Genomic DNA, 461373 nt, shown 5'->3' on the forward strand with positions numbered 1-461373 from the left:
TGAGCTATAAGCCCATATTTCCGGCTTTTCGGTTATTCCCTCAAGCCTTTGGTGGAGATAAGCGGGATCGAACCGCTGACCCCCTGCTTGCAAAGCAGGTGCTCTCCCAGCTGAGCTATACCCCCGTATATCTCGGGCAGGACCCTGAAAATTAAACAACGATTCAATAAATTACTTCCGTAACTGACCTTGGATGTTATATCAGCTTATTTCATCCGATAAATTCTCCATAGAAAGGAGGTGATCCAGCCGCACCTTCCGATACGGCTACCTTGTTACGACTTCACCCCAGTCGCCAATCCTACCTTCGGCAGCGTCCTCCTTGCGGTTAGACTACTGACTTCGGGTATTACCGGCTCCCATGGTGTGACGGGCGGTGTGTACAAGGCCCGGGAACGTATTCACCGCAGCATGCTGATCTGCGATTACTAGCAATTCCATCTTCATACAGGCGGGTTGCAGCCTGCAATCTGAACTGAGAACATTTTTAGGGGTTTGCTCCACATCGCTGTATTGCTTCCCTCTGTTAATATCCATTGTAGTACGTGTGTAGCCCAGGTCATAAGGGGCATGATGATTTGACGTCGTCCCCACCTTCCTCCGTTTTGTCAACGGCAGTCCTATTAGAGTGCTCTTGCGTAGCAACTAATAGCAAGGGTTGCGCTCGTTGCGGGACTTAACCCAACATCTCACGACACGAGCTGACGACAACCATGCACCACCTGTCTCTACTTTCCCCGAAGGGCACCTAACATATCTCTATCTCGTTAGTAGGATGTCAAGACCTGGTAAGGTTCTTCGCGTTGCTTCGAATTAAACCACATACTCCACTGCTTGTGCGGGCCCCCGTCAATTCCTTTGAGTTTCAACCTTGCGGCCGTACTCCCCAGGTGGATTACTTATTGTGTTAACTCCGGCACGGAAGGGGTCAGACCCCCCACACCTAGTAATCATCGTTTACAGCGTGGACTACCAGGGTATCTAATCCTGTTTGCTACCCACGCTTTCGTGCCTCAGCGTCAGTTAAAGCCCAGCAGGCCGCCTTCGCCACTGGTGTTCCTCCCCATCTCTACGCATTTCACCGCTACACGGGGAATTCCGCCTGCCTCTACTTCACTCAAGCTCTGCAGTTTCAAATGCAGGCTATGGGTTGAGCCCATAGATTTCACATCTGACTTGCAAAGCCGCCTACGCACCCTTTACACCCAGTAAATCCGGACAACGCTTGCTCCCTACGTATTACCGCGGCTGCTGGCACGTAGTTAGCCGGAGCTTATTCATTAAGTACCGTCACTTTCTTCGTCCTTAATAAAAGAAGTTTACAATCCGAAGACCTTCATCCTTCACGCGGCGTTGCTGCGTCAGGGTTTCCCCCATTGCGCAATATCCCCCACTGCTGCCTCCCGTAGGAGTCTGGGCCGTGTCTCAGTCCCAATGTGGCCGTTCAACCTCTCAGTCCGGCTACCGATCGCGGTCTTGGTGAGCCGTTACCTCACCAACTAACTAATCGGACGCGAGTCCATCTCTAAGCGATAAATCTTTGATATATCTACCATGCGATAAATATATGTTATGCGGTATTAGCATTCTTTTCAGAATGTTATTCCCCTCTTAGAGGCAGGTTACTCACGCGTTACTCACCCGTCCGCCACTAAACTTAATCAAATTCATTCCGAAGAAATCTTTTAAAAAAGTTCCGTTCGACTTGCATGTGTTAGGCACGCCGCCAGCGTTCGTCCTGAGCCAGGATCAAACTCTCTAAAATTTGTATATTAAGCTTTCGCTTACTATCAATTTCAGAGCTTTAATCGCTCATTCCGAATACTAACGTATCCGTAATTTTTGATGCTTTGTTGTGTGCATCTCACTGTAAATCTTTGAGTATCCTCAAAGTATTACGGGTTCCTTTATCTTTCTCGTTGTTTAATTTTCAAGGTCCTACGCACTTGTGTTTATCGGAATTTTCCGTGTCACTGTCAAGTGCTCAATTATTATATCATTTACTTTGCCAAATGTCAACACTTTTTTAAAAAAACTTTAAAAAAATTCCTATTTTATTTTAAATACGACTATATTTGACTTTTTTATTTACACAACCACAATATATAGTAGTTGTGTTTTACTTAAGCATAACGATTTTCAATATTATATTATATACAGTCTATATAATCAATGTATTTTTCTTTATTTTCTTACAATTAAAATTGCTTTAGCTTAACTAAATACATTAATAACAATTTATATCGACAGCTTTGTATAAATTATTTCTTTCTATTGCAATTAATTATACTATATTATAAAATATAATTATCAATTTAATCGGAGGAAAACTATGAACCAGCCTTTTAATCCGTATCAACACAATGTTGATATACTTAGAGGTTTTTTCAGAAAACCTATTATCCTTATCACTGCGCTTACCTTTTGTGTACCTACTATTTGCAAAATAGTCACAGCGGTTTCTTCTATGATGATTTCATTCAAATACATTATAGAAAAAAACGAGAATGTCAATTTATCTTTTTCTATTGATATATCGTCTTTAGCCTTTTTGTTTGCATTTATATTGCTGTTCTGCACAGCAAGAAGCCGCAGGCCAATTGTAAAGCTAAAACCGCCTGTTACATTTTTAAGGGTACTTACAATTATCTTTACTGCTTTTACGGGAATATCGCTTGCAGTATCATTGATATTGGTTATTTTATTAATTGTATTCGGCTCTGGTATGCCCGAAGATATTTTCCGAACTTCTGCTATACTGCTGGGTATTAATTTTATCAGTACACTCTGCGAGTTTATCTTTTTCCTTGCCTCCTGTAAACTTACAAAAGGCATTAAGTATTCGCTTTCATCTGTATTTATTACAAAAGCGGGCGCAAAGGCAACCGCCGTATCGGGTTTTGTTTATGCGGTAATCTCTGTTATATCGTCTGTTATTGGATATATGTTTATATCAGGCTCGATTGACGCTTTGTTTTACTTTGCCAATCAAATATCCGGAACACTTGAAAGATCGGGTGTGAATTTCTCAAGCAATTTTGTAAACAATTCAGAGCTTTTTGATACAGTAACAAATGTTGCAAATACTTTATACCCTATTACCTTAGTTTGCGGTATTATAGAGCTTATTCCGTTTATATTCGTAAGCATTGTGGCTTTAATGTACTTTAACTATATAAAGAAAACAACCGACAGCCTTGTGCTTTCACCTGTCGACAGCGAAGCAACACGCTTTTACAGAGATAGCGAGCCTGTTCACGGCAATGAGCCGCAGATGCCGTTTAATCAGAATAACGGCACACCGTTTGCTCCGCCTGTTGTTCCAAACAATCAGCCGATTGATAATCAGCCTTCACAGCAATTTGTTTATGAGAATCCATATGCAGACAACAGAGTTAATAATGTTCAGCCGACACCGCAAACACCGCCGCAGGATTTTGTTCCTCAACCTGTATTTAATAATACAGAAAAAGCGGAAAATAATTCTGCCGAAAAGATTTGTGCCAAATGCGGTAAGCAATCGCCTATTGATATGAACTTCTGCCCTTATTGCGGTAATAAATTTTGAGAATAAACAAAAAGTAAGGAGATACCACGCTCGGTATCTCCTTTTAATTATGCTTATTAAATTACAAATCAATTTTTAAATGCAAGGAAGTCCTCAACCGCATTTTCTCTTGCCTTATACTCGTTTGAGTCTTTTTTAGGGTTGTCCTTGTCTATTTTTGTATCGTTGTAAATCATAAGATACTTGCCGTTATTTGAAAGGTAAGCCGCATTTACAGGATAACCCTCAATAATAGTAAAGCTGTTGCTGTCCTTTACCTCTTTAACGATTTCTTTTGCTGTATCGTTGAGTTTAGTTGTATCGTACTCATAAAGCTCAATAGCAAGGTTATTGCTTATGCTGTACTTAACGCCCTGCTTTGCGCCGATAAAAGATGCGTCCATTTCTGTTTTGACAGCTTTGTCTGTATAATAACCCTTATCCTGCATATAGCTGCAAAGTCCGTCAAAGGTATCTTTGTAATTGGCGTCTGTCACCTTGCTTGTTTCGTCAGATGTAGAATCCGATGACTGACTTGCAGATGTTGTCTGCTGGTTTGCCTTAGACGCCTGCTCAAGAGCATCATTATATCCACAGCCTGCTGCTGAAATTGCAATTACAGATGCCATCAACAATGCAGAGATAATCTTCTTCATATTTCAAAATCCTTTCAATGCGAATTTACACTTTTCGTATATTATAGCTTATATTTGCCGATAAATCAAGCATTATATTATTTTTACAGAAAAAGCGGAAATGCAAACGCACTTCCGCTTAAATTTATATATTAAAGAACATACACATTAACATCTCTTCTGCCAAAGTTTACGCAGTCATCGTAACTGAAGTAGAAGAGGTCAACTATAGCCGAACCGTCCATCAATGCTCCGCCTGTGTCAACAGCGGTTGCATAGCCGTAAACATGACTGCCGTCTGCCGCCTCAATGTAGAGCTTTGAACCGTAAGGAATGATTGCAGGGTTTACCGCAACGCCGCCCTCGTAAACTGTTGCGCCTGTTGCTGTAAGTGAACCCGGAGCCGCCGTATAGGCTGTACCCGAACCCGAAACCATATAGCGGTATGAAACAGGTGCGCCGCTTGTATCGGTTATAGTGCCTCTCTTTGTGCCGTTAAGAATAACCTTGTCAACCGGCTCTTTTGTAACCTTCTCGCCGATTACCTTTGTTGAAGCGTACTTACCGTCAATGTATTTACATCTCTTGGTTACTTCCTTTTCACCGTCAACGCCTTTCTGAGATACCTGCGACTCGCCTGTGAGAATATCGTCGGAATCTTTTTCGATTGTGTCGTAAGAGATTTTCTCTGTTGATTTCTCGTCAACATATGTTACCTTTTTGAGGATGATTTCCATATCGTCCTCAACCTGAGCATTTTTGTCAACGCTTAAAATATCATTGTCAGTAACAGTGTAGCCAAGAATATTAAGAGCGTTTTCTACTGTGCCCTCAGGGGCTTTTACGCTCATCTCTGTGCCGTTTGTTGTTAGCTTAATGTTTTTTGCGTTGTAAACATAAATGTTCGTATCGTCAGTGATTACTGTGTTAAGCGACGGTGTAACGCTCTTGTTGTCGGTAAGGGTAATTCCTGTTCTGTCAAGAACTTCCTGAACCGTACCCTTTGCAAGAGATATAGTCTGCTTTTCACCGCAGTTGTCGATTGTGATTTTATTTGCCTTGATTACATCAAAAGACATATTGAAGTTTTTGTTTGTGCTTACAACAACATCGCCGTTGCCCACCTCAAACTCTGTTGAGCTTTCAACATAAGTTTTGCTTGCGGTAACTTCATCTGCTGTAGCTGTGGCTGCTGCTGCATTTACCAAAGCTCCTGCAGAAAGAGTTGCACAAAGAATTGCTGCGACCGTCCATTTAATTGCAGGCTTTGAAAATGTTTTTAGCATCATAAGAAATTCTTCCTTTCTTCAGTGATTTTTGCAAGTGCAAAAACCGCTTTCCGTTTGGCTTTTTTCTAAAATTTGGTTACTTGTGAAGGCTGTTTTAACGCTTGTTAAAGCTGTTCGCAAGCAACGGCGTTATTATAGGCTTATATTTTGAATATGTCAAACAGTAAGAAAGTAAAGTTTTTATGGAAAATGCACAACAATTTCGACTTTTTTTCTGTATTAGCAAATTATTTTTTCGTTTTTTGAATTAAAATCCTGCAAATTTGTAGTCAAATTGCAAGAAAATGAAAGTTTACTTTTTAGATACCGATTTGTAACAAGTTTGTAACTAAAAATCAGCATATATTACAAAAGTATTACAAACAAAAATATACCTATTTTTATTTTTACAAATTTTAAAATAACCGCTTAAATACTGTGTTTTTTACAAAATAAAAAATTGAGCTTTATCTCTAAAACTCAATTTTTAACTATTTTTTATTTAATTTTCTTTTTAATAATTATTGCTTTTCAGTTGAAAAAAACTTTGTGAGTAAGCACAGACAGGACACACGGTCGGAGCGGTTTTTCCGACGCAAATATGACCGCAGTTTCGGCATATCCATACCGCATCTCCGTCCTTTGAAAAAACAAGTTTTTCCTGTACATTATTAAGCAGAGTTTTAAACCTTTCTTCGTGTTGCTTTTCTATCTCGGCAACCTTTTCAAACAAACCTGCTATAAAGTCAAAGCCCTCTTCTCTCGCTGTCTTGGCAAACTGCGGATACATTTCATTCCATTCGTAATATTCGCCGTCCGAAGCAAGCTGTAGGTTTTCTTCTGTTGTACTCGTTTTTCCTTTCAGAAGATTGTACCATATCTGTGCGTGGGCTTTTTCGTTCTTTGCGGTTTCTTCAAAAAGCTCGGCTATCTGTTCGTATCCGTCGGCTTTTGCCTTATCTGAATAGAATGTATATTTGTTTCTTGCTATTGACTCACCGGCAAGAGCCGCCTCAAGATTTTTCTCTGTTTGCGAACCTTTTAATTGCATACATAAACTCCCTTTTACGATTTTCTTTTCTATATATAGTATATACAGGCAAAGTGCGTATATACAAAAGCGGTAAAAACTTGCATTTATGCGGTATTTTTGGTATATTAAAAACATAAATATTAGATTTTATACAGCTCAGGGGTTAGCAAAACGATTAGATTAGAAATTTAAAATTACAGATAGTTTTTTAATCCGTTTACTTTATACCTGCTAATCCCTCAACAAAATAAAAAGAGGTTTTTTAAATGGCTTGGTTTTTTACAGATGAAAATATCACTTCCGACACCTATGTTATTTCAGGTGAAAACGCACGACATATATCAAAATCATTGCGAATGAAAAAAGGCGAAGAACTCACGCTGGTTACCCCCGACAATACGCAGTGTGAATGTGTACTCACAGAGATTACAGCCGAATATTCTGCGGTAAAAATTACGGAAAAAAGGCCGTGCGAGAATGAACCCGATGTATTCGTAACCCTGTATCAGGCTCTGCCAAAGGGCGATAAAATGGACTATATTGTGCAAAAATGCGTTGAACTCGGCATATCAAGAATAGTTCCCATGCTCTCGGCAAGATGCGTTTCAAGACCTGATGCAAAGTCAATAAAGAAAAAATGCGAGCGTTGGCAAAAGATAGCTTTGCAGGCGGCAATGCAGAGCAGAAGAGGAATCATCCCGCAGGTTTGCGACTGCGTGAGCTTTGAAAAAGCCGCACAAATGAGCCTTGAAAGCGAAAAACAGATTATTTTTTACGAACTTGGCGGAGAAAAAGTAAATAAAATTCTCGATAAAAAGCCAAAAAGTATAGCAATGTTTATCGGCAGTGAGGGCGGATTTGAGCAGTCCGAAGTTGATAAAATCATCGCAAACGGAGGCAGTCCGGCAACCCTCGGCAAAAGAATTTTAAGAGCGGAAACCGCACCTCTCGCCGCACTTTCTATTATAATGTTCCAAACAGATAATTTTTAAAATAAAAAACGAGCCTCACGCCCGTTTTGATTAATATATAATAAGTTACAGAAAAAATATAATAAAGCAATCAGTCTTTATTATGTTTTTCGGATTAAATAATCGTCCAACACTTGCTTGTCTGATAGTTGGGCGGTTATTTTTATGTCTGCGATAACAGCGTAAAACACTAACTGCCTTGACTTTTTCTAAATAACGCTTATTATATTGTGTCAATTATAAATGTTCTTGATAATATAGGATATATACTATATTATAATTATATAAAGGTGTTGTATAAATAAGTTTTTGTGTTGAATATTATGAATTAGAAAACGGAACCTGTACTGTTGAAGAATTCATTTTAAAACAAGATAACAAAATGCAGGCAAAAATATTTAAAAATCTTGAATTGCTTGAAATTAGAGGAAATGAACTTAGAGAGCCATTTTCATAACATATTGAAGACGGTATTTTTGAAATCAGAAATAAAGTCGGAAATGATATTACCGGAATTTTTTATTTCTTTGTAATTGGGCAAAAAATAATACTTACAAACGGATTTATAAAGAAAACACAAAAAACTCCAAAAGCTGAAATTGCTTTAGCTAAAAAATACAGAAATGATTATCTTAATCGAGAGGAGATTTGATTATGTCTAAAAATTTCAGAGTAACTTTAAATGAAAGATTAAAAGACGAAAATTTTAAGAGTGAATATGATGCTTTAGAGCCTGAATACCAACTTATCAATGCAATTCTTGATTGTAGAAAAGAAATGAATATGACTCAAAAACAACTCTCCGAAGCCACGGGAATTGCACAGGGCGATATAAGTAAAATTGAAAACGGCTGTGCAAATCCATCTTTAAAAACAATTGAAAGAATTGCAAAAGGTATGGGTAAAAAATTAAAACTTGAATTTGTATAAAAATCTCTCAAAAAACGATACACAAAGAAATGCACCAAAAAGTCAGAAACTTTTTGGTGCATTTTTCAATCTTTCTTACTTTCCTTAGCAATCTTATCTAAAGACAATTGCTTTGTGTATTCCTGCAGGCTTTTCATATATTCATTAAAGCTGCATTCTTTTTCGCCGTAAACGGGGTTTAATTCATATTCGAGCGGCAGCCATGTACGGATTTCCGCCTCGTTATGCTGAATTGACGCTTCGAGTTTATCCATAGCTTTCCAGAGCTTTGCCTCTTCGGTTTTAAGCTCGTCCATTTCTTTATAAAGAGAAGTAAGCTCATCTTTATAAGGCTGTGGGAGAGTATTTAACCATTCGCAAAGTTTATGCTTTTCGATTTCTTCGTCATTGCTCGTCTTATAAAATGACGGAATGTCCCCTGTAAAAGCCTCGCCAAGGTCATGAAAAATACACATCATAATCACCTTGTCCATATCTACATTTGGAAACTCATCTTTTACAAAATAAGCAAACAGCGACAATCTCCAGCTATGCTCGGCAACGCTCTCTCGCCTGCCGTTTGAAAGCCAACTGTGTCTGGTATTTTTCTTTAAATTTTCTGCAAGATATAAAATTTCTGTAAGTTTTTCGGGAGTCATAACAATACCTCTTTACTCTGAATAAGTCGGAATATTCCACTCGGTCAAATGCTCGTCGGTAACGGGAAAATACCTAAAAAGCATTGTACTGTCGTTATTTTCGTCTTTTTTGCCTGTAGTAAGGTTAAAAATATTGTTTTCATAAGCAAGCGAACTTTTGTTTTCAAAGGTTGTTTCGTTAAAAATCTTTTCAAACAGCTCAACATCATCGCTTGTGTAGCCTCCGACGGCAGCAGCCATAACAGCCGACATATTAAGTATTCTTTCGCTGTACTGATGTTCGCCGTCAATAGACACATACTTTGACATAGTAGTGCCGCAGCCGACATTCATTATTTTGTGACTGCGTGACTCAACCGCCACGGTAAGCTCAGCATTGTCTATATCATAGTAATAACAAAAATACTCAACTCCGTTAGCGTCTTTTTTGGTTTCTCCGAGCCTTTTCCAATTTTCCATACTGAGATATTCGTCACCGCCCGAACGAAACATTATTTCGTTATAGCGCTCGGTAAATTTCTCAATATTTATATTATATCTTTTGCCGTTCACATTGGTGCTGTCCTCCTGCGCTTTTTCCTTTGTGTAAGCAAGGATTTCGTCAAGTGAAGCCGTACCGCCTTTTACAATTGTTTTCTGCTCTTTACAAGCCGCAAAAGAAAAGGCAAGCACCAAAGCAAACAGTACAGGCACAATTTTTTTCATACCTATTACCTCGTTTGATTAGTCAAAGTGTTGGTTTTGTCGGAAATATGTGATTTAATATTCAGGTTAATAAAGTAAAAAACACGCTCTCTGCCAAAAAATCAGAAAAGTTTGGTCAACCTTTAAAAAGGCTTGACCTAAATTTTTAAATTATTTAATCTTAGCCTTGCGATTAACTGTGCTAAACCATAATTTTTACCCGACAATTACTTTTATCAAAATATGTTATAGCCCTCCTTTTTACGGGAAGGCTATATTTTTTATTTATTCTTCTGTATTCTCTTCGGCATTTGTTTCAGGGGCAGTATTCTCCTCGGAAGTTTCTTCTTCGGCTGTTTCCTCTGTTTTTTCGCTCTCACTGTCCTCGTGAGGTGCTCTTGCAACAGTAACTACCTTATCGTTTTCGCCTATTCTCATAAGAGTAACGCCCTTGCTCGGTCTGTTACAGATTCTTACAGTATCGGCGGCAATTCTGATAATTACGCCCTCCTGCGAAATAATGATAATATCCTCGTCAAGCTTAACCGCACTGACAGCCGCAACATTTCCGTATTTTTCGGTGTGGTAGTTGGTAATACCCTTACCGCCACGGCTCTGCAAGCGGTAGTCGCTTACATTTGAAATTCTGCCAAAGCCTGTTTCGGACGCAGTAAGAATAAGGTCATCATTTGCAACAACGCACATACCCACAACGCAGTCGCCCTCACGCAGAGAAATAGCCTTAACGCCTCTTGCCTGTCTGCCCATAGGACGAACATCGGTTTCTTCAAATCTGATAGCAAGGCCGTTCTTTGTAGCCACAATAACCTGCTGATTGCCGTCTGTAAGTCTTACCCATGCAAGCTCGTCACCCTCGTTAAGTTCAAGGGCAATAAGTCCGCCTTTTCTTGCGGTATTATATGCATTGAGAGAAATTCTCTTTATAATACCCTGCTTTGTAACCATAACAAGGTACTTTTCCTCGTCAAATTCAGGCACTCTAATCATAGAAGTTACCTTTTCGTCCGCCGCAATCGGGAGCAGATTTGCAATATTCATACCCTTTGACTGACGGCTTCCCTCCGGCACTTCATAGCACTTGAGCCTGTACACTCTGCCCTTATCGGTAAAGAACAGTACATAATCGTGAGAATTAATTACGAACATTTCAGTCGCAACATCTTCTTCTCTGCGTGACATACCCGATACGCCACGGCCGCCTCTGTTCTGAATCTTGTAGGTATCAACAGCAAGGCGCTTTACATAGCCGAATTGAGTAAGTGTGAGCACGCATTCCTGATTCGGAATAAGATCCTCAATGTCAACTTCGCCGTTGACAGCGCAGATTTCCGTTCTTCTCGGATCTGCAAACTTATTTCTGATTACAATAAGCTCTTCCTTGATAATTTCACGCTGTCTGCCCTCATCGGCAAGAATAGCGTTGTATTCTTCGATTTTTGTCTTTAAAGCGGCAATTTCGTCTTCAATTTTTGTGCGCTCCATATTTGTGAGCTGACCTAAACGCATCTGAACAATTGCCTGTGCCTGAACATCGTCAAGACCAAAGCGCTCCATAAGGTTTACCTTAGCGGTAGCCTGGTCTTTACTATTTCTGATGATTGAGATTACCTCGTCAATAAAGTCAATCGCAATCTTCAAGCCCTCAAGGATATGCTCTCTGTCCTTTGCCTTTTTAAGGTCAAATTCCGTTCTTCTGCGTATGATTTCCTGCTGGAAGTTTACATACTCTGTAAGCATTTCCTTAAGGTTTAATATCTTAGGAACACCGTCAACAATTGCAAGCATAATTGCGCCGAAAGTTGTCTGTAATTGTGTAAGATTAAAGAGGTTGTTAAGAACAATGCTTGCAGACGCTTCACGCTTAACATCAATTTCAATATGCATACCCTGACGGTCGGAGTGGTCCTCAATGTTAGAAATACCGTCAATTCTCTTGTCTTTCACAAGGTCGGCAATGTATTCGATAAGTCTTGCCTTGTTGACCTGATAAGGCAGTTCGGTAACAATAATCTTGTATCTGCCGTTTTTAGCCTCTACAATCTCTGTTTTGGCTCTCACGGTAATTTTACCTCTGCCGGTCGCATAAGTGGCTCTTATACCGCTTCTGCCCATAATAATGCCGCCTGTCGGAAAGTCAGGGCCGGGCATATAGTCCATAAGACCGGCAAGGTCAATATCTGGATTATCAATAAGTGCACAAGCGGCGTCAATGGTTTCGCCGAGGTTGTGCGGAGGAATCTTTGTAGCCATACCTACGGCGATACCGTCAGAACCGTTTACAAGCAGGTTAGGAAATCTGCTCGGAAGTACGGTTGGCTCTTCAAGTCTGTCGTCAAAGTTAGGCTGAAAATCAACCGTCTTTTTGTCAATATCGGTAAGCATTTCGCAAGAAATCTTGCTCATTCTCGCCTCTGTGTATCTGTATGCGGCAGGCGGGTCACCGTCAACCGAACCGAAGTTACCGTGGCCGTCAACAAGCATATATCTCATTGAAAAGTCCTGTGCAAGTCGAACAAGCGCATCGTAAACAGACGCATCACCGTGAGGATGATACGCACCGAGCACAGCACCTACGGTGTCTGCGCACTTATGGTACGGCTTGTTAGGGTCAAGACCCTTTTCGTACATTGTGTAGAGAATACGCCTGTGAACAGGTTTTAAACCGTCACGAACATCAGGTAACGCACGGGAGATAATAACGCTCATCGAGTAGTCAAGAAAACTTGATTTCATTTCTTCCTGCACATCGACATCTCTTATTCTTCCGTGATTAAATACTCCATTTTCCATATTTTCGTTGTCCATATTATTCATTCCTCAAGGTTTATGTAAATTGTTTTATCTTTTCGTAAAGCTCGGGCATACGCTTTCTTATGCTTATCGGGCGGAATGTCTTTGAATCGACAAATCCGTGCTCGGTAGTACCGTAGCCGAGTTCTGTTTCCGAGCCGTCAGGCTCTATTCTCTTTACTGTGTATGAAAAAGTAATTCTTGCGGCAGAAATTAAAATTACCTTTGTGCGTAAAATAATTTCATCGTCATAAAACGCAGGCTTGCCGAATGAACAGTTAAGGTTCAAAAGCGGCGTCATAATTCCCTGTTCTTCCATTTCACGATAATTAAAGCCGAGCATTTTTATATAGTCGCCCCTGCCCATTTCGTACCATATCGGATAATTTGAGTGGTGAACAATGCCCATACAATCCGTTTCGGCATAACGCACCCGAAATTTAGTTCGTGAATGCACAAAAATCACTCCTTTTACAACGATAAGACAATTTGTATAAAATATATTCTTACTTCCGACAACAGCTAAGTTACAGTCGGAAATTTTTATTATAAAAAGACAGTTTGCCAAATGATAATATTCTTGTCCCAAATAATTAAACTGCGGTCGGAACATTCGTTTTAAATTATCACAAATTTACCGCTCAAAAAATTCAGTTCAAAACAGAATTAAACATCAAGATTTTGAACGAATTTAGCGTTTTTCTCAATAAATTCTCTTCTCGGTTCAACCTTATCGCCCATAAGAATGGTGAAGATTTCGTCTGCCTCTTCCGCCTCGTTGAGGTTTACCCTGAGCATAAGTCTTGTTTCCGGATTCATAGTGGTTTCCCAAAGCTGTTCGGAGTCCATCTCACCAAGACCTTTGTAACGCTGAATTTCGGTTTTGCCCTCTGTTGCGGCTAAAATCTGGTCACGCTCAATGTCCGAGTAAGCGTACTTGTGCTCCTTGCCCTTTGAAATTCTGTAAAGCGGAGGCTGTGCAATATAGATATGCCCCTCCTCAATGAGCGGACGCATAAATCTGAAAAAGAAGGTCAAAAGAAGTGTTCTGATATGCTGACCGTCAACATCGGCATCCGCCATAATAATAATTTTTCCGTAACGCAGTTTTGTAATATCAAATTCGTCGCCTATACCCGTGCCGAGTGCGGTTATAACAGGCATAAGTTTATCGTTTCCGTAAACTCTGTCAAGTCTTGCCTTTTCTACATTGAGCATTTTACCCCAGAGCGGCAGAATAGCCTGGAATTTACGGTCACGACCGCCCTTTGCCGAACCGCCCGCAGAGTCACCCTCTACGATGTAAATTTCGGTAATCTCGCTGTCTTTTGACTGACAGTCGGCAAGTTTGCCCGGTAATTGAGCAGACTCAAGAGCAGATTTTCTTCTTACGCTCTCTCTCGCCTTTCTTGCCGCCTCTCTTGCCCTTGCAGACGCAAGCGACTTTTCAAAAATAGCCTTTGCAACCTGTGGGTTTTCCTCAAGATAAATCATAAGTTTTTCGCTTACGAGTTTATCAACCATGGTTCTTACCTCGGTATTACCGAGTTTTGCCTTAGTCTGTCCCTCAAATTGCGCCTCTTTAAGTTTTACGCTGATGATGGCGGTAATACCCTCTCGCACATCTTCACCGCTTAAGTTTTTATCGTTATCCTTAAGTTTGCCGAACTTTCTTGCGTAATCGTTCATAACCCTTGTAAGCGCACGCTTAAAGCCCTCTTCGTGAGTACCGCCGTCGGTGGTATGAATGTTGTTGGCAAATGTAAGGAGATTTTCGTTGTAGCTGTCATTATACTGCAAAGCAACTTCAACCGAGATTGTGTCCTCGTCATTCTTTGCGGCAAAATAAATAACATCGGGATGAATAACGGCAAGCGCTCTCTTTTTGTGAATATAATCGACAAAGCTCTTTATACCGCCCTCATAAACAAAGTTGTTTTTTATAATTTCGTCTTTGTTTCTCTCATCTCTAAGCTCAATATGCACGCCTGCGTTAAGAAAAGCCTGCTCACGCAAACGCTTTTCAAGCACACCGTACTCATAAACATCGGTTTCCTTGAAGATGAGCGGATCTGCCTTAAAGCGTACTTCCGTACCCTTTATGTCTGACTTGCCTATTTTGTGGAGGTCGGTAACAATCTTACCTCTTTCATAGCGCTGCATATAAATATCCTTGCCGTCGCAAACCTTTACTTCAAGCCATTCGGAAAGCGCATTTACAACAGACGCACCAACACCGTGCAAGCCGCCCGACACCTTGTAACCGCCACCGCCGAACTTACCGCCTGCGTGAAGAACCGTAAATACAACCGTTACGGCAGGCAAGCCTGTCTTGCTGTTGATGCCTACAGGAATACCACGGCCGTTATCGGTAACTCTGATGATATTTCCCTCCTCGATTACCACATCAATCTTTGTGCAGTAGCCGGCAAGCGCCTCGTCGATAGAGTTATCTACAATTTCATAAACAAGGTGATGAAGACCTCTCGGACCTGTTGAGCCTATGTACATACCCGGTCTTTTTCTGACCGCTTCAAGTCCCTCAAGAACCTGAATTTCATTGGCACCGTACTCTTGCTCGACTTTGGTCATCTCAATGTTATTTTCATTGTCCATTTTTTTACCTCCAATATCAGAGCCAAGGCACAGCCTTTGCCCTGTTCACACTCTTAAAAAGAGCGGAAAGTATTTTTTCTGACCGTATTTGTGCACCGAAAATTACGGCGCATAAACCGTCAGGTTGTTGTTAATTTCAATTTCTAAATTTTCAGTTGGCAAATCACAAAAAAATCTGTCAATAATAAAATTTAGTTTCTTTATCAAAAAGTTAGGATAAATTACGGTTTAGTGTAATACTTAGTCCGGTAATTATAAAAGTTTGGTCAACCTTTTCAAAGGTTGTGGGTGTGGGCAAAGCCCACAAATACTTTTTGCTGACGCAAATTTTTGATAGCCAAACAGCTTGCTGTTTGGCGGCTTTAACACAACGGCGTTAGCTTTTAAATGCGATAGCAAAATAAGAAAGAAATTCGTTATTTCATTAAAAAAATATAGGTCTTTTTTTATGGCTGTCGCCTGTTTTTTTCAAACTTAGTCTTAGCACGCAAACAGCGAGGCTGTTTGCGACCGATAAAAACTTATATTGGAAGATTTTATGGGCGCTGCCCAAACCCGCAAGCCTTTAAAAAGGCTTGACCTAAATTTTTTAATTATACCTCTAAAATTGTGAGCAAAACCATAATTCATTACTGCTGCCCCATCATTTAGAATAAAGCCAAAATTTATTTGTTTTTCTTTCCCTTTTTTATATCCTTAAACGATACAAACAGTGGGTACAATGCTATGAACAGCAGTATAAAAATCACATTTATGCCAACCAAAGCATAGAAGTTCAGGTTAGGGCTCATATATAACACACCTACATTCGCCGCTACGGCGAGAACAAACAAAATGAGTATAAGTACCAAGCAAGGCCTTATGCTCGCTCTGAACTCATTTTTGCAGTGATAACAGGTATGTGATTTTTCTTTTACAATTTTTTTAACCTCTCTGTAGCCGTAAACGGTATGGCAGTGAGGACAAATAGGTAACTTCAGCATAAATTAGAATTTTCTGTTTGCGGTGTATTTGTTTGTATCGGCTTTTTTGTTGTCGTCGCTCTCTTCCTTTTGCGGAATGTAGTGGCGTGAGCGTGAAAAGCCCGTATCTGCGTCCGAACGGATTTTCTTAAGCGGTGCGTCCATAGATGCGTGGTCTTCGCTTACATCGCTTATAACAGGCACAAAAGCCACGGTCTTATCCGTTTCCTTATCTGCCTCTTTTTCTTCGTCCGCTCTGTTCATCTCTTCCTGCAAATGTATTCTCTCGGCGTCACGCTTTTGCTTGAGCTGATTAAACACACTTGTATCTATGGCAACCTTAGGAGTTGTATCCTCGGGTTCGGATGTAATTGTGTGTGATGTTCTCATCGGGTTAAAGTCAAACTCATCGGTTATGTCGCCGGCAATATTTTCGGAGTAAACCATACCGGCCTTTTTAGCCTCCATGGATTTCTTATATTTTTTAAGAGGAACATAATTCAAAAAGACGGGAGATATAAGCATAAAAATTACAAGCGGTACGGCAACAAGCAAAACTCCGAGAGGATTGCTGATATTGCCCGACTTAATCCAGTAAAGCATAATGCCTGCGGCAACCGCAACTGCAAGTGCAAAGCCGACAAAAATCATTTTGTTAATTATGACTTTACTTTCCTTTCCACATCTTGTGCATATATATTCACTTTTTCGTCTGCTTGAAAAACCCGAAATATACGAAATTCGTTTTGAACAGTAAGGACATTTTTTTGCTTTCATAAACAATCCCTCTTTTTGAATATATTTTAAAATGAATAAATATTCATTAGTTATTCACATAATCTGTATTTTATTGCATTGCTTAAATATTGTTTTTTATTAAAATTATACTTTGAGTAATATTAATTAATTTCCGACTGCAATATTTTATAAGTACCTTCTTTGTTACGCTTATACAGCGTTTTACTCGAAAGCTGGCTTATATAAACCATGATTTTTCCGTTTTCCTTGCAGATAATAAATGACTTTGGCAGTTCGTAAGAAACATTCACAACATTTCCTTTTTTCTCTGCCTCTGTAAGATAATCTCTCGTTTTTTTAGAAACGGTACATCTGTCTATATCAAAAATACCGATAATTGATTTTGTGGTTATGACAGTATCCTGTCCCAAATGTAAATACATTTCAACTGATTACTCCGTTACAAACATTAAAAATTTTGCCGTGCTTAAGCTGCTCCTTGTTTGACTGCTCGCAGCAGGTTATAAAAACCTGGCAGTCATCAAGTTTATTCAGTAAAAAATCCTGTCTTTTGGAATCAAGCTCGCTCATAACATCGTCGAGCAAAATTATCGGCTTTTCGCCCATTCTTTCAGACAAAACCGCCGCCTCGGCAAGTTTTAATGACAATACCGCACTTCTTTGCTGCCCTTGCGAGGCATAAAGTCTTGCATTTTTGCCGTTTATAAGTATCTCCGCATCATCTCTGTGCGCACCTTTTGTAGTACAGCCGTTTCTTATATCATCTGCCCTACTTTGTTCAAAAGTTTCGCATAATTTTTGGTGAATTTGCTCAATACTGTCGCCGTATTCGGCATTTGTAGTCGATAAATACCTGATTTCAAGCTGTTCTTTGCCGCCCGAAATGCCAAAATGGTATTCCGCAGCCCGTTTTTCGAGCATCTGGAGATACTCCATTCTCTGTTTTATGAGTATAGCACCGTTCAAGAGCAGGGAATTGTCCCAGATTGAAAGAGTTTCTTCGAGTTTGGGATGCCTGTAAATATCTTTGAGCAAAGAATTTCTCTGATTAAGCGTGCGGTTGTACTTTGAAAGCACCACCGCATTTTTTAATTTTTCTCTGCAAATAGCGCTGTCAATGAATTTTCGCCTTTCGGACGGGCCTCTTTTAATTAAATTGAGATGTTCGGGCGAAAAAACGACCGCACAATATTTTTCAATCAGTGCCGCAGCCGAATTTTTGGCTACAGAGTTGATTTCTACCTGCTTTTTATTGCCTTTGAATTTTATAGAGGCGGTCTGCTCCCTGTCCTGTCCGAAAAATCGTACTTCGAGTTTTGCAAAAGGCTTGCCAAAACCTATAAGTTCGTTGTCCTTTGAACCACGAAACGAATGACCGCCGCAAAACATCCAAAAAGCCTCAAGCAGATTGGTTTTTCCCTGTGCGTTGTCGCCGTAAATTACATTCACACCGTCGCACGGGGTAATAATTGCGTCATCAAGATTTCTGTAATTTTCAAATTTCAGCGCAAGTACCTTCAAAAAATATCATTCCCAGCTCAGATAACGGTAATTTTTTCTCCGTCAAACTCTGCAAAGTCGCCTTTACGCATTTTTTTGCCACGCATAGTGCAAACCTCACCGTTTACGGTGACATCTCCGTTCTGAATTATCATTTTTGCCATTCCGCCCGTGTCGCAAAGACCTGCAAGCTTAAGCAAATCCTGTAATTTTATAAATTCTGTGTCAATGCTGATTTTTTTATCCTTCATTTGAAAGCCTCATTGGAACTACAATGCTCAAAAAGCTGTCGCCCTTCACCGGTTTGATAACCATCGGCTTAATCGGGCCGCTTAAAGCAAGTCTGATTTCATCGGTATCGCAATTTTTGAGAGCGTCAAGCAAATATTTGTTGTTAAAACCAATCTCAACTTTTTCACCCATAACCGAAACTGCGATACTGTCGTTTGCTCTGCCGACTGCAGACGCACATGAAAGTTTGATTTCGTCATTATCAAAATTGCATCTTACAGGGCTTTGAATTCTGTCGTTGTTTAAAAGTGACATTCTTTCAACCGAGTTTATGATAACTCTTGTGTTTATAATGACCTCTGTTTTTACATCGGTCGGAATAGTTGTCTTGTAATCGATAAAATTACCCTCGATAAGTCTTGAAATTACTCTGTAATTGTCAACCTTGAAGGTGATGTGTCTTTGACCTATGATAATATCTACATTTTGCTCGTCATCGCCCAAAAGTTTGAGGACTTCAAGCTGAGTTTTTCCCGGAACAACAAATTTATTTTTGCTTTCGGAATCTACATTTTCACTTCTGATTGCCATTCTGTAGCCGTCAATTGCTACGATTCTGAAAAGTCCGTCTTCAATTTCAAAAAGCGAACCCGTATAAATCGGCTTTGCGTTGTTATCGGATACGGCATATACTGTCTGCCTGATCATTTCACGCAGAGTTTTTGCATTTACGGTAATCATATCTGTCTGTTCAAAAGTAGGAAGATCCGGATATTCGATTGATGACATTCCCACAATTTGGTAATCTACATTTCCGCAGGTAATGTAAGTCACCATTCTTTCGTCGGTCTCAATCATAACGATTTCTTCCGGCAACTTTCTGACAATATCAAGAAAAAGCTTTGCACTGACAACAATTTCGCCTTCCTCCTGGATGGTAACATCAATGTCAGTTGTGATTCCTATTTCAAGATTGTAGCCTGATATATTTAGTGAATTGTCGTACGCTTTTATAAGCACACCTTCAAGAGCGGGTATTGCAGCTTTTGAAGATACTGCTCGTGACACATTTGACACAGCGTTAGCGAGGTCTGTTCGCAAGCACGAAATTTTCAAGTGTAGCTCTCCTTTATGTAGTGATAATTTAAATATTTCGTAGTAGTAGTAGGGGGTGTTAAATTGTTAAAAAATTGTAACTTTTCCGATTATTCCTTAAAAAAACCGTCCACAAAACACTCCACAGCCTTTTAACAGCTTTTACATCGTCTGTTAAAAGGACTTTTTCTTTCAACATAGGGTTGAAAATTGTTAGTGAAATGTTAATAAAAATGTTAATCGGATTCGGTATAAAAAAGCCTTTCAAAAGCTGTTTTTTATAAGATTTCCGACTGTACGGAAAAATCCTGCCACATTTTTGATTAAAAAATCCGTAAATTTTACGCTTTAAAAATTGTAAATTCAAAGCCTGTTTTTTTAGATTTTTCTATACTATTATATATAGGCAAAAATCTCCTCTTTTTCAGGCTCATAAAAATACGGATTTTTTCCTGATTTTTTTGCTGTGAACACAGCTTTTTAGGGTGTTCCCTCAACTACGGTGAAAATAAGTCCGAAATTGCATTAATTAGTGCAATTTACGGAAAAATATTTCAAAGTTTTTTACAAATAAATTTTTAATATTTTTGAACATACTAAAAATGTTGAAATTATGGAAAGGCATTAACAGGTTGTGTTAAATCTGTATGCTTTCAAGTATTGACCAAACGGCTGAAAGCTAAGCATTTAAGCCGAAATTTAAGTGTTTACAAATGTTACAAAACTGTAATGTTAATAATGTTAAAAGGTTAAAATCGTGTAACCAAATATGTTGAAAACCCGTTGAACTACCTGTCACGGATATTTTTGATGGTATCGTCGATTATCTCTTTGATCTTGCGGTCATTCTGCATCATTTTCTTAACCTTTTTAACGGTGTAGATAACGGTGGAGTAATGTCTGCCGCCGAATTCTTCTCCGATGTTTGCCATTGAGAGTGTTGTAAGCTCTCTTGAAATATAAATTGCAATGTGTCTGGCATTGCTGATGTTTGCACTTCTGTTGTTTTCAGAACGGATAGCCTCGGGAGTAACGCCGAAAGTACGGGAAACTTCCTCGATAATGCGCTCTACGGTAACCTCCGGCGGAGTATCGTTATTAAGAATGTCTGAAATAACCTCCTGAACCGAAGAAACTGTAATTTTCTCCTGATTTACAAGGTTTTTTGCCTTTAATTTTTTAACTGTGCCCTCAAGCTGACGAATATTAGCCTTGATTTTAGAAGCAATGTACTCGCAAACCTCATTTGAAAGGTCAAGATCGAGAAGCTCTGCCTTTCTTTTAATGATAGCGATTCTTGTTTCTACATCAGGCGGCTGAACATCGGCAATGAGGTCGGACTCAAATCTTGAACGAAGTCGGTCGTCAAGGGTTTTAATTTCCTTTGGCGGACGGTCGGATGTAAGAACGATCTGCTTGTGAGCGTCATAAAGAGCATTGAAAGTATGGAAAAATTCTTCCTGTGTACTTTCCTTACCGCCGATAAACTGAACATCATCGACGAGCAGAATATCTGCTTGTCTGTATTTTTTTCTGAACTCGCTCATTCGTGCCATACGAAGTGACTCGATAAGTTCGTTGGTAAAATCGTCACCTTTTATGTAACAAATAGTTTTTTCGGGTGAATTTTTCTTGATTTCGTTGCCGATTGCATAAAGCAAATGAGTTTTGCCAAGACCAGAATTTCCGTATAAAAACAGCGGATTGTAGGCATTGGCGGGATTTGTGGCAACTGCAAGACAGGCTGCATGAGCAAATTTGTTTGATGAGCCGACAATAAAAGTATCAAAAGTATATTCATAACTTATGTCTGTGATTTCCGCATTTGCAGCTGCCTGTTGTTCCTCTTTGACAGAGATTTCTTCGGGAATTTTCATTTCAATAACGAAAATCTGACCGAAGACGGCTTCAAAAGCCTCGTTAAGTAGAGAAAGATAGCAGCGAGTTATAGTCTGACGATGAAAATCGTTAGGAACTAAAATTACAGCTTTGTTCTTGTCAAAATCAAGTTCGATAGGCTCGATTCTGCTGATCCAAGTGTTGTAAGCGACATCGGTAATTTTAGTTTTGCAATAACTGCATATGATTCCCCACGCTTCTTCAAAAGATTCCATATACGACTTCCCTCCCATAATAAATACGGCAATATCGCCATATTACCCCATAGTAAATCTATTCTATTATATTATAGAACACTTCCTAAAAAAAATCAATCTTTTTATTACTCTAAAAATAATGGCTTTTAAGGTACTTTTAAAGCCCGAGAGAGGATTTTTATTTAATTTTTGACTTTAAAAGACTCTTTTTTAAAACTTAGAAATACGCTTAATTAAAACTAAAAGAGAAAACCAAAAATTTTATAATTGCTTTGAAACGGAAAAAATAAAAAATCGGATGTTTATTTTTCTTTCAATTTTCTTTTTATATTAACTTTTATATTAATAAATATTATCAGCAATCTTTTTCTATATATAAGTATATATAAGCAAACCGTAAAACCGCTCTGCTTTACAAATTTTAAAAAAACTTTTTATTTTTTGTTGACTATAAAGAAAAATTAATATATAATGCTATATTGCAAGGTTATATATTGAAGGGAGGGTTTTCAGTATGTTGAGAACTTATCAGCCAAAGAAGCTCCACAGAAAGAAGGAGCACGGCTTCAGAAAGAGAATGTCTACAGCCAACGGTAGAAAAGTATTGGCTAGAAGAAGAGCTAAAGGTAGAAAAAGGTTGTCTTACTAAAGAACAGGCCACTTTATTACAGTGGTCTTTCTTTGTTGTTTGCGGCTTTTACTTTGCTTAGGTGGTTTTAATTTTGAGTGACTTCATCACTTTAAAGGACAATAGGGATTTTTCCAGACTTTACAGGAGGGGAAAATCCTTTGTAAGTCCTGTTTTGGTAACATATGTTATAAAAAATAAATCCGATAACCTGCGTTTTGGAATAACTACGGGCAAAAAAGTCGGAAAAGCGGTTAAGCGCACCCGTGCAAGGCGTGTGATTCGTGCCGCATATTATCAGCTTTACAATGATTTGAAACCCGGTTATGATTTTGTCTTTGTGGCAAGGTCGAGGACTCCTTTTGTAAAATCTCAAAAGGTATATGACGCTATGAAAAATCATATGGAGTCTGCCGGCGTTCTGAAAAAGTAATATTATGAAAAGAATTTTAATTCTGCTGATAAAATTTTATAAAGCTGCAATCTCTCCGCATCTGCCAAAAAGTTGCAAGTATGAGCCTACCTGCTCTCAATACGGAATTGAGGCGATAGAGCGCTTTGGCGCATTAAAGGGTACCGCTCTGACCATATGGCGGATACTGCGCTGTAATCCTTTTTCAAAGGGTGGCTACGATCCTGTCCCGGAAAAAACGGACAAGCCAAGAAAAATTAAGTGAGGTAGCTTATGGCAAATATATTTGGATTTTTTGGAAGTATTCTCGGCTATGTTCTTTGGGCTGCTTTCTACTTTCTAAAAGATTTCGGTCTTTCAATAGTTGTATTTACTATTGTAATCAGACTTATTTTGTTCCCATTTACTGTCAAGCAACAAAAATCTATGGCAGGCACAATGAGAATGCAAAGAAAACAAAAGGAGCTCCAGGAAAAATACGCCAATAACAAGGTTAAGCTCCAGGAGGAAATGAACAAGCTTTACGAAAAAGAGGGAGTAAAGCCTATGGGCGGTTGCCTTACAATGATAATTCCTCTCCTTGTAATGCTCGGTATTTTTTATGCCGTTGCATATCCTCTTACAAACACACTTCATCTTAACTCGGACACAGTAAACAGTGCTGTTTCGTATATGAACACAATTCCGGGTTACACAATCACTACAAATGCTACTTATCAGCAAATCGAGCTTATCAGGGTGTTCCCAAGCATTATGAACACTGAAACAATTCAGGGACTGTTCTCAGCTGCGGACTGCCAGCAGATAATCGATTTTGCAAACGGATTTAATATGATGGGAATCAACCTTCTTACAATTCCAAAGGATATGGGTATTTTCTCATGGTACTCACTCATTCCTGTACTTTGTTTTGTATCATATGTTGGTTCACAGTTAGTAATGCAGAGAATCAATAAGGCTCAGATGGCACAGCAGCAGGGTTGTCTAAAGGTAATGCTGTATGTAATGCCGTTATTCACAGCCTATATCGCATATACCGTACCGGCTGCGGTAGGTTTTTACTGGATTTGCTCATCAGTAATTGCGTTTATCCAATCACTTGTTATTGCAAAGTTCTTTACTCCGGTAAGCTTTACTGCAAAAGAAGAGGCTCGTCACATTGCTCTTATGGAGCTAAACGAGGCAAAAGTTCCTTATGTTTACTCACCTGTTGAACAGAAGACAAGCTCTAAGTCAAACGGCAACGGAAAAAAGAAAAAGAAGTAATTGAAATAGGTGAATACTATGATTAGAGAAGCAATCGGCGTTGGCGAAACTGAAGTTCTCGCCCTTGAAGACGCAAAAAGACAGCTCGGTATTGACGAATCCGAGATTGTTGAGTTTGAGGTTATTCAGCGTGCCGAGAAAAAGAAATTCGGTCTTTTTGGCGGTGCACCCGCTAAGGTAAAAATTACTCTTAAGGCAGGCCCGGCCGAAACAGCGGAAGAATTTTTAAGCAATGTACTTAAGAATATGAAGCTTGAGTCGGTTTCTATCAATAAAAAAGAAATTGAAAACGGCGTAGAGTTTGACCTTGAGGGTGAAAATGTCGGTTTTGTAATCGGCAGAAGAGGCGAAACACTCGACGCATTGCAGTACCTTACAAGCCTTGTTGCAAATCACGCTGACAATTCGTACTTTAAGGTTACTGTAAACACAGGCGACTACCGTGAAAAGAGAGAAAAAACTCTTGAAATTCTCGGCAGAAAGCTTGCTTTCAAGGCAATTAAGACAGGCAGAAAAACAAGTCTTGAGCCGATGAACCCGTATGAAAGAAGAATTATTCATACTTCTGTACAGAAGGTGAACGGTGCTATTTCATGGAGCGAGGGCGAAAATGCAAACCGTCATGTTGTAATAGGACCTGATCCAAAGTACAAGAGATATCAGAGAAACAGCAATTCAGGTTACAACAGAGGAAGAGGAGGCAGACGCCCGTACAACAACAACTCTGTTAATAACGAGGTAAATCCCGACAGAAAGCCCCTTAACGAAGGAAGCCTTGACGGACTTTACGGCAGAATTGATAAATAATGATTTTTAAAGAAAGGGGGCATTTTTGCTCCCTTTTGTTTTTTATTTAAAACCATTTTAAAGAGAGTGATTTTATGTCTGACACTATTGCTGCTATCAGCACGGCGCAGGGTGAGGGAGGTATCTCGGTTATTCGTATTTCCGGTGATTCTGCGTTTACTGTATGCGATAAAATTTTTAAAGGCATCAATAATAAAAAACTTGCCGATATGAAAGGCTATACCGCATCTTTCGGAAAAATTGTAAGTGACGGCGAAGAAATTGACGAGGCGGTTGCTCTTGTTTTTCGTGAACCTTTAAGCTATACGGGCGAAAATGTTGTCGAGCTTTCATGCCACGGCGGTATCTATATTACAAAACTTGTACTTCGTGCGGTGCTTGATGCAGGCGCAGTTCCGGCACAGGCAGGCGAATTTACAAAACGGGCATTTTTAAACGGAAAAATCGACCTTTCCGAGGCGGAGGCTGTAATCGACATCATTTCCGCAAAATCCCGTTCCGCCGCAAGGGCGGCTCTTTGTGTAAAAGAGGGTGCGGTTCGCAACAAAATTGACGAAGTAAAAAATCTCTTGCTTTCAACGGCGGCACATCTTTCCGCATGGGCAGACTATCCCGAAGAAGATATTGCCGAAGTAACCGACGAACAGCTTTACGATTCGTTTGATGTCAGCATTGCAATACTTGACGGACTTATTTCGAGTTATGACAGCGGACAGGCGGTAAAGCAGGGTATAGACACGGTAATTGCAGGCAGACCGAATGTAGGAAAAAGCACTCTTATGAACTTGCTTTCGGGTTGCGAGCGCAGTATTGTTACCGACATACCCGGCACAACCAGAGATATTATTGAAGACACGGTAATTGTCGGAGATGTTATTCTTAGGTTAAGCGACACTGCGGGACTTAGAACAACCAATGACAAGGTAGAAAAAATCGGAGTTGACAGAGCAAAGCACAGATTAAAGCAGTGCGGACTTTTGCTTGCGGTGTTTGACTATAACCGCAGTCTTGACGATGACGATAAAGAATTGATAGAATCGGCAGGCGAAGTGCCGTGCATTGCAATAATCAACAAAATCGATTTGGACAAACAGCTTGACACAGAGTACATTGAAAGCAAGATAAAGAATGTGGTTTATCTTTCGGCAAAAAGCGGAGATGGCAGAGAAGAGCTTGTAAAAGCGGTTGAAGATATTGCGGGAATGGATAATTTTAACCCGAGCGAGGGTGTACTTTCCAATGAAAGACAGAGACAGGCGGTACTGAACTCCCTAAACTCTGTAAAAGACGCAAAAAATGCACTTGAAATCGGACTTACCTATGATGCAATCACTGTAAGCATTGAAGAAGCAATTACAAGTTTGCTTGAACTCACGGGTGAGAGAACAAGTGATGAAGTTGTAGACAGAGTATTCCATAATTTTTGCGTGGGCAAGTAATCTTGTTATCGAAAAGCGAAAGTCAGAGTAAATTATGGTTTAATGTGCAAATTAAGCGAAATAATTTTAAAATTTAGGTCAAGCCTTTTTAAAGGTTGACCAAACTTTTATAATTTATTAACCCTAAAAAGGAATGAAATATATGAAATATTTTGCAGGAGAATATGATGTAGCAGTTATCGGTGCGGGTCACGCAGGCATTGAGGCGGCTTTGGCTGCCGCCAGACTTGGCTGTAAAACTGCTGTTTTTACCATAAATATGGATGCCGTCGGCAACTGCCCTTGCAATCCGTCAATCGGCGGAACGGCAAAAGGTCATCTTGTTCGTGAAATTGACGCACTCGGCGGCGAAATGGGCAAGACTGCCGACGAATGTTTTTTGCAGTCCCGTATGCTCAACCGTGGTAAAGGTCCTGCCGTTCACTCATTGAGAGCGCAGATTGACCGCCGCAAATATTCCACCGTTATGAAACACAAACTTGAATTGCAGGAAAATCTTGAATTAAGACAGGCGGAAATCGTTGAAATAGAAAAGACAGAGGACGGTTACGACCTTACCACAAGAATGTTAGCGGTTTTTCATTGCAAGACGGTTGTTATTGCCACAGGCACATACCTCGGCGGCAGAATTTTTGTGGGCGAAGTATCATACGAAAGCGGTCCTGACGGCATTTTTCCTGCGTCTTTTCTTGGTGCAAGTCTTAAAAAACTCGGCTTGCCGTTAAGAAGATTTAAGACAGGTACTCCTGCCAGAGTTTTAAGAAATTCCATTGATTATACAGACCTTGAAGTACAAAAGGGTGACGAACCGCCGCAGCCTTTTTCGTATGAAACCGAAAGTTTGGGCGAGAACAAGGTTGACTGCTACATAAGCTGGACAAATGACGAAACCAAGCAGATTATCCTTGAAAATATTCACCGTTCACCGCTTTACGCAGGTAAAATCGAGGGTATAGGCCCTCGTTACTGCCCGAGTTTTGAAGATAAAATAATGAGGTTTAAGGATAAGCCAAGACATCAGCTTTTTATTGAGCCGTGCGGTCTTGACACAGAAGAAATGTATTTGCAGGGAATGAGCTCATCACTCCCCGAGGAGGTACAGCTTAAGTTTTATCACACCATAAAAGGTCTTGAAAACTGCGTAATTATGCGCCCTGCCTATGCCATTGAATATGACTGCGTTGACCCGACAGCTATGCTTGCAACGCTTGAATTTAAAGATTTTCCAAACCTTTTCGGTGCGGGTCAGTTTAACGGCAGTTCGGGTTACGAAGAAGCGGCGGCACAGGGACTTGTTGCCGGAATTAATGCCGCTTTGAAAGTCCTCGGAAAATCTCCGCTCATTCTTGACAGAGCAGGCTCTTATATCGGCACTCTTGTAGATGACCTTGTAACCAAGGGTGCAAACGAGCCTTACAGAATGATGACATCGAGAAGTGAGTACCGCTTGATTCTCCGTCAAGACAATGCGGACGAAAGACTTACTCCGCTCGGCCACAAAATCGGACTTATCAGCGAAGAAAGATACCAAAAATTTCTTAACAAACAGGAGCTTAAAAAGCAGGAAATAAAGCGACTTAAGACAACCGTAATTTCTCCGACAGAAGAAGTAAACAAAATTCTTACAGAGCGTGGCACAAGTGAAATTACCACGGGAGTACATCTTATTGACCTTATAAAAAGACCGCAGCTTGACTACAAGTCGCTTGAAAGTATAGACACAGGCAGACCGAAACTTGACCCGAACATTTTTGAGCAGGTTGAAGTGGAAATCAAGTACGAAGGCTACATTTCAAAGCAATTAAAGCAGGTTGAGCAGATGCGCAAACTTGAAAACCGCCGACTGCCTGATGATTTTGACTACAGAACAATTAAGGGATTAAGACTTGAGGCGCAGGAAAAGCTGAATAAAATCAAACCGTTGAGCATTGGACAGGCATCCAGAATTTCGGGAGTTTCGCCTGCCGACATCAGCGTTTTGCTCATTTGGCTTGCACAGAATAAATAATCGGAGGAATTTATGATTAAGAATTTGCTCCAAAATTATATAAAAGATTACAAAATCACACTCACGGAAAATCAGTACGAGCAGTTTCAAAAATATTTTGAATTGCTTGCAGAGTGGAACGAAAAAATGAATCTTACCGCAATTACAGACGAGAGCGGTGTGGCACTCAAGCATTTTGCCGACAGCCTTAGCTTGCTCAACTTTGTTGACATTCCGCAGAACAGCAGTCTTGCCGATGTCGGTACGGGTGCGGGTTTTCCGGGTGTTGTTCTGAAAATTGCCAGACCTGACATAAAACTTACCCTTATAGACAGCCTTAATAAAAGACTTGTTTTCTTGAATGAGGTTTGTTCTCAGCTCGGCATAGACGCAGAGCTTATCCATAGCAGGGCAGAGGACGGCGCAAGAGATGAAAAGCTGAGAGAAAGTTTTGATTTTGTTGCGTCAAGAGCGGTTGCACGAATGAATGTTTTGAGTGAATACTGCCTGCCGTATGTAAAGGTGGGAGGTGCGTTCTGTGCAATGAAGGGCGCACAGGCAAACGAGGAATTTAAAGAATCTTTAAATGCAATTAACACCCTCGGCGGTAAACTTGAAAACAAATATTTCTTTGAATTACCCGAAAACGGCGGCGAAAGAGCAATTGCGGTAGTCAGAAAAGTTAAAAACACACCGCAAAAATACCCCCGTCAATCGGGAAAAATTAAGGCAAAGGCTTTGTAATTATGGAAAATAATTTTTATAACATTTTTGATTCGCACGCACATTACGATGACAAATGGTTTGACGAGGACAGAGAAGTTTTGCTTTCCTCAATGAAAGAGAACGGCGTGTGCGGTATTGTAAACAACTCTGTTGATTTAAAAACCGCAAAAGTCTGTATAGATTTTTGCGAAAAATACGATTTTATGTACGGTGCGGTTGGATTTCACCCCGAAAATCTCGAAGATATGCCAAATGATTATCTTGACCGGGTTGCAGAGCTTTTAAAGCACAAAAAAATTGTAGCTGTCGGAGAAACGGGACTTGATTATCATTGGGATATTCCTAAAGATTTGCAGAACAGAGTTTTTGAAGAACAGATAAAACTTTCGCTTGATGTGAATATGCCGATAATCGTGCATGACAGAGAGGCGCACGGCGATACTCTCAATTATTTGAGAAAGTACAAACCTAAGGCGCTTGTTCACTGCTTTTCGGGCAGTGTTGAGATGATGCGTGAAGTGATGCGCTACGGAAGTTACATCAGTCTTGGCGGAGTTGTTACTTTTAAAAATGCAAGACACAGCGTTGAGGTTGCAAAAGAAGTGCCGATTGACAGACTTTTGCTTGAAACCGATTGTCCGTATATGTCACCCGTACCGTTCCGTGGCAAAAGGTGCGACAGTACAATGATAAAATATACGGCGGAAAAAATTGCTGAAATCAGAAATACAGATGTGCAGGAGCTTTTAAATATCACCGCAGAAAATGCAAAAAGATTTTACGGAATAGATTAACGAATTTTTTAGGCAGAAATTAGATGTCAGCGCATAGGTTATAAAAGTTTGGTCAAACTTTTATTAATTTTAAAAAGAACATCAAAAAATTGTCACATTAAAAAGTTACGATATTCATATATAATGAGGGATACGAAAGGATGTGCCGTTATGAGCAAATTGCTTGTTGTTGATGATGAATACAGAATCAGACAGATTATTAAAAAATATGCCGAATTTGAGGGCTACGAGGTAGAAGAGGCAGTTGATGGTATGCAGGCTATCGAGCTTTGCAGACGACAGGATTTTGACTTGATTATTATGGATGTTATGATGCCTGAGCTTGACGGTTTTTCGGCTTGCAAAGAAATAAGAAAATTTAAATCCACACCTATTATTATGCTTTCGGCAAGAGGTGAGGAGTACGACAAAATTCACGGCTTTGAAATTGGCAGTGACGACTATGTGGTAAAGCCGTTTTCACCAAAGGAACTTATGATGCGTGTAAACGCAGTTATAAAGAGAAGCGGAAAGGCAAACAGCGAGCCTGAAAAGGATATTTTTACATACAAAGGTCTTAGCGTTGATTTTTCCGCACGAATTGTTACCATTGACGGCGAAAGAGTTGAGATGACTCCAAAGGAGTACGAGCTGTTTTTCTATATGGTGAAAAACAAGGGTATTGCGCTCACCCGTGAAAAGCTGATTAGCGAAGTATGGGGTTACGATTTCTTCGGTGACGAGCGTACGCTTGATACTCACATCAAGCTGTTAAGAAAAAGTCTGAAAGATTACAGCAAATGTATTGTTACTCTGCGAGGAGTTGGCTATCGTTTTGAAACACTCTAAATTCAGAAAACTCAGCTGGGCTGAGGTAAAAAACAGAGAAATGCCGTTGCATTTCACACTTTTATGTTATTTTTTGCTTTTCGGTCTTTTAATTCTTGTTGTACTGTGGATATTCCAATCGTTTTTTCTTGAATCGTTCTACACATCTACCAAGAAAAATGCGGCGGAAAAAAGTGCAAAAATAATAGCGGAATCTCTTGAAAATAATCAAAATCCGCTTGCTACCATAGAAAATGTGGCGTCATACAATTCTTTGTGTGTACAGGTTTACGATACAAGCACAGCATTTTTTCAAAAACGCTACGAATGTAACTATGCCTCTCCGTCGGTTTCGCTGAACATTGAGGCGCACAAAGTTTATTCATACTATTCTTGTGCGTCCGATAACAACGGAAGCTGCCTTGAAATCATAGGTGAGAACGAACGACAGGACGGTCTTTTTGAAGATTATCAGAAAAATACCGCCACAAACGATACCGCAAGTAAATTTAACTGGAAGAGAAAATCGAGCGGTACAGCAAAAATTATGACATACGGCAAAATTCTCTCTCTCGAGGACGGCACCGAATGTTTTGTAATAGTTTCTTCCGTAATTACACCGATTAATAATACGATTGAAATTATAAAAGACCAAATTTTTGTAATTTCTATTGTATTTTTCGTGCTTGCTGTGGCAATATCACTTTATGCAAGCCAAAGAATTGCAAAACCTATTTCGCTTACAACAAAGGCGGCAAAAGAACTTGCAAAGAAAAACTACGATGTCGAGTTTGATTCAAAGGGTTATCTTGAGGTTCAGGAACTCAACGACACCTTAAATTTTGCCAAAAAAGAACTCGCCGCAAACGAAAGACTGCAACGGGAACTTATCGCAAATATTTCCCACGATTTGCGCACACCGCTTACTATGATTACAGGCTACGGCGAAGTTATGCGTGATTTACCGGGTGAAAATACCGCCGAGAACATTCAGATTATCATTGACGAGGCAACAAGACTTTCAAGCCTTGTAAATGATTTGCTTGATTTGTCAAAATTGCAGTCGGGCACAATGGAACTTCAAAAGTCGGTTTTCTGCATTACCGACAGTTTCAAAACTATTTTTGCGAGATATGCAAAGCTCAAGGAGCAGGACGGATATAATATTTATCTTGATAAATGCAAGGAAAGAGTATTTGTAAAAGCCGACGAACTGAAAATTTCGCAGGTTATATACAACCTTGTAAATAACGCTATTAACTATGCAGGCGAGGACAAAACGGTTGTTGTTACCCAGCAGGTAATCGGTGAAAAGGTGAGAATCAATGTAACCGATCACGGTGAGGGTATTCCTGCCGACAAACTCGAGTACATTTGGGACAGATATTATAAGGTTGACAAGGAGCACAAGCGCAGTGTAATAGGCACCGGTCTTGGACTGTCAATTGTAAAATCTATCTTGAATGCCCACAACGCAAGATGCGGTGTAACAAGCACCCTCGGCAAAGGCAGTACATTCTGGTTTGAACTTGACACTGTAAAGGTTGTTGAGATTAAGGAAGATATGAATTAAAGTATAATTAATCTTTTTATACTTATAATAATTATAACTCAATAATACGGAGAATTTTATATGACTTATGATGAAGCAAAAAACTTAATATCGAAAGGTGAAGGTATAGATATTGAGTTTAAAAAATCAACGGTTGATATAACAAAAGATGTATATGAAACTGTTTGTGCTTTTTCAAATAGATTTGGCGGTCATATCTTTTTAGGTGTTAAAGATGACGGTACAGTAATTGGTGTTGACAAGAATTGCATAGAAAAAATCAAGAAAAATTTTGTTACATCAATTAATAATCCCACAAAATTTTATCCTTTATTGTATTTACAAATTGAAGATATAATTTTTCAAGATAAATATCTAATCCATATTTATGTACCTGAAAATCCACAAGTATGCAGATGCGGAGGTAAAATTTACGATAGAAATAATGATTCTGATGTAGATATAACAAATTCGGGTGATTTGGTTTTTAATTTATATTCCAGAAAACAAGGTAAATGTTTTGTTGATAATGTACTTACACAATATAATATATCCGATTTACGCACAGATGTAATAGAGAGAGCACGAAGAATGTCAAGGGCAAGAAATAAAAACCATCCTTGGCTGACTATGACTGATGAGGAGTTATTAAGGAGCGTTGGTCTTATTGCAAGGGAAAGTAACAGCAATAAAGATGGTATTACATTAGCTGCAATTTTATTGTTCGGTAAAGATGAAATAATAGCATCTGCTTTACCGCAATATAAAACCGATGCTATTTTCAGAGTTGAAAATTTAGACAGATATGACGACCGAGATGTTATAATAACAAATCTTTTTGATACATTTGACAGACTTATGAATTTTGGTAAAAAGCATTTGAGTGATCCTTTTTTACTTGAAGGTGTGCAGGCTGTGAGTGCAAGAGATGCTATTTTACGAGAAATATTTTCTAACAGTCTTGCTCATCGTGATTATTCAACCGGATATGTTGCAAAATTTGTGATTGAAAAGGATAAAATGTTTACTGAAAACGGAAATGTTTCGCATGGTAACGGTGAACTTGAACTTAATGATTTTAAACCTTTTTCAAAAAATCCTGTAATTGCAAAAGTTTTCAGAGAAGTTTCCCTTGCGGATGAGTTGGGTTCGGGAATGAGAAACACTTTTAAATATACAAAGCTTTATTCCGGCGGTACACCTGAATTTATTGAAGGTGATGTATTTAAAATTATTATTCCTCTTTCAAAGGCGGCAACTGAAATTGTCGGTCCTCAAAAAGATGAAAATACCCAAGTCAGTACCCAAGTCAGTACCCAAGGTGAAGATGTTTTTGAAAAAATACTTGATTTTTGCGAAGTTCCTAGAACTAAAAAAGAAATTACTGAATACTTTAATTTAAAAAATGCAAAAGGTTTTGGTAAGAGATATTTAACTCCTTTAATTAGTGAAGGAAAACTTAAAATGACCATTCCCGAAAAACCTACAAGCAGCAAGCAAAAATATATTTCGGTAAGTAAAAGCTAAAAATAAAATCCTAAACAAAGATGTTTGCAAAATAAAAATGTTTAAAAGCAAGAAAATCCGCATTTTACACAAATGCGGATTTTTGTTAAATATCATCTTGTTGTGAATCTTTAAAATATGACCTGTACTGACTCGGAGTAAGATTTTTTTTCTTTTTAAAAAGTCGGGAGAAGTACATTTGATCTGCAAATCCCGATTCGCTTGCAACATCTTTTATAGTAAGATTGGAAGTTGCAAGCAATGAACTTGCCCTTGAAATTCGTAATTTATTGATATAATCGTGTACAGACATACCCATTTCCGATTTAAACAGCTTATAAAGGTAAGAACGGTCGAGTTTCAGATAGTTTGAAACATCGGTTGCGGTAAAACTTGAATTTCGGTAATTGAGTTCAATATATTTTGCCGCAGAGAGTACATAGTGATTAAACTCTTCGTTTACCGCAGGAAAATATTGTATGTAATAAGAAAGCAGATAGCACATTCTTGCGTTTATCCTTGCGTTCTGATAAATGTCTCCTTTTCCGTCAACAGTAATATTGAACAATTTTTCAACATCAGGTAATTCAATAGGCGGGGTAACATAAAGTCCCGATGTAAATGCCGTATGAGAAATGAGCCACATATAATCTACACCTGTAAAAAATACATACAGCAATTCGCAGTTGTCATCTCCGCATTCAAAAGTAGCCTCAACATTTGGTCTTACAAATATACTTTGCATTTCGGTTATATCATATTTTATCTTGTCAATCCATAAAATGCCACTGCCCTTCAGTACATAATATAAGGCGGGAATGTTTTGATTAAGGGCAATTATACTGTATTTTTTTGAAAAATGGTACTTTCCGTTTAAAATATTATGAGCGGCTTGTATATTGTATTTATTATATTTTTCCATATTTCACCTGTAAATTTCCGTTTTTTTAGTTTTATGCAACATTTATCTATAAACTAAAAACAAATATCTATATCAATAATTTACAAACTTGTTTATAATAATTACATAATACAACAAAATTTTGTTAAATGCAACATCTGTTTGCGGAGGTAGTGAAAATGAACTACAAATACGAAATCGTAAATTATGACAAAAACATTCCGGCAAAAATTCTATATTGCGATTTATCGTCTGATACACATAAAACCGAACTTCACTGGCATCGTGAACCGGAGATTGTATATGTACTTGACGGTCTTGGAGAGTGTTCTCACAACGGCGAGGTTATGGATCTTCCTGCCGGGGAATGTAAAATTTTTAACAGCGAAGATGTGCATTTGGTTCGTCCTAAAATGGGACATCGTGCGAATATGATTATTATTCAGCTTTCGTTTGAATATATGAGAATGTTTTGCAAGACAATTGACAGCGTTATCTTTGATCTTCACGATAGATCCGAGCAAAAAGGTGAAATCTGCGAAATTTTGCGCCAGATTGCAAGTATTGATATAGACCATGACGAATACGGTGTATTAAAGCAGATTTCAGGAGTTAATTTATTATACTACAAATTGCTTAAATATTGTACTTTGCTTAAGAGAAGTTCTAATTCTTTCATTATACCGAAGCGTGATTTTTCATATGCAAAAACCGCTATTGCGTATATCAACGAAAACTTCAAGCAGGAGATTCCTCTTAACGAGATTTCAAGCGTGGTTAATCTTTCGCCGTCTTATTTCTCAAAATACTTTAAGAGCGTAACACAGGTTAGCTTTTCGGAGTACCTTGCAAATCTTCGTCTTGAAAATGCTTTGCAGGATATGCTTACAAAAAATTCTACCGTAACGGTTGCTGCAGTTGAAAACGGCTTTGCAAATGTAAAGTCATTCATTACGCAGTGCAAAAAGGTTTACGGTTACACTCCTGCACAGTATAAAAAACATCTGCTTAACAGATGATTAAAATTGATTACAAGTTTTTTCTTTATTATACCCAAAAAGGACGACCACTGTTTTACAGTGGTTGTTCTTTTTGCGTAAAAATATTGGAGTTTATTAATTAACGCTTAGCTAAATGTTTTACCAATCAATTGTAAAGGTTTGGTCAACCTTTTCAAAGGCTTGACCTAAATTTTTTAATTATTTAATTACAACTTTTCTTAAAACAATAATTTTCTTCAACTTTAGATAAAGCGTCAAAATTCATTGAAATAAGTCACAAAAAGTTTTATAATAAAAGATACGGATAAATCACACCGAAAGGAATTTGAGTATGAATATCAGACAAATTAAGGCTGAAACCGTAACACAAACGGTAAAACAGCTTTTTCTCGACTGCAATTATTTTATTGGCAAAGATATTATGACCGCTCTTGAAAAAGCAAGAGAAAACGAAAAGTCAAAAGTAGGCAAAAGTGTGCTTACACAGATTATTGAGAATGACAAACTTGCCGCAAAGGAAGAAGTACCTCTTTGCCAGGATACAGGTATGGCAATTTTGTTTGTAGAGTACGGCGATAAGGTCGTTATTGAGGACGGCAGTTTTGAAGATGCGGTAAACGAGGGTGTACGACAGGCTTATAAGGACGGCTACTTGAGAAAAAGTGTAGTAAATGACCCTGTTTTTGACCGATTAAATACTAAGGACAACACACCTGCCATTATTCATACAAGAATTGTAAAAGGTGACAAAATAAAAATTACTGCCGGCGGCAAAGGCTTTGGCAGTGAGAATATGTCTGCAATAAAAATGCTTACTCCGTCATACGGAATTGAGGGTGTAAAAAAATTTATTCTTGATACTGTAAGAACCGCAGGTCCTAACCCGTGCCCACCTATTGTAGTAGGCGTAGGTATCGGCGGTACATTTGAAAGATGTGCCCAGCTTGCAAAAAAGGCAACATTCAGAGCAATTGACACACACAATGAAGACGAGCGTTACGCAAAACTTGAGGACGAATTGCTTGAGAGCATAAATAAAATGGGATTCGGTCCTGCCGGTCTTGGAGGAACTACAACAGCAATCGGAGTTAATATTGAAACTTCGCCGACTCATATCGCAGGTATGCCTGTTGCGGTAAATATTTGTTGCCATGCGGCAAGACACGCAAGCGCAGAAATTTAAGGGGGAGAGAACTATGCCTAAAAAATTAACATTACCGCTCAGCGATGAAGATATAAAAAATTTAAAAGCAGGCGAAAGCGTTTTGCTTAGCGGCACAATGCTTACAGGCAGAGATGCGGCACATAAAAGACTTTTTGAGCTTATTGAAAAAGGCGAAAACCTTCCTGTAGATATTAAGGGCGAAATAATTTATTATGTAGGCCCTGCACCTGCAAAACCCGGATACGCAGTAGGCCCTGCAGGCCCTACATCAAGTTATAGAATGGATAAGTACGCACCTGCATTGCTTGACCTCGGATTAAAAGGAATGGTAGGCAAAGGCGCAAGAAATAAGGAAGTAATAGACGCTATTGTCCGTAACGGCTGTGTGTATTTTGCGGCAATCGGCGGTGCCGCCGCTTTGATAGCAAAGAGCATTAAAAAAGAAGAAATGCTGTGTTATGAAGATTTGGGAACAGAGGCGGTCAGAAGATATACTGTCGAAGATTTTCCTTGCATTGTAGCAATTGACAGTAAGGGCAATAATGTGTATGAAACCGAGCCGAAAAAGTATAATACAGAGGATTGATTTTTAAGGACTGCAAAACAGCAGTCCTTTTTATTTTTGCTTTTTATCAAAAGTTATGGTAAATTATGGTTAGATGACTTTCGGTCGGGCAACAAAGTAAAATAATAGCCAAACTTTCTGCTCGAAGTTAAAAGTTTGGTCAACCTTTTCAAAGGGTGTGGGTGTGGGCAACGCCCACAAATTAATAAAAATAAACTTATTTTCATTAAAAGCAAACAGTAGTAATTGCTCAATAGTATAACTAAACTTTAGATTAATTAAGTGGCAGAAAGTAAGAAAGTTGCACTTGAGCAGTCTTAGAGAAAAGATATTCTAAAGGACGCAAAAGTTTGCGTGTGTGGCTAATTTGCCCTTGAAAAGTGGCAAATTAGTAGTTTTAGTTGCGTAGCTTTTCTTTTTGTCGCTCTCGCATTTGGCTATCGCTGTTATGTTCAAACCGCCAAACGGCAAGCCTTTTGGCTATCAAAAATGTGCGATAATTTATAGCATTTTATGGGCTCTGCCCAAACCCGCAACCCTTTAAAAAGGGTTGACCTAAATTTTGAATTTATTATTCTAAACTTTTTTGCCAAACTTAAAATAGTCAAAATAAATTATAAAACAACAAAGCAACTGCCATTTTATTTATTGTAATTTTATTTATTTTGTGTTAAAATTATCATATAAAATTTACAAATTAATTATTTATTATATGTTTTTAACAAAGAAAGGACAAATTATGATTATTAATCTTGATTTGAATATTGAAAAGCCGAGATACTACACTGTTTCTGATATTACATTTGCTCAGGTTGACGCTTGGTTTGGTCATACAACACGAGATTTAAAGCTGGATTTGATTTATCCGCAGAGCAGAATGAAAAAAGTCCCCTGCATTGTTTGGATTTGCGGCGGCGGTTGGATAAGAATGGATAAATCCGCTCACCTTGCTTACCTTGCAAAACTCGCTCTTAACGGTTTTGCCGTGGCAAGCGTTGAGTATCGTACCAGCAACGAGGGCGCTTACCCAATGCCGCTTGAAGATGTAAAGGCGGCTATCCGTTACCTTAAGGCTCACGCCGAGCGTTACTCTCTTGACGAAAATAAATTCGGTGTTGCAGGCGAATCTGCGGGCGGTTATCTTGCCGCAATGTGCGCACTCAACAACGACAAAAGCCTTGATGTCGGCAATTATCTCGATTATTCAAGCGAAGTTCAGGCTTGTTGTCCGTTTTATCCGCCAACTGACCTTGCAACTTTTCCGTACAAATCAGCTCTTGAGGCAGGCACTAGTATGGAGTCGCTTATGCTCGGAATGAATGTAGTTCTCAACAAGGAAAAGGCGCAGGAATGTTGCCCTGTATCATTTGTAACACCGTCAGCACCGCCTTTTATGATTTTTCATGGCACAAACGATTCAACTGTTCCGTTTTCGCAAGGCAAGGTGCTTTATGATTTGCTTATAAAAAACGGTTGCGACGCAACATTGGTAGCCGTAAACGGCGCAGAACACGCAGATATTTTCTTTGCACAGGAAAAACTATGGGATATGGTAGCGGATTTTTTCAAGGACACACTTTATAAATGATATAATTAACAAGAAAAGTTTTCAACAATTTATTATAATGCTGTTGAAAACTTTTTCTTTGTATTTAATATTTATTTTAAGTCGGAAAAAATAAACAAACTTATAGAAAAATATACAATGAATTAAAGAAAAAATCCAAAAAGTATATAAAAAACAGTCAAAATGTGATATAATTATTAATTATAAACAGTGTAAGGAGAATTACCGTGAAGGAAACAATCTGTACTATACCGATAAACGATATTTTTATGCCAAAAGACGGTTGCCCTATCTGCCGGATGGAGGATATGCTCGAAAAGCAGTATGTTAAATTCATTACAGGCGATGCAATGATGGAGCCAAACATCAGAATAGAAACCAATAAAAAAGGTTTTTGTCACCGCCATTTTTCGCAGATGTTCACGGTAGGTCAAAAATTGCCTAATGCGCTGATTTTAGAAAGTCATTTGCAGGAAATTATCGACAAATATATGCCTGCAAAACTTAAAGGCAAGCCCGACAAAAAACAACTTGAGGGCATTAAGGAAGAATTATCTTCCTGCTATGTCTGTGACAGAATCGCAAGCGATATGCACCATTTTATGGCAACAGTTTTTGTAGAGTGGGCAAAGGGCGAAGAATTCAGAAAGTTGTATAACGAACAGCAGTTTATCTGTTTAAAGCACTATTCTTTTATAATGAGTGCCGCAACGGGCAAGGGCGGAATTTCGTCAAAACTTTTGCCTGACTTTTACGCTGAAACCGCCGCCCTCACAAAAAATTACCTTGTAAGCCTTAAGGCGGATATTACACACTTTTGTTCAATGTTCGATTACCGCAGTCAGGGACAGGATTGGGGCACATCAAAAGATTCGATTGAAAGAAGTATTGCGTTTTTGACGGGTACGGATTGATAAAACAGAAAATTCGGAATTTCCGAATTTTCTCCCAATGTCTTATATAAAGGAAGATTAAATAAATAATGAAAAATTTTTTAAATCCCAATCAATGCAGGTATCTTGCAAGTTTAATATGTGTCTTAGGAGCAATTTTTGCTTTTATTTCAAAGATTAAATTCGGAATGAACAGCATTCATCCCACATTTATTATAGGAATATTTATTATTATTGCAGGTTTTGTGTTCGGTTTTATAAAAGCCAGATGCCCGCATTGCAACTGTTTGCTTTCGTTCAGTACAAAGGGCGATCCAAAGCATTGCCCAAACTGCGGCGGCAAACTTGAAGATGATGATTAAAATTAGTTTACATAAATTTGGATATACTATAAAAAGGAAGTCTTACTATGCTGACATATACGGCCGATGATTTGGAAAAAATTTTCAGGGAAGAGAATATAAATCCCGATGAGCTGCAGAATATGGTAGTGGAAAAGCTCACAAAAAATAACCTTAAGCTTGCCACCGCCGAAAGCTGCACGGGCGGTTTGCTTTCGGGAAGAATTACCGCCGTGAGCGGTGCAAGCGAGGTTTTTGACTGCGGTGTTTGCTCGTATGCAAACGAAATTAAGCACAAGGTGCTCGGAGTGAGCGAAGAAACTCTTAACACACTCGGCGCAGTGTCGCCCGAAACCGCTTTGCAGATGGCGGAGGGTGTAAAAAAACTTGCAAATGCCGACATCGGCGCAAGCACCACGGGTATTGCAGGGCCGACAGGCGGAACAGATGAAAAACCTGTCGGACTTGTTTATGTGGGAATTTGTGCAAATTGCAGTAAATTTCCCATAAAACTTTTGCTCGGTGAAACAAACGGAAGTAAAAATTCCCGAAATTATATAAGAAAACTTGCTTGTAATGCCGTTCTTTATACAATTTGGAAATTAACCTAAATGTTGTAAAAAAATCTTGTAAAAAAATTAATATTGTGGTAAAATAAAATCGTAACTGTGGATATGGGGGTTTTTTTGCCCTTAAATTATAATTCATTTAAGTAATTATAATTTAATCTTTTGATTTATCCCGAAAATATAACTTAATATCCGTCAGAATGGAGTTGATTTTAATGGAAAGAAGTGCAGGTATCCTGTTGTCGGTTACTTCGCTTCCGTCCCCCTACGGAATTGGTACTATTGGTAAAGAGGCTCGTGAGTTCGCTGACTTCCTCAAAAAGGCAGGTCAGAAGGTATGGCAGATTCTTCCTGTCGGCCCTACAAGCTACGGCGACTCTCCTTATCAGTCCTTTTCAACTTATGCAGGTAACCCTTACCTGATTGACCTTGACACACTTTGTGAAGAGGGTCTTATTACTAAAGAGCAGCTCGATAGCTATGATTGGGGTTCTAACGATGCTGAAGTAGATTACGAAAAAATCTACAACAACAGATTCGACGCTCTTAGAATTGCTTACGATAATTTCAAAAAGAAAGACCAGAAGGCTTTCTCCTCATTTAAGAGAAAGAACAGCAAGTGGCTCAAGAATTACGCACTTTATATGGCTGTAAAGAAGAGCTTTAATATGGTTTCCTGGACAGAGTGGCCGGACGAAGAAATCCGTATGCACGAGGAAGCTGCTGTTAAGCGTTATGAGCGCAAGCTTAAAGACGATGTTGATTTCTGGAAATTCTTACAGTTTAAGTTTTATGAGCAGTGGGAGGCTTTCCGTGCTTATGTAAACGGTCTTGGAATTAAGATTTTGGGTGATATGCCTATCTATGTTGCTATGGATAGTGCAGATACTTGGGCAAATCCTGAGTTGTTCCAACTTTATGATGACGGTGATCCTATTGCAGTTGCAGGTTGTCCGCCTGACTATTTCTCGGCAACAGGTCAGCTCTGGGGCAATCCTCTTTATGACTGGGATTACCTCGCAGAAACAGATTACGAGTGGTGGTTTGAGAGAATTAAAGCTGCGTCAAAGCTTTATGATCTCACAAGAATCGACCACTTCAGAGCTTTTGCAAGCTACTATTCAATTCCTTACCCTGCTGAAAACGCTATTAACGGTGAGTGGGTTGAAGGTCCACGCATTAAGTTCTTCAAGATGATGGAAGAGGCTATCGGCAAGATTGATATTGTTGCAGAGGATCTCGGAACTCTTACTCCCGATGTTACCGAGCTTATGGAGCAGACAGGTTATCCGGGAATGAAGGTACTTGAGTTTGCTTTTGACAGCGGTGAAGAGAACGATTATCTCCCGCATAAATATACTGAAAACTGCATTGTTTACACAGGTACTCACGATAATGACACCGTTATGGGCTGGGTAGAAACAGCTAAGCCTGAGGATGTAAGCTATGCAAGAAGTTACTGCCAGATGCCTGAGGACGAGCCTTTTAACTGGGGTCTTATCCGTACAGCATATGAGAGCAAGGCAGGTATGGCTATTATTCCTGTTCAGGATATTCTCGGCCTTGGCAAAGAGGCAAGAATGAACATTCCGTCAACACTCGGCGGTAACTGGACTTGGAGAGTTGATAAAGCGGCTCTTACTGATGAGCTTGCAGAAAAATTAAAAACAATGTCTGTAAATAGCGGACGACTGGAGGACTAAACAAATGAGCAATATTATGGAAAAGCTTGAGCTTACAGCACAGTCTATGTATTGTAAGAAGATAGAAGAGCTTACACCTTCCGAACTTCATCTTTCTCTCGGCAAGGCTGTTATGGGCGAAATTGCCGACAACTGGGCAGCAAGCAAAGCTAAACACAACAGCGAGCGCAGAGCTTACTACTTCTCTGCTGAATTTCTTATGGGCAGAATGATGTACAACAACCTTTACTGCCTCGGTATTCTTGATGATGTAAAGAAGATGCTCAAGAAAAAGGGCGTTGACATCAATGTATTTGAAGATATTGACGATGCAGCTCTCGGTAACGGCGGTCTTGGTCGTCTTGCAGCTTGCTATCTCGACAGTGCCGCTACTATGGAAGTACCGCTCGACGGTTACGGCATTCGTTATAAGTATGGTCTTTTCAAGCAGCTCATCAAAGACGGTTATCAGGTAGAAGTTGCTGACGATTGGCAGAGATTTGATGATCCGTGGTGCCTCCGTCGTGAGGACGAGGCTGTAACAGTATCATTTAAGGGTCAGACAGTTAAGGCTGTTCCTTACGATATGGCTGTTATCGGCTGTAAGACAACTAACATCAACACACTCAGACTTTGGCAGGCTGAAGCTATCAATGAGTTTGACTTCCAGGCATTTAACAATACAGAGTACAACAGAGCAGTTCAGGAGAAGAACGATGCTGAAAACATCACTAAGGTTCTTTATCCTAACGATAATAAGTATGAAGGTAAAGTTTTAAGACTTAAGCAGCAGTATTTCTTCTGCTCAGCATCACTTCAGGATATTATGCGCAGATACAAAGCAAAGCACGGCAACGATTTCAGCTTCTTTGCTAAGGAAAACGCTATTCAGCTTAACGATACACACCCTGTATGTTCAATCCCTGAACTCGTAAGACTTCTTATGAACGAGGGTATGAACTTTGACGAGGCATTTGAAATCGCAAGAAAGACTTGCGCTTATACAAACCACACAGTTCTCGGCGAGGCTCTCGAGAAGTGGCATGCTGACCTTATGATGCAGGTAATTCCTGAAATTTACCATATCATCTGCCTTATCGCAAATAAGCTCCAGGAAGAGCTCACAGCTAAGGGCATTAGTGAGGATATGAAAGCTAAGATGCGTATTGTTGACGCTAACACAGTTCATATGGCAAGACTTGCAACTTATGCAGGCACATATGTAAACGGTGTTGCTAAGCTTCACACAGAGATCCTCAAGGACGATGTTCTTAAGGAGTGGTACCAGGTATATCCTGAAAGATTCCAGAACAAGACAAACGGTATTACACAGCGCCGTTGGTTAGGTCTTTGCAACCCTGAACTTTCTGCACTTATCACAGAGAAAGTTGGCAGCGACAACTGGCTTATTGACCTTTCACTTCTTTCAAAGCTCAATGACTGCATTGATGCTAAGACAATTACAAAGTTTAACACAATCAAGAAGAAGAAGAAAGTTCAGCTTGCAGAGTACATCAAGAAGATGGACGGCGTAGAGATTAACCCTGATTCTATCTATGATATTCAGGTAAAAAGACTTCACGAATATAAAAGACAGCTTCTCAATGCTTTCTCAATTATGACAATTTACTTCCGCATTAAAGAGGGCAAGCTTCCTAACTGGACACCAACAACATTTATCTTTGGTGCTAAGGCTGCTCCCGGTTATGCAAGAGCTAAGGCAATCATTAAGTACATCAACGAGATTGCTGACCTTGTAAACAACGATCCTGATACAAAGGATAAACTTAAGGTTGTATTCATTTCTAACTACAATGTATCTTACGCTGAAAAGATCGTAGTTGCTGCTGACCTTTCAGAGCAGACATCTACCGCAGGTCTTGAGGCATCAGGTACAGGTAATATGAAGTTTATGCTCAACGGCGCATTAACACTCGGCACATATGACGGTGCAAACATCGAAATCGCAGAGTGCGCAGGCGAAGAGAACGAGTATATCTTCGGTGCAAGAGTAGAAGATATTGAAAGACTTAAGAAGGAAGGCTACGATCCTAAGAAGCTTTATGAGGCTAATCCTGAAATCAAGAAGGTTGTTGATACACTTATCGACGGCACATTTGATGATGACGGCGCTCAGGGCGAGGGCAGCTTTGCTGAACTCCACAATGCTCTTATCAATGGTACATCATGGCAGGAGGCAGACCACTACTTCCACATCTATGATCTCCCACTTTATGTTGAAACAAAGATCAGAGCTAACTCAGATTATGCTAACCGTAAAGAGTTTGGTAAGAAGTGTCTTATCAACATTGCTAATGCAGGTAAGTTCTCATCAGACAGAGCTATCGTAGAGTATGCTAAGGATATTTGGCACACATCTTACAGAAAAGTTTAATTGATTATATAAGTAAATAACTTTTCATTAATTTAAATCGTTAAAGTCCGGCAATAACTAAGGTTGTTGTCGGACTTTTTGTGTTATGTAAAAATATCTGGGATAGTTAGAGTGGGGGAGAGGAGGTTATAAAAGAAATTCCTTATTTGAGTATTGCGGCGATTTAATTAGTCGGGTTTTAGAGCCAAAAAGTTTTTAATGCACAAATAATAAAAAATTTAGGTCAAGCCTTTTTAAAGGTTGACCAAATTTATTAGTCCGAGTATAAAGTTTTGTACGAGCTCAAACAAAATTACCCAACCGTTGATACAATGTTTCACGTGAAACATTTTTACTGTTTAACAAACAAAAAATATAAGAAAAATTACAATTATTCTATAAATACTCTTTTAAATATGCATTATTAGTGGTATAATGTATATTAGATTTAGAAAACACGCATTATTTTACGGTAAAGGTGATATTTTGGCTAAAATTATTTCAATTTCAAACCAGAAAGGTGGTGTTGGCAAAACCACCACAGCGGTTAATCTTGCTGCTTGTTTGGGCGCTTTGGGCAAAAAAACTTTGCTCGTTGACGCCGACCCACAGGGTAACGCAACAAGCGGTGTTGCTATTGATAAGCGTAAGGTTACTGCCTCAACCTATGAAATTTTGGTTGACGGTGCTAAGGCAGAGAGTTGTATTGTTACAACTCCGTATGAAAATTTGCATATTCTGCCGTCAAGTCTTGACCTTGCCGCCGCTGAACTTGAAATTTCCGATAAAAAGGGCAGAGAGTCTATTTTAAAAAATGCTCTTTTGCCAATTAAGCAATACTATGATTACATAATCATTGACTGCCCACCGTCACTCGGACTTATTACAACTAATGCTCTTACGGCATCAGATACTTTTTTAGTGCCGATTCAGTGCGAATATTATGCACTTGAAGGTCTGACACAGCTTATGAGTACGGTAAGACGAATTAAAAGACAATACAACAACACTATTGACATTGAAGGTGTTTTGCTTACAATGTATGACGGCAGACTGAATCTTACACAGCAGGTTGTCGAGGAAGTTAAAAAATTCTTCCCTCGTAAGGTGTTTAAAACCGTAATTCCGAGAGGTGTAAGACTGTCGGAGGCTCCAAGCTTTGGTATGCCCGTAATTTACTATGACAAGAATTGCAAGGGAAGTATTACATACACGGAACTTGCAAAGGAAATAATAGCAAAGGAGAGAAGCTATGAGTAAAAAATTTGGCGGTCTTGGCAAGGGCCTTGATACTATTTTTGCCGAGAACGAAACCGAAGACAGCAACAGCTCCGTTATGCTGAAAATATCTGAAATCGAACCAAACCGCTCCCAGCCTCGTAGAGATTTTGACGAAAATTCATTATCCGACCTTGCACAGAGTATTTCACAACACGGACTTCTGCAGCCTTTGCTTGTTCGACCACTGCCAATCGGCGGCTATCAGATAGTAGCAGGCGAAAGAAGATACCGTGCTTGCAGAATGGCAGGACTTACCGAAGTGCCTGTTACAATTCGAGAACTTTCGGATACAGAAACTATGGAGCTTGCGCTCATCGAAAATCTACAGCGTGAGGACTTGTCGCCTATTGAAGAGGCACTCGGTTACAAAGCACTTATTGACGAGCATGGCTTTTCGCAGGAAGAAGTTGCAACATCCGTCGGTAAATCAAGACCTGCAATTGCAAATTCGCTTAGAATTTTAAAACTGCCGGACAGTGTTCTTGAGTATGTAAAGCAAGACAAAATTTCCGCAGGCCACGCAAGAGCATTGCTTATGCTTGACAACGAAGAAGATATGCTTGAACTTGCGGAACTTATCTATAAAAAAGATTTATCGGTTCGTCAGGCGGAAAAACTTGCAAAGAAAAAGACGGAAGTTGAGGAAGATACTCAACCGGAGAGAAAACCGTCTTTTTACAGTATGGTTGAGCTTGCACTGAACGAAAGTCTTGGCAGAAAAATCAAGGTAAATAAAAACAAAGGTAAGCAAGGCGGCGTACTTCAAATTGAGTTCTATTCAGATGAAGAGCTGACCGAGCTTTCAAATAAATTAAAATAGATATTTCTATTTGCCGTATGGCATATTAAAAATATAATGAGAGGAAATGCAAAATGATTGATATTAAATTTTTAAGAGAAAATCCTGAGGCTGTAAAGCAGAACATAAGAAATAAATTTCAGGACAGCAAACTTGAACTTGTTGACAAGGTAATCGAGCTTGACGCTGAAAGCAGAGCAGTAAAGGCGCAGGCTGACGAGTTGCGTGCTAACAGAAACAAAATTTCAAAGCAGATCGGCGCTCTTATGGCTCAAGGTAAAAAAGAAGAGGGTATGGCTCTTAAAGAAGAGGTTACCCGTCAGGCTGAACAGCTTGCCGAGCTTGAAAAGAAAGAAGAAGACCTTTCGGCAAAAGTAACCGAGATTATGATGGTTATTCCACAGATGATTGACCCATCTGTTCCGATTGGTAAAGATGACAGCCAGAATGTAGAAATTGAGCGTTTTGGCGAGCCTGTTGTACCTGATTTCGAGATTCCGTACCACACAGACATTATGGAAAAACTCAACGGCATTGACCTTGACTCTGCAAGAAAGGTAGCAGGTAACGGTTTCTATTATCTTATGGGCGACATCGCAAGACTTCACAGTGCCGTTATCGCTTACGCAAGAGATTTTATGATTGACAGAGGTTTCACATACTGCGTACCTCCTTTTATGATTAGAAGTAATGTTGTTACAGGCGTTATGAGCTTTGCTGAAATGGACGCTATGATGTACAAGATTGAGGGCGAAGACCTTTATCTTATCGGCACAAGCGAACACTCGATGATCGGTAAGTTCATTGACACAATTAATAAAGAGGAAGACCTCCCTTATACACTCACAAGTTATTCGCCATGTTTCCGTAAGGAAAAGGGCGCTCACGGTATTGAGGAGCGTGGTGTTTACAGAATCCACCAGTTTGAAAAGCAGGAAATGATTGTTGTATGTAAGCCTGAGGACAGCAAAATGTGGTTTGATAAGCTCTGGCAGAATACAGTTGACCTTTTCCGTTCAATGGATATTCCTGTTCGTACACTTGAGTGTTGTTCCGGCGACCTTGCAGACTTAAAGGTTCGTTCACTTGATGTTGAGGCATGGTCACCTCGTCAGAAGAAGTATTTTGAAGTGGGTTCTTGTTCAAACCTCGGTGACGCACAGGCTCGCCGTCTTAAGATCAGAGTTACAGGCGAAAACGGCAAATACTTTGCTCACACACTTAATAATACTGTTGTTGCACCTCCGAGAATGTTGATTGCATTCCTTGAGAACAACCTTAATGAGGACGGCTCAATTAATATTCCTGTTGCACTTAGACCATATATGGGCGGCAAAGAAAAAATTGAAGTTCCTACAAAATAATTAATTTCAAAAGGGAGGTCGTTTGACTTCCCTTTTGTGGTTTAATTCTAAATGATTGGTAGCATTAAATAAATTATGGTTTAACGCACGGTTAAGATTAAATAATTAAAAATTTAGGTCAAGCCTTTTTAAAGGCTTGCGGGTTTGGGCAGAGCCCATAATATCTTCCAATATAACAATTTATTCGGCGCAAACAGCCTCGCTGTTTGCGTGTTAAAACTAAGTTTGAAAAAACAGGCGACAGCCATTAAAAAGACCTATTTTTTATTAATGGAATAACTAATTTGTTTTCTTATTGCTATCGCTTTTAAAAGCTAACACTGTTGTGTTCAAGCCGCCAAACAGCAAGCTGTTTGGCTATCGTTAGATTGCGTAAATTGAAAGTATTTGTGGGCTTTGCCCACACCCACGACCTTTGAAAAGGTCGACCAAACTTTTATACTTACTTGGTAAACCGGCCCGTTAATTATAATTTACTCCATCTATTGAAATTTTTTATTGAGGTGTTATGAACAGAAACGAATTTATAAACTATGTTCAAACTGCATACGGTGTGAAAGGCGATAACCCGTGGCAAAAAGATCCCGAGTCAACTGTTTTTCGTCATATTGGTAACAGAAAATGGTTTGCACTTGTGATGAGGGTGAAAAAGCATTGTATTGGAGTTGAAAGTGACGAGTACATTGATATTGTAAATTTTAAGTGTGATAAAGTAATGGTTGGCTCTGCACTTGGTAATAAAGGCTTTTATCCTGCGTATCATATGAATAAGGAAAATTGGATAACGGCGGCACTTGACGGTTCGGCAAGTGAAGAGAATATAAAGTTTTTCCTCGACATTAGCTTTGAACTTACCGCTCCTAAAATTAAATAATAACAGAAAAACTGCAACCCGTAGTGAGTTGCAGTTTTGTCTTTGATTAGCTTATAAAGTGTGATAAGTTGGGTATCACTTGGGTGTTAAGTAAGATAATTAAAAATTTAGGTCAAGCCTTTTTATAGGTTGACAAACTTTTATAATTGGTAAGCAGACTTTCCTTTAGAACATAATTTTTAGGAAATCACAATACTGAAAACCTGTTTATCAAATGTTTCACGTGAAACATTGTTTAACAGTTACTCAAAATGTAATCAATCAGCACTGCTACTCCGTCGTTATCGGAGTCGGGAACAACATAATCGGCACATTCAATGCACTTGCGTGACGCATCATCGACAGCCGCTCCAAATCCCGATTCGGCAATCATATCCGCATCATTATCGGCATTGCCGCAAGCACAGGTGTTTTGCATATCAATGTTGAGCATTTCGGCAAGGTGAGATAGGGCAGAGGCTTTGGTTGCCGATTTATCCATAAGCTCAATGAAATGCTCGGACGAAGTAGTTATAAAAATATCTTCAACGGCATTTTCAAGCATAGTCCAAATTCTTTTTCTTGTCTGCGGGTCGGTAGAAATATATTCAATGCTGTCAAGCTCATTCTTGTGTTCAAATATAAACTTTCTCATATCTTCAATATGACCGTGCGATGCCTTTACATAATCTATGTATGCCTCGGTACACCCGTATGCAAGCGGATTGTCGCTGTAACGCTTGTCGGTGTAAGTCAATCCGTCAACAAAAGCCTCCGAAATAATATCCTCGTCTTTCATAACATCAAGAATCTTAAGTACATCGTTTTCTTTAAGTGTAGCGGAATAAATCTTTTTTCCGTGCCGATCATAAATTGCGGCGCCGTTTGATGTAATCAAATAGTCAATACCCTCAATATCCAAGATGCTTTGCGGCATTGTGCCGAGGGGTCTGCCTGTTGCAATCGCAATGATTATGCCGTTCTCAATTGCTTTTTCAAGCGCAGATTTAACGGCAGGTGCAAGAGTGTTTTTGCTTGTAAGGGTTGTGCCGTCAAGGTCAAGTGCAAGTAATTTAATTTTGTTCATAGTCACCTCATATATTCTTAGGGCAAAAGCCGTCCATACAACAGCTTTCACATTTAGCGTTTCGTGCCGTGCAGACAGCTCTGCCGTGGAGTACGAGTCTGTGGCAAAAGTCATTGCTTTCTTTTGGGGGAAGCAGATCACGCAGAGCGAACTCTATTTTTTTCTGGTCTTTTAAATTGTGCAAACCAAGCCGCTTGGTAATTCGTATACAATGCGTGTCAACTACAACCGCAGGCTTGCCGAAAATATCGCCGCACACAAGATTGGCGGTTTTTCTGCCGATACCCGGTAATTTTATTAAATCGTCAATATTGTCGGGAACAATGCCGTCAAAATCCTCGCAAAGCATTTTTGCCATTGCTACAATGTCTTTTGACTTTGTTTTATAAAGTCCGCACGATTTAATGTACTCGGCAACTTCTTCGGGAGTAGAATCTGCAAAGTCCTGTGCGGTTTTAAATCTCTCAAAAAGTGCGGGAGTAACTATATTTACCCTTGCATCTGTGCATTGCGCAGCCAGACGGGTGGCTATAAGAAGTTGCAGGGGGTCTGTATATACAAGGCTGCAAATTGCATCGGGGTACTCTGCTTTGAGCGCATTGACAGCCATAAGGGCAATTTGTTTTTTATCCATAATATCACCTCAGATAATAGTGTAACACAAAATAATTACTATTGCAATCAGCAGTAAAAACTGTTAAAATATAGATAGAAAGGGTGCTTTTTTAATGTATAAAAACTATATTTTTGATTTATACGGAACATTGATTGACATAAACACAGATGAGTGGAGTGAAGAACTTTGGGAGAAAATGGCAGTTTACTACGGCTACAAGGGCGCAATCTATACCGCTGAAGAGTTAAATGAGGAGTACGGTAAACTTGTTGAGGCAGAGAAAAAGGCTGTACACAGACGACACAAGGACTACAGCGTTATCGACATCAAGATTGATAAGGTATTCAAAAAACTTTACAACCAAAAGGGCGTTAAGGTAACTAAGGCTGTTGTTGAGCAGACCTGCGCAGTGTTCAGATGTTTTTCCACAAAGTATATTAAGCTTTATGACGGCGTAATAGAATTTTTTGACGCATTAAAGGCAAACGGCAAGAAGATTTATTTGCTTTCAAATGCACAGAGAAGTTTTACCGCAAATGAAATGGATATGCTCGGACTTACAAAATACTTTGACGGTATTTGCATCAGCTCCGATGAGGAGTGTTCAAAGCCTGACAGTCATTATTTTGAAATTCTGTTTGACAGATACGGACTTGAGAAAAGCGAGTCTGTTATGATTGGCAACGATTATATTTCGGATATAAAGGGTGCTCACGATTTCGGCATTGATTCATTGTATATTCACCAGAGCATTTCTCCTGAAATTGAGGGTGAGCTGCTTAGCAATTATAAAATTATGGACGGCGATGTGCATAAGATGAAAGAGCTTTTGCTTAAGGGAGAATAATTATGATAGGAATAATTTGCGCAATGCAGATAGAGGCAGACGGCATAATTGCGCTTATGGAAAACAAAAAGCAAAGGGAAATTGCCAAAATGACATTCACAAGCGGAACACTTAACGGCAAAGAGCTTGTTGTTGTGGTTTGCGGTGTGGGCAAGGTAAATGCCGCTATGTGCAGTTTTGCAATGATTCAGAATTATAAGCCCGATTGCATTATAAACAGCGGCGTAGCAGGATCGGTTTCCGAAAAAGTCAGTGTCGGCGACATTGTAGTGGCTGTAAATGTGGTCGAACACGATATGAATACAACAGCGCTCGGCGATTTGCAGGGTGAGGTTTCTTTCCCTGAGAGAAAGGTAATGTATTTTAATTGCGACGAAAAGATTGCCGACAAACTTTTTGCTTCTGCAAATAAACTTGAGAATACAAGAGTTGAAAAAGGAACGATTGCAAGCGGAGATATATTTATTTCGGAGCTTAGGAAAAGAATAAAGATAGGGGAAACCTTTAACGCCCTTGCGTGTGAAATGGAAGGTGCGGCGATTGCCCATGTATGCTCAAGAACGGAAGTACCGTGCGGAATATTAAGAGCAATTTCCGATGACCTGAACGAAAACAAGGGAATGGACTTTGTAAAGTTCTGCGAAATGGCAAGTAAGAAAACGGTTGCCGTTATAAATGATTTTGTAAATAATATTTAATGAAAAATCCGAACACTTGTTAAAACGGTGTTCGGATTTTTGCGTAAAAGGGAAGAGGAAAAGTTTTTAACATCGAGTTAATAAAATGTTAAAAGAAATTTGAAACCATAATTTACACCGACTTTCAATAAAAAACATCTTATTAATTCACACAAAAAAATCCGACTTAAGTTAAAACCTAAGTCGGACAGATAATTAAAACAATATTAAATTATTTAATGATCATTCTTACGCAACCGTAAATACCTGCGTCATTGCCGAGGTCTGCAAGTTTAAAGAATGTATTTTTGCAAGCGTGGAACGCATATTCCTGATAATACTTCTGTACCTGCTCAATAAGGAAGTCGCCTGCCTTTGACATACCGCCGCCAATTACAAACACCTGTGGGTTTACTACGCAGGCAACAAGTGAAAGTCCCTTTGCAAGAATCTTTGCGGTTTCGTCAACCATCTTAATAGCAACCTCGTCACCGAGTTTTGCTGCGTCAAAGATTGCCTTTGCGGTAAGTTCCGGTGTGTTTCTGAGTACGGTTTCGTCATCGTGCTCTTCAAGATATTTCTTTGTTACTCTCGCAATACCTGTTGCAGACGCATACTGCTCAAGACAGCCGTGATTGCCGCAGCCGCAGGTTTCGGTTTCTCTTTCCTTTACACGAAGATGACCGATTTCGCCTGCCGCACCGTCACTGCCGGGAATAATCTTTTCGTTAATGATTACACCGCCGCCAACGCCTGTGCCGAGTGTTACCATTACAAGGTTTTTGTAGCCCTTGCCGCCGCCTTGCCACATCTCGCCGAGTGCCGCTACATTTGCGTCGTTGCCGACTTTAACCTTAAAGCCTGTCTTTCTTTCAAGCTCGATTGCTACATTAAATACGCTCCAGCCAAGGTTTACGCACTTATATACTGTGCCGTCATCGCCTACAGGGCCGGGAACGCCAACGCCGATACCTTCAATCTCTTTTTCGCTGATGTTATTTTCGGCAAGTTTTGCCGCAATAGCCTCTGCAATATCGTTAAGAATATATGTGCCGTTTTCCTGTGTTCTTGTAGGAATTTCCCACTTTTCGATAAGGTTGCCCGAAGTTTCAAACAAACCGATTTTAATTGTTGTGCCACCTATATCAACACCAAATGCATATTTTTTCATTATGTTATGCTCCTTTCAAGTCGTGAAATATTAAATTAGTAACATATACTATAATTTTAGTATTTTAACGGCTTTTTGTCAATATAAATTAACAGTTTTGATGAAATTTTTGCGAAAAACCGCATATACATTTGTGTAAATTTTGTTGTAATTTAAGGGGCAGTTGTGATATAATTTAAATACAGGTGTCTGCTGCCGTATGCGGTGCGGCAGATATTTCAAAATTAATACAGTATAATGAATATTGAAAGAATATTGAAAACGGGTGAGGTATAATATGGAAAAAAAGCTTACCGTAATTAAGGTGGGTACATCAACCCTTACATACGAAAACGGAAAAATCAACTATCGCCGTATCGAATCTCTCTGCAAAGTTATTGCTGATTTGCAAAACAGCGGTGAGCAGATAATTCTTGTGTCCTCCGGTGCTATCGGCGTCGGAATGGGCAAGGCAGGGCTTTCAGTTCGTCCCACAGAAACCAAGAAAAAACAGGCTCTTGCGGCTATCGGTCAGTGCGAGCTTATGTTTATGTATGACAAACTTTTCGGCGAATACAACCACTCGGTTGCGCAGATACTTTTAACACGCTATGCCGTAGAAACCGAGCAGAAAAAGCAGAATGTAATCAATACTCTTGATGAACTGCTTGATATGAATATTATCCCTGTAATCAACGAAAACGATACGGTCGCCATTGATGAACTTGAGGGCAACAACTTTGGCGATAACGATATGCTTTCCGCCATTGTTGCGGGTCTTGTCGGTGCGGATAAACTTGTTATTCTTACAGACATAGACGGTCTGTACGACGATAATCCACGCACCAATCCAAACGCTAACAAAATTGATGTTGTGGGCAGAATTTCTCCCGAAATTTTTGAAATGGCGGCAGGCACAGGCTCAAACAGAGGTACAGGCGGAATGATTACAAAACTGCACGCAGCGGATTATGCAACTCAGCGTGGGGTAGAGTGCCACATTGTAAACGGTGCAAATCCGAATGTACTTTACTATGTATTTGACGGAATGAATGTGGGAACAAAGTTCCTTGCCAGAAAGGAGAATTGATATGACACAGCTTGAAATTATGGGTGCAAACGCAAAGAATGCCTCGGTGTTTTTGCGTACGGCGGGCAGTAAAAAAGACGATGCGCTTTTGGCTATTGCAAAGGCTCTGCGTGAGCACAGCGATGAAATTATAAAGGCGAACGAAATTGACATAGAAAACGGAAAAAACGCCGGTCTTACAGAGTCTTTACTCGACAGATTAAGACTTACTCCCGAGCGTATAAACGGTATGGCGGAGGGCGTTGAACAGGTAGCCGCTCTTGCCGACCCAATCGGTAATGTTCTTGAGGGCAGAACTCTCAAAAACGGACTTAATATTGAGAAAGTAAGAGTACCGATGGGCGTTATCGGCATCATATTTGAGGCTCGTCCGAATGTTACTTCGGATGCGGCGGCACTTTGCCTTAAGGCAGGCAGTGCGGTAATTCTGCGTGGCGGTAAAGAGGCTATCAATTCAAACCTTGCCGTTTCGGAGATTATGAGAAACGCTGTTGAAAGCGTTGGTTTTCCAAAGGATTGCATCGCACTTGTTAAGGATACATCAAGACAGAGCGCAACAGAGCTTATGCAGTTATCCGATTATCTTGATGTGCTTATTCCCCGTGGCGGCGCAGGACTTATTCGTTCCGTTGTCGAAAACGCAAAAGTACCTGTAATCGAAACAGGTGTAGGCAACTGCCATATTTATGTTGACGAAAGTGCAGATGTGCAGATGGCGGCAAACATTATTTTTAATGCGAAAACTTCCCGTCCGTCTGTATGCAATGCAATTGAAACAATCCTTGTCCACAAGAACATTGCTCAAAAGGCTTTACCTGAAATAAAGAAACTTCTCGATACAAAGAATGTGGAGATAAGAGGCTGTGAAACCACAAGAAAAATCCTCGGCGACAGCGTTATACCTGCAACCGAGGAGGATTATGCAAAGGAATTTCTCGACTATATTCTTGCCGTTAAGGTTGTGGACAGTCTTGATGACGCTATAGACCATATTGCAAAGTACAGCACGGGTCACAGCGAAAGCATAATTACAAATGACTACAACAACGCAAATAAATTTACCGCCTGCGTTGACTCGGCAGCAGTGTATGTAAATGCATCAACCCGTTTTACGGACGGCGGAGAGTTCGGCTTGGGTGCGGAAATCGGAATTTCCACACAGAAACTCCACGCAAGAGGTCCTATGGGACTTAATGAGCTGACAAGCTGTAAATTTATTATAAGAGGCAACGGTCAGATTAGATAATTACATAAGCAAATACATCAATGCAAGCAAAAGCGACGGGTCGGCTTTTTCGCCTGAAAGCAAAAGCAGCAGGAGCAGAATCAGACTTTGCTCTTTGTCGGCGAGCAGAAAATCCACAAGACTTTTCTGCTGACCATGCGCTTTGTTTTCTTGTTTATTATCTGCTTTTTGCGGAGTATCTTCGGACTTTTTTTCAGGCGGTTTAGGCTTTTTCTCACGCTCCGTCTGATGCGGTGGGCGAGAGTGCATTTGTTGCGCACGGCGCAGAGCCTCTTCTTCAAACGATGCCAAATTATCACCTCCAAAGGTTGGGTGTTAATATTACTTTGGGGATTTGTTAAATCGTAATTTTTAAATGTTACCGCAACATTTAGAGCAGAACCTAATGTTCGGGTAAGAGATACTATTGAACAGATTAAGTTAAATAATAAAAAGTTTTGAGTTTTTTCAAAATATATTTATATCTTTGAGCAGAGGGAGAATTTTGAACAGCTTAAGCATTTTTTCGGCTTTATCAAGTTTTTCCTGTTTTTCACAAGATAAAAACGGGCGCAGAGCATTTAAAAGCCTTGTTGTATCGTCCTCACAGCCGATTGATTTAACGGCGGGCAGAATTTTAATAAGACTTTTTGCAATGTCGTCGTTCATAAAATCCGTGGGCAGGGAAAGCTCGTTTTTCTTTTCGGGAGGCTGTGGTTTTTCGGGTGCGTTTCCTGCAAGACCGAGCTGCTCACCGAGGCTTTGCACCTGTCGCAAAGCCTCGGGATTGCTGAGTATTTCGTTTATTTTATCCTGAATATCTGCCATGGCGGGTTTTACTTCCCCTTTCTCAGCATTTCAATTATTGCTTTTGCCTGCGGGCTTTCCAAAAGCTCTTTTGTTTTTTGCGGGTCGTTTAAAATTTCCTCCACTGTTTTTTGAGTTTTACTGTCGGCATTTTTAAAAATGCTGTTTGCATTGCCCTTTTTTGCAGCGGATTTCAGCTCGTTTTCCGACAGGTTGAGCTGTTGCGACATTTGTTTAAGCATATCCTGCATATTCTTATTATCAGCCATATAAACACCTCGGATAATAATATGCGTATTTATATATTTTTATAACACTTAGCTTTAGTTTTGCGGAGGTAAGTATGAGAATTTTAGTTTTGTCCGATACACACGGAGATTTTAACAGAATGATGAAAGCCGTTACCGAGCAGCCGAATGCAGAGGTTATTATTCACTGCGGCGACGGCGAAGAACAGGTTGAATATTTAAAACAGAATTTTAAGGATAAAATGGTTGTCGGCGTGCGTGGCAATTGCGATTGGGGCAGTATGCTGCCTGCGACCGAAACCTTGAGAATAAACGGAAAGACAATTTTTATAACCCACGGTCATTTGTATAACGCAAAGGTGGGACTTTACACAATTATGTGCGCCGCACGAGAGGCAAAAGCTGATATTCTCTGCTTCGGTCATACTCACTCTGCGCTTTCTATGTACGAGGACGGACTTTATGTTCTTAACCCGGGCAGCTGCGGCGGATATATGGCAAGCTACGGAATAATTGATATTACCGACAAGGGTGAAATTATTACCAATACCGTAGCTGTAAAATGATTTTTGTAGCATTATGAACACTTTTGTGTTATACTAAAATAAGGTCGGGAGGCGAAAGGTTGAATTACACGGATTTTGAGTTTGACGAGGCTTTAAAGCAAAGGCTTGACAGCCTGTATTCACAGAACAGACAACCTCACGCAATAGTAATTGAGGGCGCAGACGCCGAAAAATGCAAGGGGCTTGCAACCTTTCTTACAATGAGGGCGGTGTGCAGAGCCGAAAATAAGCCTTGCGGAAAATGCGAGCAGTGCATAAAAGCAAGGGAGAAGGTGCACCCCGACATTTACTATGCCCAACCTGAAAAGAAATCGCAGATTTATTCCATTGAGCAAATGCGAGATATTATTGAAAACGCAAGTATTCGCCCGAATGAGGCGGATATAAAGATTTTTGTGTTTGAAAGTGCAGATACAAGGCTTTCGCCTGTGGTACAAAATTCATTTTTGAAGTTGCTTGAAGAACCGCCGCAGAATTGCCTGTTTTTGTTGCTTTGCAAAAATTCAAGAGGATTGCTCAACACTATTTTGTCACGCTGTACCGTGCTTACCGTTAAAGGTGAAGAAAGCTACAGCGAGCAGGCAACCGAGCTTGCAAGAGCGGTGGCAGAGGGAACGATTGCGCCGAGCGAGTGGCAGTTGCTGTCGGCATTGACAGGCTTTTCCGACAGAAAACTTGCAGACGAAACCCTTGCCGTGCTTACGGTGATTTTCAGAGATTGCATAGCGGTTGCACGGGGAATAAGTGCGAGAATAGACGGTCAGCTTGCACAAAAGCTGAATAAAAGAATAACTACGGGTATGGCTTTGCAGCTTGTAGAGGCAACCGAGCTTGCAAGGCAGAAAATACCGCAGAATGTAAATATGGATTTGCTTTCCGCTTTTTTGAGCGGGGAGTACAGGAGGATAATATGGCAGAGGTAATCGGAGTCAGATTTAAAGAAGTCGGCAAGGTCTATTACTTTGACCCGCTTGATAATAAGTTAAGCGCCGGCGATATGGTAATTGTAGAAACCGCAAGAGGTCTTGAGTGCGGTAAGGTTGCCACACCGAATAAAACCGTTTCTGATGAAGAGCTTGCGTATCCGCTCAAGCCGCTTATCAGAATTGCAACCGAAAATGACCTTCGTCACCTTGAGGAAAACAAACTTAAGGAGAAGGAGGCATACAGAATTTGCGAGCAGAAAATTGCAAACCACAAACTTGAAATGAAGCTCGTAAGCGTTGAATGTACTTTTGACAACAGTAAAATTTTGTTTTACTTTACAGCAGACGGCAGAGTGGATTTCAGAGCGCTTGTAAAGGATTTGGCGTCTGTATTCAGAACAAGAATCGAGTTAAGACAGATAGGTGTGCGTGACGAGGCAAAAATGCTCGGCGGACTCGGTGTATGCGGAAAACCGTTTTGCTGTGCAAGTTTTATGGGCGAGTTTCAGCCTGTTTCAATAAAAATGGCAAAGGAGCAGGGGCTTTCGCTTTCACCCGTAAAGATTTCGGGTACTTGCGGCAGACTTATGTGCTGCCTTAAGTACGAGCAGGACGCATACACAGACCTGTTAAAGAAAACTCCTAAGGTTGGCGCAATAGTCAATACACCTGACGGAAAAGGTCTTGTAGTGGAAAATAACCTTATTGCCCGCACGCTTAAGGTTAAACTGAACAACACTCCGCCCGAAGCACCGGCAAAGACTTTTAATGTAAAGCAGTGCAAAATTGTTAAAGACGGCTACATTAAAGTCGATAAAGAAGAAATGGAAAAATTAAAGGGGTTAGAGTAAACTAACCAAAAATACCTTTTGGAAAATATTTATTTTTGAAAAATGTTCTAAAAATATTGCATTTTTAAAAATATATGTTACAATATAGGTGTAATATTTCACAGGAGGTGTTTTTGAATGGCATACCAGATTAGTGATGAGTGCATCAAGTGCGGAGCTTGTGCTGAGGAGTGTCCTGTAAGCGCAATTTCTGAGGGCGATGACAAGTATGTTATCGACGCTGATGTTTGTGTAGAGTGCGGAGCATGCGAGGCAACTTGCCCGGTAGGAGCACCTGCTCAGGCATAAGTTAATACTTAATGGAATTTAAAGACAGCAAGGATTTTTCCTTGCTGTTTTTTGTTTGGGCTTTTATAAAAAGTTTGGAGAAATTTATTGAAAAAAGGTTTTGTTCTAAATGTTGGGGTAACAATAATAATTATGGTTTAGTTGTGTGTCGGTCGTGCATTGAAATTTAGCTAACGCTAATTATCCTACCAAAAGCAAAAAAGTTTACGCAATTTTTTCAAAAATTGCGGGTTTGGGCAGCGCCCATAAAATCTTCCGATACAACAATTTATCAGGCGCAAACAGCCACGCTGTTTGCGTGCTAAAACTAAGTTTGAAAAAACAGGCGACAGCCACTAAAAAAACTATATTTTATTAATGAAATAACGAATTTCTTTTCTTGTTGCTATCGCATTTTTAAAGGCTAACGCCGTTGTGTTCAAGCCGCCGAACAGCGAGCTGTTCGGCTATCGTTAGCTTGCATAAACGGAAAGTATCTGTGGGCTTTGCCCACACCCACGACCTTTGAAAAGGTCGACCAAACTTTTATAATTGCTTGATAAAGCACTCCGCTAAACCACAATTTACCCCAACTTTTGATAAAGAACCTGAAAAAACTTTAATAATAACCGCAAAAAACCGCTTGATGCATAAAACACCAAGCGGTTAAATATTTTTTATTTAAAATCAGCCGTTAAAAGAATAGTTTGGAGCTTCCTTTGTAATCTGAATGTCATGTGGGTGGCTTTCACGAAGACCTGCACCTGAAATTCTTACAAACTGTGCTTTCTGATGAAGGTCAGAAATAGTTGCACAACCTGTGTAACCCATACCGGACTTAAGACCGCCCATAAGCTGATAAATTGTGTCGCCGAGAGTTCCCTTGTAAGGTACTCTGCCTTCAACACCTTCCGGAACAAACTTGTTGTTGCTTGCCTGGAAGTATCTGTCGGAGCTGCCTTTGCCCATAGCGCCAAGGCTACCCATACCACGGTAAACTTTGAACTGTCTGCCCTGATAAATCTCTTTTTCTCCCGGGCTTTCTTCGCAGCCTGCAACAAGTGAGCCGACCATAACTACGCTGCCGCCTGCCGCAAGAGCCTTAACTATATCACCGCTGTACTTGATACCGCCGTCTGCAATAACCGGTACACCGTACTTAGATGCCTCACAAGCCGCATCGTAAATTGCTGTAATCTGCGGTACGCCGATACCTGCAACAATTCTTGTTGTACAGATAGAACCCGGACCGATACCAACCTTTACTGTGTCTGCGCCTGCCTCAATAAGAGCCTTGGCAGCCTCTGCTGTAGCAATGTTTCCGGCAACGAGCGGAACATTAGGATAAGCCTTTTTAACTTTGGCAACTGTTTTTATAATGTTTGAGTTGTGACCGTGAGCAGAGTCGAGGAAGAGTACATCTACCTGTGACTCAACAAGAGCGGCAACTCTGTCGAGAACATCTGCTGTAGCGCCGATAGCCGCACCGCAGAGGAGTCTGCCTTTGTCATCACGGGCTGAATTAGGATACTGAACCGACTTTTCAATATCTTTAATTGTAATAAGTCCCTTAAGGCTGCCGTCAGAGCCTACAAGCGGGAGCTTTTCAATTCTGTGTTTACGGAGAATTTCCTGTGCCTGCTTTAATGTTGTGCCTACAGGAGCGGTAACAAGGCTTTCGTAAGTCATAACGTTTGCGATAGGCTGGTTAAAGTCAGCGCCGGTCATAAAGCGAAGGTCACGGTTTGTGATAATACCTACAAGTTTGCCGTCACGGCAGATCGGAACACCGGAAATTTTATATTTGCCCATAAGGTCGTTAGCGTCACGGACTGTATTTTCAGGAGAAAGGAAGAACGGATTTACAATAACACCGTTTTCACTTCTCTTAACACGGTCAACCTGGTCAGCCTGCTTTTCAATGCTCATATTCTTATGAATAGCGCCGATACCGCCCTCTCTGGCAATAGCAATAGCCATTGCGGTTTCGGTTACAGTGTCCATTGCAGCAGTAACAACAGGAGTGTTAAGCTTAATATTTTTTGTAAGATTTGATGAAATATCAACATTTTTAGGTTCTACATCAGACTCACCGGGGATGAGAAGAACATCATCAAAGGTAAGACCTTCTTTGCCGAATTTCTGATTGTAATCTGTATTCAACATAAACTATCCTCCATTTTCCTTTTCTCATAATTGTTTATTATTAAATTTTATTATATCAAATAATTCACTCAAGTGCAACAGATAATTTGCAGTTTTTAAAATTTTTATAACGAATTTTCTGAGTCTGTAAATAAGACGGCATTTTGTGAATAATATAAAATGTTTATAAAGTATTATTGTGTATTCGGCAATTGTACTTCGTTGTTTTCAATAGTATTTTAATGTTTTAATATGCAAAATGACAAAAATATTTTGCTTTTTAAGATGTATAAAAAACGCTTTTTATAAACTTTATTACAACATCAAAAAATCCTTGCTTTAAAAACTTATGCGTATTATAATATAGGATAGTTATTTGGCTTATGATTTACGAAAGGACAGATTTTATGCCTTTTATAGATGTTAAAACTAATGTGACTTTCTCAAAGGAGAAAGCAGACGAACTTATGAAAGAGCTTTCCGGTTCGCTTAAGGCAATCGGTAAGAGCGAGGCGTATGTTATGTGCGCCGTTAATGACGGATTAAAAATGAGTTTTCAGGGCAGCAGTGACGAGCCTGCGGCAATAGTTGAAGTAAAACTTCTGGGTAAGGGCACAAAAGACGGCTATGCCAAAGTTACCGAGAATATCTGCAATATTATGCAGACAAACGGCATTGCGGGCAAGCGTTGCTATGTTAAGTACGATGAAGTAGAGCATTGGGGTATGGACAGCTTTATGTTCTGAAAACAGACTGTTATTTACCGAATAATTATCTATATATTTTACGGGAGAAAGAGTTATTATGAGAATTGTTGTTCTTGCAGGCGGATTAAGTACAGAGCGTGATGTATCAATATCTTCGGGTATTAAGGTAGCGTCTGCTTTGCGTGAAAAAGGTAACGAAGTAGTTTTGCTTGATGTGTTTATGGGTTACGAAGAGAATTTTTGCGACATTGACGCACTCTTCAAGCACAATTACAGCTTTACGGACAGCCTCGGTGTCGGCACGGAAATTCCCGACATTAAGACAGTCAAGGAGAACCGCCTTGATAAATCATCAAAATTTATCGGTATGAATGTTATTGAAATCTGCGCCGAGGCAGATATTACATATCTTGCTCTTCACGGCGGTGAGGGCGAGAACGGTCAGATTCAGGCTACACTTGACCTTTTCGGCATCAAATACACGGGTTCGGGTTATCTCGGCTCTGCGCTTGCTATGAATAAGGCGCTTACAAAGAGCGTACTTATTCAGAACAGAGTTACAACTCCTGCGGGCAGAGTTTACAAGTCAGCCCAAGACGCAGAGGATTGGAGTTACTATCCTTGCGTTGTAAAGCCGTGTTCGGGCGGTTCAAGCGTAGGCATTACAAAGGCAGAAAACAGAGCGGAATATTTAGAGTCTGTAAAAGAGGCTTTCAAATATGAAAAAGAAATCGTAGTTGAGCAGTTCATAGAGGGCAGAGAGTTCTCCGTAGGCGTTATCGGCGGCAGAGCATTGCCTCCGATTGAGATTATTCCTAAGACAGGCTTCTACGATTATGTGGCAAAGTATCAGGCAGGCGCAACAGACGAAATTTGCCCTGCTGACATTACTGCAAGCGAGGACGATGTTCTTCGTAAAGCTGCCGAGGCTGCATTTAAGGCTCTCAACTTGCAGAGCTATGCAAGAATTGACTTTATTCTTGATAAAGTATCGGGCGAGGCTTATTGTCTTGAGGCAAACTCACTTCCCGGTATGACTCCGACAAGCTTGCTCCCACAGGAGGCAGCGGCAGAGGGTATTGACTATCCGTCACTTTGCGAAAAAATCATTGAAGTTTCTCTTGAAAAATACAATTAATAAAACAGAGGTGTTTTGCCGTGAAAGAGGCTGTACTTCTTTATAATTATAAAGGCGACAGACTGAAAGCCGTAAGAAATACGCTTTTGTCTATGAAAATACCTGTAAAAACAGCGGCGAAAAAGGAATTTTCAAAGCCTATAGGAACATTGTTCGGATTAAAGGATATTGAACCGTTGCCCGACGATTCTCCGAACTTTGACGATGAGCTTATGGTTATCAAGGATTTTCCGCACCTTACATTTAATGTTATGCTTAAAAAACTTGAAAGCCACGGCATAAATAAAATGCCTCTGATTTGCGCCCTCACTCCCGACAACAGCCGTTGGAGCGGAAACAGACTTTATCAAAAAGTCAGCGAGGACCATTTAAAAGACAATAACCTTAAGGTTAATTTATAACAATAAAAATTACATAATTTTGCAGAGTGGTATTTGATATAAAAATATCGCTCTGCTTTTTTGATTTGAAAATAAATATATCTTGATATGTTGGCTTTTTTTTGGTATCATAAGTTATGATATGAATATTAGAGAGTGATTGTATGTATATAAAAACAAAGCCTTTTATAAAATGGGCTGGTGGAAAAAGTCAGCTGATTAGCGAGATACGAAAAAAATATCCTGAAAAAATAAACTGCTATTGCGAACCTTTCGTTGGTGGTGGTGCAGTGCTATTTGATGTATTGGCTAATTATAAACCGGAAAAAGTTTTAATTAACGATATTAATAAAGAATTAATTATTACATATGGTCAAATAAAAAATAATATTGATAATCTAATTAGCAAATTATCAGTTATGCAAGAAAAATATATTAGCGCTGATACAGAACAAAGAAAGGCTATATTTAGTAGTAATAGAGATTTATTTAATTTATTAAAAAAAGAAGATAATAAAAGCAATGCATTAGATATAGCGGCTCTGTTTATATTTTTAAATAAAACTTGCTTTAATGGATTATATAGAGTAAATCGAAACGGTGATTTTAATGTACCTGTTGGAGCATATAAAAATCCACTGATTTGTGATGAATTGAATTTGAAAAATAATAGCGAGCTTTTGCAGAATGTAAAAATAATATGTGGAGATTATAGAAAATGCAAAAATTTTATAGATAATGAAACTTTTGTGTATATAGATCCCCCATATCGTCCGTTAACACAAACTTCATCTTTTACTTCGTATTCTTCTAAAGTGTTTGATGACAAAGAACAAATAAGATTGGCAAAATTTATTAATGTAATTTCTGAAAAAGGCGCTATTGTTGTAGCAAGTAATTCAGATCCCCAAAATACAGATGAAAACGATATGTTCTTTGATGATTTATATAAAAATTATAGTATTAAAAGAATACAAGCTAAGCGTATGATTAATAGCAAAGGTAATGGCAGAGGTAATATTAATGAGTTGCTAATAAGTAATTTTTGATGAGGAAATTTTATTATGAAAAGAAATTTTGATGAGTGGCTTTCTGAATTTCGTGGAAGTATTGCAAACTATGATTATTATATAGATTTTAATAAAATATATAATAATATAAATAAGATTAAAGTAGAACTTAATATTTTAAATAGTTTGATTGGTTCAAATAATATAGAGGAAGATTTTGAAAATATCCTTTCAAAATATCCTGAAACTTTAAAATGTATTCCTCTTTTACTTGCGGTAAGAGCAAGTGAAATATATGCTGTAGACAGCGAGGGTGAATATAAATATAATTTTAAAAATCAAAATTACAGTATTGAACAATATAAAATTTTTATGAGAAAAACAGGTTTATTTGACTTGTTGCAAAATCATATAATAAATAATCTTGTAGATTACGCTACAGGTGTAGAAACAGGTCTTGACTCTAACGGTAGAAAAAATCGTGGCGGACACTTGATGGAAAATTTAGTGGAGAGCTTTATACAAAAAGCCGGTTATAAGAAAAATGAAACCTATTTCAAAGAAATGTATATTCACGCAATAACCGATAAATGGGGAATAGATCTTTCTGCAATTTCTAATAGCGGTAAATCTGAAAAAAGGTTTGATTTTGTAATAAAAACTTCAAATAGAATTTACGGAATTGAAACAAACTTTTATGCAAGCGGTGGTTCAAAACTCAACGAAACAGCAAGAAGTTATAAGCAGATTGCACAAGAGGTTGACACCATAGACGGATTTACTTTTATTTGGTTTACAGACGGTTCCGGTTGGAAAAGTGCAAGACATAATTTAGAAGAAACCTTTGATGTTATGGAAACAATATTTAATATAAAAGATTTGGAGAATGGAATATTATCGCAGTTATCTTGATAGTAAAATCAGTGAGGTAGCTTTGTTATGAAAAAAAAGAAAATAAAGAAATGGGAGCCTGAAGATTTTGAGTTAGAAATGACCACTCATTGGTCTTTCCCTAAGCGTGGGGATTGGGCGACACACGATGCAAAGTGGCGAGGTAATTGGTCACCATATATACCAAGAAATATTATTCTTAGATATTCACAAGAAAATGATATGATACTTGATCAATTTGCAGGTGGAGGTACAACTCTTGTTGAGGCAAAATTATTAAATAGAGATATAATTGGCGTTGATTGCAATGATGTTGCACTTGAACGATGCGAAGAAAAAACTAAATTTGAATATGAGAATGCAAAAGGTAGAGTATATATTCGGAAAGGTGATGCCCGAAATCTCGATTTTGTTGATGATGAGAGTATAGATTTAATATGCACACACCCACCGTATGCTAACATAATTAAATATAGTGACGGACTTGAAAATGATTTATCACAGTTAAAAGTAAAAGACTTTCTTGAACAAATGAAACCTGTTGCAAAAGAATGTTACAGAGTATTAAAAAAAGAAAAATTTTGTGCAATTCTTATGGGAGATACAAGGCAAAAAGGACATATGATTCCGATGAGTTTTGAAGTTATGAAAATATTTCAGGATGCAGGTTTTACTTTAAAAGAACTCATAATCAAAGAACAGCATAATTGCAGAGCAACAGGCTATTGGAAAACAAACAGTGTAAAATATAACTTTTTACTCATTGCACACGAATATCTTTTTGTATTTCATAAAATTTGATTTAATAAAAAATCAGCGAGGACCATTTAAAAGACAATAACCTTAAGGTTAAATTATAATTTACGGTTTTGCAGAGCGGTATCGGTGTAAATATCGCCCTGCTTTTGTTTTTGCTTTTTTAAGTGACGGGTGAATGATTTGGCAAAGTAACAATTGGGTGACAAGGCTGTCTTCTTTTATTGTAAAAATTTGTCTTAAACAGTGCATTAAAAACCTAAATTTTAATATCTTTTTCCGTAATGTAAAAATTATGGAATTTTTGCGGATATTTTGTAGGAATTAGCAAATTTATCTTACCTTTTTTACTTGATTTATTTTGGTTTTTGTATTACTATAATAGATGTATGATTTTTTTAAAAAGAAAAGGGGATCTCTATGAAAAAAGTTATTTCATTGGCGCTTGCGGCCGTAATTTGTTCGGCTTCAATGCTCCTTGCCGCTTGTGGTGGCAGCACAACAAAGAAAATTGCTACAGTTGATGACCTTGAGGGCGCAAAAATCGGCGTTCAGCTTGGCACAACAGGCGATATTTACGCAAGTGATTACGAGGAAAAGGGTTCAACAGTAGAACGCTTTAACAAGGGTGCAGACGCTGTTCTCGCTCTTACACAGGGCAAGATTGACTGCGTTATCATTGACAGCGAGCCTGCTAAGGCTTTTGTTGCCGCTAATGACGGTCTTAAGATTCTTGACGAACCGTTTGCGGAAGAAGAATATGCAATCTGCGTAGCTAAGGACAATACAGACCTCCTCGGCAAAATCAACACAGCTCTTGCAGAGCTCAAAGCTGACGGTACAACAGAGTCAATCGAAAAGAACTTCATCGGCGACGATACAAAGGGAAAAACACCTTATGTAACTCCTGCAGGAACAGATTATCCGAACGGCGAGCTTCATATGGCAACAAACGCTTTCTTTGAGCCTTACGAGTATTATGACGGCGACACAGTAGTAGGTATTGACGCATCTATGGCACAGGCTATCTGCGACAAACTCGGATACAAGCTTGTTATTGACGATATGGACTTTGATTCTATCATAACATCTGTTCAGACAGGCAAGGCTGATTTCGGTATGGCAGGTATGACAGTAACAGATGAAAGATTACAGTCAATCAACTTCTCTGACAGCTATACAACAGCTACTCAGGTAATTATAGTTAAAGAATAATTAAAGATTTTTCCGGAAAGGCAGCATAAAAGCTGCTTTTCTGATATATAAAGGAATTTAACATATGGATAAGTTTTTTCAAGAAATAGCTGCGAGCTTTCAGAGAACTTTTATTAATGACGACCGTTGGATGCAGTTTTTAAGAGGTCTTGGAGTAACGATTGAAATCACAGTCGTTGCTGCCGTTATAGGTATTATCCTCGGTTTTTTAATTGCGATGGTTCGTTCGACTTACGACAAGAACCTTACCGGTAAAAAATGCAGAAAGCCGAGTGATTATTTACTCAAGTTTTTAAATGTTCTCTGCAATATCTATATTACGGTAATCAGAGGTACTCCTGTTGTAATTCAGCTTATGATTATGTATTACATCATATTTTCATCGTCAAGAAACGGAATTATCGCAGCGGTACTCGCATTCGGTATCAATTCAGGCGCATATGTAGCCGAAATTGTGCGTTCGGGTATTATGTCAATCGACAAAGGTCAGTTTGAGGCAAGCCGTTCGCTCGGATTTAATTACAGCAGCACAATGCTCCATGTAATTCTTCCGCAGGCTTTCAAAAATGTTTTGCCTGCACTCGGCAACGAGTTTATTGTGCTTGTAAAGGAAACTTCGGTTGCCGGTTATGTTGCACTTCAGGATCTTACTTATGTGGGCAATCTTATTCGTTCAAGAACTTACGAGGCATTTTTCCCACTTATTTCGGTTGCGGCAATCTACCTTGTTATAGTATTGATTCTGACATACTTCCTCAAAAAACTTGAAAGGAGGTTGCGCAGCAGTGACCACTAACAATGATATTTTAATTAAGGTCGAGGGACTGAAAAAGTATTTTGGCAATAACGAAGTGCTCAAGGGCATTAATGCCGAAATTCACAAGGGCGATGTAATGGTGGTTATCGGTGCGTCGGGTTCGGGTAAATCAACTTTTTTGCGTTGCCTTAACCTGCTTGAAGAGCCGACAGACGGAAAAATCATTTTTGACGGCATTGATATTAACGACAGAAATGTAGATATAAACCTCCACCGCAGAAAAATGGGTATGGTGTTTCAGCAGTTTAACCTTTTCCCTCATATGACAGTGCTTAAGAATATGATTCTCGGCCCTGTAAAACTTCTTAAAAAGAGTAAGGAAGAGGCTACCAAAGAGGCAATGGAGCTGCTTGAAAGAGTAGGGCTTGCAGACAGAGCAAATGACTATCCGTCACAGCTTTCGGGCGGTCAAAAACAGCGTGTGGCAATTGTCCGTGCGCTTTGTATGAATCCGGAGGTAATGCTTTTTGACGAGCCTACTTCCGCACTTGACCCAGAAATGGTAGGCGAAGTTCTTGAAGTAATGAAAAGGCTTGCAAAAGACGGAATGACAATGGTGGTTGTAACTCACGAAATGGGTTTTGCCCGTGAAGTAGGTACAAATGTTGTATTCGTTGATAAGGGCGTAATCGTAGAGCAAGCGCCGCCGCAGGAATTCTTTACAAACCCTAAGAATGACAGATTAAAGGAATTTTTGTCAAAGGTTTTTTAATTAAATAAACAATATGACAGTCTGATAAACAGTGAGTTTGTCAGACTGTTTTTTTGTGCGATTTTTAACGGTTGCTAAACAATTATAAAAGTTTAAGGCTTGACCTAAACTTTTAAATTATTTTGCTTAACCCGCCTGCTATACCATAATTTCCTCCAATTCTTAATAAAGAACCGTTTATAAAATATTTTCGAGATTTATTTACATTTACAATTTTTAAAAATCGAAATATTTTGCAAGCAATTGCTTGCATTTGCCGTCATAAGTGAATATAATATAGTTAAAGGAGCGTGATTTATATGGCAAATACTTCAGCAGTTTATGCCCGTATTGATACAGGCTTGAAAGAAAATGCGGAAAATATACTTGCACAGCTTGGTATTACTCCGTCAAGTGCAATTCAGATGCTTTACAGTCAGATTGTACTTACAAGAAGTCTACCCTTAAATCTTCAACTTCCTGTGGTTAAACCGACTGCTATCGGTTCAATGACTCAATCTGAATTAAATGCCGAATTAATAAAGGGTGAAGAATCTATAAAAGCAGGAAAAACCTATACGGCAGATGAGGTGGACGCTGAACTTGCAAAGGAATTCGGTATATGAATAAGTTATATTCGGTTGTGTACTCTCCGAAAGCAAAGGACGATTTAAAAGAAATTTATACTTATATTGCTTTTACTTTGTCAGTTCCGACAACTGCCGAAAAGCAGATAAATCGAATCAGAAAAGCAATTCGTTCACTTGATTTTATGTCGTTAAGAAATCCTGCCGTTGATTGGGAGCCTTGGAAGAGTAAAGGAATGCGCAAAGTTACAGTTGACAAATTCATTGCTTTTTATACGGTAGACACCCGCAGTTTGACCGTTACGGTTATCCGTATTTTTTACGGAGGGCAGGACATTGCAAATATTGCATGGGATTTTGAAAACTTATAAATTGCGATTATCAACTGTTGATAAAATCTCAACACCTTTTTACCTCAAAATCGGCATTGATATTTCTTTACACGCTGTCGGGTGTTGCATTTTAGGGCAAAAATAATCTCCACAGGATTTATTTTCCTGTGGAGAATTTTATTTGCCTAAAAATCAAAATTTCTGAAAAATTTTTGCTTTTTTAGAAAAAAGCCCTTGACAACCTCCCTTTGGTAGCGTAAAATAGTACAATGTACCATAATGGGGTTATGTACCGACACAGTCGGACAAATCGTCAAAAAAATTTATCTTACAGGGGGATATTATCACAAAATCTCCAAAGTGTCAAGAGGTTTTTTTGACAGGGGCATTGCCCTCAAATTTATTAAGGAGTGATACGCCTATGGTTAATGTCAAACCCGTTAAGCTCGGCAATCGTGAACGAATGAGCTTTGGCAAAATCAATGAAGTTATTGATATGCCTAACCTTATTGATGTCCAGAAGCAGTCTTATCAGTGGTTCCTTGACGAAGGTCTTAAAGAAGTATTTAAGGATGTGTCGGGAATTACCGATTATCAAAATAATCTTGTGCTTGATTTTATTGATTACTCTATTGATGTTGATCACCCAAATTACAGCATTGTAGAATGTAAGTCAAGAGATGCTACATTCTCTGCCGCTTTGCGTGTTACAGCAAGACTTTTAAACAGAGCTACAGGTGAGATTAAAGAGAGCAATGTGTTTATGGGCGATTTCCCGCTTATGACACCGAGCGGCACATTCATCATCAACGGTGCAGAGCGTGTTATTGTATCTCAGCTTGTAAGAAGCCCGGGCGTTTATTATAAGATGGACCACGATAAAACAGGTAAAGAGCTTTACAGCGCTACCGTTATTCCTAACCGTGGTGCATGGCTTGAGTACGAAACAGACATCAACGATGTTTTCTATGTTCGTATCGATAAAAACCGTAAGCTTCCCGTTACAGCGTTTATCAGATCTTTAGGTCTTGGCACAGACGCTGAAATTCTCGACTTCTTCGGCGACGACGAGAGAATGAAAGCTACTATTGAAAAAGACCAGACAAGCAGTGTTGAAGAAGGTCTTATCGAAGTTTACAGAAAGCTCCGTCCGTCAGAGCCTCCTACAGTAGACAGCTCTCAACAGCATATCAATAATCTTTTCTTTGACCCCGGCAGATATGATATGTCAAGAGTAGGCAGATACAAGTATAACAAAAAACTCGGCATTGCCGACAGACTTGAAGGCCAGGTTATTGCAGAGCCTATCTCTAACCCACGCACAGGCGAGGTTATGGCTTTCAGAGATGAGAAAATTACTAAAGAAAAGGCTTTAGAAATCGAAAATGCCGGCGTTCAGATTGCTTATGTAAAAGCACAGGACGAAAAAATCGTTAAAGTTATTTCTAACGGTATGGTTGACATCAAGGCTTATGTTGACTTTGATGCAGAGGCTGAATGCGGAATCCGTGAGAATGTTCGTTTTGATGTTCTTTGCGAAATTCTTGACGCAGCACAGAACGAGGAAGAGCTTAAGGAAATGCTCACAGACAGAGCAGACGAGCTTACTCCTAACCATATCACAAAAGATGATATTTTTGCTACAATCAACTACCTTAACTGCGTGGCTCACGGTGTCGGCAGAACAGACGATATCGACCACCTCGGCAACAGAAGAATCCGTTGCGTAGGCGAGCTTTTACAGAACCAGGTAAGAATCGGTTTCTCAAGACTTGACAGAGTTGTAAGAGAAAGAATGGCTACACAGTCACAGGATATGGACTCGCTTTCTCCTAACTCACTTATCAATATTCGTCCGGTAACTGCCGCAATCAGAGAGTTCTTCGGTTCTTCTCCGCTTTCACAGTTCATGGACCAGACAAACCCACTCGCAGAGCTTACTCACAAGCGTCGTTTGTCAGCACTCGGCCCGGGCGGTCTTTCAAGAGATCGTGCAGGCTTTGAAGTTCGAGATGTACACTACACCCACTACGGCAGAATGTGTCCTATCGAAACTCCTGAAGGACCTAACATCGGTCTTATTTCATACCTTACATCATTTGCAAGAATCAACAAGTACGGCTTTATCGAATCACCGTACCGTAAGATTAATAAAGAAACAGGCGTTGTTACAAACGAAGTTGTTTATATGACAGCCGATGTTGAAGACAACTACACCGTAGCACAGGCAAATGAGCCGCTTGACGAGAACGGCAGATTTGTTCATACCAGAGTTGTCGGCAGAAGAAGAGATGAATTCGTAGATCTTCCTGCAGACGAGTTTGACTTTATGGACGTATCGCCTAAGCAGGTACTTTCGGTTGCTACAGCTATGATTCCGTTCCTCGAAAACGATGACGCAAACCGTGCTCTTATGGGTGCGAACATGCAGCGTCAGGCAGTGCCGCTCCTCAGAACAGAAGCACCTATCGTAGGTACAGGTATGGAGTACAAGGCAGGTACAGACTCAGGCGTATGTATTCTTGCGGAAGAGGACGGCGTTGTATTAAGCGTTGACGCCCGCAACATTCGTGTACAGTACGATTCGGGCAGAATTCAGGACTTTGAGGTTATCAAGTTCTTGCGTTCTAACCAGGGTACATGTATCAACCAGCGTCCTATTGTTGAAAGAGGACAGAGAGTTAAGAAAGGCGAAGTTCTCGCTGACGGTCCTGCTACAGACCACGGTGAAGTTGCTATCGGTAAGAACGCACTCATCGGCTTTATGACCTGGGAAGGTTATAACTACGAGGATGCGGTTCTCCTTAACGAAAAAATTGTTAGAGATGATGTTTATACATCTATTCATATTGAGGAATACGATACAGAGGCAAGAGATACAAAGCTCGGCCCTGAAGAAATTACAAGAGATATTCCAAATATCGGCGAAGATATGCTCAAGTACCTTGATGAAGACGGTATTGTTCAGGTAGGTGCAGAGGTTCACGCAGGCGATATTCTTGTAGGTAAGGTTACACCAAAGGGTGAAACCGAGCTTACTGCCGAAGAAAGACTTTTGAGAGCTATCTTTGGCGAAAAGGCAAGAGAAGTAAGAGATACTTCACTCAGAGTACCTCACGGCGAGAGCGGTACAGTTGTAGATGTTAAGGTATTTACAAGAGCCGACAGCCGTAACGAACTCCAGCCCGGTGTAAACAAGGTTGTCAGAGTTTATCTTGCATTAAAGCGTAAAATCAGCGTTGGCGACAAGATGGCGGGTCGTCACGGTAATAAGGGTGTCGTTTCAAGAATTCTTCCTGTAGAGGATATGCCATTCCTTCCTGACGGCACACCGCTTGACATCGTACTTAACCCGTTGGGCGTACCTTCTCGTATGAACATCGGTCAGGTGCTCGAGGTTCACCTCGGCTATGCGGCTAAGGCACTTGGCTGGAAGATTATGACACCTGTATTTGACGGCGCTCACGAAGGCGATATTTTCCAGGCACTTAAAGATGCAGGTTACAGCGAGGACGGTAAGACATGGCTTATCGACGGCAGAACAGGCGAGCGTTTTGACAACCCTGTAACCGTCGGTTATATGTATTACCTTAAGCTCCATCACCTTGTTGACGAGAAGATTCACGCAAGAAGTACAGGTCCTTACTCACTCGTTACACAGCAGCCTCTCGGCGGTAAAGCACAGTTCGGCGGTCAGCGTTTCGGTGAGATGGAAGTTTGGGCACTTGAGGCTTACGGTGCGGCCTATACACTTCAGGAAATTCTTACCGTTAAGTCTGACGATGTTATCGGCAGAGTTAAGACTTATGAGGCAATCGTTAAGGGTCAGAACATTCCTGCACCGGGTATCCCTGAATCATTCAGAGTTCTTATTAAAGAATTGCAGTCACTTGCCCTTGATGTTCGTGTTCTTGACGCACAGGGCGAGGAAATTGACATTAAGCAGAAGTTTGATGAGGACGAAGACATTACAGATGCAGCTACAACCGAGTTCAACGAGGAGAGCGTAATGACCGAGTCAATGGACGGTTACAACCTCGACGAAGAAGGCGAAGAGGGCAATATGTTTGACGATTCGGGTCTTGCAGCAGATGACGATGACAGCGACTACTTCGACTTTGACGACTTAAACAAGAATGATATGTAAGGAGGAAGTATAAAAATGATAGATAATAACGCATTTGATTCAATTAAAATCGGACTTGCTTCCCCTGAGCAAATTAGAGCCTGGTCTTACGGCGAGGTTAAAAAGCCCGAAACAATCAACTACCGTACATTAAAACCTGAGCGTGACGGCTTGTTCTGCGAGCGTATTTTCGGACCTACAAAGGACTGGGAGTGCCACTGCGGTAAATACAAGAGAATCCGTTTTAAGGGTAAAATTTGTGACCGTTGCGGTGTTGAGGTTACAAGAGCAAAAGTAAGAAGAGAGAGAATGGGTCACATTGAGCTTGCCGCTCCTGTTTCTCATATCTGGTACTTCAAGGGTATTCCTTCAAGAATTTCTCTTATGCTCGATATTTCTCCGAGAACACTTGAAAATGTTCTTTATTTCTCAAGATATATTGTTACAGATCCCGGCAACTGCCGTGATCTTGAAAAAAATCAGTGCCTGAGCGAAAAAGAGTACGCTGAAATGCGTGAAAAGTATGACAACGACTTTGAGGCAGGTATGGGTGCAGAGTCTATTCAGAAGTTACTCAAGGAAATTGACCTTGAGCAGCTCTCTGCACAGCTTAAAGAAGAGCTTGAAACAGCATCGGGTCAGAAGAGAGTTCGTATTCTCAAGCGCCTTGATGTTGTTGAGAGTTTCCGCCTTTCGGGCAACCGCCCCGAATGGATGATTATGGATGTTATTCCTGTAATTCCGCCTGATATCCGCCCTATGGTTCAGCTTGACGGCGGCAGATTTGCTACATCTGACCTTAACGACCTTTACAGAAGAGTTATTAACAGAAACAACCGTCTTAAAAAGCTCCTTGAGCTTAACGCTCCTGAAATCATCATCAGAAACGAGAAGAGAATGCTGCAGGAATCTGTAGACGCTCTCATTGACAACGGCAGAAGAGGCAGACCTGTTACAGGCCCTAACAACCGTCCGCTCAAGTCACTTTCCGATATGCTTAAAGGTAAGCAGGGTCGTTTCCGTCAGAACCTTCTCGGTAAGCGTGTTGACTATTCGGGTCGTTCGGTTATCGTTGTAGGCCCTGAACTTAAGATGTACCAGTGCGGTCTTCCTAAGGAAATGGCTATTGAGCTTTTCAAACCGTTTGTTATGAAACGCCTTGTAGAAACTAAGGCTGTTATCAATATTAAGGCTGCAAGAAAAGCAGTTGAGCGTGCAAAGGACGAGGTTTGGGATGCACTTGAGGTTGTAATCAAGGGACACCCTGTTCTTCTCAACCGTGCGCCTACACTTCACAGACTCGGTATTCAGGCATTTGAGCCTGTACTTGTTGAGGGCAGAGCACTTAAGCTTCACCCGCTTGCTTGTACAGCGTACAACGCCGACTTTGACGGCGACCAGATGGCTGTCCATGTACCGCTTTCCGCAGAGGCACAGGCAGAGGCAAGATTCCTTATGCTTGCAGCCGGCAACCTCCTTAAACCGTCAGACGGTCAGCCTGTAACAGTTCCTACACAGGATATGATCCTCGGTTCGTACTACCTTACACTTGATAAGGACGGCGAGCGTGGCGAGGGCAAGGTGTTCCGTGATGTTGATGAAGCTATGATGGCTTATCAGACCGGTGTTATCCAGCTTCACTCAAAGATTAAGGTAAGATACGAAAAGGTAATTGACGGCGTTAAGTATTCCGACCTTGTTGATACAACAATCGGTAAGATTATCTTTAACAACCCGATTCCGCAGAACCTTGGTTTTGTTGACAGAAGCAAGCCTGAAAACCGCTTTAAACTTGAGGTTGACTTCCTTGTAGGTAAGTCTAAACTTAAGAAGATTATTGATAAATGTATTAAGATAAACGGCACAGAGATTACAAGCCATGTTCTTGACCACATCAAGGCACAGGGCTATAAATACTCAACAAGAGGCGCTATTACTGTTGCCGTATGTGACGCCGTTATTCCTCCTGCCAAGAAAGAAATCATCAAAAAGGCAGAGGCTGATGTCGATGCAGTTCGTGAGGACTATATGATGGGTCTTCGTTCCGATGAGGAGCGTTACGAGGAAGTTCTTAAGATTTGGGAGAAGGCTACAAACGATGTAACCGATGCCCTCCAGAAGAACCTTGACCGCTACAACCCAATCTTCATGATGGCTGACTCAGGTGCCCGTGGTAGTATGAGCCAGATTCGTCAGCTTGCAGGTATGCGTGGTCTTATTGCCAATACATCAGGTAAAACAATCGAAATTCCTATCAAGGCTAACTACCGTGAAGGCCTTAACATTATGGAATACTTTATTTCATCCCGAGGCGCTCGTAAAGGTCTTACAGATACAGCGCTCAGAACAGCCGACTCAGGTTACCTTACCCGTCGTCTTGTTGATGTATCACAGGAAGTTATCATTCGTGAGGACGACTGCGGTACAACAGACGGTCTTGAGATTTTCGACATCAAGGCAGGCGAAAACAATGTTATCGAGGGACTTCACGAAAGACTTATCGGCAGATACCTCGTTGACGATTTCTGCGATTCAAACGGCAACACCCTTGTTTCTAAGGATGTAATGATGGGCGACAAAGAGGCTGACATTATCGTAAACAGCGGCGTTGAAAGAATTAAGATTCGTTCCGTACTTTCTTGTCGTGCTAAGCACGGTGCTTGTAAGAAGTGCTACGGTTCTAACCTTGCAAACCGCCAGCCTGTAACAGTCGGTGAGGCAGTAGGTATTATCGCCGCACAGTCAATCGGTGAGCCGGGTACACAGCTTACAATGAGAACATTCCATACCGGCGGTGTTGCATCGGCAGAAGATATCACACAGGGTCTTCCAAGAGTTGAAGAGTTGTTCGAGGCCCGTAAACCAAAGAGCCTTGCAATCATCAGTGAAATTGACGGTGAAGTTAGATTTGAAGAAATCAAAAATGCTCGTCACGCTATTGTATTCAACCACGAAACAGGCGAAGAAAAGCAGTACCTTATTCCTTTCGGCTTTAGAGTTAAGGTTCAGGAAGGTCAGATTATCAAGAAAGGTGACAAAATCACCGACGGTGCTGTTAATCCGCACGATATTCTTGCAATTCTCGGTTCAGACGCAGTAATGAACTACCTTATTTCAGAGGTACAGAGTACCTACCGTTTACAGGGTGTTGAAATCAACGATAAGCACATTGAGGTTATCGTTCGTCAGATGATGAGAAAGGTAAGAGTTGAGGACGCAGGCGATACTAAGTTTATGTCCGGTCAGACCTACGATAAGAACGATGTTCTCTTTGAGAACGAGCAGATTAAAAAGCGTATTGCTAACGGTGAAGAAAACCTCAGAGAGGCAACATTCACACAGTTGCTCCTCGGTATTACAAAGGCAGCACTCGCAACAGACAGCTTCCTTTCTGCCGCATCATTCCAGGAAACAACAAGAGTTCTTACAGATGCAGCTATTAAGGGTAAGATTGATCCGCTTATCGGTCTTAAGGAAAATGTTATTATCGGTAAGGTTATTCCTGCAGGTACAGGTATGCCGAGATATGCAGGCGTAAAGCTCGAAGAGCCGAAGTCAGAGGTTGAAGATGCAGATGAAAATGCTGTTGAATCAACCGAAACTGCAGATATTTCCGAATAATTTTAACTAACATTTTGGTTTAAAAAAATTAAATGCCCGACAATGCATTCAGTCATTGTCGGGCATTTGTGCGTGTGCTTGTAGTTATTAACAATTTGTTATAAATGTGTTAAAAGATTGTCGGTTAGGTCATTAAAAAAACTGTGGTTTAACACGGTGCTTAGGTCAAATGATTAAAAAATTTAGGTCAAGCCTTTTTAAAGGCTTGCGGGTTTGGGCAGCGCCCATAAAATCTTCCGATATAACAATTTATCAGGCGCAAACAGCGTAGTTGTTTGCGTGCTAAAACTAAGTTTGTTAAAACAGGCAATAGCCATTGTAACCGGAAAAGCTAAAAACACGGTCAAAGCATTGCGTTGACCGTGAAAGGGAAGTGTATTTTCTTTTGTTGCTCTCGCAAAAGCTAACGCAGTTATATTCAAGCCGCCAAACAGCAGGCTGTTTGGCTATCGTTAGATTGTGTAAACGAAAAGTATTTGTGGGCTTTGCCCACACCCACAACCTTTGAAAAGGTTGACCAAACTTTTATAATTAAATGTCGAAAACCTAAATTTTACAACACTCAAAATGAATATTTATAAAATTAACAATCAATAAATATTCGTTTTAATTCAAAAATATACATTTATTATACAACAAAAATCGTCCGAATTTGCAGCAAAGGTCAAACTCGGACGATATTATTTTGCTTTAGTAAAAACAATATTTTATCATTGAAATACGCTTAATCTAAATAATATTATAAGATAAAGCCAATCTTTTTCATAACTTTATTCATTGTACGACTGCTGATTTTAAGTGCAATTTCATCCGCTTTACGGTAGCACTCTTCAAGGTAAGCCTTATCCTTGATATATGACTCATAACGCTCACGAATAGGACGGAGTTCTTCTACAACTGCCTCGCCGACAGCTGTCTTAAAGTCGCCGTATCCCTTGCCCTCAAAGTCGTGCTCAATCTGCTCAAAGCTAAGACCTGTGATTGTGCTGTAAATACCCATAAGGTTGTTGATTCCGTCTTTGCCCTCGCCGTAGTGAACATGAGCCTCACTGTCGGTAATCGCACGCTTAAATTTGCGCATAATTGCCTCAGGTGAGTCGAGAAGATGTACGCAGCCGTTTACATTTTCGTCCGATTTACTCATCTTCTTGGTCGGGTCCTGCAAGCTCATTACTCTTGCGCCGTTCTTTGGAATAAATCCTTCAGGGATTTTGAAAACATTGCCGTAAAGACCGTTAAAACGGGTTGCAATATCTCTTGTAATCTCAATGTGCTGCTGCTGGTCTGCACCTACGGGCACTTTATCTGCCTGATAAAGCAAAATGTCGCCTGCCATAAGTGACGGATATGTAAACAAGCCTGCATTTATGTTGTCTGCGTGCTTTGCCGACTTGTCCTTAAACTGTGTCATTCTTGAAAGCTCACCGAACTGTGTGTAGCAGTCGAGCACCCATGCCATTTCTGCGTGTGTGTGCACATGGCTCTGAATGAAGAAAAGGCTCTTTTCTGTATCAATTCCGCAAGCAAGAATTGATGCGTATGCGTCGAGAATATTTTTTCTCATTTGAGCCGGCTCTTGTCTTACCGTAATGGTGTGTAAATCGGCAAGAGCGTAAATGCAGTTGTACTCGTCCTGCATAGTAACCCAATTGCGGATAGCACCAAGATAGTTGCCAAGTGTTATTGTGCCACTCGGCTGAATAGCACTGAATGCGATTTGTTTCTTTTCGTTTTCCATAAATATTCTCCTTTATTTCAGCTTGCTGTTTGCCAGCTCGCCGAGTATCTTAATGCCTTTTTCAAGCTGTTCATCGGTCGGTGTTGAAAAGTTGATTCTGAAACTGTTGCACTTTTCGTTTTCGTCTGTAAGAAATGCATTGCCCGGTACTACGCATACCTTTTTGAGCACGGCTTCTTTGCAGAATGACGGCATATCAATGCTTTCGGGCAGGTCGCACCAAATGAAAAGTCCGCCGTCAATTTTATGATAAGTAATTGCGGGACTTGCGTATTTGTCGAGCAAATCCATACAGAATTGTGCTTTTTTAGTGTATAGCTTGCGTAATTTTTCAAGATGTGCGTTGAAGTCATATTTTGTAATAAACTCATCGCAAACATACTGCGACCATATATTGGTGTGAACATCACTGCCTTGCTTGCATACCACGAGCTTTTGGAAAATCTGCTTTGGCGCAATGCAGTAAGCAACACGCATACCCGGTGAAATTACCTTTGAAAACGAACCGCAGTAAATTACGATTTCGTCCTCGTCAAAGCTCTTGATGTTTGGGATAAATTCGCCGCTGTATCTTAAATCTCCGTAAGGGTTGTCCTCAAGAATAAGAATGCCGTACTTTTTTGCAAGCTCATAAACAGCCTTGCGTTTTTCAAGGCTCATTGTAACGCCCGACGGATTCTGAAAATTTGGTATTGTATAAATAAATTTTGCGTTTTTGTTGTCTTTAAGCGCCTGCTCAAGGGCGGTAATGCTCATTCCGTCAGGCTCAACGGGAACGCCGACAAGTTTTGCGTTGTAACTTCTGAATGTGTTGAGAGAACCGATAAAAGACGGCGCTTCGCAAATAACCACATCACCCTCGTTTACAAGAGCCTTTGAGCATAAATCCATAACCTGCTGTGCACCTGTGGTGATTAAAATATCGTCACCCTCTCTGCCGATGTTATGTTCTTTTTTCATATATTCGGTAAGGTGTCGGCGCAGGGGAGTGTAGCCCTCGCTTACGCTGTACTGTAATACGGAAATAGGATTTTCGGCAAGAACTTTTGCGGAAATCTCTGCTATTTCCTTTGCGGGAAAGGCATCGGGGGAAGGGTTGCCCGCAGAAAGCGATACAACCTCGGGGTCTGCCGCATATTTAAAAATCTCTCTGATTGCACTTGGCTTAAGGTTAGAAACCCTGTCGGAAAATGTATATTCCATTTAAAAAATCTCCTTTTTGCATTTTTAACTGATAAAGTCAAAAAGCAATATATTTTATTGTAACACGATAGGCAAAAATATTCAAGCACCGAGAGGGAAAAGCTACAATTTATGCCGTAATTTTTTGAAAATTATGCTAAAAATACAAACAAATAATCTGCAATTTCAGTCTGTTGTAAAAATAATTAAAGAAAGTTCCGACATAATTAATGAAAATGCGCTTTAATTCCAATATCGAAAAATAAATTATTGCAATTATGTTACTATGTATATGAAATTGATTACTTATATTAAGGTTAATCAGGAGGATAATGGAATGGACAGTTCAGAAATCAAGCAGCTCCAAATCCTTGCAACAAAGGCAAGAATGGGAGCAATTCTCGGCACTTTTTGTGCTAAGTCGGGACATCCGGGCGGTAGCCTTTCGGCAGCGGATATTTTCACATATCTCTACTTTAAGGAAATGAATGTTGACCCTAAGAATCCTAAGTGGGAGGACAGAGATCGTTTTGTTCTTTCAAAGGGCCATTGTTGCCCAAGCCTTTATGCGGTTCTTGCACTTAAGGGCTATTTTGAATGGGACGAGCTTTCAAAGCTCCGTCATGTAGGTGCAATGTTACAGGGTCACCCTGATATGAAGGGCACACCCGGCATTGATATGAGCACAGGCTCACTCGGACAGGGTATTTCTGCGGCTTGCGGTATGGCGCTTTCCGCAAAAATCAGCAACAAGAGCTACCGTGTATATTCTGTACTCGGCGACGGCGAGGTTGAAGAAGGTCAGGTATGGGAGGCTGCTATGTTTGCCGCTCACAATAAGCTTGACAATCTTGTGATTTTCGTTGACCAGAACGGTTTACAGATTGACGGTACAGTTGACGAAGTTGCAGGTATTGAGCCGCTCGACAAAAAGTTTGAGAGTTTTGGTTTTGAAGTGTTTAAGATAGACGGTCATGACTTCAATCAGATTGAGGACGCACTTAACAAGGCAAGAGAAGTTAAGGGCAAGCCTGTTGCTATCCTTGCAAAGACAGTAAAGGGCAAGGGCGTTTCATTTATGGAAAATCAGGTTGGCTGGCACGGCACAGCTCCTAACAAAGAGCAGTACGAGCAGGCTACAGCCGAGCTTCAGGCTGAAATTGACAGATTGGAGGGCAATTGCTAATGGCTGAATCAAAGAAAATTGCTACTCGTGAGAGCTTTGGTATGGCACTTTGCGAGCTTGCTAAGACTAACGAGGACATCGTTGTATTTGACGCTGACCTTGCAGCGGCAACAAAGACAAGTATTTTTAAAAAGGAATTTCCCGAAAGATTTTTCGACTGCGGTATTGCTGAGGGCAATATGGTAGGCGTTGCGGCAGGTCTTGCGGCAGCAGGCAAAATTCCTGTAGCGGCATCATTTGCAATGTTTGCAACAGGCAGAGCATTTGAACAGATCAGAAACTCGGTTGCTTATCCGCACCTTAATGTTAAGATTGCAGGCAGCCACGCAGGTATTTCTACAGGTGAAGACGGCGCAACTCACCAGTGCCTTGAGGATATCGGTATTATGCGTACAATTCCGGGTATGGTAGTTATCAACCCTGCCGACCACTACGAGATGATGGCTGCAACAAAGGCAGCTATCGAGTACGACGGCCCTGTATATATCCGTCTTGGCAGACTTGCTATTGAGAGCTTTAACGACCCTGAAACTTATACATTTGAACTTGGCAAGGGTATTACACTCCTTGACGGTGACGATGTGGCAGTTATTGCAACAGGTCTTTGTGTAAATGAGGCTCTTAAGGCTTGTAAGCAGCTTAAGGAAGAGGGCATTAACGCTCGCCTTATTAATATTCACACAATCAAGCCTATCGACAGAGAAATCATCGTTAAGGCTGCAAAAGAAACAGGCAGAATTATTACAATTGAAGAGCATAATGTAATCGGTGGTCTTGGTGACGCTGTATGTTCTGTAGTAAGTGAGGAATATCCTGTTAAGGTAACAAAGGTTGGCGTAAACGATTGCTTTGGTTACAGCGGCCCTGCACTTGAGCTTCTCGATAAGTTTGAGCTTACAGCTCCGCATCTTGCAAAGAAAATCAAAGCAGCTGCTCAGGATAAGTAATTTAAAATCAAATAGATTTGTATTTACCGCTCGACAAAATTGTCGGGCGGTTTTTTCTTGTGAAATGTTGTGTTAATAGTAAGAAGTGTGGTTTAACACACAAAGTTTAGTTTAATAAATTCAAAATTTAGGTCAACCCTTTTTAAAGGGTTACGGGTTTGGGAAAATTTGAAATTATAAAAGCAAAGTACTGCTTATTGGACACCTTAGTTGTTATACTTTAGATAAGGATAGAGAATATAAAACTATTCTTATAATACTATAAAGGAGATATGACTATGGGAAAACTTACTATTGAAGGCAATGCAAAGCGAGTATGTCATTGCGATGTGATGAAAATTACTGTTGATTTTAGAACTCGCGAAACTTCAACGACAGAGGCACTCGAAAAGGTGATGAACCAATGTGAGGAGTTCCTTTCTGTACTCGATGAGAACGGCGTTGATATTGAGAATATAGTTTTGGGCGATACTTCGGTTGATGCGAGGTATTATGATGAGGGCGAAAAAAATTTTTATGCTAGCAGAGAAATAAACATTTACTCAGCATTTGATATGAAATTTTTAAATTTTATTATGTCATTTATAAAGAACAAGAATTTTAATGCAGATGTAGATTGTGATTATGGCATTTCAAATATAAATGTAATACATAAAGAACTTTTAAAAGAGGCGGTGCTTGATTCAAAGACGAAGGCAGAGGCAATCGCAGAGTCTGTTGGAGAAAAAATTACAGGAATAGATACCATAAAAGGTCCGAATAGAGATGATGATGAAGAAATTCACATGCTTGCCGAGGGAGTACATAAGATTAGTGCAGGTCCATCGTATAAATTATCAGACAAATTAAAGTCACCTGTTAGTACGGAAGAGGAAAAGGTGACGGTTACTTGGATTGTTGAGTAATTTAAAATACAATAAAGATAAAAGAGCAAAAACACAGCCCGATTCGTTTCTTGAATCGGGCTGTGCAGCGTTTAATTATAACAAATTATATTGCGAAGTCTGAAACCTCTTTATTATTTGCTACAGTTTTAACCTGTTCTATAAGTTTACTTGGATTTGTCTTGTAAAGGTGTCCTACGCTTATGCCGTTTACCTCTGCAAGGTATTTGTTTCCGCCTGCATCATAGAATTTAACTGTATCTGTACTGCCGTCTGTATATTTGTACTCGGCTGTAAATACCGCCTTTCCGCTTGGCTTGTCACTGCTTGTGTCGCTTTTCTTAAGTAATGTAAGGTTCTGGAAGAATGTTGAGAAGTATGATGAGTTAATCTCACTGTCACCGTACATTACAGATGTTGTGGTTGTAGTTGATTCCTCGCCGTCATCGTTTGTTGTAGCGGTTTCCTTTGTGCCTATGTCAAAGGTATAAGTGTCGGAACCGTTGTTTACCGTAAGTGTGGAAACAGCCGTCATAAGCGGATGGAGAACATACTCTGACGAAAGTTTTTCGTAACTCATATCTACCCAAGGCAAGTTTGCGGATGCCATTGAATAAACAACTTTTCCGCCCTTTTCCATAATGTTTACATTGCCCGAGCCGTCAGGCTGTGATGCAATAAGGTTTATTGTTGTGTCCGGATACACAGCCTCAAGAGTTACATACGGATCTGCCAGTCCGAGTTCTTTGAGTTGAGCGTCGGACGGTTTTACCATTTTTACCGACTTGGCATACAAGCCTCTGATTGCACCTGATACCTTACTGCTTGCATCTTCGCTTGCGTAAGCCTTATTAGGTGAAGTGATAACTGTTGCAGCGGAGTTCTTTCCGTCGTTGTTCGGTTCAAGAACTACGGCTTGCGGGAAGTTTTTACCCGAAAGTGTAATTTTGCTGAACTGTGAATTGTCTGTATCCGATGCGGCATCATTGATTGCCTTTGAGAACATATCGGTAAGGCTGTATGAGAACGAGTCTACGGCATCACTTTCTACAAGGTAGATTGTGTCAGATGTACCGAACTTTACATATGTTCCTGCCGATGACGGAGCATTGCCGCCTACAATGAATTTAGCCTTTGTGTTGTCTGTATATGTAACAAGGACTGTTGCTTTCGGATTGTCAAAACCGCACTCCGAAGATTTTGCACCGTCAAGGCTGATTACTTTGCTGAAATCAAGTGCCGCAGCATCGTTTGCGATTGCATCGGCGTAGCCTGTCTGCAAATCAAAATCTTCAAAGCCTACAAGAGTATAAACGGTTTTTTCTGTCTTGCCGTTATCATCAACGGGAGTTTCAGACTTTATGTCGAGTGTACCCGATGTGTTTTCAACATTGATTGTTGAAATCTTTGCAGGCACATAATCAAGCAAAGTACCGTAGCTGTTATTTTCAATTTCGCCCTTATCGTTTGTTTTGATGGTTGCCTGGTGCATACCGTTTCCATCAACAGATGTTGACATATCAATACCCGGGTCAATGCTGTCCATCGGGTCTGCGTTATCGCCTGATTTCGGCAGGAATATCAGCAACAGCATTACGCCTACGAGCACAACTGCTGCGGCTGCGATTATAATAAGAAGTTTAACATTCTTTTTCATTATTTGTTCCTCCTGCGTAACCACATTACAATGCCTGTTACGAGAACTGCAACAGGAACTACGATTACAAATATAACGAAGAGAGTGTTCTTTGTTGTTGCATCGGTAATTCCGAGCTCGGCATTCTGCATTGATTTACCCTCAATGGTAATACCCGCATCGTCCTTATCTGCAAGTGTGTTAATCATATTCATAAAGTAGCCTGAATTGTTAAAGCTGTTGTATGACATAATGTCAGAAGTAAACATTGAATATGAACCGAAAACAACTACCTTTGAAGATGCATTGTCTGTATTTGACTTAACGCCCTCGGCGGCAACATTAATATTTTCGCCTGTAATGCCGTTTTTGTAATTCCAAGTGTCATCAGCGTCTGTTGGGTAAATACCTGCTGATGTAGATGTTGTAAGAAGTGCGTGTGAAACGCTTGAATCCGAAAGTGTAACGCTTCTTGCAAAGAGTGTTACAACAGGGATATTAGGATTTTTAAGTCCTGTTGTGTAGTAGTCGGTGTAGTCAACTGTGAAGATGTACGGTGAGCTGTTGCTTACAAGGCGGTCTGTGCTTGTTTCATAAACATAGCCCGGATTTACCTGCATACCCCACTCGTTTAAAAGACTGTCAATGTTTGGAGTGTCTACATTGTTTTCTGTAGGGATAAAGATAAGGTTTCTGCCGTATTTGCCGTCATTGTCAAGCCACTTTGAAATCTTTTCGACTGTGCCTTCGTCAAGGTCAACAGACGGTGCATAAAGGATTGCAAACTTAGCGTCCTCATCAAGGTCGCCTGTAGCGAGAGAAACATCGTTTACCTGATAAGCGTTGTTCTGTAAAAGAGTTTTGATTGCCGACGAATCCTGCTCCTGGTTACCTGTAATCATATCAACTACAACTTTGTCTTCTGTAGTAACATTGAGAATAGCTGTAACAACGGCCTGTTCAACAAGTGAAGATGTTACATAGTAAGTGCCGTACTGTGAATAGTAATCCTTGTCGTATTCAAAGCAGTCGTCAATTGTAAGCACTCTGTACTGGTCGCCGCACTCGATGATCATCATATTTGAGTTTTTGCTCCAATCTGCGTCTGAATATTTCTGTGAAATAGACGGATTGCTTGAAAGGTCAATGTAATTAAGTTTGATTTTGCCGTTTGATGCGCTCTCCATTTTTTCAAGGAGTTTGTTTGCCTGAATGTAATACGCACCCGAACCCTCAAACTTTTCTTCTGTTGTAAGAACAGTGATTTTAATGTCTTTGTCAATGTGAGAAACATAGTCTATAGTGTCGTTTTCAAGTGCAAATGAAGATTCTTTGGTAAAGTCAAGAACCATATTCGGGAATCTTCCAACGAGAAGCGAAACCACTATGTTGAGAACGATAACAAGTGCGATTACAATTGCAACAATTGCCGCCGCAATTGAGCCGTGGCGGGCTTTTCTTGATTTTAAGAAATTCTTAAATCCGCCCTTTTTCTTGTCTTTCTTAGGCTTTTCGGTTTTTTCGGTCTTAGCCGCTTTATCGTCGTCTGTTTTTGTTTTAACTTCGGCAGTGTTTTCTGCCACGGTGTCTTTTTTCAATTCGCTCATTGCTCTTTACCTCCTTAGCTCCAGCGTCTTTTTTCAAGTACACGGGCGGTAAAGAACAAGAACAATCCCGTAACACTTAAAAAGAATATAATGTCTGTAAGATTAAGCATACCGTATGTAAAGTTTGTGTAGTATGTAAGAAAATCAATTTTTTTAACAATAGTTGCGATCCAGTCAACGGTGATGTTGCTTGAAAGGTTGCTTAGCATATAAATAAGAAGACCTACGCCCATACCTGCAACTGCGGAAATAATCATACTTTCTGTAAGTACAGAAATGAAAATGTCAATTGCAATAAGAGCAGAGCCTAAAAGCAAAAGTCCGAGTACGGTACAAAGCACAACCGCCCAGTCGGGAGAAGTGAAGAATGAAATTACAAGTGCATATACAACAAAGATAAGCGAGCATATTGCAAAGAGAATAAGTGCTCCGAGGAACTTGCCCATTACAATTTCAAAAAGGCTTGTAGGCGATGTAAGGAGCGCCTGGTCTGTACGCTGACGCTTTTCCTCTGAAAAGCTCTTCATTGTGATAATAGGAATTATAAAAAGAATAATAATAAACATATTTCCGAAAACATAGGAAAGGCTTGAAGTATCGTTTTCAATACAAATCATACTGAAAAACAAGCCCGAAAACAGGAAATATACCGCCATTACAACATAGGCAACGGCTGAATTAAAATAAGAAGAAAGCTCTCGCTTTAAAATTGCCACCATTATTTTTTACCTCCGACTGTGTCATAATTGCCGTTAGCAGTAAGCTTAAGGAACATTTCCTCAAGTGTTTCGTTGCCCGACTGCATATCAAGAATCGGACAGCCGATTCTTGCCATTGCGTTAAATACATCACGGCGTACGTCGTGATCTTTTTCGTACTCAACCATATATTTTGCCGAGTTGCCGTTCTTTTCGGAGATTTTATTTACACGAATAACCGCAGGAATGTTTTTGATTGCAGAGATAATATCCGAAGCGGCACCCTCGACTACAAGCGCAAGTTTTTCTTCGCCTGCGGTAGAAGACGAAAGCTCGTCTGTCTTTGCATCAGCAACTATTTTACCGTTTGAAATAACAAGAATTCTGTCGCAGGTTGCTGAAATTTCCGACAGCACATGAGAAGATAATATAATGGTATGCTTTTTGCCAAGACTTTTAATAAGTTTTCTGATTTCGATAATCTGCATAGGGTCAAGTCCGACAGTCGGCTCGTCCAGAATAAGCACGGGCGGATTGCCGAGCAAAGCCTGGGCAAAACCGACACGCTGACGATAACCTTTTGAGAGGTTTTTAATAATTCTGTCTGCCTGTTCGGTAATACGAACAAGTCGCATAACCTCTTCAATGTGTTCTTTTTTAGGAAGTTTAACCTTTTTGAGGTCAAACATAAATTCAAGATACTTTTTCACCGTCATATCAGTGTAAAGCGGTGGAATTTCGGGGAGGTAACCGATTTTTGCCTTTGCCTCTTTCGGATTTTCAAGTATTTCCTTTCCGTCAATAGTTACTGTGCCCGATGTGGAAGAAATATACCCTGTGATTATATTCATAGTGGTAGATTTTCCGGCACCGTTCGGGCCAAGAAATCCGAGGATTTCGCCCTCGCCAACAGTAAAGCTGATATTATCGACAGCTTTGATGTTGCCGTAATTTTTTGTGAGTTTTTTAACCTCAACCATGTGACTTGTTCACTCCTTAATAATAGTAAGCATATAAAAACTTTGTGTACTCCGCAAAGTCATATCGCAACAGCATATATTATACTATATAAAAACAGTTTTGTGTATATTTTTTATGAAAAATCATAGCGACTACACAAATTTTCATTTTTCTGTCACATTTCGGAATAAAAATCGCACATTTGCAAATAACTAAAGGTAATAAAATCTTGTAAAGAGGAATTGTTATGGATTATATAAATGCATTTTGGACAGGTGGACTTATTTGCGTAATCGGTCAGATTTTAATTGACAAAACAAAACTTACTCCCGCTCGAATACTTACAGGCTTTGTGGTGGCAGGTGTGATTTTGGGCGCAGTCGGACTTTATGAACCCTTCGCCGAGTTTGCGGGCGCAGGAGCGGCAGTTCCTATCAGCGGTTTCGGATTTTTGATGAGTCAGGGCGTAAAAGAGGGACTTGCTGCGGACGGCGCTCTCGGTATTCTCACGGGCGGACTTAAAAGTGCTGCGGCAGGTATTTCTGCGGCAATATTCTTTGGCTTGATTGCAGGTTTAATCACTAAGTCGGGCGACAAATAATATATTTTTTCAAAAAGGAATCCGATTGTTATGTCGGGTTCCTTTGCTTTTTTTGACCTTACATAAAGCACCGTATAAGCATAGTCGACTCCGCTAAATTTTACAAAGCATAAGGCATAATACACATAAGTAGCTCAAATTATTTGTAAATATTGCCGTATTTATTTTTTAATTAATAAAATTATGGTAATTGTGATAATTATGTGATAATATTATTTATGACAGAAATTCAAAAATAGGGCAGATTGCCCTTTAAATTAATTTTGAAAGGAGTAATCAAACTAATGAACAAGCACGGAATGCTAAAAGCGACAAGCGTTGCAATTGCACTTTGCACCGTTATGTCAAGCACAACCTTTGCATTCTCAACAGTGGCAAGTGCTGCTACCGTTGATACTACAGAAAAAGTATCTGCTTCTACAACAAAGAGCAAGGATAACTTTTCTTGGGACAATGCATCGGTTTACTTTCTCTTAACCGACCGTTTCAGAAACGGAAACACATCAAACGACCACTCATACAACAGAGGTCTTGACCAGAGCGGTAAGGTTGTATCTAACATTGATGACAGAGCTACCTTCCACGGCGGCGACTTTGCCGGTGTTACACAGTCTATCGAAGATGGTTATTTCAATAACCTCGGTGTAAACGCAATCTGGATTTCCGCTCCGTATGAGCAGACACACGGTTATGTGGTAGGCAGCGACGGTAATCCAAGTTACGCTCACTATTCATACCACGGCTACTATGTTCTCGACTACACACAGACAGATGCAAACTTCGGTACTGCCGAGGAGTTTGAAACTCTTGTTGACACAGCTCACGAGCACGGCATCAGAGTTATTATGGATATCGTAATGAACCACTCAGGTTACAACTCGCTTTACGATATGGCAGAGTATGGTTACGGCACAGTAGCACCGGGCTGGGAAGACGCATACTATTCACATCAGAATGTAAACAACAAAACATATCACAGCTTTATCGACTACAATACAAATGCAGAAGACTGGGCTAACTGGTGGGGTCCTGATTGGATTCGTTGCGGTGTAGCAGGTTATACAGAAGGTGGCGGCAGTGACCTCACAAGATCTCTTGCAGGTCTTCCTGACTTTAAAACAGAACAGGCTTCTACAGTAGGTCTTCCAAAAATTCTCCAGAAAAAGTGGAGCAGAGAGGGCAGACTTGATTCTGAAACAGCAAAGATTAATAACTTCTTCACCAAAACAGGCAGAAACGCGACTGTAAGCAACTACCTTGCAGGCTGGCTTTCAGAGTGGGTAAGAGAGTACGGTGTTGACGGTTTCCGTTGCGATACCGCAAAACACGTTGAATTTGCTTCTTGGAAAAACCTTAAGAATGCTTGTGTTGACGCTCTTAAAGAGTGGAGAGCAAACAACCCTAACAAGCCGGGCGCAGACTGGGATGAAGATTTCTGGATGACAGGTGAATGTTGGGATCACGGTGTTAATAAGGACGGCTACTACACACAGGGCGGATTTGATTCAATGATCAACTTCTCAACTCAGGGTGGCGGACTTTTAAGCGCAGGCAGAGTTAAGGGCACATATGATGGATTTGCAAAGGCTATCAATAACGATGACAGCTTCAATGTTCTTTCTTATGTATCTTCACACGACTCTGTTCTCGCAAGAGGCGACCTTATAGGTACAGGTTCAGGCCTTCTTTTATGCCCGGGCGGAATTCAGATATTCTACGGTGACGAAACAAACCGTCCAATGGTAGCAGGTGTTCCTAACGACGGTAACGGCGGCGCAGGTCACTCACTCAGAAGTGATATGAACTGGGACTCAATGGATACAAATGTTCTTGAGCATTGGCAGAAAGTCGGTGTATTCCGTAACAACCACATCTCTGTAGGTGCAGGCTCTAACACAAGCCTTGCATCAACATCAGGTTATGCTTTTGCAAGAGATTATGACAAGAACGGCATTACAGATAAGGTAATCGGCTGTATCTATGCTAATGCAAATACTGATGTTACAATCAGCGTTGGCGATACTTGGAGCGACGGTCAGTATCTTGTAAATGCTTACGATCAGTCATCTGCTGTTGTATCAAACGGTAAGGTTACATTCAACAGCGGCAAGAACGGTACAATCCTCGTTGAAGAGCCTGACGGCAGACCGCTTATGTCTGTTAAGGGTGACGCAGAGTTTACAGGTACACAGACTGTTACAGTAAGCCTTGACAAGTGCGAGCAGGCTAAGTGCTCTGTTGACGGCGGTAACAAGTTTATCGTAAAAGACGGCGACACAATCACAATCGGTAACACAGCTTACGATGGCGATACAATTACAATTACTCTTGAGGCAGAGAACGAGATCGGTTCTTCCGAGTCAAAAGCAACATTCAAGAAAAAAGTACAGGGCGGCTCAACAGCTCCTGTAAAAACAACATCTCGTCTTGTTGTAAAGACAGCTGACGGTTCAGCTCCTTATGTATATGCTTGGACAGGCGCAAGCAACGCACTTCTCGGTGCATGGCCTGGCACACAGCTTACATCTAAGGATGATAACGGTGACTACTATGTTGACATTAATACAACAGAAACTTACAATGTAGTGCTCAATAACGGCGGCAAAGTACAGTCAGCTGATATTACAGGCATTACAGGCGACGCAATTATCACAGTTAAGAATACAGCATTCTCTTCTTATGACCTTGAGATTGTAGAGACTCCTGCTTCACCGCTCGAGCAGCTTAAGAAAGAGGGAAGAGAAGTTAAAGCAATGACATCTTCCGATTACACAGCATCTTCATGGACAACTGTTGAATCAGTTATGAAGTCGGTTGACGCACTCGTTGCACAGGGCAGTGATGCTGACGACGATCAGGTTACTGCAATGATAACAAAATTACAGAACGCAAAGGCTAAGTTACAGCTTAATGTTCCTGCACTCGGCTATGCAGTTAAGGGCAAGAATACAGTAAGCGGTGTTGCTGCTCCTGCTTCAAAGGTAACAGTAACAGTAAACGGCACAGCATACACAACACAGGCTGACGATGTAACAGGTGTATTTACAGTTACAACAGCTACACTTAACGCTTCATCAAAGCTTACATTCAAGGCAGAGAGAAACAGCGTTTCATCAGCTGTAGGTGCATACAATATGTCAAGCGGTGACATCACAAGCCTTATTGTTCCTACAACAGCTTCTCAGGCTACACAGCCGACAACAGCAAGACCTACACAGCCGACTACCGCAAAACCAACCACTCAACCGACCACTCAACCGACCACAGCTAAACCTACAGAGAGCAAAAATCTTAATGTAACCGCTACATCAAACTACTTCCCGAGTGCAAAGGTTACACTTGTAAACAACAAAGAGCTTTGTGTTGAATATGAACTGCAGTCATCAATGAAACTTGTAAACGCAGAGTGGGCACTTAATTACGATTCTTCAAAACTTAAGCTTGATGTTGCCCGTTCAAAAGATTTTATGCCGAATGTTTCAAACGAGGTTACAAACATCAAAACAGGACGTATCTTATCCAACTTTACGGATATTACTGACCTTAAGGACTTTACAAACAAAAAGACATTTGTAAGAGCTTACTTTAATGTTATAGGTACAGGCAGTACGACAGTAGACCTTAATCTTAAAACTCTTTGCGTAGGTTTTATTGACAATGATTTAAAAGTCAACTTTGCGGCAGTTGTAAGAAACAGCGAAGTTCAGAGCGGTGTTACTTCTGTTGCGGGTTACGAAAAACTTGCGATAAACAAAAATACAAAGGCATATTTGTATAGTGACGATGATGTAATGCTCGGCGATGTTACAGGCGACGGAAAGATAGATGTAAACGATGTAACCGCTATACAGCTTTATATTGCTCAGAATCAAAGTTTTACCGATAAGCAGAAAGAAGCAGCGGATGTTAATAAGGACGGAAAAATTTCTGTCTTGGATGTAACAAGAGTTCAGCAGTACATTGCGAGATATTTTGATGAATTTTAAATTATTTACAGCTGACAACTTAAAATAATCTGATAAAGCATCGCCCGTAACGAAAATTTACGGGCGGTGCTTTTTTATCAAAAGTCGGGTTAAATTATGGTTTAGCGGAGTGTCGGTCGGACATTGAAATTTAGCTAACGCTAAATTATCCTCCCAAAAACAAAAAAGTTTACTCAATTTTTTCAAAAATTGCGAGTTTGGGCAGCGCCCATAAAATCTTCCGATATAACAATTTATCAGGCGCAAACAGCCACGCTGTTTGCGTGTTAAAACTAAGTTTGTTAAAACAGGCGACAGCCATTAAAGAACCTATATTTTATTAATGAAATAACGAATATCTTTTCTTATTGCTATCGCTTTTAAAGGCTAACGCCGTTGTGTTCAAGCCGCCAAACAGCAAGCTGTTCTGCTATCGTCAGATTGCATAAACGGAAAGTATTTGTGGGCTTTGCCCACACCCACGACCTTTGAAAAGGTCGACCAAACTTTTATAATTAATTGGCAAATCAATTTGTTAAACTACAATTTCACCCCTTAACATTCAGAACAAAATTCAAATAAGTTGTTTTTATATGAAAAACTATGTATAATGTTATTTAGAATTTTTATCAAAATAATTCTGTAAACAAAATTTATACGGAGGATATTATGACCTGCACCGAATTTGACGGTTACATCTGTATCGACAATGTAACAGACCTTGATTTAAGACAAACACTTGACTGCGGTCAGAGCTTTCGCTGGACAGAAAATGCCGACGGTTCGTTTGACGGAATCGCTTTCGGTAAAAAAGTCAGAGTAAGACTTGACGGTGAGCGTCTGTATATCGAAAACTCAAATAAAGCTGATTTTGAAAGTATATGGAAAGATTACTTTGACCTCGAACTTGATTACGGTAAAATCAGAGAAGAAATAAGTGAAATTCACCCCGTGCTTAAAGAGGCGGCAAAATATGCTCCCGGTATAAGAATATTAAGGCAAGAGCCTTATGAGGCACTCTGCACATTCATTATTTCACAAAATAACAATATAAAAAGAATCAAGGGTATTGTTCAAAGACTTTGCGAAAACTTCGGAGAAGAAATTTCTCCCGGAGATTTTGCTTTTCCTACACCGCAAAAAATGGCGGAACTTTCAGCCGATGACCTTGCGCCTTTAAGGGCAGGCTTTCGTAATCGTTACCTTATAGATGCGGCACAAAAGGTTTACAGCGGTGAGGTTGACCTTGAAAGCTGCCGCACGCTTGATTACGAGCAGGCACGAAAAGAGCTTATGAAAATTACGGGTGTCGGAGTTAAGGTCGCCGACTGCACTCTGCTTTTCGGTTTACACAGAATAGAGGCTTTTCCTGTTGATGTATGGATGAAAAGGGCAATGGAAAAGCTTTTCCCCGGTATGATGCCGTCGGATTTCGGCGATTGTGCGGGGATAGCACAACAATACATATTTCATTACAGCAGAATGCACCCGGAATTGTTTGATTAACAATAATAATGTGAAAATGGAACGGCAAATTGCACATAATTCCGTAGTTGAATTTGTAAAATTTGCCGTTTTTCATTTTTCTATAATAAAATTATGGAAATTGTGATAATTTTGTGATAACATTATAAACGATAGGGCAGGATGCCCTTGGAAGTTTTGAAAGGAGTAATCAAACCAATGAACAAGCACGGAATGCTAAAAGCGACAAGCGTTGCAATTGCACTTTGCACCGTTATGTCAAGCACAACCTTTGCATTCTCAACAGTGGCAAGTGCTGCTACCGTTGATACTACAGAAAAAGTATCTGCTTCTACAACAAAGAGCAAAGATAACTTTTCTTGGGACAATGCATCGGTTTACTTTCTCTTAACCGACCGTTTCAGAAACGGAAACACATCAAACGACCACTCATACAACAGAGGTCTTGACCAGAGCGGTAAGGTTCTTTCTAACATTGATGATAGAGCTACCTTCCACGGCGGCGACTTTGCCGGTGTTACACAGTCTATCGAAGATGGTTATTTCAATAACCTCGGTGTAAACGCAATCTGGATTTCCGCTCCGTATGAGCAGACACACGGTTATGTGGTAGGCAGCGACGGTAATCCAAGTTACGCTCACTATTCATACCACGGCTACTATGTTCTCGACTACACACAGACAGATGCAAACTTCGGTACTGCCGAGGAGTTTGAAACTCTTGTTGACACAGCTCATGAGCACGGCATCAGAGTTATTATGGATATCGTAATGAACCACTCAGGTTACAACTCGCTTTACGATATGGCAGAGTATGGTTACGGCACAGTAGCACCGGGCTGGGAAGACGCATACTATCCACATCAGAATATAAACAACAAAACATATCACAGCTTTATCGACTACGATACAAATGCAGAAGACTGGGCTAACTGGTGGGGTCCTGATTGGATTCGTTGCGGTGTAGCAGGTTATACAGAAGGTGGCGGCAGTGACCTCACAATGTCTCTTGCAGGTCTTCCTGACTTTAAAACAGAGCAGGCTTCTACAGTAGGTCTTCCAAAAATTCTCCAGAAAAAGTGGAGCAGAGAGGGCAGACTTGATTCTGAAACAGCAAAGATTAATAACTTCTTCACCAAAACAGGCAGAAACGCGACTGTAAGCAACTACCTTGCAGGCTGGCTTTCAGAGTGGGTAAGAGAGTACGGTGTTGACGGTTTCCGTTGCGATACCGCAAAACACGTTGAATTTGCTTCTTGGAAAAACCTTAAGAATGCTTGTGTTGACGCTCTTAAAGAGTGGAGAGCAAACAACCCTGACAAGCCGGGCGCAGACTGGGATGAAGATTTCTGGATGACAGGTGAATGTTGGGATCACGGTGTTAATAAGGACGGCTACTACACACAGGGCGGATTTGATTCAATGATCAACTTCTCAACTCAGGGTGGCGGACTTTTAAGCGCAGGCAGAGTTAAGGGCACATATGATGGATTTGCAAAGGCTATCAATAACGATGACAGCTTCAATGTTCTTTCTTATGTATCTTCACACGACTCTGTTCTCGCAAGAGGCGACCTTATAGGTACAGGTTCAGGCCTTCTTTTATGCCCGGGCGGAATTCAGATATTCTACGGTGACGAAACAAACCGTCCAATGGTAGCAGGTGTTCCTAACGACGGTAACGGCGGCGCAGGTCACTCACTCAGAAGTGATATGAACTGGGACTCAATGGATACAAATGTTCTTGAGCATTGGCAGAAAGTCGGTGTATTCCGTAACAACCACATCTCTGTAGGTGCAGGCTCTAACACAAGCCTTACATCAACATCAGGTTATGCTTTTGCAAGAGATTACGACAAGAACGGCATTACAGATAAGGTAATCGGCTGTATCTATGCTAATGCAAATACTGATGTTACAATCAACGTTGGCGACACTTGGAGCGACGGTCAGTATCTTGTAAATGCTTACGATCAGTCATCTGCTGTTGTATCAAACGGTAAGGTTACATTCAACAGCGGCAAGAACGGTACAATCCTCGTTGAAGAGCCTGACGGCAGACCTCTTATGTCTGTTAAGGGTGACGCAGAGTTTACAGGTACACAGACTGTTACAGTAAGCCTTGACAAGTGCGAGCAGGCTAAGTGCTCTATTGACGGCGGTAACAAGTTTATCGTAAAAGACGGCGACACAATCACAATCGGTAACACAGCTTACGATGGCGATACAATTACAATTACTCTTGAGGCAGAGAACGAGATCGGTTCTTCTGAGTCAAAAGCAACATTCAAGAAAAAAGTACAGGGCGGCTCAACAGCTCCTGTAAAAACAACATCTCGTCTTGTTGTAAAGACAGCTGACGGTTCAGCTCCTTATGTATATGCTTGGACAGGCGCAAGCAACACACTTCTCGGTGCATGGCCTGGCACACAGCTTACATCTAAGGATGATAACGGTGACTACTATGTTGACCTTAATACAACAGAAGCTTACAATGTAGTACTCAATAACGGCGGCAAAGTACAGTCAGCTGATATTGCAGGCATTACAGGCGACGCAATTATCACAGTTAAAAATACATCATTCTCTTCTTATGATCTTAAGATTGTAGAAACTCCTGCTTCACCGCTCGAGCAGCTTAAGAAAGAGGGAAGAGAAGTTAAAGCAATGACTTCTTCCGATTACACAGCATCTTCATGGACAACTGTTGAATCAGTTATGAAGTCGGTTGACGCACTCGTTGCACAGGGCAGTGATGCTGACGACGATCAGGTTACTGCAATGATAACAACATTACAGAATGCAAAGGCTAAGTTACAGCTTAATGTTCCTGCACTCGGCTATGCAGTTAAGGGCAAGAATACAGTAAGCGGTGTTGCTGCTCCTGCTTCAAAGGTAACAGTAACAGTAAACGGCACAGCATACACAACACAGGCTGACGATGTAACAGGTGTATTTACAGTTACAACAGCTACACTTAACGCTTCATCAAAGCTTACATTCAAGGCAGAGAGAAACAGCGTTTCATCAGCTGTAGGTGCATACAATATGTCAAGCGGTGACATCACAAGCCTTATTGTTCCTACAACAGCTTCTCAGGCTACACAGCCGACAACAGCAAGACCTACACAGCCAACAACAGTAAGACCTACACAGCCGACTACAGTAAGACCTACACAGCCGACTACAGTAGCTCCGACAACACAGTCACCTACACAGGGCACAAACCTTAATATCTCAAGTAAATCTAACTACTTCTCAAATGCAAATGTAACATTTAAGAAGGGCGATACAGTTTGTCTTGAGTACATTGTAGATTCTTCAATGGATCTCGTAAATGCAGAGTGGACACTTACTTACGATAACACAAAGCTCGCTGTTGATAAGGAGCGTTCAGCTAAGCTTATGCCATATGTTACTAACGAGGTTACTAACATTATGGACGCTAAGGGCACAATCAAATCTAACTTCAGTGAAATTCAGAATCTTGCTGATTTCAGTGGCGGCAAGGCTCTTGCAAGAGTTTACTTCAATGTAATCGGCACAGGCAACACAACAGTTGACTTCAACCTTAAAACACTTAGCGTAGGTTACCTTGACAGCAACTACAACCTTAAGTTTAAACCTGTTGTAAGAGGCGGAGTAGCTCAGACAGATGTTACTTCAACTCCTGGTTTTGAAAACTTCACAGCTAAGACAAGCACAAAGATTTCTGCAACAGCAGAGCAAACTGACGAGGTAACACTCAACTTTGTTGTTCCAAAGACAGTATCAAGTCCTAAGTGTTGGGATGACGGTATTTACCTTGCATACAGCAACAACTACCAGCTCAACTCATTCACAAAGATTCCGCTCACAAAGACAACAGAGTATCTCACACCTGACTTAAAGTCAACAAAACTCACAAACGGCACATATGCTCTCTACTCGGTATCACTTACAAAGGAACAGGCAGAGGCTATTAACAAGGCAACATATGTTGTTCTTACAAACAAGTCAAATACTTACAGAACTTATGTAAGCTCAAAGTACAACTTACTTAAAGCTCCGTCAGGCACATACAGTGCAGACTACAACACAGCTAAAACTTCAGTAGCAGACCTCAACGGCTACACATTCATTATGAACGGTGATGTAGCAACAGGCACAAGCGTTGACGGTTTCGGTACATACACAGGTTACTGGACAAAGTGCACAACTATCAATGCTGTAGCTCCTGCATCTGCTAAGTGGAAGAACTGCTGGAATCAGGGTGTTTACCTTGCTTACAGCAACGACTATAAGCTCGATTCATTCACAAAGATTAAGATGACAAGAACAAGCACATATGTTGATGTTGATTCTAAGTCAACACAGCTTGTAGACGGCACATATCCTGTATACACTGTAACTCTTACAGAGGATCAGGTAAAGGCTATTGATTCTTCATCATATGTAATCTTCGAGAACGCATCAGGTACTTACAGAACATACATCAACGGTAAGTACAGCGTTATGAAAGCTCCGGCAGGTACTCAGTATTCAAGCACATACTCAACAACAAAGGCAAAACTTGCTGACAGAGAGAAGAACACATTTGTAATTTGTGACGGTGTAACAACAGGCACAAGCATTGAGGGCTACGGCACATTTACAGGTTACTGGTCAACATCTGAAATCGAAATTGTTGAGAGCACAGCTACACTTTATTGTGTATTCCCTAACCCTGCAAAGAGCAAAACAGCTATGAATAAGGGCGTTTACCTTGCATACGGTTCAAGCAACTCGGCAAATGGCCTTACAAAGATTGCTATGGAGAAAACAGATGAAAAGTTCACACCTTCATTAAAGACAAACGCTCTTACAGCAGGTGAGTATTCTGTATATAAGGTAACACTCAACAGCGATCAGATTGAGGCTATTGACGGTGCAAAGAATGTTGTATTCTGCAACAGCAACGGTGTTTTCAGAACAATCCTCTCAAACGGCTACAATGTACTTAACGCAAAGAGCGGTGCTTACAGCTCAGCATACAACAAGGGTACATTCTCAGTTGCAGACCACAACAACGAAACATTCGTTGTTTGCGATTCTAAGGTAACAGGTTCAAGCACAGACGGCTACGGTATGTTCCTCGGCTACTGGGATCTCGGCAAAGCAAACTAAATTATCACACTTAATAATCGGATGATTTAAAAATAAGTACTCGTCATTGCATTTGCGATGACGAGTATTTTTCTTTTGCGTAATTGCAGAATTAAATTACTGAGATAAAGTTAAAAAATTTAGGTCAACCTTTTTGTTACCATCGAGTGGAATAAAAAACAGGTTACTTTTTGTCGGGCAACAATTTTAGCGAATGAAAAGACTTTCCGTCACGAATTAAAAAGTTTGCTCAACCTTTTCAAAGGTTGTGGGTGTGGGCAACGCCCACAAAACTTTAGTTTATTGCGAATTTTAATAGCCAAACGGCTTGCCGTTTGGCGGCTTGAACATAATGGCGAGAGCCTAAAAATGTGACAGCAATAAAGGAAAAGCCACGCTACTGCAACTACTATTTTGCCACTTTTCAAGAGCAAAATAGCCACACACAAACTTTTGCGTTCTTTAAAATTCCTTTTTTCTACTGACACTCAAGTACTACTTTCCTACTTTCTGCCACTCATTAATCTTGATTTTTACTTTATTTTAAAGTCTTGATAAATCTAAAGTATAGTTATTCTGTGGTATTAATTACAAATGCTTGTTTATATTTTTAATCAGTCTATTTTTACTGTTTTATGGGCTCTGCCCAAACCCGCAACCCTTTAAAAAGGGTTGACCGAAATTTTAACTCTTTTGTTTTTAAGTGCAGCTTTTTCTCAAAACCAAAACTCGGATTACAGCCATTGCCGTAATCCGAGTTTAATTTTATCATTATATAAATTCTACCGATTAAATCAATCTGTATCGAGTTTAAGTACAGCCATAAATGCCTCTTGCGGAACTTCAACAGAACCGAGCTGGCGCATACGCTTTTTACCCTCTTTCTGCTTTTCAAGAAGTTTCTTTTTACGGGAAATATCACCGCCGTAGCACTTTGCAAGTACATCTTTTCTCATAGCCTTAACGGTTTCTCTCGCAATGATTTTACCGCCAATGCAAGCCTGAATCGGAACTTCAAACAGCTGTCTTGGAATTTTCTCCTTGAGCTTTTCCGCCATCTTTCTCGCTCTGCCATATGCCTTGTCTGCGTGAATAATAAACGACAGTGCATCGACAACATCGCCGTTGAGCATAATGTCAAGTTTAACAAGGTTGCTCTTTACATAATCCTTAAGCTCATAGTCAAAAGATGCATAACCTCTTGTGCGTGATTTTAAGGTATCAAAGAAATCGTAAATAATCTCGGCAAGCGGTAATTCATAGTGCAAGTCAACCCTGTCTGCATCAATGTACTGCATATCTATAAATATGCCTCGTCTGTCCTGGCAAAGCTCCATAATGTTGCCCACATATTCCTTTGGTGAGTAAATATGTGCGGTAGTCATCGGCTCTTCAGCCATTGCTATAAGCGCAGGGTCAGGATAATTTGTAGGGTTGTCAATCATCTCAACAGTGCCGTCTGTTTTGGTTATTCGGTAAATTACGCTCGGTGCGGTTGTAATAAGGTCAAGCTGATATTCACGCTCAAGTCTTTCCTGAATAATCTCCATATGAAGAAGTCCGAGAAATCCGCAACGATAGCCAAAACCGAGAGCAACAGATGTTTCGGGTTCAAAAGAGAGTGCTGCGTCATTAAGCTGTAATTTTTCAAGAGCGTCTTTAAGATCACCGTACTTTGCACCGTCAACAGGATAAATACCGCAGTAAACCATAGGCTGTGCCTCACGATAACCCGGTAAAGGCTCTGCCGCAGGATTTGCCGTAAGGGTAACGGTGTCACCAACCTTTGCGTCTGCAAGAGTTTTGATAGATGCCGCAATGTAGCCAACCTCGCCGGCATAAAGTCCGTTGGTAGATTCCATTGATGTGGCATGCATAAGACCACATTCCACAACGGTGAATGTACTTCCTGTTGCCATAAGTTTAAATTCGTCACCCGGGTGAATCTGTCCCTCTTTAAGACGAACATAAATGATAACGCCTTTGTAGCTGTCGTAGTAGCTGTCAAAAATCAGCGCACGGAGAGGTGCGTTGACATCGCCTGTCGGAGCAGGAATGTCTGATACGATTTTTTCGAGGACAGCGTGAATATTGATGCCTTGCTTAGCGGAAATTTTTGGTGCGTCCTCGGCAGGAATACCGATTACATCTTCAATTTCTTCGATAACTCTGTCAGGATCGGCACTCGGCAGGTCGATTTTGTTGATTACGGGCACAATTTCAAGACCGCTGTCGACAGCAAGATAAGTGTTGGCGAGAGTTTGAGCCTCAATGCCTTGAGATGCGTCAACAATAAGCACTGCACCCTCACAAGCCGCCAAAGAACGGGAAACCTCGTAGTTAAAGTCAACATGACCGGGAGTGTCAATGAGGTTGAAAAGATATTTTTCGCCGTTGTCGGCATCATAAGTAACCGATACGGCACGAGCCTTTATTGTTATGCCACGCTCACGCTCAAGTTCCATATCGTCAAGGAGCTGTGACTCCATATCACGGGCAGATACCGAATTGGTCTGCTCAAGAATACGGTCGGCAAGCGTACTTTTGCCGTGGTCAATATGAGCAATTATGCTGAAATTTCTAATTTTGTCCTGTGGAAATGACAATTCTATCACCTTTTCGCAGATATTTGCAGGTAAGCCTGCACCTGAATTAACAGACTGAACGCCTGTCCGAATATATACATATTTATAATAACACATTTTGCATTTGTTGGCAATAAATTTGTGATTGTACGGAAAGAAATACATACAAGATAATTTAAGATTTACATTTTATTTAGTTGTATAAAATTATTGTAATAATTATTGAAAATAATTTAATTTATTGCTATAATGTATAGTAATTAACAAAATTTTAAGACTGGAATGAGGAAAATATGAGAAAAACATTTAAAAACTCTGTAGCTATAATAGTAGCTCTCTTAATAAGTAGTATTCAATGCTTTTATTTAGCGGTGCACGCTGCGGATTCAAGTAATGAAAATATATTTTACATAGGAAATACAGTTAATACCGGGCATGATACGGGTTTTTCAAAAAATGATAAAATTACAGAAGACGATCCGCACTTTGGATGGGAATTAGGAAAATTCTATATTAGCGGATATACAAGAATTAAAAACAGTGAAAATGAAAGTCCGATTTTTCTCAAAACGGTTGGTGATACTGTAACTTTATGGTTTGAATTGGAACAGAATATAGATAAACTTAATGACAATGAAGAACTAAGCATTTGTGACGATACCAACGGATACGATGAATATTTTGGTGTAGAAAAAACTGATTTTGGAAAAGGAACTTTGATTATTCGTCATACTGATTATCAGAACCATACTGTTGATCCGGTTATTTATACAAATTATTTATCTGCAAGTGCAAAACAAAACGAAGCTGTAAAAGTTGAACTTTGTGAAGAGGGCGACTATGAGGTTGCTTTGGATTATGAAATCAGTAAAACTAATTTTAATATATTTGGCTGGAAACCATTGCCGTCATATTATAACTATAAAGTGTTTTTCAAATTTTCTGTACGAAACGGAAATTGCATGGTGTATCCTTTTGATGTTAAAACCGGAGATGAACTTACAAATAAGTCAATAACAGAAAATGGCTTTTATTTGGATTTAGCGAAATCAAGATATTTGAATATTGATATTCAAAAACAAATACGCAAAGATGGTGCAGAAGGGCTCACCGAAGATGTACGTTTTAATAAACCCGCAAAAGATGGCGAAGAATACACGGATGAAGGTATATATACAATCACTGTAAAAAATATTTATACAGATCAAACTACTACAAAAGTAATTTATGTTGGTACGGATGATGTATTAAAAGCACATGTAGCAACAGGACTGTCTATTTCTGATGTAGAACATCAGCTTGCGTTAGGTGGAAAGGTAGCAGAGGACGGAACATTGATAACAGCATCTAACGAAACTTTACCGGTTATAGAGGAAACAAATCCGACAGACGGCGATTCAAATAAAAAAGAAAATATTTTATCAACCGTAAATAAGAATCAAAACAGTAATGAAAAACCAATATGGTTTATTTGGTTGTATATCGCAATTGGATTAATTGCGATAACGGCAATTATTATTACAATTGTATTTATTCGAAAAAAGAAAAAAGCTGAAAGTGATAATGATATATATTCGAATAGCGACAGGAGTGTGAAAAAATGAAAAAACTAATAGCTTTAATATTAATATGTACACTTCTGGTTGGCTGTACATCTCAAATAAACAGTGAAGTCAGCGATACAATTCCAACAGAAAATGTAACACAAAGTATATTATCAGAAGAAGTTCCAACCTTTACGGGACTGGATGATACAAGTTTATTAAATTATATAGAAGATGAAGTATATGAAAATCTTGTTGAAAAACTAAACAGCGAAGATTACTTTGTTGAAAATGTAAGTACGCAGTATATATCTAAGGAATATCTCGAAGAAGTTGAATACAACTCAAAAGAGAATATATATTTTGGGTATACTTTGTCTGAATTAGATTCATGCTTTCAAGGCAAAAGATATATTTTTACTTCGGATGATGACGGAAAAACCATTGTAAAAGAATTTGAAAAGTATGATGATACTTACGAACAAGTAATTAAAAATGTAGCTATCGGAACAGGTGTAATATTAATTTGCGTAACGGTTTCTGTTGTAAGCGGTGGCGCAGGATTACCTGCCATGAGTGCTGTTTTTGCAGTATCAGCAAAAACGAGTGCTGTTATGGGTTTATCATCAGGTATAATCGGCGGAGTTGCAGCAGGATTAGTAACAGGAATACAGACCGGTAATTTTGAAGAAGCCATAAAATCCGGTACATTAGCCGGCAGTAATGAATTTAAATGGGGAGCAATTACCGGTGCTATTTTTGGCGGTGCTTCAGAAGCGGCCGGGCTAAAAGGTGCAACGCTAAATGGTTTAACGATGAATGAAGTTGCTTCAATTCAAAAAGAATCAAAATATCCTTTGGATGTTATTAAGCAGTTTTCAAACATGGAACAATATAATATTTGTAAAAAAGCCGGATTATCAGCGGAATTTATAAACGGAAATGTTGCATTGATTCGAAAAATAGATTTGAATTTTGTTGATGAATATGGTCGCACTAACTTGCAAAGAATGTTAGACGGCTTTGCTCCACTTGACCCTGACGGTATTCCGTATGAACTTCATCACATCGGACAGAAAGCTGATTCTACACTTGCTATTCTAACCCAAGCTGAACATAGGAAAAATGGAAACAATACAATATGGCATAAATTCGGAGAAGAGACCGAAGTTCATGGTAAGGGAAACAAATGGAATCAACAGAGAGCAAAATTTTGGACTGAATTTGCACAGAGAGCCATATCTACGGGAGGAGTATAAGTGTGAAAGATATTTTAAATTTGATAAAAAATAAATCAAAATTTTATAGCATAGGAAATATATCAGAAGAAAATATAAAAGAAGCAGAATTAATATTAAATATTAGATTTGCTTCTGATTATAGAATGATTATTAAAGAATATGGCGCAGTTACATTTAGCGGTCATGAATTAACAGGCATATGTAATTCGAAAAGATTGAATGTAGTTGATGTTACTAAAGAAGAACGCAAATATAATAAAGTGCCTGAGGATTGGTATGTAATTGAACAGGCAAATATTGACGATATAGTAATATGGCAAGATACAAACGGTGCTGTATATCAAACAATGCCAAATAAAAAGCCAATAAAACTTTGCAATTCTCTTTTAGAATATATTGATTTTTAATTAACTGTTTAAGCATAATGTTAAAAAGCTGTCTTTCCCACAAGAAAAACAGCTTTTTATTTTATACATATTTATACTTTTTTCTGTTTGCCACAAAGAATGATACGCTTATAATCAGCGAGCAAATTTCTGCGCCTACTACGGCAAGCCATATTCCGTTAAGTCCGAGCAGTTCGGGGAGAATAAAGATGAAAGCAATTTGAAAAACGAGCGTTCTCAAAAATGAAATTATAGCGGAAACAAGACCGTTGTTCAGCGCTGTAAAAAATGCCGATGCAAAGATATTGATACCGCTTATAATGTATGACAGCGCAAACAGGCAGATTGCATTGGTTGTCATATCGTGCAGTTCTTTGTTGTATCCTACGAAAATTCCTGCCAGAGCAGAGGAAAAAATTTCTGCACAGGCGGTAAGGATAACTGCGGTTGCCGACAGCAAAATAAGACTTTTTTTGAAAAGGCTTTTCAGCTCATCGGTATTTCCTGCACCGTAGTGGTATCCGATAATCGGAGCAACTCCGACCGAGTAGCCGAGGTAAGTGCCGACAAAAATAAATCCGACATACATTATAATGCCGTAAGCTACAACGCCGTCGTAACCCGCATATTTAACAAGCTGTAAATTGTAGAGCATATTTACAAGCGACATTGAAATGTTTGTTACCATTTCGGAAGAGCCGTTTGTGCAGGTTTTAAGTATCGGTTTAAGTTCAAGTTTGGTTTTAACAAGTTTCAGCGGCGACTTGTTTTTGCGTGCAAAGTAGAATATCGGGATCATTGCGCCGATAAATTGGCTTATACCGGTTGCAAGCGCAGCGCCAAATACGCCCAAGCCGAATACATAGATAAACAGGAAGTCAAGCACCATATTTGTAAGTCCTGCGGCAAGAGAAACTCCAAGTCCCATTGCAGGTTTTTCGGCAACTACAAGAAAACTTTGAAAGCAGTTCTGAAGCATAAAGAAGGGGAGAGCGAACAAAAGAGTTCTGCCGTAAACCGAACAAATATTAACCATTTCGCCCTCTGCGCCCAAAAGTTCGGAGATTTGTCTTATAAACAAAATACCGATTGCCGCTAAAACAATACTCGCAATTACCAAAAAATAAATCAGCATTGAAAAATAGCGGTTGGCGAGCTTTTTGTTGCCCTCGCCAATGGTCTTTGAAACAAGAGCACTGCCGCCTGTACCAATCATAAATCCCACAGAGCCGAGCATCATAAGTGCCGGCATAATCAGATTAACTCCCGCAAAAGACTCACTGCCCGCAACATTTGATACGAACAGTCCGTCAACAACCCCGTAAACAGATGTAAAAATCATCATTGCAACAGTTGGAATTGTAAATCGGATAAGTTTTTTGTAGGTAAAATGCTCCAATAACTGAATCATATTTCACTCTCCTTTATTTTACATAAAAACAGCTCGGTTATATTATCAATAACCGAGCTCACCCGACATCTTATCGAAAGTGCTCCGAATACTCGGAATGGTGTTACGACACCCTGTCCTCCGATGACCATATTTTATTATAAGTACAGACATTTTAGTATATTTTTATACCAATGTCAAGAATTTAAAGAGTTTTAACATAAAATCATATTTTATTTTTAAGTATATTCGATTATTTCTCAAAATTATCAATTGTGTAAATAATGCACGCAATTCCGGAAATCATCGAGAACAAAACTGCTCCTGTCATTGCCTCATTAACAGATGCTCCGACAAAAAAGCCGACGATTCCGGCAATGACCATAATGATAACAGACACTGCGGTTCTAAACTTTTTCATATGTCTTTACCTCCCGAAATTCCTGTTTATACTTACATTATAACATTCGGAAAAATTAAAGTCAAATAAAAACAGTCCGTTGAGAGCGGAGTTTTCTCCCGACGGACTGTTTATCGAATTATTAATCTTTGTATTTATTTACAAAATACTTTTATAGGTGTCGTTTAAAATGTTATATGAATTTTCAAGATATTTTTGTTCTGACGGAGTAAGTTTTAGTTCAAGCATACGCTTTGCGCCCTCACTTCCGATTATTGCCGGATTGCCGAGGAAAACATCTTTTTTGCCGCCGTATTCACCCCGTAATCTAACGGATACCGTGAGTACGGAGTTTTCGTTTTCAAGCACGGCTCTTGCTACACGCACTATTGCCATTCCTATGCCGTAGTATGTCGCTTTTTTGGCGGCGATGATTTCGTGTGCGGCGGTACGGACTTCTCGGCTTATTCGGTCTAAATCCTCCATAAAATAGCTTTTGGAATTGTCTGAAAGAACATCGCAAATCGGTTTTACCGCAATTAGAGCCTGCGACCAAGGTACAAATTCACTGTCACCGTGTTCGCCGATTACATAGGCGTGTATGTTGCGTGGGTCAACTTCAAAGTATTCGCCCAAAAGATACCTAAGTCTTGCGGTGTCAAGGGTTGTACCCGTGCCGATTACTTTTTCGGCTTTAAATCCCGAAAGCTCGCAGGTAATTCTTGTCATAATGTCAACGGGGTTTGTAGCGACAATAAATATGCCCTCAAATCCGCTTTCCGTTACCTGCGGAACAATTTTTCGGAAAATTTCGTAATTGCCTTTTAACAGCTCAAGTCTGCTTTGCGACGGTTGCCGCTGACTGGCACCCGCACAGATTACAACGATGTCGGCATCTTTACAATCGCTGTAATTTCCTGCGTAGATTTTTGTGCTGGCAGGCGAAAAAGCAATGCCGTGGTTTAAATCCATTGCCTCGCCTCTGGCTCGCTGTTCGTTTATGTCGATGAGTACAAGCTCGTCACAAAGGTTTTGATTCAGAGCCGCATATGCAAAACTCATACCGACCATTCCTGTACCGACAAGTGCGATTTTCTTTTTGTTTGTAAACATATTATTATCCTTTCTGACTTATAATGTAGAGTTGGAGTGATTTTGTTTTGCTTTTTGCAAATCGGATTTTTTGCTGCGAATTTGAAAATGTATCAAATATATTTTTACAATAAAAGATGAATTTATACGGCTGTATGTACATTGTTTTGGAAAAAAGTGCTTAAGGATTATGATGAAAAAAGACGAATTTGTATTGAAAATTTAATGCTATTGTGATAAACTAATATTAAGCATACAATGCGATTTTATGTGTTGGATTTAAAAAGATTATACGAAGGGATAGATTTGAGATGTATAAGATAGTTAAAAAGAAATCACTCAACCCTACCGTTACTCTTATGGAAATTGACGCTCCGCTTATTGCAAAAAAAGCACAGCCGGGTCAGTTTATTATCCTTAGAGTTGACGAGGACGGTGAGCGTATTCCGCTTACTGTTGCAGGTTATGACAGAGAAAAGGGTACAGTTCGTATTATTTTCCAGATTGTCGGTGCTACAACAGAAAAACTCAACCACTTAAATGAGGGCGACTGCCTTCACGATTTTGTAGGCCCGCTCGGTGTTCCTACTCATACAGACGGCTACAAGAAAGTTTGCGTTGTAGGCGGCGGCGTAGGTTGCGCAATTGCACTTCCTATAGCTGAAAAGCTCCACGAGCTCGGCGTAGAGGTTCACTCTATTGTCGGTTTCAGAAACAAAGACCTTGTTATTCTTGAAGACGAATTCAAGGCTTGTTCAGACAAGTTTATTGTTATGACAGATGACGGTTCACACGGCAGACAGGGCGTTGTTACAACTCCGCTCGAAGAGATGATTAAAGCCGGCGAGAACTACGACCTTGTAATTACTATCGGTCCACTTATTATGATGAAGTTCGTTGTTAAGACAACAAAGCCTTACAACATTCCTACCACAGTTTCTATGAACCCGATTATGATTGACGGCACAGGTATGTGCGGCGGCTGTCGTCTTACGGTTGGCGGCGAAACAAAGTTTGCTTGCGTTGACGGCCCTGATTTTGACGGCTTCCAGGTTGACTTTGACGAGGCTATGAAGCGTGGCGCTATGTACAAGGAATTTGAGCGTAAGGCTTACAGCGAAGCTTGTAATCTGTTTAAGAAGGAGGTTGAGTAATTATGCCGAATATGTCACCTAAAAAAGCTCCTATGCCTACACAGGAGCCTAATGTAAGAAATAAAAACTTTCTTGAGGTAGCTACAGGCTACACAGAGGAAGTTGCAATCGAAGAGGCACAGCGTTGCCTTAATTGTAAGCATAAGCCTTGCGTATCGGGCTGTCCGGTACATATTTCAATTCCTGATTTTATTAAGGAAGTTGCACAGGGCAACTTTTCGGGTGCTTATGATGTAATTTCAAAATCAAGCTCACTTCCTGCAGTTTGCGGCCGTGTTTGCCCACAGGAAACACAGTGTGAGTCAAAATGCGTAAGAGGTATTAAGACCGAACCTGTAGGTATCGGCAGACTTGAGAGATTTGTTGCCGACTGGCACAATGCTCAGACAGATGTTGTTGTAAATAAGCCGGAACCAAACGGTCATAAGGTAGCTGTAGTAGGTTCAGGCCCTTCAGGTCTTACTTGCGCAGGCGACCTTGCAAAAATGGGTTACGATGTAACTGTTTTTGAGGCACTCCACCTTGCAGGCGGCGTTCTTGTTTACGGTATTCCCGAATTCAGACTTCCAAAGTCAATCGTTCAGAAAGAAGTTGATACACTTAAGGCTCTCGGCGTTAAGGTTGAAACAAATATGGTTATCGGCAGAGTTATCTCTATTGACGAGCTTATGGACGATATGGGCTTTGAGGCAGTATTTATCGGTTCAGGTGCAGGTCTTCCGAGATTTATGAAGATTCCCGGTGAGAACCTTTGCGGTGTTTATTCCGCAAATGAGTTCCTCACAAGAACAAACCTTATGAAGTCTTATAAAGAGGATTCCGCTACACCTATTATGCACGCTAAAAAGGTTGCTATCGTAGGCGGCGGTAATGTTGCTATGGACGCTGCCCGTTGTGCAAAGCGTCTTGGTGCAGATGAAGTTTACATTGTTTACAGAAGAAGTGAAGAGGAACTTCCTGCAAGAAGAGAAGAAGTTGAGCACGCTAAGGAAGAGGGCATTATCTTTAAGCTCCTTAACAACCCTGTTGAAATTCTCGGTGATGAAAACGAGTTTGTAACAGGTATGAAGTGCGTTGAGATGGAACTCGGTGAACCTGACGAAAGCGGCAGAAGAAGACCTGTTGTTAAGCCGGGCAGCGAGTTTGTACTTGATGTTGACGCAGTAGTTATTTCTATCGGTACATCACCAAACCCACTTATCAAGGCTACTACAAAGGGCCTTGAAACACAGAAGTGGGGCGGCATTATCACTGATGAGCACGGTCTTACATCTCGTGAGGGCGTATATGCAGGCGGTGACGCTGTAACAGGTGCTGCTACAGTAATTCTTGCAATGGGTGCAGGCAAAACAGCCGCAGCAGCTATTGACGAGTACATTAAGAGCAAAGAGTAATTCTCATATAAAAAACATTTACCCGATTATAGCAAAAGCTATAGTCGGGTATTTTTTGTGTGTTTCAGCGCTAAGATTAATAATTAAGGCTCTTTATCAAAAGTTGGTGTAATTATGGTTTGGTAAAATAATTAAAAAATTTAGGTCAAGCCTTTTTAAAGGCTTGCGGGTTTGGGCAGAGCCCATAAAAAGTTTCCCTTACATCAAATTATCGGGCGCAAACAGCAAAGCTGTTTGCGTGCTAAGACAATGTTTTGAAAACAGGCGATAGCCTTAAAAAGGGGAATAGATAAAATAATGTGCCGTCATTGCGTAGCAATGACGGCACAAATTATAGGGAATATCTTTTCTCTGTTGCTGTCGCATTGGCTTTCGCCATTGTGTTCAAGCCGCCAAACGGCAAGCCGTTTGGCTATCAAAATTTGCGATAGCATAAAGTATTTGTGGGCGTTGCCCACACCCACAACCTTTGAAAAGGTTGACCAAACTTTTTACTTCGGGACGGAGAGTTTAGCTTTTGCTTTACTTTGTTGCCCGACTGAAACTTAGTCATAATTTATAATTTTGTCATTTTCTTAAAAAGTTCGTCTGATTTTTCCCACCCCATCACTGCAAAACAGCAAACAAAAACCCGATTATAGCCTTTGCTACAATCGGGTATCTTAATACTTTTCTAAATCAGCTTACCGCTTTTTTATACAGCTGTTTATAAACCAAGAACAATGCCACCGATACTATTAAAAAGAACAGTGAACACGCAAGCACGCACATTATAATGTTATTTGCACACGATACAAACAGCATATATGTTGCTCTTGACGCTATGTTAAAGGTTTCAATCTTCTTTGACAGCAAAATTACTATCGGCAATACCAATGTTGTCAAAAATGTGGCGGCTGTTGCATAATAAATATGGCGCACTGCCCTATGTTTCCATTTTGTTGATAATACAAATATTACGCAAATCAGCGCCGAAAGCACTGCACATATTGCAATTACAAACGGCAACAGTTTTTTAACATTCTGAAATCTGCCCGCTAATGTTCCAAAAAACGGCAATTCCAGCGACTGCTTATAAATTTTAGCCGCCTCTTTTATAAGGTATTCCCTGTTTTCGCTCGAAACACTGTCGGCGCTTATGCCCTTTTGCTCTATATAATCGTCAAGCGCTGTATTAAACGCCTGTTTAAAAGCTGTTTTATCAATCACACTGCCCTCGCCCGAATAATAATCCTGTATATACTTTTCAGTATCCTCGTGAATCATTATTTCATCAAGCAAGCCGTTGAAAAAGTCCTCTTCAAGTCCGCTTGCATAACCGAGGTCGGTCAAACTGCTTGTTATCTCGTCCTTTTTCTCGGTTATGTAATTGCAGGTGTTCATATTGTCAAGCATAAAGCTGTCATTAAACAGTGTGAACTGCAGCGAAACAGCATACGCAAGCACTGTTAAAAGCACTGCAAGCACAAGCGAAAGCAATATATTAACTATCTTTTTAACTGTTGACATATTCAGCCCTCCTTTGATGTTTTATCAATCTGAGGACCTGAAACATATTTTGCATACACAAAAAATCTCTGATCTGTAAGACCAAGCTCGTCAAACGGATAACAGGTATACATTATGAGATTTTCTTCATTTGCGTTTAAATCATACGCAGAGGTGTCTGTCGCTTTCTTTACAGCCGTATCGGTAATTTCGTATGTGTAATTGCCGTAGCTTGTCTTAATGGTAACAGTCTGCCCTGCCTTAGCGTTTTTAAGTCCGTTAAAATATGTATTGTTGTGTCCGGCAACAAGAATTGTTTTTCCGTAACCCGGTATAAAACTGCCGTTATATATGCCTACGCCGTTTCGCAGTGCAACATTTCCGTCACCGAAGAAAAGGTTATTGTCAATAGAGCAATCCTCTATGATAAGTTCGCCGAATTGCTCGCCTGTCTTTGGGTATTGGATTTCACTTATAGGCAGTTTTTTATTTGAATCGGTTTCATTTTCGTTTTCTGACACCGGCACAAATATATTGTTATATTCTGTGGAATAATCTCTTGCAGAGTCCGAAAACATAAGACCCGCTGCCGAAATTAAAGAAGATGACGGCATAAGTACAAGGTAGCCTAAAAGATAAATTACCACAAAAAATATAGAGGGAAGAATTAAAAAACCCTTCCCACCAATTTTTTTATGCCTGTGTCTGGTATTTTTCATATCAGACATTTACAATCAAGCTCTTTCTCTTTTTTTAACAGAAAGAACAACTGTAGCACCTGCTGCAAGAGCAACTGCTGCGCCTGCAACTGTAGCAACAGCGAATGTGTTTACATTAGCGCCTGTTGTAGCAATAGCATTGCTTGTAGTTGTTGTGTTACCCTTACTGTCAGTTGTAACCTTTGTGCTAACAATTGCGTTGCCGTTCTTGTCAGTAGCAGAAACAGTCTTAGTTGCCTTGTCGTAAGAAACTGTAACACCGATTACATTAGCAGCCTTCTGACCATAAGTGAAGAGCTCCTGCTTCTGATCTTTGTTAAGATCCTTAACAGTTGAAGCACCCTGTGACTTAAGGTAATCTACAGCATCATTGATGTCCGCAATAATCTCCTTAGATTCTGCGTCTGTCATGTCAATAGTGTTGAAGTAGTTTTCAGCCTGGTTGAGCATCTCATCAGCATTAGTAACAAAACCACCGTTGTAGCTTGTGTTTACTTCTGAAAGCTTGTCAAGTACAGCCTGTTCTGCGCTGTTGATACCAGCGGCAAAAGCCGGCACGCTAGCCATAGCAATAACTGTTGCTGATGCAAGGATTGCAGATAACTTTTTCATTATTTATACCGCCTCTCTAAAGTATTTAGCAAATCGTTGAACAAAATTATATATATAAAATTTTGCCCAACTATCTACTTTGAATTATATTTTAACACAATAATTCTTTTTTGTAAATACTTTACATTAAATTACTGTCGAATCTTAGTTTTTTTATTTTTTGCAGTAAACAAAGTTGTTTATCTTGCTTGTTTTTGGTATTATTCACGAATTTTCTTGTCTGACATACATTCAACAAGAACAGCTTTTTGCGCATGAAGTCTGTTTTCTGCCTCTTCAAAGATTTCATTGGCATGCTCTTCAAATACATCGGCAGTGATTTCTTCGCCACGGTGAGCAGGTAAGCAGTGAAGAACCATACACTCCGGATTTGTAACAGACATAAGCTCTTTGTTTACCTGATAGCCGGCAAATGCCTGTTCACGGATCTTCTTCTCCTCTTCCTGTCCCATAGATGCCCAAACATCTGTATAAACAACATCAGCGTTCTTTGCAGCCTCCATTGGGTCTTCAACAATTTCAAATTTGCCGTTGCCGTACTTTTTACCGAATTCAATAATGTGTTCAGGCGGCATATATCCCTTTGGGCAAGCTGCAGAGAAAGACATACCTGTGCTGAGTGCGCCGACAATGAGAGAGTTCATCATATTGTTGCCGTCACCGATAAAGCACATTTTAAGTCCCTCAAGTTTACCCTTAAACTCACGGATAGTCATAAGGTCTGCGAGCACCTGACAAGGGTGGCAGTAGTCTGTAAGACCGTTGATAATCGGAATAGAGCCGTACTCGGCGAGAGCCTCAACCTCTTCCTGCTTAAATGTTCTTATCATAATACCGTCAAGAAAACGAGAGAGAACTCTTGCTGTATCCTGAACAGGCTCGCCTCTGCCGATCTGTAAATCATTGGATGAAAGGAAGAGCGGATAACCGCCGAGCTGTGTCATACCTACTTCAAAAGATACTCTTGTTCTTGTGCTTGACTTCTCAAAAATCATACCAAGAGTTTTGCCGGCAAGAATTTTGTGCTCAATGCCGTGTTTCTGCTCGTATTTAAGCTGGTCGGCAAGGTTTAAAGTATTGATGATTTCATCTGTTGACCAATCTTCAAGTTTAAGTAAATGCTTCATTTTAATTCTCCTTTAATGTTTTTTCAAGAATATCAAGCGCAAGGTCGATTTCTTCTTTTGTAATGTTAAGCGGCGGCAACATTCTTAAAAGTGACTTTGCGGTAATGATAATAAGTCCGTTTTCAACACATTTTGCCGCAATGTCGTGTGCGTCGCCGTCTTTAAGCTCAATGCCAATCATAAGTCCCATTCTGCGAACAGCCTTTACGCCGTCCATTTTGAGGACTTTTTCTTCTATATATTTACCCTTTGACTCAACCTCGGAGAGAAACTCCGGCTTTGAAATTTTATCAAGCACATAGTTTGCACCTGCGCAAACAACAGGGTTTGCACCGAATGTTGTGCCGTGAGTCGAAGGTGACATTACATCTTTTAGTTTTTCGCCGCAAACGCATAAGCCGATCGGAAGTCCGCCGCCAATGCCCTTTGCAACTGTGAAAATGTCAGGTTTTACATCAAAATTCTGGAAAGCGAACAGCTTGCCTGTTCTGCCTGCGCCTGTCTGCACCTCGTCAACAATAACAAGAATATCCTTTTCGTTACAGAACTTAACAAGGCTCTGAACATAGTCTTTATCAAGGATATTTACACCGCCCTCGCCCTGAATAAGCTCAAGCATAACTGCGCAGGTTTTGTCTGTTACGGCATTTTCAAGAGCGTTCATATCGTTGGCGTCAACATATGCGAATCCCTGTGTAAACGGGAAAAAGTAGTTGTGGAACACATCTTGTCCCGTTGCGGAAAGAGTGGTTACTGTTCTGCCGTGGAAAGAATTGTTGAGTGTAATAATCTCATTGCGGTCAGCACCGTACTTATCAAAGCTGTATTTTCTCGCAACTTTAATGGCACATTCATTAGCCTCCGCACCGCTGTTTCCGAAGCATACCTTTGAAAAGCCTGTAAGTGTACAGAGTTTTTCGGCAAGATTACTTGCCTGCGGGCAATAAAAGTAGTTTGACATATGCTGAATTGTGTTTGCTTGTTCGCTTACGGCTTTTACCCAGCCGTCCTCGCACCAGCCGAGGCTGTTTACACCGATACCCGATGCAACATCTACATATTTTTTGCCGTCCTCGTCATAAGCAGTTGCACCCTTGCCGCTTTTTAAAGCTACATTGTATCTGCCGTAGGTGTGCATTATGTACTGCGAATCTTTTTCCTTTGTATTCATCATACCACCCCTTAAGTGTTATCTACATCTTCGTTATTAAAGGAAAAAACAAATATATCCTCACGCTTTTTAAATCCGAAATCTTGCCAGAAGCTCTGACCCGTGGTGTTGTTCTGATAGCAGAAGATATGAGTTTTATCAATCCCTTGGTCTTTAATCGCTTTGATAGCGCTTTTTGCAAGTTCGTGACCGATTCGGTTTCTTCGGTAATCGGGCAGAACCGCCATATGGTGAATAAATCCTCGTCTGCCGTCATGACTTGCAAGTACAGTACCTACAATTTTACCGTCAATTACGGCAACCTTGCTCATACCCTCGCTTCTTGTCAGATAAGATTCTATTTTTGCTTTTTCGTCAGCCTTGGACAAGGCTCTTTTTGAGGTAATCTGCCAGAGGGCAAATACTTCCTCGTAGTCATCGATTGTCATTTCTCTGATTGTCATATCTGTTTTTCCTTATCAACTGCCCGTAGGCAAAATATTTGCAAATCTATTAATAGAACATTGTGCCGATACCCTCATCACTGAACATTTCAATGAGGATAGAGTGTTCAATTCTGCCGTCAATAATGTGTGCTCTGCTTACGCCGCTTCTTACAGCCTCAACACAGCAGTCAATTTTCGGAATCATACCGCCTTTTATGATGCCCTCACGCTTGAGCATAGGAACTTCGCTGACATTTACAACAGATATGAGCGAGTCTTCGTCGTTTACATCTTTTAAAAGACCTCTGATGTCTGTCATAAGAATGAGCTTTTTGGCACCGATTTTTGCGGCGATGTGAGCTGCGGCAATGTCTGCGTTTACATTATAAACATTTCCGTCATAACCGCTTGCAACGGTAGCCACAATCGGAATATAACCGTTGTTGATAACATTCTGCAAAGGTTCCGGATTTACTTCTTTAATCTCGCCTACATAGCCGAGGTCTGCACTTGTAACAAGTTTTTCCGCCATAAGCATATTGCCGTCAAGACCGCAAAGACCGATTGCTTTTCCACCGTGTTTTTCCATAAGCTGAACAAGGTTTTTGTTTACCTTGCCTGCAAGTACCATCTGCACAATGTCAATAGTTTCTTCGTCGGTAACACGCATACCGTTTTCAAACTTGCTCTCTTTGCCGACTGCCTTAAGCATTGCATTTATTTCAGGGCCGCCGCCATGAACAAGCACAACATTAACGCCTACAAGGCGCATAAGTGCAATATCGCTCATAACGGCGCTTTTGAGTTTATCGTTTATCATTGCGTTGCCGCCGTATTTTACAACAATTGTTTCACCGCTGAATTTACGAATATACGGCATAGCTTGTATTAAGACTTTTGCTCTTTTATTAATATCCATTTTTCATTTCCCCTGATATAAATTTAATGCCCGTTTTTCAGATAAATTATGGTTTGGCAAATTACTTTGCCAATTAGGTTCTGTAATCTCCGTTAATCTTTACATAATCGTAAGTGAGGTCACAACCGTAAGCCTCGGCATAGCCAAAACCGTCATTTAATGATACAAGAATGTTGATTTCCTTTTCAAGCAGAATTTCCTTTGCTTTTTCTTCCGAAAACTCAACTCCTGCGCCGTCCTTGCATACAAGAATATTGCCTTTGGCGGATTCAAAAGAAACATCTACCTTTTTAACATCAACATCAGCGCCGCTGTAACCGATTGCACAAAGAACTCTGCCCCAGTTAGCGTCCGAACCGAACATTGCGGCTTTTACAAGGCTTGAACCGATAATGCTCTTTGCAACTTTAACAGCGTTGGGCTTGCTCTTAGCACCCTCAACCTTGCAAACAAGAAGTTTTGTTGCGCCTTCGCCGTCACCCGCAAGTTTCTTTGCAAGTGCTCTGAAAGCTGCGGTAAGTCCGCTTAAGAATGTATAGTAATCTTCGTTTTTGTTGGTAATCATTTTGTTGCCGGCTTTGCCCGATGCCATAATAGCAAGGGTATCGTTTGTAGATGTATCGCCGTCAACGCTTACCATATTGTAACTGTCCTCAACAGCCTCACGCAGAGCCTCACGCAGCATATCCGAAGAAACAGCCGCATCTGTTGTAACAAAAGAGAGCATAGTACCCATATTAATGTGAATCATACCGCTGCCCTTTGCAATACCGCCGATTGTAACGGTTTTGCCGTCAAGCTCCATCTGCATAGCCATTTCTTTTTTTACCGTATCGGTTGTCATAATAGCCTCGGCTGCGTCTGTGCCGCCCTCTTTTGTAAGGTGACCTTTCATATATACGCAAGCCTTTAAAATAGGCTGAATAGGCAGAGGCTGACCGATAACACCTGTTGATGCAACGATAACATCTTCCGCTTTTACACCGAGAGTTTCGCCTGCAATAAGGCACATATGATTTGCAATGTCATATCCGTTTGCGTTGCAGGTGTTTGCATTGCCGGAATTTACGATAACCGCCTGAGCCACGCCGTTTTCGAGGTGCTTTTTTGTTACCTCAATAGCCGAACTTTTAACAAGGTTTTTGGTATAAACAGCCGCCGCCGTACAGGGAGTGTCGCAATAAATCAGCGCAAGGTCACGCTTTGTTTTGTTTGACGGCTTGATTGACGCACAAATACCGGCTGCTGTAAAACCCATAGGAGAAGTAACTGTGCCTTCGATAAATCTGTAATTTCCCATAATAAAGCCTCCGTTTTTTATTTGCTTTTACCGATTAAAAAGCAGGTGGAACAATAACAAGACCTGTTTTTTCGTCAAGTCCAAAGATAATGTTCATATTCTGAATTGCCTGACCTGCTGCACCCTTAACCATATTGTCAATAGCTGCGCAAGCCACAAGCTTATTTGCTCTTTTATCGTGATGAATTGAAACATCACAGAAGTTTGAATAGCGTACATTGTGAATGTCGGCGCATTTGCCGTCGTCAAGAAGTCTTACAAAAAACTCGTCTTTGTAGAAATCCTCATACGCTTTTCTGATTTGCTCAAAAGTAACGCCCTCGTTAATGTCTGCATAAACAGTGGCAAGAATACCTCTGTTTACAGGTAAAAGGTGCGGCACAAATGTGATTGTTACATCTTCGCCCGAAAGTTTTGAAAGTGTCTGCTCAATTTCGGGTGTGTGGCGGTGACTTGCAACCTTGTATGCATGGAAACCCTCGTTAAGTTCAGGGAAATGGTTGCCCTGAGTAGGTTTTCTGCCTGCACCTGTTACGCCGCTTTTGCAGTCACAGATGATACCCTTTGTGCTTACAAGTCCGCTTGCGATTGCCGGAGCAATGGCAAGCGGAGAACAGGTAGTGTAGCAGCCGGGGTTTGCAATTAACTTTTTGCCCTTGATTTTATCTCTGAAAAATTCAGGAAGTCCGTAAACAGCCTGCTCGTGGAGCTTTTTGTCAAGAAAAGTACCGCCGTACCACTCTGTATATTCTTCTTCGCTCTCAAGACGGAAGTCTGCGCCGAGGTCAATGAAAGCCTTGCCTGCGCTTATGCACTTTTCGGCAAGTTCCTGTGAAAGACCGTGGGGAAGTGCGGCGAAGATAACCTCGCTTTTCTCAACAACAGCGTCTTGGTCTTCACAGACCATATCGTTTAAAAATGTATATGACGGATAAACATCGCTTAATTTTTGTCCCTCAAAAGAAACCGAGCTGATAGCTGAAATTTCAGCCTCGGGGTGACTTGTCAGAAGTCTTACAAGCTCGGCGCCGGCATAGCCTGTTGCGCCTACAATACCTGCTTTTATCATTTTAATCAATCCTTTATTTATGAATATATATCTAACAATTCTTATACTGATACTAATAGTCTATATTTAAATCAATCCGCCAAACATTAACTAAAACAAACAAATAAAAGTTTGAAGTTTCCAAAGGTCACTGACCTTTGGTCGTCTAAGGAAAAAGGATTCTTAAGGGAAAAGGGACTCGAAATCCCTTTTCTCTTGAGCGTGCTTTCTTTTGGAGCTTTTCTTTTCACGCAAAAGAAAAGCGGAATTGGCAGGAAGTTTAATTTAAGACAAAAATTGTTTTCAACAACTGCATTTATAAAATCAATTATAAATTCTTAGCAATTTCAGCCACACGCTTTGCCTGTGCCTTTACATTTTCAGAGGCAGGGCCGCCGAATGCTTTTCTTTCGTTTGTACAAGTTTCAAGTGAAATTGCTCTGTAAACATCATCGTTAAATACATCACAAACCTTTTTGTACTCCTCAATCGGGAGGTTTTCAAGGTCTGTACCAAGCTCAATGCATCTTGCAACGAGTTCGCCTGTTGCCTTGTATGCATCTCTGAACGGTACCCCATTCTTTGTGAGCCAGTCTGCGCAGTCGGTTGCGTTAATAAATCCGCCTGCTGCCGCTTTACGCATATTCTGCGGAATAACTTTCATTGTGTCGAGCATTGGAGTAAAGGCTGTAAGGCACATTTTAACTGTATCAACAGCATCAAAAATTGCCTCTTTGTCCTCCTGCATATCTTTATTGTATGCAAGGGCAATGCCTTTCATAATTGTAAGTAAAGTCATATTGTCGCCGAAAACTCTGCCGCTCTTGCCACGGACGAGTTCTGCGATGTCAGGATTCTTTTTCTGCGGCATAATTGAAGAACCTGTTGAAAAAGCGTCGTCAAGCTCAATGAATTTAAATTCCCAGCTGCACCACATAATGATTTCTTCTGAAAATCTTGAGAGGTGCACCATAATAATAGAAAGAACAGACGCAAACTCAATGCAGTAATCTCTGTCGGATACACCGTCAAGCGAGTTGTTTGTAATTCTTTCAAAACCGAGCAGCTCGGCTGTAATTGTTCTGTCGATAGGGTATGTTGTGCCTGCTAAAGCACAAGAGCCGAGCGGCATTTCGTCCATTCTCTTAAGGCAGTCCTCAAGTCTTGACACATCTCTTAAAAGCATTTCGCCGTAAGCTAAAAGGTGGTGACCGAAAGTAATCGGCTGTGCTCTCTGTAAATGAGTATAGCCGGGCATAACGGTTTCGCTGTACTTTTCCGCCTTGTCGGCAATAACCTTGATAAGGTCAACAACGAGCTTTTTAACATTTACAACTTCCTTTTTAAGGTAAAGTTTAATGTCAACGGCTACCTGGTCGTTACGGCTTCTTGATGTGTGAAGTCGCTTGCCGTTGTCGCCGATTCTCTTTGTAAGCTCGCCCTCAATAAAGGTGTGAATATCCTCTGCTTCCATATCAATATGGAGAGTGCCGTTTTCTATGTCTGCAAGGATTCCCTTAAGACCCTGAACTATGTCGTCAGCCTCTTCCTGTTTGATAATGCCACATCTGCCGAGCATTGTTGCGTGGGCAATACTGCCCTCGATATCCTCTTTATACATACGGCTGTCAAATGAGATTGAGCTGTTAAAATCGTTAGTGGTTTTTGAAAGTTCCTTTTTAAATCTGCCTTTCCAAAGCTGCATATAATCACCTCGGGTTAATGAATGATTGTTAATTTGTGTATTATTTATAATTGATATTGCTGTTTAAAAATATCCGTATAAACAACTGTCAGGGACAGAGAATTTCCCTGTCCCCGAACCGGAATAATTATTTTAATTCATACAAAAGTCTTTGAGTAAAAATTACTTAATAAGACCCTTTTTAGCACGAACCTTGATTGGAAGACCGAAGAGGTTGATGAAACCTGCACTGTCGTTCTGATCGTAAACCTGATCCTCGTCAAAGGTTGCGATTTCTTCATCATAGAGTGAATATGGGCTTGTAACGCCTGCGTCAATGATGTTGCCCTTGTAAAGCTTTAACTTAACATCACCTGTTACATACTCCTGTGTGCTGTCAACGAATGCCGAGAGAGCCTCACGGAGAGGTGTGTACCATTTGCCGTCATAAACGAGTTCTGCAAATGTGTTTGAAAGGTTCTTTTTGTAGTGGAGTGTATCCTTGTCAAGGCAGATTTCCTCAAGCTTGTTGTGTGCAGCGTAGAGGATTGTGCCGCCCGGAGTTTCATAAACGCCACGAGCCTTCATACCTACAAGACGGTTTTCAACGATATCTGTGATACCTACGCCGTTTCTGCCGCCGATTTTGTTAAGCTCCTTGATAAGCTCAACAGAGTCGATTTCCTCGCCGTTAAGTTTTGTAGGAACGCCCTTTTCAAATGAAATTGTAACATACTCTGCCTTGTCGGGAGCCTGTTCAGGAGAAACGCCGAGTTCAAGGAAGCCCTCCTTGTTGTACATAGGCTCATTTGCAGGATCTTCAAGGTCAAGACCTTCGTGGCTTAAGTGCCAGAGGTTTTTATCCTTAGAATAGTTTGTTTCACGGTTAATCTTGAGCGGAATGTTGTGCTTTTCAGCGTACTCAATTTCGTCCTCACGGCTCTTGAATTCCCAAGTTCTCCAAGGAGCGATAATCTTCATATCAGGAGCATAAGCCTTAATAGCAAGCTCAAAACGAACCTGATCGTTGCCCTTACCTGTGCAGCCGTGGCAGATAGCGTCAGCGCCCTCAGCCTTAGCAATCTCTACAAGTCTTTTAGCAATGATAGGACGGGCAAATGATGTACCGAGAAGGTATTTGCCCTCGTAAACAGCGCCTGCTTTAACTGTAGGAATGATGTAATCGTCAACAAACTCCTTTTTAAGGTCTTCGATGTAAAGTTTAGATGCGCCTGTCTTAATAGCCTTTTCCTCAAGACCGTCAAGCTCTGTGCCCTGTCCTACATCACCCGAAACAGCGATAACCTCGCAGTTGTCATAGTTTTCTTTTAACCAAGGAATAATAATAGAAGTATCAAGTCCGCCTGAATAAGCGAGAACAACTTTTTTAATTTTATTGTCAGCCATTTTAATTTCCTCCATAGAAATGATTTATATTACTCTTACATTATACGCTTTCTGACGGAAAAATCAAGTGTTTTTTGAATAATTATTCAATACACCGTAAAATTGTGATAAATGCACTTAATTCAAAATAAAACCCAAGGTTTTTACAGCAAAATCAACCTTGATTTCAGCATAAATCTTCAATATATGTATAAAAATGCATATATGCAGAAATAATGAATATTCATTTTTACGCTTGATTTTGCATAAAATGTATATTTTAATGAATATTCAATGTAGATATTCATTTTGACTTGCGGCAAAGCAAAAAATAAACAGCCGATTGGATGTTTAATCAAAGTAAAACAGGTCTTCAAATTTTTTGTCCAATGAAATGCATAAAATCAGAGCAAGTTTTATTGTCAACTTTATTATACATATGCTAAGTAAACTTGTTAATAGATTTTTTGATTTATTTATATCACTAAATACAAGCAAGTAAAAAAGCCCGACTGTTTTTACATAGTCGGGCAAGAGTTATAAAATTGCAAGATTTCTTTTCCATATCAAAATTCTTTTTACAGACTCGTCGATTCTGTCTGCTGTAATTTCTCCGCTTTGTACGGCATTAAGCAATGCGGTATATTCGTTTTCAATATCGCCGCAACAGAGGAAGTCATTGCCTGCTTTAAAAGCGACAACCGAGAGTGGTTCGTAAATGTCAAGGGCGTCAACGGCAAACATATCGAGGTCATCGGTCATAACAACTCCGTCAAATTTAAGCTTATCTCTTATAACCTCATGCACAGGCTCAGAGAGCGAGGCGGGATTATCGCTGTCAATCGAATTTACTGTTACGTGCGACACAAGAATACTGTCTGCGCCTGCGGCTATACCTGCCTGAAACGGCAGAAAATCATTGTTCTGCAAGTCCGAGAAAGTTCTGTTGTCAGTAGCGCTGGAATAATGTGTGTCGCCGTTATCTCCGTATCCGGGAAAGTGCTTTAATACAGTTCCGAGTTTTTTCTCTTTGCTTGCTTTTACAACCGTATCCACAAATCTGCTTGTGCTTGCGGCGTCACTTGAAAACGACCTGTAATACATAAATGAATAGGGGTTGGAAGTGATGTCGCAGACAGGCGCCATATTTACATTTACGCCGAGCGAAAGCAGAAATTCCGCTTTATCGTATGCGTCGTCTTCAATAGCGCTCCAACCGCCGTTGTCAAATGTATCGCTCGGTGAAAGGTATGCGCTGTCTCTTAGGTTTGGATTATCGCTCGCTCTTACAACCGTTCCGCCCTCTTCGTCTGTGCCAATAATAAGCGGAATTTTGGCATTGGACTGCATAGCTTTTATATCGGCATTCACTTCTTCTTTTGTCTTGCCGTCAAAATCTACACCGAACAGCAAAACGCCGCCGATGTGGTATTCGGTTATTGCGTCGCTCATATCATTGCCACGACAATTTACATAAAACAGCTGTCCGACTTTTTCTTCAACCGTCATTTTTGAAATCATATCGTCAATGTCTGAATACGAGTCGGGAGGAGCGGTGGTTTCTGTCACTGTTGCCTGACTGTTTTGCTCGTCATTTGTCGACTGTGCTTTTGAAGCTTCGCCCGTGTTCTGACAGCCTGCAAGCGCTGTTGCCAACATTGCTGCGGTGAGAAGTGATGTAATTGTTCTTTTGATTTTCATTTTATCCCTCATTTAAAAATTTCGACAGTCGTATTTTCTACAAATCTGTCCTTAAAAGTTTTCATCTTTTGCATATGCGGTGTGTTAAGATGTTCTTTTTGCAATTTTTCGGACTGCCATTTTTCAATAAGCAGTACCTCATTGCTTTTTCCGAATGACGGCACAAAGTAATCGTATTTTATACAGCCGTTTTCATTTTGTACAATCTGCGGAAAGCCCTCGTTTTTAAGAGCTGTCAAAAAGTCATTAACCATACCTTTTTTAACGGAATATTTTACGATAAGCGTGATTTCTTTCATTTTATCTCCTTGTCGGTCTTTTTAAGTGTTTTGTAAGTTTCAAAATAAAAGAATTTGTCTGTATATGTACCTATTATACCAACGACTTTGCCCATTGTAAAGGCTGCAAGTACAGTTCCTATACCAAGTCCGTCAAGGTAGCCGAGGCAGAAGAAAGTAAGCGCAGCGGTTATAAAAATCTTCCGATATAACAAATTATTATGCACACTGACAGCCTGCTGTCAGTGTGCATAAAACAAAATTAAAAAAAACAGGCGGTAGCTGTTGTAACCGAAAATGCCCAAAATATAGGCAACGCATTGCGTTGCCTATGAAGGTTAAGTATGTTTCTTTTATTGCTCTCGCATTGACTTCCGCCCATTCGTTCAAGCCGCCAAACAGCAAGCTGTTTGGCTATCGTTAGATTGCATAAACGGAAAGTATTTGTGGGCTTTGCCCACACCCACAACCTTTGAAAAGGTTGACCAAACTTTTATAATACTTTGCAAAATTATTTTGCTAAACCATAATTTTAATTATCGTTTTGCTATTGCTCGCTGTAAGGTGGTAACATCCCTTACATCACGGTGACCGTCAAAGTTTGTATCTGTGTAATAATACTGGAGCGAATCAAGCTCAACCGATCCGGAAATGTACTGTTGCAGCAAAGTAACATCGTTTACATCTACTGTGCCTTGAAGGTCAATATTGCCGAATCTCAATATGTATATATTCGAACCGACAGTACCGCCGCCGCCGCCGACTACATAAGCTTTGCGGTAAGAAAATGTAGTGCAGTATTGTGTTGGTTCATTGATTTTAGTAGACAGATAAATTTCCACGCAGCCGTCCTTATCCGGAACTGCGCCCGTTACAGCGCCGCCGCTCTGGAAGTACAAGGCGGAGTCATAATAACCGCCGTTGTCTGCTTTTTCGTATTTGAACTTATGATCATGACTGCCGATACTTGAGTATTCCATTGTATGCGAGCCGTCCTTGTTAAAATAATTCGGATCTAACTCGTGAAGATTTATTTTTGCTTTAACATACCTTCCGCCTTTATTGTCAAATGTGTAACTTGCGTATGTGTTTCCCGAACCGCTTACAAAATAGCGGGCGTATTTTTCGGAAGACGGCATAAAGAGTGTTTTGTCACCGCCTATACAATCGGCAAATTTCATGGAGTAGTTTTTTTGAGTATCGCCTCCCGTAAATAATACTCCGTTTGTATAATCGGACGGAATATTGTACGCAGAAACCAAAAGCGTGTTGTTGCCGATGTTTTTTGCCGAGTTGTAAATCTCAACACCCTTATGCGGCTTAACGGTTTTTGCGTTTGCGGTCACTGCTGCACCTGCAGTCAGCACCGCACAAAGAATTAAACATACAAATTTTTTCATTTTATACTCCTTTATAATTATTTGGTAATAGTTTGTTGTAAGTCTGTAACATCTTTAACATTTGTTTTACCGTCACGGTTTATGTCGGAATAAAACATCTGAAGTTTATCAAATTCCGCATTGCCCGCAAGGTATCTCTGCAAAAGGGTTGCATCGTTTACATTTGTACTGCCTTTAAGGTCAATATTGCCAAAACAAAGCATCGGCACATACATACTTATTATTCCGCTGTAATTAGGCAGGTAGGTTGAAAATGCGGTTTTCACACCGGGTTTTGCTTTTATATAAATTTCCACACAGCCGTTCTCGTCGGGTGCAACACCGTTTACCGCACCGCCGCTAAAGAAAGTGAGATTGGATCCATTTTCCCTAAGAGTGTAGGTTGCTCCGTTTCCGTCTGTATCGGTATATGAACCGTCACTGTTAAAATAGCTTGAAACATCGCTTAATTTTACCCTTAGTTTTACATATTCGCCGCCTGTATTCGCAAAGGAATAGCCTGCATAAGTATTTCCGGTGCTACCGCCGTTTGCCGAAACAAAGCGAGTATAGCTTTCGCTTGACGGCATGGAAATAACGGTATTTTTACCTATACAATCCTTATATTGTACAGCATATTGTTTTTCTGTATTTTTGCCGTAAAAACTCACTCCGCCAAGTGAATTTTTACTAAGATTATAAGTAAACACATTTACGGTGTTGTTTTCAAGTTTTACCCTTGAATCAAGCACCTGAACGCTATTATTTTCCCGAACAACTGCCGCATTGGCAGAAACTATTGAGCCTGCCGCCATAACAGCAACAAGTGCGATACTGATTAATTTTTTCATTATTTATCCCCCAAAATATAAAATTTTTGTAAAACAATAAATGTTTCATACAATCAAGCAATATTATACAATATTTTGCAAGATAAAGCTACGAAGCAAAAAGCTGAATTTTTGATTTGTTCATAGAAAAATTGTGACACTTTGCACATACAACTCTGTTTTAACTTGTTATCAAAAAGAATTTATGCTATTATTCTAATAATGAAAGGCGGTAATAATATGTTGAATTTCTGCTGTCCTGTCTGCAAAGAAGAATTAAAACTTGACGGTCGAACCTACAGATGTATAAATAACCATTGTTTTGACTGTGCAAAGCAGGGTTATGTCAATCTTTTGCAGAGCAACAAATCCAAAAGCAAGCGTCACGGTGACGATAAACTTATGATAGAGGCAAGGACCGAGTTTTTAAATACAGATTCGTACAAGCCGCTGTGTGACCTTATGTGCGAACTTTTGCAAAAATATATTCCGCAAAATGCCTGTGTACTTGATGCCGGCTGCGGCGACTGCTATTATACGGAAAAAATTGAAAAGGCTCTTGCAGACAAAAACGCAAGTATAGCGGGTATTGATATTTCAAAATTTGCTCTTATTGCAGCGGCAAAGCGCAGTAAAAATATTCGTTTGGCTGTAGCAAGCGTATTTGCTTTGCCGACAGCGGATTTTTCCTGCGATGCGGTGCTTAATGTATTTTCACCTTTTGCGCCGGAAGAATACAACCGAGTTTTAAAAAGGGGCGGAGTGCTTTTGAGAGTTATTCCGCTTGAAAATCACCTTTTTTCGCTCAAAAAGGCGATATACGATAATCCGCTGAAAAATCCCGAAGAAAGCACAGAGATTGACGGCTTTACACTTGCCGAAAGTCAAGAGCTTAAATACAGCATAGAGCTTAAAAGCAACGAGCAAATTGAAAGCCTTTTCAAAATGACTCCGTACTACTACAAAACCTCTCGTACCGACCAACAAAAGCTGGAGAAATTAAACTCACTTACGACCGAAATCGAATTTTGCGTGCTTGTCTATAAAAAGCTGTAATCGTGATAAATACTAAGGTTTTAGAAAAATATTTTTTGAAATTACACATTAGCACAAGAGAGTATAAAAGAGAATATAAGCGAATTTTAAAGTTTGTGTAACGGTAAATTAAATTTTTGCAAAAAAGTGTTGACAATGCAAAATAAATGTATTATAATTCTAAGGCACAAGTAAATTACAGGAGGATTTGTTATGTCAACATATTTAGCTAAAAAAAGCGAAATTGAACGCAGCTGGTATGTAATTGATGCAGCAGGCAAGCCACTTGGTAGAGTTGCTACTCAGGCAGCAGTTCTTTTAAGAGGTAAGCACAAAGCAACATTTACACCAAATGTAGATTGCGGCGATCATGTAATCATCATCAACTGCAAGGACGCTGTATTAACAGGCAACAAGCTCACTCAGAAGAAGTGGCAGCGTCATACAGGCTATATCGGCCATCTTAAAGAAACAAGATACGATACTCTTATGGCTACAAAGCCAACAAAGGCTATGGAGCTTGCTGTTAAGGGTATGCTTCCAAAGAACACACTCGGCAGAGATGCTTTGCTCAGACTCAGACTCTTTGAGGGTGCAGAACACAATCATCAGGCTCAGAAGCCTGAAATGGTTGAAGCTTAAAAGAAGGAGGCAAATTAATAATGTACGATAAGACACCTTATTTTTACGGCACAGGCAGAAGAAAAAGCTCTGTTGCAAGAGTAAGACTTTACCAGGGTACAGGCAAAATCACAATCAATGATCGTGACATCGACGATTATTTCGGTCTTGAAACACTCAAGCTCATCGTTAGACAGCCTCTCGCCTTAACAGAAACAGATCAGAAGTTCGACATCGTTTGCAGAGTAGCAGGCGGCGGCGTTACAGGTCAGGCAGGTGCAATCCGTCACGGTATTTCCAGAGCACTTCTTCAGTACGATTCAGAGAACCTTCGTTCAACACTTAAGAAGGCAGGCTTCTTAACTCGTGACCCAAGAATGAAAGAGCGTAAGAAATACGGTCTTAAAGCAGCTCGTAGAGCACCACAGTTCTCAAAGAGATAATCTTTGTGCTTCTCAGCACGCTTCAAGGATACTGTTTACAGGGCTTTTGGAGTATTCAGATGGTTTGAGATGTGCTTAAATGTGTTAGATAAGCAACAAGCAAGTAACACATAAGTAGCAACAGTTCTCAACCTCAATAAGCAATCAAAAGAGATGTTTTTCTAAGTTCAGAAAGACATCTCTTTCTTTTTTTGCTTTTAGATTTTATTGATCGCATTGATTAGCACCTCAACGTCTAAATGTGTGTACACTCTTTCGGTCATCGTCATAGCGCCCGAGTGTCCGACAATCTTTTTAATTGTGGTTTGGTCAACCTGTGCTTCCGCCAGCATGGAGATACATGTGTGTCGTGTACAATGCGGTGTGTGATCCATATTCAGATTGACCATAAGCGGCGTAAAATAACTATCGTAGTAATTGCGGTAATCAAACTTGTTTCCATTTTCGGTGTGAAGCAGATATTCGCTCTCGCCGTCGTTGTACCAGCTCTTAAAGAACGGCAGTACCTTGTCGGCGATCGGTACTCGTCTGATTCCGTTGTCAGTTTTGCTGAGCTTGATATCAAAATATTGTTCTTTCAGGTTTACATCTTCTCGTTTTAGATTCAGTATTTCGGAAATCCTCACACCCGAATAAATCAGCATGAGGACGATCTGATAATACTTGTCATCTGACGCTTTCCATAAGCGGTCGATTTCTGCTTTGGTGAACTTTTCCCGATCCCTTTTGTTCGGGTTGCGGCCTTTATGCTTTACAATGTCCACATATTCGGAGTAATCCTTGTTGCACAGCTCATTTTTCATAGCGTATTCGTAGAGCTGATTCAAAAGAACTTTCAGTTTTCGCAACGTGGGATAATTCTTGCCGCAGGTGTCCACGACGTTTTGCAGCTCTACAAGCTTGATTTCCTTGAACACCTTGTCGTAAAGCGGTACGCAGGCTTTATATGAAGCCTTGTAACCTTTTACGTTGGAATCCGATACCGTTGGAAACTTCTCCGCAGACCAACGCTCATACACTTCCTTGAATGTGATCTTGGAAGCAGAAACGTCAAAGGGATTGTTGTTGTAGTCTGCCAGCATTTGCAGTGCCTCAGATTTGGTGGCTGCATAGCCTATGACCACATAGTCCTGAACCTTTTTGTCTGTCTTTTCATCAATGTGCCAGCCGATAGTTTTTCTGACCATATAGGGTTTTCTACGCCTACCCGATAGCTTTGTGACGCCGCCGTAACCGTTTGGCAACCTCACTCTCCAAAACCTCCTTGTTTTAGTTTTATTTATGATAAGAGCTTATTGCTCCGTATCACCTTTGTTTGCTTGTTCTTGGAACTTCTTTATGTAGTATTCGTTGAATTTTCTTAACCGTTCCTCGTTATCTAAAACCTCATATTCTCTGTCCGTCAGGAAGTAATCGCTCCGGGATTTGATTTCTTTTTCTTCCCAATCACGGAACATCTCGTAGTCGATTTTATAGGTTTCAAAACTTTCACGATTATAATCGAAGTTCCTCAACATTGTATAAAGCGCACTGTTGCCATCAGCTTCGTGTACATCGAATACAAGTGATACCTTTCTGATTGTTTCGGGTCCTTTAGTAAATTCGACCTCAAAGCGAAGGTCTTGTTTTCGATCCAGCTCGAACAAGTACGCATACACATCGCCCAATGTTTCCAATTTAATATGCGACGAATCGTAGCCTATCAAGTAATTGATGGGTATTTTTAATATGTCCGCTATCTGTTCTAATACAGAGACGGACATATCTATTTCTCCACTTTCGTACTTCTGCACAGTGCGGAGTGATTTTCCCAATTGTTCCGCAAGCTCGGTCTGACTAATCCGAAGCTGCTTGCGCTGTTTGGCGATTCTTTCGCCGATTAAGGTTTGCAAATTATCCATTTCGTCATCACCTCATTATAATAATAACACACTTATTTGTGAATTGCAAGTGCATTTGCGAAATTAAAATACACAATTTTTGAAATTAGGTATTGACAAGTCATATAAATGCGTATACAATGAATATGCGAACTTAAAATGCGCAAATAATTAACAGGAGGATATGCTATGGAGAATAAGCTATATATAGATTGTCCGAAATTCACAGGAAGGAACGTTCCTATTACCGAGATCGCAAAGGCTATCGGCAAAGACGCTCAATATGTCCGTGTTGGTTTGCAACAGGGCATCTTGAAATTCGGCTATGCTATGAAGCTTGACAAATCAAGCGAGTACAACTACTACTGCCCCGACAAAAAAGTTTGGGAAGAAACCGGCTACTTTAGAGATAAAGAAGCCAGCTAAAAGGAGGATTGAACTATGAATGAAAAATACGACCTTTGCGATATTGACGAATCGTATTTACACACGGTCTCGATGACCGAGCTGTTTGACAGCGCCTATCAGAGTAAGCCGCCGATCATCGACGGCTTGCTCTACCGGGGAACATATCTTTTCGCCGGCTCTCCGAAGATCGGCAAGAGTTTTTTGATGGCACAGCTTGCCTATCACGTCAGCACAGGCACAAACCTGTGGGGCTTTGATGTTCGGCAGGGTAAGGTATTGTATCTCGCTCTGGAGGACAACTATCCGAGATTGCAAAAGCGGCTGTATCGTATGTTCGGAACAGCCGAAAACGAAAACCTGTTCTTTTCGGTATCAGCTCATCCGCTTGGCAACGGTTTGGACGAGCAGCTCGACAGCTTCTTACAGAAGCACTCTGACACTTCGCTTGTGATCATCGACACCTTGCAGAAGGTCAGAGAGGTCGGCGGCGAGAATTACAGTTACGCCAACGACTACCAAATCATCACGAAGCTAAAGGGCTTCACGGACAGGCACAACATCTGTATGCTGATCGTCCACCACACACGTAAGCAGATAGCTGATGATAAGTTCGATATGATTTCCGGTACTAACGGTTTGCTCGGCGCTGCCGACGGAGCGTTTATTCTCTCCAAAGATAAGCGCACGAGTAACAACGCCACGCTCGAAGTATCGGGCAGAGATCAGCAAGACCAGCGTGTGTACTTGAAGAAGAACACAGAAACACTGGTATGGGAGCTTGACAAAATCGAAACCGAATTGTGGAAAGCACCGCCTGAACCGTTGCTCGACAGAATCGCCGAAAGGATAAACGCTGACAATCTGCAATGGAGCGGAACACCGACGGAGCTCTGCGAGTATCTCGCCGTTGACATCAAGCCAAACGCTATTACACAAAAGCTGAACGTCAACGTTAACCGTCTGATGGACGAATACAAGATCGCCTATCACTATCAGCGGACACACGACGGTCGAAAGATAACGCTTATCTTTGAGGGCGGCGTGTCAAAGCGTGACAGCCGTGACGGTGATTGTGGGGTGTGTGAAACACCGACACAGCCGACACGGACTGACACGCAATAAAGTTTAGGCGGGGTGCAGGGAGCTCTTTTCAAAGGGCTGCCCTTGCTCCTCGAAGAGCGCAAAACCTGCTCGCAGGTTGCATTTTTGATGGCTCTGCTGTCAAAAGTGCTTTTGCGTTACTCTTGGCAAGAGTAACAGAACCTGAGTTAGAGATAAACCAATGAGATAACCATATTATTATACAGATTTGAGGTAGATAAATGAAGAGAACGATCAGCGCAATGGTGGGTAAAGGCTCCGTCACGCACAACAGCCGCAGTTTCACAGCGGAGAACGTGGACAGCGAGCGTACCCATTTGAATATAGATTACTGCAACGAGCCAATCAAGAAAGTGTATCACGAAATGTTTGATGAAGCTCTAAAACAGTACAACGATAAACAGAAACGCAAGGACAGAAAGATTTCCGATTACTACAAGCATATCGAGTCCGGAAAGCAGGAAAAGCTGTTCCACGAGATCATCTTCCAAATCGGCAACATGGAAGATATGTCGGCAACAGGAGAGCACGCCGAGCTTGCGAGGACAGTCCTCGACGAATACTATCAGGGCTTCCAAGAACGCAATCCATATCTGCGAGTGTTCTCGGCGCACCTTCATATGGACGAAGCAACGCCGCATATCCATATCGACTTTATACCGTTCACCACCGGGAGCAATCGAGGTTTGGAAACACGAGTTTCGCTGAAACAGGCTCTGCTCAATATGGGTTTCAAAGGCGAGGGCAGAAGCGACAACGAACTGAATCGCTGGATACTTTCCGAAAAGAAAGTCCTTGCTCAGATTATGGAGCGGCACGGTATCGAGTGGGAACAGAAGGGCACGCACGAGCAGCACCTATCTGTCCTTGATTACAAAAAACAGGAGCGAGCCAAAGAGGTCGCCGAGCTCGACCGGGAGATTGAGGAAAAGAAATTAGAGGTAAACGGATGGAAAGAAACGGTAAAGAAAATTGAGGAAGCGCAAGAACTGATGGGCGGAATTGAAAAACAACTTGATGAAAATCCACAGTTCCAATTACCTGAGCCTCAGGGCTTGATGACGGCAAAGAGCTACAAGAAAAAGATAGTAGAGCCGCTGATCAATCGGCTGAAAAATCTTGTCCGAACAGTCCTTGCCCGAAGCTATGAGGGTTGGGAGAATTACTACCGTATCAACAATCTGAACGGCAGATTGTATAGCGAAAACAAAAGTCTGAAACACGAAAATTCAAGGTTGAGAGAATTGAATAATCAGCTCCGTGAGCAAAATAAAGCCTACCGTCTGTTAGAAAAGGTTTTCGGCAAGTGCAGACTTAACGATCTCATCGAGCAGGCGAGAGGTTTCAAAGAGTCAAAGCAGCGTGACGCACGCTAATATATTATGAAAGGTTGATGAACAATGGAAAAAAGAATTTATGACAAGAAAACGGGTATCCACTACGAAATGCAAGGTGATTATTATCTGCCGAGTTTGGAGCTGCCCGGACAGCCAAAGGTTGAAATCGGGATATGGGGCAAGCGGCATTTGAGGTACATCAAACAGCACCACAAAATCCGCTATACCAATCTGATGACAAGCTGTAAGCTCACCGCCTACCTCGCCGACATCGACGAGCAGGCAGAGGATATGTTCTTTCGGTTAGTAAAACAACTCTCCGAAAAAGAAGGCGTAACCGAACAGCTCAAAGCGGAAAACCAAATGATGTGGGTTGCGAGAATGAACAATATCCGCAATCGTGCAACGGAAATCGTTAATACAGAATTGATTTATAAATAAGTGATTTAGCGCCCGAAAGATAAAATTTCGGGCGCTAAACTATTGGATTTTGAGAAAAGCTATGATATAATAACCCTAAGTATATGCTCAATTAGACAGGTGATTTCTTAATGAATGTTAGAAAAGATGCTCTCAAAGATTTAGTTACCAGATTTGATAATAACATTACTGCATACAAGGACGGGAAAAACGCTTATAACGAACACTCTTGCAGGATTGAGTATATAGATCCGTTTTTACAATTGTTGGGTTGGGATGTTCCTAATAAAGCTGGATTAGCTCCACAATACCGAGAAGTTATTGCAGAAAACTATTCAAATAAAACAGATCGTCCGGATTATTCATTAACACTTCGTGGTGTAACAAAGCTATTTGTAGAAGCGAAAAAGCCTTCTGTTGACATTGATACTGAATCTGCTCCAGCTATGCAGGCAAGAAAATACGGATGGAATGCAAAGCACAAGATTTCCATACTAACGAATTTTGAATATTTCATTATTTATGATACTACAACTGTACCAAAAGAGACTGATGATTGTCGAGTTTCAAGATACCGTTGCTATCATTACAAGGATTATATTGATAAGTTTGACGAGATATTTCACCTTGTTTCAAAAGATTCGGTATATTCCGGAGAGTTTGACAAGTTTTTTAACGACACATTTAAAGGCGAAGGCAGCCAAAAGCAACAAGTAGATAATCTATTTTTAAATCAAATCAATGACTGGAGAGTTAAACTTAGTAACGAACTTTATTCTAAAGGGAATCAATACACATCTTTAGAGAAGCTTAATGATGTTGTTCAAGAGTTTATTAACCAAATCGTATTTTTACGAATCTGCGAAGATAGAAATCTTCCGCTTTATCATAAACTGAATGAAACTATATCGGATAGGGATGCGTTGCACACTAAGCTGGAGGAACTGTTTAGAGAAGCAGATAAACGTTATAATTCAGGTATGTTTTCCGGCGAAAATATTATCTTTGATTTGAATAACAATGTAATTGTTGAAATGATCGAAGGGTTATACTATCCGCAAAGCCCATATATGTTTAACATTATTGAGCCGAATATGTTAGGTAAGATTTATGAGCTGTTCTTAACAGAACAACTTATCTTGCTTGAAAATGGTCGGATGGGTTTAGCTAAAAAGAAAGATTGCGCCAATCGATCTGTCGTTACTACTCCAACTGAGATTGTAAAATATATGGTTGAGAAATCGCTGTCGAATGTTTGCAAAGGTAAATCACCGGCAGAGATCTGCAATTTGCGTATAGCTGATATAGCCTGCGGTTCTGGTGTTTATCTTGAAGAAGCGTTTCAATATTTGCAAGCTTATTGTGTAGAGTGGTACTTGACAAATGAACCAGATCATTTGATTGAAATTGGGAACGGTAAGTATAAGCTTCCTTTAGATGAAAAGAAACAACTACTCTGTTCCTGTATTTTCGGCATCGACATAGATATTCACGCTGTAGAAGTTGCTAAGTTTTCGTTATTGATTAAACTTATTGAAAATGAAACAGAACCCTCTGTGCGTGATACTACGCCTATATTACCGGAATTAAGTAATAACATTCTTCACGGTAATGCTTTGGTTGGGAATCACGAGTTTGCAGACAAACGTTACTCGACAGATACAATTCTTTCGATAGTTCCTTATGATTGGGACGAAATGCCGGCTGATGGCTTTGATGTGATTTTGGGAAATCCGCCGTATGTAACAACAGAAGATATGCATCAACTCTTGTCCGATGCTGAGTTCACAATTTATAAAAACAAGTATAAATCATCCCACAAACAGTTCGACAAGTACTTTATATTTCTTGAGCGTGCTCTGCAAAAAGTAAAAAACGAAGGATATGTTTGTTATATCGTTCCAAACAAATTCTTTAAGATTAGTGCTGGCGCTAAATTGCGTGGTATGTTATCCAATCATTTAATTAGCCTTGATGACTTTGGAGCAGCACAGCTTTTTGATGATAAGACAATATATAGTTCCATTGTGTTACTTCAAAAACGAGTTCAAGAAAGATTTACATATACAAATGTTGATTCCGCTAATGATTTGTGGTTGGGAAAACCGACAGATAGTATTGAACTTAATAATTCTTCCTTGAATGACCTTCCGTGGAAACTTACCCCAGACTTTGATTTTTTAGCTATAATTAAAAATATTGAGTCCGTATCTGTTCCGTTAGAAAAAGTGGTAGAAGTTTTTAACGGTATTCAAACAAGCGCTGAAAGACCTAAGCCGATTTATTGGTTTTCCGGGGATGAAATAATCGATGAAAATGATACTACTGTTACTATTCAAAAAGGCAACAAGAAATACGAAGTAGAGAAGTCAATATTGAAACCGTATTTCAAGCCTACTAAAGCAACAGAAAAAGGTTTAACAACATATACAAAGCTTTCAACCGACAAAAGAATCATATTCCCGTATGATAAAAGCGGACATTTGATTCCAATCGAAAGAATGAAATCGGATTATCCTGGAACTTATGCGTACTTATCAGATTATTATGATAGATTAGTTCCCAAATGCGTATCAAAATCAGGAGTACGTGATGTTCCAAATGCTACAGTTGACACTTGGTATCAGTATGGCAGAACACAAGCATTAACAGCTTTTATTAATACGCCAAAACTTATTGTTAAAGTTATGGCTAAAGACAATCCAATGTATTCTTTAGATAATGAGGATATGTTGATTGCTTCGGGTGGTACAGCAGGTTATTGTGCTGTTGCCAAAAAGAATGACAGTCCTTATGAATTAGAATACATCCAAGCGTGGCTTGCAAATGCTTACACCGAGAAAATCATTCAAATAGTTGGCAGTGACTTTGAAGGTGGATTTGTTTCAAGAGGAACTTTTGTATTATCTTCACTTCCTTTTGTACAGCTTGATTTTAATGATTCTAAACAGAAAGCATTATATGATAGAGTTGTAGAGGCAAGCCGTGAGGTATATTCCATTAATGATAGATTAGATCAATGCCCGCCTAAGCAAATTGAAACAACTCTTGTTCGCCAGAAAGATGTATTAATTAAAGAAATAGACGATTTGATTTCCCGTGTGTATCGATTAGAATTTTAAGAAGGTAGTTTATGAAGCTCAAAAAGGACAGCTCTGAACAAAAATTAAGGGGGGCATATTATACGCCGTTGCGTTTAGCAAATGCAATGGTTAGCCTTTTTGCGCCGGAAAACATCCAAACTGTGTTAGAACCAAGCTGCGGCGACGGTGTTTTCCTTGATAGCTTAAGCTCTATCGGGTTAATGGAACAAATATCGATGATACAAGCTGTTGAGATCGAAAGCGATGAAGCGAACAAGGTTGCCTACAGATACAAAGAGATGAAAAATGTTGATGTCATTTGTGAGGATTTCTTCGATTTTTATCAAAGGAACTACAAATCCAGACATTACGATTTGATTCTCGGTAATCCCCCATATATCCGCTATCAGTACTTAGCAGAAAAACAACGAAAAATTCAGTCTAATATTCTTACAACCCACGGTATGAAAGCAAACAAACTGATTAATGCTTGGGTTGCTTTTGTAGTTGCCTGTGTTCAAATGCTTTCCGAAAATGGTAAAATAGCGTTTGTTTTACCTGCTGAGATACTTCAAGTTGCTTATGCAGAAGATCTGCGGCTTTATCTATCCAACCACTTGCAAAAAATAACACTAATCACATTTGAAAAATTAGTGTTTCCAAACATTGAGCAAGAAGTAATTGTTTTTATCGGAGAAAAGGGCGGAGAAGAAAAGGGTATCAGGATCGTCGAAATGAATAATCTTGATGATTTTGATAAACTTGACTTAAGTCAAAATGGATTTCAAAAGCTCCAGCACGTTAAAGAAAAGTGGACAAAGTATTTTGTATCTGCAAAAGAAATGGAACTTATCAATACTATAAAAACCGATAAACGCTTCACGAGGTTTTCGGATTATGGTTTGATTAATGTAGGTATTACGACCGGAAATAATAATTACTTTTCGGTAACAGACGAAGTTTGTGAAATGTACGATTTAGAAGATGTAACTTTACCGTTAATAGGAAGAAGTTCTCACCTTCACGGCGTTTATTTTACAAGCCAAGATTGGGACGAAAACCGAAAAGACGGAAAACGAGCTAGGCTCATATACTTCCCTGATACTCCTTTAGAGCAATACTCTGAAAAACATAAAGAGTATATCAAACTTGGTGAGGATTCAGGAGAGGACAAAGGATATAAGTGTTCTATCCGTGATAGGTGGTACATTGTTCCGTCTGTGTGGGTTCCTGATGCTTTCTTCTTGCGTCGTAATAATCTTTATCCAAAGTTTGTATTGAACCGATGCAATGCGGTTTCAACCGATACAACACATAGAATCAAATTTTACGAAGGAGTAGATCCAGAACTGGTTCTGATCTCGTACTACAACAGTATTTCCTTTGCTTTTACTGAGATTTGCGGCAGAAGCTATGGCGGCGGTGTCTTAGAAATCTTGCCGGGTGAGGTTGGAAACATTATGCTGCCCAAGATACAGGATTTACCTCCCGAAAAGAAAAACGACATTATCAATCGGATAGATAACATTGTACGCAATAATCTGGATATTGAATTTGCACTTGATATTGGAGATCAAACAATTATTGATTTGCTTGGTGTCGATTCTGATTGGTGCAAACAATGCAGAAAGATTTGGAAAAAACTACAACATAGAAGATTAAAGAGAAGCTAATATAGATATTATACGAGGAGGAAACACTATGTCTTTACAAGATGAATTAAAAGAGCGATCAAGCAAAATATTCAGAGAATCTTATCAGATGTCAATTGGAGAGTTAATAAATCTATATAGAGATGGTGAAATGGATATACATCCTGAATTCCAACGAGTTTTCAGATGGAGTGAATACCAAAAGACTAAGCTGATAGAGTCAATTATGCTAAATATTCCGATTCCTTCTATTTTTGTAAGTCAAAACGATGATGGCGTATGGGATGTTATTGATGGTGTTCAGAGATTATCTACTATTTTTCAATTTGTTGGTGTATTTAAAGATGAAGATGATAATCAACTGCCGCCACTAACTCTACAAAAGACTGATTATTTACCTTCGTTCGCTGGAATGCAATGGAATTGCGAAAATTCTGAATTAAGTTTTACCAAGGAACAACAACTGTTTTTCAAGCGTTCTAGGATGGATATTATTATTATGAAGAAAGAGAGTGATCCAAACACTAAATATGAACTATTCCAAAGATTAAATACTGGTGGTTCTCTGTTGAGTGATCAAGAAGTAAGAAACTGTTTGATGATAATGACAAACAAGGCATTCTATGAATTTGTAATGGAATTAAACAGAGATGCTAATTTTCAAAGTTGTTTGCCTATAACTGATAGAAAAGCAGATGAACAATATAGAGTAGAATTATTATTGAGGTTGCTGATTACTCAAAGCATTGATTGGGATAGTATAAATAATTACTCGGATTTTTCTGAGCTTTTAGACAAGGAAACCATATGTTTGTGTAGAGCTGATTTAGATACTGTAGATATTAGGAAAAGATTTGTTTCAACATTTCAATTGTTATATGGGGTATTAGGTGAAGATTCCTTTAAAAAATATAGTGGACAAAAGCGTTTAGGTCCAGTTATGGCAGCTGTATTTCAGATTATAGCAACAGGTGTTTTCAAAAACATCAATGATATTATTTCACTACCAAATCGTGATGAATGGCTTTTAGAAAAAGCAAATAGCGTTTTTGAAACAAATGTGTATAAAAGAAATACGACACCAGGAATTAAATCAATACCAAGATACAAAGACCTTTCTTTGTTTAGTATGGAGTACTTTAAAGTATGAAAATAAGAACAGAGGATGAACTTCAAGATGTCATTGATTCTGAAATTGCTTGGAGAAAAAAAGAACTCTCTGCCGTTAAAGCAAATATAAATACAGCACGCAACTTCGCAAAGAATACAGCGTTGCGTGCTGGAATTACTTTGCTTTATGCACATTGGGAAGGTGCGATAAAAAATTTAGCTTATTATTACTTGGTTTATGTTTCCAGTTTAAAAATCCCTTATAATAGACTTAAACCGAATTTTTTAGCAATTACACTGAAGAATGATATTAGACACTTCGATGAAACCCAAAAGGTTACTTTACAAACAGAAATTGTCAATAAATTGTTATGTAGATATAACCAAGGCTCTAACATTCCTACAGAGAATATTATTTCAGCGAATAGCAATTTAAATTCAACTATATTTACTGAGATAATGAGCGCAATAGGTTTACCGACTGATGAGTATGAGGAAGATTATGTTTTAATCGACGAAGTTCTTTTAGAAATGAGAAACAAAATTGCCCACGGCGATAAATTAGAATCATTAAGTTTAGATGAGGATCGTTTTAACGAAATCTATAGCAAAATATTTAGATTAATTGAGTACTTTTCTACACAAATTTCAAATGCTGCGTCACTTAAGCAATACTTAAAAACGAATGAATCATATTGATACTTTGCTTGAGTAGTAGTGGATTGTTCTCCGTACACAACACACAAGCAACAAAAAAACGCAAAAGCCCTGTAAACAAGCCAATCTTTGCGTTTGAAAAGTTCTCAAAGAGATAATCTTTGTTATACTCGCTTTTTACAGCCTTTGCAAATTTGCAAGGGCTGTTTTCTTTTGCCCCACAGTGGTATCCTCACAGCTTAGCTGTTGCGGTAAAAGCTAAAAACAGTCCACCGGACTGTTTTCTTTACGCTTTCACAGTTCTCAAAGAGATAATCTTTGTTATACTCGCTTTTTACAGCCTTTGCAATTTGCAAGGGCTGTTTTCTTTTGCCCCACAGTGGTATCCTCACAGCTTAGCTGTTGCGGTAAAAGCTAAAAACAGTATAGGTTCTAAATTCTAATTGTATGAATGCATTTGTAAGCATATACTTTATTATTGCAATATTACAGATTGTTTTTGTCAGAAAATCTTGTGATATACTAATACTTGAGGTGAAACTATGGCTGAATATGCAATGATTAGTAATGAAGAAAAATATTACAGATTAGGTCTCAATATTGCTTATCAAAGGAAATTAAAAAAACTTACACAAATACAACTTGCGGAAATAGTAGGAATAAGTAGAACGCATATGAGTAATATTGAGGCTCCTAATATGCTTACACCTATTTCTTTGGAACTTATTTTTAATATTGCCGATGCTTTAGAAATTCCTGTTGAAATATTATTTAGATTTGATTAAGAGGTATAAAAATGAATGATTTGCAACTCTTTATGTATCTTTATATGTATGAACTCGAATTGTGGTTAAATAATCATAGTGACGAAGTGCTTAATATTTCCTATCAATCAGACGAAGCAAATACCGATAGACCTCTAAAGGAATTTTTACAACGGGTCATTGAGAATGAATGCAATAGTATTTCTGAACTTAAAGCAACTCAATACTTAGATTTATTTAATTACAACAATCAAAAAAACAGTTTTAGAATAACACCTAATATTATAAATGCTGTTATAGAACATGTTTATTTACCTGATGAAATTTCCCCAGAATTAAAGCAACAACTTAAGTTCAGGAAAAACGCAATATTTACAAATCCTGATCTTTGTGTTGCAATTAAAATTAACAATATAATAGAATATGAAACTATTGAATTAAAATCCACTAAAACAGACGCTATACCAGGTTCAAGTGTTCAACAGATATCTCCTGATGAATGGGTAATCTTTGTTAAACACGGAAAAAGGAATGCTGAAATAGCTGTCGGTCAGTATTTTCATGCAATTAATTCAAAAATGCAGTTTCCTGACAGAAGTCCAAGGCCTCAGGTTTCTTTTAAAGAATTACAAAATTGGAATTATTCGTGTAGACAATATAGAAATTCTATTATAACGTATTATTCTTCAGATGACGAATCAATCAAGCACGAACTATTGACAGATTGGCAGAGTGTACTTGCTAAACGATGGACCAAAATAGTACTAAATATTGAACCAAAACACCATGAACCTTGGTTCAATAACTCTCTAAGAAAGTTTATACTTGAATTTTTAGGTGAATATGAAAAAATGTCACCACATCAAAAAGCTGAATATAAAACATTTCTTGAAAACTTTATTGAATAATAAAAAATAGCCGAGAAAATATTAAATCTCGGCTATTTTTATGTATTCTTATGTATACAATGAAATATATAGTGCTCTTGCGATATACCATGCTAATACAGGTGGAACAGCATTTCCAATTTGTTTATAGGCATCAGATGACGACACAGGAAATTCAAAATCATCTGGGAAAGTCTGCAATCTTGCACATTCACGAACGCTAAGCCTTCTCCAACCTGTCATATCATCAGGTGAATTTGGTTTCATGGTACGGTAATGCCCTTCTATATTTCCATGATGTTCTGAGCGTATCGTTGGAGATGGTTTGTCTGCTTTTATTTGACAATTACCCTGCATATTTTTATTTGGGTAAAATTTAGCTTTGGAATAATCTCTGGATGTATGATTCTTAATATTAGTTTTATCTATCATATTCCATAAGTCATCAATGGCCTCTTTTGCTGTTATCCAGGATAACTTGCTATTTACTCCATGTGTTGGTTTTGGATATAGCATTGTCTTATGACATTCATTTTTTATTCCAACAATTATTACTCGCACACGATTTTGAGGAACGCCATAATCGGCTGCATTTAATACACGATATATAACATTGTAACCAATACTTCTAAAATCGTTAAGAATTATGTCAAGAGCTGAAGTATTATCGCCTGACTTGTTATGTCGAATACCATCTACATTTTCAGCAACAAATGCTATTGGCTTAACATATTGTATTACTTTTTTCATTTCAAGATAAAGTTTTCCACGCTCTGAAGAAAGACCTTTTCTTTTTCCTGCAAGACTGAAATCCTGGCAAGGAAACCCCCCAATGACAATATCGGCCTTAGGAAGTATAGAACAATCAATTTCCCTTATATCTCCGCAAAATGGTTTATGTTTAAAATTATGATAATAGGTATCGCATGCTCTTTTAATTATATCATTTGAAAAAACAATCTCATATGGGTTTTTCTCAAAATATTTACCTCGAATATTAAAATCTCCACGAAATCCAAGATCCATTCCTCCACATCCACTAAACAAGGAAATAACCTTTAATTTTTTTCCGTGTGGAAGAATATCAACTGAAATTGTCTTGCGTTCAAATTTAATCTCATCATTAAAAAATAAAATTTGTCCTGTATTCATATTATTTACTCCATATATTTTAATATATGTATTATATCACATGATGTATGTTTTATAAATACTATATTATTTATAAAAATGCAATTAAGATTAAGTTTTTCCTTATAGCTATTATTTATATTATATTTTGTAACTGGTGTATGCACTGACCCTATTTTTATTAAACTCAACCTTGAGCCCTTGAAATATTTTTTCAATGGATTTTCTTTTGCGCTTTAATAGTATATAATTATAATATAGTTAAAATATTATTTGGAAAGAGATGAAATGCTATGAATTTTTTGGAAGAGAGAATTGTAAAGGACGGAATTGTTAAAGAGGGCAATGTTCTCAAGGTTGACAGCTTTTTGAACCATCAAATGGATATTGATTTGTTCAACCGAATGGGTGCGGAATTTAAGAAAAGATTTGCGGGAAAAAATATAAATAAAATAGTCACCATTGAGGCATCGGGCATAGGTATTGCCTGCGTTGCGGCTATGCATTTTAATGTGCCGGTTGTTTTTGCGAAAAAAGCGAAAAGCATTAATATTGACGGCGATATGTACATAGCAGAGGTTGAGTCTTTCACACACAAATGCAAAAATCAAGTGATTGTTTCTAAGAAATTTTTAAGCGAAAACGACCATGTTCTTATTATTGACGATTTTCTTGCCAACGGTTGTGCTTTGCAAGGCCTTATTTCTATTATAAATCAGGCAGGCGGCACGGTAGAGGGCATTGGAATTGCAATTGAAAAAGGTTTTCAGAACGGCGGCAATATAATTCGCAATCTCGGCTATCAGCTTGAATCCCTCGCAATCGTAGATTCGATGGACGCAGCAACAGGCACTGTTAAATTCAGGGAACAATAAATAAAAATCCAACCCCGACAGGCGATTAAAATACAGCTTATCGGGGTTAAGCTTTTTCAGCACCAAGTGCCTACAAAATAAATAATAAGAATACATTATATTTGTTGATTTGCAATAAAGAAAATTTTTGTTATAATAGTAGCAACGGAGGCGGTAAAATGTTTCGTAAAATGAGAAGATTTAAACAACAGCTTAGTAACGATGAGGCTTTGGAAATATTAAAAAACTGCAAAAGCGGTGTGCTTGCCGTGAGCGGTGATGACGGCTACCCATATACTGTTCCGTTGAACTTTGTATATAAAGACGGCAAGATTTACTTCCACTGTGCAAAAAACGGACATAAACTTGACGCAATTAAGCAAAACAAGAAAGTTTCTTTCTGTGTTATTGAAAAAGATGAGGTTGATTCGGAAAAATTGACAACTTTGTTTAGGAGTGTTGTAGTTTTTGGTAAGGCCGAAATTATGGAAAATAAAGAGAAAATCAATTCGGCAATGCTCTCTTTCGGCTTAAAATATAACAATGATATTAATGCGGTGAAAAAGGAAATCGAGCGTGAACGGAGCGGACTTTGCTGTGTCGAAATCACGATTGAACATATAACGGGAAAACAGGCGATAGAGCTTTTGCGTAAAAATATGTGACCTTAATCGGAGAGAAAGGGTATTTAAAATGAAACTGTTAATTAAACAAAGAGTTTTTTCGTGGACGGATACTTACGATGTTTATGATGAGTATGACGAGCCGAAATATTTTGTTAAGGCTGAAATGTTCAGACTTACGCATCAGATTCATATATATGACAGAGATCGCAATGAAATCGGTATGATTAAACAGCGATTTTTTACGCTTATGCCGACTTTTGATATAGAAATAAACGGACAGCCGTTTGGCAGTATTGAGAAAAAATTTACCTTTTTTAAACCGAAGTATAACCTCGACTACAACGGTTGGCGCTGTGAGGGCGATTTTATGTCTTGGAACTACAGCGTTTACGAGGCTTGCAGTATGGTTGCGCAGATTTCAAAAAAGCTGTTCCGTTGGGGAGATACTTATGTTATCGACTATGCAGACCCGAGAAACGAAATTTTGGTGCTTATGCTCGCAATTGCAATAGACGCCGCAAACTGTACGCAGAATAATAATTAAGTGAGGTATTGTATGAGCGATGGACCGAAGCTCGACAAAAATCTTGACGGCAAGACATTCAGAGAGTTTTATTATTTAAAGGAAGAACTTGTCGATTTTTGTCGCTGATACGGTTTACCGACATCGGGCGGAAAACTTGAAATAACACAGAGAATAGCACATTTTCTTGATACAGGCGAGGTTATCGCCGCAAAGAAAGTGCAGAAAAAGGCACAGATAATCGGCAACATTACAACTGACACGGAAATTGAGCCGAATTTTGTTTGCTCGGAAAAGCACAGAGCGTTTTTTAAGGAACATATCGGCAACGGATTTTCTTTTAATGCTGCATTTCAGAAATGGCTTAAAAGCAATACGGGCAAAACTTATGCCGATGCGATTACTGCGTATTATCGGATACTTGAAGAAAAGAAAAACGGTAAGGCAAAAATTGACAAGCAGTTTGAATACAATACATATATAAGGGTATAAGGGATTTCTTTGCCGATAATCAGGGCAATAGCCTTGACGAGGCTATTAAGTGTTGGAAATATAAAAAACAGTTGCCGGGACATAATCGTTATGAAAAAAGCGACCTTGATGTATTGGATAAATAATTTATTGCACTTCAAACAGTAAGGTTTATATTGCTTTTTATTGAAGTTTTACCCTTACAGTAGTATAATAAAAATGTTAAGCTAAATTTTACAAGGAGAGGGCAGAGGGCAAAACTTTCCTTTGCCGATTGTATAATGGAGAATTTGCACCTTGAGCCGTTGGGCAACGGCATTGAAATATATGTTACCAAAAGCTACAGATATTCGACAGACACTATCTTGCTTGCGAATTTTTCAAAGCCCGCAGGCAGTAAAAAATGTGCGGAACTTGGCACAGGATGCGGTACGATTCCGCTCTTGTGGTGCAGGGACAATAAAAGCTTAAAAATAGACGCTGTTGAAATTCAGGAAAATGCCTGTACGCTTGCTCAAAAAAGCGTTGAACACAATGGGCTTTGCGATAACATTAAAATTATAAACGCTGACTTATGCGACCTTAAAGGCAAGCTGAATTTTGGCTGTTATGATGTTGTTGTGTGCAATCCGCCATATAAAATCGGCGGAGGAGGAATCAAAAATCCGACTTCGGCAAGGCTGATTGCAAGACACGAAAGCGAATGTACGCTCGATGACATTTGCTCGGCGGCATCAAAGCTGCTGCAGTTTGGCGGCAGATTTTATATGTGTCAGCGCCCCGAAAGATTAGGCGATGTTATGGAGTCTATGAGAAAATATGACATAGAGCCAAAGACCTTGCGACTTGTACAGCAGAGAGTGTCAAAAGCGCCGAAACTGTTTTTGCTTGAGGGCAGACGAGGCGGAAAACGGGGCTTTTTAAATGTACTGCCCACACTTTTTATAGAGGACGAAAGCGGTAATTTTTCAAAAGAAATGCTTGAAATTTACGGAAGCTACAAATCAGATCATTTAGAAAATACAGAGGACAACAAGCTATGAGCGGAATTTTATATGTTACGGGTACACCGATAGGCAACCTTTCCGACCTGTCGCCGAGAGCGGTGGAAACTCTTGAATCGGTAGATTTTATTGCGGCGGAAGACACAAGGGTTACGCTGAAACTTTTAAATCACTTTGGCATAAAAAAGCCGATGGTCAGCTATTTTGAGCACAATAAAAGAGAGCGTGGAGAGATTATCTGCGCAAGAATAGAGCAGGGCGAAAACTGCGCCATCGTTACAGATGCGGGTATGCCGTGTATTTCGGATCCGGGCGAAGATTTGGTAAAGCTCTGCGAAGAGCGTGGCATAAAGACGGTTGTAATTCCCGGACCGAGTGCGGTTATTTCTGCGCTTGCCGTTTCGGGCCTTAGCACGGGAAGATTTACTTTTGAGGGCTTTTTGAGCGTAAATAAAAAGAGCAGATCAGATCATTTGAAAAGCCTTGCAAACGAGCACAGAACAATGATTTTTTACGAAGCTCCGCATAAATTGCCGCAGACTTTGCGTGATTTGTATGCAAGTTTTGGCGACAGAAAACTTACAATTGTGCGAGAGATTACAAAAATTCACGAGGAAGTTATCCGTACCACAACAAAAAATGCGGCGGAAAATCTAAGCGACGGCAGTGTTAAAGGTGAAATTGTGCTTGTGCTTGAGGGTGCGCCGCAGGTTGACGATACCGAAGAGCTTACACTTGAATATGCGGTTGAAACCGCTAAGAAGTTGATTGAAAACGGCGCAAGGGCAACAGATGCCGCAAAAGAGGCGGCGGCGCTGACAGGCTTTAAAAAGAATGAAATTTACAAGGAGTTGATCTGATGACATACGAACAGGCTATTGAAAAAATACATTCACTGCTGACATTCGGTTCTCGCCCCGGACTTGACCGAATGAGAATTTTTCTCGAAAAACTCGGCAATCCGCAGGATAAACTAAAGTATATTCACATTGCGGGTACTAACGGCAAAGGTTCGGTTTGTGCAATGCTTTCGGCTGTGCTTGTTGAGGCAGGCTACAAAACAGGTCTTTTTATCTCTCCGTATATAACGGATTTTCGAGAGAGAATACAGATTAATAACCGTATGATTTCAAAGGAAATGCTCACCGAGGCGGTGGAGAAAACATTTCCGATTATTGAGGAATTGCGTAATGACGGCGTTATTATTACAGAGTTTGAGTATGTAAACGCTTTGCAGTTTTATATTCACGCAAACGAGAAATGCGACATTGTTGTGCTTGAAACAGGTATGGGCGGACTTCTTGACTGTACAAATACAATTTTGCCGCCGCTTTGCTCGGTAATAACAACTATCGGACTTGACCATACGGCAATTCTCGGCAACACTATCGAAGAGATTGCGTGGCAAAAGTGCGGTATTATAAAAAACGGCTCGATTGCCGTTACTTCCAAGCAGGAAGAAAACGCAATGAGCGTGATTGAATGTACTTGTAAAAGCAGAAATGTTGAACTTTTCAAAAGTGAAAGTGCAAAAATAAAAGTGATTTCAGAAAGCCTTGAAAGCACTGTTTTTGAATATGACGGTACAGAGCTTGAACTGCATTTGATTGGCGAACATCAGTTGGAAAATGCAAAAACCGCATTGACCGCATTAAAAGCACTTTGCGACAGCGGTAAAATCAATGTAAGCAAAAATGCATTAAAGGCAGGTATGGCAAAGGCGGTAAACCCCGCAAGACTTGAACTTATGGGCAAAAATCCCGTAGTTTTGCTTGACGGAGCACATAATCCGAACGGAATTGAGGCGCTTAGCAAGGCGGTCAAAAAGTATCTGCCAAATCAAAAGCGGCTTTGCCTTATGGGTATGCTTGCCGATAAGGACAGTGCAAGCTCAATCAATCTGCTTGAAGGACTTTTTGAAGAAGTGTTTACGGTAACGGTCAACAATCCGAGAACTTTATTGGCAGAAGAACTTGCCGAAAAATGCAAACAGCATTTTCCGAAAGTTGAGGCATTCGATAATAACAAAAAGGCTCTCGAAACGGCGCTTGATAAGGCAAAAAATGAAAATATGCCGCTCGTTATCTGCGGTTCGCTTTACCTTGCAGGCGAGCTAAGACCGTATTTATTGGAGAACGGTTAAAAAAACGCCCGACTTCGGCTTTCGCTGAAATCGGGCGTTCGTTTAGTTTTATACAAATTTATTAAGCTCTGCGTTGTAGGTATAATCTATGGCGGAGAGCTTTTTTACGATTTCATCTTTACTGATGTTTGCGTCTTCGCAAAGAGCATCAAGCGACGGATAGAAATCTCTTAACTTTGTGTTAATAAAACTTAATAAAATCATTGGGTCTGACGGTAAATTTAATTCTGACATAATGTCCTCCTGTTAATCGTTTTTATTTTTAAAGAATGAGCATATCCAATAGTAAAGCGGAATGGTGAGAAAAACTACCCAGCCGACTGTCCATCCGCCGAATATGTTAAAGTATCCCATAAGAATGTATGCCATTGCCGCAAGCACGGGAAAGGCAAAGTGGTCTGCCTTGCGTTTGTAAATTGCATCAACAAGCGAATAGTAAAGCGGTATTGTCAGCAAAACTATCCAGCTAAGCGCCCAGCCAAAGCATAAACCGCTGAATCCCCACCAAAGGAATACAACAAGCGCTATAGCGAAAAAGGGAAACGAATTCCAAAATTTTTTATGCTTTCCTCCTGTAAACATTTCGTCGGTCATATCGGCATCGTGCATTATATGACCGTCTTTATCGGTATAAACTCTCTGTTTTCCGTTTTCGTTTACAAACACTCCGTCCTTGCCTATATCAACCTTAGTGCCGTCTTTGTTTTGTACATGTATTCCGTCTGCAAAGCTGATGTGTACCTTGTCGCCGTTTTTCGCATCAACATGGATTCCGTTTTTAAAAGATACTTTATCCGCTTTTATATACTCTGTGCCCTCATCGCCTGTGGGGATTTGTGTGTTGTCTGCGCTTTCCTCCGATACGGTTTCCTGCTCGGCTTCGGATTTTGAGGAATTGTTCGATTCTCCTTTTAAAAGTTCGTCAAGCGAAACGCCGTAAATCTCGGCAAGCAATATTAGGTTATCAGTGTCGGGAGATGCCTCTGCCCGTTCCCATTTTGACACCGCCTGTCTGCTTACTCCTATTTTATTTGCGAGTTCTTCCTGACTTAAGTTGTGTTTCTTCCTGTATTGTAAAAGTCTGTTTGCTGTTTCTATGTCCATATTTCCTCCTTTGAGAGTTTGTGACGATCGTTCTGCCTCTCACTTTATCCAAATTATACACCGCAACCACTGCTTTTTGCAATACATTTTAGTTTTCATTTCCGCAACCGACGGTTGCATAGATGGATACATGTTAATTAATGCTTAATATATATAATATTGTTTATATAAATAATATGGACTATCTCCATTTAAAAAGATGAGGCGATCTCCAAATCATTAGATTCTTAGTCTAACTTTTGGGGGTCACATCAAGAGATAGTCCGTTTTGAGATTTATTTGTTTATTGCTTTTTCTAATTGTTCTTTTATTGATTTTGCTATTTCAAATGCTAAATTGACAGGAACAGCATTTCCAATCATTTTATAAGCAGTATCAACTTTTTCATATATAAATTTAAAATTATCTGGAAATCCTTGTATTCTTGCTATTTCTCGCACTGTCATTCGGCGGTACAAATATTCTTTTCCTTTTACAAAGCGGCAATCATTTTTTGCATATTTAACCATTTTAGGAGCTTGCGGATGAAGTTGACATTGTCTGCCAGATGCTTGTACGGTGTATGCCTGTTCATCCCAACTTTTTACTCGATTTCTACTCATAAATATTGTAGAATAAGCACCCGTAAAATATTCATTATTATTAATTGCCTCTGGATTTCTATAATTTTTTTCTATTGAAGGAACAGCTGTAAATTGTAAATCCCATATTATATCTCTAAGAGTGATTTTTTTATCATTTGCTTCAGTGCTGCCTTTTGGAAATATAAAATTAATATCAATATCTTTGCTGAAACCAATATAGAATACTCTTTTTCTTTCTTCTGCCACACCATAATCTTTAGCATTTACCATGTTTATTGATGTATTATATCCACATTCATCAAACATAGAAATTATATTAGCTACTGCTGATTTATGACGGCTTGCTAACATGCCAGGTACATTTTCTGCTAAAAAAAATTTAGGGCGGATTTTTTTCAATATTCTAATATAATCATAAAATAATTTCCCTCGTTCATCGTCAATACCTCTTAAACTTCCTGCTTCTGACCAAGATTGGCAAGGAGGTCCTCCAATAATACCGTCAACATCTGTCGGAAACTCATCTTCTTTTATGTTACGTATATCATTTTCAATTAACTTTGTCTTTGGATGATTAGCCTTGAATGTTGCCCAGATTGTTTTATCAAATTCATTAGCTATAGGTATTTCAAAACCCGCTTTTTCAAAACCAAGGTCAAGACCACCACAACCAGAAAACAGACTAATAACTTTCATGTTTTACCTCAATCTATACTGTAAGTAATAAGCTTTGCGGATGTCAAATTTGCTGGATTATCTGGATTTTTAATTCGTACATTAGTAATAGAAAAGTTACTAATATTTAATGCAGTAATAATTTCAGTATTATCGAAGGTTGCCCATTTTTTGTCATTTATGATACACATAAAATTAAACTTTTTATTTAAATCTCTGTTATATACATAATTAAATACTTGCCAAGGATTTTCAATACCCCACATACCCCTTACTCTCATATAAGTTATACCAAGAGGATCAACTTTATTTATGCGACCAAGTTCATTGGTTTCCGCAAATTCAACACCGTGAATATTTTCAACACCTGATTTAATTGTAGATTTTATTCTGCTATAACATTCATCACTTGCGCAATAATCTAAACCATATACCATAGATAAATGATTTAATTTATTATTTTTTACAACACCAACAGTATAAATCATATCTTTTTCGTTCCAGATTTCAGCATTTCTACAAGCTGCTGAAATCATTGGACTATTACTTTTCAAAGTATGTTTAGGATAGCTTGAATTAAGTGCTAATGCAGAACCATTTGTTTCAATTTTTTTTACTTCAATTGCATCACCGCCACGTAGGATTGCATCAGGCGGATTACTATTATTTCCTAAATATGAAAAAACTTGGCTTAATTTTTCTAATCTTTCGTTTTCAGGTGTATTAAAAGTATTAGCAAACAAATCTTTAATATATTCTTCAAGTGCATCACCAGCGTTATTTGCACGGTTTTTACCTAGATAATAAGATACTAATTCAACAACAGGATTGTTGACAAGATTATAAATTGCATTAATTATGTTCATATAACGTACCTCTGTAAAATAGAATTCAAAATATAGTATAACATATTCGGTATAAAACTTCAAGAAAACTACTTTTTCCAAATTAAAAAGGCTTGCATAGAAAAAATTGCAAGCCTTTAGTTTTTTACTTGTTATAAAATTTTTTTAATTGTTTAGATTTTTGTACTCAACCTATATAAGTAAGGTCTTCGGTGTTGAGTTCGCTTGTACGCATTGCAGGTTTGCAAAGCGGAATTTGTTTGCCTTTCTTAATAAAGAGAGGTACTTCGTTAAGTGCAACTTCAATGAAGTGTACACCCTTTTCCATAGGCTTGGTTTCTGCATTTTCACCGCTGAGCTTTACAAATGTCATATCCTCAGGGAGGTAAACATATCTGCCGCTTACATTCTGCTCGTAAACAGGGCAAATCATACACTCATCGCCGAGCATAACCTGAGTTTCGCACTCTCTTGCCATTTTATCTTCGGGGTAATCGAAAGCAAGCGGACGGAAAATCATATCGTTGTTTTCGCTTGCTTTTTTAAATGTATCGTAAAGATAAGGGATAAGTCTGTAGCGGACGGTTACAACATCTCTGAAATCTTCGGAGTTTTCAAAGTTGTAGCACTCCTGAGCCTTTGTGCCGAGTGCCGAATGGTTACGCATAAGAGGGGTAAATACTCCGAGAGCAAGGAAACGCAGAACAAGGTCACGGGTTGCGTTTTCGTTAAATCCGCCGAGGTCGGCGCCGCAGTAGAGGAAACCGCACATATTTGCGGACGGGAGCATTTTAAGGTTAAGAAGAATGTGTGACCACCATGAATGGTTGTCGCCAAACCAGATACCGCTTGAACGGTGTGCACCGATGTAAGAGGCTCTTGAGAACATAAGAATTTTGCCGTCGCCGAATTTCTTTGCAAAGTGTTCTCCTGCGGCTCTTGTCATATTTGCGCCGTAAATGTTATGAACTCTGTCATGGCAAACAGGCTTGCCGTCAATCATATGATAGATGCTTGAGTAATCCTCGGGGCTGTTGGAAAGTCCGAGGAAAGTATCTTTGAGGTTAAAGAATTTTGAAAGGTCGAGGTTTTCGCCCTCAAGTGATTTTGCTTTATTAAGCGCTTTTTCAAGTCCTTTTGTTGAATAGAAAATAGCCGGCTCGTTCATATCGTTCCAGAAACCGTCAATGCCTGCGTCTGTAAGTCTGTCGTATTTTGCGCCGAACCAGTCACGAACTTCTTTCTGCATAAAGTCAGGGAAACCTACAATACCCGGCCATACGCCGCCTTCAAAAATCTCGCCGTCCTCGGTTTTGCAGAAGTAATCGTTTTCAACGCCTTCTTCGTAAACATCGTAGCCTGCTTCTTTTTTTACACCTGCGTCAATGATAGGGATAAGGTGAATACCTTGCTCTTTCTTTTCTTTTACATATTCTGCAAAATTCGGGAATTTGTCTTCGTCAACTGTGAAGTCCTTGTAGTCTTTCATATAGTCAATGTCAAGATATACGCAGTCGAGCGGAATCTTTGCATCATTATAACCTTTGATTACGCCGTCAACGGCAGCTTTGTCGGGATAACTCCAACGGCTCTGCTGATAACCGAATGCCCAGAACGGCGGAATGTAACTCTGACCGATTGCACTGCGGAACTCTTTTACAATGTCAATCGGCTTATTGCTCTCGTTTTCGATAATGTAGATGTCAAAATCTGTACCGTCAACAGTGATTTCTGTGCGGCTTGGTTTTGTGTAACCGATGTCCCAACGGATTTTTGCGGGGAAATCAATAAAAATACCGAAAGTCTTGCTGCCGTTTAACATAAGAAAGTTGTGTGCGGCGTAGAGTGAACTTTTTGTTTCTGTGTGGAATGGGTCATCGCTGCAAAAACTTTCGTAAATCCAGCCACGCTTGTTAATTCCTCTCGGCGCTTCGCCAAGACCGAAAACTATGTCGCTGTCCTGCATATCAAAGCTAAAAATGAATTTGCCGTCAACGATTTTGTAATCAATCGGGAATTTATTTATGTCGATTCCGGCAAAATCTTTTACAACAGCGTCTGTACGGATAGGGGTGCCGCTTGTGTACTTTGTAATCATTTAATATCGCTCCTTTGTAATGAAATTATTACCTCGGTATGACCGTCTGTGCCAAGAATTTGATACATTTTCATTATATAGGCAGAATTGTAAAAAATCAATCTAAATATTAAATATTCACCAAAATATTAAAGAAAAAACAAAAAAAGAGTCATACCTAACAGTATGACTCCTAAAATTTCAGTAATTTTTAATTAGCAGAAGAATACATCCATTGAACTTTCTTCGCCGTCGGCAACAAAGTAAGCTTTGTTTTCGTCAGGCTTGAGGTAAATTGAAATTTCCTTTACATCTTTACCGTATGTAGCTTTAACATTATTAATAATGTCTTCTACCGAGTTCTGCTTGTTGTTAAACTCAACAACAAAGTTTACCTTTGTTTCAGTTTTAACTTCTGCAGGGGCTTCAGCCTTTGCCTTAGCAGCCTTTGCTGCGGCAGCTACGGCAGCAGGTTTCTTTGGAGCAACCTTTTTAGGTGCGGTTTTCTTTACAGGAGCTTCCTTTACGGGAGCAGTTTCTTTTACAGCAGTTGCAGTAGCCTTTGTTTCTACCTTAGCATCCTTGGCAGCTGCCGATTTTGTAGCAGTTCTTCTTGTTGCCATTGTAAAATCCCTCTTTCTCAAAATATAAATAAATACATAAAATCACTGTGAAATAACAATAAAAACAACTATTTTTATTTACATATATTATACAATTCAAAGTACAAAAAGTCAATAAAAGCAAATAATTTCAGCGGATAATACATATTTGTAAAATTATTTGCTTTTCATTGGTTAGTTTGCACCATATGCTCGACATAATTTTGTACAAAATGATATTTTTCTATGATATTAATTTTTTATATACCTCCAAAATTCAGCTGTATTACTGCGTAAGCATTGAAAAAATGAGTTATTATGCTATACTTAAATGTGTTTAATTTTTAGGGGGAAAAGGAAATGTTAGAAAACTTTATTGTAGTTGCACAACAGGTACTTGTGCTGTTTATTTTGATTTCGTTGGGCTTTGCTTGCGGTAAGAAAAAAATCATTACCGATGTATCCGCAAAGCATATAAACAACCTTGTTTTGTATTTTGTTACACCGTGCGTTATGGTGTCTGCTTTTCAGCGTGATTTTACACCTGAACTTTTGGGCGGACTAGGAATTATGACGATTTGCGCAACAGCCGTTATGGCTGCAACCATACTTTTGGTAAGCCTTATTTTTAAGGGTAAGGACAGCAAAAAAAGAGTGTTGAGATTTGCAACAGTTTTTTCAAACTGTGCGTTTATGTCGTTCCCGTTGCAGGAGGCTGTGCTCGGTGATGACGGTTTGTTTTACGGCGCAGTGTTTGTAGCTGTGTTCAACATTCTTGTATGGACATACGGACTTGTATGTATGAGCGGAGATATTAAAGAAATTTCTGCCAAAAAGCTGATTACAAACCCGGGTATTATCGGTGTTGTAATTGCGATAATTATTTTTGCGCTTAACATAAAGCTTCCGTATATGATAGGTCAGCCTGTTGAATATATGGCGGCTTTAAATACACCGTTGCCGATGATGATTATAGGTTACTACCTCTCCGAGGCAGACCTTAAAAAAGCATTTTCAAATGTATCTGTTTATGTTGCAATGGGTTTAAGACTTGTTTTGGTACCTGTTATAACAGCAATTGTGCTTTATCTGTGCAAGGTGGAAACAACTCTTGCGGTTGCCTGCGTAATCGCATCTGCCGCACCGACTGCCGCTACAACTACAATGTTTGCGGTAAAATACAATAAAGATACCGAACTTTCGGTAAGTATTGTGGCGGTTACTACAGTATTTTCAATCATAACTATGCCGCTTGTAATTGCGTTTGCGCAAACACTGACAGCATAAACGGAGGATATTATGCCAAAATCATCGGGACAAAAGCTTAAGCTTTTATATCTGCGTGACATTCTTCTAAAGAGAACCGACGATAACCACGGAATGACTGCGACTGAAATTATTGACGCATTAAGTGAATTTAATATAAAGTCCGAGCGAAAAAGTCTTTACGATGATATCAGCTCTCTCCAAATGTACGGACTTGACATTGAAAAAATCAAATCAAATACCACAAGGTATTATGTCGCTTCAAGAGATTTTGAGCTTGCGGAGCTTAAACTGCTTGTCGATGCAATTCAAAGTTCAAAATTTATTACACGCAAAAAAAGTATGGAGCTTATCGAAAAAATTGAGGGACTTGTAAGTAACTTTCAGGGAAAAGAACTTAAGCGTGATGTCTTTATTACAAACAGGGTAAAAGGTCTTAACGAAAAAATATATTATGTTGTCGATACACTGCAAACTGCGATTTCCAATGACCGAAAGGTCAGCTTTTTGTATATGAAGTGGGATATAGGGCAGGGTGCAAATATTGTAAAAACCGCAAGGCGTGACGGCAAGAGATATGTAATTTCACCGATATGGCTTTGCTGGGACGACGAAAATTATTATATGATAGGTTACGACAGCGAGGCGGATAAGATAAAGAATTACCGAGTAGATAAGATTGAAAGCGTTGAAATACTTGAAGACAAGCGTGAACCTAATGACGAAATACAGAAATTTGACGGCGCCGAATATACAAGAAAGATTTTCTCGATGTACGGCGGAGAGGAATTTGAAGTTACAATGCTTGTTAATAACGAACTTGTAGGCGTAATTGCAGACAGGTTTGGTGACGATATTTTTATTGTAAAAGAAAACGATAATCAGTTCAGGTTCAGTGCAAAAATTTCAATAAGCAGTCAGTTTTATGCCTGGGTATTCGGACTGGGCGGAGGTGTTAAAATCTTGTCACCGCAAAGGGTGGTAGACGGATTTAAAGAACATCTTAATTCTGTAAATAATAATTATTCGGCAGATAATAATGACAACTGACAATGTCTGATTTTTAAGCTTTATATATACAAAGTTGTTTTTATGGCAGTGATTTTTGTTTTATTGAAAATCACTGCCGCTTTTTGATATAATAATAATCATACGCACAAAATATAAGATTTTATTATAGTAAAATTTTATCTTAATAAAGATATTGAGTATAATTAATTAAAAATTATGATAATAAAAGATAACAAAAAGTAAAATATTACATTCGGATGATTAATTTGTATAATTTTGCTTTATTTTGTTATGTATTGTATTGACAATAAAACATTTTTGTATTATTATATTTATAAAACAAAATAATATTATAAAAGGGGTAATATCAGTGGCAATAAGATTTTTGAACTCTGTAACATCTACAAGTTCAAGCTTTCGAGTTTCGTGCGGAGAGCTTGTTGTAGATGATTTATGGAGCGTTCATCATGAAGTAGAGATGGGTGTTGTCAGGAGCGGTTCTATTACAATTGAAACCGCACTCGGTGTTGAACAGCTCAACAAAGGCGATATTTTCTTTATCGCACCAAACCAGAAGCACAGATTTGACAACAACAACAATGTGTATATTGAGATTATGCTTTTAAATCTTAATGACGGCGCAAATCTTACACAGCAGTATATTCCGAATGTAATTATAAAGAGCATAGTAGGCGGAAACTGTACTAAGTTTTTCTCTTTTAAGCCGGGGGAGGATTACTACAATAATGTTTCCGAATGTTTTGAATCTGCTTTTAGGGCAGAGGTTGACAAGCCGAGAGGATTTTATCTTCTGGCAACAGGTAAATTTTATGAACTTTACTATTATTTGTTTGAGTCAGGAAAGTTAGAAATTTACGATATTGAAACACAGGGCAAAAAGGATAGGGCTTTGCGCAGAGTTACAGAGTATATCAACGAGAATTTCTGCAATCTGCTTACTCTCGACATTATTGCAGAGCACACAAACTTGAGCAGATATTACATTTCGCATCTGTTTAAAGAGCTTTTGAACACAACTTTCATTAATTATCTTAATGAACTTCGTTTGTCAAGAGCGGCACTTTTGCTTACAACAACCGATACTCCTGTTATTGAAATCGCAGGAAAATCAGGTTTTAATAATATTTCTAACTTTAACAGAGCGTTCAAGATGTACTACGGCATTACACCGTCAAAGTACAGAAAATCAGAGCGCAGTAAAGCTAAGGTTTAAAATTTTAATTTAACAGGCAGTCAGTCTTATGGGGTTATAGAAACTGACTGCCTGATTTTTTTGTGCTTTTTATTAAAAATTGGGGTAATTTATGGTTTAGCGGAATATTCGTAAAACAATTATAAAAGTTTGGTCAACCTTTAAAAAGGCTTGACCTAAATTTTTTAATTATTTTCCTGTCATTTAGAGCATAACTGTTTATTATCAAAAAAAAGCAAAAGCCCGACCGAAGTCGAGCTGATTGCTTATAAAAAAGAGAGAGGAAAATATCTATGAAAAAATGAGTTTTAGCTTTGTAATGTAAGTTTTGTCAGTAGTTATCTTACACATATATAATACCATACGAACAGTGACAACAGTGTGACAAAATATTGGTAGTTTTCCGAAATTTAAACATTTTTTTAGAAATTAATCAAAAATATCGTTTGTCGGGTTAGATTTGACCTTTTTGTGTACTTTCAGCGTGTTGTTATTGTCGCAAAAAGCAATGAAAACTTCGCTTGTTTTTATATTTTGCTTTTTGAGTTCTTTTTTTAACCACTCAATATTATTTCCCGTGGCTTTAAGATTTCTTTCCAAAACCTTGCCGTCCTGTATCACTACCGCCTCTACACCGGATTGAAGAACCGTAATTTTCATATCATCGGGAGTGAGCGGTCGATTTTTGTCTTTCGGTAAAATTGAAAGCTGACCGTTGCTTTCAAGGATAACGGTTTGTATCTCATCAAAATTAAAATATCCCTTTGAACGGCACATTACCAAAATTTCATTTATATCTATCTTTGCGGTACTTAAGTTTTTGTTGTAAAATTTGCCGTTATCGTAAATTATAATAGATTTGCCCGTAATGAATCTTCTTAGAAGAAGCGACTTTTGCGATAGGAAAGTCAACATAATTGCTATAAGCGAGTAAATAACCATAGCCATTACACCGTTGTAAATATCGGTAAATTCGCCTGTCGCCAGTTCGGCGGCGATTGAACCTATTGTAATACCGTTGATGTAGTCAAACATATTAAGCTCTGACATCTGCTTATTTCCCATCAGCTTTGCAAGCAAAAACAGGACTGTAAGCGAGATCGGTGCGGTTATAAATACTCTGAAAAAATCCATAATAACCTCCTGTGCTATGGTTATTATGGATTTCTTTTTTTATTTTATTCGTTTTTGAATTTTATGTTAGGCGATTTATGATTTAGCTGAGGAATTTCGTTTAAATGATTTAAAAATTCAGGTCAAGGTTGACCAAACTTTTATAAAACCTTACCGATTACCAAGGCTTGATTGTGCCTGTGAGTTCTGTAACGCTCTTCATACCGTTTTTATCAAGGTATTCGTTAATTCCCTCGGCAATTTTAATCGGTGCGTATGGGTCAGAGAAGAATACTGTGCCAATCTGCAATGCGCTTGCGCCTGCAATCATCATTTCAACTGCGTCTTGCCATGTGCTGATGCCGCCCATACCGATAATCGGAATTTTAACGGCATTAGAAACCTGCCAAACCATTCTTACTGCAACGGGGAACACTGCAGGGCCGCTCATTCCGCCTGTATTGTTGCGGATAATCGGGCGCTTTGTGTTTATGTCTATTCTCATACCTGTTAGTGTGTTAATCATTGAAATTGCGTCTGCGCCGTTTGCCTCTGCCGACTTAGCAATCTCGGCAATATCTGTAACATTCGGACTTAGCTTTACAATAAGCGGTTTTGTGCAGTGCTTTCTTACCGCACTTGTAATTGAACCTACCGATTCACAGCTTGTACCGAACTGAACGCCGCCGCTCTTTACATTAGGGCAGGAAATATTCATTTCTATCATATCAACATCAGTTGAAGAAAGTTTTTCTGCCATTTCGCAGTATTCTTCGGGAGTGTTGCCGGCAATATTTGCGATAACTCTTGTGTTTTGCTGTTTAAGCCAAGGAAGATCGTCGTTTATAAATACATCTACGCCCGGATTTTGAAGTCCGACGGCATTTAAAATACCCGACGGAGTTTCTGCGATTCGTGGCGGTGGGTTGCCGTCACGCCTTTTTAAGGTAATTCCCTTGCACGAAATACCGCCAAGTTTTGAAAGCGGATAAAATTCGCCGTACTCCTTACCGAATCCAAATGTGCCCGAAGCGGCGATAAGCGGATTTGAAAACTCTACTCCGTCAATTTTTACAGATAAATCAGCCATTAAAATACAACCTCCTCTGCGTTGAATACAGGTCCGTTTTTGCAGACATGCTGCATAATTTCTTCACCGTTCTTGCGTACCTTAACGGCGCAGACAAGACAAGCGCCGATTCCGCAAGCCATTCTTTCTTCAAGTGAAATCTGACAAGGCTTGTTAAATTCTTTGCAAACTTGAGCAATTGCCTTAAGCATCGGGGTAGGACCGCAGGCGCAAACCTCGTCAACTTCATTTATCTTTTCTTTAAGTACATCTGTAACAAATCCGTGTACGCCTGCACTGCCGTCATCTGTTGTAAGTACAAGCTCGGCACCTGCATTTTTAAAATCATCTTGTAATATAATAAGGTCTTTGTTACGGAAACCCGTGATAACAAGCGGATTTTCGGTTTGCTTTGCTGTATAGAGCATAGGAGGAACACCGATGCCGCCGCCGATAAGGCAGTAGCGCTTGCCTTTTTCAATATTAAAGCCGTTGCCAAGCGGAGCAAGAATATCTACAGCTTCACCCTTTTTCATTTCGGACATAATCTTTGTGCCCTCGCCCTTAACCTGGTAAACAAGGCGGAGTACGCCGTTTTCGCTGTCGCACACCGAAATAGGTCTGCGCAGAGTTTTTGACGGAACATATACATGGGCAAACTGACCGCATTTTGCAAGCGGTGCAAGTTCGTCATTTTTTACACGCATATCAAAAATTCCGTCTGCAATTTCTTCATTTGACAAAAGCTCAAAGGCTTTAACATCATATTTCATATATTTCTCTCCTTTTGCAACAGAATGATTTATTTAATTAATATAGTTTAACACTATGGTAATAACACGCAGGGTATCGTTTTTATATGCATAGCTTGAGGTGTCAATCTCGACTTCTCCCCCAAGCATATTGTTGGCACTTTCAATGTAGTTTACTACATAACCGTCTTGTACAAGTGTTGAATAAGCGTCTTCAAAGTCAAGACTGTCATCAACAATTATGTTGAAATAATTGTCACCGTTTACGGCGGAATTTGCAAGTGCATTTGAAATTGTATTGTCATTTTCTTCATCAAACGCATAGAGGATAGGTGCAGTTTGATTATAATAATTGTACTCGGTAGAATTACATTCGGGCACATAGAGGTTGCCGATAAGGTTTTCGTCGTTATTATAATTATCGGGTTCTATTTCATCAAAAAGGTCATCTGCCCTGTGCGAGGAATACATTTGCTCGTCTGTAAGATTAAAGTAGTAGTAGTTGGAAAAATCATCTTGCGAGTCGTTCCATGTTACATCGACCTGATACCAATTACCGTCAATTTTTGCGCAGTTCCATTCGTGTCCGACATCACCGGTCATTCCCGCAATACTTACACATTCAATGCCGAGCTTGTTGCACAAAAGCTGAAATGCCCTGGCATATCCTTCACATATGGCTTTGCCGTCAACAAGAACTCCGTAGGCGGTACTGACATTTCCTTTTGTGTTATTGTTGTAGGCAGCCTCGTCATCATATACGCAATTTGAAATAATATAATCGTTGACATACTTTTCACGCTCATACTCCGAAGAATACATAGTTGCGTTGTTTACAAAGTCGTTGAGCGCCTCGTTAAATTTTTCTTTTTGTGTTTCAAGCGTTGTGCCTGAATAAATATAGAAAAGTTCTACATATGTTGAACCGCCGTAATCGTAGTAAGAAAATGTGTTTTTTATCCAGAATATATCGGGGTGGTCGTTTTTAAAAGCTATTATTGCCTCGTAAATATCTTTTTGCGTAAGCGTGCCCGTACATTGTATTTCTGCGGGAACGGGTTTTTGACATTCGTTTTCAATTTGTGCGTAAAGATTTTTAATGTGTTCGTTTGTTATTGCCGAATAGCTGTACGATGTTTGCTTAGGCTCCGGTATCTCTGACAAAAGCGCTTCACTTTCGCTTGTCGGCTTAAAATCAGAATTGTCGAAAATCTTAAAATTAAAAGAACAGCCGGCAATTGAAAAACATAGCGCCAAAGGCAAAGCAGCCGCAAGTGCTTTCTTTGCAACAGTCTGTATTTTATGGATGTTCAAAAAATCATCTCATTACATATAATATATCATTTATAATTTTACTTTATTTTGGCTTTATAGTCAATTCAAAATTTATTTTTTGAAAAATTGTTGCAATTAGTGCAACTTTTAGGATTTTTTTATGCATAGTTGGAGGTGAATAATTTGATTATTTTTAACAAAGAAAAGTACGAGGGTATTGCCGCAGAAGATAATGCGGGGATTGTGGGCGAAAACCTTGTGAGTAAAGTTGAATTTACGGTGAATGGTTTTGTCGGCAAAAATACGATTGCCGCAATTCATTTAAGATTTAAAGACGGCAGTGTAAACACGGTTGCACCGCAAACCGTAAAAACTATTAACAACAGCACATATATAATGTGGAAAATCGGGAAAAACGATATTTTCTGTCACGGCTGGGTTGAGGTTCAGCTTGAATTAAGAGAGGAGGAAACCACTTTGCAGACCGATATTGTAAGATTGTTTGCGGGAGAATCCATACCGATTGAGGACAAGGGATTCACCAATCCAAACAGCGAAACGCTTGCATTGAGAGATGAGACAAAAAAATGTTGGGATAAAATTGCAGAGCAAAATAAGCAGATTGAAAACAATATAAAAGTTATTGCCGACAGCGACATTACTCTTAAAGAAGAAAAAGCAAATAAGGTTACGCTTAAGGCTGATGTTACGGAAGAGAGCTATCCGAGTGTTGCATATCTTGAAAACTATTATTATGATTATGATGATGTTGATGATGAGATACAAAACCTTAAAAGCAGTGTCGATACAAAGCTTAATTTAAAAGCGGATAAGGCGGATACTCTTGCCGGTTACGGAATTACAGATGCTTATGATAAAACGTATATAAACAGATCATTAAACTATAAGCTTGACAAAAAGCCATTCGATGCCGTGCCTGCGGCAAACAGCCCAAATTATGTTACAAGCGGCACTGTGTATAACAGTGTTAATTCGCTTAGGCAGACCGTTGTGCAGAACAAAGCCGATATAGAAAAATCGCTTGCAAACAAATATGATGCGGCGAATAACGAAATCGGTTCGGGAGAATTATCTCCGGCGCAGACAATTTATGAGGGCAGTGCGGGAAACTTCGTTTACGCAAAGAACGGCGACGCAGTTACTGTGTCTGTAAATATTACAAGTATGTTGGCGGATAAAACATATTTGCAAATGACGGGTTTGCCGTTCCCGTCAAAAGCAGAAAGTAGACTTGCAAGTATTGCCGTATATTCTACAAAGAATAACTTGCGTAATGTGAGAATAGACGGTTCGTGGATTTACATAAGTGCACCGTCCGATAAATTTGTTGAAGATGAAAAAATGAATTTTGTTGTTACATATATTATTCGCAGATAGGAGGATTAAAATGGAGGTTACAGAAAAAATTACGCTTGATATGCTTACAAAAGAGGGAGTGAGCGTGTTAAGACAGAAATTTATAAACATTAACGATGTTGAGGTACAGGTTGGTGAAAATGTCCGCAATGCTTTTACAAACTGTGAAGATGACAGAAAAATTTTAAAAGAACAGCTTTCGGAAGATTACTACAACGCAGTTATGGCAGTCTGGGGACTTTAAACATCACAAAAGCGCAATCGTGTTGCAGACGATTGCGCTTGCTTTTTTTGTTTGAGCGATTTTGTTTAGCAGGTATGCATAGTATAATTTTACAAACATTTTCCAATAACGGCAATTGCGTTTGAACGACAGATTTCTTGTGCATTTTCCCGCAGATTTGCGGCAAAAATATTATCGCCGCACCGTACACCGTATTCGTGCAAAATACGCTTAAATCTTTTTGGTACTGCCGGATAATCAAAAATAAGGTAGTAAACTCCGTCTTTTTCATAGGCAGAATTTTTGTTGCAGCACACATTCTGTTTGTAAAGTAACTGAATTACATCAAGAAAATTCTTGCTGTTGCCCACATCGTAGCAGCTGCATTTTTTACCGTTTTGCAGTCTGTATTTTTTCCTTTTTTTATCCTCAACCGTCAGCAGCAGCATACAACCGTCAACAGTCGGAAGCGCCTCCACAATCATTCGTTTATCTTTTATTTCTATATCTGTTTTAAAACAGGCTATCTGCAAAATTCGCATAAGTATCTTTCTGGAATGGCTGTCATACAGGCTTAAAGTATCATAATCAAGCGAAAAATCTCGCATATCTTCATCGCAGAGAGTTATCAGTATTTTATTGCTTTTTATTTTATCAATCGTCAAAAAATCTCCCTCCTCACATTGTGCTTTGCCGCAAAATTATTCTTATATATATTATGATGAAATGCCGTTTCCTGCAAGTAATTATTTTTGGAAATATACCAAGCAAATTATAGTAATATTTTTGTTAAAACGCATAATATGCTTGTCAAAAATCCTCAATAATGTTACTATGTTATTGTAATAATAAAAATTAACAAAAGAAAGGATGTTTTCTATGCCACAATGGCTCAACGATTCGGTTTTCTATGAAATTTACCCGCAAAGCTTTTATGACACCAACGGTGACGGTATCGGTGATATTAACGGTATCATCGAAAAACTCGACTATGTAAAAGGGCTCGGCTGTAACGCAATCTGGCTCAACCCCGTTTACGATTCACCGTTTATGGACGCAGGTTATGATGTTCGTGACTACAAAAAGGTTGCTCCCCGCTACGGCACAAACGATGACCTCGTAAGACTTTTTGACGAGGCTCACAAAAAAGGAATGAAAATTCTCCTTGACCTCGTTCCCGGCCACACATCGGACACTCACCCTTGGTTTTTAGAGTCTAAAAAAGCTCAAAAGAGTGAGTATACAAACCGTTATATCTTTACAAAATCAGTATGGGACGCACCGCCGCAGTACAGAATGATGTGCGGTATCTGCGAGCGTGACGGTAACTATTTGGTAAACTACTTCAGCTCACAGCCTGCTCTCAACTACGGTTTTCACGAAATCACACATCCGGAGTGGCAGCTGCCGTGCGACCATCCGGACTGCCTTGCTACAGTAGAGGCAATCAAGGACATTATGCGTTTCTGGCTTGATATGGGCGCAGACGGTTTCAGAGTTGATATGGCAGACTCGCTCGTAAAGAACGATGATGAAAAGGTTGCAACAGCAAAAATCTGGCGTGGTATCCGTGAAATGCTCGACAAAGATTATCCTGAGGCTGCAATGGTAGCCGAATGGTGCAATCCCGAAAGAGCAATCAACAACGCAGGTTTCCATATGGACTTCTATCTTGACCACCACGGCAACGGTTACAGCAGACTTTTCCGTTACGGTGACGATGAGGGCAATAATGGTATTTTTAATCCAAACGGCAAGGGCGATATTAAGAACTTTACAGACGAATATCTCCCTGCTTATGAGCTTTCAAAGAATAACGGCTACATCAGTTTTATGACAAATAACCATGATATGCCGAGAATGACACACTACTTCGGTATGGATGCAATTAAACTTGCATATGCAATGATTTTCACTATGCCGGGTGTTCCGTTCCTTTACTACGGTGACGAAATCGGTATGAAATATCAGGAAAACCTTGTAAGCAAAGAGGGCGGTTTCAGCCGTACAGGTTCGCGTACACCAATGCAGTGGAACAGCGGTAAAAACCTCGGCTTTTCTGCAAGCGATACACCTTACCTCCCTGTTGATACAGACGAAAACGCACCTACAGTTGAAAATCAGCAGAACAACCCTGACAGTATTTATAAGGTTGTTACAGACATTATTGCCATTCGTCACGCAAACGATGACCTTCACGGCAACGGTGATTTTGAAATGATTTTCGAGCCGGGTAAATTCCCGTTCGGATATAAGAGAGGCAAGTTTGTAATGCTCTTTAACCCACTCGGCAAAGACAGCGAAATCAAAATCAATGCTAAGGGCGCTAAAAAAGTATATGAAATCGGTACAACAGAGGTTGCTGACAATAAGGTAAAAATGTCGGCACAGAGTTTTGCTATGCTTGAATTTTAATAGATTTATTTAAAAGTTACGGCGGCAATCCTATTCGGATTACCGCCGTTTTTGTTGATGATTATTTGTCAAAGTCGGAGTAAATTATAGTTTAGCAAATTGCTTAAAGTTATCCCAATATTTAGAATAGAACATTGTTAATTAGGCTGTCCGGCTTGAATTAAAATTTATGCATTAACATCTACATATTTTAATGTCATATTAACGCAAAACTTATTGTCGACATCAACAGCTTCAAAATATCCGCCATAAACCTCTGCCATATTTCTCATTGAACGCAGTCCAATTCCTCCGCCTTTATGTTTTGTGTACTCATAGCCTCGGTCACTTTTCTTTAAATCTCCGCAAAAATTATTCGTTGCAGCAATATAAATATAGTCGCCCTTATAGTCGATTGACAAATCAAAATATTTTCTGCCCTCGCTTATTGTTTTGCATGCGGAAATTGCATTTTCACTTAAGTTTCCTAAAATACCGCAGAAGTCAACTTCGGGTATTTCGGATTTAGGAGGCATATTTATTTTCCAAGTAATATCTATTTCATTGTCAATTGCGCTTTGGCGGTAATAATTCAGCACTGCGTTTATAGCGTTACTGCTGCATAATCTTACGGGAGCAGTAATATTAAGTGCCTGATAATACTTGCAAAGGTATTTTCTCAATGAGTCCAAATCGCCCTCGTCAAGCAAACCCTGCGCAAGATGTACCGAGTGTTTTAAATCGTGTCTGGCTTTTGCGGTTTGATTAATATATGTTTGCAGAGATTCGTTATAGCTTGTCTGTATTTCAAGCATAAAGTTCTGTTCTTCAAGCTTGGTCTTTTCAATTGTAGTTTTACTGAATATGTAAAACAGCGCAAATACCAATATATACAGCAAAAATATAATACTGTTAATCATTAACGCCTTTATGCCAATCAATCCCACACGCAAATTCAAATATGTGATCGGTATGGAGTAAATATTTAACAGAGTTACAATAATCGGTAAAATCATAAATGAATACCAAAGCTTTTTATATTTAATGTTATCTATCATCCAGGAATAATATTTCAGCATAGGATACGCAAGTATTGCCATAAAGAACAAACTTATTCCCATAAACAGCAAATCAAACGAAAAACTTATTCCGTAATCCATTTCCGGCTTATAAAACGATTCAATTTCATAAGTAAACAGTGAGAAAGTCGAAAACAGACATATAACGCTCAAAAACACAAACAGAGTTTTGGCAAAATCTGTTTTTACCGTATACCGAAACAGTAAAAAGCAGATTATCATATCGGGCATAAGCACCGTGTTTATCGTACGAATGTTAAAAAGTACCGTTATTAAAGAAGATACCGTTGCAATAATTACAAAAGCCCCCGCCAAAAGCAAAGCAATTTTTTTAACCGAAAATTTAAGCTGATTTTTCATCGGCAAATAACACATTATACTTGCGGGAATGATTATAGAAAAAGAAAAAAGTCCCTTTAAAAATTCTATCCTATCCATATTATCCTCAAATCCGCTGATTTTCCCTTAATTTTTTAAACATATGATCTCTTACCCGTTTCTCTATGATACTTTTTTCACGCACTTTTATCGAAAATCTTGTACCGTTGCCCATTATACAAAGAGCACCGTCAATGCGCTCAATATAATCCGCATTAAGAACAACGCCACGGTTTACGGGTATAAATCTTTCGTCATTATCGGTAAGTTTTAAAAATTCATTCATAGTCATTCTTGTGCGGTATGTCATACCGGACACAACAGAAATATTCAGATAATGTGCATCGGATTCAATAGACATAATCTCTTTGACAGAAATCATTACGGATTTTCTGTCGCAAACAATCCGAATAAATTTTGCTTTATCTTTTATGTAAAAAGCCGCTTCGTCAAGAACTTTGTAAATTTGTTCAGGCATATACGGTTTTATTATATAGTGAAACGCATGAACAGAAAAAGCCTGCATCATAAAGTCGGAACTTGTAGTAACAAAAACAATTACAATATCTTTGCTGATTTTTCTAAGCTCCTCGGCAAGCTCAATTCCGTTAATAGGGCTCATATAAATATCTATAAATGCCGCATCATATAGATTTTCAATGCATTTATTTAAAAAATCTTGTCCGTTTAAAAAACAATCTACCGAGCCTTGTTCACTTCTGATTGTAAAATATCCGTTGCACACACGGGCAAGAATATCCATATATCTTTGTTCATCGTCAATTACGGCGATTTTCATTATCACACCACCAAAAATAAATAACCTTTTTATAATTATAACACAAAACTTAAGAAATGTGCATTATTATAAAAAGGTTTGCTAAAAATGTATTATATGCCAAAAACAGTCGCCTAAGCGACTGCCTCTGGATTTAGAAGTTTTGAAATTAACGTGAAAACGTGAATAGCTGTTTAATTATTAATCTCTGCATCTGCAGTGTCGCCAAAGAAGTTAAAACGGAAGAGTTTGCTCTCGTCGTTTTTATTCTCGCAAATAATGCTTGCTTCGGCAATCTTACCGCCCTCAATGAGTTTTGTAAGACCGACGATCTGGCAGAGTTTGCTTTTAAGATTTAATCTGTCGCCTTCGTTAGTAACGAGAAATACATTACCCTCGCAAGTATCAAGTACAGCGAGAAATTCGGCTACATCAATATTGTGTAAACTAAGAATAGGTGTCATAAAAAATTCCTCCAAAATGATAATATAAAATTGTTGTGCCATTTACCATTTGGCAAAATAATTATTTATGTTCGACCTAATTAAACCTTACTCGAGTAATCTGACTGTATAATCAGTCGATAGTCAAGCGGACTGTTTACTTGACAATTATTATTATAATCACAATTCCATAAAAGTCAACAATTTTTTTTATAAAAATTTGTTGCAAAGTCAAATTAAATGTGAACAGCTTACAAAGTGGTGTATATAAATATATATATTATGCACAAAAATCATTTGATAAACAAATTTGTTTGCTTATTAAAATTATAATGCTGTTAGTGAAAATAACTACCAAAATGGAAAGTTAAGCGTCAAAAAATCACTTTTTTTACAAAAATAAAATTATTATATATTGAGATTTTTGCGGCTATGGGTTATAATTAATGCAGTAATTTATAATAAGGGTATGCTTTTTTAGAATGAAATATCCGAAAATACAATAAAGGAATGGTACTTTAAATGTTAGACAAGTTTTATAAGCAGTTTAAAAGCGGTACAGACATCAGAGGCGTGGCAAGCGAGGGCGTTGAGGGTCAGCCCGTAAACCTTACCGATGATGTTGTGGCAAGAATGGCAGACGGCTTTGTGCTTTGGCTTTCAAAAAAGGTCAGCAAAGTGCCTGAAACTCTTACAATTTCTATCGGTCGTGACAGCCGAATTTCCGGCCCGCATATAGTTTCAATTTGCAGTGAGCGTTTTAAACGCTGCGGAGCAACCGTGCTGGATTGTTCGCTTGCATCTACTCCGTCAATGTTTATGACAACCGTTGACCTCGGTTGTGACGGTGCTTTGCAGATTACCGCAAGCCATCACCCGTTTAACAGAAACGGTCTAAAATTCTTCACCCGTGAGGGCGGTCTTGAGGGCAGTGATATCGAAGAAATCCTTGAGTATGCACAAAACGGCGAATCACCTGCCGAAAATTCTTGCGGCAAAATCAGAAAAGTTGATTATATGACCGATTATGCAAAGGGCCTTTGCAAAAAAATTAAAGAAGAAGTAAATGCGGAGGATTACGATCATCCGCTTAAGGGCTTTAAGATTGTAGTTGATGCAGGTAACGGTGCAGGCGGTTTTTATGCCGATAAGGTACTTTCTGTACTCGGTGCGGATACAACAGGCAGTCGCTATCTTGAGCCTGACGGAATGTTCCCGAACCATATTCCGAACCCTGAAGACGCAACAGCTATGGCGTCAATCTGCGAGGCGGTAAAAGAGGCAAATGCCGACCTCGGCGTGATTTTTGACACTGATGTTGATCGTGGCGGTGCAGTTGACAGCAAGGGCAATGAAATTAACCGTAACCGCCTTGTTGCTGTAGCGGCTGCCATTGCACTTGAGGGTAACGAGGGCGGTACTGTTGTAACCGACTCTATCACTTCTTCCGGTCTTAAGGAATTTATTGAAAACACACTCGGCGGTCAGCATTACCGTTATCGCAGAGGTTATAAAAATGTTATCGACAAAGCACTCGAACTCAATGCACAGGGTATCAATTGTCCGCTTGCTATTGAAACCTCAGGTCATGCCGCAATGAAAGAAAATTATTTTCTTGATGACGGCGCATACCTTTGCACAAAGATAATTATTAAAGCGGCTCAAATGCGCAAAGAGGGCAAAGAGCTTGACGAGCTTACTGCGGCGCTTAAAGAACCTGTTGAAAGTAAAGAAGTCAGATTCAAAATCCTTGAGCCCGATTTCAGAGCCTGCGGCGAAAAGATTATTAATGACCTTACCGCATATGCAATGGCGCAGAACGGCTGGAATGTTGCAAACGATAACCGTGAGGGTATAAGAGTATCATTCGATAAGGATAACGGTGACGGTTGGTTCTTGTTAAGACTTTCAGTGCACGACCCGATTATGCCGCTGAATATTGAGAGTGATTCGGTAGGCGGCGTAGATATTATTTACAACAAACTTAATGAGTTTTTAAAGACTACAAGCGGTCTTGAGTTATAATTTTATAAAAACACAGCAGTTCCAAGGTGTATTCTTCGGAACTGCTGTGTTTTTTAATATTTAACTGTAATTTACCATATAATTTCCGTTTTCATTTATTGAAATATTTACATAAACAGTTTTTGTGGCATTGTTTTTATAATGCAATTCAAAGGTTAATGTATCTCCAAAATACTCATCAAAATTTTTGATACTGTCATACACTGTTTTTTCGGCATCGGAGTATGCTGTTCTATCCAGAATATTACTGTTATAATCGGGTTCTTCCTTACCGGTTATAGACAGAATTTCTGTTGAAAATTTTTCGCAGGTGGGTCGCCATGTTATGAAACCGTTGTCTGAAATTTTAATATTTTCAAATGATTTTTGACCTGAAAAAACGGTTGAATCACTTTGATAAGATATGCAATTATTTTTTACTGTTACATTATAATATTCAACAGCATCGCTTGCAATGGAAAATTCTATACTGTCAGGCGATATATCAAATAAATCTTGTTTAATGATATTTCCGCTATAAGAAGTATCTCTTTCATCGTAAGGTGAACCGTCTGATTTAAAATCAACGGTATAAGTAATTGCATGAATACCCGTGTTGCTGTCAAGTAAAGTCTTTACAGGGCTTAATAAAACCTTTTGCTTTGAATTTTCACTGTTCTCTGATAAGACTTTAGGTAGGGAGTAAATGTGAAAGTCAGAACTGCGGTTAGTTGTACTTAAAACTTCGGAATTATTGACCGGCTTATTAAAATTATTTTTATATATGACTGCATAAGTAACGGAGACCGCACATAAACAGGCTGCAAGGCTTGCCCATATAATAATTTTTTTGCTTTTGGGTTTATAAACCAAAGAAGATGCAATTATGTTTTCGTCAATATTGCTGATTGAATTATATAAGATTTCATCATTGTTTTTTTTCATAGAAATATGCCCTCCTTTTCGAGTGCCTGTTTTAAATTGTTTCTTAATCTGAAAAGTTTGCCTGAAAGTTTGTTTGAAGATGTGTTCCATTGCTTTGCAATGCTTTTTACAGATTCTCCTTGCCAATACCTCAATATAAATAAAGCCTGTTCTTTTTTACTCAGAGTTAATAACCATTTATTAATTATTGGTGTAATTTCTTCAAGTTCATATTCGGTGTCTGTCTGTGGTACTGATAATATATCTTCCATTTCGCTGAAAAGAATTTCAATACCTGCGTTTCTTTTTTGAGTATGGTTTTTCTTCCATATATCAAGTGCAATATTCCTTGTGATTTTGCCTATGTATGCCTTAAAATTTTCAGGGTTATTAGGCGGAATTGAATTCCATATTTTAAGGTAAGTATCATTTTCACATTCATCGGTATCTTCATTATTTGATAGAATGTTATATGCTATTTTTCGACAAAAAGAACTGTACTTGATTTTTGTTTCTTTTATAGATTGTTCCGATCTTGAAAAGTACAAATCAATTATTTGTTTGTCATTCAATTAAATCCCTCCTTTTTAGCTTTCATATATATAGACGATATAATTATAAAAATATTCGTGAGCAATTTAGATTGTGCAAACAAAAGTATTTGTGGGCTTTGCCCACACCCACAACCTTTGAAAAGGTTGACCAAACTTTTATAATTACCTGACGAAGTATTCAACTAAGCTATAATTTACCCCAACACCAAAACCAACATAACAACTAAAAACACCGTCATTGTCGGACAGAACCGATAATGACGGTGTTTTGTTTTTAAATATTATAAAATAATTAATTTTCGGCAATAGCTTTAAGCTCTGCAATGGCTTTTGCGCTGTCTTCGGCTTTGAAAACAGCTGTGCCGGCAACACATACATCAACACCTGCATCGGCTGCCTGTTTGATTGTTGATGTGCTGATTCCGCCGTCTGCCTCAATAAGAACATCAAGACCACGCTTTGCGCACTCTGCTTTGATTTCCTGTACTTTCGGCAGCATATCCGCCATAAAGCCCTGACCGCCAAAACCCGGTTCAACAGTCATAACGAGCACCATAAACAATTTGTCGAGATATGGGAAAACTGCGCTTGCAGGTGTGTTCGGCTTAATTACAAGTCCGGGTTTTATGCCGTTTTCTGTGATTTTATCAATAGTTTTGCTGATGTCGGAGTCGCTTTCTGCATGAAAAGTAATAATATCTGCGCCGGCTTTTGCAAAATCATCTATATACTTAAGCGGTTCTGAAATCATAAGATGTACATCAAATGGTTTTTCGGTGTAACTTCTTACCGCTTTTATTACAGGTGCGCCGAATGTGAGGTTCGGCACAAAGTGGGCGTCCATAACATCAAGGTGCATATAGTCGGCACCGCATTTATCCATTTTTTCAATTTCTTCTCCCATTTTTGCAAAGTCACAAGAGAGGAGTGAAGGAGCAATTTTCATTTTGCAAACTTCCTTTCATCAGGTTTTATGTATAAGCGGTGCAACAAGTGTGGCAACGCCCCAGAACATTGAATATATAAGTACCTCAAGTGTGCCGAGCACGCCTACTCCCGCATAAAGTGCAAGGGTGGCTGTGAGCAGTACGCCGAGTACAATCGAGATAAGCTGAATTACGATTGAAAGCGAAATATTACGCTTTATTTGTACACTTCCCGATACAGCCTTTAAGAAAGCCGATGTTTTACCGTTTGTGATGAGGTAAGCTCTTGAAGTTTCTTCAAATGTAGACTTACATTCCTTAAGTACCGTGCCAAGTCCTGTGGGAAGTACCTTTACCGTACGGTAAAATACATTGTAAAGACTGCATATAAGGTCATTTGTAATATTGCAGTCGGTTGAGTGAACAAGTATGCTGATTCCGTTTGCCTCGGCTCTGTGAAGTTCAGGCATAAGGATTGAATCGGCGATATAGTGAGTTACAAACATTGCAATCAGTCTGCCTGCACGGGCAACATATGTTACCTGTTTGCCGCTCTGAATGTACTTGTCCTCATACTCAATACTCGGAGTTTCTACGCTGTATTTTGTCATAAGCTCACGGTTGCCGACAAGGATTCGTTCACCGTTTACCCAGCCTACAAGTCCAAGCTCATCTTCGTAGAGAACGCTCTCAACCTCCGGCAAATCGCCCTCGGTTTCATCGACTACCTTTTCAAATACTTTGGCAATCGGGTTTTTAGCCTCTTTAAGAATTGCAATTCCGCACAAAAGCGATTCGTCTGTATTGTAATCCTCAAAAGTCTTTATGCCGTCAAGGAATACCGAGTCGGCAGGGAAAAGCTCGTTTGCATCAATCATTACCGCCGTACTGTCGCAGAACTGTTTTACCGACGGATAACCCGAAAGCATTGCGCCTGTAGGCAAAAGCTTTTTGCAGAGGTTATACATAGGAATGTTTACCGCAAGTAATGTTGAAACAGGAACGCATACCGCACATACAAGCGCAAATGCATTTACCGCACCCGAAAACGAACCGAAGAATATGCCGTAAAGGAGTGCAACCACTACCGCAATTATTGAGGTTGCAGGTGCAAGCTTGGAGGCGAGGTCTTCACTGGGGTCGGGTGCATAGGAGATCTTAAGAAAGTTTGACGGAAAACCCGTGCGGTGCTGATAAGCAATGATTGGCTGCTCAACAGCCGTACCGCTCATCATCTGTGTTGCCACAGATTCGTTATTGTAAATTTTAGCGGCATATCGCTGACCGTCGGCAGCGGTAAACTTAAAGTTTTCTTTAACTCTCAGTACCATAAGCAATTTGCCTAAGTTGTTGGCAAAGAAAGCAACCAGAACTATTACCGTATAGTAGTTGATGTCAAAGCCGGTAACTCCGTACAGACAGAAGAAAGATACCACTGTCTGTATTACGGACGCAACCGCCGCAAGTGCAACCGCCGTATCGGAATTTCCTTTAAAATGCGTAAGCGGTGTAAGTCCGCTCATTATTGATACTCTGTTTACAAAGGTTGAAAAACCGATTAGCAAAAAGTTGATTACCGCATAGGCAACGGGAGCAAAAAATACTGCGCTGCATATTGCCTGTGGAAACAGTCTTACAAGCACCGTAATTATTATTGATACAAGTGCAAGTCCGCCTGTGAGCATTGTTCTGCCAAAGAGCTTTTTTATGTTCAGGTTGATTTCCTGCATTATGCTCTTTTCGTCATCTTCGCCCATATAGTCATCGACCACTTCGGTTTCCTTAACGGGAGTGTCGTTATCGTCCGACGCATCTTTTGAAAAAAATCCCACAAGGCTCGACATTATCTTTTCTGATGCCGAATGAAAATCAAGCGGCTCAACTTCGTCATCGTCCTCTTCAACAATGACTGTACGCTTGGTTTCGGGCTTTATTACATGAGCGATTACCGACGGATTTTTTGATTTTATATATTCCTCGTACTCATATCCGACAACCTCGGAAAATTTGCCCGCTTTTACATTCAGTGCGTTCTGCTCGCCCTCTTTGCGGTAAACAGGCACTTTGGCTATAACCTTTTTGTGCTGTTTTACATCGGGCTCGGGAGTTTTGAACAGTTCGTCAAACTTGCCCTGCGGCTCGTTCTGAGCTTTGGGCGGTTTGGTATCGTCGTCCGTAATATCTATATCAATAGTATGTATACTTTTTATGTGAGTTTCGTTGTCGTTGAACTGGTCGACATCGTCTAAAATATCTTGAGAAAAAGTTGTGCCCTCGGAATATTCGGGAGTAAGGGTGACAATTTCTTCGTCGTCTTCGTTTTCCGAGTCCGTATCTGTTTTTTCGTCGGAGTTTGTTTGCTCTGTTGACTTGTTTTCTTCAAGAGCGGTTTCTTGCTTTTCCTCCGATTTTTCGTCTTTATCCTGCTCCGTATTTTTTTCGGTTTCTTTTAAAATTTCGTTTTGCGGTGACGGGTAGTCATCGTCCGTACCCTCAAGAACAAGCTCGGCTTGCAGGGTGGTGGCTGTTTTGTCGCCTGAAATTTCATTTTCGTTTACAGTCTGTTCTTTATCCACATCAAGAGGATTGCTGTTTTCAAGCCTCGGCTTTTTATCTGCATTGCTGAAAATTTCGGCAACAGGCTGTTTTGCTCTGTATTTTTGAGCAGTAAGCTCCATTTTTTCCTGATCTAAGAGGTATTTTGATTCCTCTAAGATTTCGTCAACCTCTCTGTCACGGTCAATAAGCTTGCTGTCCTCATTGGTTTGGTTATTCGGCAAATTTATCACTCCTTTAACAAAAAGCGTTTATCTGTCTTTCATTGCGCTGTACATTATAATGCCTGCCGCAACAGATGCATTAAGAGAATTTATTTGTCCTTTCATCGGCAAAGATACTATAACATCGCATTTCTCACGCACAAGTCGGGAAATTCCCTTACCCTCGTTGCCTATTACAATTGCGCACGCACCCGAAAAATTGCATTTTTGGTAGTCTGTACCGTTCATATCTGCACCGTACACCCATACGCCCTTGCTCTTAAGGTCATCAATCAGGGCGGCAATGTTTGTTACTCTTGCCACACGCATATATTCTATTGCACCGGCAGACGCCTTGCCTACTGTGTAGGAAAGTCCCACACTGCGTCTTTTCGGAATAATTACACCGTGAACTCCGGCACATTCTGCGGTACGGATGATAGCGCCGAGGTTGTGCGGGTCTTCGATTTCGTCAAGAATTACAATAAAAGGAGGCTCGTCCTTTTCTGCCGCATACGCAAGAATATCATCTACCGTTGAGTATTCTCTGACAGCGGCAAAAGCGACAATGCCCTGGTGGTTTTCGTTGCCGCTTACATAGTCAAGTTTTGTGCGGTCAACTTCTTTTACAAGTATGCCCTTGTCCTTGGCTTTGGCAAGAATTCCCACAACAGCGCCGCTCTTTTCGCCCCTTGCGACAAGAATTTTATCAATAGGTCTGCCGCTGCGGATAGCCTCGCTTACAGGATTTCTGCCTGCTATAACATCAGGCTTTACTTCTGTATCGTTGTTTCTGTTATTCATATAAAGCTTTCCTCGCTTTGTCGATAATCTGTTTTTTGAGTATCTGAAAGTCATAATTTTGTCTGTATGCTTTCAGATACTCTTTAAATTATAACACATATTAAATTGATTAGGAATAGTTTAGCGAAAAAAAGCTGTCGAGATATACTGCTCCTTTGTCAAAATTTTCGGGAATTATGCCGTACAGCCCTGTGGTTCTGTCCATAAAAAGATAATTGTGCATAGGGAACGGAGTGAGCGAGCAGTACAAAACCACAAACAGCAGCAACATAAAAAATGCGGGGTAAAACAGTACCTCACACTTTTTGCTGCCGACCGTCAAGCGGAAAGATATGAAAAAAGCTAAAGTACAGCAAATGAGTGCGGCGGTAAATTCGGGCAGAAAGTGGGTTTGCGCACCTGTAAGAGAATACAGCAGGCAAATTGCCGAATATGAAAGGCAGAAAAACCAAAGGGAAACCGCCTTTGCGACAATAAATTTGCGAAACGGAATTTTTATACATAAAAGTTCGATTCCCGCCCATAAAAGATACGGAAAGAGCAAGGTTTTTTCTATTTCCCATATACTGTCGTTTACCGAACCGAACATTACGCCGATAAGTGTGTGTCCGCTCAAATCAAGCAGATTTTGCATAAAGACAGACATTATAACTATAAATAAAATTCCCGCTATTTCAAGATACATCAGTTTTTTCTGCATATAATCACCTCGTTTGTAAAATATATGCAGAAATTACCTTGGTAATGATTTAGCGTGGGTTGCGTATTCGCAGAATTTTGCGCAGAAATTCTTTGCCGTTAAACGGAACAAGCGGATATAAATAGCTTTTGCTTGAGAGCGTACGATTGGTGCAAAGTAAAACGAGATTTATTATAAACGCAATTATAAATCCCCATACATTAAATATATAGGTCAGTACAAGTAGGAGTACACGGCAGAATTTAAACGAGTAGCCGAGTTCAAAATTCGGTTGTGTGAAGTTTGCAACGGTGACAAGCGCCATATAAAGGATTGCATCCATTGATACCCAGCCCGACTCAACGGCAAACTCAGAAAGAGCTATAGCGCCGATAATACTAAGCGGTGTGGTAAGACTGTTCGGAGTGTTGAGAGCGGCAAGCCGCAGTCCGTCAATTCCGACCTCCATAAGAATAAGTTGCCAGAATACGGGAATGTTCTGCGGTTCGTCAAGCAGTACAAAGCGAAAAAACTCGGGGCAGTAGTCGGGATTTTGCAGTGCAAGCAGCCACAACGGGGTTATAAGCACGGTTACTATTGTTATAAAATACCGTGCAAGTTTTAGGTATGTGCCTGTGACAGGCGGAAAGTAATAATCGTCAGCTTCTTCGAGCACATCAAAGATAGAAGTCGGCAAAAGCAGGGCAGACGGTGCGTTATCGACGAGAATAACTATATTTCCGTCAAGAATTGCCGATGCCGTGGTGTCGGGGCGCTCCGTGTGCTTTACCTTTGGAAAAGGGTTGTACCACAAATTTTTGTAGAGCGCCTCGACAAGGCTTTGCTGATTCATTGTAAGCGATGGAACATCAATGGCTTTTAAGCGTTTGTCGAGATTTGCAAGGAGCTTTTTGTCAACCTTGTTTTCCATATATATAACTGCGATATCTGTGTGGGATTGAGTGCCTACCGAGTATGCTTTTACCGTGAGATTTGTATCACGGATTCGCCGACGGATAAGGGCGGTGTTGTTTATCAGCGTTTCCACAAAGCCGTCACGACTGCCACGCAGAACCTTATCGTTGTCGGGCTCGCTTGTACTTCTCTGTGGGTATGTTCGTGTGTCGAGCAGGATAACTTCGGTAAAATCCTCTATTATAAGTGCGGAAATACCGCTTAAGACATTTGTACATATTTTTTTGAGGTCAGAAGTTACTTCTACTTCAACATAAGGGACTGAGGACTGTGCAAAATAGAGTGCGGATTTAAAATTTTCGGATTTTACATTTTTGTAAAAAAATTCAAGTATTTTTTCTGTAATGTCATCTTTTAAAAGCCCGTCAATAAAAAATAAAGCAGCTTTACGGTCGGCAATTATAAGGTCACGCTTGACAAGGTCAAAGCTCTGTTCACTGCGAAGTGCATCGGACAGGACTTGCAGGTTTGTGTTGTAATCGGTAGTAAACATATTTCCTCCGTGTTGTATTAAATGATTGTTCAAGGCTTAGTTTTTAACATTTTATTGAAAATATGTTAAAAGATTGAAATTGATTAAAATCGGGTACTGAATTTTGAAAAAACTTAGAAAAAACCGATTTTAAAAATTTTTTTAAATTATTTTTTGAAAAATTAGCCTAATTAATGCAATTTTTGAAGTTTTTGTATGTATAGTTGAAAGGCAGTTTTAAATTTGCTTTTCAAACGGAGGTGTTTATGGAAAGAAAATCAAAAGGACTTACCGCCAAGGAAAAAACTTTTTGCAATTGTTTTGTAAGCTGCGGAAGTGCTGACGAGGCGGCTTATAACGCAGGCTTTGTCAGAAATCCCAAGAGGAGCGGAGAAGAGCTTTTGTGCAGAGAAGATATTGCCGATGAAATTAAAAGGCTCGGCAAATGCCGCACAAGTTCGCTTTCGGAGATTGCCACCGTGGGTTACAGAAGGCTTGCTTTCGGCAAAATTTCTGACGCCGTGTCGCTTTTATATATGGAAAATCCGTCAAGGGAACAGCTTGAGCATATGGATTTGTTTTTGGTTTCAGAAATAAAAAGACCAAAGGACGGTTCTATGGAAATCAAATTTTTTGACAGGCTCAAAGCACTTGAAAAGCTGACAGACGACAGCGAAAAAGAGGACAGGGCAACTCCTTTTTATGACGCTATTGCCAAGGGAGCGGAGGCATTGAGAAGTGAAACCGATGAAAGTTGATACTTTTTCAAAACAACAGCTTAAGGTGCTTTCGTGGTGGTGCAAGGAGAGCCGATACAAAAATTACGACGCAATCATCTGTGACGGCGCAGTGCGTTCGGGCAAAACTTTCTGTATGAGCATTTCGTTTTTTGCGTGGAGCTTTTACAGCTTTGCAAATTCGGATTTTGCCCTCTGCGGAAAGACTATTCGCTCTCTGCGCAGAAATATGGTAACTCCGATAATTCCCGTGCTTAAAAGCCTCGGCTTTGAGTGCAGTGAGCAAATTTCAAAAAATTTACTTATCGTGCGCTACGGCGATATTGAAAACAGGTTTTACCTTTTTGGAGGTAAGGACGAGTCCTCTGCCTCTCTCATTCAGGGTATGACACTTTGCGGTGTGCTTTTTGACGAAGTGGCGCTTATGCCCCGCTCTTTTGTGGAGCAGGCACTTGCAAGATGTTCGGTAAACGGTTCAAAGTTTTGGTTTAACTGCAATCCCGAATATCCCCGTCACTGGTTCTACACCGAGTGGATTCGGAAAGCCGACAGCAAAAATGCGTTATACCTGCATTTTACAATGGAGGACAATCCGTCGCTTTCAAAAGAGGTGCGCCAAAGGTACGAGGGTTTGTATTCAGGTGTGTTTTATCAGCGATTTGTGCTCGGCAGATGGGTTGCGGTGCACGGTGCGGTGTATCCGTTTATGGACGATGAAAAAATGTACTGCGAAGTGCCCGATGTCGGTTTTGACGATTTTGCGGTTTCGTGCGATTACGGTACGGTAAACCCTGCGTCATTCGGTTTGTGGGGTGAAAAAAATTCCGTATGGTATCGAATTAAGGAGTATTATTTTGATTCACGCAGAGAGGGTTATCAACGCACCGACGAGGAGCACTACGCAAAACTCGAAGAGCTTGTCGGCAACAGAAAAGTAAGTCGGGTAGTAGTTGACCCGTCAGCCGCAAGTTTTATTGAGGTAATACGCAGACATAAAAGATTTAATGCAGTGCCCGCCGAAAACAATGTTGTAAACGGTATTCGGCTTGTAAGTCAGGCACTCAAGGACGGCAGAATAAAAATCTGCTCAACCTGCAAAGACGCAAGGAGAGAATTTGCACTTTACAGGTGGGACACAAAAAACGGCGCAGATGTGCCGATTAAGGAGAATGACCATTCAATGGATGATATAAGGTATTTTACGGCGTCAATATCGACAGGCAAAAAGGGCTTTTCGGTATTTGCCCTTAGGCGATAGGAGGTGTTAGATTGAATTTGTTTTCACGCAAAAAGAAAGAGAGCAAGGGCACGGTTGTGCAGACCGCACAGAGGAAAATCAATTCCCCTCTTGCAATGTTTTCGGATGTTAGCAGTACGGCTGCGGAGCGTGAATTGTTCAGAAATCTGCGAAAATCAGTCCCGGTAATAGATGCGGCAATATGTAAGCTGATACGCTTGCTCGGTACTTTTACCGTTACGGCAAAAAACAGCCGCTGTCAGCAGATTATTGATGATTTTATGAGCAATGTATGCACAAACGGCACAGGCACGGGCATTAACGGCTTTGTGTATTCGTATATGGAGTCACTTTTGACTTACGGCGAGGCTGTGGGCGAAATGGTGCTTTCCCGTGACGGAAAAAGAGTTGTCGCACTTTACAATGCAAGTGTTGACGATGTTGAGATACAGGAGGGCAGTTCACCGCTTGACCTTGTGATTTGCACAAAAAACGACGGAATGATTACCCCGGTTAAGTATTCAAACCTTGTGTTTGCCACTCTGTTAAATCCCGAACCCGGCACTGTCAGAGGCAGTTCGCTTTTAAAAGGTTTGCCGTTTGTAAGTTCGGTGCTTTTAAAGATTTTTGAGTCAATCAAAACCAACTGGGAAAGGGTAGGCAATGTGCGTTTTGCGGTTACTTGCAAACCGTCCGACAACACTGTATTTACAGAGGACAGCGCAAGACTTATTGCAGACGAATGGAGCAAGGCTATGCGCAGTGAAAGCGTGTGCGACTTTGTTTCGGTGGGTGATGTATCGGTAAAAGTAATCGGTGCGGAAAATCAGATTCCCGATTGCGATGTGCCTATTAAGCATCTGCTTGAGCAGATTGTTGCAAAACTCGGTTTGCCGCCGTTTTTACTCGGCTTTTCGTGGTCAAGCACGGAGAGAATGAGTGAACAGCAGGCGGATATTCTTACAAGTGAGCTTGAATATTACAGAACATTGCTCAACCCGATTATTACCAAAGTTATAAGAACTGTGTTAAGGCTTGAGGGTTACACCGACGGTTTTGCTGTTGAATGGGACGACATTAATATGCAGGATGCGGTTCAGCTTTCAAACGCAAGACTTAACAATGCAAGGGCAGAACAGATTGAATTTGAAACAGGTAAGGTGAAAAATGACAGGAGAGATTAAAAAGGAAATTAATGCGGTGACAGACAGCACAACCGCCGAGGTTACCGATAAGGAATTGGAGCTTATCAATGCGTATTCACGCAGAAAGCTGACAAAGGACGAGGTATATGTTTTCGGTGTGGTTTTGTGCGACAACGATATTGACCGTGACAACGAGCGTTTTACCGTGGAGTCGCTTTTTGAACTTGAAAAACTCTTTGTAGGCAAGACGGGTATTTTTGACCACTCGCCGACAGCCAAAAACCAGACGGCAAGAATTTTTGCCTGTTCGGTTGAAAGCGTTGACGGCAGAAAAACAGCAACGGGTGATGATTATTTCAGACTTACCGCAAGGGCATATATTCCGAAAACCAAGGGTAACGATGAGATTATTCAGGCGATTGACAGCGGTATTTTAAAGGAAGTAAGCATAGGCTGTGCCGCAGGTGAAGTAAAATGCAGTGTTTGCGGCGAAAGCCTTAATCATTGCTCGCACATAAAGGGCGAAACCTACGGCGGCAGAAAGTGTTACGGCGAGCTTTGCGGTATTTATGACGCTTACGAATGGAGTTTTGTTGCCGTGCCTGCACAAAGAAGTGCGGGAGTTATTAAAAGTTTTAAGGGAAAGGAAATGAAGATGGAAGAAATTTTAAAGAGCATTTACACCGAAAAGGATATTAATTTAAGCGGTGAAGAGTGCAAAAAACTTTGCTCGTACATAGATGAGCTTAAGAAAAGTGCCGCCGACGGAGTATATTACCGTGACAGCCTTACTTCGGAAGTGCTTAGATTATCGGCTGTTGTTCAGCCTGATATTTCAAGAGAAACTATGGAGAGCGTTGCAAAGAGTATGAGCGTAGTTCAGCTTAAGGAATTTAAAAATGCTTTTGAAAAAAGGGCGGACGGCATTTTGCCGTCGGTTCCCCAACTTTACAAACAGAAGAACGATATTACAGCCGAATCAAACGGCAATTTTAAAATATAACGGAGGAATAAATAATGAATGTAAATTTTAACGGTTATGGCGAAAATGTGCTTACTTTTGAGGCAGGCACCAATCTTAAAACAGCGGGTGTTCCTGTAAAAATGACTGATGACGGCAAGGTAACGGCTTGCACAAGCGGAGAAGTATTCTGCGGTATTTGCCTTTCATTGAGAGGCGGTTATGCAACGGTTCAGCTTAAGGGCTATGTTACAATGCCCGCCAAATCAAAAATCACAGTGGGTTACAAGAAGCTTGCTGCGGGCGAGGGTTCTGCAGTGGCATCATCAACAACAGGCAGAGAGTATCTTGTGTTAAATTCAACAGCCGACTCGGTTGGCTTTATTCTTTAAGGAGGTAATTAATTATGGCAAATTTTGAAAACTTAACTATTGAAAAGGGTATGTATCAGGCAAAGGGAAAAACACTTACAGATGTGCTCGAAACTCTTGACCCGTCGGAAAATTACAAGGGTACGGCGCTTTCAAATCTTGACGCTTTTTCAAGACAGCTCAAGCGCTTTGACATTAAGGTGAACGGCAGCGGCAGTGACTGCGTGGAAAAATTCTTCCAATCCTCGGACTCGGCGGCACTTTTCCCAGAATATGTCAGCCGTGCGGTAAGACAGGGTATGGAGAGAGCGGATATTCTCCCGCAGATTGTGGCTACCGTTACAAATATTGACGGTATGGATTACAGAAGCATTGAGTCCGATATGACAGACGATGACAAGACTTTAAAGCCTGTGGGCGAGGGTGCTGTAATTCCGCAGACAAAAATCAAGACAAGAGAAAACCTCGTAAAACTTCACAAGCGTGGCAGAATGCTTGTGGCATCATATGAGGCGGTAAGATTTCAGCGTATTGATTTGTTTACGGTTACATTAAGACGAATCGGCGAGTACATTGCAAGGGCACAGCTTAAAGACGCTATTGATGTGCTTGTAAACGGTGACGGCAACGCAAATCCTGCGGCAAATGTTGATGTTGCGGCGAGCGGTTCAATTACTTATGCCGACCTTTTAAAACTTTGGTCACAGCTTTCACCGTATGAACTCAATACAATTATTGCACCGACAGACGCTATGCAGAAGTTGCTTTCTATGAGCGAGATGCAGGATGCAAACGCAGGTCTTGATTTTCAGGCAAGCGGCAGAATGATTACACCGCTCGGAGCATCTCTCCTTCATGCTCCGGAAATGACAGGCAGCAAGATTATCGGTTTTGACAAGAACTGCGCACTCGAAATGGTACAGGCAGGCAATGTAAATACCGATTATGACAAACTTATTGACCGTCAGCTTGAAAGAGCGGCAATCACCTGTACCGCAGGTTTTTCAAAGATTTTTGCGGATTCCGTAAAGACTTTGTCTTACTGATGAGGTGAAGTTTTGAATACGGGCAACATTGTTGAAAAATTTGAACTGCTTTCCGGTATTGAGAGCAGTGAGTCGATTAAGTGGCGTAGTGTTGTGGACGATGCCTGTGCCTATGTGTATTCAAGAATTGCCGACAAACCGCTTTCCGCAAGCGATGAACGCAGGATTGAGTTTTTATGTGCCGTTTATGCGTACAAACTTTATGTTATGTGCGGTAAAAGCGAAGTTTCTTCATTTAAGGCGGGAGATGTTACCGTAACAGCTCCTGCCGATGAGGGCGACAAAGCCGAAAAGCTCTGGCAGGACCAGCTTGCAAAATGTTCTGATTTAATTAAGAAAGAGGGATTTTTGTTCGGGAGAGTGGTAACTTGAAAATCTACGGCACAGTAGGCAAACTTATTGACAGATACGGCACGGAAGTTACGGTCGATAACGAAAAGACAAAGGCTTTTATTCAGCCGATAAGGTATAACAGCAGATATTACGGTACAACAAAACGCAAAGTGTCGGGAACGGTTACTTCGGAAAGATTTTTGTATATAGGCAAGCCCGAAACAAAACTGACTTGCGACAAAAGCGTAATACAAATCGCAGACCGTAAATATATTGTTAGGAGATACGATATTTACCGTGTGGGCAGGTACGGAGTATATGCATATGGCGTACTTGCACCGTGCGGTGAGGTATTGGAGGATGAGTATGAATCAGATAACTACACAACTTGACAGAATTATTGCAAGGCTTAAGCAAAACGAAAAACTTGCAAAGGTAAAGTTTATCAGAGAGCACGGAAACCACGGTGCAGAGATAAATTTAACAAGTTTTCTTGCGGTAGTTGCGGTTACGGATACCGTACTTTCAAAAAAGTATGTGGGTGATTATCTTTCCGCATCTGTAAAGGGCGAGCAATTTTTGGCAAAAGTGCAGATCTTTGTTTATGCTCCTGCCGATGAAAACGGCAACGGACTTTCTGAAATAACCTGCGAGATTATGCAGGGATTGAAAAAGGCGGATACCGAAAAAATAATTTCGGAACTGTCGGTATCCGCAATCGATTTTGATACAGATATAAATGCTATTTTCAGAAAAGTTGAGTTTACTATGGAATTTTTTGTTTGCGAGGAGGTTTAAAGGTTGAGGGAATTTTTAAAGGGAGAGGATATTACCGTGCTTAAAAACGGCAATATCCTTGGAGGAATAATAAGTGTTGAAACGCATAAAAACAGCACGGTTTATGGGGTGAAACAGTATATGAGCGACAGTGTGAGCTGTGCACATACAAAGGACGAATACACTGTTACCATAGAAATGAATGTGCCGAGCAGAGAGGGCTTTTTAAAGGAAAGCAGAATGGACAGCATTGAACTGAAAACTGCCGACGGCAGTGAAACCTACAGAAATTGCACGGTGAAAAGTGCATGGTGCAGACACAAATCCGCCGATTTTTCAATACTGAAAATGGTGCTCGGCTGCGAGAAAAGAGAGGTTACATAATGAATTACAAAGAAAATGATTTTGCCAAAAACGAGGGACAGGCTGAAAAAATCAGCGAGGAACTTGAAAGAGAGAGCAGACGATACAGTCACGGATTTTCGGAGGAAGAAGAGGCAAGAGAAAGATGACGCTTGTTCCTATGAGATTTAAAAACTATGAATGGAGATATAATCCGGAAGAGATAAGTTTTGAGTGTGAAAAAAACATACAGGAGCTTAACTCACCGAAAAACACGGCATATATTCAGAACCTCGGCAGAAAAAACAGGCTTATAAAAGGAAAGGGTCAGCTTTGCGGAGCGGATTGCCACGAGCAGTTTGCAAATTTGTGGAAAGTTTTTGAGGAGGGCGGAGTAGGTGTGCTTGCTTTGCCGTTTATAAAACCGGTGTATGCGGTGTTTGAAAAACTTACGGTAATCGGCGAGCCTGTACCCGATATGCTTACATACAGCTTTGTTTTCAGAGAAGTTATGGAGAAAGAGAAGAAAACGGCGGTAAATACATACATCACAAAAGCAGGCGAATGTTTGTGGGATATTTCTTACGCTTTCAATGCTCGGATTGAAACGCTGTTAAAACTCAATCCGTGGGTTAAGCGGGCGGACGAGCTTATGCAAAAAGGAAAGGTGATAAAGCTGTGCTGAAATTTAAGATGACAACGCATAGCGGAATGCTTTTACTGCCGTCACCCGTTACCGTGGTGTATAACAGTGAGTTTTCTGTGCCTGCCGATGATGTAACCGTTGAATTTCCGTATATCAAAGGATGCGAGGACGGCGATTTTCTTTACGGCTTTGACGGCGAAAACTTAGTGTTTAAGGGGCAGATTGACGAAATTATCACCAAAAGCAGCGGTGAGAAAATTACCGTAAAAATTACGGCGAGGAGTATGGCGAGTGTTTTGCTTGACAACGAGGCAGAACCTTGCATTTACTTTAATGCGTCATCATCCGTGATTTTTGAACGGCATTTACAGCCGTTTGGCTTTAACGGTTACATCGGCGACAACAATCCTTATTTCGGTTATATAAAAATCAGTAAGGGCATGAGCCAATGGCAGGTGCTTGAAAATTATTGCGTAAATAAATACGGAAAAAAGCCGAGAATTACAGGCGACGGCAGAGTTATATTAAACGGCGGTATCAACGGTGAAGTGCTTTGCTTCGGCAACAATGAAAGTTACAGGTATATTTCGGCGGAAAGCAGAATAAAGCGTTACAAGGTGATTTCCGATGTCAGATTAAAGGTGAAGCAGGGCAACAGATACGGCAGTGTAATAAAAAACAGCCTTGCGGATACAAGGCTTGTGCGCAGAAGATATGTTGACGCATTGACAGGCGGTGGTTCTGTGGGAACAGCCGACAGAATTATAAGCACCAGCAACGGTAATGCTTTTGAAATTGAACTTGTATGTCCGTATATGCTTATGTGCGAGGTCGGCAACAAAGCAACGATTAACGATGAGGTTATCGGTTCTTATGACGGACTTTATGTGCACAAGATAAGATACACTGCCGACAGCAAGAGCGAAAAAACAGTTATTACACTGAAAAAGGAGATTTGATATGTGGATTGCGGAGAATTTAAGTAAAAATTCAATTAATAAACCTACAGCGGAGAGCGGTAATGTTGTGATGAGTGAAATCGGCAACAATGCGATCATCGCCTCGGGCGAACATATAGGACTTGATTTTGTTACACCGTACGGAATCGTGTCTATTCCTCCCGTAAAGGAAAAAGCCGTTGTACTTCCGCTTGCCGACAAGGAGGTTTGCGTGGGCGTTATTTCGGAGGTTTCTTCCGTTCAGCCGGGTGAAATCCTGCTTAAGTCAAAGGGCGGTGCAGAAGTATATCTGAAAAATGACGGCTCGGTATATATAAACGGTGTAAAGGTTGGTGACTGATACGGATACGCTGATTAAAAATAAAGATATTGCGGTTGACAGCGGCGGCAGGTATATTCATATTTCGGGTGACGATGAAATTTTACAGCAGGCATTTTTTAAAATCAGCGCAAAATTTGCAGGCTTTGTGTATAACCGTGAACTCGGATGTGAACTAAACCAGGTGGATTTTGATGATGAGAATTTTCAAGAAAAAGTTAATCTTATAATGTCGCAGGCACTGGCGGATTTTCCGACAGTTACTGCGAAAGTTTTGGCTTTGAGAAAACCGAAATTCAGTATCAGACTGATTTGCAACGAAAGCGTAAGAGAGGAGATTATTAATACAGATGATTACCTATGATGAAATTTACAACAGAATGAAATCGGAGTTTTCGGCAAAAAGCAAATATGATTTTGACGAAGCGAGTGATGCGGCAATAAGAATGAGAGTGCTTGCAGGCGAAATTTTTAACGCAATGACAAATATTGAGTGGCTGAAAAATCAGATGTTTGTTGCTACCGCAAGCGGCGAGTATCTTGATTATTTTGCATCTCAAAGAGGACTTGAGCGTAAGCAGGCGCAGAAAGCGCAGGGTGAACTTACATTCTTTATCAATGAACCTGTTGAAAACAGCATTTTTATTCCTAAAGGAAGTATGGTCGCCACGGCAGACACCGAGCCGCTAAGATATGTTACTGTTGAAGATGCGGAGATTGCGGCGGGAAATACACTTGTCAGCGTTTCGGCAGAGGCGGACAAGGCGGGTAAGATTTCAAATATTCCCATTAATACAGCAAAAATCATTGTATCCGCACCTGCGGAAATCAATTACGCATATAACAGAGAACCGTTTGAGGACGGTTGTGACGCAGAAACCGACGATGAATTAAGGGAAAGAATTAAGGCAAGTTTTCTTGTGCCGTCAAACGGAACAAACAAAGCATATTACGAAAAACTTGCGCTAAGTGTACCCGGAATTACTAAAGCGGGAGTTATAGCAAAGGGCAGAGGTACGGGCACGGTAGATGTATATGTAAGCAACGGAGAAAATTCACCGTCATCGGCGGCAGTGGCACAAGCGCAGGTGCTTATCGCCAAAAACAGAGAACTGAATGTTGATGTTAAAGTTATTTCGGCACAATTGAGAAAAATTAATTTGTCTGTCGCAGTGTATGCTAAAGACGGATATATCAGAAATGATATAGTGAACATTTGTACACAGGTGTTTAAAGATTACTTAAATGAAATTGAGATCGGCGGTACTATGTATGTGGCGGAGCTTGGAAAAAGGCTGATGAACAGCGGCTGTATTTGTTCATATAAATTTCCGACGAATTTTGTTGATGTGAATGCGACGGCGGCACAGGTATTTTCGGTCGGCACTGTAAAAATTGAGGTGAAATGATGGACAGTTATACTTCAATGATTAAAAAACTTACGGATACCAAACTTTATTTGGTTAGAACAGGCGGCAGAACTTATGCGGAATTAAAAGCCTTTGCCGCAGGGCTTGATCTGCTTTTTAACGAGCTTGACGAAATGCTTAAAGAATATTTCATTGACACGGCGCAAAGTTACGGACTTACCGAACGGGAAAGATTTACAGGCGCAGTGAGAGATGATTTGAGTATTGAGAAAAGGCGGGAACTTTTAAAGATAAGAGAGCAGACAAACGAGGAGTTTTGTACTCCCGAGGGTTTTAATAAAATTTTGGAGGGATACGGACTCGGTAATTTTAAAATCACCGAAAATCCGTCCCAAAACGCTTTGAGCGTAAAAATTTCCGATTCCTTGAGCGAATTAAATAAAGTATGGGTAAATAAGATGATTGAAAAAGACTTCCCTGCTCATCTTGAGATTACGGTTGAATTTGCAAGTTGATTTTAAGGGCGAACGGTAAAGTGTGGTTCGGCTTACTTTAGTCAAGCGACAAAATATTAAATAACAAAAAATTTGAGCGGTAAACCACAACCCACCACTCATTAAAATACAAACAAAAAACTCCTATCGGTAATGGTTACTGATAGGAGTGTAATTTTTTAATCCTCATTTAATTTTCTGACCTTTTCCATGTGGCGGAAATGTTTATAGCGGTAAAGTACATTTTCTGCCCATTCTCGGTCAATTTTTATAAAGCCTTTAAGTTTTTTGTCTTTATAAGCAAATTTGTCAATGATTCCCTTTGACTTGCCGTATATTTCAAGTCGTGCGGTTTGTACATACGGTTCTTTGTCTTTGCCTGTAAAATATGTAAAGCCCATTGTGTTGGTTTCTCTGTCATACATTGACAGGTAACCCTCGTTTACTTCAATGTTTCCGAGCTTTTTCGATACCGTCTGGCTAATTGCGAGTTTTGTCAATTCTACAGCCATATCGTCAAGTCCCGATTCAAAAATAAACAGCTTTTCCTTGAATGCATTGAATGTTGGCACAATTCGCTTGTTGATGTTGCGCAGATTGCTGTATTTGTTTTCAAGCTCATTGTCGCAAAGCTGAAAACGGTCAATTTTAGGTATAAGGTAAACCATAAAACGGTTTTTCATATCGTTATATAAAAGCGGATAGTTAAGTTTAGCGGTGTAGCCGCAGGACGGACATCTGAAATCAAACAACTCTCCGTCAAGCACTCTTTTTCTTATAGTTTTGTCTCGTGCAGGATTTATGCTTGTGTGGATTTCCGCTTTGCTAAGTTCTCCACAACCCGGACACACTATTGCTTTTATTACCTTGTCCGACATATTTCAACACCTCTTTCTAAAATATTATATCAAACAAGTACATTTTTAACAAGCAAATTCAAAAAAAATATTGATTTTATCTTTAATATCTGTCATAATAATAGTGTTATAAAAACGAACCCGCATTTATGCGTTAAAGGAGATATTGCTATGACTTTTTTTGATACTGTTAAAGGTACAGTCAACACTGCGGCAGATACTATTTCTAATGTTACTCAGAATATTGTTGAGAAAAACCGTACAAATGCAAAACTTAACCGTCTTCGTCTTATTATGAAATGTGAAAGTGAGCTTATGAACAGAGCATATATTGCTTTGGGTAAGTCTTTCTATGAGAATGCAAAGAAAGGCGAGAGCGTTTCTGAAGAACAGCAGAAAAAGCTTTTTGAAGTAATTGAAAATTCCAAAGCTAAGATTGCCAAGGCAAGAGAGTGTTACCGTCAGATTGTTGACAGTTCAAACGATATTTTTTACGGTACACCCGAAACACAGCCGAAACCTGAATTTAAAAACGAAGAGGTTGTTGACATTACAGTTGCTTGCTCAAATGAAAACGAGTACAAAAGTTCTCCTTTCGAGGCACAGCCGGAGAAAAAGGAAGAGCCTGCAAAAGAAGTTCAGAACGAACCCGTAAAAGAAGAAGTTAAAACAGAAGAGAAAAAATCTGTTGATAGGGAGATGGAGGCTTTAAAGGCTTATGTAAATAGGCTCTCACAGAGAGATGCTAAGGACGAAAGCCTTGACGCCGACACCGAAACCGATGACACAGAGTTATTTTGATTTTAACTAAAAAATAAATTCTTATCCGCTGTTCTTTGTGAATGGCGGATTTTTTTTGCCGTGAATTTAGGCGGTTATTTATCAAAAGTTGGGGTAAATTATGGTTAACTAAACTTTTATAATTCTTATGCCAAAATTCACCTTAATTTCACACGGTCAATATAATATAATCATATACAGAGGCTATGATATTTACACAGTCAGAAAAAAGTATAGTATCATACGAAATCGCCGATTTTTGTATCATTTTTGCATCTAAACAAAATTGTTGTTCTTTTTTGCTTGACAAAATCGTTGTATAGATATATAGTTATATGTATTAATGAGTGTAATACAAAGTGCGTATATAAAAGCTGATTTGTATAGAAAGGGAGCAACTTTTTAATGAAAAAGTTTGTGTTGATATTTGTTACTGCGGTTGCGGTGGCTAGTGTTTCTGTTTTTGCCGCATATAATTTACCGGAAAACACCGATGCATCTAAATACGAAAACACGCATACTATGGCGTCAACTGTTATTAACAAAAAGCCTGCAGAGTTTACTACATCGCCGAATGTTGATATGACAGGATTTGAACTTACCAAAAATTCGCCGTCAAAGTTGAACTTAAAATGCGTTGATGAGTATCAGGAAGAGTGCTTTCCAAACAATGCTTACCACCCAAAGGTGCTTGATTTAGGTAAAGACGGTTGGAACGGATACAGATACTGGGTGTCATACACTCCGTATCCGCAAGGCAATGATGAATACGAAAATCCGCATATTGTTGCATCGAACGATTTAATTAACTATTCCGAAATTAAATTTTCGCAACCTGTTCTCTCAAATTATAAAAATGGCAGATGCTTTAATTCGGACAGTGAGATCGTTTATAACAATGACTTGAATCGTCTTGAGATAATATGGAGATACACAGACTATGATATTGATTATGCCTCTCTTTTAATGAGTTATTCATATGACGGCAATACATGGAGCAAACCGGAAACTTTTTTTGAAACCTATGACAGAAAAAAAGAAGATATGGTAAGTCCCGGTATTGTATATGATAGCGGTACATACAGAGTGTGGTATGTAAATGCTTATAAAGTAAAGTATCGTGAACTCAAGGATGGAAAATGGTCAAAAATAAGAATGTGTAAACTGCCTTATGAAAACGATGCATTTACATGGCATATAGATTTAATTAAGAATAATGATAAGTACGAAATTCTGACTTGTGCAACCGAAGATAAGCAAGATAGAAAACATATGAATCTTTACTATGCAAAGTCAGATGACGGATTGAAATTCGGCACTGCAAAAAAGGTTCTTGAGCCTACCGGTAACGATTTTGACTGGGACGGCAACGGACTTTACAGGTCGACATTTATGTATTCGGACGGAATGTATTATGTCCTTTACGGCGGAAGAAATGACGCCAAAAATTTTGGTGTGGGACTTTTATTCGGCAAAGATATGTATAATCTTTACGGTACAAACTGCGATTATATAAATGACGGAGTAAACAGCGCCGGGAAGTTTTGGAATTTTATAGATCAGTATAAAGATTTTTCAAGTGAATCCGAGATAAGCGAGAAAGGCTTTAAAGTTGACGGTTGACTTAGTAATGCTGATTTAGTTTAGAAAGGGTACATATGAAGAGAATACTTGCATTTTTGCTTGTGGCAGTTATGACTGCATCGGTTTTTGCAGGCTGTGCAAATACAGGAAATGCTGTTTCAAACGGTGTGAGTGAAAGTACAACATCAACATCAGAAACAAAGCCGCAGATATCATCAGCCGCTTTAAGCAAACAAACTAATTTAAAAAGTAAAAATACAGAAACTGACTCAAAAAAGAAATTTAAACAGGATTTTAATTTTTCTTCAAATTCAATAAGCAAACTTAATTTGATAAATTCCGACAGTACAATTGAAAGTTACTATCCGAACAATGCATATCATCCAAAGCTGATTGATATGGGTAAGGAATGGAACGGTTACAGATTTTGGTTGTCTTACACACCTTATCCAAGTGGTAATGACTACTACGAAAATCCGCAGATTGTCGGAACAAACGATCTTATAAATTATTCGGAGGTAAAATTTACAGAGCCGCCGCTTGCAAATTATAAAAAATCCGTACGCTATAATTCGGACAGTCATCTTGTATATAACAAAGAACTTGACCGCCTTGAGTTGTTTTGGAGATATACGGATTACGATACCGACTATATGGCATTGTATATGAGATATTCGTATGACGGTGATAATTGGAGCGACAAACTTGTCTATTTTGAAACCTACGAAAAAGAAAAGTATGATATGGTGAGTCCTGCCATAATCCGTGACGACGGTGCATATAAAGTATGGTATGTGTGTCATTATCAACTCTATTACAGAGAATTGAGAAACGGTGTATGGTCGCAGCCTCAACCGACAGACTTAACTTTTGAAGACGGTGCATATGTATGGCACCCTGATGTAATAAAAACAAACCGTGGATATGAATTGTTAGCCTGCGCTACAACCAATAAAAAAGACAGAAAGCATATGAATCTGTATTTTTCAGCATCGGAGGACGGGTTCAATTGGGAAACAGCAATGAAAGTAGCTTCTCCGTCAGATGATTATACAGCGTGGGACGGCGGCGGACTTTACAGACCGTCATTCATATATGCGAATAATCACTATATAGTTATGTACAGTGCAAGAAACGATTACAACGACTTCGGTATCGGACTCCTTGTCGGCAGGAATATGTTTAACCTGCATGGTACCGATTTGGATTATATATATAATGGTCAGGCAGATGCCTCACACTTGTGGGATTATCTGAACAACGATTTATAAACCGTGCAATGCGACTTACGCACGGAAATGTTTGGAGGTGACAAAATGAATACTGAAAAGCGTGCTGTAGTGCTTGCTTGTGTAACACTGCAGTTTGATTGCGACCGAATTATTAAGATTGCAAAGCAGATTGCAGACGATACGGACTGCGACTTAAGAGTATTGTCTGTGCTTGAGCCTACACACGATTACACCGAGGCAGCTTGGCAGATTGAATACCTTAATATGGTATCAAAACAGTTTGGTGCGGATATGACAGTGCTTTTTGATAAGAACGCAGATCGTGCAGCGGCTGAATTTGCCAAGAAAAATAATGTCGTAAGAATTGTAACGGGACTTCACGATGGCGGTAAAGAAAGCTTCCTTGTAGGCTTTAACATAATTTTGCCTGAAATGCCGCTTACAATGGTTGCAAAAGATAATATGGTCTATTCTATGGATGTATGTAAGGTATGTTCATAAGAATTTAAAATTATTTAATATGTTAATGTGATTTAAAAGTTTGCAAATTCTTTTTCTTTCTTAATATACTCTCCCTAAAAAGGCTGACTTCGGCAATTGATACCGAGTCAGCCTTTTATAATTATTTTGCTAAACTATAAATTATTTATATTACCTTATAATTCAGCTGTGTTAAAATTCTATATTGTTTTCCAAAGTTGAATTAGCGTTAAAAAACATTATATAATAAATCGGAATATAAGTTATTTTGCCTTTTGTCTGAACTTTTCTTTCGTTTGATACTACAAAGGCTTTTTTTATGTGGTAGTCTTCATTTTGTACAAATGTATTAAGAGCACTGTGAACTGTGTAATCTTTGCCCGATTTAACCTCAATAGGTACTGCCGAAAGGCTGTTATAGTCATCTATCAAATAATCAACTTCGCCCTTACTGCGGTTGTCATAGTAAAATAATTTATATCCGTGCGCAGTCAATTCGCTTGCCACTACAGTTTCATATACCGAGCCAAGATTTATACTGCTTTTATTATCCAAAATTGCTCTGATATTATTACCGTACAAAATACTTGTCAAAATACCCACATCATTAAGATATAGTTTCAGCAGATTTTTTCCTGTGGATTCAATTAACGGAAAAACAGGATTGGAAATTGCCTGTACATTAAGTGCTATGCCGGCGCTTATAAGATATTCAAATTCATCACTGTAATCTGTAAAAGTTTTGCCTTTTTTATTTTCAATGTTTTTTGCTATTACTCGTTTCTTTTTATTTTCCATATTAGAAGGAATAAGATCATAAATTCTGCGTATTTTTAGCTTTTTTTCTTCATCATATTTTGATGCGTCTGCTGCATAATAATCGTGTGTTTCGTTTTGGATATTTCGCACGGACTGAATATTTTTTTCATTAAGATATGAGTTGACTGCATCCGGAAGACCGCCTATAAGCAGATATTTTTGAAAATAATCCATCATTTTATTGTGCATATTTTCATCAAGTGATTGTAATTCTTTGAATTTATTTTGCACTGCGGAGATTACAAATTCATTCATTCCGTTAGCATACAAAAATTCTTCAAAATCAAGCGGATACATTCGTACTTTACGAATACTTCCTATAGGAATTGATGTTGTTTGCGACAATGTTACACCCAAAAGCGAGCCGCTTGCTATATATGTGAACTTATTATCTTGAGATAAAAACTTAAGCAGTGTAAGTAAATGCGGATATGCCTGAATTTCATCTATAAATATTAATGTGTCGGATTTAGCTTTCATTTTATTGCCTGCAATCATACTTACTTGCAAATAAAAATCTTCAATAGTTTTTGTATTGGCAAAAAGACGGTCGCCTATGGAATCTTCAACCATATTTATTTCAATAAAATTTTCAAATAATCTTTGACCTACATAACGAATAATATATGTTTTTCCGACCTGCCTTGCGCCGTCAATCAAAAGAATTTTTTGAGTGTCAGATTTTAAATGTTCGTCAATCAATTTTTCGATTTTTCTGTAGAGCATATCATTTCCTCCGTTCTGACTTTTCAAGTAAATTTTATCACAAATAATATGACTTTTCAATAATATGATGTCGAATAAATTATGACTTTTCAAAGTTTGTGGGTGTGGGCAAAGCCCGCAAGACTTTAAAAAGCCTTGTTCTGATTTTTTATTATTTAAGCAATGCAAAAGGGCTGTCCCAAAACGGGACAGCCCAAAATATTACGCTATATAATATCAGTACAAAAATGACTGAATTACATCTCAGCAATAGCAGCCTGAGCAGCAGCAAGTCTTGCGATCGGCACACGGAATGGTGAACATGATACATAGTCAAGACCAATCTTATGACAGAACTCAACTGATGATGGGTCACCGCCGTGCTCACCGCAGATACCTACGTGGAGCTTGTTGTTTACAGGCTTACCGAGCTTAATAGCTGTTTCCATGAGCTTGCCAACACCTGTCTGGTCGAGCTTAGCAAATGGATCGTTCTCGAATATCTTAGCATCGTAGTAAGCGTTGAGGAACTTACCTGCGTCATCTCTTGAGAAGCCGAATGTCATCTGTGTAAGGTCGTTTGTACCGAAGCAGAAGAAGTCAGCCTCTGTAGCGATCTCGTCAGCTGTAAGAGCAGCTCTTGGAATCTCGATCATTGTACCAACTTCGTACTCAAGCTCGATGCCTGCAGCTGCGATTTCAGCGTCAGCTGTTTCAACAACCATCTTCTTAACATACTTAAGTTCCTTAACCTCGCATACGAGCGGAATCATAATTTCAGGCTTAACTGTCCAATCAGGATGAGCCTTCTTAACATTGATAGCTGCACGGATAACAGCCTTTGTCTGCATCTTAGCAATTTCAGGATATGTTACTGCAAGACGGCAGCCACGGTGACCCATCATTGGGTTGAACTCGTGGAGTGAAGCAATGATAGCCTTGATTGCTTCAACGCTCTTGCCCTGAGCAGCAGCAAGTTTCTCAATGTCAGCTTCCTCTGTAGGAACGAACTCGTGGAGTGGCGGATCAAGGAATCTGATTGTAACCGGGTTACCCTCAAGAGCCTCATAAAGAGCCTCGAAGTCGCCCTGCTGGTAAGGAAGAATCTTATCAAGAGCAGCTTCTCTCTCTTCTACTGTATCAGAGCAGATCATCTCTCTGAATGCAGCGATTCTGTCCTCTTCAAAGAACATATGCTCTGTACGGCAAAGACCGATACCCTCGGCACCGAGCTCACGAGCCTTTTTAGCATCAGCAGGTGTATCAGCGTTTGTTCTTACTTTAAGCTTTCTGTACTTGTCAGCCCAGCTCATAATTCTGCCGAACTCGCCTGCGATAGTAGCGTCAACAGTTGGAATAACACCGTCATAGATGTTACCTGTTGAACCGTCGATTGAAATGTAGTCACCCTCGTGGAACTCTTTGCCTGCGAGTGTGAACTTCTTGTTAGCTTCGTCCATGTTGATGTCGCCGCAACCTGATACACAGCAAGTACCCATACCACGAGCAACAACAGCAGCGTGTGATGTCATACCGCCACGAACTGTGAGGATACCCTGTGAAGCCTTCATACCTGTGATGTCCTCAGGTGAAGTCTCAAGACGAACGAGAACAACCTTCTCGCCCTTTGCGTTCCAAGCCTCAGCATCTTCAGCTGTGAATACAACCTTACCGCAAGCAGCACCCGGTGAAGCACCAAGACCCTTGCCGATTGGTGTAGCAGCCTTAAGAGCAGCAGCATCAAACTGTGGGTGGAGAAGTGTGTCGAGGTTACGAGGGTCGATCATAGCAACTGCCTCTGCCTCTGTTCTCATGCCCTCGTCAACGAGGTCACAAGCAATCTTAAGAGCAGCCTGAGCTGTTCTCTTACCGTTTCTTGTCTGGAGCATATAGAGCTTCTTGTTCTCAACAGTGAACTCCATATCCTGCATATCTCTGTAGTGATCCTCAAGAGTTTTGCAAACAGTCTGGAACTGAGCAAATGCCTCAGGGAATGTTTCAGCCATCTGAGCGATTGGCATTGGTGTACGAACACCTGCAACTACGTCTTCGCCCTGTGCGTTTGTAAGGAACTCACCCATGAGCTTCTTTTCACCTGTAGCAGGATCTCTTGTAAATGCAACACCTGTACCGCAATCGTCACCCATATTACCGAATGCCATTGACTGTACGTTTACTGCAGTACCCCATGAATAAGGAATATCGTTATCACGACGATATACGTTAGCTCTTGGGTTATCCCATGAACGGAATACAGCCTTGATAGCGCCCATAAGCTGCTCCTTAGGATCGTCAGGGAAGTCAACGCCGATTTTAGCCTTGTACTCTGCCTTGAACTGTGAAGCAAGCTCCTTAAGATCGTCAGCGTCAAGCTCAACGTCCTGTGTAACGCCCTTCTTAGCCTTCATTTCGTCGATAAGCTCTTCAAAGTACTTCTTACCAACTTCCATAACTACATCAGAATACATCTGAATAAATCTTCTGTAGCAGTCCCAAGCCCAACGAGGGTTGTTGGACTTCTTTGCAATAACTTCAACAACTTCTTCGTTAAGACCGAGGTTGAGGATTGTATCCATCATACCTGGCATTGATGCTCTGGCACCTGAACGAACTGAAACGAGGAGCGGATTCTCTAAGTCACCGAACTTCTTGCCTGTGATCTCTTCCATCTTGCCGATGTACTCGTTGATCTGACCCTGAATTTCTTCGTTGATCTCTCTGCCGTCCTCATAGTACTGAGTACAAGCCTCTGTTGTAATTGTAAAGCCCTGTGGTACAGGAAGTCCTAAACTTGTCATTTCTGCAAGGTTAGCACCCTTACCGCCGAGAAGCTCACGCATGTTAGCATTACCTTCTGAGAAAAGGTATACCCATTTGTTTGCCATTTTGGTAATCCTCCTAAAAATAATAAATTATACGGCTGTGGCGAAAATTGTGTCAAAATTCGCCCGCTTGTATAAGCCTACACATAATTATAACAAAGTTTGTTCAAAATAGCTATAGATTTTTTAAAATTTTTTCCTATAAAATTCAATTTTATACTTCATCAATATTGTATAAATCGTTTAAATTTACCCCTAATGTTGTTTTTTTGTAAAATACTCTTGAAATTTGTATTTTTTATGCGATAATATTAATATGTCTTGTTGTGTGTACATATTAAAGTAAACACACAAATTACAGAATACCAAGGAGATTACATATGAATAATTGTGCGATTATTCTTGCGGGCGGCGAAGGCAAGCGTATGAAAAGCGACAAGCCGAAAACACTTTCGCTCGTACTTGGCAAGCCTATGCTTGAGTGGGTTATTTCTTCACTTAAAAAGGCAGGCGTTAATGACATCTGCATTGTAAAGGGCTTTAAAAAAGAATGTATAGATGAATTTGTGTCAACACTTGATTTTAAGGTTGAAACGGTTTATCAGGCAGAGCGACTCGGTACAGGCCACGCAGTAATGATGGCTAAAGACTTTCTTGAAAGTCACAAAGGCGACAGCGTGGTGATTTTAAACGGCGACGCACCTTTTATGGACAGCAAAACCATTGAAAAGTCACTTGAACAGCACATAAACACTCAATCAAGTGCAACTGTAATTTCCGCAATGGTTGACGACCCTACAGGCTACGGCAGAATTGTCCGTGACGAAAACGGCGATGTAAAGTCAATCGTAGAACAGAAAGACGGCAGTGAAGAAATCCTTAAGATTAAGGAAGTAAATTCGGGCGGTTTCTGGTTTGACGCAGAAAAGCTTTTGTCTGTGCTCGGCAGAATTTCATCCGATAATAATGCAAAGGAATATTATTTGCCCGACGCATTAAAACTTTTGCTTTCGGACGGCTGTAAGGTAGGCGTTTATACCGCAGAGTGCAGCGACACAGTGCTCGGCGCAAATGATCCCGCACAGCTTGAGGAGCTTAACAATATTGCAAAAGACAGGGGATATACCTGTTAAGATAATAGTAGAATACAAACTATAGAGTAAAAAGGAGCGATTACAATGAATTTTCACGGAAAAGACATTAAAATCTTTACCGGAAGCTCAAATGTAAATGTAGCCAAAGGAATTGCAGGCAGCCTTGGAGTTCCGCTTGGTAAGAGCGAATGTACTCAGTTTTCTGACGGTGAAATAGCGGTTTCTCTTCAGGAATCTGTAAGAGGCAGCGATTGCTTTATCGTTCAGTCAACTTGCACTCCGGTAAATGACAATTTAATGGAAATGCTTATTATGATTGATGCCATGAAGCGTGCTTCCGCTGCAAGAATTACAGCAGTTATGCCTTACTTCGGCTATGCAAGACAGGACAGAAAAGCTAAGGCAAGAGATCCGATTTCGGCAAAACTTTGTGCTGACATCATCACATCAGCAGGTGCCGATCGTGTGCTTACAATGGATCTTCACGCAAACCAGATTCAGGGCTTCTTTAATATCCCTGTTGACCACCTCTATGGTTCTCCTATCCTTGCTAACTATATGAGAGAGAAAATCGGCGGAAACTTTGATGAATACATCGTTGTTTCTCCTGACCTCGGTTCGGTTACCCGTTCAAGAAACTTTGCGTCTAAGATTGGCACAGGTCTTGCTATTATTGATAAGAGAAGACCAAAGGCTAATGTTTGCGAAGTTATGAACATCATCGGTGACGCAAGAGGCAAAAAGGTTATCCTTGTTGACGATATGATTGACACAGCAGGCACACTTTGCAACGCAGCAAACGCTATAGTTGAAAAGGGCGGTGCTACTGAAGTTTATGCTTGTGCTACACACGCAGTTCTTTCAGGTCCTGCTATCGAGAGAATTAAGAACAGCGCAATCAAAGAGGTTGTTCTTCTTGATACAATCCCTGTTCCGCAGGAGAAGATGATTGACAAGTTCACAGTTCTTCCTGTTGCTCCTACATTTGCAGAGGCTATCGCAAGAATTTACAATGACAAGCCGTTTACACCTGCATTTGGTTAATGAACCGAAAATTAAATAGCGATTATACAGGCGGGTTTCAAATAACCCGCCATTTCGCCTTTTGAAAGATTTTAATATTTGAAAATAGATTTATTTTTGTTTTGCTCTAAATATGGGAGTAATATTAATGGATTACGGCTTACAAACTTTCGGTCGGGAAACAGATTTTGAAAAATAACAATATATATCCTCGATTACAAAAAGTTTGTTCGACCTTTTTAAAGGCTTGACCTAAATTTTAAAATCATTTAATCTTAACCGTGTGCTAAATCATAATTTAACCTAAAAACAACAGACATAACAGTTATACGAACTGCTTGAGGTATAATAAAGAAATGGATCTTTTTAATTTAACATTTGATAAAGGCAATGAAAACAATGTAATTATAGATAAATTTGTAGATGAATATTCACAATGGACTGTAGCGGGAAATGTGCCCGAAATCGCCTCGCTTGATGTAAACTATGCTCTTGAACTTCAAAAGCACAGACTTGACGAGCATAACGCAAAGATAGAAACTGTTTTCAGCACCAAAGACAGCACTTTTAAAGACGGAGCGGTAAAATGTTTTACAGTTCCCGACAAAGGCGACTATCAGACCGTTATCGGCTGTAAGGATTACAAAACCACAGAAACGGTCTATGTTAATAATGAAAAGAAAAGAAAATCAAAAATAAGACAGAATTTATATGTTGCCGTTACAAGACTTCTTAATCAGAATGCTGACGGTGCTCTTGCCTGCCCTAACTGCGGTGCGGTCAGCGGTATCAGAGAACTTCTGACAGGCTGTAAAAGCTGCGAAACAAGATTTATTATTAACGATTTGTTCCCTAAAGTTACCAACTTTTATGCAATCAAAGAAGTTGCAGGCGGAAAAAAAGTAGTAAAAAATTCAGCTATAGCCGTTGTTTTGATTACTATGTTTGCGTTTGCCGGCAGTTTGTTTTTTATAAATTACAAAAACGGCAATCTTTTGCCCGAAAACAGTGATTTCATAATGAATATTATATTCTGCACTTTATACGGACTTATAGGCGGTGCGTTTTGCGGATATCTTTTGTGGGGCTTAGGTATGTTTATGTACCTTATATTCGGCGCAATAAAAAGTATGTTTTTGCTTGGCCCTCATATAAAGGCAAAGACAAAACTGCCAAAACTTATGCGACAGATTGACCCGAATTTTTCTTATGAATTTTTTATCGGCAAGGTTATAAATCTTATTAAACTGATGATATTCAGTGACGATTACACTAATCTTGCGGCATATGACGGCAAGCCTATGCAAAATAAATTTAAAGACATAATAGATGTAAAATACGACTCAACCGTTAAATTTAACGGATTTAAAATAAACGGATCTTATTGTTATGTCGATATTACGGCATATACCACGGTTTTAAAAATTGATTGCGGAGATGTAAAAAAAGCAAAAGAAAAATTCAGAATTGTTGTTTGCAAAAACATTAATGCAATAGCCGATGCAGGTTTTTCTATTAAAAAGGTAAGCTGTAAAAGCTGCGGCGGCAGTTTTGACGCTACAAGAGAGCATAATTGCCCTTATTGCGGTAATCCTTACCACCTCGGCAATGACGATTGGGTTGTAATTGAATTTAATAAAGAATAATTTATATAAAGGAAGGTATTTATGTTTGGTAATAAAAAGAGCTTTGGCGGCGGTGTCGAGCTTTTGGTAGTAGGACTCGGAAACCCCGATAAAAAGTACGAAAACACCCGTCATAACGCAGGCTGGCTTGCGATTGACGCAATAGCCGAGAGTCTTGACTGCAAGGTTGACAGAGTAAAATTTAAAAGCTATGTCGGCGAATGTAATATAGCAGGCAGAAAGGCAATGCTTATGAAACCTACCACATATATGAACAACAGCGGTCAGGCGGTGGTAGAGGCGATGAATTTCTACAAAATTTCACCTGAAAATGTGATAGTATTATTTGACGATATATCCCTCGATGTCGGTAAAATGCGTATTCGCTCAAAGGGCAGTGACGGCGGACAGAGAGGAATGAAGAGTATTATATATTTAAGCGGCAGTGATAAGTTCCCACGAGTTAAAATAGGAATCGGCGCAAAGCCTACACCCGAGTGGGATTTAGCGGATTGGGTGCTTTCAAGATTTTCCAACGATGAACAGAAGAAACTTGCACAGGTATTTGAAAATGCCGCAAAAGCCGTTGAACTTATGGCAGACGGAAAAATCGACAGAGCAATGAATTTGTTTAATTAACATTTTTATAAAACAATGTTGAAAAAATCGGTAATTATCCCAATTTTTGATAAATAAAAAGTGAACAAAAAATTAAAGCAAGATGAATTATGAAATTTTTAGTTGATGTTTTTAAAAACAGTGAGGTTTTTAACTCACTCGAAAAAGCTGTTGTGCATGGCGGCAGTGTTTGCGCTACGGGACTTTCCGCCGTTCACAAGGCACATATTATCTATTCGCTGTGTTGCCGCAAGAGCGCCACAGCCTTTTGTGTTGCCTCCGACGAGCGAGAGGCGCAGACAATCTGTAATGACCTTGCAAGTATGGGTATGCGTGCTTATTTTTACCCCGAGCGTGATTTTAATTTCAGAGATATTCAGAGCGCCTCAAGAGAGTACGAACACGCAAGACTTAAGGTACTGCTCAAACTCATTGACGGCGAATGTGATGTAGTTGTCAGCTGTATTGATGCAGCGTCGCAGTTCACAGTGCCAAAGGAATTTTTGAGGGACTGTGTTCTGACTTTAAAAGAAGACCTTGAAATCAGTATAGAAAAAGCCGTACGAACACTTACCCTGCTCGGATACGAGCGTTTTGATGCGGTAGAGGGCAGCGGTCAGTTTTCTGTAAGAGGCGGTATTCTCGATTTCTTTATGCCTGATGCCGAAAATCCTGTTCGTGCGGAATTTTGGGGTGATGAAATCACCGACCTTTCTTTCTTTGATATTGATACACAGCGAAGAGGGGAAAAGGCAGGCGAAATCCGTCTTTCGCCGTCTGCGGAGGTAATTATTGAGGACAGAACGGTGCTTGCCGACAAAATAGAAAATCTTGCAAAAGGCGTGCGAGGCAAAAAAGCTCCGCAGGTTAAGGAAACACTGCTTTCGGAGGCGGACAGCATCAGGTCGGGCGCAATGCTTTCAAATACCGACAAGTTTATTCCGCTTTTATATGATAAAGCCGAAACCTTATTTGATTATCTCGACAGAGATACTTTGATTTTCACTTCGGAGTTTAACAATATTTCAGAGCGTGGCAGAGCAATGGACTTCAGAAATGAAGAAACCGTAAAATCCGCCTTTGAGGACGGCATTCTTTGCAGAGGTCTTGACAAGTATTCACTCACTTTTGCGGAATGTGTTGATATTTTTACTTCTCACGGCATTGTTATGCTTGAGGGCTTTGTGCACGGTTCAACAACAATTCCTCTCAGAAAAATAGTATCGTTTTCTGCAAAACAGCTTTCTGTATGGAATGGTTCATACAAACAGCTTGAGGAGGACTTAAACGGTATGCTCACTGCAGAAAGCTGCGGTGTTGTGCTTGCGGGAACGGACAAGGCGGCAAAAAACCTTTGTGATTCGCTTAGAAATGACGGTATTCCCGCACAGTATGCCGATAAGTTGTCGGAAATAAAGAAAAACGCATTATTTGTATTGCCCGGTACTTTGAGCGCAGGATTTGAATATCCGCTCGAAAAATTCTTTATTATCACACAGGGGCATATTTCGTATGTGCCGAAAAAGAAAGCAAGAAAGAAAATATCAAAGGACAGCCGGGAGGTTTACAGCCTTTCGGAGCTTTCGCAGGGCGATTATGTGGTACACAGCGTTCACGGTATAGGTATTTTCGGCGGTATCCGTAAAATTGATACCCACGGAATTGTAAAAGACTACATCAAGATTGAGTATGCAAAGGGCGATGTTCTTTATGTGCCCGTAACTCAACTTGATATGGTTGCAAAATATATCGGCCCGTCCGAAAACAGTCGTGTAAGGCTTAATAAACTCGGCTCGCAGGATTGGCAGAAAGCAAAGTCAAGAGTAAAAGCATCTGTAAAGGACATTGCAAAGGAGCTTATTGCACTTTATTCCGCAAGAATGAAAGCAAAGGGCTATGCTTTTTCACAAGATAACGAATGGCAGCACGATTTTGAGGCTAAGTTTGAATACGAAGAAACTCCCGACCAGCTTAGGTGCTGTGATGAAATCAAGACAGATATGCAGAAAACCTCACCGATGGACAGACTTTTGTGCGGTGATGTAGGTTTTGGCAAAACAGAGGTGGCACTGCGAGCGGCATTTAAGTGCGTTGCGGATTCAAAACAATGCGCATTGCTTTGCCCGACAACAATTCTTGCGTGGCAGCATTACCAGACTGTGTGCAAGCGCTTTGAGGGCTATCCGATAAGAATTGAATTGCTGTCACGATTCAGAACGGCAAAACAACAGAAAGAAACTATAGAAAAGCTAAAGCGTGGAGAGGTAGATTTGGTGGTCGGCACGCACAGACTTGTGCAAAAAGATGTGGAGTTCCGTGACCTCGGACTTGCAATCATTGACGAGGAACAGCGCTTTGGCGTGGCACAAAAGGAACGCTTTAAGGAACTTTGCAAAAATGTTGATGTTCTTACTCTTTCGGCTACACCTATTCCAAGAACTCTCAATATGGCAATGAGCGGTTTAAGAGATATGAGTGTAATCGAGGAAGCGCCACGAAACCGTCAGCCTGTACAGACTTATGTTCTTGAACATGACGATGCGGTAATTAACGAGGCTATCCGCAAGGAACTGAGAAGAGGCGGACAGGTTTTCTACCTGCATAACGATGTTGCGACTATTGAATCCTGTGCCTCAAGAATTCTTGAGGCTGTGCCCGAGGCAAAAATAGCCATAGGTCACGGCAAAATGAAAGAGCACGAACTTAGCGAAGTATGGCGAATGATGATTGAACAGGAAGTAAATGTATTAGTATGCACCACTATAATAGAAACGGGTGTTGACCTGCCGAACGCAAATACGCTAATTATAGAAAATGCGGACAGAATGGGACTTTCACAGCTGCATCAGCTAAGAGGACGAGTAGGCAGAAGCAATCGCAGAGCCTATGCTTATCTTACATTCCGCAAAAACAAAGTGCTTACAGAAATTCAGCAAAAGCGCCTTGCCGCTATCAGAGAATTTACCGAATTTGGCAGCGGATTTAAAATCGCAATGCGAGATCTTGAATTAAGAGGCGCAGGAAACATTATGGGTGCTCAACAGCACGGACATATGGAATCTGTCGGATACGATATGTATCTTAAGCTGTTGGGCGAGGCAGTAAGCGAAGAAAAGGGCGAAGCCGCACAGTCTGCCGACCTTGATTGTCTTATTGATATTTCGGTAAATGCGCACATTCCGGAGAGCTATGTAGAAAGCCTTACTCTCCGACTTGATGTATATCGCAGAATCGCCGATATACGCAACAAAGAGGACAGCCTTGATGTTAAGGACGAACTCAAAGACCGTTTCGGCGAAATTCCCGAATCCGTGCTCGGACTTATTGATATTGCGCTTATAAGAAACTGTGCAAACGCAATGGGTATTTACGAAATCAGGCAGACGGATACCAATGTTTTACTGTTTGTCAAAGAGATAAAATCGCCGAAGGTTATAGAACTTCTTTCAAGGCTCAACGGCAGAGCAATGCTGTCTGCGGGCAACAAACCGTACATTACAATAAGATGTGGCGGCGGTTCTTCGCTTGATATGCTCAAAAAAGTATTTAAAATCTGATAGTTGTCTGAAAATTTTGCCGAAAAAGCAATAAATTTTAGAAAATATATAGACAATACAAATTTTTTTGTGTATAATCATAAAGTACGCACCCTGTCATTTTACGGGTGAAATAGAATTTTTTAAGGACGGTAAATATTATGAAACCATATGCAAAGATCGGTTCATTGTTGCTTGCACTGATTATTGCTGTTGCAGCGGTTGGCTGCACTCCAATCAGCCTTAATGCAGAATGGGCTTACAGGACAGATAAAGTAGAATTGCCAATCGGCGTTTACAGCTACTCGCTTAAAACAGCTTACTCACAAGCTCAAAATTATGCGTCGAAACTTGCTTCATATGACGAGGCTTCCGATTCATGGCTTGACCTTGAGATTACAGACGATGACGGCGACAAGGCGATTGCAAGAGATTGGATCAAAAACGAGGCAGAAACAATGTGTCTTAATTACATTGTGACTGACAACCTCGTTGAGGAGCTCGGCATTGATATGAGCGGCGCTACCGCAGATTCGGCTAAAAAAACAGCCGAGGAATATTGGACAGTAGGTCCTTACGCTTCATACGGCTACTATATGCCTTATAAAGACCAGTACGAGCCTTACGGTGTTTCTTTTGAAAGCTTTGAATATTGCACAACACTTTATAACACAAAATACACAGCAGTATTTGAAAAGCTTTACGGTGAGGGCGGTTCAAAAGAGGTAAAGGATGACGAATTTATTTCATACTTTACAGAAAACTATACAGACTATAAGTACATAAAAGCAAATCTTTATGAGTCAACAACCGACGAGTCAAACAACAGCAAAGATGCAGCGCTTTCCGACGAAGACGCAAAGAAGATTACAGACGAGTTTGACGGTTACGCAAAGGAACTTAATAACGGTACTTCTTTTGACGATATTGTAAATAAGTACAAGACAGCTAACTCACTTACAGACGATCCGTCAACATCAGCTGTAGAAAACCTTAAAAGCAGTTCACTCGGCGATGAGCTTAAGACAGCTCTCGGCGAAATGAAAGCGAACGAGGCTAAGACAGTTAAGGTAGGTTCAGGCAATACAGCGGTTTACTACCTTATCTATAAGGGTGACATCAACTCAGACATTGACAGCTATGTTTACGATTCAACACAGCGCAACAAATTGCTTGCAGATATGAAAAAAGACGAGTTTGCAAAGTATGTTGATGACCTTGCTCAAAAGACAGATTGTGAAAAGAATCAGTCTGTACTTGATCAGTATAAGCCTGAGCTTTACTTTGTAAAACCTGAAAGCTCATCAGCAAGCTCAAGTTCTTCAAGCTCAAGTTCTTCAAGTTCATCTTCTTCAAAGTAAAAGTTTAAAAATCAAAATGCCACACAGCCTTTGTGTGGCATTTAGTGCAGATATTTTCAACCGATTAATAACCTTTTAAATATATGAAAGGAGTCAACAGTATGAAAAGAAAAATAATTGCTTTAATTTCCGTACTTGCACTCAGTTTTTCTGTATTTGCTTTTTCGGTAAGTGCGGTTGAAGGCGAAGAAAGCGGCGGAGAAATTATTGAAACCGAGCCTGCTCCCGAGCCGGAACCGACATATGAGCCGGAACCCGAGCCGGAGCCGACATACGAGCCGGAACCCGAACCGACATATGCTCCCGAGCCCGAACCGACATATGCTCCCGAGCCGGAACCGGAGCCTACAGAGCCTTATTATGAAGAGCCTACTTACAGTTATGATGATAAGCCATACTACAGCGACGGCGACGATGTATATGTAGGCGGCGGTCAGTCAACATATACTGTACCCGAAACCACTGCGCCTCCTGCACAGATGTATTCTGTAAGCAAAGATACTATTGACGATAAAACGCTTTCACAGAGCGATTGGAACGATATTTCCGCAAATCTCAAAAACGCATCTCTTACCGACAGCGACGGCGATGATTTCAACTTTATCAAGAAAAACACAAGTAAATCCGATAACGGACATTGGATGCTTTATGCAGGTATTGTGTGCTTGATTTTAAGTGTTGCAGGTATTGTTTACTTTATTATTGCTACAGTAAAGAGCCGTGGCAGATACAAATTTGCTCCAGCAACAGGCAAAACCAAAAAGAGAAAATTTGACACCGCAGATGTAGAACTTCCAAAGCAGGATGTATCAAAAGGCGGTACAAAATTTAAGCATTAATTAAAATTTTATCCCGATAAAGTGCGACTTTATCGGGATTTTTGCTTTAATTTGGGTAAAATAACAGTTGAGAAATAGACTTAAAAATTTAGGTCAAGCCTTTTTAAAGGCTTGCGGGTTTGGGCAGCGCCCATAAAAATCCTCCGATACAACAATTTATCAGGCGCAAACAGCCACGCTGTTTGCGTGCTGAAACTAAGTTTGTTAAAACAGGCGGTAGCCTTGTAGAAAAGAATTTATTTATTCATTGTTTAATGAGTGGCTTTTCTTGATGCTATCGCTTTTAAAGGCTTTCGCCGTTGTGTTCAAGCCGCCAAACAGCGAGCTGTTCGGCTATCGTTAGCTTGCATAAGCGGAAAGTATTTGTGGGCTTTGCCCACACCCACGACCTTTGAAAAGGTCGACCAAATTTTTATAATTTTTAAATTTAATTTTCATCTCAACATAAAAAATAGAACTGTGAGCATAAAATACAAAAATCCGCAAAAAATATAACCACCCGGAAAGGTGGTTAATTTTATGAATAGAAAAGAAAGCAAACGCAACGAGCGGTATCCTATTGAACTGCCGTCACGCAACAACGGTTTTGAACATTCACCGATTGTAGATGTTACCGATAACGAAATTTATCCGTATGAACTCAATTCAAGGCGAAATGCGGTATATCAGCCCAATGAAAATATTTCGGAGGTTGTGGCTACCGAAATAGAACCTGATTCGGCAGTGCAAACCATTCACGGACGGCAAATGTAGGAATAAAAACGGGGAAAGTGTCGGCATTTACCGAGCCGACACTTCCGCTCAGTCCCTGTTGTTTTGTAATTATCTGCGCCCTCAACTGGTGAAAGCCGTCTGTAACTATAGCTTTGTTTTCGTTAAGTCCGTTTGCTTTAATTATTTCTTCGGAAAATGCAATATTTTCGCCTGTATTTACCGCTTTGTCTTCTATATAAAGCCTGTCCGGAGAAATCCCTGCCTCGACAATGCAGTTGTACATAGCCTGTGCCTCACTCATCGGTTCATTACTGCCCTGTCCGCCTGTAAGTACAGCTTTTGCATCAGGATTTTCCTGCAAATATCTAACGGCGCTGTTTATTCTGCCTGTAAGCATCATACTCGGGCCGTCCTCGGTAACTTGAGCGCCAAGTACGATTGCGGTTGCATTTTGTTTTGGCTGTTGTATGCAGGCAAATGTCATTAGACCCGTAACAATCAAACCGTAGCAAAGAAGTGCGGTAAAGCCAAAATTGATGCCGTACAGAACAATTTTGCCGAATATATTTTTCTTGAGTTTTTCTTTTAATGATTTGTACTTATTGCGTGTGCCGAATACAAAAATCAGCCATACACACAGCAATCCGCCCACAAGATTGCCGATGTTGACAATTCCCCACAGAGCGCCCGATACAAACAACAATAAAAATACAATGGCAATTAAGGTAATTATAACTCTGAATATTTTAAAAGCTTTGTTTTCTTTTTCCACAGCTTATCAGCTCTTTTCGTAAATAATTATAATTATTTTAGCATATAAAGCACCGAAAAACAATAACTTTTAACTTTGCTTGCAAAATTTTATTGATACCGCAGTGAAAGCGTGATATAATAACTTATTATGCAAGGCGGTGACAATATGAAGTCTGTATTTGCGGGAAACAAAGCGAAGTTTGCTTATTTTTCCTTTATATTTATAATAATCTCAACGGCGATGTATACATTTTACGCAAAAGAACCGCATTGGTGGTATATTGTATGGAATGATATTCTTGCTGTAATTCCGCTGTTTGCGGCAATGCTGTGCGAAGATTATTTCAGTAAGAAAAAAGCTGTTCCTGCTGTAATATTTGGACTTTTGTGGTTATTATTCTTTCCAAATTCGCCGTATATGATGACGGATTTAAAATATACAAGCTATTTTAAAGAGTCCGCTTATCTTGAATATGAAAAAATCGGAACGAATGTGACCGCTTGGCTTATTGTGCTGAACTTGACGGTTACGGTTATACTCGGGTTGCTGTTCGGAATGATGTCAATGCGAATAATTCATAAAATAATAAATAAGCGTTTCGGAAAGGCGACGGGTGTTGCTTTTTGTACAATTACGATTTTACTCAGTTCGTTTGCAATTTATATCGGCAGATATGCAAGAGTAAATTCGTGGGATATTGTTCGCCCATGGTTTCTCATTGAAAAATCGCTGAACTCAATTACCGCATTTACACCGGTATTTATTCTGCTGTTCAGCATAGCACTCGCAATGATTTATGTGCTTTACTGCGCTTTTGATAAATTTATTATTAAAAATTAAAGGTTCTTTATCAAAAGTTGGGATAAATTATGGTTTAGTACAGAAAGTTTAGTTTAATAAATTCAAAATTTAGGTCAACCCTTAAAAAAGGTTGACCTAAATTTATAAATCTAAAGTTTGGTGCGCTGACATAAATTATTCATTATTTTTATGAGAAAACTCATTGTAGAGGTTTTCAAGTTCGGGCAAAATGTCTACATACGGAGATTCGCAGGCGGTTTCAAATGGACTGCTCTTTTTACTCTTCAGGTTTTCTGCGGCAGATTTTTCGGGTACATTTATTGTGCCTGCACCTGCCACACAGCCGCCCGGACAAGCCATACCCTCAAGCAGGTATCCGTTATATTTGCCTGCTTTCGCCATTCTTAACAATTTCATACACTCGTCAAGTCCCTGTGCGTTTGCAATTTTTACTTCACGCTCAGGGTTCATTCTGTGTATTGCATTTACAACCGCTTTTGCAACACCGCCGCTTACGGCAAAACCTCTGCCGTCCGCACTTGAGAAAGAAAGCGGTTTTTCATCGGGTTCAAGCGCCGCAAAATCTACCTCTTTGGCGGCAAACATTCCCGCCACTTCTTCAAAAGTGAGCACAAAATCAATGTCACTTCTTATACTTCTGCGGCTTGCCTCAAGCTTTTTAGCCGCACAAGGGCCGATAAATACTACTCTGCAACCCGGATGATCCTGCTTTGTAAGTCTGCCTGTAAGTACCATAGGGGTGAGAGCCATTGAAATGTAAGACGCAATGTCGGGAAATGTCTTTTTAGCCATAACGCTCCATGCGGGACAGCACGAAGTAGCCATAAACGGCTGTTTGGCAGGCACTTCTTCCATAAAGTCTTTTGCCTCTTCAACGGTGCAAAGATCGGCTCCAACGGCAACCTCTACAACATCTTCAAAGCCGAGTGCCTTGAACGCATTTCTTATTTTTGTTGCGGGAAGTCCTGCAAACTGACCCGCAACGGCGGGTGCAACTGCGGCATAAACGGGAGTATCACTCTGTAAAGCCTTTATTGTTTGGAAAATCTGGCTTTTGTCAACAATTGCGCTGAACGGACAGCTTACAAGGCACATTCCGCAGCTTACGCATTTGTTGTAGTCAATATCCGCTCTGCCGTATTCATCACTGTGAATTGCTTTCATACCGCAGGCAGCTGCGCAGGGGCGCTCCTGCTTTATAATTGCATTGTAAGGGCACGCACTTTGGCACTTGCCGCACTTAATGCATTTTTCTTCGTCAATAAAAGATTTGCCGTGCACGATTGAGATAGCGCCTTTCGGGCAAACCTCGGTACAAGGGTGTTCAAGACAACCTTGACAGCCGTTGCTTACGAACACACGCTTTTCGGGACAGCTGTGGCAAGCGAACTTAATAATATTAATCAGCGGCGGTTCATATACCTTTTCGTCAATCATACTTTCTTCAACGCCTGTCGAAATAGGCGCTTGTTCATCTGCCGACAACAGGTTAAGTCCCATGGCAAGGCGCAGTCTTTCACCTACAATGGCACGCTCAAGGAAAACGCTTTCTCTGTAAGTGGAAATCTCGCCCGGGATAATTTTGTAAGGCAGACTTTCAAATTTAGAATAATCACCGCCCTCGTACGCAAAACGAGCAACTTCGGTAAATATCTGCTGACGAATTTTAGTCTTTGAAGAATACAATCCTCTCATAATTAAAACTCCCGTTATTTCATATTTTTTCTGTTTAATGCAAAAATTCAATTATTTTGCAAGTTTATTCGATACATTTCAATAAAATTATACAACAGCGGCTAAAATATTTCAACAACAATTTTGTAAATTTAATAGCAAAATATTCTAAAAATGCATTGACTTTTGTTTATTTTTGATTTATTATAGCAGTGTATAAACATAAATATAGGAGAACTTTATTATGAAATGTCCAAACTGCGGATTTGATTGCGAGGGCAACTTTTGCACAATGTGCGGAACTTCGCTTAAATCACAATCACCACAAACCGAAAATAAACAGAACCCATATAAAAATATTGAGAACAAACAACCCTTAAACAATTCTGCATCGGCAGAACAAAACCAAAATAATACAAATTATGCCAACACTGCACAACAGAATAATTATCAAAATGTTCAGGCTCAACCGCAGCAAAGTAATTTTTCGGGTACACAGCCTCAACAGCAGACGAATTTTTCTTATATTCCACAGCAAAGACCAAACGGTTTTGTAAATGTTCCCGTACAGGGGCAGAACGGAGTTGCGCCTATTCCCACACAATCGCCTGTACCTAAAAAGAACAGCGGCAGAACAGGAAAAATTGTTGCCGCCTGCATACTCGGCGGAGTAATTTTGGCAGGTGTGGTAATTGTAATAGTGTCTGCCATAGTAAACAGTCTCGATTTACAACTGTCGGAACCCACAGATGTTGATAAAATTGACTCTACTCAATACAAAGTAGGAGAGAAAGCCGAAACATTGTTTGGCGGCATAACAATGACCGATATTCAAACAGGTGCTTTTTCGTTAGAGTCAATGACATCCTCATATGATGCTCCGAAAGAGTATAAGTTTGATTTTTATGTTGAAAATACCACCGACGATGATTTCACAATATCTTTTGATGATTTTAATGTTACCGTCAAGGACAGCAGTATGAATTATTCGTTTACAAATGTCAGCGTTGACGGAAATCCCGATAAACTCACAATAAAACCGCATACAAGCGACACATTTACCATATATCGCTGTGATTCAAATCGTAAAGAGGACGGCAGTTTGAAGATAAACTATAATTATGAGTGCGGCGATAGTAAAGGCAAGGTTGTTTTTACAAAGAACTGCGATAAAATTTACAGCAGTTTATTTGAAGAGGCAGATACCGATTTCGGTACTGTAAAAGTAACTGATGTAACAAAGCCGAGCACAAAATATATTTATGATACCTATATTAAGGGCAGTAACCTGCAAACGGGCGGCGCTACATTAGATGAAAGCGATTTTGACGACAGCGTTGCTTATGATACGGAAACCTTTGCGATATATGAATTTACCGTTAATGCCGATAATTTCAGTAACAGCGGCAAAAAAGTATATTTAAAGGAAATTTCAGCGTCTGAAGACACAGATGCGGACATAGTTCCTTATGACGGACTGTCTTCCGATTATATTATTCCGATTGCGGTTGTAAGCGACAATTATAAATATTTTATCAGTGATTATGATTCTCAAAGTTTGAATTTAATGATTGACAGTGATAAAACAACTACATTTAAATACATAGCGGCTATCAGAAAAGACAGCGATTATTATTTTAATATGAGCTTTAAGTTTGACAACGGAAACACCGTAATTACAGAAACAAGCGTTGACGAACTTGAAGAAAATATCAATAATTAATGTAAATTGAATAAAAAATAAATGACCGTAAATCCGATAAAGATTGCGGTCATTTTTTAATCGGGCAAAGTTTTTAACATTATATTATAATTATGTTAAAAACTCTGTGCCGAATTAAATGTAACAATATTGTAAAGTATAATTTGTATAATAATTCTTTTTTTAAGACATTGTAAGTATTATGTGTATTATTTGCAAATTCTTTAACAGAAAAATTGCAGAAAAGCTCTCAAAATTCGTCACACGAAAAATACACAATACTTGAAATATTGACAGTATAATGATATAATTCAAGATAGGTTATTATGTGTCAGAATGAAATTTTATGATTTGGAAGTGAGTTATTAAAGATGAGCAGATTTTTTAAGGACATCAAAAAATTCTTTAACTACACGGTATTTTCTTCAAAGGCGGAACTTAAGTCCGAAGTAGCGGGCTCTTTCTTGAGCTGGCTGTGGTGGATTCTTGATCCGTTCTTCTTTATGCTTGTGTATTCGTTTATCGCAATCCTTGTATTTAAGAGCGGCGAGCCGTATTTCCCGGTATTCGTATTTATCGGTCTTAACTGTTGGCAGTTCTTCAGCAAGGTTGTTAAAAGCTGCGTAAAAGTCGTGCAGTCCAAAAAGATGATTGTCACGAAAGTTTATATACCTAAGCACATATTTATTCTTGAAAAAATCGGTGTTTACGGTTTTAAGATGCTCGTATCCTATGCTCTTACGGTTCTTTTGATGATTATTTACCAAGTGCCTTTGAGCTGGCGTATGTTCTGGGCACTGCCGATTATGGCCCTTTTGGTGGTAATCACATTTGCTTGCAGTACAATTATGCTCCACTTTGGCGTATTTGTTGAGGACTTGCTCAATGTAATTACTATTGTGCTACAGCTCGGATTCTACATTTCAGGTATTTTCTATTCAATCGAAAATAAACTTGACGGTATTTTGGGTGAGCTTTTGATTAAATGTAATCCGATAGCTCTTATTATCTGCGATTTAAGACGAGTGCTTATTTATAATCAGGATCCACACTGGGTAGCATTGCTTGCGTGGTTTGTTGTTGGCATCGTTATCAGTGTTATTGGCATCAGAACGATTTATAAGCACGAAAACAGCTATGTAAAGGTGATTTAATTATGGGAGAATCAGCAATTTCAGTCAGAAATGTTAAAATTAAATACAGATGTTTTAAAAAGGTTTCGCTTTTAAAGTCTATTTTTGCACCGAGAAAGAATAAGAAAATTGAGTATTTTGAGGCTGTAAAGGGTGTTTCTTTTGAGGTTGAAAAGGGTCAGATTTTGGGTATTGTCGGCAAAAACGGCAGTGGTAAATCAACCCTTTTAAAAGCTATAGCAGGTATTTTCTCGCCTGACGAAGGCGAAATCGACCTTCACGGTCATTCGATTTCCTTGCTTTCAATCGGCGTAGGCTTTCAGAATAAATTAAGCGGCAGGGAAAATATTTTCCTTTCGGGTATGCTTTTAGGCTTTGAAAGACCGCAGATTGAAGAAAAACTCGACGAAATCATTGAATTTTCCGAACTCGGTGACTTTATTGACCGCCCTGTAAAGACATATTCAAGCGGTATGTACTCTAAACTTGCGTTCTCAATTACGGCGATTCTCGAAACCGAGATTATGCTTATTGATGAGGTCTTGAGCGTTGGTGACGCAAAGTTTAAGAAGAAGAGCTACGAAAAAATGCGTAGCCTTATTATGAACAAAGACAGAACCGTTGTTATTGTATCGCACAGCTCCGACACACTCAGAAAACTCTGTGACAATATTCTTTGGCTGCACGATGGCGTAGTAAAGATGCAGGGCACTACCGAAGAGGTGCTTCCTTTATACGAAGAGTTTATGTCTTAACGGTGGCGGTATGTCAAGATTTTTTGAAAAACTCAAAGATGTAAAACCGAGAGATATACTGCATATTTTTCTGTTTATATTTGCCTTGCCGATTGCACTTGTGTATAAAATTTTCAGAAAAGATTTATGGCTTGTGTGCGATAACGGAGTGGAGGCAACGGACAACGGATTTTGCTTTTTTGAATATGTGTGCAAAAATCACCCCGAGCAGGACTGCGTTTATGCGGTGTATAAAAACAGCGTTGATTACGAAAATGTCAAAAAAACCGGCAAAACCGTAAAGTACGGCAGTTTTGCCCACTGGATTTTATATCTTACCGCAAAGGTAAACATCAGTTCTCAAAAGGGCGGAAAGCCGAACTATGCCGTATGCTATCTGCTTGAGGTTTACGGAATTTTGCGCAACAGCCGTGTGTTTTTACAACATGGGGTAATTCTTACAAATATTGATTTTCTTTATTATAAAAACACAAAAATGAGTATGTTTGTCACCAGCACATACAGGGAATGGGAGTATGTAAACAATAATTACGGTTATCCCGAGGGCACTGTAAAATTACTCGGACTTCCCCGCTGGGACAAGCTTCACGATTTTAAAACAGTGCCGAATCAGATACTTATTATGCCGACATGGCGTGACTGGATCGGTACAGACGCACTTTCAAAAAGCATTGAAGATGATAAAAAGGCTTTTTGCGAGAGCGATTATTTTAAAAATTGGAGTAAAATAATCAACAGCAAACGACTTGAAGAAATTTGCGAAAAGTACGGCTGTACTGTTATGTTTTACCCGCACAGGGATATGCAGAGATTTATCGACTGCTTTTCAAAGAGCAATCCGTACCTTACAATCTGCAAATATCCCGAATACACCGTGCAGGAGCTTATGAAAAGCTCGGCATTTATGATTACCGATTACTCAAGCGTACAGATTGACTTTGCTTATATGAAAAAGCCGCTTGCGTATTTTCAGTTTGATTATGAAAGATTTTCGGAGCAGCACTACGGCAAAGGTTATTTTGACTATACTGAGGACGGATTTGGCCCTGTTTATAACGAAGAACAGGAACTTATGAACTATATAGAGCAGATGGCACAGCGTTCGTTTGCGAACACAGAGCTTTATTTAAACAGACACAAGGAATTTTTTGACTTGTACGATACGGAAAATTCAAAGAGAAATTACGAGGCTGTCAAAGAAAGATGGCCGTGAGGTATGTATGGAAGAGAAAAACACAAACCCGATTGATTTTGTAATAATTTGGGTTGACGGCAACGATAAGCAGTGGCAGGAGGAAAAAGCCAAGTATGACGGCAAAACGGTCACCAATGCCAACAGTGAAGTTCGTTTCAGAGATTGGGACAACTTGCAGTATTGGTTCAGAGGTGTGGAAAAGTTTGCCCCTTGGGTAAATAAAATTCACTTTGTCACCTGGGGACATCTGCCGAAGTGGCTTGATACAACAAACCCAAAACTTAACATTGTAAATCATAAAGATTACATTCCGTCAAAGTATCTTCCTACCTTTAATTCACATACTATTGAGCTTAATTTGCACCGTATAAAGGGACTTTCGGAACAGTTTGTGTATTTTAATGACGATATGTTTATTACCGCACCGACTAAACCGGAGGACTTTTTCAAAGACGGTATGCCTTGTGACACATTTGCGCTTGACTGCATTTGTTTTAATAAGGACAGCGCAGGTTTCTTTAACGGTGCGGATGTTTCTATCATTAACGACCATTTCGATAAGGAAAAAGTCTTTAAGCGTGACTGGAAAAAGTGGTATAGCGGTAAGAACGGAATGAAAAATCATTTAAAAACTACGCTTTTGTTGCCGTGGCATTGGTTTCCGGGCTTTTACTATCAGCACACTCCGTCGAGCTTTATGAAAGCGACTTTTGAAGAAATTTGGGAAAAAGAATACGATGCGCTGGATTCTACCTGTATGGATAAATTCAGAAAAACAGGCAATGTAAACCAGTGGCTTATGAAGTTCTGGCAGTTGGCGGCAGGCAATTATACAGTCCGCAGGGACAGCTTTGCATACTGCTATCATGTCAAGGAGTATAATTATCCCGATTTGTGCAGGGATATTCCTTCACAAAAGCATAATATGATTTGTATTAACGATACAGCCGAAACTACGGATTTTGAGGTGAAAAAGCAGGGCGTCATTGACGCATTTGAAAAACTTTTGCCTGAAAAATCAACTTTTGAGCTGTAATTTCAGTTTATTTAATTTGCATTTTGCGGTTTCGGTAAAATTACCGAGGCATAAACCATATACTAAAGGAGTAATTTGATGGGTAGAAATTTTATATGGCTGTTTGGCGAAAATCTTGCCGCAACCTCAAATAATAACTCATATTATTTTTGGAAACAGGTAGTACGCCGCAGGGATGGTATAGACAAGTACATTGTGCTTGAAAAAAATGCCGCCAATAAAGAAACCTACGCCTCTCTTTCTGACAAAGAAAAGAGTTTTGTTGTTTGGAAAAACACAGTAAAGCATTTTAAGATTTACTTAAATGCCGATATGTACTTTGTTTCTTTGAGTTACAAGGATATTACTCCTACAAAGCTTGGCTTTTTTAAGACAGACTTTTTCATAGAAAAGCCTCTTATTTACTTACAGCACGGCACGCTTGGCATTAAAGCTATTGAATATAAGGGCTATGGCTACAATAATAATATGTTCCGTTTTTTGTATTACAACAAGAACATTAAGCCCACTCTTATGGATTACAATAAATTCAAAGATTATCAGCTTTACTACGGAATTTATCCGCCACGCTACATTGAGCTTGTAAAGCGCCACAAGGCATACCATGCACAGCCGCAGAACGGCAAGAATATACTTTGGTTTATGACATGGAGAGAGTACCTTGGCGACAACTATATGACACAGATGCTTATGCATCAGATTAAGGGTGTGCTTTCAAGCCAAAAACTTGCCGATTATCTTGATAAAACAAATTCAGTTTTTACGGTTTGTTTGCACCAATTTTTTGATGAAGAGAAAATCGAAGAATTTAAGGAATGTGCAAAGACAGACAGAATCAAGTTTATTCATTCGCACAAAACAGATGTGCTTGACGAACTTGCGAAAAATGATGTTCTCATTACAGACTATTCTTCGGTAGGCTTTGACTTTACGGTGCTCAATAAGCCTGTAATTTTGTATCAGCCTGATTTGAAGAATTACCTTGCAAAGCGTAACCTTTACTGCGAGGTAGAGGAGCTTGAGCAGTGCTCTTACACAAAGGCAAGACAGCTTGTTGACGCTATTGCCGACGAAACCTATACGATAAACCCGTTCTTTAAGTCAAGACTTCCGGAAGAGATTGACTATGACTTTATAGAGAGCGGCGCTCATATTGACAGAATGTATGAGGAATTTTCTGCAATTCAGAAGAATAAGGTAACATTCCTCGGTTATAACTTCTACGGTGTAGGCGGTACGGTTTTTGCTACCCGTTCGCTTGCGGAGGCTTTGCTTGAGAAAAACTATCTTGTAGAGCTTTTGTCGCTAAAGTGCACCGCAAAGCCAAAGGAAATGCCTTACGGATTGCAGCTTACAGCATTGTATAAGGCAAATTCACGCAGAAAGATTGAACTTTTAAAACGTGGCTTCTTTAGATGGAAAGGACTTTACGGTCACCTTGACTGCGATTGCAGCAGACAGAATCTTTCTCCGTATGCAGGTATGGCAATGAGAAAGAAACTTGAGAATATAAACAGTAAGACTGTAATTTCAACAAGAGAATCTCTCCACCTTTTCCTTAATGACGCTACTTCTGAAAAGATAGAGGAGAAAATCTATTTCTTCCATTGTACAGCCGCACTTGTAAATGAGCTTTTCCCCGACATTGTTAATAAAATGGAGAAAATCGACATCGGCAAGGCTGTATTTGTAAGTGAAGAAAACCGTCAGCTTTACATTGATAAATTTAATTTTAAAAACTATAAGGATTATATCGTGCTCGGCAATACTCTTGAGTCAAGCCGAAGTGTGGCAAGAGAGGACATAGGAGCAGAAGAAGAGGACGATAATAAAAAGAAAGTTGATGTGCCGGAGCGTGATTACTTCCTCGGTATGTATCTGTTGAGAATCAGCCATGAGCGTGAGGCTGACATTAACAATCTTATCGGCTTTGCCAAGTATCTTAAAGAGCAGAATGTTGATGACATTGTAATTGATGTTTACGGTACGGGCGACTATCTTAACGAATTTCTCGATAAGATTTTTGATAACGAGGTTGAAGATTATATTTGTTATTGCGGCGAAACTTCTAATCCGAAAAATCAGATGAAAAATCACGATGCGGTTGTTGACTTTACTCTCAACCATTCATTCGGTATGCCGTATATTGAGGCTATCCTCAACGGAAAGATGGTTTATTGTACAGAGAACACAGGTTCAAGGGAAGTTCTTAACGGCATTGAAGGCTGTATTTATACTTCGTATGCAGACTTGCTCGATAAGATTCGTAAGTTCCCACAGGTTACGGATGACCAACTCAGAAGTAACTATGATAAAATCAGTAAGGTATATTCGAGAGAGGTTCTCGGCGAGAAATTTGTTGATTTTCTTGAAAAATAATTAATAATTAAACGGCAACACTTTGAAATTAAATTCATAAGTGTTGCCGTTTTTGATTGAAATAAGGTTCTTTATCAAAAGTTGGGGTAATTTATGGTTTAACTCACAGTTTAGCCAAGCAATTATAAAAGTTTGGTCGACCTTTTCAAAGGTCGTGGGTGTGGGCAAAGCCCACAAATACTTTCCGTTTATGCAATCTAACGATAGCCAAACAGCTCGCTGTTTGGCGGCTTGAACACAACGGCGAAAGGCTTTGCGATAGCAACTAAAGAAAATATACTTTATTTCATAGTCAGCGCAATGCGTTGACTGTTTTTGTTTATATGGTTGCCGCCTGTTTTGTTAAACTTTCTTTCACGCACACTGACAGCAAGCAGTCAGTGTATAATAATTTGTTATAACATAAGACATTATGGGCTCTGCCCAAACCCGCAAGCCTTTAAAAAGGCTTGACCTAAATTTTAAAATTATTTAGCTTCAACAGTGCGATAAACCATAATTTGAAATATAAAATTAACATAATAAAAAAAGGAACCTTGTACAAGATTCCTTTTAGTGTATTGTTTATTCTGACGGAGCATCAATGGTTACGGTCATATAATCGTCATCTTCTTTGTATGAAAGATATACATTATAGCCGTCTTTATCATCTGCGGAATAATAGCCCTCATAACTGCTTTCGTCAACGGTAAAGCCGAGTTGCTTGCATTTGTCAACATATTCGTTAAATTGGTCTAAAGATAAACCGTAAGCCTCAAATCCAAAAGAATCTTCATTATCTATGGATTTCTTTACCACCTTTACATCAGGCTTAGGAATTTTTGTGCCGAGTTCCGATGTGGTCCAATAATATGCCTCTTCGGTATTTTCATCTTCTGAATATTTTTTAGTGCTGAAATCATAATATGAAGTGTAGATTTTATTGTCATTAATGTATTTTATGGTAGCAACATCGGGTTCAACCAAATTAAAGTGATTTATGTCTTTTAAATAATAAATACCGCTGTAATAATAGCAGTTTATATTTTTTGCGGATTCTCCGGGTTCAACAATTTTTTCGGTTTCTGCGTGCATAGAAATATCCCTTTGCTTTAATTCGGAAATATCATCATCACTCATTGAAAATTTATCTTTAATCTCGTTGTAGAAATTTTCCTTGTCCTCTTCCGTTACCGAGCCTTTTTCTTTAAATGTCATTTCAAAATCCGTAACTGTATATTTTGAATTGTTTGTATAGTCTAAAAGAACATATTTTTCACCGTCAACAATTCCTTGATCTACATTCCATGCAATATCATCAATTTTAATTGTTTCTCTCTTCTTTGCCGGTTGTTTTGTCTGTGATACAGCAGATGCATCATCGCTTGTTTGACTTGCAACGCCCTCACTGCCTGTCGAAGCCTGCGGTGCTCCATTGTCGGAGCATCCGGCAAAAACTATTGTAGCAGACGCCGCAACAATAACAGCTATAAATGTACATAAATTTTTCTTAACGGTATTTTTCATAATTATGACCATTCCTTTCCGCCTTGCTACAAGGCGCAAAAATAAATGAAAGCAACTTGTAGTAAAGCTATGTAAAAATTGTTAGAATGTACTTGAGAAAGCAAACACACTACAGAGCACGAAGAGGTGAGTAGGTTCAGCGTATACTGAACTGAATATTTATGTGTGTCGGATGCTCTTTCAAGCACAATTAATTAGGGCATTGAACCCTGTAAACTTATCTTTGGAGAGATATACTACTCAATCTTTCAGTGAGCATCTAATCCCTGTTTGTTTTCTCAAAATATTAATTTTGAGGGATGTGTTATGTTAAAAATCGTTTATCCTGTTTGCTGTGAAATAGATGTCCACAAAACCTTTATCTATTGTTGCATTGCAACTACCGACAACAAGGGTATTACCACCTACAAAAGCAATCGTTTTTCGACTTTTACTAATCAACTGAAACGATGTGCAACTTGGCTCAAAGAGAAAGAATGTAAGGATATTTGTATGGAATCCACGGGCAAATATTGGATTCCTGTTTACAACATTCTTGAATTGTCCTGCAATATTGTTTTGACTCACCCAAAATATGTTAAAGCAATTAAGGGAAAGAAAACTGACAAAAGGGATGCCAAATGAATTGCTGACCTTTTTAAGCATGATTTAATTAACGGTAGCTTTATTCCTCCGGCTGATATTCATCAGTTAAGGAATTTAACCCGTTATCGAAACAAGCTAACTAATTTTATTGTCGGTGAGAAAAACCGTGCGCAAAATTGCCTGACTGTTTCCAATATCAAATTAGATGATGTTTTCATTTTATGGCTTGACTTTTATTTGCAGGACTCCTTAATGTAAATCCGTTGACATTATTATATAAAAATAAAAATAAAAAAGTGTATGCTGTCAGCATACACTAAGAAAATAAAAAAACTTATTTGATTGATAAAACTTAAATCTTTGGATTATGGTTTCTGTTCTAAATATTGGGTAACAATAATACATTATGGTTTAGCACACGATTTAAGCCAAATAATTAAAAAAGGTTGACCAAACTTTTATAATTGCTTTGTTTAAATATTTTGTTAAACAATAATTTATTACATTTACATTAAATATAAAAATTAACATAATTACAATAAAATGTTTAAAAAGCTGTCGCCAAATCTTTCGGTTTGCGACAGCTTTTTGCATATAAAAATTAATCGGTTGTATCTTTCAATTCTAAAATGTAGTCGGCAGAAACTTTGTACAGCTTTGCAAGAGATATTAAAACCTCCGAGGGAATATCCCTGCTGCCGCATTCGTATCGGAAATACTGCGGTTGCTTCATTTGCAAATAATCGGCTACATCTTTTTGCGTTAAATCGTGATCTTCCCTTAATTCTCTCAATCTTTTATAGTAATGCATTCTATCACCCTTTTTATTATTTACTATTGACAGAATAACATTAATTGTGATAAAATCTTTATATAATAACCATACGGTTATAAATTCGAGAGAGGTATTGCGGTATGAGTGAACTTCAACGAGGAATACAAACCATCTATAATATGGAACAGAATATTTATCTTATGCAAAATGTATTAAATGATTTAGACGGACAAATATCAAGACTTGGAAAACAAGAACACTTTTCTGAACCTGAAAAAAGAACGGTTTATGCCGATTTTGATAATTATATCGGAAAAAGTGCAGGAGCAAGTGTTTTGATAGCTTTCATCATAAGCATAATAAATATTTTTATTAAATTAGAAAAAGCAGGAGGAGGAGCCTTAAGCGGTGCTAAATTTTCGGCATTGGGCAGTGGCTTGGTGTTTGGCTTTTGGTGTTTTGTAATTGCGATTGCAATTGGTTTAATTATAGGCAGTATTATTACTTTTGCAAAGAAATCGGAACAACAAGACAGAGCAAAGAGAAAGTATGAAAGAGCATATAAAAACTATCTTGAAAAAATAGATAATGATACCGCAAGGGTAAATGCAGAATTGGCTGAAAAGAGAATACTTATTGCTAAGAGAAATATGCTGAAACAAAAGATGAGCGAGTCCGGCAGATTATTGTATGATATGTATTTAAAAAGCGGCATTGATAAGAATTATTGGGGAATTATTCCTATAGGATATATGAATGAATTTTTAAGACTTAAAATTACCGATCACCTTGGCGGTACCGACGGATTATATTATCTTGTAAAAAGAGAAATAAAAACAGACAGATTACAATATACAGTAGACGAGATAAACAGTAAGCTCGATACTATAATCGATAATCAAAGCAGAATTTATAGTGATTTATTAGATATGAAGAATAAAGGGGATAGGTTAATCAGAGAAACTGTAAGGAAAGCAGAAATTGAATCAAAAAATAATCGCACATTAAAGAAAATTGAGTGCAACACAGCATTGGACGCATATTATTCACAACAGGCTCAGGCAGAACTTAAATATATGAATGATATGAATATAATATTTAGAAAATGGTCGTAATAAATTATTGAGGAGAGTGCAATTATGAAAAAGAAAAACAAATTATTCGCTTTATTGTTATTGCCTGTAATAGGTATGACTGTGATTTCGGGTTGTTCGTCAGCCGAAAAAACATCAACAGGTAATGAAGTTGTTGTTAATAATAATGGCAATGACTATTATTTAGATGCAGGTATAATAGTTAATTTAGGCAAAAACGGAGAGTTAAGTGCTGTTGGTTGTGAAGCGACTGAAGACAATAATAATGTACAATATGTTGATAATATTGCACCTGAAAAACTAAGTAAATATAAAAGTGTGTATATAAATAATGCTATATATTGTGTAAAAGAAAGTAATTTGTATAAATACACTTTTACCGATAATAAAAACATATTAAAAAAAGAAGAGATTACTATTAATTCAGATGCTTTTGCTGATGAGTATGGTTCAAAATTAATATATGATTTAAAAACTGACGGACAATACCTATACTTTATTATTAAACCGTCTATGGATTATATGAGTGCTGTTTCAAAAGATAGCTTATATAAAATAGGCAAAATGAGTTTTGACGGTAAGGAAGTAGATTGGTATGATGTTGTTGCATCTTCATATACAATAGATGACGGATATATTTATTATTTTAATAACGGATATACTCCTGACGGTGGCAGTTACAGTTTTAATTTTGAAAATTCAGGTTTATATAAAATGAAGCTTGACGGTTCTGGCAAAGAATTGATGTATAATGATTTTGAACCGGAAAGTGATACTAAAAATCAGTTGTATTTTTATGATTTAAAAGATATGAAAGTGTATGGCGATTACCTTTATTTTGCGAATTACTCGTCTAAAGGAGAAAATAAAGTCTGTCGTATAAAGAAAGATGGCTCGGATTTTGAAACCGTAAGTAAAAATTCTGCATACAGTTTATCGTTTGATACAGAAAACAATAAATTATATTATATAGGAAGAGGTGATAATACCGGACTTGCTAAACGAAAATGCTATGAAATATTGCTTGATACTTTTGATGAAACAGAGTTGTTTGAGATTGGGATAAACGAACCTGATGTTTATTATTATAATAATTATTTGTATTTAAATTATGCAGATACTGCACTTGCGGCTGATATTTCATCGGTTTCATCGGTTATGATAGGAGAACGATATGATACAGTGAACAAAAAGTTAGAATTACTCTATGGACACTATAATAAACAGGAAATAAAAGACGGCATATTTACTACAATTAAATATGATGGTCCGTATCTTGAGTGGAAGAGCGAATAAAACAACAGGTCTGCAAAGCTAAAAACTTTGCAGACCTTATTTATATTGAAAATATTAAATTTAAAATTACATACTCTCAGGGCAAGAGATGTTGAACATTGTAAGAACATTCTTGATTACAACCTTTACGCTTTCGCAAAGTGCAAGTCTTGCCTGTGTGAGTGCCTCGTCTTCGCCCTTAACACGGCACGCATTGTAGAACTTGTGGAAAAGTGTTGCAAGCTGTGTTACATAGCGGGTAATCTTGGTTGGGTCATAGTCCTTCGCCGCACTCTCAATCTCATTTGTATATGAAGCGAGGTGGTGGATAAGCTCCTTTTCTTCGGGCGCTGTGAGAAGTGCAAGCTCCGTATCTGTACATTTGCGTGGGTTAATGCCGTCTTTTGCAAGCGCCTTAATGATACTGCAAATTCTTGCGTGTGCATACTGAACATAATATACAGGGTTCTGGTTGTCCTGTGCAACCGCAAGGTCAAGGTCAAAGTCCATCTGTGTATTTGCCTCACGGGTGTTGAATAAGAATCTTGCGCTGTCAACAGGTACTTCCTCAAGGAGGTCGCCAAGCTGAATTGCTTTACCTGTACGCTTGCTCATTCTTACGATTTCGCCGTTCTTAACGAGTTTTACAAGCTGCATAAGCACAACATTGAGTTTGTCACCGTCATAGCCGATAGCGTCCATTGCACCTTTCATACGCATTACGTGACCGTGGTGGTCTGCGCCCCATATATCAATAAGAGTTGTAAAACCTCTGTCAAATTTGTTTTTGTGATAAGCAATGTCGGCTGTAAAGTAAGTAGGGTTGCCGTTCTGACGGATGAGTACATCGTCTTTTAATTCAAGATTGTCAATGTATTTTTGAGTTTTGCCCTGCTTTAAGAGCTTTTCTGTAAGTACCTGCTTGTTCTTGTACCATACAGCGCCGTCCTGCTCATATGTAAGTCCTTTTTCCGTGAGTGTGTCAACAACCGCCTTTACAGCGCCGCTCTTATGAAGTTCACTCTCAAAGAACCACTTGTCATAGGTGATGTTGTACTTTGCCATATCGCTCTGCATTTTGCTTATATTCTTAGGAAGTGCAAAATCTACAAGAGCTTTTTTGCGCTCTTCGGAAGATACATTTACAAGGCTGTCGCCGTGAATGTCGGCATATTCCTGTGCAAGTTCTGTTATGTCAACGCCCTGATAACCGTCCTCGGGGAATACGATTTCGTCACCCTTAAAAATCTGGAGATAACGGGCCTCGAGTGAGCAGCCGAACTTTTCAATCTGATTGCCTGCGTCGTTTACATAAAATTCACGCCATACATTGTAGCCTGCCTTATCAAGAACAGCGGCAAGACAGTCGCCGAGTGCGCCGCCTCTTGCGTTACCCATATGCATAGGGCCTGTAGGGTTTGCGGATACGAACTCTACCATTACCTTTTCGCCCTTGCCAAAATCCGAATTGCCGTAGGTTTCCGGATTTTCAAGTACGCTGTTTACTACTGCGGAATAAAATTTTGAACCGAGGAAAAAGTTGATGAATCCCGGACCTGCGGTTTCAAATCTTTCGCACATTGTACCCTCAAGGTCGAGGTGTGATGTGATAGCCTGTGCAATTTTAAAAGGAGGCATACGGAAAGCCTTTGCGCCAGCCATAGCGGCATTTGTTGCAAAGTCGCCGTGTGATCTGTCGGCAGGTGTTTCTATAATAAAATCGGGTAATTCTGCCTGTGGCAGGTCACCCTCTGAAATTGCCTTTTCAATGGCAGAATTAATTGCAAGTTTTAGCTTGCAGACTGCTTCAGCATAAATGTTCATTGTTTTCTACCTCTTTCTTCTTTTCAATGTCTATTTTAAATCGGTTTTCACTCACAAGGTCCGAGTTGAAGTCAAGAGTGTAGATAACCTCAAGTGAACCACCGTTTTCGTTAAGATTGTTGTTCAGCGTTTTTGTAAACACACCGATTGAAAGCGTGCCAGCAATGGTTTGGTACATACACTGATGTCTTTTGCCTTTTTCAAGTATAAGTTGAGAACTTAACGGTCCTTTGCGTGAAATCGTAACGGTTTCGTTTTCAACCTTAACCAGGTTGTTGAGAAACTTATCGGGCAAATCTTCGTCATATTCCTTGTAGTTTATAAGGAAATGACCGTTTTTCATCATATATTTACCCTCGGTAATTACTTCAATGCGGTCGTCTTGTCCTTCAACTTTCTGCTCACCGACAATCGAAATCATATAAGGATTCTTTTCTTTTTCCATAAATTCCTCCGATTATCAGTATTTTTCAATATCTATCTGCGTTACCGTGTGCTCCATATTTTTGCCAAGGAATAACTCCGCAACGCTTTCAAAGCCCTCGGGAGTGTCGCTTACAAAGAATGATGAAGCGCCTTGCTCGGTGCTGTTGTTGAGGAGATTATTTTCTCCGAGCACCTTTTTGGTGTATAAAGCGGTTTCGTAGCCGGAGTCAATAAGCTCAATGCTGTTGCCGATTACGCTTGAAATCGCATCTGCAAGCAACGGATAATGAGTACAGCCCAAAATGAGTGTGTCAATATCATTTTCCACAAGCTCCATAAGGTAATGCTTTATTGTGAGGCGAACAATCTGATCGTCTTTATGTATAAATCCGTTTTCCACAAGCGGAACAAAGAGAGGGCAAGCCTTTTCAAATACCTTAAATTCGGGATTTAACTTTTCAAGACGAGCCTTGTAGTTATGTGTGCTTATTGTAGCGGCTGTGGCTATAACGCCGATTCTACCTGTTTTTGTCTTTTTTGCAGTAGCAAAGGCAGTCGGATTTATAACGCCTGTGTAAGGAACAGGCAGGTCGCTTTCGAGCTTTTTGCCCGCAACAGAACTTACCGTACCGCAGGCGGCAACAATCATTTTTACATTATTCTCAAGCAAAAAATTTGTATCCTGAAAAGCATATTTTGTAATGATTTCTCGGCTTCGGTTTCCGTAGGGAACTCTGCCCGTATCGCCGAAGTATATTATATTTTCATTTGGAAGAATGTGCAGAAATTCTCTTACCGCACTCAATCCTCCAAGCCCGGAGTCAAACACACCGATGGCATTAGCTGAAGACATATTAAAACCTTCTTTTCGTTATTGCATAAAATTATACCTCTTAATAATATCATATAAAGGCATCGGTTTCAAGTTAAAACAAAAAAATAATGCGTGCCGTTGCCCTTTTCTGTAATTGACAAGTGCACATATTAACTGTATAATATATTGGTGAATACATTTAGAAAGGATGTATGACTTTGGAAATAAAAAATGCTTTTGAATATATTGCAGGTAAGGTTGAGGCTCAGCTTGCTCCTGCCGGATATACAAGACAAAAGGTAGCGGCTGATGATAAGCAGGAAATTGTAGCGCTTTTTACAAGCGAAAATGTTGCTTATTCGGTAGTTTATTACAAAGAAAAAACTCATATGGTACTGCGCACCTGTACTATGACAGAGGAAGGCCCTGACAACGAGTGGAAAACTCTTGCCACATGGATGCTTGATGAAGAAAGCACACAGAAAGATGTCGAGAGTATTTCAAACGACTTTATCGAGGGCGTTTCGGGCGCTGTTGCCGTTAAGCGTGCAAAGCAGATTAAGCAGAAAAAGAAAAAGGACGATGACGGCAATGCAGATCCAAAGTTCCTTGCAAAGCGCTTTGTAGCTGTTTTCCCTGAACTTAAAGAGGAAATCAAGTACGAAGAGGACGGATATTTTCCGTTCAGAGGCGCAACTTTCGCAAAAGAAAAGATTGCTCCGAAGATTGTTGATTATGTAAAATCAGCAACAAAGCCGCAGCTTGAAAAACTCGTTGGTATCTTTAATCTTCAGTACAACAACGGCGATGTTGACACACGCGCAATTATCACCATAGTATTGCTCAATGCACTTGATGATGAGCAGTTCAACACAGTGTTTGAGTATTTAAGCGATGACCTGAAAAAGGCCGCAAAAGCCGCAAGAAAATACAAGGGCAAAAAGGTTAAGCCCGAAAAGCCGAAGAAAAAGAATGTTTCTAAAGCATCGACACTTAATGATTAATCTTATATAAAAGCAGAAATACTGCGATTTTTTGCGAAAAAACACTTGACTTAGTGTTTTGTATATGATAGAATAGTTATACCTCTGAAAGGGGCTTTATTTTTCTGCCCTATTGAGGGAGGCTAAAATATTCCGAAAAAACCGGGAGGTGCCGTTATGAGAGTTAAAATCACATTGGCCTGCACAGAGTGCAAACAGCGTAATTACAACACAATGAAAAACAAGAAAAACAGTCCCGACAGACTTGAAATGAACAAGTACTGCCGTTTCTGTAAGAAACACACTCCGCACAAGGAAACAAAATAATGGAGGTTTAAAATGGCTGACAAAAAGGTTGAAGCTAAAAAGGCTGACGCTAAGAAAGCGGATGCCAAGAAACCTGCTAAGAAAAACAAACAGAATGTTTTTCAAAAGCTTTTTAAGTACCTCAGTGCGTGCAAGGGTGAACTCAAGAAAATTACTTGGCCTTCACCAAAGCAGACTACAAAGAACTTCGGTATTGTTATCGGCGTAATTGTAGTTGTGGGACTGTTCATTTTCGGCCTTGACAGAGGACTTTTCGCTCTGCTCGGCTTAGTTATGAACACTTCAGCTTAATCTCTGTTATTACTAACTTACGAAAGGAAGAAAGTAAATGGCAGATCAAGAAGCAAAATGGTATGTAGTGCATACTTATTCCGGCTACGAAAATAAGGTAGCAGCTGACTTAATGACAACTGCAGAGAACAGAAATCTTCAGGATATGATTGTTGATGTTAAAGTACCTACAGAAATCGTAACCGAAACCGTCGGCGACAAAACAAAAGAGGTTGAAAATAAAATTTATCCTTGCTATGTATTTGTTAAGATGGTTTACACTGATGAAACGTGGTATGTAGTACGAAATATCAGAGGATGCACAGGATTTGTAGGACCGGGATCTAAACCTGTTCCACTTACAGATGCTGAGGTTTACAGAATGGGCGTTGAAACCCGCTCTGTAAAGGTGAACTACTCGGTGGGCGATTCAGTTCGTATTATCGATGGTCCCCTTGATGATTTTGTCGGTGTGGTTGATGAAATCGACGCTGACAAAAACTATGTCCGTGTCATTGTTTCAATGTTCGGACGAGAAACTCCGGTTGAGCTTGAGTTAGGTCAGGCTGAACTGCTTGAGGATTAATCGCAGATAATTTGCCTTACGGCTTATTATTGGGAACAAAATGTTCCCTGTGGGAGGGAACCTACATAGTGGTGTCCCGCAATTTACCACGAATTTTGGAGGTGCAAACACAATGGCTCAGAAGGTAGTTGGCTTAATTAAGTTACAGATACCTGCCGGAAAGGCTACTCCGGCTCCGCCTGTTGGACCTGCTCTTGGTCAGCACGGCGTAAATATCGTTGCGTTCACAAAGGATTTTAACGAGCGCACAAAGAATGATATAGGTCTTATTATCCCTGTTGTTATCACAGTTTATGCAGACCGTTCATTCACTTTCGTTACTAAAACTCCACCGGCAGCAGTTCTTCTTAAGAAGGCTTGCGGCATTGAGAGTGGTTCTGGCGTACCAAACAAGACAAAGGTAGCTCAGATTACTCGTGAGCAGATCACAAAGATCGCAGAGCAGAAAATGCCGGACCTTAACGCAGGTTCTCTTGAAGCTGCAATCAGCATGGTTGCAGGTACTGCAAGAAGCATGGGTATTACAGTAGTTGACTAATTATCCGGGTGGGAGGGAATTCCCGATTGACCACCTATCAATGGAGGAAAACTGATGAAACACGGTAAAAAATATGTTGACGCAGCTAAGCTCGTTGACAAATCAAAATTATACGAACCAGGCGAGGCTCTTGAAACTGTTATCAAGACAAGCACCGCTAAGTTTGATGAAACCGTTGAGCTTCATGTAAAGCTCGGTGTTGACAGCCGTCACGCTGACCAGCAGGTTAGAGGCGCTGTTGTACTCCCTAACGGTACAGGTAAAAATGTTAGAGTTCTTGCAATTTGTAAGGGCGCTAATGAGGAGCTTGCAAAGGAAGCAGGTGCTGACTTTGTAGGTGCTGAGGATATGACTCAGAAGATTCAGCAGGAAAACTGGATGGACTTTGATGTTCTTATCACAACTCCTGACTGCATGGGTCTTGTAGGTCGTTTAGGTAGAATCCTTGGTCCTCGTGGTCTTATGCCAAACCCAAAGGCAGGTACTGTTACTCCTGACATTGCTAAGGCTGTTAAAGAAGCTAAAGCAGGTAAGATTGAGTACCGTCTTGACAAAACAAACATCATTCACTGCCCAATCGGTAAGGTAAGCTTTGGCGCAGAAAAGCTCGGCGAGAACTTCGATACACTTATGGAAGCTATCGTAAAGGCTAAGCCTGCTGCTGCAAAGGGTCAGTACATTCGTTCAGTTGCCATTGTATCAACAATGGGACCAAGCGTTCGTATTTCACCTGCTAAGTTTGGTGTTTGATTATAATTACTTTAATGTTTACACCTTTGGTGTGAATATAAATTCGCTGTTCTAAAGACAGCAGGTGCAATATGCATAAAGGTTATACCGCCTGCCGAGGAAGATGCAATTTTACATTATTTTTGTATTTTTGCGGCAGTCCGAGGTCTAATCGGACTGCCTTGTTTTTTAAGAACTTTAGATACTGCGTTTAAAAAATTTTGGAGGTGAAATAATTGCCAAGTCAAAGTGTTTTAGAGCAGAAGAAAGTCATCGTTGAAGAACTTACAGCAAGACTTAAGAACTCTGTTACAGGTTTAGTTGTTTCATACGAGGGTATCAATACTGAGGACGATACAAAGCTTAGAAAAGAACTTCGTGAAAACAATGTACACTATTCAGTAGTTAAGAACACACTTTTATCTCGTGCTTGTGATGAAGTAGGTCTTGAGGGCATTAAGCCTGTTCTTGAGGGTACAACAGCTCTCGCTACAAGCGACAGCGAATACGCTGCTGCTGCAAGAATCCTCTGCAATTATGCTAAGGATCACGATAACTTTAAGGTTAAGTCAGGTTACCTTGATGGCGCTGTTATTGATATGGATACAATCACAGCTCTTTCAAAACTTCCTACAAGAGATGTACTTCTCGCAAATGTACTTGGTGCATTCCAGGCACCGATTGCTTCTTTCGCAAGAGCTATTCAGGCTGTTGTTGATAAGGGCGGTGTTGAGGCTTGCTTAGCAGCCGCAACAGAAGAGGCTCCTGCTGAGGAACCTGCTGCAGAATAATCTGCAATATTAACTTAAATTTTACAACTTATTATATCGGAGGTAAATTAAAATGGCATCAGAGAAAATTACTGCTATTATTGAAGAATTAAAAGGCCTCACAGTTCTCGAGCTTTCAGAGCTTGTACACGCTGTAGAGGATGAGTTTGGTGTATCAGCTGCTGCTGCAGTTGCTGTTGCAGGTCCTGTAGAGGCTGCTTCTGCTGCTGCTGAGCAGACAGAGTTTGATGTAGTTCTTAAGAGTGCTGGCGGCAACAAGATTGCTGTTATCAAGGCTGTTCGTGAGATCACAGGTCTTGGTCTTAAGGAAGCTAAGGCTCTCGTTGACGGCGCACCTAAGACTCTTAAAGAGGCTGTATCTAAGGACGAGGCTGATGAGATCAAATCTAAGATCGAAGCAGCTGGCGCTGAAGTTGAAGTTAAGTAATTTAATTTCCAAAGTTTTTTATCCCGACGGATTTATCCGTCGGGATTTTTTGTTTGGCTTTTTATTAAGATTTCTTTATCAAAAATTGGGTAATTATGGTTTAGCTTAATTTATTGCAATGTTAAAAAAATAACTAAAAGATTTGGTCGACCTTTTTAAAGGTCGTGGGTGTGGGCAAAGCCCACAAATATTTTCTGCTTACGCAAACTAACGATAGCCAAACAGCTTGCTGTTTGGCGGTCTGAACACAACGGCGAAAGCCTTTGCGAGAGCAATAAAAGAAAATACACTTCATTTTCATAGTCAACGCAATGCGTTGACTATGCTTTTAGCGTTTCTGCTTATAATGGCTGTCGCCTGTTTTGCCAAACTTAAGTGCAAGCACGCAAACAGCGTGGCTGTTTGCGCACGATAAATTGTAATATCGGAAGATATTATGGGCGCTCCCCAAACCCGCAAGCCTTTAAAAAGGCTTGACCTAAATTTTTAATTATTTCACTTAAGTTGTGTGATAAACCACAACACCCACAACCTTTGAAAAGATTGACCAAACTTTTATGATTATTTTGCTAAGCGTTCTATAAAAAACTTAAAAAATTAACGATAAAATAAAAGCTCCCCAACAAAGAGGAGCTTTTGATATGCTTATAAAACTCTAAATTAATCAAAGAACTTAGCGTGGATAGCCTTAACAGCCTTATCTGCGTCGTTTTCGTCAATAAGAACAGAAACCTTGATTTCGCTTGTGCTGATCATCTGGATGTTTACCTGTGCATCGTAAAGAGCCTCAAACATCTTTGTAGCAACGCCTGCATGGCTTTCCATACCTGCGCCTACGATAGAAATCTTAGCAACGCTCTCGTCTACGAGAATTTCTGTACCGTCAAAGTTCTCAATGTAATCCTTGAGTGCCTCGGCAGCTTCGGCACCTCTTGACTTAGGAACTGTAAAGCTGATGTCTTTCTTGCCATCGTGACCGATTGACTGAAGAATAATATCTACATTGATATCCTTAGCAGAAAGTTTTGAGAAGATTTTAAAAGCAAGACCAGGCTCATTAGGAATACCTGTTACAGAAATTCTTGCAACATCTGTATCTTTAGCAACGCCGCTGATTAACATTTTTTCCATTTTTGTTTTCTCCTTTACTATTGTACCCGATGCTCTTGTCATACTTGAGAGGACTTCAAGCTCAATGTTATATTTTTTAGCCATTTCAACTGAACGGTTGTTGAGTACCTGTGCGCCGAGTGTAGCAAGCTCAAGCATTTCGTCATAAGAAATTTCTTTGAGCTTTCTTGCGTTTTCAACTTTTCTTGGATCGGCTGTATAAACGCCTTCTACATCTGTGTAAATCTGACAAAGGTCAGCGTGCATTGCAGCTGCAATAGCTACGGCGCTTGTATCGGAACCGCCTCTGCCGAGAGTTGTAATATCGTCTGTTTTAGCAAGACCCTGGAAACCGGCAACAACAACAATTCTCTTTTTGTCAAGTTCATGACGGATACGGCTTGGGTCAACCTTTTTGATTCTTGCGCTTGTGTGAATGTTGGTTGTTTCAAAACCAGCCTGCCAACCAAGAAGTGATACAGCAGGGTAACCAAGCTTTTCGATAGCCATTGCAAGAAGTGAAATAGAAATCTGTTCACCTGCTGCAAGAAGCATATCTTTTTCTCTCTTTGAACCATTTGGATTAATTTCTTCGGCTTTTGCGATAAGATCGTCTGTGGTGTCGCCCTGTGCAGAAACAACAACTACAACATCGTTGCCCTTAGCGTATGTTTCTGTTACGATTTTAGCCACATTCATTACACGCTCAGCATTTGCTACGGAGCTACCGCCGAATTTCTGAACTATCAAACTCATGTCCTTTTACTCCTCTTTCAATTATAAATCACCTATGCGGATTTTTGAAATAACCTTTGTACCTCTGCTTTCGAGTGCTGCGATTTTTTCAATAATTTCACCATAGGGTAATTGCGCTGTTACAAAGGCAATCTCGCCCTCGGGGCTGTCAGCCTTTTCAATTTTATCTATACAGCCAAATACTTCCTGAGCAAGCTCGAATGTTGTGTTTGCTCTGATGTACATTGCTGTTACCGACTCCTCATAAGGAAGAATATTGTCGCCGTTGCCGTCTGCCCAGAACAAGAACTTTCTTGTCTTTAAGTGTTTGCAGCAGTCAACTACATCGGCTACAACTGCGCTTGCTGTTGGGAGCTTACCTGCGCCCTTGCCGTAGAATACTACATCGCCTGTGCAGTCGCCTCTTACCATAATGCCGTTGAACTCATAGTCAATGTTAGCAAGCTGGCTTTTGTTTGGTACAAACATAGGAGCAACGATTATATCAATCTTGCCGTCGTCGAGGCGCTTAACTCTGCCGATAAGTTTAATAACGCAGTTGTAAGCCTCTGCATATTTTACATCTTCAAGAGTAATCTCGGTGATGCCCTCTGTATGTACAAAGTTCGGATAAACATGCTTACCGAAAGCAAGGGAAGCAAGAATACAGATTTTACGGCAAGCGTCGTGACCTTCAATATCTGCGGCAGGGTTTCTTTCGGCAAAGCCGAGATCCTGTGCAAGTTTGAGGGCAGCGTCAAACTGCATACCGTCCTCAATCATCTTTGTGAGGATGAAGTTTGTTGTGCCGTTTAAAATACCTGCAATTTCATCAACAATATTTGCTACAAGGCACTGACTGATTGGGCGAATAATCGGAATACCGCCGCCAACCGATGCCTCAAATAAGAAGTTTACATTTTCGTCTTTTGCAATCTGTAAAAGCTCTGCACCGTGAGCCGCAACTAACTCTTTGTTTGATGTTACTACGCTCTTGCCGGACTTAAGGCACTTCTTTACAAAGTCATATGCAGGGTTAAGACCGCCCATAACCTCAACAACAACTCTTACTTCTCTGTCGTTTAAGATGTCGTTAAAGTCCTTTGTAAATCTGTCGGCCAAAGGGCTGTCTGGAAATTCACGCAGGTCAAGAATGTGCTTTACATAAATTTCTTCTCCGATGCTTGCAAAAAGCTTCTGTTTGTGTGTTGTAAGAATTTCGGCTACGCCTGAGCCTACAACGCCGTGGCCCATTATTGCTACTGAAATCATATTCTAAATCCTTTCCTTTCAGTTTGGAATTTATAACTCCCTTATGTATTTAATGAAGAACTGCCTGTAAGCAGACAGTTCTTCAAGATAAACTGACTTAAGCTCCCGGAGCAGATACATCTCCGCCGCTTTCTTCAGGCTTAGGCTCTTCGCCGCCCTGGCTTTCGGCAGATGAGGTATCTCCGCCGCTTTCTTCAGGCTTAGGCTCTTCACCGCCTTGGCTTTCGGCAGAAGAAGTATCTCCGTCGCCACCGCCTGAGTGACTTTCGTCACCGGAATAAGAGCTGTCTGAATAATTAGATGATGAATCGTAATTATAATCATCGTAATTATCGGAATCGCTTGAGTCGTAGTAACCGTCCCAACCGCCGTTTGAAGGCATATTGTCTTCTGTGTAATAACCGACATATTTGCCCGAAACATTTTCGGTTGACACAATAAGACCCGAATAAGGACTGTACTGTGCTTCAATAAGGTTAGACGGAAATTTGAAGTCCTTGTGCTCCATACCGCTTAAGTACGAGCTCATAACCTTGTTGAATGTGCTGGTTGCCACTGTTGTATTTGAAATTGTGTGTGGGTTGTCAAAACCTGTCCAAATTGCAAGAGTTGCGTAAGGTGACATACCGCAGAACCATGAGTCCTTGTCGGCATCGGTTGTACCTGTCTTACCGATAATATCCCAACCGCTGATTCTTGCCGAACCTGCGTTTGTATTGACTGAATTGGTTACATTGTAGTGGAGAAGTCTGTTCATAATAGCGGCTGTTGTCGGAGAGTAAGCCTGCTTTGGAACAGCGTTTCTGTTGTCGATAATAATATTGTCTTCGGAGTCTGTGATGTAGTAGTAGGTATATGGGTTGTAGTAAAGACCGCCGTTGCCCATATAGCTGTAAGCTGATGCCATTTCACGGACTGTAACACCGCCTGTAAGACCGCCGATTGAAAGACCGCCCGAGTTGTAAGCGTCCTCTTCGCTAAGGTGTGAAAAGCCCATTTTTGTAACTACCTGTTCGTAAGCCACGCTTGGACCGCCAATCATTTTCATAGCCTGTGCGGCTGTACCGTTTGAAGAAATTTCGATAGCGTCAGGTAAAAGCATTGTGCCCTTGTAACCTGCGTACCAGTTCTTAGGACCCGATACAAGCTCGCCGTATTCGTTGGTTTCGTACTTTTCAAGAGGTGCGTCCTCAATTTGAGATGAGAAGTAAAGCATCTTGTTGTCGATTGCATAAGGATAAACTACAACAGGCTTGATAGAAGAACCCGGCTGGAGAGATGACATTGTCGCTCTGTCCCAGCTTAAAGCCTCTGTCTTTTTGTTTGAGCTGCCTACGGTAGCGATTACTCTGCCGTCAAACCCCATAAGCGTCATAGCTATCTGTAATTCGGGGTCGTTGCTTTTGTCAATGTTTTGAGCTGCATTTTCCATCATTTCCTGTGCTCTTATATCCATAGCGCAGTAGATTTTAAGACCCTCTGTGTAAAGTTTATCAGATGCTGCGTCCTCGCTGATGTTGTAGTATTGTGCAAGGTCCTTTTGAGCGTCATAGAAAAGCTCGTCGATGTACCAGTTCTGAACATAACCGTCGTCGTTGTCGTCTTCATCGTCACGATCGCTTGTGTAGCCTACAAAAGTCATATTTGCAGACTCTTTCATAGCGGCATCGTATTCGTCCTCGGTGATTTTGCCCTGGTCATACATTTCGTTTATGATGATTTCTCGTCTGATTTTATTGTTTTCCGGATAAGAAAGAGGATTCCATTTTGACGGGTTCTGAGTAATGCCTGCAATAGCCGCACACTCGGCGATAGAGCAGTTCTCAATGCTCTTGTCAAAGTAAAGCTGAGCCGCCGACTCAACACCCTGACAGTTGTTGCCGAAGTTTACAACATTGAGGTAAGCCTCAAGAATTTCGTCCTTTGTATATTCGTTCTCAAGCTTGAGCGCTTTGCAGATTTCACGCATTTTTCTTGTGAGAGAAACTTCGTTGTCGTCTGTTATATTTTTGATAAGCTGTTGAGTAATTGTAGAACCGCCGTAAGAATCTGTGCCCGAGGCAAGACTTACTACGGCAGAGAGGGTTCTTGTCCAGTCAACTCCGTGGTGGTCGAAGAAACGCTTGTCCTCAATGGAAACAACGGCGTCTTTCATAGCCTGCGGAATCTTTTGGTTGTCAACCCAAATTCTGTTTTCTGTGCTGTAAAGAGTTTGATACTGTTCAAACTTGCCGTCTGAATTTTGTACCATAATAAAACTTGTCTGGTTAAGCGATTTTGCTCTGAGGTCAATGCCTGTCGGTTCGGACGCAAGGCTCGCAATGTAAATTCCGAGCGAAATAGCTGCGATAAGACCCGCAACAACGCATACCGAGAAAATTGTAAAAATAAATTTACCAAGTGCCTTGAAAAATCTTTTTATCGGATTTACCTTGCGAACGGCAGGGTTAATCTCCGGCTGAATATCTTTATATTGACTGATGTCAGTTTCACGCTTGTTACGCATAATTTCTCCTTCTTTGACAAAAACAAAGTTAATCTCTTAAATTTTATCCAAAAACAAAAAATATCAGTTAATGATTATTATACCACTTGAGAATAAAAAAATAAATATAAAAAGCCAAATTTTTCTTAAAAAATAAGCCTTTTACAAAGGAAAATTTTATATAATATAATGTAATATATGTATAATAATACAAATAAGCGGAAATATATAGTTAAAACAGTTAAAAATAAAGCTGAATTTATTGCCGAGAAAGTATTGAATTTAGCAAATTACAGGGAGTTTTTGATGTGAAAAAGCTTATTTGCGCAACAGGAATCATATTAATAGCTTGTGCGGTAACGGGAAATTTATTTACCGCAGGTACAGATGCGTCGGCTCAAACCGTACAGCAGAGCAATACCGAGGATAAGTGTGAGGAAGATGTTTTTATCCTGAAAATAGAGGACGGCTATCTGAATGTTTATTATAAAGAAAGCGGTAATATTTACCTGAAAACGGGAACTATGTCCTCAAATTTGCCGAAAAGCGATGTAATGCAACTTGAAAAAGGTGTTGAAATTACAGGGAAGGAAGCGCTTAGAAGAGCAGTGGAGGACTATTGCAGTTAAAGATTTTTAAAAGTTATTAATAAACTATGTGGATTGCCAATAAAAATAGAAATGATTAGAATTGCTTGTTGATGTAAACTACACTATTTGCATTATGTGTATTGACAATTTATGTAATTTGCGGTAGTATTTAATCAATAGTGTAAAACTGCAATTATGAACAAATGTTGTTTTGCGTTATGCTCGAAAACACAAAGCAGACGCAGAAATACAAAAAAGGAGAATGTACATATGATTTCTACCGTTATTGATAAATCACTCGGCCTTGAATTTCCTATTTTTCAGGGCGGTATGGCTTGGGTAGCAGACGCTTATCTTGCAGCCGGTGTTTCAAACGCAGGCGGTCTCGGCCTTATTGCCGCAATGAATTCAAACGGAGAACAGCTCCGTGCCGAAATTAAAAAGTGTAAAGAACTTACAGACAAGCCTTTCGGTGTAAATATTATGCTTATGAGTCCGTTTGTCGAAGAGGCGGTTCAGGTTGTTATCGAAGAGGGCATAAAGGTTATTACAACAGGCGCAGGCAACCCCGGTAAGTATATGCAGAGGTGGCTTGATGCAGGTATTAAAGTTATCCCTGTAGTTCCGAGCGTTGCTCTTGCAAGAAAGATGGAAAAGTTAGGTGCATTCGCAGTTATTGCAGAGGGCGGTGAGTCAGGCGGCCATGTAGGCGACCTTACCACAATGGCTCTTGTTCCGCAGGTAGTTGACGCTGTAAACATTCCTGTAATTGCAGCAGGCGGTATTGCAGACGGCAGACAGATTGCTGCGGCATTTATGCTCGGCGCTGTAGGTGTACAAGTAGGTACAAGATTTTTGGTTGCCACAGAATGTACAATCGCACAGGAATACAAGGACAAAATCATAAAGGCAAAGGATATTGATACAGTTGTAACAGGTAAAAGACTCGGTCATCCTGTTCGTGCTATCCGTAATTCCTTTACCCGTGAATATACAAAGGCAGAATACAACTCATCGGAAGTAAGTGACGAAGAACTTGAAAAGATGGGTGTCGGCAGATTAAGACTTGCTGTAAGAGAGGGCGATGTTTCGCACGGTACGGTTCTTGCAGGTCAGGTTGCCGCAATGGTAAAAAAAGAACAGCCTGCAAGAGAAATCATTACAGAAATGTTTGCTCAGGCTGAAGAAGTATTGAATGGAGCTACAAAATGGGTAAAATAGCATTTGTTTTTTCAGGCCAGGGCGCACAGTACAGCGGAATGGGCAAGGATCTTTACAATTCCTCTGCCGCAGCCAAAAGCGTATATGATATGGCAGACGGTATCCGCAAAGGTACATCTGCACAGTGCTTTGAGGGTACAACAGAAGAACTCTGCAAAACAGTAAACACACAGCCTTGTGTATTTACGGCAGACCTTGCTGCTGCGAGATTCCTTGAAGAAAAGGGTGTTAAGGCTGACTGCGTTGCAGGCTTTTCACTCGGCGAAATTGCGGCTCTTGCTTTTTCGGGTATTCTTTCGGACGAAGAAGCTTTCAAACTCGTTTGCAAGAGAGGCGAGCTTATGGATAAGGCGGCGACCGAAAATCCGGGTGCGATGGCTGCCGTAATGAAAATTACTCCCGAAAAAGTTGAAGAAGTTTGCAAGGACTTTGACAAGACATATCCTGTAAACTATAACTCGCCCGCACAGACAGTTGTTGCTACAACAAGCGAAAATGCAGAGGCTTTCTGCGAGGCTGTCAAAGCAGCGGGCGGCAGAGCAAAATTGCTTGCGGTAAGCGGTGCTTTCCATTCACCGTTTATGGCAGATGCGGCAAAGGGTCTTGCGGAGTATATGCAGGACATTGAGTTTGCACAGCCTAAAGTAACAATTTATTCAGACTATACAGCAAAGCCGTACGAGGGTGACTACAAGGAACTTGTAAGAGCACAGGTAGAAAATCCCGTAAGATGGCAGACAATTGTTGAAAATATGATTAAAGACGGTGTTGACACATTTATTGAAATCGGTGTCGGCAAGACTTTAACAGGACTTATCAAGAGAATTGACAACAGCGTTAAGGCTTTCAAGGTGGAAACACCCGCTGATTTTGAAGCACTTGACCTTTGATTTTGGAGGATATTATGAAATTTGAAAACAAGACAGCCGTTATTACAGGCGGTTCAAGAGGTATCGGTCTTGCAATAGCTAAAAAACTTGCAAGTCAGGGCGCAAACATTGCTATTCTTTATGTTGGCGATGAGAGCGAGGGCATTGCCGCAAAAGAGGCTCTTGCAGAGTACAACACAAAGGTTGAGCAGTATTTCTGCGATGTTTCCGATTTTAACGCATCAAAAGAGGTTGTTGACAAGGTAATCGAGGAATTCGGCGGAATTGATATTCTTGTAAATAACGCAGGTATCACCCGTGACAAGCTCGTACTCAATATGGACGAAAAAGACTTTGACGCAGTAATCGGCGTAAACCTCAAGGGTACATTCAATATGATTAAGCATACCTACAAGCACTTTATGAAAAAACGCTACGGCAGAATTGTAAGCACATCTTCTGTTGTAGGTATTATGGGTAATGCGGGTCAGGCTAACTATTCGGCATCTAAGGCAGGCATTATCGGTATGACAAAGTCTGTTGCCAAAGAGCTTGCGGGCAGAGGCGTTACTGTTAATGCCGTTGCTCCGGGTTACATCGGCACAGATATGACAAACGCACTTTCAGACAAGGTAAAAGACGCTATGAAAGCACAGATTCCTGCAAAGCGTATCGGTACACCTGAAGATGTTGCAAATGTAGTTGCGTTCCTCTGCTCTGATGACGCCGCCTATGTAACAGGCGAAGTTATCAAAGTTGACGGCGGACTTGCAATGTAATCGGAGGTGCTTTATGAGAAGAGTAGTAGTAACAGGTATGGGTGCAATCACCCCTGTAGGTAACGATATAGATACAATGTGGGCAAATATGCTCGCAGGTGTAAACGGTGTTGAAAAAATCACATCATTTGATACTTCTGACCTCAAAGTTCACCTTGCAGGTACTGTAAAGAACTTTGAGCCGGAAAAATATATTGAAAAAAGAGAGTTAAGAAAGCTCGATATTTACTGTCAGTACGCTATTGCGGCAGCACAGCAGGCTGTAGATGACAGCGGAATCCTCGGTAATATTAACGAGGAGCGTTTCGGTGTGTACATCGGCGCAGGTATCGGCGGACTTCACTCATTTGTAAATAATGTAACCGCTCTTAACGAGGGCGGCCCGAGAAAGGTATCTCCTTTCTTTATTCCGATGATGATCGGTAACATTGCCACAGGTAATGTAGCTATCCGCTTTAAAGCAAAGGGTGTTTCACTTTCGGTTATGAGCGCTTGTGCAACAGGTACACACTCAATCGGTGAGGCTTTCCACGCAATTAAGGACGGTTATGCAGACGCAATCATTGCAGGCGGCACAGAGGCGGTTATCGCTCCTCTTACAATCGCAGGCTTCCAGAATATGAAGGCTCTTTCCACAAACGAAGATCCCGAAACAGCATCACGCCCGTTTGATAAAAACCGTGACGGTTTCGTAATGGGCGAGGGCGCAGGTATGCTCGTACTTGAAGAATATGAGCACGCAAAGGCAAGAGGCGCTAAGATTTATGCTGAATTTGCAGGTTACGGCAATACTTGTGACGCTCACCATGTTACAGCTCCCGACCCTGAGGGTGCAGGACTTGCAAGAGCAATCAAAATTGCTATGGCAGAGGCTGGCACAACCGATGACGATCAGCTTTATATCAATGCTCACGGTACTTCAACCCACTTAAACGACCTTACCGAAACAATGGCGTTCAAGTCGGCTCTCGGCGAAAAGGCTTACGATGCAAATATCAGCTCAACAAAGTCAATGACAGGTCATATGCTCGGCGCAACAGGCGCAATCGAAGCTATTGTTTCTGTTCTTACTCTCCGTGACGGTATGATTCCGCCAACAATTCACTTAAATGAGCAGGACGAAGAACTTGACCTTAACTACACACCGAACAAGGCAGTTAAGCGTGATGTAACAGTTGCCGCATCTACAAACCTCGGTTTTGGCGGTCATGACGCTTGCGTAGTATTTAAGAAAATCTGATTCGGAGGGCTGTATTTATGTATTCTAAAAACGATGTTAAAGAATTTATCGAAATGCTTGAAGGCTCATCGCTTTCGGTACTTGAAATAAAAAACGGTGACGGTTCGGCTATCCGTCTTGAAAAGGCAATTTCTGCCGCTCCTGCCGTTGTAATGCAGGCAAATGCTCCTGCTACCGCACCTGTTCAGGAAACTGTTCAGGCTGCACCTGCCGCTCAGCCTGCTCCTGTTGCCGAGGGCAAAACAATCAATTCTCCTATTGTCGGCGTATTTTATGCCGCTCCGTCACCTGACAGCAATCCTTATGTTTCTGTGGGACAGAAAATTTCAAAGGGTGACACAATCTGCATAGTTGAAGCTATGAAGTGTATGAATGAAATCCAGTCAGAGCTTGACGGCGAGGTTACAGAAGTTCTTGTTAAGGACGGCGACCTTGTTGAGTACGGTCAGCCTCTGTTCAGAGTTAAATAAGGAGTTACAATGAATCAGGAAGAAATCAAAAAGATATTACCGCATCGTGACAATATGCTGCTTGTTGAAGAGGCAGAAAAAATCGACGATGTTACCTCAAAGGGAAGATATACAATCAAGGGCGACGAGTTCTTTTTACAGGGACATTTTCCGGGCAATCCTGTTGTTCCGGGTGTTATCCTCTGCGAAATGATGGGACAGTCGGCTTGCTGCCTGCTTGCGGGCAAGGTTGAGGGATGCACACCTTTCTTTACAAAAATGAACAATGTAAAGTTTAAAAATCAGGTAAAACCCGGCGATACACTCGAAAGTGTATGTACTCTTACAAAGAGCAAGGGTGTGTTCTATTTTATTGATGCAAAAGGCTATGTTGACGGCAAGCTTTGCGTAAGTGCCGAGCTTTCTTTTGCTCTTATTCCAAATAATAAGTAACTTATTGCAAATTTTCTTTTGGAAGTGATAAAATGTTTTCAAAAATACTTATAGCCAACCGAGGAGAAATTGCAGTAAGAATTATTCGTGCTTGCCGAGAAATGGGTATCAGTACAGTTGCAATATATTCTGAGGCGGACAAAAACGCAATGCATGTTCAGCTTGCTGACGAAAGCTATTGTGTTGGCGGCAGCAGAGTTGCCGACAGCTATCTTAATATGCCTGCTATACTTACCGTTGCCATAGAAAGCGGCGCACAAGCCATTCACCCCGGCTATGGTTTGCTCTCGGAGAATGCAAAATTCGTTTCTCTTTGTGAGCAATGTAACATAAACTTTATCGGCCCTACATCAGAGATGATAAAATTACTCGGCGATAAGGACAATGCAAGAAAAACAATGCGTGCGGCAGGTGTTCCCGTAACACCCGGCTGCGATATTATAGAAGACCCCGTAAAAGCAAGGGAAGAAGCCGAAAAAATCGGTTTTCCGCTGCTTATAAAGGCTCGTTCGGGCGGCGGCGGAAAGGGTATCCGCAGAGTAGACTGCATTGAGCAGTTTGACGAGGCTTTTGCGGCGGCGTCTTCGGAGGCACAGTCTGCTTTTGGTGACGGCGCATGTTATATGGAAAAGTTCATTCACCCCGTAAAGCATATAGAGATGCAGCTTTTGAGCGACAAATACGGTAATACTATCTGTCTGGGTGAAAGAGAATGTTCGGTCCAGCGTAAAAATCAGAAGATGATTGAGGAAAGCCCAAGTCCTGCGCTTGATGACAGAACCCGTAAGGAAATGATGAAAGCGGCTGTAAAGGCTGCAAAGGCTGTAAATTATGTCAATGCAGGTACTGTTGAGTTTTTGCTTGATATGAATAATAATTTCTACTTTATGGAGATGAATACCCGTCTTCAGGTTGAACACGGTGTTACCGAGATGGTAACAGGTCTTGATATTGTACAGTGGCAGATAAGAATTGCGGCAGGCGGAAAACTTACAAGAACCCAGGACAGCATTTTTACACACGGAAATGTTATTGAGTGCCGTATTAATGCAGAAGACCCGGAGCACGGTTTCAGACCGAGCTGCGGAAGAATTAAGCGTTTGCATATACCGGGCGGTTCTTTTGTCCGTTTTGATACAGCTGTATTTCAGGATTATTTTATTCCGCCTTACTATGATTCTATGATAGGCAAGCTCATTGTTCAGGCAAGAAGCCGTGAGCTTGCGATAAGAAAGATGAAGATGGCTCTTTCGGAGCTTACCATTGACGGAATTGACATCAACCGTGACTTACTTGCCGAGATTTTGTCGGACGAGCAGTTTGTTAGCGGAGAATATACTACTGACTTTATGCTTGATTTTGAAAAAAAGCATAAGGACGGAAAGAAGTAATAGGCTATGGATTTATTTGCTTTTGTAAAACCGAAAAATGAGCTTGAAAGCAGACCCGAGGAGCAGACCAATGTACCGTTTGTTCCCGAGGAAATGTGGACAAAATGCCCTAAGTGCGGCACTATGCTCCTTACAACAGATATGGAAGAAAACTTCCGTGTCTGCACAAAGTGCGGTCATCATTTCAGAATGAATGCAAAACAGCGTGTGGCACTTCTTGCCGATGACGGCAGTTTTTGCGAGCATGACGCCAATATGGCAAGCAAAAATATTCTCGATTTTCCAGGCTATGACCAAAAGCTTGAAAAAGCAAGAGCCACAGGTTCAAAAGAATCCGTAATGTGCGGTGAATGTAAAATCGGCGGTATTGACGCAGTGCTTTGCGCAATGGATTCCGATTTTATGATGGGCAGTATGGGTACGGTAACAGGTGAAAAAATCACCCGTGCTTTTGAATATGCTACCGAAAACGCACTTCCGGTTATAGTTTGTACTGTATCGGGCGGTGCTCGTATGCAGGAGGGTATTCTTTCCCTTATGCAGATGGCGAAAACTTCCGGTGCGGTTAAGCGCCACAGCGACAGCGGACTTTTATACATAACAGTTCTTACCGACCCTACAACAGGCGGTGTTACTGCGTCTTTTGCTATGGAGGGCGATATTATCCTTGCCGAGCCTGATACTCTTGTAGCTTTTGCAGGCCCGAGAGTAATTGAGCAGACTCTCCGTCAGAAACTCCCAAAGGATTTCCAGACATCGGAGTTTGTAATGCAGAAAGGTTTTGTTGACGCTGTTGTAAGCAGAAACAACCTGAAAGCTACACTTGTAAAATTGCTTAAGATGCACGGATACGGGGAGGTGTCGGAATAATGTCTGCTTATGATAAAGTTATGGCGGCGAGAGATGCCAATAAAATTACAACTGTTGATTACATAAATCATATGTTCGGCGACAGCTTTTTTGAACTGCACGGCGACAGGAGATATTCCGACGATAAGGCAGTTGTGGCAGGCCTTGCTATGCTGCACGATATGCCTGTAACCGTAATCGGAATTGAAAAGGGCAGAAATACAAAAGAGCGTATGGAGCGCAATTTCGGACAGGCTCATCCGGAGGGCTACAGAAAAGCTCTAAGACTTATGAAACAGGCTGAAAAGTTCCACCGTCCTGTTCTTTGCTTTGTAGATACCAGCGGCGCTTACCCGGGAATCGGAGCGGAAGAAAGAGGTCAGGGACAGGCTATTGCCGAAAACCTTATGGAGATGATGACTTTAAAAACACCCGTGCTTACAATTGTTGTAGGTGAGGGCGGCAGCGGCGGTGCGCTTGCACTTGCTGTTGCAGATGAAGTATGGATGATGGAAAATTCTGTTTATTCCGCAATTTCTCCGGAGGGTTGTGCGTCTATCCTTTGGAAAGACAGTTCCAAAGCTCCGCAGGCCGCAGAGGCACTCAAACTTACTGCGCAGGATTTATTTGACTTGCATGTAATTGAGCGTATTATCAGAGAGCCGAGGGCAGAGGACGCCGCTATGTTTGAGAGTCTAAAACTCTTGATTCAGAGAACTTTTGAAAAAAATCTTGCACTTACCGATGAAGAACTTACAAATGCCCGTTATGAAAGATTCAGAAGAATAGGTGCCAATTTATAATTCTAAGTGTAACCGTCTGCTTTGCAGGCGGTTTTTTTGTGGAAATTTTGAGAAGTTGTTTGAATGTAGGGGTGTGGATTAACTTATTTTCGGTCGGGTAACAGAAGCAGAAAAGAGCAATGTTTCTGTCACGAATATAAAAGTTTGGTCAACCTTTTCAAAGGTTGTGAGTGTGGGCAACGCCCATAAAACTTTAATCTATTGCAAATTTTAATAGCCAAACGGCAAGCCTTTTGGCGGCTTGAACATAATGGAGAAAGCCTTTTAATTGCGTAAGCAAAAATATGGCAGAAAGATTATTTTATAAGTTTGTTGCCTGTAAACTACTTATGCACTATAATAAAATGCCTACCATTCCGCTTTTCTTTTGCGTGAAAAGAAAAGCTCCAAAAGAAAGTACGCTTAAGGGGAAAGGGATTTCGAGTCCCTTTCCCCTTAAGTATCCCTTTTCCTTAGACGACCAAGGTCAGTGACCTTGGAACCTCTAACTTTTATTTTCCTAATAAAATTTGTACTTGGCAAAATAAGTCTTTTAATTATTTCCCTTTCAAAAATTATCACTTTTTTTAAACTAAACTTTATAACCTACAATGCACATTAATGGATTATATACCGACAATTTTTTGCTTATACCAATTTTATACGATTTTATTCGTCAATTATTTTTATAATTACTTTATCGAAAAAAGAAAAAATGCTTTTGTGGTATTATTAAAATAATATGATTTTTACGGGAGGACGAGCTTCTATGTCAGGCGTAATCAGAATTTTTGTAGAAAAAAGAGATGGCTTTAATGTTCTTGCAAAGCAGACTTTGTGGGACATTCGCCACAACCTTGGTATGAAAAATGTTACCGACCTTCGATACATTATGAGATATGATATTGAGGGACTTTCACTCGACGAGTACAACGCAGCCAAAGGTACTATTCTTTCAGAGCCGAATGCGGATGTTATTTATGAGGAAACACTTCCTGTTGAGGACGGCTGGAAGGTATTTGCAATGGAATATCTCCCGGGTCAGTATGACCAGCGTGGCGACTCTGCCGAGCAGTGCGTTCAGCTCCTTACTCAGGGCGAGCGCTGCAAGGTGCTTACAGCAAGAGTTGTTGCCGTAACAGGTGATATTTCGGATGATGACCTTAAAAAGATTGAGGATTACCTCATCAACCCTGTAGAGAGCCGTCTTGCCTCTCTTGAAAAGCCGCAGACACTTGACATTGCAACTCCTGTTCCTGCCGATGTTAAGCGTGTAGAAGGCTTTATAAAATTTAACGACGAAGAAATGGAAAAGTATTACGGCTCAATGGGCTTTGCTATGACATTGTCAGACCTTAAGTTCTGCCGTGACTATTTCAGAGATACAGAAAAGCGTGACCCAAGTGTAACAGAGCTTCGTGTTATTGACACATATTGGTCTGACCACTGCCGTCACACAACTTTCCTTACAAAACTTGAGAAAATCGAAGTTGAAAAGGCAGCTCTTGGTTCGGTAATCGAGGACGCTCTCAATGAGTATTATGCTACCCGTGACGAGGTTTACGGAAAAGATACAAAGAGAATCGTATCTCTTATGGATATGGCTCTTATCGGTATGAAGTCACTTAAGAAAAAAGGTCTTATTCCTGACCTTGACGAGAGCGAAGAGATTAACGCCTGCTCAATCGAAGTTCCTGTAACTATTGACGGCAAAACAGAGCAGTGGCTCGTTCAGTTTAAGAACGAAACCCATAACCACCCGACAGAAATCGAGCCTTTCGGCGGCGCAGCTACTTGTCTTGGCGGTGCTATCCGTGACCCGCTTTCAGGTCGTTCATATGTATATCAGGCAATGCGTGTTACAGGTTCGGGCGATCCGACTATTCCTGTAAAGGACACAATGCCCGGTAAGCTCCCATCAAGAAAAATTACAACAGGTGCGGCTAACGGTTACAGCTCATACGGCAACCAGATCGGTCTTGCAACAGGTCAGGTTACAGAGCTTTATGACAGCGGCTATGTAGCAAAAAGACTTGAAATCGGTGCAGTTATCGGCGCATCACCAAAGGAAAATGTAATTCGTGAAGTTCCGCTTCCTGATGATATTATCGTACTTTTGGGCGGCAGAACAGGTCGTGACGGATGCGGCGGTGCAACAGGTTCTTCAAAGGCTCATACAGAAAGCTCTATTGAAACCTGCGGTGCGGAAGTTCAGAAGGGTAACCCGCCTACAGAGCGTAAGATTCAGCGTTTGTTCCGTAACCCTAAGGTTGCTAAACTTATTAAGAGATGCAACGACTTCGGTGCAGGCGGTGTATGCGTAGCTATCGGTGAGCTTGCCGACGGTCTTGCAGTTGACCTTGATAAGGTAACTAAGAAGTATGACGGTCTTGACGGTACAGAGCTTGCTATTTCAGAGAGCCAGGAGAGAATGGCTGTTGTTCTTGACAAAAAGGATGTAGAAACCTTTATTGCCGAGGCAGAGAAAGAAAACCTTGAGGCAACAGCGGTTGCTGTCGTTACAGAAAGCCCAAGACTTACAATGACATGGAGAGGCGACAAGATTGTTGACCTCAGCCGTGAATTTTTGAATACAAACGGTGTTACACAGCTTTCATCAGCTTATATTACAGCACCGAAGGCAGAGGATTGCTACCGTAAGGCTTGTCCTGCTGTATTAAAGGATATGCCTGCCGACAAGGCACTTGAAGAAAATATGGCTCGTCTTGAGGTTTGCTCACAGATCGGTCTTTCAGAGCGTTTTGACGCATCTATCGGTGCCGCAACAGTAATTATGCCGTTCGGCGGTAAGAACCAGCTTACTCCGCAGGAGGCTATGGCCGCTAAGATTCCGCTTGAAAAAGGCGAAACAGATGACGCTACAGCAATGAGCTACGGCTTTATTCCGGGTGTTTCACGCTGGAGTCCGTTCCACGGTTCGGCATACGCAGTAGTTGAGTCACTCTCAAAACTTCTTGCTATCGGTGCCAACCCACTTACAGCCCGCCTTACATTCCAGGAATATTTTGAAAGATTAAAAGATGTACCGGAGCGTTGGGGTAAACCTGCCGCTGCACTTCTCGGTGCAATGGAAGCACAGCTTAAACTCGGTATTCCGTCAATCGGCGGTAAGGACAGTATGTCGGGTACATTTGAAACAATTGATGTTCCGCCTACACTCGTAAGTTTTGCGGTTGCTATGACAAAGGCAAGCAAGACAGTATCAGCCGAGTTCAAAAATGTAGGTTCAAAGGTTATTTATGTACCTGTTCCTGAAAATAAAGAAACTCTTATGCCTGATTGGGACAAGCTTATCACTATGTACAAGGCTGTTTACAAACTCTTTGACGAGGGCAAGGTGCTTTCTGCATCTGTTGTTAAAGAGGGCGGTGCTGCCGCAAGCGTATGTAAGGCTTGTTTCGGTAACGGCTATGGATTTAAATTTACAAACAAACTCACAAATGACGAGCTTTTCGCCCCTCTTTCAGGTTCACTTGTTCTTGAGCTTGCAGACGGTGCGGAACTTGACAACAGTGTAGTAAGCTATGACCTCGGTACAGTTACAGACGACGGCAAGGTTACAGTAAACGGTGTTGCTGTTGATGTAAATACACTTATCGAAAAGTGGACTGCTCCGCTTGAAAAGGTATTCCCGACAAAGGCAGAGTGCCCTGAAATTGCGGTTGATATTCCGCTCTTTACAGAGAGAAACACAAGTTCACCTGCAATTAAGACTGCTAAACCTACAGTATTTATCCCTGTATTCCCGGGTACAAACTGCGAGGTTGACTCTGCAAGAGCTTTTGAAAAAGCGGGCGCAAATGTTGAACTCCTTATCGTAAAGAACCTTACATCCGCTCATATTGAAGAAACAATCAAGGCTATGGAGAAAATCATTTCTAAGTCACAGATGATTATGTTCCCGGGCGGTTTCTCCGGCGGTGACGAGCCTGACGGTTCAGGTAAGTTTATTGCTACTACTTTCCGTAATCCAAGAATTGCGAACGCTGTAAATGAGATGCTCAAGAACCGTGACGGTCTTATGCTCGGTATTTGCAACGGTTTCCAGGCACTTATCAAACTCGGTCTTGTACCTTACGGCGAAATCAGAGAACTTAAGCCGACAGACCCGACACTTACATTCAACACAATCGGCAGACATATCTCTCATATGGCTTACACAAGAGTTACTTCTGTTAAGTCACCTTGGTTTGCAAGTGTAAATGCAGGCGATGTATTTGCTATTCCTGTGTCGCACGGTGAGGGCAGATTTATGGCTGACGAGGCAACAGTTAAGATGCTTGCCGAAAACGGTCAGATTGCTACACAGTATGTTGACCTTAACGGCAACCCAAGTGCAGACATTACATATAATGTAAACGGTTCCGTATGCGCTATCGAGGGTATTACTTCACCTGACGGCAGAATCTTAGGAAAAATGGGCCACAGCGAAAGAAAGGGCGACAGCCTTTACAAGAATGTTCCGTTTGCTAAGGACCAGCTTATCTTTGAAAGCGGCGTTAAGTATTTTAAGTAATTAATGCTTATTCTTAAAGCAATATAGATAAAATGGCGGCTAAACACATATTTATGTTTAGTTGCCATTTTTTTGATATTTGCTTGACATATTTTGCGATATATTATATCATAGATAATGTTAATTTTAATAATTAATGAGGTATTTAAAGAAAAAGGAGTAAAAACAATGGCTTTTTGTAAAAATTGCGGCAATAACATTCCGGACGGAGCAACATTCTGCTCACATTGCGGAACACCCGTTTATGACACAACTTCGCAGGCGCAGACTCAACAGCACCAGTACGGCACACAGCAGAACAACTTTTTGAACAGTGATGATGTTACAGCAGAGTTTGATCCTATGGATATCAAAGAAAACAAGGTTATGGCAGTGCTTGCTTATATCGGTTTGCTTGTACTTGTACCTATTTTTGCGGCAAAGGATTCAAAGTACGCAAGATTTCATGCAACACAGGGTTTGAATATTACTGTTTTATCTGTTGCACAGGCTATTATTTACTATATTTTAGCCACAATTATAAGCATCATATTCCGTGGAAGTATTATTTTTGGAGTAGGCGGAGTTTTGCTTACAATACTCGGTTTTATAAACACAATTTTGTCAATTGCTTTTATTGTTCTTGCAATTTACGGTATTGTAAACGCAGTACAGGGTAAATGCAAAAAGCTCCCTATTATCGGAAAATTCGATATTCTCGGTAAATTTGTGAAATAATAACAGAATTTATTAAATGCCTGACTATGGTTATACGCCATAGTCGGGCATTTTGTTTTGTTATCAAAAATCGGGGTGAATTATTGTCTACCAAACTTTTGTAATTACCTGACGAAGTATTCCGCTAAACAGTAATGTATTATTGTTGCTCCAATATATTAAAACAGAAGCTTTTTAATTAATTTAACATAGCTTTGTATTATAATTGATATTATAAATTAAATTTTGCTGATATTAAGAACTTGTTTGTGAAAATGAACAAAAAATAACGGTTAAATTTTATTCCTCTTAAGATAAACATTCGTATTTACCATTATATAAGGGAAAAAATAATTATTATAATAAATAGTAAATACTGTTATTATGCCTTGTTTTTGGAGGTGATTTTTGTTTAGCAGGCAATTATTTAGAAACTTTTTGTAATTTTATGGTTTTTAGGTTTTGAAATTAACATTTTACGGGAGGAAAAAGCGTGAAAAAGAATAAAAGAATAATCAGTGCGGCTCTTGCTGCAAGTATGTTGTTGCCTTGTTTTGCAACAGCTGCGGTGTCGGCAAATGCGGCAGTTGTATCAGATGAAAATTCGGTTTCTGTCGGCGATTACGATTTAATGGACAACATTCAGGACGGTGTAATTTTGCACTGTTTTAACTGGAAGTACAATGATATTAAGGCAGAATTAAATAATATTGCCGAGGCAGGTTTTACAACAATTCAAACTTCACCTGCACAGCCCGGCAGCGGAACCGGTACATGGTGGTGGTTGTATCAGCCGTTGGGATTTTATATAGGTACTAGCGAACTCGGTACAAAGGCAGAGTTGGAATCACTATGTAAAGAAGCCGAAAATTATGGTATCAAGGTAATAGTTGATGTTGTAGCAAATCATCTTGCAGGCGACCATTCAAGAATAGAAGAAGATTTAAAGCCATCAAAGTATTGGCATACTTTTGGAGGCGGTATTGACTGGAAAAACAGATGGCAGGTAACACACGGAGAAATCGGTATGCCTGATATCGCAACTGAAAATTCATATGTTCAGCAAAAAGTAGGAAAATATATGCAGGAATTAAAGTCAGTCGGTGTTGACGGTATTCGCTGGGACGCAGCAAAACATATTGGCGTTCCGAGCGAGGGCGATAATTTCTGGAGTTCGGTAACAAAGTATGGTTTATATAACTATGGCGAAATTCTTACCGGTCCTGATGACAGAGAAACCGGAAATGAAGATATAATGAAAGAATATACAGACTATATTACAGTAACCGACAGCAATTACGGTAAAGCTCTGCGTGATTCATTTAATTCCGGTGATGCACCCGATTCGTCTGGAAACTGGTGCAATCGTGGTATTTCCTGCGATAAACTCATTTATTGGGCCGAAAGCCATGACACATGGTCAAATAACAAAGATTGGGGCTATTCAAATGATATGAGCCAGAATGTTATTGACCGTGCATATGCTGTTGCGGCAAGCCAAAATGAAGTAACGGCTCTTTATTTTTCTCGTCCGTCATCAAAAATTAAAGATAATATAAAAATCGGTGAAAAAGGCAGCACTCACTTTACAAGCAGTGAGGTTGCGGAAGTTAATAAATTCCACAATGCCATGAACGGAAAAGCCGATTGTTATAAAAAATCAAACGACTGCAGCGTAATTACCCGTAAAGACGGCGGTGCTGTTATTGTAAAAGGCAGCGGCAGCGGTAATGTTTCTGTTGAAAACGGCGGAGGCTATGCAAAACCGGGTACATATGTTGACAAAATTTCGGGCAACACATTTACGGTTACTTCATCATCAATCAGCGGTAAGGTCGGCTCAAGCGGTATTGCCGTTATTTATGAAGAAGAAAATCCTAAGCCAAAGGTAAGTGTAACTCCGGGTTCTTCTACATACGAAACAGAAACTTACACACTTACATTAAATACCAAGAACGCTGAAAACTCGCAGTATTCCGTTGACGGCGGTAAATATCAGTCATTCAGTGACGGTACGAAAATTACAATCGGCGCAGGTCTTGCGTACGGTACAAAGACAACAATCAATGTAAAGGCAAGCAACGCCAACGGTTCAGCCGATAAAACCTACATTTACACAAAGGTTGACCCGACATTAACGCAAAAAATTTACTTTGACAATTCATCTTATAACTGGTCAAATATATATGCTTATATTTATTCAGATGCAGTTTCTAATGCAAAATGGCCTGGCGAAAAAATGACTTTGGATTCTTCTACAGGTTATTATGTAATTGAAGTTTCAGATTCACTTGCAAACGGTGCGGTTATTTTCAGTGACGGCACAAACTCTGCAAGCAAGCGTTATCCTGCAGATGCAAAGCCGGGATTAAATCTCAACGGCGCTACAAAGATATTCAAAGCAAATCACACTTTTGAAGATTATAATACGCCTGTACCAACCCAGAGTACAACAGCACAACCTACTACGGCAAAGCCTACAACAGTACAACCTACTACGGCACAACCTACTACATCTCCTGCTGAAAGCGTACTTATCGGTGATACAAATCAGGACGGTAAAATTACAATCAGCGATGTAACTGAAATTCAGTTTTGCATCAATGAAATGATTACATTTAATCAAAAACAAAAGATTGCTGCCGATGTTGACGAAGACGGTTCTGTTGATATCAGAGATGCTACATACATTATGCTGTACATTGCAAATCAGCCAAGCAGTGAGGCCAAGGTAGGTCAATACAAAGGCGGAATCGCTCCGACACAGCCGACAACGGTTAAACCTACAACACAGCCTACTACAGCGCCGACACCGACAACCCAACCTACAACTTCATCTGTATCTGACAAATATACTATGACATTTACAGATAACTACAACTGGGGTAATGTGAATTGCTACTATTGGTCTGACAGCAATACAAAAATGACATCATGGCCGGGAAAATCAATGACTAAGTCAACAACAAATGAATTAGGTCAGAGTGTTTATACCATTGATATTCCAAGCGATGCTACATATGTAATATTCAACAATGGCAGCAGTCAGACTGTTGATATTCCTGTTACAGGCAGTGCCAAGTTTTATATTTCGGGCAGTTCAAACGGAAAATATACCGTTAATAACTGATGATTTTAAAAATTGCGTTGAAATAAAAAATAATAGTGATATAATAAAGCTGTCAGGTTTTATCAATCTGACAGCTTAAGTATATATTTTGTAATCAGGAGTATTGTTTATATTTATGGAGAATCAAATCGAAAAAAATATCGAGCATTTAAGAAATTCTCAACTTTTTCGTGGATTTACCGATGATGAAATTGAGAAATTTCTATATAATACTAAATTTAAGATTTTTGAACTTAATCGTGGCGCAATACTTAATGTTGAACTTGATAAATCGATTTTTGTTTTATACGGTTCAATAGCTTCTTATGAAACAAATATAGACGGTGTGAAAACATTTATAAATCATTTTGAACCCGACGGAAACGAATTGATAGCTATAAGCCTGGATACTCCGTATCCGACGGTATCGGTAGAGGCAAGGAAAAAATCGGTTGTTTTGTCACTTGAAACAAATTCGTTTTTAATAACCGATCCGTCAATTATTTTTTTACAAAACAGAGTTCAGCAAAACATTATCAGTATTTTTTACAGAATGACAGAAAATGTTATGCAGCGCATAATTGCTAATGCGGAATCTCTTTCGAAAAATAAAATTATTAAGTATTTGCGACAATTAAAAAGCGAGCAAAAAAGTGACAAATTACAAATTCCTTTTACAAGACAGGAGCTCGCAGACCATTTACAAATGGATATAAGCACATTGATGAGAGAATTAAAGAGTTTGCAAGAAAGCAATGTGCTTACATATGAAGGAAAAATAATTACGATTTTGAATATCTGACACTACTATACTTCTCAAAAGGGCAGTCCAAATAATGGACTGCCCTTTAAATATGGATTATAATTTATTTTATTGCAGAAAATTTAATTAAGCAGGGAAAAATGCACCGGCTGTAATGTCAAGGTAGTTAAGTCCGGAGTAATTCGGATATTCTGACTTTACTTTTTCCTTAAATTCTTCGGCATTGGCTGACTTGTTTGCAATAGACTTAATATTCTTTACATAGTCAATCTTAGTCTTTACATCGTTTGTATCTTCCGGGTCATAGTGCGATGTGAGGATAAGGTCATAATTTTTGTTAATATAGCCCTCAAGTTCGGCAATCATTGCGTCGGCATGTGCTGCACCGCCGATAATGGAGTGACAATCGTGACCGAGCATATGAGTGTAAATAACATTGATTTCAGGGAAAACAATATCAAAAGCATCAGCAGTTTCTACAATGCTAAGTTTTGTATCTGCGATTTTTAATGTTTCGCCTGCAATAATATTTGTAACCGAGTGAATTGATGAATCGAAGATATTGCCGAAAGCCTTTGTGAAATTTTCTACTAAAGCTTTACCGCCACCGACAGTGCCGTAAGTATTTGCCTTTTTAGTAGCATATTTCTTTACATTCGGCAAGAATGTGCCGCCGCCCATATGATAAGCGAGTACAACACCCTCAACTTGAGTACCTGTATCTTTAATAAACTGCTCAAGCTCTGCAATGTTGTCATTAAAGCAAGGCGATTCGATAACAACTGTTTTGTTGTTTTTTACAAGCAAAATTGCTTCATCGTCAATAAAGTCATTTGTACGGTAAACCAATAACTTTACTTCACCGAATGAATATTCAAAGATAGTGCCTTTTTCTAATTTGATTTCTTTGTAATCTGTCTTTTTCATAATAAAACCTCCGTAAAAATATTTATGTGTTGAATTTGTTGTAACATTAATAATTACAACGATATATTATCACAAACTTGTTGTAACGCAAACGGTTACAACGATAAAAATAAAAAAAGATTTTAAGAATTTTCAAAAAGGAGAAAAATACTTAAAATCTTATTATTAATCAAATTATTTTATTGTTGTGATTTTATTATATTTTGTGTATCGTCCAAAACATCTTTTAATGTAACAGATGCAAGCTCTTTTTCCATTGCCTGCTGGACTTTTATGAGCCTGTCGTCAAGAACGGCGTGAATGTTTCGTCCAACGGGGCATAGCGGGTTAGGATTTTCGTGAAAATGGAAAAGCTCGCCGTCACCAACGCAATCTACCGCTTTATAAATATCAAGAAATGTTATGTCATTTTCAGGCTTTGCCAGAACAGCACCGCCCGAACCCCGTGCTACTTCCACTATACCCGCTTTTTTTAACTGCCCGAGAATTTTACGGACAATTACAGGATTAACATTGGTGCTTGCAGCCAAAAACTCGCTCGTAATCTTGTTACTGTCACCGAAAGTTTTTATGCAGGTAAGAATATGAACGGCAAGAGTAAATCTGCTTGAAATCTGCATATATGTTCACCTCATTATAAAAAGGATTACAGTAAGAAAAAACACGCTGACCGAGCGGTTAGCGTGTAATGGTCGGGATGACAAGATTTGAACTTGCGACACCACGCCCCCCAGACGTGTGCGCTACCAAGCTGCGCTACATCCCGTTGCAACATAATCTATTGTACCAAATGAATGTAAAAAAGTCAAGAGATAAGAGTTAATCTTCTAAGTATTCGTGCAAAACAGGCTTATAATTTTTAAATTTGTATTTATCGGCTAAGTTTAAATCAGCTTCATTTTGTATGTTAAGCAAATTTTTCAAAACTTTGCAATCGTCATATAAATAGGTATCATATTTGCTCCATACTAATTCTTCCGTTTGCCCATTCTTCTGACAATTGTTTTGCAATTTCAGATAAATGGACACCTTTAATTTTCAATAAACTTTCTAAGTTTATCAAGGTGTTTTCTTAAATCTGACTCACCTTGTTTGTATATTTTTTCTATTATTTCGGGGTCGCTTTCAGTTCTGCCTATGCCAAGACTTTGATTTGGCGCAATTACATAAACAAGTCCCTGTTCTTCAAGCATTTTTATATCTTCAAGCTGTTTGTTATACATTTGCGGTCTGTTTAAAAGCGCCTTTGCAAATTCAGGTTTCTTTCTGTAGCGCTTTGCGGAAAATTCGAGCGTTTTGTCGGCTTTTTTGCGGTAATCCCTTGCCTGCGTAAGTATAACTATGCATTTGTCACAGCCGTCATCAAAAGCGTGTTTAAACGGAATGCTGTCGGTAATTCCGCCGTCAAGATATTCGTTTCCGTTTATTATAATCGGCTGAAAAAGCAACGGTAATGCGCAGGTCGCTCTTAGTATTTCAAATTTTCTGTCATAGCGTGAAACAGGCATATACTCGGTTTTGCCTGTGTTTATATTTGTAAGAGTTGCGATTACATCACCTTTAAATTTTGCAAAAGTATCGTAGTCAAAGGGAACAAGTTTATTTGGAATTTCGTCCATAATAAAATCAAGGTTAAAGTAGCAGCGCTTTTTGGGATTGAGCAAATACTTTGTTCCCATATATCTTTTATCGTTTAAATATTTTGTTCCTATTATATAGTTTCTGCCGATCTGCTTTGAAACATAAGATACGGCATTTGAAATGCCTGCCGAAGTTCCGATTACATAGTCGGCATATATGTTTTCTCTCAGCATTTCGTCCATTACGCCGCAGGAGTAAAATGTGCGTGACGCACCACCCTCAACTACAAGGCCGATTTTCATATTATCACATCCTATAAAGATATTTTACTACAAAATCGGTAAATTTCAATACACATATATTGACAAAATAAAATTAATGTTTTTATAAATCTGTAAATACTTGCTCAACAAAACAAACAAATAATTTGCGTAAATATTTGCTTATTTTAAGATTAAATATATAAAATTTTAGCAAAAGCAAAGTGCAAGCAGCTTTAATTTAGCAAAATAATCAAAAAACATTTTGCACTTATTGTGCAATAATCAGGTTGCCAATTTAATACATTTTTGTTATGATAAAAGCGTTAAAATGTATTTTATACGAAAATAAGAGGTTTTTACTTATTTTGTCGTATGTGTAATTTTATTACGGTGTTATTCTCCATTGCTTTGACTGGAAATACACCGACATTAAAGCAGAACTTAAGAACATTGCGGAGGCAGGATGTACTTCAATCCAGACTTCTCCTGTTCGGGGAAACAATAACCACGGTTCATGGTCTGCATACAGTGCATAATCGCATTATAGTTTTATAGACAAACAGAATTTAACCCCCTCGCAATTGAGGGGGTTATTTTTATACTTAATTTTTAGCAGCCGCAGCCACAACCGTTAGAAGACTCGTTACCGCCACAACAAGCAAGGATAACTATAAGAAGAATAACCCATGAGCAGCAGTTGTTGCCATTACCGAAAAAGTTACACATAAGCGTTTGCCTCCTTTCTGTTTACACTACATAATATTGCAAAATACAGAAAGTGTGACTGTATAAATAAAGATGTTAAAAGACTAATTGCAATAGTTGCGAAAGTTGTGGTTTAGGATACTTTCCATCGGGCAACAAAGTAAAGCAAAACTAAACTTTCCGTCCCAAGGTTAAAAATCTGGTCAACATTTTCAAAGGTTGTGGGTGTGGGCAACGCCCACAAAATTTTATGTTATTGCAAATTTTAACAGCCAAACAGCTTGCTGTTTGGCGGATTGAACATAACGGCGAAATCCTAAAAATGCGACAGCAACAAAGGAAAAGCCACGCTACTAAAACTACTAATTTGCCACTTTTTAAGGGCAAATCAGCCACACACGCAAACCTCTTTGTGTTCTTTAGAATATCGTTTCTCTAAGATTGCTAAAGTGCGACTTTCTTACTTTCTGCCACTCATTAGTCTTAACTTTTATTTTATCTTAAAATCTTTAATAATCTAAAGTTTAGTTATTATATTGTGCAATTACAGCTTAATATTTTATATTTAAAATCAGTGCATTTTTATTGTTTTATGGGCTCTGCCCAAACCCGCAACCCTTTAAAAAGGGTTGACCTGAATTTTGAATTTATAAAACTAAACTTTTGGTGGTGAACCATATTTTTACATTAAACCAACAAACTAAAATCCGCTCAAATTATAATAAAATTGAGCGGATTAATAATTATATTGATATTATACTGTTAATTTTATATTTTTACATTTCAGCTCTGTTAATTGCATTAAGTACACCGAGTACAGATGCAACATTGACATTTGAATCAATGCCGATACCAAAGATGTTCTTTCCGTCAGGCTTTTTGAGCTCAATGTAAGAAACAGCTTTTGAATCTGAACCCTGTGAAATAGCGTGCTGGCTGTAAGAGATAAATTCGTATTTGTCGAGTCCGAATTTCTTAATAGCGTTAAAGAATGCGTCAATCGGGCCGTTGCCTACGCCGCTTAATGTAACTTCATCGGCACCGTTAATAGTCATCTTGCCCTTAAAGTGCACATAATCTTTACCGTTTTCGCTTTCTTCGTAAATCTTACGCTTTGTAAGAGCGTATTTCTGATTAACTTCAAGATAGTTTTCACTGAATACTTCAAAAAGTTCTTTCGGAATAAGCTCTCTGCCGAGTTCTTCACACTTTTTCTGAACAAGTTTAGAAAATTCAGGGTGCATCTTCTTTGGAAGGTCATATCCGAAGTTATGGCTCATTACAAATGCGGCGCCGCCCTTACCTGATTGAGAGTTGATTCTGATAATAGGTTCGTACTCTCTTCCAACGTCGGCAGGGTCGATAGGGAGGTATGGGATTTCCCAATATTCTGTGCCGCTGTCTTTCATATATTGCATACCTTTATTGATAGCATCCTGATGAGAACCCGAAAAAGCAGTAAATACAAGTTCACCGATATACGGCTGACGAGGATTGATTTTCATATCTGTGCATCTTTCGTAAATCTCTCTGAGCTTTGGAAGATTAGAGAAGTCGAGTTTAGGGTCAACTCCCTGTGTAAACATATTAAGTCCCATTGTAACAATGTCAAGGTTACCGGTTCTCTCGCCGTTGCCGAAGAGTGTGCCCTCTACACGCTCTGCACCTGCAAGAAGTGCAAGCTCGCCCGACGCAACGCCTGTGCCTCTGTCATTGTGCGGATGCAAGCTGATTATGCAAGCCTCTCTGTTCTTTATATGTTTAATAAAATATTCAACCTGATCTGCGTATGTGTTTGGTGTGCACATTTCAACAGTGTTAGGAAGATTGAGGATAACAGGGTTTTCTTTTGTAGAACCGAGAGCTTCCATAACTTTATCGCAGATGTAAACAGCGTTCTCAACTTCTGTACCGCTGAAACTTTCGGGAGAATACTCAAATCTAAAGTTTGTATCGCCTGTATATTCGTCTGTAAGCTGCTTAATAAGTTTTGCGCCTTCAATAGCAATTTTTGTAACGCCTTCCATATCTGTTTTAAATACAACTTTTCTCTGTAAAGTAGATGTTGAATTGTAGAAATGAATGATTACATTTTTAGCGCCCTTAACTGCCTCGAAAGTTTTGCGGATGAGGTGCTCTCTTGCCTGAACAAGTACCTGAATTGTAACATCATCGGGAATATGGTTGCCCTCAATCAATTCACGGCAGATTTCGTACTCTGTTTCGGATGCGCTCGGAAATCCTATTTCAATTTCCTTAAAGCCCATATCAACAAGCGTGTGGAAAAATTCAAGTTTTTCTTCCATATTCATAGGGTCAACAAGCGCCTGATTGCCGTCACGCAAGTCAACACTGCACCATATCGGTGCTTTTGTAATTACATTGTTTGGCCATTCTCTGTTTTCAAGCTTAATCTGCTGAAAAGGAATATACTTTTCAAATCCTGGTTTCATATAAAGTGCCTCCTAATTAATTGCACAAAAAATCGCCCCTAAAAAGGGACGAATAAAACATCCGTGGTACCACCCGGTTTTAGGTGCACATCACTGTACACCCCTTACAGACTTCCAACAAAGTCCTGACCGATAACGCAGTCGTGCGTTCTGCACTACATAACCTCGCACAGAAAACTCGGGGATGAGCTATACATATAAAGGTAATCACAGCTTTTCACCAAACAGCTGCTCTCTGAAGAAATACCAAAATATCTTGTTCCCGTCATCGCTTTTAGAGGGATTTACTTGTTGTTACTATTATATAGAGAATAAAAACTTTTGTCAAGATTATTTCTCCTATAAAATACACTTTTCTTATATAATGTATATGTGAAGTAATAAGTATAAAGTACAGATATACATTTGAAATAAAGAGTTGATAAAATAATTTTAAGTGTATTGAATAATCAACTAAATAATGGGTATAGTTAAAAGCGTTGAAAGTTTTATTATACACTAATATGAAAATGCGACAAATATGCGGCTTTTAAATTGTTTTTTAAGAAAAATTAAAAAAATTGAAAAAAGGGGTTGCAATTTGTAAAAAGGAGTGATATAATAACGAAGTCGCTTGAGGAAAGCACAAACAACAGAAAAGTTTGAAGGCACAGAAAAAAGCTTTTAAAAGTAATGAAAGAGATTTCAAAAAACTTTTTAAAAACTTTGAAAAAAGTGTTGACAAACGAAAATGAATGTGATATAATAATTCACGCACTGTTGAGAGAGGTTCGGTAAGAACCGACAAAAAACTTTCCAAAAAGTGCGTAGGACCTTGAAAATTAAACAACGAGAAAGATAAAGGAACCCGTAATACTTTGAGGATACTCAAAGATTTACAGTGAGATGCACACAACAAAGCATCAAGAAATTACGGATACGTTAGTATTCGGAATGAGCGATTAAAGCTCTGAAATTGATAGTAAGCGAAAGCTTAATATACAAATTTTAGAGAGTTTGATCCTGGCTCAGGACGAACGCTGGCGGCGTGCCTAACACATGCAAGTCGAACGGAACTTCTTTAAAGGATTTCTTCGGAATGAATTTGATTAAGTTTAGTGGCGGACGGGTGAGTAACGCGTGAGTAACCTGCCTCTGAGAGGGGAATAACATTCTGAAAAGAATGCTAATACCGCATAATATATATTTATCGCATGGTAGATATATCAAAGATTTATCGCTTAGAGATGGACTCGCGTCCGATTAGTTAGTTGGTGAGGTAACGGCTCACCAAGACCGCGATCGGTAGCCGGACTGAGAGGTTGAACGGCCACATTGGGACTGAGACACGGCCCAGACTCCTACGGGAGGCAGCAGTGGGGGATATTGCGCAATGGGGGAAACCCTGACGCAGCAACGCCGCGTGAAGGATGAAGGTCTTCGGATTGTAAACTTCTTTTATTAAGGACGAAGAAAGTGACGGTACTTAATGAATAAGCTCCGGCTAACTACGTGCCAGCAGCCGCGGTAATACGTAGGGAGCAAGCGTTGTCCGGATTTACTGGGTGTAAAGGGTGCGTAGGCGGCTTTGCAAGTCAGATGTGAAATCTATGGGCTCAACCCATAGCCTGCATTTGAAACTGCAGAGCTTGAGTGAAGTAGAGGCAGGCGGAATTCCCCGTGTAGCGGTGAAATGCGTAGAGATGGGGAGGAACACCAGTGGCGAAGGCGGCCTGCTGGGCTTTAACTGACGCTGAGGCACGAAAGCGTGGGTAGCAAACAGGATTAGATACCCTGGTAGTCCACGCTGTAAACGATGATTACTAGGTGTGGGGGGTCTGACCCCTTCCGTGCCGGAGTTAACACAATAAGTAATCCACCTGGGGAGTACGGCCGCAAGGTTGAAACTCAAAGGAATTGACGGGGGCCCGCACAAGCAGTGGAGTATGTGGTTTAATTCGAAGCAACGCGAAGAACCTTACCAGGTCTTGACATCCTACTAACGAGATAGAGATATGTTAGGTGCCTTTCGGGGAAAGTAGAGACAGGTGGTGCATGGTTGTCGTCAGCTCGTGTCGTGAGATGTTGGGTTAAGTCCCGCAACGAGCGCAACCCTTGCTATTAGTTGCTACGCAAGAGCACTCTAATAGGACTGCCGTTGACAAAACGGAGGAAGGTGGGGACGACGTCAAATCATCATGCCCCTTATGACCTGGGCTACACACGTACTACAATGGACATAAACAGAGGGAAGCAAAACAGCGATGTGGAGCAAACCCCTAAAAATGTTCTCAGTTCAGATTGCAGGCTGCAACCCGCCTGTATGAAGATGGAATTGCTAGTAATCGCAGATCAGCATGCTGCGGTGAATACGTTCCCGGGCCTTGTACACACCGCCCGTCACACCATGGGAGCCGGTAATACCCGAAGTCAGTAGTCTAACCGCAAGGAGGACGCTGCCGAAGGTAGGATTGGCGACTGGGGTGAAGTCGTAACAAGGTAGCCGTATCGGAAGGTGCGGCTGGATCACCTCCTTTCTATGGAGAACTTATCAGATGAAATAGGCTGATATAACATCCAAGGTCAGTTACGGAAGTAATTTATTGAATCGTTGTTTAATTTTCAGGGTCCTGCCCGAGATATACGGGGGTATAGCTCAGCTGGGAGAGCACCTGCTTTGCAAGCAGGGGGTCAGCGGTTCGATCCCGCTTATCTCCACCAAAGGCTTGAGGGAATAACCGAAAAGCCGGAAATATGGGCTTATAGCTCAGCCGGTTAGAGCGCACGCCTGATAAGCGTGAGGTCGGTGGTTCGAGTCCACTTAAGCCCACCAAGAGTACGAAAGTACTCAAAGAAAGTACCTTGAAAACTGAATAAAGTATAGCAGATAAAGCGAGAAAAGTAATTATTGACAGGTTTTAACAAGAAGAGTTGAATCTCGAAGCCTTTAAATAACGACTGACGAGGACTAATCTGTAAAATCACTTTAGTGATTGCAACAGATTAGACGAGTGGGAGTTATTTAAAGAATAGCGAAGAGAATGAAACTTGACAAACTCAAATAAGAGAAAGCGTTAAACGAAGGTAATAAATACTACAATTAGCTTAAAGGGTAATAAAAGATTAGTTATAAACTAATGGCTTATTAAACTGCGAAAAAAGAGTAATTTACATTACAAAGAAGAACCAAAAGATATCTCAAATGGTCAAGCTACAAAGAGCACAAGGGGAATGCCTTGGCACCGAGAGCCGAAGAAGGACGTGACTAACTGCGATAAGCTACGGGGAGCTGTAAGTGAGCGTTATATCCGTAGATTTCCGAATGGAGCAATCCGATTAGAGGAAAGTCTAATCATCATATACTGAATACATAGGTATATGAGGGGAACCGCCTGAACTGAAACATCTAAGTAGGGCGAGGAAGAGAAATCAACTGAGATTCCGTAAGTAGTGGCGAGCGAACGCGGAAGAGGCCAAACCTAATGTAGTAATATGTTAGGGGTTCGGACAGTATAATGAATTGTCGAAATTTAGCCGAATGTCATGGGAAGGGCAATCAAAGATGGTGAAAATCCAGTAGGCGAAAAGTTAAGACATCAGACTGTATCCAGAGTACCGCCGGACACGTGAAACCCGGTGGGAATATGGGGGGACCATCCTCCAAGCCTAAATACTACTCGGTGACCGATAGAGAAGAAGTACTGTGAAGGAAAGGTGAAAAGCACCCCGGAAGGGGAGTGAAAGAGAACCTGAAACCTTGTGTTTACAAGCACCGAAAGTTCATCAACGAACGATCGGGTACCTTTTGTAGAATGGTCCGGCGAGTGAATGTAACTGGCAAGGTTAAGCACTTAAGGTGTGAAGCCGTAGCGAGAGCGAGTCTAAATAGGGCGCATGAAGTCAGTTGTATTCGACCCGAAACCGGGTGACCTACCCATGTCCAGGCTGAAGTGCAGGTAAAACTTCATGGAGGGCCGAACCGACTCCCGTTGAAATGGTAGCGGATGAGGTGTGGGTAGCGGAGAAATTCCAATCGAACCCGGAGATAGCTGGTTCTCTCCGAAATAGCTTTAGGGCTAGCCTTGGAATAGATTACTGGAGGTAAAGCACTGAATTGGCTAGGGGCCGAGAGGTTACTGAACCTTATCAAACTAAGAATGCCAGATAATCGTTTTCCAGGAGTCAGACAGTGGGAGATAAGTTTCATTGTCAAAAGGGAAACAGCCCAGACCTACAGCTAAGGTCCCAAAGTATAGTTAAGTGGAAAAGGATGTGGAATTGCATAGACAACCAGGATGTTGGCTTAGAAGCAGCCACTCATTAAAAGAGTGCGTAATAGCTCACTGGTCGAGTGATTCTGCGCCGAAAATTTAACGGGGCTAAACTATACACCGAAGCTTAGGATACCGCAAGGTATGGTAGGAGAGCGTTCTGTACGGAGTGAAGTCGTAGCGAAAGCGGCGGTGGACTGTACAGAAGTGAGAATGCCGGAATAAGTAGCGAGAATTAAGTGAGAATCTTAATGGCCGAAAGTCTAAGGTTTTTGGAGGAAGGTTCGTCCGCTCCAAGTAAGTCGGGAGCTAAGGTCAGGCCGAAAGGCGTAGCCGATGCACAAACGGTTGATATTCCGTTACCGTCTACAATTTAAACAAAGGGACACATACAAAGCGTTTAACCCGGGCGATGGTTGACCCGGGCGCAAGGGACTGAAATAAGAGTAGGGAAGTAAATGTGGCGTATGGCGAGAAAAGCTTTGTGAATAGAAGTAGACGCCCGTACCGCAAACCGACACAGGTGGACAGGAAGAGAATTCTAAGGCCAGCGGGAGAAGGGTAGTTAAGGAACTCGGCAAATTGACTCCGTAACTTCGGAATAAGGAGTGCTCGAAAGAGCCGCAGAGAATAGGCCCAGGCGACTGTTTAGCAAAAACACAGGTCTCTGCCAAATCGAAAGATGAAGTATAGGGGCTGACACCTGCCCGGTGCCGGAAGGTTAAGAGGAGGAGTGCAAGCTCCGAATTGAAGCCCCGGTAAACGGCGGCCGTAACTATAACGGTCCTAAGGTAGCGAAATTCCTTGTCGGGTAAGTTCCGACCCGCACGAATGGTGTAACGATCTGGGCACTGTCTCAACTACCCACCCGGCGAAATTGTAGTACCGGTGAAGATGCCGGTTACCTGCGGCAAGACGGAAAGACCCCATGGAGCTTTACTGTAGCCTGATATTGGGTTTCGGAAATCTATGTACAGGATAGGCGGGAGACTGGGAAGTATGAGCGTCAGCTTATACGGAGTCATTGTTGGGATACCGCCCTTAGGTTTCTGGAATTCTAACCTGCGACCGTGAATCCGGTCGGGGGACATTGTCAGGTGGGCAGTTTGACTGGGGCGGTCGCCTCCGAAAAGGTAACGGAGGCGCTCAAAGGTTGGCTCAGCACGGACGGAAACCGTGCCTCTGAGTGTAAACGCAAAAGCCAGCCTAACTGCGAGGATGACGGTCCGAGCAGTAACGAAAGTTGGAGTTAGTGATCCGGCGGTATGTGAATGGAAATGCCGTCGCTCAACGGATAAAAGCTACCCTGGGGATAACAGGCTGATCTCCCCCAAGAGTCCACATCGACGGGGAGGTTTGGCACCTCGATGTCGGCTCATCACATCCTGGGGCTGTATTCGGTCCCAAGGGTTCGGCTGTTCGCCGATTAAAGTGGTACGCGAGCTGGGTTCAGAACGTCGCGAGACAGTTCGGTCCCTATCTGTCGTGGGCGCAGGATATTTGAGGAGCTCTGTCCTTAGTACGAGAGGACCGGGATGGACGTACCTCTGGTGCACCAGTTGTCATGCCAATGGCACGGCTGGGCAGCTACGTACGGAACGGATAAACGCTGAAAGCATCTAAGCGTGAAGCCGACTCCAAGATTAGATATCCCATTGCATAAGCAAGTAAGACCCCTTGAGGACTACGAGGTTGATAGGCTGCGTGTGTAAGTGTCGTGAGGCATTTAGCTTGGCAGTACTAATAGGTCGAGGGCTTGACCACAAGAGTCTTTTGGTCAGCTTATTAAAGTATTTACAATATTGCTTCTCACTTTGCTTAATCTTTATTCAGTTTTCAGGGCGCTGTCTAAGCGACTGTGAAATGCACCATTAGCTCAGTTGGTAGAGCACCTGACTCTTAATCAGGGTGTCCCGGGTTCGAGCCCCTGATGGTGCACCAAAAAGGTAACAGGGGCTAATGAAAAGATGACCATTAGCCTTTGTTACAAACAGATGGCTCGTTGGTCAAGCGGTTAAGACTCCGGCCTCTCACGCCGGCAACGCGGGTTCGATTCCCGCACGAGTCACCATGAAGATGGTATATACTTCTCAAATAAGGGAAGAATAAATACAAGAGAATAGTTGGTGTTGATGACGCTGAGGGTCCACCTGTTCCCATACCGAACACAGAAGTTAAGCTCAGTGGTGCCGAAAATACTTGGCTGGTGACGGCCCGGAAAGATAGGGAGATGCCAACACAGGCGAAACACCTAATCGGGTGTTTTGCACTATATTCCTCCATAGCTCAGTCGGTAGAGCGCATGACTGTTAATCATGATGTCACTGGTTCGAGCCCAGTTGGGGGAGCCATAACAGAGTAGTTTTTATAGCTGCTCTGTTTTTTTGTTATCTAAAACTTTTCTAAATTACTATTATAGGGTTCTATGTCAATAGTTGGGGTAAATCCGAAAAAGAAGAATTGAAATGAACAAGTGATAGTAAATCAAGCTATCGCTTGTTTTTGCATTTGGTGAGAAAACATATGTAAAATACGGTTACGGAAACACTTGCCACAGGAGCAACGATATCGACGCTTATAAAGATGAATAAAGATGTGCTTACCAAAGGCAGGAATATCCTTTATAGGCTGTTCACGATAATCGTGAACCTTATCAGTTAATTTACCGCAACAGGGGCATTTATGAGGTTTTCTTTTTAATCGGCAGTTAATATGGATTGAATTATCAATTTCTTCAACTTTTTCTATATTAACATCTTGCAATCCTAAGAGCTTTTCGGTAAAATATTTGTAGAGCATATTTGTTTCTCCGCTTCTGTTTTCAGATACGCTCTAAGTAAAAGGGGAAAATAAGCAGTAATATTTAATATAAATCAAAAATTAAGGAGAGTTGAATTTTGGAAAAGGGTAGAAATTTGCGTAGCGTTAATACTGACGGAGGGGTGAATTTGCAATTCAAACTTTTGTCGGCAATCGGAATTATCATTTCATTATAGTTTCCGGACATTGTTATCATGGCGGAATGGAACTTGCTTATAACTGGTTCCCGCCGTATTCGTATAATTTGGCACTGTTTGTATTTATATCGGGATATTTTTACAAAACCGATTATGAAGAAAATGTCGGAAAATACATATGGAAACGCACAAAGCGGCTTCTTATTCCTGCGTATCTGTGGAATATATTTTACGGTGGTATGGTTGCATTTCTCGGTTTGTTTGGATTTACTATAGGTGCAAAGCCTGATTTATACAATCTTTTTGTTATGCCGTTTGTTGACGGTGAGGCTTTTCAATATAACCTCGGTTCATGGTTTGTGTACCCGCTGTTTTTGGTTTGTATAATAAATGTGCTGTTCAGAAAATTTTTGAAACTGATTCATCTTGACAATGAATTTATAGTTTTGATAGTGTATCTCGCAATCGGAATGATAGGAATTAACACTGCAATAGAAAATCCGACTGTAATTAACGGTATAGTGAAACTTTTTGTCAGAACAATGTTTTTCCTGCCCTGTTATGAATTCGGTCGCTTTTATAAAGCTGTGCTTGAAAAGAAAGACACTCTCAATAATGTTGCGTACTTTGCAATTATATTTGCTGTACAGCTGATACTTTTAACTTTTTGCGAAAATTTGGAGTACACGCCGTCATCGTTCACTAATTTCAACAACGGTTTTGTAATTCCGTATATCTCGTCAATCACAGCAATTGCATTTTGGTTGAGAGTTTCAAGATTGCTTGTACCTGCCATAGGAAACAGCAAGCTTGTAAGGCTTATAGCTGACAACACATACGGAATTATGGTAAATCAGCTTGTAGGCTTTATGTGCCTAAAATTTGTATTCTACGGATTAAGCCGCATTACTTCAGGCACATTGTTTGGTGACTTTAATGTTGCATCATTTAAATCAAGTATATGGTACTACTATCTTCCAAACGGTTTGCAACAGTGGGCTTTTGTATATCTTATATTTGGTCTACTTGTACCGATATTAATTAGCATTATTTTAAATAAAATCTGTAATATTGTACACTCTTCTTCTTACTTAAAAAAGATATAGTTCCTCTGAAACAGGACTGTAACAACAGTAAACTTAATTAAAGGAGATGCAATGAAACAAAGGTTACATATCAAGAGGTCTATAGTTATGAATAAAAAAAGATGTATTTCTGTTCTGCGTGGACGGTCTGACAGGTTTCAGACAGGCTATTGAAGCGGCTTTTCCAAATGCACAAATTCATCGTTGCATCATTCATCAAATACGCTCAAGCACAAGGTTTCTCTTGTTAAGTGTTGACCTTTTGTGTGTTTGTGTAAAATTAAGTGCATCCATAGTGATGATTTCCTTTCAAATTTAGGTGTGGTAACTTAATTCTACTACGAAATCGTTTCTCTGGATATTCTTTTTTTATTCTTTCATCTTCATTTTACAATTTGCTAACCATAATTTATTATTGCTACCCCAACATTTAGAATAAAACCATAAAAAGAACAGGTACAATCGGAAATTGATTGTACCTGTCGGTTTTAAAGATTAGGTTTTAAAAGCTCTTTTGCAGTGATGTCAACAAGATGTTCGCATTTCTTTGCATTGTCGTTAATAATCGAATCAAAGCCGAAAGAACTATGATTTTCAGAGTCGTGATAAATGATTTTTTCGATATTATCAAGACCTGCCTCATATGATTTCTGTATGGAAAATTTATGCGACTTGGTAGATAAACCGTTTTTCATAATCCATACTTGGTTTTGACTGTCAATTGCAGGGAATGTTATAACACTTGCGGCACCGTATTTAGTCAGTGACGGAACACCGGCTGAAAAATGCTTGTCTTTAATTGCTTTGTAAAAACTTTCAATAGAATAGGAATTTTTGGCTTTTATGTTGTTGATCTTAACACATAAAGCCATTAGTAACCCATTTCATTATGTATAAGATCAGTTTGTACCCCATACATTACCGTCTTTGTCAGTATATTTACCGGCAATAACCATAATAAGGTCAACAAGCCAGCCAATACCGCAAGCACCACCTGTAAGAAGCCAAATTACGCCTGTACCGATTTTACCTGTCAAAAATCTGTGTACACCTAAACCACCAAGGAAAAATGTGATTAAAATTGCACCTGCTTTACTCATAAACAATTACCTCATTTCTTTAATTTTTTGATTGCATATTTTTGTTTACAGCTAATATAATACACATTAATGACAACAATTGCAACTATTTGGCATAAAAGTCAATTTACTGGCAAGAATGGCAGATTAAGGAGAAACGGTGGTATTTGTAAATGATGTTTAACACACAAAGTTTAGTTTAATAAATTCAAAATTTAGGTCAACCCTTTTTAAAGGGTTGCGGGTTTGGGCAGAGCCCATTAAATAATAAAAGCGAACTGATTTGTAATTAAAACAAACAGTTGTAATTATATTGTAGAATAACCAAACTTTAGATTAATCAAGATTTTAATATAAAACAAAAGTAAAGACTAATGAGTGGCAGAAAGTAAGAAAGTTGCACTTGAGCAGTCTTAGAAAAAGATACTCTAAAGGATGCAAAGGTTTTTGTGTGTGGCTAATTTGCCCTTGAAAAGAGGCAAATTAGTAGTTTTAGTAGCGTGCCTTTTCTTTTGTTGCTATCGCAATTTTTATGCTCTCGCCGTTATGTTCAAGCCGCCAAACGGCAAGCCATTTGGCTATCAAAATTTGCGACAGCATAAAGCATTTGTGGGCGTTGCCCACACCCACAACCTTTGAAAAGGTTGACCAAACTTTTATATTCGGGACGGAAAGTTTATCTTTTTCTTTACTTTGTTGCCCGACCGATAATTTCCTAAAACCGAATCCCACCAACTTTGACAAATAATAAAAAGCCGACAAACATAGTACAAAACTAAGTTTGTCGGCTGAATTTTTATATCATATTATGCTGTTTCGGACAATCACATTCTTGGTTCTTTAACTTCAAATGTAAATGTTTCCTGTGCGGTTTTGCCGTTTGCATCCTTGACCTCAACGAGTACGGTATGGTCGCCTATTTCTAACGGAGTATTGTTCTCATAATCGAGTTTATGCATATCAATAAAGAAATTATTGTCATCCGAATAATCCTGTACCAATAAACCGTTGTCAAGTGTAAACTTATACTGATAAGGAGCAGTTCCCATAAATGCATTTGCGGTAATTGTTACATTATTATCGCTCTTACCGATGTAGTCCTTATCTGTATGAATACCCACAATAACAGGGTTTTCACTTTCATATGCGTCAACTACCGTATAATTATACAGGGTTTCCTCTGCGCAATCATCAATAGCGTTATAACTCCTTACCGAAACATCATAGCTGCCACTTTCACTAAATGTATAAGTAAATGTGTTTAACTCTGATTTTTGCTGAACAACCTCGCCGTTAATCAAAAATTCATAGCTGAACGGTGTAACGCCCGAATCCATTGTTGCGGTAAATGTTACAGGAGTGCCTGCCATTGCCTTTCCGGAATCATAATCGGCGCAAAAATTACGGATAATGTGTTCCGAAGCAGTACTATTTCTCTCAAATTCATATGTACCGGCAATATGTTCCTGAATAAGAGTAACATCACTGACATCGTTTACACCGTTAAAATTGACATCTCCTGCATAAAATTGTCTTGGTGACAGTTCCGCATTGCCGGCAAGTCCGTTTTGAAGAAGTGTAACATCATTGATATCAACTTTAAAATTCTCGTCAACATCGCCTGTAATTATAGGTCTTATCATCGCAGAAACCGAAAAAGCTTGAGCTGTTCCAAGCATACCTACGATAAGAGCAGTTGAACAAACAACTTTTGTGATTTTTTTCATAATTATTATTCCTTTCTAAACTATACATCTTCACTGATAAAGTAAATATTTGTCGGTAAAGTTCTAATATTTATTTTATCTTATATTTGATTATACTATAAAAACGATGAAAATGTAACTGCAATAATAACAGAAAACAATTTTGTATATTTGTGCATTTTTATTAATATATGTTAAAAATGCATTATAAATATATTTATTGTGAATATTTATCACTGAATTTTTTGAGTTAATAGAATATGTTTAATTACGCAACTATTCTTTACATCTCTTGTATAATTTAGTTGGTTGTTTATGTAAATTTGCTGTGCTATACTTAGGCTATGAAAGGTGTGAAAAATATGATTGGTATGAATTTAAAGGCGCTGCGCAAAACAAAGGGTTATTCACAGGAAGAAGTAGCGGAAAAAATCAATGTTTCCCGTCAGTCTGTGGCTAAATGGGAGAACGAAGAGAGTATTCCCGATGTTATAAAATGCAGCGAACTTGCTAATCTTTATGAAATATCGCTCGATGAGCTTGTACACGATAAAATATCCGTTGAAGAGGAATCGACAAATTCGGAGGACGGAAAATATGTTTTCGGCATTGTAAAAGTAGGCGAGCGTGGTCAGATAGTTATTCCTAAACACGCAAGAGATGTTTTTGACATTAAACCCGGAGATAAACTGCTCGTTGTCGGGGATATAAAGCGTGGCTTGGGAATAGGCAAGGTAAGCCGTTCTATTGCAAGTGATTTTGTGTTTGAGGAATGAGGTTTTATTTATGTTAGCAATAAAAACTGAAAATCTTACAAAAAAATACAAAGATAAAGTTGCGGTAAATTCAATTAATCTTTCTATAAATAAAGGCGAAATTTACGGGTTGCTCGGCGTAAACGGTGCGGGCAAGTCTACAACAATAAAAATGCTTTCGTGTCTGATTAAGCCGACAAGCGGTGACGCTGTGCTTAACGGATACAGCATTGTAAATGACAGCGAAGATGTTAAGAAAATTATTAATGTATCACCGCAGGAAACCGCAGTTGCGCCAAATCTGACCGTAAGAGAAAATCTTGAGCTGATAGCTGAAATATACGGCTTTGAAAAAGAAACGGCGGTGCAGAAAGCGCAGAATATGATAGATGATTTTGAGCTTGCGGAAGTTGCAAAGTCAAAGGCAATAACTTTATCGGGCGGCTGGCAAAGAAGATTGAGCATTGCAATGGCGCTTATAAGCGACCCTGAAATTTTATTTCTTGACGAGCCGACTTTGGGACTTGATGTTTTGGCAAGAAGAGAATTGTGGAATAAAATCAGCGCTTTAAAAGGTAAGATTACGGTAATCCTTACAACTCACTATCTCGAAGAGGCGGAGTCGCTGTCAGACCGCATAGGTATTATGGTAAAGGGAAATCTTGTGGCTGAGGGTACGACTGACGAACTTAAAAACAGCGTTAATGCCACATCTTTTGAAGACGCTTTTGTAAAAATTGCGGAAGAGGGTAAATGATTATGAAAACTTTAGCTTTTGCGTCAAGAAATGCAAAGGAATTGCAGAGAGATGTTTTAACATCAATTTTCGGTATTGCTTTTCCTATTGTATTGCTTGTTTTGTTGTCGGTAATTAACTCAAGTATTCCGAAAGAGGCACATATGACCTTGTTTGAAATTAAAAATCTTACGGGCGGAATAAGCGCTTTCGGACTTGTGTTTTTGTCGCTTTTTTCTGCGCTTTTGGTTTCAAAAGACAGATGCACGGCTTTTATTATCAGACTTTACGCTTCGCCCCTTAAGCCGAGCGGCTACATACTCGGTTATACAGTACCGCTCATTCCTATGGCTTTATTGCAAACACTTGTTACCTGTTTGTTTGCGCTGATTTTCGGTTTATCTTTTTCGGCAAATATTTTGCTTGCGACGGTTGTAAGTATTGTTCCTGCTTTTTTATATATTTCAATAGGGCTATTGTGCGGTACGGCATTTAGTGATAAAATGGTAGGTATAATATGCGGTGCGGTACTCACAAACCTGTCGGCATGGCTTTCAAATATATGGTTTGACATCTCGCTTGTAGGCGGTGCATTTCAAAAAATCGCAGAATTTTTGCCGTTTATTCATTGCGTAAATGCTTTAAGGGCAACGCTTGAGGGCAATTATTCGCAGATAATACCCGAATTACTTTGGGTATTCGGATATGCCACAGTAATTTTTGCTTGTGCTGTATTGCTGTTTAACCGCAGAATGAAACAGGATAAGTAAGGAATTTGCGAATGAACAAGGACACTCTGAAAAGTAAAAAACGATATGACTTAATTGATTCAATCCGTGGCTTTGCCGTTATTAATATGGTTGCGTTTCACGCATTGTATGATATTTTTATAATATACGGCGACGGCTCTGCTTTTACAAACTCATTTTTTGCCGTATGGGAACGCTTTATTTGTGTATCGTTTATTATTATTTCGGGAGTGTCTTTTAATTTTTCAAATCATACGGTCAGAAATGGAATAATAGTGAGCTTATGCGGTTTTGTTGTTACAGCAGTTACTGCAATAGCTATACCGAGTCAGGTTGTTTGGTTCGGAATACTGAATTTATTGGGTATTTCAATGCTTATATGTTCGGCACTAAAAGATTTATTTAATGCAATTCCTACTGTAGTGGGTGCAATTTTGAGCTTTATGCTTTATGCCGTTACATACGGAGTTCCGACAGGCTACATAGGATTTTTGGGAATACCGATTATTGAACTGCCGTCTTTTTTGTACGAATATAAATATCTGTCATTCTTGGGCTTTCGTTCGTATGATTTTGTTTCAAGCGACTATTTCCCGATAATTCCGTGGCTGTTTTTGTTTGTGTTCGGAATATTTTTATGGCGTATAATAAAGAAAATAAAATGGGAGAAATATTTTTATTTTAAAATTCCCATATTAAATGTAATAGGAAGATACAGTCTTATAATATATCTTTTGCATCAGCCTGTAATAATGCTGATTATGACAATTATTTACGGGTATTAATAAGCAAATAATAGCTTTTGATAAATAATATTGTGCGGTTGAGGGGTCAACCGCCTTTTTTTATTGACTTTTTTACCAAAATGCGGTATTATGATAAATGTATAACTTTAGCTATGATTACAAGGAGGATGCCTGTGCTTGATATGACGGTAATTTACGATTTAGCCATTGTTGCGTTAAGAATATTAATGCCCGTATATGCTATTATAATTGTATATCAGTGCTATGCTGCAATGCGTCGTCGCAGAAGGCCCGAAAAGCCTCTTGTTACACTTTACAATACAGTTACAGGACTTAAACTTCCTGTTATTTTCTGGGAAAATTCAATCGGCAGAAGCAGGGCAAGCGACATTGTCGTTGATGACCCTGCCGTTTCAAGAAATCATTGCGTTCTTTTGAGAAGAGCCAGCGGCTGGTATATCTGCGATACGGGTTCAAAAGGCGGTACATATGTAAACGGCGAAGAAGCTGTGGGCAGAACCAGAGTGCTTATTGACGATGTTATCAGTGTGGGCAATTCGCAGTTTCAGTTTTTGCGTGGCGAAGATTATGACGAAAATCTCCGTTACAGTTGGTTTTTTAAGAAAGCCAACAACAAGCCTGCAATGAAGTCGTGGAAACTTATGCTTTTAATCACGCTTTTCCATTTCTTTATGTGCGTAGAGGCGGTATTTTGGCAGGACGGTACCAACAAGTATTCACCGCTCGTACTTTTCGGATGCCTTGCAGTGGCAGAATGGACATTTTTCTTTGTTTCTTCAAAGGTACTTAAAAGGGTGAGTTTTGAACTTGAAAGCCTTGCGCTGTTTTTGACGGGCGTGGGTGTAATGCTGCTTGTGCGGCAGGTAGAGCGGTCGGCTTATGTACAGCTTATTGCCGCAGTTGTGGGAATGGTGCTGTTCTGCGTAATAATTAAGTTTATTGAGGACCCGGACAGAACTTCGTCAACAAAATTAAGATACGGACTTATGATTGCCGCAGTAGGACTGCTCGGTGTGAGTATAGTATTCGGCAAAATTACTTACGGTGCGGCTAACTGGATCAGCATTGGCGGTATTTCTCTTCAGCCGTCCGAAATAGTAAAAATCATATACATATTTATAGGTGCAAACACACTTGACAGATTACAGACAAAAAAGAATTTGTTTGAGTTTATTATATTCTCGGCTGTTTGTGTAGGATTGCTTGCATTAATGGGTGACTTCGGTACAGCGCTCATATTCTTTATGACATTCCTTTTAATCTCATTTATGCGTTCGGGCGACTTTAAAACAGTAATTCTTGCCATTGTGGCGGCTGTATTCGGTGTGTCTATTGTGTTGCGCTTTAAATCTTATGTCCTCGACCGTTTTAAGGCTTGGGGACATGCGTGGGAATACGCAAATGACTTAGGTTATCAGCAAACTCATGTGCTTACATATATAGCAAGCGGCGGACTTTTCGGCGTCGGCATAGGCAACGGCTTTTTAAAGGGCGTCGGAGCGTCGGAGAGCGACCTCGTCTTTGGCTTGGTTTCCGAAGAAATGGGTGTAATTGTTGCAATTACTCTCGCCGTTGCGGTAGCTTGCCTTGTTATCTATGCAAGAGCAATCACAACAAGAAGCAGAAGTACATTCTATTCTATTTCTGCCTGCTGTGCTGCGGGTTTGCTTGTAATACAGCTTTCACTCAATGTTTTTGGCGCAACCGATATTCTTCCGCTTACAGGTGTAACATTCCCATTCATCAGCTGTGGCGGTTCAAGTGTGCTTTCCTGTTGGGGACTTATTGCATTTATCAAGGCGGCAGACGAAAGAACATATGCGGTGAAAAAATAATCTTACAAAACCGAATGAGGTATTGCTTTGCAGTACCCTCTGAATAAATCAGAGAAAGGACGGTGTTTGAATGAAAAGAGTATTACGGAGAAGTACGCTTATATTTGCGGTTACGGTAGCCTTTATCGGCGGTATGGGCTTTTTTGCCTACAAGCTCGTTGCAAATTCGGGCGATTGGGTAGATCAGCACTATAACTACCACATCGCAGGAACCGACGGACTTGCAAAGGCAGGTACAATTTATGACCGCAACGGCAATATTCTTGCTCAAAGTGTTGACGGAAAAAGAGTTTATAATGAAAACCAAAGCGTCAGAACTTCGCTTTTGCACACAATAGGCGACAATTCTTCTAATATTTCTACTGCTTTACAGAGCAGATACCGTTCCCAGCTTATCGGATATAATCTTATTTGGGGACTGAATATGCCCGATTCTCTAAGAAAGGGCAATGACATTAATCTTACGGTAGATGCAGACACCTGCGCAGCGGCTTATGATGTATTGTCAGGCTACGGCAAAGACGGTGCTTGCGTTGTATATAACTACAAAACAGGTGAGGTCATCTGTTCCGTAAGTACAAAGGCTTACGATCCGGAAGCGCCTCCCGAAATTACCGAGGAAAACGAAAAAGACTACGAGGGTGTGTATCTTGACAATACTATTTCTTCAACCTATGCGCCCGGTTCGATTTTTAAGATAATTACTTCTGCCTGCGCTATTGAAAATCTTCCCGACATCTACGACCGTACATGGTATTGTTCTGGTAAGGAAGATATCGGCGGAAGTGATGTAACCTGTGTTGAACCGCACGGTTACATAAACTTTAAAGAGGCAATGTCACATTCCTGCAATATTGTTTATGCGGAACTTGCGGTTGAACTCGGCGAAGAAAAAATGACTGCCACCGCAAATAAAGCCGGCATAAACAGCAGCTTTAAGGTGGATGACAACGAAACCGCAAAGGGAAATTACGATGTAAGTGATGCAAACACAAACCAGCTCGGCTGGTCGGGCGTCGGTCAGTACAATGACAAAGTAAACCCAATGCAAATGGCTGTTATTTGCGGAGCAATCGCAAACGGCGGCAAAACAAAAGAACCGTATATGATAAAGGACGGTTCAATTCTGGGTGTGCTCGGATTGGGCGGCTCGGACAGTACAAACGAACTTTTCAGCAGCAGCACGGCAGAAGCGCTTGACGATATGATGCGCTTTACAATGACCGATTACTACGGCGATGATCTGTTTGGCGGACTTACAGTATGCGCAAAGACAGGTACTGCCGAGGTCGGCGAGGGCAAAGGCCCTAACGGTTGGATGGTAGGTTATGCAAAGGACGAGGATTGCCCTCTTGCATTTGCCTGCGTTGTGGAAGACTCGGGTTTTGGCTTTACCTATGCGGGCCCTGTTGTTGAGGCAGCTATGATACAGGCAGCAAAATCACTCGGTGCAGCTGCCGTACAGTAAAAAGAATTTATACCGAAAGGACATTTATATATGAATATTCTCAAAGCCTTGTTTGGCAATTACAGTAAAAAAGAATTAAAGCGAATTCAGCCGATTTGCGATAAGGTGCTTGCACTTGAGGACAAGTATGCGGCTATGAGCGAAAGCGAACTCAAAAATCAGACAGCTGTTCTCAAAGAGCGTCTTGCAAACGGCGAAACTACAGATGACATCTTACCGGATGCCTTTGCTGTATGCCGAGAGGGTGCTTGGCGTGTACTTGGTATGAAACATTATCCGGTACAGATTATAGGTGGTATCGTACTTCATCAGGGCAGAATTGCCGAAATGAAAACAGGTGAAGGTAAAACTTTGGTTGCTACACTTCCTGCATACCTTAACGGTCTTACAGGCGAGGGTGTACATATCGTAACAGTCAACGATTATCTTGCACGCCGTGACTCCGAATGGATGGGCAAACTTTACAGATACCTCGGACTTACCACAGGTCTTATTGTTCATTCACTTGACAACGAGGGCAGAAAAAAGGCATACGAAGCTGATATTACATACGGTACAAACAACGAACTCGGATTTGACTACCTCCGTGATAATATGGTTGTTTACAAGGAGCAGAAAGTACAGCGTGGCCACGCTTACGCAATTGTCGACGAGGTTGACTCAATCCTTATTGATGAGGCAAGAACACCTCTTATTATTTCGGGTAAGGGCGACAAGTCAACAGATTTGTATGCAAAGGCAGATAAGTTTGCCAGAACTTTAAAGGTTCAGCGCTTTGAAGAGCTTGACTCCAAAGAAGATATGGAGGATTACTACGCAGAAAACGACATCGACTATGTTGTAGACGAAAAGCAGAAAACAGCTACACTTACACAGAACGGTGTTAAGAAAGCCGAAGAATTTTTCGGCATTGAAAACCTTACAGACCCGGAAAACCTTACAATTCAGCACCATGTAAACCAGGCTATCAAGGCTCACGGTATTATGAAACTCGATGTTGACTATGTTGTTAAAGACGGCGAAGTTATCATTGTTGATGAATTTACAGGTCGTTTTATGTACGGCAGACGCTTTAACGAGGGCTTGCACCAGGCAATTGAAGCAAAAGAGGGCGTAAAGATTCAGAACGAAAGCAAAACTCTTGCTACAATCACATTCCAAAACTACTTCCGTCTTTACAAAAAGCTTTCAGGTATGACAGGTACTGCTCAGACAGAGGCAGAGGAGTTCCAGGAAATTTACAAACTTGATGTTGTTGAAATTCCTACAAACAAGCCTGTTCAGCGTATAGATCTTCCGGACTCCGTATTCAAGACAGAAAAAGGCAAGTTTAAGAATGTAATCGACCAGGTTGTAGAGGCTCACGAAAAGGGTCAGCCTGTACTTGTCGGTACAATTTCTATCGAAAAGTCGGAAGAACTTTCAAAAATGCTTAAAAAGCGTGGCATCAAGCACAATGTGCTCAACGCCAAACAGCACGAAAAAGAGGCTGAAATCGTAGCACAGGCAGGTAAGCTCGGTGCGGTTACAATCGCAACAAATATGGCAGGCCGTGGTACCGATATTATCCTTGGCGGTAACGCTGAATTTATGGCTAAAGCATCTATGCGTAAGCAGGGCTTTACAGATGAACTTATTGAAGAGTCAACAGGTCACGCAGAAACAGATAACGAGGAAATCCTCAATGCAAGAAAGACATTTGATGAGCTTAACTCAAAATATAAAGAAGAAATCAAAGAAGAAGCTGAAAAGGTAAGAGAAGCAGGCGGCCTTTACATTATCGGTACAGAGCGCCACGAATCAAGACGAATTGATAACCAGCTTAAGGGCCGTGCAGGTCGTCAGGGCGACCCGGGTGTAAGTAAGTTCTTCCTTTCTACAGAAGACGATCTTATGCGTTTATTCGGCGGCGACAGAATGAAGATGGTTATGGAGCGCCTTAATGTTGAAGATGATATGCCGATTGACGCTAAGTTGATTTCAAATATCATTGACAGCTCACAGGAGAAAATCGAACTCCGTAACTTCGGTATTCGTAAAGATGTACTCCAGTACGACGATGTTCTTAACAAGCAGAGAGAAATTATCTACGGTCAGCGTGATCAGGTTCTTAACGGTGAGGATTTACACGATACTATCTATAAGATGATTGAAGATACAATTGACACAAGCGTTAAGCAGTATCTCCCGGACGGCCCTCGTGAGCATTGGAATCTCCAGAGCCTTAAGGATTATTATAAGGATTGGCTTATTCAGGACGAGAGCCGTTACGACTTTGACCTCGAAGACCTTGAGGATATGGAAGCCGAAGACATTAAGAATATGCTTATCGAAGATGCAAAAGCTATCTATAAAGAAAACGAGGAGCTTTTGCCGACCGAAACTATCCGTGAAATGGAGCGTGTATATCTCCTCAAGAATGTTGATACACACTGGATGGATCACATTGATAATATGGATCAGCTTAAGTCAGGTATCAGACTCCGTTCATACGGTCAGCATGACCCTGTAGTAGAGTACCGTATTGAAGGCTTTGATATGTTCGACGAGATGATTGAAAGCATCAGAGAAGATACAGTTAAGATGATGCTCATTATGCCTAAAAAGGTATATGAGGTTAAAAAGCGTCAGGACGCTATCGAGGCTGCAAAGCGTATGGCATTAAAGCAGGCACAGGCTGCACATCAGGTAGTTTTAAATAACGGCGAAGATGAAGAGCCTAAAGAAAGCCCGATTGAAATTGCTTTAAAGCGTGAGCAGGTTGCTCAGCCTACAGAAACTTCGGGTGACGGGACAGACACAGCCAACAAAACTATCCGTAAAGGCAAAAAAGTCGGCAGAAACGATCCTTGCCCATGCGGCAGCGGCAAAAAGTACAAGAAGTGCTGCGGCAAAGACGAATAATTTTACTGAAAATTAAACAGATAAAAAATTCCGATCTGCAAGGGTCGGAATTTTTTGTTGTCGGTTGTTTTTGAAAGTTTAGGTAATTATGGTTTAGCAAAATATTTCGCCGAGTAATTATAAAAGCTTGGGTTAAGTATTTTTCTACCCATAATCTAATAAAAATTTTTGTGAAATACAGTATATTAAATTATCATATTAATATGTTATTGTATTAATGTTAAAAAATTAACGGAATATTTTATAGTATCTTACAAAAATATTTTTCCAGCCGCAAAAGCATTGACTTTTTGCTCGAAAGGTGTCATACTTTTAGTATTAATGCGGTAAACAATAGCCTTTTGGCTTTTGTATAAAAAATTTAATGAAGGGGTTTTCTAAGTGGAAAAACTATTTAAACTCAAAGAAAATGGTACTGCGGTAAAAACAGAAGTTGTTGCCGGCGTTACCACATTCCTTGCAATGGCTTACATACTTGCCGTAAACCCAAGTATGCTTGGCGCTGCCGGAATGGACTCAAGTGCGGTTTTTGCTGCAACAGCAGTATCGGCAGCATTTGCTACACTTTTTATGGCATTTTTTGCAAACTATCCTGTTGCTCTTGCTTCCGGTATGGGACTTAATGCTTACTTTGCATACACAGTAGTTCCGCAGCTTGCATCACAGGGTATTACAAATCCATGGCAGGTTGCTCTTACAGCAATCCTTGTTGAAGGTATTATCTTTATTATCCTTTCACTTTTCAAATTCCGTGAAACACTTGTTAATAAAGTACCTAAGAACTTAAAACTCGGTATTTCGGCAGGTATCGGCCTTTTCATTACAATTGTAGGTTTAAAGGGTGCAGGCGTTATCGTTTCCGATGCTTACTATGACGGCACAGCTGTTCAGTCATCAACACTTGTAACACTCGGTGACTTAGGTTCTGCAAATGTAGTTCTTGCAATTGTAGGTCTTCTTATTGTAGCCGCTTTGTGGCACTTCAAGGTTAAGGGTTCAATCCTTATCGGCATCATTGTTACTTACATTTTCGGCATTATTGCACAGCTTTGCGGTTGGTATCAGGGCACTTCACTTATTCCTGATTTCTCAAACTATGCAATATTTGCTCCTGTTCAGAATATGGCAACAGAAACTTTATTTAAGTTCGATTTTACTTATGTAGCACAGAATGTAGTAAACTTTGCAGTTATTGTATTTGCATTCCTCTTTGTTGACCTTTTCGATACAGTAGGTACACTTATCGGTGTTGCACAGCAGGGTAACCTCCTCAACGAAAAAGGCGAGCTTCCAAGAGTAGGTAAGGCTTTAATGGCTGACGCCGTAGGTACTTGCGTAGGTGCTTGTCTTGGTACATCAACCGTAACTTCTTATGTTGAGTCAACAACAGGTGTTGCCGAGGGCGGCAGAACAGGTCTTACAGCTATGACCTCAGGTATTCTCTTCCTTCTTGCAATTCCTTTCTACCCGATTTTCCTTGCAATTCCGTCATTTGCAACAGCTCCTGCTCTTGTGTTCGTTGGACTTTTAATGCTTAAGAACATTACACAAATGGACTTTGAGTCTGACATTGCCGACACAGTTGGCGGTTTCCTTGCAATCATTATGATGCCGTTTGCATATTCAATTGCAACAGGTATTATGTTCGGTATTATTTCTTGGGTTATCCTCAAGATCGTTACAGGTAAAATCAAGCAGATTCACCCTGTTATGTGGGTTGCAGCCGCACTTTTTGTAGTACGAATAGTAACCATAGTTCTTCATATTGCTTCTTAAAAGTCAATATTAAAATTTATGCTCCTGCAAAATGCTTGCAGGGGCATTTTTTGGGTTGTGAATTGTTATATAATATGATACAATAGAATTTAAGGCGGTGAATGCTTAATGATAAGCAAGTTAATATCAAAGCTCGGCTACACGAGATTTATAGCGTTGAGCTTTATTCCTGTAATTTTGTTGGGAACTTTCCTTTTGTGCCTGCCGATTTCCTCAAAGACGGGGGAATGGACAAATTTTATTGATTCACTTTTCACATCGGTAAGCGCAACCTGTGTTACGGGATTGATTGTATTTGATACATTTACTCATTGGACTGTTTTCGGACAGATTGTTATTCTGACAATGATTCAGATAGGCGGTCTTGGTCTTATGACGATAATAACAATGATTTCAATATTTTTGCGCAAAAAGATTAATATGCGTGAACGCAAAATGATGATGCAGTCATCGGGCAATACTCAAATTGACGGTACTTTAAAACTCGTTAAGAAAATAGTCGGAGGTACTTTTATATTTGAGGGAATAGGTGCTGTATTACTTGCTTTTCGCTTTTGTCCGCAAATGGGTATGCTGAAAGGAATATACTACAGTTGTTTCCACGCTATTTCTGCTTTTTGCAACGCAGGCTTTGACCTTATGGGATTTCGCCAACCGTATTCTTCGCTGACTTACTATACAAATGATTACTATGTAAACATAATTATAATGTCGCTTATTGTAATCGGCGGTATCGGCTTTATTGTGTGGAATGACATTTTAAAAAATAAATTTCATTTTTCTAAATATTTGCTTCATACTAAAATAGTTCTTGTTACAACGGCAATTTTGCTTGTCGCAGGCGGACTTGGCTTTTTTATTTTTGAATACAACGGCGAACTTGCCGACAAGACTGTTCCGCAAAAAATTGTAAACGCTATGTTTATGTCGGTAACCACGAGAACGGCAGGTTTTAATACAATTGACCTTTCAAATCTCTCGGATTCCGGCACATTGCTTTCGCTTATTCTTATGCTTATAGGCGGTAGCCCGGGTTCAACGGCGGGCGGTCTGAAAACAACTACAATAGCGGTGGTTGTGATTGCGGTATTTGCAATGGCGAAAGGCGGTGACGATATAAACACTTTTAAGCGCAGAATTGTGTCTGATGTGGTTAAGCAGTCAGCGGTAATTATTTTGATTTATCTCTTTGCGGTTATGCTTTCGTCAATGATTATTTGCAGCGTAGAGGGATTGGGTATGTCGCAGGTATTGTTTGAAACCGCCTCGGCGGCAGGCACTGTAGGAGTGTCAAAAGGCATAACAAACCAAATCTCGGCAATTTCAAAAATAATATTAATGATAATGATGTATGGCGGACGAATCGGCGGACTTTCGCTTGTGCTTGTGTTTGGACAAAGAAAACCCGAAGCACCTGTAAAGCGCCCTACAGAACAGATATTAATCGGTTAAGGAGAAACATTTATGAAGTCGGTACTTGTAATCGGAATGGGAACAATTGGAATTTATCTTGCACGAAAAATGCAGGACCTCGGCAATGAAGTAATGATTGCAGACAAGGACGAGGAACTCATACAGGAGCTTTCACCTGAATTCAACGACGCTTTTTGCGGTGACTGCTCGGCAGACGGAATTTTGAAATCTATAGGAGTTAATACTTTTGATTATTGCTTTGTGACAATCGGTGAGGATTTTTATGCCTCCCTCGAAATTACTTCCATTTTAAAGGAACTCGGTGCAAAGTATGTAATTGCAAAGGCTAAAAGGGCAAGACAGGTTGAATTTTTAAAGAAAATAGGCGCTGACGAGGTTGTATATCCCGACAAAGAGATTGCCGAAAACCTTGCGGTAAGATACAATGCAGACAATATTTTTGATTATATTGAACTCACTTCGGAGTATTCTATCTTTGAAATTCCCGTTGTATCATCGTGGGTTGGAAAAAAGGTAATGGATGTTGATGTTCGCCGTAAACATAAAATTAATATTATTGCGGTAAAAAATGATAATGAACTTAATCTGAACCTTGGCGGCGATTATGTCTTTGATGAAAACGACCACCTTGTAGTGCTTGGCAAATCAAGTGATGTATTCAGTGTTGCATCAGATGTAAAAAGACCGTCACGATAATATGAATAAGGGGAACTCGGAAGGGTTCCCTGTTTTTGAAAGGATGTTAATATGATAATAGCGGCAGTTGATTTGGGCAAAGCAAGAACAGGTATAGCGGTTTGCGATAAGACAGAGTTTTTAGCGTCGCCGCATACGGTAATTTTTGAAAAATCACCCGAAAAACTTTTTGAAAAAGTGAAAGAAACCGTTGTGAATTTAAAGGCTGAAATCGTCGTTGTGGGTCTTCCTAAAAATATGGACGGCAGTGAGGGCGAGAGTGCGCAGAACGCAAGAGCCTTTGCGGAGCGTTTACACAACGAAACAGGGTTGCAGGTGGATTTGCAGGACGAAAGAGGTACTACCATTACAGCCCACAACTTTTTAAACGATACAAATACAAGAGGCAAAAAAAGAAAAAATGTGGTAGACGAAGTTGCCGCAACGATAATTTTGCAAAATTATCTTGATAAAAGAAAGAACAGTAAGAATTATTAATTTATACAATTTGTATTTAGCACATCTTTTAACATAAATGTTGAAAACTATGTGGAAAGTGTGAAAAGCTATGTTAAACGACTGTCAAAACTACAGCCATTTTACAAGTAACACCCAATCTTTTACAGAAATGTAATATTTCAACAATTAACGAAGGAGTTTTCAACATAGGTGTTAATACTTGAATGTGGAAAGAATTTGATTACAAATAGTATAAATCTTGTGTCAAGGTATAATTTTCAACAAAAAATTTAAGCGAAAAATTTTGAAATGTAAGGGTTAAAGGCAAATTCAAAAAGGAAAGGAAATCGGCGAATGGAAGATAAAGAACTTGTGTTTAACCGTGAACACCATATATTGTATATGAAACAGTGCAGGGAGGAAATTTTAAATAAAATTTCTCTGCATTATTCTGCCTAAGATGTTGAAAAAATATTCACAAAGGTTCAGCTTCAGTATATTGAATTTTTAAAAGATTACAGAACGGATTTAGGCGGAAAAAAGAATTTCCACAACGGCGCCGGCGGAAATTACGATTGTATTGCTCTGTTCAGTTATTATGTGGTGTACAAAGAAAAAACATCTCTTGCGTAAATCGAGGAGATGGAGGGCAATTTGTTTTTGCCTGCATTTAAAAATTTGAAGTTTGTCGATTGCAATAAACCGATATATAAAAAGCTGATGTATTGGTCTTTTGCTTTATCTAAAAAGAAGTGCGACAAGTGGGACGATTTTGATATGAATGTAGCTCCGTACAAAAAAGATGAGCCAATCTATTATGAATTTACAAAATGTCCGATTGCGGATTTCGCAAGGGAACATAATTTGCTGGAAGTGATGCCTGCAATGTGCAATCCCGACTATACCGCTATGGAGCTTATCCTTGCAAGACTTGTAAGAAAAACAACCTGTGCAAACGGCTGTGTGTGCGATTATACAATTTGCGGAGATAAGGACGAAGAATATCTCAAACAACACGAAGAATACATAGACGATGAGGGTTACAGGAGAAATAAGTGAGGAGATGCATTTCATATACAATGTATTTTTTTAATTATTTCACTTAAGTTTATATGATAACCAATAATTTTCCTAACTTTTGATAAAGCCCTACATTTCAATGTCAAACAAAAAGCACTCTTTGAGAATTAACTCAAAGAGTGCATATTTTTTATTTGATTTTAGCTGAAAACATTATTGAAAAGCATTACAGAGATAATTCCGCAGGTTGAGCCGAGCAGCATACCGCAAACTACATCTGTAAGATAGTGAACTCTCAAGTAAATTCTTGAAAAGCCAATCATAAATGCCAAGAAAAGAATCGGCAGACAAGCCGCAGGCTGACATCTTAACAGTGCCGTTGTTGCAAACGCAAATGACGCCGTTGTATGACCTGACGGGAATGAGTAAAACCTCGGTTTGTTTATAATCTGCTCCTCGTCCTCAAGCAGATGACAGGGGCGTGTCCTCTTTACAAGATGTTTAATAATGATTTCGCCCATAAGGTGAGCAAGGCAGAGGGCAAAAACAAAGTTAAAGCCTGTTTTTCTCCACTCCGGTACAACAAAGAACGGTATGCAGATCGCCCACCATACAAAGCCGGCATTTCCCAGTCTTGAAGAAGCTACCATAATTTTGGTTAAAGCAGGCTTGTGCATTCTGCTGATATTATATAGAACTTTGTTGTCAACTGTTTGAATCCGCCCGAACATAAAACAAAACTCCTAATCAACGCTGATACTGTTAAATTTCCAAAAGATGTTAATAATTTTAGCAAATAATTATTATACTTTGAACAATATCCTTACACATCTTTATTATAGCACAAGAATTTTGTTTTGAACAGAGCTTTTATAAAATTTATCTTAATTTTATGTTGATTAAATGAGCGACCGACGGGATACTTTCACCCTGTCCCGATGAGGTAGGACTCATCAACGCACCTGTTGCCATGAAAAGAATATTGTTATATTTTCCACTGTTTACGGAATTTAAAATTTCCGAGCAAAATACCGAACCTGCACATCCGCAGCCGGAACCTCCTGCGTGAACATCCTGTCCCTCTAAATCAAAAATCATCATACCGCAGTCATAATGCTTTGGTTCAAGATCGATGTTTTCAAGGCTAAGCAAATCATAGAGCGACCTGCTGCCGACCAAGCCCAAGTCACCCGTAAAAACAGCGTCATAATCGGACGGCTTTGTATTTGTGTCGGCAAAGTAATCGATGAATGTCTGTGCTGCGGCAGGCGCCATAGCTGCTCCCATATTATTAGCGTCGGTTACGCCAAGGTCAACTATTTTTCCGGCCGTTGCCCGAGCTATGCAAGCGCCCTTTTTAGCGTTGCTTACAATGCAACATCCCGAACCTGTAACCGTCCACTGTGCGGTCGGTGTGCGAACTCCGCCGTATTCGAGAGGAAAACGGTACTGCCTTTCCGCAGAGGCAAAGTGAGAAGAGGTAACGCACGCAGCGGTGTTTGCCGCATTGCTCTCAACAAATACAGCCGTCATAAGCAAGCCTTGAGCCATTGTGGAACAGGCTCCGTACTGCCCGAGGTAAGCAATGTTGAAATCACGCAGACCGAAACTTGACGATATACATTGGTTGAGCAAATCTCCTGCAAAAATGTAGTCGATGTCCTCTGCTTTAACACCGGCTTTCTGCATTGCGGTTTCTACAGCGGTAAATTGCAGTGTGCTTTCCGCCTGTTCATAGGTGTTCTTACCGTTATAGCTGTCATAAATAATCTTGTCAAAGCCTTTGCCGAGAGGACCTTCGCTCTCTTTCTTTCCCGCAACCGAGGCGTAACCGATTATTGACGGCATTTCTTCAAAGCCGAGCGTGCGACCTCCGATTCTTCGTATCATAAAAAAACTCCCTTCTGCACTATTATCTGCAAAAGGGAGTTTAATTATTATAAATAATCGGCGTGGTGAGTAAAAATCAATAACCCCAACGGTCAAAGAATCTTACATCTTCGTATGTGAGAATGTAATTCTGACTTTCGTGAAATTCGCTTGCAACAAGGAGAGGGTTATACATATAAAGTATTCTGTGCTGAACGGCATCGTGGTTTTCGTCAAAAATATATCTTACAGCCTGTTTGCAATTGTCGTTTGCGGGAATGTCCGTACTGCCTGTGTAGTGATAATCTCTGATGATTGCATCAACGCTTGTAAATCCGTCAAAGCACATTGCGTCTTTTACAGACTGTGCGATAAGTGACGCACCGACAAATCCGCCCGAGCCAAACTCGCCCATACAAAGTCTTTCAAGCAAATCTCTGTCGTGATCCGAAAGTGTAACCTGACCGCTCTTGTATGTTTTGTCCGGATTGTCAATAGCTACAAGATAGCCTGCGTTCCACTGCTCGTTGTAATCGGCAGGTTCTGCGGCAGGAATTGCTGTGGCAAATTGTACCGTAGGTGCTTGCGTTGTGGCAACCGTAGACGCTTTGGCAGTCGTTGGCTTTACAGTTGTAGGAGCGGTTGACGGTTTTACCGTTGTTGCCTGTGTTGAAGCCGGTTTAGTAGGCTTTGTTGCAGCAGCCTCCGTAGGTTCGCTTGTTGCGGTGTCTGCTGTGGCGATTTTTGTTATATTAGGATTAATACGGCTTTTGTATGCTGTGTCAGAAGTAGATACGGCGGGTTTCTTTGTCTGCGGTGTGAGAGCTGAAATTACAGAGTGACCTAAAAGTGTAAGTATCAGCACGCCCAAAATAACAGTGAGTACGGTGTTTAACTTATTTTCGAAAAATTTTTTCATCCTCATCAGCCTTTTTATTATATTTTTTACAATATGAGTATTTACACGCTCATACTAAAAATTATAGCATAATTTATTGATTATTTCAACTATATTTTATACTTATGTTAAAATTGCAATACTTTTAAAATTATCAGTGAAAATTTTTGATATGACAGAGTAAATTCTGACTATTGCTTTGCTTTGCACAGGTGCTTTTTTGTTGAGTATGCCACACATATATCCAAAATATACAAATTAAAAGCAGGATAAAATTTGTAAAAAATGCTTGAAAAATGCGTTATTTCGCATTATAATAAATGTGTATGAGTGTAGAGGCTCAACAATAATCGAAAGGAGAAGTACACATGATTTATTCAAATGAAGTAGAAAAGATGTGCACTGTCGCAAAAGGTCCAAAACACGGTCCTGCACCTATTCCTGAAGAGGGTAAGTGGGTAAAATCCTATGATATTAAGGATATTTCAGGTCTTTCACACGGTATTGGCTGGTGCGCACCTCAGCAGGGTGCTTGCAAGCTCACACTTAATGTAAAAGACGGTATCGTAGAAGAGGCTCTTGTAGAAACAATCGGTTGTTCAGGTATGACTCACTCAGCTGCTATGGCTGCTGAAATTCTCCCTAACAAGACATTACTTGAGTGCCTTAATACTGACCTTGTTTGTGATGCTATCAACACAGCTATGAAAAACATTTTTGAGCAGCTCGTTTACGGCAGAAGCCAGACAGCTTTCTCAGAGGGTGGTCTTCCGATCGGCGCAGGTCTTGAGGACCTCGGTAAGGGACTCCGTTCACAGGTTGGTACAATGTACAGCACAAACGCTAAGGGCGTTCGTTATATGGAAATGGCCGAGGGCTATGTACTCAAGACAGCTCTTGACGAGAATGACGAGGTTTGCGGCTATCAGTTCGTAAAGCTTGGCAAGATGCTTGAGGACATTCGTCACGGTGTAGAGCCAAACGAAGCTTACAAAAACAACATCGGTCAGTACGGTCGTTTTGATAATGCGGCTAAGTACATTGACCCTCGTGAAGAATAATTCGGTAGGAGGACACTATAATGGCAGTTACATTTGAAAGTATGGAAAGAAGAATGCCTAAAATTGAGAAGTGCCTTGCCGAATACGGTATTGCAAGTCTTGAAGAGGCAAGAGAGCTTTGCAACAGCAAGGGTTTTGACGCTTATGACATCGTTAAGGGCGTTCAGCCAATCGCATTTGAGAATGCAGGTTGGGCTTACACACTTGGTTGTGCGGTAGCTATTAAGAAGGGCGTAAAGACAGCTGCAGAGGCTGCAGAGTGCATCGGTATCGGTCTTGAGGCTTTCTGTATCCCTGGTTCGGTTGCAGAGCAGAGAAATGTTGGTCGCGGTCACGGTAACCTCGGCGCAATGCTCCTCAGAGATGAAACAAAGTGTTTTGCATTCCTCGCAGGTCACGAGAGTTTTGCTGCCGCTGAAGGCGCAATCGGTATCGCTCGTAACGCTAACAAGGCAAGAAAAGAGCCGCTTAAGGTTATTCTTAACGGCCTTGGTAAGGATGCTGCTTACATCATTTCAAGAATCAACGGCTTTACATATGTAAAGACACAGTTCGATTACTTCACATCAGAGCTCAAGATCGTTGAAGAGAGAGCTTTCTCAGACGGTGAAAGAGCTGCTGTTCGTTGCTACGGCGCAGACGATGTTCGTGAAGGTGTAGCTATTATGCAGCACGAAAATGTTGGTGTATCTATCACAGGTAACTCAACTAACCCAACTCGTTTCCAGCACCTTGTTGCAGGTACATACAAGAAGTGGGCTATTGAGAACGGCGTTAAGTATTTCTCAGTTGCTTCAGGCGGCGGTACAGGCCGTACACTTCACCCTGATAACATGGGCGCAGGTCCTGCTTCATACGGTCTTACAGACTCAATGGGCAGAATGCACGGTGACGCTCAGTTTGCAGGTTCATCTTCAGTTCCTGCTCATGTTGAGATGATGGGCCTTATCGGCATGGGTAACAACCCGATGGTAGGCGCTACAGTTGCATGTGCAGTTGCAGTTTACGAGGGATTAAATAAATAATAAACCTTTCGGTTAATGCAATTAGGGAGGTCGCAGAGTTTTTTCTGTGACCTCTCGTTTTGAGTTCGGATTTATACAAAGTATATAACAAGGGGTTATAATATGAGTAATTGGAACACATTTTTAAAGTCTGTACCTGCCGGCGTGATGATTGGATTGGGCGTTACAGCATTTATTTCATCTGAAAATAAAGTATTCGGTTCAATTTTGTTCTGCCTGGGACTTTTTGGTATATGTGCTTTTGGGTTTAATCTTTTTACAGGCAAAATCGGCTATGTTATTCCTACAAAAAATAATCCGAATTGCCTTATGATTTGGCTCGGTAACCTTGTCGGTTGTCTTATAACAACAGTTCCGCTGAGGTTTGCAAATCCTAAATATAACGAGGCAGCTGTTGTTCTTGCTGAAAATAAACTTTCGCAGAATTTTTTGCAGACATTTATTCTCGGTATTTTTTGCGGTATGATTATGTATATTGTTGTAGAAAATTACAGCGCAAACAGCAGTCCGCTCGGCAAATATCTCGGTATTTTCCTCGGTATTCCCGCTTTTATATTTGCAGGCTTTGAACACAGTATTGCAGATATTTGTTATTTTTCTTATGCAGCGTCATCACTTGAACAGGTTGCGAAAATGTTTGTTTACATATTAACAGTATCTGTCGCAAACGGCGTAGGCTCTATAATTTTCAGAGCATTTACTGTAATGTATAAGGAAAAAGTTAAAAAGTAAATTTGAATATAACATTTATATGTAAAAATATTCGGTCGGTAATTGTTGAAATTGCCGACCTTTTGCATTTTTATTAAAAAGGTATTGATTTTGTTGAAAATTTATGCTATACTTACAAAGTAATTGCAAGCCAGTTAAGCGTGCAAGTAAGTGAGCGGCAGGCCCTGTACGATTGGGGTCTGTGAATCATGTCAGGCGGGGAACCGAGCAGCATTAAGCAGTATTGCCGATGCGATGCAGTAAGTCTGTCGTTCACTTATTTGCATGATGCCGTATAATATTCGGCTGACGGCTTGCATTTTTTATTGAAGAGAGGTGTTTTGTATGTACCGTGTGCTTTACCGCAAGTGGCGACCTGCCGTGTTTACCGATGTTTCGGGACAGGAGCATATTACCTCGACTTTGCAAAACGAGGTTTCGTCCGGCAGACTTAACCACGCTTACCTCTTTACAGGCTCACGAGGAACAGGCAAAACCACCTGCGCAAAAATTCTTGCCAAGGCTGTAAACTGTCTTAATCCGCAAAACGGCAATCCTTGCGGCGAATGTGAAATCTGCAAGGGTATTGATGACGGAAGTATTCTTGATATTGTCGAGATGGACGCCGCATCTAACCGTAAAATTGATGATATTCGTCAGATAATTGACGAGGTACAGTTTAAGCCCGCAAAGTGCAAATACAGGGTGTATATTGTCGATGAGGTACATATGCTTACCACAGAGGCTTTTAACGCTCTTCTTAAAACGCTTGAAGAACCGCCCGAGCATGTAATTTTTATACTTGCCACTACCGAGGTTCACAAGCTGCCGCAGACAATCCGTTCAAGATGTCAGCGATTTGATTTTCACAGAATACCGCCTAAGGCGATAGCAGACAGAGTAGAGTATGTGGTTTCGCAGGAAAATGCAGAGATTACCGAGTCGGCGGCGCTTATGCTTGCATCTGTTGCAGACGGCGCACTTCGTGACGCACTTTCGCTTTTGGACAGTTGTCTTGCCGTAAGTTCTCATATTGATGAGGAAGTAGTCCGCAATGCAGCGGGACTTGTAAGCAAAACATATCTTTTTGAACTTGCAGCGGCTATAATTAACAAGAATCCCACAAGGTCGCTTGAGATAATAGACAGGCTGTATTCCGAGTCAAAGGATATGGCAAGGCTTTGTGATGAACTTGTTGAACATTTCAGAGCATTGATGCTTATTAAAACAATCAAAAATCCGAGAGATATACTGATAATGTCGGACGATGAGTTTGAGCAGGCGGTTACGCAGTCGGATTATCTTTCGCTTGCAGATATAGTTTTCTATATGGATGTGCTTTCAAGGGCATATCAGCGAATGGGCAGGGGAACAGGCGACAGAACAGAGCTTGAGATGGCTCTTGTAAAGCTGTCGGCAACCGAACTTGACGGTACGGTAGAGGCATTGACCGCAAGAGTTACTGCACTTGAAAAAGCGGTAAAGCGTGGAATTACCGTAAATTACGCACAGCCTGCACAGCAGAGCGTACAGGCGGAAGCTGCGCAATCGGCAAGTGTACCGAATACACAGACCGAAGTTGAAGAACCGTTTGCAAAACCCGAACCGGAGCACAAGAAAGCACCTGTTGCAAAGCCTGCACCGGAGGTTAAATCTGTTGCGCAGAGAGCAAGCGTAAACCTTGACGAACTTTACGATAATGCAGTGCCTTTTGCAAGATGGGTAGAAGTAGTTGACAGCCTGAAATCGGTTTCAAGGTCAATAGCGGCTGCCTTTGCAGGTTCGACAGCTTACGAAAGCGGAAATTACCTTTTGATTGACACAAACAATGAGCTTGCGTTTGATTTGTTAAGACAAAACGGCAGAAGAGCAGAAATAAAGCAGACTTTACTTGAATTGACAGGCAAAAATTACAGCCTCGGACCTTATAAAAGGTCAACACCTAAAAAAGTTGAAAAAACAGACCCGCTCAACTCTCTTGTGCAAAGCCTTGAGGGCAGCGGAGTAGAAATAACACAAGAATAAATATGTAATTGAAAGGATGTTTTTAATATGAAAGCAAGATTACCAAAGGGCTACGGCAACGGTGGCGCAAACAACATTCAGCAGCTCGCTCGTCAGGCTCAAAAGTTACAGGACGATATGGAGCAGGCTTCACAGGAGCTTGAGGCAAAAGAATACACAGCTACATCGGGCGGCGGCGCAGTAAGCGTAACTTTAACAGGTAAGATGGAACTCACAAAGATTGATATTTCTCCTGATGTTGTTGACGCCGAAGATGTAGAGATGCTTTCCGACCTTATTATTGCAGCTACAAACGAGGCTTTAAGAGCTGCTCGTAAGGAAAAGGAAGACACAATGGAAACTATTTCAGGCGGACTTAACATTCCGGGAATGTTTTAATAATGTCTAATTATAATGTTGCTCCCCTCGAAGTGTTGGTGGAGCAGTTTGAAAGAATGCCCGGTATCGGTCACAAAACAGCGCAAAGACTTGCATATTATGTGCTTAACCTGTCAAAAACAGACGCAGAGGCACTTGCAAAGGCTGTGACTGATGCTCACACAAAAATCCATTATTGCGCAGAGTGCTGTAATCTTACGGATAAAGAACTTTGTCCCGTATGTGCAAATCCCGCAAGAGATAAGTCGGTTATTTGTGTGGTTGAAACTCCCCGTGACGCCTCAGCAATCGAAAAAACACACGAGTACAACGGTGTGTATCATATTTTGCACGGCTCAATTTCTCCGCTTAACGGAATCGGCCCCGATAACATTACCATAAAACAGCTTTTGGCAAGGTTTAACGGAGATGATGTTAAAGAGGTTATTATGGCAACAAACCCGACCGTAGAGGGTGATGCAACAGCTTTATATATTTCAAAGCTGTTAAAACCGCTCGGAGTTAAGGTTACAAGACTTGCTTACGGTATCCCCGTCGGAGGAGATCTTGAGTATGCTGATGAATACACACTTGCAAAGGCTCTTGAAGGCAGGAGTGAAATATAATGGCTTCATTAAAAACAGTAGCGCAGAACAAAAAGGCACATCACGATTATTTTATTGAAGAATCTTTTGAGGCAGGCATTGAGCTTTGCGGAACAGAGGTAAAATCAATCCGTGCAGGCAGAGTAAACCTTAAGGACAGTTGGTGCTCTATAGTTGAGGGCGAAATTTTCATAAACGGAATGCATATTTCTCCCTATGACCACGGCAATATTTTTAATCGTGACCCAATGCGTGTGCGCAAACTGCTTATGCACAAAAAAGAAATCAACCGCCTCTTTGGTATTGTAAAACAGACGGGCTATTCGCTTATACCGATAAGTCTTTATTTTAAAGACAGCAAGGTTAAAGTGCAGGTGGGTCTGTGCAAAGGTAAAAAACTTTACGATAAGAGAGAGGATATGGCAAAACGCTCTGCAAAACGAGATATGGAGCGTGCCATTAAGGAGCAAAACAGATTTTAAATTAAACAGGCAAAAACAAGCAAAAAGCGCGTAACAGTATAACTTTTCGCAATCAAAATTATAAAAGTTCGGTCAGAGAATGTCGTAAAAATGTGATAACCTCTGACCTGATTTTTTATTAAGGTTTAGTAAAGTGATAATCGAGTGACAACGCTTGAAAACCACTAAACTATCCGTTGCGATTATAAAATCTTAACAGTGCAAATCATAATTTTAAATAAAATCCGTTAAACACAAAATACCGTTGCGTTTTGGCTGCAGAGGTATTTATTTTTTTTGCTGTTAATTTGTATAAAAATGGCGTAAAAGATTGACTTTTTGTATTATTTGAATTAAAATTATATAATAGCTTAGTGTGGAAAAAACAGCACTGCTTTGTGGTGCGAAAGGAAAATTATATGAAAATCAAGAGCTTGTTTGTCGGCGATACCGACAATACTTTTATTCAGTTTTTCAGGTATTGCTTTGTAGGCGGTTTTGCCTTTGTTGTTGATTTTGGCGTAATGACGCTTTTGACAGAGGTTTTCTCGGTTTATCCCGTGGTTTCGTCAACCGTTTCTTTTGTTGCGGGTTTGTTGGTAAATTACCTGCTCAGCACATTTTGGATATTTAAAAATTCAAAAATAAAAAACAGATTTGCGGAATTTCTTGCCTTTGCACTTATCGGTGTAATCGGTCTCGGAATTAATGCCGCAATTATCTGGCTTTTCCAAAATCCGCTTGCGACAGGTCTTGTGTTTGGCGGCGAATCTGCTGTGGTAAACGGCGAAACAAAGTATTTCTGGCTTTGGGGTATTCAGTATTACCACATCGGCAAGATAGTTTCTACTGTAGTTGTATTTTTATGGAACTTCTGCGGCAGAAAATTTATTTTATTTGATAAGAGCAAAAAATAATTTTGTTACAGATAGAGAGGAAATATAATGAAAAAAGTAATTATTATCGGAGCGGGTCCTGCCGGTATCACAGCGGCAAACGAGCTTTTAAAGGATACAAAAGGCGAATATGATGTTACAATTCTTGAGGAAACAGAGCGTATAGGCGGTATTTCTCAGACAGTACGCTACAACGGCAACCGTATGGACATCGGCGGTCACCGCTTTTTCTCAAAGAGCGACGAGGTAATGAATTGGTGGAGCGAGCTTATGCCTGTACAGGGCAAGCCGTCTTTTGACGATAAAATTCTCGGCAGAGAAAAGCCGCTGGTTGAAAACGGCCCTGACCCCGAAAAGGACGACAAGGTTATTCTTGTGCGTGACAGAGTTTCAAGAATTTACTATAACAAGCACTTCTTTGATTACCCCGTTACAATGTCGGCGGCAACAATTAAAAATATGGGCTTTCTCACCACAATGAAAGCAGGTTTCAGCTATCTTAAATCCGTAATGTTCAAAAAGCCCGAAGATTCTCTTGAGAATTTCTACATTAACCGTTTCGGTAAGGTGCTTTATTCAATGTTTTTTGAGGGCTATACAGAAAAGCTGTGGGGCAGACATCCGAGTGAAATTTCAGCCGATTGGGGTTCACAGCGTGTAAAGGGACTTTCAATCAGAGCCGTATTAAAGGATATGTTCTCAAAGGCATTCGGTGGCAAAAAATCATCAAAAGAGGTGGAAACCTCGCTTATTGAGCAGTTCTGGTATCCAAAGTACGGTCCGGGACAGCTTTGGGAGATTGCTACTGACAGAGCGATTGAAAGAGGCACAAAACTTCTTAAAAATCACAGCGTAAAGAATATTGTATGCAAAGACGGCAAGATTACAGCCGTTGTTTGCAATACTCCCGAAGGCGAAAAGACTATTGAGGGCGATATTTTTGTATCGTCAATGCCTGTTAAAGACCTTGTTGCAGGTATGACAGGCGATGAGCCTTCAAAGGAGATTAAGTATATTGCAGAGAATCTTCCTTACAGAGATTTTGTTACGGTCGGACTTCTTGTTAATAAACTTAACCTTAAGAATGAAACCAAGATGAAAACTCTTAACAATATCGTACCCGATTGCTGGATTTATGTTCAGGAAACCAGCGTAAAACTCGGCAGAATTCAGATTTTCAACAACTGGTCGCCGTATATGGTGGAAGACCCGGAAAATACAGTATGGATCGGACTTGAATATTTCTGCGCCGAGGGAGACGATTTCTGGAATTTAAGCGATGAAGAGTGCATTAAGCTTGCTACAAAAGAACTTGAATCAATGGGCGTTATCAGTTCAAGCGAAGTTCTCGACTCTCACCGTGAGAAAATCAAAAAGGCTTATCCCGCTTATTTTGATACTTATGCTCAAATGGACGAGCTTATCAAGTATCTTGATACATACACAAACCTTTACTGCGTCGGCAGAAACGGTCAGCATCGTTACAATAATATGGACCACTCTATGCTTACCGCTATCCGTGCCGCAGAAGCTATAAAGGCAGGCAAGACAGACAAGGGCACAATTTGGAATGTAAATACCGAAAAAGAATACCACGAAACAAAGTAATCGGTTTTGGAGGTAATCTGATGGAATTTAAACCTAACCATTTGGTGCAGGATGAGCACAGCCTTGTACAAAGGGAAAATCATCCTTGCAACGGTTTTATAAAATTTGTAACTTCACATCCGTACATTGCGGTTGCAATATTGTGCCTTGCAAGCACGGTTATTACAACGAGCACATCATTCGGAAGTCTTTTGCCGATATTTGCGATTGTTCCTATGCTCATTGTATTATTTGCGGGAGTTCCTGTCGGAATTTATTTCAGTTCAAAAAACACAACCGATGACGACAGCAGAAAAAAGATGGCTTTGTTTATGTCTGTCGCCTCATTTGCAGGTGCGATAGGGCTGTTTTTAATAATACTTATGAAAGGTTCAACGGCTTTTCATATTCTGAATTACGGTTTGCTTGTGTCGGCGCTTGTGCTTATTTACCTTGCCTGTACAGACAGACTGACGGATAAGGTTTTTGTGGTTGTGATTTTTGCACTCGGTTTTGTGTTAAGGCTTGCCTATGTGCTTTATACCGATATTTCGGTAAGACAACACGATGTCGGAAATTTCGATATGGAAATAGGTCATTGCGGATATATAAGATATTTTTACGAAAACTTTAATCTGCCTGATTTTGATGTAAGAAATTACTGGCAGTTCTATCATCCTCCGTTCCACCATATCATAGCGGCATTATGGATGCGTTTGCAGACATTTTTAGGTATAGATTACTATGCTGCGGGCGAAAATGTGCAGATTCTCACACTTTTCTATTCTTCAATCTGTATGGTTCTTTCATATAAGATTTTCAGACAATTGGGTTTGAAAGGCAGAGGTCTTGTATGTGCAGTCGCAATAGTGGCTTTCTGTCCCACTTTCTACATAATGGCAGGCAGCGTAAACAACGATATTCTTTCGATTGCCTTTATGCTTGCGGCTGTTTTAAATACGCTTTATTGGTATAAAAATCCGACTTTCCCGAGAATTATGGCAATTTCTCTTTGTGTTGGCTTGGGAATGATGACAAAGCTTTCCGTATGGATGGTAGCACCTGCAATTGCGTTTGTATTTTTATATGTTTTCTTTAAGAATTTAAAGGACTTTAAAAAGTACCTCGTTCAATTTCTATGCTTTGGCGTTGTGTGTGCGCCTCTTGCACTGTGGTGGCAGGTAAGAAATCTTTTGAAATTCGGAGTACCGCTTACCTATGTGCCGGCACTTTCAATTACAAGCGACCAGTATATCGGAAATTTGCCGTATGCAAAAAGACTGTTTGACTTCGGTTTAAATCAGTATGCAAATGTAGGCGATCAGTTTGTCACCTACGGTGCGTCATATAATGAGTACAACCCGCTTGTGGCATTGTTCAAGACATCAATGTTTGACGAACTTATAAACACAAACAATTATCCGAAAATTGCAGGGTTTAACATTATTTTGTTCTGGTCTGCGGTTGTTATCGGAATATTCGGATTTGCGGCAATGATTTATGCTTTTTATAAAAGGAAAAATTCAGCCCTTAACAATGCACATAAAATATTTATTGCTTTGATATATGCAGTATTCTTTGTATCATATTATATTTTCTGTTTCCAATTCCCATTTGTATGTACAGAAAACATAAGATATGCAGTACCGCTTATAATACTCGGAGCATTCTTTACGGGACTTGCGGTGCAGTATTTAGGCAAAGCTTCAGACAAAAAATATAAATCTGTTGCAAGAGGTGCAATTTACACTCTTGTAACGGTATTCAGCGTTTCTTCTGTACTTGTTTATTATATAGTAGGAATGCCGTAACAGTATAAAAGCTCTCTTTTGAGGGCTTTTTGATTTGTAACGGATTTGTAACTTCAATAAACAGAGATTTTACCGAGTATGTATTGATTTTCATATTTAATTGGTGTATGATTAGTTAGAATTATAATTGACATATTTTGTCCAATTAATTTTATGAGGTAATAATATGAGGATAGTAATTGTCGGATGCGGTAAAGTCGGCACATCTATAGCGTCCCAGCTTAATGCGGAGGGGCACGACATTGTTGTAGTTGATATTGACCGCAACGCTGTGCAAAATCTTTCTAATTCCCTTGATGTTATGGGAATAGAGGGTAACGGTGCATCGTATGAGGTGCTTGCGGAGGCAGGGGCGGAAAAGGCTGACCTTGTTATTGCGGCGGCGGCTCTCGATGAAGTAAATCTTTATACCTGCCTTATGGCAAAAGCTGCGGGTACAACACACACTATTGCAAGAGTAAGAAATCCGCAATATGCAGCGGATATTCACCGTGTTAAAGATACTCTCGGTCTTTCAATGTCTATCAATCCGGAGCTTACGGCGGCAAAAGAAATGAGCAGACTTCTCAGATTTTCGGGTGCTCTTGAAATCGACACTTTTTCCAGAGGCTCGGTTGAACTTATAAAAGTCGCTCTTCCCGAGAATTCTTCAATAGCGAATAAAAAGATAAGCCAGATTGACATTTTAAAAGGTAAAGTCAGAATTTGCCTTGTCGAACGAGGTGACGAGGTATTTATTCCTAACGGTGACTTTGTGCTGCTTGGTGGTGACAGAATTTCTGTTGCGTCAAAGGCCGATGTGGCGGCAAAATTCTTTAAGCGTATCAGCGTATCAATCGGTAAAAGCCGAGATGTGATTTTGCTTGGCGGAGGTAAGATTTCGTTCTATCTTGCCAAAAACCTTATTGCTTCGGGTGCAAGCGTAAAAATTATTGAAAAAAATTCTGATCGCTGTTGGGAACTTACAAACATACTTCCCGAGGCCGTTGTTATTCAAGGTGACTGTATGGATCAGGATCTTCTCTTAAGCGAAGGCGTTGAACACGCCGACGGTGTGGCTGCACTTATGGACTATGATGAAGAGAATATCCTTATTTCTCTTTATATTCAGAGCGTGTCAAAGGCAAAGGTTATTACTAAGGTAAATAATACTTCTTTTGACTCTATTCTTCACGGCTTGAAAATAAAAACAATTATTCACCCTAAAAATCTTACGGGCGAGTATATTGCAAGTTATATCCGTGCAATGCAGAATTCACTCGGCAGTAATGTTGAAACATTGTACAAACTCAATGATGACGCTGTAGAGGCGCTTGAATTCAGAGTGCGCAGTACATCAAGAGTAACGGGTATTCCTTTGCAGGAACTTAATTTAAAAGATAACTTGCAGGTTATCAGCATTAATCGTCACGGAAAAATTATACTTCCGCAAGGCAGCGATAAAATTATGTGTGACGATACCGTAGTTGTAATTACTAAGCATAAAGGCCTTAGCGACCTTGATGATATTTTAAAGCATTGAGGTTAAATAACTATGAATAAACGAAGTATTATTTATATTTTGGGTTGGGTGCTTATAGTTGATGCCGTTGCAATGCAGATAGGCACAATTACATCTTTAATTTACGGTGAAAAAGAGGCGTGGTATTTTGTGCTTACCGGTGTTGTAAGCGCAATACTCGGTGTACTTGCTATAAAGGTTAAAAAGCCTAAAAATATGGTGCTTTACCAAAAAGCAGGTTTTGCATCAACGGCGCTTAGTTGGATTTTGCTTTCGCTTGTAGGCTGTATGCCGTTTTGGCTTAGCGGAGAAATCCCGTCTTTTATAGATGCTTTTTACGAAACCGTATCGGGTATCACTACAACCGGCGCAACAATTCTCAATGATGTAGAGGCGCTTAGCAAAGGTATGCTTATGTGGAGAAGTTTTCTTCACTGGTTAGGCGGTATGGGTGTTATCGTCTTTTTGCTCGCAATAATCCCTAAACTCGGCGGACAGCAGAATATTTTTCTTATGAAAGCAGAAAGCCCCGGTCCTATCATAGGCAAGGCTGTACCTCGAATGAGAAATTATGCCACTATGCTCTACGGCATTTATATTACTCTTACCGCACTTGAGTTTATTTTGCTTTTGTTTGGCGGTCTTAATGTATTTGAGGCAATAAACACAAGTTTTTCAACTGCCGGTACAGGCGGATTCGGAATATATAACAGCAACGCAGCGGCTTTTGACAGCTATTATGTGCAGACTGTAATTGCCGTGTTTATGCTTTTGTTCGGCATAAATTTCTCGGTATATCTCTGTCTTATTGCAAGAAAATTCAAACAATCGCTCAAATTTGAGGAATTGTGGATATACCTTGGAATAGTAGCGGTTTCAACTGCAATTATTGCATTTAATATCAGCTCGATTTACAAGCCGTATGACGCTTTCCATCAGAGCTTTTTCTATGTATCATCAATTATTTCTACAACAGGTTTCGGACTTACCGATGTTAATAAATGGCCTGAACTTTCAAAAACGGTTATTATAATTCTTACATTTATCGGTGCTTCGGCGGGCAGTACGGGCGGCGGATTTAAAATTTCCCGTATTATCCTGCTTTTTAAGGAGGTAAGAAAGGAATTTTCTCTCCTTGTACACCCACGAAATGTTAAACTCGTAAAAATGGACGGCAAGGCAGTAAATCACGATATTATGCGTACCACTTCAATGTATTTGGTGCTTTATATAGGTGTGTTTGCCATTAGCTTTTTGCTTGTTTCCATAGATAATATGGACTTTACAACAAGTTTTACGGCGGTAGCGGCAAATCTTAACAATACGGGCCCGGGTCTTGGTGCGGTTGGCCCTGTAGGAAATTATGCCGATTTCAGCATTTTGTCAAAGATAGTATTTATTTTCGATATGCTGGCAGGCAGACTTGAGATTTACCCGCTCTTGCTCCTTTTTGCACCGTCTGCATGGAAAAAATCGTAATATTTAACCACCTCACAGCAAATAATAGTTGTGAGGTGATTTTTAATGTCAGAGGCAATAAACATAGCGGTTGAAAAAGCAGAGAAACCAAAAAGGATAAAATTCACCTTTTATCAAAAGATGTTTTTTCTGTATTTTCTCAATATAACGGATTGGATATGCACTGAGGCTTTGCTTGCAAGCGGATACTTTGCAGAGGCTAATCCTGTTATGCAGCCTGTTTTAAACAATTTTTGGCAGACAATTATAATCAAGGGAGTAATTCCCCTTGCGGTAATTCTGTTGAGCTGTTTGGTAAACAAATGGGCGAACGCAGGCGACAGTATTATAATAAACATAATGCTGTATGTGGGTATTTCTATATATATGCTCGTAAATCTTTGGCATATTTTCAATTTTGTATTGCTCTTTTTCATATTTTAATGTAAAATAATAGAGAATGAGTAAAGACGGAGGTGTTGTTTTTGCCCGCATTATCTGTAAGTAATCTTACAATGACATTTATAGAAAGAAATTTGTTTACCGATGTATCGTTTGAGGTAGAGTCAAGGGATAAAGTTGGCTTTATCGGTGCAAACGGCGTGGGCAAAACAACTCTCTTTAAAATATTGGACGGCGAAATTTCACCTACATCGGGCAATGTGGTTTTTGCCAAGGATACTGTTGTCGGCTATATGGAGCAGCATGCCTGCAATAATCCACGAATCAGCATTTATAACGAACTGCTGTCCGTGTTCGATTATTTGACCGATACAGAGCAGGAGATAGCCGAAGTAACAAATGCGATAGAAAATAAAGACGGCGACTTAAATGCGCTTGTAGAGCGCCAGACAAGGCTTATTGACGAGTTTGAAAGACTTGGCGGACTTACATACAAAAGCCGCACACGCTCGGCTTTGCTCGGGCTCGGCTTTACAGAGGCAGAACTTGATATGCCTGTCGGAAATTTAAGCGGCGGTCAGCGTTCAAAATTAAGCCTTGCAAAACTTTTGCTTTCAAAAAGCAACTTCCTTTTGCTTGACGAGCCTACAAACCACCTTGATATAAGCGCAGTAAATTGGCTTGAGAGCTTTTTGCGTGACTTTAAGGGCGCAATGATTATAATAAGCCATGACAGATATTTTCTTGACAATGTTACAAACAAGACGATTGAACTTGAGCACTGCAAAACAATGTGCTATAAAGGTTCGTACTCTGAATTTATCAAGAAAAAAGAGGCATATAACGAGTCTTTAAAGAATAAATATGAAAATGACTTAAACGAAATTAAGCGCATAGAGGGCATAGTAGAACAGCAGAAACGCTGGGGCAGAGAAAGAAACTTTATTACTGCCGCAAGCAAGCAAAAAGAGGCTGACCGCATAAAGGCACAGCTTGTTAAGCCTGAAAGCGAGCTTGATACCGTAAAAATGAGATTTACTCCGAAGATTGAAAGCGGCAATGATGTTCTTATGTGCAGTAATCTTTCAAAATCTTTCGGAGATAAAAAGCTGTTTTCTGATGTAAACATACATATCAGAAAGGGCGAGAAAGTATTTATTCTCGGCGGTAACGGCTGCGGAAAAACAACTCTGTTCAGAATTTTAACGGGAAAATGCCCGCAGGACAGCGGCGAGTACGAGTACGGTACAAATGTAACGGTAGGTTACTTTGACCAGTTACAGCAAAACCTTAACCTTGAAAATACCGCCGTAGATGAAATATGGGATACTTTTCCTCAAATGACTCAAACAGAGGTACGAAGTGCGCTTGCATCATTCCTTTTCAGAGGTGACGAGGTATTTAAACCTCTTTCAAAAATGAGCGGCGGCGAAAGAGCGAGAATTTCGCTTGCAAAACTTATGCTTAAGGGCAGTAACTTCCTTTTGCTTGACGAGCCTACAAACCACCTTGATTCGGCATCAAGAGAAGAACTCGAAAAAACACTTGCCGACTATAGCGGTACTTTGCTCATAATCAGCCATGACCGTTATTTTATCAATAAGCTGGCAGATAGAGTGCTTGTGCTTGATAAGAACGGTATAACCGAATATCTCGGCAATTACGATTATTATGTTGAGCATATAAGAACCGAGCAGACCGAAGTTAAGACAGCGGCGGTCAAAAAAGAAAAACCGCAGAATGATTACTTTCTGCAAAAGCAAAGACAGAGTGAAGAACGCAAAAAACAGACAAGACTTAAAAAAGCGGAAGAGGCAATTGAAAGACTTGATGAAGAAATAGCGCAGACACAGGAATTGCTGTCAGGCGAGGAAGTAGCGGCTGATTACGAAAAACTTATTGAACTTACAAATAAACTCGAAGAATTGCAGAATGAACAGGAAGAACAGTATGCAATTTGGGAAGAACTTTCAGATTAATTAAATATAAAAAGCCGTATGAAAATACGGCTGAATATCCATCCGTGGCGCAATTGGATAACGCAACAGATTCCGATTCTGGAGAATGGGGGTTCAAATCCCTTCGGGTGGGCCAAAAAATAAAAAACACCCTTTGCGGTGTTTTTTATTTTTTATATACAAAGAAAACGAAGGGATTTGAAGCCGACCGTTAAGAAAACAGTCCGGTGGACTGTTTTTAGGGAGGAGCGTTGATGATATTATAATTGAGAACAAGCCGTTATATACGAGGCAGAGAGTAAAAGAATAAGAAAGAGTACTTCGGGTGGGCCAAAAAATAAAAAACATCCTTTGCGGTGTTTTTTATTTTTTATATACAAAGAAAACGAAGGGATTTGAAGCCGACCGTTAAGAAAACAGTCCGGTGGACTGTTTTTAGGGAGGAGCGTTGATGATATTATAATTGAGAACAAGCCGTTATATACGAGGCAGAGAGTAAAAGAATAAGAAAGAGTACTTCGGGTGGGCCAAAAAATAAAAAACATCCTTTGCGGTGTTTTTTATTTTTATATACAAAGGAAAAAAGGGATTTGAAGCCGACCGTTAAGAAAACAGTCCGGTGGACTGTTTTTAGGGAGGAGCGTTGATGATATTATAATTGAGAACAAGCCGTTATATACGAGGCAGAGAGTAAAAGAATAAGAAAGAGTACTTCGGGTGGGCCAAAAAATAAAAAACACCCTTTGCGGTGTTTTTTATTTTTATATACAAAGAAAACAAAGGGATTTGAAGCCGCTTTTGTGGGGTTGAAGAACTTTTTTGAAATTTTTAAAAAAAGTTTGAAAAAAGTGTTGACATTTGGAACCTCGTATGGTATTATATATGAGCAGTCAACGAGAGATACAAAAACAAAACAAAATCTCTTGTGAAACAGCGAAAAACGCTGGTGTAGCTCAGTTGGTAGAGCAGCTGATTTGTAATCAGCAGGTCGGGGGTTCAAGTCCGTCCACCAGCTCCAAAAAAAGCCTACTGTTTAGGCAGTAGGCTTTACATATGGGAGAATTCCCGAGTGGCCAAAGGGGGCAGACTGTAAATCTGTTGTCACTGACTTCGGTGGTTCGAATCCACCTTCTCCCACCAAAATCCGTTCTCATTGAGGACGGATTTTTATTTTTGTCTGTATGTTGCTTATGCTTGCTTTGGTGGCGGCATCTTATTTTTCTGATATTACTTTAACTGTTGCAATGACGCCAAGCGACTTCGTATGGCAGGGGTTTATGCAAGGTAATAAAGATGGCTGTAAAGAATGGCCTATTGAGGGTGAATCTACATTATCGTGGCATGGAAAACCTCTTGATTATATGCCTTTTGTGTATAAACACCCTGATTATTGGAAAGTGATAGAACAGGAAACAAAAGGAACAGGCAATATTCTGTGTTCAAGAAAACTTTTTGATGATTCCGAAAAAGCGTATAATCTCACCGAAAAAGAAATGATTAAGGTTGAAAATATTTGCGGAAAGTTATGTTTAATCGGCGCAGATGACGATACTTTATGGAATACGGGAAAGTATATAAGACGAATGGACGAGCGATTAAAGAAAACGCCTCATAAGTGTGATTACGAGGTGCTTGTGTACAAATACGGCACTCATTTTGTGTTCCCTGAAACATTAATTAAATTACTTGTGCCGGGCTTTTCAAAATTTGTTATGAAATTTATTTTTAAATCAGCTAAAGAGCATGCCGATGAATGTCGGCAGACAAGAATTGATATTGATTTAAAATTAAGAAAGGTTATGCGTGAATGGAATAATATGTGATTCTAAAAATATTATCCAAATATTCAAAACAATATCAATAATTAAGACAGTAAACCGCCGCTCAGTAAAAATCTGAGCGGCGGTTTTAGGTTTTAGGTTAAATTATTTTAGCGGATTGATTTTATTCAAGACCCCAAAAGTCATAATAAGCATTTTCTTTTGCTTCGGTTTGCTCTATCGGAGAAGGTGTGGAAGTTGTAATTACATCTTCGTTAATTATTATAAATAAAAAAGCAAAATTTGACTTATTATTAACATCAGCTACATTTACAATTGCTGTTTGTAATGCTATACTGATTTTGTAATACGAAAGTATTATATTATGAAACGGAGCTGGTGATGATGAAGACATTTAATTGGGCAACACTTGGTTGCGGTGTAATTGCAAACGAGCTTGCGCAAGCAATGCAGAGCCGTGGACAAAAGCTGTACTCTGTGGCAAACAGAACTCACGAAAAAGCGGTTGCTTTTGCCGAAAAGTACGGTATTGAAAAGGTTTATAACAGCATTGACGAGCTGTTTGAAGATGAAAATGTTGATATTATTTACATTTCTACACCGCATAATACACATATTTCTTATTTAAGAAAGGCGCTGAAAGCGAAAAAGCATGTGCTTTGCGAAAAATCAATAACGCTTAATTCGGAAGAACTTGAAGAGGCAATAAAGCTTGCAAAGGAAAATAATGTTGTGCTTGCCGAGGCTATGACAATTTACCATATGCCGATTTATAAAGCGCTCAACGAAAAAATCCAGTCGGGCGATTTGGGAGAGTTAAGACTTTTGCAGATGAATTTTGGCAGTTACAAAGAATATAATATGAAAAACAGATTTTTTAACAGAAATCTTGCGGGCGGTGCAATGCTTGATATTGGTGTATATGCGCTTTCTTTTGTAAGATGGTTTATGACCTCTTGCCCCAACGAAGTGCTCTCACAAGTCAAATATGCGCAAACGGGAGTTGACGAACAGGCAAGTATTCTTCTTAAAAACAAAGAGGAAGAGATGGCGTCTGTGATACTTTCACTGCACGCAAAACAGCCAAAGCGTGGCACAATTGCTTTTGACAAAGGATATGTTGAAATTTTTGAATATCCGAGAGGACAGAAAGCGGTTATAACATACACAGATGACGGACATACAGAAACTGTAAGTGAGGGCGAAACCAAGAATGCCCTGCTTTATGAAGTTGAAGATATGGAGCAAACGGTTGCAGGTAACGCTGACTTAATGCACCTTGATTTTACAAGAGATGTAATGAAAATTATGACCGATATTCGCAAAGAATGGGGAATGACCTACCCGGAAGAAGAGTAACGGTTATTCATTAACGGTTGAGTTATTATGATTTAGCAAATTGTTTTATCGAGCAATTATAAAAGGTAAAAGGCTTGACCTGAATTTAAAAATTATTTCGCTTAATTTGTGCGAAAATCTTAATTTCCCCCAACTTTTGATAAAGAATCTTTCTTATTTTTCGGATTTACCCCAACTATTGACATAGAGCCGAAAAATATAGGATTAATTATCGGTTTGCAAACGCTGCTTCAATGAAAAACGACTGCCCGCAGACAGTCGCTTTTTGTTATATATTCCAGAATCCGAGTAAGATTGCAAAGTAGTGAAAAACACTGCCTGCAATGGTGAAGAGATGCCATATTGAGTGAAAGTATTTTACCTTTTTTATTGCGTAAAATATAATTCCGAGTGTATAGAAAGCTCCGCCGATTATTAAAAATACAAGTGAAATACTCGGCATTGATGCAATAAGCGGTTTTATGGCAAAGATTATTACCCATCCCATTGCCACATAGCAGAAAATTGACGGTATTCGTGCTTTTTCAAGGTTAATTGAATTCATTACAATTCCGAATATTGCCGCACCCCACACTATGCCGAATAATATCCAACCTACTGCGCCTTGCAGATAGTAAAGAGTAATGGGTGTGTATGTTCCCGCAATCAGCAGAAAAATTGTATTGTGGTCCATTATTCTGAAAAAAGCCTTGGCTTTTTTGTTTGTAAACGAATGATAAAGAGTTGACATTGTGTAAAGAATAATCAGCGAAGCACCGTATATACACGAGCTGACAATTCCCCATACATCGGTGTGGATTACCGAGGCGACTATCATTACTGCTGTTCCGGCAACAGACAGGCAAGCGCCCACACCGTGCGATACAGAGTTAAAAATTTCTTCTCCGAGTGTGTATTTCCGTTTTTCAGACATTGTATGCCTCCAAGTATTGTTGAATTTTATTTTATTATACATTTTATATTGATTTTGTTCAATATCCTGAATAATGCAAATTGTAAAATCTAAAGCGTTTGCTATTGACTTTCGGCATAACAGATTTATTGATTTTTATAAAAATATTGAATTATGCAAGAATTGAATATATAATAAGGGTATAATGAAATTGGCGGTGAATTTATGGAAAAAATAAGATTTTTGGAATGTCTTTCAAAGCAATATCCGACCATAGACAGTGCTGCAACGGAAATTATTAATTTGCAGTCAATTTTAAATTTGCCAAAGGGAACAGAGCATTTTTTGTCTGATATTCACGGCGAATACAAAGCCTTTGCCCATGTACTGCGCAACGGGTCGGGCGCTGTGATGAAAAAGATTGACGATGTCTTCGGCGATACTCTTTTTGAAGACCAAAAAGAAGATTTGGCTTCACTTATTTATTATCCGTCAGAAAAATTACAGTATGTAAAAAATCAGGGCAGAGCCGACAGCAGTTGGTATCGCACAACGCTGTACAGACTTGTGTCTGTGTGTCAGATTGTATCTTCAAAATACACACGCTCAAAGGTCAGAAAAGCTATGCCTGAAAATTTCAGATATGTTATTGAGGAGCTTATTACCGAGAAAAAAGAAGTTCTCAATAAAAAGGCTTATTATGATGAAATTATAAATACAATTATAGAGATAGGTTGTGCGGACGAGTTTATAGTTGAGATGTCAAACCTTATTCAAAGGCTTGTTATCGACCATCTGCATATTATCGGCGATATTTATGACAGAGGCTATGGCTCGCATTTTGTAATGGACAGCCTGATGAATTATCATTCGCTTGACATTCAGTGGGGCAATCATGATGTGCTGTGGATGGGTGCTTTTGCGGGTCAGCCTGCCTGCATTGCCAATATTGTGCGTACAAGCCTTTTGTACGATAATCTTTCCGTGCTTGAAAACGGTTACGGAATCAGTATGATGCCGCTTATACTGTTTGCAATGGAAACCTATGCATACGATCCGTGCGCTCAGTTTACAATTCGCAGTCGCCACGGCAGTGAGATGGATACTCAAACTGTGCTCGCAATGAAAATGCACAAGGCGATTACGATTATTCAGTTTAAACTTGAGGGACAGTTAATAGCAAAACATCCCGAGTATAATATGGATAACAGACGCTTGCTTGACAAAATTGACGCAGACAAAGGAACGGTTACAATTGACGGTAAGGAATATCCTATGCTTGACCGATATTTCCCGACAATTGATTTTAATAATCCTTATGAGCTTACAAGTGAAGAACAGTCGGTAATTGCAAAGCTAAGCAATTCATTTGTGAACTGTTCAAAGCTGAAATCACATATTAATTTACTTTTGCAAAAAGGAAGTCTTTATAAGGTTTGCAATAATAATCTGCTTTTCCACGGTTGTATTCCGATGAATGAGGACGGCAGTTTCAGAAATATAAATCTTTTTGGTGAAGATTTATGCGGAAAAGAACTTTACGATGAACTTGAGCGCTGCGCCAGAAAAGCGTTTTTCTCCGTGAACGAAGAAGAAAAGCGAGTGGGCAGGGACATTTTGTGGTTCTTGTGGAACGGTGCGGATTCTCCGCTGTACGGCAGGGATAAAATGACTACATTTGAACGGTATTTTATCGCAGACGAGAGCACCCATAAAGAAATAAAAGATGTTTATTACAGACTCTTTAATGATGAAGAGGTTGTAGACAGAATTTTTAAAATGTTCGGTATAAAGGGCGACAATGCTCATATTATAAACGGTCATGTGCCTATTCACCATACAGAGGGCGAAAGTCCCGTTAAATGCAACGGCAAGGTTATTATAATTGACGGCGGATTTTCTCAACCGTATCATAAAGTTACGGGTATTGCGGGTTATACGCTGATTTATAATTCATACGGTTTAATGCTGACCGCTCACGAGCCGTTTAAATCGGTTGATTATACAATCCACAGCGGCAGAGATATGCAGACAAATCAGGTAGCGACCGAGGTCAGCCAAAAGAGAATACTTGTGGGGGATACCGACAACGGCAAAAAAATACGAGAGAACATAAAAGATTTAAAAGACCTCATAAAAGCCTATCGCAATGGTACACTAAGACAAAATCAGAAGAATTAAAATAAAGCCGAGCTCTTGATTGAGTTCGGCTTTGCTTATACAAAAAATCAGGACATTTTCACATTGAAAATGTCCTGAAAAATTATTAACCCTTTACAGCACCGGCTACAACGCCTTCAATAATGTATTTCTGACAAGCAAAGTAGAAAATAATTATCGGAATAATGCTGAGTACGATGAGCGCCATAATGGCACTTGTATCTGTGTGACCATAACTACCGTTAAGATACTGAATATGAATAGGAATGGTTTTGTAAAGCGACTTATCAAGAATAAGATAAGGGAGAAGATAGTCGTTCCAGATCCACATTGTTTCGAGAATACCAACCGAAATAAATGTAGGTTTCATAATCGGAAGAACTATGCCGAAGAAAGTTTTTAGCGGACCTGCACCGTCAACATCGGCTGCCTCTTCAATTTCAATCGGAATTGATTTTACAAACCCCGAGAACATAAATACCGCAAGACCTGCACCGAAACCGAGGTAAATTACAAGAATACCTACAGGGTTTGTGAGGTGAAGGTTGTCGGCTGTTTTTGCAAGAGTAAACATAACCATCTGGAAAGGTACTACCATTGAGAAAATGCAGAAGTAGTAGATGATTTTGCAGATAATTGAGTTTGATCTCTGTAAATACCATGCACACATTGATGTGCAGAGCAAAATCAGAAATACACCGCCAACGGTAATAAAAAGTGAGCATAAAATGGTTTTCCAAAATGGGAAGTTACCGAAGAACATACCTGTAATATAGCTCTTAAGTCCGTAAAAAGTTTCTGCATTCGGCAATGCAAACGGATACTTACTGATACCTGCATTTGTTTTAAACGAGTTCATAAGAACAATAAAAACAGGTGCAACATAAAATACAGAAATTATTGAAAAAATAACTGTGAGTATTTTCATACCCTTTGTTTGCTTTTTCTTAGGCGGCTTTTCTTTTTTAGCCTTAACTTTTGTTGCAGGAGCAACTTTAGTTGTTTCGTTAGCCATTACTGCTGCACCTCCCTCTTTCTTGTAAAGTAAAGCTGTGCAAGTGCTATAATTACAACAATTACAAAGAAGATTACAGCCTCAGCCTGTCCAACACCTCTTGAGTTCTGGTTAGCGTAGAATGTGTTGTAAATATTGAGAGCCATCATCTGTGTCTGATAAATCATTGTACCGCTTGTTTCAGATAGAACGCCCGGAGCACCGCCTGTGAGGGCAAGGTTCTGGTCAAACAATTTAAATGAGTTTGTAAGTGTAAGGAATGTACAAATTGTAATTGATGGAGCCATCATTGGAAGAGTTACATTTGTAAGTAACTGCTTTTTGTTTGCACCGTCTATTTTTGCTGCTTCATAGAGGTCGGACGGAACGCTTTGGAAACCGGCTATGTAAATAATCATCATATATCCGGCTTGCTGCCAGCACATAAGAATTATAAGTCCCCAAAAGCCGAAGTTAGCATCAAGCACAATGTTTGTGCCGAAATTCTGTAAAATACCGTCAAATATAAGTTTCCAAATGTAACCGAGAATAATACCACCAATAAGGTTTGGCATAAAGAACACGGTTCTGAAAACATTTGAGCCTCTTATGCCAAGCGTAAGAGCATAGGCGACAAAGAAAGCGATTGCGTTAATGAGAATTACCGATACTACCACAAAAAGTGCGGTAAACCAGAATGAGCGGATAAACGATTCGTTCTGAAAAGCTTTTATGTAGTTGTCAAAACCTACCCAGGTTGCATTACTTGTTGTACGGAATTTACAGAACGAAAGGTATATGCCCTGAAAGAATGGGTATATAAAGCCGATCATAAAAGCAATAAGAGTAGGCACAACAAAAACAAGAAAATATATTTTTCTGCTGCGTTTTTTAAACATATTTTTACCTTTCTGTCAAACTTTCTGTCAAAAAAACAGGGAAGACGATGCCGCCTCCCCTGCCATACATTTTAACCTTTAATGATTAATGGATTTACGGATTAGCCGTTAGCCTTAGCGTATTCTGTAGCCCAGCCCTGTACGAATGCTGTCTTAACATCGTCCCATGAGCCTGTGCCTGCTGCATACTGTGTAAGAGCTGTACCTACGCCGTTTTTCCAGTCTTCACTTGGCATTGTTGTAAAGTTCCAACTTACCGGAGTTTTGCCAGCTGCTGTGTATTCAGCATCAGCCTTTACAAATACATTTGTAGCTTCCTTAGCAGCCTTGAAAGGAATTACAAAGCCCATATTGTCAGCCATTGCAGATGTACCTGCTTCGCTTGTTACACACCAGTCTAAGAAATCAAGTGTAGCGTTGATGTCATCTTCACTTGCGTTTTTGTTTACACACCAGTAGTTCTCAGAACCTGTGCAAAGTCCCTGGTTCTCTTCGCCGTCAACACCGATGTAAATCGGGAGCATACCGAGATCGTCGTCTGTAAGACCTGCGTCCTTAATACCTGTGTATTCCCAAGTACCGTTCTGATAGAATACAGCCTCGCCTGATGTAAACTCTGTTACAGCGTCTGTAGCTGTCTTGTTTGCAAGATCAGTCGGAGCACAAGTTGAATCTGTGATGTAAAGATCAAAGATGTTCTTGTAGTTGTCAAGGTATGTACCCTTGATAGCGTCTGTTGAAGTAATGCCGTCTGCCTTGTACTCATAGTAGATTGGGAGGTTAGCAAGGTGAGTCTTGAATCTCCAGTCTGAAGATGAATCCATACCTGCCGATGTGAATGCGCCCTTAACGCCAAGGTCAGAAGCGTGAGCCTGAATTTCGTCTGCAACAGTCTTTAAAGCTGCAAAGTTGTTGAGCTTGTCAATTGATTTAATTGTTGCAAAATCAGAATCAAAATATTTCTTAAGAAGTGTCTTGTTGTAAATAATACCGTATGTTTCTACAACATAAGCAATGCCGTAAACGCTGTCGCCTTCTTTAAGAGCAAAATCCTGATTTGTTAGCTGTGAATAAAGCTTCGAATCTTTAAGGTCATAGCAATAATCTTTCCAGTTTGCAAGACCTACAGGGCCGTTTACCTGGAAGAGTGTAGGAGCGTTGTCCTTATCCATTGCAGCTGTAAGGGTTGATTCGTATGTACCCTCGGCAGCAGTTTCAACAGTAACCTTAACGCCTGTTTCTTCTGTGTACTTAGCTGCTAAAGCCTGCCAATCCTTGTCCTGCTCAGGTTTAAAGTTTAAATAATAAACCGAACCTTTTTTAGCGCCGTCTGATTTGCTACCGCTGTCGCTTGAAGTTGAGTTGCCGCCGCAGCCTACGAGTGATGTTGCAGCCATGAGAGCAGCAACGGAAAGAGCAGATGCTCTTATGATTGTTGACTTTTTCATAATTTTCACCTTAATTTCAATTATTTACTCTTTGCGAGCATTGTGAAAAGCAATCCTTGCTTTTCTTCGTTATCACAAGGATAACATATTTTTGTCACAGTTGCAAGAGTTTTTTGAAAAAAGTTTAAAAAATTTATATCTGTTTTTAAAACATGGTGTTGCGTAAAATGAATAATTACAAAAAATTACGGCAAATTTTTCAGTGAAAATCTGACTTGTTTCGCCGTAATCACATCAAAACAGCATAAATAATCGGTTGAATTTACAGTTTTGTAATTTATTAATGTTAAATTACTATTGCTATAAAAGCTTATAATGTGGTAGAATTGTATTAATATCTTTTAAAAGAGAAGGTTTTTATGAACAGTTTTTCAAATAGTGCTTTTGCACGGTTTTTTACTGAATTTCCCAGATTACTGCTTGCCCAACTTATCAATGCAGTTGCGTTTGCGGTATTTACGGCGTTGTTTGTTTTGATAGGTTACCTTACGGGTTTTAACAATATTATAGTATGGTGTCTGGGAATCATTCCGTCAATGCCGTTTTTTGCGGGACTTGTTATGACGGTGCGAAAAATAGGAATTGAAAAAAAGGATGTACCGGTTGCAAAAACATTTTTCGGTACAGTTAAAGAGAATTTTAAGGCGTTTTTATTGCACGGAGTTGTTACTTACGCAATTATAGCTTGTTCGATATTTGCGTTTATGTATTATTTTTCATTGCTCGGTTCAAGTCTTGCATACGGTTCAATGCTTACCGTATATGTTCTGTTTTCGCTTATTCTTACATCTATGATGTTTTATGTGCCGATAATGTCGGTTACGTATGAACTGAAAATATCAGATATTTATAAAAATTCTTTTATACTTGCTTTCGGTAATATCCTTAAAAATATTCTTGCAATGCTTTTCTTTATTGCTGTATCGCTTGGTTTTATATTATGGATTGCCGCAGCAGAGGGAGCAATGCTGGTGATTGCAATAACAGTTGCGGTTTTATTCTATCCCTTGATAGCAACTTATGGTGTGAATGTCATAATAGCGAAGGGATTACAGGAAAATGTTGGTTCTTTTACAGGTAAAGATTTATTGGTTGATAAAGAATTTGAAGAAAAAGTAGAGAAAATAGTTGAACAGCAGGCTGTCGAAAGAGCAGACAGCAGTAATGATTATGTCTTTGTAAACGGAAAAATGATTAAGAGAGAATCAAATACTACAGACAGTAAAACAGAAAAATAATATAAAATTACGCTCCGCATAGGTTGTCGGCTGACCTGTGCGGAGTTTTGCTTTTGTACTTTTTTTAAGTGGGAATATTATGGTTTAACATAGTATTACAAAAAATATAAGACTATAACAAAGTATTTTGCTAAACCTTATTTTAACTTCTTTACTCCGATATAAAAACGGAATAAAAAAGACACCTTCATTACTTGAAGATGTCTTTTCGGAAAAATGGTATAAAATGAAAAAACTACTAACTGTTTTTAGAAATATAAATTTGCAATGCGGTTGCATCATTAACATCAATTTGTCCGTCAGCGTTATAGTCCGCCGCAAGTTTTTGCGATTCTTTTGCATCAAGTGAATTTGTGCAAATCATTTGTAAAAGAGTAACATCAAGAATTGAAAGATTGCCGTCCTCATTAATATCACCTAATAAAAATTTAGGAGGAATTAACAAATCAGTGTTTACTTTGCCAAAACCAATATCAAGTTTTTCCTGTTTGTTTTCAGGCAAAACATTAAGTTTAATAATATTTGCATCGTCAAACGGGGATTTTTTTACATCTGCAAGAAAATTTCCGTCGTTATCAACTTTCATACCATAGATGTATACATAGTTTGAAGTATTGATTTTATTTGTAACTTGGGTTACCGTTCCGTTTGCAGTATTGTATTTGCATACAAAATTGTTAAGATTGAAATAGATATTGCCGTTGTATTCGTCTGTACTTACAAAACTGTCGTGCCAATAACTTAAACCGCCGTTAGTGTACCATTTATCGGAAATATCCGCTACAGGTTCTGCATAACCGGTTTCGGGATTGAAAGCAACAAGTTTTTTTGAGTTTTTACCGCTGTTGCTATTGTCTGCGGCATAAAAAAGATTATTTGAGTAACAGAATTTTGTGTTAAGATTTTTGTAATATGAGTTATCATAAGCGGTGTCGGTACAAGAATTGTTTGTTTTAAATCCGTAATGTACCGAAATATCCGACGATGTTTTAATTGCGCTGTCGCTCAACAGAAAATATTTGTGTGATACAAAACCGTATCTGTCGGGCGTAGGATCATCAAATGTAGCGTCAATATGATAATAATTTCCGCCAATTTCAGCGAGATTCCAAATATGATTCATTTGAGAGGATTCAACAATTTCGGAATTAATACCTACTTTTTCAAGCAAATAAGACATTGAGCTTGTATAGCCCTGGCAATTTGCATATCCGTTTACAATACAATCATAAACGGAAGTACGGGTATATTGTGCGTCAGGTGAATTTGAGTATTCACAGTTAAGTACAATTTCATCGTGAATTATTGCGGCTTTTTGAAAATCAGTCATATTCGGCTGAATTTTTGCAAGAATTTCATTTGTCTTGCTTTCAAGCTCGCTTCGCATTTGTACAATCTGTTCGTTTGAATATATATATGTAGGAATAACTCTTGCTACGCAAGAACCGATTGCAAGACCGTAGGTTGTTTTGCTTACATAGAAAAGGTCGGGGCTTATTTCCGATACCGTGCGCATAGCTTTTTTTATATCATTTATAGATAATTGATATTTTTCAACATCAATTTCGCTGTTCAAATTTTCCATACTGTCTATAAGGGTATTGCAAAGCTCGGAGTTTGAATTGTAAAAATCCTGATTATATGAAATATAGTTTGGGTTGCCCACAGAGGAATCGTTCACAGAGGCTGATGCGGAGATTACAAACATAGGCGCAGTAATTGCAAGTGCTGAAAAAACAGATAACATTTTGTATAAGCGACTGTGTTTTTTCATAATTACAGCCTCCTTTATTTTGAACATAGTAACTAAAAATGTTTTATTTACTATTTACATTTTAGCATAAATATAAATATATAACAAGGCAAATAAACTCACAAACTTTGCCGCTTCTTTTTATTATTATCTACAAAAGCCGCAATTTCTGTGTTGCTTTTACATAAATATCTTGTAATAAAATGTCTGATTTCCACAAATGATATTATCTTGCATACACAAGTTGCCACTTTCATATAATTTACCATAAACCATTCGGAGGGGAATTTATGAAAGGTATAGTTGAGGAACGGGCGGCAATGCTCGGCGAATATATAATAGAAAGCAAGGCAACCGTAAGAAAAGCCGCTAAAAAATTCGGAATTTCAAAGTCAACAGTACATAAAGATGTAAGCCAAAGATTAAGAAAGGTAAATCCTGCATTGTACAGAGAGGTGCGGCAAATACTCGAAACCAACAAAAGCGAAAGACATATAAGAGGCGGAATGGCAACAAAGAATAAATATTTACTTAAAAAACAGGCACAGGAGAGGGAAAAATTAAAAAATAGTGAACAAAATCAGTGAAAAGTCAATTTGTTTGCTTTACTTTTATAAACATATGATGTATAATGAAGTTTAGCATTTAATTACAAATATAGATTTTATAGTATTTTTATATACTTATTGTTTTCACTGAATATCCCGTTACAAGGAGAAGTTGAAATGAGAAAAATTCCGTTTTCGCCGCCTGATATTACACAGGCAGAAATTGACGAGGTTGTAAAGGTTTTAAAGTCGGGCTGGATTACTACAGGTCCCGAAACAAAACTTTTTGAAAGCCGTATTGCAGAATATTGCAATGTTGAGCGTGCGGCTTGCCTTTCTTCACAAACCTCTTGCGCAGAACTTACACTTCGTATTCTCGGTATCGGACCGGGCGACGAGGTAATTTTACCTGCATATACTTACACAGCTACAGCGTCTATAGTTTATCATGTCGGTGCAAAGCCCGTTATGATTGACTGCAAAAGCGGTAGCTTTGAGATGGATTATGACAAAATGGAGGCTGCCATAAATCACAACACAAAGGCAATCATTCCTGTTGACCTTGCGGGTGTTATCTGCGATTATGACAGAATTTTTGAGGCTGTTGAACGACAGAAAAGCGTGTTTAAGCCAAAGAATGAAATTCAGGAGAAATTCGGAAGAGTAATTGTTATGGCAGACGGCGCACATGCCTTTGGCGCAAGAAGAAAAGGCAAAATGTGCGGAGAAATTGCCGATTTTACAAACTTCAGTTTTCACGCAGTTAAAAATATGACTACTGCTGAGGGCGGTGCAGCCGTTCACCGTCCGCACGAATGGCTTGACGAGGACGACATATACAAGCAGTATATGCTTTTGTCACTTCACGGTCAGACAAAGGACGCTTATCAGAAGAACAAGGTAGCGTCTTGGGAATATGATGTTGTGGATACTCAATATAAATGTAATATGCCGGATGTTCTTGCGGCACTCGGTGTGGTTCAGCTGCAAAGATACGAAAAAATCCTTGAACGCCGTCACGAGCTTATCCGTGTGTATAACGAGGAATTTAAGGATTTGCCTATTCAGGTGCTTAACCATTGCGACGAAAATCACAGGAGCAGCGGTCATTTGTATTTTGTACGCTTTATCGGAAAAGATGACGAGTATCGTAACAAGTTCTACAATATGATGGCGGAAAACGGTGTTATGTGCAATGTTCACTTTAAGCCGCTCCCAATGCTTTCCGCATACAAAAAGAGAGGCTTTAAGATTTCGGATTATCCGAATACCTATAATATGCATAAAAATCAGCTTACACTTCCGCTCAATACAACCATGTCGGACGATGACGCATGGTATGTTATTGAAACTTTTAAACAGTGTATTAATACTTTAAAGTAAAATTTAATGTAATTTAATAAAAACTTCCTTACAGACCGGTTAGGTTAAATTTATATCGGTTTGTAAGGGAATTTTTGTTTTAACATTTAATATATAATAATAAACTTATTGACAATGCCATTGTGGCTGTATCAATAACTTCAGACAGCACAAGCACATATTCACTTGCAAAGCCGCAGGATATTCCAAAGGTGACTGTTACAAGCGAGCAGAGAAAGGCTTTGAAATACGCTATACTTAACGGTGAGTTTGCAAACGCAAAGCTTTTAACCGCAACAAAGAATAAGCTCAACCGGATTAACGGATATCTTGATCAGCTTACATTGCTCTATGATACAAATAGCTTTTGACTCTTTGGCGACAGAGAGCTAACCTGATTACAGCTTATCAGTTTGCTATTATTAATCAGGTTGCAGAATAATTCCCATAAAATCAGCCTCCGCTTGATTGCGGAGGCTTTTTGCTGTTAATCAGAGAAGAATTTAAGAGGAATAATTAAAAATTTAGACCAAAATTTTATAATTTTGGCATATAGCTTAGTGGTTGCCTGATTGTTACTTCGCTAAAACATTATGATGTGGCATTTTGAGCAGGGAGCATTTTACCTTGTACATCGGTTGTGTAATTGCCTTTTAACAAAATTTGGCTTATCGGCACTATTTCGTATCCCTGTGCTTTTATAGCCTCAATTACGATTGGCAGAGCTTCGGGTGTATTTGTTGCGCCGTTATGCATAAGTATAATACTGCCGTCTTTAAGTTTATTTGTTATGTTCAGGGTAATCTGATTTGGAGTAGGGTCTTTCCAATCAAGACTGTCAACATCCCACTGCACGCAGTACATATTATTAGCTTTTACCGTCTTTACCACATCGTTGTTGTAGTCACCGTAAGGCGCACGGAACAGGGTAGGGCATTTGCCTGTCAATGCTTTGATTTTTTCGTTGCAAGTCTGAATCTGCATATTCATATCATCAACCGACATCTGCGTCATATGCGGATGCGTATTGCTGTGATTGCCTACATCGTGACCACGCTTTGAAATCTCTTTTACAGACTCGGGATATTTTTCTACCCAATCGCCGACAAGAAAAAATGTTGTTTTTACATTGTATTTATCAAGAATATCAAGTAAATGTTCGGTTTGTTCGTTGCCCCATGCGGCGTCAAAAGACAGCGCTACCTGCTTTTTATCTGTATCAACGCAGTAAATGGGGATTTCTCGCTGTGCGCTTGCGGTCTGAATTGCCTGTACGGTAGAAGTCAAAGCAATTCCGCCCGCAATTACACCAATCAGCAGACAAAATCCAATTGAAAATAAGGTTCGTTTTGTTATTATATAAAGACGCATAAAATCCCCTCCGTATTGACTTTGCTTATGTCAAAGTATATGAAAGGGATTTTTATTTTATTCTATTCGGTTTTAAAATCAGTTTTCAAAATGCCACTTAATGCCGTCTTTTGTATCTTCCACAACAACTTTCATTTCTTTAAGTTTATCACGGATAGCGTCGGCAGTCGCCCAGTCTTTGTTTTTACGAGCCTCGGTACGCTGTGCAATAAGTAACTCAACTTCTTCGTTTACAGGGTTTTCAGATTTATTCTCCTGTGCTTTTGTAAGGTCAAGAGAGAGAACCTTGTCAAATTCACCTATGAGATAAAGTTTAGTTGCATCGCTGATGTTGCCTTTTAATACGCTGTAAACGGCAGTAAGACCGAGTGAAGTGTTAAGGTCGTTGCCGAGAGCGTCATTAAATTCATTAAGATAAGGCTTGGCAGCTTCCATATCAGGCTCTCCGTCAGGAGAAAGTGTAGAAATCTTCTTAATGAGTTTGTCATAAGCGATAGCCGCATTGTCAAGACTGTCATAAGAGAAAGTAAGCGGCTTGCGATAATGGCTCTGTAGGCAGAATAAACGGTAAACAAGAGGGTTATAACCTTTGCTTTCAAGTAAAGATACGGTAAGAAAATCACCCTTTGATTTACTCATTTTACCTCTTGCATCATTGAGGTGGAGTACATGGAACCAATACTTGCACCACTTATGACCGAGGTAAGCCTCGCTCTGTGCAATTTCATTGGTATGATGAGGAAATGCGTTGTCAATACCGCCGCAGTGAATGTCGAGATACTCGCCGTTGTGCTTACAGCTGATAGCTGAACATTCAATATGCCAGCCCGGATAACCGACGCCCCATGGGCTTTCCCACTTAAGCTCCTGTGAGTCAAATTTTGACTTGGTAAACCAGAGAACAAAGTCCGCTTTATTACGCTTATTGTTGTCTTCTTCAACGCTGTCACGAACGCCGACAGCAAGGTCATCTTCGTTCATATTTCCGAAAACATAGTAATTATCAAGTTTTGAAGTATCAAAATATACATTGCCGCCTGCAATATAGGCATAGCCTTTTTCAAGCAGAACAGAAACCATATGAATAAACTCGTCAATGCAGTTTGTTGCAGGCTCTACAACATCAGGTCTTTTGATGTTGAGCTTTTTACAGTCCTCAAAAAATGCGTCAGTGTAAAACTTTGCGATTTCCATAACAGTCTTGTGCTCACGCTTTGCACCTTTGAGCATTTTGTCCTCGCCTGTATCCGCATCGCTTGAAAGGTGGCCGACATCGGTGATATTCATAACACGCTTAACATCATATCCCGCAAAACGAAGGTACTTTTCAAGCACATCTTCCATAATATAAGTTCTAAGGTTGCCGATGTGGGCAAAGTGGTAAACAGTAGGGCCGCAGGTGTACATATTAACCTTGCCTGCTGTATGAGGTATAAATTCCTGTTTTGTCTGTCCCAATGAATTGTATAAAATCATTTTACTGCTCCTTTACTTTTTGCTTTCCTTTTCTGCCTTTAGAGCGTCAATTTCTTTTTGTAGATCTGTAATTTTTTGTTCCAGACTGCAAAGTGCAAGTGCGACAGGGTCTGAAACATGAATCTGGTCGAGAGTTTCGCTGCGTATTCCGTTGATTTTCACCACACGGGCAGGTACACCTACCGCTGTGGCATTCGGCGGAATTTCGCTCAATACTACCGCACCTGCGGCAATTCGTGCGTTATCTCCGACTTTAAACGGGCCGAGCACCTTTGCACCCGAACCTACAAGCACATTGTTGCCGAGTGTAGGGTGTCGTTTTCCCGTATCTTTACCTGTACCGCCGAGGGTTACATTCTGATAAATTGTGCAGTTGTCGCCGATGATAGTTGTTTCACCGATAACTACGCCCATACCATGGTCAATAAATAATCCCTTGCCTATGGTAGCTCCCGGGTGTATTTCTATTCCTGTTTTATGCCTGCTGCGCTGTGAAATCCAGCGGGCAATAAACTTCATATTGTGCCTTAAAAACCAATTAGCCTTACGGTGAGAGCGCACAGCCTTAAAACCCGAGTATAAAAAGAATACTTCGGCTCGGTTTCTTGCGGCAGGGTCACGCTCCATAACGGCGTCAAGGTCGGCCTTTAGTGTTTTAAACAAAGTATCACATCCGATGTGGTGTTGATTTTTTACATATCTGCTATAAACTGCTTGTTCTGAACAATATAAATTACGCCCGAAACAAGAGCCATAATTGTTGAAATCCAAATAAGGCAAAGTGAAACTACTGTAAATATGCCTTGGAGATACAAAATTGTATCAACGGAAAATGCAGATTTTACGGTAAATAATTCAATTAAAAACTGCATTAACAGTATGGCAATAATAGCTACAAGCTGGGTTACGGTTTTGATTTTGCCGAAAATATTTGCGGCAACGACTTTGCCTTTTGAAGCGGCAACAAGGCGGATAGAAGTTACTGAAAATTCTCTGAAAAGTACGATAATAACTGCGATGCAGTCGCACCAACCTGTTTGCACAAAGCAAAGCAATGCGCTTAATACAAGAATTTTGTCTGCAAGCGGGTCTGCAAACTTGCCGAAATCGGTTACAAGTCCTCTGCTTCTTGCGATTTTACCGTCAAACATATCTGTAAAAGTTGCCACAACAAAAATTACAAGGGCAACTGCTGTGTGAAAAGGAAAATTTATTAACAAGGATGCCACGAAGAACGGCACAAGTATTATTCTGCTTAAAGTAAGTTTGTTCGGTAAATTCATAATTGCCCTCTGATCTCCTTTTGACACCATTATATTATATGCCGATGTCGGTTATATGTAAATAAAATTATTCTGCCAATTCGCCGATTGGGTCACAATCCGTATAATCTGTAATCTTAACCTTTACAAAACTGCCGGGCTGTGGTTTGGTGCCGCTTGCGGTAAAGAATACACATCCGTCAATTTCAGGTGCGTCGGCATAGGTTCTGCCGTAGAAACATTCCGCAATTCTGTCATAACCTTCTACAAGCACCTCAATTTCTTTGCCGATGAGGCTTTCGCAGTATTCTGCCATAACGCTCTGCTGATGTTCCATAATAATATCGGCTCTGTGCTGTTTGATTTCATCGTCAACCTGGTCGGGAAAACTTGCCGCAGGTGTGCCTTCTTCTGCCGAGTAGGCAAAGCAACCCAGGCGCTGGAATTTAATTTCAGCGGCAAACTCCGCAAGTTCCTCAAACTGTTCGTCGGTTTCGCCCGGGAAACCTGTAATAAATGTTGAACGAAGAATCATATCGGGTACTTTTGCTCTTAACTTGTTAAGTAATGCGGTAAGACTTTCACGATTGCCGTGTCTGTTCATTCTCTTTAAAATGTTGCCGTCGCAATGCTGGAGCGGTAAATCTATGTAATTAACAAGTTTTTCTTCCTCTGCAAAGGTGTCGATAAGTTCATCTGTAAGTCTGTCCGGATAGCAATAAAGCACTCTTATCCATTTTAATCCGTCAATTTTACAGAGCCTTTTTAAAAGTTTTGCAAGGTAAGGTTCACCGAAAAGGTCTTCACCGTAGCGTGTTGTATCTTGAGCAATAACAATAATCTCTTTTACGCCGTCTTTGGCAAGCTGTTCTGCTTCTTCAACAACCGCATCGGGTTGGCGGCTTCTGAATTTACCTCTAATCATAGGAATTGCGCAGTATGTACAACGGTTGTCGCAGCCCTCCGCAATTTTGAGATAAGCGGTGTAGGGAGGAGTTGACTGTATTCTTCTGCCCTCAAGACATAAAAGCTGTTTGTCGGGGAATTCCTCGATTTTTTCTTTATGTTCTGTATTATCCGAAAGCAACTCGGCTACAACATCCGCAATTTGAGAGTTAGCGCCGATTCCGAGTGCTGCGTCAACTTCGTAAAGCTGACGGGTGATTTCGTTTTTATAGCGCTCTGCAAGACAACCGGTTACAATAATGGCTTTGATTTTGCCCTCTTGCTTTAGCTTGCCAAGTTCTATAATTTCGTTAATGCTTTCCTGTTTTGCCGATTCAATAAATCCGCAGGTGTTTACAATAACCGCATCTGCGTCTGCGGGGTCGTTTACTAATTCAAAGCCCTTGCTTTTTAATGTAAAAAGCAGCATTTCAGCGTCAACCTGATTTTTAGGGCAACCGAGTGATACAATACCAACTTTAGAACTCATCTGTTTCATCCTCATTATATTCCGAAAGAACGCTTTTTATGTCGTCCCAGCGGTAACCGAGCCTTTGCAGTGCGGCAACAGCTCTTCTTTTTACCTTTTCATCGGATAGATTCCTATATTTTTTCTCAATAACCGCTCTTATTTGTTCGTGAACATCAATATCAAGTTCATCGCATAACTGTTCGGCGGTTTCTTTATCAATGCCCTTTCTTGTAAGTTCAAAGGCAATGCCACGCTTTGACATATGCTTGGAGTTGAGCAGTTTTTCGGCATAGTGTCTTGCAAAACGCTCGTCATCCACAAGGCCGAGCTCTTCCATTCTGTCAACAGCTTTCTGTGCAGAAGCTTCGTCTGCCGTACGGCGGATTTTATCCTCAAGCTCTTTTTTTGAATGTTCTCTGTACGACAACAGCCAAAGAGCTTTTTCTTTTGCACGCCTTTCATTGCTTAGCTTTATAATTTCGTGCAAATCTTCGTCGTCTATCTCTCTGCCGACATCAAAGCGGTTTTCAATCAGCGTTTGTGTGTCGAGAGAAACGGCAAATTCACCGTCAATATAAACAGCGCTAAGCCTTTTTCTGCGTGGTTTGATTTCTGTAATTTTCATTATTCGTCAACAAGCACATCAATGTTTGCGCTGTTTGCATTTTCTGCAGGAGCGTCGGCGGGCTTTTTAGCGTTGGCAACTTCGGTTATCTTTGCCTTTGCGCCCTTTTTGGCTGGAGAGCTTGCCGCAACAACTTTGTCTATATTTGCCATAAGCTTATCTTCAATTTCTTTTGAAAGTTCTTTGTCGTTTTCAAGAAGTTCCTTTACATTATCTCTGCCTTGTCCGAGGCGCTTGCCGTCATAGCTGAACCATGCGCCTGCTTTCTGAACAACATCTGCCTTTACTGCAAGGTCAAGCAATTCGCCTGTTCTTGAAATACCCTTGCCGTACATAATATCAAACTCAGCCTCTCTGAAAGGCGGTGCAAGTTTGTTCTTAACGACTTTTGCTTTTGTGTGTGCACCTATCATTTCGCCGTTTTGCTTAAGAACTTCCTGCTTACGAATATCTATTCTTACCGAGCTGTAGAACTTAAGCGCTCTGCCGCCCGTGGTAACCTCCGGGTTGCCGTAAACAACGCCGACTTTTTCACGCAGCTGGTTGATAAAGATAGCAACGCAGTTGCTCTTGTTGATTGCGCCCGCAAGTTTTCTTAATGCCTGTGACATAAGTCTTGCGTGTAAGCCTACATGGCTGTCGCCCATTTCACCTTCGATTTCAGCCTTTGGTACAAGAGCGGCAACCGAGTCGATAACTATTACATCAATAGCGCCGCTTCGGATAAGTGCTTCGGCAATTTCAAGTGCGTCCTCACCTGTATCAGGCTGTGAAACGAGGAGGGAGTCAACATCTACTCCGAGTGCAGCCGCATAGGTAGGGTCAAGTGCGTGCTCAACATCTATAAAGGCAACATTACCGTTGTTTTTCTGTCCCTCTGCAATGCAGTGGAGTGAAAGCGTGGTTTTACCCGAAGATTCCGGGCCGTAAATTTCAACGATTCTGCCTCGTGGAAGACCGCCGATACCGAGTGCGATGTCAAGTGTGAGAGAACCTGTTGAAATGTGGTCAACATTCATATGTTTATTTTCGCCAAGGCGCATAACTGCACCTTTACCGAATTGCTTTTCTATTTGAGTAAGCGCAGTTTGCAACGCTTTTTCCTTATCTAAAGCCATTATTAAGTACCTCCCGTATATGCAGGTTAAATTTTAGTTAATCCGTTTGATTACTTGTATATTATAAGATATCGTCATAAAAAATGCAATAAGTATAGGGCTAAAAAATCGAACTAATTTTCTATTTTTGGAGCAAAGTCCCAATTATAGCCCTTTGAATACCGCCGAAGTCTATACTTTCGGTGATTCCGCCAAAGCCGTTGTCTGCCAAAATACGGCTTACCTCGTCATATTGACCTTCTCCAAGCTCAAAAGCAAGCGCACCGCCTGCTTTAAGTTTTGATTTCCATAAAGGAACAATTCTTCGGTAAAAGTCCAGACCGCTTTCGCCGCCGTCAAGTGCCATTGCAGGTTCGTGTTGAACTTCTTTCTGTAATGATGCAATATCGGCAGTTTTGATATACGGAGGATTTGATACTATGAGATCAAGACTGTTATCGGCAATGTCTTTGTGACATTCAAAAATGTCGCCGTTCAGGGCGTTTACCGCAGAATTGTTTAATTTAATGTTTTGTGTAAGATACGAAAAAGCCTTGTCACTTAGTTCTACCGCTGTTACTTTGCAGTTTGCATATTTTTCAAGCGCAAGAGAAATAGCGCCGCTACCTGCACAAAGGTCAATTACATTCGGACTTTCTTTGCATGATAAGTAATCTATGCAAAGCGAAGTAACTACCTCTGTGTCATCTCTCGGAACAAGAACACCCTCGCCGACAAGCAAGTCAATTCCCATAAAACTCCACTTTCCAAGGAGATACTGCAGCGGTTCGTGATTAAGGCGTTTTTCTGTCAGCTCGGCAAGAACCGCAAGTTTTTCTTCACTTGCAACAGTTTCTTCGCCCTTTGTAATGAGCGCAAGACGGTTAAACCCGAAAACTTTTTCCGTAAGGCACAAAGCCTCAAAGGCAGGAGCTTCAAACCCTGCCTCTGTTAAAATGTCTTTAGTTTTTCTGTAAGCCTCGCCGACAGTCATAATAAAGCCTCGCAATTATTTGTTGTTAATAATATCTGTGCCGTCATCGGGGATAACAGCTTTCATAGCCTCAATGGCAACTTCAATCATCTTGTCATCAGGCTCTTTTGTTGTAATTCTCTGCGCCCAAAGTCCCGGAGCGGCAATAATTCTTGTAAAAGCGTTATCGTGCTTTCCGCATATTTTAATAAGCTCATAGCCTACGCCGCAAGAAACAGGGAGGAGGAGAATTTTAAATACAGGTCTTAAAAATCCGATTCCAAACGGAGCAACGGGAATAAAAAGACCGATTACAATGCCTACAATAAGCATAAGCACCATAAAACTTGTTCCGCATCTGGGGTGGAAACGAATCTGTTTTCTTACATTCTCAACGGTAAGCTCTTCTTCGTTTTCGTAGCAGAAAATAGTTTTGTGCTCTGCACCGTGGTACATAAATACACGCTTCATTTCTGTCATTTGTGAACATAATACAATGTATCCGAGGAAGAGGGCTATCTTTAATACACCCTCAAAAACTGATTTCCAGAAAACAGCGCTCTCGCCGTCACCCTGAAAGACGGGTACGACATTTGCCGTAAGGTCAAACAGGAAAGACGGTAGAAAGAAGAACAGACCGACCGCAAGTGCCACACCCAAGATTGAAGCAAACACCATTATTACTTTAACAAGTTTGTCGCCGAATTTTTCGTCAAGCCATTTTTCAAACTTGCTCGGTTCTTCTTCTTCCACTTCGCCCGCTTCAACTGCTTTGTCAGCGGAAAGCATAAGCGATTTATAAGAAAGTCGCATTGAATCAATAAGTCCTGCTATTCCTCGTAAAAGCGGCAATTTAAAAAGTTTGCATTTTTCGGGAATAGTAGTCATTTTTATGTCTTCGCTGTAAATTTCGTTTTCGCCTGTTCTTACGCATACGGTAGTACGCTTAGGACCACGCATCATAATACCTTCAATAAGAGCACTGCCGCCTATTGAAGTGATTTTTTTTGTACTGACTTTTCTCATCGCACAATCCTTTCGTTCATAGTTTTACATTTTCTGTTTGCGGCTGATCCTCGTCACCCTCTTTGTAGATAGGGAAGGTAAGAGTAACTGTTGTGCCAACGCCCTCTCCGCTTTCGATGTCAAGAGAGCCGTGGTGCAGATTCATAATTTCGTCTGCAACTGCAAGACCGATTCCCGAGCCTCGTACCGTCTGATTTGCCTTATAGAACTTTTCTTTAACCTTTGGCAAGTCTTCGGCAGGTATTCCGCAGCCGGTGTCGGTAACTATAATTTTTATAATGTCGGGGTCATCCTTACTGTAAATAACCTGTGCCGCAACCACACCGCCCTTTGGTGTGTATTTAAGTGCGTTGTCAATTACATTGAGGAAAACCTGCTTAAGTCTGTTGCTGTCACCGTAAACAGGCGGATACATTGCGTCCATAGGTTCGTCATAGAGTAAATGCTTGCCCTCGTTTACGGCTCTGTCCTTTAGCATATATACGGTTTCGTCAAATTCGGCAAGAATATCGAGTTTCTCTTTGTTAAGCACCATTCTGCCGCTCTGAATACGGCTGAAATCAAGAAGTTCTTCAACTATGCTTGTAAGTCTGGCACTTTCTTTTATAATAACGCCCATACCTTTGTCAAAGGTGCGCCTGTCGAGTTTGCCTTTTTCGTTGAGCTGCATGGTTTCTGCCCAGCCTTTTATTGCCGTGAGTGGGGTTCTTAATTCGTGAGATACTCTTGAAATAAAATCGTTTTTAGTCTGTTCGGTAGTTTGCAAATCCTTTGCCATATCCGATATAGCGTCACAAAGGTCGCCGATTTCGTCATCGTACTTATGCTCGATTTTTTCGGAGGCGGAAAAGTCGCCCTGTGCAATCTGACCGGCTATAAGTGAAAGTTCGCCTATCGGTTTAACAATGGAGCGGATAAACATAAGTCCCGACAAAAATACAAGCGCCATTATTGCAAGACCGCCCGCAACGCAAAGAACAGAAATAAATAAGATTCTTGAGTGCACGGGTTCCATAGACACGATGTATCTTACGGCACCGAGCATAACGCCGTTTGAATTGCTGATAATGCGGGTTTCGCTCATTGCTCTTTCTCCGGAGAGAAGTTTGCCGTTCCATACGGCGTAACCGTTTGAGTTGTTTTGAGCGTCCTGAAAATCAGGCATTTGAGTTTTATCCGACGGGGTAAAACCCGTGGAAGTCATTATTACTCTGCCCGATGAATTTATTACAATAACTTCCATTTGCTCTTTACGGTCAAAGTTTTCAACATATTCACGGGCAGATGAATTAAAACTTGTTGTGTTGTCGCTCTCGTAGTCTGAAAATACAAGCGACAATTCATTGCCTGCCGAAGAAAGTGTTTGTTCAACACTGCTTTGGTAAACATATGTAATAACAAAGATAAGGCTGACAACGATCAGAACTATTATTGTAAATATAACGCTCAATGTGTTTAACATCCAGCGTTTTGTAATACCCTTAAACATTACGCTGTCGCCCTCCTTAAAGGTGTTTCCTTAAGTTCAGGCGTTCCACTTGTAGCCAAGTCCCCATACGGTGATAATGTACTTAGGATTAGACGGCTCGTCTTCAACTTTCATTCTAAGTCTTCTGATGTTTACATCAACGATTTTGTCCTCGCCGACATAAGCGTCACCCCAAACATGGTTTAAAATGTCCATTCTGTCGAGGGCAGTACCCGGATTAGAGAAAAAGTATTCCATAATCTGAAATTCAACCTGTGTAAGTTCAATCATCTTACCGTTTTTCATAAGTGCACGGTTTCTTAAGTTAAGTGTAAATTCGCCGCTTTTAAGCTCTTCTTTGAAGTTGTTTTCGGCGTGTGACTGTGCAAGTGCCACTCTTCTGTAAAGGGAGTCAACTCTTGCGAGCAATTCGCTTGGTGAAAAAGGCTTTGAAACATAATCGTCAGCACCGAGCATAAGACCTGTTACCTTATCCATTTCCTGTGTTTTTGCGGAAAGCATAATAATGCCGATACCGCCGTTGCGGCTTCTAAGCTCCTTACAAACCTGAAAACCGTCAATACCCGGCATCATAACATCAAGAATGGCAACATCAAAGTCGCCGTTGTGTTCTTCGTATTTTTGAAGTGCAGCCTCGCCGCAGTCAGCCTCGACTACATCATAGCCTGCTCTTGTAAGGTTGATAACGACAAAGTCACGAATTGCAGCCTCGTCCTCACAAACAAGAATTTTTTTCATAATAAACCTCCGTAATGTGTTTTATCCAAAAAAATTATATATTATTAACTGTCATCAGTGAAAAAGCTGTTTTTATATCGTCTTCGCTGATTGAAAGTGATGTTTCTTCGTTTACATCCGCAAAAGCGTATGCTGTGCTTTCGTTCTTATATATTAATGTATAAGCGTCACTGTCCTCGCCGACATCCCATTGCTCAAGTTTAAAAGCTCTGATTTCAAATACTTTTTGTCCTAAGTTGTCGGAATCCCATTCAAAAAAGCTCATAGCCCGTTTTTCACTGTCAAGTCTGACGGTATATGTACCGTCTGCCCAGCTTTCGGGAACGGTAAAGCTGTAGCCGTTTTGGTAATCGGGAATTTGGTCGGATAAGTGATTTAAAATTTCACTCTGCGGATAAAAACTGTTCCAGCTTATTTTATCCGCAACAGCCGATTTATCTTCATCGCTTGTTGAAGGTAATTTGTCAACGACAGGAATTTCCGTAACGGAATCGTTGTTTATATCCGTACAGATTATATCGGCAGAGCGTTGAGTAATATTTTTATCTTTTTCTTTATAAAGCGGATTTCTCAAAACCGAAAGTTCGGTATTAAAATAAATAATCTGTGTGACGGTATCATCATTGGCAAAACAACCGTCAACTATAAGCACATTTTGTCCATTTTCGGCAGCTGTTACCGTAATATTTTTAAATCTTGTAATATTCGGGTCCATTTTTACGCTTGCCTTTGAGTAAAGACAGTTACGTTCCTCGCTGTAAACAAGCATATTTGCCGTTGCGTCGTTTTCTGTGGTATATAGTGACAGCAGCATTACTTCGTTTACACCGTCACTGTCAAAATCGGAGCAGTAAAAACTTGAATAACTGCTTTCAACAGTAAGCCTGTTTGTTTTGCCGTTTGAGTATGAGTGGCAGGCAAGATTATTAATGCTTGAGTTATATGTAGTGTAGCCCGAAAGAATCTCAAGCGTACCGCTGCCCGTTACATCGGCAAAGTCAACGCAGTCAACATCGGTTGCGTCTAAGGCGCAGTTTTCGGAGAGCTTCCATTCGTCGTTTGCGCAGTACATTACAAGCATATGCACTTCCGCTTTGGTTTCGTTAGGCGTGCGGTAAAAAGCAATTGCTTCATCGGTACCGTCATTGTCAAGGTCTTTCATAACTATGGCACTGCGGTAGTTGCCCGACTTAGGATATTTTAAGGTGTATCCGCTGCCTGCGGTGTCGGCAATAAGCTGTTCGATTTCCGCCTCGTCACCGACAGTTTTCGGAGGGCGGATAAGGTTGTCTGTTCCTATGTCTGCGCCGTCACAGCCGCTTGCGGAGATCGCAAACGCACACAACAGTGCGGCGGAAATAACCGCTTTGACTTTCATATCCGTCCCTCCTTTATAAAAAGTTAAAATTAATCGTGCTTTACAACAGCTCTTAAATACTTTATTTTTATACCCTCGGCAGAAAACATTTTTTCGTGCTCGGTTTCAATATTGTCTGTAACATCGCTGTTGTGCAGGTCGTATGTTTTGTAAATGATTTCGTAACCGCTCTGCTCAAAATATTCAAGACTGTCCGCAAAAAGTGCGTCGTCGTCGGTCTTAAATCGAATTTCGGCATTTTCGTCAAGAAAATTTTTGTACATTTCAAGTTTCTTGGGAAATGTAAGTCTTCTCTTGTTGTGCTTTGGACGAGGCCACGGGTTGCAGAAATTAATAAACATACCCTTGATTTTATCGTCCTTTGTAATTATTTTATCAATTTGCTCTACATTGTAGTTTACAAGCAAAAGATTTGTAATATCGGCGTCTGTTTTGCCCTCGTTCTTGAAAATTTCAACAATGTTTCGTCTGCCGACGCCGAGCATATCAATTTTAATGTCAACCGCAATAATATTTTTATCCGGATTTTTAACGGCAAACTGTCCTGCAAACCCGCCTTTGCCGCAGCCTATTTCAAGGTAAAGAGGAAGTCCGTTGTTAAAAGTTTCGTTCCATTTGCCTGCGTGTTCTTCAGGATTTTTTACAAAAAAATCGCAAACCGCAAGTTCAGGCTCTGCCCATTTTTTCTTTCTGATTCTCATAATGTAAAATTATGCACTTAATGTGCATCTCCTCATAAATATTCATCATACTATTATATCAAATTATTACAGATATTGCAACGAATATTTAATAAATAATACATTGCTTAAATGTATTTAATCTTATCGTTACATACTTCCGATTTTGTAAAGCCGGTGTTACCGAATCTTTCAGAAAGTTTACGGCAAAGCGGAGATATTACAATATCTTCGGTTTTAAAATGTCCTGCGTCAACAATTGAAATTCCGAGTTCGTTTGCAAGCAGAATTTCGTGGTGTTTTATTTCACCTGTAAGCAGAACATCGCCTCCCTCATAAAATGCACTTTCCACATTGGAACCGCCTGCTCCCGATGATACTGCGACTTTGTGAATCTCGTTTTTTACATTAGTGTATCTTAGTCCGCTGCAATTGAGATTTGTTTTTACGGTTTTTGCAAAACTTTCAATATCCGTGTCGAGTTCGCCCATAAAAAGACATTCGCCGCTTTTGCAAAGTCTTGTGTTTTTAAGTCCCACTGCGTTTGCAAGGCAAAGGTTTACACCGAAACTTTCGGATAAATCAAGGTTTGTGTGCATACAAACGGCAGAAATGTTTTTTTCCGCAAGACGGTAGGGAACAGATGAGGAATCAAGTTTTTTTATTGCATTAAAAATAACGGGGTGATGACTTATGATAAGCTCTGCGCCGAGCCTATCTGCTTCGTCAACGACCTCGTTTGTTATGTCAAGAGCAACAAGCACACGGCTTACAGGTTTGTTTTTACTGCCTATAAGCAGACCGCAGTTGTCAAAATCCATAGCGGTATCAACGGGTGCAAATTCCTCAAAAAATTCAAGTATATCTTTTATTGTAGTCATCAGAGCATCTCCCTTAGCTTTTTTGCGATTTCAGCGTAACGGGCATCGCCCTTTGCCTGTTTTTCAAGTTTTGTTATTTGCTTTTCTGTAAAAAGCCTGTGTGTGGATTTTACGGACGGCTGCAGCTTTGCACAATACAGCTCGGTTTGCGTGTATTCGTGTTTTTTACCGCTGTAGCATACAAGAAGTACTGTGTAGCATTTGCCTGCGGCGGTACAGCAGTCCTGTTTTAAAATTTCAAAACCGTTGTCAAAAAGGTATTTAATCAAAACTTCACTTTTGGTCATAGGCTGTAGAATAAAGTGCTTTTCACTGCTTTTTGCATATGTACAGCTGTCAAGAATGGCTGCGATAAGTTCCCCGCCCATACCTGCAATTACAAAATCGTCAGCTTCGTTTTCTGCTATGTTTTCAAGTCCGTTTGAAAGTCTTGCGGAAATCAAATGTTCGGCGTTAAAACTTTTTATTGCAGCCCGGCCTCTTGAGAGAGGTTCGGGGTTAATGTCTGCGGCAACAGCAGACGGGCAGGTGCCGTTAAGGCACAGCCACAGCGGAAGATATGCGTGGTCTGTGCCAATATCGGCAAGCCTTGCGTTTTGCCTTACAAAATCCGCACACATTCTAAGCCTGTTGTCGAGAGATATTTTATTTTGCAAATTAATCAATCCTTTCAGCCCGAATGTGAAAAACGGACAAATTATTTGTTTGCAATCTGATTGAGAACATCAATAAGCTCATCGGCATTTGCACCGTGAACCATACAAGCCTCTTCAATTGTTTCGCCTCTTGATGCAGGGCAACCAAGGCAGTGCATACCAATGCTGAAGAAAGCCTCGGCAGTTTCGGGATATTTGTCGAGAACATCACCGATGATAGAATTCTTTGTGATTTCCATAATTAAAAACCTCCTTGTCGGCAAAGCCAAAATTAAATCTAAAAGCAGATTTATCCGCCAAAAACGGTATTTTAGCGGATAAATCATTATAACATATTTTTTAACCGAAAGTCAAAAAATATATATTAAATTTTAGGATTTTTTACTTTGCTTCGGCAAAGGTAAACTTTCCGTCTGCAAAGTCGCATTTAACCTTGCTTTTTGCTTTAATTGTGCCGTCAAGCATTTTCTCCGAAAGCGGATCTTCAATGTCTGATGTTATGGCACGGCGAAGAGGTCTTGCACCGTAGACTTCGTCAAAGCCCTTGTCGGCAATTGCGGAAACAGCCTCGTCTGTAAATTCAATTTCAATTTCCATATCGGACAAACGCTTTTTAAGACCTGCAAGCATCTTGACTGCAATTTCTTTAATCTCGTCCTTGCTGAGTCTGTCAAATACGATGATGTCGTCAATACGGTTAATAAATTCGGGACGGAAAGCCTTTTTGAGTTCGCCGAGCACAAGCTCCTTGGTGTTTTCGGTTTCCTTGTTTTCACTGTTTTCATCGGTAAATCCGAGTGAACTGTGCTTTTCCGTAAGAAGTTTTGCACCTATGTTAGATGTCATAATGATAACAGTGTTTTTGAAGTCAACCGTTCTGCCCTGTGAGTCGGTAAGTCTGCCGTCATCAAGGATTTGGAGAAGAATGTTAAATACATCCGGGTGTGCCTTTTCGATTTCATCAAAGAGGATTACCGAGTATGGTTTTCTTCTTACCTTTTCCGTAAGCTGACCGCCCTCGTCAAAACCGACATATCCTGGAGGTGAACCTACAAGACGGGATACCGTATGCTTCTCCATATATTCACTCATATCAATACGGAGCATAGCGTTTTCATCACCGAACATAGCGGCGGCAAGTGCCTTGCAAAGTTCTGTTTTACCTACGCCTGTCGGACCGAGGAAGATAAATGAACCGATAGGACGCTTAGGGTCTTTAAGACCTACTCTGCCACGGCGGATTGCCTTGGCAACGGAGCTTACTGCCTCGTTTTGACCGACAACTCTTTCGTGAAGTTCTTTTTCAAGGTTGAGAAGTCGCTCACTTTCCTCTTTTGTAAGCTGAACAACAGGGATTCCTGTCCATTCCGATACAATTTCAGCGATAACCTCCGGAGTAACTTCGCCGTTGCGGTTCTCTCTGTTTTCGTACCATTCCTTTTTGGCTGTGTCAAGCTGTGACTGAACATTTTTCTGTTCATCTCTTAATTTTGCGGCACGCTCAAAGTCCTGCTCGTTAATGGCACTTGCTTTTTCCTGCTCAAGTTTGTCAATTAACTCTTCAAGCGACTTGATGTCCGGAGGAGAGGTAAGACCCTTAAGTTTTACCTTAGATGCACCCTCATCAATAAGGTCGATAGCCTTATCCGGGAGGTATCTGTCGGCAATGTAACGGGAAGAAAGATTTACGGCGGCCTCAATAGCCTCGTTTGTAATTCTTACCTTGTGGTGTGCCTCGTAGCTGTCACGCAAGCCTTTAAGAATTTCAACAGCCTGCTCCTTTGTAGGTTCGCCAACCTTTACAGGCTGGAATCTACGCTCAAGAGCCGCATCTTTTTCAATGTATTTTCTGTATTCGTTAATGGTTGTTGCACCGATAACCTGGAAGTCACCTCTTGCAAGCGACGGCTTTAAGATGTTTGCCGCATCGGCACTGCCCTCGGCAGACCCTGCACCTACAATGGTGTGGAGTTCATCAATAAAGAGGATAGTGTCCTTTGACTTTTTAACTTCATCAATTGCGGACTTGATTCTTTCCTCAAAGTCGCCACGGTACTTAGCACCTGCAATCATACCTGTAAGGTCAAGACTTACAACCTTTTTGTCACGCAGAATTTCAGGTACATTGCCGTTTGCAATTTCAAGGGCAAGTCCCTCGGCTACTGCTGTTTTACCTACGCCCGGCTCACCGATAAGCACAGGGTTGTTTTTGGTACGCCTTGAGAGAATCTGAATAACTCTCTTTATTTCTTTTTCTCTGCCGATAACAGGGTCAATTTCACCGTTCTTGGCAGCCTTTGTCAAATCTCTGCCGAATTTCTCGAGTGCGGAGCCGCCCTCTTCTTTGCCTTGTGGGTAGCCGTTTTCCATCCCCGAAAACTGATTTTCGGATGAGCCTTTCTGTAAGCCGCCTGCAACCGCATTTGCAACAGCATTAGAACTTACGCCGAGTTTTCTTAAAATACTTGTAGCGTAGCTGTCACTTTCGGAAACTATTGCAAGCAAAATATGCTCTGTGCCTACATAGCTGCTGCCTGTCCTTGCAGAAATCATCATTGCGGTTCTGAGAACACGCTTTGTACGGGGAGTAAAGCTGTCGGGTGAGAGGGAAGTCTGAATACCTCTGCCGTCAACATTGGCAATCTCTTTTTCGAGTGCCTCCGCCGTTACGCCGCATTCTTCAAGAGCTGCGGCGGCAACACCGCTGCCCTCTTTTATAAGACCAAGCAGAATATGCTCGGTGCCAATATAGTCGTGACCGAAATTTTGAGCTGACTCAATAGAAAGGTTTAATGCCTTGTTTGCCTTTTGAGTAAATCCTCTGAATTCATACATAATCGTCAGTCCTTTCGATAATTTTTTACTGATTATTTTTTACACTTCTTCAAGTGCTTTTCTGAGCAAATCTGCTCTTGCCACATCACGCTGTGCAGCGGAAAGATTTTTACCGCTGTTTACCATAAGCGTAGCAGGTTCAACATCTGTCATCAGCTTGTCGATTGTAAGCAAAGGAACATCTTTAAGCTGTCCCGAAACTATGCCCAAACGAACATTTGAAAGCAACTGTAAAGCCTCATCGTGTGCGATTGTACGGGCATATTTAAGAATACCCAAGCTGCGGCTTATGCTGTCCTGAACATCAATGTTTGAACAGATACGCTCCCTTGCAAGCTCCTCTTGCGAGATAAGCTGTGATGTTATATTTTTAAGGTTTTCAATGGCAGCTTTTTCGGAGATGCCGAGTGTAACCTGGTTAGAAAGCTGATATAAACTTCCCTTTGGCTCTGTGCCCTCGCCGTGAGTGCCTCTTATGGTAAGACCGAGTTTTGAAAGATTGCCTGCAATTCTGCCGATTGCTCGGCTCTTTTCAAGTGCCGGCAAATGCAACATTACCGACGCTCTCATACCTGTGCCGAGGTTTGTCGGGCATTGGGTAAGATAACCGAGTTTCTCGCTGAAAGCAAAGTCAAGGCTTTCATCAAGCAAGGTGTCGAGTTTATCGACAAGGTCATATGTCTGCTCAAGCGCAAGACCTTTTGTAATTGCCTGTATTCTGATGTGATCCTCTTCGTTAATCATAATCGAAAGGCTTTCATCGGAATTTACAAGCAATGCTCTGCCCTCTGTATTGCTTATGAACTCGGGGCTTACTATTCGGCGCTCTACAAGGGAAACACACTGTGCCTCGGTGAGGTCGCTCATCTTAATGAATTTAAAGTCGGAGGCGATTGAGCTGTTGCTGTTTTTGACAGCCGATCTTACTTTTTCAATAACCTTTTCCATTCCGTCGGGTGAAAGCTTGCAGGGAAAAGGAAAATCCTTTAGGTTTCTTGCAAGTCTTACTCTTGTGGAAATTACTGAATTGTCACTCATTATTATGCCTCCATTCCTTTGATTGTATCTCTTAATTCTGCGGCTCTTTCAAAATTCTGTTCTTTGACTGCTGCGTCAAGTTCATTTTTTAATTGAGCAATTTTTTCTTCTTTTGTAGGTTCGTGCTTTTCGGCTTTCTGAACCGTTCTGTCGCTGTTCTTGCCGCAATGTGTTGTGTTGCCGTGAATTCTTCTGATAAGTGGGAAGAGTTCGTCGCCAAATACATCATAGCAATTGGCACAGCCTACATGACCTGTTTTTGCAATTTCCGAATAAGTGCTGCCACAGGTTTCGCATCTTCTTGCCTGTGTTCTTGCCGGAAGTGCGTTGCCAAAGAAACTGCCGAGGAAGTTTGAAAATTCATCCTCAATGTCAGAGAACACATTTGTGTATCCCATTTTCTTTGCACATTCACTGCAAAGGTCATATTCTTTGATTTCTCCGTTGATTATAGATTTAACATGTGTGTTAGCATTATTAACACCGCATTTTTGACATTTCATAATAAATACCTCCTGCTTTTATGATATTGCTAAAAGCATATTCTTAAAAAGATCAGCTCTGAGCGAATCTCTTTTTTCCTGCTCGACTGTATGAAGCGCTCTGTCCGACAACGCAGACGCCATAACCTTTGCAACGCTAAGTTGAATAATCGACCTGTTGACCATATTGTTAAGCATTGCCTCGGCAGAAGCTTTGTCAAGCGAATTGCCTACAGAGTTAATTATATGCATTATAGCAGTACCTCTATCCATACTTACACGGCTTATTCTTATGTAACCGCCGCCGCCTCGTCTGCTTTCAACAATGTAACCTTGTTCCGGAGTAAAGCGTGAGGTGATAACATAATTTATTTGACTTGGCACACAACCAAGATTTCCCGCAAGTTCATTTCGCTGAATTTCCGCACTGCCGTTCTGCTCGTCGAGCATTTCTGTAATATATTTAGCGACCAAATCGCTCATTCTCATCTTTTCTCGCCTCTCTTTCAGATTGTGACTTTATTATAGAACTAAAGTCAGAGAAAGTCAAAGTCAAATAAAGTCAAAAATCAAATGCTAATTTAAAAAATACTCGCAAATACTCCTGAATACTCGCAAATACTAAATTTTAAAATTTTTTTGACTTTTTCTGACCTTTTTAAAAATGCCGATATTTTCTTGACTTTTAAAAACATACAAATGAAAAATACTTCATATAATAAGTATAGTAAATAAAAACGGAAGTGATAAAATGATTGTCAGTACAAATATAAACATAGACAGCGAGTTAAAGAAATCGGCACAGGAATTGTACTCGGATTTAGGGCTTGATTTGTCAACAGCGGTTAATTTGTTTTTAAAGCAGTCCTTGCGAGAACAGAAGATACCGTTTGAAATAAAAAGGGAGAGTGAGGAAGAAGGTTTTTTTGATACTTTGAAAAGTTTTACAAAAAAGCCGGAGTATTCGTCCTTTGCGGAAATTGTTAATTCAAATACAGATTAAAACAGCCGCACCTTGCAAAAAAGAACCGCAAGGTGTGGCTGTTTATATTAATAACAGTATGATAATTTTATAGTCAGTCAGACAATTTTTATTATCCAATCTGAATTTTATAACCGAAAATCATTTTCCCCAATACTTTCTGTCCAAACTGCGATACTGCACTGCCTCAAGAATATGGTCGGATTTAATGATTTCGCTGTTATCAAGGTCGGCAATCGTCCTTGCGACTTTAAGCACTCTGTCGTAGGCTCTTGCGGTCATTCCCATACTTTCAAACGCACTTTTCAGCATTTGTTCCGCCTCGTAATCAATAATACATACTTTTTCAAACTGTTCGGCATTTATATTTGCGTTACAGCTTGTACTTGTGCCTTTGTAGCGTTCGGACTGAATTTTTCTTGCTTTGTCAACACGCTTTTTAATTTCGGCAGACGGCTCCGTCTGTTCTTTATCTCTAAGCTCGTCAAATTTAACTGCCGATACCTCTATATGTATATCAAAACGGTCAAGCAGCGGACCGCTGATTTTATTAAGGTAATTATGTATCTTTTGTGGAGTACAGGTGCATTTCCCTGACGGGTCATTAAAATATCCGCACGGGCACGGATTCGTTGGAACACTGAACTTGATACAATTTAACCTTATTTCCCCTAGGGGTGTTCAAAGGGGGTTCATTTGAACACCCCTTGAGAAATGGCACTTGCAGGCATAAAAGAAGGCAGACGGTCTCGTTACAAGACCACCTGCCTGTTGATTATTGTTATCTAGTTTTCTGTATCTCGTCAGCCCGACAAACTTGAATTTATCACTATGATAAACAACCAATAGATTATTCGTTAATTTCTTGTTTGTCGCGAAAAGCCTTTTTTGTAACCATTGTGAAATCGAATTTCTCCATGTGGAGTGTGTTATATGGCTTTTCTTCAATTACGATGTCAGATTTGTCTGCTTCTATTATAATGTTTTTTCCGGAAAGATCGCAGGATATCTGCGTTTGAGCTATTGATGGAAGCCCCAATGAATGACAATTTCTTTGGTCATCTTCAAAAGAAGAGCTTTCTTCAAAATAGTCAAGGAAACATTTAAAATATAATCTGCCATTCTCAAAACCGTTGAGCTCTATTTTTGTCCAAGAAGAAGTATATTTATTAATATGTTCTTTAGGGATATCAAAAAACATTCCTACCATTTCAATTATCTTATTACGGTCTTTATTACTGAAAAAACATTTCTTTTTCATAGAATTAGTATCATAAATCCAGGTATGATTAAGACCTTTGTAGATAATTGTTTCATCATCAAGGAAAAACATAACAGATCCATCAAAATGCGGATTGATAAGTTTTTGTGTTTCACGGTCATACCACATTGTATTGTTATTACTATGTGTCCAGTGCTGAAAAAAGATACGCTTTGGCGTAATATGCAAGTCTATGCCGCTTTTCTTGATGCCTGAATGCTTGAACAATACTTCGGATTCTCCGCTGTTTAAGTGATATACAGCAACTTTGTTGCCTATATTGAAAAACAAATCGTTTTCGTAAAAGCAAAGATCACCGTAACATTCACCTTTATATATCAGCTTTTCTTTTCCCGTAGAGAAATCTCCAATATATATGCTTGCTTTTTTGCTTAACTTGTAATCGGCTCCGTCGGGCAGAAATTCCTGAGTATACCATGCAGCCATATTATTTCCGATAGCAATGTCCTGAACGGCTGTATGCTTTTCGATTTTTATATCCTCGCTTCTGTTTGACAAATGCTTTCCACCAACGCTGATTGCAGGCATTATTGACGGACGAGGATACTCTCCGTGAGCATCAAAAGAATATTTAATATTATTCTCGCTAAAAATGATTTTGCCGTTTTCAATCTTTATATCCATAAGTCACCTCATAAACAAATCCCAATTTTTCTGTATCTTGCTCCCATCTTCTTGCCCATCGGACAAGAATCATCCCTCGCTCAAAGAGCTCTGTCAATTCCGATTTGTAAAACTCAACACACTTATTATACCTTATATCGGCTGATTCGCATATCAATTTTATGTCATATTTATGTCATATTTTTGCAATATAAAAGGTCAAACCCGACAAGCCCGATGGTTACTGACGAATACGACCTTTTATTATCAAATTTCTGAATTTTTTCTTCTATTATAATATATGTCAAATCAGGATTTAATTTATCTCGTTTTTATCTTAAATCCGTTCTTAAAGATGAATAGTATATCATCCTTTGACTTTACCACCACTTCATGAACAAGGCTGCTCCAAAGTCCCTCATCGAATTCCTCTACCAAAGCACCCTGCTTTTCCAATGCCCGGATGAAACCCTTGAATAATTCCCTCTGAGCCTTTTTGCTTTCAATCTGTTCTGAAATCTTGTCATAATCTGCTTTGATGGTATTGTACCTTTCGGTAAGGTCAGCATATCTTCTCTCATATTCATTCTGTTCAAGTGCCATCCGGCTGTTCTCCGCTATGGCTGTCTGCATCTGATCTGTGATTCAGTCAGACAATTTTTATTATCCAATCTGAATTTTATAACCGAAAATCATTTTCCCCAATACTTTCTGTCCAAACTGCGATACTGCACTGCCTCAAGAATATGGTCGGATTTAATGATTTCGCTGTTATCAAGGTCGGCAATCGTCCTTGCGACTTTAAGCACTCTGTCGTAGGCTCTTGCGGTCATTCCCATACTTTCAAACGCACTTTTCAGCATTTGCTCCGCCTCGTCATCAATAATACATACTTTTTCAAACTGTTCGGCATTTATATTTGCGTTACAGCTTGTACTTGTGCCTTTGTAGCGTTCGGATTGAATTTTTCTTGCTTTGTCAACACGCTTTTTAATTTCGGCAGACGGCTCCGTCTGTTCTTTATCTCTAAGCTCGTCAAATTTAACTGCCGATACCTCTATATGTATATCAAAACGGTCAAGCAGCGGACCGCTGATTTTATTAAGGTAATTATGTATCTTTTGCGGAGTACAGGTGCATTTTCCTGACGGGTCATTAAAATATCCGCACGGGCACGGATTCATTGCCGCAACCAACATAATGTTGCAAGGATAAGTGTAGCTTCCGTGCGAACGGGAAATCGTAATTTTTCCGTCCTCAATAGGCTGACGGAGCACTTCAAGCGACATTCGGGAAAATTCGGGTAATTCGTCAAGAAAAAGTACGCCGTTATGAGCAAGCGATACTTCACCCGGTCGAACTGTTCCTGTACCTCCTCCGCCAAGACCCACGGCAGTTACCGTATGATGCGGCGAACGGAACGGTCGTGTGCGTACAAGTCCGTTTTTGTCGAGCAAACCTGCTATTGAATGAATTTTTGTGGTTTCAATCATTTCTTCAAATGTCATATCGGGCAGAATTGACGGAATACGCTTTGCAAGCATACTTTTACCCGATCCGGGAGGACCGATTAACAGTATGTTGTGACCTCCTGCAGCCGCAATTTCCAGTGCTCTTTTTACTTCTGCCTGCCCCTTAACCTGTGAAAAATCGGGCACAAACTGTTTGTCTGTATTATCTTCATCAATTTCCGCAACGGCAGGTTCAATAGGTTTATCGCCGCTCAAGTGTGCAATCAGTTGTAAAATATTTTTAACGGGATAAACTTCAATGCCGTCAACCACTGCGCCCTCTGCGCCGTTTGCAAAAGGTACATATATCTTTTGATAACCGAGTTCACGGGCTTTTATTACCATAGGGAGTACGCCGTTTATGGGTCGTACATCTCCGCCGAGTGACAGTTCTCCCAAAAATGCCGAGTCGGAAATTTCCGCAACTACAGCGCCTGTCATCTTAAGCACTGCAATAAGAATTGGCAAATCGTATATAGGACCTTCCTTTTTTATATCGGCAGGGGCGAGGTTAATTGTGATATGTGCGGTCGGAAAATTAAATCCGCAATTTTTCATTGCACTTTTAACACGGTCACGGCTTTCCTTTACGGCGGCATCCGGCAGTCCTACCATATCGAATGTGGGAAATCCTTTGTTAATTGCGCCCTCAACCTCTACGGGATAGCTGTCCATTCCCATAAGACCGAAACTGTTAATTTTCACAACCATTTTAAGCACCTCTTATTAAAAACTACATAATATTATACCATTTTATCTTTTTGCTTACAAGTCAAAAAATATATAAATATGTAAATTCTGCACAATTATTGACGAACGGATTAAAAAAATTTACAAATAATATTTACTTTCTTATTGACAAATAAAAGGAAATAGGTTATTATTTACAGTAAGGAAAAGTCTTTTGAGGTGAGCTTGTGTCTGAATCGTTAAAAAATCTTTCAGAGCTTTCGGATGCAAAGCTTGCAGAGCTTGTAAAAAGCGGAAATGACAGTGCTTTTGATGTGCTTACGCTAAGATACTTGCGAAATATTGGCTTTTTGGCAAAAAAATATTCTGCGGACGGTTACGAGCGCAACGACTTTGTTCAGGAAGGACTTTTGGGACTTTTGTACGCTTGTCGAACATTTGACAGCAACAACAAAGCCTCTTTTAAAAGTTATGTTGATATTGTTGCAAAACGCAGATTTATTTCTATTGTGCGTAAAGCTCAAAGGCAAAAAGCCGTGCCGAGTTCAAGCCTTGTGTCGCTTGATGCAGACAACGACGAGCTTGAGGGCGAAAGTACAGACCCGGAGCAGCTGATGCTTGCAAAAGAACATTATTCTTTGCTTTTAGACGAACTTAAAACCTTGCTTTCGGAAAGAGAGTATATGGTACTGATGCTGTACTGCGGCGGAATGAGTTATGTTGAGGCTGCAAAAAAACTTGGCATATCCGCAAAGTCAGCCGACAATGCGTTGCAAAGAGCCAAAAAGAAAATTTCCTTACATTATATGTCCTTAAAAGATTAAGCGGTGCAATTCCGCAAAAGGGCAAAACAATTATACAGTACAAAAGTGAGGTAAAAAACAATGTACGAAGATAAGACATTAGTATGTAAAGAATGTGGAAATGAATTTGTTTTCACAGCAGGCGAGCAGGAATTTTATGCTGAAAAAGGTTTCGTAAACGAGCCACAGCGTTGCAAAGCTTGCAGACAGGCTCGTAAGAATGCTGCTAAACCGGCTCGTGAACTTTTTGAAACAACCTGCGCAGAGTGTGGCGGTGTTGCAAAGATTCCTTTCAAGCCAATGGAAGGCAAGTCTTACTACTGCAGCGATTGCTTTGCAAAGAGAAAGTAACAACAGACAGACTTATATTTATTATAGCGATTTTAAAAGACATTGTTTTAAAACCAATATAGTTTGTATATTTTTTTAAGCTGTAACGAACGGCGGATTTCATTGTAAATCCGCCGTTTTTCTCTTTTTAATGATGTTTTTGTGAGTTTTTCTTTTCAAAACTTTCATATATAAAACACAAAATCTCTATTGACATTTTGTAATACAGGCTTTAAAATAGTTACTAATCGGTAATAATTTAGATACAATTTTTTAACATTTTTGAAGTGATAAAGGAGTTTTCTTAATGGGAAAGCTTGGCTATATTGTAAGATGTATTGCACATATGGATTACAGCGCACTTTTTGATACTGTAAAGCAGGTGCATAAACTTTCAGGCAAACCGAGAGCGGTTATACTCGCCGATATAGTTTCCTGCGGATTTAAGTACGGCGCAGGATATAAGGATTATTTGCTTTGTGAATTTTATAATCTCAACAGCGAACAGAGGGCAACATTTGTGACAAGAGGTATAAACAATACCGTTGTAAAGCTCTTGAATGACCCTGATTACTATCATATTCTTGATAATAAAACTGAATTTTACACTATGTTTAACGATTATCTTCACCGCAAGTGGCTTAATTTTGCAAAATGCAGTAAAAGTGAATTTGTTGAATTTATGCAGAAATTTGACGAAATTATATGTAAGCCTGATGATTTGTGCTGCGGCAAAGGTGTAGACAAGCTGAAAAAAGCGGATTTTGGCAGTCTTGACGATATGTATGACGAACTGAAAAGACGGCATATCAGTATTGTTGAAGAAGTGGTAAAACAGCATCACAATATGAGCAGAATCAACCCCGATTCCGTAAACACAATCCGTGTTTATACTGTTTTGACAGATGGCAAGGCTAATGCTATATATGCGTGTATCCGTATGGGCAACAGCGATCGCCCTGTAGATAATATTAACGCAGGCGGTATGTATTCGCCTATTGATATGAAAACGGGCAAAATTGCATTTCCTGCTTGTGATAAACAGAGAAAAGTTTACGAAAAACACCCACGCTCGGGATGTGAACTTAAAGGTTATCAAATTCCGTTCTGGGAGGAATCAATGGCTATGTGTTGTGAGGCGGCGGAAAAACTCCCGCAACTCGGATATATCGGTTGGGATGTTGCAATTACAGAGAACGGACCGTTGTTTATTGAGGCAAATAATATGCCCGGACACGACGCTTTACCGCAAATGCCGTTGCAAGCACCCGATAAAATCGGCTTTTTACCGACATTAAGACAATATGTTAAGGGAATATAAATTATTTGGCAAATTGTCGGCTTGGTGTCAGATTTTAAAATTTTTATTCTGATTTTTTGCAAAAAATTTAACATATAATATCAAAAAGCACGGCTGTCATTATGACAGTTGTGCTTTTTTGCGCTTTCTGTATTTATTGTGACATAATGCAGTAAGATAAAATTATTTAACTCTTTGATTGCGTTAATGTTTAAAAATTACTTAATAACGGCTTAAATACTGATAAAAATAAGCATAAGAGTTATATTTACCGAATATAAATTAATTAATTTAGCAAGCAATATTATTTCTACAAAAGAATATATAAACTGCCTTCCACATACTGACAAAACGATTGAGTGCAAAATTTTATAATATAGGTAAAGGTTGCAGACAATGCTATCTAAATATAAAAAAGAAAAGGATGTTAAAAATGGAGGCAAAAAAAGCTCTGGTTCGCAAAAATTTTGATGGCTCGGCTGAATTTGCAAGAACGGTGATTACAAACATAGTATATTTTGTCAGCGGTGTTCTTGTGTCAAAGGGGGCAATGCTTGGAAATCTATCTCCTTTCGGAGCGTCTTTTGCGGCGGCTGTACCAAAAAAATATTTGCTGTCGGCACTTGCAGGCACAGGGCTTGGCTATATTTTGCTTACGCCCTCGGACAGTTTCAGGTACATAGCTGTTGTGGTTGCGATAGGAGGTATAAGGTGGCTTACAAGCGATATAAAAAGGGTGAAGAACAGCGCACTTTTTGCTCCGCTTGTTGCATTTTTGCCTATTCTTGCAACGGGTGTTGTACTCACATTTGTCAGCACAAGCACGCTTTCCTCGCTTACCGACTGCATTATCGAGGCGGTGCTTGCAGGTACGGCGGCTTATTTTTTCAGCAGTACGGTAAGGCTTTCAACCGAAAGACGCAGTATTGCCGCATTTTCCCAACAGGAAACCGCAAGTCTTGTGCTTACAGGCTGTGTTTTAATGCTATCGTTCGGCAGTGTTGCCATTGAGGGCATTTCTGTCGGCAGAATACTTGCCGTTCTTGTTACCTTGCTTTGTGCAAGATACGGGGGTGTTGCAGGCGGTTCGGTCTGCGGAATTGCAACGGGAGCAATATTCAGTATTGCAAGCAGAAATCAAGGTTTTATCTGCGGAGGATACGCATTTGGCGGACTTATGGCAGGATTGTTTTCGACTGTCGGCAAATTTGCCTGCGTAATAGCGTTTATGATTTCCGATGCGGTTATGTGCCTTGCTTTCAGCGACAGGGTGGCTCTTGCCGAGGTACTTATAGAAAGTTTTACGGCGTCTGTCATTTTTATGATTTTGCCCAAAGAAGTAGGTAATTTTATTGCACCTGTTTTTTCTCATGAAAAAAATGCTTCTCTCGGTGAAACTTTGAGGAAAAATGTGGTTATGAGGCTTGATTTTGCCTCAAAAGCCATTAATAATGTTAAAAACGATGTCAACGGAGTATCCGACAGACTTAAAAGGCTGTATTCGCCCACACTTGATATGGTATGCGACAATGTCAGAAAAAATGTCTGTTCAGGCTGTGGATTAAAAGTTTACTGTCACGATAAACAGGAGGGAGTGACCTATGATGATTTTCGCCGCCTTGAGGAAAGGCTTGAACAACAGGGAAGAGTGAGTGAAAACGATATTGAGGAGGTCTTTGTCAAAAAGTGCTGCAAAAAGCGTGAGATAGCCGACAGTATGAACAGCAATTACAGGGAATATATTTCTTGTCTGGAGGCTCAACGCAGGGTAGATGATGTACGCAGTGTCGTTGCGGGACAATTCTCGGGAATCGGGGATATTTTATCCGATTTATCTGATGAATTTAAAAGCGCAATGAAATGTGACACCGAGGCGGCAGAAAGGGTAATTTCCGCTTTGTCGGCTGTCGGAATTATTCCCATGGAATGTATTTGCCTTATAACTTCGGGCGGAAGAATGAATGTTGAACTTTCAATTTCTCCCAAATCAAAGCGCTTTTCAAAAGGACAGTTAATGCGTGAAATTTCAAAATGCTGCGGCAGAAGATTTGATTTGCCTCTTATTACCAAAGAGGGCGGCAGTATAATGGCAAAATTCTGCGAAATGCCTGTTTACGATGTGGAAATAGGTACGGAACAGCATATTGCAAATCGTGGCAAACTTTGCGGCGACTGCCTTAATTATTTTAACGACGGCACAGGCAATACTTATGCCATTGTGTGTGACGGTATGGGCACAGGCGGCAGAGCGGCGGTTGACGGCAATATGGCAACTTCTATTATGACAAGACTTCTAAAGTCCGGACTTACCCCGGAAAGCTCACTGCAGATTGTAAATTCCGCACTTATGGTAAAGAGCGAGGACGAATCGCTTTCAACCGTAGATGTGGCAAAAATAGATTTGTACAGCGGAAGAGTAACTCTTAACAAAGCAGGTGCACCGCTTACCTATATAAAGAAAAACGGCAGAGTGATTGCAAAAGAAATGCCGTCACTTCCTGCCGGAATACTCAACAATATTAAATTTTCGACCGATACGGTCAACTTGACAACAGGAGATGTGGTGGTTATGGTGTCTGACGGTGTATTATCAGGTAACGAAAAATGGCTTGAAAATCTTATAAGAACATGGAACAAGGGCAGCACACAGGAACTTGCGCAGGCGGTTGTTGCGGAAGCAATAAAGCACCGCAATGACGGTCACGATGACGACATTACGGTGCTTGCTGTAAAATTGACTGATAACGAATAATCAGAAATCAACTGTTCCGATGTAAAGCGGAATGTTGCTTTCGTTATCTATAAGCATAAATATGAACGGACGGTCAAACTTTAGAGTGCTGTCGGCTGTTTTGGAGTCGGATTTAAGTGTGTTTGCGGTAACTGTTGCTTTAACGCTTTCACTGCCGCCGATACCTGCTGAATTTACGGTAACAGACGGCTGAATTTCGGAAATATCATTTACGAAAAGGTCATCTGAAAGAGTGATATTTGAAAGGTTAATGCTGTCGGTAAATATATCCGCAAGGCCGCAATCCTCAAGTTCGGATTTAAGGCTTGTAGGTTTGCCGTCTGACTTTATACTGAATTCGGGAACAGAGGCATTTGTAAGAGATGTTATTTTAAAGCTGTCGAGCATATCGGAATACTCAAGATATGTCATTGAGGATATGTAGCTTTCAAGCGAAGTATCCTCATTTGGCATAATTGCAACAAATTTTACAGGTGTGTTGCGCATATATTTTATAATGCCCTGCGCTTTGTCTGTATGAATATAATTTTCTGCAGAGGTCATATATTTTACTGTTTTTTCGCCGCTTTCGGAGTAAAAAGTACCGTCCGCAACAGCGTCTTTTTCGTAAGCGTTAAGCCATTCGTCATATATATCCGATGTGCTTGTACAGAAAAGGTTATTTGAGTTGTCAAGAGAAGTCACGGCATTTCCGCCGAGTACGGAATTAACCTTTTTAACTGCGTTTTCATCTGAAAATACAAATCTGAAAATATTTGATCCGTAAAAGTCAGCGTTTGCCTTCAGAAAATTCTTTCTTATATCAACCGTGTCGTTAAAAAACATTGATTGATTAAGTTTTACATAAGCTTTTTCTGAATTTTTATCGTTTTCATCTGTATTTGTGCCGTCAGAAGAAAAGGCTTTAAGTCTGCTCTGAAAATATGACGAACATTGATTTTCGGAATCAAGTACAAGCTCATCACTCAGCGCATTGACAATATTTGTCTGGCTTTGTTTTGCGGCACCGTTTGCAAGTAATCCGAGTGTGAGAGCAGTATTGGCAGGCGCAAACACAAAACTCTTTTTATCGGAATTGTTTTTGTAATAGTTACGGAAAAGTTTTAATTCAAAATCACTTACTTCGCTTGAGTAAGAATTATATTCCGTAGGAGCGCTAACTGCTCCATCGGAATAATTAAATGTGGTTTCAGTATCGCTGTTTCTTTCAACATTTTTTGAAAGATTTTCCTTGTCTGAAAAACTGTCTGCACTTGAGCAGGCTGTAAATGTTACTGCGATTAAGCCTGCGCAAAGCAGGGCTGATATAGTTCTTTTCATTTATTTGAACGGTCCTTTCGTTAATCTTCATTGACGAGCTTTTTAGCGAGGTCATAAATTTTTTCTGCCGAATTTTCTTGTGCAAGATTGCCGCAAAACCTTTTCATTTCGGCAAGTTTGTCCGGATTGCCGAGAAGTCTGCAAACCTGTTCGGCACCGTTTAATTTATCAAGCATAATTGCGGCACCCGTTTTTACAAGAAATTCTGCATTATCACGCTCTTGTCCGGGAAAAGCATTGTAAATTGCAAGTGGAAGTCGGCAAGCAAGACTTTCGGTAACTGTAAGTCCGCCGGGTTTTGTTACGATGAGGTCGGATATATGCATATAATCCTCAACATTGTCAACAAAGTACAGAAGTTTTGTGCAGTCCTGGGCATTAAGTTCTTCCATTACTTCTTTAAGATGTGTATAAAGGTGCTTGTTTCTTCCTGTAATTACGATAAATTGAATTTGCTTTTTCTGCAAAACAAGGCTTTTATAAAATTTTAATACGCTTGTAACGCCGAAAGAGCCTGCCATAAGCAAAACAGTCGGAATGTTGGGGTCAAGTCCCTCTCTTTTACAGATTTCAGCTTTATCAAACGGCTCGGAAAATCTGTCAAAAATCGGGATGCCGAGCGGATAAATTATATTTTTATCTACATCATATTCGTTGACTAATTTTTCCGCCATTTGAGGTTCGGCAAGTACATAAGCGTCAATGTTCGGTACAAAATATGTGCGGTGTGCATCATAGTCTGTTATAAGGCTGATTGCTTTTGCACTGATTTTGCCCTTTCTTCTCAATCTTGATACCATCGTTGTAATAAACGGGTGGCACATAATGATAACATCGGGATTAAACTCATCTATAATGCTCAAAAGCTTGTTTGACATTGCGGTATTTGATTTCATAACTGCGTCATAGACTATGGTTTTGCGGTCTGTTACTTTGTAGCACACACCGTAAACCTTCGGAATTTTTGTAGCCATAAAGTGATAACCGCCGCAGACTGTTTTGTCATAAACTTTGCCGATTGCTTTTAATGCGTCAACGACCTTTACCTCATTGTTTGCATCGAGCGCTTTTATTTTGGCGTCAAGTGCGGCAGCGGCTCTTTTGTGCCCGCCGCCTGTTGAGGCGGTAAAAATCAATATTTTCATAATAAAAAGCTCCATTAAATATTAATGTCTGTAAACTATATTATATCGTTAATATAAACAATTTTCAACCGAAAAGTAAAAAAAGATTAATAAATAATTTTTTGCAATAAATATTTGTCACAAAAATGTAGCATTGCATAAAAATTAAGGCTGAAAGTATAATTAAAATTTGGGAATTATTTTAGGATGATTTTTGAAATTATGTCTTTATTTTTACCAAAAAGTGTAGTAAAATTATATTGGTAACATACATAATAAAGAAATTGTAAATGTTCATTTCCCAAACGGAGGAATTTTTTAATGGTCGATTATGACAAGGATTTTATTTTTTACAATGATTCGGACGATGAACTTGTAGATGTTTCAAACGGTATTAAGACTGCCGAAGAATCTGCAAATTCTAAAAAAGGCGCAAAACATTCACCTTCGGGCGCTCACCATTATGCAGGTGTGTTTTCTTACGAAGATGAAAACAAACGCAAAAAGAAAAAAGAAAATAAAAAGTCTGAACCAAAGGAAAAAAACGATAATAAAGACAATAAAAAAGACGGCAAAAAAAGTAATAAGAAAAAAATTATTATTGCAAGCTGCGCAGCCGGTGCGGTAGTTATCGGTATTGCCGTTGCGGGTGTGGTTATGCTTATGCCAAGCAAAAACGGACAGACTACTGTCGATAATCTTGGCTTGGGATTCCATTTTTCCGATGATGCACAGGTGTCGGGAATTTCACTTGCGGGCAAAACTTATGATGAGGCGCTCAAACTTTTGACTTCAAAGCAGGAGTCGTTTATAACTCCTGTTTCAATTTCTGTAAAGGCGAAAGAAAAGACATACACAATTACACAGAAAGACTTAAAATATACATACAATACAGAGAGTGTTCTTACACAGCTTAAGAATGACGAACTTAACAAAGAAAGTTCGGGCAAAACCGCAAAGACATATACTGTCGTTGCCACTTGCACAGATGATTCTATCAAGAGCAATGCCGAAAAGATTAAAAAAGAAGTTGATGTAAAGGCGACAAATGCCCGTGTTTCTGAATTTAATCCGTATGACGGTGACAACAGATTTAAATATGCCGATGCCGAAAAAGGTGCGGAGCTTGACGAAAAAGACCTTGTTACACAGCTTTCGTCAGCTATAAAAAGCGGTACGGGCACAATGGCACTCAATGCTGTAGTTAAAGATGTTGACGCAGATATTTCTCTTGATATGGTTAAGAAAAATATTGTGAAGCTTTCTACATACGAAACCGTTTCTTACAACAGCGCAAACGGTAATTCAAATATGAAAACTGCGCTTGAGGCTTGCAACGGTTCTGTACTTGAACCGGGGGAAGTATGGTCGTTTAACGAATGCACAGGCGATTCAAACCTTTCTGAAAACGGTTACAAGCCTGCAGGTGTGATTGCAGACGGTAAACTTGTGCAGGGCAACGGCGGCGGAATTTGTCAGGCAAGTTCAACTATTTATAATGCCGCAATAAGAGCAAATGTTGAGATTGAGGAAAGATACTGCCACCTTTGGGCATCCGATTATGTTCCTACAGGTCTTGACGCAACAATTGATTATCCTAACCTTGACCTTAAGTTCTCTAATCAGACAGATTACCAGATGTTTATAGAATGTAGAATGGACGGTACAACGCTTTCTGCTACATTTTGGGGATGGCAAAGTCCTGATTATGATGAAATAAGAACAGAAAATGAAATCGGCTCTACAAGCGGAAAAGAATTTTCTGCAAGAGCGTGGAGAGTATATTATAAGGACGGCAAAGAAGTTGACCGTGAGGAACTCCCGTCATCAACTTATGAGAGCAGCGGCGGTATTGGCGGCGGCTCTGCCGACGGCGACGACGGTGTAGTTTCAAGACCGAGCAATAATAACTCGAACTCTTCTGACAATAACTCATCTTCAAACAATAACTCGTCATCACAGGTTACACCTGATGTACCTACCCCGGCTCCGGAGCCTGCTCCGCAGCCTGATCCGGAACCTACTGTAACTCCCGAACCCGATCCGGAACCGACTCCTGCTCCGACAGAACCGGAACCCGATCCGGAACCTACTCCGACAGAACCGGAAGTTACCGAATAATTTATAAAAAATCCTCCGTACATTTGTGCGGAGGTAAAATTTTAGAAAAGAGGTGTAGTGATGCCGTATTCTGTAGAGATAGATTTGCACGGTCACACCGTGGAAAGTGCGGGAAAAGTTTTAACGCAAAGATTAAAGCAATTGCCGAATGATGTGCGTGAAGTTACCGTTTTGCACGGATTTCACGGCGGAACTGCACTGCGAGATATGGTGCGCAGATATAAAAATCCGAAAATAGAGAGAAAAATTCTCGGACTGAATCAAGGCGAAACCATATTTGTGATTGTTCCGTATAATAAAGAAAGGTGATATGTAATGTATATAGATTTTGACGGTATGCAAACAAAGGAACTTCCTAATTTTAAGGGAGGAGAAAAAACTTTCAGAGCCGATATGTTTGATGACGGCGATACCAAAATTATGCGTGGCAGACTTGAAAGCGGTGCGTCAATCGGACTTCATACTCATGAGGGTAACTGCGAGATTATTTATATTCTTAGCGGCAACGGCAAGGTAAAGTATGATGATACGGAAGAAAAACTTTCCGCAGGCTCTTGCCATTATTGCCCAAAGGGACACAGCCACAGTTTGATTAATGACGGTGATGAGGACTTAGTCTTTTTTGCCGTAGTGCCTGAATTAAGGTAAATCGAATAAAATATTTGGTGATGCAATGATGATGTTTATTGTAAGTTTTCACATAGAATAGGAAAAAGCGTAAAAAGCCGTTAAAAAAAGTTAAAAGTATAAAAATATAGTAAACAAGCCGTTTTTTAGGTGTAAAAAAAGATTACACTTTGAAAAACGGCTTGTTTTTTCTATTTAGTGCGAAAACGAAAAACGGAGTAATTAGACTGCTTTGTGGCAGAATGATTACTCCGTAATATTTTAAATATCGGGTGTTTAAAAGCGTTTAAAACGGCTTTAAATCGGCTTTTTATTGGAATTATTCAATAAAACTAATGAATTACTTAAAGCAAATCAAAGGGAAGAAAAATACAATTTAATAGGAACTCACTTCCTATTACGATAAACACTATGTTTTTAACATTTTAATAGTTTGTTTGTTAATAATCGGTTTATTTAACAGCTTTACATAATTATTTATAAAATGTGTATATTTATTCAAAATCCACTGTGCCTATAACTTTGCCTGCACAGCGAATGTCATCATACTCGGCTAATTTGATTGGTTTGTATGCAGGATTGAGGGAAATAAGCTCTCCTTTTCCCATTTGCTTAACATATGAATCACCGTTCAAAATGAAAATTCCGATTTCTCCTTCTAAAATTGAAGGAGATTTTTTTATTAATAGAACATCGTTATCGAAGAATTTAGGCTGCATACTATCTCCCCTAACTTTAAGCATAAAATCAGCCTGTTCTGTTAGAGAAGTTTTGGGAATAGTCATCCATTCAACAGGAATATCATCAGACAACCAATTACCGGTGCCGGCAGAAGCTCCGGTAATATATAAAGGAATAATTCTGCTTTTTGTTGGTTCTTTTACAACTTGTGATTCCTGCTTTTCAACCTGTTTGGGCATTTCATCAGTTCTGCCAAGCAGAAAATCTCCTGAAACATTGAAATAATCAGCAAGGATATTTAAGCTATCATACTTTGGAAGTTGTCTTCCGCTTTTCCAATTACTTATTAAAGATTCAGAAATACCAGTATCTTTTGACATCTGATAAGCTGTAACATTGCAATTTTGTAGTAATTGCTTAAAAATATCACTAAACATTTATGCACATCTCCAAACTTTGCAAAAGCGAAGTATTTTATCTTGAATACTTAGCAAATGCGTAGTATAATAATACCATAGTAATTTATTTACTTAATAATACCATAGTCATATTTTAAAAACAAGGAGGTATTGCAATGAAAATAGCTGAAAATCTAAAAAAATTCAGAAAACAACAAGGCTTGTCACAAAAAGAGCTTGCTCAGGTTGTAGGCGTTAATCAAACAATGATTGCTCATATAGAAAACGGTGTAAAAATCCCCTCGCTTGCGGTTAGTCTTGAATTAGCAGCCGCACTCAACACAACTGTTGATGAGCTTTGCAAGGGGGCATAAAAATGATTGGAAAAGTATTTAACAGATACACAGTTTTAGGAAATGTAAATAATCGTGTAATTATTGCTCACAATCCAAAAGCGGTTGAGCCTTGGGTTGTATGGTGGCTTGACAGTGACGGTGATCCGTACAGTGGAAGTTACTTCTCCGATCGTGCAGCAGCGGTCAAGGAATTTATTGCAAGGTCTTTTTAAATTTTAAATAGGAGGCTCATTATGGGCGAGCTTATCAGTAAGAAGTGTGCAAAATGCGAAGTAAGATTTGAAACTGTTTATCCATTCCAAAAGCTTTGCTACAGGTGCGGACACCCTCTTCGCAAACCTAAGAAGAAAGTTGAAAAGCCGTACAGAGAACTTACAGAAGATACTGAATTTCTTGTTTGCGTGTATTATTGGCGAGGTGACAGTACAGAGCAAATAGGCAATGACCTTGACAGAAATCCTAATCAGATTTCAGACATAGTATATGAAGCTAAGAAAAGCGGCAGATATAACGAACATATCAAACGGCATATCGACTATGCCGGGGACACAAGAAAAATCAAGGAGGATATATGGAAAGATTAACAATAAAATTAGGAAGCTGCATTGTTGGATACAAAGCGAGCAATAAAACACTTGCTCCTGCGGAGTTGTCGGTAGGTCAGACACGAGAAGTGCTGCAAAGACTTTGCGAATACGAGGAAACCGGATTATTACCTGATGAAATCTTAGAACTAAAAAAATCAAGGAGAATAATTATGAGTGACATTTTAGAAAAACTACACAGAGAAGCGAGATACGCTTTGAACAGTCATTCTCTTAACTTAACATACCAAACATATGGAAAAGCCGAAATGGCTTATAAGCTGAAAGCAATTACTTGGGATGAGTTTTCAGAACTTAATACTATTTTAGTGAGAAATGGTATTAACAATCCGTCCGCTCAACTCAGCTAAAGCCGAAACCGCCGCAAGGCGGTCAGCAGGAAATGACCTCCCTGCTCTGATGATGGCAGGTCAAAAGGATGTGATTTTTTGACTTATCTTACAGTTAAAGAAGTTGCTGAAATACGAGGATGTTCTGAAAGATATATAAAAATGCTTATTTCGGGTGGCAATATCTGCAGTAACGAAACAGTGAACAACAACAATCGAAAAAAGTATTTAATACCTTTATCGGAGCTTTCTCATTCAGAACAACTTAAATATTATAAATCTCACGCAATACCTATCCCTGAGGATTTGTTACCTGAACGCAAGACAGAACGACCTCACAAGGAATTTGATGAATTTTCGGCTGAACAGCGAGAAGAAATTGCAAGCTGGATACGAATTATCAAGTCGTGGGATGAATATTGTGCAACATCAAAGTTGAGCAAAGTGAATGCTACCGAAAAATTTGTCCAGCTGCAACAGGTTGCAAACCCTGAAATCAACATTTCAAAAAGCATTTTATATAGAAAGAAAAAGGCTTTAAAAGAAGATGACCTTGCAGGGTTGATTGACAACCGAGGAAGTTGGAAAAAGGGTACATCAACTATACCCGATGTAGCGTGGGACTGCTTTATGAGCTTTTATCTTGATGAGGCTCAGCACCCGATTAAGGCTTGTTATGAGTACACTAATATGTGGATTAAACAAGCTGCTCCTCAGCTCTTACCACTGCCGGCTTATTCGGCATTTTATCGTAAAGTACAGAATGATATTCCAAAGCCACTTGAGATTATGGGGCGTGAGGGAATGAAAGCATTTAGAGATAGATGTGCTCCGTACATACGCAGAACATATGAGGGTATGGCATCGAATGAATGGTGGATTGCAGATAACCACACCTTCGATGTTCAGACAAAAGGAGCGGACGGAAGTGTTCACAGACTTTACCTTACAGCGTTTTTTGATGCTCGTTCGGGTATTTTTACAGGCTGTTATGTAACATCTGCTCCGTCCTCACAGGCTACGCTCATTGCTCTGCGAAAAGGTATTATGAAATACGGAATACCAGAAAATATATATGTAGATAACGGTAGAGAATTTTTAACCTTTGATGTCGGCGGACTTGGACACAGAACTAAGAAAAGCCAAAAGGGCAAATTTACACCGCCACCTATATTTGAGCGTCTTGGAATAAAAATGACAAATGCTCTTGTACGAAACGCAAAGGCTAAAATCATTGAACGCAGATTCAGAGATGTCAAGGACAGGCTATCGAGATTATTCCCGACTTATACAGGCGGAAATGTTGTAGAACGCCCTGAAAGGCTTAAGTTTGTTCTTAAAGATGATGATAAAATCCCTACTGATGAAGAATTTACAAACGCAGTTGAGGATATACTCACTTACTATATGAATGAAAAGCAATATAGCGGTGCTGTTAATTCTGACAGTGGCAAAACTCGTATGCAGGTGTATAGAGAACAGCTCAAGGAAAAGCGTATTGCATCAGAGCTTGATCTCAACCTTATGCTTATGCGTTCTACAAGAAGTCAGAAGGTCGGTAGAAGAGGTGTCCATCTTACTATTGCAGGAGAAAAGATTGATTACTACAATGATGAGCTGATCCTCAATTACTTTGGTAAAGATATGTATTGCCGATACGATCCGGAGGACATTTCAACCGTGAGAGTGTACGATTTACAGGATAACTACATTATGACAGTGCATGTAGATAATGATGCGGTACTTGCTTACGGCTCATCAAAGGACGCTGTTGCTAAGGCTCTCCGCAAAGTAAAGAGCTTTGAAAAGCTTACCAAGCAAGAGCTGAAAGCAACTCAGATTACGGCTCTCGGCAAGAAGACAGCACTTGAGCTTGTTCTTGCCACAGCAGAGGAGAATAAACTCAAGTCTGATGAGCTTAGTCCTAAGATTATTTCCGTACACCGTGCCGATGAAGAGCCTGCCGAAATCAAACAGGCAGTCGGTCAGAATAATATAGTAAAAATTGATAAAGCAAAAATGATCAGGAATCTTGAAGAAAGACAGAGGGAGGAATAAATATGTCAATCAATCCTGAATTACAGCAAAAGCTAAGAGATTATATTAAAAACGCTTGCAAAGGCTCGCAAAATCAAGCGGCTAAAGCACTTGGTTGGTCACCTGCGTATATTTCAACTTACCTTAAAGGTGAATTCAAGGGTGATATAGCTAAGTTTGAAGCTTCATTGACCGAGGCTTTTGCAAACAAGAACGCAGCGGAAAACCTCAGGAGTGCAGTTGTAAGCGGTACATACAAGCCTACAGGCATAAGTGAGGGAGTATATGAAACAATCCGCTTGTGTCACCTCAAGGGCGGTCTGGCTATTGAGTGCGGAGATGCAGGAATCGGAAAGACTATGGCTTGTAAGAAGTATGCAGAGGATTTTCCTACTTCGGCGATATATGTTACCGTTAATCCTTGTCTGGTTACTCTTAACGCATTTTTAAAGCTGATGTGCCGTACTCAGAAGATTACGGCAAGTGGTCGCAAGGATGAAATGTGGATGAGGCTGTCAGACAGCTTTGCAGGAGAACGCAAGGTGATTATCATTGATGAAGCTCAGCACCTTCCTATAAAGACTATTGAGGCAATCAGAGCTTTCTTCGATAGCAACCCCACACTCGGTATTTGCCTTGTCGGCAACATTGAAACTGTAACCAATACAGGCAGAAGTAAGGAGGCTTTCGCTCAGATAAGAAACAGAACAAAACTTACTGAAATCAGACACACAACATCAATTACTGCAAATGATATAGCGTTGCTTTTCCCACCTGTTGCAGATGACGAAAAAGCAAAAGGTTTACTGCTCGGAATATCTCGCTCAGAGCAGGGTATTCGAGGAGCAAGTAATGTATTTTCAAATGCAGTTGACAACGGCAATATTACATATGACGGTTTACTTGCAATGGCTAAAGCCATGAAAATTAATGTTTACGGAGGAATTTAAAATGAGCTTAAAGAGAATTATGTTGTATGTTTTAACAGGATTTTGTATGGGAGCAATTACCCTTGCAATGCTCGAAAAGATGGGATTTCGCATAGCCTCATATGGCGTTGAAATGCTGTTTATCCCTTGTGTAGTGCTTTGCATCTGCTTTGGCTGGGCGTTAAAAACAGATGTATTAAGACTATTTAGGAGGAATAAGAATGTTAATTCACGCAGAAAATGAAAAGCAAAAGGAAGTTACCGCAATACATATTTGTAAGGGCAGTATTTGCGGTAACTGTCTGAATTACAGCAAAAGTATCCTTAACAGTCAAAAAGGTTATTGCATATCTTCAAACTCTGCTGTTGAAAGGTGCGATTATTGCAGTTTATTCAAGGAGGTTAAAATGAATGCTAACAAAAAATAATCAATCAAACCAACTGTTAAAAGAAGCACAGAAACTTGGTGTTTTGTGCAAAAATTGTAAAAATGGCATTATAACTAAAAACAATTGTTTTTGCCTGATTATAAATCGTGGTGGTATGAATCCAGCAACTGATTTTTGCAGTTTATTTGAAAGAAAAGAGGGATAACAGTGACCGCAGAAGATTGGAAAACGGTCGATAAAGCCTTAAAATCCGTTTTATTACCGGGAGTTAAGCTGCTTATTGACGGATACGAAGTAACACTTACATTATGCCAAAAATCACAGTTTAAAAACGCTATTGCAATATGGATTAACGGAAGTTTTAAAGGCAAATGGCTTGCAGAAGATTGTGAGGAACGCAGGCGTTTCCTCTGCTGTAAGAAGAGAACACTTGTTAAAGAAGCAGATTATAAGGCTTATGGCATACGCAGTAAGAAAGCTAAAAAAGAATTAGCAGACAGATATGCCTACGAGGAGTGGTTCTCATATTGGACTAATTTCAACAAGATGAAAAAGCACTTTATCGACAACAATAAAAGCATTGAAATTTTGGAGGTTTTATAATGGATATTACTTTTGATGAAAAGATAGCTAAAAAGGCAGGCTGTGCATACATAAACGATTTGATGGAGAAAGCCAAGAAAGCTATTATTGCAGAGAAAACCGTTATTATCTCAGTAATCGGAGATGATGAGCAAAGAGAGGCCACTATTGCCGGAAATCCTTTGGATGTAACAGTAGAACTTGCATCCTTAATTGTGATTTATCTTGAAAAAATAAAAAATCAAAAAGGAAAAGCAATAGCAAATATGTACTTAAATGCTTTGTTGAAAAGTATTGATCAGTATTGGAATCAGGGATAATTTCCCTGTTCCTTAATGCAGCTCCTTTAGGAACGGTCACAAGCCCGTAAAATGCAGAGTGAGGAACACACAATTCAAAAATAATTAAGGAGGTAAACACATATGGAAACATCAAAAAAGATTTGCAAAAACGGCTCAATTACTTTGCCAAAGCAGATAAGAGCCGAAGCAGGCATGTTCCCCGGCAACGCTGTTAATATTAGCACCTCGGCTGACGGAACGGTAACAATTAAGCCGTCAGCTCCCTGTTGTCGCTTTTGTGGAACAGTTGAAAATGTAATCGTTGCTGACAATGTTGTTATTTGCCGCAAATGTGCTGAAAAATTACTTGCAAAGGTGGATGTAACAAATGACTGATTTAAGAAAACAGATTGATGAGCTTGCGGCAATTAAGGTTGATATGGGAAAGCTCAAGGAGCGTAAGGATAAGCTTGAGGCTGAAATTATAAAGCAGTGCACATCTGACCTTGAGAATACGAAGTATAAGAGTATTCGATATGAGGGTGATGTGTTTGACCTGACAGCCGTTACAGCTGAAAGTCTTAAGGTTACATACGATTCCTTCTTACCAATAATTTTCGGTAAAGCATACGAGGATGCAGTTACCGAAAAAACGGACTATTCTATATCATCTCCGGCAAAGCGAATGCTGATAGGTCTTTGGACAGGAAATTATGTAAAATGCACTGTAAAAGAAGTCATTGAGCAAATGAACGGCGTTACTGATGAAGAGCGCAAGCAGCTCATTAAGAAGTGTAAAGGCATTAACTATGACAAGGATGTCAGCAATATCTTAAAGTTTACTTCCTTGTCAGAGGAAGATGCAAAGGAATATGCTTATCTCATTTCTGATGCTGCCGTCTGGCAGGATTTTAAAAATCTTCTCACTATTAACGGCATTGATGATGAAGAGCAGATTAACGATATTCTTCTTAAAATTCAGAGTGCATTTGTGGTTGAGGAAAGCACAAAAATTTCATTAAGCTGAGGTGATTGACTTGTTAAAACCACAGCAAACACAACGAATATACGCTATCGGTGCAAGGCTTGGACTTGTTGAAAGCGGTAATAAAAATGACTTACTGCACGAACTTGTGTATAGCATAGCACAAAAAAGCAGCGTCCGAGAGCTCGACGAACAGGAATATAAAAAAGTTGTTGCAGAACTTGTGAACAAGCTTAGAATCGCTAATCTTACAGAACCTAAAACGGTACATCCTTTCAAAGCAAAAAAGCGTGAAGATAAAGGTATTGGTAAGATGTCAGACGGTCAGACACGCAAGGTATGGCAGCTTATGTATAGCCTTGAAAAACTTGATAAAAAGCCGTCAAGTGCAAAACTTGGTGACCGCTTATGTGGTATAATTAAAAAAGAATTGCATATTGATGCTTTACCGAAAGACCCCTTTGCGTGGCTTACATATCAGCAGGGAGTTAAACTGATTGAAATACTAAAAAAATACATTGCAAATGCTCAAAGGAGGAAGGACGGTGGAAATACATCTTGATGATCTCATAGGCACTCAGCGTGATATAGCTGAGGTAATAGGTATTGAAAGTTATGTAAAACTTTGCAAGATTTTCGGTGGTGATACAGTGTATATACAAAAATACAGTGAACTGCAGAAAATAGAAAGAAATGCGGAAATCAAAGCTAAATACAACGGCTATAACAGTCGTTTGCTTGCAAAAGAATATGATCTGTCTGAACGATATGTAAGAACAATATGTTCACAAAACAGCCTTGATGGTCAGTTAAGTATTTTTGATGATATTTAGTGGCTTGAGAAAAATATAGGATATTCGTCCTCTACAGACATATAGAATTATAAGGTATTATTGAGTTAGAAACTTGATAATACCTTATTTTTATGGAGTTGAAAAGAAAATATGAATTTTACGGCAGACACTTGGTGGTTGTTCGGTCTTATTGTAACAGGAGCAATAGCAATTATCGGCTTTTTTCTTAAGCGTACTATTAATGAGGCTGACAGGCACGACAAGGAAATTAAAGAGATACAACTGTCTTATGTTACGAAAGATGAGCTTAAAGATGTTAAAAATGATGTAAATAAATCTATCGGCAAACTGCAGACAGATGTAGAACAAATTAAGGATACTTGCTTAACAAAGAAAGATTATTACAACTCAATAAACGAGGTTAAAGAAGAAATAAAAACACAGAACAAGCTAATTATGGAGCTTATCAGAGGAGGAAAAAGAAATGATGATTGATGCAGCACAGGAATATATGCAGAAAATCAAAGCAAGAAACTTTGTTAAAAACAACGGTCAGGTTTTGAGAACTATTAACATTCTTCGTGTAGGTTATGAGAAATTATCTGATGTTAAATATGCCCTTGGTGATGTGTCTGAGCATGACTTTCTTTCTTCTGTAAATTATTTATTCCTATCAGAGTACATCTTACTTCGTAAGATTAAAACTAAAGAGTTTGCGGATATTGCTGATGTACCATATGAGGAGCTTGAGGCAAAGTTATCACAGAAAGGCATTAAGTTGCTTGACGGCACAATTAGCGACAACTCGGTTGAGGTGTAACTATGGGCAGAAACAACCGCAGGGCTTGCGGAAAGATTGATAAACTTCCTGCTGATCTCAAGGACACAGTAGACCAAATGCTTGTTAGTGGTCAGACATACAGAGAAATCGTATCATATCTCTCTGAAAACGGAGAGCAGCTGTCGCAGGCGGCAGTCAGTCGTTATGCATCAAGATTTTTAGCAAACGCACAGCAGTTGAGAATAGCACAAGAAAATTTCCGAATGATACTCACCGAAACCGAGCGTTATCCTGAACTTGATCCGGCAGAGGCTATTTTAAGAATGGCATCACAAAAAGTGTTTGATGCAATTGCAAAACTTGATGAAGGTCAGTTTGATGATGTGTCAGCTGATGACCTTTTAAGGCAGGCAACAGCACTTGCAAGAGCAGTTGCTTACAAACGCAAAACAGACATTGATGTCAAGTCAGACAAGCAGATTGCACTTGAGGAAAATCAGAGCTTGCTTTATGAAACTATCAAGAAAAGTAACCCACGCTTGTATAACGAGCTTATGGATGAAATTAATAAGCTCAAAAAGCAGGCAAAGGAGGCTTAGTATGGAAAAATACGAATGGTATGTACTTCATGTCAGAACAGACAGTGAGCTTGATGTTGCAAATGCTTTAGAAAAGCGAGGCTTTTCAACGGCTGTACCTGTTGAAAATCGTATTATTCGCAAGAGCGGAAAATGGATTAAGAAAGCATACATTGTTTTTGCAGGCTATGTTTTTGTGTTTATGCGATACAACTGGGCAAAATACTACGCTATGAATAACATCAGCGGAATAATTAAAATTCTTGGCGGCGGTCAGAATCCTGTTCCGTTAAGCGAGAGTGAATCAGAGTTTGTTCTTAGACTATCGGATTTGCTCTCTGAACCGTCAGTTTTAAAATTTAATGACGACAACAGTTATAAAGTTGTCAGCGGATTTTTAACAGATTATGCAGATAAAATTGTAAAAATTGAACGCAGATACAAGAAAGCAACAGTCAAGGTTACTGTTGCCGGAGAAGAAAAAGAAATAAAAGTATCTTTTATAGAAGATACAGAACAAATGCCGGAGCAGACAGCGGATTGATTCGTCTTCGCTTGATGAATGGTTGTTATACACTTAGCACCGATAACATCAAAGTTAGCGGATGGCGAAGCTTGCATAAAACGGTATTTAAACTTATTTTAAGCACCCTTTAATGGGTGTTTTTATTTTGGAGGTGAGTGCGAATGGATAAGCTGTCAAAACTTGAACAATTACTTAAAGATACAAATACAAAGCAGGAATTTAATATTGTGGAGGACTTAAAGGCTTTAGCTCTCTCCTATGGAGTAGTCAAGTCAAAGGATTTCCGCAAAAAGCTCAACGCCCTGATTGAAAAATACGAAAATGACGAACTGACGGCAATTCGTGAGGCACTCGTTAAGAAGTGCCAAAGCGGAGATGTTCAGGCTATTAGGCTCTATGCAGACTATTTCAAGCCTGAAACAGTTGCAACCGTTGATGACGGATTGATTGAGGCACTTGCAGGTGCAGGCAAGGAGGCTTTCGCTGATGAAATTTAAACCTTTTTCCAAAAAGCAATTAAAAGTCCTCTCTTGGTGGAAGGTTGATGGAATTAAGGATAAATACGATGCAATAATTGCAGACGGTTCAGTCCGTTCCGGCAAGACGGTAAGTATGAGCATATCTTTTATCTTTTGGGCAATGACAACATTTGTTGACTGCAACTTTGCCATATGCGGTAAAACCGTAGGCTCTTGCAGACGAAATGTTATTAAGCCACTTATTAATATGCTTAACAACCGTTATGACATCAAAGACAAGCGGTCGGAAAACTTGCTGATAATCAGCAAAGACGGCAAATCAAACACATTTTACATTTTCGGCGGTAAAGATGAAAGCTCGCAGGATTTAATTCAGGGCATTACGCTTGCAGGCGTTCTCTTCGATGAGGTTGCTCTGATGCCGAGGTCATTTGTTGAGCAGGCTCTTGCCCGGTGCTCTATTGAGGGTGCAAGGTCTTGGTTTAACTGCAATCCCGATAACCCCAACCATTGGTTCTATCGTGAGTGGGTTTTAAAGGCTCCTGAAAAGCACGCTTTGCGGCTTAAATTCTTAATGGACGATAACCTTAGTCTTTCTGAAAAGGTTAAGCAACGGTATTACAGCCTTTATCAAGGCACATTTTACCGCCGCTTTATCCTTGGTGAGTGGGTTATTGCCGAAGGTCTTGTGTATCAGGATTACAATGACCATATTAAGGATAAGTTGTGGGACGGCAATCCGGATGAGCTTGTCGGACGGTGGTACATATCAATGGACTACGGTACTATTAACCCTTGCTCTATGGGACTGTGGTGCGTAACTGACAACGAGGCTATTAGAGTGGATGAATACTACTACAACAGTCGCAAGGAAGGCTATCAACGCACCGATGAAGAGCATTATGCAGAGCTTGATAAGCTCGCAGGTGACCGCTATATAGAGCGTGTGATAATTGACCCGTCCGCCGCATCATTTAAAGCTACAATCAAAAAGCATGGCAAGTTTTTTGTTAAGTCGGCGAAAAATGATGTTATAAACGGCATCCGAACCACGAGCCAAATGCTCAATGACGGCAGAATTAAAATCGGCGTTAAGTGCAAGGCATCACAAGAGGAGTTTGGAATGTACCGCTGGGACGATAAAGCCGAGGTTGACAAAGTAGTTAAGGAAAATGACCACGCAATGGACGATATACGCTATTTAGCTTATACAGTCTTAAAGCGTGAGTTTAAATACAAGGAGGTGAGCAGTTGAAAAGGCGTGCTAAATATGTATTTTTGAGTTGGCTAAGGACACTCGTGAATAAGTTATCTCCGGATGATATAGTAAGTTATCATTATGATGATATGGAAGACGCCATGGAAGATTGGCTTGAAATTTATGCTGATGAACCACGGTGGAGCAATGCCTGTCACGGCAAAACGCTCAACCTCGGAGCTACGATAGCATCAGAATTTGCAAGACTTATTATGATTGAGTTTGAAAGTAAGATAACAGGTTCAAAGCGAGCAGACTATTTGCAGGAACAGTACGAAAAACTGACTAAACAGCTTAGAGTAAGACTGGAGGCAGGCTGTACTGTTGGCGGCATAATGCTTAAGCCGTATGTTCGCAATGGTGTAATCCTCCCCGATTGCAACACACAGGATAAGTTTATCCCTCTTAGTTACAGCAATGGTATAATTACTGCTGCTGCATTTTTTAATCAGGAAGTCAAAGGAAAAAATTACTACACTCGAATTGAAAAGCAGACTTACAGTTACGAAAACAAATCGCATACGATTGAAAGTCACTTTTTTGTTTCTTCCAATCCCGACAACATCGGATCCGAAATTAAGCCTGAAAATCTTGACAGCAAAATGTGGGCAGGAATTGATCCGTACATTGTCATAAATGATGTTGACCGTCCTCTTTTTGCGTTTTGGAAAGTACCGTTTGCAAACCACATTGAAAGCGACAGTCCTCTCGGAGTGTCGGTTTACAGCCGAGCAGTTAAGCTGCTTAACGAAGCTGACTTGCAATGGGACAGATATTTGTGGGAATTTGAAGGCGGTGAGCTTGCTGTTGATGCAGGCGAAGAAGTTTTGCGACAGCGACCGGGTGAAAAATCACTTGAAACAGCATCTACTCGTGACAGGCTTTTTAGGAAAATCAACATTGACTCTGACTCAAACAGTGATAAATCGTTTTATGAAGTTTTTAATCCAAATTTGCGTGATGAAAACTATGCAAGGGGTCTTAATGAAATTTTAAGACGAATTGAATGGAACTGCTCCCTTGCTTACGGCACACTCTCTAATCCGCAGAATGTAGATAAAACAGCTGAGGAAATAAAAGCATCCAAACAGCGCAGCTATACGGCAGTGTCTGATATGCAGTCCTCTCTTGAGTCTGTGCTTGAAGACTACATATATGCTTGCAATGCTATGGCAGATGCTTGTAATCTTGCACCAAGCGGAGAGTACGAAGTCAGCTTTAATTGGGGTGACGGTGTACTTGAGGACAAAGACAAGGAGCAAGCTATACAGCTTAACGAAGTCAACAGCAGTATCCGCAAAAAGACCGATTATCTCAAGTGGCGTTACGGTGTAGACGACAAACAGGCGGCAGAAATGTTGCCTGAAAGCGGTGTGCAGAGCTTTTTTAACGAGGGTGGTGCTTAATGCTTACACCTGAACAGCTTGCACATTGTGCAGATGATATTGTAGAGCTTTACAGTCAGCTTGAAGAGGCTATCGTCCGAGATGTTGCCCGAAGAATTGTTAAAACCGGAACAATGACCGACACAGCAATATGGCAAACACAGCATATGCATGAGCTTGGCACTCTCAATGCTGATATTTTAAGCAGTATATCAAAGTATAGCGGTAAATGCGAATCAGAGCTTAAAAAGCTGTTTGAAGATGCAGCCATTACTGCAACAGAGTATGATAATGAGATTTACCGTAAAAACGGTCTTACCCCTAAGTCAATCAAGGTGTCTGATACTCAACTGCAGATATTAGAAGCAGGATTTAAGAAAACTCAAGGCAATTTAAGCAATCTTACTTTGACTACTGCGGTATCATCACAGACAAACTTTATCAATGCTTGCAGTTTAGCAGAACTTAAAGCAACAAGTGGTGCATTTTCGCCGCAACAGGCTATTGTTGATGCTATAAAGCAAGTAGCATTAAACGGAGCGGAAGTTGTTTATCCGTCAGGTCACAAGGATAAGATGGATGTAGCGGTTCGCCGCAATGTAATGACAGGTATAGGTCAGACAACAGGGCAAATATGCCTTGCCAACGCTCGTGAGCTTGGCTGTGACCTTATGGAGATTACCGCCCACGCAGGAGCAAGACCGAGTCATTCATATTGGCAAGGTCAGGTTGTAAGTTTGAGCGGCAGAAAGGGTTACCTTTCCCTTTCTGACATCGGCTACGGCTCAGGCGACGGCTTTAAGGGGTGGAACTGCAGGCACGATTGGTATCCGTACTTTGGCGGTACACGAATGTATGACGAAGAAAAGCTAAAGCAGATGGACGCTAAAAATATTGAGTATCCTGACGGCTCTATGCACACGCTTTATGAGGCGGAGCAAAAGCAACGAGCTTATGAGAGAAAAATCAGGGAGTCAAAACGCATACTTGCCGCTTACGATGAAAGCATTAAAAATGCCGATGACGAAGCAATAAAAAAGGCTTATCAGAATATTTTTAATAAAGAATCCGTAAAGCTGAAAAATCGTGAAGCTGAGCTTAACAATTTCTGTGACAAAACAGGTTTGCTCAAGCGTAATGACAGGGTACAAAAGTATGGTTTTGGCAGGAGTACGGCTCAAAAAGCAGTTTCATCAGCTAACAAGCATTATAAAACTTGGAGTAAAGAGCATAACATAAATAACATAAAAACACTTGCAGAATATTACAATGTGAAGTATAATGATACTGAAAGATATGCACTTTTGAAAAATTATGTTAGTTCTATTGATAAAGGTATGTTATCACCATTAACTGGTTTTGATAAATATGAAGAGTATTATGACAAAGTACAAAATGAACTTATAGGATTAACTACTGCATCAGGTATAAAAATCAAATCACAAAGTAAGCATTTTCTTGAGCGTGTTTTTGGTACTAAAAATGACCCTACACATAACGATAAACCAAGAAGTGGAGTACCTTTATCTGATATTGAAGATGCTTTGATAAACGGAAAAACAAAATCCACGCATAATGGAGATAGTATTTTGCATTATACTGATAAGTGTGGTGTAACGGTCAATCCATATACAGGTAATTTAATACAAGTGAATTTGAAATAGGTGGTATTATGACTTTCTTATTACAAAAAAATGATTTTAATTTTCTTAAAGATAAGATTCCATATGCATATAAAATGGTTGCGAATATAAAAGAAAAGGGAAACCTTGTTTATTTTGATGTAGAAAAAACTGGTGATTTCCAAGATGAAATAACTATGGAAATTGTTGATAGTGGTATGGATAATGAAGACACTGTTAATAATAACGGAAAGCGAATGTACAAAATTTATGATGAAATACTTTATCAGAAACACAATAACATTTGACTTTACTTTATTTGCTTTATATCAGCTTTGTTATATAAAATGTAAAGTTACACCACTAATCAATTAAAATGCAAATTAAACGAATTTAAACGGTATTTAAAGGGGTATTTGAAATACTCCTTTTACTTTTGCCACAAATTTATATTTATAGGTTATAAGCTCCCGATTTTCGGGGGCTTTTAATATTGTAAAAAATTTAAACGGAGGTAAAACTATGGACTTAATGGAAATCCTTAAAGCCTTGTTTGGTGATGAGGCTCTGACATTTGACCAGTTTGCCGAAAAGGTAAACAATGCTGCAGATGTCAAGCTCGGTAACCTTGCAGGCGGTCAGTACATTGAAAAAGAAAAGTATGACGATGTGTCAAAGCAGCTCGAAACCGCAAACGCTAATCTTGAGGGGTATGACCCTGATTGGCAGACAAAGCTTGCACAGGCACAGGCAGACGGCGAGAAAAAGCTCAACGACTACAAATTTGAGCAGTCGGTTGAATCTGCAATCAACAACGCAGGTGCAGCGGATTTGGTATCTGTCAAGGCTAATCTTGATATGTCGAAGATTGCACAGGGCGAAGACGGCAAAATCACAGGTCTTGACGAACAGCTTGCAGAGCTTAAAACAAACAAGCCTTTCCTTTTCAAGGCTGCAGACGAACCTAAAAAGAAACTCGACCTCGGCGGACCTACAGGCGGAGCAAAAGCAAAGTCAGGCTCGAACATAAAGTCTGCCGTTGAAGATTTTTACAAGAAATAAGGAGGAAAACATATGCCTATTACATTAGCAGAAGCAAGTGTCGGCAGAGCCGACAAGGTCACACAGGAGGTAATTGATACTCTCCGCAGAGGTTCTCTTTTTATGGATGAACTAACATTTGATGATGCCGTATCTCCGGGTGTCGGCGGTTCAACAATGACATACGGCTACTTGCAGTTACAGACACCGTCAACCGCCGCCGGCAGAGCTATTAACAGCGAATACACAGCCAATGAGGCAAAGAAAGTCAAGAAAACCGTTGACCTTAAAATCTTCGGCGGTGCTGCTGAGGTTGACAGAGTAATTCAAGAGGCGACAACAGATGAGATTGCTTTTCAGCTTGAGCAGAAGACAAAGGCAACAAAAAACTACTTCCAGTACACTTGCATTAATGGTTCAAAGACTGATAAGTCGGTTGATTTTGACGGTCTTTCCACTATGCTCAAGGGTACAAGCACAGAGTACAATGCAGGAACGGACAAGACGGTTATTGACCTTTCTACCTCGGCACTCCTTACGAGCAACTATCAGTCAATGATTGATATGCTCAATGAGTTTCTCTCAGGAATTGACGGCAAGCCGACAATGTTCCTTGGAAACAGTAAAATCATTGCAAAGCTCAAGAGTGTTGCTCAGCGTGCAGGCTATCTTACAAAGTCAGAGGACGCATTTGGCAAAACAGCAAGAGGATATGACGATATTATTTTCTATGATATGGGCAACTTCTATAACGGCAGTGCCACTGTTCCCTGTGTACCAATCTATGAAACAGGTGCATCAAGTTCAAAGGTAACAGGACTTACCGACCTTTATGCTGTACAGCTTGGTCTTGATGCTTTCCACGGAGTTTCCCTCAGCGGTTCATCAATCATTAAAACATATATGCCTGACCTTACTGCACCGGGTGCAGTTAAGAAAGCAGAGGTTGAAATGGTTGCCGCTGTCGCACTCAAAAATACAACTAAGTGCGGCGTTTTCAGGAATATTAAGGTATCTTGATATGTTTGCAGATTATTCTTATTATACAGATTCTTGGGCAGGTACTTTGATACCTGCTCAGGAGTTTAACAGCTATGCACGCAAGGCTGAACGGCTGATCAACTATATTGTCAACGGCGGTGTTAAGAAGGTTACTGAGCCTGTAAAAAATGCTGTTTGCGCCGCTGCCGAGGCGGCATATGAACTCCGTCAGAGCGTGGCAAATATTCCGCAAGGTATTAAGTCCGAGAACACAGACGGTTACAGTGTTACATACAAGGACTACAACGCAGATGACCTTGCAGACCGAGAAAAAAGGGCAATGTTTAAAGCTATCAGACAAGAGCTATACAACACAGGCTTGCTGTATCAGGGGGTATGCTGATGTTTACTAATCATACAACTATAACTCTTTTTTGCAGCAAAGCCTTAGGGCGTGAAAAGCTATGGAGCAAATACACATTGCGTGATGTAAATTTCCATGGTGCAGACCAGTTTCTTGTCAGCGATAAAGAAGTAAAGCGAACCGAGGAATACATAGTCCGTGTACCACACTCGGCTCTTGAAAATTATGTTGACAAGGCAACCTACAAGGCAATGCCTGCCGATGAGGCTTACAACTGCTTTACGCTCAAGAAAGGCGATTATATCGTCAAAGGCGAAGTTGATTGCGATATTTCAAATTTAGCAGACTTAATTAAGAATTATGACGCACTTGAAATTGTATCAGTAACTGAAAATCTCAATGCATCTAACTATTCAAAGCATATTAAATTGGTGGTTAAATGATTATTAAACTGCTTTTTAACACAACTGAAACAATGCTTAAAGACCGAGGCTTGCAGGCTGAGGGCAAGGTACAGAAAATTGTTGACAGCGAAGTCTTACGCAGATGTGACCCTTATGTACCGTTTGACACAGGCTATCTTAAAAAGAGTGGCATTACAGGCACTAAGATTGGTAAAGGTGAAGTTGTTTACGATGCTGTCTATGCTCATACAAATTACTATATGAATGCCGGCAAAGGAAAAGAAGGCACATCAAAAGGCGGTTTGCGAGGTAAATTTTGGTTCGAGCGTATGAAAGCAGACCATTTGGAAGATATTTTGAAAACCGCAAAGGAAAAGTGCGGAGGTAAATAATGGAAACATCAATTATAAAATCATTGTTTAAATGGTTTTGTGACTGTGAAATTCTTGAGGCTGATTCAGAGCTGAATGTTGACTATCTCGGCGAAGATGCAGAGCAGTACAGCATTGAAACTGTACCTTGCAAAACTGTAGTAAAAAGCTACATTGACGGCTCGGCTAAGTGTCAGTATCTCTTTATCTTTGCAAGCCGAGAATGTTACAGTCAGGAAAACGGAATAAATATGGCAAACCTTGAATTTTACGAAAGGCTTGAGGATTGGATTGCAGAACAGAACATAAACCGCAAATTACCTAAGCTCCCTGATTGCTGTACTGCTCAGTCAATCAAGGTTTTGTCATCAGGCTATGTAATGAACAATGATACGAAGACGGCAAGGTATCAAATACAGTGCCGTTTGGAATATACTAAAAATTTGGAGGTAAAAAATGGCTGAAGTAATTAGACAGAGAAGAATGCAGGCAAATTATCTTAACTGCAGTAACGGCAGCAAAGAAAAAGCATTTGCACTTTTGGGTGTCGGTGCAAAAACACTTGATGAAAATCCATCAGCTCAGACTAAGAGCCGTAAGTATGTATGTGATAAATCAGCAACTAAGTCAATCAGCGGATATGATTGGACTACTGCTTTTGATATTGACCAGATTAGAGAGCAGGACGCTATTAACTTTATCGTGAACATAGGTGAAAATCAGCTCGTTGGCGAAGATGCAGAAACCGAGTATGTTATCGTTGACCTCGACCAGAAGGAAGGTTCAACGGGTGCATCATATCACGCACGCAAGTTTAATGTCGCTGTCGAAGTTGCATCTTTTACAAATGATGACGGCGAAATGGGCTGCACAGGTAACTTTTTAGGCAAGGGTGACCCTATTGAGGGTACTTTTGACACATCAACTAAAACTTTTACAGCTAAATCATAAGGAGGAATAAATAATGGTTATTAATAATGTAACACTTCCTGACATTGATGTAGCCGATGCCCTCGAAATGGAACGCTACGAAAAAGCAAACGATACCGTAAGTGCAAAAATGAAACAGCTTGATACAAACGGTAAACGCAGGTCAGAGCTTATTCGTATTCAGTGCACTGCTATTTTTGAGTTCTTTGATGATGTTTTCAGTGAAGGTACTGCAAAAAAGGTGTTTGGTGAATCGGTAAATCTTACAACCTGCATTAATGCGTATGAGGGCGTTATTGTTGCGGTTAATAAGCTTGACAAGGCAGTCGGCGAACAGTATAAATCAAAACTCGGCAACCGTCAGCAGCGTAGAAATAAGCACAAAAATCATTACATCAACCGTCAAAAGATTGTTAAGTGATGAATATGCTTATTAATTCTGTGCCCGACAGATTGAACATTGTCGGGACGGAATACAAAATCAACACTGATTTCAGAACTTGGTTGGAATTTGAAATGCTTTTATCGGAAAATGCGGAAAAAGCAGAAAATACTTTAGCTGATATTAAAAAACTTGTTTTTTGCAAAAATCAACCTCCGTCATTTGCTGATGAAACGACTGTAAATCAAATTCTTTGGTTTTACCGCTGTGGAAAGCCTCCTCAAAAGGTCAACGGTAAATCTCATAAAGAAGTGTTCAGTTACGAATATGATGACGGTTATATCTGTGCCGCTTTTATGCAGCAGTATCATATTGATTTAAACTCGGAAAAGCTTCACTGGTGGAAGTTTCACGCACTGATGTTGTCATTGTCTGATAGTACAGAGTTTGTAAAAATAATGGGTTACAGGTCTATTGAAATCAATTCAAAGATGACTGCCTCACAAAAAGCATTTTATCAAAAAATGAAAAAGCAGTACAAACTTCCGCTCAAAAAAGAAGTGCAAAAGCAAATATCAAACATTGAAGATGCACTGATAAACGGAGAAACAATTGACAATCTATTGTGAAATTTGTATAATATTGTTAAAGTTATATTATTTCACGAGGTGGTACTATGAAAAAGACTTTATGTTTTCTTATCTTGTCATTGTTTGCAATCAACTGCACAGCTTGCTCAAGTAATGTTAATAATTCAAATCCTACTTTTGAAAATGTTACGCAAATAACATCTCCTGCTTCTAAAGCAGTTGAGGAAACTACTCTTGAACCTGAAACAACACAAAGTGATGTTTTATCTACATTAAGTGAAGACGACCTCATTCAAAGTATTGTGTCTGATTTTACGATAGATGGTGTAAATTTTACATATAAAAAATGCAGCGACAATCTATACTTGGTTAATTCGGATAATGACAAGATTGATATAGATATTGCTCTGCTTAAACTTGATAATAAAATTTCAGTAGATTATATTAATGTAATTTTATCGACTGAAAGTACTGATGATATTTGTTACAAAGCACTTGTAAGAATGTTAAAGTCTGATATTTTCGGTTTAAGTTTACAGGAACAAATGGATATACTTGTTAATTATAAAACAGGTAAGGTATCTTTTGAAAATGGGACTTTATCTATATCAGAAGCTCAAAAAGATAATATTAGAGTAATTGATTTTAATTTTAAATGATGAAAAATAAATCAAAAGTAAAATGCCCCTACTGTGGTTATGAAATGCCCATATACTTTGACAAATCGTCAAGGTGTAGGGGCATTTTTGTATGCTGCAAAGGGCGAAACTGTAAGAAACAGTTTGAAATCGTAATAAACGATAACAAAAATAAATAAGGTCAAGTAGAGCCATTATGTGCCGATGACCTCAACACTAAAGGGTGGTGAGTAATTTGGCATATGATGGCTCTATTAAAATTGATACAAAAATAGATACAAGCGGCTTTAAGGGCGGTATTGATAAAATAAAATCAATCGCTCAAGCGGGTGTATCTGCTGTAACAGCAACGCTTGCAGGCATTACAGCCGCACTCGGTGCAGGAGCAACCGCAGCGGCAACAGTCGGCTCGTCATTTGAGGCTGCTATGTCAAAAGTATCTGCAATCAGCGGTGCAACAGGTGATTCATTGCAAAGCCTGACTGACAAGGCAAAAGAAATGGGTGCAAAAACAAAGTTCTCTGCATCCGAGTCGGCAGCAGCTTTACAATATATGGCTATGGCAGGCTGGGACACAGAGTCAATGCTCAATGGTATTGACGGTATTATGAACCTTGCCGCCGCTGATGGTTTGGACTTAGCAACAACCTCGGATATTGTAACAGACGCACTTACAGCGTTTAACCTAAAAGCATCAGACAGCACACACTTTGCAGATGTACTTGCCAAAGCCTCATCAAGTGCAAATACTAATGTATCTATGCTTGGTGAAAGTTTTAAATATGTTGCTCCTCTTGCCGGCACAATGGGCTACTCTGTCGAAGATGTTTCCCTTGCCCTCGGTCTTATGGCTAATGCAAGTGTCAAGGGCAGTATGGCAGGCACAAGCCTTAAAACTGCTCTTTCTAACCTTGCATCTCCAACGGAAGATATGGCTAATGTAATGACACAGTATGGCATATCTATCTCCGATACCGAGGGTAACGCTTTGCCTCTTATAGATGTAATGAAACAGCTTAGAGAGAAGTTTAGCGGATTGAGCGAAACCGAACAGGCTGCTACAGCAAGCATTCTCTTTGGTAAAGAAGCAATGAGCGGTATGCTTGCGATTATCAACGCAAGCGACAGCGACTTTGACAACCTTACTCAGAACATCAACAACGCTGACGGTGCGGCTGCGGCAATGGCTGATACTATGCAGGATAACCTGCAAGGTCAAATTACTATTCTTAAATCAGGACTTGAGGGCTTAGGCATTGAAATTTATGAGGGTATGTCAGAACCCTTGCAAGAAGCAGCTGTCGAGGCACAAAACTATGTAAACCGCTTGACTGAGGCTTTCAAAAACGGCGGACTGTCGGAAATGATTGAAGAGGCAGGCTCTATTTTTGGAGAGCTTGCAGTAAAAGCGGCTGAGGCTGCACCTGAAATGCTGAATGCCGCTGTTGACTTTTTGCAGGCTTTTGTTGACGGTATAGCAAACAATGCCGATAAACTTGCAAAGTCTGCTGTTAATATAATTCAGACTTTAATAACAAGCGTTATCGAACACGCACATGACTTAATCAAAGCCGCAAAGGTTATTGTTTCGGAACTCGTTGATAATCTTAATAAGCTGTTGCCTAAAGAACTTCAAGCACCCGTTAAAGAGGCTGTAAACACTATTAAAAAGTCGTTTGAAAACGGCGGTCTTAAAAAGGCTATTGAAAGCGTGAAAAACATTGTAGTCAACTTAGGTAAGGCTTTTACAAATGTAGCAAAGGTAGTGTTACCGCCTTTGTCTAAAGCAATTGATTTTCTTGCTGATAATTCAGAGGTGCTGTTAGGTGTAATAACTTCTGTATACGCAGCATTCAAATCATATTCGATAATATCAACAGTTACAGCATTGCTTACTACCCATACGGCAGCGGTAACCGCAGAAAGTCTTGCTGAGGCAGCTGCACTAAATACTATAACCTTAAAACAAATAGCAGTAGGTGCATTAACAGGAGAGATTACACTTGCCACTGCGGCTCAATATGCGTGGAACTTAGCTATGAATCTGAATCCGATAGGCATAGTAATCACTGCAGTAGCCGCTCTTGCAGCAGGAATAGCAGCTTTGAATTTATGTGTTGAGCAAGAAACATCATCTGAGCAACTTCTTGCAGAATCGTATGAGGGAATAGCTGAAGCTTATGCTAATGTTGCTGATGGTGCAACAAATTATATTAACAGCCTTTCGCAGTCCGGAGATGCACTCGAAGGATTTAATGATGCTATCATTATTTCAAATGAAAGACAGTCTGAATTAACTCAAAAAATGGATGAAGTACAGACTGAAATTACGGAAATAGCTCGACACGCCAAAGAAGAACGAACAAGTCTGACTGAGGAAGAAATTCAAAGACTTGATGATTTATTCGCAAAGCAAAAGGAGCTTGCAGATGAACAGCTAAAGGTTCAGGAAGCTTATCAGGGTGTTGTTAAGGATATGGCTAAAGATTTAGCCGCAAACCACGATTTATCACTTGAAGAATATGAGGCTTATTCAAGTGAATATACTGCAACAGCAGAGCAAACGAGAGATGATACTGTTAAAGCTGCTGAACAACAAAAAATCAATTGGCTTGCAGAAAAAAGAGCTTTAATTGGTACTGATGAGCAATATACAGATGAATGGTATAACCAACAGCGAGAAGCCGCCAACAAAGACTATGATGCTGCAGTTGCCGAAGCTAATACACTTTGTTCCGAAACTCTTAAGATTTTACAAGATGGATATAAAGATAGAGCTGATGGTTTAAAAACTTATTCCGAAAATCAAAAAAAGTATAATGAAGATATTGCAAGAGAAAACAAAAGAAGTAACGACAACCTTGTAGCACTTGAGCAAGCTAAGCAGGCTGAAATTAAAAAAGAATATGATTCAGGCGGTTGCGATACATTACTTATTGAGCAAAAATATGACCAATTAATTGCAAATGAGTATTCGCAACATAATAAAAAATTGGCTGATATAAATGATAAATTCACAAAATCATTTGATACAAATCAACAGGAACAGCTTTCAACTTGGTTAGCTATGCTATCTCAAACAGAACTATACGGCGGCAAAATCTCAGATGAAGATAAAAAAGTTGTTGAAGATATTATTAACAATTATGACCAATTGCCTCCTGAATGCCAAGAGACTATGGATGAAGCTATGCAGGGAATGATTAACGGAATAAAAGAAAGATCACCTGAGCTATATGCAAGTGCTTCATCGGTCGCTGATAATATTCTTGCAATTTTCAAAAAGAAGTGGGATATACACTCTCCGTCCAAAGTGTTCCGCAAAATTTTTAAGTACACTCTTGAGGGTGGCGAAAACGGACTTGAAGATGAAGCACCAAAACTTTATAAGCAAGCCGATGATGTGGCGTCAAAATTTACCGAACGCTTGCAGTCGGGCGTGTCAGCTAACGGCTTGGTGTCGAAAATGCGTGCTGCCGTAGCAGAAGGTAAAAGCTTTGTAGCAGAACAGCTTACAGCTAATGTGGTGCATACGGTCGATATGCAAAATGCTGATAAACAAAAAGTAGTGCTACAAGGCAACATAGTAAATCATCTTGAGGTTGACGGCAGAGAGTTTGCAGTTGCAACAGCTCCGTATATGTCGGAGGAATTAGCATGGGAGGGTAACAATCTATGACAGAGATGTCCGTAAATAACATTGATATTTCTAATTACAGTGCAAGACTGCTTAGCTATGCTGTAAGCGGTACAACGCTTACAAATAATGTTTCAGCTAATACTAATCTTGTCAAAATGCCTGCACTGTATTCAACCGAATACGGAACAAGAACGCTGACTGTTACTCTTACATTCTTTCCTTGCTTGGACGGTTGTTCTGCAAAAGGAACAGAGATTACGGACAGATACGCAGCTGCGACCGATAATATTGCAAGGTTTGAGGCAGAACTAATCGGTAAAACAGTTGAAATAGCTTTGCCGGACGGATACATATACACTTCAATTGTTACTTCAATCTCCGCTGCTACATTTGACAGCAGCGGAGAACACGATGTTACATACATATTTATGGCTGTCCGTCACAAGCCGACAATCACCGCAACGGTTGCCCCAAACGGTAAAATATATTGTCAGTCAACTACTCCCTGTAAGTTTAAGCTTAAGGTGACATTACCCGAGCAAAGCTCATTGCTTTCAATTATGGGAATAGTTGTTATTAATATTTCGGCAAATACACCGTTAGTTCTTGACGGTGAGCTTGGTTTAATTACGCTCGGCGGAGTTAATAAGTTCCTTGACAGCACCTTAATTGATTTTCCTTTGCTTTATCCCGGAACTAATACAATAAGCTGTAATAATTCTCAGTCTGATATTCAGGTAATTTACACGCCTGTTTATGTGTGATTTAAGGGGTGTTTAAATGGTTTTAAAAATCTTTTACAACAATGATGTAAAGCTGTTTACAGATATTGATAGCACCTTTTGCGTTACAAAAACCTACGGCGGTATGATGAGCCTGCAATTTGACATATCGCCTAAGCACAGCTTGTATAAATATTTTGCTTTGGACGGTGAGGTTGAATACGATAATCAGAGATATTTGATTAAAAGTATTCACGAACGCAAAACGGTTTCAACGATTGTCTGCGAGCTTAATCTTGATGACCTTCGTGCAGATATGTTTACAAGCTTTAACAAGACTACAGAGAGCTTTCATAACATATGTACTGAAATACTTTCCAATACCGACTGGAGTGTTAAAAACGATACCCTTGTAAGCAAGCGTTGCAGCTTCGATCTTAGCGATGTAACTGTGCTTGATATTTTAAACCAATGTACCAATTCCACAAGCTACGGCAATGTGTATGAGTACAATACAAAGCAAAAAACGATAACTCTTATAAAGCCCGAAAACAACACCGAGCCGAAAGGAGTGTATTTTACCGACGAATTAAATCTCACAGACTTAAACTACAAAGGCAGCTCTTCAGGCTTGGTTACAAGACTGTATGCCTACGGCAAGGACGGCTTATCTATTGCAAGCGTTAATAACGGCTGTGAGTACATTGAAAATCACACCTACACAGACAAAGTAATCAGTTATGTTTGGCGTGATGAACGATACACAGACCCTCAGTCGCTTTTAGATGACGGTGTTGTCAAGCTTGCGAATATGGCTGAACCCGAGCAGTCATACACCTGTAAGGTTATCGACCTTGCCAAAGCTCAGCCGGAGATTTATAAGGAAATTCTATCCTACAGTCTGTATGATGTAGTAACTTTGGTTGACCGTAACCGCAACAGAAAAAGAAACTACCGGATAGTAGAGATTAAAGAATTTCCTGCAAATCCGCTGCTTAATACTGTTTCCCTATCTTCAATAGCGGCAAAGCTCACAGGTAAATTAACCACGATAAATAATCGCATTACAGAGCTTAACGCTCAACAGCTACACGATAGAACTAAAGTAAATGAAATCAAGCAAGATTTAGACACAACTGTTCTCCATGTGTCTGAATCTTGGGCAAGCTCTGTTAATGAATCATTGTTTACTCAGACCGCAGAGGGACTTTTTCTCGAAGTCAATAAAGTTGTTGGCACAAATCGTTGGAGTACGCTTTTACAGCAATCGGCAGAAGATGTGCGAATTGCTTGGAACAACATATCCGAGTACATAAAGTTTGAAAATGCACAGCTTAATATTTATAACATATCAGATAAAAAGCTGATGTCACTTAATCAGTATGGACAAGACTTTTATTACAATGATAATGAAGTCGGCTCGATTGGTACAAACTCATATTTAAACGATGACAGCAAACGAGGCTTAGCTTTTGACCTCAATTCAAATAGTGCGTATATGACATGGGCATATATGAGTTCTGACGATGCAGAAGCATTCACTATGAAACTAACATATACTGCTCAAAAGCTTTCTGACGATTACGAAAAAGACCAACTTCATACCGGGTGTGATCTTAATTTACATAACAATTATTTACGCAAAGCAGTTTTGAGCGATTGGAAATTTGAGGGCGGTTCTATTAGCGGGACTTTTAAAGGTTACTATGTTACATCGTTCAGAAGTGACGGTACAGCAAATACATGGAAAGAATTTACGCTGACATTCAAAAACGGAATTTTACAAAAAGCAACTTGGTAGGAGGTTATTATGAAATTTATCACAGAAGAAAAAACAGTTTGTGAAAACGATAAGGATAAAGCTCCTGCTGAATCCGAAGTCATTTTTGCAGAAGAAACAGGAGGCAATGATGAACATACAGCATTACAAACTTAATTTAGACCTGCTCAAAAATACATCAACTTCGGTTTTATACAGTCATCAATTAGACAAAAAATCAAGATTTATTGATGTAACACTTACAGCTAATGATGCAGAAGTTACCCTTGACAGTACAATGACTGCTGTTCTTAACGCTGTAACTAATAATGTTATAGTTGCAGAGTCTCAAAATTGCACAATATCAGATAATGTAATCGTTGTTGAGCTTACCGATAAAGTCTTATCTTTGCCGGGCGTGACTAAATGTGAGGTTGTGCTGTCTGACAGCAGCGGAGCTGTTATTACAGCACAGCATTTTATTGTTAAAATCACTGAAAAAGCTATTAATAGCAAGTCAAAATATGAACCAGCAGGTAGTACGCTCGCAACAAAAGATGACATAAACACTGCAATCAAAAAAGTAAAAGATGAAGTACTTACAAAAGCTGATAAGGCGGATACTCTTGCCGGTTACGGAATTACCGATGCTTACGATAAAACATATCTGAATAAGGCATTACTCCGTAAACTTGACGCAATGCCATTTGATACCGCACCTAAAGAGAATAGTCCTAACTATATCACAAGTGGCACGGTATACAATAGTGTTAATACTATTAATAAACGTATTGATAACAAAGTTAATACTCTTAATCAAAGTATTAATAAAAAAGCTGATAAAGCAACTACTTTGGAAGGCTACGGAATTACCGATGCTTATGATAAAACATATATAAACAGATCGTTAAACCTTAAGCTCGACAAAATGCCATTTGATACCGCACCTAAAGAGAAAAGTCCTAACTATATCACAAGCGGTACCTTATATAACAGTGTTAATACTCTTAATCAAAGTATTGCAAAAAAATATGATAGCTCAAATTTCGAGAGCGGTACAGGAGAATTATCTCCGGCGCAGGCGATTTATGACGGCAACGAGGCCGGTTTTAACTATGTGAAAAACGACAAGGTGGTTACGGTGTCGGTAAATATTACAAAACTTGTTGCGGATAAATCGTATATTCAGATGGCAGGCTTGCCTTTCCCTGCAAAAAACGAAAGTCGATTTTCGAGTATTGCTGTGTACTCAACTACAAATAAGCTGAGAAATATCCGTCTTGACGGCTCATGGCTTTACATCAGCTCGCCAACGGATAAATTTGCAGAGGACGAGAAAATCAATTTTACAATTACATATATCAGACAGTAGGAGGTAATTCTATGGAACTTAAAGAAAAAATCACACTCGATATGCTTACAAAAGACAGTGTAAGCGTATTAAGACAGAAGTTTGTTGTTATCGACGGCACAGAAATGCAGGTCGGCGGCAATGTTCGAAACGCATATACAAATTGCGAGAGTGACAGAGAGATTTTAAAGGAACAGCTCAGCGAGGAGTACTACAACGCTATTATGGCAGTTTGGGAGGGTTGATTATGGCAAAAGTAACTTGTGTTGATATTTCAGAATTTCAGCAAGGCATTAATTTTAACAAAATGAAAAATGACGGTATAAAAGCGGTCATTATAAGAGCAGGCTATGGCAGAGAAGCAAGTCAGAAAGACAGTATGTTTGAAAGCCACTACTACAACGCAAAAACCGCTGGTATGAAAATCGGTGTTTACTGGTACAGCTATGCCGACAGCGTTAGTGATGCTGAAAAAGAGGCAAAGACCTGCCTTGAATGCATTAATAACAAATCTCTTGATATGCCGATTTATTATGATTTGGAAGATAATTCACAAACTAAACTCGGCAAAGCAAAACTTACAGAAATTGCGGAACGCTTTTGCGAAACGATCAAGAAAAGTAACTACAGAGCAGGTGTATATGCCAATCTGAATTGGTTTAACAACTATCTTGATTATGATAAATTGAAGAGAAAATACAGTATTTGGCTTGCACAGTACAATGACAAAGCAGAGATTGACTGTGATATTTGGCAGAATAGTTCAACAGGTCGTGTTAATGGATACAACGGCAGGCTTGATACTAACATTGTGTATGATGAGAGTCTTTTTAATTGTGCTGATAAGAACACATCAGAAAAGCCAACGCTGACTTATCGTGTATTTGCTGATCACAAATGGTACAGCGAAGTAAAAGGTCTTAGCAACATAGCAGGAAGAAGCAAGCAGGCGATTTCTGCTATTGCTCTTAAGGTATCAAGAGGTAAAATTCGCTATCGTGTGCACTTGCTCAACGGTGACTGGTTGCCTTGGGTAACAGGTTACAACATCAATGATAATCGAAACGGATTTGCAGGCATCAAGGAAAAAGTCATTGATGCCGTACAGGTCGAGTTTAGCGGCGTGAGCGACTTCAAGGCTACATACAGAGTGCGTAAGCAGGGTGCAGGCTTTTGGGATTGGCAGCATAATACAGAAAAAGACAGTAATCAGGACGGTTACGCAGGACTTCTCGGCACTAAAATTGACGGTGTGCAGATTACTTTGACATAATTTTGGAGGTAAAATATTATGACAAATGCAAATTTTATTAAACTTGCAGTATCAGAGGTAAACAAGTATGTGTTAAATCATTTAGATAAGTCAGATGATACACCTGATTTTGACACTTTTGTGGTGTGGTCGTGTAAGACTTTGCAAAACCACAAATGCCTTATCAGCACAACATTACACGACGGGATGTATTACGAATGCACGTACAATGGTGACAAAGGCGAAATGTATCTTGACGCATATAAAAAGTTTGAAAACAAAAAAATTATTTGCGAAAGTGAGGAATAATTATTATGATTTTAGCAGAAACAATTAACGGTATGGTGAGTGAGGACTACAAGGAAAGATTTATTGCAGAATATCAGCAGTTAGTAATCCGTTATAAGGGATTGAAGAAAATGCTTGATAATTGGGATAAGGGAGAACTATCTTTCGTTCCGACTTGTCCACGCAGCACATATAATATGCAGATTAAATCAATGGCAGACTATATTGCCGTACTTGAGGCGAGGGCGGTTATGGAAGGTATCAATTTGTGGGAGGTATAAAACAATGAAAGACAATTTTAAAAAATGGATAAAAGCTGCTGCCGTGCGTGCTATTAAGACTGTTGCTCAAACAGCTATTGCAACCATTGGCACAACAGCAATGATAAGAGAGGTTGATTGGGCAGTTGTATTGTCAACCAGTGCGTTGGCAGGTGTTCTATCTGTCCTTACAAGTATAGCAGGCTTGCCGGAGGTCGAGAGCAAATAAATTATTTTTCCCTTCATAATAATGCCCCAAACATTAATATTATGGAGGTACAAAATGAAAAGTTTTATAGGCTGGATAGGTGGCAAAAGTCATCTGAAAAATCAAATCATTTCGCTTATTCCTGCTGAGTGCGAGCGTTACATAGAGGTATGCGGCGGAGCAGGCTGGGTGCTTTTTGGAAAAAATAAAATCAAAGGTCAAATGGAAGTGTTCAATGATATTGACGGTGATTTGATTAATCTTTATCGTCAAATTAAGTATAATTGTTCACAATTGCAGTCTGAAATTGACTGGCTTCAATCCCGTGAATTATTTAATCAGTATCGCTATGAGATTGAAAATAAAATTGAGCTGTCTGACTTACAGAGAGCAGCCCGGTACTTATATCTTATAAAGTGCAGCTTTGACAGTAATCGAAGTTCGTTTGCTACAGCTGCGAAAACGATAATCAACATAATTGATGATCTTCCTGCTTATCAAGCAAGGCTGAAAAATGTTATAATAGAAAACAGGGATTTTGAATCACTTATTAAAACATATGACCGTGAAAAAGCTGTGTTCTATATAGATCCGCCATATGTAGCCTCAGAACGCTATTATAACAAAAAATATGTAAGCTTTAATAATGGTGACCATATCCGTTTAAATGCCGTTTTAAAGGCGATTAAAGGGCGTTTTATACTATCTTATAATGATTGTGATTTTATCAGAAATCTTTACAAAGATTATAACATTAGAAACATAAGCAGGCATAACTTACTGCCTGTAACAAATGAAAATCGTGCAGAATTCAAAGAAGTTATAATAACAAATTACTAAATTAGTAATAATATTACATATTTATGTAAATAATAACGCTTTAAGGTATTATGTTACTTGGGGCGTTATTATGATTAAGATCCATTTATCTACTATTCTTGGCAAATATCGCATGACACAAGCAGAATTGGCGAGGAAAACAGGTATCAGACCTGCAACTATCTGCGACATTTATAATGAAATGTGTGATAGAATTAATCTTGAACATTTGGATAGAATATGCGAGGTTCTGAACTGTGATATTTCAGAATTGCTCGAATATCAACCAAATAAGATTAAAAAAACAGGTAAAGATCTTATTGTAGAAGCAAATGGAAACAGAAAAATGAATAAAAAATGAAAATACCCACGCAGATTTGGATTTTCTGCGTGGGTATTTTTTTGCAACATTATACATTTTTACAAAAACGCACTTTTTGTATTTTATGCGAAAAGTTTTTTCATTTTGTGCGAAAAGCAACATTTATTTTTTAAATGCTTTGTTGCATCACTTTTTGTTTCTGTTTTGAATAGGTTTTATTATAAATGTTGGGGTAACAATAATAAATTCCGGTTTAACGCACAGATTAAGCTAAATAATTAAAAAAATAGGTCAAGCCTTTTTAAAGGTTGACCAAACTTTTATAATTTCTTGACTAAGTATTTCGCAAAACCATACTTCACTCCAACTATAATATGTGAAGTCATTTTTTATCTCAATTTTACAGACAAAACAAAGCGGCCGCCATCGCAAGATGACGGCTGATGAATTTTAAGCATTTATATTTTGACAGTATTCATTTATTTTGCAACTTAATAAGTAGAAAAACAATACTGTTTATATTTTAGAAACAGAACCCAAAATTTCTGTTAAGCATCGTTACTTTCCAAAAATCCATCTACATAAGCGTTAAACAGCTCTTCGCTTAATGAAAGTCTTAAAAGTTTTGTACCCTGAACCGCAAAATAGAAGGTGTCTTTATCTGTTATTGCTTTAAATAATGACTCTGTATTGTGCCAATGCAACATTAGCAATGTTTTCCTTTAAAGTCTTATTATTTATTTCATTCTTTTCCTTAGGCGGTTTTTCCTTAAATAAACCCATTGCATATTTCCTTTTCGTTAATAAAAATGAATTTATCAAACTGACAAATGTAGATTTATAAAAAACTGTTGATAATTATTTCTTTTCCTCTGCCATTTCCTTAATAATGTCGGCAACAAGTTCACGCTCATCCATATGGTATTTTACGCCTTTGATTTCCTGATAGTCCTCATGACCTTTGCCCGCAAGAACGATAATATCGCCGTCCTGTGCGTTTTCCATACAATATCTTATTGCGTCCTTACGATTAGGAACAACTACATATTTACCGTCTGTCTTTGCAAGACCTGTCTTGATGTCCTCGATAATATCCATAACATCTTCAAAACGGGAGTTATCCTCTGTGATTACGGAGAGGTCGGAAAGTCTGCCCGAAGTTTCGCCCATTTCGTATCTTCTCACCTTTGGACGGTTGCCGCCTGCGCCAAACATTGTAATAAGGCGGTTAGGTTTATAAAGTCGGAGTGTTGAAAGCACATTTTCCATAGAAAGTGCGTTATGAGCGTAATCTATTATAAGCGAATAGTTGCCCGGTACGGGTACAGGTTCAACTCTGCCTTTAACCTTTGCTTTGTGAAGACCCTCGACAATAGCTTTGTCGGGAATATCAAAGAAAGATACGGCACTGATTGCGGCAAGCGCATTATAAACATTAAATTTACCGGGGATATTTACATCAAGAGAAAGTTTCTTTTTTCCGCTTAATTCAAAGTGAACGCCGATAAATCCGTTTTCAAATAATAAATGTTCATCAGACGCAACAAAGTCGGCTTTATTTGAGAAACCGAATGTTACAGGTTTTTCAACTGCAAGTTTTGTGATTTCGGTAAATTTTTCATCGTCAATATTTCCGGCAGAGTGTCTGCACTGTCCGAAAAGCAGACTTTTACAGTAAAGATATTCAGCCATATCCTTATGTTCAACACCGCCGATATGGTCGTGTGAAAAGTTTGTAAATATGCCTACATCAAATGTAATATCAGCAAGTCTGTAATGCTTTAAGCCGATTGAGCTTGCCTCAATAACCATAGCTTTACAGCCGCACTCAAGCATATCGTGCATAGCTTTTTGAATTTCGTATGATTCCGGGGTTGTGTTGTCTGTTTTTACAACTTTTCCGTCATATAAAATACCGAGAGTGCCGATTGTGCCTGTTTTGATTCCTGCACATTCAAGAATAGATGCAATCATGGCGGTTGTGGTTGTTTTGCCTTTTGTACCTGTAATTGCAATGGTCTTTAGTTTTTCGGCGGGTCTGCCAAAAAACTCGGCGCTGATATACGCAAGTGCTTTTCGTGTGTTTTCCACTTTAATAACCGCAACATTCTTCGGCACATCGAATGAAAGGTCATCACTTATTATAAGGGCAGCGGCGCCTTTTTCAACAGCGGATTGCGCATACTTGTGACCGTCGGATGTGTATCCCTTAAGACATACGAAAGCTGTACCGTCGGTAACTTTTCGGGAATCATATATAATATCGGTTATTTCGGGATTGCCGTCATTTATTACGGTATATTCAATGTTTGCAAGTAAATTACTTAGTTTCATAATAAATTCACTCCGTTTTTAGTTGTGATTACTATTACATTATAACAATTCAGGGAAAATAATACAACAATAATAATGAATTTTTTTGGAGTGTGTTTATTGTGCGAAAAGGCTTATTTTATCTGTTGGTGAAAATTACCTAAAAAGCACCTATGTAAACGAAAATATGTGCATTTAGCTGATAAGAAACGAATTTAAGTAATTTACGAAAATAAAACGATAATCTCCAAATGAACAAGTTGCACAAAGATAATATTGTTATTATTAACAAAAAGCCAGAGATAATTTTGTAAATAAAATCAAAATTTCAAAATTTAACTTGCAAAATGTACAAAAATAATTTAAAGTTTTAACACTCTGTATAAAAAGTACAAAGGTAGTTGCAATTTGTATGATTTTTTGGTATCATAAATGTAGTGAAAGGACAGAGGGACTGTCCTCACATCATTCAAACGGAATGAAAGTTTATATTTTATGAAAGAAGGAAATATCCGATGAAAAAGATTTTTGCCGTTCTTTTGGCAAGTATGATGGCTGCTACAGCACTTGTTGGCTGCGGCGGTTCAGGTGACAGCAGTACAGCTTCAAAAACAGAATCAAATGGTAACGGTGCTTCTGCAACAAGCAGCGACTTTGGTGACGAAGACAACATTACACTTAAAGTATGGGCTCCTGATAAGGCAGTTTCTACTTTTGAAAAAGAGTGCGAAGCATTCAAGGCTCTTTATCCGGACAAGAAGATTGATATTACAGTAGTTGCTCAGACTGAGAAAGATGCTGCTACAAACCTTCTTAACGATGCCTCAGCTGCTGCCGATGTATTCGGTTTCGCAAGTGACCAGCTCAACAAGCTTCAGACAGCAGGCGTTATTGCACAGGCTGCTTATGCTGATGATATTTCTAAGAGAGACACAGCAGAGTCAGTTTCAGCTGCAACACTCGACGGTAAGATTTACGCTTATCCGGAAACAGGTGATAACGGTTACTACCTCGTATATGATAAGTCAGTAGTTTCTGACGAGCAGGCAGGCAGATTTGAGGATGTCCTCGAAGCTTGTAAGGCCGGAGGTAAGAAGTTCATCATGAACGCAGGTGACGGCTACTACGCATGTATGTTCACATTCACAGGCGGTCTTAAGACCGATGGCCTTGAGGATGACGGCATTACTCAGAAGTACACAGATTATGATGAGGCCGAGGTAGTTTCAACACTCCAGGCTTTCTCAAAGCTTATACACGACTATAAGGGTACATTCCAGTCACTTTCAACAGACGCTATTTCTTCCGGTTTCGCACAGAAGTCTTGCGGTGCCGGTATCGACGGTTCTTGGAACACAGTTTCTAACAAGGAAGCTCTTGGCGACAACTTCGGTGCAGCTAAGCTCCCAACAATCGATGTAAACGGCGAAGCTAAGCAGATAATTTCAATGCTCGGTTACAAGCTCGTCGGTGTAAACGCATCTTCTAAGTTCCCGCGTTCAGCTCAGATCCTTGCTAACTATCTCACAGGCGAAGAGTGCCAGAGAGAAAGAGCTACAGAGCTCGGTTGGGGTCCTTCAAACCAGACTGTAAACGGTGAAGAAGTTGTTACAGGCAGTGCAGTACTTACAGCTATTGCTGAGCAGGGTAAGTTCGCTGTACCACAGGTAAGTATAGCTTCAACATTCTGGGATCCAAATGCAAACCTCGGTAACAAGCTCATTGCTGACGAAACAGATCCTTCAAACGCTGACTTCTTCAAGCAGTTACTCACAGACACAATCGCAAACGTAAGAGACGAATAATTTTAGTTTTCAAAATAAATCTTCTCATACTCGTGGGGCTCTCAAGTAGCTGAGAGCCCCATTGAGTGAAAACTCGTTATCAATGTCGCAGACATTGTAATTAATTTACACCAAACTACTAATGTATTTATGATGCTAATTGATAACGCAGAATATATTATTAGTTTGGTGTAGGTTTTGCAAACTATTTTAAGGAGAGCTTATTAATGAAATATATTGATTATGTACAGCTTAATCCTTTCCAGAAGTTTGCCTATAATGCTAAAAACTTTTTCAAAGCTTTGCCAGGTAAAGTGGCAGGCTTTTTTAAAGCATTAGGAAATGCTATTGTGAAGTTTTTTCTTGGCATTGGCAAGGGATTTGCTAATTACGGCAAAACCTTTGTAAACGGAGATATTATGACAAAGCTTTCTTACCTTATTTTCGGCCTTGGTGACATTTCAAAAGGTAAGTACTATAAGGGTATTTTATTCTTCCTTTCAGAAGTTTTGTACATTCTCTATATGGTATTCTTTGGTTGGGGTTACATTTCCAAGTTTGGTTCGCTTGGTACTGTTGAGACTCACACAGAGATGGACGGCATTTTCCCTGTAACTGTTTACGGTGATAACTCAATGCTTATCCTCCTTTATTCTGTACTTACCATTGTAATTACAGTAGTTGTATTTGCCATTTACATAGCAAATATAAAAGATGCTTACAAGCATCAGCTTCTTGTTGCAGCAGGCAAAAAGCCAACTTCATTAAGAACTGATATCAAGGAATTCCTTGACGGTAAGTATCACATTACACTTTTGTCTTTCCCTGTACTGATGATTGGTATTTTCCAGATTCTTCCACTCATCTTTATGATACTTATAGCATTCACAAACTATGACCTTCAGCATATGCCTCCGGGAACATTGTTCCACTGGGTTGGTTTCCAAAACTTTACATCTGTATTTGATGTAGCTAACTCTGCAACAAGAGCTACAACATTCGTAGAACTTGCTAAGTGGACACTTGTTTGGGCTGTTTGCGCTACTTTTACAAACTACATCCTTGGTATGATTATTGCTCTTATGATCAACAAAAAGGGTATTAAGTTCAAGGCTTTGTGGAGAACTCTCTTTGTTATTGCAATCGCTGTACCACAGTTTGTATCACTTCTTCTTATGAATCAGATGCTCCAGACTGACGGTGCATTTAATGTATTACTTACAGATATTAGCAGATTGTTTAATCCTGATGCCGCGGTGGTGGAAATTCAGTGGCTTAACACTGACCCTAACATCGCTAAGATAGTAGTTATCATTGTAAACCTTTGGGTAGGTATTCCTTACACAATTCTTTCAATGTCAGGTATTCTTATGAATATTCCTGAAGACCTCTACGAATCAGCCCGTATTGACGGTGCAGGCCCTGTAAAAACATTTACAAGCATTACACTTCCTTACATGCTCTTCGTAACAACACCACAGCTTATTACTCAGTTCGTTGGCAACATCAATAACTTTAACGTTATCTACCTCCTCACAGGCGGTGGTCCAACAACGGAGAAATTCTATCAGGCAGGTTATACAGATATCCTCGTAACATGGTTGTTCAAACTTACTATGAACTCTTCTGACTACAACCTTGCTGCGGCGATCGGTATCATTGTATTTATTATCTGCGCTGTACTTTCACTTATTGTATTTAACTCATCTAAATCTGCAAAAGACGAGGAGGCGTTCTCATGATAAAAAGCTACAAACTCAGAAGAGGTTTGGCAAATACTTTTATCTACATAATCCTCGCTATTCTCGGATTTATTTGGATTTGCCCATTCATCTATCTTTTAATGCACTCGTTCCGTGCAGAAGGTGTTACTGTAGTAAACTATCTCATTCCTCGTGAATGGACTTTCCAGAACTACATTGACCTTTTTACAAGCCACGGTACACTTAACTTTACAAAATGGTTTATAAACACATTTGTTGTTGCATGCTTTAGCTGCGTAATTTCTACAATTTCTGTACTTATGGTAAGTTACGCATTCAGCCGTTTAAGATTTAAATCCCGTAAAAAGTTTATCAATGTTGGTATGATTCTCGGTATGTTCCCCGGATTTATGACAATGATTGCTATCTATTACCTCTTAAAGGCAATGGGTCTTACACAGACACTCGTAGCACTTGTAATTTGTTACAGTGCCGGTGCAGGTCTTGGTTATCAGATTTCAAAGGGCTTCTTTGATACAATTCCAAGAGCTCTTGACGAGGCGGCAACTATTGACGGTGCAACTAAGAACCAGATTTTCTGGAAGATTATTCTTCCTATGTCAAAACCAATCGTAGTTTATACAGTTCTTACATCATTCATTGGACCTTGGACAGACTTTATTCTTGCTAAGATCATCATGGGTGATAAGCGTGATTACTACACTGTTGCAATCGGTTTGCAGCTTATGGTTGACCTTGACTTTAAGACACAGTACTACAAGCAGTTCCTTGCAGGTTCAGTAGTAGTTGCTGTTCCGATTACCCTCCTCTTCCTTAAGATGCAGAAGTATTATGTCGAAGGTGTAACAGCCGGCGGCGTAAAGGGTTAATCTTTATTTGCACATTTTTGGGTGGCAGTCTTTGGCTGCCATCCTTTTTAGTTAAGTTTTAAATTATGGCTTGCAGCATAGTTAAGATTAAAAAAATTAAAATTTAGGTCAAGCCTTTTTAGGCTTGTGTGTGTTTTACACATACCTATAATCTTTGCAAAGTTTGACCGAACTTTTATGATTGATGAAATATTTTGCAAACCATAATATTTATAGCCTATAAAGAATACATTTCAATTCTTACTTAACTTTATTGATTTTATAAGGAGGATTTATGAAAAAATTTTTTACACTTTTACTTATTGCTTCAATTTCTACAAGTGCAATTCTTGCAGGCTGCGGTACTAAAGAATATGATGATCCGGTAAATACACTTACAGCCACAGCATCAACCGATAAATACCGTAACTATTATCAGATTTTTGTTAATTCATTTGCAGATTCAAACGGTGATCAAGTTGGTGATTTGCAAGGTATTATTGATAATCTTGATTATCTTAATGACGGAGATCCAAATACAGGCAATGACCTTGGTGTTGACGGTATATGGCTAACACCTATAATGCCTTCGCCGTCATATCATAAATATGATGTAACCGATTATTACAATATTGACCCTGATTTCGGCACACTTGAAACTTTTGACAAACTTGTTTCAGAATGTCATAAGCGTGGTATTAACATCATACTTGACCTTGTGTTAAATCATGCATCTTCACAGCATCCTTATTATTTAAAGGCTGTCGAAGAGGTGGAAGATGGCAATCTTGACGGTTATGCACAGTATTTTGAAATTCATCCCACTTCATATTTTGATTCTGATACACAGACAAATTATTTGTCACACGCAATGGCTTGTGAGGCTAATTTTACTGAGGAAATGCCTGAATGGAATTTAAATTCTGAAAAAACAAGAGAAGAATTTGCAAAAATTACAAAATTCTGGCTTGACAGAGGTGTTGACGGTTTCAGACTTGACGCCGTAAAATATTTTTCTAATAAATCCACCGACGGCACGGAATTTTTGAACTGGTTCTGTGATAAATGTAAGGAAACAAATCCTGATGTTTATGTAGTAGGTGAAAACTGGGACGATGATTCAAAGATTCAGGAAATCTTTAAGTCGGGAATTGACAGTCAGTTTGCATTTAAATTCTCACAGTCAAGTGGTACACTTACAACCGAGGTCATAGCACAGCGTGGTACGGCTATCGCTAAAAAGGTAATGAAGTATAACGATAAGATGTACAACAATAACGAGAATTACATTCCGACAATGTTCCTGTCAAATCACGATATGGTGAGAAGCGGTAACTCGCTTGAACCTAAGGGTCTTAGTTATGAGAAAATGGCAGCCTCAGTGTATATGTTGTTCCCGGGCAATCCATTTATATATTACGGCGAGGAAATCGGAATTACTGCTCCAAATACAACTTCCGATTCGGCTTATCGTACACCGATGATATTTGACAGCAATAATTTGCCGAATATTTGGGTAAACGGTGTAGGTGATGTTGCGAAAGATACTAAATACGGCGGCGCTAAGCAACAGCAGGCTGACCCCAATTCTTTACTTAGCTTTTACAGCAGAATTATAAAAATCAAAAATCAAAACCCTGAGATTGCTCGTGGCAAAATTACAGGACTTCAAACCTTTGACAATACTGCAATTTGTGCTTACTATGTTGAGTATAACGGCACAAAGCTGATGATTATTCATAATATGAATGCCGAAGAAAGTGCGGAACTTACTATTACAGACGATATGATAACGAATCCTGAAATCAGAGCAGAACTTGTTGCAAGTTTCCCTGTGGATAAGGATGGTGCATTTACTTCGACAGAAGATGAAAATGCCGTTTATCAGCACACAGCTATAAAAGAAGGTGTGCTTACAATGCCTGCACAGTCAACGGTAATTTTAAAGACAGCAGAAAATTCAAAATAATTTTGAATTTTCGCTTTAAAGTGCTAAAATGCTATTGACATTTAAAAAATTCCGCTATATAATAGTATTAATTTATAAGATAAACCATTGAGCAAGAGTAGTAAGATTAATCGGCGCTTTCAGAGAGTCGGCGGTTGGTGTGAGCCGATAGTTGAGATTTTTCCGAATGGACTTGTGAGGGCGGACCGAAAGAGTATTCGAGTAGTTTCCGACGGAGCCTGACCGTTACAGCAGGAGGCATATGTCAGTATGCTGTATGAGCGGGCGGAATTTCCGTCAATTTGGGTGGTACCACAGAAGTCGTTTCAGACCTTTGTCCCTTAGTTGGGGCAAAGGTCTTTTTGTTTATAAAAAATATAAAGGGTGAGAAAAATGATTAAACCGTCTTATGATGAGGTAATGGCAATTAAGGATGAATACGATGTTATCCCTGTATACAAGGAAGTTTACGCCGATTCTGTCACACCGATTACTTTGTTAAGAAAAATTCTTCAAAAGTCAGACAAGTGCTTTCTTCTTGAAAGTATCGAGGGCGGTGTAAAGTGGGGCAGATATTCGTTTATCGGCTGTAATCCTAAGGCAAGACTTGTTTATAAAAACGGAGTTCTCACCATTACAGGCGAGGGTGAGGCTGCAATTAAAACCGCCAAGCCATACGAAGAAATTCGAAAATATATGAAAAATTACAAAAATCCTCGTTTTGAAGATTTGCCGCCGTTTACAGGAGGGCTTGTAGGATATTACGGATATGCTATGATTGCAGTCAGCGAACCGATTTTGAAAATACAGGAAAGCGAAACCAATGATTTTGATTTAATGCTTTTTGATAAAATTATTGCATACGATCATCTTCGTGAAAAAATGACAGTCATAGTAAATATGAAAACTTATGACCCTGAAAGACAGTATGAGCAGGCTGTAAACGATATAAACGAAATTATCAATACAATTACAGCCCCTGCTCCGCTTGCAAAGCTTGAAAGCGATAAAAATGTGGAATTTACAAGCACATACACAGAAGAAGAATTTTGCGATATGGTTAATAAAACCAAGGAATATATTTTTGACGGCGATATTTTTCAGTGTGTTGTATCCCGCAGATTTGAAACCGAGTACAAAGGTTCGCTTTTAAATGCATACAGAGTATTGAGAATTACAAACCCATCGCCTTATATGGTATATATGAATATTGAGGGCGATGAGATTATAAGTACATCACCTGAAACTTTGGTTAAACTTCAGAACGGTGTGCTTAATACATTCCCGATTGCAGGTTCAAGACCGAGAGGCGCTACAAAAGAGGAAGATGACGCACTTGCCGATGAGCTTATTAATGACGAAAAAGAGCTTGCAGAGCACAATATGCTTGTTGACCTCGGAAGAAACGATATAGGTAAAATTTCAAAATTCAATTCTGTAAAGGTTACTTCATATCAGCAGATTTTAAGATATTCAAAGATAATGCACATTTGCAGTGAGGTAGAGGGTGAGCTTAAAGACGGACTTGACGCTTTTGATGCGGTTGAGTCGCTTCTTCCGGCAGGCACACTTTCGGGAGCACCGAAAATCAGAGCTTGTCAGATTATAGACGAACTTGAAAAAACACCTCGCGGGGTATATGGCGGTGCGCTCGGATATGTTGATTTTAACGGAAATCTTGATACTTGTATCGCAATAAGAATGGCAGTTAAAAAAGGAAATAAGGTTTATGTTCAGGCAGGTGCGGGAATTGTTGCAGACAGCGACCCTAAGTCGGAGTATCTTGAAACCTACAACAAGGCACTTGCGGTAATAAATGCAGTTAAAAATGCAGGAGAGGTTGAAGCTATATGATTTTATTTATAGATAATTACGACAGCTTTACTTATAATCTTGTACAGTACTGCGGAAGTATTAATCCCGATATAAAGGTAGTAAGAAATGACGAAATAACGGTAGATGAAATCAGAAAACTTAATCCTACCCACATTATTCTTTCTCCGGGTCCGGGTTATCCAAAGGACGCAGGCATTTGTGAAGATGTTATAAGAGAGCTTAAAGGCGAGTATCCGATACTCGGTATTTGCCTCGGACATCAGGCAATATGCGAGGTATTCGGCGCAGAAATTACAAGAGCAATAAAACTTATGCACGGCAAAAAGAGTAATATTAATATTGACAACAGTTGTAAGATTTTTGCCGATTTGCCCAAGGTAGTTGACGGTGCGAGATACCATTCTTTGATTGCAAAAAAGGATACCGTTCCCGATGAGCTTATAGTTACGGCAGAGGACGATATGGGCGAGGTTATGGCAGTTCGCCACAGAGATTACGAAATTTACGGATTACAGTTCCACCCGGAGTCGATACTGACTTCTCACGGTATGGAAATGATAAAGAATTTTATTAATATATGATTACGGATAACACATAGAAAGGGTGACAGAAATGATTAAGGAAGCAATAAAAAAGGTAGTAAACGGTAATAACTTAACTTATGATGAGGCAACAGCCGTAATGAACGAAATGATGAGCGGTACAGCCACTCAAGCACAGACAGCGGCATTTTTGACAGCACTCAAAATTAAGGGTGAAACCATTGACGAAATTACAGCTTGCGCAACCGTAATGCGTGACAAGGCACTTCATGTTAAAAGAGATACCGATGTACTCGACATTGTAGGCACAGGCGGCGACGGAACAGGTACTTTTAATATTTCTACAACAGCGGCTTTTGTAGTTGCAGCCGCAGGAATTTCTGTTGCGAAGCACGGCAACCGTTCAATGTCAAGTAAGAGCGGTGCGGCAGATTGTCTGGAGGCTCTTGGAGTTAATCTTACAATAAGTCCGGAAAAAAGTGAAGAAATCCTTAAAAATACAGGTATTTGCTTTATGTTTGCACAAAGCTACCATTCATCAATGCGATTTGTCGGCCCTGTAAGAAAAGATATAGGAATCAGAAATATTTTTAATGTTTTAGGACCTCTTACAAACCCTGCTTTTGCAAACTTGCAGGTAACAGGTGTGTATTCAGAGGCGCTCGTTGAACCGATTGCAAGAGTATTTGCAAACCTTGGCGTAAAGCGCGGATATGTATTCTACGGTACAGACGGTATGGACGAAGTAACCGTTACTGCTCCTACAAAGGTTTGTGAAATCAACAACGGTAAATTCAGCTCATACGAAATTACTCCGGAACAGTTCGGTATGCCGACATACAGCAGTGCAGACCTTGCAGGCGGTGACGGCAAAGAGAATGCGGAGATTACAAAGCAGATTTTAAAAGGCGAGTTAAAGGGAGCAAAGAGAGATATTGTATTGCTTAATTCGGCTCTCGGTATTTGCGCAGGCGGTAAGGCAGAGAATATTGCCGAGGGTATCCGTCTTGCAGAAACTCTTATTGACAGTGGCAAGGCTTATGAAAAACTTGAGCAGTTTGTAAAGGCTACTAATGAATAACGGTGATATTATGATACTTGAAACAATAGCACAGGCAAACCGAGAAAGATATGCGGAAATTGAAAAACAAATTCCGCTTGAGGAGATAAAAAACAAAGCGCTTTCAATGAACATTACCGATGAATTTCCTTTTGAAAAGGCGCTTGCAAAGGACGGTAGCTCTTATATCTGCGAGGTAAAGAAAGCATCTCCGTCTAAAGGAATAATTGCAGAGGATTTCCCGTATGTGCAGATTGCAAAGGATTATGAAAACGCAGGAGCGTCTGCGATATCCGTACTTACAGAACCGCAGTGGTTTAAAGGTGAAAATAAATATTTGCAGGAAATATCACAGAATGTAAAAATTCCGCTTTTGCGTAAGGATTTTACAGTTTGTGAGTATCAGATATATGAGGCTAAAGTAATCGGAGCGTCTGCGGTGCTTTTGATTTGTGCGTTGCTCGATACCGAAACAATCAGAAAATGGATTGAAATTTGTGATTCACTCGGACTTTCAGCTTTGGTAGAGGCACATACAGAGGAAGAAGTGAAGTCGGCATTAGACGCAGGGGCAAGAGTAATCGGCGTAAATAACCGAAATTTAAAGGACTTTACGGTTGACCTCACAACCTGCACAAGATTGAGAAAACTTGTACCAAAGGAAGTTTTATTTGTCGGCGAAAGCGGAATAAAAACAGCCGAAGATGTGCAGGAGCTTAGAGAAGCAGGAGTAAACGGACTGCTTATTGGCGAAACTCTTATGAGAAATGCCGATAAAAAGAAAGCACTTGAAGAACTTAACGGTGATAAGTTATAAATATATAAGGTATTAGAAAAGGAGATAAATCAATGTCGAAGGGTAAGTTTGGTATTCACGGTGGACAGTTTGTTCCCGAAACTTTAATGAATGCCGTTAATGAATTTGAAGAAGCATATGAAAAATATAAAAACGATCCGGAGTTTGTCGCAGAGCTTGACACACTTATGCGTGAGTATGCCGGCAGACCGTCACTTCTCTATTATGCGGAGAAAATGACAAAGGATTTAGGCGGTGCTAAGATTTATTTAAAGCGTGAGGACTTAAATCATACGGGTTCACACAAACTCAATAACTGTCTTGGTCAGTGCTTGCTTGCCAAAAAGATGGGCAAAACAAGAGTAATTGCAGAAACAGGCGCAGGTCAGCACGGTGTTGCAACAGCAACTGTTGCCGCACTTATGGGACTTGAGTGTGAGATTTTTATGGGCAAAGAGGATACAATCCGTCAGGCTCTTAATGTATACAGAATGAAACTTCTCGGCGCAAAGGTAAATGCCGTTGAAACAGGCACAATGACTCTTAAAGACGCCGTAAACGAGGCTATGCGTGAGTGGACTAACAGAGTTGACGATACTCACTATGTACTCGGTTCGGTAATGGGCCCGCATCCGTTCCCAATGGTTGTAAGAGATTTCCAGAGCGTAATCGGTAAGGAAATCAAAGCACAGCTCCTTGAAAAAGAGGGCAGACTTCCTGATGTGGTTATGGCTTGCGTTGGCGGCGGCAGTAATGCTATGGGCGCATTTTATGACTTTATCGGTGATGAGAGCGTACAGCTTATCGGTTGTGAGGCAGCGGGTCTTGGCGTTGATAATCCGAAGAATGCCGCAACAATCGCAAACGGTACACTCGGTATTTTCCATGGTATGAAATCATATTTCTGTCAGGATAAGTACGGTCAGATTGCACCTGTATACTCAATTTCAGCAGGTCTTGATTACCCGGGTATCGGTCCTGAACATGCTAACTTAAGCGATACAGGCAGAGCAAAATATGTGCCTGTTACCGATGAAGAGGCAGTAAGCGCATTTGAGTATCTTTCACGCACAGAGGGTATTATACCTGCTATTGAGAGCGCACACGCTGTTGCACACTGCATTAAACTTGCTCCTACAATGAGCAAAGACAGCATTATTGTTGTAAATCTTTCGGGCAGAGGCGATAAGGATGTTGCCGCTATTGCAAGATACAGAGGGGAGAATATTTATGAGTAAGATTAAAGATGCCTTCAAAAACGGCAAGGCTTTTATTCCGTTTGTAACCGCAGGAGATCCTGACCTTGAAACTACCGAAAAACTCCTTATAGGTATGAGCGAAAACGGCGCAGATATCATAGAAATCGGTATACCTTTTTCAGACCCGATTGCCGAGGGTGTTGTAATTCAGGAGGCTGACCTCCGTTCTTTGGCGGCAGGTACTACAACCGATAAGATTTTTGATATGGTAAAGAGAATTCGTCCGCAGATTAAGGCGGCTCTTGCCGTAATGACATATATGAACCCTATTTTTGTTTACGGTACAGACGCATTTATGGCAAAGTGCGCAGAGTGCGGTATTTCCGCCGTAATCGTTCCGGATGTTCCTTTTGAGGAAAAGGCAGAGTTACAGCCTTATTGTGATAAGCACGGTGTAGAGCTTGTTTCGCTTATTGCACCGACTTCACACGACAGAATTAAAACCATTGCCAAAGAAGCGCAGGGCTTTGTATATTGTGTTTCTTCAATGGGTGTAACAGGTGTAAGAAAAGAGATTACAACAAATATTGGCGAAATGGTTGACCTTGTTCGTTCTGTAAGCGATACCCCGTGTGCGGTAGGTTTTGGTATTTCAACTCCGGAGCAGGCAAAGCATATGTCACAGTATGCAGACGGTGTAATAGTAGGTTCCGCAATTGTAAAAATCGTTGCTAAGTACGGCAAAGAATGTGTTGAGCCTGTTTGCGAGTATGTAAAGCAGATGAAAGAGGCAATGCAGTAATGAGTAGTGTTGACGAACTTCAGAAAGTGATTGATGACAGCCATAGGATAGTTTTCTTTGGCGGTGCGGGGGTATCTACAGAGAGCGGTATTCCCGATTTCAGAAGTGTGGACGGACTTTATAATCAAAAGTACGATTATCCGCCCGAAACCATACTAAGCCATACATTCTTTGTAAAAAAGACAGAGGAGTTTTATCGCTTTTACAGAGATAAAATGCTTTGTCTTGACAAAAAGCCGAATAAGGCTCATTATAAACTTGCTGAGCTTGAAAAAGCAGGAAAACTCAGCGCAGTAGTTACTCAAAATATTGACGGACTGCATCAGGCGGCAGGCAGTAAGAGAGTGTATGAACTGCACGGAAGTGTGTTGAGAAATTATTGTATGAAGTGCGGTAAATCATATACTGCCGAGTTTATTAAAGAGAGCAACGGTATTCCAAAATGCGAATGTTCGGGAATCATCAAGCCTGATGTTGTGCTGTATGAAGAGGGACTTGACGATAAAACAGTAAACGGTGCGGTTAATGCCATTGCGAATGCAGATACACTGATTATTGCAGGCACAAGCCTCACGGTTTATCCTGCCGCAGGTATGGTGAGATATTTTAAAGGAAATAAACTTGTACTGATAAATCGTGATGCAACGCCAATGGACAGCGCCGCCGACCTTGTTTTTCATGAAAAGGTCGGAGAGCTGCTCGATAAAATTAAAGTCAATATATAAAAGTTTGGTCAACCTTTTCAAAGGTTGTGGGTGTGGGCAAAGCCCACAAATACTTTCAGTTTACGCAATCTAACGATAGCCAAACAAATAGGCGTAAGTATCTGCGAGAGCAATAAAAGAAAATATACTTCATTTACATAGGGGCTGTTTTTTACAGCTCCTTTAGCTTTGCCCGAAAATTAGTCTTACGGTCAGCACGCTCATCACTGCGGCGGTGAAATCGGCAAGCAAAGCGGCAACAAGGGTATGGCGGATTTTTTTTACCTTAATACTGCCAAAATACATTGCCACAGCGTAAAATGTGGTTTCGGATGATCCTGCAAGTACAGAAGCTACCCTGCCTGCAAAACTGTCAGGGCCGCAATCTTCATACAAAGCGGTCAACAAAGCTGTTGAACCACTGCCCGATACAGGTCTTAAGAGAACCATTGGTACAATTTCTTTTGGAAAGCCTAAAAAATCTGCGGCAGGGGAGATAAAGTTACATATAACATCTATTGCACCGCTCGAACGCAGTAAATCTACCGCAAACACCAATCCGATTATAGTAGGTGCAATTGTGTACAGAACTTTTACGCCCTCTCGAACTCCTTTAATAAACAAATCGAAAACAGGCACTCGTTTTATCAGCCCGTACAATACCACAACGGTCGCAAATAGAGGCATTATAATAGCCATAATTTCACCTCGCTTTTTTCAGATTTAGTGTACAGGCAACTGTAAGGGCCACAGTGAGAGCGGTTGCCGAGCTTATCCAAATGGCTGTTATAACCTCAAACGGAGCATTACTTCCGTAGCTTTGTCGAAGTGTGGCAAGGGTAGTAGGCAAAAGCTGCAGAGAGGCGGTATTGAGCACAACAAAAATGACCATTTCATTGCTTGCCGTATCGGAACAGTTGTTTAGTCTGTTAAGTTCTCCCATAGCTTTAAGACCAAACGGAGTGGCGGCATTGCCAAGTCCTAACAGGTTTGCGCTTATGTTCATAGTAATGCTTTTAAAAGCCTCGCTGTTTTTATCAAGCTTTGGAAAAAGCGGTCTCAAAAGAGGCGCAAAAATTTTTGAAATAAGTGCGGTAAAGCCGCTTTCTTCTGCTATTTTCATTATTCCTGACCATAGGCATAGGATGCCTGCCATTGTCAAGAGAAGTTTTATTGATGACGAGCCGCTTTCTATAAGGGCTGTAGACAGTGATTCGGTATTACCGAGTAAAATTGCCGACAACACACTGACAATTATCAGACCTGCCCACACATAACCAAGCATTTATTTCACCTAACTTCCAAAAATCTAAATATAATATCATAAATAAAGCAAATATGACAAAATCCGTTACAAAATTGTATTTACAATTCTTATTTGGTAATTATTGACATATTAACCGTAAAATGGTATAATGATACAGCGATGAAAATTGTCAACCTGTAACTTCGGTTAAGGTTTACAATTAAAAAATACGCACAGAAAACTGTTCAGATAAGGAGATGATATAATGATATTTACTAATTTCAGAGAAATTGACGGAGCTGGCAGAATTGTAATTTCAAAGGATATTCGCAATCATCTTAATATCAAAGCGGGCGATATGCTGCATATCGAGGCTGACAATGATTGCATTACAATAAAAAAAGCAGAAGAAAAATGCATTTTCTGCAATTCGTCCGAAAATCTGAAATGTCTTAAGGGCAAATTTATATGCTCAAATTGTATCAATGCACTTAATAATTAATTATTATTAAAAAAGGGTAGGGCACACCGACGGTTAATTTAAACTGTCGGTGTGATTTTTGTTCTTATAAAATATATATGCAATTATTTGATTTTATGAGTGTGCGTTAAATATTATTGCAATTATAGATTTAATTTTTGGGATATTCTTGATATATTATGGTTTAGCGGAACAAATCAGAAAAGCAATTATAAAAGTTTGGTCGACCTTTTCAAAGGTCGTGGGTGTGGGCAAAGCCCACAAATACTTTCCGTTATGCAATCTAACGATAGCCAAACAGCTCGCTGTTGGGCGGCATGAACACAACGGCGAAAGCCCTTAAATGCGATAGCAACAAAAAGCCATTCATTAAACAATAAATAAGCAAATTCTTTTCTAAAAGGCTGTCGCCTGTTTTAACAAACTTAGTTTTAGCACGCAAACAGCGTGGCTGTTTGCGCCTGATAAATTGTTCTATCGGAAGATTTTATGGGCGCTGCCCAAACCCGCAATTTTTGAAAAAATTGAGTAAACTTTTTTGTTTTTTGGAGGATAATTTAGCGTTAGCTAAATTTCAATGCCCGACCGACACTCCGCTAAAACATAATTTATTGAAAATTTTGACAAAAAAAGTGCCCTGCATATGGCAAGGCACTTAAGTTTTAACAATTATTCTTCTGTATTTTCGCACTGTACCGGCTTTTCGGTTGATTCGGCAGTTTTTTCTGTAACAGTTTCTTCTGTCTTTTCTTCTGCTTTCTCTTCAACCTTTTCCTCTGCGACAGGTGCGGATTCTTTGGGTTCTTCAGCTTTTGGTTCTTCTGCGGTTTCGGGAGCTTTTGTTTCTTCGGCTTCATTTGCAAGTTCCGCAATATCGTCGCCGTCAAGGCACAGGTCAAGCTCTTCAAGGAGCATTGCGTTTTGTTTTTTCTTGTGCTGTTTTATAGCAAACACGGTAGCTGATACTGCTACAAGTGCGCCAAGTGCACCGGCTGCGGCGCAAATTAATTTTTTATTATCATCCATATTAAACACCTCATCAATTATGTTTTTATTTTTGTTCAATAATTATTCAAAATAAAAATGCTTATTAAAATGAATTATCACTTTAATAAGCATATTATATCATAAATTTTATGCAATGCAATACTTAATTTGCAAAATTTGTCAATAAATTTTGAGCGTTTTGCACATAATCAAAACGTTCTGTCGATTAATATACAAAAACTAAAAATATATTTATAATCATTTTGAATATTCGCAATAGTTTCCCAAAAAGCTGAATTCAGGCATTTCCGCACTTAACTGTGCTATAAGGTCTGTAACCTCTTTACTGCTTACATTGCCTGAAAAATCAAGGTAAAACAGGTATTCAAACCCCTCGTCACTGCTTGGGCGTGGGCGAGATTCAATTTTCGTAAGGTTAAGACCGAGAGAATTAAATCTGCAAAGTAAGCCGTAAAGCGAGCCCGTAACATGAGGAAGTGAGAAACAAAGGCTGATTTTGTTTGAATCGGGTGTGATGAACAGCTTTTTGGAAATAACAATAAATCTTGTTGTGTTTTTATCGTTATCCTGCAAATGATTGTCAAGCACTTTTAAACCGTATTCCTCTGCCGCCTTGTATGAGCAGATAGCCGCAACATTAAGGCGCTTTTCCTTTGCCACATCACGAGCGGCAATTGCTGTATTTGAACATGGTGTAGAGTCAAAATTATTTTTTGCAATGTAGTCTGCACACTGTGAAAGTGACTGCGGATGCGACCATACCTTTTCAATATCCGAAAACTCTGCCTGTTTTAAACCTCCAAGACAGTAATCAATAGGCAAATCAAGTGCGCCGACAATGTAAAAACGGTGCTTAAGTATTAGGTCATATACGGCAGAAACCGAGCCTGCGTTTGAGTTTTCAACAGGAAGTACGCCGAATGTAATTTCTCCTTTATCAACTGCGTCAAAAACATCACCGAAAGACTTATAGCAATGTGCCTCCGCATCGGGGAACAGGCGTATTGTTGCCTCGTGACCGTTAGCGCCTTTAATGCCCTGATAACCGACTTTAACATTGGTTTTCGGTATCTCGGTTTCAACATTGCTGATAACCTCTTTTATATCTGCACCACTGCCGACAATATTATGTTGTAAAGCTCTTGAAAGCTCCATAATATTTGAGTAAAGCAGTCTTGCGTATGAACCGTACTCGCCGCCACGCTCTTCGATAGCGTCAAGAATTTCGTTTTCTCTTGCCTGATTCAGAACAGGAATATTGTTGGCTTTTTTGTAATTACCTACCTCTTTGGCACAATCCATTCTCTTTTTGAAAAGTTCAATAATCTGTTCATCTATACTGTCAATTTCAGTTCTGATTTCTGAAAGATTTCTCATTTTATTCATCCTTATTATAAAAGATTTAATATAGCAACGGCTGTGACAGCCTCAATAACAGGCACGGCTCTCGGTACAATACACGGGTCGTGTCTGCCGTTTATAACAAGTTTTGCATTTTCTTTTTTCTGCAAATCGACTGTGTCCTGTTCTTTAGAAATAGACGGAGTAGGCTTTACTCCTGCTTTGAATATAACAGGCATACCGTTTGTGATACCGCCGAGAATACCGCCGCAGTTGTTGGTTTTTGTTACAACTTTGCCGTCTTTGTATTCAAAAGGATCATTGGACTGTGAGCCACGCATTTTAGAGAGTTCAAAGCCTTTGCCGAATTCAATGCCCTTTATTGCAGGCACACCGAAAACAGCTTTTGCGATTACACCCTCAACACCCTCAAACATCGGCTCGCCTATGCCTGCCTCAATTCCGCTTACGGCACATTCGATTGTACCGCCGATACTGTCCTGAGCAAGTCTTGCCGATTCAACTTCTGCACGCATTTTTTCTTCGACCGAATCGTCAATAAGTGCAAAAGAGCTGTTGTTTAATTTATTTATAAGTTTGTCGTCAATAGAAACAGGGTTAAAAGATTTGTCGTTTACATTGCCGATGCTTGCAATATGAGCGGCAATTTTAATACCTTTTTCTTCAAGAATCTGACGGCAGATTGCACCCGCAAAAACTATAGGAGCGGTAAGTCTGCCCGAAAAATGACCGCCGCCGCGAATATCGTTGCTTGCGTTATATTTAACATAAGCCGTGTAGTCGCTGTGACCCGGACGAGGACAATTGAGAAGATTGCCGTAGTCGCCGCTTTTTGTGTTTGTATTTTCAATTACCGCACATAACGGTGCGCCTGTAAGAGTATCTCCAAGCATACCGGAAAGTACCTTTGGCAGGTCGCTTTCTTTGCGTGGGGTTGCGGTTTTGTCTTTGCCGGGAGCTCGTCTTGACATCTGAACAAGCACTTTGTCCATATCAATTTTTACGCCGGCAGGAAGTCCGTCGATTACAACTCCTATACCGTTGCCGTGGCTTTCGCCAAAGACAGAAATTTTTATTTTTTCACCGTAGGTCGAGGACATTTGCCTTTCCTCCTATGCTGTTATAGTCTATATAAAAATCGGGGTAGCTTTTGTTAATGCTCATTGCAAAAGTGGCGGTTATATCTTCATCACTTCTTGCGGCGCAAACAGCGGCAGACATAACGATTCTGTGATCGTTGTAGCCGTTTACATTTCCTCCTTTAAGAGAAGAAACCCCTGTGATTTCAAGTCCGTCCGAAAGTTCCTTTACTTTGCCGCCGAGATTATTCAGCAATTCGGCGGTGGCTTTAAGTCGGTCACATTCTTTTATTCTTAATCTTTCGGCATTGATAATCTTTGTCGTGCCCTCTGCAAATGCCGCACATACCGAAAGTACGGGAACAAGGTCGGGAATTTGAGATGCGTCAATGGTGATTGCCTTTAATTCCCCTTTTTCAACAGTTACTTCGTTGTCAAGCTGAGTAACTTTAGCGCCGAATCGGGTAAGAATTTCAGCGCATTTCTTGTCGCCCTGCGTGGAATCCTTTGCAACTCCCTTTACGGTTACTTTACCGCTGACAGCGCCGAGTACCATAAAGAAAGCCGCCTGTGACCAGTCACCGTCTGTTGTATAGTCGCAAGTCTTATATGATTGACCGCCTTTAATATGCCAGCCTTTTTCTGTGGCTTGAATATTCACACCAAATTGTTTCATTGTGCGGATAGTCATTGCAATGTAGCCAACGCTTTCAAGCGGGGAAGTGAGTACAATTTCGCTGTCACCCTCAAGAATCGGCAGAGCAAGCAAAAGTCCTGTGATGAACTGTGAGCTTACATTGCCGGGAATTTCAAAAATTCCGCTTTTCAGCTGACCTTTGATTTCAAGGGGAAGTCCTCCCTCGGTTTTGCAGACGGTACCCGCCTTTGGCAAAGCCTCTGTAAATATTCCGATAGGGCGTTGCGGAAGTTTGCCTTTGCCCACAAATGTTGCGTTAATATTGCCGACAGCGGCAATCGGAATAAAAAATCTTAATGTACTGCCGCTTTCTCCGCAATCAAGCAAAGCGGTTTTGTTTTTATACATATTTGTGCCGTCAACTGTGAGAACATTGTTTTCAAGTACAGCGTCAGCGCCAAGTGCTTTAATACAGCCGATAGTTGCCTTAATATCGTTTGAAAGGGCAACGGGAGAAATTCTGCTTACTCCGTTTGCCATGGCTGCGCAGATTATGGCTCTGTGAACATCACTCTTTGACGGCGGTACATTTACAGTTCCGTTTGGAACAAACGGGCTGAATTTTACATCAGACATATGTATCCTCCAATCAGGTTGTGATAAAGTCGCAGAGATTGGCAAGTTCAACTTTCTTTGTAAAGCTGTCGCCTATTTTTGTTAAAAGTACAAGGTCAATTGAGCTGCCTGCTGTCTTTTTATCGCCTTTTGCAGCCTGTGCCATCTGCTCAAAGGTAGATTTATCTGTAGTCGGCAGACCGTATTTTTTGCAAAGCGCACAAATTTTGTCGGCTGTGCCTTTTTCGGTAATTCCGTGTTTTTCACCTGCTTTTGTAATAAGCACCATACCGATTGCGACAGCCATTCCGTGGCTTATGCCTTTAAAGTTATAGATTTTTTCAATAGCGTGTCCGAGAGTGTGACCGAAGTTTAAGAGCTTTCTTTCGCCTGCCTCTTTTTCGTCACGGTTTACAACATCACGCTTTATTGAAACGCAGATTTCGATAATATCTTCAATATGCTCAAGTGCATTTTGATTTTCAAGATTTTCAAAGAGTTTTTCGTCTTTAATGCAGCCGTATTTTATAACTTCACCCATACCGTCGCAAATATAATCATCGGTAAGGGTTTTGAGCGTGTCGGGGTCAATCAATACGGCAATAGGCTGATGAAATGCGCCGACAAGGTTTTTGCCCTGCGGTAAATCAACGCCTGTTTTTCCGCCTACAGATGAATCAACCTGTGAAAGGAGAGAGGTAGGAATCTGAATGAAATCAATTCCACGCAGATAGCTTGCAGCGGCAAAGCCTGCCATATCGCCCACAACACCGCCGCCGAGAGCTACAACAATATCTTTTCTTGTCATAGAAAATTCCGCAAGTGTGTTGTACATTTCCGCAATAGAGCCGAGGTGCTTTTGCTCTTCACCTGCTTTAAAAATATGTGTTGCAACTTTAAATCCCCCTTTTTCAAGAGAATTTTTCACTCTGTCCATATAAAGCGGAGCAACATTGCTGTCTGAAATTATAGTAACCTTTTCTGCCTTTGAAAGAGCCTTTGCGTATTCGCCGCATTTGTCAAGTATTCCTCTTTCAATGCAAATATCATACGGCTTGCCCGTATCTACTCTGACTGTTCTCATAATGCACCTCAATTCTATTCGCCGAGAGCAGTTTTTACCTTGTGTCCCTGCTCCAATAATTCTGCAAGAGTTTCTCTGTCTTCTGCTTTGATTGCGTCTTTAATTTTTGTAATATTGTCAATGAGTATGTCAAGCTCGGTAATAAGCGGTTCACGATTCTCAAGGAAAAGTTCGCTCCAAAGTTGTGAATTGATATTTGCAACTCGTGACACATCACGATAACTGCCGGCTGAAAATCCCTTATGATTTGGACAGCACGGACTCATTACATAAGAACAAGCCAACACATGGGGGAGCTGTGAGGTGAATGCAATCATTCTGTCGTGTTCTTCGGGAGTGGTAATTTTAACTGTGCCAAAACCGATTTTTCTTGCAAGATTGGCAAGAATTTCAATTTTATCCTCAGGTGCTCCGCACGGAGTAATTATGTAGCTTGCGTTCTTATACAGGTCAGCCTCCGAAACATCAAATCCGTTGGTTTCTTTGCCTGCCATTGGGTGACTGCCAATGAATACAAAGCCGTATTTTTTTGAAAGAGCAGAAAGACTTGGGCAAATTGCTCGCTTAATTCCCGAACTGTCGGTTACAATAGCGCCGCTTTTTATATAGCTGCCGTATTTTTCTATGAAATCTACCGCAGCCTGCGGATAAAGTGCCAAAATTATAATATCACATTCACCGAGGCTTTCGGGAGTACCGATTTTGTCGATTGCGCCCGCCTCAAGTGCCTTTTCTGCTGTTGCCTGCGTTCTGTTAATACCGATTACAAAGTTGTCGGTATATTTTTTTATAGCCTTGCAAAAGCTGCCGCCTATAATACCAAGACCGATAACGGCAATGTTCATTTTTCAGTGCCTCCGAATAAATATATAAAATAAAATTATTTGCTGTTGATTTTGTCAATTGAGCTTTTGAGTGCAAATACTTTCTTTGCAACCTTATCAAACTGTTCGGGTGTGAGTGACTGCGCACCGTCCGAAAGAGCGTGCGGCGGGTCATTATGAACCTCAATGATAAGACCGTCTGCGCCTGCGGCAACTGCCGCCATTGCAAGCGGCTCAACAAGCCATGACTTGCCTGCTGCGTGGCTTGGATCAACGATTACAGGAAGATGTGAAAGAGCCTTTACAACAGGAATTGCGGAAATATCAAGTGTATTTCTTGTAAATGTTTCGTATGTTCTTATGCCTCTCTCACAAAGAATAACCTTGTCGTTACCGCCTGCCATAATGTACTCGGCACTCATAAGCCATTCTTCAATGGTAGCGGAAAGACCTCTCTTTAAAAGAATAGGTTTGTCAATCTTGCCAAGTTCTTTTAAAAGCTCAAAGTTCTGCATATTTCTTGCGCCAACCTGAATAATGTCAACATTCTCGAACATATCAATGTGAGATGCTCTCATAATTTCGGTAACAATAGGAAGTCCTGTCTCTTTTCTTGCAATCTTTAAGAGGTCAAGACCTTCTGCTTTTAAGCCCTGGAAAGCGTACGGTGAGGTTCTCGGCTTGAATGCGCCGCCTCTTAAGAATGTTGCGCCCGATGCCTTTACGCTCTTTGCAATATCGACAATTTGAGTTTCGCTTTCAACTGAGCATGGACCTGCCATAATGTGCAGACTGCCGCCGCCGATTGTTATATCATCATTGATTTTGATTTTTGTATCGTCCGGGTGGAACTTTCTGTTAGCCTTTTTGTACGGTTCCTGAACTCTCTTAACATTTTCTACAATGTCTTGAGCGTCAATGTAGTCCATATCAATTTTAGTAGTGTCGCCGATAAGTCCGAGAACTGTTGAATGCACACCTTCCCATTTATTTACTTTTACATTGTATTCCTCTTTGAGCATATTTGTAAAATTCATAATCTGCTCGGGTGAGGCTGACGGTTTTAATACAATAATCATTTTTTAAACTATCCTTTCATTCCCATTTAAATAATTTATACATATTTTACCACTTTAAAGTGTTACAGTCAACCCTGTAATATGCGTAATTATTTTTCTTGCGTATCAATAGCGTTAAGGATTGCATATGCTGTTTTGAGCGGAGTGCTTTTGCCGCTCACCGTTATGTCAGCGGCAGAAAGATATATCGGAAGTCGCTTTTCATAAAGCTGACGCATTGCTTCATCCTTGTCGGGACGCTGTAAAAGCGGTCTTGTTGTATCGTTTTTAAGTCTTTGTTTTATAATGTCAAGCGGAACATCGAGCAGAACTATTTTGTCCTTTCCTCTGAAAGCGTCAATATTTCTTTGGAAAGTAAAAGCACCTCCGCCGGAGGCAATTACAAGTCCTTTTGTATCTGCAAGCTCCAAACAAGCCTCGTGCTCCATATCTCTGAAACGGTTTTCACCGTATTTTTCAAAGATTTCGGATACTTTCATTCCTGCCTTTTCTTCAATGTAAGAGTCCATATCAACGAACTTTCTGCCTGACTTACGGGCAAGATTTCTGCCGACGGTTGTTTTTCCGCAACCCATAAAGCCACATAAAACTATATTGTCCAATCTTAGGCCCTCCAAAAATTATCTGTTCTTTAACTCGTCAGACGCTGCAATGCATATCTTTTCGATTTCGGCGGGGTCATAAACGGAGCCGTCCCATATTTCGTGTGAAACAACAGCCTGCCATACAAGCATAGACATACCGCCGACAGCGTTTGAACCGTTTGCTTTTGCTTTTTGGATAAGTACGGTTTCGAGCGGATTATATACTGCGTCAAAAACATTTTTGCATTTTGCGATAACTTCATCGCTTACGGGCTGATTTTCAACATTAGGGAACATTCCTATAGGAGTTGCGTTGATAAGTACATCAATGTCGCCGTTAAGCTCACTGATAAGACAGTATGACGGTTGAGAACCGATAACAGTGCTCTTAATTTCTTCGCAAAGTTTCTTTGCAATTTCGACATCTTCCAATCTTACTGCAAAAAGAACGGGAATGTTTTTGAGAACAACCTCATAAGCCATTGTTCTTGCAACGCCGCCGCAGCCTAAAATTACAACTCTGCCGTTTAATTTGATTTTTGCCGCATCAAGAGCCTTTAAAAATCCGTCGGGATCTGTGGTGTAGCCTTTTGCTGTGTAATCTCTGTTGTCAACAGTGTTTACACTGCCGTACATATTTGCTTTTTCATCAATTTCATCAAGATACTGAATAATATTCTGCTTGTGAGGAATTGTAATGTTATAGCCGCTCAATTTAGATAAAATGTGGTCGTATTCATATCCGAGACTTTCCGGAGCAACATCAAGTTTTGTATAAACGGCGTCGATTCCTGCAAGCTCAAACAATTTTGTATGTATAAAAGGTGACATAGTATGTCCGATAGGATGACCGATTACTGCATATTTTTTAGTACTCATAAAAATATACCCCCTAAAAAAATTTTTGGTAAAAATAGAAAAATTTTAAAATTCTATTGACAAAAGAATAAATAAACAATAATATAATCTAAGAAGCAAACCGATTACTCGATTGCTTATTCCATTGTAGCATAAAATATGTACTTTTGTCCATAATTACAATGGATACATTAAATATTTTTTTATTATGGGAGGAATTCCAATGGTATTGGAAAAAGTTAAGGCAATTCTTGCTGAGCAGTTCGATGTTGAAGAAGATAAGGTAACAGCTGATACAGATTTACAGGAAGATCTCGGTGCTGATTCACTTGATGTAGTAGATTTACTTATGTCAATTGAAGACGAGTTCGGTGTAGAAGTTCCCGATGATGAGATTGAGAACATCAAGACTGTTGGTTCACTTGTTTCTTACATTGAGGCAAATGCATAATTGAATTAAAAACTTGAGGTCAGGCGGTTTGTCTGACCTCTTTTACTTTTTATAGGCTCTATGTCAATAGTTGGGGTAAACCCGAAAAAGAAGAATTGAAACGAACAAGCGATAGTAAATCAAGCTATCGCTTGTTTTTGCATTTGGTGAGAAAACATATGTAAAATACGGTTACGGAAACGCTTAAAATTTCTGTAACCATAAGCATTACGCTTAAGTACCTTAATCTTGTTGTTGCAGCCTTCGGTAAAACCGTTGGTGATAGCAGAAGAAAAAGAATTCAGAATACCTGGAAGCCAATTGAGCATAGAGTTAGCACATTTTACAAATTGTGCAATACCACAGTCTAAAGCAGAATTTATCCAATCAGAAAAAGCTGTTTTTGCAGACTGTCGGTCTTTGCAATCAAGGATTTTAAGGAAATCCTCTTTGTAAAAATGAGCAGTAGAAAGAGTTGGAGAAGTAAAAAGCATAACATTTACCTGTTGTTTTTGTTCGTCAGAAAGGAGGTCAAATCTTTTTAGTAAAAGCTGTCTTGATTGCTTGAAGTATCTGCGATGAGATTTGCTGAATTTCTTTTGTTCCTGCTTACGAACAGCCTCAAAAGCCCAGATAACTTGCCGTATCCAATGGTATTTATCAACAATCTGTGAGGCATTTTTAAACCACACAGAAGAAATATTAGAGTAGGGTTTCCACATATCACTGACAAAAAACTGAACCTTGTCACGCTGTGACTTATCAAAATGGTTAAAATACTCAGTTAGGAAATGCGCATATCTTTTTGGAAGAATGTCCAAAACAACCTTGTTGACAGGATCGGTGAGAATACATTGATACTTTTCACTGTTCGTATTGCCTTTAAATTCATCAATAGAAATAGCAGATGGGAGCTTTTTAGGAGCGTAGGAAACTAAATCAAAAACCCTGATTACGGAGCTTACAGAGAGGTTAACCTCTCTTGCAACGCTTGAAAAAGAAACTTCATTTCTCAATTTGTCAATGATATACAAAGACAATCTGTTAGTCATACGATGATAACGAGGGAGGAAATCGACATTTTCAGGGAAACGCTTGCCACAGGAGCAACGATATCGACGCTTATAAAGATGAATAAAGATGTGCTTGCCAAAGGCAGGAATATCCTTTATAGGCTGTTCACGATAATCGTGAACCTTATCAGTTAAATTGCCACAGCAAGGACATTTGTGAGGTTTTCGTTTTAACCGGCAGTTAATATGGATTGAATTATCAATTTCTTCAATTTTTTCTATATCAACATCTTGCAATCCTAAGAGTTTTTCGGTAAAATATTTGTAGAGCATATTTGTTCCTCCGTTTCTGGTTTCTAGTCAATTCCATTTTAACGGATTTTAGACAAATATGCTCTACTTTTTTTAAAATTATTTTTGTAGGATCTATTTGTTACCCCAACATTTATTATAGAGCCTTTTTATAATAAAAATAATGTCGGTACTTGCAAAAAAAATTAATTATAGTATAATAGAAATGTTATAATACACGAATATTTCTTAAGTTGGAGGAATGAAAATGGCAGACAACAAAAAAATGGTTGAAGCTATTACAAGCAGAGATGAAGACTTTGCTAAATGGTACACTGACATTGTAAAAAAAGCCGAGCTTGTTGATTATTCAGGCGTTAAGGGATGTATGGTTATCCGTCCTTACGGTTATGCTATTTGGGAGAATATACAGGCTGACCTTGACAGAAGATTTAAAGAAACAGGTCACGAAAATGTGTATATGCCTATGTTTATCCCTGAAAGCCTTTTACAGAAAGAAAAGGATCATGTAGAGGGTTTTGCACCTGAATGTGCATGGGTAACTGTAGGCGGCAGTGAAAAACTTAACGAGCGCCTTTGTGTTCGCCCTACTTCGGAAACTCTTTTCTGCGAACATTATCAGAAAATTATCAACACATACAGAGATCTTCCAAAACTCTACAATCAGTGGTGCAGTGTTGTAAGATGGGAAAAAACAACCCGTCCTTTCCTCAGAACTTCCGAATTCCTTTGGCAGGAAGGTCACACAATGCATGCAACGGCAGAAGAGGCAAAGGAAGAAACACTCCGTATGCTCCATGTTTACGAGGCATTCTATAAAGAAATTCTTGCTATTCCGGCTGTAATCGGCAGAAAGACAGAGAAAGAAAAGTTTGCCGGTGCAGAAGAAACCTATACAATTGAGCCGATGATGCACAACGGTGTTGCTCTCCAGGGCGGTACATCACACTACTTTGGCGATGGCTTTGCAAAGAGCTTTGGCATTACATTTACAGGCAAAGACAATAAGCAGCATTATCCGCACCAGACATCATGGGGTGTGTCAACAAGAATGATCGGTGCTATCATTATGGTTCACAGCGATGATGACGGTCTTGTGCTCCCGCCGAGAATTTCACCTGTACAGGTTGTAATTATTCCTGTTGCACAGCATAAGGAGGGCGTACTTGATAAGGCTTACGAACTTAAGGCAGAGCTTACAAAGCGTTTCAGAACTAAACTTGACGACAGCGACCACGCACCGGGCTGGAAGTTTGCTGAGTATGAGATGAAAGGCGTGCCTGTAAGAGTTGAGATTGGCCCTAAGGATATAGAAAAGGGTCAGTGCGTAGTTGTAAGAAGAGATACCCGTGAGAAGTATTTTGTACCGCTTGAGGGACTTTCCGATTATATTGCAGAGCTTCTTGATACAATTCATAACGATATGTATGAAAGAGCACGCAAGAATACAGAAGAAAAAACATTTACAGCAACAAACTTTGACGAATTTGTTGATACCGCCAAGAATCACCCGGGCTTTATTAAGGCTATGTGGTGCGGCGACAGCGCTTGTGAAGATAAACTCAAGGATGCTACAGGCGGTGTTAAGAGCCGTTGTATTCCTTTTGTCGAGGAGCACATCAGCGATGTTTGTGTATGCTGCGGCAAACCTGCTAAGCACCAGGTTTATTGGGGCAAGCAGTATTAATTGATTTTATATTTGAAATGTATAAGGAGGTGCTGAGGCTATGCCGATTAAGGTTCAGAGCAATTTGCCTGCAATAAAGGTGCTTGAGTCTGAGAATATTTTTGTTATGCCAAACGAAATAGCGATAAAGCAGGATATTCGTCCGCTTAAGATTATTATTTTAAACCTGATGCCGACAAAAATTACAACCGAAACCCAGCTTCTAAGACTTTTGGGCAACAGTCCTCTACAGGTTGACATTGAGCTTTTGCAGATGGCATCGCATACATCAAAAAACACCTCACCTCATCACCTGACTACTTTTTATAAAACCTTTGACCAAATAAAGGATGAAACCTTTGACGGTATGATAATCACGGGCGCACCGGTTGAACAGCTTGAGTTTGAAGATGTTGACTATTGGGAAGAGCTTTGCAAGATTATGGAATGGTCAAAGCACAATGTTTATTCCACACTCCACATTTGTTGGGGTGCGCAGGCGGGTTTGTATTATCATTACGGTATCCAAAAGCATAAACTTAAGGAAAAGTTAAGCGGTATTTATAATCATACGATTTTAGACCCGCATCATCCGCTTATGCGTGGCTTTGACGATACTTTCTGTATTCCTCATTCAAGATATACGGGAGTAAGGGAAGATGATATACGCAGAAACAGCGCACTTGAAATCCTTGCAGTGTCAGAGCTTGCGGGAGTGGCTATAGTTACCAATAAATCCGGCAGACAGGTATTTGTAATGGGACACGCCGAGTATGACAGAGATACCCTTGCAAGCGAGTATTTTCGTGATGAGAACAAGGGAATCAATCCGAAAGTTCCGTACAATTACTTTCCGAATGACGATGCGTCGCTCACACCGCCAATGGTGTGGAGAAGTAACGCAACATTGCTTTTTACAAATTGGCTTAACTATTATGTATATCAGGCAACACCGTACGATTTACAGGACTTGCTTGAAAAATATCCGCATTAAACTAAAAACCATGAGCAGTTCATTTTGGACTGCTCTTTTTGTATGCTTATAAATATCTGTTGACAAATACGAATAAATTGATATAATAGTATTAGTTAATTAGATAATTAACTAATTAACTAATACATAAAAGGGGTGATTTTTATGGGAGATGTATGGAAAGCTTTGGCTGACCCTACAAGGCGAAAAATACTTAAACTTTTAAAAAAGGATAGTTTAAATGCCGGAGAAATTGCTGCGGAATTTAATATGACCAAACCATCAATAAGTAATCATCTCAGTATTTTAAAGCAAGCTGACCTTGTGGATTCAGAAAAAATAGGTCAAAATGTAATTTATTCGTTGAAAACAAGCGTATTGGAAGATATGTTAAAAATGTTGTCCGATTTAACAGGCAGAGAGGATAAATAATATGAAAAAATATATTTTGTTAATTATATCATTGATTAATATTGCTGTAACAGGTGTTTTTATTGCTTTTAATCCAAATGAAGAGTTGCCCTCACATTATAATGTTAATGGGATTGCAGATGCCTATTCATCAAAATGGATGCTTTTATTTATTCCGAGTATTCTTGTATTGTTTTCAATTATATATGCGATTTACGCAAAGGTTAAAGAAAATGATGAAAACTATAAGTCGTACCGAAAATATGCCGTAAGATGTATAGTATCAATTTTTGCTTTTTTGTTTTTATTTTTTTGGATGCTGATTGCACTGATATTGCAAAATAAAGTAAATATAGATAATCTGTTTTTACCGTTAATTTGTATTTTTATGGGCTGTATGTTTGTTTATTTATTCAATTTAATGCCTAAAATAAAGCAAAATTCTTTGCTTGGCATACGAACAAACGCCACATTGAGCAGTAAATCCGTTTGGAAAAAAGTACATCGCTTTGCAGCTTATTTTGGAGTGATGTGTGGAATTGCAGTAATAATATTAGGCATAATTTCATTATTCATAATAAATATAAGTAATGTATTGTTCTTTATATCAATTATTATAGTATTGGTAAGCGCAATAGTTCCTGCAATATACGGAGAAATAATATATTCAAAGGAAAGAACATCAAATAATTACATAGAATAAACATTATAAAATCCCGATAAGGCAAAAAATTCACCTTATCGGGATTTTTACAATTTACAAGACAGTTGCAGAGCTAAACGCTCATTTTTTCTCGTATGAGGGCAAGAATTTTGCGTTCTCTGCGGCTGATCTGCACCTGCGTCATTGCAAGGCAGTCGGCGGTTTGTGATTGGGTTTTATTCTGAAAATAGCGCAGATGTATAATCTTTCTGTCACGCTCATCAAGTTCGGCAATTGCATCATTAAGGCTCAACCGTTCGGTGATTTCTTCTTGCGAATCGCTTACGGGTATGTCTATTCGGGAATTTCCCTCATCATCATAATCGGCATTAAGGGATAGGGGAGAAGAGCCGGCAGAAAGCGCCTCGCAAATCTTATCTTCACTTACATTCAAAGCCTGCGAAAGCTCGGTAACGCTCATTTCTCTGCCGTTGTTTTTTTCGTACTCGGTATTAAGTCTGCAAATTTTCATTGAAAGTTCCTTAAGAGTGCGACTAACCCGTACAGAACCTCCGTCACGAAATATACGCTTGATTTCTCCCAATATAACCGGTACGGCATAGGTAGAGAATTTTAGTCCACGGCTTTCGTCAAAACGCTCTACGGCTTTTGCAAGTCCCAAACAACCTGCCGAAAACAGTTCTTCGTATTCCACTCCTTTGCCTGTAAAATGCTTACAGCAGGAATGGACAAGTCCCATATGCTTTTGTGCGAGAGAGTTTTTATCCCCGATAATATCACCACGGCTTTCCGACATACCGTTTAACGACCTCTTGAAAGGAATCTGCCCGATGAAATGACTTTTTCAAGCGTAACGGCAGTGCCTTTTCCGACAGTGGATTTGACTTTTACTTTGTCGCAAAAGCTCTGCATAACCGCAAAGCCAAGACCTGCTCTGTCTTCTTCGGGAGCGGTGGTAAAGAGCGGTTCCATTGCCTTTTCAATGTCTGCAATGCCGCAGCCTTTGTCACGAATTTTTATTACTACTTTGTTGTTTTCGTAAATTTTTCCGTTTATGTAGACAGTTCCGCTTTCTCTGCGGTAGCCATGCACAATGCAATTTGTTACAGCCTCGGAAACTGCGGTTTTTATGTCTGAAAGTTCGGCAACGGTTGGATCAAGACCGATGACGAATGCAGAAACCGCACTTCGGGCAAAAGCCTCGTTACTGCTTTTTGACGGAAAGCTAAGGCTCATTTCGTTTATTAAATTCATCTCAGCACCCCCAATCCCTCAAGCCCGGAAAGAGCAAACAGCCTGTACATATTTTCGGGTATGTTAATTACCCTGACAGAACCTCCGAGTAATTTCATCTGGCGGTATCTTCCGAGTACAAGACCGATTCCTGAGCTGTCCATAAACGATACCCCGGAAAAGTCAAGGTTTAACAGCTTTGGCTTAATTGATTCACAGATTCCGTCAAGCTTTGTGCGTATTCTTGCGGCAGAGTCATGGTCAAGTTCACCCTCAATGAACGCTGTCAGCACATTGTTTTCAAATTTTGTTTTGAGCATTTTAAACATCCTTTTTACTGAAAATTCAGCTCGCTATTTTGCCTTATAAAGGCAAATAAAAACTCCATAACTATATAATAATAGATATGGAGTGAAAATTTTGTTTTATTATGTTGCAGATAAAATTATTTGTTAAGTGTGGTCAGATAATTATAAAAATCCTCAAAACTTCCGTTTTTGTATGATGAATAATCCTTATCATTACGGTTTATAATGCAGTCGGTAATTAAAAATGTGTCAAAACCGAGTTCGGCGGAGCACAAATCTTCGTCAACATCATTGCCGACCATAAGGCTTTCTTTTGGAGAAATGCTGCATTTTTCGCATAAATCTTTAAAATACAGAAGATTGGGTTTACAGCTTGACGAGTTGTCATAAACGGTAATATATTCAAAATCTTCGGGATTAAGTCCTGCCCATTCAAGTCTTTTATATGTAGCCGGCTTAGGAAAAATCGGGTTTGTTGCGGCAATTACTTTGTATCCGTTTTCTTTTGCAAAATCAACACATTTTTTTGCATAAGGATTAACGAAGGTTGCGGTCTTTGCGGCGACAAATTCATTATTATAATAATCGGTAAACATATCTTCGTATTTAATAAGGTCAACACCACTTACTTTTGCGGCGGCTTTCCAAAACACATCTCTGTTAAGTGCGGAACCGTCGTTTTTAGCCATGGCGCCAAGCCCTGCCATTATAGAATCGGTAAGCGCTTTCGGCTCGATTTTAAGTACAGGTATCATTTTTTCGCAGAGTGAACCAAAATAATATTTAACAAATTCGTGAACATCCATAGGTAAAAGTGTGCCGTCAACATCAAATAAAATATTTTTGTACATAGTCATACCTCCACAATAATTATACATTTTTTGTCAAATGATTGCAAGATTAAAAAAATTGTGTATAATAAAATTAGATTTTTAACTTATAAAAACGGAGGTAACAGTATGAAAATTGTACTGACGGACGCACAAACTGTTGTGGATAATCTTGTACCTGCCGACCGACTTTCACAGTTCGGCGAAGTGGTGCAGTACGGACTTCTCACATATGATGAGGTCGCAGAAAAGATTGCGGACGCAGATATGGTTATCTGCAACAAAACCCGACTTGACGAGGGTTCATTAAAACTTGCAAAGAATTTAAAATATATCGGACTTTTTGCCACAGGATACAATAACATTGATATAGAATATTGCAGAAAGCACGGTATTACAGTCTGCAATGCGGGTTCGTATTCCACAAATGCCGTTGCACAGCATACTTTTGCATTAATTTTGGAGCATTACAGCAAGGTACGTGAATATGCAAAATTTGTTGCCGACGGTCAATGGAAAAGGAGCAAGACTTTTTCGCCGTTTGTATATCCGCTAAACGAGCTTGCAGGAAAAACAATAGGTATTGTAGGATTTGGAAGTATCGGAAGTGCGGTTGCAAAAATTGCGCAGGCATTTGAAATGAAAGTCCTTACGTATAATCGTTCCGAAAAACAGGCTGACGGAGTGGAGTTTGTAAGTTTTGACGAGTTGCTTGAAAGGAGCGACATTGTAACGGTTCATTGCCCGCTTAACAGCGATTCGGATAAAATGTTTGGCAAAGAGCAGTTTGCAAAAATGAAAAACAATGCATTGTTTGTGAATACCGCAAGGGGTGGAGTAATGGCAGAGAACGACCTTTACGATGCGTTGCAGAATGATATTATCGGCGGAGCGGCAGTAGATACCTTGGTTGTTGAGCCTATGGAGGAGGACTGTATTTTAATGCAGGCAAAGAATTGCATTATAACTCCTCACATCGCATGGGCGCCCGTTGAGACAAGGGAAAGATTGATGAATATTGTTGCAGACAATATCGGTTCATTTATAAACGGCACTCCTAAGAATGTTGTAAGTTGAGGTAATTATGGACGAAAGGCTTAAAAAGCAATTTGACTTTATAAAGGAAATTGACAAGGAAAAATTCATACAGCGTCAGACATTGCTTACAGGCGGAGAGCGCAAGGAAAACGATGCCGAGCACGCATGGCATATGGCGCTTATGACCGTGCTTTTGAGTGAGTATGCCAACGAAAAAATAGATGTTTTAAAAACGGTTACAATGCTTTTACTGCACGATATTGTGGAGATTGACGCAGGAGATACCTATTGTTATGACGAAGAGGGCAAGAAAACTCAACACGAAAGGGAACAGAAAGCGGCAGACAGAATTTTCGGACTTTTGCCCGACGACCAGTGCGAAAAGCTTAAAAATCTTTGGATTGAATTTGAAAATGCCGAAACAGCCGAGGCAAAATTTGCCCATACTATGGACAATGTTCAGCCCGTAATGCTGAATGACGCAACAGACGGTAAGATGTGGGCAGAGAGAAAAATAAAATTAAGCCAGGTGCTTGGCAGGCAAAAGAACACCCCAAAAGGTTCTGAAATTTTGGCGGAATATTCTTACAACAATTTTATAAAGCCGAATGTCGAAAAAGGCAGATTAATTGACGATACACAAAAAGATAGCTGAAAACCCCGTTCTTATCAGCGCTTTTATAATTGAATTTTGTCGCTTGTTGTGATATAATTATGAGCGAAAAACTAATAAAAGGGCGATAATCGTGGAGAAAAATGTTAAAAAAGAAGCGTGGCTACACTTTTGTGTAAGCTCAATCGGCGGATTTATGGGTGCGTACGCAATCATAAATCATTGCGACCTGCTTGCCTCATCGCAAACATCAAATATGATACATATTGTACATAATTTGTTTGAGCCGGAACATTCTTTATTAATTTATATGGTGCTTGCCGCTTTGGTGTATGCTTGCGGTAATGTGACATATGTGTTGCTCCACAAATTTATAAAACTTGATACAAAAATAATAAGTCTTGGTTTGACATCGGTTACTTTTATACTTGTAAGCGTGCTTAATTTTGTAGAAAATGCGTACCTTGCAATGCTGCCGCTGTTTTTTGCCGCTCCTATTCAATGGAACGCTTACGCAGGCGATGCGGGATATGGCAGTTCAACAATTTTTTCGACTAATAATATAAGACAAACGGTAACATCGCTTACATCTTATCTTATTGACGGCGACATAAAGATGAAACGCAAAGCGCAGTTTTTCGGAATGACATTGCTTTTCTTCCATATAGGCGTTGCTCTTGCAAGCGTGGCTGAAATTTTTTGGGCAAGGGAGAGCATATGGTTAGGATTTTTACCGCTTGCAGTGTCAGTTGTGTGCTGTATGTGGTACAAAGAGGTAAAGGTATTTTCTTTCGGCAAAAAGTCGGAAGCCTTAGAATCCATTGTTGAGGAACAAGTTAATATTTAATTATAATAATCTATAAAAAAGCCTTGCAGGATTTTGCCTGCAAGGCTTTTGTTGTGTGCAGATAAGCTTATGAATTTGCAATGAGTTGTTGTATATCTGTTACATCAAGCACATCTATTATGCCGTTCTGATTGTAGTCGGCAAGCATTTTTTGCTCATCGGAAAAATCTTTAGATTGAGAAATATACATTTGTAATTCCGTTACATCATTAACTGATATTTTTCCGTCTGAATTTAGATCGCCTAATAAACTGTCTAAAGTGATTTCTTTTCCAATATTATAATTAGTATCGTTGCCATTTATGAATCGGCTTATTTGAATTGCATCAGCAACATCAATAAGTTCATCATTATTTACATCTGCAATTCTTTTATCAATGTAATTACCGGTAGCGAGATATTGCATTAATAGTTCGACATCTTCCATGGTGATGTAACCGTCATAATTAATATCTCCTATTATTGATTTTGCATAATTCATATTTACAATCATATATTTTTTATCAGACGATACATTGTTATCTGATGATATTACAATGTAATATCAACCGTTTGGCAAAGTAAATGAACAGTCGGCAGTTTCTATATTTTCTTTTGATAATACCAATTCGTCAGTATGTGATTTGCTCGGCGGCTACAGAGAATTATCGGCAAAACAACAAAACATAGCTTTGGGAGTGATTTTAGGCTTGCTCAATTCCGAAAAAAATTAAGGTCATATCTGCTGTATTTGCAGATATGACCTGTTTTTTAAATATGAAGAATTGTTGTTGCAATTCCAAAGTAAATTAAAAGTGATAAGGCGTCGCAAATTGTGGTGATGAGCGGAGATGCCATTACGGCAGGGTCAACACCGATTTTGTGTGCGACCATAGGCAAGAACGAACCTATGAGTTTTGCCATTATAATAGTTCCGATAAGTGTAAGCGAAACTACAAGTCCGATAAAAAGGGCGTTTTCTTTGCCGTTTAAATCGAATATCATCAATTTTATAAAATTTGCGGCGGCAAGAGTGACACCGCAAAGGATAGATACTCTAAACTCTTTCCACAATACCTTGACTGCATTGCAGAATTTGATTTCACCAAGCGACAGAGCACGGATAACCGATACCGAAGCCTGCGAACCGGCGTTACCGCCTGTACCTGTAATCATCGGAATAAATGACGAAAGCACGATTACGCTCGCAAGCGCAGATTCAAAATGAGATATGATAGCACTTGTAAATGTGGCTGAAAGCATAAGTACAAGCAGCCACGGAATACGCTTTTTGTAAATTCCGAAAACACTTGTTTTCATATAAGGCTTATCGGAAGGCATTACGGCAGCCATTTTTTCAATATCCTCGGTTGCCTCTTCCTGCAATACATCAATAGCATCGTCGATTGTTACAATGCCGACAAGTCTGTTTTCGGTATCTACAACGGGGAGCGCAAGAAAATTATAGTTAGAAAACATCTGCGCTACTTTCTCCTGGTCGTCAAGAGTGTTTACACAAATTACATTTTCTTCCATTATCTCCGAAACAATAACATCATCGTCAGATAAAAGCAGATCCTTTACGCTTGTAATACCGATAAGTTTTGAGTTGTCATCCGTAACATAACAAATGTAGATAGTTTCTTTATCTACACCTGTTCGTCTGATTCTTTTTATAGATTGCTCGGCTGTCATTTCGGGACGAAGTACAATGTACTCGGTTGTCATAATTGAGCCTGCACTGTCCTCGGGATATTTGAGCAGTTCGTTAACAGTTTTTCTTGTATCCTTGTCTGCTTGCTTTAAAATTCGCTTAACAACATTTGCGGGCATTTCCTCAACAAGGTCAACCACATCGTCAATAAAAAGCTCGTCAACAACTTCTTTAAGCTCTGTATCGCTGAATCCGTGAATCAAGAGCTTTTGAGTTTCGTCATCCATTTCCACAAATGTTTCGGCGGCAAGCTCTTTCGGCAAAATTCTGAAAAGCAGAGGAGTTTTTTCGTCCTGCAGCTCTTCAAATATAGTAGCAATATCGTATGGCTTAAGGGTGACAAGAATATCTCTTAGAGTGTTAAACTTTTTTTCTTCAAGCAGCACTCTGATAGTTTCGGTTATACCAACCTTAACTGTTTCCATCATCTTTCCTCCTTCAGCTGTTTAGGGAGTAAAGACGAGCACCATATTCAGTTTATATATTGAGCGACAAAAAATGAACGCAATAGCGGTCATTTCGTTTGTTGCAACTTCGCCCAGGTACTGCGCCTTTATTACCGTCTGCGTCCATTAATTTTTCACCCCAAATTCTTAAGATAATATTATCGGGATATAAATCCCATACATATTTATTTTAGTTTATTTTGTATTTATTGTCAATGAATTTTTGAATAAATATTATAGCTTTTTTGTTATTGACGATAGACCTTAAATGTTGACATTTGATGTGCGAAATAGTATAATTTATGTGATAAATATGTGAAAGTACAAATGTTTGTCTAAATTTTGAAAGGAGGATAACAAATGATTTGTCCTAATTGTAACAAAGAAATTAAAGATGACAGTAAATTTTGCATTTTTTGTGGTGCAAATGTTCAATCACAGAGTAATGCCCGAAATGATGCACAAAACAATGCACAGAGTGTTCAGCCGCAGTATAATCAACCGCAGCAGAGTGTTTCGGCACAATCGCAAAACCCACAGTTTCAGCCTAATAATTTTCAGCCTGCAGGTGTTAATCAGGGAGTTTTCGTTCAACCTGCAAAGCCTAAAAAGCCGATGAATAAAAAGTTGCTTTTTGGTATTATAGGCGGCGCTTGTGCGTTATTAATCATTATTATTGTATCCTTGGTTCTCGTTGCTAATCATAAAACTAAAATTAATCTTAGTGATTATATCAAAGTAAGTTATGACGGATACGACGCATACGGTACAGCTTCAGCAGAGTTTGATTACGATAAGTATTTAGATGATCTGATGAAGGCGTCATCTTCGTTTAAAAAAGCCTATAATTCGGATATTACATGTAAAAAACTCTATGATTCGGATATTACATGGAGTTCGATTGACGATTATTATGATGCGGTAGATATTGACTACGATCTTGATAAAACAAGCGGTCTTTCAAACGGTGATACGGTAACGGTAAATTTTGAATATGACAATGATGCCGCAGCACAATACAAGATTGAGTATGTTGGCGAATCGAAAGAATATACTGTTGAGGGACTTAAAGAAACCAAGAAAATAGACCCATTTGAGGGTGTTACAGTTGAATTTTCAGGTACATCACCAAATGTATATGCCAAAGTAGTAAACAATTCAAAAGACGAGGTATATGAGAACATTTATTATGACCTTAGCAAAAGCTACGATATAAAAATCGGCGATACAATTACTGTTACAGTAAGCAATGACCCGGAGTATTTTGTTGAGGCTTACGGTTGTGTATTTACTTCAACCACAAAGGACTTTAAGTGTACCGCTGTTGATCAATATGTGTCAAAGACGGCAGATATTAAAGAAGATACACTTAATGCTATGAAAAAGCAGACAGAAGATGTTATCAATGCATATTTTGCAGGTGAAAATAAGTATATCGGTGTGTCTGATTTGAAATTTGAAGGTACATACTTCCTTTATACAAAAGATGAAAACGGCTGGAACTGGGACGGCAATAACCAGATTTACATTATCTACAGCGGTAAGGTAAAGAGCGTTGAGGATAAAAAGGCGTTTGACGAAACCACTGTTTATTTCCCTGTTAGATTTAAAGACATTATGCAGTATGCTGACGGAACACAGAATGTTGACTTGAACAACACTTCCATTTCAGGTGAAACCAATCTTGAGTATCATTACAGAAATGTTTACGGTTATACCAACAAGGGCGATATGTACAAAGAACTTGTTGAGTCACAGAAAGCTGATTATACCGAGGAAATCACCGATGGACTTAAGTAATTGAGAAAAAATATAAAACGAGGCTTACCGCAAGCCTCGTTTTTTAATGCAAAACAACAAATATTGCATAGCTTATTGATTTTTTATGAATTTTAGTTATAATAGAATGAGTGTTACAATATATTATTACGGAGGTTATTATGAACGGTTTGGTTAAAAAATATTTACCCTATGGTGTGGTAATTCTTTTGATTTATATGCTCGTGCCGATTATCTTTATTTCAAAATCTTTGCAGGGATTTTCGACAGTGGCATATTATTTTATTTTCCCGGCAACTGCAATAGTGTGCGCTGCAATGTATTGTTCAAAGTACGGAATGGACTTTTTGTTTACACTTATAGCTCCTGTCGTATTCATTCCGAGTATGCTTATTTATAACGGCGGTTTCCACCTTACAAACATAATTCTTTTGGTTGCTTACCTTATTTCGGGTATTTTCGGCTTGTTTGTCGGCGATATTGCTTTTGGCGATAAGCGTAAAAAAGCAGAGGCAGAGGCAGAGGCGGAAGCAGAGGAAAGATTGCTTGCGGCTAAGCGCAGAAACGAAGAATTTGTAAATGAAAAGGCTGCCGAGGCAGAAGCACCGAAAGCTGTAGAAACAACATACGATTTAAATGATGATGACGATGATTTTGATTACAGTAAATACGCTTCCACCGATAAGGTAACCGATGAAAGCGAAATCGATGATATATTAAATGAATTTGGTTCTTCAAAAAATAATTAAATGCAATAGAGATTAGTATCCCATGCAGGAATGTACGGATGATGCCGCAAATATATTTTGTATTCAGGATTTATTCCCGAAATCAAAAGCGGCAGTCTGAAAATATCTTCAAATCTGTGATACGCTGAAAAGTTGAGCTTTGGCTTAAACATTTTCAGCGTATTTTTCATGCCCAAAATTGTTTCAAAGTCAGCGCCCTCAACATCTGCTTTTACATATGTTGCCGCCCGCCCGCACAAAATTGTATCAACGGCGGCAACGGGAGTTTTTGTGTTGCTTTCGTTTACTATGGCACTGTTACGGCCTGCCTTGTTGTTAAAACAAAGAGTGGTGTTGTGACTGTACGCACCGAGCTGCCAGAGTTCAAGATTTTTCATTTCCGAGCAATGCGCCTGTAATTTACTGTAGTTTTTGGCATTCGGTTCAAGTGCGGTAATAAATTTGTATTTGCCGTTTGTGTAATGCAAAAATTCGTCTACCGTATCTCCGTTGTATGCGCCGAGGTCAACATAGGTTTCGTTTTCACCGAGCGACAGGAGAGAGAAAGCCTCGTCTTTATCGGTTGTAATTCCGTCAAGCAGAGAGAGTTCTCCTGTTTTGTAAAATTCAAGAATGTTGTCAAAAACTTTTACTGATAAATCATCTGCAAGCAAATTTCGGGCACTTGTTATGCTTCCTTTATTTTTTTCTGCAAATTCTTCGTCAAAAAGAATATCGCCGAATGCGGGTACACTCGGAACAACGACCTTATGCTTTTTGGCAATTTCAAAAATATTTTGCATAACATCGGGCAGTTGAGTGGCAAAGCAAAGTGCAATTATAAAATCTGAATACTCATTTTCAAAGTCACTTAGCTTTTTTACCGTGAATTCGTGAAAACTCTGACCTCTTACAAAATCATCGCTTGCCATAACTCCGCTTGCGGTTATTCCGTATTTTTTAAAAGCGGACAGAACTTTGTCTGCGCCGTCACCCATTCCGTAAAGAATAATCGGTAAATCGGAATTTTTAAGATAATTCCATATATAATCTTTATTGATTTCCATTGTTTCACCTACAACAAAGCCACCGCAAAAAACGGTGGCTGAATTTTTATAATTAATAAGAGAATGAGCAATTATACATTGAATCTGAAAAGAACTACATCTCCGTCTTTCATAACATATTCTTTGCCCTCGCTGCGAACAAGACCTTTTTCTTTTGCTGCCGACATACTTCCGCAAGCAATGAGGTCGTCATAAGCAATTACTTCGGCACGAATAAATCCACGCTCAAAGTCGGTGTGAATCTTACCTGCCGCCTGCGGAGCTTTTGTACCTTTTTTGATTGTCCAGGCTCTTACCTCCTGTTTGCCGGCTGTAAGGTAAGAAATAAGACCGAGAAGTGAGTAGCACTCGCTGATAAGCCTGTCAAGACCGCTCTGTTCAAGTCCCATATCGGAAAGGAAAAGTTCTTTTTCTTCTTTATCCATCTCTACGATTTCAGCCTCAATTTCAGCGCAGATAGGGAGAACGCCTGCTTTTTCTTCGGCGGCAATTTTCTGAACTGCCTTGTAACCCTCGTTAGAATCAAGACCGTTTGAAAAATCATCTTCGCTCATATTTGCGGCATAAATTACAGGCTTGGTTGTGAGCAATGCAACATCAGAAAGCAAAAGAGCCTCATCTTCGTTACACTCAACACTTCTTGCGGGTTTGCCTGCCTCGAGTGTCTCAAGCACACGCTTGTAGAAATCAATATCTTTCTGATATTTTTTGTCGCCCTTAAGCATTTTCTGCGTTCTGTCGATTTTACGCTCAAGCATTTCTACATCCGATAAAATAAGCTCAAGGTTGATTGTTTCAATATCTCTTGCAGGGTCAATAGAACCCTCAACATGAATGATGTCATCGTTTTCAAAACAACGAACAACATGAACGATAGCGTCACACTCACGAATATTTGAAAGGAACTTGTTGCCAAGGCCCTCACCCTTTGACGCACCCTTTACAAGGCCTGCAATGTCAACAAATTCGATTGATGCGGGGGTATATTTGTCCGGATCATACATTTCCGCAAGCTTGTCAAGACGCTTGTCCGGAACAGCTACAACGCCTACATTCGGCTCGATTGTACAGAACGGATAGTTTGCACTTTGAGCACCTGCATTTGTGATTGCGTTAAAAAGTGTGCTTTTACCGACATTCGGTAAACCTACAATGCCTAATTTCATTATCTTTTACTCCTCAAAATTGATTGGCATACTTGCCTAATCAATATTTTTATTGTATCATAATAATAAGTATATCACAATTTTTCGTGATAGACAACAGGGAAAGGTGATTATTATGGAAGAAAAAACTCTCACTAAAACAATAAAAGTAGAAGAAGAGCAGCTTGCGGTGTCTATGGGCAGCGGCGGACTTGCCGTACTTGCTACTCCCGCAGTGGTTGCTCTTATGGAAAATGCGGCTTTTGAACTGTGCGAAGAAATTTTAAATAATGACGAACTTACAACAGTAGGTACAGCAATTTCTATAGAACACACAAGTCCTACTCCTCTCGGCGCAGAGATTTCCGCTACAGCCGTATTAAAAGAAAATGACGGCAGATTCTTTAATTTTGAAGTAAGCGCAAGTGACGCAAAAGGAATTATTGCAAAGGGAACTCACACAAGAGTGAGCGTAAAGGCTGAAAAATTCCAGAAAAAGGCGGATGAAAAGTTTAATGGTTAAGCACGATTACATACTTTTTGACCTTGACGGCACTATCAGTAAAAGTGCCGACGGTATAAAATATTCTCTCGAAAATGCAATAAAACAAATGGGAAAACCCGTGCCCGATCTTAGCGATTACACATTGTATATAGGTCCGCCGTTAATTGATACATTTTTGAATATCTGCCACTTTTCTCAAGAGGAAAGTCTGCGTGGCGTAGAGGTTTACAGAGATATTTATAATACAGAAGGTAAATTTGTAAACAAAGCTTATGACGGAATTGAAGAACTGCTTAAAAAAATCAAAACTGACGGAAAGAAGATTGCGGTTTGTTCGTCTAAATATGAATTGTTTGCCAAAGAGATTATTGAAATTCTCGGACTTTCACAGTATTTTGACGCAGTGTGCGGTTCTACGCTTGACGGCAGCCGAAAAGATAAAAAAGATTTGATTCCGTATGCACTTAATTCTCTCGGTACAAGTCTTGAAAAAGACAGGGAAAACGCTGTGATTATCGGCGATACCTACTTTGATACCAAAGGCGCTGTTCAGACGGGGATTGATTTTGTCGGCGCAAGCTACGGCTACGGCGATATTGAACAGATGAAGAAAGAGGGCGGAAAAGTTTTTGCCGACACTCCTCTTGAAATTTATAATCTTATTTAATGCAATTTGCGCACACAGCTTTCATATACATATAAAGTATATGGAGGTTTTGAAATGTTTGTTTTACGATTTAAAAAGAAACGATTTATTGTAGCATTAATTGTTGTTTTGGCAGTGATTACCGTATTTATAATTCTTATAAACGCAGATTTCACACATGTGGAAGATTATGCGGAATTTAATTCTGAAAACTATTCGCTAAAGGCTGACAGCAGTGATGACAGAATAAAATTTTTTCAACAGTTGGGAATAAATGCGGTTGACGAATCAGTTGATGAGGTAATTATTCCGCAGGATTTTAACAGCGTATATGAAAAGTATAACGAAATTCAGAAAAAATCCGTATTTGATTTGAGCAATTATGCGGGTAAGCCCGCAAAACGCTATACATACAGTATTGATGACGGAAAAAAGGCTGTTATACTCGTTTATAAAAACCGAATTATCGGCGGTCACATAACAAGCGGCGTATACGGAGAAGATTATCTGCCTTTGTTTTAGGCAGAAAGGAAGGTAAAATGGACAGACTTGATAAAATTTTGGTTTCTCAAAATGTCGGCAGTCGCAAAGAAGTACAAAAACTTATAAAAGACGGTGCAGTATGCGTAAACGGAGAATGTATCAAACAGCCGCAACACAAAGTAGATGCTGTGGCTGATGACATTACCGTCGGCGGACAACCTCTTTTGTACAGCAAATATGTTTATATAATGATGAACAAACCTGCCGGAGTTCTATCCGCAAGCAACGATAAAAGAGCGAAAACCGTAATAGACCTTTTGCCTGAGGAGTTTCAGCGCCCCGGCTTATTCCCGGCAGGCAGATTGGACAAGGATACCGAGGGACTTCTTATTATTACAAATGACGGGGAATTTGCGCACAATATGCTTTCGCCGAAAAAACATGTCGAGAAAAAGTACATAGCACAGCTTGACGGTGAAATTACCGAAGAAATGATAAGTGATTTTGAAAATGGTATTGTATTTGCCGACGGAACACGCTGTATGCCGGCAAAACTTGAAATTTCCGGCGAAAATCCGGATAAAACGACCGCAATTGTAACGATTTGCGAGGGTAAATTCCACCAGGTAAAGAAAATGTTTGCGGTATGTGGAAAAAATGTTGTGCACCTTAAACGAATATCAATCGGCGATTTGTATTTGGATAGCAATTTGCATATAGGAGAGACTAAAATGTTATCGGAATTAGACAAAATGTCAATCTTTATGGGCAATATGCACTAAAATCAGGCAGTATTTTTTAACTAGTCGCTGAATTAAATAAAATAATGACTAAAATTTTAGTCAAAATCAGTATAGTAAAAAAACAGCAAAAGTGATATATTATTAACTGTAATAAAGCAAAACAGTATTTTCTTTGATATAGATTTTCGGATTTTTGCTTCATCGGATTATTGGAGGTTTATAAAAATGGCAAATGTATCTTTAAGACACATCTATAAAATCTATGACGGTGGCGTTACAGCCGTAACAGATTTTAACCTTGAAATTGCAGACAAGGAATTTATTATTCTCGTTGGACCGTCAGGTTGCGGTAAGTCAACTACACTTCGTATGATCGCAGGTCTTGAGGATATCTCAAAGGGTGAACTTTACATCGGCGATATGCTCGCTAACGATGTTGCACCTAAGGACAGAGATATTGCAATGGTATTCCAGAACTATGCTCTTTATCCGCATATGACTGTATATGATAATATGGCTTTCGGTCTTAAGCTCCGTAAAACTCCTAAGGACGAGATTAAGAGAAGAGTAGAAGAGGCAGCTCGTATCCTCGGTATTGAGCAGTATCTCGACAGAAAGCCAAAGGCTCTTTCAGGTGGTCAGAGACAGCGTGTTGCTCTTGGCCGTGCTATCGTTCGTGACCCTAAGGTATTCTTACTTGACGAGCCGCTTTCTAACCTTGACGCTAAGCTCCGTGCTCAGATGAGAACAGAGATTTCTAAGCTTTACCAGAGACTCGGTACAACATTCATCTATGTAACTCATGACCAGACAGAGGCTATGACAATGGGTACAAGAATTGTTGTTATGAAGGACGGCTTCATTCAGCAGGTTGATACTCCACAGCATCTCTATGACAAGCCATGCAATATGTTCGTAGCAGGCTTTATCGGTTCACCGCAGATGAACTTTATCGACGCTACACTTAAGAAGGTTGGTTCAGAGTATGCACTTTGCTTTGACAAGTATCAGATTATCGTTCCTTCTGAAAAGACAAAGGGCGGCGTGCTTGATCCATATGTAGGCAAGGAAGTTGTATTCGGTATTCGTCCTGAGCATGTTCACGATGAGCCTGAGTTCCTCGCTAAGTGCGCAAGCGACAACGGCGTTGTTGATTGTAATGTTGATGTTACAGAGCTTATGGGTGCTGAGATTTACCTTTATGTAAATATCGGCGGTATCCCTGTAACTGCAAGAGTTGAGCCTACTTCAACCGCTAAGCCGGGTGACAGCATTAAGGCTGCTTTTGAGCTTGATAAGATCCACATCTTCGATAAAGAAACAGAGCGTACAATCATTAACTGATTTTAATATGTACTTATTTAAGGCGGAGCGCATTGTGCTCCGCCTTAGTTTGCTTTTAGAGTTCTTGTTCTTTATCAAAATTGAGATAAATTATGGTTTAGCGGAGTGTCGGTCGGGCATTGAAAATTAGCTAACGCTAAATTATCAGCAAAAGAACAAAAAAGTTTACTCAATTTTTTCAAAAATTGCGGGTTTGGGCAGCGCCCATAAAATCTTCCGATACAACAATTTATCAGGCGCAAACAGCCACGCTGTTTGCGTGCTAAAACTAAGTTTGTTAAAACAGGCGACAGCCTTTAGAAAAGAAATAATTAACTTTTTTCATTATATAACGAATGTCTTTTATTGTTGCTTTCGCATTTAAAGGCTAAAGCCGTTGCGTTCAAGCCGCCAAACAGCTTGCTGTTTGGCTATCGTCAGATTGCGTAAGCTGAAAGTATTTGTGGGCTTTGCCCACACCCACGACCTTTGAAAAGGTCGACCAAACTTTTATAATTAATTGGCAAATCAATTTGCTAAACTATAATTTTCACGACTTCTGATGAAAAACGGTTTTTTATGGCAAATTACTAAAAAGTAAAGGTTAAATTTGTTTAATATTGTTATCAATTTTGTAACCTTTTGCCGATTATGCAAAATCTATAAAAAAAATAAAGAAATTTGAAAATAGAGGTTGATTTTTTTCTCGTTTTTGTGTAATATGTATATAAGAGATATATTGTATTTTAAATATATTAATTCATTAGGCTCTTATTATAAGAATTTTTGCTAGAAAGGCTTGTTTTGCAAAAATTACAGGTGTTATGCATTTTGTATATGTTTGCAGCTAAGGTCAAAGCAAAATACAGCCTGAATAATATGCTTACAATTATATGAATATTTGCTTAGAAAAAGAGGTAAATAAAATGTCAAACAGATTATTCCAGGGTATTGTTCACCAGATGAAAGATGCAATTGACAGAACAATAGGCGTTATTGACGAAACTTCTGTTGTTATAGCTTGTTCAGAGCTCGGCAAAATCGGTGAGGTAAACGAAAGCGTAAATTCAGAAACCTTAAGTTCAACAGCTCCTTTTGTAATCAACGGCTATACATATAAGTCATTTGGCAGCAACGCTAAGTATGATTACGCTGTATTTGTACAGGGTACAGATGAGTATGCTCAGAAGTACGCACAGCTACTTTCTGTTTCTTTTGCAAGCATTAAGCAGTATTATGACGAGAAATATGACCGTTCAAACTTTATTAAGAATGTAATTCTCGACAACATTCTTCCGGGCGATATCTATCTTAAGGCAAGAGAACTTCACTTTAACAGCGAAGTTTCAAGAGTTTGTCTTCTTATCAAAATCGTTTCAAAAACAGATGTTTCTGCATACGATATTATTCAGAATCTTTTCCCGGACAAGTCAAAGGACTTTGTTATCAATATTAATGAGTACGAAATTGCACTCGTAAAAGAGATTAAGGCGGATACAGAGAGCCGTGACCTTGAAAAGCTTGCAAGCTCTATTTCAGACACACTTTCAAGTGAATTCTACACCCACTGCGTTGTAGGTATAGGTACAACGGTAACAGGTATTAAGGACCTTGCCCGTTCATTTAAAGAAGCACAGAGCGCACTTGAGGTTGCAAAGGTATTTGATACAGAGCGTACAATAGTAAGCTATGATAACCTCGGTATTGCCCGTCTTATCTATCAGCTTCCAACAACTCTTTGTGAAATGTTCTTAAAGGAAGTTTTCAAGCGTGGTTCAATCGAGAGTCTCGACCAGGAAACACTCTTTACAATTCAGCGTTTCTTTGAAAACAACCTCAATGTTTCTGAAACATCAAGAAAACTTTTTGTTCACAGAAATACACTTGTTTACAGACTTGAAAAAATTAAGAAACTTACAGGTCTTGACCTTCGTGAATTTGAGGACGCTATCGTATTTAAGGTAGCTCTTATGGTTAAAAAATACCTTAACGCAAGTCCTGCAAAGTATTGATTGAGTGAATTTAATATGGCTCTGCACTGCCGATTTTTCGGTAGTGCAGGCCATTTTGACTTTTTAGAATTAACTTGTCAAAATATTACAAAATATTGTATTATATAACGCAAAATATACAGAATAAGTGTGTATTTTGTAATAAAGGTGAAATTTATGATAGATTTTAACAATGTATCTAAAACCTATCCGAATGGCACTCATGCGCTTTATGATGTTTCTATACATATAGACAAGGGCGAGTTTGCTTTTATAGTAGGTGCGTCCGGAGCAGGTAAAAGTACGTTTTTAAAACTGATTATGCACGAGGAAACTCCGTCGTCAGGTGAAATAATCGTGAATAATCTTAATATAACAAAAATGCGTCGCAGAAAAGTTCCGTATCTTCGTCGTCATATGGGTATTGTATTTCAGGACTTCAGACTGATAGATAAGATGAATGTCTTTGACAATGTAGCTTTTGCAATGAGAGCAATCGGAGCGAGCGCATCATCAATTAAAAAACGAGTTCCGTACATTCTTGAGCTTGTCGGACTAAAAAATAAAATGAAAAACAAGCCAAGTGAGCTTTCGGGCGGTGAGCAGCAGCGTGTCAGCCTTGCAAGAGCATTGGTAAATAATCCTGAAATTATCATTGCCGATGAGCCGACAGGTAATGTTGACCCTGAAATGTCACATGATATTATTCAACTTTTGAGTGAAATTAACGATATGGGTACAACTGTACTTGTTGTTACTCACGAACACGAACTTGTAAGACAGTTTAACAAGCGTGTAATTGTAATTGACCACGGCAGAGTAAAGAGCGACACTAAAAATCCCGAAGCTGCACTTGCATATGATGCGCAGTATGAGGATATTGACGAAATTATTGAGGGTATTGCCCTTAACAAAGAAACAAAAGAAAACTTTGTTGACAACGATGTCGTTCCAGACTAAAAAGAAAGGAACATAATATGAGTGGCTTTGGCTATTTAATAAGAGAAGGTTTCAGAAGTATATGGAGCAACCGAATTATGAGTATTGCTTCGATATGCGTTCTTGTAAGCTGTCTTGTGCTTACAGGTGCGGCTGAACTTATTTCGGTAAACATAGAAAAGGAAGTTGACTCTGTGGGAAAAACCAATGAAACAACCGTTTACATCAAGGACGGAGCATCTGACCTTGAGGCGGTTTACATTGGCAAAAACCTTGAGAAACTTGATAATATTACCTCTGTAAGATTTTACCCGAAGGAAGATGCAATCAACGAATTTAAAGATTCACTTCCGGAAGCTGTATTTGAAAATGTAAACGGCGACAACAACCCGTTGCCCGATGCATATATAATTGCAATGGACGATTTGTCAAAGTACGACCAAACTATTGACGCAATTTTAAAGGTTGACGGTGTTGATTCTATCAACAACCGCAGTGAGCTTGCGAGAAAACTTACCGATATAAGCAATCTTGTGAGCTACATAAGTCTTGCGATAGTTGTTGCACTTACGATTATTTCTCTGTTTATCATTGCAAATACAATCAGAACAACAATGTATTCAAGACGATTTGAGATAAGTATTATGAAGTCTGTCGGCGCAACCAATGCTTTTGTTCGACTGCCGTTTGTAGTCGAGGGTATGGTTCTCGGTTTTATTTCAGCCATTATCGGTACAGGCGTACTTTATGTGGTATATGAAGGCGTAATGTCGGCAGTAAATTCATTTGTAAAAATTTCCACTATTCCGTTCTCGGATGTTTATCTGCAGGTTGGCGGTATATTTATTGTTGCAGGTGTGGTTATCGGTGCATTCGGCAGCTTTATTTCAATGCGTAAGTATCTGAAGATGGAAGGAAACGAAATTCTCGGCTGGTAATAACAAAGGAGTATATTTAATGCGAATTTCTAAAAAAAGATTCAAAGCAGTGCTTTGTGCAATTCTCAGTATGTGTATTTTTGCATATTCGGCTTATCCTGTATTTGCTGAGGAGCAGGCTGCACAAGAGGCATCAACTGAGCAAACTCAGGCAACCACTATTGATCCTAACGATATTGACGCACTTGAGAACAGAAGACAGGAACTTCAGGCTCAGAGCGATAAATATCAGCAAATTCTTGAAAAAACAAAAGAAAATATTGCAGATCAGGAAGAATATGTTAATGCGCTTGTAAGCAAGGTGCAGGTTCTCGACGATAAAATCGAACTCAGCCATCAGAGCATTAATGAGCTTAACGGCAAAATTCAGGACAAGCAGACAGCTATTGATAACGCTAATAAGAGCATTGAAAATCAGATGAATACTCTCCGCAACAGACTCAGAAATATTTATATGGCAGGCAATACAACTGACCTTGAAATTATTTTCGGAGCAAAGAGCTTTTCTGATTTTCTTGATAAAATGGAGCTTGTAGAGGCACTCTCTGATTACGATAATAATCTTATCAATTCAATTAAGGGCGACCTTGAGAATATTTCTAAAGAAAAGGCAGAACTTGAAAAGGATATGGATTCACTCGAGGCAGAAGAGGCAAGCCTTGAAAGCGACCAGCAGGAGCTTAACAAAATTCTTGAAGAGAATAAAGAACTTTTGGCAGGACTTTATAAGACAAGCGATAAGGCGACAAGCGAAATCCAGAACGGCGCACTTGAAAGTGATGATATAGAAAAGGCTATTTCTAATTATTACGCTGAAAAGGCAAGACTTGAGGCAGAGCGTGCCGAGCAGGAAAGAAATAATAATTCAAACAGCGGTGGCTCATCAAGCGGCACTGTTCACGATGACCTTGAGGTTTCACCGTCAGGCTTTGTATGGCCTTGCCCGGGCTATTACTATCTTACTTCCGAATGGAACGAGGACAGAGGCTCTTATAACCACGGTGCAATTGATATAGCAGACTCAGGAATTATGGGAGCGGATGTTGTTGCCGCAAAAGAAGGCGTAGTAATTGATTCTTACAACGGTTGTTATCACAACTGGGGTAAAGACGGTTCATGCGGTTGCGGCGGCGGTTACGGCAACTATGTAATGATTGCTCATGACGGCGGTAAGATGACTGTTTACGGTCATCTCTCCACAACTATGGTTTATACGGGTCAGCATGTATATCAGGGACAAGTTATCGGCTTTGTAGGTTCTACAGGTCATTCAACAGGTGCCCACCTTCACTTTGAAACAAGATTGAACGGTGTAAAATATAACCCAATGACAGAATATCAATCATAATTAATAATTAAAATTAATCCCTTTGCATATACTTTATAAAAAGTTATGCGGAGGGATTTTTTATGCTTACGGCACTGACTGTTAAAAAGCACGAACGAAGAAAAGGAATGAAAGGTTTAGTTGACAGACTTAAGCGTGACAGAGCGGTAGTACAGGTGAAAAGAGCAAGAGGTGTGTACCTTAAACAAATTACATACATTTCATACGGAAGAAAACCGAGATTTGAAAAACTCGAAAAAATAATCGGCGACAGTAAAAACAGAATAATCTGTTCGCCTAAAATAGATTTCCACGATGAGTGTGGTTTTCGCAGATTTGAAAATTCGGATTTCACGGCAAGACTTTGTACCAATCTTGCAATATGCCTGCTTTCTATGTGTGATTTTGCGGAAAAATTAAAAATCGGCGTATATGATCCCGACGGCAGGGACAGTGAATTTTTAAAGTATGTGATGAAATATTCCTCTGATGTTACCGTTGTTACAAATTCTCCCGATGTATATTACGATGAAAACGAACTGATAATGGAGAATATGGGAGCTTGCGCAACTGTTACAAAACGAACGGAGGAGCTTGAACTCTGTCAACTCATAATTGCTCCACGCACAATAGAAAATACTTTTTCGTCAAATGACAAAACATTGATATTGACAAACGGCAGACCGAAAGCGGAGGTTTTAGGCGAGATTTACTATAAGTATTACTTTAAAATGCCTAACGGTTTTGACAGAATAAAGCCGCAGGAGATTGAAACGGAGTATTTTTGTTCTGCACTGTATTCACTCGGAAGACAGTACAGTTTAGGCTCGATAGTGCCGACAATGTGCAGTAATTTTTCAACAAGTCAAACTGTAAAATCCTTATATGCGCAGTTTGAAAAAATAAACAAAACCTATGAATAGAGGAGGCTTGCCTCACTTTTTCCGTATATGTGCTTTGCTGCCAATATTTTGCATTTTGCTTGACATTGGCGTTAAAAAATTTTATAATTAAAAAGTATGTAAGAATTCTACAGATTTCATTTTTCTGATTGAAAGGACGATGTATAATGGCAGCAAAACAAATTATGCTTACAGCAGAAGACGTTAAAAAATACGAGGAAGAACTCGAATTCTTAAAAACCGAAAAACGAAAAGAAATTGCGGAAAAAATCAAGGTTGCCCGTTCATACGGTGACCTTTCGGAGAACAGTGAATATGATGACGCCAAAAACGAGCAGGCTATGCTTGAGGCTCGTATTGCTACTGTTGAGGTTACTCTTAAAAATGCCGTTATCATTGATGAGAGCAACACTTCAAACGAGCATGTTCACCTTACTTCTGTTGTAAAGGTTGAGTATGTTTCAAACGGCAGACAGGTATCTTTCAAAATCTTAGGTTCAGGTTCAAACGGAATTAACCCGAGAGAGGGCGTTATTTCTGATGAATCACCAATTGGTAAAGCTCTTATGGAGAGAAGCGTAGGCGATGTAGTTGAGGTTGAAACTCCTGCCGGCGTTCAGGGACTTAAGATTTTAGAGATTTCAAAGTAAGCAGTGTTGAAAGGAAATATAAATAATGAGTGAGAAGAATCAGTCACAGAATACTGAAAATCTCGGTGAGCTTTTAAAGATTCGCCGTGAAAAGCTTGCGGCTTTACAGGAGGCAGGCAAGAATCCGTTTGAAATAACAAAGTACGATGTTACACACCACAGTTCAGATGTTAAAGAAAACTTTGAAGAGCTTGAGGGCAAGTCGGTTTCTTTGGCAGGCAGAATTATGTCAAAGCGTGTTATGGGTAAGGCTTCTTTCTGCCATATTCAGGACTTAAAGGGCACAATTCAGGTTTATGTGGCAAGAGATAATATCGGCGAAGACAGCTACAAAGATTTTAAGAAATACGATATAGGCGACATCGTTGGCATCAGCGGCGAAGTATTTAAGACAAAGACTGGCGAGATTTCAATTCACGCAACTTCTGTAACACTTCTTTCAAAGAGCCTCCAGATTCTCCCCGAAAAATACCACGGTCTTACAAATACAGATACCCGTTACAGACAGCGTTATGTTGACCTCATTATGAACGAAGAGGTTAAGGATACATTTGTAAAGCGTTCAAAAATAATCAAAGAAATCCGTAACTTCCTTGATGAAAGAGGATTTATGGAAGTTGAAACCCCTATGCTTGTTGCAAATGCAGGCGGTGCGGCAGCAAGACCGTTTGAAACTCATTACAATGCACTTGACGAAGATGTAAAACTTCGTATTTCTCTTGAACTTTACCTTAAAAGACTTATTGTCGGCGGTCTTGAGAAAGTTTACGAAATCGGACGAGTATTTCGTAATGAGGGTGTAGACACAAGACACAACCCTGAATTTACACTTATGGAGCTTTATCAGGCATACACCGATTACTACGGTATGATGGACCTTACAGAGAGTATGTTTAAATATCTCGCAGAAAAGGTATGCGGCAGTTCTGTAATAACATATAACGGCATTGAAATTGATTTCGGTAAGCCTTTTGAGAGAATTACAATGGTTGACTGCATTAAAAAATATGCGGGAATTTACTTTGACGAAGTAAAGACAGACGAAGAGGCTAAGGCTCTTGCAAGAGAGAAGAACATTGAATTTGAAGAGCGCCATACAAAGGGCGATATCGTAAACCTTTTCTTTGAAGAGTTCTGCGAAAAGAATCTTATCCAGCCTACATTTGTTATGGATCATCCGCTTGCTATTTCTCCTCTTACAAAGAAAAAGCCTGATGACCCTGAAAAGGTAGAGAGATTTGAGCTCTTTATCAATACTTGGGAAATGTGCAACGCTTACTCCGAGCTTAACGACCCTATCGACCAGAGAGAAAGATTCGCTAAGCAGGAAGAGGCTTTTGCAAACGGTGACGAAGAGGCAAACCACACAGACGAGGACTTCCTCAATGCGCTTTCTATCGGTATGCCACCGACAGGCGGTATCGGATACGGCATTGACAGACTTGTTATGCTCCTCACAGATTCACCTGCAATCAGAGATGTATTGTTGTTCCCGACAATGAAGAGCCTTGATTCCGACAAGAAGCCGTCAGGCATTCCGAAAACAAAGGATGCTGTTGTTGAAGAAAAGATTGACTTCTCAAAGGTAAAGGTTGAGCCTTTGTTTGAAGAATATGTTGATTTTGAAACATTCTCAAAGTCAGATTTCCGTGCAGTAAAGGTTAAGGCTTGCGAGGCGGTTAAGAAGTCGAAGAAGCTTTTACAGTTCACTCTTGATGACGGCACAGGCACAGACCGCACAATTTTAAGCGGTATTCACGCTTATTATGAGCCTGAAGAGCTGGTTGGAAAGACTCTTATCGCTATCACAAATCTTCCGCCGAGAGCGATGATGGGCATTGACTCCTGCGGTATGCTCCTCAGTGCAGTTCACGAAGAAGAAGGCGAAGAAAAGCTTCATCTTCTGATGGTTGATGACCACATTCCGGCAGGTGCAAAGCTCTATTAAGAAGTACCGTTTTAACCTACAAAACGGGATGTACTTCATTTGTGAAAAATCTCTGAAAATACACAAATACACCAAATTTACACCAAATGGTGCTTGAAACGGTGCAGAGCCTAAAAAATCGCATAATTACAGGCGATACAATAGAATTTATGAGGGCGGTGTCTGAATTAGCGGACATCGCCCTTTTCTCGACTTAAAAACCTATTTTTATCCCAAAACCACGACGGATGAGTTGAATGTTAATTTGCGTTGCTTGTAGCAACGGGCAGTCCAACATACAATTATGGTAACGACTCAGAGAAAGGAGGTTATCCATAATGTTAAACGAAAACATAAAATCAATCAGGAAATCAAAAGGACTTTCACAAGAGGAACTTGCTGTTAAGCTGAATGTGGTTCGACAGACAATTTCCAAATGGGAGCAAGGGGTTTCACTTAGATAAAGATACCACACCATTCCCACGCTGACTTTTGCTCAACCGATACAGCCGGAGGGCTGGATAACAAGAAAAGGCGGTATGCGCCCCGTGGAGGGGTAGCGTACCGCCTTTCCTTGTGGGGGTTTCCAAAGGGGGCAACGCCCCCATTTGGCACACGACTTTGCGAAGCAAAGTGTAGTGTGTTATACGCTCTGTCGGCGTTGCCGTGAAAATGCCGTTGCCGCCGGGGAGGGCAAGGGCATTTGAAGCGGCAGGAAAACAGGGCTGTGCTTGTGTGGCGTGGAGCCGTAAGCGCAGGTCTGGTTTCAACAGCAGACAGGGCGTATATGAAAGCCCCCGTTCATCGTCCTACGCTCCGACTTGTGGACAAAGTGTCCCGAAGTTGTGGCTACACTCCCGGAAAAGTAACAGGACAGCGGGTAACCGTCAAGGCTGAAATGAACGGGTTTACACCCGGCCTTGACCGCCGCCCGCCGTCCCACTGAATGGGTGGACAAGGCGGTCAATCCCTCAAAGTGCTTGTCTGCGCTCTTTCTGATTTTGAGGTATTCAGTTTTTCAAAATTGAATAATCAAAATAAATTTTTTCGATTGAAAAAATTTTATTTGTTATCATCTTCAATGCCATATTTTTTCTTTTGCCGAATCACATAATTACTGATTTTTTCATCATATAGTGGATACTGGTAATCCAACTGGCATGCCACTTCTGACGAAACCTCCCGGAACAATGCCATACATTGTTCAAAGGATTCCCACATATGGGGATAGGAATCCATATTATAAGTGGACATAAGTCGTTCCCACAATTCCTCTGGGGCATATTGCTTCATAAATTTATAGTTTTTTCCCAAACTGAAATGAAATCCCTGTTTGATACCAATCAGCCAGGAAATCATGCGAAGCAATTCTTTTCGTACTATATCATTCATATGGTCAATAGCAAAAAGAATTTCTTTGCGGCATAAGCCCTTTACTACATATGTTGTAGTATTCCAAAATTCATTACAGCAATCGTCAAACATTCTTTGAGTAGGCTTCTGCAAGTGGTAGTCTATATCCGTTGGTATTGGCGGCTTTACGATACGGTTGTCTTTATCCAACAGTAACTTTACCAGTTTATCCCATGTAAAATACTCGTCTATCAGTTCCAGCGGCAGCAAAGTTAAATCTATCTTAACATCATCAGTAAACAGCATTAAATATGAAAATCCCTTTTCTACAGCTGGAAATAATTCCATATCTTCCGGCTTTTGCAGAATCAACCTTTCACCAAATATATCTAGCCATTTATCATCACTTGTGAAGCTGTCCATATCCGTAACAAAAAAAGTAATATCAAAATCCTGAAAATCATCAGGCGGAATATTTGTATTTGTTCTAGATCCTTCCAAAGTAACCATGCGAATGCGTTTGTCTGTTTTTGCAAAATTCAAAACAATATCATAAACTTCCTTTTCTGATCTCATTTTTATCTCCTCCAATTATTGAAATAGGTGTGAAACCATTTTAGGGCTTTCCCGCCTTGATTACCCTTTAGCAAAGACGGGCGGGACTGTCAACGGCGGCGCATGAAATGCGCCGTTCATCTTGACCGTTGACTGGCTCGGCTGGCTTTGCTATTTTCTCGATGAAAAACAATTTATTCGTACTTATTTCCATCATTGTCATAGTAAACCACATGAATGGAATACTCTTTTTCTGGGTTTTTAATTGAGATAATATCCATATCATCTGTGCTGTATCTCAATGTATCTTGCACTTGTCCATTTATTGTATAAGTGATTTCGGCATACTCTGTTTTAGCACCATTAAACCAAATTAAATCATACCATTCTCCGTTTATTGCAACGCCACCAACAATAATCTCATCACTATTTCGGTTTGTTGATGTACTAAATTTGTAATCTCCATTTCCTGTTGGTTCAAAGATGGCAAGTGTAGATTTATTATCTGCACTATATGCTCCACTCACGATATAACCGCCAAGTTCCAGTTCTTTTGCAATAGTCCATTCATTCCCCTTTGAAATTGCGGTGTTCAGTATGCTTTCTCTGCTGGTAATGGTATCTCCTTTGGGAGTTAAACTAAAGAAATATAAAAAAGCGGCAGCAACGCAAATAACAGTCGCTGAAATTATCAGTAACCATTTTTTCATAACCAATACCTCCATATAATCTGATTTATTATTCTCTTACTTCCGTCCTCGCTGTGGCTTTGGATTTTTCAGCAAGTCCGACTTCTGTGCAATCTTTTTCAGCCACTTCTTTTCTTCCTCGGACAGCTTCTTATAATTCAGTTTGAGCCGCTTGCAGATAAACATCATAGCCGCCTGCTCCGGGTCGCTGTCCTCTTTAGCGGTTTCCTCGGCTGCCTGCAAAAAATCTTCCAGTGGGCTATCCTCCGGGACGCTGAAAAAATCGTCCTTGTGGGCTTCCCGCAGGTCGAGGGCTATCTTGTTTATGTCCTGCTGTATCACATAGCGGCAAAAGCTGTCGTCGTCAATATGGGCGGCGATAAGCTGCCTTAACTGCGGGTCAGTCAAGCCGGGATTGTGTTGTTTCATAATCGTTGCACTCACGGCGTCCACAATGGCGTTTGCACTCTGTACCTGTTTTCCCGCCACGCCGTTCACATAGATTTCAAGGTCGGCCATGAGCCGGGGAAAATCCGGGTGGGTCGCCAGTTCACACAAAAGGGAATTGTCCACCCGCCCGCTTTTCAATAGTTCAATCATATCGTCGCTCAAACGCAGGTCTGCAAGATCGGCGTTTGGGTGATTTTTTGTTTGGGAACGGCCCAGCAGATAATCAACAGTCACTTCGTAAAACTTTGCTAACTCAATAAGGGCATAGTGGCTGATGTCTTTGAGATTGTCCCCCTCATAACTGCCTAAAGCAGATTTGGAGAGGTGCGTCTGTTCCGCAAGCTGTTCCAGCGTCAAGCCACGCTCCACACGCAGGTCTTTTAGTCGTTCTTGAATAGTTAGGGCCATACTCTCCCCCCTCTGTCCTCTGTTCTAAAATATCATCCAATCTTACCACGACTTTTTGATTTCTCTTAATAAAGCAACCGTAATATCTTTGGCAATACTTGATGCTTTTGCACAGTTTTTGTCAAAATTATCAACTCCGCTGTGTTTTTCAGTATCGGTCACACACCGAATGGCGATAAACGGTATGTCATTTGCATAGCAGACATGAGCGATACTGGCAGTTTCCATGTCAACCGTCAAGGGAGCAAATTCATCGTTTATTTTTTGCCGGCTCTCATCGGTTATAAACGATTCTCCCGTTACCATACGGCCCCAAACTACCTTTCCAGAAGTTGAAAGCTTGTCAACAGCAGACTTTGACATATCTATCAGCTTTGGGTCTGCCACAAAAACACAGAATTCATCCACGGATGAAATTCCGTTAAAATGTCTGGCGCTACATCGTGGTAACAAACTTCTGTGGAGATAACTGTATCGAATATTTCAAGTTCTGGCTCCATACCGCCCGCTGTCCCTGAATTGATAATTATATCCACGCAAAATACATCTATCAAAAGCTGAGCGGCTATGGCGGCATTTACTTTGCACACGCCGGAAAACAGGGCGACAACTTCTACACTATCAATCTGTCCAGCATGGAATTTCAGCATAGCTTTTTCCGTTATCTTACAGTTGCTTATCAAGGGCAAAAATGGGGCGAGTTCTTCGTCACCCGCACATAAAATTCCGATTTTCATAGATTATTGTCCTCCTATGGCTTGAAAGCCAATTTTTATGTTTATTTTACCACAATTCCGAGAGCGTGGAAATAGGCAGTTTTCCGGGCGGATCTCCGACTTTATGGATATACGGGACGGACGGTTATTTAGGTGTAGACTTATTTTAGTTCATCGATGAACGGCACCTTGAAAACAGAATGACCGTCCGAAAAGGAATACCCCGGCTGGGGAAGCACTGCAAGGAGCCAGCTTCTGGACACTTTGTCCAGAGGTCACTTCGGGACAAGTTGTCCCGAAGTTGCGGGGAGCGTGCCAACGCCGGAACACGCCGCAGGAATGGGGCAGGAAACCTTTTCGGAGGAACGGCAACGGAAAGCAAAATGGAGGGAACGCATGAGAGATAACCCCTATAAAGACTTGCCGCCACTGGAACGCAGGCCGGACGGTTCACTTTACCGCATGACACCGGCGCAGAGGAAACAGGCGGCCAGCCTGATACGCCGGGAGTGCTGTTGTTGTGAGGACGGCAACTGCATTGCCCTTGATGATGGGGACACCTGCACCTGCCCGCAGACGGTTTCTTTCTCGGTCTGCTGTAAGTGGTTCCGCTGGGCGGTCTTGCCGCTGGACGGGACGCTGGAAGCGGGGATTTTCCGGGATAAGGACTTGAAACGCTGTGAGGTCTGCGGCGGCGTGTTCGTCCCAAAATCCAACCGGGCAAAATACTGCCCCGGCTGTGCCGCCAGAGTTCACAGGCGGCAGAAAACAGAAAGTGAACGGAAAAGGAGGTCTGCTGTGGACAGTTAGGAGCGGAAAAAGCCTTGATTTATCAGGCTCCGCAAGCCCCAAACCGGGGCAGGTGGTATAAAGTATCGCCCGCCCCGGAAAACGGGCTTCTAACCGTCCACAAAACGCACTATGACAAATACCATCTATATCCATCAGCCGGAAAAGGCGTTCAGCTTCACCCGGCTCCCGAATTTCCTCTTTGAAGCCCCCACATTCAGGCCCCTGTCCAACGAGGCAAAGGTTCTGTACGCCTTTATCCTGCGCCGGACAGAGTTGTCCCGCAAGAATGGGTGGGCGGATGACTGCGGACGGATTTTCCTGTATTACCCTATCTGCGAAGTGGTTGACCTGCTCCACTGTGGGCGGCAGAAAGCGGTGAACACCCTGCGGGAACTGCAATACGCCGGACTGGTGGAGATCCAGAAGCAGGGCTGTGGAAAACCCAACCGCATTTTCCCAAAATCCTATGAAGCGGTTCCAAACACCGACTTCAAGAAATCCCGTTCTGGTACGCCGGAGGACTGAAAACCGTACCCTTGAAGTACGGAAATCAATCTTGAGAAGTACGAAAACCGGACGGTATATAGAAATACAAAGATTAAAATGATTTATTTATATCCATTCCATTCCTATCGTATCAGAGATAATTCCGGCGGGATTTTCCCTGTGGAAAACCCCGGATAGGAAAGGAATGGGGAAAGGAGCAGAATGGCACAACACGCAATTTTGCGGTTTGAGAAGCACAAGGGCAACCCGGCAAGGCCGCTGGAAGCCCATCACGAAAGACAGAAAGAACAATACGCCAGCAACCCCGACATTGACACAAGCCGGAGTAAATACAACTTCCATATCGTCAAGCCGGAGGGACGCTATTACCACTTCATTCAGAGCCGTATCGAGCAGGCCGGATGCCGGACAAGGAAAGACAGCACACGGTTTGTCGATACACTGGTAACTGCCAGCCCGGAGTTTTTCAAGGGGAAATCCCCAAAGGAGATACAGGCGTTTTTCCAGAGGGCGGCGGCTTTCCTCATTGGCCGGGTAGGACGGGAAAATATCGTGTCGGCGGTGGTACACATGGACGAGAAAACGCCCCACCTGCATTTGACCTTTGTTCCGCTGACAAAGGACAACCGCCTGTGTGCAAAGGAGATTATCGGCAACCGGGCAAACCTGACGAAGTGGCAGGACGATTTTCACGCCTATATGGTGGAGAAATATCCTGACTTGGAGCGTGGGGAAAGCGCCAGCAAGACAGGCCGGAAGCATATCCCCACCCGGCTTTTCAAACAGGCGGTTTCCCTCTCCAAACAGGCCAGAGCCATTGAAGCCGCCCTTGACGGCATTAACCCGCTGAACGCCGGAAAGAAAAAAGAGGAAGCCCTCTCCATGCTGAAAAAGTGGTTCCCGCAGATGGAGAACTTCTCCGGGCAGTTGAAAAAGTACAAGGTCACAATCAATGACCTGTTGGCGGAGAATGAGAAGTTGGAAGCAAGGGCAAAGGCCAGCGAAAAAGGAAAGATGAAAGATACGATGGAACGGGCAAAGCTGAAAAGCGAACTGGACAATTTACAGCGGCTGGTTGACCGTATCCCGCCGGATATACTGGCGGAACTGAAACGTCAGCAGCGGCACACGGTAAAGGAAAGGTGATAGATATAAGCAGAAATTTTCGCCGCCTTTGTGCGGCATTGTACCTTGAAAACTGAATATGGAGGACACTGGATGGCAAAAAGCGAAAGCGATATTTTTACACCCCGGACAGGGCAGGTCATACAAGCAGAGAACGGCACGCAGTATTTTGTATGTGGGAACAACCGTATAAAAATCTCCGAACACTTCGCCGCAGGCGGGAAGCCCCTCGGTGATCTGATTGTAGATGTGGTGCGGCATACCGCAGAAAAAGCCGCTTCAACCTGATAGCCCATCATTGATAACACGCCCACGCTTATGATATAATTGCCATAGAGCAAAAGTATTGTAAGCGTGGGTTGTTTCTTTAAGAAGGAGGATTTTTAACGGTGAAACAACCTTACAATACTACGATTTACAACACGGCGCTTTATATGAGATTAAGCCGGGACGATGAAAACTATGGTGACAGCGTAAGCATTGAAACACAGCGGACAATCCTGCAACAGTACGCAAAGGAACAGGGACTTCATGTAGTCGGTGAGTATGTGGACGATGGCTGGTCGGGGACGAACTTTGAACGCCCGGATTTTCAGCGCATGATGGACGATGTGGAAGCCGGAAAAGTAAACTGCATTGTCACGAAAGACCTTTCCCGTTTCGGGCGGGAACATGTGATGATGGACTACTATCTGGAATTTCTGTTCCCGGAAAAACGGGTGCGCTACATCGCCGTTGCGGAGAATGAGGACACAGAGAAAGGGCTTTCCGATTTTGTCCCGTTCAAAAACCTGTTTAATGAATGGTTTGCGAAAGATACGAGCCGCAAGGTAAAGGCCGCTTTCAAAGCGAAGTTTGCCACAGGACAGCGTATCGGTGCCTATGCTCCCATCGGGTACAGGAAACACCCGGAAATCAAAAACAAGCTGATAATCGACGAGGAAACCCGCTGGATAGTGGAGAAGATTTTTGACCTTGCCATTCATGGCAGAGGGGCGGCCAGTATCACAAGAATACTGATTATGGAAAAGGTTCCCACACCGGGATTTATCAATTTCCAGCGTGACGGGACTTTTGCAAACATCTATGCGGGTGCGCCAGAGGAAAAAAGCTACGCATGGACGATAGCCCAGGTCAAGAGCATTATGAAAGACGAAACCTATATCGGCCATACCATCCACTACCGGGAAACAAACATTTCCTTTAAGAACAAGCGGAGGATACGCAAGCCCCAAAGTGAATGGGTGCGGGTAGAGAACACGCAGGAGCCGATTATCAGCGAACAGGTTTTCCGGCAGGTACAGGAGCAGATAGCAAACCGCCGCAGAAAGTGCAAGGATGGTACGACGCAGATTTTTTCCGGATTGGTAAAATGTGCGGATTGCGGCTGGTCGCTGTCCTATGGGGAGAACAGGCAGAACAGCAAGCCTTACGGCCATTATCATTGTAGCAAGTACGGACAGGGCACACGCCAATGCTCCATGCATTATATCCGCTATGATGTGCTTTACGCCTATGTCCTCTCCCGTCTGCAATACTGGTCGAGGCTGGTACAGCATGATGAAGAACGGCTTTTGAAGCGGCTGTTAAATGCCAATGACAAGGGACAGGCCGCCGCAAGAAAGAAGCAAGCCGCAGAGTTGAACAAAGCGGAGAAGCGGAAAGCCGAAGTCGATACCCTGTTTGCCCGGATGTATGAGGACTGGGCGGCGGGGCGTATCACAGAATACAACTTCTCTATGCTGTCCGGGAAGTACCAGAGCGAACAGGCTGAACTGGACACAAAGATTGAACAGCTTCAATCCGCTATCGCCACTGAAAGCCAGAACGCCGCAGACGCAGAAAAATGGATTGCCTTGATGAAAGAGTGCGTCAATCCAACAGAACTGACCGCCGAACTTTTGAATACGCTGATTGAAAAAATCGTTGTCCATGAAGCGGTCAAAGGTGAGGACGGAAGCCGGGAACAGGAGGTAGAAATCTTCTACCGCTTTATCGGCAAAATTGATTAAATGACACCAATATCTTTAACTATGTGATACCGGGTTGTCTGTTCCTGATTCTGATATGTTGATTTCTATATCAGAAGTGTTAGAAACACCAGTAAGTACTTTGCTTGGAGAAACGATTTCCGAGTCGAAAGCTGATGATTTAAGAGCAATTTCTGAAAAGCTTGAGGTCATAAACCTTCAATTAGCACAAAGAAAACAAGGAAGGCAAAAAGTAATTCATTGGTTTTTTATTTTCTTATGTGTGATTATAGTAATTGCTTTTGCGGTTTTAATTTTGCTGAATAGTCCATACTTAGGTTGGGATTACAGTGACCCGGAAAACGCAGTTATTGGAATTGGCTTTCACGCAATGGAGTGGTTGTTCACAAGAATAGCACCACTTGTTTTGATTGGTGCTGCTGTTGGAGCCTTATTGACACGAAAAAAATAAGACCCGCTACAAGTAAAACCTGCCCTGATGGAGCGTAAATGCTCCGTCGGGGCAATTTTTATAGGAAGAATCGCAAACTACCGTGAATCTGTGTTTGTCAATATAATATGGATAATCACAGAGGAAGGAGTGGTTATGCTATGAGTAACACTTTACAAAGCGTACATCCGGAGCTTGTTTCGGAATGGTCAGATAAGAACCTGCCACTGACACCGGACAAGATAACCTTCGGTTCAAATAAAAGAGTTTGGTGGAAAGGTTCTTGCGGTCACGAATGGCAAGCAAGCGTTAAGGCTCGCTCCGGCGGAGAGAAATGCCCCATATGCTCAGGAGCAAGAGTGGTTGAGGGAATCAACGATTTAGCAACACTCAAACCACAGTTAGCTCAGGAGTGGTCGAAGAAGAACGAACTGAAACCTACCGAGGTATCAGTTGCTTCTCATAAAAAGGTAATATGGAAATGTAAAAACGGACACGAGTGGACAGCAAGTATTAAGAGCCGAACAGTAAATGGCACAGGCTGTCCATACTGCTCTCACAATAAGGTACTTGCAGGATTTAACGACCTTGCTTCACAGTATCCGGAAGTAGCTGCCGAGTGGTCAGACAGAAATCTCCCCTTGCAGCCTACAATGGTAACAGCCTTTGCCAACAGTAAGGCTTGGTGGAAGTGTAAGGACTGTGGGAACGAATGGTACACCCTTATCGCTACCCGTTCTGGTGGAAGTAAATGTCCTTATTGCAGTGGCTATACATTACTGAAAGGCTTTAATGACTTGGAGACTACCCATTCTCATATTGCGGCTGAGTGGTCAGAAAAGAATTATCCATTGAACCCTTGTGATGTAAATGAAAAATCAAGGCGTAATGTATGGTGGAAGTGCAAAACCTGTGGCTATGAGTGGAAGTCGGTTATCAATGCTCGTGTAAAAGGTACTGTATGTCCCGTATGTGCTGATAGAACCGTTCTTGTCGGATACAATGACTTAGCTACAACCGACAGAAAACTGCTTTTAGAGTGGGATTACGAGCTTAATAAGATACTTCCAACTCAGGTGTCAAGAAATTCGATGAAAAGTGTTTGGTGGAAATGTTCTTTCGGACATTCTTGGAAAGCAAAGATAAGCGACAGAACGATTATTGGTAAAGGTTGTTCCGTTTGCGAAATCGAATATCGTTCCGTGTTCCCCGGCTTGGCAGTTGCTTACTATGCAAATAAAAAGGGACTCACAGCTCAGCTTGGTTCTGACAAGCTGTTAGGAATACCACTTGAAACCTACATTCCGTCAGAGAAACTTGCCATAGAGTTTACCATCGGCAATGAGCAGATGGAAATACTGAAAAACCACCTATGTAAGCAACGAGACATTAAACTTGTTAAGCTGCCATATAAAGCCAACGAAAATGAAGCTGATTATGCTGACAGAGTTAAGGCGGTTTTCAAGAGCGTACATATATTTATCTATTCAGATACAGAAACTGATGTAGCTCAAATCAGAAAAGTATTTACCGATTGGAGGGAACGACTATGAGAGAACAGAAATACCATATCTATCTTAATAAGGAAGAATACGACCGAGTGATTCACTCGCTTATAAGCCTGAAGAACAACCTACTGGCACAAGGCAGATACACTGATGCAGTTGACGATGTCCTTTGCAAGGTGCTGACAGCCAAGAAAAAGAAAGTCAAAATCTAATATATCTAAACACACAAAAGACCGCCTACACCTTTATAATGTAAGCGGTCTTTAATTATGCTTCGTGAAACTGAAATTTTACGGTAGTTAATTCAATTTCAAACGAAGAATTATTACCTGTTTCTTCTTCTCTGCAACCTTCATAGATACTTTTGTAACAAAAGAAAGTTTCTTCCCTAACATCTTCAATGCTTCTGGAAAGAATGTCTTTTCTTCCAATAATTCCATACTACATTTGTTTGCAAATTCTTTGCTATCGTTAATACCAAAATACATAATAGCACTTGCATTTCCTGTACGTTTGATAAACCAGTTCGTAAACTTTAATCCACTCTCACTTGTAGCGTCAAACAACATCTCACCTTTTGGAAATGCTTTTCCACACCCCTTAATAAATGCTATGATTTCTTCTTCATGGAAATATTGGAACACACCTGACACAATTAGCAGTGTAGGAAGCGAATTGTCTATTTCCTTTACCCATTCCAATTTAAACATATCGCCTGCAATGAGCGTTTCATTTTTTCGCTGACCAAATACTTTTTTTCTTGCCTCTATTACTTCTGGCAAATCAGTCTCATACCAATGTACAGTTCTGTTTTCAATCTTATCACTTAAACGGTCATAAGCAGTCTCTAATCCTGCACCAAGATATACAATATTACTTTCTGCGTAACTTTTTGCAAACGCAATAACTGTTTTGTCCATATTGTAATAACGTGCTACCGATGCCATATTGCTATATTCAGAAGAACCTTTATCTACACCTTGTGGTAAATACTTCTCCAACTCAAGAGCCTTTTCATCCATAAAATATTCTGGAAATTTTTTAGAGATATTGATTCTTGCCACTAACGGAACAAATAACGTATTTGCAACACCATCAAATTTATTCATAATCTACCTCTTTCTTTAGTTAGTTTTTGCTGACCAATCTAACATATGAAGTTTATTTTGTAAAGTAACTATCACTTAGAAAAATTCAAATTTAATAATTAGTTTTTTTCGCAATCAAAACTCCAACAGGAGCTAAACCGCCATCCACCAAATTCACTTTGACGACTGTAAAGCCATAATCCGCAATAAACTCACAAAAATTTTCCTTGTTCCATTCTTTGTATGCTTTAAATCCTGTAATAGACATCAATCGCTTTCGTAAACCACTTGATTTTTTCTCTGCCCATAAGAAGGTTGGTGCGTACAAAATACCATCTTTTTTTAATACTCTACGAATTTCCTGCATTGCTTTTTCAGGCTCTGGCATAATGTGCAGTGCATTTGAAATTACTACACAATCAAAATTTTCATTCTCATATGAAAGTGCCGTTGCATCGGCTACGCAAAAACTAAGTTTTTCTGTTGTACCTCTCCTTTTCGCTTGCTTAATCATATTTTCCGAAAAATCGGTTGCCGTCCAGCTATTAGTACAATCAGACAATGGGAAAGATAGCTGCCCTGTTCCACAAGCTAATTCTAATACATTCATATCAGATTTGAGATAATCTCTAATATATCCGCAGATTGCATTATAAAATTTCTTATCTGACTCCATCAAAGGTGCATATATTTTTGCAAGTCGTTGCCAATAACCCTTGTTTGCCTTGTCTTTCATATCAAAATCTCCATTTTATTCAATAATACAACTTCAAATATTCCTCTGTGTTTTATTATACATCATAAATGTTAAAATTTCTACCCGCCGTCTATTGACCTTGATTGTGAGGAAAATAGGCGGCTTTTTTTGTCGCCTAAAAATTTTTTGAAATTTTTTCGGAAAAGCAGCGATTTTGGGTGTCCAAAATGAAGCCTTTTGTGCAATGAGTGAAGGGGTTAATTCCTGATGATGAAAACGGAAGCCTTTTCAATTGTTCTTTGACAATTGAATACACAGGTCGTTAAGACTTTAATTCTGATGATAGCCACTTTAGCAGGTACGCCGAAACTTCTGAAAATTTCAGAACAGCGAGAACTCCTGCTATGAGTATCGGATTGCAACCGATATGGCGATGACGGTCAGAAAGATAATGATACTTCTCTACGGAGCTGGCGGAGTACCCGGCAGAGGTTAGATTCCTATGATACAGATAAGCAGTCTGTTCCTTAACGACTTCCCGAAAGCGATATGCTTGGCAAGGGATATTGAGAATAAATATTGCCACGACCGTTTAGGAAATGAAACGGTCAAGTACATAGTCATATTTTATTGGCTATGAATAAATTGAAAGGAGGACGCAAGGGGTGTCAAACTGCAAAACGATTGCCATATGCAATCAAAAAGGCGGAGTCGGAAAGACAACGACAACGGTTAATCTTGGTGTTGGTCTTGCAATGCAGGGTAAGAAAGTGTTGCTCATAGACGCAGACCCACAGGGAGATTTAACTACTTGTCTCGGTTGGAGAGATACAGACAACTTGGGTATCACGCTTGCAACGAAACTTACAGATGTGATTAGTGAAACGATGAATGACCCGACAGACGGTATTCTGCACCACGAGGAAGGTGTTGAACTTTTACCGGCGAACCTTGAACTTTCGGCGATGGAATATAACCTGATGAACGCTATGAGCAGAGAAACCACTTTGAGGAATTATTTGAGTCAGGTCAAAGACAGATACGATTTTGTCTTGATTGACTGTATGCCTTCTCTGAGTATGGTAACACTCAATGCTCTATCTGCGGCAGACAGCGTGATTATTCCGGTGCAGGCACAGTATTTGCCGGCTAAAGGTATGACCCAGCTTGTGCAGACCATTTCAAAAGTCAAGAAGTATATCAATCAGGATATTAAGATAGACGGTATGCTTCTTACTTTGGTGGATAACCGCACAAACCTCGCCAAAAGTACGGTGGAAGCGTTGCGGGAGAATTTCGGAAATCAGATTAAGCTGTATCGCACATCTATTCCGATTGCTGTAAAAGCCGCAGAAACTTCTTCCAAAGGGAAGAGCATTTTTGCATATGAGCCAAACAGTACGGTGTCTAAGGCATACACCGAATTTACAAAGGAGGTGTTAGCCGATGGCAGGAAGAAAGAGCGACTTCACTCTCACGAGGCTCGATGACCTTTTTACAACGCAGGCACAGAGAGAGGAAGAAAGACTTTCTAAAATCCGAGATATTCCATTAGAGCTGATTGACGATTTCCCAGACCACCCGTTCAAGGTCAGGGACGATGAAGATATGCAGCAGCTTGTCGAGAGTATCAAGGAACGTGGAGTAATTACTCCGGCAACGGTAAGGCAGAAAGAGGACGGAAGATATGAACTCGTATCCGGTCACAGACGAAAACGAGCAAGCAAACTTGCCGGTTTTGAAACGCTAAGATGTGAGGTTGTTGACCTTAATCGAGATGAAGCCACAATTCTAATGGTGGAAAGTAATTTCCAAAGGTCGCAGATACTTCCCTCTGAAAAAGCCTTTGCCTACAAAATGCGATTGGACGCAATGAAAAGACAAGCAGGCAGACCAGCAAAAAATTATTCCCCAGTGGGGAACAATTATGAATTTGCTAAATCAAGTGATGAACTTGCCGACAAAACAGGCGAAAGTAAAAATCAAATTTACCGTTATGTCCGCCTTACAAACCTTGTTCCCGAACTGCTTGAATTTGTTGATGAGGGGCGAATTAAAATGCGACCGGCGGTTGAATTGTCGTATCTTGACGAAGATTGTCAGCGTGATGTGGTTGACGAGATTGATATGAACGACGCAACTCCCTCTCACGACCAGACTATCCGTATGCGAAAGTTTTTCGATGAGGGCAAACTGACAACCGAAGCTATCCAAGCCATTATGTCGGAGGAAAAGCCAAACCAGAAAGAGAAGATTGTGCTAAGGGGCGACAGAGTGCGACAACTCATCCCGAAAAATATCCCAATCAGCCAAACGGAGGACTTTGTGTGCAAGGCATTGGAGCATTACAACAAGTATCTCAGGCAACGGGCAGACCGTGACAGCAGATAGCCGATTTTGTTACTCCCCCTTCTCACACTCTACCCCCTAATACCTACTGTTTACTTGCTGAAAAGATATATTCTATCTCACTTAAATATACCTATCTCTCATAACTTATAGCTGTCTAATAAAGGGTTCGCACATTTGAAGTGTAAACAAAGTGTCTGATATGATAAAAAGTTTGGATATTCGCACCTTTGCTGTTTTTTGTCTGATTGATTACGATTAAGGCGAAAGGAGCGATAGCTTATGAGAAGGAAATGGATGGTTTGTATGATTGCCTGCTTGATGATTTTGTTTGCCGGATGTAACGGTAACATAGCCAAAGAAACCGCACGAAATGACACGGATAAAAGGATTTCTTCTACGGCTGGTAATACCGAAACAACGAACGGAACAGAAAAAGCAGAGGATACAAGTGTTGTTCCCGAAACGGAGCAACCAGTATCAAGTGAAGCAACAACAGAGCCGAGTCAGCAGGAAAAGTCGGATGTTTCTTCTACGGCAGGTAGTAGGGCGGAAACTGCAAAAAGCTATGAATCCGTTCAGATAACGAAAAAGCCTGACAGTATTCAAGAACAGGAGCAGCCACAGCAACAACCGAAGCCAGAGCCGGAAACACCGCCAGTTAAGGGAGAAGTGAAACCCACAAAACCAAAACCGACGGAAGAAACGAAGCCGAGCTTTGATGTTAATCCTTATTTGAGTTACGCCAAGAGTTATGCTCAAGGTATCGGTTTGGAGTTGGACAGTACCGCAACGGATTGTTGGGATAATCCGATAACCGCCAATGCCAAACGCACAGGCATTAAGGACGATATTCAAAGCAGGCTGAACAGATACAAAAAAGTGGGGAATATGAAATCTATATCGGCTACTGCTAAAAAACAAAATAAAATACAGTATCGGACGCACTGAGATAATCGGTGCGTTCTTTCATTTTAAGGAGGAAACTTAGATGGTAAAGACGAAAATCAAGAGAGCCGTATCGTTTGTTATGGCGACGGTTCTCAGTCTCAGTGCTTTTATGAGTATTGGGACAAGCACAGCGTTTGCTGCAAGCGGAGAAAAGACCAAAGTGTATATGGTTGATTTTCCTCGTGACGGCGACGCAAATTACGACGGTGTGTGGGGACACAGTAACCTTACTTTGAAGAACGGTTGGCATACCGGCAGTTCTACCCACACTAACTTAAAGGCAATCGGTTCATATTCCGGTAATATTGCCTATTGTATCGAGCCGGGTGTTTCACTCAGCTCCGGTCAGAGTATGAACAAGTACGATGAAAATTATTTTAACAATATCACAGCAAACGGAGTTATCTCCGGCGATGAAATCAGACTCTTTATCGGTCGTATCTTGCAGTACGGCTATCGAGGAACGATTTCAACAAGCTGGAGGTCGCAGAACGAAAGTGCGGCAAACAGTATTGCTCACGCTTATGCAACACAGCTTCTTATTTGGGAAACAGTCGTTGGAGAGCGTGACGCAAACTTTAATCACAAAGCAGCCAGTGGTTGCAGCAATGTGAAAGATGTTATCAATGCCAAACATCCGCTTCGCAGTAAGATTATGAATTACTACAACAGTATGGTCAGCAGTGTGCAGAATCATACAGTTGTGCCGAGCTTCTGTACTAAATCAAGCGGTTCAGCGAAAGTAAATGAACTTGAATGGAACGGAAGCAAATATGTTGCGACTCTTACAGACTCAA

Annotated in this window: 445 protein-coding genes, 11 tRNA genes, 4 rRNA genes, 2 other RNA genes, 4 pseudogenes and 3 other annotated features (2 of these 469 only partly in view); of the genes and pseudogenes, 301 read left to right on the top strand and 165 right to left on the bottom strand. The window is 40.0% G+C overall.

The window, feature by feature from the left end; genetic code table 11:
• The 3 genes from KGF34_RS08205 to KGF34_RS08215 all read right to left on the bottom strand — a co-directional run.
• Positions 1–14, bottom strand: a tRNA-Ile gene (locus KGF34_RS08205); it reaches 63 nt to the left of the window's first position.
• A 35-nt stretch (positions 15–49) separates the two neighbouring features.
• Positions 50–125: transfer RNA gene (locus KGF34_RS08210), tRNA-Ala, on the bottom strand.
• Positions 126–233: 108 nt separating this feature from the next.
• A 16S ribosomal RNA gene (locus KGF34_RS08215) occupies positions 234–1765 on the bottom strand.
• A 567-nt stretch (positions 1766–2332) separates the two neighbouring features.
• Here KGF34_RS08215 and KGF34_RS08220 point away from each other — a divergent pair.
• The gene (locus KGF34_RS08220) at positions 2333–3568 is read left to right on the top strand and encodes a hypothetical protein (protein WP_252558702.1); all 1236 of its coding nucleotides are present in this window, start codon (positions 2333–2335) and stop codon (positions 3566–3568) included.
• Between the two features lie 68 nt (positions 3569–3636).
• Here KGF34_RS08220 and KGF34_RS08225 read toward each other — a convergent pair whose 3' ends face one another.
• The 3 genes from KGF34_RS08225 to rbr all read right to left on the bottom strand — a co-directional run bounded on the left by KGF34_RS08225 (position 3637) and on the right by rbr (position 6501).
• A complete protein-coding gene (locus tag KGF34_RS08225; RefSeq protein WP_249375852.1) occupies positions 3637–4203 on the bottom strand; it encodes a hypothetical protein in 567 nt (188 codons plus the stop codon).
• A 131-nt stretch (positions 4204–4334) separates the two neighbouring features.
• Complete coding sequence (locus KGF34_RS08230) at positions 4335–5471, bottom strand: 3D domain-containing protein (protein ID WP_252558703.1); 1137 nt, start codon at positions 5469–5471, stop codon at positions 4335–4337.
• A 493-nt stretch (positions 5472–5964) separates the two neighbouring features.
• Positions 5965–6501, bottom strand: coding sequence for a rubrerythrin (rbr, locus tag KGF34_RS08235; RefSeq protein ID WP_252558704.1), 537 nt, complete (start codon positions 6499–6501; stop codon positions 5965–5967).
• 248 nt (positions 6502–6749) lie between these two features.
• Here rbr and KGF34_RS08240 point away from each other — a divergent pair, with 248 nt between their 5' ends.
• The 3 genes from KGF34_RS08240 to KGF34_RS08250 all read left to right on the top strand — a co-directional run bounded on the left by KGF34_RS08240 (position 6750) and on the right by KGF34_RS08250 (position 8384).
• Entirely contained in the window at positions 6750–7475 is a 726-nt protein-coding gene (locus KGF34_RS08240; protein WP_022234740.1) for a 16S rRNA (uracil(1498)-N(3))-methyltransferase, read from the top strand.
• Positions 7476–7926: 451 nt separating this feature from the next.
• Positions 7927–8106, top strand: coding sequence for a type II toxin-antitoxin system RelE/ParE family toxin (locus KGF34_RS11835; RefSeq protein ID WP_337809103.1), 180 nt, complete (start codon positions 7927–7929; stop codon positions 8104–8106).
• A 2-nt stretch (positions 8107–8108) separates the two neighbouring features.
• On the top strand, positions 8109–8384 hold the full coding sequence (locus KGF34_RS08250) for a helix-turn-helix transcriptional regulator (RefSeq protein ID WP_022234741.1): 276 nt from the start codon (positions 8109–8111) through the stop codon (positions 8382–8384).
• 65 nt (positions 8385–8449) lie between these two features.
• Here the strand turns inward: KGF34_RS08250 and KGF34_RS08255 are convergent, their stop codons facing one another.
• The 12 genes from KGF34_RS08255 to dnaA all read right to left on the bottom strand — a co-directional run bounded on the left by KGF34_RS08255 (position 8450) and on the right by dnaA (position 21794).
• Positions 8450–9022 (bottom strand): HD domain-containing protein, encoded by a 573-nt coding sequence (locus KGF34_RS08255; RefSeq protein WP_252558705.1) that lies wholly within the window; start codon positions 9020–9022, stop codon positions 8450–8452.
• A 12-nt stretch (positions 9023–9034) separates the two neighbouring features.
• Entirely contained in the window at positions 9035–9727 is a 693-nt protein-coding gene (locus KGF34_RS08260) for a hypothetical protein (protein WP_252558706.1), read from the bottom strand.
• Positions 9728–9991: 264 nt separating this feature from the next.
• Positions 9992–12532, bottom strand: a complete 2541-nt coding sequence (gene gyrA, locus KGF34_RS08265; RefSeq protein WP_252558707.1) for a DNA gyrase subunit A — start codon at positions 12530–12532, stop codon at positions 9992–9994.
• Between the two features lie 19 nt (positions 12533–12551).
• Positions 12552–12974, bottom strand: coding sequence for a thioesterase family protein (locus KGF34_RS08270; protein ID WP_252558708.1), 423 nt, complete (start codon positions 12972–12974; stop codon positions 12552–12554).
• A 209-nt stretch (positions 12975–13183) separates the two neighbouring features.
• On the bottom strand, positions 13184–15133 hold the full coding sequence (gene gyrB / locus KGF34_RS08275) for a DNA topoisomerase (ATP-hydrolyzing) subunit B (protein ID WP_178587299.1): 1950 nt from the start codon (positions 15131–15133) through the stop codon (positions 13184–13186).
• Positions 15134–15798: 665 nt separating this feature from the next.
• The gene (locus KGF34_RS08280; protein WP_252558709.1) at positions 15799–16116 is read right to left on the bottom strand and encodes a hypothetical protein; all 318 of its coding nucleotides are present in this window, start codon (positions 16114–16116) and stop codon (positions 15799–15801) included.
• A gap of 3 nt (positions 16117–16119) precedes the next feature.
• Positions 16120–16872: a hypothetical protein gene (locus KGF34_RS08285; protein ID WP_252558710.1), complete on the bottom strand. Its 753-nt coding sequence runs from the start codon at positions 16870–16872 to the stop codon at positions 16120–16122.
• Positions 16873–16994: 122 nt separating this feature from the next.
• Complete coding sequence (remB, locus tag KGF34_RS08290; protein WP_252558711.1) at positions 16995–17276, bottom strand: extracellular matrix regulator RemB; 282 nt, start codon at positions 17274–17276, stop codon at positions 16995–16997.
• 1 nt (position 17277) lies between these two features.
• Entirely contained in the window at positions 17278–18375 is a 1098-nt protein-coding gene (gene recF, locus KGF34_RS08295) for a DNA replication/repair protein RecF (RefSeq protein WP_252558712.1), read from the bottom strand.
• Between the two features lie 17 nt (positions 18376–18392).
• Positions 18393–18605 carry an RNA-binding S4 domain-containing protein gene (locus tag KGF34_RS08300; protein ID WP_022234750.1) on the bottom strand — a complete coding sequence of 71 codons (213 nt, stop codon included), beginning with the start codon at positions 18603–18605 and terminating at the stop codon, positions 18393–18395.
• Positions 18595–19701 (bottom strand): DNA polymerase III subunit beta, encoded by a 1107-nt coding sequence (gene dnaN, locus KGF34_RS08305; protein ID WP_252558713.1) that lies wholly within the window; start codon positions 19699–19701, stop codon positions 18595–18597. Before dnaN ends, KGF34_RS08300 begins: the two co-directional genes overlap by 11 nt.
• A gap of 767 nt (positions 19702–20468) precedes the next feature.
• A complete protein-coding gene (dnaA, locus tag KGF34_RS08310) occupies positions 20469–21794 on the bottom strand; it encodes a chromosomal replication initiator protein DnaA (protein WP_022234752.1) in 1326 nt (441 codons plus the stop codon).
• Positions 21795–22290: 496 nt separating this feature from the next.
• Here dnaA and rpmH point away from each other — a divergent pair, with 496 nt between their 5' ends.
• The 12 genes from rpmH to KGF34_RS08370 all read left to right on the top strand — a co-directional run bounded on the left by rpmH (position 22291) and on the right by KGF34_RS08370 (position 33721).
• Positions 22291–22425 (top strand): 50S ribosomal protein L34, encoded by a 135-nt coding sequence (rpmH, locus tag KGF34_RS08315; RefSeq protein ID WP_022234753.1) that lies wholly within the window; start codon positions 22291–22293, stop codon positions 22423–22425.
• 73 nt (positions 22426–22498) lie between these two features.
• Complete coding sequence (rnpA, locus tag KGF34_RS08320) at positions 22499–22837, top strand: ribonuclease P protein component (RefSeq protein WP_022234754.1); 339 nt, start codon at positions 22499–22501, stop codon at positions 22835–22837.
• Between the two features lie 4 nt (positions 22838–22841).
• Complete coding sequence (gene yidD / locus KGF34_RS08325; protein WP_117706617.1) at positions 22842–23081, top strand: membrane protein insertion efficiency factor YidD; 240 nt, start codon at positions 22842–22844, stop codon at positions 23079–23081.
• Between the two features lie 8 nt (positions 23082–23089).
• On the top strand, positions 23090–24082 hold the full coding sequence (locus tag KGF34_RS08330; protein WP_252558714.1) for a YidC/Oxa1 family membrane protein insertase: 993 nt from the start codon (positions 23090–23092) through the stop codon (positions 24080–24082).
• An 18-nt stretch (positions 24083–24100) separates the two neighbouring features.
• A complete protein-coding gene (gene jag, locus KGF34_RS08335; RefSeq protein WP_022234756.1) occupies positions 24101–24889 on the top strand; it encodes an RNA-binding cell elongation regulator Jag/EloR in 789 nt (262 codons plus the stop codon).
• A 74-nt stretch (positions 24890–24963) separates the two neighbouring features.
• On the top strand, positions 24964–26328 hold the full coding sequence (gene mnmE, locus KGF34_RS08340; RefSeq protein ID WP_252558715.1) for a tRNA uridine-5-carboxymethylaminomethyl(34) synthesis GTPase MnmE: 1365 nt from the start codon (positions 24964–24966) through the stop codon (positions 26326–26328).
• 142 nt (positions 26329–26470) lie between these two features.
• A complete protein-coding gene (mnmG, locus tag KGF34_RS08345; protein WP_195411288.1) occupies positions 26471–28336 on the top strand; it encodes a tRNA uridine-5-carboxymethylaminomethyl(34) synthesis enzyme MnmG in 1866 nt (621 codons plus the stop codon).
• A 12-nt stretch (positions 28337–28348) separates the two neighbouring features.
• Entirely contained in the window at positions 28349–29059 is a 711-nt protein-coding gene (gene rsmG / locus KGF34_RS08350; protein WP_252558716.1) for a 16S rRNA (guanine(527)-N(7))-methyltransferase RsmG, read from the top strand.
• Positions 29060–29061: 2 nt separating this feature from the next.
• Positions 29062–29835 carry a TatD family hydrolase gene (locus KGF34_RS08355; protein WP_252558717.1) on the top strand — a complete coding sequence of 258 codons (774 nt, stop codon included), beginning with the start codon at positions 29062–29064 and terminating at the stop codon, positions 29833–29835.
• Positions 29836–29985: 150 nt separating this feature from the next.
• Entirely contained in the window at positions 29986–30663 is a 678-nt protein-coding gene (locus tag KGF34_RS08360) for a response regulator transcription factor (RefSeq protein WP_022234761.1), read from the top strand.
• Positions 30650–32215 carry a HAMP domain-containing sensor histidine kinase gene (locus KGF34_RS08365; protein WP_252558718.1) on the top strand — a complete coding sequence of 522 codons (1566 nt, stop codon included), beginning with the start codon at positions 30650–30652 and terminating at the stop codon, positions 32213–32215. The genes KGF34_RS08360 and KGF34_RS08365 overlap by 14 nt, the downstream gene beginning before the upstream one ends.
• Positions 32216–32275: 60 nt before the next feature.
• A complete protein-coding gene (locus KGF34_RS08370; RefSeq protein WP_022234763.1) occupies positions 32276–33721 on the top strand; it encodes an RNA-binding domain-containing protein in 1446 nt (481 codons plus the stop codon).
• An 85-nt stretch (positions 33722–33806) separates the two neighbouring features.
• Here KGF34_RS08370 and KGF34_RS08375 read toward each other — a convergent pair whose 3' ends face one another.
• The gene (locus KGF34_RS08375) at positions 33807–34622 is read right to left on the bottom strand and encodes an AraC family transcriptional regulator (RefSeq protein WP_186936364.1); all 816 of its coding nucleotides are present in this window, start codon (positions 34620–34622) and stop codon (positions 33807–33809) included.
• 158 nt (positions 34623–34780) lie between these two features.
• Between KGF34_RS08375 and KGF34_RS08380 the strand changes: the two genes are divergently transcribed.
• From KGF34_RS08380 to KGF34_RS08440, 13 genes are all read left to right on the top strand, one after another.
• Positions 34781–35620 carry an AraC family transcriptional regulator gene (locus tag KGF34_RS08380; protein ID WP_252558719.1) on the top strand — a complete coding sequence of 280 codons (840 nt, stop codon included), beginning with the start codon at positions 34781–34783 and terminating at the stop codon, positions 35618–35620.
• 319 nt (positions 35621–35939) lie between these two features.
• Positions 35940–36785, top strand: a complete 846-nt coding sequence (locus KGF34_RS08385) for a fumarate hydratase (protein ID WP_252560210.1) — start codon at positions 35940–35942, stop codon at positions 36783–36785.
• 13 nt (positions 36786–36798) lie between these two features.
• Positions 36799–37353 (top strand): Fe-S-containing hydro-lyase, encoded by a 555-nt coding sequence (locus KGF34_RS08390; protein ID WP_252558720.1) that lies wholly within the window; start codon positions 36799–36801, stop codon positions 37351–37353.
• A 691-nt stretch (positions 37354–38044) separates the two neighbouring features.
• Positions 38045–38920 (top strand): alpha/beta hydrolase, encoded by an 876-nt coding sequence (locus KGF34_RS08395; RefSeq protein ID WP_354667445.1) that lies wholly within the window; start codon positions 38045–38047, stop codon positions 38918–38920.
• Positions 38921–39126: 206 nt separating this feature from the next.
• Positions 39127–39813 (top strand): DUF6062 family protein, encoded by a 687-nt coding sequence (locus KGF34_RS08400; RefSeq protein WP_252558721.1) that lies wholly within the window; start codon positions 39127–39129, stop codon positions 39811–39813.
• Positions 39814–39881: 68 nt separating this feature from the next.
• Positions 39882–40154 carry a hypothetical protein gene (locus KGF34_RS08405; RefSeq protein ID WP_252558722.1) on the top strand — a complete coding sequence of 91 codons (273 nt, stop codon included), beginning with the start codon at positions 39882–39884 and terminating at the stop codon, positions 40152–40154.
• A gap of 47 nt (positions 40155–40201) precedes the next feature.
• Positions 40202–40744 carry a CinA family protein gene (locus tag KGF34_RS08410; protein WP_252558723.1) on the top strand — a complete coding sequence of 181 codons (543 nt, stop codon included), beginning with the start codon at positions 40202–40204 and terminating at the stop codon, positions 40742–40744.
• A gap of 173 nt (positions 40745–40917) precedes the next feature.
• Positions 40918–42405: a 4-alpha-glucanotransferase gene (gene malQ, locus KGF34_RS08415; protein WP_252558724.1), complete on the top strand. Its 1488-nt coding sequence runs from the start codon at positions 40918–40920 to the stop codon at positions 42403–42405.
• A gap of 4 nt (positions 42406–42409) precedes the next feature.
• The gene (locus KGF34_RS08420; RefSeq protein ID WP_252558725.1) at positions 42410–44779 is read left to right on the top strand and encodes a glycogen/starch/alpha-glucan phosphorylase; all 2370 of its coding nucleotides are present in this window, start codon (positions 42410–42412) and stop codon (positions 44777–44779) included.
• A gap of 465 nt (positions 44780–45244) precedes the next feature.
• Positions 45245–46018, top strand: a complete 774-nt coding sequence (locus tag KGF34_RS08425; RefSeq protein ID WP_117706661.1) for an AAA family ATPase — start codon at positions 45245–45247, stop codon at positions 46016–46018.
• The gene (locus KGF34_RS08430; protein ID WP_252558726.1) at positions 46011–46859 is read left to right on the top strand and encodes a ParB/RepB/Spo0J family partition protein; all 849 of its coding nucleotides are present in this window, start codon (positions 46011–46013) and stop codon (positions 46857–46859) included. Before KGF34_RS08425 ends, KGF34_RS08430 begins: the two co-directional genes overlap by 8 nt.
• A gap of 53 nt (positions 46860–46912) precedes the next feature.
• Positions 46913–48202, top strand: coding sequence for a serine--tRNA ligase (gene serS / locus KGF34_RS08435; RefSeq protein ID WP_176781411.1), 1290 nt, complete (start codon positions 46913–46915; stop codon positions 48200–48202).
• A 508-nt stretch (positions 48203–48710) separates the two neighbouring features.
• Positions 48711–49076, top strand: coding sequence for an MmcQ/YjbR family DNA-binding protein (locus KGF34_RS08440; RefSeq protein ID WP_252558727.1), 366 nt, complete (start codon positions 48711–48713; stop codon positions 49074–49076).
• Positions 49077–49311: 235 nt separating this feature from the next.
• Here the strand turns inward: KGF34_RS08440 and KGF34_RS08445 are convergent, their stop codons facing one another.
• A complete protein-coding gene (locus KGF34_RS08445) occupies positions 49312–50142 on the bottom strand; it encodes a Cof-type HAD-IIB family hydrolase (RefSeq protein WP_195411413.1) in 831 nt (276 codons plus the stop codon).
• 7 nt (positions 50143–50149) lie between these two features.
• Entirely contained in the window at positions 50150–50776 is a 627-nt protein-coding gene (nth, locus tag KGF34_RS08450) for an endonuclease III (protein ID WP_252558728.1), read from the bottom strand.
• A gap of 94 nt (positions 50777–50870) precedes the next feature.
• On the opposite strand from nth, the gene KGF34_RS08455 reads away from it, so the two are divergent.
• Together KGF34_RS08455 and KGF34_RS08460 are read left to right on the top strand one after the other, a co-directional pair.
• Complete coding sequence (locus tag KGF34_RS08455; RefSeq protein WP_022234778.1) at positions 50871–51605, top strand: HAD family hydrolase; 735 nt, start codon at positions 50871–50873, stop codon at positions 51603–51605.
• 2 nt (positions 51606–51607) lie between these two features.
• Positions 51608–52303 carry a 5'-methylthioadenosine/adenosylhomocysteine nucleosidase gene (locus KGF34_RS08460; protein WP_252558729.1) on the top strand — a complete coding sequence of 232 codons (696 nt, stop codon included), beginning with the start codon at positions 51608–51610 and terminating at the stop codon, positions 52301–52303.
• A gap of 211 nt (positions 52304–52514) precedes the next feature.
• On the opposite strand, the gene KGF34_RS08465 is transcribed toward KGF34_RS08460, so the two are convergent.
• A complete protein-coding gene (locus tag KGF34_RS08465; RefSeq protein ID WP_252558730.1) occupies positions 52515–53453 on the bottom strand; it encodes an ROK family glucokinase in 939 nt (312 codons plus the stop codon).
• Between the two features lie 277 nt (positions 53454–53730).
• Between KGF34_RS08465 and proB the strand changes: the two genes are divergently transcribed.
• The gene (gene proB / locus KGF34_RS08470; RefSeq protein WP_252558731.1) at positions 53731–54522 is read left to right on the top strand and encodes a glutamate 5-kinase; all 792 of its coding nucleotides are present in this window, start codon (positions 53731–53733) and stop codon (positions 54520–54522) included.
• Between the two features lies 1 nt (position 54523).
• The gene (locus KGF34_RS08475; protein ID WP_022234782.1) at positions 54524–55768 is read left to right on the top strand and encodes a glutamate-5-semialdehyde dehydrogenase; all 1245 of its coding nucleotides are present in this window, start codon (positions 54524–54526) and stop codon (positions 55766–55768) included.
• On the opposite strand, the gene KGF34_RS08480 is transcribed toward KGF34_RS08475, so the two are convergent.
• The 3 genes from KGF34_RS08480 to KGF34_RS08490 form a co-directional block, all read right to left on the bottom strand.
• A complete protein-coding gene (locus tag KGF34_RS08480; protein ID WP_252558732.1) occupies positions 55769–56059 on the bottom strand; it encodes a hypothetical protein in 291 nt (96 codons plus the stop codon).
• A gap of 156 nt (positions 56060–56215) precedes the next feature.
• Positions 56216–56575, bottom strand: a complete 360-nt coding sequence (locus KGF34_RS08485) for a hypothetical protein (RefSeq protein WP_022234784.1) — start codon at positions 56573–56575, stop codon at positions 56216–56218.
• A gap of 8 nt (positions 56576–56583) precedes the next feature.
• Positions 56584–56823 (bottom strand): hypothetical protein, encoded by a 240-nt coding sequence (locus KGF34_RS08490; RefSeq protein WP_022234785.1) that lies wholly within the window; start codon positions 56821–56823, stop codon positions 56584–56586.
• Positions 56824–56897: 74 nt separating this feature from the next.
• On the opposite strand from KGF34_RS08490, the gene KGF34_RS08495 reads away from it, so the two are divergent.
• The 4 genes from KGF34_RS08495 (at position 56898) to KGF34_RS08510 (ending at position 59433) form a co-directional block, all read left to right on the top strand.
• Positions 56898–57368, top strand: coding sequence for a metallophosphoesterase (locus KGF34_RS08495; RefSeq protein ID WP_252558733.1), 471 nt, complete (start codon positions 56898–56900; stop codon positions 57366–57368).
• Between the two features lie 59 nt (positions 57369–57427).
• Complete coding sequence (locus tag KGF34_RS08500) at positions 57428–58291, top strand: hypothetical protein (protein ID WP_186936381.1); 864 nt, start codon at positions 57428–57430, stop codon at positions 58289–58291.
• The gene (locus KGF34_RS08505) at positions 58279–59145 is read left to right on the top strand and encodes a stage 0 sporulation family protein (protein ID WP_022234788.1); all 867 of its coding nucleotides are present in this window, start codon (positions 58279–58281) and stop codon (positions 59143–59145) included. The genes KGF34_RS08500 and KGF34_RS08505 overlap by 13 nt, the downstream gene beginning before the upstream one ends.
• 117 nt (positions 59146–59262) lie before the next feature.
• On the top strand, positions 59263–59433 hold the full coding sequence (locus KGF34_RS08510; RefSeq protein WP_022234789.1) for a 4Fe-4S binding protein: 171 nt from the start codon (positions 59263–59265) through the stop codon (positions 59431–59433).
• Positions 59434–60099: 666 nt separating this feature from the next.
• On the opposite strand, the gene guaB is transcribed toward KGF34_RS08510, so the two are convergent.
• Complete coding sequence (guaB, locus tag KGF34_RS08515) at positions 60100–61578, bottom strand: IMP dehydrogenase (RefSeq protein ID WP_022234244.1); 1479 nt, start codon at positions 61576–61578, stop codon at positions 60100–60102.
• Between the two features lie 362 nt (positions 61579–61940).
• Between guaB and KGF34_RS08520 the strand changes: the two genes are divergently transcribed.
• The 13 genes from KGF34_RS08520 to rpoC all read left to right on the top strand — a co-directional run bounded on the left by KGF34_RS08520 (position 61941) and on the right by rpoC (position 77828).
• Complete coding sequence (locus KGF34_RS08520) at positions 61941–62303, top strand: phenylpyruvate tautomerase MIF-related protein (protein ID WP_195411356.1); 363 nt, start codon at positions 61941–61943, stop codon at positions 62301–62303.
• Positions 62304–62361: 58 nt separating this feature from the next.
• Positions 62362–63402: a D-alanine--D-alanine ligase gene (locus KGF34_RS08525; RefSeq protein WP_195411355.1), complete on the top strand. Its 1041-nt coding sequence runs from the start codon at positions 62362–62364 to the stop codon at positions 63400–63402.
• Between the two features lie 20 nt (positions 63403–63422).
• Positions 63423–63803 carry a DUF3783 domain-containing protein gene (locus tag KGF34_RS08530; protein ID WP_252558734.1) on the top strand — a complete coding sequence of 127 codons (381 nt, stop codon included), beginning with the start codon at positions 63423–63425 and terminating at the stop codon, positions 63801–63803.
• A 143-nt stretch (positions 63804–63946) separates the two neighbouring features.
• The gene (locus KGF34_RS08535; RefSeq protein WP_252558735.1) at positions 63947–64831 is read left to right on the top strand and encodes a DNA adenine methylase; all 885 of its coding nucleotides are present in this window, start codon (positions 63947–63949) and stop codon (positions 64829–64831) included.
• 15 nt (positions 64832–64846) lie between these two features.
• Entirely contained in the window at positions 64847–65704 is an 858-nt protein-coding gene (locus KGF34_RS08540) for a type II restriction endonuclease (protein ID WP_333780946.1), read from the top strand.
• Between the two features lie 27 nt (positions 65705–65731).
• Positions 65732–66484 (top strand): DNA methyltransferase, encoded by a 753-nt coding sequence (locus tag KGF34_RS08545; protein WP_252558736.1) that lies wholly within the window; start codon positions 65732–65734, stop codon positions 66482–66484.
• 375 nt (positions 66485–66859) lie between these two features.
• Positions 66860–67654, top strand: coding sequence for a transporter substrate-binding domain-containing protein (locus KGF34_RS08550; RefSeq protein ID WP_195411350.1), 795 nt, complete (start codon positions 66860–66862; stop codon positions 67652–67654).
• A gap of 64 nt (positions 67655–67718) precedes the next feature.
• Positions 67719–68450: an amino acid ABC transporter permease gene (locus KGF34_RS08555; RefSeq protein ID WP_252558737.1), complete on the top strand. Its 732-nt coding sequence runs from the start codon at positions 67719–67721 to the stop codon at positions 68448–68450.
• The gene (locus tag KGF34_RS08560) at positions 68440–69183 is read left to right on the top strand and encodes an amino acid ABC transporter ATP-binding protein (RefSeq protein ID WP_022234235.1); all 744 of its coding nucleotides are present in this window, start codon (positions 68440–68442) and stop codon (positions 69181–69183) included. The genes KGF34_RS08555 and KGF34_RS08560 overlap by 11 nt, the downstream gene beginning before the upstream one ends.
• A gap of 299 nt (positions 69184–69482) precedes the next feature.
• Positions 69483–69788: a type II toxin-antitoxin system RelB/DinJ family antitoxin gene (locus tag KGF34_RS08565; RefSeq protein WP_022234234.1), complete on the top strand. Its 306-nt coding sequence runs from the start codon at positions 69483–69485 to the stop codon at positions 69786–69788.
• Positions 69785–70120: a type II toxin-antitoxin system RelE/ParE family toxin gene (locus tag KGF34_RS08570; protein WP_252558738.1), complete on the top strand. Its 336-nt coding sequence runs from the start codon at positions 69785–69787 to the stop codon at positions 70118–70120. Before KGF34_RS08565 ends, KGF34_RS08570 begins: the two co-directional genes overlap by 4 nt.
• A 382-nt stretch (positions 70121–70502) precedes the next feature.
• Positions 70503–74228, top strand: a complete 3726-nt coding sequence (gene rpoB / locus KGF34_RS08575; protein WP_252558739.1) for a DNA-directed RNA polymerase subunit beta — start codon at positions 70503–70505, stop codon at positions 74226–74228.
• A gap of 15 nt (positions 74229–74243) precedes the next feature.
• Positions 74244–77828 (top strand): DNA-directed RNA polymerase subunit beta', encoded by a 3585-nt coding sequence (rpoC, locus tag KGF34_RS08580; protein ID WP_252558740.1) that lies wholly within the window; start codon positions 74244–74246, stop codon positions 77826–77828.
• Between the two features lie 197 nt (positions 77829–78025).
• Here rpoC and KGF34_RS08585 read toward each other — a convergent pair whose 3' ends face one another.
• From KGF34_RS08585 to KGF34_RS08595, 3 genes are all read right to left on the bottom strand, one after another.
• On the bottom strand, positions 78026–78250 hold the full coding sequence (locus KGF34_RS08585) for a hypothetical protein (protein WP_252558741.1): 225 nt from the start codon (positions 78248–78250) through the stop codon (positions 78026–78028).
• Positions 78251–78567: 317 nt separating this feature from the next.
• Positions 78568–79566, bottom strand: a complete 999-nt coding sequence (gene trpS / locus KGF34_RS08590; protein ID WP_252558742.1) for a tryptophan--tRNA ligase — start codon at positions 79564–79566, stop codon at positions 78568–78570.
• A 12-nt stretch (positions 79567–79578) separates the two neighbouring features.
• Entirely contained in the window at positions 79579–80769 is a 1191-nt protein-coding gene (locus KGF34_RS08595; protein WP_022233902.1) for a PLP-dependent aminotransferase family protein, read from the bottom strand.
• 316 nt (positions 80770–81085) lie between these two features.
• Here KGF34_RS08595 and KGF34_RS08600 point away from each other — a divergent pair, with 316 nt between their 5' ends.
• The 3 genes from KGF34_RS08600 to KGF34_RS08610 all read left to right on the top strand — a co-directional run bounded on the left by KGF34_RS08600 (position 81086) and on the right by KGF34_RS08610 (position 83786).
• Entirely contained in the window at positions 81086–81934 is an 849-nt protein-coding gene (locus tag KGF34_RS08600) for a transketolase (RefSeq protein ID WP_022234133.1), read from the top strand.
• On the top strand, positions 81934–82881 hold the full coding sequence (locus KGF34_RS08605) for a transketolase family protein (protein WP_022234134.1): 948 nt from the start codon (positions 81934–81936) through the stop codon (positions 82879–82881). Before KGF34_RS08600 ends, KGF34_RS08605 begins: the two co-directional genes overlap by 1 nt.
• A 278-nt stretch (positions 82882–83159) precedes the next feature.
• Positions 83160–83786 carry an SIMPL domain-containing protein gene (locus KGF34_RS08610; RefSeq protein WP_178587504.1) on the top strand — a complete coding sequence of 209 codons (627 nt, stop codon included), beginning with the start codon at positions 83160–83162 and terminating at the stop codon, positions 83784–83786.
• 85 nt (positions 83787–83871) lie between these two features.
• Here the strand turns inward: KGF34_RS08610 and KGF34_RS08615 are convergent, their stop codons facing one another.
• Genes KGF34_RS08615 through KGF34_RS08630 form a run of 4 tightly spaced genes read right to left on the bottom strand, consistent with a single transcriptional unit; the run spans position 83872 to position 88686 of the window.
• A complete protein-coding gene (locus KGF34_RS08615) occupies positions 83872–85422 on the bottom strand; it encodes a DUF4340 domain-containing protein (RefSeq protein WP_252558743.1) in 1551 nt (516 codons plus the stop codon).
• Positions 85422–87008: a GldG family protein gene (locus tag KGF34_RS08620; RefSeq protein ID WP_252558744.1), complete on the bottom strand. Its 1587-nt coding sequence runs from the start codon at positions 87006–87008 to the stop codon at positions 85422–85424. The genes KGF34_RS08615 and KGF34_RS08620 overlap by 1 nt, the downstream gene beginning before the upstream one ends.
• 14 nt (positions 87009–87022) lie before the next feature.
• Complete coding sequence (locus KGF34_RS08625) at positions 87023–87727, bottom strand: ABC transporter permease (RefSeq protein WP_022233884.1); 705 nt, start codon at positions 87725–87727, stop codon at positions 87023–87025.
• Positions 87727–88686 (bottom strand): ATP-binding cassette domain-containing protein, encoded by a 960-nt coding sequence (locus KGF34_RS08630; protein ID WP_022233885.1) that lies wholly within the window; start codon positions 88684–88686, stop codon positions 87727–87729. Before KGF34_RS08630 ends, KGF34_RS08625 begins: the two co-directional genes overlap by 1 nt.
• A gap of 227 nt (positions 88687–88913) precedes the next feature.
• On the opposite strand from KGF34_RS08630, the gene KGF34_RS08635 reads away from it, so the two are divergent.
• From KGF34_RS08635 to KGF34_RS08650, 4 genes are all read left to right on the top strand, one after another.
• Positions 88914–89267 carry a SpoVA/SpoVAEb family sporulation membrane protein gene (locus tag KGF34_RS08635; protein ID WP_186936399.1) on the top strand — a complete coding sequence of 118 codons (354 nt, stop codon included), beginning with the start codon at positions 88914–88916 and terminating at the stop codon, positions 89265–89267.
• 284 nt (positions 89268–89551) lie between these two features.
• Positions 89552–93253, top strand: coding sequence for an alpha-amylase family glycosyl hydrolase (locus KGF34_RS08640; RefSeq protein ID WP_252558745.1), 3702 nt, complete (start codon positions 89552–89554; stop codon positions 93251–93253).
• A 648-nt stretch (positions 93254–93901) separates the two neighbouring features.
• On the top strand, positions 93902–94738 hold the full coding sequence (locus KGF34_RS08645) for a DNA-3-methyladenine glycosylase (RefSeq protein WP_022234147.1): 837 nt from the start codon (positions 93902–93904) through the stop codon (positions 94736–94738).
• A 177-nt stretch (positions 94739–94915) separates the two neighbouring features.
• The gene (locus tag KGF34_RS08650; protein ID WP_252558746.1) at positions 94916–99862 is read left to right on the top strand and encodes an alpha-amylase family glycosyl hydrolase; all 4947 of its coding nucleotides are present in this window, start codon (positions 94916–94918) and stop codon (positions 99860–99862) included.
• A gap of 773 nt (positions 99863–100635) precedes the next feature.
• On the opposite strand, the gene lepA is transcribed toward KGF34_RS08650, so the two are convergent.
• Positions 100636–102447, bottom strand: a complete 1812-nt coding sequence (lepA, locus tag KGF34_RS08655; protein ID WP_252560213.1) for a translation elongation factor 4 — start codon at positions 102445–102447, stop codon at positions 100636–100638.
• A gap of 272 nt (positions 102448–102719) precedes the next feature.
• Here lepA and KGF34_RS08660 point away from each other — a divergent pair, with 272 nt between their 5' ends.
• Genes KGF34_RS08660 through KGF34_RS08670 form a run of 3 tightly spaced genes read left to right on the top strand, consistent with a single transcriptional unit; the run spans position 102720 to position 105618 of the window.
• Complete coding sequence (locus KGF34_RS08660) at positions 102720–104030, top strand: hypothetical protein (protein WP_252558747.1); 1311 nt, start codon at positions 102720–102722, stop codon at positions 104028–104030.
• Positions 104027–105229: an HNH/ENDO VII family nuclease gene (locus tag KGF34_RS08665; RefSeq protein WP_252558748.1), complete on the top strand. Its 1203-nt coding sequence runs from the start codon at positions 104027–104029 to the stop codon at positions 105227–105229. The genes KGF34_RS08660 and KGF34_RS08665 overlap by 4 nt, the downstream gene beginning before the upstream one ends.
• A 2-nt stretch (positions 105230–105231) precedes the next feature.
• Complete coding sequence (locus KGF34_RS08670; protein WP_158552574.1) at positions 105232–105618, top strand: SMI1/KNR4 family protein; 387 nt, start codon at positions 105232–105234, stop codon at positions 105616–105618.
• A gap of 61 nt (positions 105619–105679) precedes the next feature.
• Here KGF34_RS08670 and KGF34_RS08675 read toward each other — a convergent pair whose 3' ends face one another.
• The 3 genes from KGF34_RS08675 to KGF34_RS08685 form a co-directional block, all read right to left on the bottom strand.
• Positions 105680–107008 carry an MATE family efflux transporter gene (locus tag KGF34_RS08675; protein WP_252558749.1) on the bottom strand — a complete coding sequence of 443 codons (1329 nt, stop codon included), beginning with the start codon at positions 107006–107008 and terminating at the stop codon, positions 105680–105682.
• A 232-nt stretch (positions 107009–107240) separates the two neighbouring features.
• Positions 107241–107408, bottom strand: a complete 168-nt coding sequence (locus KGF34_RS08680; protein WP_022234327.1) for a hypothetical protein — start codon at positions 107406–107408, stop codon at positions 107241–107243.
• 138 nt (positions 107409–107546) lie between these two features.
• Positions 107547–108500 carry an L-lactate dehydrogenase gene (locus tag KGF34_RS08685; RefSeq protein WP_022234328.1) on the bottom strand — a complete coding sequence of 318 codons (954 nt, stop codon included), beginning with the start codon at positions 108498–108500 and terminating at the stop codon, positions 107547–107549.
• Positions 108501–108790: 290 nt separating this feature from the next.
• Between KGF34_RS08685 and KGF34_RS08690 the strand changes: the two genes are divergently transcribed.
• Both KGF34_RS08690 and gltA read left to right on the top strand, forming a co-directional pair.
• Positions 108791–109633 carry a sulfide/dihydroorotate dehydrogenase-like FAD/NAD-binding protein gene (locus KGF34_RS08690; protein WP_022234329.1) on the top strand — a complete coding sequence of 281 codons (843 nt, stop codon included), beginning with the start codon at positions 108791–108793 and terminating at the stop codon, positions 109631–109633.
• A 2-nt stretch (positions 109634–109635) separates the two neighbouring features.
• Positions 109636–111027 carry an NADPH-dependent glutamate synthase gene (gene gltA, locus KGF34_RS08695; RefSeq protein ID WP_252558750.1) on the top strand — a complete coding sequence of 464 codons (1392 nt, stop codon included), beginning with the start codon at positions 109636–109638 and terminating at the stop codon, positions 111025–111027.
• Between the two features lie 678 nt (positions 111028–111705).
• On the opposite strand, the gene KGF34_RS08700 is transcribed toward gltA, so the two are convergent.
• The 16 genes from KGF34_RS08700 to KGF34_RS08780 all read right to left on the bottom strand — a co-directional run bounded on the left by KGF34_RS08700 (position 111706) and on the right by KGF34_RS08780 (position 127115).
• Positions 111706–112536 carry a hypothetical protein gene (locus tag KGF34_RS08700; protein ID WP_022234331.1) on the bottom strand — a complete coding sequence of 277 codons (831 nt, stop codon included), beginning with the start codon at positions 112534–112536 and terminating at the stop codon, positions 111706–111708.
• A gap of 2 nt (positions 112537–112538) precedes the next feature.
• Positions 112539–113162 (bottom strand): class D sortase, encoded by a 624-nt coding sequence (locus tag KGF34_RS08705; protein ID WP_252558751.1) that lies wholly within the window; start codon positions 113160–113162, stop codon positions 112539–112541.
• An 87-nt stretch (positions 113163–113249) separates the two neighbouring features.
• Complete coding sequence (locus KGF34_RS08710; protein ID WP_252558752.1) at positions 113250–113846, bottom strand: hypothetical protein; 597 nt, start codon at positions 113844–113846, stop codon at positions 113250–113252.
• Positions 113847–114046: 200 nt separating this feature from the next.
• Positions 114047–114973, bottom strand: coding sequence for an ornithine carbamoyltransferase (argF, locus tag KGF34_RS08715; RefSeq protein WP_252558753.1), 927 nt, complete (start codon positions 114971–114973; stop codon positions 114047–114049).
• Position 114974: 1 nt separating this feature from the next.
• A complete protein-coding gene (locus KGF34_RS08720) occupies positions 114975–116147 on the bottom strand; it encodes an aspartate aminotransferase family protein (protein ID WP_252558754.1) in 1173 nt (390 codons plus the stop codon).
• Between the two features lie 8 nt (positions 116148–116155).
• Entirely contained in the window at positions 116156–116587 is a 432-nt protein-coding gene (locus KGF34_RS08725) for a GNAT family N-acetyltransferase (RefSeq protein WP_022234335.1), read from the bottom strand.
• Between the two features lie 49 nt (positions 116588–116636).
• Positions 116637–117488 (bottom strand): acetylglutamate kinase, encoded by an 852-nt coding sequence (gene argB, locus KGF34_RS08730; RefSeq protein ID WP_186936154.1) that lies wholly within the window; start codon positions 117486–117488, stop codon positions 116637–116639.
• A 73-nt stretch (positions 117489–117561) separates the two neighbouring features.
• The gene (gene argJ, locus KGF34_RS08735) at positions 117562–118788 is read right to left on the bottom strand and encodes a bifunctional glutamate N-acetyltransferase/amino-acid acetyltransferase ArgJ (RefSeq protein ID WP_252558755.1); all 1227 of its coding nucleotides are present in this window, start codon (positions 118786–118788) and stop codon (positions 117562–117564) included.
• Between the two features lie 34 nt (positions 118789–118822).
• Complete coding sequence (gene argC / locus KGF34_RS08740) at positions 118823–119857, bottom strand: N-acetyl-gamma-glutamyl-phosphate reductase (RefSeq protein WP_252558756.1); 1035 nt, start codon at positions 119855–119857, stop codon at positions 118823–118825.
• 307 nt (positions 119858–120164) lie between these two features.
• The gene (gene argH, locus KGF34_RS08745; RefSeq protein ID WP_022234339.1) at positions 120165–121541 is read right to left on the bottom strand and encodes an argininosuccinate lyase; all 1377 of its coding nucleotides are present in this window, start codon (positions 121539–121541) and stop codon (positions 120165–120167) included.
• 162 nt (positions 121542–121703) lie between these two features.
• A complete protein-coding gene (locus KGF34_RS08750) occupies positions 121704–122927 on the bottom strand; it encodes an argininosuccinate synthase (protein ID WP_252558757.1) in 1224 nt (407 codons plus the stop codon).
• 516 nt (positions 122928–123443) lie between these two features.
• The gene (locus KGF34_RS08760) at positions 123444–124607 is read right to left on the bottom strand and encodes a glycoside hydrolase family 3 N-terminal domain-containing protein (RefSeq protein WP_252558758.1); all 1164 of its coding nucleotides are present in this window, start codon (positions 124605–124607) and stop codon (positions 123444–123446) included.
• A gap of 8 nt (positions 124608–124615) precedes the next feature.
• Complete coding sequence (locus KGF34_RS08765; protein ID WP_252558759.1) at positions 124616–124906, bottom strand: antibiotic biosynthesis monooxygenase family protein; 291 nt, start codon at positions 124904–124906, stop codon at positions 124616–124618.
• Positions 124903–125112, bottom strand: coding sequence for a DUF6198 family protein (locus tag KGF34_RS08770; protein ID WP_249375749.1), 210 nt, complete (start codon positions 125110–125112; stop codon positions 124903–124905). Before KGF34_RS08770 ends, KGF34_RS08765 begins: the two co-directional genes overlap by 4 nt.
• A 309-nt stretch (positions 125113–125421) precedes the next feature.
• The gene (locus KGF34_RS08775) at positions 125422–126285 is read right to left on the bottom strand and encodes a dockerin type I repeat-containing protein (protein ID WP_252558760.1); all 864 of its coding nucleotides are present in this window, start codon (positions 126283–126285) and stop codon (positions 125422–125424) included.
• 17 nt (positions 126286–126302) lie between these two features.
• Positions 126303–127115 carry a dockerin type I repeat-containing protein gene (locus KGF34_RS08780; protein WP_252558761.1) on the bottom strand — a complete coding sequence of 271 codons (813 nt, stop codon included), beginning with the start codon at positions 127113–127115 and terminating at the stop codon, positions 126303–126305.
• A gap of 201 nt (positions 127116–127316) precedes the next feature.
• Between KGF34_RS08780 and KGF34_RS08785 the strand changes: the two genes are divergently transcribed.
• The 3 genes from KGF34_RS08785 (at position 127317) to rpsI (ending at position 129193) form a co-directional block, all read left to right on the top strand.
• Positions 127317–128150 carry a putative RNA methyltransferase gene (locus tag KGF34_RS08785; RefSeq protein ID WP_252558762.1) on the top strand — a complete coding sequence of 278 codons (834 nt, stop codon included), beginning with the start codon at positions 127317–127319 and terminating at the stop codon, positions 128148–128150.
• 192 nt (positions 128151–128342) lie between these two features.
• A complete protein-coding gene (rplM, locus tag KGF34_RS08790; protein WP_022234347.1) occupies positions 128343–128771 on the top strand; it encodes a 50S ribosomal protein L13 in 429 nt (142 codons plus the stop codon).
• A 20-nt stretch (positions 128772–128791) separates the two neighbouring features.
• Entirely contained in the window at positions 128792–129193 is a 402-nt protein-coding gene (gene rpsI / locus KGF34_RS08795; RefSeq protein ID WP_022234348.1) for a 30S ribosomal protein S9, read from the top strand.
• A 197-nt stretch (positions 129194–129390) separates the two neighbouring features.
• Here the strand turns inward: rpsI and KGF34_RS08800 are convergent, their stop codons facing one another.
• Together KGF34_RS08800 and KGF34_RS08805 are read right to left on the bottom strand one after the other, a co-directional pair.
• Positions 129391–130443 (bottom strand): site-specific integrase, encoded by a 1053-nt coding sequence (locus KGF34_RS08800; protein WP_252558763.1) that lies wholly within the window; start codon positions 130441–130443, stop codon positions 129391–129393.
• A gap of 42 nt (positions 130444–130485) precedes the next feature.
• Positions 130486–131094: a helix-turn-helix transcriptional regulator gene (locus tag KGF34_RS08805; RefSeq protein ID WP_252558764.1), complete on the bottom strand. Its 609-nt coding sequence runs from the start codon at positions 131092–131094 to the stop codon at positions 130486–130488.
• A 168-nt stretch (positions 131095–131262) separates the two neighbouring features.
• Here KGF34_RS08805 and KGF34_RS08810 point away from each other — a divergent pair, with 168 nt between their 5' ends.
• The 10 genes from KGF34_RS08810 (at position 131263) to KGF34_RS08855 (ending at position 142513) form a co-directional block, all read left to right on the top strand.
• Positions 131263–131499 (top strand): hypothetical protein, encoded by a 237-nt coding sequence (locus tag KGF34_RS08810; protein WP_215639274.1) that lies wholly within the window; start codon positions 131263–131265, stop codon positions 131497–131499.
• 72 nt (positions 131500–131571) lie between these two features.
• Positions 131572–132603: a helicase RepA family protein gene (locus tag KGF34_RS08815; protein ID WP_354667459.1), complete on the top strand. Its 1032-nt coding sequence runs from the start codon at positions 131572–131574 to the stop codon at positions 132601–132603.
• 200 nt (positions 132604–132803) lie between these two features.
• Positions 132804–133958, top strand: coding sequence for a plasmid recombination protein (locus KGF34_RS08820; RefSeq protein ID WP_252558765.1), 1155 nt, complete (start codon positions 132804–132806; stop codon positions 133956–133958).
• A gap of 24 nt (positions 133959–133982) precedes the next feature.
• On the top strand, positions 133983–134360 hold the full coding sequence (locus KGF34_RS08825; RefSeq protein ID WP_252558766.1) for a TnpV protein: 378 nt from the start codon (positions 133983–133985) through the stop codon (positions 134358–134360).
• Positions 134361–134470: 110 nt separating this feature from the next.
• Positions 134471–137461, top strand: coding sequence for a DNA methyltransferase (locus KGF34_RS08830; protein WP_252558767.1), 2991 nt, complete (start codon positions 134471–134473; stop codon positions 137459–137461).
• A gap of 11 nt (positions 137462–137472) precedes the next feature.
• A complete protein-coding gene (locus tag KGF34_RS08835) occupies positions 137473–139095 on the top strand; it encodes a class I SAM-dependent methyltransferase (RefSeq protein WP_252558768.1) in 1623 nt (540 codons plus the stop codon).
• A 28-nt stretch (positions 139096–139123) separates the two neighbouring features.
• Positions 139124–140224, top strand: coding sequence for a DUF262 domain-containing protein (locus KGF34_RS08840; RefSeq protein ID WP_252558769.1), 1101 nt, complete (start codon positions 139124–139126; stop codon positions 140222–140224).
• Positions 140221–140883: an MAE_28990/MAE_18760 family HEPN-like nuclease gene (locus tag KGF34_RS08845; protein ID WP_252558770.1), complete on the top strand. Its 663-nt coding sequence runs from the start codon at positions 140221–140223 to the stop codon at positions 140881–140883. The genes KGF34_RS08840 and KGF34_RS08845 overlap by 4 nt, the downstream gene beginning before the upstream one ends.
• 500 nt (positions 140884–141383) lie before the next feature.
• Positions 141384–141626 (top strand): helix-turn-helix transcriptional regulator, encoded by a 243-nt coding sequence (locus tag KGF34_RS08850; protein ID WP_252558771.1) that lies wholly within the window; start codon positions 141384–141386, stop codon positions 141624–141626.
• A gap of 11 nt (positions 141627–141637) precedes the next feature.
• The gene (locus tag KGF34_RS08855; protein WP_252558772.1) at positions 141638–142513 is read left to right on the top strand and encodes a hypothetical protein; all 876 of its coding nucleotides are present in this window, start codon (positions 141638–141640) and stop codon (positions 142511–142513) included.
• A 48-nt stretch (positions 142514–142561) separates the two neighbouring features.
• On the opposite strand, the gene KGF34_RS08860 is transcribed toward KGF34_RS08855, so the two are convergent.
• The gene (locus KGF34_RS08860) at positions 142562–143644 is read right to left on the bottom strand and encodes a DNA cytosine methyltransferase (protein ID WP_252558773.1); all 1083 of its coding nucleotides are present in this window, start codon (positions 143642–143644) and stop codon (positions 142562–142564) included.
• Between the two features lie 272 nt (positions 143645–143916).
• On the opposite strand from KGF34_RS08860, the gene KGF34_RS08865 reads away from it, so the two are divergent.
• The 7 genes from KGF34_RS08865 (at position 143917) to KGF34_RS08895 (ending at position 149244) form a co-directional block, all read left to right on the top strand.
• Positions 143917–144498 carry a xanthine phosphoribosyltransferase gene (locus KGF34_RS08865; RefSeq protein ID WP_186936139.1) on the top strand — a complete coding sequence of 194 codons (582 nt, stop codon included), beginning with the start codon at positions 143917–143919 and terminating at the stop codon, positions 144496–144498.
• Positions 144499–144656: 158 nt separating this feature from the next.
• Complete coding sequence (locus KGF34_RS08870) at positions 144657–145142, top strand: pyridoxamine 5'-phosphate oxidase family protein (protein WP_252558774.1); 486 nt, start codon at positions 144657–144659, stop codon at positions 145140–145142.
• A 28-nt stretch (positions 145143–145170) separates the two neighbouring features.
• The gene (locus tag KGF34_RS08875) at positions 145171–145647 is read left to right on the top strand and encodes a hypothetical protein (protein ID WP_249375780.1); all 477 of its coding nucleotides are present in this window, start codon (positions 145171–145173) and stop codon (positions 145645–145647) included.
• Positions 145648–145845: 198 nt separating this feature from the next.
• The gene (locus tag KGF34_RS11840; protein ID WP_333780945.1) at positions 145846–146118 is read left to right on the top strand and encodes a DUF6434 domain-containing protein; all 273 of its coding nucleotides are present in this window, start codon (positions 145846–145848) and stop codon (positions 146116–146118) included.
• Between the two features lie 260 nt (positions 146119–146378).
• Positions 146379–147140 (top strand): tRNA1(Val) (adenine(37)-N6)-methyltransferase, encoded by a 762-nt coding sequence (locus KGF34_RS08885; protein ID WP_252558775.1) that lies wholly within the window; start codon positions 146379–146381, stop codon positions 147138–147140.
• Positions 147137–147961, top strand: coding sequence for a 16S rRNA (cytidine(1402)-2'-O)-methyltransferase (gene rsmI, locus KGF34_RS08890; protein ID WP_252558776.1), 825 nt, complete (start codon positions 147137–147139; stop codon positions 147959–147961). Before KGF34_RS08885 ends, rsmI begins: the two co-directional genes overlap by 4 nt.
• Positions 147961–149244 carry a folylpolyglutamate synthase/dihydrofolate synthase family protein gene (locus tag KGF34_RS08895; protein ID WP_252558777.1) on the top strand — a complete coding sequence of 428 codons (1284 nt, stop codon included), beginning with the start codon at positions 147961–147963 and terminating at the stop codon, positions 149242–149244. Before rsmI ends, KGF34_RS08895 begins: the two co-directional genes overlap by 1 nt.
• Before the next feature lie 48 nt (positions 149245–149292).
• Here the strand turns inward: KGF34_RS08895 and KGF34_RS08900 are convergent, their stop codons facing one another.
• The 6 genes from KGF34_RS08900 to KGF34_RS08925 form a co-directional block, all read right to left on the bottom strand.
• A complete protein-coding gene (locus KGF34_RS08900; protein ID WP_022233822.1) occupies positions 149293–149478 on the bottom strand; it encodes a DUF4250 family protein in 186 nt (61 codons plus the stop codon).
• Between the two features lie 12 nt (positions 149479–149490).
• Positions 149491–150348 (bottom strand): helix-turn-helix transcriptional regulator, encoded by an 858-nt coding sequence (locus KGF34_RS08905; protein ID WP_252558778.1) that lies wholly within the window; start codon positions 150346–150348, stop codon positions 149491–149493.
• Between the two features lie 275 nt (positions 150349–150623).
• Positions 150624–151628: a DNA cytosine methyltransferase gene (locus KGF34_RS08910; RefSeq protein ID WP_252558779.1), complete on the bottom strand. Its 1005-nt coding sequence runs from the start codon at positions 151626–151628 to the stop codon at positions 150624–150626.
• An 8-nt stretch (positions 151629–151636) separates the two neighbouring features.
• Complete coding sequence (locus tag KGF34_RS08915) at positions 151637–152473, bottom strand: NgoPII family restriction endonuclease (RefSeq protein WP_252558780.1); 837 nt, start codon at positions 152471–152473, stop codon at positions 151637–151639.
• 166 nt (positions 152474–152639) lie between these two features.
• Positions 152640–154550 (bottom strand): TIM-barrel domain-containing protein, encoded by a 1911-nt coding sequence (locus KGF34_RS08920; RefSeq protein ID WP_252558781.1) that lies wholly within the window; start codon positions 154548–154550, stop codon positions 152640–152642.
• Positions 154551–154744: 194 nt separating this feature from the next.
• Positions 154745–155152, bottom strand: coding sequence for a DUF6465 family protein (locus KGF34_RS08925; protein ID WP_252558782.1), 408 nt, complete (start codon positions 155150–155152; stop codon positions 154745–154747).
• 339 nt (positions 155153–155491) lie between these two features.
• On the opposite strand from KGF34_RS08925, the gene KGF34_RS08930 reads away from it, so the two are divergent.
• The 3 genes from KGF34_RS08930 to KGF34_RS08940 all read left to right on the top strand — a co-directional run bounded on the left by KGF34_RS08930 (position 155492) and on the right by KGF34_RS08940 (position 158642).
• Positions 155492–156418 carry an AEC family transporter gene (locus KGF34_RS08930; protein WP_252558783.1) on the top strand — a complete coding sequence of 309 codons (927 nt, stop codon included), beginning with the start codon at positions 155492–155494 and terminating at the stop codon, positions 156416–156418.
• Positions 156419–156430: 12 nt separating this feature from the next.
• Positions 156431–157447 (top strand): WYL domain-containing protein, encoded by a 1017-nt coding sequence (locus KGF34_RS08935; RefSeq protein WP_252558784.1) that lies wholly within the window; start codon positions 156431–156433, stop codon positions 157445–157447.
• 331 nt (positions 157448–157778) lie between these two features.
• Positions 157779–158642, top strand: a complete 864-nt coding sequence (locus tag KGF34_RS08940) for an AraC family transcriptional regulator (protein ID WP_252558785.1) — start codon at positions 157779–157781, stop codon at positions 158640–158642.
• A 408-nt stretch (positions 158643–159050) separates the two neighbouring features.
• On the opposite strand, the gene KGF34_RS08945 is transcribed toward KGF34_RS08940, so the two are convergent.
• The 4 genes from KGF34_RS08945 to KGF34_RS08960 form a co-directional block, all read right to left on the bottom strand.
• On the bottom strand, positions 159051–159755 hold the full coding sequence (locus KGF34_RS08945) for a DUF421 domain-containing protein (RefSeq protein WP_252558786.1): 705 nt from the start codon (positions 159753–159755) through the stop codon (positions 159051–159053).
• A 157-nt stretch (positions 159756–159912) separates the two neighbouring features.
• Entirely contained in the window at positions 159913–160824 is a 912-nt protein-coding gene (locus tag KGF34_RS08950) for a dihydroorotate dehydrogenase (RefSeq protein ID WP_252558787.1), read from the bottom strand.
• Complete coding sequence (locus tag KGF34_RS08955) at positions 160824–161576, bottom strand: dihydroorotate dehydrogenase electron transfer subunit (protein WP_195410414.1); 753 nt, start codon at positions 161574–161576, stop codon at positions 160824–160826. Before KGF34_RS08955 ends, KGF34_RS08950 begins: the two co-directional genes overlap by 1 nt.
• A 33-nt stretch (positions 161577–161609) precedes the next feature.
• Positions 161610–162869 (bottom strand): transglutaminase domain-containing protein, encoded by a 1260-nt coding sequence (locus tag KGF34_RS08960; protein WP_252558788.1) that lies wholly within the window; start codon positions 162867–162869, stop codon positions 161610–161612.
• Between the two features lie 144 nt (positions 162870–163013).
• Between KGF34_RS08960 and KGF34_RS08965 the strand changes: the two genes are divergently transcribed.
• Both KGF34_RS08965 and KGF34_RS08970 read left to right on the top strand, forming a co-directional pair.
• On the top strand, positions 163014–164228 hold the full coding sequence (locus KGF34_RS08965) for a hypothetical protein (RefSeq protein ID WP_252558789.1): 1215 nt from the start codon (positions 163014–163016) through the stop codon (positions 164226–164228).
• A gap of 10 nt (positions 164229–164238) precedes the next feature.
• Positions 164239–164451, top strand: coding sequence for a hypothetical protein (locus KGF34_RS08970; protein WP_022234557.1), 213 nt, complete (start codon positions 164239–164241; stop codon positions 164449–164451).
• 89 nt (positions 164452–164540) lie between these two features.
• On the opposite strand, the gene KGF34_RS08975 is transcribed toward KGF34_RS08970, so the two are convergent.
• Positions 164541–165095: an adaptor protein MecA gene (locus tag KGF34_RS08975; protein ID WP_252558790.1), complete on the bottom strand. Its 555-nt coding sequence runs from the start codon at positions 165093–165095 to the stop codon at positions 164541–164543.
• A 214-nt stretch (positions 165096–165309) separates the two neighbouring features.
• Between KGF34_RS08975 and KGF34_RS08980 the strand changes: the two genes are divergently transcribed.
• Positions 165310–166845: an alpha-amylase family glycosyl hydrolase gene (locus KGF34_RS08980; RefSeq protein WP_252558791.1), complete on the top strand. Its 1536-nt coding sequence runs from the start codon at positions 165310–165312 to the stop codon at positions 166843–166845.
• Between the two features lie 167 nt (positions 166846–167012).
• Here the strand turns inward: KGF34_RS08980 and KGF34_RS08985 are convergent, their stop codons facing one another.
• From KGF34_RS08985 to KGF34_RS08995, 3 genes are all read right to left on the bottom strand, one after another.
• Positions 167013–168341 carry a GHKL domain-containing protein gene (locus KGF34_RS08985; protein WP_252558792.1) on the bottom strand — a complete coding sequence of 443 codons (1329 nt, stop codon included), beginning with the start codon at positions 168339–168341 and terminating at the stop codon, positions 167013–167015.
• A 7-nt stretch (positions 168342–168348) separates the two neighbouring features.
• Complete coding sequence (locus tag KGF34_RS08990; protein ID WP_252558793.1) at positions 168349–169080, bottom strand: LytTR family DNA-binding domain-containing protein; 732 nt, start codon at positions 169078–169080, stop codon at positions 168349–168351.
• Between the two features lie 173 nt (positions 169081–169253).
• Positions 169254–169523, bottom strand: a complete 270-nt coding sequence (locus KGF34_RS08995; RefSeq protein WP_195410407.1) for a hypothetical protein — start codon at positions 169521–169523, stop codon at positions 169254–169256.
• A 501-nt stretch (positions 169524–170024) separates the two neighbouring features.
• Here KGF34_RS08995 and KGF34_RS09000 point away from each other — a divergent pair.
• A complete protein-coding gene (locus tag KGF34_RS09000) occupies positions 170025–171527 on the top strand; it encodes a phosphomannomutase/phosphoglucomutase (RefSeq protein WP_252558794.1) in 1503 nt (500 codons plus the stop codon).
• 60 nt (positions 171528–171587) lie between these two features.
• On the opposite strand, the gene KGF34_RS09005 is transcribed toward KGF34_RS09000, so the two are convergent.
• From KGF34_RS09005 to KGF34_RS09035, 7 genes are all read right to left on the bottom strand, one after another.
• A complete protein-coding gene (locus KGF34_RS09005) occupies positions 171588–172451 on the bottom strand; it encodes a hypothetical protein (RefSeq protein ID WP_195410406.1) in 864 nt (287 codons plus the stop codon).
• Entirely contained in the window at positions 172448–173002 is a 555-nt protein-coding gene (locus KGF34_RS09010; RefSeq protein ID WP_176781278.1) for a sigma-70 family RNA polymerase sigma factor, read from the bottom strand. Before KGF34_RS09010 ends, KGF34_RS09005 begins: the two co-directional genes overlap by 4 nt.
• A gap of 274 nt (positions 173003–173276) precedes the next feature.
• Positions 173277–173930: a ribulose-phosphate 3-epimerase gene (gene rpe / locus KGF34_RS09015; RefSeq protein ID WP_252558795.1), complete on the bottom strand. Its 654-nt coding sequence runs from the start codon at positions 173928–173930 to the stop codon at positions 173277–173279.
• A gap of 18 nt (positions 173931–173948) precedes the next feature.
• On the bottom strand, positions 173949–176690 hold the full coding sequence (locus KGF34_RS09020) for a hypothetical protein (RefSeq protein ID WP_252558796.1): 2742 nt from the start codon (positions 176688–176690) through the stop codon (positions 173949–173951).
• 27 nt (positions 176691–176717) lie between these two features.
• Entirely contained in the window at positions 176718–177473 is a 756-nt protein-coding gene (gene rlmB, locus KGF34_RS09025) for a 23S rRNA (guanosine(2251)-2'-O)-methyltransferase RlmB (RefSeq protein ID WP_022235621.1), read from the bottom strand.
• A gap of 109 nt (positions 177474–177582) precedes the next feature.
• Positions 177583–178173: a DUF6512 family protein gene (locus tag KGF34_RS09030; protein ID WP_186936079.1), complete on the bottom strand. Its 591-nt coding sequence runs from the start codon at positions 178171–178173 to the stop codon at positions 177583–177585.
• A 49-nt stretch (positions 178174–178222) separates the two neighbouring features.
• The gene (locus KGF34_RS09035; RefSeq protein WP_252558797.1) at positions 178223–179620 is read right to left on the bottom strand and encodes a spore germination protein; all 1398 of its coding nucleotides are present in this window, start codon (positions 179618–179620) and stop codon (positions 178223–178225) included.
• Positions 179621–179865: 245 nt separating this feature from the next.
• Between KGF34_RS09035 and KGF34_RS09040 the strand changes: the two genes are divergently transcribed.
• The 17 genes from KGF34_RS09040 to KGF34_RS09115 are packed head-to-tail and all read left to right on the top strand — an operon-like array spanning position 179866 to position 190357.
• Entirely contained in the window at positions 179866–180357 is a 492-nt protein-coding gene (locus KGF34_RS09040) for a terminase small subunit (RefSeq protein ID WP_022235618.1), read from the top strand.
• Positions 180347–181594: a PBSX family phage terminase large subunit gene (locus KGF34_RS09045; RefSeq protein ID WP_178587104.1), complete on the top strand. Its 1248-nt coding sequence runs from the start codon at positions 180347–180349 to the stop codon at positions 181592–181594. The genes KGF34_RS09040 and KGF34_RS09045 overlap by 11 nt, the downstream gene beginning before the upstream one ends.
• A gap of 11 nt (positions 181595–181605) precedes the next feature.
• The gene (locus KGF34_RS09050) at positions 181606–182757 is read left to right on the top strand and encodes a serine/threonine protein phosphatase (RefSeq protein WP_195410398.1); all 1152 of its coding nucleotides are present in this window, start codon (positions 181606–181608) and stop codon (positions 182755–182757) included.
• On the top strand, positions 182741–183721 hold the full coding sequence (locus KGF34_RS09055) for a hypothetical protein (protein WP_252558798.1): 981 nt from the start codon (positions 182741–182743) through the stop codon (positions 183719–183721). The genes KGF34_RS09050 and KGF34_RS09055 overlap by 17 nt, the downstream gene beginning before the upstream one ends.
• A gap of 14 nt (positions 183722–183735) precedes the next feature.
• Positions 183736–184071 carry a hypothetical protein gene (locus tag KGF34_RS09060; protein WP_252558799.1) on the top strand — a complete coding sequence of 112 codons (336 nt, stop codon included), beginning with the start codon at positions 183736–183738 and terminating at the stop codon, positions 184069–184071.
• A gap of 14 nt (positions 184072–184085) precedes the next feature.
• The gene (locus KGF34_RS09065) at positions 184086–185096 is read left to right on the top strand and encodes a phage major capsid protein (RefSeq protein ID WP_252558800.1); all 1011 of its coding nucleotides are present in this window, start codon (positions 184086–184088) and stop codon (positions 185094–185096) included.
• A 12-nt stretch (positions 185097–185108) separates the two neighbouring features.
• On the top strand, positions 185109–185468 hold the full coding sequence (locus KGF34_RS09070) for a hypothetical protein (protein ID WP_186936065.1): 360 nt from the start codon (positions 185109–185111) through the stop codon (positions 185466–185468).
• The gene (locus tag KGF34_RS09075) at positions 185465–185821 is read left to right on the top strand and encodes a hypothetical protein (RefSeq protein ID WP_186936063.1); all 357 of its coding nucleotides are present in this window, start codon (positions 185465–185467) and stop codon (positions 185819–185821) included. Before KGF34_RS09070 ends, KGF34_RS09075 begins: the two co-directional genes overlap by 4 nt.
• Positions 185796–186227 (top strand): hypothetical protein, encoded by a 432-nt coding sequence (locus tag KGF34_RS09080; RefSeq protein ID WP_022235610.1) that lies wholly within the window; start codon positions 185796–185798, stop codon positions 186225–186227. The genes KGF34_RS09075 and KGF34_RS09080 overlap by 26 nt, the downstream gene beginning before the upstream one ends.
• A 3-nt stretch (positions 186228–186230) precedes the next feature.
• Positions 186231–186590 carry a hypothetical protein gene (locus tag KGF34_RS09085; protein WP_252558801.1) on the top strand — a complete coding sequence of 120 codons (360 nt, stop codon included), beginning with the start codon at positions 186231–186233 and terminating at the stop codon, positions 186588–186590.
• Positions 186590–186718, top strand: a complete 129-nt coding sequence (locus tag KGF34_RS11770; protein ID WP_271229669.1) for a hypothetical protein — start codon at positions 186590–186592, stop codon at positions 186716–186718. Before KGF34_RS09085 ends, KGF34_RS11770 begins: the two co-directional genes overlap by 1 nt.
• Positions 186715–187233 carry a DNA circularization N-terminal domain-containing protein gene (locus KGF34_RS09090; protein WP_252558802.1) on the top strand — a complete coding sequence of 173 codons (519 nt, stop codon included), beginning with the start codon at positions 186715–186717 and terminating at the stop codon, positions 187231–187233. The genes KGF34_RS11770 and KGF34_RS09090 overlap by 4 nt, the downstream gene beginning before the upstream one ends.
• Positions 187227–188153 carry a hypothetical protein gene (locus KGF34_RS09095; RefSeq protein WP_252558803.1) on the top strand — a complete coding sequence of 309 codons (927 nt, stop codon included), beginning with the start codon at positions 187227–187229 and terminating at the stop codon, positions 188151–188153. Before KGF34_RS09090 ends, KGF34_RS09095 begins: the two co-directional genes overlap by 7 nt.
• 1 nt (position 188154) lies before the next feature.
• Positions 188155–188493 (top strand): hypothetical protein, encoded by a 339-nt coding sequence (locus tag KGF34_RS09100; RefSeq protein ID WP_022235605.1) that lies wholly within the window; start codon positions 188155–188157, stop codon positions 188491–188493.
• Complete coding sequence (locus KGF34_RS09105; protein WP_252558804.1) at positions 188486–188836, top strand: hypothetical protein; 351 nt, start codon at positions 188486–188488, stop codon at positions 188834–188836. Before KGF34_RS09100 ends, KGF34_RS09105 begins: the two co-directional genes overlap by 8 nt.
• Positions 188823–189881, top strand: coding sequence for a baseplate J/gp47 family protein (locus KGF34_RS09110; RefSeq protein WP_252558805.1), 1059 nt, complete (start codon positions 188823–188825; stop codon positions 189879–189881). Before KGF34_RS09105 ends, KGF34_RS09110 begins: the two co-directional genes overlap by 14 nt.
• Positions 189881–190357: a putative phage tail protein gene (locus KGF34_RS09115; protein WP_252558806.1), complete on the top strand. Its 477-nt coding sequence runs from the start codon at positions 189881–189883 to the stop codon at positions 190355–190357. The genes KGF34_RS09110 and KGF34_RS09115 overlap by 1 nt, the downstream gene beginning before the upstream one ends.
• 158 nt (positions 190358–190515) lie before the next feature.
• On the opposite strand, the gene KGF34_RS09120 is transcribed toward KGF34_RS09115, so the two are convergent.
• Positions 190516–191214: a CpXC domain-containing protein gene (locus KGF34_RS09120; protein ID WP_022235601.1), complete on the bottom strand. Its 699-nt coding sequence runs from the start codon at positions 191212–191214 to the stop codon at positions 190516–190518.
• A gap of 150 nt (positions 191215–191364) precedes the next feature.
• On the opposite strand from KGF34_RS09120, the gene KGF34_RS09125 reads away from it, so the two are divergent.
• The 4 genes from KGF34_RS09125 to KGF34_RS09140 all read left to right on the top strand — a co-directional run bounded on the left by KGF34_RS09125 (position 191365) and on the right by KGF34_RS09140 (position 195290).
• Positions 191365–191994, top strand: a complete 630-nt coding sequence (locus tag KGF34_RS09125) for a hypothetical protein (protein ID WP_252558807.1) — start codon at positions 191365–191367, stop codon at positions 191992–191994.
• A 384-nt stretch (positions 191995–192378) separates the two neighbouring features.
• On the top strand, positions 192379–193596 hold the full coding sequence (locus KGF34_RS09130) for a hypothetical protein (protein WP_252558808.1): 1218 nt from the start codon (positions 192379–192381) through the stop codon (positions 193594–193596).
• A gap of 35 nt (positions 193597–193631) precedes the next feature.
• On the top strand, positions 193632–194828 hold the full coding sequence (locus tag KGF34_RS09135; protein ID WP_252558809.1) for a hypothetical protein: 1197 nt from the start codon (positions 193632–193634) through the stop codon (positions 194826–194828).
• A gap of 45 nt (positions 194829–194873) precedes the next feature.
• Positions 194874–195290, top strand: coding sequence for a hypothetical protein (locus KGF34_RS09140; RefSeq protein WP_186936048.1), 417 nt, complete (start codon positions 194874–194876; stop codon positions 195288–195290).
• Positions 195291–195461: 171 nt separating this feature from the next.
• Here the strand turns inward: KGF34_RS09140 and KGF34_RS09145 are convergent, their stop codons facing one another.
• Together KGF34_RS09145 and ppdK are read right to left on the bottom strand one after the other, a co-directional pair.
• Complete coding sequence (locus KGF34_RS09145) at positions 195462–196814, bottom strand: AAA family ATPase (RefSeq protein ID WP_195410383.1); 1353 nt, start codon at positions 196812–196814, stop codon at positions 195462–195464.
• 236 nt (positions 196815–197050) lie between these two features.
• Positions 197051–199678, bottom strand: coding sequence for a pyruvate, phosphate dikinase (gene ppdK / locus KGF34_RS09150; RefSeq protein ID WP_252558810.1), 2628 nt, complete (start codon positions 199676–199678; stop codon positions 197051–197053).
• 317 nt (positions 199679–199995) lie between these two features.
• Between ppdK and KGF34_RS09155 the strand changes: the two genes are divergently transcribed.
• From KGF34_RS09155 to KGF34_RS09190, 8 genes are all read left to right on the top strand, one after another.
• Positions 199996–200748 (top strand): sugar phosphate nucleotidyltransferase, encoded by a 753-nt coding sequence (locus KGF34_RS09155; RefSeq protein WP_252558811.1) that lies wholly within the window; start codon positions 199996–199998, stop codon positions 200746–200748.
• Between the two features lie 45 nt (positions 200749–200793).
• Positions 200794–201753, top strand: a complete 960-nt coding sequence (locus KGF34_RS09160; RefSeq protein WP_252558812.1) for a ribose-phosphate pyrophosphokinase — start codon at positions 200794–200796, stop codon at positions 201751–201753.
• Positions 201754–202088: 335 nt separating this feature from the next.
• A complete protein-coding gene (locus tag KGF34_RS09165) occupies positions 202089–203378 on the top strand; it encodes a YrzE family protein (RefSeq protein ID WP_252558813.1) in 1290 nt (429 codons plus the stop codon).
• A 21-nt stretch (positions 203379–203399) separates the two neighbouring features.
• A complete protein-coding gene (pth, locus tag KGF34_RS09170; RefSeq protein ID WP_252558814.1) occupies positions 203400–203996 on the top strand; it encodes an aminoacyl-tRNA hydrolase in 597 nt (198 codons plus the stop codon).
• A gap of 89 nt (positions 203997–204085) precedes the next feature.
• Positions 204086–207532 (top strand): transcription-repair coupling factor, encoded by a 3447-nt coding sequence (gene mfd / locus KGF34_RS09175; RefSeq protein ID WP_252558815.1) that lies wholly within the window; start codon positions 204086–204088, stop codon positions 207530–207532.
• A 140-nt stretch (positions 207533–207672) separates the two neighbouring features.
• Positions 207673–208872 (top strand): hypothetical protein, encoded by a 1200-nt coding sequence (locus KGF34_RS09180; protein ID WP_195410356.1) that lies wholly within the window; start codon positions 207673–207675, stop codon positions 208870–208872.
• Between the two features lie 101 nt (positions 208873–208973).
• The gene (locus KGF34_RS09185) at positions 208974–209711 is read left to right on the top strand and encodes a hypothetical protein (RefSeq protein WP_252558816.1); all 738 of its coding nucleotides are present in this window, start codon (positions 208974–208976) and stop codon (positions 209709–209711) included.
• A gap of 519 nt (positions 209712–210230) precedes the next feature.
• Entirely contained in the window at positions 210231–210464 is a 234-nt protein-coding gene (locus KGF34_RS09190; protein WP_022235588.1) for a hypothetical protein, read from the top strand.
• On the opposite strand, the gene KGF34_RS09195 is transcribed toward KGF34_RS09190, so the two are convergent.
• Positions 210409–211197, bottom strand: a complete 789-nt coding sequence (locus KGF34_RS09195; protein ID WP_252558817.1) for a YdcF family protein — start codon at positions 211195–211197, stop codon at positions 210409–210411. The two genes, KGF34_RS09190 and KGF34_RS09195, sit on opposite strands and share 56 nt — an antisense overlap.
• Before the next feature lie 147 nt (positions 211198–211344).
• Between KGF34_RS09195 and KGF34_RS09200 the strand changes: the two genes are divergently transcribed.
• On the top strand, positions 211345–212019 hold the full coding sequence (locus KGF34_RS09200) for a DUF1361 domain-containing protein (RefSeq protein ID WP_252558818.1): 675 nt from the start codon (positions 211345–211347) through the stop codon (positions 212017–212019).
• A 135-nt stretch (positions 212020–212154) separates the two neighbouring features.
• On the opposite strand, the gene KGF34_RS09205 is transcribed toward KGF34_RS09200, so the two are convergent.
• Entirely contained in the window at positions 212155–213696 is a 1542-nt protein-coding gene (locus KGF34_RS09205; protein WP_252558819.1) for a 4Fe-4S dicluster domain-containing protein, read from the bottom strand.
• 223 nt (positions 213697–213919) lie between these two features.
• On the opposite strand from KGF34_RS09205, the gene KGF34_RS09210 reads away from it, so the two are divergent.
• The 6 genes from KGF34_RS09210 to KGF34_RS11775 all read left to right on the top strand — a co-directional run bounded on the left by KGF34_RS09210 (position 213920) and on the right by KGF34_RS11775 (position 221875).
• A complete protein-coding gene (locus KGF34_RS09210) occupies positions 213920–215398 on the top strand; it encodes a hypothetical protein (protein ID WP_252558820.1) in 1479 nt (492 codons plus the stop codon).
• Positions 215399–215748: 350 nt separating this feature from the next.
• Complete coding sequence (locus tag KGF34_RS09215) at positions 215749–216531, top strand: polysaccharide ABC transporter (RefSeq protein WP_186936027.1); 783 nt, start codon at positions 215749–215751, stop codon at positions 216529–216531.
• 2 nt (positions 216532–216533) lie between these two features.
• A complete protein-coding gene (locus tag KGF34_RS09220; protein ID WP_022235570.1) occupies positions 216534–217265 on the top strand; it encodes an ABC transporter ATP-binding protein in 732 nt (243 codons plus the stop codon).
• Positions 217266–217275: 10 nt separating this feature from the next.
• On the top strand, positions 217276–218478 hold the full coding sequence (locus tag KGF34_RS09225) for a CDP-glycerol glycerophosphotransferase family protein (protein ID WP_252558821.1): 1203 nt from the start codon (positions 217276–217278) through the stop codon (positions 218476–218478).
• A 7-nt stretch (positions 218479–218485) separates the two neighbouring features.
• Positions 218486–219496, top strand: coding sequence for a stealth family protein (locus KGF34_RS09230; protein ID WP_252558822.1), 1011 nt, complete (start codon positions 218486–218488; stop codon positions 219494–219496).
• 78 nt (positions 219497–219574) lie between these two features.
• The gene (locus tag KGF34_RS11775; RefSeq protein ID WP_271229668.1) at positions 219575–221875 is read left to right on the top strand and encodes a CDP-glycerol glycerophosphotransferase family protein; all 2301 of its coding nucleotides are present in this window, start codon (positions 219575–219577) and stop codon (positions 221873–221875) included.
• Between the two features lie 564 nt (positions 221876–222439).
• Here KGF34_RS11775 and KGF34_RS09245 read toward each other — a convergent pair.
• Positions 222440–223381: a DUF6591 domain-containing protein gene (locus KGF34_RS09245; RefSeq protein ID WP_252558823.1), complete on the bottom strand. Its 942-nt coding sequence runs from the start codon at positions 223379–223381 to the stop codon at positions 222440–222442.
• A gap of 306 nt (positions 223382–223687) precedes the next feature.
• Between KGF34_RS09245 and KGF34_RS09250 the strand changes: the two are divergent.
• Positions 223688–224179 (top strand): annotated as a pseudogene (locus tag KGF34_RS09250) (transposase); the annotation flags it as partial.
• Between the two features lie 388 nt (positions 224180–224567).
• Here KGF34_RS09250 and KGF34_RS09255 read toward each other — a convergent pair.
• Positions 224568–224777 carry a helix-turn-helix transcriptional regulator gene (locus KGF34_RS09255; RefSeq protein ID WP_022235564.1) on the bottom strand — a complete coding sequence of 70 codons (210 nt, stop codon included), beginning with the start codon at positions 224775–224777 and terminating at the stop codon, positions 224568–224570.
• A gap of 104 nt (positions 224778–224881) precedes the next feature.
• On the opposite strand from KGF34_RS09255, the gene KGF34_RS09260 reads away from it, so the two are divergent.
• Together KGF34_RS09260 and KGF34_RS09265 are read left to right on the top strand one after the other, a co-directional pair.
• A complete protein-coding gene (locus tag KGF34_RS09260; RefSeq protein WP_022235563.1) occupies positions 224882–225856 on the top strand; it encodes a hypothetical protein in 975 nt (324 codons plus the stop codon).
• 24 nt (positions 225857–225880) lie between these two features.
• Positions 225881–227131 carry a DUF5050 domain-containing protein gene (locus KGF34_RS09265; RefSeq protein WP_022235562.1) on the top strand — a complete coding sequence of 417 codons (1251 nt, stop codon included), beginning with the start codon at positions 225881–225883 and terminating at the stop codon, positions 227129–227131.
• A gap of 66 nt (positions 227132–227197) precedes the next feature.
• Here the strand turns inward: KGF34_RS09265 and argS are convergent, their stop codons facing one another.
• From argS to murI, 3 genes are read right to left on the bottom strand one after another with little or no spacing between them, the layout of a single operon-like run.
• A complete protein-coding gene (argS, locus tag KGF34_RS09270) occupies positions 227198–228934 on the bottom strand; it encodes an arginine--tRNA ligase (RefSeq protein ID WP_252558824.1) in 1737 nt (578 codons plus the stop codon).
• On the bottom strand, positions 228918–229379 hold the full coding sequence (locus KGF34_RS09275) for a DUF1934 domain-containing protein (RefSeq protein ID WP_252558825.1): 462 nt from the start codon (positions 229377–229379) through the stop codon (positions 228918–228920). Before KGF34_RS09275 ends, argS begins: the two co-directional genes overlap by 17 nt.
• 15 nt (positions 229380–229394) lie before the next feature.
• Entirely contained in the window at positions 229395–230213 is an 819-nt protein-coding gene (murI, locus tag KGF34_RS09280) for a glutamate racemase (RefSeq protein ID WP_252558826.1), read from the bottom strand.
• Positions 230214–230392: 179 nt separating this feature from the next.
• On the opposite strand from murI, the gene KGF34_RS09285 reads away from it, so the two are divergent.
• From KGF34_RS09285 to KGF34_RS09325, 9 genes are all read left to right on the top strand, one after another.
• Positions 230393–231178 carry a hypothetical protein gene (locus KGF34_RS09285; protein ID WP_186936005.1) on the top strand — a complete coding sequence of 262 codons (786 nt, stop codon included), beginning with the start codon at positions 230393–230395 and terminating at the stop codon, positions 231176–231178.
• A gap of 156 nt (positions 231179–231334) precedes the next feature.
• Entirely contained in the window at positions 231335–231484 is a 150-nt protein-coding gene (gene rpmG, locus KGF34_RS09290) for a 50S ribosomal protein L33 (RefSeq protein WP_022235557.1), read from the top strand.
• A gap of 12 nt (positions 231485–231496) precedes the next feature.
• Positions 231497–231775 (top strand): preprotein translocase subunit SecE, encoded by a 279-nt coding sequence (gene secE, locus KGF34_RS09295; protein WP_022235556.1) that lies wholly within the window; start codon positions 231497–231499, stop codon positions 231773–231775.
• 37 nt (positions 231776–231812) lie between these two features.
• Positions 231813–232340 carry a transcription termination/antitermination protein NusG gene (nusG, locus tag KGF34_RS09300; protein ID WP_252558827.1) on the top strand — a complete coding sequence of 176 codons (528 nt, stop codon included), beginning with the start codon at positions 231813–231815 and terminating at the stop codon, positions 232338–232340.
• Positions 232341–232452: 112 nt separating this feature from the next.
• A complete protein-coding gene (rplK, locus tag KGF34_RS09305) occupies positions 232453–232878 on the top strand; it encodes a 50S ribosomal protein L11 (protein ID WP_022235554.1) in 426 nt (141 codons plus the stop codon).
• Between the two features lie 54 nt (positions 232879–232932).
• Entirely contained in the window at positions 232933–233628 is a 696-nt protein-coding gene (gene rplA / locus KGF34_RS09310) for a 50S ribosomal protein L1 (RefSeq protein WP_022235553.1), read from the top strand.
• Positions 233629–233661: 33 nt separating this feature from the next.
• Positions 233662–233804: a sequence feature (ribosomal protein L10 leader region), on the top strand.
• Positions 233805–233843: 39 nt separating this feature from the next.
• A complete protein-coding gene (gene rplJ, locus KGF34_RS09315) occupies positions 233844–234398 on the top strand; it encodes a 50S ribosomal protein L10 (protein ID WP_022235552.1) in 555 nt (184 codons plus the stop codon).
• Between the two features lie 52 nt (positions 234399–234450).
• Positions 234451–234825, top strand: coding sequence for a 50S ribosomal protein L7/L12 (gene rplL / locus KGF34_RS09320; protein WP_252558828.1), 375 nt, complete (start codon positions 234451–234453; stop codon positions 234823–234825).
• A 226-nt stretch (positions 234826–235051) separates the two neighbouring features.
• On the top strand, positions 235052–235240 hold the full coding sequence (locus KGF34_RS09325; protein ID WP_252558829.1) for a hypothetical protein: 189 nt from the start codon (positions 235052–235054) through the stop codon (positions 235238–235240).
• Positions 235241–235485: 245 nt separating this feature from the next.
• On the opposite strand, the gene KGF34_RS09330 is transcribed toward KGF34_RS09325, so the two are convergent.
• The 3 genes from KGF34_RS09330 to KGF34_RS09340 form a co-directional block, all read right to left on the bottom strand.
• Positions 235486–236691: an aspartate kinase gene (locus KGF34_RS09330; RefSeq protein WP_022235550.1), complete on the bottom strand. Its 1206-nt coding sequence runs from the start codon at positions 236689–236691 to the stop codon at positions 235486–235488.
• Between the two features lie 21 nt (positions 236692–236712).
• Positions 236713–237942, bottom strand: a complete 1230-nt coding sequence (locus tag KGF34_RS09335) for a homoserine dehydrogenase (RefSeq protein WP_252558830.1) — start codon at positions 237940–237942, stop codon at positions 236713–236715.
• Between the two features lie 97 nt (positions 237943–238039).
• The gene (locus KGF34_RS09340) at positions 238040–240448 is read right to left on the bottom strand and encodes a transglycosylase domain-containing protein (protein ID WP_252558831.1); all 2409 of its coding nucleotides are present in this window, start codon (positions 240446–240448) and stop codon (positions 238040–238042) included.
• A gap of 287 nt (positions 240449–240735) precedes the next feature.
• On the opposite strand from KGF34_RS09340, the gene KGF34_RS09345 reads away from it, so the two are divergent.
• The 14 genes from KGF34_RS09345 to KGF34_RS09410 all read left to right on the top strand — a co-directional run bounded on the left by KGF34_RS09345 (position 240736) and on the right by KGF34_RS09410 (position 258194).
• Positions 240736–241056, top strand: coding sequence for a hypothetical protein (locus KGF34_RS09345; protein ID WP_186935997.1), 321 nt, complete (start codon positions 240736–240738; stop codon positions 241054–241056).
• Between the two features lie 231 nt (positions 241057–241287).
• Positions 241288–242238 carry an enoyl-[acyl-carrier-protein] reductase FabK gene (gene fabK / locus KGF34_RS09350; protein ID WP_022235546.1) on the top strand — a complete coding sequence of 317 codons (951 nt, stop codon included), beginning with the start codon at positions 241288–241290 and terminating at the stop codon, positions 242236–242238.
• On the top strand, positions 242226–243128 hold the full coding sequence (gene fabD, locus KGF34_RS09355) for an ACP S-malonyltransferase (RefSeq protein WP_252558832.1): 903 nt from the start codon (positions 242226–242228) through the stop codon (positions 243126–243128). The genes fabK and fabD overlap by 13 nt, the downstream gene beginning before the upstream one ends.
• Before the next feature lie 14 nt (positions 243129–243142).
• Complete coding sequence (fabG, locus tag KGF34_RS09360; RefSeq protein ID WP_178585916.1) at positions 243143–243886, top strand: 3-oxoacyl-[acyl-carrier-protein] reductase; 744 nt, start codon at positions 243143–243145, stop codon at positions 243884–243886.
• 13 nt (positions 243887–243899) lie between these two features.
• The gene (gene fabF, locus KGF34_RS09365; protein WP_195410337.1) at positions 243900–245126 is read left to right on the top strand and encodes a beta-ketoacyl-ACP synthase II; all 1227 of its coding nucleotides are present in this window, start codon (positions 243900–243902) and stop codon (positions 245124–245126) included.
• A gap of 17 nt (positions 245127–245143) precedes the next feature.
• Complete coding sequence (gene accB, locus KGF34_RS09370; protein WP_252558833.1) at positions 245144–245596, top strand: acetyl-CoA carboxylase biotin carboxyl carrier protein; 453 nt, start codon at positions 245144–245146, stop codon at positions 245594–245596.
• A 9-nt stretch (positions 245597–245605) separates the two neighbouring features.
• Entirely contained in the window at positions 245606–246028 is a 423-nt protein-coding gene (locus KGF34_RS09375) for a 3-hydroxyacyl-ACP dehydratase FabZ family protein (RefSeq protein WP_022234170.1), read from the top strand.
• A 32-nt stretch (positions 246029–246060) separates the two neighbouring features.
• Entirely contained in the window at positions 246061–247419 is a 1359-nt protein-coding gene (gene accC / locus KGF34_RS09380) for an acetyl-CoA carboxylase biotin carboxylase subunit (RefSeq protein ID WP_022234171.1), read from the top strand.
• A gap of 6 nt (positions 247420–247425) precedes the next feature.
• Complete coding sequence (accD, locus tag KGF34_RS09385) at positions 247426–248289, top strand: acetyl-CoA carboxylase, carboxyltransferase subunit beta (protein WP_022234172.1); 864 nt, start codon at positions 247426–247428, stop codon at positions 248287–248289.
• On the top strand, positions 248289–249071 hold the full coding sequence (locus KGF34_RS09390) for an acetyl-CoA carboxylase carboxyltransferase subunit alpha (protein ID WP_252558834.1): 783 nt from the start codon (positions 248289–248291) through the stop codon (positions 249069–249071). The genes accD and KGF34_RS09390 overlap by 1 nt, the downstream gene beginning before the upstream one ends.
• 748 nt (positions 249072–249819) lie before the next feature.
• Positions 249820–253587 (top strand): phosphoribosylformylglycinamidine synthase, encoded by a 3768-nt coding sequence (locus KGF34_RS09395; RefSeq protein ID WP_252558835.1) that lies wholly within the window; start codon positions 249820–249822, stop codon positions 253585–253587.
• A 168-nt stretch (positions 253588–253755) separates the two neighbouring features.
• Positions 253756–254304, top strand: a complete 549-nt coding sequence (locus KGF34_RS09400) for a zinc-ribbon domain-containing protein (protein ID WP_186935987.1) — start codon at positions 253756–253758, stop codon at positions 254302–254304.
• Positions 254305–254776: 472 nt separating this feature from the next.
• Positions 254777–257413, top strand: a complete 2637-nt coding sequence (locus KGF34_RS09405; RefSeq protein ID WP_195411429.1) for a starch-binding protein — start codon at positions 254777–254779, stop codon at positions 257411–257413.
• 115 nt (positions 257414–257528) lie between these two features.
• Positions 257529–258194 carry a helix-turn-helix domain-containing protein gene (locus KGF34_RS09410; RefSeq protein WP_186935983.1) on the top strand — a complete coding sequence of 222 codons (666 nt, stop codon included), beginning with the start codon at positions 257529–257531 and terminating at the stop codon, positions 258192–258194.
• Positions 258195–258281: 87 nt separating this feature from the next.
• Here the strand turns inward: KGF34_RS09410 and KGF34_RS09415 are convergent, their stop codons facing one another.
• From KGF34_RS09415 to leuA, 5 genes are all read right to left on the bottom strand, one after another.
• Positions 258282–259082 carry a hypothetical protein gene (locus KGF34_RS09415; protein ID WP_252558836.1) on the bottom strand — a complete coding sequence of 267 codons (801 nt, stop codon included), beginning with the start codon at positions 259080–259082 and terminating at the stop codon, positions 258282–258284.
• A gap of 179 nt (positions 259083–259261) precedes the next feature.
• The gene (locus KGF34_RS09420) at positions 259262–259702 is read right to left on the bottom strand and encodes an Rrf2 family transcriptional regulator (RefSeq protein WP_022234179.1); all 441 of its coding nucleotides are present in this window, start codon (positions 259700–259702) and stop codon (positions 259262–259264) included.
• A gap of 69 nt (positions 259703–259771) precedes the next feature.
• Positions 259772–259848: transfer RNA gene (locus KGF34_RS09425), tRNA-Pro, on the bottom strand.
• Positions 259849–260113: 265 nt separating this feature from the next.
• Positions 260114–260965 (bottom strand): patatin family protein, encoded by an 852-nt coding sequence (locus tag KGF34_RS09430; RefSeq protein ID WP_252558837.1) that lies wholly within the window; start codon positions 260963–260965, stop codon positions 260114–260116.
• Between the two features lie 1442 nt (positions 260966–262407).
• Positions 262408–264084: a 2-isopropylmalate synthase gene (leuA, locus tag KGF34_RS09435; RefSeq protein WP_022234182.1), complete on the bottom strand. Its 1677-nt coding sequence runs from the start codon at positions 264082–264084 to the stop codon at positions 262408–262410.
• 41 nt (positions 264085–264125) lie between these two features.
• Positions 264126–264362, bottom strand: a binding site (T-box leader).
• Positions 264363–265068: 706 nt separating this feature from the next.
• On the opposite strand from leuA, the gene KGF34_RS09440 reads away from it, so the two are divergent.
• From KGF34_RS09440 to KGF34_RS09475, 8 genes are all read left to right on the top strand, one after another.
• Positions 265069–266600 (top strand): 16S ribosomal RNA (locus KGF34_RS09440).
• Between the two features lie 108 nt (positions 266601–266708).
• Positions 266709–266784: transfer RNA gene (locus KGF34_RS09445), tRNA-Ala, on the top strand.
• A 35-nt stretch (positions 266785–266819) separates the two neighbouring features.
• A tRNA-Ile gene (locus KGF34_RS09450) sits at positions 266820–266896 on the top strand.
• 371 nt (positions 266897–267267) lie between these two features.
• Positions 267268–270098: ribosomal RNA gene (locus KGF34_RS09455) — 23S ribosomal RNA — on the top strand.
• A gap of 101 nt (positions 270099–270199) precedes the next feature.
• Positions 270200–270275 (top strand) — tRNA-Lys (locus KGF34_RS09460).
• Positions 270276–270330: 55 nt separating this feature from the next.
• Positions 270331–270405: transfer RNA gene (locus KGF34_RS09465), tRNA-Glu, on the top strand.
• A 51-nt stretch (positions 270406–270456) separates the two neighbouring features.
• Positions 270457–270573 (top strand): 5S ribosomal RNA (rrf, locus tag KGF34_RS09470).
• Positions 270574–270609: 36 nt separating this feature from the next.
• Positions 270610–270685: transfer RNA gene (locus tag KGF34_RS09475), tRNA-Asn, on the top strand.
• A gap of 133 nt (positions 270686–270818) precedes the next feature.
• Here KGF34_RS09475 and KGF34_RS09480 read toward each other — a convergent pair.
• Complete coding sequence (locus tag KGF34_RS09480; RefSeq protein ID WP_249376038.1) at positions 270819–271133, bottom strand: transposase family protein; 315 nt, start codon at positions 271131–271133, stop codon at positions 270819–270821.
• A 193-nt stretch (positions 271134–271326) separates the two neighbouring features.
• On the opposite strand from KGF34_RS09480, the gene KGF34_RS09485 reads away from it, so the two are divergent.
• The gene (locus KGF34_RS09485; protein WP_289780787.1) at positions 271327–272397 is read left to right on the top strand and encodes an acyltransferase; all 1071 of its coding nucleotides are present in this window, start codon (positions 271327–271329) and stop codon (positions 272395–272397) included.
• Positions 272398–272494: 97 nt separating this feature from the next.
• A pseudogene (locus tag KGF34_RS09490) lies at positions 272495–272620 on the top strand (transposase); the annotation flags it as partial.
• A gap of 244 nt (positions 272621–272864) precedes the next feature.
• Here KGF34_RS09490 and KGF34_RS09495 read toward each other — a convergent pair.
• The 4 genes from KGF34_RS09495 to KGF34_RS09510 all read right to left on the bottom strand — a co-directional run bounded on the left by KGF34_RS09495 (position 272865) and on the right by KGF34_RS09510 (position 275182).
• Positions 272865–273248, bottom strand: coding sequence for a hypothetical protein (locus KGF34_RS09495; RefSeq protein WP_252558839.1), 384 nt, complete (start codon positions 273246–273248; stop codon positions 272865–272867).
• 27 nt (positions 273249–273275) lie between these two features.
• Entirely contained in the window at positions 273276–273476 is a 201-nt protein-coding gene (locus KGF34_RS09500; RefSeq protein ID WP_022234580.1) for a TM2 domain-containing protein, read from the bottom strand.
• Between the two features lie 471 nt (positions 273477–273947).
• Complete coding sequence (locus KGF34_RS09505; RefSeq protein WP_252558840.1) at positions 273948–274199, bottom strand: hypothetical protein; 252 nt, start codon at positions 274197–274199, stop codon at positions 273948–273950.
• An 80-nt stretch (positions 274200–274279) separates the two neighbouring features.
• Positions 274280–275182 carry a PKD domain-containing protein gene (locus KGF34_RS09510; protein WP_252558841.1) on the bottom strand — a complete coding sequence of 301 codons (903 nt, stop codon included), beginning with the start codon at positions 275180–275182 and terminating at the stop codon, positions 274280–274282.
• A gap of 341 nt (positions 275183–275523) precedes the next feature.
• Here KGF34_RS09510 and KGF34_RS09515 point away from each other — a divergent pair, with 341 nt between their 5' ends.
• From KGF34_RS09515 to KGF34_RS09570, 12 genes are all read left to right on the top strand, one after another.
• Positions 275524–275937 carry a helix-turn-helix domain-containing protein gene (locus KGF34_RS09515; RefSeq protein WP_252560215.1) on the top strand — a complete coding sequence of 138 codons (414 nt, stop codon included), beginning with the start codon at positions 275524–275526 and terminating at the stop codon, positions 275935–275937.
• A gap of 10 nt (positions 275938–275947) precedes the next feature.
• Positions 275948–276673: an ABC transporter ATP-binding protein gene (locus tag KGF34_RS09520; protein ID WP_252558842.1), complete on the top strand. Its 726-nt coding sequence runs from the start codon at positions 275948–275950 to the stop codon at positions 276671–276673.
• Between the two features lie 2 nt (positions 276674–276675).
• Positions 276676–277422 carry an ABC transporter permease gene (locus tag KGF34_RS09525; RefSeq protein ID WP_252558843.1) on the top strand — a complete coding sequence of 249 codons (747 nt, stop codon included), beginning with the start codon at positions 276676–276678 and terminating at the stop codon, positions 277420–277422.
• Between the two features lie 11 nt (positions 277423–277433).
• Positions 277434–278186 (top strand): heparan-alpha-glucosaminide N-acetyltransferase, encoded by a 753-nt coding sequence (locus KGF34_RS09530; RefSeq protein WP_252558844.1) that lies wholly within the window; start codon positions 277434–277436, stop codon positions 278184–278186.
• Between the two features lie 113 nt (positions 278187–278299).
• Entirely contained in the window at positions 278300–280003 is a 1704-nt protein-coding gene (locus KGF34_RS09535; RefSeq protein WP_252558845.1) for an FtsW/RodA/SpoVE family cell cycle protein, read from the top strand.
• A 70-nt stretch (positions 280004–280073) separates the two neighbouring features.
• On the top strand, positions 280074–281471 hold the full coding sequence (locus KGF34_RS09540) for a penicillin-binding transpeptidase domain-containing protein (RefSeq protein WP_252558846.1): 1398 nt from the start codon (positions 280074–280076) through the stop codon (positions 281469–281471).
• Positions 281472–281501: 30 nt separating this feature from the next.
• Positions 281502–284375 (top strand): preprotein translocase subunit SecA, encoded by a 2874-nt coding sequence (gene secA / locus KGF34_RS09545; protein ID WP_022233831.1) that lies wholly within the window; start codon positions 281502–281504, stop codon positions 284373–284375.
• 381 nt (positions 284376–284756) lie between these two features.
• Positions 284757–286151, top strand: coding sequence for an NCS2 family permease (locus KGF34_RS09550; protein WP_186935661.1), 1395 nt, complete (start codon positions 284757–284759; stop codon positions 286149–286151).
• Positions 286152–286259: 108 nt separating this feature from the next.
• Positions 286260–287603 (top strand): TrkH family potassium uptake protein, encoded by a 1344-nt coding sequence (locus KGF34_RS09555; RefSeq protein WP_252558847.1) that lies wholly within the window; start codon positions 286260–286262, stop codon positions 287601–287603.
• Positions 287604–287615: 12 nt separating this feature from the next.
• Positions 287616–288281, top strand: coding sequence for a TrkA family potassium uptake protein (locus tag KGF34_RS09560; RefSeq protein WP_186935663.1), 666 nt, complete (start codon positions 287616–287618; stop codon positions 288279–288281).
• Between the two features lie 51 nt (positions 288282–288332).
• The gene (gene ruvX / locus KGF34_RS09565) at positions 288333–288758 is read left to right on the top strand and encodes a Holliday junction resolvase RuvX (RefSeq protein WP_022233826.1); all 426 of its coding nucleotides are present in this window, start codon (positions 288333–288335) and stop codon (positions 288756–288758) included.
• 621 nt (positions 288759–289379) lie between these two features.
• Complete coding sequence (locus KGF34_RS09570; RefSeq protein ID WP_252558848.1) at positions 289380–289778, top strand: L-2-amino-thiazoline-4-carboxylic acid hydrolase; 399 nt, start codon at positions 289380–289382, stop codon at positions 289776–289778.
• Positions 289779–289939: 161 nt separating this feature from the next.
• Here KGF34_RS09570 and KGF34_RS09575 read toward each other — a convergent pair whose 3' ends face one another.
• From KGF34_RS09575 to KGF34_RS09585, 3 genes are all read right to left on the bottom strand, one after another.
• Complete coding sequence (locus KGF34_RS09575) at positions 289940–290470, bottom strand: phosphatase PAP2 family protein (RefSeq protein ID WP_022235203.1); 531 nt, start codon at positions 290468–290470, stop codon at positions 289940–289942.
• 148 nt (positions 290471–290618) lie between these two features.
• Positions 290619–291629: a stage V sporulation protein AD gene (locus tag KGF34_RS09580; protein WP_252558849.1), complete on the bottom strand. Its 1011-nt coding sequence runs from the start codon at positions 291627–291629 to the stop codon at positions 290619–290621.
• 76 nt (positions 291630–291705) lie between these two features.
• Complete coding sequence (locus KGF34_RS09585; protein ID WP_252558850.1) at positions 291706–292527, bottom strand: hypothetical protein; 822 nt, start codon at positions 292525–292527, stop codon at positions 291706–291708.
• A 347-nt stretch (positions 292528–292874) separates the two neighbouring features.
• On the opposite strand from KGF34_RS09585, the gene KGF34_RS09590 reads away from it, so the two are divergent.
• From KGF34_RS09590 to KGF34_RS09680, 19 genes are all read left to right on the top strand, one after another.
• Positions 292875–293567 (top strand): hypothetical protein, encoded by a 693-nt coding sequence (locus KGF34_RS09590; RefSeq protein WP_195411066.1) that lies wholly within the window; start codon positions 292875–292877, stop codon positions 293565–293567.
• Positions 293568–293587: 20 nt separating this feature from the next.
• Complete coding sequence (locus KGF34_RS09595; RefSeq protein WP_022235207.1) at positions 293588–294592, top strand: GGGtGRT protein; 1005 nt, start codon at positions 293588–293590, stop codon at positions 294590–294592.
• Positions 294593–294694: 102 nt separating this feature from the next.
• Positions 294695–295324 (top strand): formate/nitrite transporter family protein, encoded by a 630-nt coding sequence (locus KGF34_RS09600; protein ID WP_022235208.1) that lies wholly within the window; start codon positions 294695–294697, stop codon positions 295322–295324.
• A 155-nt stretch (positions 295325–295479) separates the two neighbouring features.
• Positions 295480–295578: signal recognition particle sRNA small type (gene ffs / locus KGF34_RS09605), an RNA gene on the top strand.
• A 70-nt stretch (positions 295579–295648) separates the two neighbouring features.
• Positions 295649–297328, top strand: a complete 1680-nt coding sequence (gene dnaX, locus KGF34_RS09610) for a DNA polymerase III subunit gamma/tau (protein WP_252558851.1) — start codon at positions 295649–295651, stop codon at positions 297326–297328.
• 27 nt (positions 297329–297355) lie between these two features.
• Complete coding sequence (locus tag KGF34_RS09615; RefSeq protein WP_022235210.1) at positions 297356–297706, top strand: YbaB/EbfC family nucleoid-associated protein; 351 nt, start codon at positions 297356–297358, stop codon at positions 297704–297706.
• Positions 297707–297708: 2 nt separating this feature from the next.
• Complete coding sequence (gene recR, locus KGF34_RS09620; protein ID WP_186935666.1) at positions 297709–298311, top strand: recombination mediator RecR; 603 nt, start codon at positions 297709–297711, stop codon at positions 298309–298311.
• Positions 298311–298772 (top strand): SsrA-binding protein SmpB, encoded by a 462-nt coding sequence (gene smpB, locus KGF34_RS09625; protein ID WP_022235212.1) that lies wholly within the window; start codon positions 298311–298313, stop codon positions 298770–298772. Before recR ends, smpB begins: the two co-directional genes overlap by 1 nt.
• A gap of 398 nt (positions 298773–299170) precedes the next feature.
• Positions 299171–299668, top strand: a complete 498-nt coding sequence (locus KGF34_RS09630) for a GtrA family protein (protein ID WP_022235213.1) — start codon at positions 299171–299173, stop codon at positions 299666–299668.
• A gap of 27 nt (positions 299669–299695) precedes the next feature.
• A complete protein-coding gene (locus KGF34_RS09635; protein ID WP_252558852.1) occupies positions 299696–301255 on the top strand; it encodes an NAD(P)/FAD-dependent oxidoreductase in 1560 nt (519 codons plus the stop codon).
• A gap of 20 nt (positions 301256–301275) precedes the next feature.
• On the top strand, positions 301276–303045 hold the full coding sequence (locus tag KGF34_RS09640) for a glycosyltransferase family 39 protein (RefSeq protein WP_252558853.1): 1770 nt from the start codon (positions 301276–301278) through the stop codon (positions 303043–303045).
• 166 nt (positions 303046–303211) lie between these two features.
• On the top strand, positions 303212–304567 hold the full coding sequence (gene trkA, locus KGF34_RS09645; RefSeq protein ID WP_117706762.1) for a Trk system potassium transporter TrkA: 1356 nt from the start codon (positions 303212–303214) through the stop codon (positions 304565–304567).
• Positions 304568–304579: 12 nt separating this feature from the next.
• A complete protein-coding gene (locus KGF34_RS09650; protein ID WP_195411074.1) occupies positions 304580–306025 on the top strand; it encodes a TrkH family potassium uptake protein in 1446 nt (481 codons plus the stop codon).
• Between the two features lie 45 nt (positions 306026–306070).
• Complete coding sequence (locus KGF34_RS09655) at positions 306071–306448, top strand: DUF5658 family protein (RefSeq protein ID WP_022235218.1); 378 nt, start codon at positions 306071–306073, stop codon at positions 306446–306448.
• A gap of 41 nt (positions 306449–306489) precedes the next feature.
• Entirely contained in the window at positions 306490–308385 is a 1896-nt protein-coding gene (locus KGF34_RS09660) for an ABC-F family ATP-binding cassette domain-containing protein (protein WP_252558854.1), read from the top strand.
• A 38-nt stretch (positions 308386–308423) separates the two neighbouring features.
• A tRNA-Arg gene (locus KGF34_RS09665) sits at positions 308424–308500 on the top strand.
• A gap of 806 nt (positions 308501–309306) precedes the next feature.
• Positions 309307–309382, top strand: a tRNA-Thr gene (locus tag KGF34_RS09670).
• Between the two features lie 37 nt (positions 309383–309419).
• Positions 309420–309504 (top strand) — tRNA-Tyr (locus tag KGF34_RS09675).
• A 41-nt stretch (positions 309505–309545) separates the two neighbouring features.
• On the top strand, positions 309546–310187 hold the full coding sequence (locus KGF34_RS09680; RefSeq protein WP_252558855.1) for an acyl-CoA thioester hydrolase/BAAT C-terminal domain-containing protein: 642 nt from the start codon (positions 309546–309548) through the stop codon (positions 310185–310187).
• 121 nt (positions 310188–310308) lie between these two features.
• On the opposite strand, the gene KGF34_RS09685 is transcribed toward KGF34_RS09680, so the two are convergent.
• Positions 310309–310539 (bottom strand): hypothetical protein, encoded by a 231-nt coding sequence (locus KGF34_RS09685; protein ID WP_252558856.1) that lies wholly within the window; start codon positions 310537–310539, stop codon positions 310309–310311.
• Between KGF34_RS09685 and KGF34_RS09690 the strand changes: the two genes are divergently transcribed.
• Positions 310530–311504: a Gfo/Idh/MocA family oxidoreductase gene (locus KGF34_RS09690; protein WP_195411114.1), complete on the top strand. Its 975-nt coding sequence runs from the start codon at positions 310530–310532 to the stop codon at positions 311502–311504. The two genes, KGF34_RS09685 and KGF34_RS09690, sit on opposite strands and share 10 nt — an antisense overlap.
• A gap of 268 nt (positions 311505–311772) precedes the next feature.
• Here KGF34_RS09690 and KGF34_RS09695 read toward each other — a convergent pair whose 3' ends face one another.
• On the bottom strand, positions 311773–312417 hold the full coding sequence (locus tag KGF34_RS09695; RefSeq protein ID WP_022235039.1) for a hemolysin III family protein: 645 nt from the start codon (positions 312415–312417) through the stop codon (positions 311773–311775).
• Positions 312418–312621: 204 nt separating this feature from the next.
• Here KGF34_RS09695 and KGF34_RS09700 point away from each other — a divergent pair, with 204 nt between their 5' ends.
• Positions 312622–314577, top strand: a complete 1956-nt coding sequence (locus KGF34_RS09700) for a fructose-1,6-bisphosphatase (RefSeq protein ID WP_252558857.1) — start codon at positions 312622–312624, stop codon at positions 314575–314577.
• Positions 314578–314662: 85 nt separating this feature from the next.
• On the opposite strand, the gene KGF34_RS09705 is transcribed toward KGF34_RS09700, so the two are convergent.
• The 3 genes from KGF34_RS09705 to KGF34_RS09715 all read right to left on the bottom strand — a co-directional run bounded on the left by KGF34_RS09705 (position 314663) and on the right by KGF34_RS09715 (position 317897).
• Positions 314663–315484, bottom strand: coding sequence for a carbohydrate ABC transporter permease (locus KGF34_RS09705; RefSeq protein WP_186935951.1), 822 nt, complete (start codon positions 315482–315484; stop codon positions 314663–314665).
• Positions 315485–315570: 86 nt separating this feature from the next.
• Positions 315571–316449, bottom strand: coding sequence for a sugar ABC transporter permease (locus tag KGF34_RS09710; RefSeq protein WP_022235036.1), 879 nt, complete (start codon positions 316447–316449; stop codon positions 315571–315573).
• A 101-nt stretch (positions 316450–316550) separates the two neighbouring features.
• Positions 316551–317897, bottom strand: coding sequence for an ABC transporter substrate-binding protein (locus KGF34_RS09715; RefSeq protein ID WP_252558858.1), 1347 nt, complete (start codon positions 317895–317897; stop codon positions 316551–316553).
• Between the two features lie 359 nt (positions 317898–318256).
• On the opposite strand from KGF34_RS09715, the gene KGF34_RS09720 reads away from it, so the two are divergent.
• The gene (locus KGF34_RS09720) at positions 318257–319135 is read left to right on the top strand and encodes a DUF624 domain-containing protein (protein WP_252558859.1); all 879 of its coding nucleotides are present in this window, start codon (positions 318257–318259) and stop codon (positions 319133–319135) included.
• A gap of 238 nt (positions 319136–319373) precedes the next feature.
• Here KGF34_RS09720 and KGF34_RS09725 read toward each other — a convergent pair whose 3' ends face one another.
• On the bottom strand, positions 319374–320909 hold the full coding sequence (locus tag KGF34_RS09725; protein ID WP_252558860.1) for a dockerin type I domain-containing protein: 1536 nt from the start codon (positions 320907–320909) through the stop codon (positions 319374–319376).
• Positions 320910–321178: 269 nt separating this feature from the next.
• On the opposite strand from KGF34_RS09725, the gene spoIIID reads away from it, so the two are divergent.
• The 3 genes from spoIIID (at position 321179) to KGF34_RS09740 (ending at position 323169) form a co-directional block, all read left to right on the top strand.
• Positions 321179–321475 (top strand): sporulation transcriptional regulator SpoIIID, encoded by a 297-nt coding sequence (spoIIID, locus tag KGF34_RS09730; protein ID WP_022235032.1) that lies wholly within the window; start codon positions 321179–321181, stop codon positions 321473–321475.
• A gap of 138 nt (positions 321476–321613) precedes the next feature.
• The gene (locus KGF34_RS09735; protein ID WP_186935678.1) at positions 321614–322819 is read left to right on the top strand and encodes a DegT/DnrJ/EryC1/StrS aminotransferase family protein; all 1206 of its coding nucleotides are present in this window, start codon (positions 321614–321616) and stop codon (positions 322817–322819) included.
• Positions 322820–322941: 122 nt separating this feature from the next.
• Positions 322942–323169, top strand: coding sequence for a hypothetical protein (locus KGF34_RS09740; RefSeq protein WP_252558861.1), 228 nt, complete (start codon positions 322942–322944; stop codon positions 323167–323169).
• 220 nt (positions 323170–323389) lie between these two features.
• On the opposite strand, the gene KGF34_RS09745 is transcribed toward KGF34_RS09740, so the two are convergent.
• From KGF34_RS09745 to KGF34_RS09840, 20 genes are all read right to left on the bottom strand, one after another.
• Entirely contained in the window at positions 323390–324169 is a 780-nt protein-coding gene (locus KGF34_RS09745; protein WP_252558862.1) for a polysaccharide deacetylase family protein, read from the bottom strand.
• A gap of 78 nt (positions 324170–324247) precedes the next feature.
• Positions 324248–325645, bottom strand: coding sequence for a cysteine--tRNA ligase (cysS, locus tag KGF34_RS09750; RefSeq protein ID WP_252558863.1), 1398 nt, complete (start codon positions 325643–325645; stop codon positions 324248–324250).
• Positions 325646–325657: 12 nt separating this feature from the next.
• Entirely contained in the window at positions 325658–326308 is a 651-nt protein-coding gene (gene epsC, locus KGF34_RS09755; RefSeq protein ID WP_022235027.1) for a serine O-acetyltransferase EpsC, read from the bottom strand.
• Positions 326309–326337: 29 nt separating this feature from the next.
• The gene (gene pgsA, locus KGF34_RS09760) at positions 326338–326928 is read right to left on the bottom strand and encodes a CDP-diacylglycerol--glycerol-3-phosphate 3-phosphatidyltransferase (protein ID WP_252558864.1); all 591 of its coding nucleotides are present in this window, start codon (positions 326926–326928) and stop codon (positions 326338–326340) included.
• Positions 326929–326995: 67 nt separating this feature from the next.
• Positions 326996–328342, bottom strand: coding sequence for a 30S ribosomal protein S12 methylthiotransferase RimO (rimO, locus tag KGF34_RS09765; protein ID WP_252558865.1), 1347 nt, complete (start codon positions 328340–328342; stop codon positions 326996–326998).
• Positions 328332–328949 (bottom strand): regulatory protein RecX, encoded by a 618-nt coding sequence (locus KGF34_RS09770; protein ID WP_252558866.1) that lies wholly within the window; start codon positions 328947–328949, stop codon positions 328332–328334. Before KGF34_RS09770 ends, rimO begins: the two co-directional genes overlap by 11 nt.
• On the bottom strand, positions 328949–330067 hold the full coding sequence (gene recA, locus KGF34_RS09775) for a recombinase RecA (protein ID WP_178586275.1): 1119 nt from the start codon (positions 330065–330067) through the stop codon (positions 328949–328951). Before recA ends, KGF34_RS09770 begins: the two co-directional genes overlap by 1 nt.
• Positions 330068–330188: 121 nt before the next feature.
• The gene (gene prmC, locus KGF34_RS09780) at positions 330189–331040 is read right to left on the bottom strand and encodes a peptide chain release factor N(5)-glutamine methyltransferase (RefSeq protein ID WP_022235022.1); all 852 of its coding nucleotides are present in this window, start codon (positions 331038–331040) and stop codon (positions 330189–330191) included.
• 15 nt (positions 331041–331055) lie between these two features.
• On the bottom strand, positions 331056–332045 hold the full coding sequence (locus tag KGF34_RS09785; RefSeq protein ID WP_252558867.1) for a DUF1385 domain-containing protein: 990 nt from the start codon (positions 332043–332045) through the stop codon (positions 331056–331058).
• Positions 332046–332061: 16 nt separating this feature from the next.
• A complete protein-coding gene (locus KGF34_RS09790) occupies positions 332062–333534 on the bottom strand; it encodes a HAMP domain-containing sensor histidine kinase (RefSeq protein ID WP_252558868.1) in 1473 nt (490 codons plus the stop codon).
• A 36-nt stretch (positions 333535–333570) separates the two neighbouring features.
• Positions 333571–334272 carry a response regulator transcription factor gene (locus tag KGF34_RS09795; RefSeq protein WP_022235019.1) on the bottom strand — a complete coding sequence of 234 codons (702 nt, stop codon included), beginning with the start codon at positions 334270–334272 and terminating at the stop codon, positions 333571–333573.
• A 34-nt stretch (positions 334273–334306) separates the two neighbouring features.
• Positions 334307–335650 (bottom strand): hypothetical protein, encoded by a 1344-nt coding sequence (locus tag KGF34_RS09800; RefSeq protein WP_195411087.1) that lies wholly within the window; start codon positions 335648–335650, stop codon positions 334307–334309.
• A 29-nt stretch (positions 335651–335679) separates the two neighbouring features.
• Positions 335680–336351, bottom strand: a complete 672-nt coding sequence (trmB, locus tag KGF34_RS09805) for a tRNA (guanosine(46)-N7)-methyltransferase TrmB (protein ID WP_186935687.1) — start codon at positions 336349–336351, stop codon at positions 335680–335682.
• A 107-nt stretch (positions 336352–336458) separates the two neighbouring features.
• Positions 336459–337211: a Nif3-like dinuclear metal center hexameric protein gene (locus KGF34_RS09810; protein ID WP_252558869.1), complete on the bottom strand. Its 753-nt coding sequence runs from the start codon at positions 337209–337211 to the stop codon at positions 336459–336461.
• A complete protein-coding gene (locus tag KGF34_RS09815) occupies positions 337211–337867 on the bottom strand; it encodes a class I SAM-dependent methyltransferase (protein ID WP_252558870.1) in 657 nt (218 codons plus the stop codon). Before KGF34_RS09815 ends, KGF34_RS09810 begins: the two co-directional genes overlap by 1 nt.
• Before the next feature lie 41 nt (positions 337868–337908).
• Positions 337909–338106 (bottom strand): DUF1858 domain-containing protein, encoded by a 198-nt coding sequence (locus KGF34_RS09820; protein ID WP_117705753.1) that lies wholly within the window; start codon positions 338104–338106, stop codon positions 337909–337911.
• A gap of 142 nt (positions 338107–338248) precedes the next feature.
• A complete protein-coding gene (locus KGF34_RS09825; protein WP_252558871.1) occupies positions 338249–340702 on the bottom strand; it encodes an ATP-dependent Clp protease ATP-binding subunit in 2454 nt (817 codons plus the stop codon).
• A gap of 39 nt (positions 340703–340741) precedes the next feature.
• Positions 340742–341740: a protein arginine kinase gene (locus KGF34_RS09830; RefSeq protein WP_252558872.1), complete on the bottom strand. Its 999-nt coding sequence runs from the start codon at positions 341738–341740 to the stop codon at positions 340742–340744.
• 2 nt (positions 341741–341742) lie between these two features.
• Positions 341743–342243 (bottom strand): UvrB/UvrC motif-containing protein, encoded by a 501-nt coding sequence (locus KGF34_RS09835; protein WP_252558873.1) that lies wholly within the window; start codon positions 342241–342243, stop codon positions 341743–341745.
• A gap of 18 nt (positions 342244–342261) precedes the next feature.
• Positions 342262–342705 (bottom strand): CtsR family transcriptional regulator, encoded by a 444-nt coding sequence (locus KGF34_RS09840; protein ID WP_333780943.1) that lies wholly within the window; start codon positions 342703–342705, stop codon positions 342262–342264.
• A 268-nt stretch (positions 342706–342973) separates the two neighbouring features.
• Here KGF34_RS09840 and KGF34_RS09845 point away from each other — a divergent pair, with 268 nt between their 5' ends.
• Positions 342974–343225 carry a type II toxin-antitoxin system RelB/DinJ family antitoxin gene (locus KGF34_RS09845; RefSeq protein ID WP_252558874.1) on the top strand — a complete coding sequence of 84 codons (252 nt, stop codon included), beginning with the start codon at positions 342974–342976 and terminating at the stop codon, positions 343223–343225.
• Positions 343226–343345: 120 nt separating this feature from the next.
• On the opposite strand, the gene KGF34_RS09850 is transcribed toward KGF34_RS09845, so the two are convergent.
• The 4 genes from KGF34_RS09850 to KGF34_RS09865 form a co-directional block, all read right to left on the bottom strand.
• Positions 343346–343870: an ATP-binding protein gene (locus tag KGF34_RS09850; RefSeq protein ID WP_354667460.1), complete on the bottom strand. Its 525-nt coding sequence runs from the start codon at positions 343868–343870 to the stop codon at positions 343346–343348.
• A 184-nt stretch (positions 343871–344054) separates the two neighbouring features.
• The gene (locus tag KGF34_RS09855; protein WP_022234474.1) at positions 344055–345110 is read right to left on the bottom strand and encodes a hypothetical protein; all 1056 of its coding nucleotides are present in this window, start codon (positions 345108–345110) and stop codon (positions 344055–344057) included.
• 300 nt (positions 345111–345410) lie between these two features.
• The gene (locus KGF34_RS09860; RefSeq protein WP_252558875.1) at positions 345411–345692 is read right to left on the bottom strand and encodes a hypothetical protein; all 282 of its coding nucleotides are present in this window, start codon (positions 345690–345692) and stop codon (positions 345411–345413) included.
• Positions 345693–345781: 89 nt separating this feature from the next.
• On the bottom strand, positions 345782–347311 hold the full coding sequence (locus KGF34_RS09865) for a YifB family Mg chelatase-like AAA ATPase (RefSeq protein ID WP_252558876.1): 1530 nt from the start codon (positions 347309–347311) through the stop codon (positions 345782–345784).
• 206 nt (positions 347312–347517) lie between these two features.
• Between KGF34_RS09865 and KGF34_RS09870 the strand changes: the two genes are divergently transcribed.
• From KGF34_RS09870 to KGF34_RS09885, 4 genes are all read left to right on the top strand, one after another.
• Positions 347518–348114 (top strand): sigma-70 family RNA polymerase sigma factor, encoded by a 597-nt coding sequence (locus tag KGF34_RS09870; RefSeq protein WP_252558877.1) that lies wholly within the window; start codon positions 347518–347520, stop codon positions 348112–348114.
• A 60-nt stretch (positions 348115–348174) separates the two neighbouring features.
• The gene (locus KGF34_RS09875) at positions 348175–348444 is read left to right on the top strand and encodes a zinc-ribbon domain containing protein (RefSeq protein WP_022235006.1); all 270 of its coding nucleotides are present in this window, start codon (positions 348175–348177) and stop codon (positions 348442–348444) included.
• Between the two features lie 286 nt (positions 348445–348730).
• Complete coding sequence (locus KGF34_RS09880) at positions 348731–349744, top strand: sugar-transfer associated ATP-grasp domain-containing protein (protein WP_252558878.1); 1014 nt, start codon at positions 348731–348733, stop codon at positions 349742–349744.
• 412 nt (positions 349745–350156) lie between these two features.
• Positions 350157–352475: a serine/threonine-protein phosphatase gene (locus tag KGF34_RS09885; RefSeq protein ID WP_252558879.1), complete on the top strand. Its 2319-nt coding sequence runs from the start codon at positions 350157–350159 to the stop codon at positions 352473–352475.
• Here the strand turns inward: KGF34_RS09885 and KGF34_RS09890 are convergent, their stop codons facing one another.
• On the bottom strand, positions 352476–353795 hold the full coding sequence (locus KGF34_RS09890; RefSeq protein ID WP_252558880.1) for a serpin family protein: 1320 nt from the start codon (positions 353793–353795) through the stop codon (positions 352476–352478).
• 20 nt (positions 353796–353815) lie between these two features.
• On the bottom strand, positions 353816–354940 hold the full coding sequence (locus KGF34_RS09895; RefSeq protein WP_195411101.1) for a glycosyltransferase: 1125 nt from the start codon (positions 354938–354940) through the stop codon (positions 353816–353818).
• A gap of 300 nt (positions 354941–355240) precedes the next feature.
• On the opposite strand from KGF34_RS09895, the gene KGF34_RS09900 reads away from it, so the two are divergent.
• From KGF34_RS09900 to KGF34_RS09910, 3 genes are read left to right on the top strand one after another with little or no spacing between them, the layout of a single operon-like run.
• Positions 355241–357040 (top strand): VanW family protein, encoded by a 1800-nt coding sequence (locus KGF34_RS09900; protein ID WP_252558881.1) that lies wholly within the window; start codon positions 355241–355243, stop codon positions 357038–357040.
• A gap of 60 nt (positions 357041–357100) precedes the next feature.
• Positions 357101–357349, top strand: a complete 249-nt coding sequence (locus tag KGF34_RS09905) for a Smr/MutS family protein (protein ID WP_252558882.1) — start codon at positions 357101–357103, stop codon at positions 357347–357349.
• A gap of 6 nt (positions 357350–357355) precedes the next feature.
• Positions 357356–357688 carry a cupin domain-containing protein gene (locus KGF34_RS09910; RefSeq protein WP_022234999.1) on the top strand — a complete coding sequence of 111 codons (333 nt, stop codon included), beginning with the start codon at positions 357356–357358 and terminating at the stop codon, positions 357686–357688.
• 473 nt (positions 357689–358161) lie between these two features.
• Here KGF34_RS09910 and KGF34_RS09915 read toward each other — a convergent pair whose 3' ends face one another.
• The gene (locus KGF34_RS09915; protein ID WP_252558883.1) at positions 358162–358785 is read right to left on the bottom strand and encodes an XRE family transcriptional regulator; all 624 of its coding nucleotides are present in this window, start codon (positions 358783–358785) and stop codon (positions 358162–358164) included.
• A gap of 137 nt (positions 358786–358922) precedes the next feature.
• On the opposite strand from KGF34_RS09915, the gene KGF34_RS09920 reads away from it, so the two are divergent.
• The 47 genes from KGF34_RS09920 (at position 358923) to KGF34_RS10145 (ending at position 389023) form a co-directional block, all read left to right on the top strand.
• Complete coding sequence (locus KGF34_RS09920; RefSeq protein ID WP_176790846.1) at positions 358923–359120, top strand: helix-turn-helix transcriptional regulator; 198 nt, start codon at positions 358923–358925, stop codon at positions 359118–359120.
• A gap of 2 nt (positions 359121–359122) precedes the next feature.
• Positions 359123–359314 (top strand): hypothetical protein, encoded by a 192-nt coding sequence (locus KGF34_RS09925; RefSeq protein WP_252558884.1) that lies wholly within the window; start codon positions 359123–359125, stop codon positions 359312–359314.
• A gap of 21 nt (positions 359315–359335) precedes the next feature.
• Positions 359336–359686, top strand: coding sequence for a hypothetical protein (locus tag KGF34_RS09930; protein ID WP_252558885.1), 351 nt, complete (start codon positions 359336–359338; stop codon positions 359684–359686).
• A complete protein-coding gene (locus KGF34_RS09935) occupies positions 359674–360057 on the top strand; it encodes a hypothetical protein (protein WP_252558886.1) in 384 nt (127 codons plus the stop codon). The genes KGF34_RS09930 and KGF34_RS09935 overlap by 13 nt, the downstream gene beginning before the upstream one ends.
• Positions 360058–360122, top strand: an RNA gene (locus KGF34_RS09940) — hammerhead ribozyme type II. It begins immediately after the preceding gene.
• 13 nt (positions 360123–360135) lie between these two features.
• The gene (locus KGF34_RS09945; RefSeq protein ID WP_252558887.1) at positions 360136–362094 is read left to right on the top strand and encodes a Mu transposase C-terminal domain-containing protein; all 1959 of its coding nucleotides are present in this window, start codon (positions 360136–360138) and stop codon (positions 362092–362094) included.
• A 2-nt stretch (positions 362095–362096) separates the two neighbouring features.
• On the top strand, positions 362097–363023 hold the full coding sequence (locus tag KGF34_RS09950) for an AAA family ATPase (RefSeq protein ID WP_252558888.1): 927 nt from the start codon (positions 362097–362099) through the stop codon (positions 363021–363023).
• 1 nt (position 363024) lies between these two features.
• Positions 363025–363246, top strand: coding sequence for a hypothetical protein (locus KGF34_RS09955; RefSeq protein WP_252558889.1), 222 nt, complete (start codon positions 363025–363027; stop codon positions 363244–363246).
• Positions 363224–363430, top strand: coding sequence for a hypothetical protein (locus tag KGF34_RS09960; protein WP_252558890.1), 207 nt, complete (start codon positions 363224–363226; stop codon positions 363428–363430). Before KGF34_RS09955 ends, KGF34_RS09960 begins: the two co-directional genes overlap by 23 nt.
• Complete coding sequence (locus tag KGF34_RS09965; protein ID WP_252558891.1) at positions 363414–363596, top strand: hypothetical protein; 183 nt, start codon at positions 363414–363416, stop codon at positions 363594–363596. The genes KGF34_RS09960 and KGF34_RS09965 overlap by 17 nt, the downstream gene beginning before the upstream one ends.
• A gap of 2 nt (positions 363597–363598) precedes the next feature.
• Positions 363599–363994, top strand: a complete 396-nt coding sequence (locus KGF34_RS09970; RefSeq protein ID WP_252558892.1) for a hypothetical protein — start codon at positions 363599–363601, stop codon at positions 363992–363994.
• Entirely contained in the window at positions 363994–364293 is a 300-nt protein-coding gene (locus KGF34_RS09975; protein WP_252558893.1) for a hypothetical protein, read from the top strand. Before KGF34_RS09970 ends, KGF34_RS09975 begins: the two co-directional genes overlap by 1 nt.
• Positions 364294–364395: 102 nt before the next feature.
• Positions 364396–364650, top strand: a complete 255-nt coding sequence (locus KGF34_RS09980; protein WP_252558894.1) for an AbrB/MazE/SpoVT family DNA-binding domain-containing protein — start codon at positions 364396–364398, stop codon at positions 364648–364650.
• Positions 364643–365281: a hypothetical protein gene (locus tag KGF34_RS09985; protein WP_252558895.1), complete on the top strand. Its 639-nt coding sequence runs from the start codon at positions 364643–364645 to the stop codon at positions 365279–365281. Before KGF34_RS09980 ends, KGF34_RS09985 begins: the two co-directional genes overlap by 8 nt.
• 10 nt (positions 365282–365291) lie before the next feature.
• Positions 365292–365801: a phage protein GemA/Gp16 family protein gene (locus KGF34_RS09990; protein WP_333780942.1), complete on the top strand. Its 510-nt coding sequence runs from the start codon at positions 365292–365294 to the stop codon at positions 365799–365801.
• Positions 365785–366072 carry a Mor transcription activator family protein gene (locus KGF34_RS09995; protein ID WP_252558897.1) on the top strand — a complete coding sequence of 96 codons (288 nt, stop codon included), beginning with the start codon at positions 365785–365787 and terminating at the stop codon, positions 366070–366072. Before KGF34_RS09990 ends, KGF34_RS09995 begins: the two co-directional genes overlap by 17 nt.
• A gap of 111 nt (positions 366073–366183) precedes the next feature.
• Complete coding sequence (locus tag KGF34_RS10000) at positions 366184–366528, top strand: DUF948 domain-containing protein (RefSeq protein WP_252558898.1); 345 nt, start codon at positions 366184–366186, stop codon at positions 366526–366528.
• Complete coding sequence (locus KGF34_RS10005; RefSeq protein WP_252558899.1) at positions 366518–366853, top strand: type VI secretion protein; 336 nt, start codon at positions 366518–366520, stop codon at positions 366851–366853. The genes KGF34_RS10000 and KGF34_RS10005 overlap by 11 nt, the downstream gene beginning before the upstream one ends.
• 2 nt (positions 366854–366855) lie before the next feature.
• Positions 366856–367413, top strand: a complete 558-nt coding sequence (locus tag KGF34_RS10010; RefSeq protein ID WP_252558900.1) for a phage protein Gp27 family protein — start codon at positions 366856–366858, stop codon at positions 367411–367413.
• A 1-nt stretch (position 367414) separates the two neighbouring features.
• The gene (locus KGF34_RS10015; RefSeq protein ID WP_252558901.1) at positions 367415–367936 is read left to right on the top strand and encodes a transcription termination/antitermination NusG family protein; all 522 of its coding nucleotides are present in this window, start codon (positions 367415–367417) and stop codon (positions 367934–367936) included.
• A gap of 143 nt (positions 367937–368079) precedes the next feature.
• Positions 368080–368415, top strand: a complete 336-nt coding sequence (locus KGF34_RS10020; RefSeq protein WP_252558902.1) for a hypothetical protein — start codon at positions 368080–368082, stop codon at positions 368413–368415.
• Positions 368405–369652 (top strand): PBSX family phage terminase large subunit, encoded by a 1248-nt coding sequence (locus KGF34_RS10025; RefSeq protein ID WP_252558903.1) that lies wholly within the window; start codon positions 368405–368407, stop codon positions 369650–369652. The genes KGF34_RS10020 and KGF34_RS10025 overlap by 11 nt, the downstream gene beginning before the upstream one ends.
• A complete protein-coding gene (locus KGF34_RS10030; RefSeq protein WP_252558904.1) occupies positions 369649–371061 on the top strand; it encodes a phage portal protein in 1413 nt (470 codons plus the stop codon). The genes KGF34_RS10025 and KGF34_RS10030 overlap by 4 nt, the downstream gene beginning before the upstream one ends.
• On the top strand, positions 371061–372704 hold the full coding sequence (locus KGF34_RS10035) for a phage minor capsid protein (RefSeq protein WP_252558905.1): 1644 nt from the start codon (positions 371061–371063) through the stop codon (positions 372702–372704). Before KGF34_RS10030 ends, KGF34_RS10035 begins: the two co-directional genes overlap by 1 nt.
• An 8-nt stretch (positions 372705–372712) precedes the next feature.
• Positions 372713–372970: a hypothetical protein gene (locus tag KGF34_RS10040; RefSeq protein WP_252558906.1), complete on the top strand. Its 258-nt coding sequence runs from the start codon at positions 372713–372715 to the stop codon at positions 372968–372970.
• 214 nt (positions 372971–373184) lie between these two features.
• Positions 373185–373724 (top strand): phage scaffolding protein, encoded by a 540-nt coding sequence (locus KGF34_RS10045; RefSeq protein ID WP_252558907.1) that lies wholly within the window; start codon positions 373185–373187, stop codon positions 373722–373724.
• A gap of 12 nt (positions 373725–373736) precedes the next feature.
• Positions 373737–374723: a major capsid protein gene (locus tag KGF34_RS10050; protein WP_252558908.1), complete on the top strand. Its 987-nt coding sequence runs from the start codon at positions 373737–373739 to the stop codon at positions 374721–374723.
• A 1-nt stretch (position 374724) separates the two neighbouring features.
• A complete protein-coding gene (locus tag KGF34_RS10055; protein ID WP_252558909.1) occupies positions 374725–375087 on the top strand; it encodes a hypothetical protein in 363 nt (120 codons plus the stop codon).
• Positions 375087–375491, top strand: coding sequence for a DUF6751 family protein (locus KGF34_RS10060; protein ID WP_252558910.1), 405 nt, complete (start codon positions 375087–375089; stop codon positions 375489–375491). Before KGF34_RS10055 ends, KGF34_RS10060 begins: the two co-directional genes overlap by 1 nt.
• Positions 375488–375844: a minor capsid protein gene (locus tag KGF34_RS10065; protein WP_252558911.1), complete on the top strand. Its 357-nt coding sequence runs from the start codon at positions 375488–375490 to the stop codon at positions 375842–375844. Before KGF34_RS10060 ends, KGF34_RS10065 begins: the two co-directional genes overlap by 4 nt.
• Positions 375844–376287 carry a hypothetical protein gene (locus tag KGF34_RS10070; RefSeq protein WP_252558912.1) on the top strand — a complete coding sequence of 148 codons (444 nt, stop codon included), beginning with the start codon at positions 375844–375846 and terminating at the stop codon, positions 376285–376287. The genes KGF34_RS10065 and KGF34_RS10070 overlap by 1 nt, the downstream gene beginning before the upstream one ends.
• Entirely contained in the window at positions 376280–376774 is a 495-nt protein-coding gene (locus tag KGF34_RS10075; protein ID WP_252558913.1) for a hypothetical protein, read from the top strand. Before KGF34_RS10070 ends, KGF34_RS10075 begins: the two co-directional genes overlap by 8 nt.
• A gap of 13 nt (positions 376775–376787) precedes the next feature.
• A complete protein-coding gene (locus tag KGF34_RS10080) occupies positions 376788–377174 on the top strand; it encodes a DUF6673 family protein (protein ID WP_252558914.1) in 387 nt (128 codons plus the stop codon).
• A gap of 5 nt (positions 377175–377179) precedes the next feature.
• Positions 377180–377764 (top strand): bacteriophage Gp15 family protein, encoded by a 585-nt coding sequence (locus KGF34_RS10085; protein WP_252558915.1) that lies wholly within the window; start codon positions 377180–377182, stop codon positions 377762–377764.
• A 47-nt stretch (positions 377765–377811) separates the two neighbouring features.
• The gene (locus KGF34_RS10090) at positions 377812–378384 is read left to right on the top strand and encodes a hypothetical protein (protein ID WP_252558916.1); all 573 of its coding nucleotides are present in this window, start codon (positions 377812–377814) and stop codon (positions 378382–378384) included.
• 214 nt (positions 378385–378598) lie between these two features.
• A complete protein-coding gene (locus KGF34_RS10095; protein ID WP_252558917.1) occupies positions 378599–382042 on the top strand; it encodes a phage tail tape measure protein in 3444 nt (1147 codons plus the stop codon).
• A complete protein-coding gene (locus KGF34_RS10100) occupies positions 382039–382767 on the top strand; it encodes a hypothetical protein (RefSeq protein ID WP_252558918.1) in 729 nt (242 codons plus the stop codon). Before KGF34_RS10095 ends, KGF34_RS10100 begins: the two co-directional genes overlap by 4 nt.
• 16 nt (positions 382768–382783) lie before the next feature.
• Complete coding sequence (locus KGF34_RS10105) at positions 382784–384526, top strand: phage tail spike protein (protein WP_252558919.1); 1743 nt, start codon at positions 382784–382786, stop codon at positions 384524–384526.
• Positions 384527–384535: 9 nt separating this feature from the next.
• Positions 384536–384661 (top strand): hypothetical protein, encoded by a 126-nt coding sequence (locus tag KGF34_RS11780; protein ID WP_271229665.1) that lies wholly within the window; start codon positions 384536–384538, stop codon positions 384659–384661.
• Positions 384636–385856: a hypothetical protein gene (locus tag KGF34_RS10110; RefSeq protein ID WP_252558920.1), complete on the top strand. Its 1221-nt coding sequence runs from the start codon at positions 384636–384638 to the stop codon at positions 385854–385856. Before KGF34_RS11780 ends, KGF34_RS10110 begins: the two co-directional genes overlap by 26 nt.
• 11 nt (positions 385857–385867) lie before the next feature.
• A complete protein-coding gene (locus KGF34_RS10115) occupies positions 385868–386080 on the top strand; it encodes a hypothetical protein (RefSeq protein ID WP_252558921.1) in 213 nt (70 codons plus the stop codon).
• 2 nt (positions 386081–386082) lie between these two features.
• Complete coding sequence (locus tag KGF34_RS10120) at positions 386083–387108, top strand: glycoside hydrolase family 25 protein (RefSeq protein ID WP_252558922.1); 1026 nt, start codon at positions 386083–386085, stop codon at positions 387106–387108.
• An 18-nt stretch (positions 387109–387126) separates the two neighbouring features.
• Positions 387127–387396: a DUF6275 family protein gene (locus KGF34_RS10125; protein ID WP_252558923.1), complete on the top strand. Its 270-nt coding sequence runs from the start codon at positions 387127–387129 to the stop codon at positions 387394–387396.
• Positions 387397–387401: 5 nt separating this feature from the next.
• Complete coding sequence (locus KGF34_RS10130) at positions 387402–387656, top strand: hypothetical protein (RefSeq protein WP_252558924.1); 255 nt, start codon at positions 387402–387404, stop codon at positions 387654–387656.
• Between the two features lie 4 nt (positions 387657–387660).
• Positions 387661–387864: a holin gene (locus KGF34_RS10135; protein WP_252558925.1), complete on the top strand. Its 204-nt coding sequence runs from the start codon at positions 387661–387663 to the stop codon at positions 387862–387864.
• Positions 387865–387918: 54 nt separating this feature from the next.
• Positions 387919–388683, top strand: coding sequence for a Dam family site-specific DNA-(adenine-N6)-methyltransferase (locus KGF34_RS10140; protein ID WP_252558926.1), 765 nt, complete (start codon positions 387919–387921; stop codon positions 388681–388683).
• Between the two features lie 70 nt (positions 388684–388753).
• Positions 388754–389023 carry a helix-turn-helix transcriptional regulator gene (locus KGF34_RS10145; RefSeq protein ID WP_252558927.1) on the top strand — a complete coding sequence of 90 codons (270 nt, stop codon included), beginning with the start codon at positions 388754–388756 and terminating at the stop codon, positions 389021–389023.
• A gap of 509 nt (positions 389024–389532) precedes the next feature.
• Here the strand turns inward: KGF34_RS10145 and KGF34_RS10150 are convergent.
• Both KGF34_RS10150 and KGF34_RS10155 read right to left on the bottom strand, forming a co-directional pair.
• Complete coding sequence (locus KGF34_RS10150; protein ID WP_252558928.1) at positions 389533–389691, bottom strand: hypothetical protein; 159 nt, start codon at positions 389689–389691, stop codon at positions 389533–389535.
• A 151-nt stretch (positions 389692–389842) separates the two neighbouring features.
• Entirely contained in the window at positions 389843–391318 is a 1476-nt protein-coding gene (locus tag KGF34_RS10155; RefSeq protein ID WP_252558929.1) for a UDP-N-acetylmuramoyl-L-alanyl-D-glutamate--2,6-diaminopimelate ligase, read from the bottom strand.
• 494 nt (positions 391319–391812) lie between these two features.
• Between KGF34_RS10155 and KGF34_RS10160 the strand changes: the two genes are divergently transcribed.
• The 11 genes from KGF34_RS10160 (at position 391813) to KGF34_RS10210 (ending at position 404561) form a co-directional block, all read left to right on the top strand.
• Positions 391813–393102, top strand: a complete 1290-nt coding sequence (locus tag KGF34_RS10160) for an extracellular solute-binding protein (RefSeq protein WP_252558930.1) — start codon at positions 391813–391815, stop codon at positions 393100–393102.
• Positions 393103–393308: 206 nt separating this feature from the next.
• Positions 393309–394823 (top strand): sugar ABC transporter permease, encoded by a 1515-nt coding sequence (locus KGF34_RS10165; RefSeq protein WP_186935706.1) that lies wholly within the window; start codon positions 393309–393311, stop codon positions 394821–394823.
• Positions 394820–395674, top strand: coding sequence for a sugar ABC transporter permease (locus KGF34_RS10170; RefSeq protein WP_186935707.1), 855 nt, complete (start codon positions 394820–394822; stop codon positions 395672–395674). Before KGF34_RS10165 ends, KGF34_RS10170 begins: the two co-directional genes overlap by 4 nt.
• Before the next feature lie 274 nt (positions 395675–395948).
• Positions 395949–397622, top strand: coding sequence for an alpha-amylase family glycosyl hydrolase (locus KGF34_RS10175; protein WP_252558931.1), 1674 nt, complete (start codon positions 395949–395951; stop codon positions 397620–397622).
• A 78-nt stretch (positions 397623–397700) separates the two neighbouring features.
• Positions 397701–397946, top strand: a binding site (T-box leader).
• A 48-nt stretch (positions 397947–397994) separates the two neighbouring features.
• A complete protein-coding gene (gene trpE, locus KGF34_RS10180) occupies positions 397995–399455 on the top strand; it encodes an anthranilate synthase component I (RefSeq protein WP_252558932.1) in 1461 nt (486 codons plus the stop codon).
• Positions 399452–400018 carry an aminodeoxychorismate/anthranilate synthase component II gene (locus KGF34_RS10185; RefSeq protein ID WP_252558933.1) on the top strand — a complete coding sequence of 189 codons (567 nt, stop codon included), beginning with the start codon at positions 399452–399454 and terminating at the stop codon, positions 400016–400018. The genes trpE and KGF34_RS10185 overlap by 4 nt, the downstream gene beginning before the upstream one ends.
• A 31-nt stretch (positions 400019–400049) precedes the next feature.
• Entirely contained in the window at positions 400050–401060 is a 1011-nt protein-coding gene (gene trpD, locus KGF34_RS10190) for an anthranilate phosphoribosyltransferase (RefSeq protein WP_252558934.1), read from the top strand.
• A gap of 10 nt (positions 401061–401070) precedes the next feature.
• A complete protein-coding gene (gene trpC, locus KGF34_RS10195; RefSeq protein ID WP_252560218.1) occupies positions 401071–401856 on the top strand; it encodes an indole-3-glycerol phosphate synthase TrpC in 786 nt (261 codons plus the stop codon).
• 32 nt (positions 401857–401888) lie between these two features.
• Entirely contained in the window at positions 401889–403073 is a 1185-nt protein-coding gene (trpB, locus tag KGF34_RS10200) for a tryptophan synthase subunit beta (protein ID WP_252558935.1), read from the top strand.
• The gene (gene trpA, locus KGF34_RS10205) at positions 403066–403836 is read left to right on the top strand and encodes a tryptophan synthase subunit alpha (protein WP_022234986.1); all 771 of its coding nucleotides are present in this window, start codon (positions 403066–403068) and stop codon (positions 403834–403836) included. Before trpB ends, trpA begins: the two co-directional genes overlap by 8 nt.
• Positions 403836–404561, top strand: a complete 726-nt coding sequence (locus KGF34_RS10210) for an NAD-dependent protein deacylase (protein ID WP_252558936.1) — start codon at positions 403836–403838, stop codon at positions 404559–404561. The genes trpA and KGF34_RS10210 overlap by 1 nt, the downstream gene beginning before the upstream one ends.
• Before the next feature lie 162 nt (positions 404562–404723).
• Here the strand turns inward: KGF34_RS10210 and KGF34_RS10215 are convergent, their stop codons facing one another.
• Together KGF34_RS10215 and KGF34_RS10220 are read right to left on the bottom strand one after the other, a co-directional pair.
• Positions 404724–405239 (bottom strand): nucleoside recognition domain-containing protein, encoded by a 516-nt coding sequence (locus KGF34_RS10215; RefSeq protein ID WP_022234984.1) that lies wholly within the window; start codon positions 405237–405239, stop codon positions 404724–404726.
• A 4-nt stretch (positions 405240–405243) separates the two neighbouring features.
• Positions 405244–405825: a nucleoside recognition domain-containing protein gene (locus KGF34_RS10220; protein WP_252558937.1), complete on the bottom strand. Its 582-nt coding sequence runs from the start codon at positions 405823–405825 to the stop codon at positions 405244–405246.
• 226 nt (positions 405826–406051) lie between these two features.
• Between KGF34_RS10220 and KGF34_RS10225 the strand changes: the two genes are divergently transcribed.
• Positions 406052–406288, top strand: a complete 237-nt coding sequence (locus tag KGF34_RS10225; protein WP_022234982.1) for an AbrB/MazE/SpoVT family DNA-binding domain-containing protein — start codon at positions 406052–406054, stop codon at positions 406286–406288.
• Positions 406289–406936: 648 nt separating this feature from the next.
• Here KGF34_RS10225 and KGF34_RS10230 read toward each other — a convergent pair.
• From KGF34_RS10230 to aroE, 9 genes are all read right to left on the bottom strand, one after another.
• The gene (locus KGF34_RS10230) at positions 406937–407293 is read right to left on the bottom strand and encodes a hypothetical protein (protein WP_195411254.1); all 357 of its coding nucleotides are present in this window, start codon (positions 407291–407293) and stop codon (positions 406937–406939) included.
• Positions 407294–407512: 219 nt separating this feature from the next.
• Complete coding sequence (locus KGF34_RS10235; protein ID WP_195411253.1) at positions 407513–408652, bottom strand: chorismate mutase; 1140 nt, start codon at positions 408650–408652, stop codon at positions 407513–407515.
• Between the two features lie 14 nt (positions 408653–408666).
• Complete coding sequence (gene aroC, locus KGF34_RS10240; RefSeq protein WP_252558938.1) at positions 408667–409737, bottom strand: chorismate synthase; 1071 nt, start codon at positions 409735–409737, stop codon at positions 408667–408669.
• Complete coding sequence (aroA, locus tag KGF34_RS10245; RefSeq protein WP_252558939.1) at positions 409718–410989, bottom strand: 3-phosphoshikimate 1-carboxyvinyltransferase; 1272 nt, start codon at positions 410987–410989, stop codon at positions 409718–409720. Before aroA ends, aroC begins: the two co-directional genes overlap by 20 nt.
• A gap of 13 nt (positions 410990–411002) precedes the next feature.
• Positions 411003–412052: a 3-dehydroquinate synthase gene (gene aroB / locus KGF34_RS10250; RefSeq protein WP_252558940.1), complete on the bottom strand. Its 1050-nt coding sequence runs from the start codon at positions 412050–412052 to the stop codon at positions 411003–411005.
• 14 nt (positions 412053–412066) lie between these two features.
• Entirely contained in the window at positions 412067–412897 is an 831-nt protein-coding gene (locus KGF34_RS10255; protein WP_022234406.1) for a prephenate dehydrogenase, read from the bottom strand.
• Positions 412898–412932: 35 nt separating this feature from the next.
• Positions 412933–413955 (bottom strand): 3-deoxy-7-phosphoheptulonate synthase, encoded by a 1023-nt coding sequence (gene aroF / locus KGF34_RS10260; RefSeq protein ID WP_022234405.1) that lies wholly within the window; start codon positions 413953–413955, stop codon positions 412933–412935.
• Between the two features lie 89 nt (positions 413956–414044).
• Positions 414045–414557, bottom strand: a complete 513-nt coding sequence (locus KGF34_RS10265; RefSeq protein ID WP_022234404.1) for a shikimate kinase — start codon at positions 414555–414557, stop codon at positions 414045–414047.
• Between the two features lie 18 nt (positions 414558–414575).
• Positions 414576–415418, bottom strand: a complete 843-nt coding sequence (gene aroE, locus KGF34_RS10270; RefSeq protein WP_178587113.1) for a shikimate dehydrogenase — start codon at positions 415416–415418, stop codon at positions 414576–414578.
• Between the two features lie 202 nt (positions 415419–415620).
• On the opposite strand from aroE, the gene acpP reads away from it, so the two are divergent.
• Positions 415621–415848 carry an acyl carrier protein gene (gene acpP / locus KGF34_RS10275; RefSeq protein WP_022234402.1) on the top strand — a complete coding sequence of 76 codons (228 nt, stop codon included), beginning with the start codon at positions 415621–415623 and terminating at the stop codon, positions 415846–415848.
• 119 nt (positions 415849–415967) lie between these two features.
• Here acpP and KGF34_RS10280 read toward each other — a convergent pair whose 3' ends face one another.
• Entirely contained in the window at positions 415968–417173 is a 1206-nt protein-coding gene (locus KGF34_RS10280) for an ISL3 family transposase (protein ID WP_252558941.1), read from the bottom strand.
• Positions 417174–417399: 226 nt separating this feature from the next.
• Between KGF34_RS10280 and proS the strand changes: the two genes are divergently transcribed.
• The 4 genes from proS (at position 417400) to KGF34_RS10300 (ending at position 420905) form a co-directional block, all read left to right on the top strand.
• Entirely contained in the window at positions 417400–418839 is a 1440-nt protein-coding gene (gene proS, locus KGF34_RS10285) for a proline--tRNA ligase (RefSeq protein WP_252558942.1), read from the top strand.
• A gap of 40 nt (positions 418840–418879) precedes the next feature.
• Positions 418880–419812: a homoserine O-succinyltransferase gene (gene metA, locus KGF34_RS10290; protein WP_022234400.1), complete on the top strand. Its 933-nt coding sequence runs from the start codon at positions 418880–418882 to the stop codon at positions 419810–419812.
• A 144-nt stretch (positions 419813–419956) separates the two neighbouring features.
• The gene (locus tag KGF34_RS10295; protein ID WP_022234399.1) at positions 419957–420223 is read left to right on the top strand and encodes an autorepressor SdpR family transcription factor; all 267 of its coding nucleotides are present in this window, start codon (positions 419957–419959) and stop codon (positions 420221–420223) included.
• 1 nt (position 420224) lies between these two features.
• Positions 420225–420905, top strand: coding sequence for an SdpI family protein (locus KGF34_RS10300; protein ID WP_252558943.1), 681 nt, complete (start codon positions 420225–420227; stop codon positions 420903–420905).
• 73 nt (positions 420906–420978) lie between these two features.
• Here KGF34_RS10300 and KGF34_RS10305 read toward each other — a convergent pair whose 3' ends face one another.
• The 4 genes from KGF34_RS10305 to KGF34_RS10320 form a co-directional block, all read right to left on the bottom strand.
• Positions 420979–421662, bottom strand: coding sequence for a sigma-70 family RNA polymerase sigma factor (locus KGF34_RS10305; RefSeq protein ID WP_252558945.1), 684 nt, complete (start codon positions 421660–421662; stop codon positions 420979–420981).
• 5 nt (positions 421663–421667) lie between these two features.
• A complete protein-coding gene (spoIIAB, locus tag KGF34_RS10310; protein ID WP_252558948.1) occupies positions 421668–422120 on the bottom strand; it encodes an anti-sigma F factor in 453 nt (150 codons plus the stop codon).
• Positions 422117–422419, bottom strand: a complete 303-nt coding sequence (locus KGF34_RS10315) for an anti-sigma factor antagonist (protein ID WP_022234395.1) — start codon at positions 422417–422419, stop codon at positions 422117–422119. The genes spoIIAB and KGF34_RS10315 overlap by 4 nt, the downstream gene beginning before the upstream one ends.
• A gap of 125 nt (positions 422420–422544) precedes the next feature.
• Positions 422545–423258: an HAD family hydrolase gene (locus KGF34_RS10320; RefSeq protein WP_252558949.1), complete on the bottom strand. Its 714-nt coding sequence runs from the start codon at positions 423256–423258 to the stop codon at positions 422545–422547.
• Positions 423259–423366: 108 nt separating this feature from the next.
• On the opposite strand from KGF34_RS10320, the gene KGF34_RS10325 reads away from it, so the two are divergent.
• The 3 genes from KGF34_RS10325 to KGF34_RS10335 all read left to right on the top strand — a co-directional run bounded on the left by KGF34_RS10325 (position 423367) and on the right by KGF34_RS10335 (position 425735).
• Complete coding sequence (locus KGF34_RS10325; RefSeq protein WP_252558951.1) at positions 423367–424314, top strand: D-2-hydroxyacid dehydrogenase; 948 nt, start codon at positions 423367–423369, stop codon at positions 424312–424314.
• A gap of 7 nt (positions 424315–424321) precedes the next feature.
• Positions 424322–424930 (top strand): HD domain-containing protein, encoded by a 609-nt coding sequence (locus tag KGF34_RS10330; protein WP_022234392.1) that lies wholly within the window; start codon positions 424322–424324, stop codon positions 424928–424930.
• 91 nt (positions 424931–425021) lie between these two features.
• On the top strand, positions 425022–425735 hold the full coding sequence (locus KGF34_RS10335; protein ID WP_252558953.1) for a YoaK family protein: 714 nt from the start codon (positions 425022–425024) through the stop codon (positions 425733–425735).
• Positions 425736–425802: 67 nt separating this feature from the next.
• Here KGF34_RS10335 and KGF34_RS10340 read toward each other — a convergent pair whose 3' ends face one another.
• Together KGF34_RS10340 and mgtE are read right to left on the bottom strand one after the other, a co-directional pair.
• Entirely contained in the window at positions 425803–426216 is a 414-nt protein-coding gene (locus tag KGF34_RS10340) for a dockerin type I repeat-containing protein (protein ID WP_252558955.1), read from the bottom strand.
• Positions 426217–426485: 269 nt separating this feature from the next.
• The gene (gene mgtE / locus KGF34_RS10345; protein ID WP_186935956.1) at positions 426486–427853 is read right to left on the bottom strand and encodes a magnesium transporter; all 1368 of its coding nucleotides are present in this window, start codon (positions 427851–427853) and stop codon (positions 426486–426488) included.
• A gap of 381 nt (positions 427854–428234) precedes the next feature.
• On the opposite strand from mgtE, the gene KGF34_RS10350 reads away from it, so the two are divergent.
• Positions 428235–429674, top strand: a complete 1440-nt coding sequence (locus KGF34_RS10350; RefSeq protein WP_252558957.1) for a zinc ribbon domain-containing protein — start codon at positions 428235–428237, stop codon at positions 429672–429674.
• Positions 429675–429814: 140 nt separating this feature from the next.
• Positions 429815–430402 carry a hypothetical protein gene (locus KGF34_RS10355; protein ID WP_022234387.1) on the top strand — a complete coding sequence of 196 codons (588 nt, stop codon included), beginning with the start codon at positions 429815–429817 and terminating at the stop codon, positions 430400–430402.
• Here KGF34_RS10355 and KGF34_RS10360 read toward each other — a convergent pair.
• Positions 430399–431448: an FkbM family methyltransferase gene (locus KGF34_RS10360; protein WP_022234386.1), complete on the bottom strand. Its 1050-nt coding sequence runs from the start codon at positions 431446–431448 to the stop codon at positions 430399–430401. The two genes, KGF34_RS10355 and KGF34_RS10360, sit on opposite strands and share 4 nt — an antisense overlap.
• Before the next feature lie 71 nt (positions 431449–431519).
• A complete protein-coding gene (gene ychF / locus KGF34_RS10365; RefSeq protein WP_022234385.1) occupies positions 431520–432614 on the bottom strand; it encodes a redox-regulated ATPase YchF in 1095 nt (364 codons plus the stop codon).
• A gap of 115 nt (positions 432615–432729) precedes the next feature.
• On the opposite strand from ychF, the gene KGF34_RS10370 reads away from it, so the two are divergent.
• The 14 genes and pseudogenes from KGF34_RS10370 (at position 432730) to KGF34_RS10435 (ending at position 445913) form a co-directional block, all read left to right on the top strand.
• The gene (locus KGF34_RS10370) at positions 432730–433116 is read left to right on the top strand and encodes a thioesterase superfamily (RefSeq protein ID WP_022234384.1); all 387 of its coding nucleotides are present in this window, start codon (positions 432730–432732) and stop codon (positions 433114–433116) included.
• Positions 433097–433765 (top strand): HAD hydrolase-like protein, encoded by a 669-nt coding sequence (locus KGF34_RS10375; RefSeq protein WP_252558959.1) that lies wholly within the window; start codon positions 433097–433099, stop codon positions 433763–433765. The genes KGF34_RS10370 and KGF34_RS10375 overlap by 20 nt, the downstream gene beginning before the upstream one ends.
• Before the next feature lie 54 nt (positions 433766–433819).
• On the top strand, positions 433820–434266 hold the full coding sequence (locus KGF34_RS10380; RefSeq protein ID WP_186935733.1) for a DUF4830 domain-containing protein: 447 nt from the start codon (positions 433820–433822) through the stop codon (positions 434264–434266).
• Positions 434267–434283: 17 nt separating this feature from the next.
• Positions 434284–435009 (top strand): pseudouridine synthase, encoded by a 726-nt coding sequence (locus KGF34_RS10385; RefSeq protein ID WP_252558961.1) that lies wholly within the window; start codon positions 434284–434286, stop codon positions 435007–435009.
• A 186-nt stretch (positions 435010–435195) separates the two neighbouring features.
• On the top strand, positions 435196–436314 hold the full coding sequence (gene ugpC / locus KGF34_RS10390; protein WP_022234380.1) for a sn-glycerol-3-phosphate ABC transporter ATP-binding protein UgpC: 1119 nt from the start codon (positions 435196–435198) through the stop codon (positions 436312–436314).
• Between the two features lie 905 nt (positions 436315–437219).
• Positions 437220–438305 carry a helix-turn-helix domain-containing protein gene (locus tag KGF34_RS10395; protein WP_022234379.1) on the top strand — a complete coding sequence of 362 codons (1086 nt, stop codon included), beginning with the start codon at positions 437220–437222 and terminating at the stop codon, positions 438303–438305.
• A gap of 156 nt (positions 438306–438461) precedes the next feature.
• Entirely contained in the window at positions 438462–439244 is a 783-nt protein-coding gene (ftsE, locus tag KGF34_RS10400) for a cell division ATP-binding protein FtsE (RefSeq protein WP_252558963.1), read from the top strand.
• A gap of 17 nt (positions 439245–439261) precedes the next feature.
• The gene (gene ftsX / locus KGF34_RS10405; RefSeq protein ID WP_022234377.1) at positions 439262–440161 is read left to right on the top strand and encodes a permease-like cell division protein FtsX; all 900 of its coding nucleotides are present in this window, start codon (positions 439262–439264) and stop codon (positions 440159–440161) included.
• Between the two features lie 19 nt (positions 440162–440180).
• On the top strand, positions 440181–441509 hold the full coding sequence (locus KGF34_RS10410; RefSeq protein ID WP_252558965.1) for a M23 family metallopeptidase: 1329 nt from the start codon (positions 440181–440183) through the stop codon (positions 441507–441509).
• Between the two features lie 62 nt (positions 441510–441571).
• Positions 441572–442411: a hypothetical protein gene (locus tag KGF34_RS10415; protein ID WP_252558966.1), complete on the top strand. Its 840-nt coding sequence runs from the start codon at positions 441572–441574 to the stop codon at positions 442409–442411.
• Positions 442412–442554: 143 nt separating this feature from the next.
• On the top strand, positions 442555–443040 hold the full coding sequence (gene greA, locus KGF34_RS10420; protein WP_249376042.1) for a transcription elongation factor GreA: 486 nt from the start codon (positions 442555–442557) through the stop codon (positions 443038–443040).
• 25 nt (positions 443041–443065) lie between these two features.
• Positions 443066–444988 (top strand): lysine--tRNA ligase, encoded by a 1923-nt coding sequence (gene lysS / locus KGF34_RS10425; RefSeq protein WP_252558968.1) that lies wholly within the window; start codon positions 443066–443068, stop codon positions 444986–444988.
• Between the two features lie 302 nt (positions 444989–445290).
• Positions 445291–445425: pseudogene (locus tag KGF34_RS10430) on the top strand (helix-turn-helix transcriptional regulator); the annotation flags it as partial.
• Positions 445426–445694: 269 nt separating this feature from the next.
• Entirely contained in the window at positions 445695–445913 is a 219-nt protein-coding gene (locus tag KGF34_RS10435; protein ID WP_242953086.1) for a hypothetical protein, read from the top strand.
• A 116-nt stretch (positions 445914–446029) separates the two neighbouring features.
• Here KGF34_RS10435 and ant(6) read toward each other — a convergent pair whose 3' ends face one another.
• From ant(6) to mtnN, 5 genes are all read right to left on the bottom strand, one after another.
• Entirely contained in the window at positions 446030–446896 is an 867-nt protein-coding gene (ant(6), locus tag KGF34_RS10440) for an aminoglycoside 6-adenylyltransferase (protein WP_006426509.1), read from the bottom strand.
• A 173-nt stretch (positions 446897–447069) separates the two neighbouring features.
• On the bottom strand, positions 447070–447585 hold the full coding sequence (locus KGF34_RS10445) for a hypothetical protein (RefSeq protein WP_015541387.1): 516 nt from the start codon (positions 447583–447585) through the stop codon (positions 447070–447072).
• A gap of 36 nt (positions 447586–447621) precedes the next feature.
• Positions 447622–448422, bottom strand: coding sequence for a helix-turn-helix transcriptional regulator (locus KGF34_RS10450; RefSeq protein WP_006426511.1), 801 nt, complete (start codon positions 448420–448422; stop codon positions 447622–447624).
• A 42-nt stretch (positions 448423–448464) separates the two neighbouring features.
• Positions 448465–448809, bottom strand: a complete 345-nt coding sequence (locus KGF34_RS11845; RefSeq protein ID WP_333780941.1) for a 5'-methylthioadenosine/S-adenosylhomocysteine nucleosidase — start codon at positions 448807–448809, stop codon at positions 448465–448467.
• Positions 448791–449159 carry a 5'-methylthioadenosine/S-adenosylhomocysteine nucleosidase gene (gene mtnN, locus KGF34_RS11850; RefSeq protein ID WP_333780940.1) on the bottom strand — a complete coding sequence of 123 codons (369 nt, stop codon included), beginning with the start codon at positions 449157–449159 and terminating at the stop codon, positions 448791–448793. Before mtnN ends, KGF34_RS11845 begins: the two co-directional genes overlap by 19 nt.
• Before the next feature lie 375 nt (positions 449160–449534).
• Between mtnN and KGF34_RS10460 the strand changes: the two genes are divergently transcribed.
• The 8 genes and pseudogenes from KGF34_RS10460 (at position 449535) to KGF34_RS10495 (ending at position 455703) form a co-directional block, all read left to right on the top strand.
• On the top strand, positions 449535–449948 hold the full coding sequence (locus KGF34_RS10460; protein ID WP_015541386.1) for a cysteine-rich VLP domain-containing protein: 414 nt from the start codon (positions 449535–449537) through the stop codon (positions 449946–449948).
• A 111-nt stretch (positions 449949–450059) separates the two neighbouring features.
• The gene (locus KGF34_RS10465; protein WP_006426515.1) at positions 450060–450455 is read left to right on the top strand and encodes a replication initiator protein A; all 396 of its coding nucleotides are present in this window, start codon (positions 450060–450062) and stop codon (positions 450453–450455) included.
• Between the two features lie 183 nt (positions 450456–450638).
• Positions 450639–451583, top strand: coding sequence for a MobV family relaxase (gene mobV / locus KGF34_RS10470; RefSeq protein WP_006426516.1), 945 nt, complete (start codon positions 450639–450641; stop codon positions 451581–451583).
• Positions 451584–451655: 72 nt separating this feature from the next.
• Positions 451656–451850 (top strand): hypothetical protein, encoded by a 195-nt coding sequence (locus tag KGF34_RS10475; protein ID WP_002334813.1) that lies wholly within the window; start codon positions 451656–451658, stop codon positions 451848–451850.
• A 146-nt stretch (positions 451851–451996) separates the two neighbouring features.
• On the top strand, positions 451997–453574 hold the full coding sequence (locus KGF34_RS10480) for a recombinase family protein (RefSeq protein WP_081946811.1): 1578 nt from the start codon (positions 451997–451999) through the stop codon (positions 453572–453574).
• 31 nt (positions 453575–453605) lie between these two features.
• Positions 453606–454004: pseudogene (locus tag KGF34_RS10485) on the top strand (transcriptional regulator); the annotation flags it as partial.
• A 140-nt stretch (positions 454005–454144) separates the two neighbouring features.
• Complete coding sequence (locus KGF34_RS10490; protein WP_252558970.1) at positions 454145–455536, top strand: zinc-ribbon domain-containing protein; 1392 nt, start codon at positions 454145–454147, stop codon at positions 455534–455536.
• On the top strand, positions 455533–455703 hold the full coding sequence (locus KGF34_RS10495; RefSeq protein WP_170962605.1) for a hypothetical protein: 171 nt from the start codon (positions 455533–455535) through the stop codon (positions 455701–455703). Before KGF34_RS10490 ends, KGF34_RS10495 begins: the two co-directional genes overlap by 4 nt.
• Before the next feature lie 87 nt (positions 455704–455790).
• Here KGF34_RS10495 and KGF34_RS10500 read toward each other — a convergent pair whose 3' ends face one another.
• Both KGF34_RS10500 and KGF34_RS10505 read right to left on the bottom strand, forming a co-directional pair.
• Complete coding sequence (locus tag KGF34_RS10500; protein WP_055233345.1) at positions 455791–456600, bottom strand: class I SAM-dependent methyltransferase; 810 nt, start codon at positions 456598–456600, stop codon at positions 455791–455793.
• A 91-nt stretch (positions 456601–456691) separates the two neighbouring features.
• The gene (locus tag KGF34_RS10505; RefSeq protein ID WP_055157033.1) at positions 456692–457315 is read right to left on the bottom strand and encodes a class I SAM-dependent methyltransferase; all 624 of its coding nucleotides are present in this window, start codon (positions 457313–457315) and stop codon (positions 456692–456694) included.
• A gap of 626 nt (positions 457316–457941) precedes the next feature.
• Here KGF34_RS10505 and KGF34_RS10510 point away from each other — a divergent pair.
• From KGF34_RS10510 to KGF34_RS10525, 4 genes are all read left to right on the top strand, one after another.
• Positions 457942–458766, top strand: coding sequence for a ParA family protein (locus KGF34_RS10510; RefSeq protein ID WP_252558973.1), 825 nt, complete (start codon positions 457942–457944; stop codon positions 458764–458766).
• Positions 458723–459667: a ParB/RepB/Spo0J family partition protein gene (locus KGF34_RS10515; protein WP_252558975.1), complete on the top strand. Its 945-nt coding sequence runs from the start codon at positions 458723–458725 to the stop codon at positions 459665–459667. Before KGF34_RS10510 ends, KGF34_RS10515 begins: the two co-directional genes overlap by 44 nt.
• A gap of 240 nt (positions 459668–459907) precedes the next feature.
• Entirely contained in the window at positions 459908–460576 is a 669-nt protein-coding gene (locus KGF34_RS10520) for a hypothetical protein (protein WP_252558977.1), read from the top strand.
• 40 nt (positions 460577–460616) lie between these two features.
• Positions 460617–461373, top strand: partial view of a SpaA isopeptide-forming pilin-related protein gene (locus KGF34_RS10525; RefSeq protein WP_252558979.1) — the beginning only. Its footprint extends 3494 nt past the window's final position; only the first 757 of its 4251 coding nucleotides appear in the window; its start codon is at positions 460617–460619; its stop codon lies beyond the right edge, outside the window.

This window comes from Ruminococcus sp. FMBCY1, assembly GCF_023921805.1.
In the GTDB taxonomy this organism is placed as follows: domain Bacteria; phylum Bacillota; class Clostridia; order Oscillospirales; family Acutalibacteraceae; genus Ruminococcoides; species Ruminococcoides intestinale_A.

Coding starts and splice junctions, on each gene's coding strand:
- KGF34_RS08220 (WP_252558702.1), top strand. CDS start 2,333: ATGAACCAGCCTTTTAATCCGTATCAACACAATGTTGATATACTTAGA.
- KGF34_RS08225 (WP_249375852.1), bottom strand. CDS start 4,203: ATGAAGAAGATTATCTCTGCATTGTTGATGGCATCTGTAATTGCAATT.
- KGF34_RS08230 (WP_252558703.1), bottom strand. CDS start 5,471: ATGATGCTAAAAACATTTTCAAAGCCTGCAATTAAATGGACGGTCGCA.
- rbr (WP_252558704.1), bottom strand. CDS start 6,501: ATGCAATTAAAAGGTTCGCAAACAGAGAAAAATCTTGAGGCGGCTCTT.
- KGF34_RS08240 (WP_022234740.1), top strand. CDS start 6,750: ATGGCTTGGTTTTTTACAGATGAAAATATCACTTCCGACACCTATGTT.
- KGF34_RS08250 (WP_022234741.1), top strand. CDS start 8,109: ATGTCTAAAAATTTCAGAGTAACTTTAAATGAAAGATTAAAAGACGAA.
- KGF34_RS08255 (WP_252558705.1), bottom strand. CDS start 9,022: ATGACTCCCGAAAAACTTACAGAAATTTTATATCTTGCAGAAAATTTA.
- KGF34_RS08260 (WP_252558706.1), bottom strand. CDS start 9,727: ATGAAAAAAATTGTGCCTGTACTGTTTGCTTTGGTGCTTGCCTTTTCT.
- gyrA (WP_252558707.1), bottom strand. CDS start 12,532: ATGGACAACGAAAATATGGAAAATGGAGTATTTAATCACGGAAGAATA.
- gyrB (WP_178587299.1), bottom strand. CDS start 15,133: ATGGACAATGAAAATAACATTGAGATGACCAAAGTCGAGCAAGAGTAC.
- KGF34_RS08280 (WP_252558709.1), bottom strand. CDS start 16,116: ATGCTGAAGTTACCTATTTGTCCTCACTGCCATACCGTTTACGGCTAC.
- KGF34_RS08285 (WP_252558710.1), bottom strand. CDS start 16,872: ATGAAAGCAAAAAAATGTCCTTACTGTTCAAAACGAATTTCGTATATT.
- remB (WP_252558711.1), bottom strand. CDS start 17,276: ATGTATTTACATTTGGGACAGGATACTGTCATAACCACAAAATCAATT.
- KGF34_RS08300 (WP_022234750.1), bottom strand. CDS start 18,605: ATGAAGGATAAAAAAATCAGCATTGACACAGAATTTATAAAATTACAG.
- dnaA (WP_022234752.1), bottom strand. CDS start 21,794: ATGGAATCTTTTGAAGAAGCGTGGGGAATCATATGCAGTTATTGCAAA.
- rpmH (WP_022234753.1), top strand. CDS start 22,291: ATGTTGAGAACTTATCAGCCAAAGAAGCTCCACAGAAAGAAGGAGCAC.
- yidD (WP_117706617.1), top strand. CDS start 22,842: ATGAAAAGAATTTTAATTCTGCTGATAAAATTTTATAAAGCTGCAATC.
- KGF34_RS08330 (WP_252558714.1), top strand. CDS start 23,090: ATGGCAAATATATTTGGATTTTTTGGAAGTATTCTCGGCTATGTTCTT.
- jag (WP_022234756.1), top strand. CDS start 24,101: ATGATTAGAGAAGCAATCGGCGTTGGCGAAACTGAAGTTCTCGCCCTT.
- mnmE (WP_252558715.1), top strand. CDS start 24,964: ATGTCTGACACTATTGCTGCTATCAGCACGGCGCAGGGTGAGGGAGGT.
- mnmG (WP_195411288.1), top strand. CDS start 26,471: ATGAAATATTTTGCAGGAGAATATGATGTAGCAGTTATCGGTGCGGGT.
- rsmG (WP_252558716.1), top strand. CDS start 28,349: ATGATTAAGAATTTGCTCCAAAATTATATAAAAGATTACAAAATCACA.
- KGF34_RS08355 (WP_252558717.1), top strand. CDS start 29,062: ATGGAAAATAATTTTTATAACATTTTTGATTCGCACGCACATTACGAT.
- KGF34_RS08360 (WP_022234761.1), top strand. CDS start 29,986: ATGAGCAAATTGCTTGTTGTTGATGATGAATACAGAATCAGACAGATT.
- KGF34_RS08370 (WP_022234763.1), top strand. CDS start 32,276: ATGACTTATGATGAAGCAAAAAACTTAATATCGAAAGGTGAAGGTATA.
- KGF34_RS08375 (WP_186936364.1), bottom strand. CDS start 34,622: ATGGAAAAATATAATAAATACAATATACAAGCCGCTCATAATATTTTA.
- KGF34_RS08380 (WP_252558719.1), top strand. CDS start 34,781: ATGAACTACAAATACGAAATCGTAAATTATGACAAAAACATTCCGGCA.
- KGF34_RS08390 (WP_252558720.1), top strand. CDS start 36,799: ATGCCTAAAAAATTAACATTACCGCTCAGCGATGAAGATATAAAAAAT.
- KGF34_RS08395 (WP_354667445.1), top strand. CDS start 38,045: ATGTTTTTAACAAAGAAAGGACAAATTATGATTATTAATCTTGATTTG.
- KGF34_RS08405 (WP_252558722.1), top strand. CDS start 39,882: ATGAAAAATTTTTTAAATCCCAATCAATGCAGGTATCTTGCAAGTTTA.
- KGF34_RS08410 (WP_252558723.1), top strand. CDS start 40,202: ATGCTGACATATACGGCCGATGATTTGGAAAAAATTTTCAGGGAAGAG.
- malQ (WP_252558724.1), top strand. CDS start 40,918: ATGGAAAGAAGTGCAGGTATCCTGTTGTCGGTTACTTCGCTTCCGTCC.
- KGF34_RS08420 (WP_252558725.1), top strand. CDS start 42,410: ATGAGCAATATTATGGAAAAGCTTGAGCTTACAGCACAGTCTATGTAT.
- KGF34_RS08430 (WP_252558726.1), top strand. CDS start 46,011: ATGAGTAAAAAATTTGGCGGTCTTGGCAAGGGCCTTGATACTATTTTT.
- serS (WP_176781411.1), top strand. CDS start 46,913: ATGATTGATATTAAATTTTTAAGAGAAAATCCTGAGGCTGTAAAGCAG.
- KGF34_RS08440 (WP_252558727.1), top strand. CDS start 48,711: ATGAACAGAAACGAATTTATAAACTATGTTCAAACTGCATACGGTGTG.
- KGF34_RS08445 (WP_195411413.1), bottom strand. CDS start 50,142: ATGAACAAAATTAAATTACTTGCACTTGACCTTGACGGCACAACCCTT.
- nth (WP_252558728.1), bottom strand. CDS start 50,776: ATGGATAAAAAACAAATTGCCCTTATGGCTGTCAATGCGCTCAAAGCA.
- KGF34_RS08455 (WP_022234778.1), top strand. CDS start 50,871: ATGTATAAAAACTATATTTTTGATTTATACGGAACATTGATTGACATA.
- KGF34_RS08460 (WP_252558729.1), top strand. CDS start 51,608: ATGATAGGAATAATTTGCGCAATGCAGATAGAGGCAGACGGCATAATT.
- KGF34_RS08465 (WP_252558730.1), bottom strand. CDS start 53,453: ATGAAAAAATATGCATTTGGTGTTGATATAGGTGGCACAACAATTAAA.
- proB (WP_252558731.1), top strand. CDS start 53,731: ATGGAAAAAAAGCTTACCGTAATTAAGGTGGGTACATCAACCCTTACA.
- KGF34_RS08475 (WP_022234782.1), top strand. CDS start 54,524: ATGACACAGCTTGAAATTATGGGTGCAAACGCAAAGAATGCCTCGGTG.
- KGF34_RS08485 (WP_022234784.1), bottom strand. CDS start 56,575: ATGGCAGATATTCAGGATAAAATAAACGAAATACTCAGCAATCCCGAG.
- KGF34_RS08490 (WP_022234785.1), bottom strand. CDS start 56,823: ATGGCTGATAATAAGAATATGCAGGATATGCTTAAACAAATGTCGCAA.
- KGF34_RS08495 (WP_252558733.1), top strand. CDS start 56,898: ATGAGAATTTTAGTTTTGTCCGATACACACGGAGATTTTAACAGAATG.
- KGF34_RS08505 (WP_022234788.1), top strand. CDS start 58,279: ATGGCAGAGGTAATCGGAGTCAGATTTAAAGAAGTCGGCAAGGTCTAT.
- KGF34_RS08510 (WP_022234789.1), top strand. CDS start 59,263: ATGGCATACCAGATTAGTGATGAGTGCATCAAGTGCGGAGCTTGTGCT.
- guaB (WP_022234244.1), bottom strand. CDS start 61,578: ATGTTGAATACAGATTACAATCAGAAATTCGGCAAAGAAGGTCTTACC.
- KGF34_RS08520 (WP_195411356.1), top strand. CDS start 61,941: ATGATTTACGAAAGGACAGATTTTATGCCTTTTATAGATGTTAAAACT.
- KGF34_RS08525 (WP_195411355.1), top strand. CDS start 62,362: ATGAGAATTGTTGTTCTTGCAGGCGGATTAAGTACAGAGCGTGATGTA.
- KGF34_RS08535 (WP_252558735.1), top strand. CDS start 63,947: ATGTATATAAAAACAAAGCCTTTTATAAAATGGGCTGGTGGAAAAAGT.
- KGF34_RS08540 (WP_333780946.1), top strand. CDS start 64,847: ATGAAAAGAAATTTTGATGAGTGGCTTTCTGAATTTCGTGGAAGTATT.
- KGF34_RS08545 (WP_252558736.1), top strand. CDS start 65,732: ATGAAAAAAAAGAAAATAAAGAAATGGGAGCCTGAAGATTTTGAGTTA.
- KGF34_RS08550 (WP_195411350.1), top strand. CDS start 66,860: ATGAAAAAAGTTATTTCATTGGCGCTTGCGGCCGTAATTTGTTCGGCT.
- KGF34_RS08555 (WP_252558737.1), top strand. CDS start 67,719: ATGGATAAGTTTTTTCAAGAAATAGCTGCGAGCTTTCAGAGAACTTTT.
- KGF34_RS08565 (WP_022234234.1), top strand. CDS start 69,483: ATGGCAAATACTTCAGCAGTTTATGCCCGTATTGATACAGGCTTGAAA.
- KGF34_RS08570 (WP_252558738.1), top strand. CDS start 69,785: ATGAATAAGTTATATTCGGTTGTGTACTCTCCGAAAGCAAAGGACGAT.
- rpoB (WP_252558739.1), top strand. CDS start 70,503: ATGGTTAATGTCAAACCCGTTAAGCTCGGCAATCGTGAACGAATGAGC.
- rpoC (WP_252558740.1), top strand. CDS start 74,244: ATGATAGATAATAACGCATTTGATTCAATTAAAATCGGACTTGCTTCC.
- trpS (WP_252558742.1), bottom strand. CDS start 79,566: ATGGAAAACGAAAAGAAACAAATCGCATTCAGTGCTATTCAGCCGAGT.
- KGF34_RS08595 (WP_022233902.1), bottom strand. CDS start 80,769: ATGGAATATACATTTTCCGACAGGGTTTCTAACCTTAAGCCAAGTGCA.
- KGF34_RS08600 (WP_022234133.1), top strand. CDS start 81,086: ATGGACAGTTCAGAAATCAAGCAGCTCCAAATCCTTGCAACAAAGGCA.
- KGF34_RS08605 (WP_022234134.1), top strand. CDS start 81,934: ATGGCTGAATCAAAGAAAATTGCTACTCGTGAGAGCTTTGGTATGGCA.
- KGF34_RS08610 (WP_178587504.1), top strand. CDS start 83,160: ATGGGAAAACTTACTATTGAAGGCAATGCAAAGCGAGTATGTCATTGC.
- KGF34_RS08615 (WP_252558743.1), bottom strand. CDS start 85,422: ATGAAAAAGAATGTTAAACTTCTTATTATAATCGCAGCCGCAGCAGTT.
- KGF34_RS08620 (WP_252558744.1), bottom strand. CDS start 87,008: ATGAGCGAATTGAAAAAAGACACCGTGGCAGAAAACACTGCCGAAGTT.
- KGF34_RS08625 (WP_022233884.1), bottom strand. CDS start 87,727: ATGGTGGCAATTTTAAAGCGAGAGCTTTCTTCTTATTTTAATTCAGCC.
- KGF34_RS08630 (WP_022233885.1), bottom strand. CDS start 88,686: ATGGTTGAGGTTAAAAAACTCACAAAAAATTACGGCAACATCAAAGCT.
- KGF34_RS08635 (WP_186936399.1), top strand. CDS start 88,914: ATGGATTATATAAATGCATTTTGGACAGGTGGACTTATTTGCGTAATC.
- KGF34_RS08640 (WP_252558745.1), top strand. CDS start 89,552: ATGAACAAGCACGGAATGCTAAAAGCGACAAGCGTTGCAATTGCACTT.
- KGF34_RS08645 (WP_022234147.1), top strand. CDS start 93,902: ATGACCTGCACCGAATTTGACGGTTACATCTGTATCGACAATGTAACA.
- KGF34_RS08650 (WP_252558746.1), top strand. CDS start 94,916: ATGAACAAGCACGGAATGCTAAAAGCGACAAGCGTTGCAATTGCACTT.
- KGF34_RS08660 (WP_252558747.1), top strand. CDS start 102,720: ATGAGAAAAACATTTAAAAACTCTGTAGCTATAATAGTAGCTCTCTTA.
- KGF34_RS08665 (WP_252558748.1), top strand. CDS start 104,027: ATGAAAAAACTAATAGCTTTAATATTAATATGTACACTTCTGGTTGGC.
- KGF34_RS08675 (WP_252558749.1), bottom strand. CDS start 107,008: ATGATTCAGTTATTGGAGCATTTTACCTACAAAAAACTTATCCGATTT.
- KGF34_RS08680 (WP_022234327.1), bottom strand. CDS start 107,408: ATGAAAAAGTTTAGAACCGCAGTGTCTGTTATCATTATGGTCATTGCC.
- KGF34_RS08685 (WP_022234328.1), bottom strand. CDS start 108,500: ATGTTTACAAACAAAAAGAAAATCGCACTTGTCGGTACAGGAATGGTC.
- KGF34_RS08690 (WP_022234329.1), top strand. CDS start 108,791: ATGTATAAGATAGTTAAAAAGAAATCACTCAACCCTACCGTTACTCTT.
- gltA (WP_252558750.1), top strand. CDS start 109,636: ATGCCGAATATGTCACCTAAAAAAGCTCCTATGCCTACACAGGAGCCT.
- KGF34_RS08700 (WP_022234331.1), bottom strand. CDS start 112,536: ATGTCAACAGTTAAAAAGATAGTTAATATATTGCTTTCGCTTGTGCTT.
- KGF34_RS08710 (WP_252558752.1), bottom strand. CDS start 113,846: ATGAAAAAGTTATCTGCAATCCTTGCATCAGCAACAGTTATTGCTATG.
- argF (WP_252558753.1), bottom strand. CDS start 114,973: ATGAAGCATTTACTTAAACTTGAAGATTGGTCAACAGATGAAATCATC.
- KGF34_RS08720 (WP_252558754.1), bottom strand. CDS start 116,147: ATGATGAATACAAAGGAAAAAGATTCGCAGTACATAATGCACACCTAC.
- KGF34_RS08725 (WP_022234335.1), bottom strand. CDS start 116,587: ATGACAATCAGAGAAATGACAATCGATGACTACGAGGAAGTATTTGCC.
- argB (WP_186936154.1), bottom strand. CDS start 117,488: ATGGATATTAATAAAAGAGCAAAAGTCTTAATACAAGCTATGCCGTAT.
- argJ (WP_252558755.1), bottom strand. CDS start 118,788: ATGGGAAATTACAGATTTATCGAAGGCACAGTTACTTCTCCTATGGGT.
- argC (WP_252558756.1), bottom strand. CDS start 119,857: ATGATAAAAGCAGGTATTGTAGGCGCAACAGGCTATGCCGGCGCCGAG.
- argH (WP_022234339.1), bottom strand. CDS start 121,541: ATGCAGCTTTGGAAAGGCAGATTTAAAAAGGAACTTTCAAAAACCACT.
- KGF34_RS08750 (WP_252558757.1), bottom strand. CDS start 122,927: ATGGCTGACAATAAAATTAAAAAAGTTGTTCTCGCTTATTCAGGCGGA.
- KGF34_RS08760 (WP_252558758.1), bottom strand. CDS start 124,607: ATGAAAATCAAAAGAACAATTACATCACTTCTCACCGCAGCAATGTTG.
- KGF34_RS08765 (WP_252558759.1), bottom strand. CDS start 124,906: ATGAAAGAAATCACGCTTATCGTAAAATATTCCGTTAAAAAAGGTATG.
- KGF34_RS08775 (WP_252558760.1), bottom strand. CDS start 126,285: ATGAAAAAATTTGTATGTTTAATTCTTTGTGCGGTGCTGACTGCAGGT.
- KGF34_RS08780 (WP_252558761.1), bottom strand. CDS start 127,115: ATGAAAAAATTAATCAGTATCGCACTTGTTGCTGTTATGGCGGCAGGC.
- KGF34_RS08785 (WP_252558762.1), top strand. CDS start 127,317: ATGAAAGGCGGTAATAATATGTTGAATTTCTGCTGTCCTGTCTGCAAA.
- rplM (WP_022234347.1), top strand. CDS start 128,343: ATGTCAACATATTTAGCTAAAAAAAGCGAAATTGAACGCAGCTGGTAT.
- rpsI (WP_022234348.1), top strand. CDS start 128,792: ATGTACGATAAGACACCTTATTTTTACGGCACAGGCAGAAGAAAAAGC.
- KGF34_RS08805 (WP_252558764.1), bottom strand. CDS start 131,094: ATGGATAATTTGCAAACCTTAATCGGCGAAAGAATCGCCAAACAGCGC.
- KGF34_RS08810 (WP_215639274.1), top strand. CDS start 131,263: ATGGAGAATAAGCTATATATAGATTGTCCGAAATTCACAGGAAGGAAC.
- KGF34_RS08815 (WP_354667459.1), top strand. CDS start 131,572: ATGACCGAGCTGTTTGACAGCGCCTATCAGAGTAAGCCGCCGATCATC.
- KGF34_RS08820 (WP_252558765.1), top strand. CDS start 132,804: ATGAAGAGAACGATCAGCGCAATGGTGGGTAAAGGCTCCGTCACGCAC.
- KGF34_RS08825 (WP_252558766.1), top strand. CDS start 133,983: ATGGAAAAAAGAATTTATGACAAGAAAACGGGTATCCACTACGAAATG.
- KGF34_RS08830 (WP_252558767.1), top strand. CDS start 134,471: ATGAATGTTAGAAAAGATGCTCTCAAAGATTTAGTTACCAGATTTGAT.
- KGF34_RS08835 (WP_252558768.1), top strand. CDS start 137,473: ATGAAGCTCAAAAAGGACAGCTCTGAACAAAAATTAAGGGGGGCATAT.
- KGF34_RS08840 (WP_252558769.1), top strand. CDS start 139,124: ATGTCTTTACAAGATGAATTAAAAGAGCGATCAAGCAAAATATTCAGA.
- KGF34_RS08845 (WP_252558770.1), top strand. CDS start 140,221: ATGAAAATAAGAACAGAGGATGAACTTCAAGATGTCATTGATTCTGAA.
- KGF34_RS08850 (WP_252558771.1), top strand. CDS start 141,384: ATGGCTGAATATGCAATGATTAGTAATGAAGAAAAATATTACAGATTA.
- KGF34_RS08855 (WP_252558772.1), top strand. CDS start 141,638: ATGAATGATTTGCAACTCTTTATGTATCTTTATATGTATGAACTCGAA.
- KGF34_RS08860 (WP_252558773.1), bottom strand. CDS start 143,644: ATGAATACAGGACAAATTTTATTTTTTAATGATGAGATTAAATTTGAA.
- KGF34_RS08865 (WP_186936139.1), top strand. CDS start 143,917: ATGAATTTTTTGGAAGAGAGAATTGTAAAGGACGGAATTGTTAAAGAG.
- KGF34_RS08870 (WP_252558774.1), top strand. CDS start 144,657: ATGTTTCGTAAAATGAGAAGATTTAAACAACAGCTTAGTAACGATGAG.
- KGF34_RS08875 (WP_249375780.1), top strand. CDS start 145,171: ATGAAACTGTTAATTAAACAAAGAGTTTTTTCGTGGACGGATACTTAC.
- KGF34_RS08885 (WP_252558775.1), top strand. CDS start 146,379: ATGGAGAATTTGCACCTTGAGCCGTTGGGCAACGGCATTGAAATATAT.
- rsmI (WP_252558776.1), top strand. CDS start 147,137: ATGAGCGGAATTTTATATGTTACGGGTACACCGATAGGCAACCTTTCC.
- KGF34_RS08895 (WP_252558777.1), top strand. CDS start 147,961: ATGACATACGAACAGGCTATTGAAAAAATACATTCACTGCTGACATTC.
- KGF34_RS08900 (WP_022233822.1), bottom strand. CDS start 149,478: ATGTCAGAATTAAATTTACCGTCAGACCCAATGATTTTATTAAGTTTT.
- KGF34_RS08905 (WP_252558778.1), bottom strand. CDS start 150,348: ATGGACATAGAAACAGCAAACAGACTTTTACAATACAGGAAGAAACAC.
- KGF34_RS08910 (WP_252558779.1), bottom strand. CDS start 151,628: ATGAAAGTTATTAGTCTGTTTTCTGGTTGTGGTGGTCTTGACCTTGGT.
- KGF34_RS08915 (WP_252558780.1), bottom strand. CDS start 152,473: ATGAACATAATTAATGCAATTTATAATCTTGTCAACAATCCTGTTGTT.
- KGF34_RS08920 (WP_252558781.1), bottom strand. CDS start 154,550: ATGATTACAAAGTACACAAGCGGCACCCCTATCCGTACAGACGCTGTT.
- KGF34_RS08925 (WP_252558782.1), bottom strand. CDS start 155,152: ATGGCAACAAGAAGAACTGCTACAAAATCGGCAGCTGCCAAGGATGCT.
- KGF34_RS08930 (WP_252558783.1), top strand. CDS start 155,492: ATGTTAGAAAACTTTATTGTAGTTGCACAACAGGTACTTGTGCTGTTT.
- KGF34_RS08935 (WP_252558784.1), top strand. CDS start 156,431: ATGCCAAAATCATCGGGACAAAAGCTTAAGCTTTTATATCTGCGTGAC.
- KGF34_RS08945 (WP_252558786.1), bottom strand. CDS start 159,755: ATGGATTTTTTCAGAGTATTTATAACCGCACCGATCTCGCTTACAGTC.
- KGF34_RS08950 (WP_252558787.1), bottom strand. CDS start 160,824: ATGGCTGATTTATCTGTAAAAATTGACGGAGTAGAGTTTTCAAATCCG.
- KGF34_RS08955 (WP_195410414.1), bottom strand. CDS start 161,576: ATGAAATATGATGTTAAAGCCTTTGAGCTTTTGTCAAATGAAGAAATT.
- KGF34_RS08970 (WP_022234557.1), top strand. CDS start 164,239: ATGGAGGTTACAGAAAAAATTACGCTTGATATGCTTACAAAAGAGGGA.
- KGF34_RS08980 (WP_252558791.1), top strand. CDS start 165,310: ATGCCACAATGGCTCAACGATTCGGTTTTCTATGAAATTTACCCGCAA.
- KGF34_RS08985 (WP_252558792.1), bottom strand. CDS start 168,341: ATGGATAGGATAGAATTTTTAAAGGGACTTTTTTCTTTTTCTATAATC.
- KGF34_RS08990 (WP_252558793.1), bottom strand. CDS start 169,080: ATGAAAATCGCCGTAATTGACGATGAACAAAGATATATGGATATTCTT.
- KGF34_RS08995 (WP_195410407.1), bottom strand. CDS start 169,523: ATGACACCTATTCTTAGTTTACACAATATTGATGTAGCCGAATTTCTC.
- KGF34_RS09000 (WP_252558794.1), top strand. CDS start 170,025: ATGTTAGACAAGTTTTATAAGCAGTTTAAAAGCGGTACAGACATCAGA.
- KGF34_RS09005 (WP_195410406.1), bottom strand. CDS start 172,451: ATGAAAAAAAACAATGATGAAATCTTATATAATTCAATCAGCAATATT.
- rpe (WP_252558795.1), bottom strand. CDS start 173,930: ATGAAAATTGCTCCTTCACTCCTCTCTTGTGACTTTGCAAAAATGGGA.
- rlmB (WP_022235621.1), bottom strand. CDS start 177,473: ATGAATAACAGAAACAACGATACAGAAGTAAAGCCTGATGTTATAGCA.
- KGF34_RS09030 (WP_186936079.1), bottom strand. CDS start 178,173: ATGCAGAAAAAACTGATGTATCTTGAAATAGCGGGAATTTTATTTATA.
- KGF34_RS09035 (WP_252558797.1), bottom strand. CDS start 179,620: ATGTTTACTACCGATTACAACACAAACCTGCAAGTCCTGTCCGATGCA.
- KGF34_RS09040 (WP_022235618.1), top strand. CDS start 179,866: ATGGAAAGAAAATCAAAAGGACTTACCGCCAAGGAAAAAACTTTTTGC.
- KGF34_RS09045 (WP_178587104.1), top strand. CDS start 180,347: ATGAAAGTTGATACTTTTTCAAAACAACAGCTTAAGGTGCTTTCGTGG.
- KGF34_RS09055 (WP_252558798.1), top strand. CDS start 182,741: ATGACAGGAGAGATTAAAAAGGAAATTAATGCGGTGACAGACAGCACA.
- KGF34_RS09060 (WP_252558799.1), top strand. CDS start 183,736: ATGAATGTAAATTTTAACGGTTATGGCGAAAATGTGCTTACTTTTGAG.
- KGF34_RS09065 (WP_252558800.1), top strand. CDS start 184,086: ATGGCAAATTTTGAAAACTTAACTATTGAAAAGGGTATGTATCAGGCA.
- KGF34_RS09080 (WP_022235610.1), top strand. CDS start 185,796: ATGAATCAGATAACTACACAACTTGACAGAATTATTGCAAGGCTTAAG.
- KGF34_RS11770 (WP_271229669.1), top strand. CDS start 186,590: ATGAATTACAAAGAAAATGATTTTGCCAAAAACGAGGGACAGGCTGAA.
- KGF34_RS09090 (WP_252558802.1), top strand. CDS start 186,715: ATGACGCTTGTTCCTATGAGATTTAAAAACTATGAATGGAGATATAAT.
- KGF34_RS09100 (WP_022235605.1), top strand. CDS start 188,155: ATGTGGATTGCGGAGAATTTAAGTAAAAATTCAATTAATAAACCTACA.
- KGF34_RS09110 (WP_252558805.1), top strand. CDS start 188,823: ATGATTACCTATGATGAAATTTACAACAGAATGAAATCGGAGTTTTCG.
- KGF34_RS09115 (WP_252558806.1), top strand. CDS start 189,881: ATGGACAGTTATACTTCAATGATTAAAAAACTTACGGATACCAAACTT.
- KGF34_RS09120 (WP_022235601.1), bottom strand. CDS start 191,214: ATGTCGGACAAGGTAATAAAAGCAATAGTGTGTCCGGGTTGTGGAGAA.
- KGF34_RS09125 (WP_252558807.1), top strand. CDS start 191,365: ATGACTTTTTTTGATACTGTTAAAGGTACAGTCAACACTGCGGCAGAT.
- KGF34_RS09130 (WP_252558808.1), top strand. CDS start 192,379: ATGAAAAAGTTTGTGTTGATATTTGTTACTGCGGTTGCGGTGGCTAGT.
- KGF34_RS09135 (WP_252558809.1), top strand. CDS start 193,632: ATGAAGAGAATACTTGCATTTTTGCTTGTGGCAGTTATGACTGCATCG.
- KGF34_RS09140 (WP_186936048.1), top strand. CDS start 194,874: ATGAATACTGAAAAGCGTGCTGTAGTGCTTGCTTGTGTAACACTGCAG.
- KGF34_RS09145 (WP_195410383.1), bottom strand. CDS start 196,814: ATGCTCTACAGAAAAATCGAAAAATTGATTGACGAACATTTAAAATCT.
- ppdK (WP_252558810.1), bottom strand. CDS start 199,678: ATGGCAAACAAATGGGTATACCTTTTCTCAGAAGGTAATGCTAACATG.
- KGF34_RS09155 (WP_252558811.1), top strand. CDS start 199,996: ATGAATAATTGTGCGATTATTCTTGCGGGCGGCGAAGGCAAGCGTATG.
- KGF34_RS09160 (WP_252558812.1), top strand. CDS start 200,794: ATGAATTTTCACGGAAAAGACATTAAAATCTTTACCGGAAGCTCAAAT.
- KGF34_RS09165 (WP_252558813.1), top strand. CDS start 202,089: ATGGATCTTTTTAATTTAACATTTGATAAAGGCAATGAAAACAATGTA.
- pth (WP_252558814.1), top strand. CDS start 203,400: ATGTTTGGTAATAAAAAGAGCTTTGGCGGCGGTGTCGAGCTTTTGGTA.
- mfd (WP_252558815.1), top strand. CDS start 204,086: ATGAAATTTTTAGTTGATGTTTTTAAAAACAGTGAGGTTTTTAACTCA.
- KGF34_RS09180 (WP_195410356.1), top strand. CDS start 207,673: ATGAAACCATATGCAAAGATCGGTTCATTGTTGCTTGCACTGATTATT.
- KGF34_RS09185 (WP_252558816.1), top strand. CDS start 208,974: ATGAAAAGAAAAATAATTGCTTTAATTTCCGTACTTGCACTCAGTTTT.
- KGF34_RS09190 (WP_022235588.1), top strand. CDS start 210,231: ATGAATAGAAAAGAAAGCAAACGCAACGAGCGGTATCCTATTGAACTG.
- KGF34_RS09200 (WP_252558818.1), top strand. CDS start 211,345: ATGAAGTCTGTATTTGCGGGAAACAAAGCGAAGTTTGCTTATTTTTCC.
- KGF34_RS09205 (WP_252558819.1), bottom strand. CDS start 213,696: ATGAGAGGATTGTATTCTTCAAAGACTAAAATTCGTCAGCAGATATTT.
- KGF34_RS09210 (WP_252558820.1), top strand. CDS start 213,920: ATGAAATGTCCAAACTGCGGATTTGATTGCGAGGGCAACTTTTGCACA.
- KGF34_RS09215 (WP_186936027.1), top strand. CDS start 215,749: ATGAGCAGATTTTTTAAGGACATCAAAAAATTCTTTAACTACACGGTA.
- KGF34_RS09220 (WP_022235570.1), top strand. CDS start 216,534: ATGGGAGAATCAGCAATTTCAGTCAGAAATGTTAAAATTAAATACAGA.
- KGF34_RS09225 (WP_252558821.1), top strand. CDS start 217,276: ATGTCAAGATTTTTTGAAAAACTCAAAGATGTAAAACCGAGAGATATA.
- KGF34_RS09230 (WP_252558822.1), top strand. CDS start 218,486: ATGGAAGAGAAAAACACAAACCCGATTGATTTTGTAATAATTTGGGTT.
- KGF34_RS11775 (WP_271229668.1), top strand. CDS start 219,575: ATGGGTAGAAATTTTATATGGCTGTTTGGCGAAAATCTTGCCGCAACC.
- KGF34_RS09245 (WP_252558823.1), bottom strand. CDS start 223,381: ATGAAAAATACCGTTAAGAAAAATTTATGTACATTTATAGCTGTTATT.
- KGF34_RS09255 (WP_022235564.1), bottom strand. CDS start 224,777: ATGCATTACTATAAAAGATTGAGAGAATTAAGGGAAGATCACGATTTA.
- KGF34_RS09260 (WP_022235563.1), top strand. CDS start 224,882: ATGAGTGAACTTCAACGAGGAATACAAACCATCTATAATATGGAACAG.
- KGF34_RS09265 (WP_022235562.1), top strand. CDS start 225,881: ATGAAAAAGAAAAACAAATTATTCGCTTTATTGTTATTGCCTGTAATA.
- argS (WP_252558824.1), bottom strand. CDS start 228,934: ATGAACATTTATGCTGAAGCAGTCTGCAAGCTAAAACTTGCAATTAAT.
- KGF34_RS09275 (WP_252558825.1), bottom strand. CDS start 229,379: ATGGAAAAAGAAAAGAATCCTTATATGATTTCGATTGTCGGTGAGCAG.
- murI (WP_252558826.1), bottom strand. CDS start 230,213: ATGTCTTCAGCTAATGCCATCGGTGTGTTTGACTCCGGGCTTGGAGGA.
- rpmG (WP_022235557.1), top strand. CDS start 231,335: ATGAGAGTTAAAATCACATTGGCCTGCACAGAGTGCAAACAGCGTAAT.
- secE (WP_022235556.1), top strand. CDS start 231,497: ATGGCTGACAAAAAGGTTGAAGCTAAAAAGGCTGACGCTAAGAAAGCG.
- nusG (WP_252558827.1), top strand. CDS start 231,813: ATGGCAGATCAAGAAGCAAAATGGTATGTAGTGCATACTTATTCCGGC.
- rplK (WP_022235554.1), top strand. CDS start 232,453: ATGGCTCAGAAGGTAGTTGGCTTAATTAAGTTACAGATACCTGCCGGA.
- rplA (WP_022235553.1), top strand. CDS start 232,933: ATGAAACACGGTAAAAAATATGTTGACGCAGCTAAGCTCGTTGACAAA.
- rplL (WP_252558828.1), top strand. CDS start 234,451: ATGGCATCAGAGAAAATTACTGCTATTATTGAAGAATTAAAAGGCCTC.
- KGF34_RS09330 (WP_022235550.1), bottom strand. CDS start 236,691: ATGAGTTTGATAGTTCAGAAATTCGGCGGTAGCTCCGTAGCAAATGCT.
- KGF34_RS09335 (WP_252558830.1), bottom strand. CDS start 237,942: ATGATTTCAGTAGCAATAATGGGCCACGGCGTTGTAGGCTCAGGCGTA.
- KGF34_RS09340 (WP_252558831.1), bottom strand. CDS start 240,448: ATGCGTAACAAGCGTGAAACTGACATCAGTCAATATAAAGATATTCAG.
- fabK (WP_022235546.1), top strand. CDS start 241,288: ATGATTTCTACCGTTATTGATAAATCACTCGGCCTTGAATTTCCTATT.
- fabD (WP_252558832.1), top strand. CDS start 242,226: ATGGGTAAAATAGCATTTGTTTTTTCAGGCCAGGGCGCACAGTACAGC.
- fabG (WP_178585916.1), top strand. CDS start 243,143: ATGAAATTTGAAAACAAGACAGCCGTTATTACAGGCGGTTCAAGAGGT.
- fabF (WP_195410337.1), top strand. CDS start 243,900: ATGAGAAGAGTAGTAGTAACAGGTATGGGTGCAATCACCCCTGTAGGT.
- accB (WP_252558833.1), top strand. CDS start 245,144: ATGTATTCTAAAAACGATGTTAAAGAATTTATCGAAATGCTTGAAGGC.
- KGF34_RS09375 (WP_022234170.1), top strand. CDS start 245,606: ATGAATCAGGAAGAAATCAAAAAGATATTACCGCATCGTGACAATATG.
- accC (WP_022234171.1), top strand. CDS start 246,061: ATGTTTTCAAAAATACTTATAGCCAACCGAGGAGAAATTGCAGTAAGA.
- accD (WP_022234172.1), top strand. CDS start 247,426: ATGGATTTATTTGCTTTTGTAAAACCGAAAAATGAGCTTGAAAGCAGA.
- KGF34_RS09390 (WP_252558834.1), top strand. CDS start 248,289: ATGTCTGCTTATGATAAAGTTATGGCGGCGAGAGATGCCAATAAAATT.
- KGF34_RS09395 (WP_252558835.1), top strand. CDS start 249,820: ATGTCAGGCGTAATCAGAATTTTTGTAGAAAAAAGAGATGGCTTTAAT.
- KGF34_RS09400 (WP_186935987.1), top strand. CDS start 253,756: ATGGCTTTTTGTAAAAATTGCGGCAATAACATTCCGGACGGAGCAACA.
- KGF34_RS09410 (WP_186935983.1), top strand. CDS start 257,529: ATGGAGAATCAAATCGAAAAAAATATCGAGCATTTAAGAAATTCTCAA.
- KGF34_RS09415 (WP_252558836.1), bottom strand. CDS start 259,082: ATGAAAAAGACAGATTACAAAGAAATCAAATTAGAAAAAGGCACTATC.
- KGF34_RS09420 (WP_022234179.1), bottom strand. CDS start 259,702: ATGCAGATTTCAAGCAGATTTACTCTTGCCGTTCATATTCTTACCTGC.
- KGF34_RS09430 (WP_252558837.1), bottom strand. CDS start 260,965: ATGAAAATCGGCCTTGTAGTTGAGGGTGGTGCGTCACGCACATTTTAC.
- leuA (WP_022234182.1), bottom strand. CDS start 264,084: ATGAAACCAGGATTTGAAAAGTATATTCCTTTTCAGCAGATTAAGCTT.
- KGF34_RS09480 (WP_249376038.1), bottom strand. CDS start 271,133: ATGCTCTACAAATATTTTACCGAAAAGCTCTTAGGATTGCAAGATGTT.
- KGF34_RS09495 (WP_252558839.1), bottom strand. CDS start 273,248: ATGGCTTTATGTGTTAAGATCAACAACATAAAAGCCAAAAATTCCTAT.
- KGF34_RS09500 (WP_022234580.1), bottom strand. CDS start 273,476: ATGAGTAAAGCAGGTGCAATTTTAATCACATTTTTCCTTGGTGGTTTA.
- KGF34_RS09510 (WP_252558841.1), bottom strand. CDS start 275,182: ATGAAAAAAATCACAAAAGTTGTTTGTTCAACTGCTCTTATCGTAGGT.
- KGF34_RS09515 (WP_252560215.1), top strand. CDS start 275,524: ATGATTGGTATGAATTTAAAGGCGCTGCGCAAAACAAAGGGTTATTCA.
- KGF34_RS09520 (WP_252558842.1), top strand. CDS start 275,948: ATGTTAGCAATAAAAACTGAAAATCTTACAAAAAAATACAAAGATAAA.
- KGF34_RS09525 (WP_252558843.1), top strand. CDS start 276,676: ATGAAAACTTTAGCTTTTGCGTCAAGAAATGCAAAGGAATTGCAGAGA.
- KGF34_RS09530 (WP_252558844.1), top strand. CDS start 277,434: ATGAACAAGGACACTCTGAAAAGTAAAAAACGATATGACTTAATTGAT.
- KGF34_RS09535 (WP_252558845.1), top strand. CDS start 278,300: ATGATTACAAGGAGGATGCCTGTGCTTGATATGACGGTAATTTACGAT.
- KGF34_RS09540 (WP_252558846.1), top strand. CDS start 280,074: ATGAAAAGAGTATTACGGAGAAGTACGCTTATATTTGCGGTTACGGTA.
- secA (WP_022233831.1), top strand. CDS start 281,502: ATGAATATTCTCAAAGCCTTGTTTGGCAATTACAGTAAAAAAGAATTA.
- KGF34_RS09555 (WP_252558847.1), top strand. CDS start 286,260: ATGATAAGCAAGTTAATATCAAAGCTCGGCTACACGAGATTTATAGCG.
- KGF34_RS09560 (WP_186935663.1), top strand. CDS start 287,616: ATGAAGTCGGTACTTGTAATCGGAATGGGAACAATTGGAATTTATCTT.
- ruvX (WP_022233826.1), top strand. CDS start 288,333: ATGATAATAGCGGCAGTTGATTTGGGCAAAGCAAGAACAGGTATAGCG.
- KGF34_RS09575 (WP_022235203.1), bottom strand. CDS start 290,470: ATGTTCGGGCGGATTCAAACAGTTGACAACAAAGTTCTATATAATATC.
- KGF34_RS09580 (WP_252558849.1), bottom strand. CDS start 291,629: ATGATACGAAGAATCGGAGGTCGCACGCTCGGCTTTGAAGAAATGCCG.
- KGF34_RS09585 (WP_252558850.1), bottom strand. CDS start 292,527: ATGAAAAAATTTTTCGAAAATAAGTTAAACACCGTACTCACTGTTATT.
- KGF34_RS09590 (WP_195411066.1), top strand. CDS start 292,875: ATGATTTATTCAAATGAAGTAGAAAAGATGTGCACTGTCGCAAAAGGT.
- KGF34_RS09595 (WP_022235207.1), top strand. CDS start 293,588: ATGGCAGTTACATTTGAAAGTATGGAAAGAAGAATGCCTAAAATTGAG.
- KGF34_RS09600 (WP_022235208.1), top strand. CDS start 294,695: ATGAGTAATTGGAACACATTTTTAAAGTCTGTACCTGCCGGCGTGATG.
- dnaX (WP_252558851.1), top strand. CDS start 295,649: ATGTACCGTGTGCTTTACCGCAAGTGGCGACCTGCCGTGTTTACCGAT.
- KGF34_RS09615 (WP_022235210.1), top strand. CDS start 297,356: ATGAAAGCAAGATTACCAAAGGGCTACGGCAACGGTGGCGCAAACAAC.
- recR (WP_186935666.1), top strand. CDS start 297,709: ATGTCTAATTATAATGTTGCTCCCCTCGAAGTGTTGGTGGAGCAGTTT.
- smpB (WP_022235212.1), top strand. CDS start 298,311: ATGGCTTCATTAAAAACAGTAGCGCAGAACAAAAAGGCACATCACGAT.
- KGF34_RS09630 (WP_022235213.1), top strand. CDS start 299,171: ATGAAAATCAAGAGCTTGTTTGTCGGCGATACCGACAATACTTTTATT.
- KGF34_RS09635 (WP_252558852.1), top strand. CDS start 299,696: ATGAAAAAAGTAATTATTATCGGAGCGGGTCCTGCCGGTATCACAGCG.
- KGF34_RS09640 (WP_252558853.1), top strand. CDS start 301,276: ATGGAATTTAAACCTAACCATTTGGTGCAGGATGAGCACAGCCTTGTA.
- trkA (WP_117706762.1), top strand. CDS start 303,212: ATGAGGATAGTAATTGTCGGATGCGGTAAAGTCGGCACATCTATAGCG.
- KGF34_RS09650 (WP_195411074.1), top strand. CDS start 304,580: ATGAATAAACGAAGTATTATTTATATTTTGGGTTGGGTGCTTATAGTT.
- KGF34_RS09655 (WP_022235218.1), top strand. CDS start 306,071: ATGTCAGAGGCAATAAACATAGCGGTTGAAAAAGCAGAGAAACCAAAA.
- KGF34_RS09680 (WP_252558855.1), top strand. CDS start 309,546: ATGTTGCTTATGCTTGCTTTGGTGGCGGCATCTTATTTTTCTGATATT.
- KGF34_RS09690 (WP_195411114.1), top strand. CDS start 310,530: ATGAAGACATTTAATTGGGCAACACTTGGTTGCGGTGTAATTGCAAAC.
- KGF34_RS09685 (WP_252558856.1), bottom strand. CDS start 310,539: ATGTCTTCATCATCACCAGCTCCGTTTCATAATATAATACTTTCGTAT.
- KGF34_RS09695 (WP_022235039.1), bottom strand. CDS start 312,417: ATGTCTGAAAAACGGAAATACACACTCGGAGAAGAAATTTTTAACTCT.
- KGF34_RS09700 (WP_252558857.1), top strand. CDS start 312,622: ATGGAAAAAATAAGATTTTTGGAATGTCTTTCAAAGCAATATCCGACC.
- KGF34_RS09705 (WP_186935951.1), bottom strand. CDS start 315,484: ATGAAAATACTCACAGTTATTTTTTCAATAATTTCTGTATTTTATGTT.
- KGF34_RS09710 (WP_022235036.1), bottom strand. CDS start 316,449: ATGTTTAAAAAACGCAGCAGAAAAATATATTTTCTTGTTTTTGTTGTG.
- KGF34_RS09715 (WP_252558858.1), bottom strand. CDS start 317,897: ATGAAAAAGTCAACAATCATAAGAGCATCTGCTCTTTCCGTTGCTGCT.
- KGF34_RS09720 (WP_252558859.1), top strand. CDS start 318,257: ATGAACAGTTTTTCAAATAGTGCTTTTGCACGGTTTTTTACTGAATTT.
- KGF34_RS09725 (WP_252558860.1), bottom strand. CDS start 320,909: ATGAAAAAACACAGTCGCTTATACAAAATGTTATCTGTTTTTTCAGCA.
- spoIIID (WP_022235032.1), top strand. CDS start 321,179: ATGAAAGGTATAGTTGAGGAACGGGCGGCAATGCTCGGCGAATATATA.
- KGF34_RS09735 (WP_186935678.1), top strand. CDS start 321,614: ATGAGAAAAATTCCGTTTTCGCCGCCTGATATTACACAGGCAGAAATT.
- KGF34_RS09745 (WP_252558862.1), bottom strand. CDS start 324,169: ATGCGTCTTTATATAATAACAAAACGAACCTTATTTTCAATTGGATTT.
- cysS (WP_252558863.1), bottom strand. CDS start 325,645: ATGATTTTATACAATTCATTGGGACAGACAAAACAGGAATTTATACCT.
- pgsA (WP_252558864.1), bottom strand. CDS start 326,928: ATGAATTTACCGAACAAACTTACTTTAAGCAGAATAATACTTGTGCCG.
- rimO (WP_252558865.1), bottom strand. CDS start 328,342: ATGAGTTCTAAAGTTGGTATTGTATCACTCGGTTGCCCTAAAAATCAG.
- KGF34_RS09770 (WP_252558866.1), bottom strand. CDS start 328,949: ATGAAAATTACAGAAATCAAACCACGCAGAAAAAGGCTTAGCGCTGTT.
- recA (WP_178586275.1), bottom strand. CDS start 330,067: ATGGCTTTAGATAAGGAAAAAGCGTTGCAAACTGCGCTTACTCAAATA.
- prmC (WP_022235022.1), bottom strand. CDS start 331,040: ATGACTGTCGGCGAGGCTTACAGAAAAACTAAAGACATTTTAACAGAG.
- KGF34_RS09785 (WP_252558867.1), bottom strand. CDS start 332,045: ATGAGAAAAGTCAGTACAAAAAAAATCACTTCAATAGGCGGCAGTGCT.
- KGF34_RS09790 (WP_252558868.1), bottom strand. CDS start 333,534: ATGTTTAAGGGTATTACAAAACGCTGGATGTTAAACACATTGAGCGTT.
- KGF34_RS09795 (WP_022235019.1), bottom strand. CDS start 334,272: ATGAAAAAAATTCTTGTTTGTGAGGACGAGGCTGCAATTCGTGACTTT.
- KGF34_RS09800 (WP_195411087.1), bottom strand. CDS start 335,650: ATGAAAGTCAAAGCGGTTATTTCCGCCGCACTGTTGTGTGCGTTTGCG.
- trmB (WP_186935687.1), bottom strand. CDS start 336,351: ATGAGAATCAGAAAGAAAAAATGGGCAGAGCCTGAACTTGCGGTTTGC.
- KGF34_RS09810 (WP_252558869.1), bottom strand. CDS start 337,211: ATGACTACAATAAAAGATATACTTGAATTTTTTGAGGAATTTGCACCC.
- KGF34_RS09820 (WP_117705753.1), bottom strand. CDS start 338,106: ATGGAAATCACAAAGAATTCTATCATCGGTGATGTTCTCGACAAATAT.
- KGF34_RS09825 (WP_252558871.1), bottom strand. CDS start 340,702: ATGTATGAATTCAGAGGATTTACTCAAAAGGCAAACAAGGCATTAAAC.
- KGF34_RS09830 (WP_252558872.1), bottom strand. CDS start 341,740: ATGAGTGACAATTCAGTAATTTCCACAAGAGTAAGACTTGCAAGAAAC.
- KGF34_RS09835 (WP_252558873.1), bottom strand. CDS start 342,243: ATGAAATGTCAAAAATGCGGTGTTAATAATGCTAACACACATGTTAAA.
- KGF34_RS09840 (WP_333780943.1), bottom strand. CDS start 342,705: ATGAGCGATTTGGTCGCTAAATATATTACAGAAATGCTCGACGAGCAG.
- KGF34_RS09845 (WP_252558874.1), top strand. CDS start 342,974: ATGATTGTCAGTACAAATATAAACATAGACAGCGAGTTAAAGAAATCG.
- KGF34_RS09855 (WP_022234474.1), bottom strand. CDS start 345,110: ATGGATATAAAGATTGAAAACGGCAAAATCATTTTTAGCGAGAATAAT.
- KGF34_RS09860 (WP_252558875.1), bottom strand. CDS start 345,692: ATGGCACTTGAACAGAATGAATATGAGAGAAGATATGCTGACCTTACC.
- KGF34_RS09865 (WP_252558876.1), bottom strand. CDS start 347,311: ATGGTTGTGAAAATTAACAGTTTCGGTCTTATGGGAATGGACAGCTAT.
- KGF34_RS09875 (WP_022235006.1), top strand. CDS start 348,175: ATGTACGAAGATAAGACATTAGTATGTAAAGAATGTGGAAATGAATTT.
- KGF34_RS09880 (WP_252558878.1), top strand. CDS start 348,731: ATGGGAAAGCTTGGCTATATTGTAAGATGTATTGCACATATGGATTAC.
- KGF34_RS09885 (WP_252558879.1), top strand. CDS start 350,157: ATGGAGGCAAAAAAAGCTCTGGTTCGCAAAAATTTTGATGGCTCGGCT.
- KGF34_RS09890 (WP_252558880.1), bottom strand. CDS start 353,795: ATGAAAAGAACTATATCAGCCCTGCTTTGCGCAGGCTTAATCGCAGTA.
- KGF34_RS09895 (WP_195411101.1), bottom strand. CDS start 354,940: ATGAAAATATTGATTTTTACCGCCTCAACAGGCGGCGGGCACAAAAGA.
- KGF34_RS09900 (WP_252558881.1), top strand. CDS start 355,241: ATGGTCGATTATGACAAGGATTTTATTTTTTACAATGATTCGGACGAT.
- KGF34_RS09905 (WP_252558882.1), top strand. CDS start 357,101: ATGCCGTATTCTGTAGAGATAGATTTGCACGGTCACACCGTGGAAAGT.
- KGF34_RS09910 (WP_022234999.1), top strand. CDS start 357,356: ATGTATATAGATTTTGACGGTATGCAAACAAAGGAACTTCCTAATTTT.
- KGF34_RS09915 (WP_252558883.1), bottom strand. CDS start 358,785: ATGTTTAGTGATATTTTTAAGCAATTACTACAAAATTGCAATGTTACA.
- KGF34_RS09920 (WP_176790846.1), top strand. CDS start 358,923: ATGAAAATAGCTGAAAATCTAAAAAAATTCAGAAAACAACAAGGCTTG.
- KGF34_RS09925 (WP_252558884.1), top strand. CDS start 359,123: ATGATTGGAAAAGTATTTAACAGATACACAGTTTTAGGAAATGTAAAT.
- KGF34_RS09930 (WP_252558885.1), top strand. CDS start 359,336: ATGGGCGAGCTTATCAGTAAGAAGTGTGCAAAATGCGAAGTAAGATTT.
- KGF34_RS09935 (WP_252558886.1), top strand. CDS start 359,674: ATGGAAAGATTAACAATAAAATTAGGAAGCTGCATTGTTGGATACAAA.
- KGF34_RS09950 (WP_252558888.1), top strand. CDS start 362,097: ATGTCAATCAATCCTGAATTACAGCAAAAGCTAAGAGATTATATTAAA.
- KGF34_RS09955 (WP_252558889.1), top strand. CDS start 363,025: ATGAGCTTAAAGAGAATTATGTTGTATGTTTTAACAGGATTTTGTATG.
- KGF34_RS09960 (WP_252558890.1), top strand. CDS start 363,224: ATGTTAATTCACGCAGAAAATGAAAAGCAAAAGGAAGTTACCGCAATA.
- KGF34_RS09965 (WP_252558891.1), top strand. CDS start 363,414: ATGCTAACAAAAAATAATCAATCAAACCAACTGTTAAAAGAAGCACAG.
- KGF34_RS09975 (WP_252558893.1), top strand. CDS start 363,994: ATGGATATTACTTTTGATGAAAAGATAGCTAAAAAGGCAGGCTGTGCA.
- KGF34_RS09980 (WP_252558894.1), top strand. CDS start 364,396: ATGGAAACATCAAAAAAGATTTGCAAAAACGGCTCAATTACTTTGCCA.
- KGF34_RS09985 (WP_252558895.1), top strand. CDS start 364,643: ATGACTGATTTAAGAAAACAGATTGATGAGCTTGCGGCAATTAAGGTT.
- KGF34_RS10000 (WP_252558898.1), top strand. CDS start 366,184: ATGAATTTTACGGCAGACACTTGGTGGTTGTTCGGTCTTATTGTAACA.
- KGF34_RS10005 (WP_252558899.1), top strand. CDS start 366,518: ATGATGATTGATGCAGCACAGGAATATATGCAGAAAATCAAAGCAAGA.
- KGF34_RS10010 (WP_252558900.1), top strand. CDS start 366,856: ATGGGCAGAAACAACCGCAGGGCTTGCGGAAAGATTGATAAACTTCCT.
- KGF34_RS10015 (WP_252558901.1), top strand. CDS start 367,415: ATGGAAAAATACGAATGGTATGTACTTCATGTCAGAACAGACAGTGAG.
- KGF34_RS10020 (WP_252558902.1), top strand. CDS start 368,080: ATGGATAAGCTGTCAAAACTTGAACAATTACTTAAAGATACAAATACA.
- KGF34_RS10025 (WP_252558903.1), top strand. CDS start 368,405: ATGAAATTTAAACCTTTTTCCAAAAAGCAATTAAAAGTCCTCTCTTGG.
- KGF34_RS10035 (WP_252558905.1), top strand. CDS start 371,061: ATGCTTACACCTGAACAGCTTGCACATTGTGCAGATGATATTGTAGAG.
- KGF34_RS10040 (WP_252558906.1), top strand. CDS start 372,713: ATGACTTTCTTATTACAAAAAAATGATTTTAATTTTCTTAAAGATAAG.
- KGF34_RS10045 (WP_252558907.1), top strand. CDS start 373,185: ATGGACTTAATGGAAATCCTTAAAGCCTTGTTTGGTGATGAGGCTCTG.
- KGF34_RS10050 (WP_252558908.1), top strand. CDS start 373,737: ATGCCTATTACATTAGCAGAAGCAAGTGTCGGCAGAGCCGACAAGGTC.
- KGF34_RS10055 (WP_252558909.1), top strand. CDS start 374,725: ATGTTTGCAGATTATTCTTATTATACAGATTCTTGGGCAGGTACTTTG.
- KGF34_RS10060 (WP_252558910.1), top strand. CDS start 375,087: ATGTTTACTAATCATACAACTATAACTCTTTTTTGCAGCAAAGCCTTA.
- KGF34_RS10065 (WP_252558911.1), top strand. CDS start 375,488: ATGATTATTAAACTGCTTTTTAACACAACTGAAACAATGCTTAAAGAC.
- KGF34_RS10070 (WP_252558912.1), top strand. CDS start 375,844: ATGGAAACATCAATTATAAAATCATTGTTTAAATGGTTTTGTGACTGT.
- KGF34_RS10075 (WP_252558913.1), top strand. CDS start 376,280: ATGGCTGAAGTAATTAGACAGAGAAGAATGCAGGCAAATTATCTTAAC.
- KGF34_RS10080 (WP_252558914.1), top strand. CDS start 376,788: ATGGTTATTAATAATGTAACACTTCCTGACATTGATGTAGCCGATGCC.
- KGF34_RS10085 (WP_252558915.1), top strand. CDS start 377,180: ATGCTTATTAATTCTGTGCCCGACAGATTGAACATTGTCGGGACGGAA.
- KGF34_RS10090 (WP_252558916.1), top strand. CDS start 377,812: ATGAAAAAGACTTTATGTTTTCTTATCTTGTCATTGTTTGCAATCAAC.
- KGF34_RS10100 (WP_252558918.1), top strand. CDS start 382,039: ATGACAGAGATGTCCGTAAATAACATTGATATTTCTAATTACAGTGCA.
- KGF34_RS10105 (WP_252558919.1), top strand. CDS start 382,784: ATGGTTTTAAAAATCTTTTACAACAATGATGTAAAGCTGTTTACAGAT.
- KGF34_RS11780 (WP_271229665.1), top strand. CDS start 384,536: ATGAAATTTATCACAGAAGAAAAAACAGTTTGTGAAAACGATAAGGAT.
- KGF34_RS10110 (WP_252558920.1), top strand. CDS start 384,636: ATGAACATACAGCATTACAAACTTAATTTAGACCTGCTCAAAAATACA.
- KGF34_RS10115 (WP_252558921.1), top strand. CDS start 385,868: ATGGAACTTAAAGAAAAAATCACACTCGATATGCTTACAAAAGACAGT.
- KGF34_RS10120 (WP_252558922.1), top strand. CDS start 386,083: ATGGCAAAAGTAACTTGTGTTGATATTTCAGAATTTCAGCAAGGCATT.
- KGF34_RS10125 (WP_252558923.1), top strand. CDS start 387,127: ATGACAAATGCAAATTTTATTAAACTTGCAGTATCAGAGGTAAACAAG.
- KGF34_RS10130 (WP_252558924.1), top strand. CDS start 387,402: ATGATTTTAGCAGAAACAATTAACGGTATGGTGAGTGAGGACTACAAG.
- KGF34_RS10135 (WP_252558925.1), top strand. CDS start 387,661: ATGAAAGACAATTTTAAAAAATGGATAAAAGCTGCTGCCGTGCGTGCT.
- KGF34_RS10140 (WP_252558926.1), top strand. CDS start 387,919: ATGAAAAGTTTTATAGGCTGGATAGGTGGCAAAAGTCATCTGAAAAAT.
- KGF34_RS10145 (WP_252558927.1), top strand. CDS start 388,754: ATGATTAAGATCCATTTATCTACTATTCTTGGCAAATATCGCATGACA.
- KGF34_RS10150 (WP_252558928.1), bottom strand. CDS start 389,691: ATGTTGCATTGGCACAATACAGAGTCATTATTTAAAGCAATAACAGAT.
- KGF34_RS10155 (WP_252558929.1), bottom strand. CDS start 391,318: ATGAAACTAAGTAATTTACTTGCAAACATTGAATATACCGTAATAAAT.
- KGF34_RS10160 (WP_252558930.1), top strand. CDS start 391,813: ATGAAAAAGATTTTTGCCGTTCTTTTGGCAAGTATGATGGCTGCTACA.
- KGF34_RS10165 (WP_186935706.1), top strand. CDS start 393,309: ATGAAATATATTGATTATGTACAGCTTAATCCTTTCCAGAAGTTTGCC.
- KGF34_RS10170 (WP_186935707.1), top strand. CDS start 394,820: ATGATAAAAAGCTACAAACTCAGAAGAGGTTTGGCAAATACTTTTATC.
- KGF34_RS10175 (WP_252558931.1), top strand. CDS start 395,949: ATGAAAAAATTTTTTACACTTTTACTTATTGCTTCAATTTCTACAAGT.
- trpE (WP_252558932.1), top strand. CDS start 397,995: ATGATTAAACCGTCTTATGATGAGGTAATGGCAATTAAGGATGAATAC.
- KGF34_RS10185 (WP_252558933.1), top strand. CDS start 399,452: ATGATTTTATTTATAGATAATTACGACAGCTTTACTTATAATCTTGTA.
- trpD (WP_252558934.1), top strand. CDS start 400,050: ATGATTAAGGAAGCAATAAAAAAGGTAGTAAACGGTAATAACTTAACT.
- trpC (WP_252560218.1), top strand. CDS start 401,071: ATGATACTTGAAACAATAGCACAGGCAAACCGAGAAAGATATGCGGAA.
- trpB (WP_252558935.1), top strand. CDS start 401,889: ATGTCGAAGGGTAAGTTTGGTATTCACGGTGGACAGTTTGTTCCCGAA.
- trpA (WP_022234986.1), top strand. CDS start 403,066: ATGAGTAAGATTAAAGATGCCTTCAAAAACGGCAAGGCTTTTATTCCG.
- KGF34_RS10210 (WP_252558936.1), top strand. CDS start 403,836: ATGAGTAGTGTTGACGAACTTCAGAAAGTGATTGATGACAGCCATAGG.
- KGF34_RS10215 (WP_022234984.1), bottom strand. CDS start 405,239: ATGGCTATTATAATGCCTCTATTTGCGACCGTTGTGGTATTGTACGGG.
- KGF34_RS10220 (WP_252558937.1), bottom strand. CDS start 405,825: ATGCTTGGTTATGTGTGGGCAGGTCTGATAATTGTCAGTGTGTTGTCG.
- KGF34_RS10225 (WP_022234982.1), top strand. CDS start 406,052: ATGATATTTACTAATTTCAGAGAAATTGACGGAGCTGGCAGAATTGTA.
- KGF34_RS10230 (WP_195411254.1), bottom strand. CDS start 407,293: ATGGATGATAATAAAAAATTAATTTGCGCCGCAGCCGGTGCACTTGGC.
- KGF34_RS10235 (WP_195411253.1), bottom strand. CDS start 408,652: ATGAGAAATCTTTCAGAAATCAGAACTGAAATTGACAGTATAGATGAA.
- aroC (WP_252558938.1), bottom strand. CDS start 409,737: ATGTCCTCGACCTACGGTGAAAAAATAAAAATTTCTGTCTTTGGCGAA.
- aroA (WP_252558939.1), bottom strand. CDS start 410,989: ATGTCTGATGTAAAATTCAGCCCGTTTGTTCCAAACGGAACTGTAAAT.
- aroB (WP_252558940.1), bottom strand. CDS start 412,052: ATGAGAACAGTCAGAGTAGATACGGGCAAGCCGTATGATATTTGCATT.
- KGF34_RS10255 (WP_022234406.1), bottom strand. CDS start 412,897: ATGAACATTGCCGTTATCGGTCTTGGTATTATAGGCGGCAGCTTTTGC.
- aroF (WP_022234405.1), bottom strand. CDS start 413,955: ATGATTATTGTATTAAAACCGTCAGCCTCACCCGAGCAGATTATGAAT.
- aroE (WP_178587113.1), bottom strand. CDS start 415,418: ATGAGTACTAAAAAATATGCAGTAATCGGTCATCCTATCGGACATACT.
- acpP (WP_022234402.1), top strand. CDS start 415,621: ATGGTATTGGAAAAAGTTAAGGCAATTCTTGCTGAGCAGTTCGATGTT.
- KGF34_RS10280 (WP_252558941.1), bottom strand. CDS start 417,173: ATGCTCTACAAATATTTTACCGAAAAACTCTTAGGATTGCAAGATGTT.
- proS (WP_252558942.1), top strand. CDS start 417,400: ATGGCAGACAACAAAAAAATGGTTGAAGCTATTACAAGCAGAGATGAA.
- metA (WP_022234400.1), top strand. CDS start 418,880: ATGCCGATTAAGGTTCAGAGCAATTTGCCTGCAATAAAGGTGCTTGAG.
- KGF34_RS10295 (WP_022234399.1), top strand. CDS start 419,957: ATGGGAGATGTATGGAAAGCTTTGGCTGACCCTACAAGGCGAAAAATA.
- KGF34_RS10300 (WP_252558943.1), top strand. CDS start 420,225: ATGAAAAAATATATTTTGTTAATTATATCATTGATTAATATTGCTGTA.
- KGF34_RS10305 (WP_252558945.1), bottom strand. CDS start 421,662: ATGTCGGAAAGCCGTGGTGATATTATCGGGGATAAAAACTCTCTCGCA.
- spoIIAB (WP_252558948.1), bottom strand. CDS start 422,120: ATGAATTTAATAAACGAAATGAGCCTTAGCTTTCCGTCAAAAAGCAGT.
- KGF34_RS10315 (WP_022234395.1), bottom strand. CDS start 422,419: ATGCTCAAAACAAAATTTGAAAACAATGTGCTGACAGCGTTCATTGAG.
- KGF34_RS10320 (WP_252558949.1), bottom strand. CDS start 423,258: ATGTACAAAAATATTTTATTTGATGTTGACGGCACACTTTTACCTATG.
- KGF34_RS10325 (WP_252558951.1), top strand. CDS start 423,367: ATGAAAATTGTACTGACGGACGCACAAACTGTTGTGGATAATCTTGTA.
- KGF34_RS10330 (WP_022234392.1), top strand. CDS start 424,322: ATGGACGAAAGGCTTAAAAAGCAATTTGACTTTATAAAGGAAATTGAC.
- KGF34_RS10340 (WP_252558955.1), bottom strand. CDS start 426,216: ATGAATTATGCAAAATCAATAATAGGAGATATTAATTATGACGGTTAC.
- mgtE (WP_186935956.1), bottom strand. CDS start 427,853: ATGGAAACAGTTAAGGTTGGTATAACCGAAACTATCAGAGTGCTGCTT.
- KGF34_RS10350 (WP_252558957.1), top strand. CDS start 428,235: ATGATTTGTCCTAATTGTAACAAAGAAATTAAAGATGACAGTAAATTT.
- KGF34_RS10355 (WP_022234387.1), top strand. CDS start 429,815: ATGAACGGTTTGGTTAAAAAATATTTACCCTATGGTGTGGTAATTCTT.
- KGF34_RS10360 (WP_022234386.1), bottom strand. CDS start 431,448: ATGGAAATCAATAAAGATTATATATGGAATTATCTTAAAAATTCCGAT.
- ychF (WP_022234385.1), bottom strand. CDS start 432,614: ATGAAATTAGGCATTGTAGGTTTACCGAATGTCGGTAAAAGCACACTT.
- KGF34_RS10370 (WP_022234384.1), top strand. CDS start 432,730: ATGGAAGAAAAAACTCTCACTAAAACAATAAAAGTAGAAGAAGAGCAG.
- KGF34_RS10375 (WP_252558959.1), top strand. CDS start 433,097: ATGAAAAGTTTAATGGTTAAGCACGATTACATACTTTTTGACCTTGAC.
- KGF34_RS10380 (WP_186935733.1), top strand. CDS start 433,820: ATGTTTGTTTTACGATTTAAAAAGAAACGATTTATTGTAGCATTAATT.
- KGF34_RS10385 (WP_252558961.1), top strand. CDS start 434,284: ATGGACAGACTTGATAAAATTTTGGTTTCTCAAAATGTCGGCAGTCGC.
- ugpC (WP_022234380.1), top strand. CDS start 435,196: ATGGCAAATGTATCTTTAAGACACATCTATAAAATCTATGACGGTGGC.
- KGF34_RS10395 (WP_022234379.1), top strand. CDS start 437,220: ATGTCAAACAGATTATTCCAGGGTATTGTTCACCAGATGAAAGATGCA.
- ftsE (WP_252558963.1), top strand. CDS start 438,462: ATGATAGATTTTAACAATGTATCTAAAACCTATCCGAATGGCACTCAT.
- ftsX (WP_022234377.1), top strand. CDS start 439,262: ATGAGTGGCTTTGGCTATTTAATAAGAGAAGGTTTCAGAAGTATATGG.
- KGF34_RS10410 (WP_252558965.1), top strand. CDS start 440,181: ATGCGAATTTCTAAAAAAAGATTCAAAGCAGTGCTTTGTGCAATTCTC.
- KGF34_RS10415 (WP_252558966.1), top strand. CDS start 441,572: ATGCTTACGGCACTGACTGTTAAAAAGCACGAACGAAGAAAAGGAATG.
- lysS (WP_252558968.1), top strand. CDS start 443,066: ATGAGTGAGAAGAATCAGTCACAGAATACTGAAAATCTCGGTGAGCTT.
- KGF34_RS10445 (WP_015541387.1), bottom strand. CDS start 447,585: ATGAAAAAATGGTTACTGATAATTTCAGCGACTGTTATTTGCGTTGCT.
- KGF34_RS10450 (WP_006426511.1), bottom strand. CDS start 448,422: ATGGCCCTAACTATTCAAGAACGACTAAAAGACCTGCGTGTGGAGCGT.
- mtnN (WP_333780940.1), bottom strand. CDS start 449,159: ATGAAAATCGGAATTTTATGTGCGGGTGACGAAGAACTCGCCCCATTT.
- KGF34_RS10460 (WP_015541386.1), top strand. CDS start 449,535: ATGAGAGATAACCCCTATAAAGACTTGCCGCCACTGGAACGCAGGCCG.
- KGF34_RS10465 (WP_006426515.1), top strand. CDS start 450,060: ATGACAAATACCATCTATATCCATCAGCCGGAAAAGGCGTTCAGCTTC.
- mobV (WP_006426516.1), top strand. CDS start 450,639: ATGGCACAACACGCAATTTTGCGGTTTGAGAAGCACAAGGGCAACCCG.
- KGF34_RS10475 (WP_002334813.1), top strand. CDS start 451,656: ATGGCAAAAAGCGAAAGCGATATTTTTACACCCCGGACAGGGCAGGTC.
- KGF34_RS10480 (WP_081946811.1), top strand. CDS start 451,997: ATGAGATTAAGCCGGGACGATGAAAACTATGGTGACAGCGTAAGCATT.
- KGF34_RS10490 (WP_252558970.1), top strand. CDS start 454,145: ATGAGTAACACTTTACAAAGCGTACATCCGGAGCTTGTTTCGGAATGG.
- KGF34_RS10495 (WP_170962605.1), top strand. CDS start 455,533: ATGAGAGAACAGAAATACCATATCTATCTTAATAAGGAAGAATACGAC.
- KGF34_RS10500 (WP_055233345.1), bottom strand. CDS start 456,600: ATGAATAAATTTGATGGTGTTGCAAATACGTTATTTGTTCCGTTAGTG.
- KGF34_RS10505 (WP_055157033.1), bottom strand. CDS start 457,315: ATGAAAGACAAGGCAAACAAGGGTTATTGGCAACGACTTGCAAAAATA.
- KGF34_RS10515 (WP_252558975.1), top strand. CDS start 458,723: ATGGCAGGAAGAAAGAGCGACTTCACTCTCACGAGGCTCGATGACCTT.
- KGF34_RS10520 (WP_252558977.1), top strand. CDS start 459,908: ATGAGAAGGAAATGGATGGTTTGTATGATTGCCTGCTTGATGATTTTG.